Raw genomic sequence first — 461,373 nt, forward strand, 5'->3', positions numbered from 1 at the left:
CGACCGACGTGGAGCGCACCGAGGGCCGCTCGCGGGAGGCCGGGCACCTGACGGCGTCCTGGGGCGCGGAAACGGCGGCGCGGGTACGGGAGTTCGCCGCCGCGCACGGCAGTACGCCGTTCATGGTGTTCCACACGGCGGTCGCGGCCGTCATGGCACGGTTCACGCAGCAGCCGGATCTGGTGCTGGGCGCGGCGGTAGCCGGGCGCGACCTGCCACGTACGGAGCACCTGATCGGGTTCTTCGCCAACACCCTGCCGTTCCGCTACCGCGTCGAACAGGGCCTGACGACGGGCGAGTTGCTGCGGGAGGTGACCGCGAGCGCGCTGGAGGCGCTGGAGCACCAGCACCTGCCGTTCCAGGAGATCGTCCGGGTCTCCGGCACCGAGCGGCGGCCCGGCACCTCGCCGCTGGTGCAGGTCCTGGTGACCGTGGACAACTTCCCCCTCGACCTGGACCGGGTCCCCGGCCTGGTCGGCTCGCTGGCCCAGGTGCCGCCAGCGACCGCCCAGTTCGACCTGTCGTTCCGGTTCACCGAGGACGGCGGCCTGACGCTCCAGTACGACGCCTCCCTGTTCACCGGCGCCACGGCGGCCCGGCTGCTGCGGGCCGTGGAGTCGATGCTGGCGGGCCTGCTGGCGGGCCCGGACGGCGACCCGCACCGCGTCCCGCTGACCGACGCCGCCGACCGGGAGGAGCTCGCCGGGATCTGGCACCGAGTCAGCGGTGAGCGCCTCGACTTCGCCGACCCGGACGAGGCCGCGCAAGTGGCCGGTTCCCCGCACTGGGAGGAGTTCCTCGGCCGGCTGGACGACGCCGGCCTGCTCCCGGCCCTGCTGCTCGCCTTCTGACGGACCCGGAGACCCCGATGAACAAGGACCGTGTGGAACAACTGCGCCGCCGGGTCGCCCTGCGCGGGGCTCCCGTACGGGAGCCGTCCGGTGTGGCGCGCGCCGGGTCGCTGACCGAGGCGTTCGCCGCCGCCGTGCAGGCGTACGGCGACCGGGTGGCCGTCCGCTGCGGGGGCCAGTCGCTGACGTACCGGCAGCTGGACGAGCGGGCGGCCGAACTCGCGGGCGCGCTCGCGGCGTCGGGCGTCGATCCGGCGCGCCCGGTGGGCATCCTGCTGGAGCGGTCGGCGGACATGGTGGCCGCCGCCCTCGCCGTGCTGCGCGTGGGCTGCTGCTACGTCCCGCTGGACCCGGCGACGCCGCGCGCCCGGCTCGACGTGATCCTCCAGGACGCGGACCCCGCCGTGGTGATCACGTCCGGGGAACTGACCGCCCTGCCGGGCGAGCGGGCCGTTCTGCGGGTGGACGCGCCGCTGCCGGCCGGGGTCCCGGACACCGCGCCCGCCGGCCGGGACAGCCGGGCATACGTCATCTTCACCTCGGGCACCACCGGCCGCCCCAAGGGTGTGCAGGTCACCCACGGGAACGTGCTGCGGCTGTTCAGCAGCAGCGAGGAGCACTACGGGTTCGGGCCCGAGGACGTCTGGTCGCTGTTCCACTCCTTCGCGTTCGACGTGTCGGTGTGGGAGATGTGGGGCGCCCTGCTGTACGGCGGCACGCTGGTCGTCGTCCCCAAGGCGACCGCGCAGGACCCGGTGGCGTTCCGCGCGCTGCTGCGCGAGGAGCGGGTGACGGTGCTCAGCCAGACGCCCACCGCCTTCAACCAGCTCGCCGCCGAGGACGTCCGCCACCCCGAGCGGCTCCCGCTGCGCTGGGTGGTGTTCGGCGGCGAGGCCCTGCACTTCTCGGACCTGAGACGCTGGGCGGACAAGTACGGCGACGACGCCCCGGCCCTGGTGAACATGTACGGCATCACCGAGACGACCGTCCACGCCTCCTTCCGGCGGGTGCGGCGCGCCGACCTGGACCGGGGGCTGTCGCTGATCGGGCGCCCGCTGCCGGACCTGGAGTTCCTGCTCCTGGACGAGAACCTGGCGCCGGTGCCGGCCGGGGAGACCGGCGAGATCGTGGTGACCGGCCCCGGCGTGGCCCTGGGCTACCTCGGGCGGCCCGACCTGACCCGGGAGCGGTTCGTGGAGCTGCCCGGCGGTCGGGGGCGCGGCTACCGGTCGGGGGACCTGGCCCGGCTCCTGCCGGACGGGGAGTTCGCCTACCACGGCCGCAAGGACGACCAGGTCAAGATCCGGGGCTTCCGCATCGAACTCGGCGAGGTGGAGGGCGCGTTGCGCGCGCTGGAGGGGGTGGCCGAGGCGGCGGTCGTCGCCCGCGAGCTGCCCAGGCTGGGCCGGGCGCTCGTGGCGTACGTCGTCCCCGACGGGCCCGGCAGCACGCCCGCCGGCCTGCGGGGGCGCCTTGCCGAGGTGCTCCCCGAGTACATGCTGCCCAGCGTGTTCGTCCCCCTCGACGCGCTCCCCCTCACCCACAACGGCAAGCTGGACCGCCGCGCCCTGCCCGACCCGGCGCCGGAGGACCACACGCCCACGCCCCCGGCCGACGGCACGGACCGCGACCCGGTGGTGGCGCGGATCGTCGCCGCCATGTCCGACCTGCTGCCCGGCGGCCGGATCGCCCCCGCCGACGGCTTCTTCGACCTCGGCGGCCACTCCCTGCTGGCGACCCGCCTGCTGGCCCGCGTCCGCACCGACTTCGGGGTGAGCGTCGCCCTGCGCGACTTCCTGCGCGAGCCCACCGCGCGGGCGCTGGCCGCCGCCGTACGCGAGCGGGAGCCGGACGGCGGGCCGGCGGTACCGCTCCTGCGGGCACCCGACCAGGAGCGGCGGCCGGCGACCTCGGCTCAGCAGCGGCTGTACTTCCTGTCGCGGATGGAGCCGGACAGCTCCGCGTACAACCTGCACATGTCCCTGCTCCTGGAGGGCGGGCTGGACGTGGCCGCGCTGGAGCGGGCCTTCGTCGCGCTCGCCGACCGGCATGTCCCGCTGCGCAGTCTGCTGCGGCTGGAGGACGGCGAGGTCGTCACCGTCGCACTGCCCGCCGAGCGGCTGCGGGTGCTGGTGTCGGCGGAGGAGGCGCCCGGAGGCGATGTCCGCCGGGCGATCGAGGAGCTGGCGGAGGCGGAAGTGGCCCGGCCGTTCGACCTGGAGCGGGACCTGCCGCTGCGGGTACGGGTGGTGGCGTTCGGGGAGGGGGTGCACGGGCTGCTGGTCACGCTGCACCACGTGGCCGGGGACGGGTGGTCCAACGCCGTCCTCGGGCGTGAACTCGGCGTGCTGTACGCCCACTTCGCCCAGCAGGCCGCGGGCGACCCGCTGCCTCCGCTCGCCGCGACGTACGCCGACTACGCCCACAGCATGCGGGAGTGGCTCGGTACGCCCGCCGCGCGAGGCGACGTCGACTACTGGGAGGGGCGGCTCGCGGATCTGCCCGCCGAGCACTCGCTGCCGCTGGACCGGGTCCGGCCGGAGCGGATGACGTACCACGGGGACACCGTGACCCGCCGGGCGGGCGGTGCCCTCAAGCAGGCGGCACGGTCGGCCGACGTGACCGTGTTCATGCTGCTCCAGGCGGCCTTCGCGCTGTTCGTCGCCCGCCGGGGCAAGGACGCGGACGTCGTGGTCGGTACGCCGGTCGCCAACCGGCCGTCCACCGACTTCGACGACGTCATCGGGATGTTCGTCAACACGGTGGTGTTGCGTACGCGGGTCCCCGGGACCGGGAGCGTCGGCGATCTGCTGGCCCAGGTCCGCGACCAGACGCTCCGCGACCTGGAGCGTCAGCACGTCCCCTTCGAGGAGCTGGTCCGGCGGCTCAACCCGGAGCGCACCGCGCGCCACTCCCCCCTGTTCCAGCTGATGCTGGTGGTCCAGAACAACGAGACCGTGCCGCTGAGCCTGGACGGCCTGACGGTGACGGCGGTACGGCTGCCGGGGCAGGAGGCGAAGACGGACCTGGTGCTGGACGTCACCGAGGACCAGGACGGCTTCCGGCTCACCTGGCGTTACAACACGGATCTGTTCGACCGGGGGACGGTCGAGGGGATGGCGGCGGAGTTCACCGAGCTGCTGGACCGGATCACGGGCGATCCGCGCACGCCGCTCGGCGAACTGCTCACGCCCCCGGCACGGGAGGCACCGCATGCCCTCCTCCCCCTCCGCACCCGCCCCGACGGCCCGCCCCCGGTCTTCGCCTTCCCCGGCATCCTGGGCCTGGCCCCCTCGTACGCGCAGCTCTCCGCCCACTTCCCGGAGCGCTCCTTCCACGCCCTGTCCACCAGGGAGCTGGTCCGCGCGCACGGCGACAGCCTGACCGTCCCCGTGCTGGCGGAAGCCTGCGCCCAGGTCGTCGCGGCCGAGGCGGCGGGCCGTCCGGTCCACCTCGTGGGCCACTCCTTCGGCGGCGCCCTCGCCTATGAGGTCGCCCGGCGGCTGGACGGCGGCCAGGTCCTGTCCCTCGTCCTGCTGGACGCCCTCGCCCCGAAGGCCCTGCGTACCGAGCTGTCCGAGCCCCGCGAGAAACTGCTCGCGTACTTCCTCGGCAGCCTCTCGGCGGCGTTCCCCGCCGTCGGCCGGGAACACGCGGCGGCCGTACGGGAGGAGCTGGCCACCCTCCCGGAGGCCGAGGTCCTGGACCGGGTCGAGCGGCGGATGGGCGAGGCGGCCGAACTGCTCGGCGGCCCCCTGCGGGAGGCGTTCGCGGACTACGTACGGCTGGCCGCCCTGGACTGGCCGGCGTCCGGCGACCTCAGCGGCGTACCCGTCCTGCTGGTGGAGGCGGCGCGGAACACCGGGCGGGGCGACTTGACGACCGACTGGGCAGCCGTTTTGAACACAGGTATCAGGTGCGAGAGCATCGCAACTGATCACGAGGGGTTGTTGCGCAAGCCGGCCACCGAGACGCTGTCCGAGCTGATGCACCGGTTCCACACCCCCCACGACGCCGTGAAGGGACACCGTCCACGATGACGCGCACCACCGCCTCGCCCCCGTTCATCGCGAGGCTGCTGATCGTCGGTTCGGGGATCATGAGCCTGGCGAACTCCTTCACGGTCCCGTTCCTCGCGGTGTTCCTGCGCCGGGAGCTGGGCCTGGACCCCTCGACGGTCGGTCTGATCGTCGGTTCGTCGGTGTTCTTCTCGGTGCTCGCGGGGTTCGTCGGCGGCTCGCTCTCGGACATCCTGGGCCGGCCCCGGCTGCTGCTGCTCTCCCTGCTCGGCGTCGTCGCGTCGTTCCTCGGCTTCTACGTCAGCCACCACATCCTGGCGGTGTTCGCGTGCAACGCGGCGCTGTCGATCAGCGCGGCGTCGTTCGGGCCGGTCGGCAAGGCGATGCTCAGCGACGTGCTGCCGGACGAGAAGCGGGTCAAGTGGTTCTCGTACCAGTACCTCGCGCTGAACGTCGGCTTCGCCGTGGGGCCGCTGGTCGGCGGGTTCGCGGGCCTGTCGGGCGGGCGGACCGCGTTCCTGATCTCGGCGGCCGTGTACACCGGCTATCTCGCGCTGCTCGGGCTGACGCTGCTGTTCAACCCGGGTGCGCGGACGGCGAAGGCCGCCGGAGGTGAGCGGCTCGGCTCCGTCCTGCGCGGGCTGCGCGACAGCGCGCGGGTCGTGGCGACCGACCGGCGGCTGCTGTGGTTCATCGTCGCCGGGCTGCTCCTGGAGTCCGTGCACGGGAAGATCTCGGCGCTGCTCGCCCAGCACCTCGCGATCGGCTTCCACGACGGGACGACGATCCTCGGCTACCTGCTGACGACCAACGCCGTGACCGTCGTCGGCTTCCAGATGATCGCCTCGCGCTTCTCGGGCAAGCGGGACCCGGTGACGTCGATCATCCTCGGGGGGCTGCTGCTGTTCGCGGGGATGGTCGGGTTCGCCGCCTCGCGGGAGACCTGGCAGTTCGTGGTGGCGATGGTGGTCTTCTCGGTCGGCGAGACGTTCATCGTGCCCGCCGAGTTCGCGATCATCGACCGGATCGCGCCCGGCACCAACCGGGGCAGCTACTTCGGCGCCCAGACCTTCGCCCAGTTCGGCGGGTTCGTCGGCCCGTCGGCGGGCGGTCTGCTGCTGACCGGCTTCGGCGGGACGGCGATGTTCCTCGGGGTGGGGTCCCTGGCGCTGGTCAGCGTCGCCATCTACGTACTCGTCGGCCGCCGCATCCCCGGCATCGCGGCACCCGCACACCAGGAGGAGACGCGTGAACCGGCGTGAACGCCTGATCGGCCGCGCGCTGTCGGCGGCGGCGCTGCCCAGCCGCTGGGCCCACCTCGACGAGGGGACGCTGAGCCTGCGCGGGCTGACGCGGGGCGCGGAGATCCGGCGCGACCCGCGCGGGGTGCCGTGGGTGCGGGCCCGTGACGAGGGGGACCTGTACTTCGCCGCCGGGTTCGCGCAGGCCCAGGACCGGCTCTGGCAGATGGACGTGCTGCGCCGCCGGGCGCGGGGGCGGCTGTCCGAGCTGTTCGGCGCGGTGACGCTCCAGGAGGACGTCCGGGCCCGCAAGCTCGCGCTGACCCGGGTCGCCCGGCGCTCCGAACGGCTCCTGGAGCCCCGCCACCGGGCCGCCCTCGACGCCTTCAGCGCCGGGGTGAACGCGGCCGTCCACCGCATGCGGCGGCGCGGCGGCCTCCCCGTCGAGTTCACGCTCCTGCGCTACCGGCCCGAGCCGTGGACGCCGCTGGACTCCGTCCTCATCGTCAAACATCTGGGCTTCGACCTCGCGGTCAACATCAAGAACGAGACGTTCCGGGCCCGGCTGGCCGCCGAACACCCCGAGTACGTGGGCGCGTTCGGGGAACCCCGGTATCCGGTGGACGGGGCGGTGACCGTGCGCAGCGGCGTGGGCGACGGGGGTGACACGAGCGCGACAGCCCGCGCCTACGTCCCTCCCCCGGCCACCGCCGCCCTCCCGGCCGCCTCCCGCCGCTGGCTCGACGGCCTCCTCGACGGCGAGCACCCCATCGGCTCGAACGCCTGGGCCGTCTCCGGCGCCCTCACCGCCTCGGGCCATCCGATCCTCGCGAACGACCCGCACATCCCCTTCACCCAGCCGAGCATGTGGTACCAGACGGGCCTGGCGCTCAGCGGCGGGGACGGGAACGACGCGTACGGCTACGGCGTCACCGTCCCCGGCGTCCCCGGCCTCATCGCCGGTGCCAACCGCCGGCTCGCCTGGGGCATCACCAACGCCACCGTCGACACCCAGGACCTGTGCACCCTGCCCCCCGAGCCGCCCCGCTGGCAGGAGGACGGCACGGTCACGGTCCGGGGCGACGCCCCGGTCACCGTCAGGGCCGCGGGCGGGGACGGGTACGTCGAACTGGACCCGCCCGGCACCGACGCCCGCTGCGGCCTGTACTGGAGCGGCTTCGAACCCTCCGTGGAGATCGCCGCCTGCCAGTCGATGTGGCGCGCGACGGCCCCCGGCGCGTTCCGCGACGCCCTGAGGGCCTTCGGCGTCCCCGTCCTCAACGTCGTCTGGGCCTGCCAGGACGGCACGGTCTCCGTGCGGACGGCGGGCCGCGTCCCCGCCCGCCTCCCCGGCAGCGGGCGTACCCCCGACGGGCACGACCGGGTGGCCGCGTCCTGGAAGGGCTTCCTGGACTTCGACGACCTCCCCGAGGACACCGACCCCGAGCGGGGCCACGTCGTCTCCGCCAACCACAAGATGCTCCCCGACGACGACCCCCGCGACGTCGGCGCCGACTGGGTCGCCCCCTACCGGGCCGAGCGCATCGAGGAGCTGATCACCACGGCGCCCCGGATCACCCCGGAGACCTGCGCCGCCTGGCAGAACGACACCGCCGACGGCCGGGCCCGCCGTGTCCTGCCCGTCCTGCTCGCGGCCCTCGCCGAGGCGCCCCCCGCCGAGCCGCTCCCGGCGGCCTGCCACCGCCTCCTCGCGGACTGGGACGGCCACGCCCGCCCCGGCGAGGCCGCGCCCCTGGTCTTCTTCCGCCTCCTCCAGAAGCTCACCGACCACTGGGTGTACGACCGGCTCGGCGCGGACCTGGCCGCCGCGATGCCCGACGTCACCCTCCAGGTCGACCACCTCCTCACCTCCCCCGAGGCCCGGGTCCGCCTGGGTGACGACACGCCGCTCCCGGTGAGCGTGGGCCGCGCGCTGGCCGAGGCCGCCGCGTGGATCGCCGAGGAGCAGGGCGCCGATCCCGCGCGCTGGCGCCACGACCGGATCCACCGCATCAGGGACCGGCACGCGCTGGCCACGGCGGTGCCGGCGCTGTTCGGCGGGGTCACCACGCCGGTCGGGGGGAGCGGGCACTCGGTGGGGCTGATGACGCCCGACCGGCAGGGGACGGTGGTGGAGGGGGCGCCCTGGCGGTTCGTCGCCGAGCTGCGGCCGGACGGGCCCCGGCTGTGGGACGTGCTGCGGCACGGCAGTTCGGGACATCCCCGCTCACCCCATTACGAGGACCAGACGCCGCTGCACGCGGCGGGGCGGCTGTACCCGGTGCCGCTGGAGGGGCCACCGGACCGTACGGCCCGTGTCCTGACGCTGCGGAGGCCGTCGTGACCCTGTCCCGTCTGGAGTGCGTGCGGTGCGCGGCCCGCTTCCCGGTCGGGCCAGCGGGTCGGCCAGGAGTACTTCGTCAGCGCCCTCGACCAGGAGAACATCCACATCTACCTGCACGAGGTCGGCCACACCTTCGGCCTGGACGACTTCTACGACTGGACCCCGACCGGCCGGTGCTGCTTCCTCATGAAGGCCGGTTCGGCCGCGCGGATCACCGAGTTCGACACGTGGATGCTCCGCGACTTCTGGCACCACCTGAAGAGCCGCTACGGCCGGTGACCCCCGCCCGCCTGCTGGCGGCGGACCTGTTCGACCAGGCCCGTCTCGTAGGCGATCACGACCAGTTGGGCGCGGTCGTGGGCGTCGAGCTTGCTGAAGAGGCGGCTGACGTGGGTCTTGACGGTGGCGACGCTGATGTGGAGCCGGCCGCTGATGTCCGCGTTGGAGTGTCCGGCCGCCACATGGACGAGGACCTCCAGCTCGCGTTCGGTGAGCGGTTCGAGCAGGGCCGGTGAGATACCGGCGTCGAGGGCGGGCCGGTTGACGAAGTCGCGGATGAGGCGCCGGGTCACGCTCGGCGCGAGGAGGGCCTCGCCGGCGGCGACCGTACGGATTCCCGCGAGCAGCTTCTCCGGCGGCGTGTCCTTGAGGAGGAAGCCACTGGCACCGGCCTTGAGCGCGGCGAACACGTACTCGTCGAGGTCGAAGGTCGTGAGGATGACGACCCGGATGGACTCGGTGGCCGGGTCGTCCAGCAACTGCCGGGTCGCCTCGATGCCGTCCATGTCGGGCATCCGTACGTCCATCAGGACGATGTCGGGAAGGTGCGCACGGCCGGCGGCCACGGTGTCGCGGCCGGTGCTGGTCTCGGCGACGACCTCCATGTCCGCCGAGGCGTTCACGAGCACGCTGAAACCGGCGCGTACGAGGGTGTGGTCGTCGGCCACGACCACCCGGATCGTCATGGCCGGCCTCCGGATACGGACGTCGGGAAAGGCATCACGGGAACCCACCGTACAAGGCCGTACGCGCGCTGCCCGCCGAACCGGACGACTGCCACCCGGCCGAGGGGCCCGTCGGCTCAGGGTCGTACCCGCGTGTACATCCAGCGCTGTACGCGGACGGCCCGTACCCCCCTGGCGGGACACGGGGATCGGCCCGGGACCCGACGACACCGGGGTCTGCCCGGAGGCAGGCTGTGAGCTGCGGGAAGGTCTGCCGGACAGAGACAGGCGGACCGTGCGGCGCGGAGCGCCGAGCCCGACCTACGTCACGAAAGCAGAGTTGTGCTCCCTTTCGACAACCATCGGATCGAGCTCCCGGGCGGACATCGATGAGCGGCATCGCGCGCTGGTGCTTCCGGCACCGTTTCATCGTCATCGGCGGGTGGCTGCTGCTCCTCGCGATCCTGGTGGGCGGCGTGAGCGCCGCGGGCGGGTCCTCCTTCTCGGAGGAGTACACCCTGCCCGGCACCGAATCGACCAAGGCCATCGAGCTGATGGAGAGCCAGTTCCAGCGCACCTCGGGCGACACGAGCACCATCGTGCTGCACACGAAGAGCGGCAAGGTCACCGATCCGGCCGTCGAGGCCGAGGTGGACCGGATGCTGGCCCAGGTCGCCGAGGTGCCCGAGGTGGGCGCGGTGACGAGCCCGTTCGGCCCGCAGGGCGCGGCGCAGATCAGCGGCGACGGCCGGACCGCCTACGCGACGGTCACCTTCACGAAGCAGAGCCAGAGCCTGGACACCGACAACATCCAGAAGGTCGTGGACCTGGGCTCGAAGCTGCGCAGCGACACGCTGCGGGTGGAGTTCGGCGGGGCGGCGGTCGGGCAGCTGGACAAGCCGTCGACGTCGGCCAGTGAGCTGATCGGCCTGCTGGCGGCGGCGATCGTCATGCTGTTCGCGTTCGGGTCGTTCGTGGCGATGGCGATCCCGCTGCTCGCGGCGGTCCTCGCGCTGGGCAGCGCGATCTTCTCGATCGACCTGCTCACCCGGGTGATGAGCGTCCCCAGCACCGCCCCGATCATCGCCGCGTTCATCGGCCTCGGTGTCGGCATCGACTACGCGCTGTTCATCGTCGCCCGCTACCGCACCGGCATCCGGGCGGGGCTCAGTCCCGAGGACGCGACGGCGACGTCCCTGAACACCTCGGGCCGGGCGGTCATCTTCGCGGGCGGCACGGTCGCGGTCGCGATGCTCGGCCTGCTCATGCTGGGCTTCAGCATCCTGTCCGGGATCGGGCTGTCGGCGGCGATCATGGTGGTGTTCGCGGTCGCGATCGCGGTGACACTGCTCCCGGCGCTGTTCGGGCTGTTCGGGATGCGGGTGCTCAGCCGCCGTCAGCGCGAGCAGCTCAAGCGCGAGGGGCCGGCCCAGGTACAGGTCTCCAACCGGTGGGAGCGCTGGGCCGGGTTCGTGCAGAAGCGGCCGGTGCCGCTGACGATCGCCGCGACCGTGGCGATGCTGGTGCTGGTGATCCCGTTCTTCTCGATGCGGCTCGGTTCCTCCGACGCGGGCAACAACCCGACCAGCACCACCACACGCCAGGCGTACGACCTGCTCGCCGACGGCTTCGGCCCCGGCCACAACGGCCCGCTGCAACTCGTCGCGAAGGTCCCGTCCGCGCAGGCGAGCGACGACTTCACCCAGCTGGGCCAGAAGATCGAGACCGTCGAGGGCGTCGTGTCCGTCCGGATCCCGCCGGCCGAGCCCGGCGCGACGGTACGGGTCATGCAGGTCATCCCCACGGACTCGCCGCAGTCCGAACAGACCTCGAAACTCATCGACACGCTGCGGGACCACGTGATCCCCGCGTACGAGAAGAACGGGCTGGGCGTGTACGTCGGCGGGCTGACCGCCGTGCACAAGGACTTCGCGGCGGCGCTCAGCGGCAAGATGCCGCTCTTCGTGACCATCGTCGTCGTCCTGGGCTGTCTGCTGCTGATGCTGGCGTTCCGCAGTGTGGTCATCCCGCTCACGGCGGCGATCATGAACCTGCTCTCGGCGGGTGCCGGGTTCGGCATCGCCGTCGCCGTCTTCCAGTGGGGCTGGGGTTCGTCCGCCATCGGCGCGGGTCCGGCCGGGCCGGTGGAGTCGTTCCTGCCACCGATGATGCTGGCCGTCCTGTTCGGTCTGTCGATGGACTACGAGGTGTTCCTGGTGAGCCGCATCCACGAGGAGTGGCTCCACACCGGCGACAACAACCTCGCGGTGCGGCGCGGGCAGGCCGCCACCGGGCAGATCATCACGGCCGTCGCGATCATCATGATCTGTGTGTTCACGGCCTTCGTGTTCGCCGGGATGCGCATCATCGCCGAGTTCGGACTCGGGGTGGCCGCGGCCATCCTGCTGGACGCCCTGGTGGTGCGGACGATCCTGGTGCCGGCGGCCATGCAACTGTTCGGGAAGTGGAACTGGTACCTGCCCCGGTGGCTCGACCGGATCCTGCCCCACGTCTCCGTCGAGGGACCGCCCGGCGGTCCGGTCAGCGGTGACCAGGGCCGCGCGCCGGCCGACGACCAGGGCCCGGTCCTGACGGTCCTCACCGACAAGAAGCACGGTTCCTGACCCCGATGCCCTCCACCCCGCTGCGTCTGCGGTTGCGGGCCTGCGCCGCAGGTCTGTGCATCGCGGGCGCGGCGGGTCTGGTCGTGGTCGGCCAGACGACGAGGTGGGCGGAGGGCACCCTCCTGTCCACCTCGGGTTTCGTGGCGGCGCTGGCGCCGGTGCCCGACGACCCGGCGGTCGGGCGGCAGATCGGGGACCAGGTGCAGCGCCAGTTGTTCGACGCGGCCGAACGGACCGGGCTCCCGTCCCTGCCCTTCGGTGAGGCACGGGTCCGGCGCATGGTGGCCGACGCCGCCCCCGCCTTCGTGGACAGTGCCGCCTTCCAGTGGTCCTGGAAGGCGGCACTGCGGACCGGCCACGCGCAGCTCGTCGACATCCTGCGCGACGACTCCCTGATCGGCCTGTCGCGCGACGGGCTGGACATCACCGTCCACGTCGCCGTCAAGGAGGCAGGGGTGCCCGGCCCGCTGGCGGCGCTCCTGCCCCCCGACCTGGACCTGTCGTTCACGCTGATCCGCAAGCCCGCCCTGCACCGCGCCGCCCAGGCCGTGGAGGTGACCGACGCGCTGTCCGGCGTGCTGGTCCCCGCCGCCGCCGGGCTGGGGATCGCGGGCCTGCTCCTCGCCCGCCGCCGTGTCCGGGCCCTGGTCGTCGCCCTCGCGGCCGTCGCCTTCGCCACCGGCGCGGTCCGGCTGGTCATCTCGGTGGCCCGGTCGGCCGGGCCACCGCGCCCGGCCGTCGCGGACGCGGCCGTACGCGGGCTCACGCAGCCGCTCGCGGACGGCCTCGTCACGGTCATGGCTATCAGCGCGTTCCTGTGCGCCGGGCTCGCCGCGGTCCACGTCGCCCTGTCCCGTCGCGGCGGGAAGGCTACCGGGTGAGCGTGTCGATGTGGCTCGTGGTGTGCGCCGCCGTACGGAACGCGGGCGAGTCGATCAGCTCGTCGAGGAAGGCGACGGTCGTGTGCATACCGGCGCCGCGTACGACCGTCTCGCCGAGCGCCCGTCGCATCCGGGCGATCGCGGTGTCCCGGTCGGGGGCCCAGGCGATGATCTTCGCGATCATCGAGTCGTACTCGGGCGCGATGAGGCAGCCGGGGTGGACGTGGGTGTCGACGCGCACGAACGGGCCTGCGGGCAGGCTCAGTTCGGTGATGGTGCCGGGCGCGGGGGCGAAGCCGCGGCGCGGGTCCTCGGCGTTGATGCGGCACTCGATCGCGGCGCCGTTCAGGACGACGTCCCGCTGGCGCAGGCGCAGGGGTTCGCCCGCCGCGACCCGGATCTGCTCGGCGACCAGGTCGATGCCGGTGACCATCTCCGTCACCGGATGCTCCACCTGGATACGGCAGTTGACCTCCATGAAGTAGAAGTCGGCCGGACCGTCGCCGCACTCGACGAGGAACTCGAAGGTCCCCGCCCCCTGGTACCCGGCGGCCCGCGCGCCGGTGACCGCCGCCGCGCGGATCCGGGCGACGAGGTCCGCCGGCAGCGCCGGGGCCGGCGACTCCTCGACGAGCTTCTGGTGGCGGCGCTGCATGGAGCAGTCCCGTTCCCCGAGGTGGACGACGTTCCCGTGCCGGTCGGCGAGGATCTGCACCTCGACGTGCCGGGCGCGGCGCAGGTACCGCTCCGCGTAGACCCGGGCGTCGCCGAACAGGGTGGCGGCGGTGGCCTGCGTCGTACGGAAGACCTCCGCCAGTTCGCCGGCGTCCCGGGCCACGCCCATGCCGCGTCCGCCGCCCCCCGCCGCCGCCTTGATCAGCAGCGGGTACCCGATGCGCGCGGCGAGGTCGCGGGCGGCGGCGAGGTCGAGCGGTTCGGTGGCGCCCGGCAGCAGCGGGAGCCCGCTGCGGGACATGAGCCTGCGGGCGCTCACCTTGCTGCCCAGCTCGGCCATCACCTCCGGCGGCGGGCCGATCAGGACGATCCCGGCCGACCGGCATGCCTCGGCGAAGTCGGCGTCCTCGGAGAGGAATCCGTAGCCGGGGTGGACGGCCTGCGCGCCGGTGTTGAGGGCGGCCTGGAGGATCACGGCGGCGTTGAGGTAGCTCTGTCTGGCCGGGGGCGGCCCGATGCAGACCGTCTCGTCGGCGAGCCGCGCGGGCAGGCTGTCCGTGTCGCGGGTGGAGTGCGCGAGCACGCTGCGGATGCCGAGCTCCTTGCAGGCCCGGATCTCCCGCAGCGCGATCTCGCCCCGGTTGGCGATGAGGATCGTGTCGAACATGCTCAGCTCACCGGACCGAGCGCGAACAGGGGCTGGCCGTACTCGACGGACTGCCCGTCGTCGGCGAGCACCTCGGTGATCACCGCGTCGCGGTCGGCCTCGACCGGGATCATCAGCTTCATCACCTCGATGATCGCCACCTGCTGACCGCCCTTCACCTGGTCCCCGACCCGCACGAAGGGGTCCGTGCCGGGTTCGGGGCTGCGGTAGAAGGTGCCGACGGTGGACGCGGTGACGCTCATGCCGCCGGCCGGGTTCAGGACGGGTACGGGTACGGGAGCCGACGCCGGTGCCGGTGCCGGGCCGCCCGGCGGGGGTGCGGGCGCCGGGGACGCGGCCGGCCAGTCCAGCTCCAGCTCTACGCCCCCGGCCCGGACCCGCAGCCGTGCCGGGGTGCCGGGCAGTCCGGCGAGCAGGACGGCGACAGCGTCCCGGACCCGCTCCAGCAGGTCGGCGCCCTGGTCACCGGCGACACCCTCGGCTCCGGCGAGGGCCCGGCGCTCGGCAGCGGCAGCACCTCCCCCGGCCGCGTCCGCGCCCTCGACGCTCAGACCCTCGACGGCGGTTCGCAGGGCGGTCACGGCGTCGTCCCTTCCGGTTCGAGGTCCGTGGCCGGCGGCGAGGTGACGTACTCGGCGCCGTACCGGGCGAACCGGGCGTGGCGGTCGGTGCGCAGCTTGTCGCCCTGGAGCCCTTCGAGGTCGTCGAGGCTGGAGCGGATCGCGAGCCCGAGCCGGTACGCGGCTGCCGCGGGGTCGGCGTCGACGCCCCCGGCCGGTTCCAGCAGCACCCCGTCGACCACGCCGAGTTCCAGCAGGTCCCGGGAGCGCAGCCGGAGCGCGGCGGCGGCGCGGCCCGCCTGGGCCGGGTCCTGCCAGAGGATCGCCGAGCAGCCCTCGGGGCTGATGACCGAGTAGATCGCGTCCTGCCACATCAGGACCCGGTTGGCGACGGCCAGGGCGAGGGCGCCGCCGCTGCCGCCCTCCCCGGTGACCACGGCGACCACCGGGACCGGCAGTTCGGCCATGAGCTTGAGGTTCTCGGCGATCGCGATGGCCTGCCCCTGCTCCTCGGCCTGCCGGCCGGGGAACGCGCCGGGCGTGTCGATGAGGGTGATCACCGGGAGGCCCAGCTTGGCGGCCAGCCGCATGAGGCGGGCCGCCTTGCGGTACCCGGCGGGGCTCGGCATGCCGAAGTTGCGGCGGGCCAGCTCGGCCGGGTCGTGTCCTTTCTGGTGGCCGATCAGCACGACGGGGCGTCCGTCGAGGCGTCCCAGGCCGCCGACGACGGCGGGGCACTCCCCGGACAGCCGGTCGCCCGCCAGTTCGCGGAAGTCGTCCAGCAGCAGGGCGGCGTAGTCGAGGGTGGTGGGCCGGCTGATGCGCCGCGCCCGCCGGACCACGCCGTGCGGGTCGTCGTGGCCGAGCCGCGCCGGGTCCCGTACGAGGATCTCGTCCGCCGTGTCGCGGTCGCCCGTGGGGGTGCGGTGCCCGGGGAGGGCCGTACGCAGCAGTTTCCCCAGTTCCGTACGGTGTCGGTCGCGCGGGGAGATGACGTCGATGAAGCCGCGCTCGTACAGGAACTCCGCCGTCTGGAAGTTCGGCGGGAGGGTTTCCCCGATGGTCTGTTCGACGACGCGGCGGCCGGCGAATCCGAGGCGGGCGCGGGGTTCGGCGATCGTGACGTCGCACAGGGTGGCGAACGAGGCGGCCACCCCGCCGAACGTCGGGTCGGTGACCAGCGAGACCGTCAGGATTCCGGCCTCGTCGAGGCGGGCGAGCATCGCGCTGGTCTTGGCCATCTGCATCAGCGACAGCGCGCCCTCCTGCATACGGGCGCCCCCGGAGGCGGTGACCAGCAGCAGCGGCGTGCGGCGGGCGAGGGCGGTGTCGCCGATCCTGGTGATGATCTCGCCGACGACCGAGCCGAGGCTGCCGCCGAGGAACCGGAAGTCCATGCAGGCGACGACCACCGGGGCGCCGTCGATCTCACCGGCGGCGCCCACCACGGCCTCGTCCAGACCGGTCCTGGCTCTGGCCTCGGCGAGGCGGCGGGGGTAGGGCAAGCTGTCGGTGAAGCCGAGCGGATCGGCCGGTGTCACGGTGAAGGGCAGGAGTTCGAGGGAGCCCGGGTCCAGCAGGAGACGTAGGCGTTCCCATGCGGTGAGCGCGCCGTGGTGGCCGCATTCGGGGCAGCAGTGGAGGCTTCGGCGCCAGCGATTGCCGTAGACCAGGGTCCCGCAGCCGTCGCACCTCACCCAGTCCGGGGCCGTTTCCTCCGGCGGGGTGGCGGGGTGGGCCACGGCCGGGCTCGTTCCGAGGATGCCGCTCATGTCGAGGGTGCCGCCTCCAGGAGATGCAGGTACGAGTTCACGGGCCGCATGTCCACCACGCGCAGGTCCGCCTTGCGGACGACCGCGGTGATGGTGTCGGTCGTGTGCTTCCTGCCGTCGGAGTTCAGCAGGAAGAGAAGGTCCGTTCCTGTCGTGAACTTGATCTCGGGACTGCCGTCGATCATGTTGGTGATGATGAAGAACCTGCTGTCGGGCCGGCCCGCGCGAGCGGCGTTCCGCAGGGCGGTCACCGATTTCTCGTCGGCCCATTCGAGGATGTTCTTGAAGAGGTAGGCGTCGGATTCCACCGGTATCCCCTCCAGGCAGCTCCCGCCGACGATCCGGGCCCGGGAGGCCAGTGCCCCGCCGGGGCGCAGCCTGCTGTCGGCCTCGGCGACGACGGGCGGCAGGTCGAACAGCACCCCGTTGAGCCCGGTGTTCTTCTCCAGCAGGGTGGCCAGGGTGTATCCGTGGCCGCCGGCGACGTCGACGAGCGTGCCGACTCCGCGCAGGTCGAGCGCGGCGGCCACCGCGTGGGTGGCGAGCCGGCTCAGTTCGGTCTGCGCCTTGTTGAAGATCTCGGCGGACTGTGGCCAGGTGCTGTGCAGGTAGGAGAAGAAGTCGGTGCCGTACCGCTCCTCGAACCCACCGCGCCCGTTGCGCACGGCGTCTTCGAGGTGGGGCCAGAGTTCCCAGGTCCAGGGCTCGGTGACCCACAGGACGTAGTACTTGAGGCTGTTGGGGTCGTTCTCCCTGAGCAGCCGGGACGTCGCGGTGTGCGCGTACCCGTTCTCGGTCTCGGTGAAGACGCCGTGCTGGGCGAGCGCCCGCAGCAGCCTGCCGAGCATCTCGGTGTCGACGCCGAGCACGGCGGCCAGCTCCCCCGGTGTCCGGGGCGAGTCGCCGAGTTCCTCGGCGACTCCGACGCGTACGGCGGCGCGCAACGCTGCCGCTCCCGCGGCATTGAGCGCGAGTTCCCGCACTCCGATGATCGCACCGTGATCGGTGATGTCCTTTTCCTGGATCGTCATCGCCTGCTCCGTTCGCAACCTTTGTTTTTCCGGCCTGCGCGAAATCAAAGATAGGGATCGGGGTCTCAAGAATCGGTTGAGAAATCTTTGAACGAATGGCGGGCGCCCGCCCCGAAAGCTCCCCCGAAACCTTCCCCGAAAGCTCAAGGAGACCTCGACATCGATTCAAGGGGCACGGCGGACGATGGTGCCCTCGTCCCTGGAGGTAGAGATGGCACAGGAAAACGCCCGGGCAGCTCTTGTCACGGGTGCCACGAGCGGTATCGGACTGGCCACGGCGAACCGTCTGGCCCGTACCGGCCACAAAGTGTTCATCTGTAGCCGTGACGGCGCCGCGGTCAAGGACACGGTGGAAAGGCTGCGGAAAGACGGCCACGAGGCCGACGGTGCGGCGTGCGACGTGACGGACGTCGCGCAGATCGAGCAGTTGGTGGCGGCGGCGGCGAAATGTTTCGGGCCGATCTCCGTTCTGGTCAACAACGCCGGCCGCAGTGGCGGCGGCGAGACCGCGGGTATTCCGGACGAGCTGTGGCTCGATGTGGTCAACACCAACCTGAACAGCGTCTTCCTGATGACGAAGCGCGTCCTGACGACCGGTGGAATGCTCGGTCTGGCGCGCGGGCGCATCGTCAACATCGCCTCGACCGGAGGCAAGCAGGGCGTCGTCCTGGGCGCCCCCTACACGGCGTCGAAGCACGGTGTCGTCGGCTTCACCAAGGCGCTCGGCCTGGAGCTCGCGAAGACGGGGATCACCGTCAACGCGGTCTGCCCCGGCTATGTGGAGACCCCCATGGCGCAGCGGGTGCGCGAGATCTACGCGGGTATCTGGGACATCTCGCAGGACGAGGTGCTCGAGAAGTTCAACACGAAGATCCCCATGGGGCGTTACGTCGACCCGGAGGAGGTCGCCGCGATGGTCGGCTACCTGGTGAGCGACGAGGCTGCCGTGGTGACGGCCCAGGCGATGAACGTGTGCGGGGGGCTGGGCAACTACTAGCCGCCGACCGCCCTGGCCCGGCGGGCCCGGACCAGGGCGGCGCGGCACGTCATCCGCTGCGGCCGGAGGGCAGGACGGCGCTCAGGCCCTCGCGGGCGGGGGCTCCGTCGAGGGCGGGGTCCCCGTCCAGGACGGCGTGGTGGAGCCGCTGGAGGCGGGGGGAGGGGTCGAGGCCCAGTTCGTCCCGCATCCACTTGTGGAAGCTCCGGTACTTCTCCAGGGCCTTGCCCCGGTAGCCGGACCGGTACAGGGCCAGCATGTACAGGGCGTGGAGGTTCTCGTTGTCGTCGTAGCGCGCGGTCAGGGAGGCCAGTTCGCCGAGGGACTGGCGATGGCGCCCGCGCCGCAGCTCGATCTCCAGCCGGCACTCCATGACCGTCAGGCGGGACTGTTCGAGGCGGGCGACCTCGGGCTCCAGCATCCGCCCGGCCTCGACGTCGGCGAGCGCGTTGCCCCGCCACAGGGCCAGGGCCTGGTCGAAGATACGGACCGCGCTCTCGTCGTCCCCTTCCTCGAAGGCGGCCATTCCGGCCTGTTCCAGCGACCTGAAGCGGTACAGGTCGAAATCAGCGTCGCGCAATATCAGCGTGTAGCCGCCGTTCCGGGTGAGGAGCACATTTCTGGCGACCTTTCCGACGGGAATCTGGAGGGCCTCCGAAAGGAGTTTGCGCACCTGCACCACATAGGTCTGGAGCGTGGTCTGTACACTCCTCGGCGGTCGTGTGTCCCAGATCTCGCTGATGAGCGATTCCGTCGACACGACCCGGTCCTCGTTCAGCAGCAGGAGCGCGATGAGCTGTTTCGGTTTGCGCGCCGATGGTGTCGCGTCGCGGCCGTGCTCCGATAACGACAACGACCCGAGTATGCGAATGTCCACCCGTGTTCTCCCGATCGTGTTCGGAATTTGAACCATTCAGACAGGAGGGCGGTACGACGATGACCGCAAACACTGAACCCCCGACGCGGGTCTTGGCAACCCCCTGTTTTCGGTCAGCGGTGCGTGACGATCTCATTCCCCTGATCGTCTTTGCCGTGCGGCCGACGACCTGATGCCAACGTATCCCCGTTCCGGACGGCGGGCGTGACATTGACGTTGCATCGAAACATATTCCCCGGGTCGTGCACCGCCTTGAGCTCGGACAGCCGGTGAAAAGCGACCGCTCCGTAGCATTCCCGGGTCTGCTCGGGGGCCCGCTCGTCGCCCTGGACGAAGTTGGGTGAGCGGCCGAGCGTCCAGGGCGCCGTGGTCCGGGTCACGGCGTGGGCCACGTCGTGGGCCGGGTCGTGGCCGGGGCCCTGCGGGAGGGTCACCACGCGCAGCACGTGGGAGGCGCCGCGGTGGCCCACCGCGTTGTCCACCTCGGGCGGCCGGGCCAGCGCCGCGCCCAGGTGGTTGAACTGCACCACCGCGAAGCTGCCGGAGCCGGGGCCGACCAGGTCGAGGACGGCGTCCGGGACCGACGGCGCGAACTCGCTCAGCATCGCGTTGGCGCAGTAGAAGTTCCGTGGCTGCTTCGGTTCGTTGTGGATGGTCCCGGAGGCGGTGAAGGGCATCTCGCCGAGGGTGTCCACGAGCCGCGGTCCCAGCGCCCGCAGGGGTGCGACCAGCCGTTCTCCGCTCTCGACGGTGCCGAGGTGGGCGATGCGGACGTGGGCGAGGTGCCTGCCGCGCAGCGGCGCGGGCACGCCGGGCACGTCCGGCATCGGGATGAGCCCGATGCTGGAGGACATCGCCTCCGGCACCGTTTCGGTCCACTCCCGGTAGGTCTTGAGGACGGCCGGTATGTGCGGTGCGTCGAAGTACAGGCCGCCGCCGAAAAACCGGTCGACCGGGAACAGCGCGAACTCCAGCCCGGTCACGACGCCGAAGTTCCCGCCGCCGCCCCGCACCGCCCAGAACAGGTCCTCGCCGGGGGTCACGGTCCGCAGGTCGCCGTCGGCGGTGACCAGGTCCACCCGGCGTACGTGGTCGGCGGCGTAGCCGAAGCTGCGGCCCAGCAGGCCGAGGCCGCCGCTGAGCGTGTAGCCGACGACGCCGACGTCGGGCGAGGAGCCGCTGAGCGGCGCGAGGCCGTGCTCGGCGGCGGCGGCGATGACCTGCTCCCAGCGGGTGCCGGCCGCCGCCCAGGCGGTGCGCGAGGCCGGGTCGACGCGGACCTCGGCCATCGGCGTCGTGTCGATCAGGACGCCGCCCTCGGTGGGGACGTTGAGGCCGTGGCCGGTGGCCTGGACGGCGACCGGGAGTCCGTGCCGGGCGGCGCGCCGGACCGCGAGCTGTACGTCGGCGGGGCGGCCTGCCCGCACGATCACCGACGGCCGGTGCAGGTAGGTGCGCTGGACGCCGCTGCGGGCCTCGTCGTAGCCCGGGTCCCCGGGGGCCAGCACCGCCTTGCCCAGGCTGCCTCGCAGGGACGTCATGTGCCGCTCCCCCGCTGCGCCACCGCGAGGAGGTCGTCGCGGGTGACGGTGCGGTGCCGGACGAACAGGCCGTCGTCGGAGCTGACCAGTTCGTCGCGCATGACGGTGCTCGTGGTGAGGGTGGTGACGCCGTCGACGGTGTCGAAGACCGGTACGTAGCACGTCGTGCGCAGGACCCCCGCCGGGAGCGGTTCGACGATGACGTTGAACACGAAGTGCCGTCGGATGGCGCCCCTCTTGTCGAGGCGGGCCACGGCGTCGTTGCCCAGCGCCGTGAGGCCGTCCCGGCCCTCGACCGGGTCCGGCAGTCCGTTGGAGACGAAGACGCCGTCCGCGGTGAAGGTGTCCACCCACGCGGCGATGTCGCCGTCGTCCAGCGCCTGCATCTGGACCGCGTAGAACTGGTCGATGCGGGAGCACACTTCGGCCGGAGCGGTTCCTTTGCCGGTGGTGACCGTGTTGTCGATGTTGTTCGCGTTGTTCGCGTTGTTCGCGTTGTCCACGAGTCCTTCTCTCAACCTAGGGGAACGCTCTGTTTTCCGGTGTCCAGGCGGCCGAGGTCGTCGCGCTCGATCTCGCGGGAGATGACGCGCCAGGTGTCGCCGTGGCGGCGCAGGACGTCGGAGATCATGGCGGCCGACTGGAGGCAGGCACCCCGCTCGGCGTCGACGACCAGGAAGAGGCCGTAGAACCTGGAGACGATCAGGCCGTCGCGGTGGGTGAAGGTGAATCCCTGGACGCAGTGGCGGCGCTGGATGCCCTTCTCGTGGAAGGAGGCGTCGAGCTTCCAGACCTCGGGCTCGAACTGCGACTTGGGTACCGTCGAGCCGTCGCCGAGCACTTTCGTCGTGATCGTCGCGTCGTCGTCGAAGACCGCGAGCCATTCCTCGGTCAGGCCCCGGTCACGGGCGTCGAGCTGATCCAGGTAGAACCTGCGCAGCTCGTAGAAGGTCTCGGGGGACACCGTTGTCCCCTCGGTCGGCATCGTCATCCGTCCTCCTCGGGTGTCGCCCTGGCTAGGGCGTGTTGCGGAAGTCCCGTCGTCCGCCCGGAGGGCGGGCCGAGCGGCGTCTGGTGCGTGCTCTCGGGGTGCCGGGCGGGAGCCCTCGTACTGGTTTGTACGTGGGGTTTCGCCCGGTGCGGCGAGAGTGCGTGCCAGGCGTCGGGCGGCAGGCGGGACTTCCGCAACACGCCCTAGGCCAGGCACGTCGGCAGGTGGCCGTCGTTGAACTGGACCATCTCGTCGAACACCGGTGGAACGTCCATCCGTGTCCCGAGCGCCAGGTCGGGCCGCCGGGTCTCCAGGAAGGCCCGGTGCAGGTTGCCGACCAGCCGCTCGGGGTCGACCAGCCCGCCGAAGTCGCCGGGGCCGTGCAGGCGGGCGGTCTCCAGGGGCGTGAGCCCCGCGGCGAGCCCCTCGGCGGCGAGGTCGAGCATTCTGCGCAGGTAGCCCTCCATGTGGTCGAAGACCTCGGGCCCGCCGACCTCGCCGTGCCCGCCGACCACGGTCCGCGCCCCGAAGGCACGCAGCCGGCCGAGCGCCGCGAGGGAGCCGCGTACGGAGCCCATCAGGCAGAACGGGGTGCAGCCGGGGAGCGCCACGTCGCCGGCGAAGAGGACGCGCGCGTCCGGTATCCAGACGACGACGTCGTTGATGCTGTGCGCGGGGCCGACGTGGTGCAGTTCGACCGGCCGGTCACCGACCAGCAGGGTCAGGCTCCGCGCGAAGGTGATGGTGGGCTCCGTGAGGGTCAGCTCGCCCCAGTCGACGTCCGGCCACAGCCCTTGCAGCGCCATTCCGGTGGCCCGGATCTCCGGCCCGGTCAGTTCGTGGGCGACGACCTCGGCGGGCGGCGCGAAGACGCAGTTCCCGAAGACGTGGTCGCCGTGGCTGTGGGTGTTGACCACGGTCCGTACGGGCCCGTGGCCGAGCCCCTCGGCCGCCGCCCGCAGCGCCTCGGCGCGCGTCCTGGTGGCGGCCGTGTCGATCAGGACGAGGCCGTCGGGTCCGGCGATCACGCCGGCGTTGCTGAGGCACCAGCCGCCGGGGGGCTGGAGGAACGCGTGGACGCCGTCCGCCAGTTCGCGCAGGCGGCCGAGCGGTGCGCGTACCTCGGTGCTCACGGGGCACCGACCGACGCGGAGTACCGGTCCGCGTGCTGCATCGTGATCCGGCTGTTGGCCGCCAGTGCGGCGCGTACGCGCCGCGCCGCCTCCGGGGCCGGGACGTCGGGGCCGTACACGTCCGCCACCCCGGCCGGGTCGAGCAGGAAGGTGTGGGTGGAGGTGATCGTGCTGCCCGAGGGGCCGGTGTCGAAGGCCCAGCGTCCGCTGTGCCCGAGGAGGGCGCGCGGTGGCCGGGTCTGCTTGTAGACGATCGATCCGTCGGGCAGCAGCAGGCGCAGCGAGCGGGTGGTGTGGACCGTGCCGTCGGGTGCGCGGGTGCGCATCGTCATGTCCTGGGCGCCGCCCGGCTGTTCCAGGAGGTCGAGGCCGGCGACGTGGGGCAGGCGCTCGGGCCACCGGTCGGCGTCCCAGACGAAGGCGCGGGCGGCGTCCGCCGTACCGGTCAGGGCGATGGTCTCGGTGAACGTCACCAGCCATGCGCCGAGGCCACCGGGGAGGGTCGACGCGGTGCGCAGCGCCTCCAGTTCGGCGGCGCCGTTGGCGTCGAGTGTCCGGGCGATCCGCTCGCGGGCGCCGGCCTGGTCCGGGGGTGGTACGAAGCGGTGTTCGAGGACCACCCCGGTCCGGCCGCCGTCCAGCGGGAGGCAGCTCCAGCCGCCCCCCATGAGCCCGAACAGCGGGTTGTCGTGGTCCTGCCGGAAGGTGACCCGGCGGCCGGCGGCGTCGAAGGTGCGGCGCGAGCGCCACGTGCTCACCTCGCCGCCGGCCACCGTCGCCCAGATCTGGAACCGGTCGCCCTGTGCCGTGCGCTCCAGGACCTCGGTGTGGACGGTGGGGCGGAAGATCACCGGCCACAGCGAGACGTCCGTGATCAGGTCGTACACGGTCGACGGCGGGGAGTCGATCTCGGTCTCGTGGCGCGCGTGAATCTCGGGCGTGTTCATCCGTGCCTCCAGTCCGGTTCGCCCTTGTGCTCAGGTCGTTGCGGAGATCGAGGAGTTCACCCGGTCCAGGATGGTGCGGAAGGTGCGCAGCTCGGTGACTTCCTCGTCGGGGATGTCGACCCCGTACCGCTGCTGGATGCGCGCGCCCACCTCGATCAGCGCGAGCGAGTCGTAGCCGACGTCGTAGAGGTCGCTGTCGATGATGTCCTGGCTCATCAGGTCCACCCCCTCGGCCGAGCCGGCGGCCTCGACGAGGATCGACCGCAGATCGTCGTAGCTCATGGGGGTACTCGGGGTACTCATGGTCTCCTCCGGTCGTTTCGTCACTGGGCCGGGGCGGCGATGACCACGCTCGACGGCGCGTTCAGGCCGACCGTGCCGGTCAGCCGCAGGTCGGCCTTCTCGAAGACCTCGGCGAACTCGGCCTCCGTGCGGTCCCGGCCCTCGCTGAGCGCCATCATGGTGATGTCCATGAACTTTCCGGGGTGCGGTACGTCGCCCTCGGGGATGACGGGGTCGATGATCAGGACCTGGCCGGCCGGGTCCATGACGCGGCGGATGTTCGTCAGGACGGTGATCGCCTCGGCGTCGGACAGCTGGTGCAGCACGTGGGAGATGACGTAGGTGTCGCCGTCCGCGGGCACCGCTTCGAGGTAGCTGCCGCCGACGAGCTCGGCGCGGTCGAGGACCCCGGCCTCGTCCAGCACGCGTTCCGCGCCGGGCACCACGTGCGGCTGGTCGAAGACCACGCCCCGCATGGCGGGGTACCGGCTGAGGATCGACGCGAGCAGGTGGCCGTGGGCGCCGCCGACGTCGACGAGCCTGCGCACGCCGGTGAGGTCGTACGTCTGGACGGCGGACCGCTGGGTCTGTCCGGCCGCGTTTCCCATGGCGCCGCTGAACAGTTCGTTCATCTCCGGGTGCCGGGAGAGGTAGCTGAAGAGTCCCTCGCCGTTGACGTGGTCGAAGGCGGGGCGGCCGGTGCGGATGGAGTAGCCGATCTCCGCGTAGGCGTTGCGCATGAAGTGCTTGCCCTGGAGGCGGAACACGTCGCGCAGGGAGTGCGCGGTGTCGGAGCGCAGGATCTCCGCGAGCGGGGTGAGGCCGAAGACGCGGCGGGAGGTCTCGGTGAAGACTCCCTTGCTCGCCATGGCCCGCAGGACGCGGTAGAGGCCGTCCGGGTCGCTGCCGGTGCGTTTCGCCAGTTCGTCCACGGAGAGCGGGCCGTCCACGAGCTGGTCGGCGATGCCGATCTCCGCGATCGCGGAGAGCATGAATCCCATGCGCAGACCGCTGTGGAAGTCCCACATCTTGCTCAGCACGGCTTCATCGCGACCGCTGTCGGCCGGGGCACCCGCTGTCTGATCGGTCATGGTCGATCCCTCCACTCCCGCTGGATGTCGTCGTTGCTTCTCGGTGCTCGGTTCTCGGACGCGTGCAGGAAACGCGATCAGGCCGGTTCCGCGATGACCACGCTCGACGGGAGCGCCCGCCCGATCGTGTCGACCAGCCGCAGCCCCGCCTGCCGCAGGACGTCGTCGAACTCCGCCTCGGTGCGGTCCCGGTTGCGGCCCAGGACGAGCATGGTGCTGTCCAGGATCTTCGTCGGGTGCGGTACGTCGCCCTCGGGGATGACCGCGTTGACGATCAGGACCCGGCTGTCGTCCGCCATCACCTGGCGGATGTTCTTCAGCACCTTGACCGTGTCGTCGTCGCGGAGCTGCTGGAACAGGTGGGAGACGAGGTAGACGTCGCCGCCCGCGGGCACCGACTCCAGGTAGTCCCCGCCGGCGAACTCCACGGAGTCGAGGACCCCGGCCTGGCGCAGCACGGCTTCCGCGGCCGGTGCCATGCGGGGGCTGTCGACGTACACGCCGCGCATTCCGGGGTAGCGGGTGAGGATCTCCGCGAGGACGTGCCCCTGGGCCCCGCCGACGGCGACGAGCGTCTTCACCCCGGTCAGGTCGTACGTCTCCACGGCGGCCAGCTGGATCTGCCGGTTGGCCTTCCCCATGGACCTGCCGAACAGCTGCTGGAGCTCGGGCCGTTGCGCCACGTACTGGAACAGCGGCATGCCGTTCACGTGCTCGAAGGCGGGTTCACCGGTGCGGATCGTGTGCCCGATCCCGACGTAGGCGTCGTGCATGAAGGTCTGGCCGTGCATCTGGAAGGCGTCGCGCAAGGAGTTCGGGTGGTCGGAGCGCAGCACCTCCGCCAGCGTGGTGAGGCCGAAGGTACGGCGGGACACCTCGGTGAAGACGCCCTTGCCCGCCAGCGCCCGCAGCACCCGGTACAGGGCGTCCGCGTCGCTGTCCGTCCTTTCCGCGAGTACGTCCACCCCCAAAGGGCCTTCGGCGAGCTGGTCGGCAATTCCGAGTTCGGCGACCGCTTGCAGCATGTAGGTGATCCGTACGCCGCTGTGCAGCTCGATCATGGTGCTCAACGGTGAATCGCTGTGCAGTTCCTTCATGTAGCTGACGTCTGTTCCCTGGCTCATGCCGGCCCCTTTCCGGGCAGTCGTGCCAATTTCTCGGTACGTTTCGCAGCGGTTACCGGCCGATGACGACGGCCGAATTGAATCCGCCCCGTCCACGAGCCGTCACCAGAGCGACCTCGACTTTCGCCTCACGCGGTTGTGTCACCATGTCGATGGCGTACTCGTCGGGAATGGCGCGGGAATGCGGCGTCGGCGGAATGACGCCGTCCCGAAGGCTCAGCAGTGCGGTGACCACGTCCAGCGGCCCGGCGCCCGCGAGCAGCCGGCCGACGCCGGCCTTGGGCACCGTGACCGGGACCTTCCGCGGCCCGAAGACCTCCGCGATGCTCGCCGCCTCGCTCCGGTCCCGCTCGGGGACCCCGGCGCCGTCGGCGAAGACCACGTCCACCTGGTCGGGCCTGACACCGGCGTCGTCGAGCGCGAGCCGTACGGCGCGGGCCAGGTTGGAGGGGCGCCCGCTGCCCGGCGGCGGGTCGAACGTCGCGGCGTATCCGGCGACCACGCCGTAGCGGCGCGGGGGCGGGCGCTCTGCGTCGGCGTGTTCCAGCACCAGCATGGCGCCGCCCTCGCCGGGCACGTAGCCGCCGGCGGCGGCGTCGAAGGGGAGGTAGGCGCGGGAGGCGTCCTCGGCGGTGCTGACCTCGCCGCTCGCGAGGTGCGAGAGCCAGCCCCACGGGTCGAAGGCGGAGTCGAGGCCGCCCGCGACCATGAGTTTGGCTCCCCGGCGCAGGTTGCGCCGGGCCTGCCCGATCGCGTCGAGACCGCCCGCCTGGTCGGCCACCAGCACCCCGCCGGCGGCGCGCATGCCGTTGCGGATGGATATCTGGCCGGTGTTGGCGGCGTAGAACCAGGCGAACGACTCGTACACGCTCACCTTGCGCGGTCCCTGCGTCCACAGTTTCTGGAACTCGCGGTGCGTGAACTCCCAGCCCGCGGACGCGTTGGAGGTGACGACGCCCATGTCGAACGGGCCGTAGTCGCGGTCCGTGACCCCGGCGTCGGCGAGGGCCTCGTCACCGGCGACCAGTGCCAGTTGCGTGACCCGGTCCGTCTGCGGGATGAGCCGGCTGGGCAGGTGCCGCGTGACGTCGAAGCCGGTGATCTGCCCGGCCAGCCGGGCGCTGTAGCGGGAGGCGTCGTACCGCTGGATCGGCTGGATCCAGGAGCGTCCTTCGAGCACGGACCTCCAGTGCCCCTCGACGCCCGCCCCGTCGCCCACCATGGTGCCGATCCCGGTCACGACCGGGGGCATCCTCATTCCGCACGCTCCGGGGCGCGCAGCACCACGGCGCTCTGGAAGCCCCCGAAACCGCTGCCGACCGACAGGACGGTGTCCACCCGGACCTCGCGCGCCTCGTTCGGCACGTAGTCCAGGTCGCACTCGGGGTCCCTCTCGTGCAGGTTGGCCGTCGGCGGAACCACGTTGTTCTCGATGGCCAGGGCGCACGCGGCCAGTTCGATCGAGCCGATGGCGCCGAGCGAGTGGCCGATCATGGACTTGATCGAGCTGACCGGCACCCCGTAGGCGTGCGAGCCGAGCGCGTCCTTGAAGGCCGCGGTCTCGTGGCGGTCGTTCTGCCGGGTGCCCGAACCGTGCGCGTTGACGTAGTCGACGGACTCGGGCGCGCACCGGGCGTCCGCCAGGGCGTGGCGGATCGCCTCCGCCATCTCGCGGCCGTCCGGCCTGAGGCCCGTCATGTGGTACGCGTTGCAGCGGGTGGCGTGGCTCGCGACCTCGGCGTAGATGTGCGCGCCGCGCGCCCGGGCGTGCTCCCGCTCCTCCAGCACCATGACCGCGGCGCCCTCCGCCAGGACGAACCCGTTGCGTGTCGCGTCGAAGGGGCGCGAGGCGTGCGACGGGTCGTCGTTGCGCGGGGTGGTCGCCTTGATCGCGTCGAAGCAGGCGACCACGATCGGGGAGACCGGCGCGTCGGTGGCACCGGCGAACATCACGTCGGCGGTGCCGTCCATGATCGCCTCGTGGGCCCGCCCCACCGCGTCCAGACCCGCTGTGCAGCCCGTCGCGACCATCGCGACCGGCCCTTCGGCGCCGGTGCGCCAGGCCACCTCGGCGGCGGCGGCGCTCGGCACCATGTAGTCGTACATGTGGGGGGAGAGGTGCCCCTCGTCCATGAGCCACTCACGGCCGCTGTCCGACAGCACGAGGTACTCGCGCTCGATGCTCGTCGTCGCGCCGACCGCGCTGCCCAGGCTCACTCCGACCCGGGCCGGGTCGAGGGTCTCGACGTCGAGACCGCTGTCGACGAGGGCCTCCCGGGCACAGGTCACGGCGAGCTGGGTCGCGCGGTCCATACGGCGGATCTCGCGCGGCAGCAGGCCCATCGCCGCCGGATTGAAATCACATTCTCCGGCCACTCTCGATCGGAAAGGGCCGGGATCGAAGAAGGTTATTCCTCTGGTCGCCGTGCGACCCGCGGTGAGGAGATTCCAGAACTCTTTCCTTCCCAGCCCTCCTGGCGCAATCACATCGATACCGGTGATTACCACGGCCCGGTCCACAAGCACTCCTTTGGAGTCCGCCAGCCACCGCCTTTTCTGATGGCCATACTTCAACGGCGGGCTTGAGTGAACCTCAAACAAATCTTGACCGGTCCAGACTAAAGCTGATCTTCGGTATTGTCGGCGCAGGTCACGGGCTTGTGCCACGGCACCGGTCAGGAAGAACCGGATTCTCCGGTGCGCAGCAGTGCCTGGACCCGGAAACCGCTGCCGTGCGGGCCCGCGCGCAGATAGCCGTCGAACAGGGCCGCCCGCTCGCGCATGCCGATCAGCCCGTGCCCGGCCGAGGAGGAGTGCGGGACGGGGTCCTTGCGGCGCTGCGGCTCGACGGGCCCGCTGTCGGTGACCTCGATGACCACGTCCTCGGGGCGGTACTCGATCCGCAGGGTCGCCCGGGTCGGCCCGGCGTGGCGGACGACGTTGGTGAGGGCCTCCTGGGCGATGCGGTACGCCGACAGGTCCACGGCGGCGGGCAGCGGGCGGGCCGTACCGCCGACGTCGAGGCGCACGTCGACGCCGGCACTCCTTATCTGGTGGGCCAGCGCGGCCGTGTCGGCCAGCCCCGGGGTGGGGGTGAGCGCGGGGTCGGCGGCGTGCTCGTGGCGCAGCACCTCGACGAGCAGCCGCATCTCGTGCAGGGCCTGGCGGGTGGTGGTCTCGACGATGCCGAGGGTCTCCGCCACCTGGGCCGGATCGCTGTCCATGACCACGCGCGCGACACCGGCGCGCAGCGCGATGAGGCTCATCGAGTGCGCGACGATGTCGTGCAGTTCACGGGCGATGACGAGGCGTTCGTCGATGGCGGCCTGCCGGATGAGGGCGGCGTGCCGGCGTTCGCGTTCGGCCTCCTGCTCGGCCGTGGCGATCAGCCTGTTGCGGTGCTCCCGGGTGGCGAGGCCCGCGAACCAGCCGACGCAGATGATCGCGACGTTCGCGGCGAGGATGGCCAGCCAGCCCGAGGCGATCTGCCCGATGGCGACGCCGACGGCCATCAGCAGGCCGGAGACCCCGGGACGGACCCACCAGAACGCGTACTCCGCCGTCACCGCCGAGGTGTACGCGGTGAGGGCGACGCAGACCGAGACCTGCGGCGCGCCGCTGAGCGCGGCGACCACGAAGGCGCACAGCGACGCCGCGGCGAACGACGCCCGGGGCCAGCGCCTGCGGGCGGCGACGGCGAGCGCGGCGACGACGATGCCGACGGTCCGCAGCACGTGCTCGATGTCGGCGACGCTGTGGACGCCGCTGCGGGCGTCCGCCCACAGCAGGCCGACGCACAGCAGGGCGGCCAGCGCGATGTCGAGGAGGACCAGGGGGTGCGGTCTCCTGGTGAGGAACCGCTGGATCTGCCGTACGGGAACGATGCCGGACACAGGGTCAGGCTACTCAGGGAGGCGGGGGCGGGTCGTCAGGTCGGAGTCGGGTCCGGCGTGTGCATCGCCGGGTGTACGCGGGCGGGACGTACACCCCTGGTCGTACCCGAGGGGTGTACGCCGTACCCGAAGGGTGTACGTCATCCCCCTCGCCGTCACTTCTTCCCGTTGGCCGGCGCCGACGTCACCCCGTCCTCACTGCCCGCGATCCGGTCGATGTCGACCGGGCTGCTGGTCGGGTCCGGGGGCGGGGTGAGGACGGACAGCTGCTGGCCGGCGACGCCGGGGGGCGGGGTCAGGTCGGAGTCGGGCAGGTCGGGCGCGGTGGTCTGCTGGGCGAGGACCTGGTCGATGTCGACGAGGCCGGTCTGTTCGAGGGCCGCGATGTGGTTCATGAAGATGTGGTCGGCCTGCTCGGCGAGCGCGCGCACCAGCGTGTTCTTCGTGGTGGAGCGGATCTGGGCGACCGTGGTGAAGAACGAGCCGTCCGTCCGGCGCAGGATGTTCGCGAAGTCCCGGTCGAACTGCTCGCCCTTGCTGTCCGTGGTCAACTGGCTGACGAAGCCGGTCTGTTGGGGGCTCGCCAGGTTCGGCAGCGTGATGTCCAGCAGCGGGGCGATCTTGCGGACGGTGGTGTCGAGGGCGGCGTGGCCGTCGACCAGGGTCCGCCCGGCGGTGACGACCCGTCTGTCGGTGCCCTTCTCCACGCCCATCCGTCCGACCGGGTGCTCCCACAGGCCGGCCGCCCGCACCTTGACCACGAAGTCCCGGTCGCCCTCGGTCAGGGGACCCCACTGGGTGTCGGCGATGACCCTGGACGCCGCCGCCGAGACCGTTCTGACCCCCAGTAACGACGGGTAGACGAGAGCGGCGAGCGTCACGCTCAGCGCACCGCCCACGAACAGCGTCCCCATCGCGTTGCGAGAAACCCGCACCCTGCCTCCTGCCTCGTCGGGATGTCACACGCCCAGGAGTACGCACGCGATCGTCACTTCATTCACTGAAGCGACCGAGAAAATTTTCGCCGGAGTACGGGGAAGTGCCGCCCATGGGCCACTTCGGCGTTCGCTGGACCCCCTTCCGACGTCCAGGTCGTATACGCAAGAGGGCGATAAGCCCGAAATGTTACCGATTGCGCGGCCCAATGGCATCGAGTGCAGCATCTAACCAATTGCAAAATTCAGCAATTGCCATGCCGGACCACACCCCGGGTAAGCAGCCTGGAAGTCACATCAGGGTCGATCGAATATGTTCGCTCATGCGAATGTCGGCGTGGACGTGACGGAGCTGGAGGAGGCGGGTCTTGTTCTTCGGTCTTGGTGGGGAGAGCTACCGAGACCGAAGGGAGCGGCATGTCGAACAACGTGCTGATCGGGGCGGCGCTGCACGGCGCCGACCGGTTACGGGCCGGGCAGGTGCCGACCGATCTGGAGCGCCTGCTGCTGGACGTCCTGCGGACCGTCCTGTCGGAGGAGGAGATACGCGACTGGGGGCGGGCCCACCGCGAGACCGTCGCGGACCGTCCGGTGTCGTCCGGATACGCCCTCGCGGACCTGCGCGCCTGCGCACGGGAGCTGTCCGAGGAGGCGCTCGCCCGCCCGAACGTGTCGTTCCTCAGCACCGAGGCGCTGGCGGAGGGCGCGCCGCTGTGGTCGGCGGAGTTCGCCGCCGGGGTACGGGAGGCGGGCTTCGGCGTCGTCGGCTTCGCCGGTGTCTCCCACGGCGACAGAGCCGGCGGCGAGGCGGAAGCGGCGCCGTTCCGGGCGACGTGGCACCTCGATCACGGCCCCGCCCCCTCGTCCAGGGTGCTCTTCGACGGCCCCGTCACCGACCGCGTCTCGTTCGGGACCCACACCGGAACGGACCTCGCCCGCGCGCTGGACGACCTCACCCGCGCCTGTGACACAGCGGTCGCCGACCTGGACACCGGACCCCCCGGACAGATCTTCGTCGGCATCGCCTGGGAGGTCCTGAAACTGTCCGTCTCCCTCAGGACACACCTGGACGGCCCCCCGGAGATCCCCCTGCGCTTCGTCCTGGGCCGCGCCGACACCGCCGTCCTCTTCCACCGGCGCGCCCTGGAACTGAACCGCGAGAGCGACGGCACCGCGCCACGGCTCAGGTACGGCGGGGAGCGGCCCCCCTTCCCCGCCGGCGCCCTGGAGTACGCCACCTACCGGACCGGGCGGCCGTCCCCCTGGAGCGCGCCCGTCCCCCTGGCCCTGCGGAGCGTCACCGCGCCGTCCCTGGTCTCCTACCGGGGCGACCTCCACGTCGTCTTCGCCCGCCCCGGCGATCAACGGCTGATGTGGAGCAGGCTGCGCGACGGCACCTGGAGCGCCCCCGCGCCGATCGGCGGCTCGGGGAGCCGTCAGCGCGCGGCGCTCACCGTGCACGAGGACCGGCTGTACTCCTTCCACACCACGCCGGACGGCCAGGTCCTGTGGAACCGCTTCGACGGCTCCGCGTGGACCCGGGAAGCGCGGATGGAGGGCTGGGACAGCCCCGTGTCGCCCGACGTCGCCTCGCACGGCGGACACCTCTGGGTCGCCCGCCGCGACCACGACAGGCGGATGCGCCTCGACCGGCTCGACACGGACCTCGGGAGCGACTCCACCCACTGCTTCACCGATTCCGCGAGCGACAGCGCCCCCGCGCTCGTCTCCACGGGCGACGCCCTGTGGATCGCCCACCGCGGCCTCGACGACAAGGTCCACGTCCGCTACAGCGACTCCCCGTCGGACCCGGCCGGCTGGCGGACCCACACCCCCGCGCACGACCTGCTGACCGAGCGCAGCCCGACCCTCGTCGACCACCCCGGCCTCGGCCCGCACCTCCTGGCCCGCGACACCGACGGCCGGTTGCGCCTCGGTGCCCGCGCCGACGGCGGCGGCTGGGACGAGCCCGCCGCGCCCGCCCACGACGGCGGCTTCCCCGCCCTGGACGCCGGCGGCGCGGCCTTCCACCACGGCAGGCTGTACGTGATGTACCGCCGGTGAACGTCTCCCGCCCCTCCCCCGACCACCCCGCAGAAGGGCACGATGTGTTCATGCCGATCTCCCATGTGAACAGCCGCTTGGCACAGGCCGGTACGTCGATCTTCGCCGAGATGTCCGCACTCGCCGCCGAGACCGGTTCGATCAACCTGGGCCAGGGGTTCCCCGACACCGACGGCCCCGCCGGGATCGCCCGCGCCGCCGCCGACGCCGTCCTCGCCGGCCACGGGAACCAGTACCCGCCGACCCGGGGCGTCCCCGAGCTGCGCGAGGCCGTCGCCCACCACCAGAAGCGGTTCCACGGCATCACCCTGGACCCCGGCTCCGAGGTGCTCGTCACCGCCGGCGCGACGGAGGCGATCGCCGCGTCCCTGCTCTCCCTGCTCGAACCCGGCGACGAGGTGATCACCTTCGAGCCCACCTACGACACCTACGCGGCGTGCATCGCGATGGCGGGCGGCACCCACGTCCCGGTCCCCCTGCGCCCGCCGTCCTTCCGCCCCGACCTGGACGCGCTGCGGGCCGCCGTCACCCCGCGCACCCGCATCCTGCTGCTCAACTCCCCCCACAACCCGACCGGAACGGTCCTCACCCGCGAGGAGCTGGCCTCCATCGCCGGACTCGCGGTGGAACGGGACCTGCTGGTGATCTCCGACGAGGTGTACGAACACCTCGTGTACGACGTCGAGCACATCCCGGTGTCCACGTTCCCGGGCATGCGGGAGCGCACCCTCACGATCAGCTCGGGCGGCAAGACCTTCTCCTTCACCGGCTGGAAGGTCGGCTGGGTCAGCGGACCCGCCGCCCTGGTCTCGGCGGTCCTCACCGCGAAGCAGTACCTCACGTACGTGTCCAGCGGGCCGTTCCAGTACGCGATCGCCGAGGCGCTCCGGCTCCCCGACGACTACTTCGAGGGCCTGCGCCGGGAACTGCGGGCCAAGCGCGACCTGCTGGCAGGCGGCCTGCGGTCCGCCGGGTTCACGGTCCACCCGCCGGACGGCACGTACTTCATCACCACGAGCATCAGCGGGCTCAGCGACGAGGACGGCCTGGAGTTCTGCCGGGCGCTGCCCAGGCTGTGCGGGGTGGCGGCCATCCCCAACCAGGTGTTCTACCGAAACCCGGGGGCGCAGGCCCGGGGCCTGGTCCGGTTCGCCTTCTGCAAGAGGACCGGTGTGCTGACGGAGGCGGTGGAGCGGCTCGGCTCCCTGGCCCACGACGCGGCGCGGCCACGCCCCTGAGGACATGGCCGCGCCGGTGTCAGTGGGTGTGGCCCCCGGTGAGCCATGCCGGCGCGTCGCCCCGGACGAACTTGAGGTAGTGGTCGGTCGATTCCTTCAGGACCCGCTGGGCGTCCCGGCGGATCGCCGGGGCCCACCAGTGGGCGTACATGCGGTCGAAGGAATACGGCTGCACGGCCTCGACGACGCCGTGCACGCCGCGTTCGGGCAGCGGGAGGCGGTTGGGGGCGCTGTAGAGGAACGCCACCCGGTCCTCGCCGGGGGAGATGTTGATGGTGTCCCCGGTCAGCAGCACCCCGAGGCCGTCGGCGCCCTGGGCCCAGTGCAGGACGGCGCTGCCGGGGAAGTGGCCGCCGCACTGGACCAGGGTCACGCCGTCGGCCAGCGGGACCTCGTCCGCCCAGGTGTGGACGAGGGGTTCGGCCGAGGCGGGGCGGGCGAGCCAGTGGAGGTCCACCTCGGGCAGCAGGATGCGCGCGCCGAAGATCCGGGCCCACTCGACGATCGCGCCGTAGAAGTGCGGGTGGCTCGCGGTGACGACGCTGAGGCCGCCGGCCTGCCGGACGGCGTCGACGGCGGCCTCGTCGAGGTACGGCGAGGGGTCCCACATGACGTTGCCCTCGCTGGTGCGCAGGACCAGCCCGCGCTGGCCGATGCCGATCATCGGCTCGGCGCCGACCCCTAAGAGGCCGGGCTCCACCTCGCGCACCACGGAGTGGTAGCCGCCGGCCGCCATCGCGTCGAGGGTGGTCCAGCGCTGGCCGCCGGCGGGGACCCACTGGCGGTCGTCCTCGCAGATCACGCACGCGTCGGGAGGCGTGGCCCCCTCGGTGTAGGCGTGGTTCCCGCACGTCTCACATACCCACGGCTTGGTGGTCATCTTCGTCTCCTCAGCCGGTCTCAGACGAGTTCGAGCAGCAGTTCCGCCAGCTCCTCGGGCCTGTTGCTGGGGATCATGTGGTTGGTGGCGATCTCCCGGTAGCGCCAGGCCGGGGACTTCGAGACCCGGTCGGCGGCGGTCCAGAACGGGCCGGGGGGCTCGGGGCGGGGGTCCCCGGTGGCCTTGATGAAGGTCCGGGTGAAGGGGTGGTCCTCCAGCGGGCGCGTCAGCCGTACGGGTTCGGTGAACGTGCCGATGGGCTGCGGGGTGCGCCGGGCGGTGATCCAGGCGCCGGTCTCGGGGTCGTCGAACTCCCGGATGGGGGCGGGGAGTTGCCAGGAGTCGCCGAGGTCCGTGACGCGCGGGGCGCTCGCCCCGCCGGGCAGGCCGGCGGCCTCGCCGTCGTCGGGCACGAAGGCGTCGAGGTAGACGAGGTGGCGTACGCGGTCCGCGATGTATTCGAGCGCGCCGGTGATGACGCAGCCGCCGTAGGAGAAGCCGAGGAGGACGATCTCGGCGAGGTCCTCGTAGCGGACGCAGTTGACCACGTCGGCGATGTGCGTGGTCAGGCCGACCTGGGGACTCGCGAGGTGCACCCGCTCACCGACGCCGGTCAGGCTCGGGGTGAAGACCTCGTGGCCCGCGGCGCGCAGCGGACCGCGGACCTTGCGGAAGTCGTGGGCACCGCTCCAGGCGCCGTGGACCAGGACGAAGGTTGCCATCTGGTTCTCGATCCGTTCTTCCCGTGGGTTGAAGCAGGGGATGGGGCGTTGGCGAAACGGCCGGGCGTCAGGTCCCCGGTGGGGTGACAACCAGGTAGTCGGGGGCCGGCTGGACCCGTGTCAGGTCCGCTTCCAGCAGGGTCGCGTCCCCGTTCTTCCCGACCTCCTGGAAGCCCGCGAAGCGGTAGGTCACGAACATCATGCGGTTGCGTCCGGTCTCGACGAACTCCGCCTGGAGCGTCGCGCCGTTGTCGCGGGCGAGGGTCATGACGTGGTTGAGCAGGACCGCGCCGACCCCGCGCGACATCACCCGGCAGGACATCAGCAGCAGTTTCAGCTTCCAGACCGGTCCGCGGGTCTCGACCAGGGCGAGGCCGATCTTCCCGTACAGCCCGAAGCGGTCCTCCAGGTCGGCGACGAGGAGGCGGTGGTCGGGGGACGCGCACAGCTCCTTGAGTTCGTCGTAGGAATAGGTCTGGCCGGTGGAGTTCAACTGGTTGGTGCGTACGGTCAGTTCCTCGGCCCGCCGCAGGTCCTCCTCGGCGGCGTCGCTGATGGTGAAGACCATGCCGAGGGTGGCGAGGAAGTCCTCCCCGGTGGTCTTCGCCTCCTCCTCCGCCTGGTCCCGTTCGATGGCGCTGCGGTACATCGAGCGGCGGTTGCGGGACTCGTCGGTGATGAACCGGGGCCGGAACTCCTCCCAGCCGAAGACGGCCCGCCCTATCTCGGCCGCCGCGACGCACAGCACCTGCGGGTGCCGGAAGGCGACCTCCTCCAGTTCGAACTCCTGGTCGTCGACGAACGCGAGGGAGTCGACGCCGATGTTGAGGGCCGCGGCGATGCCGGCCACGGAGTCGGACTTGGGCCCCCAGCCGATGCGGGGGTGGAGGAAGTAGTCGGCGAGCCCGAAGGCCGCCAGCCGCTCCAGCGCCGCGTCGTGGTCGTTCTTGCTCGCCACCGACTGGAGGATGCCGCGCGCGTCGAGTTCCTCGATCAGCTCCACGACCGCCGGCCGCAGGGCGACCTCGCCGTCCTCCAGGAGGACGCCGTCCCAGAGCGTCTCGTCCAAGTCCCACACCACGCACTTGATCCGGCCCCGGCGCGGCTTGTCCCTGGGGGTCTCGCGCCGTCCTCCGGGGACCGCCGGCGCGCTTACCTGGCTGTCCACCTGTACGCCTCCTCAGCGATCTTGATCTGCTGGATCTGGGTGCTGCCCTCGATGATCTCCATGACCTTGGCGTCGCGGTAGTACCGCTGCACGGGATGGTCCGGGGAGCAGCCGACGGCCCCGTGGATCTGCACGGCGTCACTCGCGGCGCGGGCGGCGGCGGTCGAGGCGAAGTACTTGGCGATCCAGGTGGCCATGATGGTCTGCGGGTCCTGCCGGTCCTTCAGCTCCCCGGCCTGCCGGCACAGCAGCCGGGCCGCGCTGACGTCGGTGACCATCTGCGTCAGCATCTGCCGGATCAGCTGGTGCTCGCTGAGCGGCTGCGCGCGTCCGCCCCGCTCGGCGGTGAACCGCGCCCCGGCCTCCAGGCACGCCTGGAGGATGCCGACGCAGCCGCAGGCGACGCTGTAGCGGCCGATGTCGAGGACGCCGGTGACGACGGTGGCGAGCGCGAAGCCGTCGGGGCCGAGGAGGGCGCCGGGGCCGAGCCGGCAGTCCCGGAAGTCGATCTCGGCCAGCATGCTGCCCCGGGTGCCGAGCATGTCGTGGACGGGCCGGACCTCGACGCCCGGGGTGTCGCGTTCGACGAGGAACGCCGAGATGCCGCGTCCGGTGCGGGCGAACACCAGCAGGAGGTGCGCGATCTGGCCGCCGGTCGTCCAGCGTTTGGCGCCGTCGAGGACGAAGCCGCCGTCGTCCTGGCGGACAGCGGTGGCCGCGATGCTGGCGACGTCGCTGCCCGCCTCCCGTTCGGTCAGGCAGAAGGCGCCGATGGTCTCGCCGCGCGCCAGCCGGGGCAGCCAGCGGGTCCGCTGCTCCTCGCTGCCCCAGCGGGAGACCGCGTGCGCGACCATCGAGTGGACGGTGAGCAGGCTGCGGACCGAGGAGCAGCCCCGGCCGACCTCCTCGTGCAGTTCCCCCAGGGTCACCATGTCCAGGCCCGAGCCGCCCACCTCGGCCGGCAGGACCGCCCCCCACCAGCCCAGCTCGCCCATGCGGGCCAGGACATCCTGGGGGATGGCCTGGTCACGGTCGAACCGGGCCGCGCGGGGCGCTATCTCGGCGTCGACGGCGGCCCGGAACTCCTCCCTGCCGTGGGGGCGGTCAGACATCCGACCGCGCCTGTGTCAGCCGCTCGACCAGCTTCGTCATGGCCGTGACGGTCCGGAAGTTGTCCAGTTCGAGGTCCTCGTTGGGGATCTGCACCCCGAAGCGCTTCTCGACGAACATGATGAGCTGGATGGTGAACAGCGAGTTCGCGATGCCTCCTTCGAAGAGGTCCTCGTCGTCGCCGATCTCCAGGTTCGGGAAACTGCCGGCCAGGAACTTCGCTATCTCCGGTCCCACCGCTGCCGTCATGTCAGACCTCCAAGGCGTAGGAGAAGAACCCCTGCCCGGTCTTACGGCCGTGGAGACCGGCGTCGACCATCTTCTTGAGCAGGGGGCACGGTCGGTACTTGCTGTCGCCGAAGCTCTCGTGGAGTACTTCGATGCTGTAGAGGATCGTGTCGAGCCCGATCAGGTCCGCCGTCGCCAGCGGGCCCATGGGGTGGCCGAAGCAGGACGTGAAGACCTTGTCGACGTCCTCGGGCGTGGCCACGTTCTCGTGCACGAGGAACGCGGCCTCGTTGATGGTGAGCATCAGGACCCGGTTCGACACGAAGCCCGGTGAGTCGTTCACCACGATCCCCGTCTTGCCCATGCTCGCCAGGAGTGCCTGGGCCGTGCCGACCGACTCCTTCGAGGTGTGGTGGCCGGGGATCAGCTCGACGACGGGCTTGCGGGGCACCGGGTTCATGAAGTGGATGCCCAGGACGTTCGTGGGGCGCCCGGTCAGCGAGGCGATCCTGGTGATGGGGATGGCGGAGGTGTTGGCCGCGAACACCGCGCGATCCGGGCACACCTCGTCGAGCACCGGATACACCCGCGCCTTGACGTCCCAGCGCTCGGTGACGTTCTCGACCACGAAGTCGGCGTCGCCGAGGGCCCCGTAGTCGGTGGTGAAGGTGATCGCCTCCTGGGCGCGGGCGGCGTCCACGACCGTCCCGGCCGCCGTGCCGAGCAGCCGGCTGAAGCGCAGGTCGTCGCGTATCCGCTCGGCCGCCCGGTCCAGTACCTCCTTGCTGACGTCGATCAGAACCACTTCGTGCCCGGCGGTCGCCAGGTTCTGGGCCACCCCGCCGCCCATGACACCCGCGCCCACCACACCGACCCGGCTCACGCCTGCCTCCCGTTCTGTTGGTCCCGCTGCTGAGTTGGCCCGTCCGGAAGCTGCGCCGCGACGACCGCGGCGAGTTCGGCGACGGTGAGGTTGTCGAAGAGGGACTGCAGGGCGACCTGGACGTGCAGGGTGTCCCGCAGGCGGGCCAGGAGTTTGATGCCGAGCAGTGAATGGCCCCCGAGTTCGTAGAAGTTGTCGTGGACGCCGACCTCGGCGACGCCGATCTGGTCCTGCCACAGCTCGGCGAGCGCCTGTTCCAGCGCGTCGCGCGGGGCGACGTACGCCGTGGCGAGCGCGGGCCTGGGGTGGGCCGGGACGGGGGTACGCGCCTCGTCCGGCTCCTCGGGGCCGGTGCCGAGGGCGCCGACGTTCTCGACGATCGCCGCGAGGTCCTTGGTCGCGACGGCCACCTGGGGCGACAGCTCCCGGGCCAGCAGGCGTTCGAAGGCCAGGGCGCCCTCGGCCGGCAGGATGCCGGTCTCCAGGTGGGCGAGGAAGGCGTTCTCGTCGTCCCCGCGGAGCTCCGGGTAGGTGTAGGCGCCGACCTCGTCGGAGCGGCCGTCGCGCAGGGCCGGCAGTTTCGTGTCGAGGGCGCGGGCCGTCTTCATGACGAACTCCTCGGCCCGCAGCAGGACATGGCCGTCCTCGTCGAACAGGGTCACGTCGAAGGAGAGGGTCTCCCGCGAGGTGCGCCCGGGCTCGCCCCGGTAGGTGAGGAGGCTGTGGATGCGCGCGGGGAGCGGGCCGAGGACGTCGATGGCCCGGTAGCGCAGCGGCATGAGGTAGTCGCGTTCGAGGTAGAGGCTGGCGAATCCGGTGGCGATGTCCAGGAGGAAGGGGTGCAGGCCGAGCGCGGCCACCTCCTCGCCGTAGCGCGCCGGGACCGACAGCCGGGCCAGGGCCACGCCCTCACCCGTCCAGACGGCCTCCACGCACTGCGAGCGCGGCCCGAAGGTCATCGGCCCGTCGTGACTCACCTCTCCCGCGTCCCGCAGGCCATACCGCTCCACCAGCTCGGAGACCACATGGGGTGAAGGGGTGTCCGGGTCCGGCAGGGCCAGGACGCGGCCGGTCACGTGCTCGCTCCAGCGCTCGCCGTCCGCGCTGACGACCGAGAACCGGTAGCCGTCCGCCGCCTTCTCCAGGACCACGCGGACTTCGCGCTCCTGGTCCTCGCCCAGCACGACCGGCGCCAGGAACAGGACGTCCTCGAACCGGATCGCGCCGCCAAGGCCCCGGTCGGCGGCTGCCGCCCGCACCATCTCCAGGTACGCGGTGCCGGGGACGACGGAGATGCCGAGCATGCGGTGCTCGTCCACGAGCCAGTCCCGGGGCGTGCTGAACCGCGCCGCGTAGACGGCGAGGGCCGGGGTGTCCACGAGGCAGGTGTGGAGCAGGGGGTTGCCGAGGGCGCGCGGGCCCGGTGTCCGGCCGACGACCCTCGCCGCCATGCCGACCTCCTGCCAGGCGTCCCAGTTCACCGACACGGTGTACGGGCCGCCCGCGGCGGACCGGTGCTGAGCGTAGGCGTCGAGGTAGGCGTTCGCGGCGCAGTAGTCGACCTGGCCGAGGCCCCCGCTGAAGGCGATGGTGGAGGAGCACAGCAGCAGGAAGTCGAGCGGCGTGTCGCCCAGGACCGTGTCCAGGACGAGGGCTCCGCGCACCTTCGGTGCCAGGACGGCGGCGACCGCGTCCGGGGTCTTGAGCTGCATCACGCCGCCGCCGGGGACCCCGGCGGCGTGGATCACGCCGTGCAGGGGGCCGAACCGGGCGGTGGCCGAGGCGACGGCGGCCCGCATCCGCTCCTCGTCGGTGACCTCCGCCGCCAGGACCAGCACCTCGGCGCCCAGCTCCTCCAGGGCCATGACCTTGCGTATCCGCGCGGCGGTCTCGTCGTTCCCGGCTCGCAGGTCCGCCCACTGCTCCCGCGCGGGCAGGGGCGAGCGCCCGACCAGGACCAGGCGGGCCCGTGCGGTGCGCGCGAGGTGTTCGGCCAGGGTCAGGCCGATGCCGCCGAGCCCGCCGGTGATCAGGTAGACGCCGCGCTCCCGGATCCGGGCGGGGGGCCGCTCGGGCCGCTCCAGCCGTACGGGTTCCCAGCGCGGTGTCCAGCGGCCCCGGCCCCGGTGGGCGACGACGGGGTCCTCGGGCCGCCGTACGAGTTCGGTGAGGAGGCGGTCCGTGTCCGGGGCGGTGCGCGCGATGTCGATGCTCTGCGCGGTGAGGCCGGGGTGTTCCTGCGGCGCCACGGTGACGGGTCCGGTGACCGTCGCCTTGGCGGGGGCGACCACCTCGCCGTCGGTGACCTGGCGCAGGCCGTCCGAGACGACGGCCAGGTGCAGGGGGGCGTCGTCGCCCCGGGCGCCCCGGGCCTGGACGAGGAACAGCAGGCTGTCGAAACCGCGCTGCTGGAGTTCGTCGAACGTCGCCGGGTCCTCGCCGGTCACGGTCCACAGGTGGACGACCGTCCGGGGCGGGGCGGCGAGCGCGCCCAGCAGCGCGTCGTAGTCCTCCCGGCGGCCGGGCGCCAGGGCGAAACGCCCTTCGGCGAGCCGCTGGAAGCGTTCGCCCCGGACCACCGTGGTGACGTCGTGCCCGGCCCGCACCAGCCGGTCGGCGATCCGCTGTCCGGTGCCGTGGTCGTCGAGGAACAGCAGCCAGCGCTGGGGGTCGGCCGCCAGTTCCTCGTCCCGCACCGGGTCGAGGGGTGCGGTGGAGGCCCAGGAGGGGACGGAGAACCAGGTCGCCAGGTCCTCCCGCCTGGCCATCGACGGGACCTCGGCCCGGGGCGGTCGCGGGGTGGTGGCGTCGTCGATCCAGTACCGGCGGCGTTCGAAGGGGTACGTGGGCAGGGGGACGCGCCCCGGTGTCTCGCCCGCGTGGACGCGGTCCCAGTCGGGCTCCACGCCGGCCAGCCAGAGGCGGCCCAGCGAGGTGAGCAGGAACCGGGCGGCGGGCGTGCTGTCGTGGGCGGCGGGCAGCGAGGACAGGGACATCCGGTCGCCGTCCGTACCCCCGGCGCCCTCGGGCAGCATTTGCAGCGCGAGGCTGCTGTACGCCTGTCCGGGGCCCACCTCCAGGAGGACGCGGCCGGGGGTGCGCCACAGCTCCTCGACGGCGCCCGCGAAACGGACGGTCTCGCACATGTGGCGCGCCCAGTACGCGGGGTCGGTGGCCTGGTCGTCGGTGATCCAGGTGCCGGTGACGTTGGACAGGTAGGGGATCGTGGGCGGGTTCAGGGTCACGGTGCGGGTCAGTTCCGCGAGCGGGGCCCGGCCCGGTTCCATCAGGTGCGAGTGGAAGGCGTGCGTGGTCTGGAGGCGGCGGACGGCGACGCCGTCGCGGGTGAGGCGGTCCTCCAGCTCGGCGACCGCGTCCACGGCTCCGGCGAGCACGGTCAGCGCGGGGCCGTTGACGGCGGCGACGGAGAGCCGGTCGTCTAGCGGGGCCGCCTCGTGCTCGGGCAGGGCGACGGCGAGCATCGCGCCGCCCGGCATCTCCTCGATCAGGCGCGCGCGGGCGGCGACCAGGAGGCAGGCGTCCTCCAGGCTCAGGACCCCGGCGACGCAGGCCGCCACGTACTCGCCGATGCTGTAGCCGAGCATGGCCTGCGGGCGGATGCCCCAGTCCGTCCACAGCCGGGCCAGCGCCCACTCCACCATGAAGGTGGCGGGCTGCGCGTACAGGGTGCGGTCGAGTTCGGCGGCGGGGGCCGCGCCCCGGCCGAGCATGGCGCGCAGGTCGATGCCGCCGGTGGCCGGGGCGGCTCCGGGCGCGGGGTCGGGGTAGAGCAGGGTGCGCAGGTCGATGCCGAGGTGCGGGCGCAGCAGTTCCGCGCACCGGTCGACCTCGGCGCGGAAGACCGGCTCCGACGCGTAGAGCTCCCGCCCCATGCCCGGGTACTGGTCGCCGAGGCCGGAGAACATGAACGCGACGGGGCGCTCGCCGGTCTGACGGACGGTCCGCCGCAGGAGCCGGCGCGGTGCCCGGCTCTCCAGGGCCTCGGCGGCGTCGTCGGTGTCGTTCGCGTCTGCGCACACCAGCACCTGGCGGTGGGCGAAGCGCGCCCGCCCGACCTGGAGGGTGTACGCGACGTCGGCCAGCGGGCGGCCGTCGGCGTCGCGCAGGTGTGCGGCGAGGCGGTCCGTGGCCGTCTCCAGGGCGGACTCCGTGTGGGCCGACAGCGGCAGCAGCCGCCAGGGCCGGCGGGAGGGCGCCTCGGGGCGGGCGGGGGCCTCCTCCAGTACGGCGTGGGCGTTGGTGCCGCCGGTGCCGAAGGAGCTGACCCCGGCGAGCCGGGGGGCGCCGTCCGTCTTCCACTCGGTGAGTTCGGTGACGACGTGGAAGGGGGAGCGGGCGAAGTCGATGTCCGGGTTGGGCTGCCGGTAGTCGAGGCTCGGCGGGATCTGCCGGTGGCGCAGGGCCAGGGCCGTCTTGATGAGACCGGCGACACCGGAGGCGGCGTGGGTGTGCCCGATGTTCGTCTTGACGGAGCCGACGGGACGCGAACCCTGGGCGGCACGGAATGCCCGGGTGAGCCCCTCGATCTCGATCGGGTCGCCCAGCGAGGTGCCGCTCCCGTGGGCCTCGACATAGCCGATCGTGGCGGGGTCGACCTCGGCCATCAGGTGGGCCGCGCGGATCGCGCGGGCCTGTCCGGTGACGCTGGGGGCGCTGAACCCGACCTTGGCGGCCCCGTCGTTGTTGACGGCGGTGCCCCTGATGACGGCGTACACGGTGTCCCGGTCGCGCAGCGCGTCGTCGAGGCGCTTCAGGACGACGACCCCGACGCCGCTGGAGGAGACGGTGCCCCGGGCGTCCGCGTCGAAGGCGCGGGTGTGGCCGTCGGGCGAGAGGATGCCCTCCGGTTCGAACAGGTAGCCCTCGGTCTGCCGGGCCCGGACCGTGCTGCCGCCGGCCAGCGCGAGGTCGCAGTCCCCGCTCAGCAGCGCCTGTCCGGCGAGATGGACGGCGACCAGGGAGGTCGAGCAGGCGGTCTGGACGGTCAGCGCGGGGCCGCGCAGGTCCAGCTTGTAGGCGGTCCGGGTGGCCAGGTAGTCGCGCTCGCCGCTGAGGTGGGTCAGCAGCCAGCCGGCGGATTCGGCCGCCTGGGGGTCGGCGAGGACGTGGCGGCGGTAGGTGTTCTCGTAGGCGCCCGCGTAGACGCCGGTGGCGGCGGGGCGGCGGGTGCCCGCGTATCCGCTGTCCTCCAGGGCCTCCCAGGCGCATTCGAGGAAGAGCCGGTGCTGCGGGTCCATCAGCTCGGCCTCGCGCGGCGGGATGGTGAAGAACTCCGCGTCGAAGAGGTCGTGGCCCTCGACGACCCCTCTCGCCCGTACGTAGTCGGGGTCGGCCAGCAGGTGTCGGGGGACGCCCGCCGCGAGGAGTTCGGCCTCGTCGAAGCGGGTGACGCAGTCGACGCCGTCGCGCAGGTTCGTCCAGAACTCCCGTGGGTTCGCGGCTCCGGGATAGCGGCAGGCCATCCCGACGACGGCGATCTCCAGGCCCGTTGTCATATCTCGTCTTCCGTCTGCTGTCGGCGCCGGCCGCGCTGCTGCGCCAGCCGTCGGTTTCCTTCCGCCCGCCCTTGGCCGTCGTCCGGCTCGTCCGCCGCGTCGGCGGTGGCGAGGTGGGCGGCGAGCGCTTCGACGGTGGGGTGGGCGAACAGCTCCACGACGGGTACGTCCCGGCCGGTGGTCTCCCGGATGCGGACCTGTACCTGCCGGATGAGCAGGGAGTTGCCGCCCAGGTCGAAGAAGTGGTCGCGGGTGCCGACCTGTTCGAGCCCCAGCAGTTCGCCCCAGATGCCGGCGACGGCGCTCTCCAGGGCGGTGCCGGGCGCGGCCCGGCGTGCCGTGCCCGGCCGGTCGAGGCGGGCGGCCAGTCCGGAGCGCTGGATCTTGCCGGTCGAGGTGCGGGGGATCTCCGTGACGCGGAAGAGCCGCCGGGGGATCTTCGGCTCCGCGAGGCGGGCGGCGAGGAAGTCGTGCAGGGCCTCGTCGGTGGGGTCCGCTCCGGGCGTGAGGACGATCGCCGCCGCGACCTCCTCGCCGAGGGTGGCGTGCGGGAGGGGGAAGGCGGCGGCCTCCGCGATGCCGGGGTGGGCGAGGAGGACCTCGTCGACCTCGACCGGCGAGACCTTGGTGCCGCCCCGGTTGATGATCTCCTTGAGCCGGCCGGTGAGGAACAGGTAGCCGTCCTCGTCCAGGTAGCCGCTGTCGCCGGTCCCGAACCAGCCGTCGGTGAATGCCTTCGCGTCGGCGTCGGGGTTGTCGTCGTAGCGGCTGATGACGGTCTCGCCGCGCAGCACGATCTCGCCCTCCTCGCCGGGGGCGAGGAACTTGCCGTCCTCTCCCCGTACGGCGAGTTCGTTGCCGATGGAGACGCCGACGGAGCCGGGCCTGCGTTCGCGGGGCGGCAGCGGGTTGCTGGTGATGATCGAGCAGGCTTCCGTCATGCCGTAGGAGTCGATGACCACGGCTCCGGTGGCCTCCTCCAGCGACTCCCGCAGGCGTTGCGGGAGCGGGGCGGACGCCGAACGCACGAAGCGCAGGGTGGTGGGTTCGCCGGTGAGGACGCCCGCGACGGCCTGGTGGATGGCCGGTACGGCCGTGTACCAGGTCGGTTCGTAGGTCCTGAGCCAGCCCGGGAAGGCGCCGGCGTCGAAGGCGGGCGGGGCGACGACGCTCGCGCCGGCCCACAGGGTGGCGAGCAGGGGGCTCATGAGTCCGTGCCCGTGGAAGAGCGGCAGGACGTTGAGGCACCGGTCGCGTTCGCCGAGGCCGAGGCTGGCCGCGATGTTGCGGGCCGAGGCGCAGACCAGGTCGTGGCTCTGCGGGACGAGTTTGGGGCGGCCGGTCGTGCCGGAGGTGTGCATGAGGAACGCGGTGTCGGCGGGATCGCCGCCCGTGTCCCCGGCCGCCGCGCGGGAGGCGGTGTCGGGGACGAGGTCGAACTCGCCGGCGGCTCCCCCGGGCACCGGCACCAGCTCGATGACGAGGCGGCCCTGGGCCCGCGCGACGGCCGCCGCGTGGGTGTCGGTGCCGCGCTGGACGAGGACCGCCGTCACGTTCATGTCGGTGAACAGGGCGTCGAACTCCCGGGCCCGGCCCCCGGGGTCGAGGGGGGCGGCGGTGGCCGCGCAGGCCACGGCGACGAGGGCGCTCGCCGTGGCGGGGCCGCCCGGCAGCGCGATCGCGACGCGGTCGGTGCGGGCGACACCCGCCTCGGACAGGGCCCGCGCCGTGCGGTCGGCCTGCCGGCGCAGCGCGCGGTAGGTCAGGGCGGGCAGGCCGGGGGAGAGTATCGCCGGGGCCTCGGGGCGGCGTTCGTCCTGCTCGCGCAGGAGCCGGCCGAGGTGGCGGATCGTGGTGGTGCCGGGCTCGTGTGGCGTCGCAGATGTCATCACTGTTCCTCTCCCGCGAGCGGGGTACCGGACGGGCCTGGGGGTGTCAGCGGACGGCCCGTGGCCGTACGGGTTCGCGCTGGTCCACGGGGTCGCGCAGCCGTGTGGTGATGCGGGCCAGCCGGCCGCCCTGGAAGGTCGCCGCTGCCACGGTCTCGGGGCCCGGCAGGGGGCCGTGGGCGGTCGTGTGGGAGATCCCGTACGGGTTTCCGCCCGCGATGGTGATCGACGGGTCCGTGTAGCCGGGAGGCACGATGACCGCTCCCCAGTGGTGCATGGCGTTGTAGAGGGCGAGCAGCGCGGATTCGCTGCCGCTGTGCGGATGCGGGGCCGTGACGAACCCGGTCGCCGCTTTGCCGTCGAGCCGCCCCGAGGCGCGCAGGGGCTCGCAGTCGGCGAGGAACCGCAGGAGGGGCGGGGAGACGCCGCCGAGGAACGCGGGGGCGCCGAGGGCGACCGCGTCCGCCCACTCCACGTCGGCCGGCGCGGCGTCACCGACGTCGAGCAGCCGTACCTCGGCGCCCGCCTTCCCGGCGCCCGTCGCGAGCGCGGACGCCAGTGCGCGGGTGCCGGGTTCGGCCGGGTCGCAGATGACCGCGACCCGGCCGCACCCGGTCTCGCGCGCGCTTTCGGGGTGCGCCATGCGGGCGGACGCGCGGCTGAGCCGGACCCCGAGGGTCCGTGCCGCCCGCTGGTGCGCGGCGCCGACCAGGCCGTCCGGGTCGGCGGGGGCGGCGACGCCGTAGGGATTGCCGCCCGCCGCCGTGAACGCCGCTTCCGTGGTGCCGGCCGGCAGGATCAGCGCGCCCCAGTGGTACATGCTCTGGTAGAGGGCGAGCAGGGTCGTCTCGCGTCCGCCGTGCGGGCTGTTGGAGCTGGTGAGCCCGGTGACCACCAGGTCGGCGAGCACGCCTTCGCTCCACAGCCCCGAGGCCGACTCGATGAACCGCTTGAGCGGGGAGGCGATGTTCCCGAAGTAGGTCGGGGTGGCGAGCACGACGCCGTCCGCCCAGCGCAGGTCCTCGTGACCGGCCACCGGTCCCCCGCCGTGTTCCCCTTCCCCTTCCACACGGAGCAGGCGTACGTGTGCGCCGTCCGCCTCCGCTCCTGCGGCTGCCGCCCGCGCGAGTGCGTGGACGGTGCCGTTCCCGCTGTAGTAGATGACCGCGACCCGGGGCGTGGTGTGCATTCATCCGCCCCGGGGAGATTCCGCGAGCCGGAAACCGACGGCGTAGTGGGACCGGTCGTACAGGCCGTGCCGGCGCCGGGAGCGCGCCAGGTCGCCGCCCCGGGTGAAGCTGCCGCCCCGGACGATCCGGTACGTGCTGAGGGAGCGCAGCCTCGCGTCGCCGGACCGCATGCCGCCCGGGTAGGGGACGAGGTCGTCGGCGATCAGCTCACCGCCCGGGTAGGGGCCGTAGTCGTCCGCCGTGTACTCCTCCACGTTCCCGGCCAGGTCGAGGACGCCGAAGGGGGAGGCACCCGCCGGGTAGACGCCGACCGGGGTGGTGGCCAGGGGGCCCGCCTCGGAGGTGTTCGCGGCGTGCTCGTCGAAGGTGTCGCCCCAGGGGTACTCGCGGCTGTCGCCGCCGGTCGCCGCGTACTCCCACTCGGCCTCGGTCGGCAGCCGGAACGCGCGGCCGGTGCGGTCGGCGAGCCACTCCGCGTAGGCGTCGGCGGCCTGCGCCGGGACCGTCCACACGGGGTGGTTGCCGAGCTGGTCGGGGTAGCAGCCGAACTGCCAGGAGGTGGGCAGCCAGCGGGCTCCCGTGTCCTCCAGGAAGCGCCGGTACTCCAGGTTGGTGACCGGGTAGCGCATGATGCGGAACGCGGCGGTCTCCACGTCGTGGGCCGGGCACTCCTTGCGGAGGTACGCCTCCTTGAGCCCGGCGTCCGGCCAGCGTTCGAGGATCCCGGGGATACGCGCCTCGTCGAGGCCGACGCGTACCCGGGCGGCCGGGATGTCCGCCATGGCCGGGTCGTCGGGCCGTACCCGGGGGTCACCGACGAGGCCGCAGAGGGTGGCCGCCATGTACCGGCGCTCGAAGGGCGCCGCGGGGTCCTCCGCGATCCGGGCGAGGGCGCCCGGGTACTCCCCCAGCAGCCGGGCCGCGTGCTCGCCGAGGAGGTCGGGGTCGCAGCGTCCCGTGAACTGCGGAGGCAGCCGCATGGCCTGCCGGTCGCCGATCACGTCCAGGTTGACGGCCATGGTGTGGCCGCTCGCGAGCGTCACGGCGTCACCTCGTCGCCCTCGGTGATCTCCTCGGCCAGCCGGAACCCGATCGCGTAGATCCTGCGGTCGAACCAGCCGTGGCGCCGCGCGCAGCGGGCCAGGTCGCCGAAGCGGGTGAAGCTGCCGCCCCGCGCGACCCGGTAACTACCACCGGCCGTGAGGTCGTCGGCGACCTCGTCGCCGCCCGGGTAGGCCGCGTAGTCGTCCGCGACGAACTCCTCCACGTTCCCGGCCATGTCGTCGGCGCCGAACACGCTGCGGCCCGCCGGGTAGATGCCGACCGGGGTGGTGGTCAGCGGTCCTTCCTCGACGGTGTTGGCGTGGTCGGTGCGGAAGTCGGGCCCCCAGGGGAACTCCCGCTCGGGGTCGCCCCCGCCGGCCGCGTACTCCCACTCGGCCTCGGTCGGCAGCCGGAACGCGCGGCCGGTGCGGTCGGCGAGCCAGGCCGCGTAGGCGTCGGCGTGTTCCGGGCGCACCGTCCAGACCGGGTGGTTCGCGCGGTGGACGGGGTAGCTGCCGAGTTCCCAGGAGGTGGGCAGGGCGTCGAGGCCGGTGTCGTCGAGGAACAGCCGGTACTCCAGGTTCGTGACCGGGTACCGCATGATCCGGAACGCCGCGATGTCGACGTGGTGGCGGGGGGCCTCCTTGCGGATCCAGGAGTCCAGGACGCCGACGTCGGCCCACTGGCGCACCACCTCGCCGACGCGTTCGGGCGGGATGCCGATCGCGCACCGCGCCGCCGGGACGGGGACGGTCTCCGGGTCGCCGGGCCGGATCCGGGGGTCGCCGGTCAGCGCCAGCAGCGACCCCGCGGCGTACCGGCGGGCGAACTTCTGGTGCTCGTCGGAGCAGATGCCGGCGAGGTCGCGGGGCTTCATCCCGAACAGGTCCGGGTGGCCCGCGAACACGTCGTGCGGGAGCCGCTCCACGAGCGATCCGGGCAGTCCCATCGCTCCCCGGTCGTCGAGCCGGTTGGGGTCCTTCACGGTCGGCAAGGGCTTCCCGGGCCGAGCGGTCACGCGGACTCCCCCGGTATCTCGTAGACCGCGCTGTCGTAGGAGCCGGCCAGGAACACCCCGCGGTCCTCGTCGTAGGCGAGCGAGGAGATCCCGGACGTCGTCGGCCTGTCCTCGACGACCCACGCCTTGCGTTCCCGGTCGTAGACCAGGACGTGGCCGTGGTACGAGCCCGTCGCGATCAGCCGTCCGGTGGGGTCGGCGGCGATGCACTTGATGGAGTTGGGGTGCGCCGTGGGCACCACCTCGGAGCTGAAGTCCGGCGCCCACAGCCGCAGTTTGAGGTCGCGTCCGACGCTGGCGAAGTGTCCCTCGCTGAGGCCCACGCAGCCGTTGGCGATCCGGTCGTGCGCGCTCTCGATGCGGTGCACGAGCTTCAGCGTCCGGGCGTCGTGCCAGGCCACGCCGGTGTCGGCGCACACGGAGAAGAGCAGGTCGCCCGAGGCGGCGACGCCCTTGACGGCGTTCTCGTGCAGCGCGACGTCGGTCACGTGGCGCGGTTCGCCGTCGGGGTCGAGCCGGAACACCAGGCCCTCTCCCGTGTACGCGCCGATCAGCACATGGGCGACGCCGTCCACCTCGAAGCGGGCCCCGCAGTTGAGGGGCGAGCGGTGCTGGCGCAGGACCCGGCCGGTGGCGGCGTCCATCACCTTGCCGAGCTGGCCGCCCGTCACCGTCAGCTCCCGGCTCACCGGGGTCAGGAAGTTGCAGAGGCTGCCCATGCGGGCCTGTTCGACGCCGTCGCGCACGACGATGCCGGCGTCGCCGACGGTGTAGACGCTGCCCGCGTGGGCGACGACCGCGTTGACGCCCGGGGTGGGGGCGACCTCGCCGGTGCTCCACGCGCCGGTGGCGTAGTCGAAGGAGCGGTAGGAGGCGCCGAAGGTGCCGAAGACCAGGGTGGTGCCGGCCGCGAAGGCGCAGGACCGGGGCCAGACGTCGTCGGGGATGCCGGACTCGCCGATCTGGCGCAGCTCGCCGCCGGAGGTCTGCCACAGCAGCAGTCTGCGGTCGTAGCTGAGGCTCACCAGCAGGTCGCGGTCCGCGCCGAGGACGAGGCGCTTGATCCCGGCGTCGTGGCCCTGGACCGTCGAGCGCCGCTCGCCGCGGATGACGACGATCTGGCCCTCGTCGTTACCCGCGTAGATGGTGCCGTCGCGGTCGATGACGATCGTGTCGGTCTCGACGCCGCCGAGGTCGATGTCCTCCAGCAGCTCCCCGGTGGCGGAGGACCAGCGCTTCACGGTGCCGTCGTCGCTGGAGGTGACCAGCTCCGACCCGTCCGCCGACCAGTCGACGGAGATGACGTCGGCGGTGTGGCCGGCGCAGGAGTGGACGAGGTTCCCGCCGAAGTCGTAGACGCGCAGGCGGTGGTCGCGGGAGGCGGTGGCGATCAGTTCCCGGGACGGGTGGAACGCCGACATCTCGACGTCGTCGGCCTGGTCGTTCAGGACCGCGAGCAGGCGCAGCTCGGGGACGGACCACAGGCGGGCGGTGTAGTCGCTGGACGACGTCACCAGCAGGGTTCCGTCGGGGCTGAAGGCGCACTGGTTCGCGAGGTGGTCGTGCAGGACGCGGTTCACCGGGCGTTCCGTGCTCTGGTCCCAGAGGATGACCTGGTTGTCGTAGCCGGCGCTGGCGATGTACTTGTCCGCGTAGGCGGCGATTCCGCTGATCGGACTCCTGTGCTCGATCACGATCCAGACTCCTCGTCAGTCGATGTCGATGGAATGGCCGGCGTGTACGACTTTCGCTTTCAGGTACTCGCGATTCGAATCGGTGACATGGACACCCGTGAGTCGCTGACCTTGGACCAGAACACCGTTCTCGCGCAGCTGACGGATCTTTTCCGGATTGTTCGAGAGGATCTCCACCTCTTTGAGGCCCAGGGCCACCAGCATCTGCGCCGCGGAGGTATAGGTCCGCTGGTCGTCCAGGAAATTCAGCGCCCGGTTGGCTTCGAACGTGTCCATTCCGGTGTCCTGTAGCGCATAGGCGTCGAGCTTGTTGTAGAGCCCGATATCGCGGCCCTCCTGGCGGAGGTAGAGCAGGATGCCGCCGCGTCTGTGCATCAGCGTCATCGCCTCCCGCAGCTGCGGGCCGCAGTCGCAGCGGGTCGATCCGAGCACATCGCCGGTCAGACACTCGGAGTGCAGCCGGACGATCGGAACGGGCTGCTCCAGGGCGTCGCCGAACACCACGACGAGGTGTTCGCGGCCGTCGTCGAGGCCCTCGAAGGTGATGACTTCGGTCGCCGCGCACTCTCCGCCGGCGACTTCGAGCGGAACACTCACTCTCGTACGTATTCGGGGAGTCCCCGACGGGCTTTGTATTTCATTGAGCGAGTAGGCAGAACGGTTCTCTAATGACATTCCCCGTCACCCTCAAGTCGGCTCTACGCGTCCAGCCGGGACCGTCTCGCCACTGTTGCCGCATTCTGATTGCCGCAGGCCCCGACTTGATCCTCCGTCACGGTCCCGCACCGATTTGCTCCTGTCAAGGGAGCGACCAATAGTCTCTGAGGTCGCGGCTGCGGCACCGGAAATAATCTTGCTGGCCGGATCGATCGTTCCCGCTTATTCGGCACACCGAACAGGAGCGTCACGAGGGCAGCCTGTGAGGAAGCAAAGGGTCCGGAAAGGAAACTCTGTACGGACACACGAAAACCCGCTCCGGCACGCCACACGGGGTGGCGTGCGAGCGGGAACAACAGGGAACCGGCGAGCTAGTCGCTCCGGCCCGTCGCGGCGACGGTGACGCCGAGGGCGATCATGGAGAGGCCGCCGAGTCCTCCGACGAGGGAGAGTCGTTTCGGCGAGCGGGCGAACCACTGTCGCGCGGTGGCGGCGGCAAGGCCCCACACGGAGTCGGACGCCACGGCGATGATGTTGAAGACGAGACCGAGCAGCAGCATCTGGAGGGCCACGTGCCCCTGGTCCCGGTCGACGAACTGCGGCAGGACGGCGGCGAAGAACACGATCGTCTTGGGGTTGGCCACCCCGACCGCGAATCCCTCCCACAGCGTCCGCATACCGCCGTAGACGGGCCCGTCGCCCGTGAAGGAGTCGTGTAGCGCGCCCCGCTGGCGGAACGCCTTGACGCCGAGGTACACGAGGTACCCCGCCCCGAGGAGCTTCAGCGTGGTGAAGACGAGAACCGAGCGCTCGACCAGGGAGCCGACCCCGAGCGCGACGGCGATGACGAGCAGATAGGCGCCGATCGTATTACCCGCGACCGTGGTCAGCGCGGCCCGGCGCCCTTGCGCCAGCGCCCGCCCGACCACGAACAGCACACTCGGCCCGGGTATCACGATCAACAGGAAGGACATGGCCGAGAACGCCAGTAACCGGTCTGTGGACAGCATGATTCCCATGTAACCATGGTCGTCTCCGGGGCCACAAGGCACGAGTCACCTGGGCAAAAACCCTCCGGATCCGGCCCCGGTCCACCCCGTCGCGGCCACCCGTCCGCCTCCCCCCGCGTCACCTCCGCACCCCCTCCCCTGTTGAGCCTGCGCAGGACAAGCGTCGGCCCCGCCCCGAGCGGGGAGCGTTATGGACATCGGCCACCGATGGGGAGTGAGGACCAGCGATGCGCGTTCCGATGACGATCGCGGACTTCCTGGACCGCGCGGAGCAGGGCTTCGCGGCGAGTCCGGGGGTGATCGACGAGCCGGACCAGCCGGCGGCGCCGGTCGCCCAGAGCACGTACGGCGGCCTCGCGGAGCGCGTGCGCGCGTGGCAGGCGGGGTTCGACCGGCTCGGCGTGGGGGAGGGCGAGCGGGTGGCGGTGGTGAGCCACAACTCCGCGCGGCTGCTGGAGCTGCTGTTCGCCGTGCCGATGAGCGGACGGATCTGCGTACCCGTCAACTTCCGCCTGAAACACGAGGAGATCGCGTACGTCGTCGAGCAGAGCGGCGCCTCGGTGCTGCTGTTCGACGCCGAGCTGGCGGACGCCGTCGCCGGCATCCCCGTACCGCACCGCTTCGTCCTCGGCGAGGAGACGGACACGGCGCTGATGCGGTTCGGGGTGGAGCCGCGGCCGTGGGCCGAGCCGGACGAGGACGCCACCGCGACGATCAACTACACGTCGGGAACGACCGCGCGCCCCAAGGGAGTTCAGCTCACGCACCGCAACATCTGGGTCAACGGCCTGACGTTCGGCCTGCACACGCGCGCCTGGGAACGGGACGTCTACCTGCACACCCTGCCGATGTTCCACTGCAACGGCTGGGGGATGCCGTTCGTGATGGCCGGACTCGGCGCGAAACAGGTCGTGCTGCGCAAGGTCGACGGGGCGGAGATCCTGCGCCGCGTGGACGAGCACGGCGTGACGCTGATGTGCGGGGCGCCGGCGGTGTGGGGCGCCGTGCTGAACGCGGCGGCGGGCTGGGAGGGCGAGATCCCGGGCCGGGACCGCGTACGGCTCGTGTGCGCGGGCGCGCCGCCGCCGAGCCGGCTGATCCAGCGGGTGGAGGAGGAGCTGGGCTGGGAGTTCACGCAGATCTACGGCCTGACCGAGACCTCGCCCCTGCTGACGTTCAACCGCACCCGCCCCGAGGACACGGCCCTGCCCGCACGCGAACGGGCCCGCAAGCTCTCGCGCGCCGGGGTCCCCGCCCTCGGTGTCAGGCTCCGGGTCTCCGGCGCGGGCGAGGTGCTGGCCCGTTCCAACGTCGTGCTGGACGGCTACTGGGAGAAGCCCGAGGAGACGGCCGACGCGCTCGCCGGCGGCTGGTTCCACACCGGTGACGGCGGCTCCCTCGACCCGGCCGACGGCCATCTGACGATCTCCGACCGCAAGAAGGACGTCATCATCACCGGCGGCGAGAACGTCTCGTCGATCGAGGTCGAGGACACCCTCTTCGGTCACCCGGCGGTCGCCGAGGTCGCCGTCATCGGTGTGCCGGACGACTCGAAGTGGGGCGAGACCGTCAAGGCCCTGGTGGTCCTCGCGGAGGGCGCCGAGGTGAGCGGGGCGGAGCTCATCGCGTACTGCAAGGAACACCTCGCGGGGTTCAAGGCGCCGACGAGCGTCGAGTTCCGCGCGTCGATCCCGCGCACGGCGACGGGCAAGATCCAGAAGTTCCGGCTGCGGGCGCCGTACTGGGAGGGGCGGGAGCACCGGGTCAACTAGCGCGAGCACCGGGTGGACCGGGGGGGATCCGCCGGGAAAGTTCGCCCACGGTCCACTTTGACCGTGGGCTGACAACGTTATGATCCCGTGCGCACGTTTCCGGCCGACCGGGGGTCGGCTTTCAGCCACCGGACGCGTGCATCCTCTTGACCAAGGAAGTGAAGATGACCCGACAGGTCGCACGGGCGCCGGGACGCCCGCACTCTATGTGGCAGCGCGCCCTGGCCGTCGCCGCCGGTCTCGTCCTGACGATCGGCACCCTGCTGTTCACCGGCACCACCGCCGCCCGCGCGGACGACGCGCACGAGCTGACGTACACCCTGGCCTCCGTCGACAAGGGCTCCGCCGAACCCGCGGCCTGGCAGGTCGCCGCGATGGCCGAGTGGCGGTTCGCCCAGTACTTCGCCTTCGACACCGACTGCACGGGTCCGCTCAAGCCCGGCGCCAAGTGCAACCTCTCGTACCTCGGCACCTCGAACCCGGTCCAGGCAACCGACGTGTACACCACGGGGTTCCGGCTGGTGTCGCTCCCGGGCCACTCCGAGGGCGCGGGCCGCACCATCGTGTTCTCGATCGAGCGCACGGACAGCGCACTCCTGCTGCACGTCCGGGCCGACGGGCCGTGGAGCCTGAGCGAGTGGCTCACCTACACCTCCCCCGTCGGCGACATCATCTGGGACCAGTACGCCAAGAACCTGTCGTACGGGATCACCCACGGCGAATGGCACCAGTGGGCCTACCCCGACGGCTTCCTCGACCACCTCGACACGCAGTGCCGCTACCCCGTCGACCTGTCGCGGAACGCCTACATCCCCTGCGAGATGGGGCACATCTACTGGCCGTGGCAGTACGGCGCGCCGGACGGGCAGAACACCTGGGGGTGCGCGGCGCACGGCACGGCGGTCTCGCCGGCCGCGAACCGGGCGATCGACGCCGCCTGTTCGCAGGTCGCGGCGGGCACCTGGTACAGCTGGGGCGGCGGCCACGGCGGCTCGCCCGGTGCCTCGTACGGCTTCGTCGACCAGTCGGACCCCGTACGCAGCAAGAACGACCCGTACCGCAAGGGCTTCGACTGCTCCGGGCTGGTGCGGTGGGCCTGGTCGCAGGCGACCGGGTACGACGTCATGGGCAACACCACGGCCGCCGGCATCTTCAGCCTGCCCGGGCAGCGGCTGGGCACCGACACCTCGGCGCTCAGCCCCGGTGACCTGGTGTTCTTCGGCAAGCGGTCGGTGCACCACGTGGCCATCTACCTGGGCGCGGGGAAGATCGTCGAGGCGCGCGAGTCCGACACCCATGTGATGGTCTCGGACCTCAACAGCCATGACATGACCGACTACGCGGGCGGGCTGCGGTTCATGGGCGGCATGGGCTCGGGCAACCACATGACGTGGGGCACCGGGATCAACGTACGCTCCGCCGCGGCCCGTTCGGCCTCGGTGGTCACCACCTTCCCCGGGCCGACGGCCGTGAACATCGACTGCCAGAAGCACGCCGAGTCGGTCACCGCCGAGGGCATCACCAACGACGTGTGGTCGCACCTGCCCGACCTGGGAGGCTGGCTCAGCAACATCTACGTCAAGGGCGGCTACTGGCTGGACGGGGTGCCGGACTGCGGCGGCTCCACCGGCTCCGGGGAGCACTCCACCTGGGGCACCAGCGTCAACATCCGCTCCACGCCGTCGCGTTCCGGCACCGTCGTCACCACCTTCTCCGCGCCCACCGCGATCCACATCGACTGCCAGAAGCACGCGGAGTCGGTGACGGCGGAGGGCGTCACCAACGACGCCTGGTCGCACCTGCCCGACGTGGGCGGCTGGGTGAGCAACATCTTCGTCAAGGGCGCGGCCTGGCTGGACGGCGTGCCGGACTGCGGCGGCGGTACTTCGCCGGGCTCCAACAGCACCTGGGGCACCGACGTGAACACCCACGCGCACCCCGACACGGCCTCGGACGTGAAGAACACCTTCAGCGGCCCCACCCAGGTGAAGATCGGCTGCCAGAAGCACGCCCAGTCGGTCACCGCCGAAGGCGTCACCAACGACGCGTGGTCCTACCTGCCCGACTACGGCGCCTGGATCAGCAACATCTACCTCAAGGGCCCGGCCTGGCTGGACGGCGTGATGGACTGCACCAGGCCGCCGGCCCTGGACCCCGACACCGGTTCGGGCGGGGGCACCAGCGCGGGCGCCGACGGCATGTTCAGCACGTGGGGCACCGGGGTGAACACCCACTCCCACCCCAACACCACCTCGGACGTGAAGAACACCTTCAGCGGCCCCACCCAGGTCAGGATCGGCTGCCAGAAGCACGCCCAGTCGGTCACCGCCGAAGGCGTCACCAACGACGTCTGGTCCTACCTGCCCGACTACAAGGCGTGGATCAGCAACATCTACCTCAAGGGCCCGGCCTGGCTGGACCGGGTCATCGACTGCACCAGGCCACCGGCCCTGGACCCGGAGACCCGGGCCTGACCGCCGCACGGTGACATGACGACGCCCGGGCGTCCACTTCCTCAGGGGAGCGGACGCCCGGGCTTCTCCGTGCGGGGGAGCAGCCGCTGGGCCGGGCCGTTGCCGTTGCCGTGTCTCATGCCGCACGGCTGTCCGGAGCCGGCCGGACGGCATGAGGTCAGCCCGCGGGAGTGTTGTAGTTGACGATCCCCTCCACCATGAGGGCGACCGCGCCGGCCAGCGGGTTGGCCGCCCCCAGGCGCACGACGTCGGGGAGTCTGTGCGCCTCGCTCTCGGTGACGGCCACCATGCCCCAGAACGCGTTGAAGCCCGTGGGGTCCACCGGCTTGTCGGTGGCCGACCTCACGGTCAGGACGCCTCCCACCTCGGCCACGGCCAGCGCGCCCATCTGCCGCAGCGTCTCGTGGTCCCGCTCCTCGGCTGCGACCACGCTCCAGCCCGCCACCTCCACCCGCCGGAAGGCGTCGAGGAGCTTGCCCGGGGTGTCCGCCCCCGTGACAACGATGTCGGGCAGGACGAGGGCCACCGGTCCCCGTGTCATCGGCAGGGCGGCCCGGATCGCTCCGTCGAGACCGGGTCCGAACGAGTCCGCCTGGTAGACGAAGACCAGCTGGAAGATGTCGGCATAGCGGGCCAAGTGACTCACGGTGCCCAGCTTGTGCGGCCCGAACACGACGACCAGGCGCACGGTGAGGCCGCTCTTGGCGAGTTCGACCACGGCTTCCAGGCTGCGGTCCAGCACCGTGACTCCGGGAGCCAGACAGTGCAGCTCCTTCGGATAGGGCGCTCCGAAACGGCTTCCGTTTCCCGCGCAGGGCAGGATGACGGACACATCAGGTACGGGTGTGAACGAACTCTGCATCGCGTAGCGCTCCGGTTGTGTGGAGGAGGGGAATTGCACACCTCGCCGAGCGCAGACTGCCCCGTTCCGCCCGGCACCGAACCTCCCGCTCCTTTCTCATGCGCCATTCTTACCAGGAAGGCCGTTTCCCGTGAATTCCGAAGGGATAAGTCAGCTGTCACATGGCGGCGGCGACCCGGCCGACATGGGAAACGCGACGAAAGAGGATGCTGAATGCGCGTGCTGTTGTCCACCTACGGGACACGTGGCGACGTCGAGCCGCTGGTGGCACTCGCGGTGCGGCTGCGGGCGCTCGGCGCGGAGGTGCGGATGTGCGCCCCGCCGGACGAGGAGTTCGCGGTGCGGCTCGCGGGCATCGGGGTGCGGTCGGCGCCGGTCGGACCGCCGGTCAAGGAGCTGATGCGCGGGAAGACACTGCCCTCGGCGGCGGACCTGGCCCGCTACCGCGACGAACTGGTCGAGACGCAGTTCGCCGCCTTCCCCGCCGCGTTCGACGGCAGCGACGTGATCCTGGCGGCAGGCCTGGGACAGGTCGCCGCACGGTCTGTGGCCGAGTCCCTGGGCATCCCCTACATCTACGTGAGCTACGCGGCGGTCCACCTGCCGTCGCCGCACCACGCGCCCCCGCCCCGGCCGGGCTGGCCGAAGCCCGAGGCCGCGGGCAACGCGGCCCTGTGGGGGTCCGACGCCCGCAACGTCGACGCGCAGTTCGGCGAGGCGCTGGCCAGGCACCGGGCGGCGCTCGGCCTGCCGGCGGTGGACAACGTGCGCGACCACATCATCACCGCCCGTCCATGGCTGGCGGCGGACCCGGTCCTCGGGCCGTGGCGGGAGACCCCCGGTCTCGACGTCGTACAGACAGGCGCGTGGACCCTGCCGGACGACCGCCCCCTCCCGGCGGACCTGGAGAGGTTCCTGGACGCGGGCGACCCGCCGGTCTACATGGGCTTCGGCAGCATGTCCCCGGCCGAGGGCATCGGCGGCTCGGCCGTCGAGGCGATCCGCGCGCAGGGGCACCGGGTGCTCGTGTCCCGTGGCTGGGCGGACCTCGATCTCCTCGACGACGGGGACGACTGCTTCGCCGTCGGTGAGGCCAACCACCAGAACCTGTTCCGCAGGGTGGCCGCCGTGATCCACCACGGTGGCGCGGGGACGACCCTGACAGCGGCCCGGGCGGGCGTGCCGCAGGTCGTCATACCTCTCCAGCTGTCGGACAACCCGTACTGGGCGGGCCAGGTGGCGGCGCTGGAGCTCGGCGCGGCCCTCGACGCCCGGACCACGACCGCCGAATCCCTGAGCCTCGCGCTCAAGACCGCCCTGTCGCCAAAGACCCGGGCGCGCGCGAAGTCCCTGGCGGGCCGGCTCCGCACCGACGGAGCGGAGGTGGCCGCGCGCCGGCTGCTGGACGGGCTGTACTGAACGGAGCCCATTCATCTGAATGTGGTGCCGGTAACAGTTGACCGCCCAATCGGAGCGCATTTAGCATCAGCGCAAATAACCCGCAGGGCGACCGAACAAAAACAAGCCCTCCACGATCTCCACTCCGCACACACTTCGTGCACATTTCGGGAACTGCTTTCCGTCGCGTCTTCTTCCTGTGAAGGGTAATCCGTGTCCTTTTCCCGAATCGCAGCCGGCCGTTCTCCCGGCGAAGAGACAGAATTCGCGCCCTTGTCACTTGCGCAGGAGCGCCTGTGGGTCATGGCACGCATGGACGGAGACGCCGGCGCCGCCTACAACGAGCCGATGCCCTTCGACATCCGGGGACCGCTGGAGCGGGACCTGCTCGTCGAGGCGCTGCACCTGATCGCGGCCCGGCACGAGGCCCTGCGCACCCGACTGGTCCCCACCGAGGGGTCGGCTCTCCAGGTCGTCGATCCGCCGGAGACGGGATTCCCGGTGACCTTCGAGGATCTGACGGGAGCGCCGGACCAGGCCGAACGGCTCGCGCGCCTCCGGGCAGAGGTGGAGGGCACCCCGTTCCGCCTCGGCGAGGAGCCCATGGCGCGCGGCTGCCTGACAGCGCTCCGGCCGGACCATCACGTCCTGGTCCTGACGGCACATCACCTCGTCTTCGACGGCTGGTCCCGCTCCCTGCTGCTGAGGGAACTGGGCCTGGTGTACTCCGCGCTCCAGCGGGGGCAGAAGGTCTCGCTGCCCGAACTGACCTGGCAGTACAGCGACTACACGCGCTGGCAGCGGGAGTGGATGGCGGGAGACGAGCCCCGCTCGCACGCCGACTACTGGACCACCGCACTGGCCGGTGCCCCGGCCGCGCTCCCCCTGCCCACCGACCGGCCCCGCCCGCCCGAACAGGACTTCCGCGGCGACCGGTTGCCCGTGACCGTCGACGAGGACCTGACGCGGGCCCTGCGCGCGCTGGCCGCGGACAACGATGTCTCCCTGTACGCGACCGTCCTCACCGGCTGGTCCGTGCTGCTGTCCCTCCTCTCCGGGCAGGACGACATCGTTGTCGGAGTCCCCACCGCGAACCGCCGACGCGGGGACGTCGAGGGTCTGATCGGCTTCTTCGTCAACACCGTCGCCCTGCGCACGGACCTCTCCGGCTCCCCCAGCGTCACCGACGCCCTGAAACAGGTGAACCAGCGGATCCGCGACGCCCTGAGCCACGTCGACCTCCCCTTCGAGCGAGTCGTCGAACTGGTCAACCCGCCGCGGAGCCCCGCCTGCACCGTCCTGTTCCAGACCATGGTCGCCTGGGTCCCCTCCATGCGGCGGGAACTCGAACTGCCGGGGCTGACGGTCGAGCCCCGAGCGGACGCCGCCCACGTACCCGCGAAGTTCGACCTGGTCCTGGCCCTGGCCGACGAGGGCCGGCAGCTCACCGGTGAGATCGACTACGCCGTGGCGCTCTACGACCGGACGACCGTCGAACGGTACCTGCGCCAGTTCCTGCGCGTGCTGCGGCTGATGACCGAACGGCCCGGCGCCGAGATCGCCGACCTGACCCTGCTCGACGAGGACGAACAGCGGGCACTCCTCGCCGCCTTCAGCACCGGGCCCGCCGTGACCGGACCGGCGCCGGCGGGCGTGCTGGAGCGGTTCGCCGCACAGGTCAGCGAACGGCCGGGGCAGTGCGCGGTGGTGGCCGGCGGCACGGAACTGGACTACGCGGCGCTGGAGCGCCGGGCGAACCGCCTCGCCCACGCGCTGATCGCCCGGGGCGCCGGCCCCGACCGTGTCGTGGGCCTGCACACCGGACGCACGGCCGACCTCGTCGTCGGCGTGCTCGGGATCCTCAAGTCCGGGGCCGCCTACCTGCCCCTCGACCCCGCCCAGCCCCCGGACCGGCTCGCCGCCATGGTGGACGACGCCGCACCCGTCCTCGTCCTGACCGACCAGCGGCAAGGGTGGGAATCCCTGGCGGCGGTAGAGGCGGAAGGGACGCGCGACGAGGCGCCGGTCCTCGACGCGGACCCGGCCCGGCTCGCCTACGTCATCTACACCTCAGGCTCCACCGGCCGCCCCAAGGGGGTGGCGGTGACGCACGGCAGCGTCGTCAACCTCCTCGACCACTGGCGCGACCTCATGGGGGACGCCCCCGGCGAGGCGTCCTCGGCCTGGTCGAGCATCGGCTTCGACGCGTCGGTGCACGAACTCCTCGTCCCGCTCACCACCGGCGCCGTGCTCCACCTGGTCCCCGACGAACTGCGCGGCGACCCCCGGGAGTTGCTGGACTGGATGCGCGAACGCAAGGTCACCCAGGCGTTCCTGCCCCCGTCCTACGTCCTGTGGATCGGCGAGGACCCGGCCGCGCGGCTGGCCGGATCGAGCCTGCGCCAGCTCCTCACCGGAGTGGAGTCCCTGCCCGAAAGCACCCTGTACCGGATGCGTGAGCTGCTGCCCGGCCTGCGCGTCTGCTTCGGCTACGGCCCGACCGAGGCCACGCTCTACTCCACCGCCTACACCGACCCGCAGCCCTTCGAGCGGCCCTGCCCCATCGGACGGCCGCTGCGCGGCACCCGCCTCTACCTGCTCGACGACCGGATGCGCCCGGTACCCGTCGGAGTCCCCGGCGAGGTCTACCTCGGCGGGGCGAGTCTGGCCCGCGGCTACCTGAACCGCCCCGACCTCACCGACGAGCTCTTCGTGCCCGACCCGTTCGTCCCCGGTGAACGCCTCTACCGCACCGGCGACCTGGCGCGCTGGCTGCCGGACGGCAACGCCGAGTACGCCGGCCGCCGCGACGACCAGCTCAAGCTGCGTGGCTTCCGGATCGAACCCGGCGAGGTCGAGGCGGCGCTGCTGGCGCTGCCCGGAGTGCGGGAAGCCGTCGTCCTGGCCGACCGCGACGCGCCGGGCGGCCCCCGCCTGGTCGCCGGCGTGGGGTGCGGCACCGAGGCCACGCGGATGCCGTACGAGTGGCGCGCGGCCCTGGCGGACCGTCTGCCGGACTACATGATCCCCGCCGTGGTCGTCGAGTTCCCGCGACTGCCGCTGAATCGGAGCGGCAAGGTCGACCGGACCGAGGTGCTGCGCGCCACGGCCACGGCCCTCGCGGGGCGGGTCAACGCGGCGGCGCCCCGCGACCACGTGGAGATGGCGCTGTACGGGATCTGGCGCGCGGTGCTGCTGCACCCGGACATCGGCATCGGCGACAACTTCTTCGAGCTGGGCGGCACTTCCATATCGGCGATCAAGATGGCCTCCGCCGTCGAGCGGGAACTCGGCGCCGCCCTGCCGGTCCGGGACGTCCTGCTGCACCCCACGATCGAAGCGCTCGCCGAGCGGGTGCGCGGCCACGGCGGGGCAGCGCGGCCCAGCAGCCTGGTCGAGTTCCGCGCGGGCGGCGGCCGGCGGCGCGTGGTCTGCGTGCATCCCGCCGGCGGCACCGCCTTCTGCTACCTGCCGCTGTCCGCCGAACTGGCCGACGACATCGGCGTGGTGGGACTCCAGGCGCCCGGCATCAACCCCGGCGAGTCCACCCTGCCCGGTGTCGGGGCGATGGCCGAGGAGTACCTGCGGCTCGTCGGCCCCCGCGCCGACGAGGCACTGGTGCTGTGCGGGCTCTCCTACGGCGGTCTCGTCGCCCACGAGATGGGGCGCCGGCTGGCGGCGGCCGGCCACGGGAAGGTGAGCGTGGTCCTCCTCGACACCCACGGCGCCCCCGAGGACGACGGTCAGCGCGCCGCGCTCGCGCCGGTCGGCATGGCGGAGTTCCGGGACAAGCTGGTGCGCTTCAACGGCATGTACCCGGGCATCGACGACGACCAGGTGGCCCGGTACCTGAACGTCTACAACCACCACCGCGAGACGGCCCTCGACTACGCCGTCCCCGCGTCGCCCGCCCGTGTCGTCCTGATGCAGGCGACGGCCGTGGAGGACGCGGACGCCGAGGACGCCGCCGCCCGCCTGCGCGCGTTCTGGCGGCAGCGGGCGCTCGGTGAGTTCGCGGTCGAGCCGGTCGCCTGCGGCCACTGGGACATGCTGGAGAGCGCCGGACTGCCCCGCGTCGCCGCCGTCCTCACCGCCGAACTGCACCGGCTGACCACCGCACCTTCAGGCACGTCGGAGGCACGATGAAACCGCGCGTCGAGACATCCCCCGCCGACGTCGCCGAGGAGCCCGGCACGGCCCGTGAGATTCACCGCCGAGCCCTGCGCACCCCGCACGCCGAGGCGGTCGTCGACGGCGAAGTCATCCTCGACTACGGCACGTTGAACACGGCAGCCGCCCTCGTCGCCCAGGAGCTGGAGCGCCGGGGCGTCGGTGCGGGACAGGCCGTGGCGGTGGCACTGCCGAGGTCGTGGCGGCTGGTCTGCGTGATGCTGGGCATCCTGCGGCTCGGGGCGCGGGTCGTGCCCCTCGACACCCAGAGCCCCGCCGAACGCCGGGACTTCATCCTCCGGGACTCCGCCGCCGTCGCCCTGGTGCACGAAACGCACGAGACGGCCGAGAGCGCCGCCGAACTCCCGCGCGGCGTGCGGACGTTCGCGGTGCACGCCCTGCTGCCCGGCCTTCCGGACACGGCTGCCGCCGTGCAGACCCCGGCCGCGCCCGGCGAGGTGTCCTTCCTCTTCTACACCTCCGGGACGACGGGCCGGCCCAAGGGAGTCGAGGTCCGCGACGCGGGCATCCGGCGCCTCGCACAACCCGGCTACATCCGCGTCGACCCCGGCCAGCGCTACGGCTGCCTGGCCAACCCGGCGTTCGACGCGCTGAGTTTCGACGTCTGGGTGCCCCTGCTGACCGGCGGCTGCTGCGTGGTCCTGAGCGACGCCGACGTGCAGACCCCGGAGCGGCTGGCCGAGGCTCTGCGGCGGGGCCGCGTGCACACCTTCTTCATGACCGCGTCGCTGTTCAACGCGATGGTCACGGCGGTGCCGGACTGCTTCGCCGAGGCCGGCCAGGTGCTGGTGGGCGGTGAGCAGCTCAACCCGCAGGTGATCCGGCGCTGGTACCGGAACAACGCCGGCAGCGGGGCCCGGCTGTTCAACGGGTACGGGCCGACGGAGTCGACCACGTTCGCCCTGTGCCATCCGATCCCCCGGGACTTCGACGGGGACGTGGTGCCGATCGGCCGCCCCTTGCCGCAGACCGGTGCGGTCGTGGTCGTGCCAGGCGAGGAGCGGGTCGCCGGGCCCGGCGAGGTCGGCGAACTCCTGTTGAGCGGCGCCGGGTTGGCCGTCGGGTACCGCAACCTTCCCGAGGAGACCGAGCGGCGTTTCGTGCGGCTGCCGTGGCTCGACGGCGGCGCGGAGCGGTACTACCGCACCGGTGACCTCGCGCGGGCCGGCCGCGAGGGCCTGGTGGAGTACGCCGGACGCATCGACCGCCAGGTCAAGGTCCGTGGCTTCAGGATCGAGCCCGGCGAGGTGGAGCTGCGGGTCCTCACACATCCGGCGGTCGAGCGGGCCCACGTGTGCGCGCGCCGTGCGGGCGAGGAGGGGCCCAACGAACTGCTGGCGTTCGTCGTCCTCCAACAGGACGTGTCCTACGAGGAGTTCGACCGTCACCTGACGGCCCGTCTGCCCGCCTACATGCGCCCTCACCGCATCCATCGCGTGGCCGGGCTGCCGCTGAACGCCAACGGCAAGGTCGACGAGGCCGCCCTGCTGGCACAGGCCGGCCAGCCCTGGCGGCCCGCCGCCCCCGACACGGGCGCACCGGCCACGACGGAGACCGAGCGCCAGGTCGTCGCCCTGGCCGAGGAGATCCTCGGCACCACCGGTCTCGGGCCCGCCGACCGCTGGATCGCCAGCGGCGGCGACTCTCTGAAGGCGCTCCGGTTCTGCTTCGCCGCGCGACAGCGCTGGGGCCGCGAGCTGACCCAGGCGGCCGTCCTGCACGGCGATCTGGCCGCCGTCGCCCGTGCCCTCGCCACGGACCGTCCCGGCGCGGACGGCGCCGTGCCGCCCCCCGTCGTCTCCGGTGCCCGCACGGCACCCGCCACCAGTGAGCAGCAGCGGCTGTGGCTGGTCCAGCGCAGCGCCCCGGGCTCGCGGGCCTACTCCGTGGGCCAGGTCTTCCGGGTGGACGGACTCGTCGACACCGCTGCCCTGCGGCGGGCCCTGCGCGCCCTGGTGACACGCCACGAGGCGCTGCGGACGGGTTTCGGCCTCGGTCCGGGCGGCCTGGAGCAGAGCGTCGGCGAGCCGTACGACCCGTGGCACGATCCGGGCCCCCGGCGGGGCTGGGACGAGAAGAAGGCGCATGCCTTCGCCGACGCCTTCTTCGCAGAGCCCTTCGACCTCGCCGTCCCCCGCATGCTCCGGGCCTGCTGGCTGCCGCGTGCGGGCGGCGGCACGCTCCTGCTGCACCTGCATCACATCGCCGTGGACGGCTGGTCGTTGAGCGTCCTGCTGCGCGACCTGTCGGCCGCCTACGCCGGGAGCGGCCTCCAGGAGGCGCCCGCTCCGACCCCGCTGGACTTCGCCGTCTGGCAGAGCGACCGGTTCGCGAGCGCGGCCTATCAGGCACAGCGCTCTGAACTCCTCTCGTTCTACCGGGTTCTGACGGAGCCTCAGGAGCCGCTGCCCGCCCGGGACACGGATGCGGCACCTTGGGCGCGGCTGCTGCACACGTCGCTCGACGCCGCTCGGCGTGACCGAGTGGACCGGTTGTGCGCCGAGTTCGGGCTGACCCGGTTCCAGCTCCTGCTGGGCGTGTTCTCCTGGTGCCTGTACGGCGTGACCGGCCTGGTCCGCCCGCGTGTCGCCGCCCCGGTCGCGGGCCGTGCGGTGAGCGAGTTCGAGAACAGCGTCGGCATGATGGCGAACACCGTGCTGCTGCCGCTGACCGTGGCGCCCGGTGAGGATCTGCGCTCGCACCTCGCCCGCACCAGCGCCGCCACAGGGCGGGTGCTGGGGTGCCAGGACGTGGCGCTCACGGACGTCCTGACCGGCTGGGAGGCCGTCGGTGACGGCACGCCGTTCGACTTCCTGTTCGTCCTGGAGAACACCGACTTCGGGGCGCTGCGGCTGCCCGGCTGCGCCGCACGCCCGCTGTGGTGGGCGGCGACGGAGGCCAAGTGCCCGATGACGGTCTCCGTGGTCGAGCACGCGGACGGCCTGGACGTGCTGTGGGAGTACGCCGAGGACCGGTTCAGCGGTGAGGACGTCGAAGCGATGGCGGAGCTGCTGCGGCGGGGCGTGGACGCGCTCGCGGCCGGTGGCAGCCGCACCGCGCGTGAGCTCGTCGCGCCCTACCGGCAGTCCCTTCCGGAGCACGGGCGCGGCCCCGCCCCGCAGCCCGGCTTCACCACGGTCGCCGAGGGCTTCGCCCGGCAGGTCGCCCGCACCCCTGACGCCCCCGCCGTCGTCACGGCCGACGGCGCCGCCCTGAGCTACGCGGCCCTCGACGCCCGTGCCGCAGCCCTCGCCGCCGAACTGGCCGACCGCTACCCGATCCCGGCCGACGACACCCCCTGCCGGGCGGCCCTGTATCTGGACCCCTCGGTCGACCACGTGGTGGCGCTGCTGGCGCTGGCACGGCTGAACGTCACCGCCGTCCCCCTCGACCCCTCCTACCCGGCCGCCGTGCTGCGCCGGGTCCTGGAACAGACCGACCCGCTGTGCGTCCTGACCACGCGGGAGAGTTCTCCGGCGCTGGGGGCGCTGCTCCCGGACGGTGTGGTGCGCCACCTCGTCGACGTGCGCCCGGCCGACCCGCGCCCGGCCGGCACTCCGGCGCACGCGGGCGCCCGCCCCCTCTACACACTGTTCACCTCGGGCTCCACCGGTGTCCCCAAGGGCGTGCAGATCAACGACCGGACCCTGTGCGACCTGATCAGGTGGCAGTCCGGTCCCGGTGGTCTGACCGCCCCGGCCGCGACCCAGCAGTTCTCGAAGCTGGCGTTCGACGTCTCCTTCCAGGAGATCTTCGGAACCCTGTGCACCGGGGGCAGCCTCCAGCTCGTGCGTCCCGAGTGGCGTCAGGACGCTCCCGCTCTCCTGGACCGGCTGGAGGCTGCGGGCGCCGAGCGGATCTTCATGCCCTACGTGGCCCTGAACCTGCTCGCCGAGTACGCGGTCCGGCTGAACAGGTACCCCTCCCGGCTGCGTGAAGTGGTCACCGCGGGCGAGCAGTTGGTGTGCACCGACAGCATCCGTCGCTGGTTCGCCGGGTTGCCCGGGGCGCGGCTGTTCAACCATTACGGGCCGACCGAGACCCATGTGGTCAGCGCCCTGTGCCTGGAGGGTGATCCCGGGCTGTGGCCCGAGCGGCCCGCCATCGGACGCCCGGTGGCCGGCGCCGATCTACGGGTGGTGGATGCCCAGGGCGACCCGGTGCCGGCCGGGTGCACCGGCGAGCTGCTGATCGGCGGGACCATGACCACCCGCTGCTACCTCGGTGACCCCGCGCAGACCGGCTCCCGGTTCGTCGAACTCCCCGGCGCCGGGCTGTTCTACCGCAGCGGTGACCGGGCGTTCTTCGACCGTGCGGGCCTGCTGCACTACGCGGGCCGCGACGACCAGCAGATCAAACTGAGCGGGCACCGCCTCGAACTCGGTTCCGTCGAGGCTGCGTTGCTGCGCCATCCGGCGGTGGTCAACGCGGCCGTCACCGCCGACGGCGACCGGCTGACGGCGGGCCTGGAGATCCGTGGCGAGGCACCATCCACCGACGACCTGAACGCGCACCTGTCCGCCCTGCTGCCCTCCTACGTACGGGTGGACCGCTTCCGCAAGCTGGAGAGGCTCCCCCGTACCCCCAGCGGCAAGCTGGACCGGCAGGCGGTCATGCGGGCACCCGGGGAGGAGATACGCCGTTCGGCGATCGGCCGCCCAGGCCTGACGGCCGAGGAGGAACGCCTCAGCGCCGCCTTCGAGGAGGTCACCGGTTCGGCGATCGCACCGGACCAGACCTTCTTCGAGGCGGGTGCCTCCAGCCTCGCCCTGATGCGCTTCCACCTGCGCTGCACCACGGCACTCGGGCTGCGTTTCAGCGTCGCGGACCTGTTCGAGCACGTCACCGTCCGCTCCCTGGCCCGCCACCTCACCGGCACGCAGCCTTCAACCCCGCCCGCCGCACACGACGACGACAGGCCCGACCCCGGCGAGCCGATCGCGGTCGTCGGCATGGCGGTACGGCTGCCCGGCGCCCCTGACCTGGCCGCCTTCTGGGAGCTGGTCGTCTCCGGCGGCACCGGAATCCGACGCGTCGACGCGCCGGAGGGAGTCGTCGGCGTCCACAGCACCCTCGACGGCATGCTCGACTTCGACCCGGGCCACTTCGGCATCAGCCCCCAAGAGGCGCGTCTGATGGACCCCCAGCAGCGCCACCTGCTGATGGCCGCCGTGCAGGCCCTGGCGCACGCCGGCGTCGCGGACACCACGGCCACCCGGGTGGGCCTGGTGGCCGGCGCGGGGGAGAACACCTACTTCCAGTCCCTGCTGCGCGAGGCCGATCCCGCCCGGCTGCCGGACGGCTTCCAGCTCGCCCTGCACCACGAGAAGGACTTCCTGGCCACCAAGGCGGCCTACCACCTCGGTCTGACCGGTCCCGTCCTCAGCGCCCAGACGGCCTGCTCCAGCTCCCTGGTCGCCGTGCACCTCGCCGCCGGGCTGCTCCGGCAGGGCGAGGCCGACGTGATGCTCGCGGCGGGCGTCCTCGTCGACCCCACGCTGACCGGCGGCTACCGCTACCGGCCGCAGCACATCTTCTCCGCCGACGGCGACTGCCGGCCCTTCAGCGACGACGCCACCGGCACGGTGGGCGCGAGCGGCGTCGGTGTCGTCGTCCTCAAGACGCTGCGGCGGGCCCGGCGCGACGGCGACACCGTCCACGCGCTCGTCACGGGCTCCGCGATCAACAACGACGGCGCGGCGAAGATGAGTTACACCGCGCCGTCCCTGGCCGGACAGCGGGAGGTGATCCGCAGCGCCCTGTCCCGCGCCGGACGCACCGGCGCCGACCTCGGCTACGTGGAGGCCCACGGCACGGGCACCCGGCTGGGCGACCCCATCGAGGTGGCGGCGCTGCGGCAGGCGTTCGACGTGAGCGAGTCGGGCCGCTGCGCCCTCAGCTCCGTCAAGAGCCAGCTCGGCCACCTGGGCGCCGCCGCCGGCGTGGTCGGCCTCGTGCGCGCGGTCCTCGCCGTGCGCCACGGGACGATCCCGCCCAGCCTCAACTTCCGTGCCTTCAACCCCGAGATCGGCCCCGACCCCACGCCCTTCCACGTCCCGGCGAAAGCCACGCCCTGGCCCCGGGGACGCGCACGGGTGGCCGCGGTCAGCAGCTTCGGGATCGGCGGCACCAACGCCCACGTCATCGTGGAGCAGGACACCGCGCCCGCGCCGGGGACGGCCCCCGAGGTGCCCGGGTGCCTGGTCCTGTCGGCGTCCAGTGCGGACGCCCTCGCCGCCGACGCCGCCCGGATCGCCGACTACCTCGGGCGGTACCCGGAGCGCCACGCGTCGGTGCTGCGTCATCTCCAGGCCGGGCGTCCCGCCCGCCGCCTGCGGGTCGCGGCCCCGGTGGCGGACGCCGCCGAGGCCGTGCGCGTGCTGCGCGCGGTGGCAGCGGGAGAGGTTCCGCCCGGTGTCGCCGACCCGGACGCCGCCGTGGTCCGCGCCGCCGGCCGCACGGCCCGCGAACTCGCCGAGGAGTGGACCGCCGGACACCCCGTCGCGTGGGCGGCGGGCGTCGCCCCGGCGCCCTGGGACTTCCCGCCCCCGTCCTTCTCCCTCGCGGAGTACGACTTCGAGCGGCGGCCCCAAGAACCGGCCACCCCCCGGCGGCTGCCGCCGGAGCACTGGCTGCACCAGCCGCACTGGGTCCGCCTGCGCCGCGCCGCCGTCGCGGACCCCGCAGGGCAGGCCGGCCGCGCGTCCGCCGTGGTCGTCGTGGCCCCCGAGAACACCCCGCAGGCAGCGTTCGCGCCCTTCGAGGCGGTCGCGCCACGGGTGATACGGGTGCACCCGGCCGCCGTGTTCGCCCGCAGGGGCCCGGACGCCTACGACGTGGACCCCACCGACCCGGCGTCCCTTCGCCGGCTCCTCGACGCACTGCCCGAAGAGGCCCTCGGGGACACGGAGTGGGTGCACGCCCTGCCCCTCGGCGTGACCGGGCCGGTCGGCCCCGACACCCTGGCCCACGCCCGTCACGCCTGCCTGGACAGCACGGCGGCCCTGGCCCAGGCGCTGACCGGGCGGGCCGGCTCCCCCCGCGTGTGGTGGCTCTCCTACGGCGCCCAGCCCGTGACCGGAGCGGCGGAACGGCCCGAACTGGCACTCCTCGCCGGGCCGGTCGAGGTCGCCCCGCAGGAGTCCGCCCTGCACGGCCACTGGCTCGACCTCCCCGACGGCGACCTCACCCGCTGGGCCGGGCAGGTGGCCCCGGTCGTCGCCGCGACGTACGACGGCGGGCCTCCCCCGCCGCGCCAGCTCGCGCTGCGGCAGGGCTACTGGTGGCGGCCGGGCACCACACCCGTACCGGCGCCGGAGGACACACGGTCCCCCCTCCTACCGGCCGGAGAAGACACCGTCCATCTGGTGCTCGGCGGCACGGGCGGCATCGGCCGCGCGGTCGCCGCCTGGCTGCTCGAACACACCGGCGGCCGGGTCCTGCTGCTGTCGAGGAACCCGCGGCTGCCCGGGGAGCTGAGCGGCTGGGCCCACCGCGTCGGCCTCGTCCCGGCGGATCTCGCGACCATGCCCGTGCACGAGGTCGCGGCGGCCGTCGGCGCCCACACGGCACGGCTGGACGGCATCGTCCACGCGGCCGGCCTCGCACACGGCGGGCTGCTCGTCCGGCGTGACGCCGCCGCCGCGCGCGACGCCTCGGCGGCCCGCGAGCGGGGCGCACTCGTCGTCGAGCACCTGATCGGGGCCTTCCGCCCGGAGATCGCGGTCTACTGCTCCTCGATGTCCGCCCTGCTCGGCGGTGTCGGCCAGAGCGACTACGCGGCCGGCGCGAGCCTCCTGGACGGCTTCGCCCACCACCGGGCCGACGAGACGGAGACGACCGTCCGGATCGGCGTCGGCTGGGACGTCTGGAGCGAGACCGGCATGGCGACCCGGGCCCTGGGCGGCGACCGCCGCCATCAGGCCCACCTCGCGGTCGGCATGAGCGTCGAGGAGGGCAAGGCGGTCTTCGCGCGGGCGCTGGCCCTGCGACTGCCCCACCTCCTCGTGTCCACCACCGGCATCGACGCCTCCCGGGTCTTCTACGGCCCCGACGGCAGCCCGGACCGGTCCGAGGTTCCCGCGCCGGCGCGGGACACCTTGGCCGCCGGCGGCGCCGAGGAGCGGGCGGACGCGCTGGCCCGGGTGACCCGGGAACTGCTCGGCGTGGCCGAACTGGACCCCGAAAGCTCCCTCTACGACCTGGGCGCCGACTCACTGACCCTGATCAGCCTCCTCGCGCAGATCGAGGACGACCACGGGGTCGAGATCGACCTCGCCTCCCTGAGCCACCGCGTCAGCCTCACCGAGGTCCTCAAACACCTCGAAGCGGCCCTCACCTGCGCCGAGCCCGCCACCGAGGCGGCCTCCCCCGTCGTCCTCGACGTCTGGCAGGAGGGCACCGGCCCCGCCGTCCTGTGCCTGGTGCACCCCGTGGGCGGGGACATCCAGGCATACCGCCCCCTGGTGGCGGCGCTCGGCCCCGCGCCGACGGTGTGCCTCATCGCGGACCCGGCTCTGCGCGACAGCGGGGCGCCCGCCTGGTCGCTGACCGAACGGGCCCGGCATTACGACGCGTCGCTGCGGGAGCGCTTCGGCGGCCCGGACCACCGGCTCCACCTGGCCGGCTGGTCCTACGGCGCCCGGGTGGCGATGGAGATGGCGGGCCTCGCCGAGTCGGCCGGCCGGCCGCCGGCGACGCTGCACCTGCTGGACCCGCCGCCGCCCCGGGCGGGGGAGCTGGTCGCCGCCTACGACGAGGCGCACCTGGAGAAGGTGTTCGCCGCCGAACTCGGCGCCTCCTCCTCGTCACCGACCGGGCCCGCACAGGTGTACGCCGAGCGGCTGGCCCGCTGCTGCCGCGCGAACCTGCGCAGTCTCGGGGAACACCGCGTACGGCCCCTGGTCGCCGTCCCCACCCATCTGTGGCTGGCGGAACACCCCACGCCGGGCATGCCCGTCCCCGCCGCCCCGCAGGAGCCGGACCGGCAGTGGAGCGGCTGCCTGCCCCCGTCCGCCGTCCTCGGCCGCCTGCCCACGGATCACTACGGCGTCGTCGCGGCACCCCACGTGAACACGGTGGCCGAGGCCATCAGGGCGAACCTGTAGCACCCCATCCCCTTCTGGAGGCTGACATGGAACCGTACGAGCGCGAAGCGCTGGAAGCGGTGACCACACGTCCCGTGCACCCCTACCGCACACTCACCGTCGAACGAATCACCCCCGTGCTGGGCGCGGAGGTCTCCGGCGTCGACCTGTCGCGGGAGATACCGGAGCAGCAGCTGGAGGAGATCCGGACCGCCTTCCTCGACCACCACGTCCTCGTCTTCCGCGACCAGACGATCACCGACGAGCAGCACATGCGCTTCGCCGCCGCGTTCGGCGAACTGCGCCCCGTCAACCCGCCGCCGCCCGAGGGCGACCCCCACATCCTGGAGATCCGCACGACGTCGGCCGCCGCGAACGTGGCGGGCAACGGCTGGCACGCGGACGGCACCGCCGACGCCGAACCCTCCCTGGGCTCGATGCTCCACATCACCGAGATCCCCGAGCCGGGCTGCGGCGGCGACACCCTGTTCGCCAACATGCACCTCGCCTACGGCATGCTCTCACCGGCCCTGCGCGCCCTGCTCGACCCGCTCACCGCGATCCACGACGGCGCACAGGCCCTGGCCGGATACCCGCTGCCCGCCGACTACGTCGTCCCCAGGAGCGAACACCCGCTCGTCGCCCGGCACCCCGAGACCGACCGACCGCTGCTGTACGTCAACAAGGCGTACACCAGCCGCATCCCGCAGCTCTCCGCCGACGAGAGCCGCGCCCTGCTCGACATGCTCTTCGACATGATCGCCCGCAGGCCGGTTCTGCACTGCCGCGTCCGCTGGACCCCGGGCACGCTCGTCTTCTGGGACAACCGGTGCGTCCAGCACCACGCGACGTACGACTACTACCCCTACGCCCGCTACGGCCGGCGCGTCGCCATCGACGGCGGTCCCGTCAAGGGCTGACACCGGCCGATCCCACCCGGCCCGCCGCACATCTGTTGCGCTGCGGGCCGGGAACTCCCGGGTCAGGGGACGCGCGGCTCAGGCCCAGGCCGTCACCGGGACGAACGAGCTGTCCTGGCGGAAGACGTCCGTGCCGTCCGCCGGGTCCACGCGGAGTTGGTAGTCCCAGTGGCGCAGGTAGGAGCCGGGGTAGTTGTACGACTCGAAGCGGACGGCGCTTGAGGTGGTGCCGGTGCGGGCGACGAACGTCGCGTCGCGGGCGAACGTCGACGTCCCGTCGTTCGCGTCGAACCGGCCCCGGAAGTCCCAGTGCCGCAGGTACTTGCCGGACGCGTCGCGGAACGAGTAGCCGTTGGAGTCGGCGAGCCCGGCGACGACCGTGAAGGTCGCGGCCTGTTTGTCGGCGGCGGCGCTGGAGCCGGTGATCACCGGGAGGTTGAGCAGGGCGGACTGCTGCTCCCAGTACCGGGTCGGGTAGTTGACGGACTGGAAGGACCGCGTCGCGTTCCTCGTGATCGCCGGGCCGCCGGAGACGGTCTCCTTGATGACCGTGAAGTGGCGTGCCGTACCGGAGATCCCGGGCAGGGCCTTCGGCGCGGACCAGGTCGCGAAGGTGTCGTAGCTGTCGCTGTAGTAGTACTTTCCGTCGCCGTAGCCGTCGAAGTAGATCCGCCAGGCGCCGTTGTCGAGCTGGATCACCGAGGGGCCCTCGCGGTAGCTGCCCCAGCCGGCCCAGTCGCCGGTCTTCGAGATCGTGTAGGGGCCGTTGAGGGAGGACGCGGTGGCGTACTCGATGTACTTGGTCGTCTCGTTCTTCGTGAACGCGTGATAGGTCGAGCCGGTCCGCACGATGTACGTGTCGATGTGGTTGGCGCCGATGCCGGACAGGGCGACCGGTGAACTCCACGCGGTCAGCGCCGAGTTCGTGGCCCTGAGGCGGTACGGCGTGAAGATCCACTCGTCGCTGGTGAGCGAGCAGGAGACGATGACGTTGACGCTGCCGTCGCTGTCGACGAACCACTCCGGCGCCCAGGCCCTCGACAGGTTCGCGATCGGCACCGTGTAGTCGTACAGGAACGTCCAGTTGACCCGGTCGGAGCTGCGCGCGAACCCGATCGTGGTGCTGACGTCCTGCCAGGTGTGCGTGGTGTACGTCAGGTAGTAGTTGCCGTCCGTGTGCTTGAGGACACTCGCGTCCCGGATGCGGTTGCTCGGCGGCGTGTACGCGGAGGACTTCGCGAGCCGGAAATCGGTGCCGTCGTCGGACGTGTAGACGTTCACCGTCCCGTCGTCGCTGTTGAGGAACGGGACGATGGTGTACCGGGTCGCGGCACCACTGGCGGGCGCGGCGGCCAGCGCGCTCCCCAGCAGTCCGGGGGCCTCGCCGAGGACGAGGGCGGCGGCAGGAACGATCGCGAGCGCGCGCAGCAGGCTGCGGCGGGACGGCGTGGGGGGACGGTGCTGTGTGGTCATGGCGGCTCTCCCTGACACTCTGGGGGTTCGACCAGCCGAACGAGGTTCGGGAAGTCGATCAGAAGGTAGGGGCGTGAATGAGACACGTCAATGGGTTGGGCACTGGCCTAACCTGTGAAGATGAACGACGTGTCGATGGTCGGGCTCATGGGGCGGGTCACGGGGGCGGTCGGGCCCGGGCTCGTCGGGGAGGTCATCGTCCGGGTGCGGGGCGGGGCGGAGCACTTCCTCGCGTATCCGGCGAACAACGGGGAGCGGTTCGCGACGGGGACGGTGGTGATGGTGGTGGAGCACCTGCCGCCGAGGACCGTGTACGTGACGGCCGCGTACGACAGTTGAGCGCGCGAAGTCCCAGGTGAGAGCCGTATGCGTCAAGGTTGTGACAAAGATCGGGCGGTCTCTTCTCCTGGGGCGCGCACGAGCGCACACTCCCTTTCGTTCGGTGCCGAAAGGGCACCATCACAAGGGGGCGTATGCCGATGGTCATCGGCGTCGTTGCGGGTGTGGCGGTTGTCGCCGTGCTCGCCGTGATCGGTTTGTTCAAGATGATGTGGCGGGTGGCGGAGCCCAACGAGGCGCTGGTCATCTCGGGTTCGAACCATCGGACCGAGGGTCTCGAAGCGGGGATGGGGTTCCGGATCGTCACGGGGCGCGGCACGCTGGTGATGCCGGGCGTGCAGGCGGTGCGCAAGCTGTCGCTCGACCTCAACGAGACCGAGTTGCAGGTGGATTGCGTCACGCACCAGGGGATTCCGCTGAAGGTGCGGGGAGTCGTCATCTTCAAGGTGGGTGACGACTTCGTGTCGATCGCCAACGCGGCCCGCCGGTTCCTGGACCAGCAGCGGCTGATGTCGGAGCGCGTGCACAACGTGTTCGCCGGTCATCTGCGGTCCATCGTGGGCGGGTTGACGGTCGAGGACATGATCCGCGACCGGGAGAAGCTGACCGGGCAGACCCGGGCGGCGTGCGGGACCGAGATGGAGAAGCTGGGGCTGATCGTCGACTCGTTGCAGATCCACGAGATCGAGGACCCGACCGGGTACATCCAGAACCTGGCGATGCCGCACGCGGCGGCCGTCCAGCGGGACGCGCGCATCGCGCAGGCCGAGGCCAACCGGCTCGCCACCGAGGCGGAGCAGCAGGCGGCGGCGCGTATGTCGGAGGCGACGCGCGACAGCGAGATCCTCCAGGCCGGTTACCAGGCCGAGCGCGACCACGCGGCGGCGAAGGCCCGGCAGGCGGGGCCGCTTGCCGAGGCGGGGGCGCGGCAGGAGGTCGTCGTGCAGGAGACCCGGGTCGCCGAACTCGAAGCGCACCGGCGTGAGCAGCAGCTCCAGGCGGACGTCCGCAAGCCCGCCGACGCGCAGGCGTACGAGAAGCGCACGCTCGCGGAGGCCGAGCGCGACGCGCGGATCTCGGCGGCGCAGGCCAAGGCGAAGGAGACCGAACTCGCCGCCGCGGCCGAGGCGTCCAGGGTCAAGCAGGCGGCCGGCGCGGAGGCCGAGGCGACGAAGACGCGGGGTACGGCGTCGGCCGCGGCGACCCGGGCGACCGGTGAGGCCGAGGCCGCCGCCGCTCAGGCCAAGGGGCTCGCCGCCGCCGAGTCGACCCGGGCGAAGGGGCTCGCCGAGGCCGAGGCGATCAAGGCGCGGGCCGCCGCCCTCGCCGAGAACCAGGAAGCCGTCGTCGCGCAGCAACTCGCCGAGAAGTGGCCGGAGATCGTCCAGGCGGGGGCGTCCGCGTTCGGCAACGTCGACAACATGGTGTTGCTCAACGGGGCCGAGGGGATGGGCGAGTTGTTCGCGAAGGCGCTGACCATGGGCGGGACGGGTCTTGGCCTGGCACGCCAGTTGCTGGCGTCGATGAGCCCTGACGGGCAGGCGGCGGGGGCGAACGGAAGCGGGGGCGCGCAGCAGACGGCGGTCGCTACGGCCGTGCCGCCGGTGGTGTCTCCCGCGGCTCAGAAGGTCGCGGTCGACAAGGAGTAGGAGCGGTACGAGGATGAGGCGAGCCCCCCACAGGGCTCGCCTCACTCCCGGTGCACAGCCCCGGCGGCCCGCAGGGAATGGCGGCCGTGACCATCGCGTACTGGATCCTCGCCGCCCCGCGCCCCATGGCTGGCCCTGTGCGCGGCGATCGGCTTCACCGCCCTCCAACTGGCCGCGTCCGCCGCCCACTTGCGCCTCGGCGACCGGAGTGTCCCGCTGTACCTCGCCCTCTTCCTCCTCGCCGCCGCCACCATCCGGCCCGCGACGGACCTTTAGGGTGCATGTCGTGAGTACGTTCACCGATGACGACGTCCCGGGCCGCTTCGGCGCCACCGCGACCACCGAGGCCGACCCCCGTGAGGTCGGCCGTGTCCGCACCGAGTACGCGCCCGAGCACGACGGCGATCCCGATCCCGGCGAGATCGTCTGGACCTGGGTCCCCTTCGAGGAGAACGACGGCCGGGGCAAGGACCGCCCCGTCCTGGTCGTGGCCCGCGAACCCCGGGGCACCCTCCTCGCGGTCCAGCTCTCCAGCAAACGCCACGACGCCGACCGCGAATGGGTCCCCATCGGCAACGGCCCGTGGGACAAGTCGGGCCGCGACTCGTGGGTGGACGTGGACAGGGTGCTGCGCCTGCACGAGGACGGCATGCGCCGCGAGGCGTGCGCGCTGGACCGGGGCCGCTTCAATCTCGTACGGCAGCGGCTGCACGAGCGGTACGGCTGGACGTAGACCATGAGTAAGGGCCGTGAAAGCGGCCCTTACGCGATTATGCGAACGCCTCGGAGAAAGCCCCCCGGACCACAGCACCCGGCGTCCGGTCCAGCACCCCGAAAACCACCTTCTCGAACACCCCGGTAAACCTGCCGTCCAGCAGTTCCCGAAACACCCCGGCCACCTGGACCGGATCGTTCTGGAACACCCCGCACCCCCAGGCACCGAGCACCACGCGCCGGTACCCGGACGCGACGGCGGTCTCCAACACCCGCTCGGCACGCACCGCCAGAGCGCCCGGCACCTCGTCGACGCGCTCCGGCAAGGTCCGCCGGATCACCCCGGCGTTGGGCGCGGCGGCGGTCAGGAAACCGGCGTGATAAGGGTCGTCCAGGAGGCGCCCCCGGTCGTCCCGGAAAACGGGGACAGCCGGAGAGTGAATGATCCGGTCGGTGTATAAGGGATCTCGATGGGCCCGGTGATAGGCGTAGAAATCGGGCGCTTCCAGCAGGCACGCGTACAGCGCGGAAGCCCGGCACAAAGCCTCTTCCTGAGCCTGGGCCCCGTTCAGGAAACCCCCGCCGGGATTCCGCGCGGAGGCGAAATTGAGGACGGCGACAGGCTGGTCCGCGAGGCGGCGGGCCGCTTCGAGGCTGCTCTCGCCGGTGACCTCGATGACGGTGCCGGTCACGGGGACCGGCGTACAGGGAACGGCCTTCGGCCCCAGCATCCGCGTACCCGCGCGCGCCGCTTCGACGGCCGCGCCGAAGGACACCCCCCGGTAGCCCCCCGCCGAGACGATCTGGACCGTCTCCTTGGCGATCCCCCTGAGCCGCGCGCTCATGGCGTCACCCCCGTGAACGCCATGAACGCGACGCCCTCCCCTGTCGTGCTCATGCAGCCATCGTCCGCGACCCGGGACGGACCCCGCAACGGAATTTCCCGCCCCGGATACGCCCGGGGGACGCCGGTACGACGGCAGCGTGACGTGCGGAGGAACCCCGCGACGAACGCCGTTACACCCCGTTTCGCCCCCTTGTGGGATCCGCGCCGAGGGTTTTGGGTGGGACGAGTGATCCCGGCCGGACACCCGTCCGGGCCGGACCGATGGCATGGTGGAACCCCAGGAGGATCCCGAATGTCCGATTCTGTGAGTGACGGCGGCGACTGTACGGACGTCCGTACAGCCGTGACGGAGGCCGAGGTGGAAGCCCTGGTCAGGGGCATCTGCTTCAAGACCGGCCCGCCCCGGACGGTCGGCGTGGAGGTCGAGTGGCTCGTCCACGAGCTGACCGAACCCCGCCGCCCGGTGACCCGTACCCGACTGGAAACGGCCTACGAGGCCCTCAGGAACATCCCGCTGGACTCCGCGCTCACCGTGGAACCCGGCGGACAGCTGGAGCTCAGCTCCCGCCCGGCCGCCTCCCTGACGGAGTGCGTGAACACGGTCTCGGCGGACCTCACCGCCGTACGCGCCACGCTGGCCCCGCTGGGCCTGGCGCTCGCCGGCATCGGCACCGACCCCTGGCACGGCCCCCGCCGCTACCTGCGCGAGCCCAGGTACGACGCGATGGAGGCGTACCTCGACCGGACCGGCCCGGCGGGCAGGGCGATGATGTGCACCTCGGCGTCGGTGCAGGTGTGCCTGGACGCCGGGTTCGAGGAGCCGGGGCCGCTGGGGCTCGGCCGGCGCTGGTGGCTGGCGCACCACCTGGGCGCCGTCCTGGTCGCGGCGTTCGCGAACTCCCCGCTGCTCGGCGCGGAACCCACCGGCTGGCGCTCGACGCGGCAACTGCTGTGGCTGGAGATCGGCACGGGCCGCGCGGGCGGCCCCGACCTCGCGCACGCCCCGCGCGACGCGTGGTCGCGGCTGGTCCTGGACGCGCCGGTGATGTGCGTACGGCGCGACAGCGGGCCGTGGGACGTGCCGGAGGACCTCACCTTCCGGGAGTGGATCCGCACCGGCACCCCGACCCGCGCGGACCTCGACTACCACATCTCGACCCTGTTCCCGCCGGTGCGTCCGCGCGGTCACCTGGAGCTGCGGATGATCGACGCGCAGCCCGGCGAGGACGGCTGGATCGTCCCGCTGGCGGTGACGACGGCCCTGTTCGACGACCCGGAGGCCACCGAGCGCGCCTACCGCGCGGTGAAACCGCTGGTGGAACGCACGCGGTCGCTACCGGCCCCGCACAACCCGCTGTGGATCACGGCGGCCCGCGAGGGCCTCGGCGATCCGGAGCTGCACGAGATCGCGCGGGCGTGCTTCGCGGCGGCCCTGGAGGCCCTGCCCCGCCTGGGCGCGTCCCCGGCGGTGACCGACGCGGTGACCGAGTACCACGACCGTTACGTCGTCCCGGGCCGCTGTCCGGCGGACGACCTGCTCGACAGCCTGTACGGCGAGGAGATCCACTGATGACCACCGACCCCGAGTCCATACGGCAGCGGGCGCTGGACACCCTGACCACGGCCCGCGCCCGTACCGACCTCCTCACCTCCTGCGTCGAGGACCCCGACCTCACCGCCCAGCACTCCCCCCTGATGTCGCCGCTCGTGTGGGACCTCGCGCACATCGGCAACCAGGAGGAGCTGTGGCTCCTGCGCGCGGTCGGCGGCGGCGACCCGATGCGGCCGGAGATCGACAGTCTCTACGACGCGTTCGAACACCCCCGCTCGGAGCGCCCGACGCTGCCGCTGCTGCCGCCCGCCGAGGCGCGCGCGTACGCGGCCGAGGTCCGGGGCAGAGTCCTGGACCTGCTGGAGAAGGCCGACTTCCACGGCACCCGGCTCACCGAGGCCGGGTTCGCCTTCGGGATGATCGCGCAGCACGAACAGCAGCACGACGAGACGATGCTGATCACCCATCAGCTCCGCAAGGGCCCGCAGGTCCTCACCGCCCCGGACCCCGGCCCGGTGGGCCCGTTCACCGGACCGGCCGAAGTCCTCGTCCCCGGCGGGGAGTTCACGATGGGCACGGACTCCGAGCCGTGGGCGCTGGACAACGAACGCCCCGCGCACCGCCGTGAGGTGGCCGCCTTCCACCTCGACACGACGCCGGTCACGAACGGCGCGTATCTGCGCTTCATCGAGGACGGCGGCTACGACGAGCCCCGCTGGTGGCACCCGGCCGGCTGGGCGCACATCCGCCGACACGCCATCCGCGCACCCCAGTTCTGGCACAGCGACGGCGGCCAGTGGCTGCGCCGCCGGTTCGGGGTCACGGAGGCGGTCCCTCCGGACGAGCCCGTCGTGCACGTCTGCTGGTACGAGGCCGACGCGTACGCCCGCTGGGCCGGACGCCGGCTGCCGACGGAGGCGGAGTGGGAGAAGGCCGCCCGCCACGACCCGGCGACGGGCACGTCCCGCCGCTACCCGTGGGGCGACGCGACGCCCTCGCCCGAGCACGCCAACCTCGGCCAGCGCCACCTGCGTCCGGCTCCCGCCGGGAGCTACCCGGCCGGTGAATCCCCGCACGGTGTACGGCAGTTGATCGGCGACGTGTGGGAGTGGACGGCGAGCGACTTCCTGCCCTATCCGGGGTTCCGGGCGTTCCCGTACAAGGAGTACTCCGAGGTGTTCTACGGGCCCGAGCACAAAATCCTGCGCGGCGGTTCGTTCGCCGTGGACGAGGTCGCCTGCCGGGGCACGTTCCGCAACTGGGACTATCCCATCCGCCGCCAGATCTTCTCCGGGTTCCGTACGGCCCGCTCGGAGGACGTCTGATGTGCCGTCACCTCGCCTACGTGGGCGACCCGTTGCCGCTGGGACGGCTCCTGTCCGACCCCGCGCACAGCCTGGTACGCCAGTCCTGGGAGCCGCTGCACCAGCGCTCGGGGACGGTCAACGCCGATGGTTTCGGGGTGGGTTGGTACGCGCCCGACGACCCCGCCCCGGCCCGCTACCGCCGCACGGGCCCGATCTGGGCCGACCTCACGTTCACCGACCTGGCCCGAGTGGTCCGCACCCACGCCCTCCTGGCCGCCGTACGCGACGCGACCCTCCCGGGCGCGGACGGAGAAGCGGCGGCGGCCCCGTTCGCCTCGGGCAGGTGGCTGTTCAGCCACAACGGGGCGGTGAAGGGCTGGCCGAACTCGATGACACCCCTGACCGGAACGCTCCCGGCGGCGGACCTGCTGTCACTGGAGGCGCGCACGGACTCGGCGTTCGTGTGGGCACTGGTGCTGGCGCGGCTCGCAAGGGCATCGGGCGCGGGGCTAGGGGAAAGGGCTGATTCGCCGGATGCGGCGGGCGGCTCAGCAGGCGTGAGCACGCCGGGCAAGGCACCGGCCGGTACGCGCGCGGCAGGCCCACCGAGCGCCACACCTCCCGGCGCCGTGCCCGCAGGGCCGTTGGACGACACCATCGCCGCAGGCCCGCTCGGTGACGCGCTGGCCCGCACCGTCGTCGAGGTCGCCGAAGCCGCCGCCGGCTCCCGGCTCAATCTCCTTGCCACGGACGGTACTTCGATCGCCGCGACCGCCTGGGGCGACAGTCTCTGGTACCTCCTCGACCCCGGGCGCGGCGTGGTCGTCGCCTCCGAGCCGTACGACGGCGACTCCGCCTGGCGGGAGGTTCCCGACGCCACTCTCCTCACCGCTACCCGCACGGAGGTCCTGCTGACCCCGCTCAAGGATCTCGACGCACCGAAGGAGCCCCGTCCGTGAGCCCGTTCCGTCTCACCCGCACCCTGCCCGAGGGCGCCACCGACGCGGCCCTGCGCGCCGACGTCCTGCGCGGGCTCACCGCGAACCCCAAGTGGCTCCCGCCGAAGTGGTTCTACGACGCGCGCGGCAGCGAACTCTTCGACCGGATCACCGAGTTGCCCGAGTACTACCCGACCCGCGCCGAACGCGAGATCCTCCTGACCCGCGCCCCCGAGATCGCCGGGGCCTCCAACGCCCGTACGCTGGTGGAGCTGGGCTCGGGCTCCTCCGACAAGACGCGTCATCTCCTCGCGGAACTACGGGACCTGGACACGTACGTCCCCGTGGACGTGAGCGAGAGCGCCCTCACCCAGGCCGGGGAGGCGCTCCTCGTGGAGCATCCCGGCCTGACCATCCACGCCCTGATCGCGGACTTCACGAACGGCCTGCGTCTCCCCGAGACCCCGGGCCCGAGGCTGCTCGCCTTCCTCGGCGGCACGATCGGCAACCTCGTACCCGCCGAACGCACCGCGTTCCTCGCCGCCATCCGTACGCTCCTCTCCCCCGGCGACACGTTTCTCCTGGGGACGGACCTGGTCAAGGACGAGGCGACGCTGGTCCGGGCGTACGACGACTCCGCCGGGGTGACCGCCGCGTTCAACAAGAACGTCCTCAGCGTCGTCGACCGCGAACTCGGCGCCGACTTCCACCCGGACGCCTTCGACCACGTCGCTCTGTGGGACGCGGACCACGAGTGGATCGAGATGCGGCTGCGGTCCAGGGCCGCGCAGACGGTCAAGGTGCCCGCGCTCGACCTGGCCGTGGACTTCGCGGCGGGCGAGGAGCTGCGTACGGAGGTCTCCGCGAAGTTCCGGGCGGAGGGGATCAGGACGGAGCTGGCCGCAGCCGGTCTGGACCTCACCCACTGGTGGACCGACGCGGCGGGCCGCTTCGCGCTGTCCCTGTCCACCGCCCGCTGACCGCCCACGCCTCGCGCCATCCCCTGGCGTGAGGCACGGTGGACGTATGTCGAACCACACATACCGGGTCACCGAGATCGTCGGCACTTCCCCCGAGAGCGTGGACCAGGCCGTCCGCAACGGCGTCGCCCGCGCGTCCCGGACGCTGCGCAACCTCGACTGGTTCGAGGTGACGCAGGTCAGGGGGCAGATCGAGAACGGGGAGGTCGCGCACTGGCAGGTGGGGCTGAAGGTGGGGTTCAGGCTGGACGAGGAGAGCTGAACCCTGCCGGGGGCCGTCACCTCTTCCTGTACTCCAGCGACCGCCCCTCGTTGAGCCGCTGGACCAGGTCGAACGCGGCGACGGCGAGCGGCAGCAGGTCCGCCGTACCGAGCCCGTCCTTCATCCGCCGCAGCTCCGCGACCAGCGCGACCTCCTGCTTCCCCGGCCTGCCCACCTGGTCGTCGACCGTGCCCAGCGCGCCGAGCGAGCCGTGGATGTGCTTCCAGTCCTGCTCGTTGACGTCGGCGCGCTCCACCTGGTTCAGGTGCCGGTAGTTGCGCAGCAGGTCCTTGCCGGCCGGCATGCCCTTCAGCCACTGGTGGCGGGTGAGCGGGATCTGCCGCTCCTCGCGCTGCCCGGCCTCGCCGTGCTCCACGGGCCGGGAGTAGACCGTCGCCTGCTCGTCGGACGGGTCGAGACCGGCCGCCGTGAGGACGAACGCGGCGAACTCCGCCGGGTTCGTGCGGTAGTGGACGCGCATCGACAGGGGCAGCAGCGTGAAGTTGTGGGCGAAGGACGTCCGGGACATCATGCCGCCCGCGATGGACTTCGAGTTCGCCTTCTCGCCCAGTTCCGCGCCGTACGCCAGGTAGCTGCCGATCAGCACGACCAGGCCGACGAGGCCGTCCGTGGACTCGCCGCCGGTGACCGTCGCGGGGAGCGCCTTCGCCTGGGCCTCGGCCGCCTGGCGGATGCCGTCGGCCGTACGGATACTGCTCTGGTGCAGGTCCTGCTTGGCCTCCTTGCGCTGCTCGTGGGCGCCGGGCCGCGTGAACGTGGGCCGTTTGTCCGGGACTTGGAGGTACTCCACCAGCCTCGGCAGCTCGTCCAGCTTGAAGCCGCCGGTCATCTGCGGGGCGTAGACGAGGGCGCCGCCCAGCGGGAACACGACGATGCCGGGGGTGGCCGTGAAGCCGCCGAGGTTGACCTGGTCCAGCGCGAAGGACGGCTGGTCCTGACGAGCGTCCAGGGCCTGGGAGACGGCGGTGATCTCACCCATGACCCGCAGGAGTTCGTCCTTCGTGCTGAGCGGTTCGGTCACCCACTCCAGCGCCGAGCCGCCGGTGGGGCTGACGTCCGAGGTGAGCGCGTACCCCGTACCCGTGCCGACGGAACCCATCTTGGGGACCTCGCGGCCCGGGATCGGGGTCTCGCGGATCCAGTTGCGCTGGAGCAGCGACAGTTCGACGGCGTTCAGCTGCGCGCCGTACACGTCGGGGTGGTCCTGCCGCGCCTTGTCGAGCCGCGCCCGGCCCGCCGCCGTGGGGCGGAATCCCAGCGGGTCGCCCGCGAGGGGGGTGAGCCACGCGGTCCTCAACTGCTCGCTGGAGCTGCTCTGTTCGGACGTGTCCAGCAGGGCGCCGGTCTGTCGCCGGTCGGACATCGTCAGCAGGAGCTGCGCGCCGCACATGGCTTCCCGCTCGGAAACCTCGTCCTGATGAGCCTGATGGTCCTCCTGCGTCAGGTCGTTGTGGTCCCGCATCCGCCACTGCGACTCGAACTCGAACCCGACCCGCCGCTGAACCGCTTCCCCGTGTTCCTCCCCATCGCCCTCACACCGCTGCACCTCCTGCCCCCGGGCCACCCGCGCCCCGACCTCCGACGCCTCCCGCTCCCACGTCCCGTCCGGATCGCTGAGCCCGCCCGGTGCGCCGCGCTGCGTCGTGTGGTGGATCTCGTGGGCCATCGTCTCCGTGTCCCGCAGGACGCTCGCGTTCTGGACGACGATGTTGTTGCCGACGGTGTACGCCTTGGCGTCGATGCTCGCGGCGGCCTGCTCGTTCACGGAGACCCGGACATGGCCGAGACTCGTGCCGAACGCGCTCTCCATCGACGCCCGCATCCCGCTCGGCAACGGCCGTCCACCCCGCGAGGCGGTCCGTGCGGCCTCCCGTACGGCGTCGGGCCCCTCTACGGCGCGCTCGCGGGCGACCATGCGGGACACGGCGGCGTTCCCGATCACCCCTTGCAGAACACCCGGCGATCCCACCGGAGAAACACGAACCGAGCTGCACGACTCGACCTGTTCACGAGCCGCACCGCTGCTGCGTCGGGACTCGGTGGTACGCCGCATGAGGAATCCGTTCGGCCGAGAGTTCTTGCCTCGCCATCCTGGCCAAGGAGTCGGCGCACGGAAAGGGGGAAAAGGGCAGGACGAGGGTCAGTTCGCGCTGCCCTCAAGGTCATCGCGGCGAGCACGAGTCCCTCGCCGTCCCGTCTTGCGGTGGGCAGGCGCGCTGCCACGACCGGATCGCGGTGACGTCCGCCGCGCCTCGCCCCGGCACTCCCGGACCCGCCCCGCGCGCACCTCTCAGCTCGCCCCGGTCACGTCCGCCCCTCCCCCTCCTGTGCCTCCCGCAGCGCCTCCGACGGTGTCGTCCATCTCGCCACCACCACCCTGAACCCGGCCTTCTCCGCGTCCGCGCACACGAGTTCGTCGTCGTCCACCAGGACCCGGACCTCTCTGCCCCGCGCGAACTTCCGCAGGAGTTCCAGCTTGGTCTGCCGCGCCGGGCGGCGGTCGTCGTTGCGGCGCATGAAGACGCGGCCCTCGGGCAGCCCGTGGCGTGCCAGCCACGCGAGCGTGTCCCGCCGGCAGCGCTCGGGGCGTCCGGTGAGGTAGACGACCTCGCACTCCTCGGCGCTGGACACGGCGAGCGCGATGCCTTCGGCGATCGGCGGGTCCTCGGGGGCGGCGGCGAAGAACCCGGCCCAGTCTCGGCGGGCGCCCTGGAGGAACCGCTGGCGGTGGGCCGTATCGGCAAGGGTGTTGTCGAGGTCGAAGACGGCGAGGGGTCGGCTGTCGGTCACGGAATCAACAGTAGGCGGCACCACTGACAACGCCCCTCGACGCCGCCCCTCGACCCCAATTGTTAATGGGAACCATTTTCAGCTAACCTCCTCGACACGGAGCCCGACCCCACGAGCCCGATCCCCCGAGCCCGACCCCGCGCACCCACCCCGAGGAGCCCCCATGGCCGTCCCCAAACGCAAGATGTCCCGCAGCAACACCCGCCACCGCCGAGCCCAGTGGAAAGCGACCGTCCCCGCCCTGGTCCCCGTGACCATCGACGGCGTCCAGCACCTCGTCCCCCAGAACCTGGTCAAGGCGTACGAACGCGGCCTCCTCCACCCCGAAGGCCGACCGTGACACAGCACGACCGCCTCCCGGTGACCGTCCTCTCCGGATTCCTCGGCGCGGGCAAGACGACGCTCCTCAACCATGTCCTGAACAACCGCGAGGGCCTCAAAGTCGCGGTGATCGTGAACGACATGAGCGAGGTGAACATCGACGCGGCCCTGGTGAGGGGCGGCGAGGCGGCGCTCTCGCGGACCGAGGAACGCCTCGTCGAGATGACGAACGGCTGCATCTGCTGCACGCTCAGGGACGACCTGCTGGAAGAAGTGGACCGCCTCGCGCGGGAGGGCCGTTTCGATCACCTTCTGATCGAGTCAAGTGGAATTTCGGAACCGCTTCCTGTCGCCGCGACGTTCGCGTTCGCGCGGGACGACGGCGCCACCCTGGGCGACGTGGCCCGCCTCGACACGATGGTCACCGTCGTCGACGCGGCGAACTTCCTCACGGAGCTGGACACCGGGGACGAACTCGCCGAGCGCGGCCTGGCCCCCTTCGAGGACGACGAGCGCACGGTGAGCGACCTCCTGATCGACCAGGTCGAGTTCGCGGACGTCATCGTCCTCAACAAGCTGGACCTGGTCGACACCCCCACCGCCGACCACCTCCACGCGACGCTGACCCGCCTCAACCCGACGGCGAGGATCGTCACGGCGACCCAGAGCCGCGTCCCGCTCCGCGAGGTCCTGGACACGAACCGCTTCGACCTGGAGCGGGCCCAGCAAGCACCGGGCTGGGTGAAGGAGTTGAACGGCGACCACGTCCCGGAGACGGAGGAGTACGGCATCTCGTCGACCGTGTTCCGCTCCGGACTCCCGTTCCACCCCGGCAGGTTGTGGACGTTCGTCACGGAGGGCCTGGACAGCGGAAGTTACGGCAAGATCCTGCGCTCGAAAGGCTTCTTCACCCTCTCGACCCGCCCCCATGTCACCGGCCTGTGGTCACAGGCGGGCACGGTCGCCCGCTTCGAGCCTTCGGCGGCCCGCGACGAGGAGGCACCGTACGCGCAGGAACTGGTGTTCATCGGCACCGGGTTGAAGGCCGAGGAACTCCGGCGGGCCCTGTCCGCCTGCCTCCTGGCGCCGGGCGAGACGGCCGGCTCCGACCCGTTCCCCCTGTGGGCGACCCACGGCATCGACGACGCCTGCGAGCACGAGCACGCGGCCTAGTACCGCGTCAGGCGCTAGATCTGCTCCACCAGCAGCACCCCGCCGATCACCACCATCAGCACCCCCGAGATCCGCGTGACCACGCGGGCCGCCCCGGGCCGTGTCCGCAGCACGGCCCCGGCGGACAGCCCCACCGCGAGGTAGACGACCGCGCACGCCGTCGTGTGCAGCACCCCGAGCAGCCCGGTCTGCGCGGCGACCGGCCACCCGGACCCCGCGTCGATGAACTGCGGGAACAGCGAGAAGTACAGCAGCAGCGCCTTGGGGTTGAGCCCGCTGATCCCGGCCCCCTTCAGCAGGATCCGGCCGGGCGAGCCGGCCACCGCCTCCGAGGCGCCCACGACGGCGGGCCGGGACAGCACGCCCCACCCGAGCCACATCAGGTAGCCGGCCCCGGCGACGGTCAGCGCGGTCAGCAGGGCCGTCGAACTCGCGACGACCACGACGAGCCCGGCGACCGCGAGCACCGTGTAGCCGACGTACCCCGTGACCAGCCCGGCGACGGCGGGCACCAGCGCGCGTTCGCGCAGCCCGGCGGAGATGGCGTACGCCCAGTCCGCGCCCGGCGTGAGCACGAGCAGCAGGTCGACCGCGAGGAAGGCGGCGACCGTCGATATGTCCATGCGGGGAAGATTAGGGACGAACAGCCCGAACATGTTCCCGTCTTTCCCGCGCTCACGGCCGATCCGGGGAAGAATCTCCCCGTGGATGCCATAGACCGGAAGATTCTTACCGAGCTTCAGCTCGACGGCCGTCTGACGATCACCGAACTCGCCGCGCGCGTGCGGCTCAGCGTCTCGCCCTGTCACCGCCGGCTGCGCGACCTGGAGCGTTCGGGAGCGATCCGGGGCTACCGCGCGGTCGTGGAGCCGTCGGCGGTCGGCCTCTCCTTCGAGACGCTGATCTTCGTCACGATGCGGATGGAGGACCGGGACACGGTCGCCGCGTTCGAGTCGGCCCTCGCCGCCGTCCCGCAGGTCGTCCAGGCGCAGCGCCTCTTCGGCGACCCCGACTACCTGCTGCGCGTGGTCACCGCCGACCTGGCCGCCTACCAGCGCCTCTACGACGAGCGCCTCGCGACCCTGCCGGGCGTCCAGCGGCTCAACTCGACGCTCGTCATGAAGCACGTCGTCGACGACCGCCCGCTCCCCGGGTGACCCGGCGCGGACGTCTAGTAACGTCAGCCCCCGTGACCAGGGAAAAGCAACGGCCCAGCACGATCAGGGACGTCGCCGCGCGCGCGGGCGTATCGGTGGCCACCGTCTCCCGGACCCTCGCGGGCGACTACCCGGTGTCGGCGGACACCCGCAGACGCGTGCTGGACGCCGTCGAGGCGCTGCACTACGTCGTGAACGTGCACGCCAGGGCCCTGTCCGGCCAGGTCGCGGGCCCGATCGCGCTGGTCGTGAAGGACATCACCGGCCCGTCGCTGGCGCATGTCGCCGCCGGGGTCGAGCAGGAGGCCGCCGACCGGGGCCGGCTCAGCCTGGTGTGCGCGACGCGCGACGACCCGGCCCGCGAGGACGCGCTGGTCCAGCTCGCCCGCCAGCAGCACGCGGCGGCGGTCCTGCTGGTCGGCGGCGCGTTCCTGGACGAGGCGTACCGGCGCCGTACGGCCGGGTACGCGCGGGCGCTGGACGCGGCCGGTTCGCGGCTCGTGCTGGTCGGCCGTCCCCCGCTGGCGGCCGGTATCCCGGCGTCGGTCGTCGAGTACGACAACCGCGCGGGCGCCTTCCAGGCCGCCTCGCACCTGCTGATCGCCGGGCACCGCCGCATCCTGTTCCTCGGCGGGGAGCACCGTTTCAGTACGGCCGAGCAGCGCCGGGCGGGTTTCGAGGAGGCGTTGCGCGGGCACGGTGTCGCGCCGGACGCCGGCCTCGACGTACCGGGCCCCTTCACCCGCTCCTCCGGCTACCTCCGCACCCGGGACGCGCTGCGCGCGGGCGTGCGCTTCACGGCCGTCTTCGCGGGCACGGACATGGTCGCCGTCGGCGCGCTGGCCGCCCTGAAGGAGGCGGGGCTGAAGATCCCGGGGGACGTCTCGGTGATCGGTTTCGACGACGTCCCGTTCGCCGCCGACCTCACGCCGGGGCTGACGACCGTACGGGTGCCGTACGAGGAACTCGGGCGTACGGCGGTGCGGTTGGCGTTGCGCCCGGCGCAGGAGCGGGGGCGGGACGACCATGTCGTGCTCGGCACGCAGCTGGTCGTACGCCAGTCGGTCGCGCCGCCAGGAATCTCCCGCGCCGTACAGCGTTGAACCCTGTGTGACCTCACTGCTCGCGGCAACGCGTTTCTCCGTCCTCGACCGCTCCCGCACCCGCGAGGGCCACTCCCCCGCCGAGGCGCTGCGGGACACGGTCGCCCTCGCGCGGGACGCCGAGGCGCTGGGCTACCACCGTTTCTGGGTGTCGGAGCACCACGGCGTACCCGGCGTAGCCGGTTCCGCGCCGACCGTGCTCGCGGCGGCCGTCGCCGGGGCGACGAGCACGATCCGGGTCGGCACGGGCGGCGTGATGCTGCCGAACCATCGCCCGCTGGTCGTCGCCGAGCAGTTCGGGGTGCTGGAGTCGCTGTACCCGGGCCGCGTCGACATGGGCCTCGGCCGCTCGGTGGGCTTCACGGACGGTGTCCGCAAGGCGCTGGGGCACGACAAGGACGCCGCCGAGGACTTCGCCGCGCAGATCGAGGAGCTGCTCGGCTGGTTCGCGGGCACCTCCCCGACCGGCGTCCGCGCCCGCCCGTCGGAGGGCCTGACCGTGCCGCCGTTCGTGCTGGCCATGGGCGAGGGCGCCGACATCGCCGCGCGCCTCGGCCTCCCGATGGTCATCGGCGACCTGCGCAACCGCGACAGGATGCTGTCCGGCATCGACCGCTACCGCGCGGCGTTCCGCCCCTCCCCCTGGGCGGCCGAGCCGTACGTCGTCGTCTCGGGCACGGTCGCCGTCGCCGCCACCCCCGAGGACGCTCACCGCATCCTGGTCCCGGAGGCATGGTCGTCGGCGTATTCCCGCACGCACGGCGCCTTCCCGCCCCTGCCGCCCGCCGAGGACGCCGAGCGCCGCGAGATGACCGCCAAGCAGCGGGGTTTCTACGCCGACGCCCTGACCGGCCACCTCGCCGGCACCGAGGAGCAGGTCGCCGAGGGCCTGGAGCGGCTGGTCAAGGAAACGGGGGCGCAGGAGGTGCTGGTGACGACGAGTACGTACGACCGTGCGGCCCTGCTCGACTCCTACCGTCGGCTGGCGGACGTCATCCACGACCGGTAGTGGTCGACCAGCGTCTCCTCGACCGGCCGGTACCTGATCCCCAACTCCTCGGTGCTGCGCCGGTTGTCGACGGTGAACCGGATGCCGAGGTGCCCCCGGATGTAGTCCTGCGTGAGCCCGAACGCGGGCCCGAGGATGCGAACGGGCCAGTGCGGCAAGGCGGTTCGGGGCAGCCGCCGGCTCTTGTGGTGCCGTCGGATCGCCGTCGCCATCTGGTGGAACGACGTCACCTCCCTCTCGGCGAGGATGTACCGCCCGTGCGCGTCGGGGTTCTCGGCGGCGGCGATGTGCGCGAGGGCGACGTCACGGACGTCGACCGTGGTGAAGCTGAAGTCCGGTGCGCCGTACCAGAAGTAGCCCTTGAACAGCTCGTCGAGCAGGAAGAGGCTGCCGGAGTCGGAGGCCGGGGTGAGGGAGGGCCCGAGGATCAGACCGGGGTTGACGGCGACCATGGACCACCGGTCCTGAGCGCCGTGCGCGTCCCAAGCGGCCTGTTCCGCGACGGTCTTGGCGTAGTGGTACGGGTTGTTGGCCACGGTGCTGCTGGAGTTGACGTACTTCTCGGTCAACTCGCCGCCCATGTCGGTGAGTACGTCGGAGTAGTCGCCGAAGATCGCGCCGACGGTGGACGTGAGGACGAGCCTGCGGACGCTCTCCGTGCGCTCGACCGCCCCCAGGACATTGCGTGTTCCGGTGAGCGCGGGGTCGACGACGTCCCGCCGGCCGTCCTTGATCTTCTCCGGCATCAGGAAGGGCGAGGCGACGTGGAAGACGACGGAGCAGCCCCGCGCCGCCTCGTCGAAGGAGCCGTCCTCCATCAGGTCGGCCTCGAACAGCCGTAGCGCGCCGGGGTGTCGCTCGCCGAGTGCCGTGAGCGGGGCGACCTTCGCGGTGGCCGTGAGGCTGCGGACCGTGGCGTGCACCCGGTAGCCCCGCTCCAGCAACTCCCGTACCAGATGGGCCGCGACGAATCCGCTGCCGCCCGTGACCAGGACCGTATCCACCCGCTCATGATCCCACTTCGGCGGCGCGGGCGAGAGACCTGCGGTCGGGATATTTCGCGGGGTCGACGACCGGGAGCACCTCGACCTCGGCGACGAGCCGCCGCGCGGTGACGACCCGCCACACGGACGCGAGGAGGGAGTCGTCGCCGATGAAGGCGGGCGCGGTGCTCTCCCGGCCGTCGGCGGTCCGGTACCGGATGCGCACCGGCTGCACGGGCGTCCCGGCGTCCAGCGCGGCCTGGAACACGGCGCGCCGGAACCGGCCGTGCTCGCGTCCGCACCAGGTGGAGCCCTCGGGGAACACGGCGACCGCCCGGCCCCCGCGCAGTGCGCCGGCGATCGTCTCGACCGTGCCCGGCAGGGCCCGCAGCCGGTCCCGGTCGATGAACAGCGCGGCGCGCGCGACGACCGGGCCCGCGAGCGGCCACTGCCGGATCTCCCGCTTGGCCAGCATCCTCGCGGGCCGCACGGCCGCGAGCAGCGGCACGTCCAGCCACGAGATGTGGTTCGCGACGACCAGCAGCCCGCCGTCCGGCGGTGCGGCCCCGGTGATCCGCACCCGTACGCCGCAGGCGCGTACGACGCTCCGCGCCCAGCCCCGCACCAGCGCGTCCGGCAGCCACCGGACGACGAAGGAGCCCGCGACCCCGGCGAGGATCAGCGCCACCACGGCCAGCAGCCTCGGCGCGCCCCGTACGCGCGCGCAGCGACCCGGCTCGATGCACGCCCTGGGGGTGCAGGGCGCGGTCGGCAGCCAGACGCTCATCAGGCCGGGGCGAGGGAGAGGAAGTGGCGCAGGTAGCGGGCGTTGACCTTGCGCATCGACAGCAGCACGTACAGGTCGGCGACCCCGAAGTCCGGGTCGTGCGCGGGCTCCCCGCACACCCAGGCGCCCAGCCGCAGGTAGCCGCGCAGCAGGGCGGGCAGTTCGGTGCGCTCCGCCGGGGCGGGCTCCTTCGGCACCCACGGCAGCAGCGGGCGTACCCGGAACTCCTGCGGCGCGAGGTTCTTCCCCTGGACGCGGTCCCAGGTCGCGGCGGCGAGCTTCCCGCCGTCGGCGAGGGGTATCGAGCAGCAGCCGGCCAGCCACTCGTGGCCCCGGTCGACCATGTAGCGGGCGATGCCGGCCCAGATCAGCGAGATGACGGCGCCGTCGCGGTGTTCGGGGTGCACGCAGGAGCGGCCGACCTCGACGAGGTTCGGGCGGATCGCGTCGAGGGGCGTGAGGTCGAACTCGCCCTCGGAGTACAGGCGTCCGGCGACGGCGGCGCGCTCCGGGGGCAGCAGCCGGTACGTTCCGACGACCTGGCCGGTCTCCGTGTCGCGCACGAGCAGGTGGTCGCAGTAGGCGTCGAAGGAGTCGACGTCGAGGCCCGGTCGCGGGCCGCCGAGCAGGGCTCCCAGCTCCCCCGCGAACACCTCGTACCGCAGCCGCTGCGCGGCCCGTACGTCCTCTTCACTACGTGCCAGGCTCACGGTGTAGCGCATCGGCGCCACGTTCTGCTGGGGACGGTCGAGCGTGGAAACGCCGGTCATGACTCTCTCCCGAGTAACAGGCGAACGACGGCGAGCGGTGCCGTCGTCCCTGTTCTTCCGACACCGGTTGGCGTGTACGTGACCAGTTCCGAGAGCTTTGATGTGGAGAGGCTGAACGGCTCGGGGCGGGTGTCCGGGGGGTCCGGTTCGGGGGGCGGGGTGGTGGACGGGAGGCGACCTTGAAGGGTATCGGCCGGTTATCGCCTTGGCGGGACCGGAATGAGCACCACTCCGGCCCCGCCCGTCCGCACCTTGTCGGCGAACGTCTCTGGGCGGGTTACCGCTTGCCCGCCTTGCGAGTGGCCCGGAGCCACTCCTTGTTCATGCTGGTGATGGAGACCAGGGGGATGCCCTTCGGGCAGGCCGTCGCGCACTCGCCCGTCAGCGTGCAGCCGCCGAAGCCCTCCTCGTCCATCTGCGCGACCATGTCCAGGACCCGGGTCTCGCGCTCCGGCGCCCCCTGTGGCAGGACGTTCAAGTGGTTGACCTTGGCCGACGTGAACAGCATCGCCGCCCCGTTGGGACACGCGGCGACACAGGCCCCGCAGCCGATGCACTCCGCGTGCTCGAAGGCGAAGTCGGCGTCGGGCTTCGGGACCGGTGTCGCGTGGGCCTCGGGAGCCGCGCCCGTGGGGGCGGAGATGTAACCGCCCGCCTGGATGATCCGGTCGAAGGCGGACCGGTCGACGACCAGGTCTTTGATCACCGGGAACGCGGACGCCCGCCACGGCTCCACGTCGATCGTGTCGCCGTCGGAGAAGGACCGCATGTGGAGCTGGCAGGTCGTGGTGCGTTCCGGCCCGTGCGCGTCGCCGTTGATGACCAGCGAGCAGGCCCCGCAGATGCCTTCACGGCAGTCGTGGTCGAAGGCGACCGGCTCCTCCCCCTTCAGGATCAGCTCCTCGTTGAGCGTGTCGAGCATCTCCAGGAACGACATGTCGGGCGAGATCCCGTCGACCTCGTACGTCGACATGGCCCCGTCGGCCTCGGTGTCGCGCTGGCGCCAGACGCGCAGGGTGAGCCTCATGCGTAGCTCCGCTGGGTGGGGTGGACGTACTCGAAGACGAGGTCTTCCTTGTGGAGCGTGGGCGCCTCGCCGGTGCCGGTGAACTCCCAGGCCGCCGCGTAGGCGAACTCCTCGTCGTGGCGGGCGGCTTCGCCGTCCGGCGTCTGGGACTCCTCGCGGAAGTGCCCGCCGCAGGACTCGGCGCGGTGCAGCGCGTCGAGGCACATCAGCTCGGCGAGTTCGAGGTAGTCGACGATCCGGTTCGCCTTCTCCAGCGACTGGTTGAACTCCTCGCCGGTGCCGGGGACCTTGATGCGGCGCCAGAACTCCTCGCGGATCTGCGGGATACGCTCCAACGCCTTGCGCAACCCGGCGTCCGTACGCGCCATCCCGCAGAACTCCCACATCAGTTCCCCGAGTTCACGGTGGAAGGAGTCGGGGGTCCGGTCCCCGTCGACCGACAGCAGCAGGTTCAGCCGGTCCTCGGTCTCCGCCAACACCTCCTGGACGACGGGGTGTTCAGCCGTCACCTCGCTCTGGCGCGGGTTGCGCGCGAGGTAGTCGTTGATGGTGGCCGGCAGCACGAAGTACCCGTCCGCGAGCCCCTGCATCAGCGCGGACGCGCCGAGCCGGTTCGCGCCGTGGTCGGAGAAGTTGGCCTCGCCGATCGCGAACAGCCCGGGGACGGTGGTCTGGAGGTCGTAGTCGACCCACAGCCCGCCCATCGTGTAGTGCACGGCCGGGTAGATCCGCATCGGCACCTCGTACGGATCCTCGTCGGTGATCCGCTGGTACATGTCGAAGAGGTTCCCGTACTTGGCCTCGACCGCCCCCCGCCCCATGCGTTTCACGGCGTCCGCGAAGTCGAGGTAGACACCTTGCCCGCCGGGCCCGACGCCCCGCCCCTCGTCGCACACGTTCTTCGCGGCGCGGGAGGCGATGTCGCGCGGGACGAGGTTGCCGAAGGAGGGGTAGATCCGCTCCAGGTAGTAGTCCCGCTCGTCCTCGGGAATCCGGTGCGCGGGCCGCGTGTCCCCCTTCGCCTTCGGCACCCAGATCCGCCCGTCGTTGCGCAGCGACTCGCTCATCAGCGTCAGTTTCGACTGGTGCTCGCCGGTGCGCGGGATGCACGTGGGGTGGATCTGCGTGAAGCAGGGGTTCGCGAAGTACGCGCCACGCCGGTGCGCCCGCCACACGGCGGTCGCGTTGGAGTTCATCGCGTTCGTCGACAGGTAGAAGACGTTGCCGTAACCGCCGCTGGCGAGGACGACGGCGTCCGCGAAGTACGTCTCGACGCGCCCGGTGATCAGGTCCCGCGCGACGATCCCCCGCGCCTTCCCGTCGACGACGATCAGGTCGAGCATCTCGGTGCGCGGGTGCATCTCGACGTTCCCGGCGGCGATCTGCCGCGACAGCGCCTGGTAGGCGCCGAGCAGCAGTTGCTGGCCCGTCTGCCCGCGCGCGTAGAAGGTGCGGGAGACCTGGACGCCGCCGAAGGACCGCGTGTCGAGGAACCCGCCGTACTCCCGCGCGAACGGCACGCCCTGCGCCACGCACTGGTCGATGATCTCCACCGAGATCTGCGCCAGGCGATGGACGTTGGACTCGCGCGCCCTGAAGTCGCCGCCCTTGACGGTGTCGTAGAACAGCCGGTGGATCGAGTCGCCGTCGCCCCGGTAGTTCTTCGCGGCGTTGATGCCGCCCTGCGCGGCGATGGAGTGGGCGCGGCGCGGGGAGTCCTGGTAGCAGAACTGGACGACGTGGTAGCCCTGTTCGGCGAGCGTCGCCCCCGCCGCGCCCCCGGCGAGTCCGGTGCCGACGACGATCACCGTGTGTCTGCGCCGGTTGGCCGGGTTGACGAGCTTCGCCTCGAAGCGGCGGGTGTCCCAGCGCTCGGCGATCGAACCCGAAGGGGCCTTGGTGTCGGCGACCGGCGCACCGGTCGCGTACTCGGCGTAAGAGGTCATGTCAGCTCACCACTCCGGTCATGACGCCCACGGGTACGGCGATGAAACCGGCCGTGAGCAGCAGCGCGAGAACGTTTGCCGTGGTCTTGAGGGCCCGGTCGCGGGTCCGGCTCCCGGCGCCGAGGGTCTGCGCGGCGGCCCAGAACCCGTGCCTCACGTGCAGGCCGAGGGCGAGCATCGCCGTGATGTAGATGACGTTGCCGTACCAGGTGGAGAAGGTGTCCACGACGTTCTGGTACGGCCTGCCCTCCTGGAAGCCGCCGCTGTGGACGGTGCCGGTCGTCAGGTCGAGGATGTGCCAGACGATGAACAGGGCGAGGATGATCCCGCCCCAGCGCATGGTGCGCGTCGCGTAGCCGGCACGCCGTTTGACGTGCACGTACTTGCTGGGCCGTGCCTTGAGGTCGCGGCGGCTGAGCTGGTACGCGGAGACCCCGTGGGCGACCACGGCGATCACCAGCACCACGCGGACCACCCAGAGCGTCCACTCGTAGTGCATGAACGGCTCGCCGATCGTGCGCAGCCAGTGGGCGTAGTGGTTGAACTCGCCCGCGCCGAAGAAGATCTTCAGGTTGCCGAGCATGTGGACGACGAGGTAGCCGAGCATGATCAGGCCGCTGACGGCCATCACGGTCTTCTTGCCGACGGAGGAGTCCCACACGGTGCGCGCCATCGACGGCCGTCGGTCCGTCCGCGTTGCCAGAGCCATGGCTCGAAACGCTAGACGCGTTCCGGCCCATCGGTCCAAGACATGGTCCGGCTTGATTCGATAGCCGGAGCCTATGATGTGACCATGCAGTTCCAGCAGCTTCAGTACTTCGTCGCCGTCGCGGAGACCCGCCACTTCACCCGGGCCGCCGAGGTCGTGCACGTCGCACAGCCTTCGCTGTCGCAACAGATCAAGGCACTGGAGCGGGAGCTGGGGGCGGATCTCTTCCTGCGGGCCCGGGGGAACATCACGCTCACGGACGCCGGTGAGGCGCTCCTCCCGCTGGCCCGCCGCATCCTCGCGGACGCGGAGACCGCGCGGTACGAGGTGCGGGAGCTGGTCCAGTTGAGGGGCGGGCGGGTACGGCTGGGGGCGACGCCGAGCCTGTGCACGGGGTTGCTGCCCGACGTGCTGCGGGCGTTCCACGACCGGTATCCCGGCGTGCAGCTGCTCATCGAGGAGGGTGGTTCGCACGATCTCATCCGCGAACTCGCCCGGGGTGCGCTGGACCTCGCGCTGGTCGTCCTGCCCCTTCCCGCGCCGGCTCCCGCGCTCACAACCGTCGAGCTGCTGCGGGAGGACCTCGTCGTCGTGTCGTCCCTCGACGCGCCCCGCCCCGGCGGCGGGCGGCGCACCGTCCGGGTCGCCGACCTCGCCGGGGAGCGGCTCGTGATGTTCCGGCACGGGTACGACCTGCGGGAACTCACCGTCGCCGCGTGCCGGTCCGCCGGGTTCGAGCCGGGGTTCGCCGTCGAGGGCGGGGAGATGGACGCGGTCCTCGGATTCGTGCGGGCCGGGCTCGGCGTCGCCGTCGTACCGCGCATGGTCGCCGCGCGGTCCGGGCACGGGCTGCGGGTGACGCCGCTGGCCCGGCCGGGGTTGCATCGGACGATCGCGCTCGCCCATCGGAGTGACGTGGCTCCGCCGAGGGCCGCGCGGGAGCTTCAGCGGATGCTGCTGGAGAGGTGAGCCCCGGACCACTCGCGGAGGCTGGTGGGGGCGGTCGCCGGGGTGCTCGGCGCGGAACTGCCGTAGAAACCCTGTTCGTTCTGGGCCCGGGTCATTTCCGTCATGCCCTGGATCCAGCCCTCGGGTACGCCGCCTCGACGCATGGCCTCGGACTGCTGGGCCGACGTCGTCTGGTCGAAGGTGACTTCACGGCCGAGCACCTCCCCCAGGACGGCCGCCATCTCGTCCGGGGTCAGGGCGTCGGGGCCCACGACCGGGACGTCCTCCTGTCCCGACCACGCCTCGTCGAGCAGGAGGCGTGCGGACGTCGCGGCGACGTCGGCCACCGCGCAGGTCCGCAGGACCCGGTCCCTCTCCAGGGCCAGCCGCAGGACGCCGGTGTCACGGATCGCGTCCGCCTGACGCAGGAGGTTCTCCATCAGGAACGGGGGGCATACGGCGCGGTGCGCCACGCCGGTCGCGCGGATCGCGTCGTCCAGGTCGAGGGTGGCGGAGATGAGACCGGCGTCGCGGGCGATGCCCCGGCCCAGGGTGGAGACGGTGACGGCCCGGCGTACGCGGTGGGCGGTGAGCGCCGAGGTCAGGGGGGTGGTGAAGGCGGCGAAGTGCGCGCGGTACGTGTCGGCGGACGGGGTCGGGGGGACCAGCCAGAACACCTGGTCGGCTCCCGTGAACGCCTTGTCGAGGACGTCCGGGTCGGCGTGCGAGCCGGGGACGACGTCCACGGCGCCACGGACGGCCGGGGGGAGGCGGTCGGGGTCGCGGGCGATGACGCGGAGGTCGGCGCCGGCTTCCACCAGGGCGGCGAGCAGGAGGTGGCCGATCTGGCCGGTCGGGGTGGTGAGGACGATCATGGAAGGCTCCCGGGGAAGGTCTCTGCTGGGACGCCCCGAGCCTCTCCCGGCCGCCCCGGCAACTGAAGTTCCGCTCAGGACAGGGTTGTTACCCTCGGAGCAACACCACGAGGGGGGCCGCATGGATTCCCGTGCCCTGCGCTACTTCGTCGCCGTAGCCGAGGAACTCAACTTCACCCGCGCCGCAGCCCGGCTGGGCATCTCCGCACCCCCGTTGTCCCGGGCCATCGCGAAACTGGAACGCGACGTGGGCGTCCCCCTCTTCGAACGCACCACCCACCACGTCACCCTCACCCCGGCGGGCACGGTCCTCCTGCCCGAGGCCCGCTTCACCCTGGACGCGCTCGAAGCGGCGATACAGCGCACCCGCCGCGCCGGCGACCTGGCCCCGAACCTGGTCCTCGCGGTCAAGGCGGACGGCGACGCGGGCCTCCTGGAACCCCTCCTGACCAGGTACGCCACCGCTCCGGCGGCCCTCCCGGTCACGGTCCGCCTCTGTGCCTGGCACGAACAGCCCCGCCTCCTGCGCCGGGGCGAGGCGGACGTGGCCCTGATCCACGAACCGTACGACCCCACGGGCCTGGACACGGAGACCCTCCTCAGGGAGCCCCGCGTGGCCGCACTCGCCGCGACCCACCCCCTGGCGGCACACGACCACCTGACTCTCGCGGACCTGAACCTGAACGCCGGCGACCTGAACCGCTTCCTGGACCGGGTCCGGGCCCCCGGCCGCGACCTGGCCCAGCTCCTCGCCCTGATCGCCCTCGGCGACCTGTTCACCCTGTTCCCGGCGTCGGTGGCGACCCGCTATCCCCGTCCCGGGGTGGTGTACCGCCCGGTCACCGACGCACCGCCGTCGGCACTGGCGGTGGCCTGGCCCCAGCGGTCCCGGTCCACGGCGGTGGCGGCGCTGGTGCGGGTGGCGGAGGAGGTCGCGGCGTCGGTGGCCGCACAGGAATCCCGTACGACCACCCCTATCGGCTGAGGCTCACCTCGTCGCGTCCGCCAGCACCAGGTCGTTGAGCCTCTCCGGCGGCCCCGGCCTCGCGTAGTACCAGCCCTGGGCCGTGTCGCAGCCCAGGAGGCGGAGTTGTTCCGCCTGGGCGCCCGTCTCCACGCCTTCGACCGTCACCGCGAGGTCCAGGCTGTGGGCCATCGTGACGATGCCCTCGACGAGCTTCAAGTCGACCGGGTCCGCCGGGAACTGCTGCATCCCCTGCGTGAACGAGCGGTCCAGTTTGAGGACGTTGACCGGGAGGCGGCGGAGGTTGGCGAGGTTGGAGTAGCCCGTGCCGAAGTCGTCCAGGGCGATGTCCACGCCCATTTCCGCCAGTTGACGCAACGGCTTCAACAGGTCGTCGTCCGCGCCGATCAGCGCCGACTCCGTCACCTCCAGGCAGAGGGCCTCGGGGCCGACGCCCTCGCGTTCCAGGATGTCCACCGTGTCCTGGACCAGGCCCGGGTGGCTGAGCTGGACCGGGGAGAGGTTGACGTTGATGCGGAGGGACCAGGTCTCGGAGCAGCGGTCCCGCCAGGCCCGTACCTGGCGTACCGACTGTTCGAGGACCCAGCGGCCCAACGGGACGATGAGGCCGGTGTGTTCGGCGAGGGGGATGAAGCGGTCGGGGCCCAGGACGCCGTGCTGGGGGTGGTGCCAGCGGACGAGGGCCTCGGCGCCGCGTACGCTGCCGTCCTCCAGGCGGACGATCGGCTGGTACTCCATGAAGAACTCGTCGCGCTCCAGGGCGGCGGGGAGCGCGGTCGTGAGGCTGTGCCGGGTGATGGCGCGGGCGTCGGCCTCGGCGTCGGCGAGTTCGAAGCGGTTGCCGCCCGCCGACTTGGCCCGGTACATCGTGATGTCGGCGCTGCGCAGCACTTCGGCGGCGCTGCGCTCCCCCGCCTGCCCCTCGACGATGCCGATGGAGCCGCGCACGGTGAGTTCACGCCCGTCGATGCGGACGGGTGCGACGAGCGCGTTCATGATGCGGGAGGCGAGTTCGTCGACCTCGTGGGGCGCGTCGGGCCCGGTGGTGAGCGCCACGAACTCGTCGCCGCCGAGCCGCGCGACCATCTCGCCGGGCGCGGTCGCGCAGGACTGGAGGCGGTCGGCGATCTCGACGAGGAGCCGGTCGCCGGCGGCGTGTCCGAGGCTGTCGTTGATGGTCTTGAAGCCGTCGAGGTCGAGGTAGCACAGCCCGTAGCGGCGCCCGTCCCCGGCGGCGACGATCTTCTCCAGCCGCTCGAAGAACAGCGTCCGGTTGGGCAGCCCGGTGAGCGCGTCGTGGGTGGCCTCGTAGCGCAGCCGCAGGTTGAGCAGGCGGCGCTCGGTGGTGTCCTCCATCAGGGCGAGCTGGTAGCGGGGCGCGCCGTCGGCGTCGCGCAGCAGGGAGACGGTCAGGTTGGTCCACAGGACCGTTCCGTCGGGCCGGTAGAACGCCTTCTCGGTGTGGTAGTGCTCCCGGTCGCCGCGCACCAGCTCCTCGTGCAGCTTCCACACCTGGGGCGCGTCCTCGGCGTGCGTCCACTCCTTGACGTTACGGCTGCGTACGGCCTGTTCGGAGCCGCCGAACATGCGGGTGAGGGCGTCGTTGACCTCCAGGACGTGGCCGTCGAGGTCGGCGATCCAGATGCCTATCGCGGCGCCCTCGAAGACCGCCCGGAAGCGGGCCTCGCTCGCGTGCAGGGCCTGCGCGACGACGCCCTGGGCCTGGAGCGCGGCCTGGGCGATGGCCTCCTGCTCGGCGAGGGTGCGCTCGCGCAGGGCGTGCGCGTACCCGGCGGCGATGGCGTGCTGGAGGCGGGAGGAGCGGTTGCGGAGCTTCTCCGGGGGCGAGTCGTCGCCGCAGTAGAGCACCAGGTAGGCGTCCACGCACTCCAGGGCCTGCGCGAGCGCCTCGGGGTCGGTGCAGTGCGCGGCGACCAGGGCCGCGCCGACCGCCTTGGGTTCGGCGGCGTCGAAGGAGCGGGCGAGGAGCGCCGTACGCAGGCGTCGCGCGAGCGGGAGGAGGAGTTCCTCGAACTCGGTGCGGGCGAGGGGGGTGGAGGTGGCCGGGTAGACGGCTCTGCTCCAGATCGTCGCGAACCGGCGCAGTCGGTCCTCCGGTCCGTCCTGCACGGCCGTCACGCCGTGGTCCCCACGCCGGCGAAACCGCAGAACGCATAGGGATCCTCGTCCTCCGGGGCCGTCTCCGGCCGCCACAGCGGCATCGGCACCAGTCCAGGTTCCACCATGTCGTACCCCTCGAAGAACCGCGCGATCTCGCTTTGTGAGCGCATGATCAGCGGGTTGCGGATGTCCTTGTACACGTCGACCGCACCCCCGGCCCGTTCCGGCGGGAGCGGGATTCCCTCGAACGAGGCATGGGTGAGGACGAGCAGGCTGCCGGGCGCGAGCGCGTCGCGCAGCCGGGCCACCGCCCCGTACGGGTCGTCCTCGTCGTCCACGAAGTGCAGTATCGCAATCAGCAGGACGGCCACCGGCCGCCCGAGGTCCAGCAGCTGCCGTACCTGAGGGCTGCTCAGGATGGTGTCCGGGTCGCGGAGATCGGCGGCGACGGCGTCGGCGCGGGGGTCGCGCGCGAGCGCGGTCCGGGTGTGCTCGACGGCCACGGCGTCGTGGTCGACGTGCACGACACGGGCCTCGGGAACCGCTCTGCGGGCCACGTCGTGGACGTTGCCGGAGGTCGGCAGGCCCGAGCCGATGTCGAGGAACTGGGTGATCCCCTCGGCCGCCGCGTGGTGCACCGCGCGGCGCATGAACGCCCGTGTGGCCTGCATGATCTTCGGCAGTCCCGGCACGAACTCCATCGCCCTGCGGGCCGCCTCCCGGTCCGCCTCGAAGTTGTGCGAACCGCCCAGGAAGTAGTCGTTGATGCGCGCCACGCTGGGCATCGAGATGTCGATGCTCCTCGGGGCCCAGGCGGGACGCTGCATCAGTACTCCAAGGCTTCCGGTGTTCCGGTGTTCGAGCTGAGGCTACTGATCGTCCGCCAAAAGAACGAGCGGAAACGGAAATTGACCGTCCGTTCCCGGTCAGGACGTGTGGGTTTCCGGTAGGTTCTGTCGACTCCCGGAGCGCCTGCCGGGTGCGTGAAACAGCAACAGGCCCGCCCCCTCCGTACGGCGTGGAGGGGGCGGACCGGGGACGGCTCGGCTACTGGTTGGGAGCGCCGACCAGCTTGCCGTCGGGGCGCACCGCGAACCAGGTGCCGCCGACGCCCTGGCCGTTGATGTCACCGGGCTTCTTGTCGTTGATGAAGGTGTAGATGGGCGAGCAGTTGAGGGTCTGCTGCTCCTCGTTGTTGTCGGGGCGCGTGAACTTCATGTACCCCTTCTCGGGGATGTTCTTCGTGTCCTCGAAGTCGACCGGCGCGACGACCGGCCACTTCTCCAGGCACGCGCCCTTGCAGTTCGAGACGGGCTTGGGCCACGCCTTGTCCTTGAGGAAGCGGTAGACCGTCATGCCGTTCTTGTCGACGACGATCTCGCCGAGGTTCGGGTCGTTGCGGGTCGACAGGCCCGCCTCGTCGGAGACCTGGGCGGTACCGCCGCCACCGCCGCCGCCCGCCTTGGCCTTCTTGCCGTCGGGCGCCAGCGCGAACCACTTGTTGCCGACGTTCTGGCCCTTGGTGTCGCCCGGGTTGGCGTCCTTCTGGTAGTAGTACGCCGGCCAGCCGTCGATCGTGAGCTGCTTCTTGCCGTCCGCGCGGGTGACCTCACCGAGCAGCGACTTGTCGATGCCGTCGCCGGCCGAGACGTCGTCCGGGGCGACCGGGGGCCACGCCGTCGCACAGGCGTCGTTGCAGTTCGACTTCGGGGGCTCGGCGGTGTCCGAGTCGAAGCGGTAGAGGGTACGGCCGGTGCTGTCGGTGACGATCTTGCCGAGGTCGGCGTTGGTGGCGACCTCCAGCTGACCGGCGCCGTTCGTCTGCGTGCCGGTGTCCGAGCCACCGGTGCCCGAGCTGGGGCTGGCGCCCGCGCCCACTCCGGTGCCGACACCGCCGTAGCCGCCGCTGCCGACGCTTCCGAGGCCACCGGTGCCCGCCGGCGCCGTGGCGCCCACGTTCTGGCTGCCCGTCGAGCCACCGCTTTCCTGACCGCACGCCGTCGTCAGCGCCAGCACGGCCACAGCGCTCGCCACGAGAGAGGCGCTCCGCCAGGAGGTGTTCATTGTCAACTCCCCGATCTTCACAAGCGTGTTGCAGCGCCCTGCTGCGCCGCCGCTCGGGATTGGTTACGCATGGGGGCGGTCGTTGTGTTCAACGCCGTCCAAAAAATCTTTTGGCCGGCTGTGTTTGGGGTGGCGGGAAGGGCGGTTGGGGGCGGCGGCCAGTTCTACGGATCTGTGTACGTACGTCCAGACATCCGGTCGACCTCGCGTTAAACCCTTCGGGTACCAAGTTCGCCCGTTCGGGGCAATCTGTGCCGATCAGGGGCGTACGCCGGGGCGCGAGGGCTGATGATCTGCGTCGTGCATGGACCCGAACCGACCCGAACCGCCCTCACCGTACGGGTGTTGGGCGTGATGACCGCTGCGTGGATTCTGGTGGGCGCGCCGGCCGGGGTCGCGTCCGCCGACGCCTGCGCGTACGCGTCCGTGGGGCCGGGCGGCCTGGAGGTCGTGGCCGTGGCGGGGCACTCGCCGTGGCCCGGCTGGCCCACACCGCCGCCCTGCCGTCCGAAGCCCCCGCCTCCGCCGCCCTGCCCGGAGCCGACGCCGACCCCGACGCCCACCCCCACTCCGACGCCGACCCCCACACCCACCCCGAAACCGACGCCGACCCCCGAGCCGACGCCCACGCCCAGACCCACGCCGAAGCCGACGCCGAAACCTTCCCCCGAGCCACCGCCGAAACCGGCCCCCGCGCCCCGGCCCGCCCCACCCCGGGCAGCCCCGATCCCGAGGCCCGCACCACCGCCACCCCCCACGCCGACGCCGACGCCCACCCCGTCCCCGTCCCCGACCCCGACGCCCGCCCCCGGCCCCACGGCCAGCGCGGCCCCCGTGACGTACCCGGCGTACCGCCAGGCGACGACCCGCAAGCGCCCCGCCCACGGCACCACGTCCCCGGTCACGTACGTCCTCCTGATCACGGCCCCCGCGGTGATCGCCGTCGCCGCGCTGCGCCCGCGCTGACGGTCGTTTCACGCCGCGCGCATCACCCCGCCCGCCCCACCTGCCCGCCACCAAGGAGGCACCCTTGCCCGAATGGCTTGTTCTCACCCTCTCGATGCTCGCCGCCGTCGCGGTGGTCATCGTCGTCGCGCTCCTGCGCCAGCGCACCGCCCCGGAGGACGAGGACCCCTCGGAGACGCCGGACGTCATCGAGTACATGACGATGTGGATCGGCGTGGTGTACGCCATCGTGCTGGGCCTGGCCATCGCGGGCGTGTGGGAGGCGAGGAGCGCCGCCCAGGACCACGTCCAGTCGGAGGCGCAGGCGCTGCACGAGATCTCGGAGCGGGTCCGCGTGTATCCGCCGGACGTCCGGGACAAGATCCGCGCGGACGTGAACGCGTACGTCAAACACATCGTCGACGTCGAGTGGAAGACGATGAAGGACGACGGCGAGATCGGCGGCAAGGGCGACGAACTCCTCGGCAAGCTGCGCGCGGACGTGACGGACTACCAGCCGACGACGGACTTCCAGGCGCAGCAGTACCAGCCGCTGCTGGACCAGATCGCGGCGGCCGACCAGTCGCGCACGGCCCGCGCCGACTCGATCGACCCGACGATGCCGGGCGTGGTGTGGGGCGGCCTGCTGGGCGGCGGGGTCGTCACGATCGGCATGGTCTTCGCGCTCCAGATCCGCCGCACCCCGAGGGAGCTGGTCCTGGCGGGCCTGTTCTCCGCGCTGATCGCCTTCCTGCTGTTCCTGATCTGGGACTTCGACGCGCCCTACAGCCGGGGCATCACGGCGTCGGCAGAACCCTTCCTGCACTTCTTCCCGGACGCGAGGGGCTGACGATGTCTCACCCGACACGCCGCCGGGGTCCCCTGACCGGCCCACACGGATGCCCCATTCGCACGACACCGATCGCGCGTACGCACACCTGTTCCTAGCGTTTCGGTCATCGAGGTGCATTTCAGGCGCGAGCGGAACAGGTCCGCGAGCTGCTCCTCGGGGACCGGAGGATTGACCATGCGCGCGATACGCGTCGCCTCGGCCGCACTGCTGGGCGCGGGTGCCCTGGCCTTCACCGCACCGACAGCGGCGGCGGCGGCGGGTGACAACAACGCGTTCGGCTTCGGCGTGATGCCGTCGACGATCGCGGCGGGCGGCCAGGTCACGCTCTCGGTGGACCGGGGCAACGGCAACTGCGGCGGGACGGTGATCGTGTCGTCCGGCGTCTTCGACACCGTCCGCATCCCACCGGACCGCTCGCAGTCCACGGCGACCGTCGACTGGGACGCCCGTCCCGGCGCCGCCTACCGGGTGACGTTCACCTGCAACGGCGGCGACAGCGGCACCGCCCAGCTCACGATCGCGGGCGGCCGGACGCCCACGCCGGTGCCGTACCCGTACCCCCCGAACCGGGGTGTGCACGCCGGTGAGGGCGGCACGGTCGGCGGCTTCGACCTGAAGGAGCTGGGGCTCGGCACCCTGCTCATCGTCGGGTCGGTCGGCGCGGCGTACCACTTCTCCCGCCGCCGCACGGGCGAGGACGGCGGCTGAGGACTCTCCAGGCGCCACGCTTTCGGCCCGGTCCCTCCTGCGAGGGCCGGGCCGAAAGCGTTTCTCCGAAGGGGGCTTCAGATACGGCGCTCCGCGCGCCGCCGCATCCAGAACACCCCGCCGCCGACGACCGCCGCCGCGACGAGCCCGCCGCCGATCGCCATGTCGGTCGGCGTGGCCCCGGTGGTGGAGCTGCCCCCGAGCCCGCCCCGGACCCCGCCGAGGACGGTGAAGACGCCGGGGAAGGTGCGGGTGCGGCCCTCGCAGGTGGTCGTGACGGTGTACGCCCCCGCGCTGGCGAAGGAGTTGACGCGGACGGTGGCGCCGGCCGTGTTGCCGCCCATCGACGTCAGGGTGGTGGTGGGGAAGGCGCTGGAGCTGACGGTGCTGCCCGGCGTGGTGCAGGCGTTGTTCCCGCCGCCGTTGACGGTGAGCACGAGCTGCCCCCCGCGGGCGATCACGCTGGGCGCCGAGACGACCGACGTGGGGTCGGTCCAGGCCGATGCCGTCGGGGCGGCGAGGCCCAGGACGGCGCACGCGGCGGCCGAAGCCGCCAGGGCACGAGTGGTACGCATGGTTCCTCCGCGGAAGGCGCCCCGGGGCACGTCCCCGGTCTGTCGGCGAGAGAACGCCTCCCGGACCGACCCTCAGATGCCGTGCGGGCGCCCGCATTTCGGGAATGGTCCGTCCTGGTGAGCCGACACGCCGTCCGGCCTCCGCACAATCGCCCATAGCCGCAGGTCACGGACCGTCAGAAATTTCCTGCGGCCGTCGACTCGGATGGCGCACTGCCCGTCCGGCGGCCACCCGTTCGCCGCGCTCTTGTCGCCGGTCGGCGGGGACCGTCCTAGCGTTTCCGGCAGGCGCTAAGGGACGCGGCGACGGCTGTGTCGGAAGGGGCTGGCGAATGTCGGGTTACGAGCTGTCCGAGGCCGAGGAAGCCGAGGAAGCGGAGCGGCCGAAGAAGCGCGCGCCGTGGGGCGTGATAGCGCTGGTCCTGCTGACCGGCCTCGCGCTCATCCGCAACGGTTCGGGCGAGTTCGACGCCGGTCCGCCGCAGCCGGCCGCCGCTGCCGCCGCGGACGGCCGCACGGGCGGGCTGACCGGGAGCGTCTTCGACAAGACGCCGGGTCCGCTCGCGTACTCGGTGCCGGAGCGGGTCGGCATCCCGGCGATCCGGGTCAGCGCGCCGGTGATGCCGGTCGGCCTCGACGCGGCGGGGTGGGTCGACGCGCCGCCCCCGGAGGACCCGAACCTCGCGGGGTGGTTCACCGGCGGGGTCTCGCCCGGCGAGAAGGGCACGGCCGTCGTCGTCGGCCACGTCGACAACAAGCTCGGTCCCGCCGTCTTCTACGGGCTCGGCGCCCTCAAGAAGGGCAACAAGGTCGAGGTGTCCCGCAAGGACGGCAGGACCGCGGTGTTCGAGATCTACGGCATCGAGGTCTTCGAGAAGAAGAACTTCCCCGGCGACCGGGTGTACGCGTCCAAGGGCGCCCCCGAACTCCGGGTCATCACCTGCGGCGGCGGCTTCTCCAAGGCCCACGGCTACGCCGGGAACGTCGTCGTCTTCGCCCGCCTGACCGAGGTCCGCTGAGCGGCCCCGGCCGGGCGGGCGCCCGTTTCCTCAGGCGGGGCGCCTGCGGGGGACGGTGAGGTGGTAGCCGGAGTCCAGCAGGCGGGGCAGGTACCGCCTGAGGGCCCGCACACTCTGCGTCCGGTCACCCCCGGCGTCGTGCGACAGCACCACCACGCCCGGCGCCGCGCCCCCCGCGACCCGGCTGACGATGGTCCCCGTCCCCGGTGTCGTCCAGTCCAGCGTGTCCACGGTCCACGCGAGGGGCTCCATCCCCAGCTCGGCGCCGATCTGGAACGCGGCCCGGTTCCATGCCCCGTACGGTGCCCGGAACCAGCGCGGCTTCTCCCCGTACGCGTCCTCGATCACCTCGGACGTCCGCTCCATCTCGGACCGGATCCGGCTCCTCCTGAGCTTCGTCAGCAGCGGATGCGACCAGGTGTGGTTCCCGACGACATGCCCCTCGTCGGCCATCCGCGCCAGCAACTCCTGGTTGTCGACGGCCATTTCCCCGCACACGAAGAACATCGCGTGCACGCCGTACTCGCCGAGGGTGTCGAGGATGGCGGGCGTGTACCGGGGATCGGGCCCGTCGTCGAAGGTGAGCACCATGGTGTTCCCGCGCCCGGAGACTTCGAGGATGGGCTTGCGCCGCACGGAGAGATGCGCGCCCGAGGCGGGCGGCCCGAACCCGGTGCTGGGCTGAAGGCGGTAGGCGGACGGCTTGAGGGGAACGCGCCGGGCGGGAGGCCCGGCGGCGGGAACGGGGGCCGGCTCCTCTCCCCCGCTCAGCCCCAGGGTTACGGCTCCGGCACCTCCGAGAGCGGCGACGCCCGCACCCCACACCATCCGACGTCGTGTGAACACCTGATCTTTCTTCATGGCTCATAAGTCACCCGCACGACAACAAGCCCACCCCCGCGACACCGGTATGGAGCCGCTTTTCCACTCAGCCAGCCGATGTCATCTTCTGCGGACCAACGGAAACGGCAGAGTCTCCCGAATCGTCAGACCGGTGACGAACATGACCAGCCGGTCCACCCCGATTCCCAATCCCCCGGTGGGGGGCATCGCATAAGCCAGTGCCTCCAGGAACTCCTCGTCCAGTTCCATCGCCTCAGGATCACCCCCGGCCGCTTTCAAGGACTGTTCCGTCAGCCGTCTCCGCTGTTCCACCGGGTCCGTCAATTCGGAATACGCCGTGCCCAGTTCCGTCCCGAACGCGACGAGGTCCCAGCGCTCGGCGAGCCGGGGATCGGCACGGTGCTGCCGGGTCAGCGGGGAGACGTCCGTGGGGAAGTCCTTGTAGAACGTCGGCAGCAGCGTCCGCTCCTCGACGAGCCGCTCGTACATCTCCAGCACGACGTCCCCACGCCCGTCCCCGTCCCCGTACGGCACCCCGGCCCGATCGCACAGCCGCCTCAGCACGGACAGCTCCGTATCCGCCCCGACCTCTTCTCCGAGCGCCTCGGAAATGGCCCCGTACACGGTCTTGACGGGCCACTCCCCGGAAATGTCGAACTCCTCGTCCCCTTTACGGACGACGGGAGTACCGAACGCGGCTCGGGCAGCGCCCTGGATCAGCTCGCGGGTCAGGTCGAGCATGACGTCGTAGTCGGCGTATGCCTGATACGCCTCCAGCATCGTGAACTCGGGATTGTGTTTCGGCGATACGCCTTCATTGCGGAAGGTCCGCCCCATCTCGAACACCTTCTCCAGACCGCCCACGCAGAGCCGTTTGAGATACAGCTCGGGGGCGATCCGGAGATACAGGTCGAGGTCGTACGCGTTGATGTGTGTCGTGAACGGACGGGCGTTCGCGCCGCCATGGATCTGCTGGAGCATGGGCGTCTCGACTTCGAGGTACCCCCGTTCGAGGAGCCCGCCCCGCAGCGCCTGGACGACGGCGGCACGCGCGCGGATCGTGTCGCGGGCGGCGGGGCTGGTGACGAGGTCGAGGGCGCGGAGCCGGACCTTGGCCTCGGGGTCGGTGAGGCCGCGCCGCTTGTCGGGGAGGGGGCGCAGGCACTTGCCGGTGAGCTGCCAGTCGTGGACGAAGACGGTCGGCTCGCCCTTGTCGCTGCGCCCGGCGGAGCCCGTGCAGCTCACGAGGTCGCCGAGGTCGACGTCGGCGCGGAAACGTCCCGCGTCGGTCAGGGCCAGCTGGTGGTCGCCGGACCAGTCCCGCAGGGTGACGAAGACGATCCCGCCGAAGTCGCGGACGCGCAGGACACGCCCGGCGACGGTGACCTCGTCCCCGTCACGGACGTCCGCGAGGGCGTGGGTGGGCGCGGGGACACCCACCGGGTAGGGGTCCGTGCCGTCGTCGTACAGCCGCTGGAGCCGTTCCTGGCGGACGCGGACCTGGTCGGAGGGGCCTTGGGCGCGTGCTTCGGCGGGTTCCGTCAGCTCTTCCAGGGGCGGCAGGTCGCCGGTGGAGGAGGCGGGGCGTACCGCGTGCTTGAGGCGGTGGCGGCGCAGGGACGGTACGACGACGAAGCCCTCGGCGATCCCGGAGGCGAGGCCGACGCGGGCGAGGGCGCCGGTGTCGCCGTAGCAGAGGAACCGGGGGTACCACAGGGGCCGGTACTTGGCGTTGGAGCGGTAGAGGGCCTCCAGCTGCCACCACTTGGAGAAGAACAGGAGCAGCCGGCGCCACAGCCGCAGGACCGGTCCGGCGCCGATGCGGGCGCCTTCCTCGAAGACCGAGCGGAAGACGGCGAAGTTGAGGGAGATGCGGCGGATGCCCAGCTTGGGTGCGGCGGCGCAGACTTCGGCGACCATGAACTCCATGACGCCGTTGGGGGCGGTGCGGTCGCGGCGCATGAGGTCGAGGGAGATGCCGTCGGGGCCCCAGGGGACGAAGGAGAGCAGCGCGAGGAGGCGGCCGTCGTCGGCGACGGTCTCGACGAGGAGGCAGTCGCCGTCGGCGGGGTCGCCGAGGCGGTCGAGGGCCATGGAGAAGCCGCGTTCGGTCTCGGTGTCGCGCCAGGCGTCGGCGCGGTCGACGACCTCCTCCATCTCCTCGGGGGTGAGGGCGGAGTGGCGGCGTACCCGGCAGGTCGCGCCGGTGCGGCGGACGCGGTTGACGGCTTGGCGGGTGACGCGCATGTCGCGTCCGCCGAGGTCGAAGGAGGGGATGTCGAGGATCGCCTCGTCGCCGAGCTGGAGTGCGCTGAGGCCGGCGCGGGCGAAGGCTTTGGCGCCGTCCTCGGAGGCGCCCATGACGGCGGGGGTCCAGCCGTGGCGGCGGGCGGTGTCCTGCCAGGCGGCGATGGCGTGCGGCCATGCCTCGCGGTCGCCGACGGGGTCGCCGCTGGCGAGGCAGACGGCGGCCTCGACGCGGTACGTGACGGCCGCCTTGCCGCTGGGCGAGAAGACGACGGCCTTGTCGCGGCGGGTGGCGAAGTAGCCGAGGGAGTCGTGGGCGCCGTACCGCTTGAGGAGGGCGCGGATGCGGGCCTCCTCGTCGCCGTGCAGGGCGGCTTCCATGCGCTGGCTGCGGAAGAGGGTGGCGGCGGCGTTCAGGAGCGCGAGGGCGCCGAAGAGGCCGAGGAGGAAGAACAGGACGCGCGGCGGCCGTCCGTCGAAGCTGCGGGCGGAGACCAGGCCGCCGAGGACCCGGTCGGCGGCCCACACGAACCGCTCGCCGCGCGGGAGCGAGCCGGGGAACAGCTCGACGAGCCCCCAGCCCGCGAGGATCGCGAGCCCGAGTCCGACCAGCAGGACGAGGACGGCCCTGCGGACGGCGCCGTGCCGGGAGTCGGCGTAGAACTCGCGGCGGGCGAAGAGCAGGACGACGAGGGCGATCCCGCAGATGACCAGCGAGGGCAGCGACTCGGTGTAGTCGCCGAACACGACGCCCAGGCTGTCCCCGAGGACCAGCAGCCCGAGGTAGACGACGACCAGCCACCAGGCGACCTTCTTGCGCGCGGCCGTCGCCCCGGCCAGCAGGAACAGGAAGACGGCGTAGGCGAGGTTCGCGCTGACCGGGATGATCAGCAGGTCGAGGAAGTCGACGGCCGGGCGCAGCAGGCGGCGCAGCGGCGGCACGAAGGCGAGGACGACACACAGCATCCCGATGGCCCCGAAGAACCCGCCGAACGCCTCGGGGACCCGGCTGAGGAAGCGGGGACGCCCGGCTCCTCTCTCCGGTTTCTCCGGCTGCTTGTCCGGCCGCTCGGCGGCGGTGGTCGCGGTTCCGGCTGCGCTCATGGCTTCGACTGTAGGAAGGAGGCGGGCGCGGCGCCCGTCGAGAAGGGGGAAGCGGGGATTCCGATAGCCTCGGCGCGTGACGGAACAGCATGGGCACAAGCCCTCGCAGGGGTTCGAGCGGGGGACCGACGGTCCCAAGGTCATCGTGGTCGGGGTGGACGGCTCCGACTCGTCCATGCGGGCCGCCGCGTACGCCGGGGGGCTCGCGCGGCGGCAGCGGGCGCTGCTGGCGATCGTGTACATCCAGCCGGTGATGGCGGCGGGGGCCGCGATGGGGGTGCCGGTCGCGGAGACCACGGATCAGATCGCCGAGGATCTCGTCGCGCAGATCCGCAGCGAGACCGAACGGCTCAAGGGGATATTCGACGTCCGCTGGGAGTTCCACACGTTCCGCGGGGACCCCTACACCGGGCTCGTCACCGCCGCCGACGACCTGAAGGCGGACGCGGTGGTCGTCGGCGCGTCGGAGCAGGCGGGGCACCGGATCGTGGGGTCGGTGGCGGTGCGGCTGGTGAAGGCGGGGCGATGGCCGGTGACGGTCGTGCCGTAGCCGTTCGTGAGGCGGGTCAGTCCGCCATGACCAGCCCGTCCTTCGCCGCGCCCCGGCTGAGGACGACGTCGCGGACGCGGTCGCGGACACCGCGTACGTCGGCTCCCTGTGCGAGGGCCTGGTTCAGGTCGAGGACGCGTCCCGCGTCGATGTCGAACATCTGCGGGACGAACTCGGCCCTGCTGACGTTCCACCGGGTGCCGGGCCGCTGGGGCGGGGTGAAGGTGAAGCGGGCGATGGTGGACTGGTTGCCGCGCGGGTCCTGCTGTCCCTGGTGGTTGAACATCTCCCCGGCGATCTGGTCGCCCATGCCGTAGACGACCCACGTCCCGTTGACCTTCTCGTACGCCTGCGGGATGTGGGCGTGCGTCCCGAGGATCAGGTCGATGTCGGGGCGGCCGGCGGTGCCCGACGCGGTGAGGGTGCGGGCCAGCGTGAGCTGCTGTTCGTCGGGGGCGTCCTGCCACTCCGTGCCCCAGTGCAGGGAGACGACCACGACGTCGGCGCCGGCCTGGCGTGCGGCGCGGGCGTCGGCGAGGATCTTCGCCTCGTCGATGACGTTGACGGCCCAGGGCTGCTCCGGCGGGAGGGGGTAGCCGTTGGTGCCGTAGGTGTAGGCGAGGTGGGCGACGGTGGCGCGGCCGGCGCGCAGGAGGGTCGGGGTGGTGGCCTCCTGCGGGGTGCGGGCGGTGCCCGCGTGGCGTACGCCCGCGCCGTCGAGGGCGTCGAGCGTGCGCCGTACGCCTGCCGAGCCGTCGTCGAGGCTGTGGTTGGAGGCGGTGGAGCAGCCGTCGTACCCGGTCGTCGCGAGGGCCTCGGCGACCTCCGGCGGGGATTTGAACGCGGGGTAGCCGGTGTAGTCGCCGTTCGCGCCGTACACGGTCTCCATGTGGCACAGGGCGAGGTCGGCGCGGGAGACGAGGGGGCGGACGCCGTCGAGCATGGGGCGGAAGTCGTAGCCCCGGCCGCCGGCGTCGAAGCGGGCGCGTTCGATGATGGAGGTGTGGGGGAGGACGTCGCCGGTGGCGACGAGGGTGAAGCCCGTGGGGGCCGTCGGTGCGGGTCTGCCGGGGGTGGGCGGTTTCTCCTCGCGTGCCTCCTGGACCTGGCAGGCGGCCACCGCGAGGAGGACCGTCGCGGCGAGGGCCATCGGTCGTCTGCGTACCATCACCGCAACCACTCCGTTCCGATCCGATTGTCGTACTTATGGCGCACGTCCACACTCCTAGCGCACACCCCGGCCCGCCCGGTGGAGCCGCTCCGGAGGATGCGCGCGATCGGCGTAGCGGAGCCGGTTCGAACCCGTGTCCCGCCTCCGAACCGGAACTCTCCGCACCGCCGTTCACCGACCGTTCGTCGAACCGTTCGTCGACGCGATCGACCGTCCGTCGCAGATGTTTGTACGCGCCCTGTCGCTGAGTGACGACGCCGGTGTGCCATAACGGCCATGACCGCCACACTCACGCAGCCGAAGACGACCGCTGAGCATGAACTCGCCGCGCTCCAGCGGGAACACGGGCGGCCCCTCTTCGCGCTGCTGCTGCGGCTGAGCGACGGCGACCGGCAGCGCGCGGAGGACCTCGTCCAGGAGACGCTGGTGCGGGCGTGGCAGCACCCCGAGGCGCTGCGCGCGGACGACTTCGACTCGGTGCGGCCCTGGCTGATGACGGTCGGGCGGCGGCTCGCGATCGACGCGCGGCGGGCCCGGCAGGCGCGGCCGGCGGAGGTCGGGGACGCGATACTCGAACACGCGCCCGTCTGCGCGGACCACGCGGAGCGCGCGGCGGCGGCGCTGGACGTCCGCGAGGCTGTGAAGACTCTCACTCCCGAACACCGTGAAGTCCTGGTGCTGGTGTACTTCCAGGGGGCGAGTGTGGCGGAGGCCGCCGGAATACTCGGAATCCCGCCCGGTACGGTGAAGTCCCGCGCGTTCTACGCGCTGCGCGCCCTGCGCCGGGTCCTTCCGGGTTATGCGGCCGACCTGCGCTGAAACCGACCGCAGAGTCAAACCTCCGTAAAGCGCCTTGCCTGAGACCCCGGTTGAGTAATCGGCTGTTCCCATCCGTGTTCCGGACTGGGGGCCCGGCGACGGGCGACGGCACACCGGAGGGAAGGCTGCGAGGGATGCTGGACAGAGATCATCACGGCACGGACGGGTCCGACGACGGTGAACTGACCGTCCCCATGGCCTGGTTGTACGCCGAGTACATCGCCGACGAACTGCTGCGCACCGGCGATCTGATGCCGCCGACGTCGTTCGAGTTCCGCGCCGGGCGCGACGCGCTGGCGCTCACCATCTTCCTGTCGGACACCGACGGGGAACTCCCCGGCATCCGGGTCGTGACGCAGTTGGAGACGTGGCTCTCACTGACCGCGTACGACCAGCCGTGGCAGGACTGGGTGGGTGAGCGGATGTCCGGGCTCGCCGCGCGCGTCGAGCGGTCGGGGCTGGACTCGCCGGACCTGCGGCTCGCCGAGGACGCGTGGCGGTGGCTGGAGGAGACGGAACTCCTAGCGCCGGACCTCAACGCGGTGCCGGGCGGCGGTGCGACGGCCGGGATCGGGGAGGACGAGGGGCCCAAGGTGTGGACCCCGGCGTGGCAACTCGGGCTGCCGCTGGGACACTTGGCGATCCACCTGTTCTAGCCACGGCCGGGCCCTCGCGAAAAAACTTTCCGATCCGACCAATCCGCCCGCGCGACGGCTCCGAACATCTGGGTCACGATTCTGTACACGGCTTGAGTGATTCCGGAGCCGGGTGCGTACCGGTGGGAGCAAGGAGTAACCCCAACCGCACCCAACGGCACGAGGATTCGGCGATGAGGTCCCTGGAACAGCATGTGGACGTCGGCGCGTACGCGCTCGGCGTCCTGGACGAAGCGGAAGCCTTCCGCTTCGAGGACCACCTCATGGAGTGTCCTCGGTGCGCGGCTCAGGTCACGGAATTCGGCCCGGCGACACGGCAGTTGATGCTGTACCGGCGCGCGACCCCGCGCTCGGTGCACCCCTTCGCCGGTCCCGGGCCCCGGCTCCTGGACAAGCTCCTCGACCAGGTCGTCGCCCGACGCCGGGCGATGCGCCGCCGGTTCCTGTACGGGCTGGCCGCGTCCGTCGTCGTCGCGCTGACCGGGCCCGCGCTGATGATGGCGGTCGGCGGCAGGGGCAGTCAGGAGGCCGTGGCGAGCAGTGAGGTGCGGATCGCCGCGACCGACCAGAAGTCCGGGGTATGGGCGCAGGTGACGGCCGCCGACAAGACGTGGGGCGCGGACATCGAGCTCCAGGTGAAGGACGGGTCGGGGCCGCGCCACTGCCGGCTCGTCATCGTCGGGCGGGACGGCAGCGAGGAGACGGCGACGGGGTGGATGGTCCCCGATCACGACGCGCGGCCCAACACGATGCACGGGGGTACGGCGATGCACACGCAGGACGTCGCGTTCTACGACGTGCGCAGCGACGACAACACGACGCTGCTGCGGATTCCGGCCGGGAAGTGAGCCGCGGCTACTTGAGGAGCCGGGACATCCTGCGGTCCGCGAGGGGCTTGCCGCCCGTCTGGCAGGTCGGGCAGTACTGGAGCGAGGAGTCGCTGAAGGAGACCTCGCGGATCGTGTCCCCGCACACCGGGCACGGCTCGCCGGTCCGGCCGTGCACGCGCAGGCCACTCTTCTTCTCCGCCTTGAGCCGCCCGGCGGCCACGCCGTGGGAGCGCTCCACGGCGTCGGTCAGGGTGGTGCGCAGCGCCTCGTACAGCACGCGCGTCTCCTCCGGCGTGAGCGAGGCCGCCCGTTTGAACGGGGACATGCGGGCCACGTGCAGGATCTCGTCGCTGTAGGCGTTGCCGACGCCGGCGATGAGGCTCTGGTCGCGCAACGCGCCCTTGAGCTGCCGCCGCTCCCCCGCGAGCAGCGCCGCGAGACGCGCCTCGTCGAAGTCGTCCGCGAGCGGGTCGGGGCCGAGGCGTGCGACGCCGGGTACGTCCTGGGGGTCGCGTACGACGTACACCGCGAGTTTCTTCTGGGTGCCGGCCTCGGTGAGGTCGAACCCGGCGCCCGTCTCCAGGGCGACCCTGAGCGCGAGCGGGCCCTTTCCGGGGCGGGGCATGCCGTCGGGGAGCCGGTCCTTCCAGTGCAGCCAGCCGGCGCGGGCGAGGTGGGTGACGAGATGCGGGCCGCCCGCCGCCTCGACGTCCAGGAACTTCCCGTACCGCCGCACCGCGACGACCTCGCGGCCCTCGATGTCGGTCAGGGGTGGGTCGTACGTCTTCAGCACGCTGATCGCGACCGGCAGCACCCGGACGATCTCGTGACCGGCCAGGTGCTCGGTGAGGAAGTCCTTGAGGGCTTCGACCTCGGGCAGCTCGGGCATGGGTCCAGGGTGCCACCGGGGGGTGGGGGCGGCACGGCGAGGGCGTACGGGTGGCGTCTCCTCACCCCGGCTCCGGGAGCGCGAACTCGCACCACACGCACTTGCCGCCGCCCCGCGCCTCGACCCCCCACGCGTCCGCGAGCAGGTCGACCAGCAGCAGGCCCCTCCCCGTCACGCCCGCCTCCCCCGCTTCCCGGCGGCGCGGGAGCGCGCTGGACGTGTCCTCCACCTCGACCCGCAGCCGGCGCGACGGGTCGGCCGGCACCACCCGGAGGGTGACGACGGCCGCGCCCTCCGTGTGCATCAGGGCGTTGGTGATCAGTTCGTCGGCCGTGAGTTCCACGTCGTCGGCGCGGGTGCGGGCGCCCCAGGCGCGGACGGCGGCGCGGATCATGTGGCGGGCCTGCACGAGGGCGTCGGGGTCGCCGGGGGCGACGTGCTGCTGGAGGCGGCCTCCCGCGCGGGGCGTGTCGAGGCAGCGGCGGCGCAGGAGCAGCAGCGCGACGTCGTCGTCCCCTTCCCGGTCCTCGGCGATCTCGATGAGGCGGTCGGCGAGGGCGCGGACGTCGTCGGGGCCGTCGGCGACCAGGGCCGTCAGGATGCGCATGCCGTCGTCGAGGTCGATGCCGGGCTGTTCGACGAGGCCGTCCGTGCACAGGAGGAGCAGGTCGCCGGGGTCGAGTTCCAGCGTGCTGACGGGGTACGCGAGGCCCCCGAACTCCGCCGAGAGGCCGAGCGGCAGGCCGCCGGGGACGGTGAGGCGGCGGCACGTGCCGTCGGCGGCGCGCAGCAGGGGGTCGATGTGGCCCGCGCGGACGACCTGGACGACGCCGGTGACGAGGTCGGTCTCGGCGTACAGGCAGGTCGCGAAGCGGTCGGTGTCGAGGTCGTGGAGGAACAGCGAGGCGCGGGCCATGACGGTGGCCGGGGGGTGGCCCTCGGAGGCGTACGCCTTGAGGACGATGCGGAGCTGGCCCATCACCGCCGCCGCGTGCGTGTCGTGGCCCTGGACGTCGCCGATGACCGCGCCGACCTTGCCTCCGGGCAGCGGGATCAGGTCGTACCAGTCGCCGCCGATGTCGCGGCCGAGGGAGCCGCCGATGGTCGCGGCGCGGTAGCGGACGGCGATCTCGGCGCCGGGGACGCTGGGGATCGTGCGCGGCAGCATGGCCTGCTGGAGGCTCTGCGCGATGTCCTTCTCCTGCTCGTAGAACATGGCGCGCTGGAGGCTCTGCGCGATGCTGGAGCCGAGCGCGACGAGGATGTTGCGCTCCTCGGGGGTGAAGCCGTGCCGGTCGTTGTAGAGCAGGCCCATCGCGCCGATCGGGCGGGCCTGGACGATCAGCGGGAGGTAGGCGGCGGAGGTGATCCGCAGGTCGCGCAGGTGCGGCCACAGGACGGGGTAGCCGGTCGCGAACTCCTGCGGCGACTCGATGAAACGCGGGGTGAGGGTGCGGACGACCTCGCTCATCGGGTACGGCTCGTCGATGCGGGTGACGAGCGTGCCGGGCACGAAGCTGCCCTCGGGGCCCTCCGCGACCAGCCGGATGCGGCCCGCCTCGACGAGGCCCATGACGAGGCTGGTGGCGCCCAGGTGGGTGAGGCCCTGGGTGTCCTTGAGGACGTCGATGACGTCCTGCACGGTCCGCGCGTGCGCGAGGGCGGCCGTGGTGAGCTGGACGACGTTGGTCTGCTCCCGGCGCGCGTCGTCGCGCGCGGTCTCCTCCCAGCGGCGCGCGAGGTCGTCCAGCTCCTGGGCGGCGTCGCGGACGATGCCGACGATGCGGCGGGGGCGGCCCGTGTCGTCGCGGCTGATGTGGCCCTGCGTGTGGGTCCAGCACAGGGTGCCGTCGCGGCGCTGGAGCCGGAAGTAGCAGCCGTAGTTCTCGCTGCCGTCCTTGATCGCCTGTGCGACCAGCGCGTCCAGCCGCTCGCCCTCCGCCCTCGGCACCCGCACGCTCAGCGACTCCGGGTTTCCGTCGTACTCGTCGGGCCGCAGGTCGAAGATCTCGTGGGCCCGCGCGTCCATGCGGAACCGCCCGGAGTCCAGGTCCCACTCGAAGCTGCCCATACGGTTGAGCGCCAGGACCGGGTCCGGGCGCGCGGGCCAGTCGTCCGGCATGCGCCCACTGTGACAGGGTTTAGGGTCTTTCACGACTGGGAGAGCGACCAGAGTCGCACAAGCGGATACATCCACCACCGAGAGTCACGGTCATGGACTGGTTCACCTCGGACGCCGCCTGGCTGAGCCGTCTCCTCTTCCAGCGTGCCCTCGCCGGCGTCTACCTGTTCGCGTTCCTCACCGCCGCCCTCCAGTTCCGCGCCCTGCTGGGGACCCGCGGCCTGCTCCCCATCCCCCGCTTCACCGCCCGCGTCCCGTTCCGCGCGGCCCCGAGCCTCTTCCAGCTCCACTACTCGGACCGGTACTTCGGGGCCTGCGCCTGGACGGGCTGCGCCCTGTCGGCCGCCCTGCTGGCCGGCGTGGACGCGCTGCTCCCCCTGTGGGCGGCGATGCTGCTGTGGCTGCTCCCCTGGGTCCTGTACCTCTCGATCGTGAACGTCGGCCAGACCTGGTACGGCTTTGGCTGGGAGTCCCTGCTCCTGGAGACCGGGTTCCTCGCGGTGTTCCTCGGCAACGACGACGTCGCCCCGCCCCTGCCGGTGCTGCTCCTGCTGCGCTGGCTGCTGCTGCGCGTCGAGTTCGGGGCGGGCCTGATCAAGCTGCGCGGCGACGCGTGCTGGCGGAAGCTGACGTGCCTGGACTTCCACCACGAGACCCAGCCGATGCCGGGCCCGTTGAGCTGGTTCTTCCACCACCTCCCGCGCCCGGTCCACCGCGTGGAGGCGGCGGCGAATCATGTCACCCAACTCGCCGTCCCGTTCCTCCTGTTCACGCCGCAGCCGGTGGCGACGGCGGCGGCCTCGCTGATGGTCCTGACGCAGCTCTGGCTGGTCCTGTCGGGCAACTTCGCCTGGCTGAACTGGCTGACGATCACCCTGGCCCTGTCGGTGACCGAACTCCCCTCGGAGCACCGGACGTTCGATGATCCGCCCCTCTGGTACGAGGCCCTGGTGCTGACCGTCGCCGCCCTGCTCCTGTTCCTGAGCCGCCACCCCGTCCGCAACATGCTCTCCCGCCGCCAGGTCATGAACCGCTCCTTCGACCCCCTGCACCTGGTCAACTCCTACGGCGCCTTCGGCAGCGTCAGCCGCACCCGGTACGAGGTGGTGATCGAGGGCACGCTCGACGAGGTCCCCCACGAGCGACAGGGCTGGCGGGAGTACGAGTTCAAGGGCAAGCCGGGCCGACCCGGCCGCTGGCCCCGCCAGTTCGCCCCCTACCACCTGCGGCTGGACTGGATGCTGTGGTTCGTCGGCCTGTCCCCGGCGTACGCGGGCACCTGGTTCACGACCCTGGTCGAACGCCTCCTGGAAGGCGACCCGGCGACACTGAAGCTCTTGCGCCGGGCCCCCTTCGACCGGCCGCCGCGCCATGTCCGCGCCCGCCTCTTCCGCTACCGCTACACGGACTGGGGGGAGTTGAGGCGGACGCGGGCCTGCTGGCACCGCACCTACGTCCGCGAGTTCCTCCCGCCGACCCGCCTGGATCAGAGGCCGTAGACCCGGAAGGCGTTCTCCTCGAAGATCGCGTCCCGGTCCCCGGGGTCGGTCAGCTCCTCGGCCACCGCGAGGACCTGCGCATAGCTCGCGACCTCCGTGCACACGGGCCAGTCCGACCCGAACATCAACCGGTCGACGCCGAAGGACTCCAGCGCGATATCGACGTACGGCCGCAGATCGGCGGCCTGCCATCCCGCGCCGGCCTCGGTGACCAGCCCGGAGAGCTTGCCGACCGTGTTGGGGTGGTGGCCGAAGGCGCGGATGTCGCACTCCCAGGTGCCCCGGACGCCGGAGGCCACGGCGGGTTTGCCGAGGTGGTCGAGGACGAAGACCAGGTCCTCGTGCTCGCCGACGGCCCTGACGCAGGAGGGGAGTTGGTGCGGGAGAACCACCAGGTCGTAGACGAGCCCGGCCTCGGCGACCGCGCGCAGACCGCGCCGGACGTCGGGACGCTGGAGCCACCCCGGGTCGGACTCGCCCTGGACCTGGTGCCGGATGCCCTTCAGGTAGGCCCCGCCCGGCAGTTCACGCAGCCGCGCCAGTTCCTCGGCGATGCCGGGGTGGGTGAGGTCGGTCCAGCCGACGACGCCCGCGACGAGGTCGTGCGCGTCGGCCAGGGCGAGGAACTCGGGGGTCTCCTCGGCGACGGTGACCGTCTGGACGAGCACCGTCCGGTCGACCTCCGCCGCCCGCGCCTCGGGGGCGAGGTCGGCGAGGGTGAAGTCCCTTCTCAGGGGGCTGTGTTCAGGGATCCAGTCCTGGTCACGCACCGAGAGGTCCCACACGTGGTGGTGGGCGTCGACGATCACAGCGCCTCCAGATCGACGGTCACGACACCTCCAGGCCGATGCTCACGGCAGCTCCCAGACGACCGGCAGCCCCGCGTCCGCCCCCTCGTCCGAGTAGTCGTGGACGACGTCGAGCAGCTCCGCCATCCGCGCCTGCCACGCCACGTTGACCGGCAGCTTCTCCAGCTCGGCGAGCAGGCGCCCGTAGTCCTCGCACTCCAGGACGTGGAAGAGGTCGGTGCCACTGCGCCAGATCGTCCAGGAGCCGGCCCCGGCGGCACGGATGGCGTCCGTGAGTTCGACGGGAACCTCCCGGTGCGCGGCCTCGTACTCCGCGACCCGGTCGGCACGGACCGTGGTGTGCAGGGCGATCCTCACAGCCCGATCTCCTTCCAGAAGGCGTCCGGCACCGAGGCCGCGAACTGCTCGGCCCCGTCGACGGCTTCGGCCGCCGAGCGCGCGCCGACGAGCACGCTCGCGACAGCCGGATGCGCGGCGCAGAACGCGAGCGCGGCGGCCCGCAGGGTGATCCCGTGCCGGTCGGCGACCGCCTTGAGGCGCAGCGCCTCGTCCAGCAACTCCTGGGGCGCGGCGGTGTAGTTGTAGGTGGCGCCGGGCTTCGGGTCCGCCAGCAGACCGGAGTTGAAGGCGCCGCCGATCACCACCGACACGCCCCGCTCCTCGGCGGCCGGCAGGAGGTCGGTGAGGGCGCTGCGGTCGAGGAGTGTGTAACGCCCCGCGCACAGGACGACGTCGACGTCCGTCTCCCGGACGAACCGCGTGAGCATCGCCGTCTGGTTCATCCCGGCGCCGATCGCTCCCACGACCCCCTCGGAGCGGAGCTTCTCCAGCGCCGGGTACCCCTCGTGGAACGCCTGGTCGGCGTGGTCGTCGGGGTCGTGGAGGTAGACGACGTCCACGTGGTCGAGGCCGAGGCGTTCGAGGCTGGACTCCAGGGAGCGGCGTACGCCGTCGGCGCTGAAGTCCCAGACGCGGCGGTGGGAGCCTGGGACCGCGAAGCCGTCGGCGAGGTCGTCGCCGGTTTCCTCGGCGGGCTCCAGGAGGCGGCCGACCTTCGTCGAGACCGTGAACTCGGCGCGCGGGCGGTCGCGCAGGGCGAGGCCGAGGCGCCGTTCCGAGAGTCCGAGGCCGTAGTGGGGGGCCGTGTCGAAGTAGCGGATTCCCTTGTCCCAGGCGGCGGTCACCGCTTCGGTGGCCTGGTCGTCGGTGATCGGTGTGAAGAGGTTGCCGATGCCGGCGGCGCCGAAGCCGAGTGCGGTGACGTCGACGCCGGTCCGGCCCAGACGGCTCACTGCCGCACCGGCCGCAGCCGCAGCCCCTGCATCCCGCCGTCCACCGCGAGGGACGTGCCGGTCGTCGCGCCCGCGAGCGGGCTCGCCAAGTAGGCGATGGCGGCGGCGACTTCGGCCGCGCTGACCAGACGCCCGGACGGCTGGCGGGCCTCCAGCGCGGCGCGTTCGGCGGCCGGGTCGTCGGCGGCGTCGAGGAGGCGGCCGACCCAAGGGGTGTCCGCCGTACCGGGGTTGACGCAGTTGACGCGGATGCCCTCGCGGAGGTGGTCGGCGGCCATCGAGAGGGTGAGCGACAGCACCGCGCCCTTCGTGGCGCCGTACAGGGCCCGTTGGGGCAGTCCGGCGGTCGCGGCGATCGAGCAGGTGTTGACGATCGCCGCGTGGGCGGAGGCGCGCAGGTGCGGGAGGGCGGCGCGGGTCACGCGGACCATGCCGACGACGTTGACGTCCCAGACGCGGTGCCATTCGGTGTCGTCGTTGTCCTCGACGGTGCCCTGGGCGCCGATGCCCGCGTTGTTGACGAGGATGTCGAGGCCGCCGAGGTCGGTGACGGCGGCCTCTATCGCCGCGCGTACGGAGGCGTCGTCGCTGACGTCGGCCTGGTGGCCGAGCAGGGGTTTGTCGACGCCGGACGGGTCGAGGTCGAGCACGGCGACGCGTGCGCCGCGCTCCGCCAGCAGGTCGGCGGTGGCCCGGCCGATGCCGGAGGCGCCGCCCGTGACCAGCGCCGTGAGCCCCTCGAAGTCGTTCATGCCGCCTCGTTCTCCTTCAGGTCCGCGAGCCAGAAGGCACCGTCCGGGAACCGGTAGCGCGCGAGCGACTCCGGCCGCATGGCGGCGGAGAAGCCGGGCGTGGTCGGTGCCATGTAGTGACCTTCCCTGATGACCACCGGATCAAGGAAGTGGGCATGCAAATGATCCACATACTCGATGACCCGGTCGTCGGTCGTCCCCGACAGCGCGACGAAGTCGAACATCGAGAGGTGCTGGACGAGTTCGCACAGGCCGACGCCGCCCGCGTGCGGGCAGACGGGGACGCCGAACTTGGCCGCGAGCAGCAGGATCGCGAGGTTCTCGTTGACCCCGCCGACGCGGGCCGCATCCAGCTGGAGGACGTCGAGGGAGCCGGCCTGGAGGAGCTGCTTGAAGACGATCCGGTTCTGGACGTGCTCGCCGGTGGCGACCTTCACGGGCGCGACGCCGCGCCGTACGGCCGCGTGGCCGAGGATGTCGTCGGGGCTGGTCGGCTCCTCGATCCAGTACGGGTCGAAGGGGGCGAGCGCGTTCGTCCAGCGGATCGCCTCCTCGACATCCCAGCGCTGGTTGGCGTCGACGGCGATCCGGATGCCGGGGCCGACCACGTCGCGGGCGACCCGGCAGCGGCGTACGTCGTCGTCGAGGTCGGCGCCGACCTTCAGCTTGATCTGCGTGAACCCGTCCGCGACGGCCTCGGCGGCGAGCCGCGCGAGCTTCTCGTCGCCGTACCCGAGCCATCCTGCTGATGTCGTGTACGCGGGATAGCCGCGCTCCAGCAGCCGCGTACGGCGCTCCTCGGCGCCCTCCTTGCCCCGGCGCAGCAGGCCGAGGGCCTCGGCGGGGGTGAGGGCGTCGGTGAGGTAGCGGAAGTCGATCTGGGCGACGAGCCACTCGGGGTCGGCGTCGGCGAGGAGCTGCCACAGGGGCTTGTCCGCGCGTTTGGCGGCGAGGTCCCAGACGGCGTTGACGACCGCGCCGATCGCCATGTGCATCACGCCCTTCTCCGGTCCCAGCCAGCGGAGCTGGCTGTCGCCGATCAGGGCGCGGCTGACGCTTCCGGGGTCCGCGCAGACCTCGGCGACGTCCCGGCCGACGACGTGCGCGCGCAGGGCGTCGATCGCGGCGACCTGGACCTCGTTGCCCCGGCCGATGGTGAACGTGAAGCCGTGTCCCTCGTGGCCGTCCCCGGCGTCCGTGCGCAGGACGACGTACGCGGCTGAGTAGTCCGGGTCCGGGTTCATCGCGTCGGAGCCGTCCAGCTCCCGCGAGGTGGGGAAGCGGATGTCATGGGTGTCGACGGCGGTGATGCGTGGGCTCACGGGACCCCTTTCGGGCGGGGTGGGCGCGGTGCGCCGGATGCAGTGACCCCGCATATTTATCAGACCAATTTCCCTCTCGAACACCCCCTGAAGCGGTTCAGTAGGATTTTTTCACAGAGTGGTCCGACCACTTCGGTCGCTAGACTCCCCGCACGGCTTCAGGAGGACGACGGTGGACGAGAGCACGGGGACCGCCCCGCGGCAGGGCACGGTGACGCAGCGCGCCATCGAGCGGATCAAGGCGATGATCGCGGAGGGGCTCCTGGAGCCGGGTCAGCGGCTGCCGACCGAGCGGGACCTCGCCGCGCAGCTCGGGATGTCCCGCAGCTCGATGCGGGAGGCGATCCGGGCGCTCACCGTCCTCGGGGTGCTGGAGGCGCGGCACGGGTCCGGGATCTACGTCACCGCGCTGGACGCCGGGGACCTGCTGGAGACGTTCGGTGTCGTCGCGGACCTCTCGCGGGGGGCGCGTCTCGTGGAACTCCTCGAAGTGCGGCGGGTGTTGGAGTCGACGGCGACGGCCCTTGCGGCGGCGCGCATCAGTGACGCCCAACTCGCCGAGGTCGAGGAGCACTTGGCGGCGATGAACGCGACCGACGACCCCGAGGTGATCCTCGCGCACGACCTCGCCTTCCACCGGACGATCGCGGTCGCCGCCGGGAACGAGACGATGGCCGCGATCCTGGAGGGCCTGTCCTCGCGCACGTTCCGCGCCCGCGTCTGGCGCGGCTACGAGGAGGAGGGCGCCTTCGACCGCACCCGGCGTGAACACGCCGCGATCCACCGGGCGTTGAGGGCGCGGGACCCGGAGGCGGCGCGGGCGGCTGCCGCCGCGCACGTGGGTGAGGTGGAGGAGTGGCTGCGGGCGCAGCTGGGGGCCTGAGGAAACGGCCCCGGGGGACGGGGATTTGGCAGGCCGGTTTCCGAAAGCGGTTGCCGTGAACGAGAGAGGGCGTTCCGTAACGCCCGTCCCGGTGTGCCCCCTTTTTCAGCCTCAGCCTTCCGTCGTATTCCCGCACCCCCGGTTCTCTGCTTAGCTGCGTCTTGACAGCCGACGGCGACCCGAAGGGCGCCGTACAGACTTCAGGGGCTGTCATCGCATTCGGGGGTTCGGCTGTGCAAGCCATCGCGAGAACGCACAGACACTGACGCGGAATCGAACCGCGAGTCATAGCTCTGTCGAGGCGCACGTGCCCGCCTCTCTCCTTCCGGCACGACATCCTGACGAACCGTCACCGAGGCGGCTCCACACGCCGCTTCGCGCTGCCCGGTTCGCGTTCCGCAGCAGCAAGGAGGCTCCACCATGCCTGTCAACGACCCGCTCGACCTCGGCCACCTCCGGTCGGTGCTCGACGAGGCGGGCAACCCCTGGCGCATGGCCGCCACCAGCATGACCTCCCTCACCGAGGAAGAGCGCGTGATCCGCCTCGGTGTTCCCGTCGAGGAGCACGAGGTCGCCGAGGCCGAGAGCGCCCGGCGGAGCGACCGCGCCGCCGCCCTCGCCGCGACCGGCGACTCGGTCGGCGCGCCCAGCGCCTTCGACCTGCGCAACATCGGCGGCGCGAACTACACGACGCCGGTGAAGGACCAGGGCGGATGCGGTTCCTGTGTGGCCTTCGGGTCCGTCGGGACGCTGGAGCACGTCACCCGGTACACGAACCGCACACCGAACCTCGCCGTCGACCTCTCCGAGGCGCAGGCGTACTACTGCTACGGCCGTGCGGCGGGCGCGACCTGCGCCTCCGGCTGGCTGCCGGAGCCCCTCGCCGACAAGGCGCGCGACTCGGGCGTCACGATCGACGCGTACTTCCCGTACACGGCCGCCGACCAGGACTGCTCGAAGCTCAACGCGGACTGGCCGAACCGGCTGGTCAAGGCGCGTTCCTGGCAGCAGGCGAACAACCCTGGGACGATGAAGGAGCTGATCTCGACCTACGGTTCGGTGGTCGCCTGCTTCTACGTCTACCAGGACTTCTTCTCCTACGCGGGCGGCGTCTACCGCCACAAGACCGGCACCCTGGCCGGCGGCCACTGCGTCACTCTCGTCGGCTACGACGACGCCCAGCAGTGCTGGATCGCCAAGAACAGCTGGGGCCCCGGCTGGGGCGAGCAGGGCTTCTTCCGCATCGGGTACGGCGAGTGCTCGATCGAGTCCTGGCACACCCTCGGCTTCCTCGGCACCGTCATCCGCGACTGGCTGCCCGACCAGCGCATCCTCGCGCTGTGGAGCAACGAGGCCGACGCGAACGTGTGGGCGTACGGCGAACTGCGCGGCTGGCTCAGCCTCAACGGCGCGGTGGGCGCCACCGACGCCGCGATGCTCGCGGAACTCGCCGCGTCCAAGGCGAACGGCGCGAAGGTCGGCCTCTACGAGGACAGCGGCACCGTCCAGCAGATCTACGCCTGGTGAGCCGGGCGCGACAGGAAACGGAGGGACGACGATGAGCCCGCAGCGACAGGACACGCAGGCCGCGCCGAAGCAGCAGCCCGCGACCCAGGAGGTCCGCTCCTCGGCCGCCCAGGACGAGGCCGGCCGGCCCGCCCTGCTCCCGCCCGGCGTCGACGTCGGCCAGGCCGGCGGCGCGTCCGCCGGGTCCGGCAAGCCCGCCGGGGACGCCATGATCCAGCGGTTCGAGCAGACCGCCGCCGGTGAGGCACGGCCCACGGTCACGCCCGAACTCCACGGCGACCTGCGGGCGTTCACGGCGGCGCAGGCCGCGACCGCGGTCACCGGGACCTGGACGCAGAACGTCGTCGTCGACGGCCTGTGGTCCATCAACCAGACCCGCAACGCCTACTTCCACGTCAAGGGCGGTGGCTGGAAGAAGGTCTTCAACACCACGGACTGGGCGTTCACGGCCCTGACCACCCTGGCGTCCCAGGCCCGCCAGACCAACCACGCGATCTCGTTCCGCGAGGAGTCGGACGGGATGGTGCACGAGATCTACCTCTGGTAGCGGGCCCCCGGCAGAGGAGAAGAGGAGGAGAGCCGGCCGTACGTCAGACCACGGTGACCCGTAGCGCGTACTCCCCCGCGTTCTCCCCCTCCGCCTCCCACGACCGCCGGTACACCAGCTCCAGCCGCCCCTCCCCCGCCTTCTCGGCGCGCAGCCGCAGGACGCGGGTACCCCCGGCCCCGACCAGCCCGGTCGGGGCCGGGGTGTGGTCGTCCCCGGTCACCTCAAGGCCCTCGACGCCGGTGATCTCCCAGAGGTAGCCGGTCGACGGGTTCTCGGGCAGTTCCACGACGATGTCGTCACCGGCCCGCACCTGTACGAGGGAGTCCCGCGCCGACACCCGCACCTCACCCATGGGACCTCCCCAGCTCAGACCGCCGACCGGTACAACCGGAACTCCGCGACCCGCACCGACGCGACCCGCGCCCCCGTCACGCGGACCCGCCACTGCCAGGCCCGCACCGGCGCGGACAGCCGCAGGACACGGCTCGCCCCCATCGTCCCCGCTCGCACGACCTGCGTCCACACGCCCCCGCGCAGCGCCTCCACGACGAACGCCTCGACCTGCTGCCCCTCGCGGATGTCCTCGGCGAGCCTGATCCGGTCGACGTCGGTGTCGGCGGGGAGTGAGACGGTGACCTGGTTCGGCGCGGACGTCGTACGGCCGTCCAGGGCCAGGTCGTACGGGAGTTCACGGTCGATCCGCTCGCGGAACTCGCGCAGCCGGGTGACGTCGGAGGCGTGGAGCAGCCCCTCCGTGTCCGGCGGGACGTTGAGGAGCAGGACCGCTCCCCGGCCCACCGAACCGAACCAGATCTCCGTCAGGTCGGCGACGGACTTGGGCTGTTGGTCCGCGTGGTAGAACCAGCCGTCCCGGATCGACACGTCGCACTCGGCGGGCCACCACTGGAGGAAGCCGGTGTTCGGGCGGGCCCGCACCAGCGCGGTCCGGCTGCCCTGGTCGGCGGTGTCGTAGGAGAGGGCCCAGTCGGTGCGGCCGTACTGGTTCTCCTTGACCGGGACGACGTTCCACTCGTTCTCGCGGGCGAGCCCGGACTCGTTGCCGACCCAGCGGACGTCGGGGCCGGTGACGGCGATCGTCGCATCCGGGGCGAGGTCGCGAACCAGGGTGTACCAGCTGTCCCAGTCGTAGCTCTCGACCTTGTCGGGCGGGATGCGCCCCTGCGCGCCGTCGAACCAGACCTCGTCGACGGGGCCGTACTCGGTGAGCACTTCGTACAGGGTGTTGAGCATGTGGGCGCCGTAGTCGGTGGCGGCGAGCGTCCAGAAACGGCCGGGGGTGCGGTCGTCCCCGGCCGTGAGGGTCGGGATCGTGCGCGCGGTGCGGGCACTGCCGTTGGCGTAGACGCCGTGGAGGTACTGGTTCTCGTCGGCGGGCGAGAGGTAGACGCCGACCTTGAGGCCGTAGCGGCGCATGGAGTCGGCGAAGGAGCGCAGGACGTCGCCCCGGCCGCCCTGCCAACTGCTGGATGCCACCGAGTGGTTGGTGTAGCGGGACGGGTAGAGGACGAAGCCGTCGTGGTGTTTGACGGTGAGGATGGCCAGCTTGAAGCCGCCGTCCCTGAGCGCTCTGGCCCACTGGTCGGTGTCGAGGCGGGTGGGCTGGAAGACCTCCGGGTCCTCGTCCCCCGTCCCCCACTCCAGGCCGGTGAACGTGTTCACCCCGAAGTGCAGGAACGCGGTCCGCTCCAGGCTCTGCCAGGCGATCTGCCGTGCGGTGGGCCGGAGTTGGGACGCCTTGCGGACGAGGTCGGCCTCGGTGTCGGTGGGCAGGACGGGGATGCGGGAGAGGTCGGCGAGGCGGGGTGGCGCGGCGTTCGCTCCCGACGGCACCCCCGCCGCCACGACCGCGACGGCCGACGCGACGAACACGCGACGTGAGACAGGCATCGGCTCTCCTCAGCTCAACTGCCATACGGTGGGCGGCTGTTGGTCCGGCGGGTACTGCGCGAGGCGCCCGTCGGACGTCGCGCTGACCGTCATCCGGGTGATCGCGTTGACCAGCAGGTAACCGCCAGGGACGGGCTGAAGTTCCCAGCGCTGCACGGTACTTGTGGCATCGCAGGCCGCGCGGCTCGCGACAACTCCGGGCTGGAGCGGGGTGTTGAGGGTGAGCCTGCCGCCCCGGATGTCGAGGCAGCCGTCCGAGGCGCGGAGGGTGACGTATCCGTCGGCGGTGCGTGCCAGGTCGTACGTCCCGTACGAGCGTCCGCCCGCGCCCAGCGTGTAGCGGCCGTTCGCGACCGGTACGCGTGTGAGGTCCCGCCGGCCGGGCGCACGCCCAACGGCCGTGCCGCGTGCGGTGAACTGGGCGTACGTGGCGTCGGGGTGGGGGTCGCCCCACGTGGCCTGCGCAAGGTGGCGCAGTGCGGGCCAGAGGCCGGTGGCGACCTCGTTCTCCGTCTCGCCGCGTCCGTTGTCGGGCCAGAGGCTGATCTTCGCGCCGACGATGCCGTCGCTCGACGCGACCTTCTCGCCCTCGAAGCTGCGCGGGTCCCAGCTCTGGTCGTAGAGAGCGGCGGTGTCGGAGTGGAAGCCGCCCCGGATCAGGTAGAGGGCGTAGGCGGCGTTCAGCAACGGGTAGCCCTGCGCGATGAGCCGGCTCGGTTTCACGGCGACGTTCAGCCAGTGCTCGACCGTTGTGCCGGGGGCGACCGGGATCGTGTTCGCGCCGGTGAGGCCGTCGTTCCAGATGCGGAGCCGCTTGCCCTTGGTGGCGGCGTACGCCTGGACGCGGTTCACGAAGTCGACGAAGGCGTCCTGGGGCGTGGCGTTCGCGCCGTACTTCTGGCGGGCGTAGGCCAGGATCTGCGGGTACCTGGCGAAGTCGGAGCCGAGCATGTACTCGTCGGCGCCCATGTGCCAGGCGCGGGCGGGGAAGATCTCGGCGTACTCGTCGATCAGGCTCGTGTAGTAGGTGAACGCCGCCTGCTGGGTGACGTCGAGGCGGCTGGGCTGCTTCACGCCGCTGGAGTCGGTGAGCTGGAGGTCGGGGCGGTTCTCGATCCAAGGGTCCATGTGGCCCGGGGAGTTGATCTCCGGGATGATCTCGACGTGGTAGCGCTCGCCTAGGGCGACCAGGCGCCGGATCTCGTCCTTGGAGTAGTAGCCCCAGGTGTTGGCCTCGGGGTGGGCGTCGCTCTTCACCTTGATTTCCAGGAGGAGTTGGTTGAGCTTCTGGTAGCTCATCTCCCGGACGAGGTTCTCCAGCCAGGGCAGGGAGATGTGGATGTAGCAGGCGCAGACGCCGACCCCGCGCTCCGGGTAGCGGGGCGTGTCGACGGTCCGGCCGCCGGGCAACCGGTCGCCCTGCGCGAGGAGTTGGAGGACCGTGCGGGTGCCGTGGAAGGCGCCGGTCTCGGTGGCGCCGGTCACCGCGAGGGTCTCGCCGGAGCGCAGCTCGTACCCCTCGGCGCCGAGGGCCGTACGGGCCGGGTCGACGTCGACGACGACGTCCCCGGCGTGCGCGGTGCCGTCGACGACCGGGACGGTGCCGTGTCCGGCGTCGCGCAGGTCGTCGGCGAGGACGGTGGCGACGCGGCGTTCGGCCGGGGTGCCGGCGATCAGGCGGGTGGCGGCGGTGTAGGTGTAACTCCCGGGCTCCGGCGTCCAGTCGGTGAGCGCGGGCACGGTGAGCGGCGGCTGTTCGGCGGTCGACGCCGTCGCCGGGAGCGGCGCCGCGAAGAGGAGGAGGGCCGCGGTCACGGCACCAAGGATCTGACGACAAGCCCGCATACAAGGCCCCCAGGTCATCGGATGTATCGAATGGTCGGGCCGCGGGAGTTGGCTGTCAATGGGGCACGAGGTGGCCGATTGATCGGATGGGACGTGAGCTGCTCCGGAGGCGGTCCCGAGCCGGTTCCGGGAAGATCTCGACGTGCACGCAGCACGGGAGGCAGAGTTCTCCCACACCCCGCATCCCGAGGAGCGCCCGTGACCAGTTGGGTCGGCCGGACCGCCGCAGAGATCGCCGCCGCCGTCCGTGAGAAGCGGGCCACCCCGCGCGAGGTCGTCGCCGAGCACCTCGCCCGGATCGAGCGGCTCGACGGGGCGGTGGGGGCGTTCCGGCTCGTCCGCAAGGAGGCCGCGCTCGCCGAGGCGCATGAGCTTGCGGCGCGCGGGGACCTGTCCGAACTGCCGCTTGCCGGAGTGCCGTTGGCCGTCAAGGACAACCTCGCCGTGCGGGGTGAGTCGATGCGGGTCGGGTCTGCCGCCACGCCCGATACGCCGTCCGCCGAGGACCATGTCACCGTCGCCCGGCTGCGGGCCGCCGGGGCCGTCGTGGTGGGGCTCACCAACGTGCCCGAGCTGTGTGTCTTCGGTACGACCGAGGGGGTGCACGGGATCTCCCGCAACCCCTGGGATCTCTCCCGCACCGCCGGTGGGTCCTCCGGGGGGAGCGCCGCCGCCGTTGCCGCCGGGATGGTGCCCATCGCCCTCGGCAACGACGGCATGGGGTCTCTGCGGATTCCGGCCGCGAACTGCGGGCTCGTCACCATCAAGCCCGGACACGGGCTCGTTCCGGCGGGTATCGGGGACGGTGACTGGTTCGGGCTCTCCGAGAACGGGCCCCTTGCCACGACGGTCGGCGATGCCCGGCTGGTGCTGTCCGTCCTCGCCGATGAGGAGGTCGCCCGGCCCGGGTCTCCCGGGTTTCTGCGGGTTGCCGTGTCCGTGCGGAGTCCTGTCGCCGGTACGCCGGTCAGTGAGCCGTACGTTGTCGCCGCGCGGGAGGCGGCTCGGGTGCTGAGCGGTGCCGGGCACCGGGTACGGCGTGCCGATCCGCCGTATCCCGTGTCGTTGGCTACGACCTCCTTGGCTTACTGGACCGCCGGGACCGCTGTCGATGCGCAGCCGCTCGATCCTCGGTCGCTGGTTCGGCGGACCCGGGTTCATGCGGCTGTGGGGCGGCGGTTTCTGGGGTCCGTTCGTAAGGGGGTGGCTCGGGAGGCGTTGCGGGGGCGGTTCGAGCCGTTCTTCGCCGAGTACGACGTGTTGGTGACTCCCGCGCTGGCTCGGCGCGCGCCCAAGTCGGTGGCCTGGCACGAGCGGGGGTGGGTACGGAATCTCCTCGTCAACTCCAGCTACTCGCCGTTCACGCCGGCCTGGAATCTGACGGGGTGGCCTGCGATGGCTGTGCCGCTGGGGACGCATCCCTCCGGGGTGCCGACCGGGGTTCAGCTGGTCGGCAAGCCGGGGAGTGAGGGGCAACTGTTGCGGCTGGCGGAGCAGTTGGAGGAGCTGAGGCCGTGGCCTCGGACTGCGCCCATGGAATAGGGGGGTGCTGTGGTGTGGCGGGTGCGGGTTTGCTGTGGCTGGTCGCGCCCACGCGGCGGTAGCCGCAGATCAAACACAGCCCCGCGCCCCTAGAGGGCGAGAATGTCGCCCTTCTTTTCTAGAACTCGTTCTGCGAAGCGCTCGCCCATCCTTTGGTGCGTCTCCGTGTCCGGGTGCAGGTCGTCCGGCAGAGGAAGGTCCTTGTCGTCCGGGCCGTACAGCTCCCTGCCGTCCAAGTACGCCAACTTGTCGTCCTCCTCCGCCCGTTCGCCCACGATCCGCTCCAGTGCCTCCCGCATCGTCACCAGCGTCAGGCGGCCCCTCGCCGCCTCCTCCGGGTCTCCCGTTGCCAGGAACTTCAGCCTGCCCTCCGCGAACGCCTTCGTGTCCAGGGCTCCCGGACCCGGCGTCGTTTCGTGGATGGGGCAGTGGATCGGGGAGATGACCAGGAGCGGCGTGTCGGGGTGGCCGTCTCTGATCGTGTCCAGGAAGCCGTGGACCGCTGGGCCGAAGGCTCGCATGCGCATCGCGTCCGCGTTCGCGATGTTGATGCCGATCTTCAGGGTGATGAGGTCGGCGGGGGTGTCCCGGATCGCCCGGGCCGTGAACTGGTCCAGCATCGCGCTGCCGCCGAAGCCGAGGTTGAGGAGGTCGATGTCGCCGAGGCGGGCCGCCACTGCGGGCCAGATCGCCGTGGGGCTCGCCGCGTCCGTGCCGTGGCTGATCGAGCTGCCGTGGTGGAGCCAGAGTCTGCGGGTGGAGGGGGCGGCGGGCTCGACGGGCGCGTTCGTACGCAGGGTGCGGAGTTCGGTCTTCTGGGCGTACGGGAGCCAGATCTCGATGTTCTTGGGGCGGTCGGGGAGGTCCGTGAAGCGGACGGTTCCGGGTGGGCCCTCGGTGAACTCCGTGGTGCCGGTGACCATGTCGACCGTGAGCGTGTGGCCGCCGGTCGCGGTGGCCTGGGCCGTCAACTCGCCGTCCACGACGACGTCGTAGCGCGCGGGCGGGCGGGGCGGCGCGGCGGCGTACACCCGGTTCGTGGGGACGACCTCCAGTTCGACCTCGGTCGCGCTCGTGCGGAACACGACGCGTACGCCGGAGGGCTGGACCTCGACGGCCGCGAGCTGCGGGTCGGTGTTCTGGGCGCGGGCCCGGGGCGGCAGACGGTGCGGGATCAGGCCGCCGCCCGGGGTGGGTTCCAGATCGAGGGCGCCGCGTATCAGGTCGGCGGTGACGGGGGTTTCGTACTGCGGCACGGTCAACCTTCTTCGCTGGTGGGGTAGTTGGGGTGGACCGGGCGGCGCGGTCGGTCGCTGCTGCCGGTCGGTCGGCCGTATCGGCACAGCCGCACGGTCGGTCGCCGCTGCCGGCCAGCCGTGTCGGCACAGCTGTGCGGTCGGTCGCCGCAGCCGGTCGGTCGGCCGTACCGGCACAGCCGCGCAGCCGATCGCCACGGCCGGACGGCCAGCCGCACCGGCACAGCCGATCGACTTCGCCGGTCGGCCGGTCGTGTTGGTGCGTTCACCCGCTCAACCGCCCTCGCTGCTCGGCCAGTTGCGCAGCAGTGCGTCCAGGCCGTCGAGGATGCGGAGCCAGCTCGTCTGGCTGTCGGGGCGGCTGTGGGCGAATCCGCCGGCCTCCTCCAGGCTGACGTACCCGTGCATGACGCTGCCGATGAGGCGTACGGCGTGGGTCTCGTCGGGTTCCGTGAGGGCGTAGCCGCGCAGGATCGCGCGGGTCATCCGGGAGTGCCGTACGCCGGCGCTCGCGGCGGCCGTCTCGGGGTCCAGGCGGAAGCGCGCGGCGGTGTAGCGGCCGGGGTGGGCGCGGGCGTAGTCGCGGTACACGTTCGCGAACGCGACGAGCGCGTCCTTGCCGGAGCGGCCCGCGAGGGCGTCGGCGGCGCGGTCGGCGAGTTCCTCCAGGGCGAGCAGGGCGATGCCCGTCTTCAGGTCCTGGGAGTTCTTGACGTGCGCGTACAGGCTCGCGACCCGTACGTCGAAGCGGCGGGCGAGCGCGGAGAGGGTGACGTTCTCGAAGCCGGCCTCGTCGGCGAGGTCCGCGCCCGCGAGGATCAGCCGGTCGGGGGTGAGTCCCACGCGCGCCATCGTCGTACCCCTTCTGTGACCCGGCATGCCGGAAGCAGCACGCCTGAAGGGATTATGGACTTACCTAAAGGCTTTAGGCAAGCAGCGAAGGGGACCCTCGTACTACAGGGGGAGCATGGGCGTGAAGGGGGGGCACGCCCATGCCGTATGTGTGGTCGCGTCAGTCGACGCTGGGGAGGATGTGCGGTTCGGCCAGGTCGTCCTCGTAGCCCGCGAGACGGATGGGGGCCGAGTGCGCCCACACGTCCAGGCTGCCGAGTTCTCCGGGCCTGCGGCCCGAGCCCTCCGTACGTTCCTTCGGGGGCTGCTCTAGGTTCGTCTTCTCCGGTGTCACCGCGCACTCCTTATGTGTCGGATCACCCTCGGGGCGTGCCGACCACTGTACGGTCCGGCGTCTGACGCACCCTCGGGCCTTGCTCGAATGCAGCTCGGACGCGGTGGCGCCGGCAACTCCTGGGAGAGCGGGCCGTGATGGACCGGCCTGCCCCACGGCGGACGATGGGCTCGGGTGGGATCCCGGTACTGCTGTCCGCCGAGCCCTAGGGTAACCAAATGAGCGGGGGTCCGCTCGATAGCGCTGAAAATTTGACGTAACGATGGGACGTCACTCCGATGTCATCCCTTGTCGGTTGACGCCGGGAGGCCCCTCGCAGTTCACCCGTTCGGCGTACCCCGCAGGTCTCGCCGCGCAGTTCAGGTGCCGTTGGCTCGGGCGCAAGGTCGCCATGCTGTGCTGGCTCGCGCACCGGCTGTCTCGCGGGAGGACCGACGGATGGAGCTGCGCAGCGTGGAGGAGCTGATGGATCTGCTGTACGCCTGCAAAGGGGTGCGGGAGACCGGGAGTACGCGCATCAGGGACGTCGGCGTCGATCTCCACGACCACGCCCTGCGGACCGCCGCGCTGCTGCGCCGCACCCGCCCCGCCGACAAGGAGCTCCAGCTCACGGGCCTCGTCCAGCCGGTCGGCCGACTCCTGTGCCCCACCGACCCCGCACACCGCGCCGCCCGCACGGCCGACGCCGTACGGCCCCTGCTCGGCCCGCGGGTCGCCGCGCTCCTGCGTCACCACCCCTGGACCGGGCACCACACGGACGACGACCTCGCGCGCCTCTCGCACGCCGCCGAGGAGGCGCGGTCCGCCGGGTTCGACGCGGGGGTGCTGGAGGACTGGCGGACGGTGCTGCATCTCGTCGCCGGGCGCAACTCGCCGTTGGGGGCGGTGGATTGAGGAGGCGGTGCTGACGCGGGTACGAAGCCGCCGCAGGTGCCGCCGCGCGTTGTCGGCCGGTCGCGCGGCACCGGCGTGTTCCGGCGCCGGACGCAACTTCCCTCCAGGGGGAGCCGGTTGACTTAGCGGGCCGCCCAGTCCCGCATCACCGGGTGCCGGTGTCGCGGCTCCGGCATGTTCCCGCGTCCCACCCAACTCCCCGCCAGACACTGTCAACTGACAGTCCGTCATGAGACGGTACGGCGATGCCCTCCTCCCCCGGCCGAGTGGCCCTAGTCACCGGTGCCACCCGAGGCATCGGACTCGCCGTCGCCCGTGCGCTCGCCGCGTCCGGCGCGCGGGTCTGTGTCACCGCCCGCGACCCCGCCGAGGTGCGCCGTACGGCCGGCTCCCTCGACGCGGTCGGCCTCCCCGGCGACCTCGCCGACCCCGGTCTCCCCGCCCGGCTGGTCTCCCTGGCCCTGCACGAGTACGGCCGCCTCGACGTCCTGGTCAACAACGCCGCCACCAACCAGCCCCTCGGCCCCCTCATGAACGCCGATCCCGCGCAGTGGGCCCGCGCCTTCGCCGTCAACGTCGAGGCACCCCTGCGGCTCACGCAGTGCGCCTGGCGGGGGTGGATGCGCGAGCACGGCGGCACGGTCGTCAACATCTGCACGGAGGGCGCGACCCACGTGGGGGCCGGCGTCGGGACGTACAGCGTCAGCAAGGCGGCGCTCCTGCGGCTGACCCAGCAACTGGCGGGCGAACTGGGGCCGGGGGTACGGGTGAACTCCGTCTCCCCCGGCCTGACCCGCACCGAGATGGCACGGTTCGCCTGGGAGAAGGGGACGGCGGAGGGGCTCCCGCTGGGCCGGTTCGGGGAGCCCGAGGACGTCGCGAAGGCGGTGATGTGGCTGGTGTCGGAGGAGGCGGGGTGGGTCACGGGGGCGGATCTGGTGGTGGACGGGGGAACGCGGGTACGGAGGGCGCGGACGTCCTGACGGGGCCGGGCGCGGGGGCTCCTCGCGGGCTCGGACGCGAAAGCGCGGGGCTCCTGACGGGCTGGAGGGCGGAGACCTCTTGTTGACGGGCGCGGGGCAGGCGGCCGGGAATCCCCTGCCGGCGCGTGGGCAACTCCGGCAGCGGCGAGGCGAGTTCGCGCCGGGGCGCCGGGGCGCCGTACCCCGTCCGCCGTCGTGCTCTTCGGCCGAAGCCCGTCTACCCGCCCCCGCCCCCGGCCCGGCACACTGAGGGCGTCGCGGCACGCACGTCCTCAGGGAGCCTCCCGTGATCCGAGCACAGCGCTTCGCCGTCCGACGTACGTGGTTGCTCGCCTCCGTGCTGAGCCTGTTCGCGGTGACCGGCCTCGGGGTGTCGGACGCCGGCGCGGCCGTACCCCTGGTCCGCGCCGCCTCCGCCGTCGAGGCCCTCGACGTGGCCGGTACCGCCTGGGTCGCCGACCGTCGTACCGGACGGCTCCGGGTCCTCGCCGACTCCACCGTCACCGCCCCGGACCTGGCCAGGATCCAGCGGGCCACCGGGCGTTCCGCGAGCGTCGAGCGGCTCGGCGGGCCGCTGCGGACGCTCCTGTCCGGCGGCGACGGCATCTACACGGCCGCCTGGCGCTGCTCGGTGGGCGTCAACGTGCAGGCGGGGTCGGCGTACTACTTCGTCACCGCGGGCCACTGCACCGAGGGCACGTCCACCTGGTACACCGACGCCGCCGGGAGCACCGTGGCCGGCGCCACCGTCAGCACCCGGTTCCCCGTCGACGACTTCGGCATCGTCCGCTACACGAACACGGCCGTACCCCACCCCGGCACCATCGGCGCCGTCGACATCACCGGCGCCGCGACCGCGTACGTCGGCGAGAGCGTCTGCCACCGGGGAGCCGTCAGCGGCGTGCACTGCGGCCGGGTCACCGGGCTGAACGCGACCGTCAACTACGGCGGCGGCGACGTCGTGTCCGGCCTGATCCAGACCAACATCTGCGCCGAGCCCGGCGACAGCGGCGGCCCGCTCTACGCCGGCGACAAGGTCCTCGGGATCATCTCCGGCGGCTCGGGGAACTGCGCCTCGGGAGGGACGACGTACTACCAGCCGATCCAGGAGGCGCTGAACGCGTACGGGGTGTCGGTCTACTGAGGGGACGCCGCACCGGGAAGCCGTAACCGCGCCCGGCGATCCGGGCGTTCCCGCCACCGGCCCTTGCCGCCGCCCCTTGTCGCCGGGTGGCCCGGCGTGCGGCCGGACCTCAACCCCTGCGGACCGCCCCCAGCTGGGCCCTGTGGAGGTCCGGCGCCGTGAACCGCTGCGCCACCGCGCGCAGCACCCGGGCCATCGCCTGGGCGGGCGGCGTCGCCGGGCGGGCCCTGGCGCGGGCCAGGAGGATGCGGCGGGTCGGTGCCGGGGCGTCGGCCGCGAGCGGCAGGAGGCGTACGTCGCTGCGGCGGCTGGTGAGGGCCAGGCGCGGGGCGAGCGCGATGCCGAGGCCGGCGGCGACCATGGCCTGGGCCTCCTGGTAGTCGTGCGAGGAGTAGGCGATGCGCGGCTCGAACCCCGCCCGGCGGCAGCTGCGGCGCAGGACGTCGGCGACGGGGTGGTTGTCGGCGCGGATGATCCACTCCTGGTCGGCGAGGTCGGCGAGGCGTACGGAGGGGTGGGTGCGCAGGGGTGAGTCGGCGGGGACGACCAGCACCGTCGGGTCGTCCAGCAGGTGGGTGAGGGCGAGCGCCGGGTCGTCGAGGCGGTTCCACTCGTAGTCCCACAGCAGCCCCTGTTCGACCTCGCCGGTGTGCAGCATCTCCCGCAGCTCCGCGAGGACTCCGGCACGCACCTCGATACGGATACCGGCGTGGCGGCGGCGGAAGCGGGTGAGCGCCAGCGGCAGCAGGGACGCGCTCGCCGTGGGGAACGAACCGAGCCGCAGGGTGCCCTGGTCGAGGGCGGTGAAGGAGTCCAAGTCGGCCTGGGCTGCGCGGAGTTCGCGGCGGATGGCCCGGCCGCGCTCGGCGAGGGCGGCGCCCGCCGGGGTGGGCCGGATCCCGCGCGGCAGCCGCTCGACGAGGGGCTGGCCCGCCTCCTGCTCCAGCAGCGACATCTGCTGGGAGGCGGCGGAGGTCGTCATGCCGAGGGCCTCCGCCGCGGCGGTGAGCGAACCGCGCTCGGCGGCCTCGGCAAGGAGCAGCAGGCGGCGCACGTTGAGCATGCGGACGACTTTAGCTGAGCTAAACCCTGGTGAAGCGAACTGCGATTGTTCCGAAGTCGTCCCTCTGCGAAGGTCTCCGCAATCGCCGAGCGGTTCACCGGCACGCAACACGGCCGTAACCGCAGCCGCGACCCCCTTCCCTCCCTCCACCGCTTCAGGAAGAGTCTCCGACGTGCACATTCCCGCGACCCTGGTGCGTGGCGGCACGAGCAAGTGCTGGCTGTTCAACCAGGTCGACGTCCCCGCCGACCGCGCCGACCTCGAACGGCTGCTGGTCTCCGCGTACGGCGCCACCGACCCCGTCGAGCTGGACGGGGTGGGCGGGGCGACCCCCACCACCTCGAAGGCCGCCGTGGTCGGCGCCTCGCCCGAGCCCGGCGTCGACGTCGACTACCTGTTCGCCCAGGTCGGGATCGGGACGGGCACGGTGGAGTGGACGAGCAACTGCGGCAACTGCGCCACCGGCGTCGCCCTGTACGCGGTGAGCAAGGGACTGGTTCCGGTCACCGGCGACCAGACACGCGTGGTGATGCGCAACACCAACACGGGCGCGGTCCTCGAAGGGCTCGTCGACACCCTCGGGGGCGTCGTGCACCACTTCGGCGGCCAGACGGTGCCCGGCACCCGGGCCGGCGGGGTCGCGGTCGGCCTCACCTTCCGCGACCCGGCCGACGCGCTGCTGCCCACCGGGCACGCCGTCCAGGATCTACCGGTCGGCGAGGAGCAGGTGCGCGTGAGCATGGTGACGGCGGGGGCGCCGGTCGTCCTCGTCGACGCCGTCCGGGCCGGGCGCACCGGCGCCGAGTCGCTGGAGCGGGTGGGCGCGGACGTGCCCTGGCTGCGGGCCGTCCGGCATGCCGCCGCGCCGCTGATGGGGCTGCTCGCGCCGGGTGCGGAACCCGGGGACGCGGTGCCCAAGGTGGGGCTGGCCGGGCCGCCGGTGCCGTACACGACGACCCTCGGTGACGCGGTCGGTGCCGGGGAGTACGACGTGTCGGTGCGGATGCTCAGCATGAACGCGCCGCACCCCGCGATCGGGCTGACCTCCGCCGTCGCCGTCGCGGCGGCCGGACTGCTCGCCGGGTCCGTGGTCTCTGAGGTCACCGGCGGGCCCACCTCCGAGTGGCTGCGCCTGGGCACGCCCGCCGGTGTCGTCGCGGTGCGCTGCGCCGACGTACAAGGCGGCGTGCCGCGCCGGATCACCGTGCAGCGGGCGGCGCGACTGCTCGCCGACGCGCGCATCTACGTACCGGACGCCGGCAGTTCCCGGGCTGCCTGAGCCACGACGAACGTCACCTCGGTCGGGCCGGTCCCCAGCGGCCCGTACCGCGACACCCGCATGTCCCGTTCCCCACCGCATCAAGGACAAAGATGTCTGCTGAAGTGATCTCCGTAGGAGCCCTGCTGGTGATGTTCGTGGTCGGCACCGTGCTGCCGATCAACCTGGGCATCCTCGCCTTCGTCGCCACCTTCACGATCGGGACGGCCTCGCTCGGCCTCACCGAGGACGAGATCTTCGACGGGTTCCCGGCGAAGCTCTTCGTCACCATCGTCGGTGTCACCTATCTGTTCTCCGTCGCCCGCCGCAACGGCACCATCGACTGGCTCGTCGCGGCCGGCGTACGGCTGGTGCGGGGCAAGGTGCAGCTCATCCCCTGGGTGCTGTTCCTGGTGGCCGCGCTGCTGACGGCGTTCGGCACGTTCACGCCGGCCGCGGTCGCGATCCTCGCGCCGATCGGCATGAACTTCGCCCACCGCTACCGGCTCAACCCGCTGGTCGTCGGGATGATGGTGATCAGCGGCGGGCACGCGGGCGCGTTCTCCCCGCTGGCCGTCTCCGGGGCGCTGGTCCTCGGCCTCGTCGACAAGACCGAACTGCACGTCTCCGCCGTGACGTTGTTCGGCGCGAGCTTCGCCATCAACCTGGTGCTGGCGATCCTCACCTATGTGCTGCTCGCCAAGCGCCCGGCGCCGCTGCTCGAAGAGGACGCGGAGCACGCCGGTGACGAGGACCTCGACATATCCGCCAGACCCGACTGGCGGCAGTGGCTCACCCTCGCCTCGCTGGCCGGACTCGTCATCGGCGCGCTCGGCTTCCACCTGGAGATCGGCTTCCTCGCGCTGGCCGCCGGCACGCTGCTCGCCCTCGTGGACATGAAGCGGCAGGAGAAGGCCGTGGACGGCATCAGCTGGTCCACCCTGCTGCTGGTCGCGGGCATGATGACGTACATCGCGATGCTGGAGAAGGCCGGCGTCATCGACAACATCTCCGAGCACGCCGCGAACCTGGGGGCTCCGCTCCTCGTCGCGCTGCTGCTGTGCTTCACCGTCGCCATCACCTCCGCGTTCGCCTCCTCCACGGCGATCCTGACCGCGATCATCCCCATCGCCGTGCCGCTCCTGCTCTCCAGCCACCTCAGCGCCGCCGGTCTGATCGCCGCGCTCGCCGTCTCCACGACGATCGTCGACACGTCTCCCTTCTCGACCAACGGGGCGCTCGTCCTCAGCAACGCGCGCGGCGTGGACCCCCGGCGCTTCTACCGGCAGGTCATCAGCTACACCGGGGCGATCGTCGCCGTCGGACCCCTCGTGGCCTGGGGTGCGCTGGTGCTGCCCTGGTCGTAGTCCTCAGGCCAGGAGTCCGGCGAGCCGGGCCATCTCGGCGGGCGGGTCGATCACCGGCTGGACCAGGAGGTCGGTGACGCCCGCCCGTTCCAGCGCGGTGATACGGGTACGGAGGTCGTCGCGGGTGCCGACGAGGGCCAGCATGTTCATCAGCTCCGGGAGGATCAGGTCCCGGTCCTGCGGGGCGATGCGGCCGAGGTAGCCCGGGTACAGCTTGGTGTACCGGTCCGGCGCGGTGGCCGTGGTGCCGCGCCGGACCAGGAGTTTCCGTACCGCCTCGCGCACCTCGGGGCCGAGCTGCTCCGCCACCGCCGGGGTGTCGGCGGCGAAGTCCAGCAGCGACAGGACGAGGTGCCCGGTCGCGTCCCGCGCGGCGTCGTTGTCGGGGGCCTCGCCGTCGGTCAGCAGGTGGAGGGCGGTGACGACGTACGCGTGGGGGGTGTCCGGCGTGGGGTGGGCCGCTCGGCGGGCCTCGTGCAGGGCGTGCCAGCCGGCGGGGTCGAGCAGGCCGAAGGAGATGAGCCCCGCGCCACGGCGTCCGGCGACGGCGGCGGCCTTCGGGCCGTGCAGCGCGGCGACGGCGAACTCGACCGGCTCGGTGGTGTTCACCTGCCGCCCGGCGTGCAGGAACCGGATCTCACGGACCCGGTCGCCCTCGCGGTACGCGGTCGGGCGTCCGGCGCACAGCTCCTGTAGGGCGGCGGTGAAGTCCTCCAGTACGGCCGCCGTCGTGGGCGGCATCCCGAGCGTCCGCCGGGCCGTGTTCCCCGTACCGACCCCGCAGATGATCCGGCCCGGCGCGAGGGCGTTGAGACTGGCGAAGGCGCTGGCCGAGGCGGGCGCCGACCGCAGGGCCGGCGAGGTCACGCCGACACCGAGCCGGATCCGCCGGGTGGCCTTCGCGCACAGCGCCAGGGCGACGAAGGGGTCCCCGTGCACCATCGGCGTGTCGTTCACCCAGAAACTGCGCAGCCCCAACTCCTCGGCCCGCACGGCGAGTTCCTCCACACCGGCCTGAGCGGCGACCACCACACCTGCACGCACCGAACCTCCAGGGCACGGGGACCGAGCCGGACGTACCCATCATGCCGCGCCTCGGCTCCCCCCGTGGCGAACGGGGGGCGGCCCACCGGAAGGGACCGGTGAGCCGCCCCCGGGGGCACTCCTCTTCTACTTTCCGAACCCCGCCGTCATCCCCCCGATGAGCTGGCGGCGCCCCACCACGTACAGGGCGAGGATCGGCAGCGTGGAGAGGACCACGGCGGCCAGGACGGCCGGGACGTTGATCGTGAACTCGCCCTGGAAGCTCCAGACGAAGAGCGGGAGGACGCGTTTGTCGGGGCTCTGGGTGAGGATCAGCGGGAAGAGGAAGCCGTTCCAGACGTTGAGCGCGTCGTAGATGGTGACGGTGATGAGGGCCGGGCGGGACAGCGGCAGGGCGAGGCTCCACAGCATGCGCCAGTGCCCGGCGCCGTCGGCGCGCATCGACTCGTACAGCTCGTCGGGTATGTCCCGCAGGAAGTTGACGAGGATGACCACCGTGAGGGGGATCGCGAAGGCCGCCGAGGGGAGGGCGACCGCGGGCAGGGTGTCGTACATGTTCGCCTTGGCGATCAGGTAGTACACGGGGATGATCGTCGCCTGGAGGGGGATCGCGAGGCCGAGCAGGAAGACGCTGAACGCCCAGCGCAGGGCGCGGCCGGTGCCGCGCACGACGGCGTAGGCGGCGAGGAAGGACACCGACAGCGTGAGCGCGGTGGCGCCGGCCGTGACCAGGACGCTGTTGAGGAGGTAGTGGGTGAAGCCGTTGTCGAGGACCTGGCGGTAGTTGTCCAGGGTCGGGTCCGTCGGGACGGCGAGGGGGTTGGCCTCGAAGAAGCCTTCCCGGGTGCGCAGGCTGGTGACGACGACCCAGTACACGGGGACGAGGACGACGACCAGCCAGAGCAGGCCGCCCAGCGCGCCCAGCGGGTTGGTGCGGCGCAGCCGGGAGAAGCGGCCCGGTGGCGGCCCGGCGGAGATCTTCGCGAGGGACGGGGCGTCGGTGAGGAGGGTCATCACGCACCTGCCTGCTGGCTGCGCATCCGGCTGAAGCCGGAGAAGCGGACGAGAGCGAGGGAGAGAAGGAGGCCGGCCGCGACGAGGACCACGGATACGGCGCTGGCGAGGCCCATGTCGTTGCTCTGGAAGCCGGTGATGTACATGTCGAGCGGGAGGAGCCGGGTCGCGTAGCCGGGGCCGCCGCCGGTGAGCACGAACACGAGGTCGAAGTAGGTGAGCGAGCCGACGGTCATGAGCGTCGAGGACGTGACGACGGTGTAGCGCAGCTGGGGCAGGGTGATGTGCCAGAACTGCTTAACGCGCCCGGCGCCGTCGATCGAGGCGGCCTCGTACAGCGAGGCGGGGATCTGGCGGGTCCCGGCCTGGTAGAGCAGCGTGTGGAACGGCACGAACTGCCAGCTGACGGCGAACACCACGGCGTAGAAGGCGAGGTCGGGGTCGCCCAGCCAGTTCTGGTCGAGCAGGGACAGGCCGAGGGAGGCGCCGAGGCCGAAGTTGGGGTCGAGGAGGTTCTTGAAGATGACGGCGATGGCGGCCGTGGAGATGAGCATCGGGACGAAGTAGAAGACGGCGAGCAGGGCCCGGTAGCGCTGCTTCCCGGCGACGAAGACTCCGAGCAGGAGGCTGATCGGTGTCTGTACGGCCCAGCTGATCAGCATCATCTTGAGGGTGAGCCACAGCGCGTGGCGGGTGACGTCGCTGGTGAGGGCGGTGTGCCAGTTGTCGAGGCCGGTCCAGGCGGGGGTGCCGAGGCCGTCCCAGCGGGTGAAGCTGAGGTAGACGACGATCGCCATCGGCGCGAGGGCGAACAGCGTGAACAGGAGCAGGGCGGGCAGCGCCATCGCGAACGGCGGGCCGCCGCCCCGCCGGGTGGCCGTGGTGCTCACTTCGCCGCCGCCTCGTCCATGACGGCGCAGAACTTCCGCGGGTCGAGCTGGCCCAGGAAGAGCTGGTCGAGGCGGGTGAGGAGTTCGTTGCCGAGTTCCGGGGACAGCGCCTGGTCCCAGGAGAGCTGGAAGTTCTTCGCGTCGCGGGTGAGGTGGTAGACGTACGTCACCCAGTCCGCGTTGTCGGCGGTCCTGAGCTTGGCGTCGAGGCCCTTGACGGGCGGGACGTCGCCGTTCTTGAGGAGGCTGTCGACGTAGGTGTCGTTGTAGACGCCGTCCTTGAGGTACGCCACGGCGGTCTTCTTCTCCTTGGCGTCGGCCTGCGCGGACACCGAGAAGAAGTTGGCCGGGTTGCCGACGATGTTCGTGGCGTCGCCCTTGCCGCCGGTGACGGCGGGGAAGGCCGTCCAGCCGAGGTGGCCCTCGGAGACGAACGTCGGTGAGCCGGTGTTCATGGTGCCGAAGGCCCAGCTGCCCTGGAGGATCATCGCGGCCTTGCCGGTGTAGAGCTGGGCCTCGGCCTGTCCGGTGTCGGCGGTGACGGAGGTGAAGCCCTTGGCGAAGCCGCCCGCGTCCACCAGCTCTCTGATCATTTGCGCGGCCTTGAGGACCGCCGGCTGGGACCAGGCGCCTTTCTCGCCGGCGGCGATGTCCGCGAAGGCCCCGGGGCCGCCGACGCGGTCGACGAGGTACTCCAGCCACATCAGGTCGGGCCATTTGGAGGCGCCGCCCATGGCGAGGGGGGCGATGCCCCGGGCCTTGAGCTTCGCGACGGCGGTCAGCAGGTCGTCCCAGGTCTTCGGGGGCTGTACGCCGGCCTTCGCGAAGAGCTGCTTGTTGTAGTAGAGGACGACGGGCTGGACGCCGTTGGCGGGGACGCCGTAGGTCTTGCCGTCGAAGGTGGTGGACTTCAGGACGGTGGGGAAGAGGCGTTCCTTCCACGCCGGGTTCCGGTCCAGGTCGGGGGTGAGGTCGGCGACCTTGCCCGCGTCCACGTAGTTCTTGAGGGCGCCGCCGCCCCAGTTCTCGAACAGGACCGGGCCGTTGCCGGCGCCGACGGCCGTACGCAGTTTCTGCTTGTAGGGGTCGTTCTGGAAGAACTGGTAGCTGATCCCGCTGTCCGGGTGGGCCTTGTTCCACTCGGTGGCGGAGGACCGGAAGGTCGTCTCGGAGCCCTGGGTCAGCGCCCAGACGAGGGCTCCGCCGCCGGAGCCGCCGTCTGCGGTCCGGCCGCCGCTGCCGCAGGCGGAGACGGTCAGGGCCAGGGCCGCCGTGGTCACGGTCAGGGTGGTACGGAGAGTTCGGACGGTCATCGTTGAGCTCCTTCGGCTCTCCAGGGGCCCGAGCGTGCCGCGCCGTCCGCGAGAGACCGGCTCGAAAATTTTCGAAACCCCTGTGGTGCATCGCCGATAAATTAGGGGGGGTGTTTTCGTCGGGTCAAGGTGTCGGCGTCGTAAATATTCATGCGGAGACCATCCCTGGACCTGACCGAAAGCTTGCGCTAACGTCCCCGTAAGTCTTCGAAAGGACCAGCATGGCGAAGAGAGCCGTCGAGCGGAGCCGAACCACGCTGACCGGCGTCGCCGAAGCGGCCGGGGTGTCGGTGGCCACCGTGTCGAAGGTGGTCAACGGCCGCAGCGACGTGTCGCCGGAGACCCGCGCGCGCGTCGAGCGGCTCCTCGTCGAGCACGACTACGTCGCCCGGGGGCCCGGCGGGGCGCAGTCCCCCGTCCGGATCGTCGACCTCACCTTCGACCGGCTGGTCAACCCCAACAACCTGGTGATCACCCAGGGGGTCACCGAGGCGGCGGCACAGGCGGGTGTCGAGGTCGTGATCGGTACGGCCCCCGACGACCCGCTCGGCGCCGCGTGGGCCCGGCGGATCACCAACGCGGGCCGGGAGGGCGTCATCCTCGTGACGTCCGAACTGACCGCGCGGCAGCGGGCCCAGTTCACGCAGGCGGAGATCCCGCTGGTGCTGATCGACCCGATGAACGTCCCCGACGACAGCGTGCCGAGCATCGGCGCCACCAACTTCAGCGGCGGCATGGCCGCCACCGAGCACCTGCTGAGGCTCGGCCACCGCCGCATCGCGATGATCGAGGGCACGCACGACGCCCTGTGCAACACCGCACGCCTGCACGGCTACCAGGCCGCCCTCACCGGCGCCGGCCTCACCCCGGACCCCGCCCTCATCAAGCAGGGCGACTTCCGCTTCGCCCCCGCCCACCAGGCGGCGCTGGAGCTCTTCGCCCTGGCCGACCCGCCGACGGCCGTCTTCGCCGCCAACGACCTCGAAGCGTTCGGCGTCATCGAGGCCGCCCGCGTCCACGGCCTGCGCGTGCCGCAGGACGTCAGCGTCGTCGGCTTCGACGACACCGCCGCCGCCTCGACCTCCGCGCCGCCCCTCACCACCGTCCGCCAGCCCTTCGCCGAGATCGGGCGGGCCTCCCTGCGCGCCCTGCTGCGGCTCTCGGCCGGCGAACCCCTCGACAGCCACCGCGTGGAGCTGGCCACCCAACTCGTCGTGCGGGCCTCCACGGCACCGCCGCCCGTCCGCTCCTGAACTCGCCGGCGCCCCGCGCCGCCACACCTCAAGGACGCACCATGACCACTCCTTGGGCCGATCCGGCCTGCCCGCGTGACGACAGGGTCGAGGCCCTCCTCGCGGAGATGACCCTGGAGGAGAAGCTCGCCCAGCTCGGCAGTGCCTGGCCCGGCGTCGAGCACGTCAGCGGCAATGTCGCCCCGATGCAGGACGTCTTCGCCCGCCACACCGACTTCTCCGACGCCCGCAAGAACGGCCTCGGCCACCTCACCCGCCCGTTCGGCACCAAGCCGGTGGAACCGGCCGAGGGCGCCCGCCGGCTCGCCGCCACGCAGCGGGAGCTGATGACGGGCACCCGGCTCGGCATCCCCGCCCTCGCGCACGAGGAGTGCCTGACCGGGTTCACCACCTACCACGCCACCGTCTTCCCGGCCGCCCTCGCCTGGGCCGCCGCCTTCGACCCCGCCCTCGTCGAGCGCATGGCCCACGCCATCGGCACGAGCATGCGGAGCGTCGGCGTCCACCAGGGCCTCTCCCCCGTCCTGGACGTCGTGCGCGACTACCGCTGGGGCCGCGTGGAGGAGACCCTCGGCGAGGACCCGTACCTCGTCGCGACGACCGGCACCGCCTACGTCCGCGGCCTGGAGTCCGCCGGGATCATCGCCACCCTCAAGCACTTCGCCGGGTACTCCGCGTCCAAGGCCGCCCGCAACCACGCCCCCGTCTCCATGGGCCCGCGCGAGTTCGCCGACGTGATCCTGCCGCCGTTCGAGACCGCGATCCGCGAGGGCGGCGCCCGCTCGGTGATGAACTCCTACGCCGACGTCGACGGCATGCCCGCCGGCGCGGACGCCGGGCTGCTGACCGGGCTCCTGCGCGAGGAGTGGGGGTTCGAGGGAACGGTCGTCTCCGACTACTGGTCGGTGGCGTTCCTCCGCACGACGCACCACATCGCGGCCACCGACGGCGAGGCCGGCGCCCGCGCCCTGGCCGCCGGGATCGACGTCGAACTCCCGGACACCCTGTGCTACGGCGAACCCCTCGCCGAACTCGTCCGCTCCGGCGCCGTCCCGGAGGACCTCGTCGACCGCGCCGTACGACGCGTCCTGCGCCAGAAGGCCGACCTCGGGCTCCTCGACGCCGGGTACACGCCGGACACCGGCCTCGGTGAACCGGTCGACCTCGACCCGCCCGCGCACCGCGCGCTCGCCCGGCAACTCGCCGAGCGGAGCGTCGTCCTGCTCGACAACCACGAGGGCCTGCTGCCCCTCGCCCCCGGCACCGCGTCCGTCGCCCTGGTCGGGCCGAGCGCCGACGACCCCAACGCGTTCTTCGGCTGCTACTCCTTCCCCAACCACGTCCTCCCCCACCACCCCGGCCACGGCAACGGCATCGAGACGCCGACCCTGCTGGACGCCCTCGCCCGCGAACTGCCCACCACCCGCATCGCCTACGAACAGGGCTGCCCGGTCAAGGACCCCGACCGCTCCGGCATCGCGGCGGCCGTCGAGCAGGCCGAGCGGGCGGACGTCTGCGTCGCCGTCGTCGGCGACCTCGCCGGGCTCTTCGGCCGGGGCACGTCCGGCGAGGGCTGCGACGTGGAGGACCTCGCACTCCCCGGCGTCCAGGGCGAACTCGTCGAAGCGCTCCTGGCCACCGGCACGCCCGTCGTCCTCCTCGTCGTCTCCGGACGGCCCTACGCGCTCGGCGCGTACACCGGCCGCGCGGCGGCGATCGTGCAGGCGTTCTTCCCCGGCGAGGAGGGCGGGCCCGCCCTCGCGGGCGTCCTCTCCGGCCGCGTCACCCCGTCGGGCAAGCTCCCCGTCCAGGTGCCGCGTACGGCGGGCGGCCAGCCCGGCACCTACCTGCACGCGCCCCTCGGCGGCAACAGCCGGGGCGTCAGCAACCTCGACCCCACACCCTCCTACCCCTTCGGGCACGGGCTGTCGTACACGGAGTTCGCCTACACGGATCTCACCCTCGGCGCCGCCGAGATCCCGACCGACGGCGAGGTCGAGATCAGCTGCCTCGTCCGCAACACCGGCGAACGCGCGGGGACCGAGGTGGTCCAGCTCTACACCGCCGACCCGGTCGCCCAGCTCCCCCGGCCCGTCACCCAGTTGACCGGCTTCGCCCGCGTCGGCCTCGCGCCCGGCCAGGAACGCCGGGTCACCTTCCGGCTGCACACCGACCGCCTCGCCTACACCGGCCCCACCATGCACCGCATCGTGGAACCCGGCGAGATCACCGTCATGCTCGGCGCCTCCAGCGCCGACATCCGCCTCACCGGAACCCTCCACCTCACCGGCCCCGTACGCCGCGCCGGCCACGACCGGGTCCTCAGCACACCGGCCACGATCGGCTGACGCCCCCCGCCGCGTCCGGCCCCGCCGCCCGTGCGGCGGGGCCGGACCTCGTTCACGAGGTGACGGTCAGCAGGGTCCTGCCGACGGGAGCGGTGCCGTTCCCGTAGCCGACCAGGCCGAGGTAGGTACGGCCGGGCGGGAGGTCCTGCCAGGAGACGGCGACCTCGGCGGGCGTGCCCAGGGCCGCGCGCTGCTCGGCCGGAGCGGCCGTGGCGAGGTGGTCGGGCTCGGTGTCCTTGCCGATCAGCCAGGTGCGCAGGGTGTACGGCTGGCCGGTCGCGCCCGCCGGGAGGGCGTACTCGTTGAGGTACACCACGTAGGTGCCCGGTTCGGTGAGGTCGACGTGTTCGTCGTTGCCGGTGACCAGGTCGACGAGGTTGTTCCCGTTCTTGTCGAGGACCCACAGGTCCAGGTCGCTGCCGTCCAGGTGGTCGGCGGACTGGATCGCGACACGGGCCAGTTCGGTGCCCTCGGGCACGGTGACCTCGGTCTTGACGGTGGCGGCCGGCAGCGGCGACTGGCCGGGGGCGAAGTCCGGGTTGGTGCCGGTGAGCGTGCCGGTCTTGACCGTGCTCCCGTAGAGGCCGTTCACCGTGGTGGTGAGGGTGCCGTCCCAGCCGGGCTTCGGGGTGAGGGTGACCGAGCCGGTGGCGCCCTCGCCGGTGGCGGTGTCCGCCGCCGCGAGCGGTGTGGCGCGCAGGGCGACGGCGCTGCGGACCCGGTGGTAGTGCTGGTCGCTCCAGGTGACCGAGCCGAACGCCCAGTCCCCGTAGGCGGCGTCGGTGCGGGTGAAGGTGACCCGGTATGTCGCCGACGCGCCGGGCTTCACGACCAGTTCCCTCGGCGAGACCTCGGCCCGGTAGCCGTGCGGCGCGCGCAGCTCGGCGGTGTAGACGCCGGTCGCGGCGCCGACGTTGGTGACGGTGCGGGTGACGGTCTGCTTCCCGGCGAGGGAACCGACCGAGATCGTCGGGTAGTTGAGGTCGCTGGGGTCGATCTTGCGCGCGGTGGCGCAGGAGTCGCCCGGGAGCACCGGGCTGCCCGTCACGGCGCAGGTGTACGCCGTCCAGTCGGCCGAGGTGGAGTCGTAGACCAGGCCCGGGTCGTCGGCGCGGTTCGGTACGGCCTGTCCGGCGCCGTAGTCGAGGGGCGTGGCCGGGGTGTCGGCGCCGGTGCGCCGGATCGGCTCGCCCGCGCTGTCCGTGGTGGTCGCCGTGGTCATCAGCGCCGACCTGATCTCCATGGGGGACCAGTCGGGGTGCCGTGAGCGCAGCAGCAGGGCGAGGCCGGCGACGTGCGGGGTGGACATCGAGGTGCCGGACATCAGGCCCTGTGCGCCCTTGAAGCGTCCGTCGTCGCCGCCCGGGACGGTGCCGGCGACGATGTCCATGCCGGGGGCCGCGAGGTCGGGCTTGAGCAGGTCGCCGGTGACGGGGTTGGGGCCGCCGGACGAGAACGCGGTGATCTGCGGGGCGCGCTGCTCTACGGCCCGTGCCGCGCTGAGGCTGGCGGTGGCACCGGGGCCGTCGGCGTAGGTCTTGACCGCTGCTCCTGCGGTGCTGTCGAGGTGCACGCGCGGGAAGGGGTAGGTGTAGGCCAGGCTGTCCTGGACCGCCTGCGCGTTGTAGAGGACCATGCCGACGCCGCCCGCCGACTCGACCTCGACGCTGGTGTCCGTGTTGACGGACTGACCGCGCCTGCACAGCACGATCGCGCCCTTGACCTTGGCCGGGTCGAGAGTGCCCGGCTGGCACAGCTCGGCCTGGGAGGCGTCGGCGCCGCTCTTGGCGGCCTTCACCGCGTCGACCAGCGGCGCGGACGGTACGGCGCGGTCGCTGACGCCGACCCCGTCGTACGCCTTTCCGTCGCCGAGGGTGACGGTCGTGCGGTAGCCGGTGTCGTGGGTGGACGCGGCCACCGTGGTCACCCAGGGGACGAAGTTGCGGACGGTGCCCGGCCCCGAGTTGGACGCGGAGGCGGCGACGAAGACGCCCGCCTTGGCGGCGTTGTACATCGCCGTGTACTCCGGGGTGGCGGCCAGGGCGTTGCTGCCGATGGAGTAGTTGATGACGTCCACCCCGTCGGACACGGCCTTGTCGAAGGCCGCGACGGTGTCGACGGTCGTGCAGCCGATGCTCCAGCAGACCTTGTACACCGCGATCCGCGCGGCCGGGGCGATTCCGGAGATCCGGCCCGAGATGGCGGTGTCGGGCACGTGCGCGGGCACGTCCATGTCGCCGGCGGCGGTGGTCGCGGTGTGCGTGCCGTGCGAGTCGGAGTCCCTCGGGGACGCCCAGTCGGCCGGCGTCGGGTTCGGGACGCCCTCCTTGAAGTACCGGGCGCCGATCACCTTGTTGTTGCAGGTGACCTGGTGCTCGGTGTCGGCGCCCCGGTCGCAGGCGCCCTTCCACTTCTTGGCGATGATCGCGGCGTCGGGGCGGGGTTCGGAGAGGGCGTGGAGCGACGGGTTCTCGGTGTCGATCCCGGAGTCGAGGACGCCGATGATCACGCCCTCGCCCGCGTTGCGCTGGCCGCCCGGGGTCTTCGCGTACAGGCCGGCGGGGTCCTTCAGGCCCAGGAAGCGCGCGGTGTCGGGGACGGGGAGGGTGGCGGTGCGGGTGCGGGCGCGCTCCGTGGTCGTGGTCGCGGAGTGCGTGCCGGAGGCGGAGCGGGCCGTGGCCGCCGTGTCGCCGTCGGCCGCCTTGCGTATCTCGTTGCGCGTCAGCGACAACACGCCGGGTGTGCGGGCCAGTTCGGATGCCTGGTGCGCCGTCAGCTCGGCGGCGAACCCGTTCAGCACGTACTGGTACGTGTACAGCGGCTCGACGCCTCGCACCTCGTCCAGCACCTTGTCGCGTTCCCGGTTCAGGTGGCCGAGGTAGTCGCGTGCCGCCCGCGACCGCGTGTCCAGCCGCTCGCCCTGGGCGGGCGCGGTCCTGGAGTACGTGGCCACGGGCCGCTCGGCGAGCTGGACGAGGTATGTACCGGCGGGATACGCCGGCCGGGCGGCGTCCGCCGGCGCGGCCTGGACGGCGGGGCCGGAGATGAGGATCAGGGTCCCGGCGAGCGCCGGGGCGAGCAGGGAAGCCGTTCTGCCACCGGGGCGACGGCGGGTGGGGGGATGCTGGGACAAGTCGATGCCTTCCCGCTGCGCACGCGTGGTCAGGCGCGTGCGCATGATGATCGTTCTGTCGATCTGGATCCTGTTCCTCCCGCGGCTGCCGCGAGAAGAGTGAGCAGCTTGAAGTCTGGAGAGATTCACCGCTTCTTCACGAAGTTTCCCTGGAGGACGGCTGGTTCCCGATAGAGGAACGTGAACTCTCAACAACCATGGGTCGGTTGTGCCACACTGCCGATCATGCCCACCCCCCACCCGGCCCCGATAACGGGCGCGAAACGCGCTGCCCGTATCGCCGTGGCCGCGAGCCTGGTCACCGCCTTCGCCGCGACCGGCCCCCTGCCCACGGCCTTCGCCGCACCCGCCCCCACCACCAAGTCCGCCCCCGACAAGCTCGGTTCGCACGACGCCCGCCTCCTCGCGCAGGCCGAGGCGCACCGTACGAAGAACGTCACCCTGATGATCGCCACCGCTCCGGGACAGACCGAGCGGGTCGCGAAGGAGCTGGACGCGGTCGAGGGCGGTTCCGTCGGCCGCACCTACGACCGGCTCGGGTACGTCCGCGCGACCGTCCCGACCGGCGAGGCGCGGGCGGCCGTCGCCGCCGCCGAGAAGCTCGCCTCCGTCCAGGCCATCGACCTCCGGGACACGATCTCCCCGGAGGCGCCGGCCACCGAGCACGACGGCACCTCCCGCGCCTCCGCGACCGCTTATCCCGGTCCGGGCAAGGACACTCCGGCGAAGAACCCGTACCTCCCGGTCTTCGAGACGGGCGCCGTCGACTTCGTGCACCAGCACCCGGAGGCGGACGGCCGGGGCGTGACCATCGGCCTCCTCGACACGGGCGTCGACCTCGACACCCCCGCGCTCCAGAAGACGACGACCGGTGAGCGCAAGATCGTCGACTGGGTGACCGCCACGGACCCGGTCATCGACGGCGACGGCACCTGGCTGCCGATGACCGCCCCGGTCACCGGGCCGACGTTCGACTACGGCGGGAAGACCTGGAAGGCCCCGGCGGGCTCCTACCGGATCGGCGTCTTCCACGAGTCCGCCACCGCGCAGGGCAAGGTCACGGACCAGCCGGGCCACTCCGACGGCGACGTCAACCGCGACGGCGACACGACCGACGTGTTCGGGGTCCTGTACGACCCGGCCGCCGGGACGGTCACCGTCGACGTCGACGGCAACGGCGACTTCACCGACGACACGCCGATGAAGCCGTACAAGGACGGCTTCCAGATAGGCCACTTCGGCACCGACGACCCGGCCACGCCGATCGTCGAGCGCCAGCCGTTCGTCGTGCAGATCCGCAAGGACGTGCCGATGGACCCGATGGGCGGGGACTGGGTCGGCAAGAAGTCCGACTTCGTCAGCATCGGTCTCGTCTCCGGCGCGCACGGCACCCACACGGCCGGTGTCATGGCCGGCAACGGCCTGTTCGGCGGCCGGATGAGCGGCGCCGCCCCCGGCGCGAAGATCGTCTCGTCGCGGGGCTGCGCCTTCGCGACCTCCTGCACCAACACGGCCATCACCGAGGGCATGATCGACCTCGTCGTCAACCGTGGCGTCGACATGGTCGAGATGACCGTCAACGGCGCGGCGGCGCTCAACGACGGCAACGACGTCTTCTCCACGCTGTACGACCGCCTGGCCGCCCAGTACCACATCCCGATCGTCGTCCCCTCCGCCAACACCGGCCCCGGCGCCAACACCACCGGGGACCTCGGCTCCGGCGACGGGGTCATCACCGTGGGCGCGAGCGTCTCCCGCGCGACCTACGCCGCCAACTACGGCGCCGCCGTGGCCCGTCCCTCCCAGGTGTTCACCTTCTCCGGGCGCGGCCCCGCCGAGGACGGCGGCCTCTCGCCGGCCCTCGTGGCTCCCGGCTCGGCGGTCAGCACGATCCCGGCCTGGATGCCCGGCTCGTCCATCGCCGAGTCGGGGTGGAAGCTGCCGCCCGGCTACGCGATGTACAACGGCACCTCGATGTCGTCCCCGCAGGCGGCGGGCGCGAGCGCGCTGCTGCTGAGCGCCGCGAAGGAGAAGGGCATCGCGATGACGGCCGGGAAGCTGCGCACGGCGCTGACCTCGACCACCCGGCACATCGCGGGAGCCCAGGCGTACGAGGAGGGGGCCGGCCTCGTCGACGTGCCCGCCGCGTGGAAGGCGATCGAGGCGGGTGCCACCGCCCACGACTACACGGTGAAGGCCCCGGTCGACACCGTGCTCGCCGGGAAGCTGAAGACGCCGGGCTTCGGCCGGGGCGTCCACGACCGTGAGGGCGGCCTGAGGGCCGGGCAGCGGAAGACGTACGACGTGACGATCACCCGCACGTCCGGGCCGTCCGGCTCGCTCCCCCACGTCCTGCGCCTGGTCGACAACAAGGACCGCACCTTCTCGATCGCCGGACCGCGACGGGTCGACCTGCCGCTGGACGAGCCGGTCACCGTGAAGCTCCGGGCCGCGCCGAAGAGCGCGGGCATCAAGAGCGTGCTCCTGGTGGCCGACAACCCCCGCACGCCGGGCGTCGACAAGCAGATCCTCAACACGGTCGTGGTCTCCACGCCGCTCCACCACGTCTTCACCGCCTCGGGCTCGGTGCGGCGCACCGCGTTCGTCTCGCACTTCGTGACCGTCGCGCCGGGCACGAAGGCGCTGGAGATCGCGCTCAGCGGGCTGAAGGAGGGCAACAAGACGTCCTTCACGGCCTTCGACCCGTCCGGCCTGGCCGTCGCGGGCGACGCCGCGCACCCGGACTTCTCCGCCCTCACCGATCCGATGCCCGGTGTCTGGGAGATCGCGGTCGCCGCGGGGCGCCTGTCGGCCGCACTGGACAACCCCTACACGCTGACCGTGTCCGCGTTCGCCGCCTCCTTCGACCCCTCGCCGCTGACCGTGCCGCAGGCCGCGCTCGGTAAGCCAGTCGGCACCTCCTGGACGCTGACCAACCGGATGGCGGCGGTCGACGGCCGCCTGGAGAGCGGCACGCTCGGCTCGTCGAGGACCGCGCGGCCGGTCGTCGCGAACGACGCCACCCAGCGCGGCACGGTCGAGGTACCCGAGGGCGCCACGTCGCTGGACGTCACCATCGGGGGCGCCGCCGACCCGGCGGCCGACCTCGACCTGACGGTCCTCGACGCGCGGGGCAAGGTCGTCGGCCAGTCCGGGGGCCCCACCGCCGACGAGTCCGTCTCCCTGGCGAACCCGGCGGCCGGCACGTACACCGTCGAGGTCCACGCCTTCCGCGTCCCGTCCGGCTCGACCGCGTACGACTACCACGACGTGTTCTTCTCCCCCGTGCTCGGCGAGGTCGCCGTCGACTCCTCGACGCCGGTGCGGCTCGGCACGGGCGGCTCGGTGAAGGTGCCGGCGACCGTCACGGTGGCGGCTGCGGCGGCCGGGGGCCGTGAACTCGTCGGCACGGTACGGCTGGTGAACACCCGTGGCACGACCGTGGGCACGGGTGACCTGATCGTCGGGAAGGTCACGCCGTAAGCCGCACGGCACGGCAGGGGGCGGGTGTCCGGTACCTCGGGCACCCGCCTCTGCGCGTCGTCAGCCGCACAGCCGGCGGTAGGGGGCGTCGGGGATGTACGTGTGCCAGCGCTCCGGTGTCAGGTCCGCTCCGCCTGCTCGTGCGCAGACCGTGCGGACGGCCGTTCGCGGGTCGACGGTGTAGCGCTGGAGGGGGACGTGTGCGCTGCCCGCGTACAGGGTGGTGCCGTCGCCGCTGAAGGAGAGGGTCTGGACCGCCTCGCCGGGGGTGGTGAGGGGGGCGCCCAGGGGCTGCTGGGTGCGGGTGTCCCACAGTTGGAGGGTGCCCGCGCTGCCGCCGACGGCGAGGGTGTCGCCGTCGGGGCTGAGGGCGAGCGCGCTGACGGATTCCGGGGTGCTGTCGAGCGAGGGCGGGAAGGCGTTGCGCAGGATGCCCGCGCGCTGCCACAGCCGCCCGTCCCACAGGGCGACGCGGCCGGTGCCGGCGCCCGCGGCGAGCCGGGTGCCGTCGGTGCCGAAGGCGAGGGCGGTGACCTCCTCGCCGAGGACGAGGTCGCGTTCGGTCGGGGGGTCGGCCGGCAGGACGGTCACCTGGTTGTCGCCGACGAGGAGCCCGCCGTCGGGGCTGACGGCCAGGGCGGGGCCGGGGAGGCCGGGCAGGACGCGGGTGCGGCGGCCGGTCGCCGTGTCCCAGGTCTCGGCCTGGAGGTCGCCGGACGACTCGATGCGTACGGCGTGGACGGTGCGGCCTGCGGGGCCCAGGGCGAGGGTGACGACGGGCTCGGCGGGGGTGGGCGCGAGGTCGAGCGTGCGGCGGACGCGGCCCTGCCGGGTGTCCCAGACCGTCAGGCGCTGGCCGGTGGTGTCCAGGCCGTGTGCGGCGATCCCGTAGCCGAAGGCCGTGCCGTGCGCGTCGAACGCCATCAGGGGGACGGTGGCGGTGGGGTCGGCGGAGGCCGGCAGCGGCGGGGCGGGGAGGGTGCGGGCGGCGCCGCCCCGGGTGGAGGCGAGGCGGAAGGTGTAGTGGGCGCCGGTGTGTTCGGCGGTGGCGACGGTGGTGCCGTCGGGGCTCAGCAGGACCTGGTCGAGCGGGTGGGCGCGCCAGGCGGGGGTGGCGGCGGCCGTGACGTCCAGGGTGTGGACGGTGCCGCCCTCCAGGTAGCGCAGGGCGGGGCGGGCGGGGTCCCAGGCGGGGCCGTCGTAGGGGTGCTGGTTGTCGAGGCCGTGCCGCAGCACCGGGGCGTCGGGGTCGGACAGCCGCCATACGCGCAGTTCGCCGGAGTCGGTGGTGGCGAGGAAGGCGCCGTCGGCGCTGAGGGAGGCGGACGAGACGCCGTCGTCGGTCACGGTGGCGAGGGCGCGGCCGGTGCGGATGTCCCAGACGTGGACGGCGGTGGCGGTCAGGGCGAGCAGGCGGCCGTGGTCCAGGCTCAGGGTGATGGGCGTGTCGCCCTCGGGGGCGGGGTCGCACAGGCCGGCGGTGTGCTCCCAGGCGCCGGGGAGTCTGCGGCGGGTGGCGGTGTCCCAGACCTGGGGGGTGCCGTGGGCCGGGCAGACCGCTGCCATGCGGTCGTCGGCGCCGAGGACCGGGTCGGCGGGGCCGGGTGAGGGGATCTGGAGCAGGACGCGTCCGTCGGCGGCGGAGCGCAGCCGGACTCTGCCGTCCTCGGTGTCCCCGACCAGCGCGTCGGCGCGGCCGAGCCGTACGTCCGTCCAGTTCGGCATGGGTTTCGGGGCGCCTGTCCAGCGGCTGGTGCGGGTGTCCCACAGCCGGACGCCCTCGGGGCGGGAGAGGGCGATGACGCGGCCGTCGCTGCCGGCGTCGCGTGCCTCGCCGGTGGGCAGCGCGCCGTCGCGTCTCCTGGTGTGGGTGGCGACGTCCCAGGCGGTCCAGTGGCCGTCGGCGACGCTGAGCAGGGTGCGGCCGGAGTCGAGGAGGAAGCGGTGGGGGATGGTGCCGGGGGTGGGGTCGGTGAAGGCGTCGTCCTCGGGCTGGGTGAGCGAGCCGAGCAGGGCGCGGCGGCTCTCGGGCAGGTGGGAGACGCGCCAGGCGGCGACGCCCAGCAGGAGCGCGGTGCGCGGATCGGTGGTGCGCAGCGCGTCGGCGACGTCGGCCACGCGGCGGGCGGCGATGGCGGTGCGCTGCCGCTCGTCGTAGCGGTGCTGGGCCCAGGCGACGGCCGTGACGGCGAGGGCGGTGGCGAGGACGGCGGACAGGGCCGTGAGGAGCCCGCGGTGGCGGCGGGTGGCGCGGGTGGCGGCCCGCTGCTCGGCGTCGCGGGTGTCGAGGGCCGCCGTGAGGAAGTCGTGTTCGGTGCGGGTCAGCAGGTCGTGGTCGGGGAAGAGTTCCTCGGCGCGGGCCAGGGCGGCGCCCCGGTAGAGGGCGCCGGGGTCGCGGCCGTGGTCGTGCCAGGCGCGGGCGACCTCGGCGAGCCGGGAGCGGTGGCGCAGCCGTTCGCGGTCCTCCTCGACCCAGCCGGACAGGCGGGGCCAGCGGGTGATGAGGGCCTCGTGGGCGAGCTGGACGCCGTCCTGGTCGGCGGTGAGCAGGCGGGCGCCGGTGAGCCGGTCCAGGACGAGCGGGAGGTCCGGGTTGGTGTGCTCGGCGAGTTCGGCGCAGGGCAGCGGGCGGCGGGTGTCGGGGGTGCCGAGGCCGGGCTCCACCATGCGCAGCAGCAGGTGCCGGGCGATGCGGGCCTGGGCCGGGGTGAGCTGCCGGTACAGGTTCTCGGCGGTCGCGGCGACGGCGCCGTGCACCCCGCCGGCCGCCTCGTAGGCGGCGAGGGTCAGGGCCCGGCCCCGGCAGCGCCGCCAGGTCTCCAGGAGGGCGTGGGAGAGCATGGGCAGCGCTTCGGGCCGGCCGCTGGCCTCCTCGACGAGGCGTGCGGTGAGCTCGCGTTCCACGAGCAGTCCGGCCTGCTGCGCGGGCCGGACGATCACCTCGCGCAGTTCGTCGGCGGTCAGCGGCCCGAGCATCAGCCCGGCGCCGCGCAGCTCGTCGGCCAGGCGCCGGTGTTCGCCGCAGCGGGCGTAGAAGTCGGCGCGTACGGCGAGCAGGACGCGCAGCCGGCTGTCCGGGTCCCGGGCGGTCAGCAGCAGGTCGATGAACCGGGTGCGTTCGGCGGTGTCCCGGCAGAGGGTGAAGACCTCCTCGAACTGGTCGACGACGACCCAGCTGTCCGGTTCGCCGTCGGCGGGGGTGAGGAGGTGGGCGTAGGTGGTGGCCGGCCGGGGTCCCGGTGTGAGGACCCGCAGGACGGCGGGTCTGCCGTGCGTGGCTGCCTCGTCGCGCAGGTGGGGGATGAGGCCGGCGCGCAGCAGGGAGGACTTGCCGCTGCCGGAGGCGCCGAACAGGACGGCGAGGCGCTGTTCGCACACGAGCCGTTTGAGTTCGGCGGTGGCCCGCTCCCGGCCGAAGAAGAGGTGCCGGTCGTCGGTCTCGTAGCGGGTCAGCCCCCGGTACGGGGCGGGCGCGTCCCCGTCGGGTTCGCGTGCGGCGTGGCTCTGTTCCCGCGCGGTCTTCCACAGGGGTTCCAGGAGTGCGGGGTCGCCTCCGCAGGCGCGGGCGTAGCCCTCGACGACCGGCCAGGAGGGGAGGCGTTCGCCGGAGGCCGCCTGGGAGAGGGTCGTCGCGGCGAAGCCGGCCCGCTGCGCCATGGCCCGGTAGGCCGGTCCGCCCGCCGCTCGCCGCAGTTCACGCAGTGCGTGGGCGAGCCGCTGGACGGGACCGGCCTCGGGGTCCACGGGGAGTTCGGGACGGCCTGCCACATGTCCTGCCTACGTCAGAGCTGTACGGGAAAGAGGCTCTTGCCCGGGTAGCGGCCCTGATGCGTGTGACCTCCCCGCAGACGGTGCGGGGCGGACATGTCGGGTGGATGACGTCGAGGCGAACCGCCGGTAAAAGCGCCCCGGCCGTCAGTTGATCGAGTACGTCGTGGTGCCGCCGTCGGACTGGCGGGGGACGTACACGAACTTCGTGTGCCAGCCGATGTTGGAGCGCTCGTAGTGGAACTCGACCGAGCGGTCCGTCTGCCACCAGTAGTCCCAGGCCGTGGTGCAGTTGTTCGCCGGGACGTCCCAGAAGCGGGAGCCGGTCCAGTCGTGGAACTGGTTGTAGCCGACGACGAAGAACCGCATCGGGCGCGGGTTGTTGTTGCAGACCTGGAGCTGCACGCTGTCGACCTGGTCGGCGCTGGCGGTGGTGGGCAGGGCCAGGCCGACGCACAGGGCGCCCAGCGCGAGCGCCGGCACGGTGACCTTGTTGAGGAGGGTACGCATGGAGGGGTCGCTTTCTGCTGGTGTCGAAGGGGTGGGGCTCAGCTGGTGAGCCCGTGGGACCGCAGCCACGCCCCGGCCGCCTCGGCGGGTGCCTGGCCCGCCTCGACGCGGGCCGTGAGCGCGGCCAGTTCGGGGGTGGTCAGCCGGGTGCCGAGCCGGGCGAGCGTGTCCCGGGCGGTCCGGTCCGTGCCCGCGGCGTCGGCGAGCGGGACGACGTGCTCGGGCGGGACGACGGCTGCGGGGTCGGCCAGCACCACCAGGTCGCGGCGGGCGATCACGGGGTCCGTGCCGCGCAGGACCAGGACGTCGGGGGTGCCGCCTTTCGGCGCCGCGGTGAAGGTGACGCCGTACGCCTTCGTCAGGGCGGCGGGCGTGGGGGCGTCCGGGTCGCCGGTCGCCGGGCCGCCCAGGGTGAGGCGGGTGCCCGCGCGGCGCAGGTCGGGCAGGCCGCGCAGGGTGTGGTGGCCGGCCAGTGCCCTGGTGACGGCCAGGACCACGCCGCGCTCGGCGCGGGCCGGGCGCAGCGCGACGATGCCGGGCGGCAGGGCCATGCTGAGCGTCGACGCCATGTCGCCGGGGCGGGTGCCGCCGCCGGGCATGGCCCGCAGCAGGGCGGTCTCGTAGGCGGGGGTGAGCCCGATCTCGCCCTTCACGACGGCCCGTGCGCTGTCGGCGGGGCCGGTGAAGGGGGTGAGTGCCGTGGTCACCCGCTCCCCGGCGGCGGTCAGGAGCTGTTCGTAGAGCGCGGCCACGATCCGGCTCTCCGTCGAGTTGTCGCTGCCGATCACCAGGGGGCCCTGCTGGTCGGCCGACGAGGCCGTCGTGCCGTCCGTCGCCGTGCCGCCGCAGCCGGTGAGGAGCAGGAGCGAGCCGAGGGCGAGGGCGGCCGTGCGCAGGGGGTGTCGGGTCATCGGTCGGGCCACTTCTGTTCGGTCGGAGGGGTCGGGGAGGTGGGAGGCACGCGGCTCCGCGCGCCTCCCACCGCGCGCGGAGCCGCGTACCGGATCAGGGGCCGGGTCAGCGGCAGTGCTGGTTGTGCTCGGCCCAGCTCATCGAGGTTTCCTTCTGGTTGACGTAGCCCAGCCGGGCGTCGCCGCCGTAGTAGCCGGACGACTGGTAGTCGTGGACGTACCAGATGTAGTGGCCGTAGTAGCGGGTACCGAAGTGGATCTCGTACCAGCCGGTGGCCTGCTGCTTGGGGGTGCCGCGCTCGATCCAGCCCTTGTGGCCCGGCGGGATGTTGACGGTCTCGCCCTGGCTGTCGGTGTGCGACGCCTGCCAGGTGTGGCCGTAGCTGGCGGAGATCTCGGACTCGAAGACCTCGAAGAACTTCACGCCGGCGCTGACCGAGACGCCGACCGAGTTGGTGGTGCCGGTGGTGTCGGACCAGTCGATGCGGTGCTGGTTGGTCTGGCTGCCGCAGTTGAAGGCGGTGCTGCCGACCTGGTGGGCGGGGCCCGCGTACGTCCAGTAGCTCTGCGGGTGGAACTCGCAGAGGTCGGCCCAGCTGCACGCGTCCAGCAGCTGCCGGGTGCTGGGCGTGTCCTCGGCCATGGCCTGCGGGGCGGCGAGCAGGGAGGCGCCGAAGGCGAGCGCGCCGATCGCGGCGGCGGCCCGGCCGAGACGCTTGCGGGACTTGGTTGCGCTCTGTGCGCGGTCCATGAATACAGCTCCTGGGGAAGAGGTGTGCGTGGTGTGAGGAGCCCCCGGCGGCGCTGGGGGAGACACCGCCGGGGGGCTCACCCGTCCGCTTCTTGTGGAACGGGCCGGGCGATCACCACTGTCACCGGCGCCGAATTGATCGGCACCCCTCTCTGACCAGGTAAATCAATGCGCGGCGGGGTGCGGGAACCGGCCGGTGAACGGGGCGGGTCTCTGCGAGGGCATCGCCCTTGCGGACAGCTCTCCACGCCGGCGCGGTGCCCTCCACCGCCTCAGCCGCCTCCCCGCCTCCCCTGCTTCCCCGCGTCAGCCGCCTCCCCCGCCTCAGCCGGGAAAGTCGAAGCACTCCGTCGGGTTGTCGACGAGCAGGCGGTGGCGGGCCGCCTCGTCGGGGGCGATGTCGGTGAGGAGGTCGGTGAGGTCGCCGTCGTCGGGGACGAAGCCGTGGGTGTTGGGGTGGGGGTAGTCGGTGCCCCAGACGACGCGTTCGGGGGCGGCGCGGGTGAGGAGCGCGGCGAGTGCGGCGGAGTCGGTCATGGCGGGCGGAGCGGTGGCGAGGCGGTCGGCGCCGCTGAGTTTGACCCAGGTCCTGCCGGTGTCCAGGAGGCGGCGCAGGGCTGTCACGGCGGGCGAGCCGAGGCCCTGGCGCAGGTCGGCCCGTCCCATGTGGTCGATGACCAGGGGCAGGGGGAGCGAGCGGATGAGGTCCTCGTGGTCGGCGAGGACGTCGCCGGTGACGTGCAGCGCGAGGTGCCAGCCGTACGGGCGGACGAGGCCGGTGACCGCCGCGATCGTCTCGGCGGTGGGGGGCGGCCCCAGGTGCGGGAGGAAGTGGAGGCGTGCGCCGCGTACGCCGGCCTCGTGCAGCCGGGCGACCTCGCGGGGAGGTGTGTCCGGGCGGATCAGCGCGACGCCCCGGTAGCGGCCCCCGCCTTCCGCCAGGGCCGCCACCAGCGCCGCGTGGTCGGCGCCGTGCGCGGCCGACTGGACGATCACGGCACGCCGGATGCCCAGGAGCGCGTGCAGTTTCCGCAGGTCGGCGAGGGGGGCCTCGGGTGGGGTGAAGGTCCGGTCGGGGGCGTAGGGGTAGCGGCCGGTGGGCCCGAAGACGTGGCAGTGCGCGTCGCAGGCGTTGTCGGGCAGCGTCAGCGCCGGCGCGTGCGGGGCCGGGTGCGGGCCCGGGTTCGAGGGGGTGGCGGCGGTGGGCATGGGGGTCTCCCGGTGGATCGCTCGGCGGTCAGTCGCAGCGGGCCGTCATGCCGCCGTCGACGACGAGTTCGGTTCCGGTGACGAAGCGCGCCTCCGGTGAGGCGAGGAAGAGCACGGCGTGGGCGGTGTCGCGGCCGTCGCCCATGAAGCCGAGGGGGATGCGGGCCTGACGCTGGGCGAGGAGGGTGTCGATGTCGCCGCCGGAGCGCTGTGCGGCCAGCCGCGCCTCGACCATCGGCGTGTGCAGTTGTCCGGGGACGACGGTGTTGACACGGATGCCGTCGGGCGCGTGCTGCACGGCGACCACGCGGGACAGCTGGATGACGCCGGCCTTCGCGGCGGCGTACCCGGCCTGGGCGGAGCCGGTCCAGCGCAGGCCGGAGGTGGAGGCGATGTTCACGATGGCGCCGCCGCCCTGCTCCCGCATGACCGGGATGACGTGCTTGCAGCCGAGGTAGACGCTGGCGAGGTTGGTGTCGAGCTGCTGGCGCCAGGTCTGTTCGTCCAGTTCGACGGGGCCGCCGTGGCGTGAGCCGCCGACGTTGTTGACGAGGATGTCGACCCGGCCGAAGGCGCCGAGGGCGGCTCGGACCATGCCGGCCACGGCGTCGGAGTCGGTGACGTCGCACAGGTGGGTGACCGCGGTTCCGCCTTCTTCCGCGATCAGTGTCGCGGTCGGTTCCAGCAGGGCGGCGTCCCGGTCGACGAGCAGGACGGCGGCGCCCTCCCGGGCGAGGAGGGCCGCTGTCGCGCGGCCGTTGCCCCAGCCCGGCCCGGCGCTGCCCGCACCGGTGACGATCGCGGCCTTCCCGGCCAGCCGTCCGCTCATGCCACTGCTCCGTTCTCGTCGGACGGGCCCGGGGCCGGGCCCATCGCGGTCTGGCCGACGCGCAGCGCGACCAGGAAGCGGGAGACCAGGTTGTAGGTGCCGATCACGGCGGTGAGTTCGACGATCCGCCGGTCGTCGAAGTGCGGGCGCAGGCCGTCGAAGACCTCGTCCGGCACGTCGACGGAGCGGGTCATGGCGTCGGTGTAGGCGAGGGCGGCGCGCTGGGCCGGGGTGAGCGGCGGGGCCGCGTCCTCGGCGGGCCCGCGCAGCGCGTCGGTCTGCCGCCTGCTCAGTCCGGCGCTGAGCGCCACCGGTTCGTGCGCGTCCCACTCGTAGGCGGCCCCGTTGAGGGCGGCGACGCGCAGGATCGCGAGTTCGCGGACGGCCGGGTCCAGGAGGGTCCGGGTGCGGACCGCGCCGAGCAGGGTGTTCCAGCCGTCGGCGACGGGCGGGCTGTGCAGCAGGGTCTCGTCGAGCGGGGTGAGGTCGCCGCCCCGCCGTGCCCGGATTCTCCCGGCGGCCTCGCGGTGGTCGTCGCCGGTGAGGCGGGGAGGGTCGAGTCGTGTCACGTGGTCAGTGCTCCTTCGTCGGGGTCCGGTCGCCGACCGCGCGGGCGAACGTGGCGACGGCCTCGCTCAGGGCGGCGGGCTGTTCGGGGGCGAGGGCGTGTCCGGCGCCCCGGACGACGCGGACGGTGACCCGCTCGCCCAGCAGCGGCCGGAACACGCCGGGGACGACGACCGTGTCGTGCTCCGCCTGGAGATCGAGCAGCGGGACCGTGCCGCCCGCGCCGAAGTAGTCGTCGACGGGGGTGGTGTCGCGGGCGTGTCCCTGGGCGTGGTGCGTCTCGGGGAACCAGCCCGTCAGCCAGGGCCGTGGATCGTTGCCGGGCGCGAAGAACGCCTGCTCCAGGTAGCGCAGCCGCTGTTCCTCGGGCAGCGAGAGGTCTCCGGCGCCGTCGATGGCCTCGCGCATTCTGCGGTACGGCCGCTCCGTCGAGCCGGGGGGCGGTTTCCCGGCCGAGGCGGCGGCCATGACGAGGCCACTGACCAGGTCGGGGCGGTCCGCCGCCAGGGTCCGGGCGGGCTGGCTGCCCCAGGCGTGGCCGACGACCACGGCGGGTCCGGTGCGTTCCGCGTCGAGGACGGCCGCGACGTCGGCGGCGAAGTCGTGCAGGTCCAGGCCCCTCATCGGTCCCCTGCTGAGGCCGATGCCGCGCGGTTGGGGCCGCAGCACGCGAAAGCCCCCGGCGGCCAGCAGGGCCGCGACCTCGTCGTAGTCGTGTGCGCCCCGGCCGAGGGAGGGGAGGATGACGACGGGCGGCCCCTCCCCCTGGCTGAGCGTCTCGATCTGTACGTCGCCCGTGGTGACGACCTTCCTCCGTACCATCCTCGCTCCCCCCTCAGAGCCGGACCGGCGCCCGGCGGACGAGGGCGTCGAGCGCGGTCACGCCCTTGCCTTCGAGGCCGACCGAGACCGGGTTGACCTCGGCCTCCAGGACGTCGGGGTGGTCGACGGCCAGCCGAGAGATGCCGACGACGGTGTCGGCGAGGGCGTCGATGTCGCCGGCCGGGGCACCCCGGTGGCCGCCGAGCGGGGCGAGTCCCTTGACCTCGCGGATCATCTCCAGGGCGGTCTCCCGGGTGACGGGTGCGAGGCGGACGGAGGCGTCGGCGAAGAGCTCGGCGAGCACGCCGCCGGTGGAGAGCACGACGACGGGGCCGACGTCCTGGCTGACCCGGTAGCCGACGAGGGCTTCGGCGACCCCGGTGCCGGCCATCTGCTGGACGAGGACCCGGTCGAGGGCGATGCCGGGATCGTGGGCGGCGACGGAGGCGGCGATGGCGCGGGCGGCGTCCCGGACCCCGTCGGCGTCGTGGACGTCCAGGACGACTCCGCCCGCGTCGCTCTTGTGCGGGAGCTGCGCGGAGAGGGCTTTCACCACGACGGGGTAGTCGAAGGGCAGGTCGACCGGGCCGCTGGAGTCCAGCAGGGCGGCGAGGTCCAGGCCGACGGCGGGCGCCGCGGTGACGCCCTGCCCGCCGAGCAGTTCCGTGGAGGCGAGTTCGTCCAGGACGCCCGCCTCGCCCGGGGCGACGGCGGGGAGGTGCGGGCGGCCGTCGATGGTGGCGGGCCGCCGGGCGAGGGCGGCGGCGACGACGTCGGCGCAGGATTCCGGGGTGCGGAAGGCGGGGACGCCCGCGGCGTGCAGCAGTTCCGCGGCCTGGGCGGCCTCCGGGAGCGCGAACGCGGCCACGGGGACCCGGTGGCCGCCGCGTTCCGCGATGGCGTGGACGGCGAGTTCGGGGTTGAGCCGGGCGGAGGAGCCGATGACGAAGACGACGAGGTCGAACTCGCCGCTGTCCTGCATCAGGCGCAGCGCGCTGGTGACGCTGTCGTGGCGGGCTCCTTCGAGGCCGATGTCGGCGATCAGGCTGTGCGGGATCGGTACGCCGGCCGCCGCCATGGCGGCGCGGAGCCGCTCGCTGGGGGCGGTGACGGTGAGGCCGCGCAGGGCGAGCTGGTCGACGACGATCGCGCCGCCGCCGCCCGTGGTGGTGATCACTCCGACGCGCGCTTCGCGGCGCCCGGCGTGGGCGGGGAGGCGGCGCAGCAGGGCGGGGGCTTCGAGGAGGGACTCGAAGTTCGTGACGCGGCTGAAGCCGCAGGCGGTGAAGAACGCCTCGGACTCGCTGTCCTCTCCGGCGAGCGCGCCGGTGTGCGAGACGGTCAGTGCGGCGGCCTCCTGCGAGCGTCCGAGCTTGTAGACGGCGACGGGTTTGCCCGCGCGGCCCGCGGCGGCGGCGAAGTCGGCGAGGTCGTCCGCGTGCCGCAGGGATTCGAGGAACAGGGCGTAGGAGGTGACGCCCGGGTCGTCGAGGACGGCCCGGCAGATGGCGCCCAGGGAGAGGTCGGCCTCGCCGCCGGTGGAGACGAGGCCGGCGAAGCCGATGCCGCGTCCGCGGGCCCGGCTGACCAGGGAGCCGATGACGCTGCCCGACTGGGAGGCGACGAAGACGCCGCCCTGCGGGATGTCGGGCTCGCCGAAGGCGGCGTTGCCGGTGAGCATCACGCCCGCACGCGGGTTGACGACGCCCAGGCTGCTCGGCCCGACGAGCCGTACCCGCCCCTCGGCGGCAGCCGCGCGCAGCCTGTCCTCGCGCTCGCGCCCGGCCTCGCCGTCCTCGGCGAACCCGGCCGAGAGGATGGTGGCCACGCGCACGCCGGTGCGGGCGCACTCCCGTACGGCGTCGATGGCCGCTTCCGCGCCGGTCATGATGTAGACGTGGTCGGGCGCCTCGGGCAGTGCCGTCAGGCTCGGCCATGCCTTCTCGCCCTGGACGGTCTCCCGGCGCGGGTTGACGAGGTAGGTGCGGCCCTCGTAGCCGGCCTGGGCCAGGAAGCGCTGGGGGCGTCCCGTGGGCTTGGCCGGGTTGTCCGACGCTCCTACGACGGCGACGCTGCGGGGGTGCAGCAGGGCCTGGCTCAGTGTGCTGTCCATGCCGGTCGACTCCTCTGCTCTATAGAATATTGACTATCGGTTACTACTGGTCTCACATCCGCGGCCGGCAGGGGCGCACCCGCCGCCTCACTCCCCGGTGAGCAGTTCCAGCCGCCCGCTCCTGAAGCCCCGGCCGGTCACCTCGGCCAGACGCCGCTGCTCGGCGTCGAGGGCGGACGGTTCCTGGCCCCGCGCCCAGAAGGTGACTCCGCCCACGTGCGCGGGGAAGCCGTACGCCAGGGTCAGCATCAGGTCGATGTCGCCCGCCCGGTCGGCGATGCCCTCCTCCAGCAGGAGAGCGCTCTCGTTCGCCATCGCCGTCAGGGCCCGGCGCACGATCTCGTCCGCCGTGAAGGCCCGGGGCGTGATCCCCTTGCGCCGCCGGGACTCCTCGATCAGCCGGGCCACCCGGCCGTCGGGGACCGGGGTGCGGGAGCCGGGCTCGTAGTGGTACCAGCCGCCGCCGGTCTTCTGGCCCAGGCGCCCGCTCTCGCACAGCCGGTCCGCGACGTCGGGGTAGCGCTCGCGCGGGTCCCTGCCGGGTGCGCGGTGCTGTCTCGCCCGCCAGGCGATGTCCAGGCCCGACATGTCGGCGACGGCGAACGGCCCCATGGCGAAACCGAACCGCTCCAGCGCGGAGTCGACCGTCTCGGGCGTGGCGCCCTCCTCGACCATCAGCTCGCACTGCCTGCGGTAGGCGCTGTAGACCCGGTTGCCGATGAACCCGTCGCACACGCCGGCGACGACGGGCAGCTTGCGCATCACGTGGGCGGCCGTGAACGCCACGTCCATCGCCACGCCCGAGGTGCGGGCACCGCGCACGATCTCCAGTACCGCCGCCCGGTGCGCCGGGTTGAAGAAGTGCAGGCCGACCAGGCGGGAGGGGTCGTCCAGCGACCTCGCCAGCTCGTCGACGTCGAGGTAGGAGGTGTTCGTGGCCAGGGTGGTGCCCGGCTGCGTCACGCTCTCCAGTTCCCTGAGCACCCCCGCCTTGACCGCGGTGTCCTCGAAGACCGCCTCGATCGCGAGGTCGACGTCCTTCAGTCCGGCCAGGTCCGTCCCCGCCGACAGCAGTTCCAGGCGCCGGCCCGACTCCCCCGCGTCCAGCCGCCCGGCGGAGATCATGCGCAGGTAGGTGCCGCCGAGGGCCTCGACCACGCGGCGGGCCGCCTCGGGGTCCTGGTCCACGACGGTGACCTTGAGGCCGGCCTCGACGCACGCCCGGGCGATCCCGGCGCCCATGGTTCCGGCGCCGACCACGCCGACGTGGGTGAGCTCGCAGTCCGCCCCGGCCCGGTTGGCCTTACGCACCGCTGTCCTGGCGAAGAAGAGGTGCCGCAGCGCCGCCGCCTCGTGTCCGGTGCGCAGCCGGTGGAACTCGGCCCGCTCGTGGGCGAGGGCGAGGTCAGGCGGTACGGCCGTCCCCGTGAGCACCGCGCCCACCGCCGCGACGACGGCGGGGCGGGCACGCCTCGCGGCGAGGGCGCGGCGCGCGCTGTCCTCCAGCGCGCCCGGCTCGTCCGTACGGACCGGAAGGTCGCGCAGCACCCGTTTGCCCTCCAGGGCGCGGGCGAAGCGGATCGCCTCCGCGCGCAGCGAGGAGAGCACCACCTCGTCGACGAGGCCCTCGTCCCTGGCCCGCTCCACCGGCAGGCGCTCGCCGGAGGTGGCCAGTTCGAGGACGCGGGAGGGGGGCACCAGGCGCAGGGTGCGCTGGGTTCCGCCCGCGCCGGGGATCATCCCGAGGGTCACCTCCGGGAATCCGACGACCCCTCCGGCCCGCGCGATCCGGCCGTCGCAGCCCAGCGCGAGTTCGAACCCGCCGCCCAGGGTCGCGCCCGCCAGCGCCGCGACGACCGGCTTGGGGCACCGTTCGATCGCCGCGATGACGTCGGGGAGCCGCGGTTCGGGCAGGGTGTCGGCCGCGAACTCGCGCAGGTCCGAGCCCGAGACGAAGTGCCGGCCCGCCCCGATGAGGACGACGGCCGTCGCGCGTTCGTCGCGGGCCGCCGCCGCGACGCCGGCGAGCAGTCCGGCCCGCAGGGCGGCGGTGCTCGCGTTGACCGGCGGGTGGTCGATGACCAGGACGGCCACGTCCTGCTCGACGGCGTAGGCGACGGGGCCCCACTGCTGTTCTGTCATGGTGTGCCCCTCCGTCACGCGGCGCGCTGGCTGAACCGGCGGCCGAAGATCTCCTCGGCGATGCGGTTCTTCAGCATCTCCGTCGAACCGCCGGCGATCATCCAGCCCCGGGTGCGGCGCATGCAGTACTCGACGAGCGTCTCGGTGCTGTAGCCGAGGGCGCCCATGGCCTGCATGGCCTCGTTCGCGGCGCGGAAGCCGGCCTCGTTGGCGGCGTACTTGGCGACGGAGGTCTCGTAGGCGGACGGCAGCCCGGCGGCGGCGTTACGGACGGCGCGCTCCAGGAGGGCGTCGGCGGCGTCCAGGGCCACCGCCACCTCGGCGAACTTCCACTGGAGTCCCTGGAACTCGCTGAGCGTGCGGCCGAACTGGGTGCGCTTGCCGAGGTGTTCCCTGGCGATGTCGAAGGCGAGGCGGCCCAGGGCGAGGGCGCGGGAGGCGTTGCCGATCCGCTCGACGTTGAAGCCGCTCATCTGCTGCTTGAAGCCGCCGGGGCCCAGCAGGATGTTCTCCCTGGGCACCCGGCAGTCCGCGAAGTACAGCTGCGCCCAGGTCTCGCCGCTCATGTACGCCGAGGGGGTACCGAAGGTGAGGCCGGGGGTGTCGCGCTCGACGAGGACGGAGCCGATGCCCCGGGTGCCGGGGCCGAAGCGGACGTAGACGAGGAAGAGGGTGGCGTCGACGCTGTGGGTGCCCCAGATCTTGGTGCCGTTCAGGACGACGTCGTCGCCGTCCTCGGTGGCCGTGGTGGTCAGTTCGGTGGCGGCCGAGCCGGCTTCGGGTTCGCTCATGGCCAGGGAGAGCAGGGCCTGGCCGGCGAGCAGGTCCGGGAGGTACTTCTTCTTCTGCGGTTCGGTGCCGAACTCGGCGAAGGTGCGGATGGCGCCGAAGTTGCCGGCCTGGAGGACGTCCGCGCTCTTCGGGCAGTGCCGGGCGATCTCCTGGATGACGGCGACGGCGTCGCCGAGCCCGGCGCCCCGGCCGCCGTCCTCGGCGGAGACCGTCAGGCCCAGCAGTCCCCGGCCGGCGAGGAGGCGGGCGATGTCCCAGGGGTAGGCGGGGTCGTGGGCGCGGGCGAGGGCGCCTTCGGCGAGGTGGCGGGAGGCGAAGGAACGGACCGAGGCGATGAGGTCCTGGCGTTCGGTGGTGTCGGGCATGGGGGTGCTGTTCTCCTGGGTCGGCTGCGGGGGTGAGGGGTGCGGGGCGGGGCCGGTCAGCCGAGGTAGTCGAATGCCTTGCGCCAGACCTGTTCGTCGGCTTTGCCGCGGCGTTCCATCTGGTCCTCGGTGAGCAGATGCGCGCGGGGCGAGTCGGCCGCGGGCAGCCGGTACTCGCCGGCCCTGGCCGGGCCGATGTCGGTGCGCGCGGCGACGAAGCCCTGCGAGGCGGCGAAGCGCTGGCCCTCCCGCGACACCGACCAGTTCGCGAAGACCCGCGCGGCGGGGCTCTTCAGCCCCTGTTCGGTGAGGCCGAGGGGGGTGGGGGCGCCGGCGACGCCTTCTTCGGGGACGACGAGCTTGATGGGGGCGCCGGCGGCCTGGGCGGCGAAGGCGTTGTTGAAGCTCAGGGAGGCGATCGAGATCTCGCCGCGGGCGAGGGCGTCGACCTCGGTCGAGGTGGAGTCGAAGATGCGCGCCCGGTTGCGCGCCTGGGCCCGCAGGTAGCCGGCGCCGAACTCCTCGATCTGGAAGCGGGCGAGGGCCTTGACGCTGCCGCCGGTCGTGACGGCGACGACGCCGAGCTTCCCCTTGTAGCGGGGGTCGGTGAGGTCCTGCCAGCCGGTGGGCGGGTCGTCGGTGACGACGGCGGAGTTGTAGCCCATCGCGTTGACGATGTAGTAGCTCGCCCAGTACCGGTCGCTGGTGAGCGCGGTGCCGTCCGGCAGCCGGTCGTGGAAGGGCGTGCGGTACGGGACGTACACCCCTGCCTCGGCGAACTCGCGGGCCACGAGGGGGTCGGTGATCCGGATGACGCCGGCCTTGAGTCTGCCCGCCCCCTGTTCGGACAGCGCGCGTTCGGCGAGCTTGTTGGTGGGGAGCCGGGTGAGCCGGACCTTGATGCCGGTGTCCGTCTCGAACCGGGCGACGGTGAGTTCCTCCGCCTCCTGCCCGGTGCCGGAGTAGAGGACGACGGTGTCGTTCCTCGCGGCCTCGTAGAGGGCTCGGTCGGCGATCGGTTCCCCGCCGATGCGCAGCCCGTCGGAGGTGTCGATCTCCGGTCTCGCGAGCAGTTCCGCGGCCGTCCGGGCCTTGGTGTCCTCGATGTCGCCGCAGCCGGTGACGGTGGCGAGCAGGCCGGCCCCCAGGGCGGCGAGGAGTCCGCGTCTGTCCAGGTGGTGTGCGCGCTCAGGCACCGTGGGTCCCCTTCTTGGCGCCGAGGCGGCGCGGCAGGTAGCTGAGGACGAACATGATCAGGCAGTAGACGAGCGCGGTGGCCGATGCCTCGCGCAGCGCTCCGCCGTTCTCGAACTGGTCGTAGATGGCGATGGAGAGGGTCTCGGTGTCGGTGGTGTAGAGGAAGAGCGGGACGGTCAGCTCGCGCATGCTGAGCATGAGCAGCAGCAGGAACGTCGAGGAGACGGCGACCCGCAGCAGCGGCAGCGTGACGAAGGAGATCGCCCGCAGGCGCCGGGCGCCGAGGAGGACGGCGCTGTCCTCCAGGTCGCGGTCGGTGGCCTGGATGGCGGAGGCGATGCCGCGGAATCCCTGGGGCATCTGCACGGCCACGAAGCCGACGATCAGCACCCACAGCGTCCCGTACACCGGCACCGGCATGACCAGCCACGTCCACAGCAGGCCGATGCCGAGGACGACCGCGGGGATGGCGAGCGGGATCATGGAGACGGTCTCCAGGGCGCCGCGGGCGACGGCCTCGGTGCGGTACACGACGTAGCCGGCGAGGAAGGCCAGGACCGTTCCGCCGAGGGCGGCGAGCAGCGACACGAGCACGCTGTTACCGGCGGTCTTGACGAAGACGTCGGAGGTGACCGCCGTGACGAACGAGGTGATGTTCAGCGCGCCCGGCTCGGTGAGGCTGCCGAAGGAACTCATGTACGGCGAGGTGCGCACGGCCGAGAGGAGGAGCCCGAGCAGCGGGGCGACGATCGACAGGACGAAGTAGAGCAGGGCCGCCAGCAGGGCGGGCGTGCGCAGCCGGCCGAGCCGCAGGGTCCGCGGTCTGACGCCCTTGCCCGAGACGGTCGTGAAGGACCGCCGGGCGAGGACGCGGCGCTGCGCGAGGGTGACGGCCACGACGACGGCGACCAGCACGACGGCCACGGCGGCGGCCTCGTTGCCGCGCGAGGGCGTGGCGTTCATCAGGGTGTAGACGAACGTGGGCAGGGTGTTGATGCCGCCCGGCGAGGCCAGGACCTGGGAGACCGCGAAGTTCTCGAAGATCAGGACGAAGATCAGCAGACCGGAGCCGAGGATCGCGGGCAGGGCGAGCGGCAGGGTGACCGAGCGGACGGTCCGCCAGGTCGAGCCGCCGTGGATGCCGGCCGCGTCCTCCAGGTCGGGGTTCATCATCGACATGGCGCTGTGCATCATCAGGAACGCGTACGGGGCGTAGTAGAGGGCCATGACCATGACGACACCGGGCACGGAGTAGATGTCGACGGGCCCGGTCGTGCCGAGGTCGCGGAAGCCGATGTTGATCAGCCCGGCGCCGGGGCTGCCGAGGATCGCCCAGGCGAGGGCGCCTACGTAGGACGGCAGGAACATCGGCATGAGCCCGATGAGGAAGACGAAGCGTTTGCACGGGATGTCGGTCCGGGCCGTCACGAACGCCAGGAAGCCGCCGATCAGCAGGGCGGAGGCGGTCGCGCAGACGGCGATGAGCAGCGAGTTGCCGGCCGCCGCGAGGACACCCGCCTCGGTGAGGACCCGGAAGTTGTCCAGGGTGAGGTCGAAGCCGATGGAGCCGGGCCGGGGAACCTTCTCGCTGAACGCGGCGAGCACGATGAATCCGGCCGGGACCAGGACGAGGAAGCCGATGACCGCCAGGAGCGGCAGCCCGGCCAGCCGGGCCCATCGCCTCGGCCCGCGGCGGAAGGGGCGCGGCGTCCTGCGCGGCGGCTCGGCCGTGGCCGTGTTCCGTTTCGTGAGCGTCGTGCTCATGCGGCCACCGCCGTCGTCGCCGGTCCGGGCACGGTCTCGGGCAGCACCAGCACGTTCCCGGCGGCGACCCGGACGGTCACCCGGGCGCCGTGGTCGAGCCGGCCGGTGGGCGGCGGCGCGCAGACGGCTTCGAGACCGAGCCCGGCGTCGGTGGTGACCTTGCACCGGATGGACGCCCCCTGGAAGACGGCGACGTCGACGGTGCCCTCGAAGGTGTTCTCGGTGGCGGCGGCCGGAGCCGGCCTGCCGGGTCCGGCGAGGTCGACCCGGACGTCCTCGGGGCGGATGCACACGCTGGCCGGACCGCCCGGCACATCGGTGGCGGTGCGCAGCGACAGGCCGTGTCCGACGAGTTCGGCGAGCCGCGCCGATGCGCCCCGGGTGGCCTCGAAGACGTTCGTCACGCCGAGGAAGGCGGCGATGGACGCGCTGGCGGGGTGCCGGTAGATCTCCTCCGGGGTGCCCAGCTGGGTGATGCGGCCTTCCTGCATGATGGCGATCCGGTCGGCGAGGGCGAGCGCCTCCTGCTGGTCGTGCGTCACGTACATGCTGGTCAGGCCCTGCTCGACCTGGATGCGGCGGAGTTCGACGCGCAGGTCCTCCCGCAGCCGCGCGTCCAGGTTCGACAAGGGCTCGTCCAGCAGCAGCACGCTGGGCGACATGGCCATGGAGCGGGCCAGTGCGACGCGCTGCATCTGACCGCCGCTGAGCAGGCTCGCGCCCCGGCCGGCGAGGTGGGCCAGTCCGACGGTGTCCAGCACCTCCAGGGCCCTGCGCCGCCGGTCGGCCCTGGCGACGCCCTGCATCCGCAGCGGGAACTCCACGTTCTCCAGCACCGTCTTGTGCGGCCACACCGCGTAGGACTGGAAGACCATGCCGACGTTCCGCCGGAAAGCGGGCACCGCCGTGCCGCGTCCGGCGTCGAAGACGGTGGTGTCGCCGATCGAGATCGCGCCTCGGGTGGGCGTCTCCAGGCCGGCGATGCACCGCATGGTGCTGGACTTCCCGCAGCCGGACTGCCCCAGCAGGACCACCGACTCACCGTCCTCGATGGTGAGATCGAGGTTCCTGATGGCGACGAAGTCGCCGTAGGCGAGTTCGAGGCCGCGCACGTCAACCTTCATGGCGGTACTCCTCCCTTCGTTGCGGTCGGTCCGGTCAGACGCGGACGGGACGGACGGGGTGGACGGGGCGGACGGCCCGGTCGAGTGCGTCGAGGAAGTCCAGCGACCGCAGCTCCCAGGCGGCGGCGATGAGCGTCTCGGCCTGTGCGGCGCCGATGACGGGGACGACGAGACCGCGGACCTTGTCCTCCAGCGCGGCGTCCGAGAGCGGGTTGGCGGGCTCGCCGTAGGGGTGCTGCACCCGGTGGTTGAGCCGTGTCCCGTCCCGCAGTACGACCGTCACGTCCGCGGGCCGGCCGGCGGTCGGGTAGGCGGCGTCGGCGGCCTCGTCGAGTTCGACGACGACCTTGTCGGCCAGCGCCCGTACCCGGGCGTCGGCCCGTGCCCGCTCGCTGAAGTCGGTGAGCGTGACGGCTCCGCGCACCAGCGCCGTCGCCACCGTGTAGGGGAGGCTGAGCTGTGCCTGGAGCACGGTGTCGAGGACCTTCCCGGCATGGCCGGTGGCGATCCGGAACGTGCCCACGCGGATCTCCTCGACCTGCTCCGGGTCGATGGTGTGCGCCTTGCCGAGCGCGAGCACCGCGTCGATGGCGCCGTGCAGGTGGCGGCAGCAGGGGTAGGGCTTGACGTAGGTGCCGAGGAGCACCCACCGCTCGCCGAGCCCGTCGCGGACCGTCCCGGCGTGCCAGTCGCGGCCCTCCGTGCCGGCGTACGCGGCGAAGTAGCCGTCCTCGCCCTCCAGGGCGGTGGCCGGTCCGGTGAGCCCGGCCCGCGCGAGGTCGGCCGCGGCTATCCCGTCCCGGGCGGCCTTGCCCGGGTGGAGCCGCTTGACCTCGGCGGAGCCGCTGAGGAACTCGAAGAGGCCGCCGGCGTGCGAGGCCGCGACGCCGAGCGCGCTCGCGGTGGTCCGCGCGTCCAGCTCCAGCAGGACGCTCACCGCTGCGGCGGCTCCGAGGACGCCCGCGAGGGGGGTGTTGTGGAAGTGGTTGTGGCGGGTCGCCGGGTGCCCGGCCGCCGCGATCCGGCAGGCCAGCTCCATCCCCACGGCCGCCGCGACGATGACGCGCTCCACGCCGATGCCGCGTTCCTGCGCCACGGCGAAGACGGCCGGCAGGACCACCGAGGTGGGGTGCATGCTGCCCGGCGTGTACCCCTCGTCGGCCTCGATGCCGTGCCCGTTGGTGCCGTTGACCAGCGCGGCCCCCAGGGCGGACAGCCGCCCGTGGCCGATCGCCGTGGCCGCCTCGCCGGGATACATCCGCGCCGCGTGCCCGGCGACCGCGGCCGAGACCGGACCGACCGAGCTGGCGACGACTCCGGCGAGGTGATCGAGGATCATCCGCCGCACGTGCCGGTCGAGTTCCGCGGGCAGCGTGGCGCGCCGCTGTCCGGCGACCCATTCCGCGACGTCCCGGGTGAGCCGTTCCTGTTTGGCCATGCCAGTCTCCAGACTTCCAAAACCCTCGACGCTGAGAGAGGGGGGCGCGACCGGTGCCTGTGGCGTGACCTGGGCCACTTCCGCGCTCCCGCGGTCACGGAGATTACATAGTCTATAGAGTGTTGTCTAGAGGATGCGTAATGCCGACCTCTCCTCTGCACGCTGTACATTATTGAGTTCCACACTCCGGAGCGCCGGCAGCGATCGGCCCCCACCCCGAGGAGCCCGATGAGCCAGGAGGGCAGCGGGTACGCCCCGCCCGTGAGCAGGACCGCCTACGTCGCGGACCGCATCCGTGACGACGTCGCGAAGGGCGTGATCCAGCCGGGCGAACTCATCAAGCAGACCGTGCTCGCCAAGCGGTACGGCGTCAGCCCGACCCCCGTGCGCGAAGCGCTGCGCATGCTGGAGGCCGACGGCGTGATCATCTACTCCCCGCACAAGGGCGCCTCCGTCCGCCAGCTCTCCCCCGACGCGGCCCGCGACCTCTACCGCCTGCGCGCGGCGGCCGAACAGGCCGCGGCCGTGATGGCCGTCGAGCGGATGACACCGGCCGGGCTGGAACTGCTGAAGGAGCGGCACGCCCGGCTCACCGAGGCGCAGCGCGGCGGCCGGGCGACGGCGGCGGAACTCTCCGTCCTCAACCGGGAGTTCCACTTCACCCTCTACCGGCAGTCCTCACCGCTCGTCGCCGAGTACATCGAGACCCTCTGGGTGCGCTTCACCCCGGCGGCCACGATCTGGACCGCCGAACACTCCGCCGCCCTCCACCACGACCACGACCTCATCCTCCGGGCCGTCGTCGAGGGGGACGCGGAGAAGGCGGGCTCCCTCACGGCGGCTCACATCCGGCGAGCCGCGGCGATCCGCGAGCACGAGCCGGACCTCCGGGCGGCCGGCCAGGACAAGCGGTAGGGGTCCGCCGCCGAAGCGCGGCGCGGGAGTCACCGCCGATACCCCCGACGTCCTCACGGCCGAAAGAAGCCCCTTGATCCCCACCGGCCCCACACAAACAATGTGCATGACAAAGTATGTGGCGGCGGGAAGGCTTCCGGCCGCCTCGCCCAAAGGGGACCCCCACCCGTGAGAAAGCCTCTCGTCGCCGCGATCCTCGTCCTGGCCGCCGCCGGTACGGGCACGTCGCCCGCGCACGCGGCACCCGCCGCCGGCCTCGCCGGCACCGTCGTGCTCAGCAACTGTTCCGGCTCGCTCGTCCGCTTCCCGGCCTCCCTGGACACCGACCCGGCACTGGTGCTCTCCAACGGCCATTGCAGCAGCCTGTTCGACCCGGGGGTGGTCGTCACCGACCGGCCGAACAGCCGCACCTTCACCCTGCTCGACGCCTCGGGCGCCCAGGTCGCCACGCTGAAGGCCGAGAAGCTCGCGTACGCGACGATGACCGACACGGACGTGGCGGTCTACCAGCTCACCAGCACCTACGCGGCGATCAGGAGCGCGTCCGGGGTGTCCCCGCTGACCGTCCGGGACACGCGCCCGGCCGCCGGCACCGCCGTCACCGTGGCGTCCGGCGCCTGGAAGAAGCTCCTCGACTGCGAGATCGACGGGTTCGCGCACCGCCTCAAGGAGGACAAGTGGACCTGGAAGGACTCGGTCCGCTACACCCCCGCCTGCCAGACCGTCAGCGGCACCTCCGGCTCACCGGTGCTCGACCGGGCCACCGGTGAGGTCGTCGCCGTCCACAACACCGGCAACGAGAACGGCGCCTCCTGCACCCGGAACAACCCCTGCGAGGTCGGCCCGGGCGGCGACGTCACCGTCCGCAAGGGGATCAACTACGGCCAGCAGACCTACCAGATCCCGGCCTGCTTCACGGCCGGCAACCAGCTGGACCTGAACGCCCCGGGCTGCGCGCTGCCCAAGCCGTAGCGAGCGGCGGCGCTCAGTTCACGTTGACGGCGCTCCAGGCCGCCGCCACCGTGGCGTACTCCGTGCCGCCCGCGCCGTAGAGGTCCCGGGCCGCGTTCAGGGTGGCCGTCCTGGCTCCGGCGTAGTTCGTCGTGGACGTCATGTAGACGGTCAGGGCGCGGTACCAGATCGCGCCGAGCTTGGCGCGGCCGATGCCGGTGATCGTGGAGCCGTCGGACGTCGGGGAGTCGTAGCCGACCCCGTTGACCGTCCGCGCTCCGCTGCCCTCGGCGAGGAGGTAGGCGAAGTGGTTGGCGACGCCGGAGGAGTAGTGGACGCTGAGCCGGGCGAGCGAGGCGCTCCAGTAGTCGGCGGAGCCGCCGTCCCGGCTCGGGCGGTCCAGGTAGCGCAGGGCGTCCCGCTTGAGTCCGGGGCGGACGACCTTCTCGCCGATCAGGTAGTCGCCGGGGTCCTGCGGGTTCGCCGCGTAGAACTCGACCAGTGTTCCCAGGATGTCGGAGGTCGCCTCGTTGAGGCCGCCGGACTCTCCCGTGTAGACCAGTCCGGCCGTCCTCGACGTCACGCCGTGCGCCATTTCGTGCGCTGCCACGTCCAGTCCGGTCATCGGACCGAAGTTGGTGCCGTCGCCGTCGCCGTACGTCATGCAGAAGCAGGCGTCGCTCCAGTAGGCGTTGGCGAGCTTGTTGCCGTAGTGGACGCGGTTGTAGGAGCCCTTGCCGTCGCCCGCGATGCCGTTGCGGCCATGGACGTCCTTGAAGTAGTCCCAGGTCGTGGCGCTGCCGTACTGGGCGTCGACGGCGGCGGTGGAGGGGTCGTCGGCGGTGCCGGTGCCCCAGTGGTTGTCGTCGTCCGTCAGCGGGGACGTGCCGGACGCGTCGCGGGTGTAGGTGTCGCCGCGCGTGGGGTCCTTGAGCTGGTACGCCGCCCCGGAGGGGGTCGTCTCCAGCGTGACCGTGCCGCTGTACAGGGACCGGCCGTCCCCGGTGACCGTCTCCAGGGTGTCCCACGCGTCGATCCGGGCGCCGGTGCGGGCGTCGGTCAGCACCGTGCGGGCGACCGGGTTGCCGAGAGGGTCCAGGGCGGCGGCCTCGGTGCGCCAGGCCAGGCGCGGGGCACCGTGCAGGGCGTCGACGACGAGGTGGGGCTCGGCCTCGACCTGCGTCAGCGTGTCACCGGGGTGGGCCGCGCGCAGCGCGTCGGCGGCGAGGCCGGCCGCCTCGGGGGCCGGTACCTCCGGAGTGATGCCGGGCAGCGAGATCGCCGCCCGCGTCGCCCGGTCCGCGCCCCGGTAGGTGCCGTCCGGGGCCAGGTGGACGACGAAGTCGCCGCCAAGGACGGGGAGTTCGCGGTAGGTGCGGTCGTACCGGATGTGCCGGGAGCCGTCCTTGTCGACGATCACGTCGCGCACGGAGGTCTCTTGCTCGGCCGCGTCGGCGGCCGGGGAGAGCCCGGCGGCCAGCAGCGTGGCGGCGATGCCGGCGGTGGCGAGGCGGGCGTGTCGGGCGTACTGCCCTGTCCTGTTCATGGGTGTCTTCGGTCTCCTGTGGGAAGGGATCATCAGGCTGTCATGTTCACAACCGAATGACGGCTCGAATCAGCCAAGTCCCTTATCGACAGGGGATGTTGTGCGCACCGGAGTGGAGCCGGGACGGTCCGGCTCCACTCCGCGCGAGGGCGCGCCGTCAGAACTGTGCGAAGAACCTCCAGATCTCCGCCTTGCTCCAGGTGGTGGCGCCGTTGTCGCCGCCGGTGCCGTCGACGGGGGCGGGTGCGTGGCCGCCGTCGAACGCGGCCCACTGGACCGGGTATCCGGCACGGCAGCCGGAGTAGGTGGTCGTGACGTGGGTACGGCTGCCCGGCGCGGGTTCGCGCGGGTTCTGGGCGGCGCAGCCGTTGTTGCGGACGAACCGGTCGCGCAGGGAGCGCCCTTGCGAGATGTTCAGGACGGAGTCGCTGACGCCGTGCAGGCCGAAGTAGGCGACGGGCTGGCTGCCCCCGCCGCACCCGCTGATCTCGGCGCCGGAGATGACCGCGACGGCCCGGAAGGCGTTCGCCCGCCCGCAGGCGAGCGCGTAGCTCATGCCGCCGCCCCAGCTGAACCCGGTGGCGAACCGCTGGGCCGTGTTCACGCAGAGGCCGCCCTCGATGCGCCGGATCATGTCGTCGACGAAGACGCTGTCCTCACCGTTCGAGTTGGCCCAGCCGTTGCCGAGCCCCTGGGGGGCGACGAGGATCGCGGAGTTGTTCGACAGTTGCTGCTGGCCGTAGTAGGCCCAGGTGCTCCCGCTCGAACCGCCCGAGGCGACGTCGTTCGCGGTGCCGCCGCGCCAGTGGAAGGCGAAGATCAGCCGGTAGCGGTGGTTGTTGTCGTAGTTGGCGGGGACCCGCAGGATGAAGCTGCGGTTCTTGCCGCCGCTCTGGATCGTGTACGTGCCGCTGGTCAGCGTCGGTGCGCTGCCGCATCCCGCCAGGTCGGGGCCGGCGGGCAGCGGCTGGGCCGTCGCCGTGGTGAGCAGGCCGGCCGCGAGGGTCGCCGTCACCAGGGCGGCGATCCGGGACCACCAGCGCCGCCGTGCGGGAAGGGTGTCGTACGTCGACGTCGTCATCGGATCGTCCCTCCCGTCAGGTCCTGGTCCAGCGCTGGCTGGAGGCGCAGGAGTTGAGCTGGATCAGGGTGCCGTTGGCGGTGCCGCCCGCGGCGGTGTCGAGGCAGAGGCCGGACTGGACGCCGGTGATGGTGCCGTCGGAGTTGAGGCGCCACTTCTGGTTGTCGGCGCCCCAGCAGCCGTAGATCTGGACCCTGGCGCCGACGCCGGTGCCCCCGGCGTCCAGGCACTTGTTGCCGTACACCGTGAGCTCACCGGCGGCGGTGGCGGCCCACTGCTGGTTGGCGTTGGTGTGGCAGTCCCAGAGCTGGAGCTGGGTGCCGTCGGTGGTGCTGGAGCCGGGCACGTCCAGACAGCGGCCCGAGCCGTTCCCCTTGATGGTCCCGCCCCCGGTGGGGGGTGTGGTCGTACCGCCGTTGAGGGCGTTGAGGACGGAGGTGTAGGCGGGCTTCTTGCTGCCGTTGCCGTTGAAGAGCAGCGGGGTCTGCTCCGCTCGCCACGAGTCGCTGTCGCGTACGCCCCAGACGGTCATGCCGAGGCAGCGCGGGACGGCCAGGCAGTCGTTGGTCACGTTGGCGTAGGTCGTGGCCGAGGCGCCCTGGATGTCGAGTTCGGTGATGGCCACGTCGACGCCGAGGGCGGCGAAGCTCGACAGGGTGGTGCGGAAGTTGCTGTTGTAGGCGCTCTCGTTGTTGAAGTGGGACTGGAAGCCGACGCAGTCGATCGGCACGCCGCGCTGCTTGAAGTCCTTGACCATGTTGTACACGCCCTGGGTCTTGGCCCAGGTCCAGTTGTCGGTGTTGTAGTCGTTGTAGCAGAGCTTGGCGGCGGGGTCGGCGGCGCGCGCGGTGCGGAAGGCGACCTCGATCCAGTCGTTGCCGGTGCGCTGGAGGTTGGAGTCGCGCCGGCCTCCTGAATTGCCGTCCGCGTACGCCTCGTTGACGACGTCCCACTGGGCGATCTTGCCCTTGTAGTGGGCCATGACGCCGTTGATGTGGTCGATCATCGCCTGGCGCAGGCTGCCGCCGCTGAGGCTCTGCATCCAGCCGGGCTGCTGGGAGTGCCAGGCCAGGGTGTGGCCGCGCACCTGTTTGCCGTTCTGCACCGCCCAGTTGTAGACGCGGTCGCCGGCGCTGAAGTTGAACTGGCCCCGCTGCGGCTCGGTGGCGTCGATCTTCATCTCGTTCTCGGGCGTCACCATGTTGAACTCGCGGCTCGCGATCGAGGTGTACGCCGAGTCGCCCAGCCGGCCCGAGGCGATGGCGGTGCCGAAGTAACGGCCGCTCTGCTTCGCCGCGGCGCCGAGCGTGCTCTCGGCGGCGTGCGCGGCCGGCGCCGCCGTCAGTGCGGGCAGCACGCCGAGGGCGCCGACGAGCAGCGCCGGCAGCGGGCCTCGGACCCTCCGGCGGACGGTGGGTTCAGGTCGGGCGTACGAGCCCATGGCTGTGCCTCCTCAGGGGACATCACGGGATGTCTGGGGGTACGGAGGGGCCCGGCGTCGTACACCTCTGGGGGGTGTGCGAAGCGTCAGGACGCGCAGGTGCGGACCTCTCCGGAACGGGGTGGCGCTGGAGTTTCGGTGCGCGGATCTGCTGTGCGGCTCGGTACTCAGGGCCGACCGTTCGGCATCTCGAACTGGAGTCGGCCGCTCCGAGAAGGATGATTGAAGGATTGACGGCGAATCGTCAACACTCCTGACGAAGAAACTTTCAGTTTCTCCTTCGAAACATTCGATCGCGCCGAACAGTGCAGCGCACAGGGTTTCCCCGTGCCGCGCGCAAGGTTTTATGGACAGATCGGTTCGAGACCTTGACCGAAGGGTTCTGCGTTCCTACCTTGTGGCGTCAAGGTTCGGGAAACTCTTCGAATGTTTCGAACTGTCCTGCCCCTGGTACGGCCGCTCCGCAGTTCACCGGTGTCACCTCCCCCACAGCCTAGGAGGCCCTCTGATGCGGTTCCGACCCCTGTCCTCGATCCGTCCGAAACGCCTGTCCGCGGCCCTCGCGCCGCTGGTACTCGTGGCCGCCGCCCTCGGCGCCAATACCGCGGCGAGCGCCGCCCCCGCAGCGTGCGACCTCCCGTCGTCCTACAGCTGGTCGTCGACGGGCGCGCTGGCCCAGCCCAAGTCGGGCTGGGTCTCCCTCAAGGACTTCACGGTCGCCCCCTACAACGGCAAGCAGCTCGTCTACGCGACGACGCACGACACGGGGACACGCTGGGGTTCGATGAACTTCAACCTGTTCACCAACTGGCCGGAGATGACCTCGGCGGGCCAGAACGCGATGACGAACGCGGCCGTCGCACCCTCGCTCTTCTACTTCGCGCCGAAGAACATCTGGGTGCTGACCTACCAGTGGGGCGGGACCGCCTTCTCCTACCGGACGTCGACCAACCCCACCAACCCGAACGGCTGGTCGGCTCAGCAGACGCTGTTCACCGGAAGCATCTCCGGCTCCGGAACAGGACCCATCGACCAGACGCTCATCGGCGACAGCCAGAACATGTACCTGTTCTTCGCCGGTGACAACGGCAAGATCTACCGGGCGAGCATGCCGATCGGGAACTTCCCGGGCAACTTCGGCTCCTCGTACACGACGGTCATGAGCGACACGGTGAAGAACCTGTTCGAGGCGCCGCAGGTCTACAAGCTGAAGGACCAGAACCGCTACCTCATGATCGTCGAGGCCCGGGGCGCCAGTGAGCGGCGCTTCTTCCGCTCGTTCACGGCCACCAGCCTGAACGGCTCGTGGACACCCCAGGCCGCGACCGAGAACAACCCCTTCGCCGGCAAGGCCAACAGCGGCGCCGGCTGGACCAACGACATCAGCCACGGCGAACTGCTGCGCACCAACGCCGACCAGACCATGACCGTCGACCCCTGCAACCTCCAGTTGCTCTACCAGGGGCGCAGCCCCAGCTCGGACGGCGTCGACTACGGCTTGTTGCCCTACCGTCCGGGGCTGCTGACCCGGCGCTGACGGCACGGCACATCGCTGAAAGAAAGTTTCTGGATCATGGCAACCCTTCGCGGGGGCTGTGACCACAAGGAGGCGGATCCGCCGGCTCGTCCGGCGGATCCGAGATCTCTGCCGCACGGTATGCAAGGAGAGCACCTCCCCCATGAACAACCCCACGAACGGCGGGCGGCGCGGGCGTCACCGCCGTCGCTGGACCGCCACCGCCGTCCTGCTCGGTACGCCTCTCGCCGTCGTGCCCTACCTGCTGTTCACGCAGGAGGACTCGCAGGCCGCGACGATCGACACCGACGCCTACTACCGGCTGGCCTCCGTGAGCAGCGGCAAGGTGCTGGACGTCAACGGCTTCTCCACCGCCGACGGCACCCGCGTCCAGCAGTGGCCCGACCAGAACACCGCGAACCAGCAGTGGCGGCTGCGGCCCACGGGCAAGGGCTACTACGAGCTGGTCAACCGCAACAGCGGCAAGGTCCTCGGCATAGCGAACCGTTCCGGCGCGGCCGAGCAGCAGACCGACAGTTCCTCCGCCGCCCAGGAGTGGAAGATCAAGGAGGTGGGCGGTCCCGGCGCCGTCACCTTCGTCTCCCGCGCGAACGGCCAGGTCCTGGACGTCACCGGGGCCTCGAAGGCCGACGGCGCGGCGGTCATCCAGTACCCGAGCCGGGGCACCGCCAACCAGCAGTGGAAGCTGGTGCGCACGGACCGGGCCCAGGCGGCCGGGACCGGACCGTACGTGTGGAAGAACGCCCAGGTGGTGGGCGGCGGTTACGTCACCGGGCTGGTGTTCAACCCCCGCGAGAAGGGGCTGCTGTACGCGCGCACCGACATGGGCGGCGCCTACCGCTGGGACGCGGGCGCCGAGCAGTGGATCCCGCTCACCGACTGGATCGGCGAGAAGGACTGGAACCTGCTCGGCATCGACGCCATCGCCACCGACCCCGTCGACCCCAAGCGGCTCTACCTCTCGACGGGCACCTACACCAACGACTGGGCGGGCAACGGCGCGATCCTGCGCTCCACCGACCGGGGCCGCACCTTCCAGCGCACCGACCTGCCCTTCAAGGTGGGCGGCAACGAGGACGGCCGCGGCGCCGGCGAACGGCTCGTGGTCGACCCGGCGAACAACGGCACCCTGCTGCTGGGCACCCGCAAGAACGGCCTGTGGCGCAGCACCGACTACGGCGTGACCTGGCGTCAGGTCTCCTCGTTCCCCGTCAGGAACGGGGCGGGCAGCGGCGCGGGCATCGCCTTCGTGACGTACGGCCCGGCCGGCAGCAGGACCGTCTACGTCGGCGTCGGCGACCGGTCCACCTCCCTGTACCGCTCCACCGACGGCGGCGCCACCTGGCAGGCCGTCTCCGGGCAGCCCACCGGCCAGTTGCCGCAGCACGGCGTGCTCGCCGGTGACGGCTCGCTGTACCTGACGTACACCGACAACCTCGGGCCCAACGGGGTGACGGGGGGCTCGGTGTGGAAGTACGCGCCGGCCGCCGGGACGTGGAAGGACATCTCCCCCTCCCGGGGTTCCTACGGGTTCTCCGGTCTGGCCGTCGACCCGCGCAAGCCCTCCACGGTGATGGTCACCACCCTCGACCGCTGGTACCCCGAGGACGAGATCTACCGCACCACCGACGGCGGCACGACCTGGAAGGCGCTGGCCGACAGGTCGAAGCGCAGCGCCGCCGCCGCTCCGTACGTCGGCACGCACACCGGGCACTGGATGACCGCCCTGGCCATCGACCCGTTCGACTCCGGGCACGTGCTGTACGGCACCGGCAACGGCATCCTGCGCAGCAAGGACGCGGGCGCCTCCGACAGCGGCGGCACCAGCCACTGGAGCAGCGGGGCCCGTGGGCTGGAGGAGACCTCGCTGATCGACGTGATCGCCCCGCCCGGCGGCGCCAGCGTCGTCACCTCGATGGGCGACCAGGGCGGCTTCCGGCACGACGACCTGACCAAGGTGCCCTCCGGGCGGCTGAGCAACCCGATGATGACCAACAGCACCGGCATCGACTTCGCCCAGTCGAAGCCCTCGCTGATGGTCCGCGTCGGCCGGGGCGGCGCGCAGGACGGCGCCTACTCCACCGACGGCGGCACCAGCTGGAACGGCTTCAGGTCGGAGCCGGTGGCCAGTGCGCAGGACGGCCATGTCGCGCTCGCGGCGGACGGCTCCAGCATCGTCTGGACCGAGGCCGGCCAGGCCCCGTACCGCTCGGCCGACCTGGGGGCGAGCTGGACGCGGGTCGGCGGCCTGGGCACAGACGCCGTGGTCGTCGCCGACCGCGCCTCGGCCGGGACGTTCTACTCCCTGTCCGGCGGCACGCTGTACGCCAGCACCGACGGCGGCCGTACCTTCACCGCCCGCGCCACGGGGCTGCCTTCCGGCCGGCTCGCCGCCGTCCCCGGTGTCGCCGGGGACCTGTGGATCTCCGGCAACGACCGGGGGCTGCTGCACTCCACCGACGGCGGCCGTACCTTCGCCGCCCTCGGTACGGTGAGGGCCGCCTCCGCCCTCGGCTTCGGCAAGGCCGCGCCCGGCGCCTCGTACCAGGCCCTGTACCTGATCGGCACCGTGAAGGACGTCACCGGGGTGTTCCGCTCCACCGACAAGGGCGCCACCTGGCTCCGCGTCAACGACGACGCCCACCAGTGGGGCGCCATCGGCTCCCTGGGCGTCATCACCGGCGACCCCGACACCTTCGGCCGGGTCTACGTCGGCACCAACGGCCGCGGCCTCCAGTACGGCGACCCGTCCTGATCCCGTGTCCGGGCGGGGCCGCGGGCCGAGACGGCCGTGCCCCCGCCCGGCCGGTCAGTGGGTGAGCGCCTTGCGGAGCCCGCCGCGCGACGCGTCCCGCCACACCGCCGGAAGCTCCCGTTCGCACGCCTTCGCGGCAGTCTGTTCCTGTCCGTACAGCAGCCCCCGCACGAAACCGGTCTCGCCGGCCGTGTGCGCCGCCACCGCGAGTTCCCGCAGGGTGCTCCGGGCCATCACGCTGTCCTGACGCTCACCCAGGACCTTCTGGACGGCCTTGACCCGCTCGCCGAGGCGCTTGGCCGGTTCACCGAGGGAGCGACGGGCGGGCTCAGCCGCAGATCGTCCGTGCGACGTCGTACTTCCTGAGCGGCGGACGGACCCGGGCTCGGCTTCGACTTCAAAAGCCAGGACATGATCCGTGTCGGGGATCTTGTCAAAGGTTGAACGGAGTCCTACATTCCGGTCATGACGAGGAGCGAGGAATCGCTCCCATCCCCCCATGTCATCCGAGCAATGGAGCCGTGATGTCGTCGGTACTTGTCAGACCGGGACGCCTGATAGCCGTCGCCCTGGCGACGCTTTCCCTGCTTCTCCTGGGGCAGCCCCACGCCGAAGCGGCGTCCTGGGGATCCCCTCAGACGGTCAACTCGTGGAACACCGTCAACGCACGGTGGACCGCCAACAACGAGCTGGAGACCTACACCCCCGACTGCGTCTGGTACGAGGGCAACACCCTCGTCATCAAGACCTACCGGTCGGGCGGCACGTACTACTCGGGCCGGGTGGAGTCGAAGGCGCTCTACGGCTACGGCACCTACAGCTTCACCGCGAACATGCCGAGCGGCCGGGGCCTCCTGCCGGCGGTCTGGGCGGCCTACCTGAACCCGTGGCTGCCGGAGTTCGACGCCGCCGAGATCGTCGGCCAGAACCCGGGCACCGTCTACCAGACGTCGCACGACGTCAACAACGCCCAGACCCAGTTCTCGAAGACGAACTCCTCGGGCTGGACCAACGCGTTCCACACGTACTCGTTCACCTGGTGGCCCGACCACATCGACTTCGCCGTGGACGGCACCACCACCGGCACCAAGTGGTACACCACCCCCAAGGGCGTGGGGATGCGCTTCATCGTCAACACGGCGGTGGGCGGCGACTGGCCGGGCAACCCCGACGAGTCGACCTGGGCCACGTCGGACGGCGCGAGGTACCTGAAGGTCTCCTCGATCACGTACACGCCCTACACGCCCTGATCGTCGCGGGCTCGCCGGGAAAGACGTGCGCCCCCGCCGGGCGGGGGCGCACGTCGCCGGAAAGGGTCAGGCGCCGGTCGCGAGGGCCTTCCCCCTGACAGCGGCCGGCGCGGGCAGGCGCAGGCTCTTGAGGGCCACGGTCAGCAGGACGGTGATCACGACCCCGCCGGCGACCGCGAGCAGGAAGAGGAGGGGCTTGCCGGTGTCGCCGAGGGCGAAGGCGCCGCCGTACGGTGCCTTGCTGGTCGGGCCGAGGATCATGACGAGGGCGCCGGTCACCGCGCCGCCCGCCATGGACGCCGGGATCACCCGCAGCGGATCGGCGAGGGCGAACGGCACCGCGCCCTCGGGCAGGAAGGCCGCGCCGAGCAGCCAGCCCGCCTTGGCGTAGCCGCGCTCCTCGTCGCTGAACAGGCCGCGCCGCACCAGCGTGGCCAGCGGCAGGGCGAGCGCCGGGACCATGCCGGCCGCGATGACGGCGGCCATGATCGTCATGTTGAAGGTGCTGAACCGCGTCGGATCGCCGCCGCTCAGCTCCACCGCGCCGTAGGCGATGGCCGTGCGGGTGATCACCCCGCCGAGGTCGGCGCAGGCCATCGCGCCGAGGACGAGGCCGGTGGCGACGGTGTTCTCGAACTGGAGGAAGGCGAGCTGGTCGTGCAGCCAGCTGCCCAGGGAGTCGAGCAGTTCCCCGACGACCCCGAGGACCAGGAACGCGGTGAGCACGGTTGTCACCAGGGGGAACAGCCATGCCGAGGCGGCGCCGCGCCACCGGGGAGGAACCGTGACGCGTCCGAGGGCGAGGGTGACGAAGCCGGCGCACGCCCCGGCGGCGAGCCCCGAGAGGACCCCGCCCTGGACCCCGGCGGCGGCCAGTCCGCCCACGGCCGCCGGCACCACCGCGGGCCGTCCGGCCAGGCTGTGGGCGACGAGTCCGGCGACCGCTGCCGGGAGGAAGGCCAGCGCGGTGAGGCCGGTCTTGAGCAGCAGCGCCGCCCAGGTGCGCAGCTGGGTCCAGTCGCCGGTGAACAGGAGCTGGGAGGCGCTGTCCGACAGGTGCGGGCCGCCCACGGCGAGCGCGAGGACGACCATGACGCCGGGTATCGCGACGAGCGGTGCGAGCTGGGGGGCGTAGCCGGTCAGCCGGGTGGCGAGCCGAGGGCCGGGCGGGGTGCGACGGGGCATGGGAGGCTCCTGGGGAAAGGGTGGGGACGTGCGGGGCGGCGGCCCCGGAGGGTGCCGGACACGCGCGGGCCACGGGTGTCCGGCACCTGCGGGACACGGCGACGGCCGTGGCCCGCGCGGACTGTCGGTGCGTCGTGATTCAGTGCGTCGTGATGAGGTCGGAGCCGAACTTCTGGAGGATGTCGTCCAGCTTCACCCCGACCATGTGGATCGTGCGCTGGCCGCAGCAGTTGTCCCAGATGGCGCCCGCGTTCTCGCCCACGATGTAGGCCGCGGTGCCGCTGGGGTCGGTGATGTAGATGGGGGCTCCGGAGTCTCCGGGCTTGGTCTCCAGCCCGTTGTTGTACCTCGGGAAGTTGGTGCCGCCCTTCTCGAAGAGGAACCCGGAGTTGTTCTTGATGCAGACGTCCGTGCCCGACCAGCAGATGTTGAACTGGCCGTTGGAGATCGGGTGGCCGCAGTGGTTGAAGCTGACCGCGCCGCTCACGCACACCTGAAGGCCGAAGTAGACCGGCTGCTTGCCGAAGACCCTCATGTGACTGCCGCTGATCTGGCTGCCCCCGGTGTAGATGATCGGGGCGTAGTCGGTGCCGCTGAGCTCCTCGGCGTCGACGTCCGTGTTCCGCTTGTACACCTTGCCCACATAGTTGTTGCTATTGGCACCCCCGCTGTAGTTGCGGTTGTAGACGTTGATCCACCAGCCGTAGCAGTGCGCGGCGGTCACCAGCTTGTCGCCGCCGGGCCAGTCCTTGACCGCGAACCCACCGGTGCACTGGCCTCCGCCGGTCGCGCCGATCAGCGCGTTCCCGCCCCAGAAGGGCGACCAGTCGGCGAAGCGGGTGTTCTGGGGCTCCATCCGGGACTGGGACGTCTCCAGCTGGCCCGGGTGGGCGTCGCTGAGCTGCTGGAGGGCCGAGTCGGGGGCGTCGCTGCGGACCTGGAGCTTGTCGTTCTGGGCGTCGTACTCCGTGGCGACGGCGTAGGTGCCCGCGTCGGGCGCCCACTGGCGGTCCGTGACCGTCTTGCCGAGGCTGTCCAGGGCGGACTGGGTGAACTGGCTGGTCTTGACGGTGGCGTGCGCGTCGGCCGGGACCTGCGCGGTGACCTGGGCCTGCTCGTCGGCGGAGGTGCCGGCCGGCAGGACCAGGACCGGGGCGGAGGCGTCACCGAAGACGCCCAGCGCCGCGTGGTCCTGCGCGATCTTGTCGAGCTGCTGCGCGGGCTGCTCGTCGGGGGCCGGCGCGGGCGGGGCGGAGGCGTCCGTGGACTCGGGGACGGATTCCTTGGGCGCGTCGCTCGCGCCGTCCGAAGGCTGCGCGGAGGGGTCCGCGGGCGCGTCGGAGGGGGCGGCCGACGGCGCGGAGGAAGCCGGCGCCGGCGACGGATCGCCCCCGTCGGCGTGGGCGGCGGTCGCGGGCGCCGCGAACAGCGCCGCGGCGACGGCGGCCACCGCGACGGCCTTCCGCACACGCGCCGTCTGCGTTCTGATTCTCACGTCTTGCTCTCATTCTCGAAGCGAGCGGCCGGGGCCCGCACGAGGCACGGAGCCACCACGGTCCGCCCTGGGAGCCGAAGCTGTTCGAGCCGATGCCGGGCGGGCCGGCCCGGTCGGCGCGGGGACGGGCCCTTCGCGCAGAGCACGATGATGGTCGCGGGGTCCGGCGCGGGCATGCGCGGTTCTACCCATTTCCGCTTTCCGCGAGGAGCGGGAGGGTTCACACCGTGGGCTGCCGCGCCCACCAGACGGCGATCTGGGAGCGGCGGCGCAGGCCCAGCTTGGTCAGGATGTTCTCGACGTGCCGGTCGGCGGTCCTCGGGGAGAGGCTGAGCCGCTCCGCGATCAGCCGGTTGGTCAGGCCCCGGGCGACCAGCGCGGCGACCTCCCGCTCACGCCTGGTCAGGGACGGCGCGGCGTCCTCCCGCAGGGCGAGGGCGAGGGCCTGGGCCGGGGTGTCGTACCGGCTGCCCTCCGCGAGGGCCGCCTCGTACGCCTCCGGGCCCAGCGCCGCGGCGACCGTTTCCGCGCAGCGCGCGTGGTGGGCGCCGAACTCGGCGCCCACGGGGAGACTGACGCCACGGGCCAGCGCGCTCACGGCGCCGAGCAGCAGCGCGGAGCGCTCGTGGGCGCCGGCCGACGGCTCGGCGGCGGCGATCCAGGCGAGCAGGTCAAGTGCTCGCGCGGTCGCCACGAAGTCGTCGAAGTCGCGCAGGATCTCCAGGGCCGCCCGGATGTGCGCCAGGGCCTGCTCGTGGTCGCCGCGTGCCCGCAGTTCGTAGCCCAGCGCCAGCAGGGCGTAGGAGCGGCAGTGCCGTTCGCCGTGCGCCTCGGCGAGGGCCACCGCGCGTCTGCCGGTGTCGAGGGCGCGCGGGTCGGACAGGCGGCTCTGGGCGATGGTCAGCTGGAAGAGCCAGAACAGCGGCTGCGCGCTCTCGCCGGCCCCGTGGTGGGTGGCGAGCGCCTCCTCGAAGTGGGCGAGGGCCTGTGCCGGCCGGTCCAGCAGGAGCGCCGAGGTGCCGCGCAGCCCCTGGGCGGAGGCCAGGACGGACGGGCTGCGCAGCAGGTGGCCCAGTCGCTCGGCCTCCGCCAGCCGGTGCCGGGCGGCTTCGTGGTCGCCCTGGAGGAGGGCCAGGTAGGCGGCGGCGGACAGGGCACGGGCGCGGGGCAGGGTGGGTTCGGGTGCGGCGTCGAGCGCCCGGTCGAGGCGGCGGCGTCCTTCGCCGAGCAGGCCGCCCGCGCTCCAGTGGAAGCGGAGCGCGGCGGCCAGGGCGAGTCCGGCCCGCGGGTCGCCGTCGTGGTGGTCCAGGGCCGTGCGCAGGTTGGCGTGTTCGGCGCGCAGCCGGGCCAGGGCCTCCGGCTGGCCGGGGCCGTACCAGCGCAGCGCGAGACCTTCGGCGAGGGTGAGGAAGAAATCGCGGTGCCGGCGCGACAGGTCCCGCAGCTCCGGTTCGGTGAGCCGGGCGTACGCGTACGCGCGCAGGATCTCCGGGAGGTGGTAGCGGCCGTCGCGGGCGACCACGACGGACTGGGCGACCAGCCGGGCGAGGAGGCCGGGCACCTCGGCGGCGGCGATGCCGTCGCCGGAGCAGACGTCCTCGGCGGCGTCCGGGCCGAAGCCATCGCGGAAGACGGCCAGCCGGTTCCACAGCAACTGCTCGGCGGGGGTGCACAGTTCGTAGCCCCACTCGACCATGCCGCGCAGGCTGTGCTGGCGCGGCGGCGCGGTGCGGCAGCCGCCGGTCAGCAGCGCGAACCGGTCCGTCAGCCGTTCCACGGCCGCGTCGAGAGTGAGGCTGCGCAGCCGGGCCGCCGCCAGTTCGATGGCCAGTGGGAGCCCGTCCAGCTCCGTGCACAGCCGGACGGCCTGGGCCCGGTTGGCGTCGGTGACCCGGAAACCGGGCCGGACGGCGGCGGCCCGGTCCTGGAGCAGTTCGACGGCCTCGCCGTCGGCGGGCAGCGGCGCGAGGGTGTGGACGTGTTCGCCGGGGACGGCCAGGGCCCGGCGGCCGGTGGCCAGGAGGCCGAGTCCGGGGCAGGCCGCGAGCAGCGCCGTGGCCAGGGCCGCGCTCCCCTCGGGGAGGTGCTCGCAGTTGTCGAGCACGACGAGGGCACGGTGGCGGGCCAGCTGGTGGGTGAGGGTCTCCAGGGCGGGCCGGGTGCCGAGGTCGGGGAGGCGGAAGGCCGCCAGGGCCGTCGCGGCCACCGTCGAGGGGTCGCGCACCGGGGCCAGGTCGACCAGCCAGACGCCGTCCGGGGAGGCGGTGCGGGAGAGGGCGGCCACGTGCAGCGCCAGCCGGGTCTTGCCCACTCCGCCCGGGCCGGTCAGCGTCACCAGCCGTACGGTGCGCAGCAGCCGGCGGACCTCGGCCACGTCGCGCCGCCTGCCCACGAAGCTGGTCAGCGGGGCCGGCAGGTTGCCGGCGATGGGGGTCGGACCGGTCACGCTTCACCTCGTGCGTCACAAACGTCCCCCGAGCGTATCCGCTGCCGTCCGGCCACGCGTCGCCCCCTGTTCGAGAACCGAACGCGCGTGACGCGCGTGATAGCGGAGAACGCAGGGGTACGCACACACGAGCGGGGGGACGCGAGTGGGAACGTCAGCACGCGCGAGAACGGCGGCACTGGCCGCCGTGGTGGCCGGGGTCCTGGTCACGGGAGCAGCGCCGGCCACCGGCTCCGGCCCGCACCACGGGCCGGACCCGGCCTCGGCCGTCACCCTGATCACCGGGGACCGCGTGACCGTCGGCGACGACGGCCGGGTCGCCTCGCTCGTCCGCGGAGAAGGCCGCGAGAAGATCGGCTTCTCGGTACGGCGCGAGCGCGGCCACACCTACGTGATCCCGCAGGACGCCCTGCGCCTGGTCACCGACGGGGTGCTCGACCGGCGCCTCTTCGACGTCGCGCGCCTGACGGCGGACGGCTACGGCGACGCGCTGCCGCTGATCGTCGGCTACCGGAAGGGCGGCGCCCCGGCGGCGGCCCGCGCCCGCGACCCGTTCGCGGGGGTCGCCGTCCGGGAGCGGCGCGCGCTGCCCGCCGTCGACGGCGAGGCGTTCGCGGTGCCGAAGACCGGGGTCCGGGACCTGTGGGCGGCCGTCACCGGCCGTACCCCGACCCGTACGGCGACCGCCTCCGCGCGGCCCGTCGCCCACATCTGGCTGGACGCCAGGGTCCGGGCCTCCCTCGCCGAGAGCGTCCCGCAGATCGGTGCCCCGGCCATGTGGAAGTCCGGCTACACCGGCAAGGGCGTCACGGTGGCGGTCCTGGACTCGGGCGTGGACGAGACCCACCCGGACCTCAAGGGGGTGGAGATCGCGCAGAAGAACTTCAGCGGCGCCCCGGACGCCAAGGACCACTACGGGCACGGCACCCATGTGGCGTCCATCCTCGCCGGGAGCGGCGCGCGGTCCGGCGGGCGCTACCGGGGCGTGGCGCCCGACGTGCGGTTGCTGGACGGCAAGGTCCTGGCCGACGACGGTTTCGGCGACACCTCGGGCATCGTGGCCGGCATGCAGTGGGCCGTCGACCAGGGTGCGCGGGTGGTCAACATGAGCCTGGGCTCCCTCGACTCCCCCGGTGTCGACCCGCTGGAGGCGGCCGTCGCCCGGCTGTCCGGCAAGGCCCTGTTCGTGGTGGCCGCCGGCAACGACGGCGACCGGCCCGGCACGATCGCGACACCCGGCAGCGCCCCCGCCGCGCTCACCGTGGGGTCCGTGGACAAGCAGGACCGGATCGCCGACGACTCCAGCCGTGGCCCGAACCTCGACGGCACGCCCAAGCCCGACCTCACCGGCCCCGGCGTCGACATCACCGCCGCTCAGACCACGCAGGGCGACGCGCCCGCAGGCGACGGTTACGCCGTGCACAGCGGGACGTCGATGGCCGCCCCGCACGTCGCGGGCGCCGCCGCGCTGGTGCTCCAGCGGCATCCGGACTTCAGCGGGGCCCGGCTGAAGGCGCTGCTTACCGGCTCGGCGAAGCCGAATCCCCAGTTGAACGCCCATCAGCAGGGCGCGGGCCGGGTGGATCTGGAGCGCGCGGCCACCGCGCAGGTCGTCTCCGAGCCGGGCTCCCTCGGTTTCGGCACGCAGGCGTGGCCGCACGCCGACGACAAGCCGCTCTCCAAGGCCCTCACCTACCGCAACCTCGGCACCCGGCCGGTCACCCTCCGGCTGAGCACCGCGGGGGCCGCCCCGGCCGGCATGTTCACCGTGAAGGACGCCCGGCTCACCGTCCCGGCCGGCGGCACCGCGAAGACCTCCGTCGTCGTCGACACCGGCAAGGGCACCCGGGACGGCGTCTTCGGCGGCACCGTCCTCGCGTCGGGCGACGGGCAGCAGGTGCGTACAGGGCTCGTGGTCGAGCGCGAGGCGGAGTCCTACGACGTCACGGTGCGGCACATCGACGCCGACGGGGCGAAGCCGGCCGCGTACACGACGACGATCGCCTCCCGGGGCGCGGGCGGCGGGTCCGTGGAGCTGCCGTACCGGTCGAGCGGCACGGTGGTGCAGCGGCTGCGCAAGGGGACCTACCAGCTGGACAGCATCGTCTTCGCGGCGGACAACGAGCCGGGCTTCTTCGTCCAGCCGGTGCTGGCGGTGACCAAGAACGTCACGGTCACCCTCGACTCCCGCAAGGCGAAGCCGTTCACCGTGAAGGCCCCGGATCCGGCCGCGCGGCCCGTCACCTCCGTCGTCGGCTACTTCGACCCGGGCATCGGCACGGGCAACTCCTGGTCGTCCGGCGGGGCGCCGCCGGTCCGCACCCTGGCGCTCGGCCCGGCCTCCCCCACGATGAAGGCACAGTTCAACGGCGTGTGGCAGAAGCCCGGGGCGAACGTCGACTACCGGTTCGCGTTCCACCGCGAGGGCAGCTTCTTCACCGGCCTGAACCGCACCCTCACCCGGGCCGAGGTCGCCGAGGTGAAGCTCGGCTTCGGCGCCTCCGGCACCGGCGCGAAGGGGCAGGTCCACATCAGGCCGCTGGACGAGCAGGGCGACAGCGTCGGCATCGCCGAACCGCCGGAGCGGAAACTGCCCCTGTCCACCACGCACTACCTCAACACGGACGGGGTGCGCTGGTCCTGGACGGCCGCGCAGGTCGACGGCCGGGGCGAGGTGCGCACGCTGTACACGAAGGACGCGGTGGCGTACAGGCCGGGCTCCCGTCAGACGCTGCTGTTCAACACCGGTGTCGTCGGCCCCGACCTCGCGGCGAAGGGTCCGCAGGGGCAGGGCGCCGAGCGGACCGGTGACCGGATCAGCGCGCGGGTCGCGCTGTTCGTCGACGGCGGCGGCCATGCCGGGTCGCCGGTCGTCACTCAGGGGTTCGCCCGGCTGGAGTCCGGCGGACGGGTCCTCGCCGAAGGGGCCGCGACGGACTGGCTGAGCACCGAGGTGCCGGGCGGCTCCGCCGCGTACCGGCTGACCGTCGAGGCGGGCCGCGCCGCCGTGGACACCGCCACCAGCACCAAGGTGACGGGGGTGTGGACGTTCACCTCGGCCCGGCCGGCCTCGGGCGGTACGGTCCGGCTGCCGCTGTCGACGGTGCGGCTCGCCCCGCAGCTCAGCCTGCGCGGCACGGCTCCGGCGGGCGGCACCCTCACGGTCCCGCTCCAACTCGCCGGCCCGGCCGCCGGGGCCGGACAGGTCGCCGCCCTCACGGTGGCCGTCTCCTTCGACGCCGGGCGCACCTGGAAGCCGCTCACCGTCGCCACCGACGCCAAGGGCTCCCGCTCGGTGACCGTCAAGCATCCGGCCACCGCCAAGGCCGCCTCCTTCCGGGTCGACCTGAAGGACAAGGCCGGCAACACGGTCCGCGAGACGATCACCAGCGCGTACCTGCTCGCACCCTGAGGGCCGTCACAGGTACCGCTTCCGGCCGGCCGAGGCCGACTTCTACCGGGTCAGCGACGTGCACCGGTATCCGAAGGGGGCAGCGGCCCGGCCGGAGGCGAACCGGACGCTCGCGGTCACCGCGTACCGCAAGCCCTCCGACGGGGACCCCTCTTCAGATAACCGACATGGTGCTTACGGAGATCCGCGACCGGACGGGCCGGCGGGTTCTCCCCTTCGAAGCCGCGGTCACCGCGGCTTCCCCCGAAGCCCGTGCCGGACGGCTCAGCGTCTGCCGGCCTTGACCGTGGTCGTGGCCTGCGTGGGCTCGGTGCGTGCGTCGCCGCTGAACACCGCGGTGAACGTCGTGTTCTTGGTGATTCTGTACGTGATGACGAGCTTGCCGTCGCGGTTCACCACGGCAGCCCGCACCAACTTCTTCGCGCCGCCCGCCGGTTGCGCGTAGACCGAGACCTTGCGCTCCTGCTCCTTCCACGTTCTGCCGAGCTTGGCGGTCAAGGTGGCGTTCTTCCCCGATACGACGGTCTTGGCGTTCCCGGTGAGGGTCAGTGTCGTCCTGTTGCGCGGGACGGTGACCGTGGCGGTGGCGGTCACGGGGGCGTGGGTGGCGTCGCCGGGGTAGCGGAGGGTGTAGGTGACCTTGCCGCCCACTGCCGGGGTGTCCTCGATCCCGAACACGCGGTCGCGCGACAGCCACACCGTGCGGGTGCCGAGCGGCTTCCCCTTGGGCGAGGCGGCGTCGGTCCGCGTCACCTCGATCGGCACGGAGCCGGGCAGGTCGGGCGAGACGTAGCCGAACGTGCCGGTCAGCGTCAGTTTCCGGTCCAGCGGGGCTTTCGCGGGCGCGGTGACGCTCAGCCTGGTCTCCGCCTTGGAGGCGTCGTCGATCGACCGCAGAACGAGGTTCTTCCCGCTCGCGCCGTCGCTGGTGAGGACGAACAGCCTGCTGCTGTCGGGTGCCCAGGCAAGGCCGTGGGACTGCACGGAGTTGTAGGTGCCGGTGCTGATGAACCGGGTCGCCCAGGTGGCGCCCGGCCGGTAGACGTAGGTGTCGACGCCCCTGCCGTACACGACCCCCACGGCCAGCGTGCCGTTCGGGGCGTACTCGACGGAGTTCGGCAGGCCCTGGATCGACAGGTTTCTGCCGCTCTTGTCGCCGAAGAGGTCGGGGCGGAGGTTCGTCACGAAATCCTCCACGCCGTCCGCGGCGACGATCTCGTTCCCGTCCGGCGAGACGGCGAGATCCTCCAGGCCGCCGAGGCTCTCGGGCATGATCTCCTTGCGGTAGGCGCGCCTCTGCGCCGTACCCGAGGAGACGTCGTAGACGGCGAGTTCCTCCGGGGAGCGGTCCTTGTTCCCCGCGACGAGGACTCCCCCGTCACCGCCGGGAGCGGTGGTCAGCTGGGGTGCCGACTCCCAGGGCACCCCGCCCGACTGGTCCAGCGTGACGGCCGGGACGGTGCCGGAGAGGTCGAGGGAGCCGATGTTGCCTCCGCCCCGCGCGTACGCGCCGTACCCGAACCAGAGTTTGCCGCCGGCGAGGGCCAGGTCCATCGGGGCGGTGCGCGCGCCGGTGGCGTAGCGGGCGGTCTCCTTGAGTGTGACCGTGTCGACGGCGGAGATCGCGTCGGCGCCGGTCAGCGCGACGTAGAGGGTGGCGGAGTCCTCGCTCACCACCATCCCGTCGGCGCCGGTCTCGCCGGTGATCCGGCCCACGGCCTTGCCCGTGTAGTCGGCGACGACCACGGAGTCGGTCTTCGGGTCGCTGATGAAGACGTGTCGGTGGACGCCGTCCACCGCCATCTCGCCCCGCGGCCAGTCCGCCGAGATGGGCAGAGTGGCCCGGCTGTCCGCGGCGGCGGTCCCGGTGAGGCAGGCGGACCCCAGCAGAACGGCGACCGCCGAGGTCGCCGTGGCAGCGGTCCGAGAAGTGGCATGACGAACACGCATGGTGTTGCCCCCCGTTCACAAATATTCCCGGCCGGTTCCGCGATGGCCGGGATCAGTCTTCGCCAAGGGTATGCCACGCCTCGCACATGAGTGCGACCACGCCCCAGGACGAAGACCAGCCCGCGCGACTACTCCCCCGGGACTAATCTGCACCCCCTGTCGCCCCCGGGAGTACGCGTCACCTCGCCCTCCCGTCCGACGAAAACCGTGGTTCTCGCCGGAAGTCCGGGGACCGAAGCAGGCGTTCCCCGGAGGGAGATCGGTCGATGAGGGCCGGAGAGACAACCACGATGAGGACGGGACGCGGGCGAGCCGTTCCCTGGGCTGTGCTAGGGCTGTGGATCGCCGCGCTCGTGCTCGTCGGGCCGCTCGCGGCGAAGCTCGCCGACGTGCAGCACGACAAGGTCACCGACTATCTGCCGGCGAGCGCGGACTCGACGCGGGCGGCGAAGATCGAGGAGAAGTTGCCCGGTGGCGAGACCACGGAGCTGGTGCTCGTCTACCACCGGGACGGCGGGCTCAGCGCCGCCGACCGGGAGACCGCGGCCGGGCAGGTCGCGGAGATCGCCCGGCAGCACGAGCTGACCGGCGGTGCGCCCCAGGGGATTGCGTCCAAGGACGGTACGACCCTGATGTACCCGGTCGCCGGCAACGAGCCCGGGGCGGACGAGGAGCAGCGGGACAAGCTCGTCGACGACGTCCGCGAAGTCGCCCGGGGCGACGGCGGGTTGAGCGTCGAGGTGGGCAGCACCGGCGCGCTGGCCACCGACTCCGGCGCGGTCTACGACTCGCTCGGCGGACCGCTGATCTACACCACCGTCGCCGTACTGCTGTGCCTGCTCGCCGCCGACCTCAACAGCAGCCGGGGCATGGGCCCGCTCGGCGCCGTCGGTGTGCTGTGCGCGCTGATCGCGATGACGACGCTGCTCCCCGCCGTCTTCGTACTGGTCGGACGACGGGTGTTCCGGCCGCTCGTGCCCGCCTTCGGGAGCACGCCCAAGGGGCGGCGGAGCCTGTTCTCGGCGATGGGCGGCTCTGCCGGACGCAGGCCGTACTCGCGAGCGGTGCCGTCCTGCTCGGCGCCCTCGCCCTCGGCTCGCTCGCCCTGCCGGGACCGCTCAAGCAGGAGGACTCCTTCGTCGACAAGCCGGAATCCGTCGTCGCGATGGAGACCCTCGCCGAGGCATATCCCGGGCAGGGCAGCCGGCCCATCGACGTGATCACCCCGCAGGGCCGCGCCGACGAGACCCTCGCCGCCGTCCGCGCACCCCGGGAGTCGTCGGCGCGGAGAAGGGGCGTACGGGAGACGGCTGGACCGAGATCTCCGTCTTCGCGAAGAGCGCACCCCAGTCGGCGGGGGAGACCGCCACCATCAAGTCCCTGCGGGACAGGCTGAAGGGCTCCTACGTCGGCGGGGACAGCGCCCAGCAGATCGACCTGGAGGACACCAACGCCCGGGACACGAAGATCGTCGTACCGCTCGTCCTCGTCTCCGTGCTGCTCATCCTGATCGTGCTGCTGCGGAGTCTGGTCGCACCGCTGCTCCTGGTGGTCGCGGTCGTCGCGGTGTGGGGCGCCTCCCTCGGGATCGGCGGACTGGTCTTCGAACCGGTCCTGGGTCTGAAGGGCACCGATCCGGGGCTCGGGCTGCTGTCCTTCGTGTTCCTCGTCGCTCTCGGCGTCGATTACGGCGTCTTCCTCATGCACCGGCCGAGGCGGCGCTCACCGCGCTGCGCACCACCGGCGGCGTCATCGCCTCCGCCGGGCTGGTCCTCGCCGCGACCTTCGCCGTGCTGACGAACATGGGCCTGGTGCAGCTGGTCCAGCTCGGCTTCGTGATCGCCGTCGGCGTCCTGCTCGACACCTTCCTCGTACGGACGTACCTGGTGACCAGCGCCGGCGTCGCCCTGCGCCGGAAGGTGTGGGGGCCGGGCGCGCTCTCCCGGGAGCCCGAGCCGTCCGGGCCGCCACGGCGGCCGGAAGCCGTCGGCGCACCCTGAGCACGCTGATCGAACGCCTCGATCGAGCACCTTGATCCGGCGGGCCCGCCCGGGTGCCCGCACGAGTACCGGAAGATGGAGCCGTGGAAGAACGGGGAACGACCACAGGGGTAGGCGGCCGGTCGGAGACGGCGGCCGGTCCCGTCGTGTCGAGCGCGTCATGTCCGCCGTCAACCGCGAGCCGCTGACCGCACCGCGCCGCACCCGCAACGACGCGGTCCTCGCGCTGGTCGTCGCCGTGCTCGCCGTGGCCATCGCCCTGACGGGCGGCGAAGGGATGCCGCCCGACCGGCTCGGCTGGACGCTGCTGCTCGCCGGGTACGTGCCCCTCGTATGGCGCCGCCGCCGTCCGGTGGTGGCCCTGCTCGGGGTGGTGGCCTGCGTGGCTCCGTACTACGCCCTCGACTACGACCCCGCCCTGCCCGTCCCCGCGACCGTCCTGGCGCTCTGCACCGTCGCGGCGACCGGCGCCGTACGCCGCACGCTGATCACCGGTGTCGCCGTCCTCGGCCCGGCACTGATCAGCAACGGCCTCACCAACCCGGAGGGGGCGCTGGAGTCCCTGGAGATCTCCGGCTGGATCATCGCGGTCCTGTTCATCGGCATCGCCGTCCGCTACTACCGCTTGTACGTCGCCTCCATCGTCGAGCGGGCCGAACGCACCCGGGAGGAGGAGGCCAGGCTCCGCGTCGCCGAGGAGCGGCTGCGGATCGCCCGCGACCTGCACGACCCGCTCGCGAGCACGTCGTCGAGGCGCTGCGGGCCGGGGCGTCCGGTTTCCTCGTGAAGGACATCAGGCCGGCCGAACTCCTCGACGCCATCCGGACGGTGGCCGCCGGGGAGTCCCTCCTCCCACCCGGTCCCACCTCGCGGCTGATCGCCCGCTTCCTGCGCGCGCCGAACACCGCGACGGCATCCGCGGTGGGCGGGCCGAGCGGGCTGTCCGAACGGGAACGGCAGGTGCTCGCGCTGGTCGCGCGCGGTCTCAACAACGCCGAGATCGCCGCTGCGCTGGGATTCAGCCCGCTGACCGCGAAGGTGTCCGTGATCAACCTGAAAACCAACAAGGTGGCCAAGACCGTCCCCATCGGTGACATCCCGCCGGTCACCGGGTCAGGCAGGTTCTTCCGTCCGTCGAAGGTGGCCCTCACCCCCGACGGGAAGAGCGCCTTTGTGGTCGGCTCCTACGGCAACGGGACATCCGAGGGAACGGTGTTCGCGATCAACACCGCGACCAACGCGGTGACCCCCATCACCGTCGGCGCCGGCGACACCATGGGGGTAGCCGTCGGCCGGCTCTGACGGCGCCACGAGCACTCGGGCAGCTCCAGGCGCACGCGCTTCCCCGGCCCCGGCCGTCAGCATCGGCACCGGGAGAAGGGGCCGACCCGAAGTCGGCCCCTCGGAAGGTTCCGTCGAAGCCGAGCGCTTTCCAGGACGGCTTCGACGGTCGGGTAGGTGCTGGGGCCTCCGGGGATGCCGACGGCGTCGTAGCCGGCGCGGGCCATCTCGGGTCCGTACCAGGCGTGACCGCAGCGGCGCCAGCCGTTGCGGCCCTGGCCGACGAAGGCCCGGTCCCGCTTGGCCCGGCACTCGGTGCACCACCACACAGGCATGCCGCCCAGGGCGTGGGGGCCGGGGTGTTCGGCTTTGCGGCGTTCGGCGGCGGTGGGCTCACCGGTGTTCTGGCGGCGCAGGCCGAATTCCTTCTCCAGGGCGCGGCAGGCCGCCTGGGCCTTGGGCCAGTCGCGGTCGACGCGGGCGCGGCGGAGGTCTCCTCGGACAAGGGTGGCGGCGATGTGGATGGGGTCATCGGCGTGACGGACGGCGAGGACGCGGCGGGCGACCTCTCTCATCGACGGGGTCGTCCAGGTCCCACGGGCCGTCACGGCCGAAGGGACGAGGGATTTCCCCTCGTCGCGCATCTTGCAGCCGGTGTTCGGGCAGTCGACGGCTGGCCGGCTTCATCCTCGACAGCCGACGCACGCCGAGCAGGCGCTGTCCGCATCCGCCGCAGGGGCGTTCCGGAGGCTCAGCCCAGGAAGCTGAGCCGGACCTGACGGTTGGCGTTGTCTTTGTTGGTGTCCGCGAAACTCCGTTGGGGCAACGCCGAGCCTGTCGACGAGCCCCTCGTCGACTACATCTCGCCCACCGGCGGCGGCTGCTTCTTCGCCCTGCCCGGAGTCCGCGACACCGAGGACTGGCTCGGCCGCGGGCTGCTCGCGACCTGACTCCGTTTCCTCGAACCGTCCCTTTGCAGTGCTGCCGGCCTTCGAAAGGGTCCGCCGCTCGGTTCCCCGCCGAACAGCAGCGTGGTGACGGGAGCGCCCGTGCATGCCCGCACTTTCGGCGCTCAGCGGACGGGCGTGGAGCGCACGGCCCGGGTGGCCCACAGCAGGATGAGTGCGGCGGCCTGGACTCCGGCGACGACGACGATCAAAAGGGGGATGGAGATGTCGTACAGGACCCCGGCCAAGGCGCCGCCGACCAAGGCGACCGCCCCCATGATCCCGGCGAAGACGCCGAACGCGGTGGCCCGGCGGCCTGCGGGTACGAGGTCGGCGACGGTGGCACGCAGCGTGGATTCCTGAACCCCGACAGCGGCGCCCCACACCAGCGCACCCGCCACGGCGACCCCCACTGTGTCGGTGAAAGCGAGGGCTGGAACGGCGGCGGACAGCAGCGGCAGGACGAGCAGGACCTGGGCGCCGAACCGGTCGTACAGCCAGCCCGTGGCCAGCGCCGCCACCGCGTCCGCGGCCATGGCCGCCGCGTACAGTACCGGCACCATGGCGGTCGGCATCAAGTGGCGGACGACCAGGTGGTAGGAGAGCAGACCGAAGGTGGCGAAACCGGTCAGGGTCGCGGCGGTGAAGACCGCGTAGGCCCAGAAGGCACGCGGCAGCTTCCCCTCGCGGGACTCGGCAGGAGGCGGCTTCCCGGGCACCGCCGGGCCGATGGTGGTCTCGTAGCCGATCGGATCGGGAACCCTGGCACGCAACCAGAGCAGCAGCGCGATGGCGGCCACGCCGGGCAGCGCGAGCACCCCGAGCGCCGGGGCGTAGTCGTTGCCGGTGAGGGCGAGTACCCCGGCCACCGTGAGCGGACCGACAAGAGCGCCGACCTGGTCCATCGCCTCGTGGACCGCGAAGCCGCGGCCCCGTCCGGTGGCGGCGGTGGCGTGCGAGAGCAGCGTGTCCTTGGCCGGGGAGCGCACGGCCTTGCCGACGCGTTCCGCGATCACCAGGGCGCAGGCCACCCACAGCACGCCGGCCAGACCGAGCACCGGGACGGTGACCGCGGTCAGCACGTATCCGGCGATGGTCCACGCCCAGAAGCGGCGGCTGCGGTCGGCCAGTGGTCCCGAAGCCAGGCGCAGTCCGAGAGCGGCGGCCTCACCCGCCCCCGTGACCACGCCGACCACAGCCGCGGAGGCGCCCAGGTGGGCGAGCAGTGGGCCGGTGACGGAGCGGGCACCCTCGTAGACGAAGTCCATCAGCAGGCTGACGCCCCCGAACACCAACACGAACCGCCACGCCGAAAGCCCCCGGGCAGGTCCGTCCGACGGTTCGGGCGTGGCAGACGTGATGCGGGCGGGGTTCACGAACTCCTCCCCAGGGTGTCGCGTGCCCAGCAGGCCGGACATGGTCTCCTGAACACCGGACCACCTCCTGGTGGCGCTCTCATCTTCACCGGACGAATCCGGCAGGCGTATCTTCTCTCAACACGCTGTAGCAGTCGGAGGCGGAGGGGCGCGCAGGACACTCTCCCGCCCCGCCCGACGAGCGTGGCACCGTTCAGGCTCAATCGGCCCGCTCGGTGGCCCGCTCGTATTCGCCCGTCTCAGGAGGCGGAACCGCAGACGGGGCGAGGCGGCGGCGCTCCTGAGCGTGGGCACAACCCGTCAGACCGACCAGCACGGCCAACAGCACGGCCGACGAACCCGCCGTACCGAGGTCGAGACCGCCCTTGGCGACCGGCTTGGTAAGGAAGTCACCAGCCGTCGCCCCGAGCGGGCGGGTCAGCACGAAGGCGATCCAGAACAGCAGCACGTTCGGCACGACGGGCGCCCTCATCAGAGCCACCAGGACCAGCAGGACACCGGTCACCAGCGCCGCCCCGCCCGCGTAGCCGAGGCCTGAACTGTCGGACAGGAAGTCGCCCATCGAGGTGCCGAGGGTGTTGGATACGAGGATCGCCGACCAGAACAGCACCTCGCCGCGGAAGCCGACGATGTCGCGGATGACGAACGTCATCCCGGTCAGCTTCCAGACGGCGAAGATGACGACCAGGATCGAGATCAGGATCGCCGCGCCCGCCGGGTATCCGAGACCGAGGCCCTGGGGTCCCCAGCCCAGCGAAGTGGTGCCACTCGAGAGGTACTTGGTGCTGGCGTCGCGGTTCATGAAGTCGGACATCGTGGTACCGGCCATGCTGGTCGACAGGATGACCGTCCAGTAGAGGAACGGGTTGTAGCGGCGGGAGCGCAGCTGAACGACCAGGGTCGCCACGAAGAGCAGGAACAGGGCGACCGTGGTGAGGAAGTAGCCGAGCTTCAGGGTCTGGGCGAAGAGGTCGCCGGCCGTCTCGCCCAGGGTCGTCGCCGCGACTTTCATGATCCAGAAGGCGAGGGTGACCTCGGGCAGTTTCTTCATCACCGACCTGGCCGTGGTCGCGGCTCGTTGTTGCCGGACGGCAACGTCTGAGTCGGTGAGGGCTTCGAGGTTCTCCATGGTCGGACACTCCTGTTCGTGGGGGTGTGAAAGGGCACCCGTCTCCGCGTGGCGGGTGCCCCGCGACACACGGGTCGACCGCAGAGGCCGACCGTGGTGTCCGACCTTCTCGGTGATCACCTGAACGCTTCCTGAACGTCTTGCGAACCGTTCAGGCCGCCTGCCGCGTCACGTGCCCGGGGTCCGCGACGTCCTTGCGGGTCACCGCCAGGTACACGACCAGGCCGAGGATGACCGCGAGGAAGAGCCCGCTGGTGACGACGGTGCCGAGACCGAGGCCGCCGTCACCGGTCGGCTGGGACAGGTAGTCGCCGATCGAGGCCCCGAGCGGGCGGGTGAGGACGTAGGCGATCCAGAAGCTCCACACCGCGTCCAGGCCCAGCGCGAAGTGCGCGACCGCGACGGCGCCGATGGCCAGGGCGAACAGGACGGCCGCGAGCCAGAAGCCGAGGTCCATGCGCTCGGAGACCAGGTCGCCGGCCGCGGTGCCGAGGGCGAAGGTGAACAGTACGGCCAGCCAGTAGAACGACTCACGGCTGGTGGTGTCGATGCTGTGGATGGACAGGGTCCGCTCACGCCGGTACCAGGCGACGAAGACGACCGCGAGGAGGAGTGCGAAGACCGTGGTGGTCGTCTCCAGCGGTACGCCCATGTCGTCGGTGAGGTTGTCGCTGATCAGTGTGCCGACGACGCTGATGAGGGCGACGGCGAGCCAGTAGACGCCCGCGCGGTAGGCGGTCGTGCGGAACTGCACGACAAGGACGACCGCGAGCAGCGTGCTCATCAGGACCGACACACCGGTCAGGCCCAGACCGGCCTTCTCGTTGAGCAGGTCCGCCGCGGTCTCGCCGACCGTCGTGCACAGCACCTTGATGATCCAGAAGTAGGCGGTGACTTCCGGGACCTTGTTCCAGCGCAGTCGGTGGGAGGCGCGAGCAGAGGCACTCGCGCCCGGTTCGGCCTCGGGAGTCCCGGAGAGTTCGTAGGTCATGGGGCGGGACGCTGCCAGCGGTTGCCTGAACGCATCCTGACTGTCGCGCGGGTTTCCCGGGTCGCCGGGTCCGGCCTGATCACGATGGGCCGATGCACACCCGCGCCGCGTCCTGGCTGCGGCACCGGCTCGGCCGTGCCGTGGTTCTCGCCTATCTCCTCGCCCTGTTCCTGCCCGGACCGGGTCTGTGGCTGCGTCGTCCCCATCTCCTGCCGCTGGCCCACCTGGCGCTGCACACCGCACCGCTCCTGCTGTCCCTGGTGCTGTTCTCGGCCGGGCTTCAGGTGCCCGTCCGCGAGCTGGGCCGCCTGGTGCGGCACCCGCGGGCGCTGCTCGCCGGGCTGGTGCTGCACCTGGCGATCCCGCTGGCGGTCGTACCGTTCGTCGCGTTCCTGCTGCGGCGCACCCCCGACTCCGACGGTGGCAGCGGGCTGCTCACCGCGATGATCCTCGTCGCGGCGATGCCCGTCGCCGCGGGGGCCACCGTGTGGACCGACAAAGGCGAAGGCGACCAGCCCACGATGGTGGGCCTCGTCCTGGCCTCGACGCTCCTCAGCCCGCTCACCACTCCCCTGCTGCTGGAGACGCTGGCGCCGCTGCTGAGTGGCGGCTACGGACAGGTACTCCTCGACACCGGCAGGCTGGCCCAGGGCGGGTTCGGCCTGGCCACGGTGGTTCTGCCCTGCGCGGCCGGCCTCCTGAGCGCTCTCGTCCTGCCCGCGCGATGGCTGAGCCGTCTGCACAGGACGGTGCTGCCGCTGGCCCTGGCCGGCTCGCTGGTCCTGACCTACGTCAACGCCAGTGGCGCCCTCGGATCCGTCCTGGCCCGGCCCCGCCCGCTGCTGTTCGCCGCCGCCCTGGCCGTGGCCGCCATGGTCTGCCTGCTGTCCTTCGCTCTCGGCCGGGTCGCCGCCCGCGTCCTGCGGCTGGAGGCGGGTACCGCGTCCTCGCTGACGCTCGCCTGCGGTATGAACAACAGCAGCGCGAGTGCGGTCCTGATCACCGCGTCCCTGCCCGACAAACCGCACCTGCTGCTGCCGGTCCTCGCCTACGGGCTGCTACAGAAGACCGCCGCGAGCCGGATCGTCACCCGCCTCCGGCCCGCTCCCGCTCCTGCGGCAGGACCATGAAGCGGCCCTCGGCCGAAACCCTCCGGCCCGGCTTCCTCCTGCCACGGTCCGGCTCCGCGCCCATCTGCGCCTCCGGGTCTCCGCCACACCGCCTGAGGAACCCGTCCGGCCTGCCGACCTCGCCCTCGACGTCGCAACCCGCCACCACACGCTCCGCGAAGAGGACATCGAGCCGGGCCCCACCGAGTTCGGACGCCGCCGATGCCACCGGCGACCTCCTCCGGCTGCGAGGCCGGTCCTCGCCCGAAGCTGATCACACGGCGGGCAGACCGCCCCCGTACGGTGGGCCGCCGGGCCCGAACCGGTCAGGGACCCTCCTCGCCCTGGGCGACCTCGACCTGGTGATGGAAGTCGATGACGCCGACTGTTCCGGCAGCGACGGACAGGACCGCGCAGACCGCCAGGAGGAACGCGGTCCCGTACGTGGCGCGCGAGCTGTCTCCGGAGGGTGCGAGGAGGGCGGCGACGCGTTGCGGAACCGGGCCGGTCGTCGCCGCGGGCGCGAAGTCCGGGCGGGTGGACGGGGAGGCGTGGCCGGCGAGGGCGGCGCGGGCGATGGCTGTGGCGATCAGACGCCGGTCGCCGACGGCGGTGGCGGCGGTCTCGTCGGCGGCCCGCTCGGCGGCGAGCCGGATGCTGTCACGGACGGCGCGCAGGGCGGGGTGGCAGTGGGCGGCCAGTTCGGCGGCGGCCAGGAAGTAGTGGTGGCCGGCCCGGTTGTGGGCGCGTTCGTGGGCGAAGAGGGCCTCACGCTCGGCGGGGCCGAGGCTGCGCAGCATCGCGGTGGTGACGACGATGCGGTGGGGCCGTCCGGGCAGGGCGTACGCGTCCGGGTGGGGCGAGTCGACGACGCACAGGTCACCGGCGGCGGGGCGGCGGTCGGCCTGGGTGCGGGCGGTACGGAAGGCGCGGGCCTGTCGGAATGCCGAGCGCGCGAGGGTCAGTGCGCTGAGGGTGAGCACTCCGGTGGCCGCGACGGCCGCGGGGAGGACGAGATGGTCCGAGGGGGTACGCAGTGGGTGGACGAGTTCGCCGAGTGTGGCGAAGGCGGGGAGTTTGAGCAGGCCGGTCAGGACCAGGGTGCCGAGTGCGGCGACACAGGCTCCGGCCAGTGCCAGGGCCGTCGCGGTGAGGATCCACAGGGCGGTGGCGGGGGCCAGGCGGTCGAGGGTCCGGCGGGCCGACGCTGGCGCGAGGAAGGGCAGGATCAGCGGTACGAGCAGGAGGACGGTCATAGCTCGTCGCCCTCCAGGAGCCGCCGCAGGAGCTGCTCGTCGCCGGGGTTGAGCTGGGCGACGAAGCGGGCCAGGACCGTCTCGCGGTCGGTGTCCCGGTCGAGTTCGGTGTGCATGCGCCGGGCGGTCAGGCCGGGAGCGTCCTGCACGGGAACGTAGGCGTAACCGCGACCCTGCCGCTCACGGCTGACGACGCCCTTCTCGTGCAGCCGGGTCAGGATCGTCGTCACCGTCGTCCTGGCGAGGCCGGAGCCGAGCTCGCTCTGCACGCGTCCCGCGCTGAGCGGCACCCCGGCCGCCCACAGCGCGGCCATGACAGCGGCTTCGAGCTCGCCGGCCGGCCGCCTCTCGTCCTTCGCGTCGGTCATGGAACCCTCCTCGCCCCACTATCGTCTACAGTTCAGTAGACCGTCTACGGAATTGTAGTCAGTCGTGGGGTGTGCCGCCGCGTCCCATCCGACGGTCCGTACGAAGGACTCCGCAAGAAGGACGAAAGGCTCCCGACGATGACCACAGCCGTGCACCTGTCGTCGCAGCTCGCCGTCAACGTCCTGGATGCCCGGTCGCTGCTGTCCGCGTTCGGCGTGCTGGGCGTGGGTGCGGTGCTGTTCGCCGAGACCGGGCTGCTGATCGGTTTCTTCCTCCCGGGCGACTCGTTGCTGTTCACGGCCGGTCTACTGTGCACGGGCGCCGCCGACCGCGGCCTGAAGCTGTCGCTCGCCCCGCTCCTGGTCGCCGCGGCGGTCGGGGCGCTGGCGGGCTCGCAGTGCGGATATCTCCTGGGCCGGAGAGCGGGCGGTGCCCTGCTCGCCCGCAGCCGTTCGGCCCGCCTGCACGAGGGCGCGAGACGCGCGGAGGAACTGCTGGCGCGGTACGGGTACGCGAAGGCGATCGTGCTGGCCCGCTTCGTTCCGGTGGTGCGCACGGTCCTGAACCCGATGGCGGGCGCACTGGGGGTGCCGGTGCGCACGTTCACCGTCTGGCAGGTGACCGGCGGACTGGCGTGGAGCCTGGGTCTCACCCTGGCGGGATACACGCTGGGCTCCTCCGTACCGAACGTGGACCGGTATCTCCTGCCGGTCGTCGTGGTCATCGTGGCCCTGTCACTGATCCCGGTGGCCGGCGAGGTGTACCGCTCGCACCGGGACGCAAAGGCCGAGGCGACGGCGAAGGAGGCGCGCGGATGATCCTCGCCCTCGACGGCTCGTCGGTCGACGGCCCGGCCTACACCGACGTGGTGAACCTCGCCCGGCACGCTCCCGCCTGGCTGAACGACACGGTGACTGCGTGGTCGACCTACGGGCTCGCCCTGTTCGCGGTGCTCATGGCCGTCGGCTGGTGGCAGGCCCGGCGAGAGGGTGCTGCCGCGTCGGTGACGGCCCTCGCCGCGCCGTTCCTCGTGGTCCTGGCGTACGGGGTGGATGCGGGGCTGAAGCTGCTGGTGCGCGAGGACCGGCCCTGCCAGAGCCTGCGGGTGGCCACGCTGGAGGCGTGTCCGGCGTCCGGCGATTGGTCGTTCCCCAGCAACCACGCGGCCATTTCCGCGGCGGCGGCCGTAGCCCTGCTGTTCGTCTCCCGCAGGCTCGGCACGGTCGCCGCGGTGGCCGCCGGTGCGATGGCGGTCTCGCGGATCTGGGTCGGCGCGCACTACCCCCACGACGTGCTGGCAGGGGTCGTGGTGGGCACCCTGGTCGCGCTGCTCGCCATGTCGGCACTGCGCAGGCGTGCGGATGTACTGGCTCTGCGGCTCACGGGCACCCGGCTGCGTCCGCTGCTGGTGGTGGTGTCATGAAGCGCGGTGACGTCGCGGAACTGGCCGGCAGCTGCGGCCTCGGCGCGTGGACCGCTTTCGGTGTCCTGACGATGGTCGTGGTGGGCCACGGCGGCATCCCGCTGTTCGCGGACGGCGACCTCCTCACGTGGTCCGTTGCCCACCGGTCGCACGTGGCCGTGGCGTTCGCCCGCGGGCTGACCGCCACCGGGACGGGTGCCCTCCCGTTCGCGCTGGCCGTACTGGCCGGAGTCGTCGCGGGACGCACCCTCCGGCAGCGGGTGCTCGCTGTCGCCCTCTGCCTGGGCTGCCTGGGGGCGGGCCAGGGGCTGCGGTACGCGGTGATGGCACTCGCCGCCCGGCCGCGGCCACCCCTGACGGACTGGGAGACACATGCCTCGGGATTGGCGTTTCCGTCCGGTCACACCACCACGGCGGCCCTCACCGCGGGGCTGCTGATCATCGCCGTCCGCGTCCGCGGCCCGCGTGGCGGGACACCGTTCACCCTGGTCATCGGCTGCTGGGGCGCGCTGGTCGGGCTGACCCGCGTCTACCTGGGAGTGCACTGGTTCACCGACGTCGTCGGCGGCTGGCTGTTCGCCTTCGGCTGGCTGGGAGCGTGCCTGTGCGCCGTGGCCTGCTGGCTGCCCGAGCGATGGACCCCCGGATCGACCGACACCGACACAGCGCCCGGGACAACAGAAGCGGCGGGCACCGCAGAAGGCCGAACGGACCCGGCACGAGAACAGGGGAACCGCCATGCGTCAGACGATCCTGGTCGTCGAGGACGATCACGCCCTGCGTGACGTGCTGATGCGCGGGCTGCGCGACGAGGACTTCGACACCGTGCCCGCGCCGGACGGCGCCACCGCCCTGCGGCTGGCCACCGGCGACCTCTCCGCCGCCGTACTCGACATCGGGCTGCCCGACGCCGACGGGCGGGATGTGTGCCAGGCGATGCGCGCGAACGGGTTCCTCTCCCCCGTCATCTTCCTGACCGCCCATCACCGGCTGGCCGACCGGCTGGCCGGGTTCTCCGCCGGAGGCGACGACTACCTGTCCAAGCCCTTCCACCTCGCCGAACTCGCCGCCCGCCTGCGGGCAGCCCTCAAACGGACCGCCCCGCCGACCGCCTCCACAGCGGGAGACCTGGCACTGGACGCCGTCCAACACGTGGTCACCGTCCGAGACACCCGGGTCGATCTGACCCCGACTGAGTTCCGCCTCCTCGCCGCGCTCATGGCGGCTTCCGGTGGTGTCGTGCGCCGCCGCGAGCTGGTCCGGGCGGGCTGGCACGAGGGCGCCCAGGTACACGACAACACCCTCGACCAGTACGTGACCCGGCTGCGCCGCAAACTGCGCGAGGCAGGCAGCGACCGGACGATCGGCACAGCCCGTGGGATCGGCCACCGCCTGTCATGAGCGGTGTCCGCCACCGGCCGCGGCCGACCGTGACCGCCGTCCTCCACCGTCTGGCGCCCCGCACCCTGCGCGGCCGGCTGTCACTCGTGGCACTTACCACGGCCGCACTGCTGATGCTGGTCCTCACCGTCGCCTTCAACGCCGTGGCCGGCCGCCGTCTCCAGCACCAGGCGGACGATGAGCTGCGCACCCGCGCCGCCGCCGTCGCGACGACCATCGACACAAGCGGCACGACGGTACGCGTCCTGGAGACCTCCCACGACGACCTCCTCGACACCAACGTGTGGATCTACGCCGGCCGACGTCTGCTGGAGGAGCCGCCGAACGCCGGCCCGCTGACCCGCGTCGCCGACGCACTCGCCGGACGCGGCGGACCGCGGTGCGTCACCGCCGACGTCCACGGCCCCCTGCGGCTGTGCTCCCAGCCGGTGCCCGGCGACAGGAGCGCGGCCACGGTGGTCACCGCGCTCGACCTCTCCCCCTACCGGAGTTCGGCCGACACCCTGCTGCTGGGATCGCTCACCCTGGACGCCGTGATGCTCGCCTGCACCTACGCCTTGACCCGGCTGGCGGTCGGCCGTGCGCTGCGCCCCGTCCGCACGATGACCGACCAGGCCATCCAGTGGAGCGCCGTCGCCTCCGAGGAACGCTTCGGCAGCACCCGGCACCCGGCCGAACTCGCCCGCCTCGGTACGTCGCTGGACGCGATACTGGACCGCATCCGCACCCTGCTGCGCCACGAACGGCAGCTCACCGGGGAACTCTCGCACGAACTACGGACACCCCTGAGCCGGATCATCGCCGAACTCGACTGGTGGCACACCCGCCCCCGCACGACCGGCCAAACCCGTACCACCCACAAGGTCATCGCGGACGCCGCCGAGTCCATGCGCACCATCTGCGACACCCTCCTGGACGACGCCCGGGGCGCCACACTCACCGCTCCGGGCACCGCAGATGTCCTGCCCACGCTGCAACGCCTCACCGAACTCATGGACGTATCAGGCCACTTGGCGCTCACCACCGGCGGCCCACACCTGCTGGCCGGTGTCCCGCCCGCCCTTCTCGAACGCATCGTCAGCCCTCTCCTGGCCAACGCCTGCCGCTACGCCCGCACCGGCGTCGACGTCCGCGCGTACCGCACACCCGACGGCGTACGCATCGACGTCACCGACGACGGACCCGGCGTACCCCGCCCGTTCGCCTCACGGCTCTTCGAACCCGGGCAACGCTCGGATCCCAACGACGGACACCACGGAGCGGGCCTGGGGCTCCCGCTGGCACGACGCCTGGCCCGCTCCGCCGACGGCGAGGTGACCTACGACCCCGGGCACACGCCCGGAGCACGCTTCGTCGTCAGCCTGCCCGCCGGCTGACAGCAGCCCCACCGGCGGTACCTACGCATCACTGCGTGACACCGTGCCGGACGTCTTCGCTGGAGACGGCCAGACAGCCGACGAAACCGAGGATCACCACCGTCCAGGACAGCGTGCCCGGCCCCAGGCCCAGATCCAGCCCGCCCCGGCCGTGGCCGACGGCCATCCAGTCGGCGACGGACGCACCGAGCGGGCGGGTGATGACGTACGCCGCCCGGAACGCCGCGACCGCGTTCAGGCCGCCGCAACGGTGAGCGACAGCCGGAACGGCGATCGCGACAGCGCACAGGACGGCGGAACCCAGGTAACCGAAGCCGATCGTGGCGGTGAGGTCCCCCGCGGCGGTACCCAGCGCGAACGTGGCCAGCACGGCGGCCCAGTAGAAGCTCTCGCGGCGCCGGGTGTCGATGCTGTGGATGGACAGGGTGCCTTCGCGCCAGAGCAGCCACCAGAGCGATGCCACCGACGCCGACCGCAGGGATCGGGCCGAACAGGTGGGCCGGCCAGTCTATTGATGAAGTCGGTGAAGGACTGGCTACCGCTCAGGCCATCGACTCGCAAGACGTACTCGACGCAGGCGTTGTCGATGGACAACGCGAAGTTGTGTTGGGTGAGCGTGTCCCCGCAGGGGGCGGCGGTCGCCGCGGTGGTGGCGGTTGCACCGGCCAGGAGTATGCGTGCGTCTGTGAGAAGAGATCACCCGCATGCCCTCGAAGCCACGCACGCCGCAGACCGACTGACAGGTTCAGGTACTCACCGCGACTTTGCAATCGCCCTGGTGGTGGAGCAACTCCGCGCTCCCCATGGGGACACTCATGGACTTCAGCCGGGGGAATTACGCGAACTTCCACATGCGTGGCATTCCTGCCGCAGCGGGCCGGATCGGCGCTCCGCTTCGGCTCACACAGCGTGGGTGCGCAGGTTTTCCGGGATTCGAGCGGCAGTCGCCCGGCGTCTTCGGAAGCGAAGCCATCCGCCAGGGAACTGCCCCATCGGTCCTCACCGGCATCTCGGGTTCCAGGGTGCCCACGCCCTACGGAGGCGGTGGGTGTGCCACCGCCTCCCTGCCGACCGGTGATGGGGTCAGTCACCCGAGGATGCAAGGCTCCTGGCAACGTCGCGGACGGTCGGATGGCGGTACAGCTCTCGCAGCCGGAGCGACGGCAGACCGTGCGCTCGCAGTGCGGCGCCTATCCGGACGGCGAACAGGGAGTTGCCGCCCAGCTCGAAGAAGTCGTCGTCCAGACCGACCGGCGCGCCCAGCACCTCGCTCCAGATCTCCCTGAGCCGCTCCGCGAGGCCGTCGGCGTCGGTGACCGGCTCGGTGTCCCGCGGTGGCAGTGGCATGCCGGGCGCCGCGCATTCGGGGAGGCGGGTCGTGTCGAGCTTTCCGTTGGCCGTCAGCGGAAGCGCGTCCAGGGAGGTGACCGTGGTGGGGAGCATGTGGTCGGGCAGGATGCCCGCGGCCCGCTTGCGGACCGTTCCGGGGTCTCCGCCGGAGAGGACCACGTAGGCGTCGATCCGGGCGGTGGCGGCATCGGCGGGATCGACGCGGCGCACCACGACGGCCGCCGTCCGCACGTCCGGGTCCTCCAGCAGGACCGAGCGGATCTCGTCCAGCTCTATGCGGAAGCCGCGGATCTTCACCTGGCTGTCGATGCGTCCGAGGTGTTCGAGACGACCGTCCGGGCGGAGGCGTCCCAGATCGCCGCTGCGGTACATGACGCCGCCGGTGACCGGGTCCGGTACGAACCGCTGAGTGGTCAGGTCGGGTCGGCCCAGGTAGCCGAGCGCGACTCCGGCTCCGCCGACGCAGATCTCGCCGGCCACTCCGGGCGGCAGCAGGCGTCCGGCCGGATCCTGAACGTAGAGGTGCCAGCCGGGCAGGGCGTGCCCGACCGAGCGGGTGGCCGCGAGCGCCAGTTTCCGGGTGAGGCTCTGCTCAGTGACGTGGACCGTCGTCTCGGTGATGCCGAACATGTTCACCATCCGGCACACCGACTCGGGATGCCGGTCGAACCAGGGCAGCAGCATCCGCGCGTCGAGCGGTTCGCCGCCGAACACGACCAGCCGAACCCCGACCCGGGTGTGGTCCACGTCCAGCAACTGCGCGAAGGCCGACGGGGTCTGGCTGAGTACGGTGACCTTCTCGGACACCAGCAGATCGCGGAAACGGTCGGGTTCCCGGGAGACGAAGTACGGCACCACGACCAGCCGTCCGCCGGTCAGCAGGCAGCCCCAGATCTCCCACACCGAGAAGTCGAAGGCGCTGGAGTGGAACCAGGTCCACACGTCCGCTTCGCCGAGCCCGTACTCGTCGCGGGTCGCGTCGATCAGGGCGATCACGTTCCGGTGCGGCACCTCGACGCCCTTGGGGCGACCGGTGGAGCCGGAGGTGTAGATGACGTAGGCGACGGTGTCCGGTGCGACGGCGGAGGGAGGGACCGGGGCGTCGCCGGGCTCAGGCGCCGAGTCGAGCAGCTCGTCCGGTGTCATCGGTACGCAGCCCGTCACCGCCGGGAACTCCGGCAGGCGGGTGACCACCACACCCAGTCCCGCGTCCCGTGCCGTGTGGGCGATCCGGTCCGCCGGGTAGGCGGGGTCGACGGGTACATAGGTCGCGCCGGCCTTCAGCACGGCGAGCAGGGTGACGACGAGTTCGGCGGTGCGCTCCAGGCACACGCCCACCCGGTCGCCGGCCGTGACGCCGTGCTCGCGCAGGCCCCGCGCCAACCCGGCGGCGCGGTCGTCGAGTTCGCGGTAGGTCAGGCCGGCGCCGCCCTCCGTGACGGCGACGCGGTCCGGAGCCGCCGCCACGATCCGCGTGAACGCCTCGGGCACGCTCATCGCGGTGGTGACCAGAGGGCGGGGCGGGCGACCCAGTGCCACCACCCGGTCTCGTTCGGTCTCGTCCAGCAGATCGATGTCGTCGACCGCGGTCCCGGGCGAACGCAGGACGTGCCGGTGCACCCGTACCAGGTGCCGGGCGAACTGAGCGGCGATCGCCGTGGAGACGTGGGTGCCGACGTGGTCGCAGCGCAGCCGCCAGCCGTCGGCGTCTTTGAAGACCGACACGGTGAGCGCGAACGGCGGTGCCAGGCAGGGCACGTAGGCGCCGGGCAGCTCGGCCTCGTCGAAGAGCAGGCCGACGAGCGCGGGCCCGTCCGCGGCGGTGGGCTTCAGCTCACCGAGCGTGGGGGCCTCCGGCACGGTGAAGGAGCCATGGTCCGTGCCGATGACCGGCGAGGTCTCGGGGTCGTAGCGGCGCAGGGTGACGGCGAGGGCCGCGAGCCAGCTCGCCTCGTCGCCCCCTTCGTCCAGGGAGAAGTGGTGAGGGACGGTGGGGCCGTCGTGGCCGAGCCCCCACGCGGGGGCGGGCACGAACGCGGGTGCCTCGGGGGCGGGGCGGCGGGTGTCCGCCGTGACGGACTCGCCGGCCGCCAGGCGTGCGAGGGCCGTACGGTCCCACTGGTCGCGCGGGGCGACGAGGATCAGGTCGCACGGGCCGTCGGCGTAGCGCAGCAGGACTCTGCGCGGTCCGGAGGCGGGACGGGCGAGTTCGGCGGCGCGGCGGCGTTCGGCGAGCGCGTCCGCCGCCGGCACGGGTATGTCGTCCGTCCACAGCCCCGCAGGGGCCGTCGGGTCCGGGGAACGGTCCAAGCGCACGCGTACCGCGTGGCAGCGTGCCGCGGGAAGGAGAGGGCCTGACACGGGGGTACTCCTTGTTGTCCAGAGGGGGCCGGTACGGCTGCGCACTGCTCAGCGGACGCTGAAGCCGCCGTCCACGGTCAGGACCGAGCCGGTGATCTGCCGGGACTCGTCCGAGGCGAGGAAGACCACGGCGGCGGCGACGTCCTCGGGTTCGATCAGGGCGTTCATGGGCTGGGCCTCGACGAAGGTCTTCTCGTGCTCGTCGACGGGTACCTCCAGGGCGCGGGCGATCTCGGCGAGCATCCGGCCCTCGGCGCCCGCCTCGTCGCGCACCGATCCCGGACACACGGCGTTCACGCGGACCTTCGTCGGCGCGTAGTCGAGCGCGGCGGCCTTGGTGAGGCCGACGACGGCGTGCTTGGCGGCGACGTATCCGGCGAAGTGGCGGTAGCCGACGAGCCCGGCCGTGGAGGCGACGTTGACGATGCTGCCCGCGCGCCGGGCACTCATCGCCTTGCCGACCTCGCGGATCACCCGCCAGGCCCCGGAGAGGTCGACGTCGATCATGAGGGACCACTCGTCCTCGTCGATGTCGTGCACCGGTTTGCCGGAGGGCGCGGCGATGCCCGCGTTGTTGACGGCGACGTCGATCCGGCCGAACCGGTCCTCGGCGCGGGTGACCGCCTCTCGTACGGCGAGCAGGTCGCGGATGTCGGTCTCGGCGGTGAGGACGGCGGCGCCCGCCTCCCGGCACAGTGCGGCGGTGTGCTCCAGCTGGCCCGGGGTGCCCAGCGGGTAGGGCACCCCGGGCAGGTCGGCGCAGATGTCCAGCAGCGTGAGGTCGGCGCCCTCGGCCGCGCACGCGACCGCGGTGGCCCGGCCGAGTCCTCGGGCGGCGCCGGTGACGAGGACCGACTTGCCGTGCAGACGCATCGGGAACTCCTTGGGTGACTTCGGGAAAGGGTGTGGGGACGCCGAACGGGCTACAGCACCGTCGAGACGATCAGACGGACCAGCGTGGAGGCGGTGTCGGTCAGATACATGTGGCCGCCGGGAACCTCGACGTGTTCGAAGTCGAGGCCGGCCACCTTGCTCCAGGACTCCGCGTCGTCGTAGCCGACCAGTTCGTCGTCCTCGCCGCGGACGACCGTGAGGGGCACGTTCAGCGGGAGGTCGGTACCGGGCACGTAGTTCTCGTGCATCTCGACGTCCGCGCGCAGGGCGGGCAGGATCATCTCCCGCATCTCCGGGTCGTCCAGCGCGGGATGGTGGTAGCCGGCGAACTCACCGACCTGGGCGAGGAATTCCTCGTCGGACAGGCCTGTGGCCCGCTGCTCACGCCCCCGGGAGGGGTCCGGCGATCCGCTGACGAACAGATGGACGAGTTCGGTGCCGGGTTCGTCGGCCAGCCGGCGGGCGAGTTCGTACGCGAGCACCGCGCCGAGGCTGTGGCCGAAGAGGGCCACCCGGCCGCCGTCGTGGCCGAGGCGCTCCCGCAGCTGGGCCATGAGCCCGTCGGCGGCCTGGTGGACGTCCTGGTACGGCTCCTCGTCGATCAGCCGTTCCCGGCCCGGCAGTTGCAGCGCCACGATCTCCAGAGCGTCCCCGGCGAGGGCTGTCCAGGGGCGGTAGAACGAGGCGCCCGCTCCGGCGTACGGGAGGCAGACCAGCTTGGTCGTGTCATGCGCGGTCATGGGTGGGGGTGTCTCCTTGCGAGTCGTGCGTGCCTTGCGGGCGGGGGTCTTGCGGGGTGGGACCGGGAGCGAGGACGCCCGCGAGTTCCGCGGCCTCGGCGGCGGTGCGCAGCGCGTCGGCAGCACGGTCCGGGCCGGGCAGCCCGGGGCCGACCGGCATGAGGTTGAGGGTGGTGGCGCCGGCTTCGGCGAACGCCGTCATCCGCTCGGCGATCCGCTCCCGCGGCCCGAGCAGCGAGGTGGCGTCGAGGAATTCGAGCGGTACGGCGGCCATGGCGCCCGGGTAGTCACCGGCCAGGAACCTGTCCTGGACGGCACGGGCCTGGGCAGCGAAGCCCATGCGCTCGGCCAGCTGGGTGTAGTGGTTGTCCTCCCGGCCGCCCATGCCGCCGAGGTACAGCGCGGCGTATCCCCGTACCCGCCGGGCACAGACCCGCCAGTCGGCGCCGGTCACCAGGGGCACGCAAGGGGCGATGTCGAACCCGTCGAGGGTGCGCCCGGACTTCGCGAGGCCGGCCCGCAGGGGTGCGAGCTGCCTGGGGGCGTGGGTGGGAGAGAAGAACACCGGAAGCCAGCCGTCGGCGATCTCGCCGGCCAGTTCCAGGTTCTTCGGGCCGAGGGCGGCGAGATAGACCGGGATCCGCTCGCGGAGCGGCCGGATGGTCAGGGCGAGCGCCTTGCCGGGGCCGTCCGGCAGCGGAAGCGTGAAGTGCCTGCCTTCGTACTCCAGGGGTTCCCGGCGCAGGGCGCGGCGCACCAGGTCGACGTATTCGCGGGTACGGCCCAGCGGTGAGCCGAATCTGACGCCGTGCCAGCCCTCCGAGACCTGCGGTCCGGACACGCCGAGGCCGAGCCTGAACCGTCCGCCGGACAGGGTGTCGAGGGTGGCGGCGGTCATCGCCGTCATGGCGGGCGAGCGGGCGGGGATCTGTAGGACCGCGCTGCCGACGTCGATGCGGGACGTGCGGGAGGCGATCCAGGACAGCACGGTGACGGCGTCGGATCCGTAGGCCTCCGAGACCCACACCGCCGAGTAGCCGAGATCCTCGGCCAGGGAGGCGAGCGAGATGTTCGACGCGTCGTTGCCGCCGACCCAGTAGCCGAGATTGAGGCCGAGACGCAGGGTGGGGACGGTCATGGGTACTCCTGTGCGGGCGCGGGGGCCGGTGGCCGAGCCCGGCCGGGTCGTGGCACCGGGCTCGGTCGTGGCCGCGGTCAGCGGCTCGTGCGGGTGCGGTAACGCCATGTCGAGAGGGAGGTGAAGACGGCGATGAGCAGTACCGAGCAGGCCGCCGTGTACAGCTCGGGGTGCTGGGCGGGCCAGGCGTGCTGCACGGAGAAGCCCGGCGGGGGCGGGTTGCCGAAGAGCCGGCGCAGGGCGTTCGCGAGCGAGGTGATGGGGTTCCAGGCGGCCACGGTGGCCAGCGGGCCGGGGAGGGTCGCCCCGGAGACGAACCCGGAGGAGATGAACGTCGCCGGGAACAGCCAGATCACCCCGAGGCTCCCGGCCACCTGGGAGTTCGGCGAGATGAGGGAGACGAAGACGCCGATCCACGACATCGCGAAGGAGAACAGGAGCACCAGCAGGATCCCGGCGGCCACCTCGACGGGTCCTGTGTGCGGGCGCCAGCCCATGAGCAGACCGCACGTGGTGGTGACGGCGAGGCTTGCCACGCAGGTCGTGAGGTCGGAGGTCGTCCGGCCGAGCAGCAGGGCCACACGGGAGATCGGCAGGGTACGGAAGCGGTCGACCATGCCCTGGTCCAGGTCCCGGGAGAGCCCGACCGTGGTGAAGGTCGTGGTGAAGGCCACCGTCTGGGCGATCAGCCCGGCGAACATGTACGAGCGGTAGGCCGTGCCGCCCAGGCTGTTGCCGAAGACGTACCCGATCAGCAGGGCGTACACGACCGGCTCGACCAGGCACGAGATGAGCAGTCCTGGAGTGCGCCGCAGGTGCAGCAGGTTGCGCAGGGCGAGATCCGCGCTCTCCGCGACGACCCGGAGCACGGGATTGCGCCGGGCGCGGGTCGGGACGACGGACGAGGGGAGTCCGGTGCCGGGCGCGCCCCGGTGCGGGGCGCCGCTCTGCTGGACGTCAGTGGGCGCGGTCATCGTGTCGCCTCCCGCCGGGCGCGGCCGGTCAGGCCGAGGAACACGTCGTCGAGGGTGCAGCGACTGAGCCCGATCTCCAGTACCTCGACATCCTCGTCCTCCAGCGCGGTGAGGGCACGGCCCAGTGCGGCCCGGCCGTCGGTGGCGGCTGCCTCCACGCGGCGGGCCCTGCGGTCCACCGTCGGGGGCGCGCCGGTGGCCCGTGCGGCGGCGCGGGCCGCCGCGTCGAGCTGGTGGTCCTCGGCGACACACAGGACGAGCCGGTCTCCGGCGGCGGCCTTCAGTTCGTCGCTGGTGCCTTCCGCCACCACCTGGCCACGGTCGATCACGGTGATCCGGTCGGCGAGACGGTCCGCCTCCTCCAGGTACTGGGTGGTCAGCAGGATCGTGGTGCCGCCGGAAACCAGTTCACCGATCGCGTCCCAGGTGTCGAACCTGCTTTCGGGGTCAAGGCCGGTGGTGGGCTCGTCCAGGAGGATCAAGGGAGGGGAGCAGACGAGGGCAGCGGCCAGATCAAGGCGTCGCCGCATCCCGCCCGAGTAGGTGCCGGCGGGGCGCCCCGCGACGTCGGTGAGCCGGAACCGGGACAGCAGGTCGTCGGCGACGCGGCGGGCCGCAGAGCGGCCCAGACCACGCAGTTTCGCGAGGAGATAAAGGTTTTCGAAGCCGGTCAGCAAGCTGTCGACCGTCGAGTACTGGCCAGCCATTCCGATCGTTGACCGCACCTTTTCAGGCGCCTTCACCACATTCCAGCCATTCACGAAGGCATGTCCGGAATCCGGCTTGAGAAGAGTCGTAAGAATCTTTACCAGAGTGGTTTTACCGGCCCCGTTCGGGCCCAGGAGGCCCATGACCTCACCTGTATCCACTTCCAGGTCGATGCCACTTAAGGCAGGATTGTCCTGAAAGTGCTTATGTAGGCCGTAGAGAGCGACGGCGGACGTGGCGGGGGTAGGCACAAGTCCGTTCTACGCTCACCGTTGACCGGAGTCGATCATGGAGTGCTAAAGATCGCTTGCACCTTCGATGGCATTGCTTTGCCGTTGCGTGAAGATTTCGCTGCCGAATCGTCGACCATGATCAAGTACGTTTCCTACCGTGCGAGAATTACTCACGAAACTGAGGGAGCGGGCGGCGCTAAATCCGCGGCAGCCTGCGGTAACATTCGTCTCCGAATTCACCGATCTCAGATGCACGGTACGCGACCGCGGGGAACTGGATCTGCATTCCCGCCGCATTGCCTCCTGGCTCCAGGAGCGATTCTCCGTAGGAGACCGTGCACTGCTCGTCCACTCCCCGGGAATCGAGTTCACCACCTCCTTCTCCGCCTGTGTCTACGCCGGCGTCATCGCGGTGCCCTCCCCCCTGCCGGGCCGCTACCGCCACGAGCGCCGCAGACTTGCCGCCATCGCCCGCGACGCCAGGGTGAGTGTCGTCCTGACGCAGCGGAGCGATCTGCCGGACGTGGAGAAGTGGATCGCCGAGGAGGGCATCGCCGGGGTGGTCTGCCACGCTGTCGACGCCGGTGACGGAGACCCGGACGCCTGGACCGCTCCCGAGGTGTCGCCGGAAACCCTGGCACTGCTCCAGTACACCTCGGGATCGACCGGCGACCCCAAGGGCGTCATGGTCACCCACGGCAACCTGGTCACCAACGTCGAACGGATGGTGGCCGCGTTCGGGAACGACAGCGACACGACGTACGGCGGCTGGATCCCCCTGTACCACGACATGGGACTGATAGGCCTGGTGCTGTCCGGCCTCCTGTCCGGCAACGGGTACACCCAGATGGACCCCATGTCCTTCCTGCGCCGCCCGTACCACTGGCTGCGGATGCTGGACGCCTGCGACGTCCGCTTCACCGCCGCGCCCGACTTCGGTTTTGAGCTGTGTGTCCGGCGGGTCACCGACGAGCAGCTCGCCACGCTCGACCTGTCCCGGGTCAGGGCCACCGACGGCTCGGAACCGGTCCGCGCCGAGGTGGTCACGGCCTTCACCGAGAGGTTCGCCGCCGCGGGACTGCGGCCCGACGCGCTCATCCCCGTGTACGGCCTGGCGGAGGCGACTCTGATGGCCTCAGCCACCACCGGACGGGAACCCCTGCGCACCACCGTCGACGCCTCGGCACTGGAGGAACAGGTACTGAGGCCGGCCAGCGACGACACGGAACCGTCCCGTGTGCTCGTCGGATGCGGGGCACCGACCGGCTCCGACGTACTGATCGTCGATCCCGACACCGCGGACGCGCTGCCCGAGGGCCGGATCGGTGAGATCTGGCTCAGCGGCCCCTGCGTCGCCGCCGGGTACTGGGAAAAGACGGGCGCCACCGACACCACGTTCCGGGCGTACACCGCAGACGGACGCGGTCCGTTCCTGCGCACGGGCGACCTCGGCGGCCTCCTCGACGGTGACATCTACATCACCGGCCGCCGCAAGGACGTCCTCGTCCTGCACGGGCGCAATCTGCACCCCGCCGACATCGAGTACGAACTGCGTTCCCAGCACGAGGAGTTGGCGGGCCTGCACGGAGCCGTCTTCATGGTCGGGAACGACGACGGGCCGGACACCACTCCCGCGATCGTCGCCGTGCACGAGATCCGTGCCCACTGGGGCGCCGAGCGGCTCGGCGCGATCGCCGTCGACATGAAGCAGACCGTGGCCCGCGAGTTCGGTGTGCCGGTCGCCTCGGTCGCCCTGGTCCGGCCCGGTGGCGTCCGACGGACCACGAGCGGCAAAGTGCAGCGCTCGACGATGCGCGCCCTCTACCTCGCCCGAGAACTGGACACCCTGCACCTCGGCGAGGACCGGCTGTTCACCGCCGCCCTGGCCGAACACCGGCGGGTGACCGCGCGATGACCACCGCGGCCGGTCTGGAGACCCTGCTCGCCGCTCACGAGAGCGATGCCTTCTCACCCGACGCGCTCGCCGAGCTCGACGCCCTTGAGGAGTTCCCCGACAGCGCTGTCCGTCTCCTCGACGACGCGGGGCTGCCCGCCCACTACGTCCTGTCCGCGGACGGAGACTTCAGCAGGACCGTACGGCTGCTGCGCGCGGTAGCCCGCCGGGATCTGACCGTGGCCATCGCGCACGGCAAGACGTTCCTGGGGTCGGCCCCGGTGTGGGTGGCCGGCACGCCTGAGCAGGCCGCCCGGCTCGCCGAGCGGGTACGCGGAGGCGAGCCCGTCTGCTGGGGACTGACCGAACGTGACCACGGCGCCGATCTGCTGGCGAGCGAGTTGGCGGCGGTGGCCGAGACGGATACGGACGCCGACGCGGAAGCAGACGCTGTCGGCTGGCGGCTCACCGGCGAGAAGTGGCTCATCAACAACGCCACCCGCTCCGCCCTCGCCTGCGTCCTGGCCCGCACCGACCCGGCGGGGGGCGGACGCGGCTTCAGCCTCTTCCTCGTGGACAAGCGCCGCCTGCCCGAGGGCGCCTGGCAGAACCTGCCGAAGGTCCGTACGCACGGCATCCGCGGCGCCGACATCAGCGGCTTCACCCTCGACGGTGCCCCGGTGCCCGCCGACGCCCTCGTCGGCGAAGTGGGCGACGGGATCCCCGTGGTCCTCAAAACGCTCCAGCTCACCCGCGTCGCCTGCACGGCACTCTCCCTCGGCGCCGTCGACCACGCCCTGCGGCTGGCCCGCGACTTCGCCACCGGACGCGAGCTGTACGGCCGCCGCCTCGCCGACGTCCCGCACGTACGGCGCATCCTCGGCCGGGCAGCCGCCGCCGCGCTGACCGTCGAAGCGGTGAGCGCGCTCTCCGCCCGCTCGGTGCACACCCTGCCCGGGGAACTGAGCGCGATCTCGGCGATCACCAAGGCGTACGTGCCGACGCTGACCCAGGAGACCCTCGGTTCCCTCGGTGAACTGCTGGGTGTGCGCGGCTTCCTCACCTCGCCGCCCGGCGGCGGTTTCGCCAAACTGGAGCGCGACCACCGTATCTGCGCCATCTTCGACGGCAGCACTGTCGTCAACCGCGCCGCCCTCCTCAACCAGATGCCACGCCTTGGCCGTCAGCTGAGCCGCGGCCGGGCCGACCGCGAAGGCCTGCGGGCCGCCGCCGACCTCGGCGCCCCCCTGCCCCCGTTCGACCGCGGCCGGCTGGCACTGCTGTCCGTCACAGGATGCAGCGCCGTGCAGACGCTTCCCGACACGGCGGCACGCATGACGGAGCAGGGGCCACCGGAGGCGGGCCCGCTCATCGCCCGGCTGCTCGCCGAACTCGCCCTGATGGAAAGGGAGTCGGCGGACTTCGTACCGGCGGCGGGCGGACTGCCCAGCACCGCTTTCGGCCTCGCCGAACGCTACGAACGCGCCTACGCCGCTGCCGCCTGCCTGCTGCTGTGGCTGGAGAACCCGCCGCTGCGCACGGGACGGCTCGGCACGGACGGCCTGTGGCTGCGGGCCTGCCTGGCCTCGCTGCTCGGCGAGGACGACAGCGACGTGTTCGGCGCCCTGGCCGACGCCTTACTCGCCATGCCCGCACAGGAGTTCACCCTCTGGGGAGGTGCCGCATGACCACCACGACCGGCCTCGCACCCAAGCGCGCCGACGAACTGGAACAGCTGCTCGGCAGCCTCTCCGACCCGGCCAACCCCATCGGTGCCGCCGCCGTTCTCGCCGCGGACGAGCGTGCGGAGATGCTCGCCACCGGAGAGTCGCTGCTGCACTCCTACGGGCTGAACGCCGAGTTCGTACCACCCGAACTGGGCGGCCGGCTGGAGCGGGCCGACCACCTCGCCGAGGTGATGCGCGCGCTCTACCGACGCGACCCCGCGCTCGGCCTCGGCTACGGCGCCAGCTCGCTCATCGCCGGGGTGACCCTGTGGACCGCCGGGGACGAACAGCAGACCGGGCACGCCGCCCGTCTGCTTCTGGACGGCCGGCGTATCGCCATCGCCTTCCACGAACTGGCCCACGGCAACGACATGGCGGGTACGGAGTTCGCCGCCACCGCCGCGCCCGACGGACTGCGCCTGAGCGGCCGCAAGGAGGTCGTCACCAACATCGGACGCGCCGACGCCATGGTCGTCCTCGCCCGTACCGATCCCCGGCCCGGTCCGCGCAGCCACTCCCTGGTCCTCGTCGACCGCGCGAGCACCGATCCCGCCCGCCTGACCGACCTGCCGCGCTTCGGCACCGTCGGCATGCGGGGAGTACAGCTCGGCGGCCTGAGCTTCGACGAACTGCCGGTGCCCGCCTCGGCGGTCCTCGGCCCGCAGGGCTCCGGTCTGGAGACCGCGCTGAAGGCCCTCCAGATCACCCGCACGGTCCTGCCCGCGATGGCCACCGGGATCCTCGACACCGGACTGCGCATCACCGTGGACCACCTGACACGGCGCCGGCTGTACGGCGGCCCCGCCACCGGCCTCCCGCACGTCCGCTCGGTGCTGGCCGGCGTCTTCGCCGACCTGCTGCGCGCCGAGGCGCTCGGCGCGGTCGGCGCCCGTGCGCTGCACCTGGTGCCCGGCGCGGCGAGCGTGTACGCCTCCGCGGTCAAGTTCGAGGTGTCCCGGCTGCTGCTGGCGGCCATGGACCGGCTCGCGGAACTCCTCGGCGCCCACTTCTATCTGCGTGAGGGACGGACCGGGCTGTTCCAGAAGCTGCTGCGCGACCTCGCCCCCGTCGGCTTCGGGCACATCGCGCGTGCCGCCTGCCAGATGAGCCTGCTGCCGCAGCTGCCCCTGCTGGCCCGCCGCACCTGGTCCCGCCCCGGCACCGAGGCGCCGGACGACGTGTTCGCGCTCGCGCAGCCGCTGCCGCCCCTGTCGTACGGCCGGCTGGCCCTGCATGCCGCGGGCCGTGACCCCGTCATGGGATCCCTCCACGCCCTGGCCGAGGCGTCCTGGGCACCCGAGCACGACGACGTACGCACGCTGCTCCTTGACGACCACGCCGAACTGGCCGAACTGGCTGCCGTGTGCGGTCAGTTGTCGCCGGTGGAACTCGGCGTCGACGCCCGGCCCGAACACTACGACCTGGTCACCCGGTACGTGCGTCTCCTGTCCCGCACCGCCTGTGTGCGAGTGTGGCGGCACGCCCCGCCGGAGAGCTTCCTGGCCGACCCCGCCTGGCTGCGCGCGGCCCTGTTCCGCTCGGTGCCGGACCGGCGCCGGCCGGGCCCGCTGCCCGCCCAGGTCGAGGACGCGCTCTTCGCCGAACTCCTGGACCGCCGGGACACCGGCCGCTCCTTCGGCCTGACCGGGAGAGCGCTCGCGGTCTGAGAACCGGACCGTCGGCCGCCCGATGGCCGCCCGGCGTCCGAGATCCGTATGCCGTCGGACAACCCCTCACCCGTGACGGGCGGAGCCCGTCCGACGTACGTCCGCCGCGCTCCCGGCCCCGCCGCCCCGCGCTTCTTTCTCCCTCCGCTCAAGAAAGAGAACCCCCCTCATGACCGCTGGCAACCGAGACGTGCACACCTGGCTGACGGAGCGCGTGGCGACGTACCTGCGCCGCTCGCCGGAGGACATCGACACGTCCGTCCCGCTGGTCGAGTACGGCCTGGACTCGCTGACGGCGCTGGCCATCACCGCCGACATCGAGGACGAGTTCGAGGTGACCGTCGATGACGCGCTGACCTGGGACCACCCGACGATCGACGCACTGAGCACGGCCTTGTCCGAGCTGTTCGGCAGGCAGCCGGAAGCGGCACCGACGAGCGAGAAGCAGGCCTGACCATGAACGACGCCGCCTCGACGAACCCGGGCCTGCCGCTCACGGCGGCCCAGCACGGCGTGTGGGTCGCCCAGCGCCTCGCCCCCGGCAGCCCCCAGTACACGTGCGGCATCTACTACGACGTCCCCGGACGGGTGGACCGCGCCCTGCTCGCCCGGGCCGTGGAGCGGGCCGTGGGCGAGACCGAGGCGCTGCGGGTCCGCTTCCACGACGACGGAGAGACTGTCCGGCAGACGGTCGACCCGTCCGTCACGGGTGAGCTGGAGTACCTCGACCTCAGCGGCGAGGCCGATCCGGCCGGGGCCGCCCGGGCCTGGATCGACGCCGACCAGGCCCGGCCCGTACCGGTCACCGGGGGCCGGATGTTCCGGCACACCCTGCTGCGGCTCGGACCCGACCGGCACTGGTTCCACTTCCGCTACCACCACATCCTCCTCGACGGCTACGGACAGGTCCTGCACTGCCGCCGCCTGCTGGAGGTCTACACCGCACTCGCCGCGGGCGAGCAGCCGCCCGTGAGCGGCTTCGGCACCCTGCGCGAGGTCCTGGCCGAGGAGCACACCTACCTCGGCTCCGACCGCCGCAAGCGCGACGGTGCCTACTGGCAGCGGGAGTTCGCCGACCTGCCGGAGTCCACCGAGCTGGGCTCCGGCGCCACCGGACTGGCGCCCAGCCTGCCCGCCGCGACCGGCCGCCTGCCCGAGGACAGCGCGCTGCGGGTGCGCGGGCTCGCCGGGTCCCGCTGGTCCCTGCCGGTGATCGCCGCCATGGCGGCCCACACCCACCGCGTCACCGGCGCCCACGACGTCCTCGTCCGCGTCTTCATGGCCGCCCGGCTCAGCCCGCACGCCCTGGCGACACCCGCCATGCTCGTCAACGACGTCCCGCTGCGGATCCCCGTCGACGGCTCCACCACCTTCGCCGAGCTCCTGGAGCGCGTCGCCGCTCGCCTCGCCGAGGCGAGCCGCCACCAGCGCTATCCGCACGACGAACTGCGCCGCGACCTCTCGGCCGCGGCCCACCCGGGCACCCTGAGCGGTCCGTCCGTGAACGTCCTCTCCTTCGCCGCCGCCCGCCTGCCGTTCGGCCCCACCGAGGCCGAGGCGCACCAGCTCGCCTCCGGCCCGGTACGCGACCTGGCCCTCCACGCGTACGGCGACCCCGAGGCGGGCGACGGCATCGAGCTGACCGTCAACGCCCACCCGGGACGCTTCACCCCCGAGACGGCCGCCGCCCACCGCGACCGCTATCTGCGGCTGCTCACCGCCGTCACCGAGCGGCCCGACCTGCCCGTCGGCGCCGTCGACCTGCTCGACGACGCGGAACGCGAGCGTTTCCACGCCCGCAACGACACCGGCCGCGCGACGGACCAGCGCTCACTGGTGGAGCTGTTCGAGGCCCAGGACCCGGCCGCCGAGGCCGTCGCCTTCGAGGGCGAGCGGCTGACGTACGGCGAACTGGGCGCCCGCGTCAACCGTCTCGCGCACGCCCTGCGCGGGCGAGGCGTGGGACCGGAGTCACGGGTGGCCGTGGTGCTGCCCCGCTCGCTCGACCTCGTCGTCGCGCTGTGGGCGGTACTGAAGACCGGCGCGGCGTACGTGCCCGTCGACACCGGCTACCCGGCCGACCGGATCGCGTACGTCCTCGCCGACTCGCGCGTGGCGTTCGTGATCGACGAGGACACCGTGCGCTCCCTCGGCGACGGCGAGCCCGACACCGACCCCGGCGTTGTCCCGCGGGGGGACAACGCCGCGTACGTCATCCACACCTCGGGCACCACCGGCCGTCCCAAGGGCACCGTCGTCACCCACGCAGGCATCACCAACATGCTCGCCTGGATGCAGGACGAGTACCGGCTCACCCCGGCGGACCGGGTCGTGCACAAGACGCCGGTCGGGTTCGACGTGTCGGTGTGGGAGGTGTTCTGGACCCTCACCCGCGGCGCGACCCTCGTCGTCGCCCGCCCCGACGGCCACCGGGACCCGGCCTACCTGGCCCGGCTGGTCCGCGACGAGCACGTCACCGTCATCCACTTCGTGCCCGCGATGCTCGGCCCCTTCCTCGACGAGTACGCCCACCTGCCCACGGACGCGCTGCGCATGGTCAGCTGCGGCGGCGAGGCACTACCCGCCGGGCTCGCCGACCGCTTCCACCGCGAGTGCGGCGTCCAGTTGCACAACTCCTACGGGCCCACCGAGTTCTCGGTGACCGCCACCTCCCACGCCTGCGCGCCCGGCGAGCCCGTCACCATCGGCACGCCCACCCACAACTCGCGTGCCTACGTGCTGGATCCGGCGCTGCGACCGGTGCCGGACGGCGTCACCGGCGAGCTGTACCTCGCGGGCGTCCAGCTCGCCCGTGGCTACTTCGACCGGCCCGGCCCGACCGCCGAGCGCTTCGTCGCCGACCCCCACGGACCGGCCGGCACCCGTATGTACCGCACCGGCGACCTGGTCCGCCGACGGGCGGGCGGCGACCTGGAGTTCACCGGACGCGCCGACGACCAGATCAAGATCAACGGACAGCGGGTCGAACCCGCCGAGGTCGAGGCCGTCCTGGCGTCGGTGCCCGGTGTCGAGCAGGCCGTGGTCCTCGTCCACGACTCCGCCGCGGGAGCCCGGCAGCTCGTCGGCTATGTGACCGGCACCCCGCAGACCGACCCCCGGGAGTACCTCGCGGCCCTGCTGCCCGCCCACATGGTGCCGGTGAGCGTGCTCCTGCTGCCGTCGATCCCGGTGACCCCCAACGGCAAGACCGACCGCGGCGCCCTGCCCGTCCCGGCCCCGACCGAGAGCGGACGCGCACCCGCGACCGCCGCCGAGCACGTCCTGCACGCCCTGGCCGCCGTACTCCTCGCCCGCCCCGAACTGGGCGCGGACGACGACCTGTTCGCCCTCGGCGCGGACAGCATCCACGCCATCCAGCTCGTCAGCCGCGCCCGCCGCCAGGGCCTGCACCTCACTCCCCAGGACGTCTTCGACCACCCGACGGTCGCGCGGCTCGCCCGCGTGGCCACGACGGCACCGGCGTCCGCGCCCGTCGAGGACGATCCGGTCGGCGAACTCCCCGAGACACCCATGGCCCGGCGCCTCGCCGAACGCGGTGGTCCCACCGCCGGGTTCGCCCAGTCGCTCCTCCTCACGGCCGGGCCCGGACTGTCGTACGACCGGCTGTCCGCCGCCCTACAGCAGGTGCTCGACCGCCACGACGCCCTGCGTATGCGCGGCCGGCACATCCGGCCCGTGGGCGCGGTACGGGCCGAGGACTGCCTGACCCGCGCCGGGAACGAGGACGTGGCCGGGCAGAAGGAGGCCGCGCGCCGCGCGCTGTCGCCGGACGACGGGGTGATGGTGCGGGCGGTGTGGTTCGAGTCCGGCCGGCTGCTGCTCGTACTCCACCACCTGGTCGTCGACGGCGTGTCCTGGCGCATCCTCCTGACCGACCTCGCCGAGGCGCTCACAGGCGGCGAACTGTCCCCGCCCGGAACCTCGTTGCGCCGGTGGGCCGGACATCTCAGCGCCCCGGTCGACGAACTCCCGCTGTGGACCGACCTGTTGTCCACCCCGGAACCCGTGCTCGGCACCCGGCCCCTCGACCCCGCCCGGGACTGCCACGGCACGGCCCGCAAGGTCACCGTCACCGTCCCGGCCGACCTCACGGCCACCCTGCTGACGACCCTCCCCGCCGCCTACCGGGCGACCCCGGACGACATCCTGCTCGCCGCGCTGTCGGCGGCCGTGCAGCGCCATCGGGGCGAGGGACCGGTCCTGGTCGACCTGGAGGGCCACGGCCGTGACCACCTGCCCGACGGCATGGACCTGTCGACCACCGTCGGCTGGTTCACCCGTGTCCACCCGGTGCGCCTGGGCCCCGGCACCGGGACCGGCCCGGCCCTGATCAAACGCACCAAGGAGGAGCTGCGCGCGATCCCGTACGGCGGTCGCGGCCACGACCTGCTGCGCGAGCACCTCACGGGGCTGTCCGCGCCCAGGATCTCCTTCAACTACCTGGGCCGTCTGGACGCGACCGACCTGGGCGGCTGGCACCTCGCCGAGGGCGAGACGGCCGTGGAACTCCTCGCCGACGACGGCCTCGCGCTCACCCACGCCCTCCAGATCGACGCCCACGTCCGGGACGGCGAGCTGACCGCCGAGTGGACCTACCCGCAGGGCGTCCTCACGGAGACCGACGTACGCGCCCTCGCCGAGGCGTGGACGGGAGCCCTGGCCGAACTGGCCGCGCACACACGGGGCGGACTCACCGTCTCCGACGTGCCCCTCGTCCGGATCACCCAGGAAGAGCTGGACAGGTTCCGCGGCGCCACGGACGTCCTGCCGCTCTCCCCGCTCCAGGAGGGCCTGCTCTTCCTCGCGCTGTACGAGCCCGACGACCCGTACGTCGGCCAGCTCGTCCTGGAGTTCGACGGCGGCTTCGACGCCGACCGGATGCGGGCCGCCGCCACCGCCCTGCTGCACCGCCACCCGAACCTGCGCGCCGCTTTCCGCAGCCGCTCGGCGGGCGCACCCGTGCAGGTCGTCCCCGCCGACGTCAAGGTGCCCTGGGAGGAGCGCGCCGAGGACGACCTGGAGGCGTTCCTCGCCCGTGACCGCGCCCGCGGCTTCAGCGTCGTGCGACCGCCCCTGCTGCGGTTCACCGCGCTCGGCGGCCGTCTGGTGCTGACCCACCACCACCTGCTGCTGGACGGCTGGTCCCTGCCGCTGCTGGTACGCGAACTGTGCGCGCTGTACGGCGACACGGATCTGCCCCCGGCCGCCCCGTACCGCGACTACCTGGCCTGGCTCGACGGCCAGGACCGCGATGCCTCCGCCGAGGTGTGGCGCGAGCACCTCGCGGGTCTGGCCGCACCCACCCTGCTCGCCCCCGCCGAGCGCGCCTCGGACGGTCACGACGCCCACGAACTCGTCCTGTCCCAGGCGCTGACCGACGCCCTCACGGCGACGGCCCGTGCGCACCGGCTCACCCTCAACACCGTGGTGCAGGGCCTGTGGGGCCTGCTGCTCGGTGCGTTCACGGGCCGGGACGACGTCGTGTTCGGCGCGACCGCGGCCGGGCGCCCGCCCGAGCTGCCCGGCGCGGAGTCGATGGTCGGGCTGTTCGTGAACACCCTGCCGGTCCGGGTGCGGATCGACCGGGCCGAGCCGCTGGCGGCACTGCTGGCCCGGCTCCAGCAGGAGCAGCGCTCACTGGACGCCCATCAGCAGGCGTCCCTGGCGGAGATGACCCGCTCGTCCGGCTTCGACGCCCTGTTCGACACCATCGTCGCCTTCGAGAACTACCCGATGGACGACGGCATCGAGGCCGGCGGACTGCGCCTGGCCCACGCCGGGCTCGTCGAGCGCACCCACTACCCGATCAGCCTGTCCGTCTTCCCCGAAGACCGGCTGCGGCTGCGGCTGTCCTACCTCACCGGTGCCTTCGACGCGTCGGCGATCACACGGATCGCCGGTCTGCTGGCCGATCTGATCGGCCGCGTCGCGGCCGGACTCGACGCCCCGGCCGGCGAGCTGACCGTCGTGAGCGAGGAGGACAGGCTGCTGGTCACCGGCGTCCGTACGGCCGACGCTCCCGCGAGGACCGCCGCCACCGTCGCCCCCACCGCCGAGGACGGTGAACCCCGCTCGCCCGAGGAACGGACGCTGTGCGCCGTCGTCGCCGACGTCCTCGGCGTAGAACGGGTCGGCGTCCATGACGAGTTCTTCGCGCTCGGCGGCACCTCGATCCTGATGATCCGGCTGGTCCACCGGGTACGTGACGAGTTCGGCGTCGACCTGTCCCTGCGGGACGTCTTCGCCGCCCCGACCGTCGCCGGGGTCGCCGCGCGGCTCTCGGACATCGGCCCGCAGGCCAAGCGCATCACGGCGGACGAGCGGCCCGCCCGCGTCCCGCTGTCGTTCGCGCAGGAGCGCATGTGGTTCCTGCAACGGCTCCAGAGCGGCTCCGGCTCCTACAACGTCCCCATCCAGATCCGGCTGACCGGCCCCCTGGACACGGACGCGCTCGGCGCCGCGTTCGCCGACCTGGTCGCCCGTCACGAGGCGCTGCGCACGCTCTACCGGGAGGACGCCGAGGGCCCGCACCAGGTCGTGCTGCCGCCGGACACGCCCTTCGCCATGAAGGTCGTACGGGACGCCGGCCCCACCCCCGACCTGGTCGGCTCCGCCGGCCGGCCCTTCGACCTCGCCCGCGACCTGCCGATGCGGGCGACGCTCTACCCGACCGGCCCGGACAGCCACATCCTGCTCTTCGTGGTGCACCACATCGCCACCGACGGCGCCTCGCTGCGCCCGCTGACCGAGGACCTTTCCGCCGCCTACCGCGCCCGGCTCGGCGGCGGCGCACCCGACTTCTCCGAACTGTCCGTGCAGTACGCGGACTTCGCGGTGTGGCAGCGCGACACCCTGGCCGGAGATCTGCCCCGGCAGATCGACTACTGGAAGCAGCACCTGGACGGCCTGCCGCCCGAGGTCACCTTCCCCGCGGACCGGCCGCGCCCGGCGGTGGCCACCCACCGCGGCGACCACGTGGAGTTCTCCGTCGCACCGGAGCTCTATCAGCGGGTCCTCGACCTGGCGGGCCGCACCCGCTCCACCCCGTACATGATCCTCCAGGCGGCCGTGTCGACGCTGCTGTCCCGGCTCGGCGCGGGCGACGACATCCCGCTCGGCGGCATCATCGCCGACCGGCCGGACTCGGTGCTCGACGACGTGGTGGGCGTGTTCATCAACACCCTCGTCTATCGCTTCGACACCTCCGGCGACCCCAGCTTCGAGGACCTGCTCGACCGCGTCCGCGAAACCGGACTGGCCGCCTATGCGCACCAAGGGGTGCCGTTCGAGCGTCTGGTGGAGGAACTGAACCCGGAGCGGTCCCGGTCCCGGGCCGCCTTCTTCCAGGTGATGCTGGCCTGGCTGGACCTCACCGAGGCCCGCATCGAGCTGCCCGGCGTCTCCGCCGACCCGGGCCCGGTGACCAGCGGCACCGCCAAGTTCGACGTGCACTTCGACTGCCATGTCGAGGGCGGCGGGCTGCTGTGCCGCCTGGAGTACACGACCGACCTGTACGACCGGCGTACGGCCGAGAGCTTCGCGGCCCGCTTCGTGCGAGTCCTGGACACCGTCACCGCCGACCCGGCGCTGCGGCTGTCCCAGGTCGACGTACTCGACGCCGACGAACGCGCCCTGGTCCTCACCGGCTGGAACGACACCGCCGTGGCCTTCGACGGCGAAGGCTCCGTGGTCGAGCTGCTGGAGGCGTACGCGGCCCGGAACCCAGGCGCCGAAGCGGTCCGCTTCGAGGGCGAGCGGGTCACGTACGGCGAGTTCAACGCCCGGGTGAACCAGCTCGCCCACGCCCTGCGCGAGCGGGGTGTCGGACCCGAGTCACGGGTCGCCGTGATGCTGCCGCGCTCGGTCGAGCTGATGGTGTCCCTGTGGGCGGTGCTCAAGGCGGGCGCCGCGTACGTGCCGATCGACACCGGCTACCCGGCCGACCGGATCGCGTACATCCTCGCCGACTCCGGCGCCCGGCTGCTGATCTCCGACCGGGACGTCGACGGCTTCGAGCGGGTCGCGCCCGACGCCGAGGGGCCCTCGGAGAACCCGGGGGTGACGGTCCGCGGCGACAACGCCGCGTACGTCATCTACACCTCGGGCTCCACCGGCCGCCCCAAGGGCACGGTCAACACGTACGCGGGCATGGCGAACCGCCTGTGGTGGATGCAGCGCGACCACCGGCTCACCGCCGGAGAGCGCGTGTTGCAGTCCACTCCGGTCAGCTTCGACGTGTCGGTGTGGGAGGTCTTCTGGACCCTCATGTACGGCGGCACCCTCGTCGTGGCCCGCCCCGGCGCCCACCGCGACCCGCTCCACCTGGAGCGGCTGATGCGCGAGGACTCCGTCGCGGTCGTGCACCTCAGCGCGTCCATGCTCGGCGCCTATCTCGCCGAGACCCGGCTGCCGGACTGCGTGCGTCTGGTCGTCTCCGGTGACGAGGCCCTGCCCGCCGAGTTGGTCCGCCGCTTCCACGACGACTCGAGTGGCGTGCTCCTCAACGCCTACGGCCCCACCGAGGCCGCCGTCGACGTCACCGCCTGGGCCGCGCCGCCCGGCACCGGGACCGTGCTGATCGGCGGGCCCGTCGCCAACACCCGCGCCTACGTGCTCGACGACACGCTGGCGCCGGTCGCCCCCGGGGCCCCCGGGGAGCTGTACGTCGAGGGCGTCCAGCTGGCCCGCGGCTACCTCGACCGGCCCGCCCTGACCGCCGAACGGTTCGTCGCGAGCCCGTACGGGCCGCCCGGGGCGCGGATGTACCGCACCGGGGACGTGGCGCGCTGGACGGCGGACGGCGAGCTGGAGTACCTCGGGCGCGCCGACAACCAGGTCAAGCTGCGCGGCTTCCGCGTCGAACTCGGCGAGATCGAGGACGCGCTGGCCGACCATCCGGCCGTCGCCCGGGCCGCCGCGGCCGTGCACGGGCAGTGGCTCGTCGGGTACGTCGTGCCCGCCTCCCCGGGCGTCCCGGTCGACGCCGAGGCACTGCGCGAGCGGCTCACGGCACGGCTGCCGGAGTACATGGTCCCGGCCCAGATCGTCGAGCTGGACACCATGCCGCTCACCCCGAACGGCAAGCTCGACCGCAAGGCACTGCCCGTCCCGGAGCAGACCCACGCCTCCGGACGCGGGCCGCGTACCCCGCAGGAGGAGATCCTGTGCGGGCTGTTCGCCGAGGTGCTCCAGGTGGGCGAGGTCTCGATCGACGACGACTTCTTCGCCCTCGGCGGCCACTCCCTGCTGGTGACCCGGCTGGCCGGCCGCATCCGGGCCGCGCTGGACGTCGACCTCGAACTGTCGGTGCTGTTCGAGGCGACGACCGTGGCGAAGCTCGCGTCCCGGCTCGCCGGGAGCGGACCGCGCCGCGGCGGCGTCACCGCACAGTCGCGCGACGGGCGCCTGCCGCTGTCGTACGCCCAGGAACGGCTGTGGTTCCTGCACCGCTTCGAGGGCCCGTCCGCGACGTACAACCTGCCCGTCGCGCTGCGGCTGACCGGTGACCTCGACGTGGCCGCGCTCACCGCCGCCCTGGACGACCTGACGTTGCGGCACGAGGCACTGCGTACGGTCTTCGCCGAGGACGAGCACGGCCCCCACCAGGTGGTCCTGCCGTCCGTGCCGCCGCTGACCGTCGTCCACGCGGACGAGGACACGTTCGGCGAGCGGCTCGCCAAGGCCGTCCGCACCCCGTTCGACCTCGCCGCCCAACCCCCGCTGCGCGCCACCCTGTTCGACCTCGGCGCGGGCGAGCACGTGCTGCTCCTCGTCCTTCACCACATCGCCGGCGACGGCGCCTCCATGGCCCCGCTCGCCCGCGACCTCGCCACCGCGTACGCGGCCCGGACCCGGGAAGAGGAGCCCGCCTGGGCTCAACTGCCCGTGCAGTACGCCGACTTCGCGGTCTGGCAGCGGCGCGCACTGGGCGAGGCCGACGACCCGGATAGCGCCCTGTCCCGTCAGCTCGACCACTGGCGGACGAGGCTCACCGGGCTGCCCGAGCAGATGGAACTGCCCTTCGACCGGCCCCGGCCCGCCGTGCCCACCCACCGCGGCGACACGGTGCCCTTCACGGTCGGGCCCGAGGTCCACGAGGCCCTGGTCCGGCTCGCCCGCGACCACCACACGACCGTCTTCATGGTCGTCCACGCCGCCCTGGCCACCCTGTTGCACCGGCTCGGCGCGGGTGACGACATCGTGGTCGGCTCACCGGTCGCCAACCGCACCGACGACGCCCTCACGCCCCTGGTCGGCTTCTTCGCCAACAACCTCGTGCTGCGCACCGACCTGACCGGCGACCCCGCTTTCACCGAGGTGCTGCGCCGGGTGCGGGCCGCCGACCTGGCCGCCTACGCGAACCAGGACGTGCCGTTCGAGCGGGTCGTGGAGGTGGTCAACCCGGCGCGTTCCACCGCCCGGCACCCGTTGTTCCAGACCGGCCTCAACTTCAACAACGCCGACCAGCAGGCGGCTCTCGACCTCGCCGTCGACCTGCCCGGCCTCACCGCGCGCGTGCAGCCGGTCGCCTCGCCCGCCGCCAAGTTCGACCTGTCGTTCTTCCTCACCGAGCGGCCCGAGGGCGGGGCGCACGGGCTCCTGGAGTTCGCCACCGACCTGTTCGACCGCGACTCCGCCGCCCGCATCGCCGAGCGCTTCACCCGCCTGCTCACCGCCGTCACCGCCGAACCCGGCCGCCCGGTGGGGGAGTTCGACGTCGTGGACGCCGACGAGCGGCGGCTGCTGCTCACCGAGTGGAACACCACCGGCCACGAGGTGCCGTCCCGGACCCTCACCGAACTGGTCGAGGCACAGGCCGCCCGCACCCCGGACGAGCCCGCCGTCGTCTTCGGCGACACGGAACTGTCGTACGCCGAACTCGACGCCCGGGCCAACCGGTTGGCCCGGCATCTGACCGGCCTGGGGGCCGGTCCGGAGCGCTATGTCGCCGTGCTGATGCCGGTGTCCGAGGACATCCCGGTGACGCTGCTGGCCGCCCTGAAGACCGGCGCCGGCTACCTGCCGCTCGACCCGGCCCACCCCGTCGACCGGCTCGCCTTCATGCTGGCGGACATCGCGCCGGCCGCCGTGGTCACCACGGCCGAACTCGCCGAGACCGTCCGCTCGTCGACGGACGCCCCGGTCGTGCTGACCGACGATCCCGCGATCGCGGAGCAGCCGTCCGGCCCGCTCACCGACATCGTCCGGCGGCCCGAGCACGCCGCGTTCGTCATCTTCACCTCGGGCTCCACCGGGCGGCCCAAGGCGGTCGTCGTAGAACACCGCTCGCTGGTCGCCTATCTGGCCTGGGCGACCCACGAGTACGAAAGCCTGCGCCGGCGCGTCCTGGTGCACTCGCCGGTCTCCTTCGACCTCACCGCGACCGGTATGTTCGGACCGCTGATCTCCGGCGGCACCGTGGAACTGGTCCGCTGGAGCGCGAGCGGCCCCGACCCGGACGCCCATGTCACCCGGCCCGACTTCGTGAAGGCCACCCCCAGCCATCTGCACCTGCTGGGCGTGGTCCCCGAGGAGTACTCACCGGGCGGACAGCTCGTCCTCGGCGGCGAGTCCCTCCTGGGCGACGTGCTGGACGCCTGGCGCACCCGGCACCCCGGGGTGACCGTCCTCAACGAGTACGGCCCGACCGAGACCACCGTCGGCTGCAGCCTGTTCCGCATCGAACCCGGCGACCCCGTCCCACCCGGCGTCATCACCATCGGCACCCCTGCCTGGAACACGCAGATGTACGTGCTGGACGCGCTGCTGCGCCCGGCGCCCGTCGGTACCGCCGGCGAACTGTACGTCGCGGGCGACCTGGTCACCCGCGGCTACCACGGCCGCCCCGGCCTGACCGCCGGGCGCTTCGTCGCCAGTCCGTTCGGCCCGCCCGGGTCCCGGATGTACCGCACGGGCGACCTGGCCCGCTGGACGGCCGCCGGGCGACTGGAGTTCGTCAGCCGCGTGGACGACCAGGTGAAGATCCGCGGCTTCCGCATCGAACTCGGCGAGGTGGAGGCCGTCCTCACGGCCCGGCCGGGTATCGACGCCGCTGCCGTGATCGTCCGCGAGGACTCCCCCGGTGACAAGCGCCTCGTCGCCTACGTCGTGCCGGAGCAGGGTCACCCGGCGGACCTGGCCGCACTGCGGGCCGCCGCGGCGCGGGCCCTGCCCGACTACATGGTCCCGGCCGCGTTCGTCGTGCTGGAGACCCTGCCCCTGACCGCCAACGGCAAGATCGCCCGCAGGGCGCTGCCCGCTCCCGACCTCACCGCCGAGAGCTCGGGCAGGCCGCCCGCCGAGGGCACGGAGCGGCAGGTGGCGGACCTCTTCGCCGCCGTCCTCGGTGTGCCCGAGGTGGGGGCCGACGACGACTTCTTCCGCCGCGGCGGCCACTCCCTGCTGGTCGCCCGGCTGGTCAACCGGATACGTGTCGTCCTCGGAGTGGAGCTGTCCATCCGGGAGGTGTTCGAGCACGCGACCGTCGCCGGACTCGCGGAACTGCTCTCGGGCCGGCCGACGAAGGCGGCACGGCCCCCGCTCGTCCGGCACGAACGGCCCGAACGGGTGCCGCTGTCGGCGGCCCAGCGCCGGATGTGGTTCCTCGACCGGCTCGACGGCCCGGCGCAGACGTACACCATCCCCGTCGTCCTGCGGATGACCGGCGCCCTCGACAGGGACGCCCTGCGAAACGCCTTCGGCGACCTGGTGCGGCGGCACGAAGTGCTGCGCACGGTGATCGCCGAAGGGCCGGAGGGGCCGCATCAGGTCGTCGTCGACACGGCGCCGCGCTTCGCGGTCCGTTCGTACGAGCCTGCCGAATTCGACGCGGGGGTGGCCGAGGCCGCCCGGATGCCGTTCTCCCTGGACCACCAACTGCCCATCCGCGCCGTACTGTTCACCGACGGGGAGCGTGAACACGCCCTGCTGCTGCTCCTGCATCACATCGCGGGCGACGGCACGTCCATGCGGCCCCTCGCCGAGGACCTCTCCACGGCCTACGCCGACCGCCTCGCCGGCCGCGCCCCCGACTGGGCTCCGCTGCCCGTCCAGTACGCCGACTACGCGCTGTGGGAACGGGAACTGCCCGCCGACCGGCTCGACTTCTGGACAAGGGAGCTGGCCGGGATCCCCGACCAGATCGAGCTGCCCGCCGACCGGCCCCGGCCCGCCGTCGCGTCCCAGCGCGGTGGCACGGTGCCGTTCACGGTGCCGGCCGGGCTGCGCCGCAGGGTCCACGCATTCGGCCGTGACCGGGGCGCCAGCGCCTTCATGGTGCTGCACGCCACACTCGTCACCCTGCTGACCCGGCTGGGCGCCGGCGAGGACATCGTGATCGGAACACCTGTGGAAGGCCGACCGGACACCGCGCTCGAAGACCTTGTCGGACTGTTCGCCAACACCCTGGTGCTGCGCGCCGACGCCTCCGGCGACCCCACGTTCGAGGAACTGCTCGACCGGGTGCGAGCGGCGGACGTGGCAGCGTACGACCACACCGACGTGCCGTTCGAGCAGCTGGTCGAGGTCCTCAACCCGGTGCGCTCCCGCTCCCGCCATCCTCTGTTCCAGGTCATGCTGACGGTCAATCAGGAGGCGATCGCCCCCACACTGCCCGGACTTGAGGTGACCGTCGGGGACGTACCCGGCGACCAGGCCAAGTTCGATCTGTCGCTGACGCTCACCGAGAACCACGAGGGCGGCTGGTCCGGATCGGTCGAGTACGCCTCGGACCTGTTCGACCGCGCCACCGCCGAGAGTGTCACAGCCCGCTACCTGCGCCTGCTGGAGGAGGTGACCGCCGACCCGGCGCGTCCCCTGCACGCCCTGCCCCTGCTCACCCGGGCCGAACGCGAGGACGTGCTCGTCCGGCGCAACGACACCGCCCGGCCACTGCCACAGGCCTCGCTGCCGGAGATGTTCGAGGCCCAGGTGGCGCGCACCCCGCACGCGGTGGCCGTCGTCTCGGACGGTACGGAGCTGACGTACGAGGAGCTGAGCCGCCGCGTCGGCCGGCTCGCCCGGCATCTGACCACGCTCGGGGCCGGACCGGAGACCGTCGTCGCGGTGGTGCTGCCGCGCCGCCCGGAGGTGGTCGTGGCGCTGCTCGCGGTCCTGAGGACCGGAGCGGCCTATCTGCCGGTCGACCCCGCCAACCCGCAGGCGCGGATCGACGCGCTGGTCGCCGACGCGGGCGCCGCGATCGTGCTCACCGAGGACACGCTCAGCGCGGCTGCTGACAGCCTCGCGGACGGTGCCCCGGGCATCCGGGTCCACCCCCGCCAGGCCGCCTACCTGATCTACACCTCCGGATCGACCGGCCGCCCGAAGGGAGTGGTCGTCGAACACGGTTCGCTCGCCGCCTATCTGAACGAGGCCGCGGCGATGTACCCGGCCGCGGCCGGCGAATCCCTGGTGCACACCTCCCTCGCCTTCGACATGCCGGTGACCACGCTGTTCACGCCGCTGGTCACCGGCGGCCGGGTGCGCTTCGCGGACCTGGACGAGGACACGCCGACCCCGGACCTGCTGAAGGTCACCCCGAGCCATCTGCGGCTCCTGGAGTCGCTGCCCGACCGCGTCAGCGACGCCCGGAACCTGGTCATCGGCGGCGAGGCACTCGACGGCACCGCCCTCCAGGCGTGGCGCGAGCGCCACCCCGAGGCCGTGGTGATCAACGAGTACGGTCCCACGGAGGCGACCGTCGGCTGTGTGGTCCACCGGCTCGAACCGCACGACGAACCGGGCGCGGGGTCGGTGCCCATCGGCCGCCCCATCGGCAACGCCCGCGTGTACGTGCTCGACGAGCACCTTCAGCCCGTCCCCGACGGTGTGTGGGGCGAGCTCTACCTCGCCGGCGCCGGGCTCGCCCGCGGCTACGCCGGGCGGTCCGGCCAGAGCGCCGAGCGGTTCGTCGCCGACCCGTACGGCCCGCCCGGAACCCGGATGTACCGGGTGGGCGACCGGGCCCGTTGGAACCGCGCCGGGGTACTGGAGTACGCCGGACGCGTCGACGACCAGGTCAAGATCCGGGGTTACCGGATCGAGCCCGGCGAGATCGAGGCCGCGCTGACAGCGCTCGACGGAGTCGCGCGAGCCGCCGTGGTCGCCCGCGAGGACCGGGCCGGCGACCAACGGCTGGTCGCCTACCTCGTGCCCGAGGCCGCACCTCTCGTCGCCGACGAGCTGCGGGCCCGGCTCGCCACGACGCTGCCCGCGTACCTCGTACCGTCCGCGTTCGTCGAGGTCGACGTGATCCCCCTCAACGCCAACGGCAAGCTCGACCGCAGGGCGTTGCCCGCCCCGCCGGACACCGCCGCCGGCAGCGGCCGGGCGCCGCGGACACCGCGGGAGGCACTGCTGTGCGGGCTGTTCGCCGAGGTACTGGGCGTGCCCGAGGTCTCCGCCGACGACGACTTCTTCGCCCTCGGCGGCCACTCCCTCCTCGGTACCCGGCTCGTCGCCAGGGTCCGGGCCGAACTCGGCGCCCGCGTCTCGGTGCGGACCCTGTTCGAGGCGTCCACCCCGGCCGCGTTCGCCGAACGGCTGGACGCCGGTCCCGCCGAGGGCGGCGACACGGACGCGCTGGCCCCCCTGCTGCCGCTGCGGAACACGTCGGCCGCCGGCACCCCGCTCTTCTGTCTGCACCACGTGGACGGGATCGGCTGGTGCTACGCGGTACTCGGCCCGCACCTCGACGAGGACACGCCCCTGTACGCCGTCCAGGCCGCGGGACTCGACGGCGGCGACGAACTGCCCGGCAGCGTCAGCGAGATGGCCGAGCACTACGTCGAACTCATCCGCGAGGCCTGGCCGTCGGGGCCGTACCGGCTGCTCGGCTGCTCGTCGGGGGGGCTGCTCGCCCACGAGGTTGCCGTACAACTACAGGAGGCCGGCGCGACGGTCGAGTCGGTGATTCTGCTCGACACCCATCTCCCGCACGTCGACCACCTGGGGGTCGAACCGACCGACCAGGAGTTGCGGGACCACGTGCCGATCCCGGAGGACGGACCGGTCCTGCTCACCCAGGAGCTGCGGGCGGACCTGGTGCGGGTCGGTGTCCACATCCGGCGGGTCTCGCTGCGGCACGTGCCCCGCGTCTTCGACGGCGACGTCGTGCTCTTCCACGCCCTGCGCCCCAGCGCGCCCGGTGAGCCCCTGCTCGACCCCGCCGACTGGCAGCCCCACGTGACCGGACGGATCGATGTCCACGACGTCGACGTCGCCCACCTCGACCTCCTCCTCGGCCGGTCCGCCGAAACCATCGGCCGGACCGTGGCCTCGCTCCTTCGCGCAGAGAACGACCGGAAAGGCAACTGATCCGCCATGAGCAACCCCTTCGAGAACCCCGACGGCATCTACCGGGTCCTGGCCAACGACGAGGGTCAGCACTCCCTGTGGCCCGACTTCGTGACCGTGCCGGCCGGCTGGACCACCGTCTCCGGCCCGGACAGCCGCACCGCCTGCCTGGAGTACATCGAGCGCGAGTGGACCGACCTACGCCCCAGCAGCCTCGTCCAGGCCATGGGTGAATGAACGAGCGAAAGGGAACACGCACGTGAGCAGCGTCGACACGACGCAGACACCGTACGCCTCGGCGACCGCCGACGGCACCGTACGGTACGACGCCCACACCCTGGCCCGACTGGGCCAGGTGGCGTCGGAACTGCTGGACCAGGCGCGGGACCGGGTCGACGACCCGGCCTGGGTGGACCACGCCCGCCATGCCTGGGAGGACAGCCCCACCGACGTACGGCGCACCGTAAGGGAGTTCCGCAGACATTCCGGGCCCGACGGGAGCCTCGTCCTGCGGCACCTCCCCATCAATGCCCGGGATCTGCCCCCGACCCCCATGGTGAGGGGCTCCGTCCAGCACACGCCGTCCCTACCGGCGGCGATGCTGCTGCTGTTCGCGGCGGGGCTCGGCGACCCGGCCGCGTTCGCGGCGGAGAAGTCCGGGGCTCTGGTCCAGGACGTCGTGCCGGTGCCCGGTGACGAGGAGGTCCAGGGAAACGTCGGATCGGTCGAACTCACCTTCCACACCGAGAACGCCTTCCACCCCCACCGCCCCGACCACGTGATGCTGCTGTGCCTGCGCCCCGACCACGAGGGCGTCGCGGAACTGCGCACCAGCTGTGTACGGCGCGTCCTGCCGCTGCTGACACCCCGCACCCGGGCGGCGCTCGGCAGGCCCGAGTACGTCACCGAGGCCCCGCCGTCCTTCGGCCCGGCCGGCGAGGGCACCGCGCACGCCGTGCTCACCGGTGACCCGGACGACCCGGACTGGTGCATCGACGAGGCGGCGACCCGGGGGGTGACTCCCGAGGGGCGGGCGGCCCTCGCCGAACTGGGCGAGGTGGTCCACCGGACGTACACGGCGGTGCGCCTGCGCCCCGGTGACCTCGCCGTCGTCGACAACCGGGTCACCCTGCACGGCCGTTCGGCGTTCGTCCCGCGCTACGACGGCCGCGACCGCTGGCTTCAGCGGACATTCGCGTTCAGCGACCTCCGCCGCTCCCGCGACCACCGCCCCGGCGACGGAACGGTCCTGGTCAAGTGACCCCGTTCACCGAAGCGCCATGCAAATAGACGCACCGATGAAGCGATGAACTGATGAAAGGTACGTGCTGACATGACCGAGACCGACGGGACGCCCCTATCGGTGTTCGAACGTCACGAGTCGAACGTACGCAGCTACTGCCGCGACTTCCCGGTAGTGTTCGAACGAGCCGCCGGACACCACCTGTGGGACACCTCCGGACGCCGCTACATCGACCTGCTGTGCGGGGCGGGATCGCTCAACTACGGCCACAACCCACCCGCGATCGTCGAGCGGGTGACGGCGTACCTCGCCTCCGGAGGGCCGGTACAGTCGCTGGACCTGCACACCACGGCCAAGGCGGAGTTCCTGGAGCGCTTCACGAGCCTCGTCCTGGAACCCCGCGGTCTGGGCGACTTCGTGGTGCAGTTCCCCGGCCCGGCCGGCACTCTCGCGGTCGAGGCCGCTCTGAAGCTGGCCCGCAAGGTCACCGGACGCACCGAGGTCATCGCCTTCACCGGCGGTTTCCACGGCGCGTCGCTCGGAGCACTGGCTGCCACCAGCTCCCCGCTGCTGCGCGGGGCGGCGGGGGTGCCCCTGACCGACGTGACGATCCTCCCCTACGGCGACGCCGCCCACCCGGACGGGACCGACCCGGTCACCGCCCTGGAACGCGCTCTCGGCCCGCAGGCCGAGGCGGCCCCGCCCGCCGCGATCCTGCTGGAGACGGTCCAGGGCGAGGGCGGACTGCACACGGCACCCCGCGCCTGGCTCGCCCGACTGCGTGAACTCGCCGATGCGGCAGGCGCGTTGGTCATCGTGGACGACATCCAGGCAGGGTGTGGGCGCACCGGGAACTTCTTCAGCTTCGAAGACGCCCCGGAACTGCGCCCCGACCTCGTATGCCTGTCGAAGTCGCTCAGCGGGATGGGGCTGCCGATGGCGGCCCTGCTGATCCGCCGCGAGATCGACCAGTGGGCCCCCGGCGAACACAATGGCACCTTCCGCGGCCACAACCTCGCCTTCGTAGCGGGTTCCGCCGCCCTGGACCACTGGACGGACCCGCACTTCACAGAGCACACCGCGGAACTGGCAGCCGCGATCCCCACCAGTCTCAAGAGCATCAACGCCGCGCTCCCCACGGGGATCGCCGAAGTCGTCGGCAAGGGAGCGATGAGCGGCCTGAGGTTCGCTGACGCCGCGGTCGCCGACGGGGTCCAGCGGACCCTGTTCCACGCCGGGATCGTGGCCGAGACCTCCGGACAGGGACACGTGCTGAAGCTGCTCCCTCCGCTCACGATGTCACTCACCGAATGGAAGCAGGTGGCGGACGTTCTCGGCAACGCCGCCCTCCACACGGTGCGTTGAGGGCGAACGCCCTCGGCCCACCGAAGAAGCGCACCCACATCGCACGAACCGATCCGGGTGACGCCGCCGGGGCGCACCACGGACAAGTACTACAGCCGGAGATCTTGTGACCAGGTTCCAGGGTTGTCGTTGACCGGGCATGATGCGGGATGTGACGGCTGACTTCATAGCCGAGTGGCGTGATGAACTGACAGGGCTGACGGGATCGCTGGGGTCCTTGTTCAATCGGCCGGAGCCGCGGGTGGTGTTCGCGCAGTTCGCCGAGGGGCTGCCGGCGGGGCTGCCGAAGAAGAACGGGTAGACGCTCGCGGAGCGGGCCGGGCACCTGACCGCGGACCGGATGCAATGGCTGCTGAACGGATCGGTGTGGGAGGCGGACCGGCCGCGTGACGCGGTCCGTGACTACGCCGTGGACCATCTCGGCGATGCGGATGCGTCGCTGGTCATTGACGACACGCAGGCCCAGACGAAGGGCACCAAGTCGGTAGGGGTGGCCTTCCAGCACTGCGGGACGACCGGCGACGTACGCAACTGCCAGACCATGGTCATGCCGACCTACGCCGCCGCCGGTGGGCACGCCTTCTGCGACCGCCGCCTGTACCTGCCCGAGGAATGGACTGGCGACCGGGACCGCTGCCGTGAGGCCGGCATCCCCGACGACGTCGGCTTCGCCACCAAGCCCGAACTGGCCGTCGCGATGCTCACCGACGCCCTGGCCGCCCGTGTCCCCTTCGCCTGGGTGCCGGCCGATTCCGGCTGCGGACGCGATCCGCAGCTGCGGACCTTCTGCCACGACCGCGCCCTGCCCTACGTCCTCGGCGTCCCCGTCGACCTGCCGCTGGACGGCCCGCCGGGCAAGCCCCGCCAACCGGCAGTCGGGCGAGCCGACGACCTCCTCCACTACGCCAAGGTCCGTGACCAGTGGGAACGCCGCTCCTGTAGCCACGGTGCCAAGGGGATGCGGCTCTACGACTGGACCGCGTTCGCCGTGGACGTCAGGGACGAAACACCGGCCGAGGGGCACACACACTGGATCGTCCTACGCAGATCCCTCTGCCCCGACCGGCGCGGCAGGGACGGCGAACTCCACCGCGAGATCGCCTACTTCCTCGCCCACGCACCGGCCGGCACCACCGTCCCGACGGTCATCGCGCGGGCCGGTGCCCGTTGGCAGATCGAGGAGGACAACGAGCTCGACCAGCAACTCGTCGGCTTCGACCAGTACCAGGTCCGCAAGTGGACTCCCTGGCACCGGCACATCACCACCTGCATGCTCGCCACCGCCTTCCTCGCCGTCCAACGGGCAGCCTTCCCCGAAGCCGAAAAGGATGTTCTTCAAGCTTGCCGGCTGCCAAGGGCGACCGCTCGCCCGCTTCCCGTACATGACAGCCAGATGGTCAGCGGGGGAGAGTTCTCCCGCACGGGAGAGGCGTGCCGCCTCGCTGCTCGGGGTGTTGCGTTCCGGGTCGGCGAGGATGCGGCGCGCGACCTCTCGGACGACCACCGAGACCTCCCAGTCGTCGGCCCAGCCGATGACGTGTCCGCCTACAGCGGCGACCGCTGTGAGCACGTCTTCCCGCTGGCGCTCCGGAGAGGATGTGGCGAGCTTCATCCTCGACAGCCGACGCACGCCGAGCAGGCACTTTCCGCATCCGTCGTAGGGTCGTTCGATCAAGGTCAGGTCCGTACCGCGCAAGGCTTCTCCGCGTGGGGCGCTCAAGGTACGGAGATTCCGCGGCCACCCCTAAGGCGATCTTGATCGAGGCTCCGGCTCAGCCCAGGAAGCTGAGCCGGACCTGACGGTTAGCGTTGTCTTTGTTGGTGTCCACCAGGCACACCGATTGCCAGGTGCCCAGTTCCAGGTGACCCGCGAGGACCGGGAGGGTCGCGTGGGGTGGGACGAAGGCCGGGAGGACGTGGTCCCGGCCGTGGCCCGGGGAGCCGTGGCGGTGGGTCCAGCGGTTGTCGGCGGGGAGGAGGGTGTGGAGGGCGGCGAGGAGGTCGTCGTCGCTGCCGGCGCCGGTCTCGATGACGGCGATGCCCGCGGTGGCGTGGGGGACGAAGATGTTGAGGAGGCCGTCGCGGTTGCCGGCGGCCTCGCGGAGGAAGGATTCGCAGTCGCGGGTGAGGTCGATCACGCGTTCGCTGGAGCCGGAGGTGATGTGCAGGACGCGGGTGGTGAAGGCATCGGACATGGGGTCATTGTCGCCGTCCGGGTCGTGGGGTGCTGGTCGGTAGGTCCTCTCCTTGCGGGTGCCGGCGGTAGGCACCTCGTCGCGGACACGGAACGGCTGTCGGCCGCGTACGCGTCGTCGGCGTCGCCGCCGCCGCGACTGAGGCGATCCCCAAAAACCGCAGCCCCATCGACCAGCCCAGTCCCCAACGCAGCCCCACCGACCGCCCCACTCCCCAACGCAGCCCCACCCCCCGAAGTCCACTTCTCAAGACACCCGTTGACCACCCCCTCCCCCACTGGCTACGTTCAGCCGCATGTTGCGTTCAGCCCTGCTCACCACGCGCGGTCACATCGACCTGCTGCGGGTGGCCTCCGCCGCGTGTCGCCGCGGCTGCTGACGCCCTTCACCTCTCGGTAGGCCCTTCCCGGGCAGAGCTCTAGGTTCTGCCGGGCCCGGCGTTGCCGGGGCGTGTTCCCCCACCGCTTTGTGGAGCCCCCATGAGCATCAGCCATGCCCCGCCACCCCCACCCGACGCGGCCGAGTCCGACATTCGAGGCAGCCGCGATCTCGAACTCCGGCCGATCCTCCCCCACACCTCCCGCCGAGCCCGCGTCCCCCGCTGGCTGCGCCGGACGACCGGCCCCGCACTCCTCCTCGCCCTGTGGCAACTCCTGTCCAGCACCGGCGTGTTGGCGTCGGACGTCCTCGCCTCCCCCGGCCGGATCGCGGAGGTCGGCAAGGAGCTGGTAACCGACGGCTCGCTCACGTCGGCGATGGGTACGTCGCTCCAGCGCGTGGCCCTCGGGCTGCTGTTCGGCACCCTCATCGGCACCGGACTCGCCCTGTTCTCAGGGCTGTTCAGGGTCGGCGAGGATCTCGTGGACGCGCCGGTGCAGATGCTGCGGACCGTGCCGTTCGTCGGTCTGATCCCGCTGTTCATCATCTGGTTCGGGATCGGCGAGACCCCGAAGGTCGCGATCATCACGCTCGGGGTGACGTTCCCGCTGTACCTGAACGTGTACGCCGGGATCCGCGGCGTGGATGCCCAACTCGTCGAGGCGGGCGAGTCGTTGGGACTGTCCAGGTGGGGACTGGTCCGGCATGTCGTGCTGCCGGGAGCGCTCCCCGGCGCGCTGACCGGGCTGCGGTACTCGCTCGGCATCGCCTGGCTCGCGCTGGTCTTCGCCGAACAGGTCAACGCGGACTCGGGGATCGGGTTCCTGATGGTGCAGGCGCGGGACTTCCTGCGCACGGACGTGATCGTGGTCTGCCTGATCGTGTACGCGTTCCTCGGCCTGTTCGCCGACTTCGTGGTCCGTTCTCTGGAGAGGGTGCTGCTGCAATGGCGACCGACGTTCACCGGCCGGTGACCGGACAGGCGGTGCGGGTCGCGGGGCTGACGCGGTCCTTCGACGGGCGTGCCGTCATCGACGGCCTCCAACTCGACATCAGGCCGGGCGAGTTCGTCGCGCTGCTCGGGCGCAGCGGGTGCGGGAAGTCGACGCTGCTGCGGATCCTCGCAGGGCTCGACCGAGAGATCGAGGGGACGGTGCTGGTGCCGCGCCGTAAAGCGGTCGCGTTCCAGGCACCGCGGCTGATGCCGTGGAAGAGGGTGTGGCGCAACGTGCTGCTCGGGCTGCCGGGCAGTCCCCCAAGGTACGTCGCCGACAAGGCACTTGAGGAGGTCGGGCTCGGCCACCGGGCGGACGCGTGGCCCAAGACGCTCTCCGGCGGTGAGGCTCAACGTGCCTCGCTGGCGCGGGCGTTGGTGCGTGAGCCCGATCTCCTGTTGCTGGACGAGCCGTTCGGGGCGCTGGACGCACTGACGCGGATCAACGCCCAGCGGCTGGTGGGTGAGTTGTGGCGGCGGCGCGGGTGCGCGGTGCTGCTCGTCACGCACGACGTCGAGGAGGCCGTCCTGCTCGCGGACCGGGTCCTGGTGATGGACGGCGGGGTCATCGCGCACGAGCAACAGGTCGGCCTGGAGAGGCCGCGCGAGCTGTCCGATCCGCGATTCGCGGAGCTGCGTACGGAGTTGCTGGGGCGGCTGGGGGTGGACGCGGCGGCCTGAACACGACGACGCAACGCCGCCGCACACCCCCGATCGCCGTGAACCCCTGCCGAAGTCCACCTACTTCGACACCGAGTTTCCCAACTCCAGCGAAAGTCCGACTACTTCACCCTTGAGTTCCCCAACTCCCTCCGCAATCTCCCCACTTCAACCTGAACGGACCCCCATGCGACGCCGCCTCCTCCCCGCCGCACTCCTCCCCCTCGCCCTCCTCCTCACCGCCTGCGGCGGCACCTCCTCCGCCACCGACGGCACCGGCCCTCTCACCCTCGACGTCGGTGACCAGAAAGGCGGTTCGGAAGCGGTCCTGCGTGCCGCGGGCGAACTCAAGGGCCTCGACTACCGGATCAAGTGGTCCACGTTCACCTCCGGCCCGCCGCTCCTGGAGGCCGTCAACGCCGGGGCCGTCGACATCGGCGCCGTCGGCAACACGCCGCCCGTCTTCGCGGCGGGCGCGGGGTCGAAGATCACGGTGGTGGCCGCGTGGCACGGGTCCGCCGAGGGCGAGGCGATCCTCGTGCCGAACGGCTCGAAACTGACCAGGACCGCTGACCTGAAGGGCCGTTCGGTCGCCGTCGCGCAGGGTTCCTCCGCGCACTACCAGTTGATCGCGTCCCTCAAGGCCGCCGGGCTGACCCTCTCCGACGTACAGGTCAGTTATCTCCAACCCGCCGACGCACTCGCCGCGTTCACCTCCGGGAAGGTCGACGCGTGGGCCGTCTGGGACCCGTACACCTCGCAGGCCCTCGAAGCGAAGAAGGGGCGCGCGCTGACCACCGGGCAGGGGGTCGTCAACGGGCTCAGCTTCCAGGTCGCCGCGCCCGCCGCGCTCAAGGACCCCGAGAAGGCCGCCGCCATCGCCGACTACCTCACGCGGCTGCGGCGCGCGCAGGACTGGGTGTCCGGCCACCAGGCCGACTGGGCGAAGGTGTGGGCGAAGGACACGGGCCTGCCGTACGACGTCGCGCTCGCGTCGGTGAGACGTACGCACTCGACCCGTGTCCCGGTCGCAGTCGACCAGTCGGCGATCGACTCCGAGCAGCAGATCGCCGACACGTTCACCGAACTGAAGCTGATCCCGGGGAAGGTCGACTTCTCGGCCTTCGCGGACGGCCGCTTCAACGGAAACCTGCCGGCTTCCACGACACCGCCACGCTGAGGGCCTTGGTCAGGCAGCCGTCAGCCGGCCTTCGGCTTCTGGGCCTTGTTGAACTCCGCCACGTTTCGCTGGTGTTCGGCGTAGTTCGCGGTGAAGCGCGTGTCGCCGGGTTTGACGGTGACGAAGTAGAGCCAGTCGCCGGGGGTGGGGGTGAGCGCGGCCCGCATCGCTTCTTCGCCGGGGTTGTCGATGGGGGTCGGGGGGAGGCCCATGCGCTGGTACGAGTTGTAGGGGCTGTCGATCTTCGTGTCGGCGTCCGCCGTGTTCAGGGTCGAGCGGTTGAGGGCGTAGTTGATCGTGGAGTCCATCTGGAGGGGCATGCCGCGCTCCAGGCGGTTGAAGACGACGCGGGCGACCTTGCCCATGTCGGCCTTCGTGGCGGCCTCGGCCTGGATGATGCTGGCGATGGTGACGGCCTGGTAGACGTTCATCGCGTTGCGCTGGGCGCCGGCGGCCATGGGGGCGCCGTTGAACTTCTTGTTCGCGGTGTCGACCATGTACGCGAGGAGGGACTGGGGGGTCGGCTTCCCGGTGAGGGGGTACGTCGCGGGGAAGAGGTACCCCTCGGGGTTGCCCTCCGCGTCGGCCGGGAGTCTGAGGCCGGTCTTCGGCAGGGCCTTGCGGGTCGTGCCGACCGGCAGGGCGAGCGCTTTGTCGACCGCCTCGTAGACCTGGCCGGAGCGCCAGCCCTCGGGGATGGTCAGGACCTTGGGCTTGGCGGCCTCGGGAGTCGGCCGCTCCACGTTCAGCAGCGGCACCGCCACCGCGGCAGCGGCCAGGACGGCCCCGGTGACGACGAGGACGGTTCGGCCGCGGCGCGTCAGACGGATCGCGCTCCGGGGCGGAGTGTTCATCTGCATGCGGGCACGTTAACTCGCACACCGTCAAAAACCGGGCATATCGTCGCCTTGTCGGATGATCAGCCTCCGGAACGCCTACGCCGCCCGTATTCCTACGCCGCCGTCACCCGCTCGTCCTTCCTCACCAGCCCCGCGTACCTCCCCTCCTGCGCCACCAGTTCCTCGTGCGTCCCCCGCTCCACGACCCGCCCGCCTTCGAGGACGACGATCTGGTCCGCGTCCCGGATCGTCGACAGCCGGTGGGCGATCGTCAGGGTCGTCCGGTTCGCCGACAGCGCGTCGATCGCCCGCTGTACGGCGTACTCCGTCCGCGTGTCCAGCGCGCTGGTCGCCTCGTCGAGGATCAGGACCGGAGGGTCGCGCAGGATGGTCCGCGCGATGGCGAGGCGCTGTTTCTCGCCGCCGGAGAAGCGGTGCCCCCGCTCGCCGACGACCGTGTCGTACCCGTCGGGCAGCGACGCGATGTGGTCGTGGATCTGCGCGGCGCGCGCCGCCTCGTACAGTTCCTCGTCGCTCGCGTCGGGTTTCGCGAAGCGCAGGTTCTCCGCGACCGTCGCGTGGAAGAGGTACGTCTCCTGGGAGACGACACCGATCGCGCGCGCGAGGGTGTCGAAGTCGAGGTCGCGGACGTCGACGCCGTCGAGGGTGACCCGGCCGCCCGTCACGTCGTACAGGCGCGGCACGAGGTGGCCCAGCGTGGACTTGCCCGCGCCGGTCGGGCCGACGACGGCGAGGCTGTGGCCGGCGGGGACGGTGAGGTCGACGCCGTCGAGGATGGCGCGGCCCCCGCGCTCGCCCTCGCCTCCGTACCGGAACGACACCTCCTCGAAGCGGACCTCCCCCTTCACGCGGTCCAGGTGGACGGGGTTGTCGCGTTCGGTGATGTCGATCGGCAGGTCGAGGTACTCGAAGATGCGCTGGAAGAGCGCGAGGGAGGTCTGGATCTGGACGCCGGTCGCCAGGAGGCTGACGGCGGGGCGGAAGAGGCCCTGCTGGAGGGAGACGAAGGCGACGATCGTGCCCAGCGAGATGGCCGGGCCGCCGATCTGGAGGGCGACGCCCGCCGCCCAGTAGATGAACGCCGGCATCGCGGACATGACGATCCCGATGACGGACATCCGCCAGCGGCCCGCCATGCTGGAGCGGACCTCCAGGTCGACGAGGCGCTCGGACTCGTCCGCGAAGGACTTGGTCAGGGAGTCGGCGCGGCCCATCGTGCGGCCGAGGAGGATGCCGCTGACGGAGAGCGACTCGGTGACCGTCGCGGACATCGCGGCCATCTGCTTCTGCCGCTCGGTGGTGATCTTCTTGCGCTCCGAACCGACCCGGCGGCTGATCCAGACGAAGACCGGCAGGAGCAGCAGCGAGACGGCGGTCAGCCGCCAGTCGAGGGCGAGCATCGCGACGATCGTGGCGACGACGCTGGTGAAGTTGGAGACCAGGGAGGTCGCGGTGGAGGTGACCGTCGCCTGCATGCCGCCGATGTCGTTGGCTATGCGGGACTGGACCTCACCGGTGCGCGTGCGCGTGAAGAACGCGAGCGACATCCGCTGGAGGCGGCCGTAGACGGCCGTACGCAGGTCGTGCATGACGCGCTGGCCGACCGTCGTCGAGATCAGCGTCTGTAGGACGCCGAAGACTCCGGAGAGGAGGGCGCTGAGGATCATGCCGAGGGCGAGCAGGCTCAGCAGGCCCGTACGCCCCTGGGGGATCGCGACGTCCAGCGTCTCCTTCAGCAGGAACGGCGTCGCGACGCCGACCAGCGAGGAGGCGGCGACCAGCAGGCCCACGAGGGTGAGGCGGGCGCGGTAGGGGCGGAACAGCTTCAGGATGCGGCGGACCTGGCGGGGCTGTGGCTGCTCGGGGTCGGCCGGTGGGTTCCAGGTGGGTTGTTTCTCTCGGTCGGGGTGCATGGGCTCCTTCGGGAAGCACTCAGGATCAGGACTACGCTCATTGTTACCTATACTCACAATGAACGGCATCCTGTTATTGTTCCCGTATGGCCACACCAGATTCCGACAGCCTGCTCGCCGAGCAGTTGCTGCGGTTCACCCGCCGCGTGCACCGCATCCAGAAGCGGCACATCGAGGAGTGCGGCCTGGGTGTCACCCCGGCCCAGTCCCGCCTGCTGCGCACACTCGCGCAGTACTCCTCCCCGCCGCGCATGGCCGACCTCGCCGAGCGCCTCGAAGTGGTCCCGCGCGCGGTGACGACGCTGGTGGACGGCCTGGAGGCGAACGGGAAGGTGCGCCGGGTCCCCGATCCGACGAACCGGCGGGTGATCCGTATCGAGCTGACGGAGGACGGGCGGACGGCGCTGAGCGAGCTGCGGGGGGCGCGGCGGACAGCGGCGTCGGAGATCCTCGCGCCGCTGTCGCGGGACGAGCGGGAGGAGTTGGGGGAACTGCTGGGGACGCTGCTGAGCGGAATGCCGGTGCACGGCTGAAGCGGCGGCGGGCACAGCGAGAACGGCGACCGCCGCACCCGGGAGTCCGGGTGCGGCGGTCGCTTGTGCGTTCTCGATCAACTCGCTTCGAGTGCGGGCTCCGTCTTGTGAGCCGCGCGTTCTCGGTCAGCTCGCTTCGGGTGCGGGCTCCTTCTTGGTGAGCTGCGCGGGCACGACCGCTTCCTCCGCCGCGACCTCGGTCTCCGTCACGTCGATCTCGCCGTCCAGCACCTTCTTCGCGCGCTCGATGTCCAGCGCCCCCTCCCACCGCGCCACCGCGAACACCGCGACGCAGTTGCCGAGCAGGTTCGTGACGACGCGCATCGAGTCCATGATCCGGTCGACGCCGAGGAGCAGGGCGACCGCCCCGGCGGGGATCGCGCCGAGGGACGACGCCGTCGCGGAGAGCGCGAGGAAGGCGGAGCCGGGGATGCCGGCCATGCCCTTGCTGGTCAGCATCAGCACCAGGACGACGGTGATCTGCTGGCTGAGGCTGAGGTCGACGCCGACGGCCTGCGCGATGAACAGGGTGCCGATGGAGAGGTAGAGGGAGGCGCCGTCGAGGTTGAAGGAGTAGCCGGTCGGCAGGACCAGGCCGACCGCGTCGTCCCGGGCGCCCGCCTTGCGCAGCTTCTGCATGACGCGCGGCATGACCGACTCGGTGGACGCGGTGCCGAGCGCGAGCAGCATCTCCTCGCGGATGTAGCGCAGGAACTTCCAGAGGCTGAGCCCGGTCACGACCCGCAGGGCGACGGCAAGCAGCGCGATGAACACGGCGGCGGCGGCGTAGCACAGCGCGATCAGCTTGCCGTACGTCTCGATCACGCCGAGGCCGTAGTTGCCGATCAGGACGGCCATCGCGCCGAACACGGCGATCGGCGCGAGGCGCATCACGAAGCCGACGATCGCGAAGATGATCTCCTGCGCCTGCTCGATCGCGGGCAGCACCTGCGGGACCCTCGTGTGCCCGAGGTGCAGCAGCGCCGCGCCGACGAGACAGGCCAGGATCAGCACCTGCAACAGGGAGTTCTCGGCGAAGGCGCCGACGAACGAGGTCGGCAGCGAGTGGAGCACGAACTCGGTCGTGGACGGCAGCGAGCCGCCGTTCGTCTTCGCGTCGACCGCCGCCGTGTTCAGCGTGGAGGGGTCGACGTGCATCCCGGAGCCCGGCTGGACGAGGTTCGCGGCGAGCAGCCCGACGATCAGCGCGAACGTGCTCGCGACCTCGAACCAGATCAGCGCCTTGAGACCGATCCGGCCGAACGCCTTGAGGTCGCCGGCCTTGGCGATCCCGACGACGACCACGCAGAACACGAGCGGCGAGATGATCGTCTTGATCAGCCGGATGAACCCGTCGCCGAGCGGCTGTAGGTCGGAGGCGAAGCCGGGCCACAGCTTGCCGACGGCGATTCCGAGCACGAGCGCGATGGCGACCTGGATGAACAGCGAGGTACGCAGCGTTCGTGCGACGCGTCGCGGCAGGGACGGTACGGACTGCGGCACGGGCACTCCTGGGAGGGACGGCGGACTCACAGAAACCCGACAGGACTTCTGCGATACGGAAAGCGTCTTCCGTGCCGATCACTTTGGAGTGCCCGTCGCTCGTAGGGAAGACCTCCGTGTTGCCGATATGTAAATCACGCCATGAGTGATGGATCACACATCGGAAGGTTTCAGCAGGCGCCGCGGTCCTCGGTCAGCATGCCCTGGACCGCTGTGACCGTGCGGTCGTAGCAGCCCCGGGAGCCCGTCAGCCGGTAGCGCTCGGTCGTCGTGGCGACGCCGTGCCGCTGGTCGCGCGGCACGCCGACCGTGTACGTCGCGTCGCCCGTGTACGTGTCGTCGAGCCGCGACCAGCGCCCGCGCGCGTCGCTGACGGTGGCCCGGTCGGCGAGCGTCATGACCGTCCGCAGCCGGTCGTCCGCGCCGGTCGTCGTCGTGCCGTCCATCGTGTACGTCCGGTGCGCGCGCGTCGCGTGCTTGTTCACGGTGGCCGTCTCGTCGTCCGTCCACACCCCGGCGAGGGTGTCCAGCTTCTCGCCCTCGGTCCAGCGGTGCGTGGAGGTGTGGGCCAGGGATCGGGTGACCGTGGTGGTGACGCGGCCGTGCGAGGTGTCGGCGTATCCGGTGACCGTGAGGCTGTGCGCGGCCTTCGTGCCGACGCGGTGCTCCGTACCGGGCGTGTACGTCGAGGAGTTGGCCGGGGCGCTCTCCCTGTGAACGGTCACTTTGCCGGTGACCTGCTTCTTCCCCGCGTCCTGCCAGATCAGGACGTTGACCGGGGCGCTCCAGCCGGTCTGCCCCTCGGGGACGCCGACGACCGAGACCTCGACGCGGTGCGGGCGGCCGTCGTTGAGGACGCCGGCGAACGGGGTCAGGTCGTATGCGATCGGCTTGATGTCGAAGGCGCGGGGGCCCGGGACGACGTACCAGAGGAAGGGGTTGGACCAGCCGCCGGTCCACACGGTCGGGAACGGGGTGGCGATTCCGGCGAGTCGGCCGTCCACCGTGATCTGGACCTCGCGGTACGGGCCGTCCGGGGTCTGGCAGGAGTACGGCGCCGGGGTCGGGACGGAGAGGTACCAGTACTCCTCGCAGCCGCCGCCGGAGCCGGTGGCGTAGACCTCGGCGAGGATGCGTTCGCTGTTGCGGGGGGTGGTGAGGGTGTGGTCGGGGGTGAGGGTGAGGACCTTGTCGGGGACGGTGTTTTCGGTTTCTCCGGTGTTTTCGAGGGAGCCCGCGGGGTACGGCTTCGTTCCGGACGGCTTCGGGCCGGGTGCCTCGTAGAACGTCAGCGTGACCTTGACGTCCAGCACGCCCGTGTACATGTCGTCGACCACGTTCCCGATCAGCATCTCCACGTCCTGTGCGCGTCGGAGCGTGTCGGTGTAGCGGGTGACGTCCTTCTCGACCGACCACTCGATGCCGTCCGGGGAGGGCTGCGGGGTCGAGGTGCGGAAGATCTCGACGCCGCCGATGTGGAGGTAGCCGAGGCGGTCGTACTGGCGGCCCTTGACCTTGCCGTCCATGCGGAGGACGACCTTGCTCCAGGTGTCCCCGCAGGCCGGGGGCGGGGTGTAGGTCCCCCGGTACGGGGTGAAGTCGCGGAACTGGGCCTGGGCGACGGTGACTTCGCAGGACTCGGCGTTGGGCTTGGGGACAGGTGGGGCGGCGGTCAGGGGGTCGTGCCAGTCGGAGCCGAACTCGGGTGGGGCGTCGGCGAGTTGGGGCGCCGGAGCCGATGGGGTCGCCGTAGCTGTCGTGGTCGCCGTCAGCGGGAGTACCGCAGCCGTGACTGCGGCGAGCATGGACATGATGAGCCGTCTGGTCATGGCCGGTGTTCTAAGGGGAGTCCCCCGCGTCCCGCAACCGTGCGGTTCAGGCCCTCAGTTCGGCCCGGTCCCCCATCACCACGACCGGGTGCGCGGCCGGGTCCAGGGTCCGCAGCAGGTGTTCCATGCCCGCCTTCGACAGGCTGACGCAGGCCGAGGTGCCGCTGCCGTGGTCCATGTGGAGCCAGATGCTCCCTCCCTTCTTCTCCCCCTCCGGGCGGGTCGGGTCGCTCGGGGAGGTGCCCTTGATCCGGTTGTAGTCGATGGCGATGACGTAGTCGAAGTCGTGCCGGTACGGCTTCTGCCACCAGCTCGGCGTCTCGAAGGCGCCGGAGCGGGTGTACGGCAGTTTCGTGCCGGGGTTCTTCAGGACGCCGCCGGCGTCGGTGAGCGTGAACACCCCCACCGGGCTGCGGCCGTCGTTCTCGTGGTGATCGGTCGTCCAGCCCTTGCGCGCGTTGTGGGCCGGCCAACTGCTCTCCTTCTGCCAGGTTCTGCCCTGCTTGATGTAGAGAACGGCCGTCGCGTCCGGAGAGTTCCTGCCGTCGCCATAAACCGCGACGACTTGTCGCGAGGCGGCCGGGATGCGCTTCAGGAAGTCCGGGCCGACGTCCGGAACGGTCGTCAGGGCCTGTGCGGCGGCCGGCTTCTTCGTCCCCGCGTCCGCGCTGTCGTGCGCCTGCGTGCTCGCGCAGCCGGTCAGGGCGACGAGCAGCGCTCCGGTCACGGCCAGGGATCGCGTCACAGTTCCTCGCATGCGTTCCATAGTCGCAATCCCGGCGGCCCGAGGGAAAACCGGTTGAGATCGGCGGTCCGGCGCGGCGAGGCTGGCACGGTTTGCGCCTCCTTCTGACACGAGCTCCTGGGACGTCATGCAGATCCAAGATCTTCCGTACCGAGACCCGGGTGTGCCGGACGCGCGCTCCGGGCCCCGCTTCCTGTGGTGGCTCGGCCGCAGCCAGGCGGGCGGTCAGCTCAAGTCCCTGGGCTGGGGCCTGGCGCACTTCCCGGCCGTGTCCGCGCAGCCGTTCGTCGTGGGGTACGCCGTCCAGGCCGTCGTCGACCGGTCGGGCACCCGGCTCGCGCTGGCGGGCGCGCTGATGCTGGTGTTCGGGATCGCCATCGCCGTCGGGGACACGTTCCTGCACCGCGCCGCCGTCACCAACTGGATCACCTCGGCGGCCCGTGTCCAGCAGTTGCTGGCCCGCAAGGCGTCGGTGCTCGGGGCGGGGCTCACCCGGCGGGTCGCCGCCGGTGAGGTGGTCGCCGTTTCGACAGGTGACGTGGAGAAGATCGGGTGGTTCGTCGAGGCGGTGTCCCGGTTCACGGCCGCCGCGGTCACCGTCGTCCTCGTCTGCGTCGGGCTGCTCCTCTACCAGCCCGCGCTCGGTGTCGTCGTCGCCGTCGGGCTGCCCGTCGTGGCGGTCGCGGCGCTGCCGCTGCTGCCCCGGGCGACCCGTCGGGCCGACGTCCAGCGCGAGAAGGCGGGGCGCGCGACCGAGTTGGCGTCCGACACCGTCGCGGGGCTGCGGGTGCTGCGCGGGATCGGCGGGGAGGAACTGTTCCTCGACCGCTACCGCGCCGCCTCCCAGGACGTCCGGCACGCCGCTGTCCGCAGCGCGAGCATGTGGGCGCTGATCAGCGCGCTTCAGGGGTTGCTGCCGGGGCTGCTGCTCGTGGGGGTGGTCTGGTACGGGGTTCATCTGGCGCAGGAGGGGCGGGTTTCGGTGGGGGAACTCGTCACGGTCTACAGCTCCGTCGCGGTGCTTTCGTATCCTCTGCGGCACTTCGAGGAGATCGCGATGGCCTACTCGTTCTCGCGGCCGTCGGCTCAACGGGCGGCCCGGGTGCTGTCGTTGGAGCGCGGGGCGGGTTCCGGGGTGCCGGGCGAGGACGGGGTGTCTGTTTCCGGCCGTTCCCCGGCAGGTGTCGTGCGTGAGTCCCGTACCGGCCCGGAGAACTTCGCCGCCGGGGATCTGTACGACCCCGGCTCCGGGCTGCTCGCCCCCGCCGGGGTCCTCACCGCCGTGGTCTGCGGTGATCCCGACGCGGCCGGGCGGCTCGCCGAACGGCTCGGGGGGCACTCCGTCGAGGAGGGGCCGTCCGTGGAGCTGGGCGGGGTGGCGCTGGACACGCTCCCGCTGGACGTCGCGCGAGCCGCCGTACTCGTCCAGGACAAGGACCCCGTACTGCTGTCCGGCACCCTGCGCGAGCTGCTCGACGTGCCGTCGTCCGGCGCGGTCGAGGCGGACGCCGCGCTCGTCGCCGCGCGCTGCGAGGACGTCCTCGACGCGCTCGCCCAGGGGACACCGGGCGACCCCATGGACGCCCGCATCACCGAACGCGGGCGCTCCCTCTCCGGCGGCCAGCGCCAGCGCCTCGCGCTCGCCCGCTCCCTGGTCACCGACCCGGAGGTGCTGGTCCTCGACGAGCCGACGTCCGCCGTCGACTCCCACACGGAGGCGCGGATCTCGGAGGGCGTACGGAGGTTGCGCAAGGGGCGTACGACGGTGGTGTTCACGTCGTCGCCGCTGCTGCTGGACGTCGCGGACCGGGTGGTCCTGGTGGACGGCGATGAGGTGACCGCCGTGGGCACGCACCGCGAGCTGCTACGGGACGAGCCTCGGTACCGGGGGGTGGTGACGCGGGAGGTGTCGGACGAGGGTGCGCCGGACGGCGCCGTACCCGCGAGCGGCGTGCCGGACACCTCCGTACCGGCCCCTGCTGAACCCAGCACCGTCAAGCCCGAGACCGTCAGGCCCGAGTCGGAGAAGATCGAGGAGTCCGCATGATCGGCGTGAAGCCACCGCAGTACGACCCGGCCGCGCCGACGACGGCGAGCACGCTGCCCGTCGGCACGCCCGCCACCGTCCGCGCGTACGTCGGTGAGCTGGTGCGCCGGCACCGGCGCGCCTTCCTGGTCCTGGTGGTCGTCAACATCGTCGCGACGGTCGCCTCGATGGTGGGACCGTGGCTGCTGGGCGACCTCGTCGAGCGGGTGTCGGCGGGTGAACGGGAGCTGCGGCTCGGGCTCACCGTCACGCTGTTCACGCTCTCGCTCGGCGTGCAGGCCGTCTTCGTGCACCAGACGCGGCTGCGCGGCGCGATGCTCGGGGAGCGGATGCTGGCCGACCTGCGCGAGGACTTCCTCGTCAGGTCGGTGCGGCTGCCGCCGGGCGTGCTGGAGCGGGCCGGGACCGGGGATCTGCTCTCGCGCATCACCACCGACATCGACCGGCTCGCGAACGCCATGCGCGAGGCCGTGCCGCAGCTGATCATCGGCGTGCTGTGGTCGGCGCTGCTGCTCGGCGGCCTCGTCGTGACGGCGCCGCCGCTCGCCGCCGCCGTCCTGCTCGCCGTGCCGCTGCTGGTCGTCGGCTGGCGCTGGTACTTCAAGCGGGCGCCCGCCGCGTACCGGTCGGAGGCCGCCGGGTACGCGGCCGTCGCCGCCGCGCTCGCGGAGACCGTGGACGCCGGCCGGACCGTCGAGGCGCACCGGCTCGGGGAGCGGCGGGTCGCGCTGTCCGAGCTGCGGATCCGGCAATGGACGAGTTGGGAGCGGTACACGCTCTGGCTGCGGTCGGTGCTGTTCCCCGTCATCAACGCCGTACACATCACGGTCCTCGCGTCCGTGCTGATGCTCGGCGGCGTGTTCGCCCTCCAGGGGTGGATCGGGGTCGGGCAGCTCACCACCGGCGCGCTGCTCGCGCAGATGCTGGTCGATCCGGTGAACCTGATCCTGCGCTGGTACGACGAGTTGCAGGTCGCGCAGGTGTCGCTGGCCCGGCTGGTGGGGGTGCGGGAGATCGAGCCGGACGCCGGCCGGGCGGATCTCGCGCCCGAGGGGCGGGAGCTGGCCGCGGACTCGGTGCGCTTCGGGTACCGGGAAGGCGTCGACGTCCTGCGCGAGGTGTCGCTGGCGGTCGCGCCGGGTACGCGGCTGGCGCTGGTCGGTCCCTCGGGGGCCGGGAAGTCGACGCTGGGGCGGCTGCTCGCCGGGATCTACGCGCCCCGGACCGGCCACGTCGCCCTGGGCGGGGCCGAACTGTCGCGGATGACCGCCGAGCAGGTCCGCTCGCACGTCGCCCTCGTCAACCAGGAGCACCACGTCTTCGTCGGCTCCCTGCGCGACAACCTCCTGCTCGCGCGCACCGACGCGGACGACGCCGAGCTGTGGGCGGCGCTGGGCGCGGTCGACGCGTCCGCGTGGGCGCGTGCTCTGGACGGCGGTCTCGACACCGAGGTCGGCTCCGGCGGGCTCGCCCTCACCCCGGCGCAGGCGCAGCAGATCGCGCTGGCCCGCCTCGTGCTGGCCGACCCGCACACCCTCGTCCTCGACGAGGCGACCTCGCTCCTCGACCCGCGCGCGGCCCGCCATCTGGAGCGGTCCCTGTCCCGCGTCCTCGACGGCCGTACGGTCATCGCCATCGCCCACCGGCTGCACACCGCGCACGACGCGGACGTCATCGCCGTCGTGGAGGACGGGCGGATCAGCGAGCTGGGGAGCCACCCGGAGCTGGTCGCGGCGGGTGGGGCGTACGCGGCGCTGTGGAGGTCGTGGCACGGGTGAGGCGGAGGTGCGGGGGCCTGCCGGCGCGGTTTCGCCCGGGGATGCCGGGGCCTGGCCGGTGAGCGTGGACGGTGGGCGCGCGGGGCTCGGCTCGCCGGTGAACGGCCCCGCGCCGGGCGGCGTCCCGCAGCGCACGTCCCCGTCCCGGGGCCGCGCCCCCGCGCCCCCGTACCCGCTGCCGTCGTCCCGCGTCACAGCCGTTGCCGTTGCGCGGGCGCGGGGGCGGGTGGAACGTTGGAGGGCAGTACCCGCGCGCGGTGTGTGCCGGTCCGTGCCGGGCGACGGTGGACGAGCCCTCTGGAGGTGTGCGTGACCAGCGGTGACGGATGGGGAGACGACGTCTACCAGCCCGACGGGTCCGAGGTGCAGGACGACGCGGGGCTGCTGGACGCCGAGGACACCCTCGACCAGGACGGCGTCGGCGACCCCCTCGACCGCGGCTGGTCCCCGCCGGAGCGGCCGTGGGCCGTGGAGCACACCGGCGTGACGGCGGCGGAGGCCCGGCGCGGGGAGACCCTGGACCAGCGGCTCGCCGAGGAGGTCCCGGACGTCTCCGCGTACGACGGCGACGGTCTCGGCGACTACGACGGCGGTGACGGCGAGCTCCTCGACAACGAGGTCGGCTCCGTCCGCTCGGGCCGTCTCGTCGCCCCCGACGAGGGCGCGCACGAGGACGAGGAGAGCGGCCTGATCGCCACCGACGTCGGGATCGACGGCGCGGCGTCCTCCGCGGAGGAGGCGGCGATGCACATCGTCGACGAGGACGCGCTGTCGGGCTGAAAGCCCCCGAGCCCCCTTCCAGAAGGAGACCTCATGCAGCAGGACCAGCACCCCGACTACCACGAGGTCGTCTTCCGCGACCGCGCCGCCGGCTACGCCTTCCTGACCCGCTCCACCGCGACGAGCGCGGAGACGATCGAGTGGGACGACGGTGAGACGTACCCGGTCGTGGACGTGGAGATCTCCTCGCAGAGCCACCCCTTCTACACCGGCAAGGCCCGCACGCTCGACACGGAGGGCCGTGTCGCCCGCTTCGAGCGGCGTTACGGCGAGGGCTGAGCCCGGCGTCAGATGAAGTTGAGGGCCGCCGCCCCGCCGACGCCGCCCAGCAGCATGAACACCGGCATGAGGACCTTCAGTTCGACCCAGCTCCCGGCGCGGAACCGCATCGCCTTCGGCGGACCGATCGGGTACCAGCGCTTGCGGCCGATCGGGATGGGCCACAGGACCGGGCAGCCGGAGACGGTCAGCGCGTCCCCGAGGTCGTGCACCAGCGCGCCCAGCAGGATCGGCAGCCCCAGCCACAGGTACTGCTGGCCGGGGTCGGTGAACAGCCAGTCGGAGCCGTTGCCGGGCTTGTCCAGCACCCCGGCGATGATCCACGCGCTGCTCGCCGCCAGCAGCCACACCAGGATGTCGCTGCTGGAGCCTCGGGCGGCCCGCCACAGCAGGCCCTCGATCGCCAGCACCATGTGCACGAAGAGGAGCGCGAGCACCGCCCAGCGGCCCCCCATGACCGCCAGCGCCGAGGCGCCCGCGCCGATCATCACCGCCCACAGCCAGGTGTGCGTCAGCGTGCGGTGCCCTCCCGAGCGGCGCGGGTCGCCGGGTTTGCGGGTCGCCTTGTAGGCGGCGTACGACAGCTTGTCGACGATCTCGCAGAGCCAGCGCGAGACGGGCCCGAAGGCGCGCGAGATCGTGGCGGCCTTGTGGTCGAGGTCCGGGGCGAGGGCGGCGCCCGCGCAGATCAGCGCTCCGGCCAGGACGACCGGCCACGGCATCGGCTTCCCCGCCGCCGCGGCGGCGGCTCCGACGCCGAGCCAGGCCGCGGCGCCCGACAGTGAGTGTGCTGGTCCCATCATGGCGCTCGCCCGCCCCGTTCCTCTTGTGCCGCTGTCCAGTTGACCGGGTGCCCTGACACTCCGTCGGCGACACAGCGTAGCGGTCGTGATCATCGCACCGGCAGCCGATTCCCCTCAGAGGGGTACGGACAGGCAAGATGGGTGTGTGACCCTCATCGATCTGCTGCCGCCGACCGCCGACCCCGACGCCCTGTACGAGGCTTTCGAGTCCTGGGCGCAGGAGCGCGGTCTCACCCTCTATCCGCACCAGGAGGAGGCGCTGATCGAGGTGGTCTCCGGGGCGAACGTGATCGTGTCGACGCCGACCGGGTCGGGCAAGAGCATGATCGCGGCGGCTGCGCACTTCGCGGCGCTGGCGCGCGACGAGGTCACGTTCTACACGGCTCCCATCAAGGCGCTGGTGTCGGAGAAGTTCTTCGAGCTGTGCAAGATCTTCGGCACGGAGAACGTCGGCATGCTGACCGGCGACGCCTCCGTCAACTCCGACGCCCCGGTGATCTGCTGCACCGCCGAGGTCCTCGCGTCGATCGCGCTGCGCGACGGCAAGAACGCGGACGTCGGCCAGGTCGTCATGGACGAGTTCCACTTCTACGCGGAGGGCGACCGGGGCTGGGCCTGGCAGATCCCGATCCTGGAGCTTCCGCAGGCGCAGTTCGTGCTGATGTCGGCGACGCTGGGGGACGTCTCCTTCTTCGAGAAGGACCTCGCCCGCCGCACCGGCCGGCCGACCTCGGTGGTCCGCTCGGCGACCCGGCCGGTGCCGCTGTCCTACGAGTACCGCTACACGCCGCTCACGGAGACCCTCACCGACCTGCTGGACACCCGGCAGGCGCCGGTGTACATCGTGCACTTCACGCAGGCGCAGGCGGTGGAGCGGGCGCAGGCCCTGATGAGCATCAACATGTGCTCGAAGGAGGAGAAGGAGCAGATCGCCGCTCTGATCGGCAACTTCCGCTTCACCACCAAGTTCGGCAGCAACCTCTCCCGGTACGTCCGGCACGGCATCGGCGTGCACCACGCGGGCATGCTGCCCAAGTACCGCCGCCTGGTGGAGAAGCTGGCGCAGGCCGGCCTGCTGAAGGTGATCTGCGGGACGGACACGCTGGGCGTCGGGGTCAACGTCCCGATCCGTACGGTGCTGTTCACGGCCCTCACCAAGTACGACGGCAACCGGGTGCGGACGCTGCGCGCGCGGGAGTTCCACCAGATCGCGGGCCGCGCGGGGCGGGCCGGGTTCGACACGGCCGGGTTCGTCGTCGCGCAGGCGCCGGAGCACGTCATCGAGAACGAGAAGGCGCTCACGAAGGCCGGTGACGATCCGAAGAAGCGGCGCAAGGTGGTCCGCAAGAAGGCGCCGGAAGGCTTCGTGGCCTGGACGGAGAACACCTTCGACAAGCTGATCGAGTCGGAGCCGGAACCGCTGGCGTCGCGCTTCCGGGTGACGCACACGATGCTGCTGTCGGTGATCGCCCGCCCCGGCAACGCGTTCACCGCGATGCGCCACCTCCTGGAGGACAACCACGAGCCGCGCAAGCAGCAGTTGCGGCACATCCGCCGGGCGATCGCGATCTACCGCTCGCTGCTGGACGGCGGCATCGTCGAGAAGCTCGACGAGCCGGACGCCACCGGCCGCGTCGTGCGCCTGACGGTCGATCTCCAGCAGGACTTCGCGCTCAACCAGCCGCTGTCCACGTTCGCGCTCGCCGCGTTCGAGCTCCTCGACCCCGAGTCGCCGTCGTACGCGCTGGACATGGTCTCCGTCGTGGAGTCCACGCTCGACGACCCGCGCCAGATCCTCGCCGCCCAGCAGAACAAGGCGCGCGGCGAGGCGGTCGCCCTGATGAAGGCGGACGGCGTCGAGTACGAGGAGCGCATGGAGCGCCTCCAGGACATCACGTACCCGAAGCCGCTGGAGGAGCTGCTCTTCCACGCGTACGACACGTACCGCAAGAGCCACCCGTGGGTCGGCGACCACCCGCTGTCGCCGAAGTCGGTGATCCGGGACATGTTCGAGCGGGCCATGTCGTTCACGGAGCTGGTGTCGCACTACGAGCTGGCGCGCACCGAGGGCATCGTCCTGCGCTACCTGGCGAGCGCCTACAAGGCCCTCGACCACACCGTCCCCGACGACCTGAAGTCCGAGGACCTCCAGGACCTCATCGAGTGGCTGGGCGAGATGGTCCGCCAGGTCGACTCCAGCCTCCTGGACGAGTGGGAGCAGCTCGCCAATCCGGAGGAGATGACCGCCGAGCAGGCGCAGGAGAAGGCCGACGAGGTCAAGCCGGTCACCCTGAACACGCGCGCCTTCCGGGTCCTGGTGCGCAACGCGATGTTCCGCCGCGTGGAGCTGGCCGCCCTCGACCACGTCGCCGAACTCGGCGAGCTGGACGGCGAGTCCGGCTGGGACGCGGACGCGTGGGGCGAGGCGATGGACAAGTACTGGGACGAGTACGAGGACCTGAGCACCGGTCCGAACGCGCGCGGGCCGAAGCTGCTCGTCATCCAGGAGGAGCCGGCGAACCGGCTGTGGCGGGTGCGGCAGATCTTCGACGACCCGAACGGGGACCACGACTGGGGGATCAGCGCGGAGGTCGACCTCGAAGCGTCCGACGCCGAGGGCCGCGCGATCGTCCGGGTCACCTCCGTCGGACAGCTCTGAGCAGCGCCACCAGCACAGGAGAAGCACACTCATGACGAACCCCGCCGAGAGACTCGTCGACCTGCTCGACCTGGAGCAGATCGAGGTCAACATCTTCCGTGGCCGCAGCCCCCAGGAGTCCCTCCAGCGGGTCTTCGGCGGGCAGGTGGCCGGGCAGGCGCTGGTCGCCGCGGGCCGGACCACGGAGGGGGACCGGCCGGTGCACTCGCTGCACGCGTACTTCCTGCGTCCCGGCCGGCCCGGTGTGCCGATCGTGTACCAGGTCGAACGGGTGCGGGACGGCCGGTCGTTCACGACCCGGCGGGTCGCCGCCGTGCAGCAGGGCCGCACGATCTTCAATCTCACCGCCTCCTTTCACAAGCCTGAGGAAGGTCCCTTCGATCAGCAGCTGCCGCCGGCCCGGGTGGTCCCGGACCCGGATTCGCTGCCGACCGTCGCGGACGAGGTCCGGGAGCATCTCGGGGCGCTGCCCGAGCAGTTCGAGCGGATGGCCCGGCGTCAGCCGTTCGACATCCGGTACGTCGACCGGCTGCGCTGGACCCCCGAGGAGCTGAAGGAGGCCGAGCCCCGCAGCGCCGTCTGGATGCGTGCGGTGGGGCCGTTGGGGGACGATCCCCTCGTCCACACCTGCGCGCTCACCTACGCCAGCGACATGACCCTCCTGGACGCCGTCCGTATCCCCATCGAGCCTTTGTGGGGGCCGCGGAGCTTCGACATGGCCTCCCTGGACCACGCGATGTGGTTCCACCGGCCGTTCCGGGCGGACGAGTGGTTCCTGTACGACCAGGAGTCGCCGATCACCACGGGTGGGCGGGGGCTGGCGCGGGGCCGTATCTACGACCTGCACGGGCGGCTGCTGGTGTCTGTCGTCCAGGAGGGGTTGTTCCGGGCGCTGTAGCGGTGTGCGGGGTGCCGCGCCGGGGCGTTCGCCGGGCGCGGCACGGTCGCACGGCCCGTCAGACGCGCTGCCGCGTCCTGCCCTTGCGTCGCAGCCACTTCGAGAGGTGGCGGCGTGTGCGTACGGTGCGTGGGCGGGGTGCGGGCTCAGGGGTGGGCTCGGTCCGAGGTGCTGGTTCGGGGGCGGGTTCGAGCGTCGGGCGCAGTGCCGTCAGGCTCTCGCGGGCTTCCGTCAGTGCCTCGTGCAGGTCCGTGCGCAGCCAGACGATCTCGTCCAGGAAGTTCGCGGTCATGATTTTCGCGGCGAGCTGGGCGGAGGGGGAGCCGGGAGCCCCGTGGGTCGGGAGGGCGGGTCGGGAGCGGTTGAGGTAGGCCCGCTCGTAGGGGTCGGGGACGAGGTCGGCGACCTGGTCGGAGTCGAGGAAGGCGGCCACGGCGCCGGCCCGCTGCCAGGGGGTGTCGGCCTGGCGGAGCAGGAAGCCGAGGTGGCGGCCCCGCCAGTTGCGGGGCCTGAGGTCGAGGCCCGCGGCGAGCCGGGCACGCAGTTTTTCGGGCGCCGGGCCGGAGAGCAGGGACGCGTTGGCCGGGTCCTCGGCGAACCTGCGGAGTTCGTCAGCGAGGTAGAGCCAGACGACGGCGCGGTAGCGGTTCAGGTAGAACCGCACCGGTGAGACGAGTCCGAGCCGCGCGAGACGGGAGAAGCGGGCGGGTGAGATCTTCAGGAGCTTCGCGGCCTCGGCGGTGCCGACGGTGCGCACCTCTTCGAGGAAGGACTCCGGAAAGTCCGGCCGGGCGCGCAGCCGTTCGATCTCCGCGTACGGGATCCGACGGCCGCCGCCTCCCTCGTCCGGCACGGTCCGGACCCGGCCGAGGTGGACGGCGAAGTCGAACTCGCCGCGTTTGACGCCCAGTTCTTTCGCCGCGCGGCTCGGTGTGCAGGTGAGCGGGCGTGGTCGGGCTGTCGTGTGCTGAGACATGGTCGGTCTCCCCCGTGGTCTGTCGGGCTCCGCGCCGTTCGCGGTGCCCTCGGGAAAAACCGTAGCCGTTTTGCCGGATCTGCCGACAAGCCTGTGGATAACTTCGTATACGCCCTTAAATACGCAGGTCAGTGCTCTGTGAGCGGGGTTCGTTCGGGTTGGCGCACGTCCATCGTGAGGTGTTCGCCGACGCGGCTGACGAGGAGGGTCATCTCGTAGGCGACCTGGCCCATGTCGGCCTCGGCGCCGGTGAGGACGCACAGGCAGCTGCCGGTTCCGGCGGCGGTGACGAAGAGGAGGGCGTCGTCGAACTCGATCATGGTCTGCCGGACCCGGCCGGCGCCGAAGTGGCGGCCGGAGCCCTTGGCGAGGCTGTGCAGGCCGGAGGAGACGGCGGCGAGGTGTTCGGCGTCCTCGCGGCGCAGTCCGGTGCTGGCGCCGGCCACCAACCCGTCGGTCGTGAGGACGAGTGCGTGCCGTACGTGTTCGACGCGTTCGGTCAGGTCGTCCAGCAGCCAGTCGAGTCCCTGGTTCTGCCCCATGCTTCGCTCTCCCCGCGTACATCTCCCCGTTGGGTCCCGCCCGTGCGATGACTTGTCCGCCACCCTTCCGCAGTTTCGGGGGCCCGAGCAAGGAGGATGGCGGCATGGCGAAGAAGATGACCGACGAGGAATGGCGGGCGTTCGTCTCGGACGGCACCCGTACCGCGAAGCTGTCCACGGTCCGGGCCGACGGGAGTCCGCACGTGGCCCCGATCTGGTTCGTGCTGGACGGGGACGACCTGGTGTTCAACACCGGCAAGGAGACCGTGAAGGGCCGCAACCTGGCGCGGGACGGCCGTGTCGCGCTGTGCGTCGACGACGACCGTCCCCCCTTCGACTACGTGATCCTCCAGGGCCGCGCCACGATCTCGGAGGATCTCGCCGAGGTCCGGCACTGGGCGGCCAGGATCGGCGCCCGCTACATGGGCGAGGACCGCGCCGAGGAGTTCGGCGACCGCAACGGCGTACCGGGCGAACTGCTGGTGCGGGTCGCCGTGGAGAAGGTGCTGGCGCAGAAGGAGGTGGCGAACTAGCTCACGGAGTCGAGGAGGCGGGCCGTGTGCATGCGGCCCGCGTACTCGACGAGGCGGATGAGGACCTCCTTGCCGGAGTCGCGGTCGCGCGCGTCGCACAGGACGACGGGGGTGCCCTGGTCGAGGTCAAGGGCGCGGGACACGTCGGGGGCGGCGTACGCGCGTGCGCCGGTGAAGCAGTTGACGGCGACGACGAACGGGATGTGCCGGTGCTCGAAGTAGTCGACGGCCGGGAAGCAGTCCTCCAGGCGCCGGGTGTCGGCGAGGACGACGGCGCCGAGGGCTCCTTGGGAGAGTTCGTCCCACAGGAACCAGAAGCGGTCCTGGCCGGGGGTGCCGAACAGGTAGAGGGACAGTCCGGAGCGGATGGTGATCCGGCCGAAGTCCATGGCGACGGTCGTGGTGACCTTCTGGTCGACGCCGTCGGTGTCGTCGACGGCCTGTCCGGCTTCGCTGAGCAGTTCCTCGGTGCGCAGCGGTTTGATCTCGCTGACCGCGCCCACCAGGGTCGTCTTGCCCACGCCGAACCCGCCGGCGACCAGAATCTTCAGCGCCAGCGGTGCCGTCTCGCCGGTGGCGTCGGGGTGCTCGGAGGCCATGGATCACTTCTCTCGGGGGTTCCGGCGTGCGGAGGTGTCGTCCGGGGGCAGCAGGATGGCGACCGCGGTCCTTCGGCGGGAGGTTCGATCGCCATCCGTCTTTCGTGACCGTTCTTGTTCGTTTCGAGGTCCTGAGAGGCGCGAGATGCGTACGTATACGCGCGCCCGGTGACAGGTGTTCATCTACAGGGCCCGCAGCCCTTCGATGACCTCCCGCAGGATCCGTTCGTCGGGCAGGTGCGCGGGCGGCACCGGGCGGCTGACGGTGACGCGGCCCGTCTCCAGCAGGTCCCCGAGGAGCACCCGGACCACCCCGACGGGCAGGTCGGTCCCGGCGGACAGCTCCGCGACGGACTGCGTCTCGATGCGGCACAGGTCGATCAGGGCGCGGTGTTCGGGACCGAGCGCGTGGTCGTCGTCGGCGCCGGGCGCGCCCGGGTCGAGGGTGACGAGGGCGATGAGGTCGAAGCGGACCCCGGTGGGCCCCGGCTTGGTGCGTCCGCCGGTCATGGCGTACGGCCGTACGAGGGGTCCGGCGTCGTTGTCGTACCACTGGGCGCTGGGCTGCTGGTCGTTCATCGGTGCCTCATCCGGCGGCGGGCGGGCGCGCGGTGACGCGGGGCGGGGTGTGGAGGTGTTCGCCGACGCGTTTGACCAGGCGGGCCATCTCGTAGGCGACGAGGCCGATGTCGGCGGTGGCGGCGGTCAGGACGGCGAGGCAGGAGCCGTCCCCGGCGGCGGCGACGAACAGGAAGCCGTCGTCCATCTCGACCATGGTCTGGCGCACCCCTCCGGCGCCGAAGTGCCGTCCCGCGCCCTTGGCGAGGCTGTGGAAGCCGGAGGAGACGGCGGCGAGGTGTTCGGCGTCCTCGCGGCCGAGGTCCGTGGAGGCGCCCACGGCGAGGCCGTCGTTGGACAGCACGACCGCGTGCCGTACCTCGCCGACGCGCATCACCAGGTCGTCCAGCAGCCAGTCGAGTTCCCCCGACAGCTGGGACGGCCTCGTGCCGGGGTCCTGGATCATGCGGGGTCTCCTTCACTGCCGGTTCGCGGCCCGGCCGCGCGGCCGGGCTGTCTGCCGCCGCCACGGGTCCAGCCCGCGCGGTAGGCGGCCATGCGGTCGCGGACGACCTCGGGGGTGCGTCCGTCGTCGCGGGTGCCGTGCGGTCGCTGCGGTTCCTCCGCGCGCGGGCCGCGCAGTTGGGGGACGAGGCTCGCCTGGCGCACGCGGCGGGGGAGGTCGTCGTCGGGTACCGCCGGGGGTTCGTCGCCGTCCGGGGGGCGGTGCAGGCGCAGGGGGGTGACGCCGGGGGGCGGTGGCTCGGAGGCGTGCGCCTGGGCCGGTACCGGGGCTGGGGCTGAGGCTGGGGCGACGAGTGCGGGGCGGTTGGCCGGCGCGGGGACGGCTTCGTGTTCCCGGTCGTCCGGCACGCGCGCGTACGCGGGTTCCACGCTGTGCTGCGCGATGGCTCGTGCGGCGTCCTGGGCGGAACGTTCCGGCTTGCCGGTGTCCAGGAGGGCGGTGGGCAGCAGGACGACGGCTGTGGTGCCGCCGTAGGGGGAGGTGCACAGGTGGACCTTGATGCCGTGGCGGGCGGCGAGCCTGCTGACGACGAACAGGCCGAGGCGGTCGCTGTCGAACAGGTCGAGCGCCTCCGACTGGGTGATGCGCCGGTTGGCCCGCGTGAGGGCCTCGTCGCCCATGCCGAGGCCCCGGTCCTCGACCTCGACGGCGTACCCGTTGCCGACGGGTTCCCCGGTGACCCGCACGCGCGTGTGCGGGGGCGAGAACTGGGCGGCGTTCTCGACGAGTTCGGCGAGGAGGTGGGTGAGGTCGGCGACGGCGGCACCCGCGACGGACGCCGCCGGGAGCTGGCGCACCTCCACGCGCGCGTAGTCCTCGACCTCGGAGACGGCGGCGCGCACCACGTCGGTGAGCGGGACGGGCATCCGCCAGGCCCGGCCGGGGGCGGCCCCGGAGAGGATGATCAGGCTCTCCGCGTGGCGCCGCATACGGGTCGTGAGGTGGTCGAGGCGGAAGAGGTCGCTGAGTTCGTTCGGGTCGTCGGAGCGGCGCTCCATGCTGTCGAGGAGGCTCAGCTGGCGGTGCACCAGGACCTGGCTGCGGCGCGCGAGGTTGACGAACACGCCGGAGATGCCGCTGGCGAGTTCGGCGCGCTCCACGGCGGCCCTGAGGGCGGCGCGGTGGACGGTGGTGAGGGCTTCGGCGACCTGCCCGGTCTCGTCCTCGGCACGGGGTCCGGACGGGGCCTCCGCACGGACGTCGATCTCCTCGCCCGCGCGCAGTTTCCGCATGGCCTCGGGGAGTTTGCGGCGGGCGATCTCCAGAGCGCCGTTGCGCAGGCTGACGAGTTCGACGACGAGGCCGCGGCCGATGCGCACGGAAATGACGAGCGAGGCGACGACGGCGGCGAGGCCGAGCAGGACGGCGGCGCCGGCCGGGGTGAGCAGCCCGCGCGTGAAGGGGTCGGCACGGCGGACGACCTCGTGTCCGGCGTCCGTCTCGATGGTGCGCATCCCGCTCTGCACGCGCGCGTGGGCGGCGTTCCAGGCGGCCTCCGGCGCGGCGGCGAGGGCCCGTTCGCCGGGGGCGTTCGCGCGGACGCGGTTCTCGGCGGCGGTCAGGGCGGCGTAGGCGTCGTCGTCGGCCAGCGCGCGCCAGGCGGCCCGTTCGGGGCCGCGCAGGTCGGTGACGGCGGCCTCGGTGAGGGTGCGGCGGTTGTCGGCGGCGCCGGTGAACAGGCTGAGGCGCCGGGTGTCGAGGCGGCCCGCCGGGCGCGCGCCCGCGAGGACGGCGTCCTCCTGGGCGAGGGCCTCGGCTGCTCGGGAGAATTCGAGCAGTACGCGCGCGTCGGAGCCGAGTTCGGCGTCCTGGATGCCGGAGAGGGCGCCGCCCACGGCGAACGCGGCGGAGATCGTCCGGGTGTAGCGGTCGTACGCCTGTGACCAGTCGGCGGTCCCGCCGAGTACCGCGCCGCGCAGTGGCCGCAGATGTTCGGCGCCGGTGACGAAGGCGTCGAGCCGCTGGGCGACCCCGGCGGGCAGTTCCTGGGCGTCGGCGACGGTGCTGCTGTCGCCGAGCCGCAGCCGGGCGACCGCGCGGTCGGTGGCCGACGCGAGGCGGCGCAGGGTGTCGTCCTGGCCCGCGCGGGGCTCGGTCGCGTACCGGACGGCGGCTAGGCGTTCGGCCTGGAGGGCGGCGACGGCGTCGGCGACGGGTGCGCGGACCTGGGAGTCGACGCGCTGGATCTGGCGCAGCCGGGAGACGTCCTGGGCGGTGGTGACGGTGGCGTACGCCCAGAGGGCGAGCAGGGAGACGACGGGCACCATCAGCAGGCAGACGATCTTGGCGCGGACGGTACGGGGGCGTATTCGCCAGCGTTCCGCGCGCGGGGGCGCGTCGTCCGTCGTGGCCTCGGGGGCGCGTCGGCCCTCGTGGGCGGGCGGCCCGGCGTGGGCGCGGCGGCCTCGCATCGGGGGCGGCGGCTCGGTGCCGGCCGCGGTGGCCTTCCTGGGGGTGCGCATGGACTCCTCGCTGGGCGGTGGGTCGGAGGGGCTCGGTCCCGGTCAGGCGCGGTTGCCGACGGGTTCCACGGCCCGTTGGGCGGAGGCGGACTCCTCGCGTTCCCCGGTGGTGGGCGACAGGGCGACGAAGGCCGAGGTCAGGAAGAGGTAGGACCCGAGGCCGACGGCGAGGGGGAAGATGAACTGCATCGCCGTGGCCCCGGACAGGGGCGCCCCGGAGGGCTCGACGTGCACGCTCACCGCGAACATCCCCGTGTAGTGCATGCTGCTGACGGCCGCGCCCATGACGAGGGAGGCGACGGTGACCGCGACGGGCGACTCGATGTTGAGCGCGGCCCACAGCGCGGCGGTGGCCGCGACGACGGCGATGACCACGGAGAGGGCGACCGTCATCGGGTCGTAGTGCACGTCGCCGTGCAGCCGGACGGCGGCCATGCCCAGGTAGTGCATGCTCGCGACGCCGATCCCGGTGGTGAGTCCGCCGGTCAGCAGCGCGCGCGTACGGTCGCGTCCGTAGCCGACGGCGAACACGCCCGCGCAGACGACGACCATGGCCACGACGAGGCTGAGGACGGTCAGCGGTACGTCGTAGCGGATGTCGGTGCCGCTGACGGCGAAGCCGAGCATCGCGACGAAGTGCATGGTCCAGATGCCGGTGCCGATGGCGGAGGCGGCGGTGATCAGCCAGTTGCGGCGCGAGCGTCCGGTGGCGGCGAGCGCGCGCACGGTGCAGCGCAGCCCGAGGGCGGCGCCGGTGCAGGCCATCACGTACGACAGTACGGGGGTCAGCCATCCGAAGGCTGCGTGGTCCAGGTGTCCCATGGCTCAGGGACGCTAGTGCGGGCAGGGGGAGGCAAAGGGGGCAGGTTTCGGAAAGTGCCGCAATCTGGCGCAGATGCAGGCGTGATTGATCACGCGGCGTCCGAATGTGCGCACTGTGGGTGTCTCCGTGTCGGTGCGGGATCATGCGCTCATGAGCGACGACCGCACACACGTCCAGGAGTTCTTCACGTCCCGCGCGGCGACATGGGACAGCAGGTTCCCGCACGACGGACCCGCGTACGCCGCCGCGGTGGCCGCTCTGGAGCTGCGGCCGGGCGGCCGGGTGCTGGACGCCGGCTGCGGCACCGGACGGGCCCTGCCGCCCCTCAGGGCCGCCGTGGGGGCCTCAGGGGCGGTCCTGGGGGCCGATGTGACCCCGGCGATGCTCCGGGCCGCCGCAGCGGCCGGGCAGGGCCGTCACGGGCAGCTGCTGCTCACTGACGTCTCCATGCTGCCGCTGCGGGACGCTTCGCTGGACGCCGCGTTCGCGGCGGGGCTGATCGCGCACCTCGGCGACGCCGCCTCCGGTCTGCGGGAGTTGGCGCGTGTGGTCCGTCCCGGCGGGAGGCTGGCGCTCTTCCACCCCGTCGGCCGCGCGGTCCTGGCGGCCCGTCATGGGCGGCGGCTCACTGCGGACGACCTGCGCGCCGAGCCCAACCTCCGGCCGCTGCTGGCCGGTTCGGGCTGGCGGATGACGTCGTACACCGACGAGGACGACCGTTTCCTCGCGTTGGCGGTACGCGTGCACTGATGCCTTCTGCGGGGAGAGTTCCGGCCTCGCGCCGGGGAAACGGAGGCCGGCCTGCCGCGCGGTGGCGGCACTCGCGCGCTCCCGGCCGCCTGACACGGGACGATTCGTCCCCGTCTTCGCGGTCTTCACGAAAACAGCAGCTCCGGGTCCGTCTGGGAGTCGTGACAAGCGTGTCGCGGGCGCACTAGGGTGCGCGCCGTTGGACGAACCCGTGGGGAGGCTGGGATGGCCGGGACGGACGAGGATACCGTCGCCGCCGACGACGCGCTGTATGTGCTCACGGCGGTGCTGCTGACACCCGCGCAGTTCCCGAGCGCGCTGGGCGACGACTACCCGGAGGCGTGCGCCGCGCTCGGCCTCGCACCGATCGCGGACGGGTACGGGCTGGTGCTCGGCCAGGACGGCGTGGGCGCGCGGTGGACCGTGGTCGTCGACGACGTGTCGCTGGTGGCGGTCGCGATCGCCTCCTGGGACTGCGGGATGGAGTACGACCTGTCGCCGGACGACCGGACGGTCGTCGCCGGGCTGCCCGGCTGGCCGCTCTCGGTGGCCGTCGCGGCGCCCGGCGTGCCCGCGCCGCACGACCCCGCCCCCGAGGTCGCCGACGGGCCCGCGCTGGTCCCGCCGGACACGAGCGGGTGGGGCTCGGCGCAGCGGCGGCTGGGGGCCGACGAGATAGCGCTCCAGTGGACGACGTGGCGCGAGCAGATCGACGACTCGAAGTTCGAGCCCCGCCGCGAGCCGGACGCCGCCGAGCGCCCCAGCGACATCCGGCGGGTCCTCGCGGAGGCCCGCGCCTATGTCGACACGCCGCCTCCGCTGGGCCGGGTGCGGTCCTCCTTCGCGCCGGGTGAGGCGCGCATGCTCCGCGCGGACGGGCCCGGCTGGTCGCTGGTGGCCCGCACGGACGACATCGCCTTCGTGCTCCTCGACGACAAGCCCGGTGAGGTGCTGCCCGTCGGCCGGGGGCCGGAGCTTCCCGGGCTGCTGAAGGCGTTGGACCGGATGGCCGTGCGGCCGAGCTGAGCCGGGCACCCTCCCGCTCGGGAGGTGAGGGCACCCGGCCCCGCGCTCAGCGGCCGATCTCCTTGCGGCCGATGCGGCGCAGCCTGCGCCGCTGGGACGGATCCAGCGTGAGGTACGCGGCCGTCGGGACCCCTATCACGATCAACAGCGCCGCCCACCAGGGCAGCCAGATCAGCAGGAGGATCCCGGCCGCCACCCCTCCTGCGGCGATCTTCGCGTTCTTCGACATGTACGTCGCCTCCTTCGCGGCCAATGCCGCTCTCTGCTCTGAGAACGGTTCCACGCGGCCCGCGGTTCCGACCGCCGCCCCTGAGACGCCCCTGAGACCGGACCCCGACACGTCCCTGAGGGACCGTTGCCGCCGGCCCCTTCCCATGCTGTACCCTCGGCGGCCCCGGCTTAGCTAGTCAAACTTGAGGAGTAGGGTCATCTCCGCGCAGAGGGTTCCCGCCGAAGCACCGCCCGACATCCCCGGACCGTCCCACTGCCACACCGTGTTCGTGCCCGGCGACCCGGCCCGCACCGGCCAAATCGCCTTCTGGCACCCCGACGGCAGCGCACCACCCCCGGTCGGCTCCGCCACGACCCTGCGTGTTGTGCGTCCCGCGGGCGCGGGCGTCGAGACCGTCGAGGTCCCCTCCGTCTTCGTGCCCGTGCGCGAGGCGCTGCCGCTGCTCACCCGCGCGCGGGTCGCGCCGGACGCGCATCCGTCGGCCGCCTTCTGGGGCGCCGCCGCGCTCCTGGCCCTCCAGTTCGTGGCGCGCGGGCTCCTGCTGCCCGGCCTGTCCCCCGGCGACCACGACGCGTGGCGGGTGGGGCCGCTGGGCCAGGACGACGTCGAGCGGATCCGGCGGCTCGCCGACGCGATGCCGCCCGAGGCGCACGCCATGCCCGTCGACGACGGCACCGAGCCGCGCCTGCCCGTCCCTGAGCGGCTGCTGCGGGCCTTCCTGGACGCGGTCGCCGACGCCCTGCCGCGCTCCCCCGCCGCACCGCTCGTGACGGGCGGTCCCGCCTACGCGTCGCCGCTCCCCCGGCGCCTGCCGCACGCACGCGCGTGGGCCGCCGACGTCGCGGCGGGGCAGGACGCCGGGGTGCGGATCTCGCTGCGCGTCGAGGTGTCGGGGCTCGACGGGCCCGAGGAGGCGCCGAGGTTCCGTGTGGTGCCGCAGGTCCGTTCCGTCGCCGATCCCGGGGTGATCGCGGACGCGGCGGAGGTGTGGGCCATGACGGGCGACGGCACGGAACCCGGCGCGGGGGCGGGCCGGCCGGGCTCAGCGCCGACGCTCGGGGACGCGGTCGAGGCCGGCCGGGGACACAGTGGCCAACCGCTCCTGGGGCACGCGCGCGTGAGCGCGGTGCGGTCCTTCGGTCCCGGCGCGCGTATGGACGTCCTGCTGGCGCTGCGTCGCGCGGCGCGTGCCTGGCCCGTGCTCACGCCCCTGCTGTCGGCCGCCGTCCCGGACGCCGTGGACCTCCTGGACGACGACATCGAGGACCTCCTCGGGAACGGCGCGCGGGCGCTGGCCGCCGCCGGGGTCGAGGTGCACTGGCCGAGGGAACTGTCCCGGACGCTCACCACGCGCGCGGTGGTGGGCCCGCCGGACGGGCCGGGCGAAGCGCCGTCCTTCCTGTCGGCCGACGCGATGGTGGGCGTCGGCTGGTGGTTCGCGCTGGGCGGTCAGCAGCTCACCCGCGAGGAGCTGGACCGGCTCGCGGAGGCGAACCGTCCGCTCGTACGGCTGCGCGGGCAGTGGGTTCTGATCGACCCTCAGGAGGTCCGTCTCGCCCGCTCCCTGCCGGACCGCAAGCTCGACCCCATGGAGGCCCTGGGCGCCGCTCTGACGGGCTCGGCGGAGATCGACGGCCGGCTTGTCGACGTGCGCTCCACGCGCTGGCTGGAGGGCCTGCGGGAGCGCCTCGCGCCCTCCGGCGAGCAGGGGCAGGTGGAGCAGCCCGCCGCGCTCGCCGCGACCCTGCGGGACTACCAGCGGCGCGGCCTCGACTGGCTGGCCCGGATGACGTCCCTGGGCCTCGGCTGCTGCCTGGCCGACGACATGGGACTCGGCAAGACGGTCACGCTGATCGCGCTGCACCTGCACCGCCAGGCCGACCCGGCGTCGGCGGGGCCCACGCTCGTGGTCTGCCCGACGTCCCTGATGGGCAACTGGCAGCGGGAGATCGAACGGTTCGCGCCCGGCACGCGCGTACGCCGCTTCCACGGACCGCGCCGGGACGTGGAGTCCCTCGCGGACGGCGAGGTCGTCCTCACCACGTACGGCACGCTGCGGCTGGACGCGGCCCGGCTCGCCGAGGTGCCCTGGGGGCTGCTCGTCGCCGACGAGGCGCAGCACGTGAAGAACCCGTACGCGGCGACCGCCCGCGCGCTGCGGACGGTCGGCGCCCGCGCGCGGGTGGCGCTCACCGGCACTCCGGTGGAGAACAACCTCTCCGAGCTGTGGGCGATCCTGGACTGGACGACACCCGGTCTGCTGGGCCGGCTCACCGCGTTCCGCGCGCGGTACGCGCGCGCCGTCGAGACGGGCGCCGACCCGGCCGCCGCCGAGCGGCTCGCCCGGCTGGTGGGACCGTTCCTGCTGCGCCGCCGCAAGTCCGACCCAGGCATCGCCCCGGAGCTGCCGCCCAAGACCGAGAGCGACCGCCCGGTGTCGCTCACGCCGGAACAGGCGGGCCTGTACGAGGCGTTGGTGCGCGAGACGCTCGCGGAGATCGCGGGCGCGGACGACATGGCGCGGCGCGGCCTCGTCGTGAAGCTGCTGACCGGCCTCAAGCAGATCTGCAACCACCCCGCCCAGTACCTCAAGGAGGAACGGCCACGGATCGCCGGGCGGTCGGGGAAGCTGGAGCTGCTCGACGAACTGCTCGACGGCGCCCTGGCCGAAGGGGCGGCTGTCCTGGTGTTCACGCAGTACGTGGCGATGGCCCGGATCGTCGAGAGGCACCTGCGCGCGCGGGGCGTGCCTTCGCAGTTCCTGCACGGCGGGACGCCGGTCGGGGAACGCGAGGCGATGGTCGGCCGTTTCCAGGACGGGGAGGTGCCGGTGTTCCTGCTGTCGCTGAAGGCGGCCGGGACGGGGCTCAACCTCACCCGGGCCGAGCACGTCGTCCACTACGACCGCTGGTGGAACCCCGCCGTCGAGGCGCAGGCCACCGACCGCGCGTACCGGATCGGGCAGACCCGGCCGGTGCAGGTGCACCGGCTGATCGCCGAGGGGACGGTCGAGGACCGCATCGCGCGGATGCTGGACCGCAAGCGGGAACTGGCCGACGCGGTGCTCGGCTCCGGCGAGAGGGCGTTCACGGAGCTGACGGACGCGGAGCTGGCCGAACTGGTGGAGCTGCGAGGGGGGACGCGATGAGCGGGCGTGACGGGTACGGGGAGGCGGCGTTCGAGGTGGCGGCTCCCGCGCGCGGGCAGGCGTTCGCGCGCACCTGGTGGGGGCGGGGCTGGGTCGCCGCGCTGGAGGACGGGGTCCTGGACGGCGCCCAGATCCGCGCCGGGCGCCGCCTCGCGCGCGGGGGCGCGGTCGGCGCCGTGTCGGTGCGGCCGGGTCGCGCGACGGCGGTCGTCCGGGACCGGGACGGTACGGCGCACCGCGCGGACGTGCTGCTCCCGGAGCTGTCCGGGGCCCAGTGGGACCGGCTGCTGGCGCTGGCCGGGGAGCGGGCCGGGTACGTGGCCGCGCTGCTCGACCGCGAGATGCCGCCGCACCTGGTGGAGGACGCGGCGACCGCGGGCGTGGACCTCCTGCCGGGGCTGGGCGAGCTGGAGGCGTCCTGCGACTGCGGCGCCTGGGACCACTGCGGGCACACGACGGCCCTGTGCTACCTGGTGGCCCGCCTGCTGGACGAGGACCCCTTCGTCCTCCTGCTGCTGCGCGGGCGCCCCGAACGGTCCCTGCTGGACGACCTCCAGGCCCGCACCGCCGCGCCGGCGTACCGGGAGGGCGTGGACGCCGCCGAGGCGTACGCGTCCGTCCCCGTGGCGCTCCCCGTCCCGCCGGATCTTCCCGACGCCCCGGGCGTGCCGCCCTCCCTGGACACCGGGACCGCACCGCCGGACGGCGTCGTCCCGGCCGCCCTGGAGTTCCTGGCCGCGCAGACGGCCGGGGAGGCGCACCGGCTCCTGCGGGAGGCCCTCCACGGGGCGTCCCCGGCAGCCGGGTTGACGCCCGCTCAGGACGCGGTCCGCCTCGCCGCCGCGGACCCGTCGGACCCCGGTGTCCGCGTGCGGCTCGCCGCGGGACGCGTGGACCTCGGCCTCGCCGTACGCGCGTGGCGCGAGGGCGGTGCGAGCGCGCTGGCCGTCCTCGACGAGGAGTGGACCCCCGACAGCGAGGCGTCGGCCCGCGCGTGTGCGGTGCTGGAGGCGGCCTGGGACGCGGACGAACGTCCCGCCCTGCGCGCGCACGCCAACCGCTGGACCGCCGTCGGAGAGCCCGCGCAGATACGCCTGGACCGCGAGGGCCGCTGGTGGCCCTACCGCAGGCAGGACGGCCGTTGGACGCCTGCGGGAGGCCCGGCCCCCGATCCGGCGACAGCCTTGGCGGCGGCCACCGGGAGCGAGGAGGACCCCTGGTGAGTCACGGCAGCAGGGACGCCAGGTCGCTGGGTATCAGGCCGCTGGGGATCAGGTCGCTCGGGATCGCGGTCGGCAGGGCCGTGGGCAACCGGGTCGGCAGGAGGCTGGCGAGCCCACTCGGCAGCGTGTGGGCCGGGGCCGAGGAGGACGCGGCGGACGCGGCGGTCGAGGGCGTGTCGCCCTGCTTGTCGTCGTCCCCTGAGCCCCCTGAGCCCCTTGAGGCCGTCAGGACGACGATCGCGACGACCGCCACGCCCACCAACGCGGCCAGCGCGGCGAACAGGGACGTACGGCGCCTGCGGGGCCGCGAGGGGCGCCGGCCGTCGTCGTACGGCGGAGGCGCGCCGAAACCGCCGCCGGAGGGCGGGTACGGAGGTACGGGCGGAGTGGCCATGGTGTCCACCTTGGGCCCGTCCGGGCCCGGGCGGTGTCCCCCGCGCGTGAGTTGGTACCGGCTCATGTCAGGGAGGACATGATTCCGGCGTATTCCCCTCGCGGGCAGCCGGGAGGCGGTCGTGCCGAAGGGGCACGACGGTACGCGCGCAGGGTCGCGCAACCGCCCACGCACGCGTGCCCGTTCGGCCGGGACAGTCACCTGTCCCGGCCGCCCTGGACGCCAACCGGCACGCGCGCGTGGAGTCGTGATCAGCCGCGGGCACCCAGGAGGTGGTCCATGGCGAGCTGGTCGAGGCGCTCGAAGGCCATCCCGCGCGCGGCGGCGGCCTCGGCGTCGAAGTCCTCGAAGGCGGCGTGGTCGGCGAGGAGCGCGTCAAGGCCGTCGGCGGCGGTCGGCTGGGCCAGCTCGTCGAGACGGGACGCGCGCAGCGCCTCCTGGACCTCCGGGTCGGCGCGGAAGGCGAGCGCGCGCTCCTTGAGGATCAGGTAGTTGCGCATGCAGCCGGCCGCCGACGCCCAGACGCCGTCGAAGTCCTCGGTGCGCGGGGGCTTGAAGTCGAAGTGCTTCGGACCGGCGTACCCGGCGCTCTCCAGCAGGTCGACCAGCCAGAACGCGGAGCGCAGGTCACCGGCGCCGAAGCGCAGGTCCTGGTCGTACTTGATGCCGGACTGGCCGTTGAGGTCGATGTGGAAGAGCTTGCCCGCCCACAGCGCCTGCGCGATGCCGTGCGGGAAGTTCAGGCCGGCCATCTGCTCGTGGCCCACCTCGGGGTTCACGCCGTACAGCTCGGGCCGCTCCAGGCGCTCGATGAACGCCAGCGCGTGGCCGACGGTCGGCAGGAGGATGTCGCCGCGCGGCTCGTTCGGCTTGGGCTCGATCGCGAACTTCAGATCGTAGCCCTGCGCGGTGACGTACTCGCCGAGGAGGTCGAACGCCTCCTTCATCCGGTCGAGGGCCACCCGTACGTCCTTGGCGGCGCCGGACTCGGCGCCTTCACGGCCGCCCCAGGCGACGTACGTCTCGGCGCCCAGCTCGACGGCCAGGTCGATGTTGCGGATCGTCTTGCGCAGCGCGTAGCGGCGCACGTCGCGGTCGTTCGCGGTGAACGCGCCGTCCTTGAAGACGGGGTGGGTGAAGAGGTTGGTGGTGGCCATCGGCACCTTCATGCCGGTCGTGTCGAGGGCCTCGCGGAAGCGCTTGATGTGGCCCTCCCGCTCGCTGTCCGAGGACCCGAAGGGGATCAGGTCGTCGTCGTGGAAGGTGACTCCGTGGGCGCCGAGTTCCGACAGGCGCTGCACGGTCTCGACCGGATCGAGGGCCCCGCGCGTGGCGTCGCCGAAGGGGTCCCGTCCCTGCCAGCCGACGGTCCACAGGCCGAAGGTGAACCTGTCCTCGGGGGTGGGCTGGTAGCTCATAGAGCGGCTCCTTGCTGCGTACGACTATTTCGTCATGGCCGTTTACAAATTAGTATGCGGGAGCAGCCGTGGGAAGACCGATCTCGCCGAGCCGTGAAATTCGAGGGAGAGCCCGATGTCAGCAGCCGAAGGTCCGCTCGTCGTCGGCGTGGACTCGTCCACGCAGTCGACCAAGGCACTCGTCGTCGACGTGGCGACCGGCGAGGTCGTCGCGAGCGGCCAGGCCCCGCACACGGTCTCCACGGGAGCCGGGCGGGAGAGCGACCCGCGCCAGTGGTGGGAGGCCCTCGGTGAGGCGCTCAGGCAGTGCGGTGAGCCCGCGCGCGAGGCCGCGGCGGTTTCGATCGGCGGGCAGCAGCACGGCCTGGTGACGCTGGACGGCGACGGTGAGCCGGTCCGGCCCGCCCTGCTGTGGAACGACGTCCGCTCCGCCCCGCAGGCGCGCCGGCTGACGGAGGAGCTGGGCGGCGCGAAGTTCTGGGCCGAGCGCACCGGTTCCGTCCCGGCGGCCTCCTTCACGGTCACCAAGTGGGCGTGGCTCGCGGAGAACGAACCGGAGGCCCTGCGCGCCGTCAAGGCCGTACGGCTGCCGCACGACTACTTGACCGGGCGGCTGACCGGCGAGGGCACCACGGACCGCGGGGACGCCTCCGGGACGGGCTGGTGGGCCTCGGGGACGGAAGGCTACGACGAGGAGATCCTCGCGCACGTCGGTCTCGACCCGGCACTCCTCCCGCGCGTGGTGCGCCCCGGCGAGGTCGCGGGCACCGTCCGGGACGGTCACGGCCTGCCGTTCGCCAAGGGCACCCTGGTCGCGGCCGGTACCGGCGACAACGCGGCGGCGGCGCTGGGCCTCGGCCTGCGCCCCGGGGCGCCCGTCCTGAGCCTGGGCACCTCCGGGACGGTCTACGCGGTGTCGAAGCGGCGTCCCACCGACCCGACCGGGACGGTGGCCGGTTTCGCCGCCGCGCACGGCGACTGGCTCCCCCTCGCCTGCACCCTCAACTGCACGCTGGCCGTCGACAAGGTCGCCGCGCTGCTGAACCTCGACCGCGAGGCGGTGGAGCCCTCCACGGGCGTCACCCTCCTGCCCTTCCTGGACGGCGAGCGCACTCCGAACCTCCCGAACGCCTCCGGCGTCCTGCACGGCCTGCGCCACGACACGACCGCGGGACAGCTCCTCCAGGCCGCCTACGACGGCGCTGTGCACTCCCTGCTGGGCGCGCTGGACCTCGTCCTCGACGAGGACGCGGACCGTTCGGCGCCGCTGCTGCTCATCGGCGGCGGCGCGCGCGGGCGCGCCTGGCAGGAGACCGTACGGCGCCTGTCCGGGCGTCCCGTCCAGGTGCCCGAGGCCAAGGAACTCGTCGCCCTCGGCGCCGCCGCGCAGGCCGCCGGCCTGCTGACCGGGGAAGACCCGTCGGCCGTCGCGCGCCGGTGGGGCACCGCGCGCGGGCCGGTGCTGGAGGCGGTGACGCGGGACGAGGCGGCGCTGGAGCGGATCTCGGGGGTGCTGGCGGATGCCGGAGGGCTGTTGGGCGAGAGCTAGGCGCCGCCGGGGTTCTACGAAGGTTCCGGGGAGCGCGACACGCCGTTCCACCCGGCGGAATCAGGCCTCCCGCGCGCGGGAGGCCACGCCAGCGGACTCATAATCCGTCGGCCGCAGGTTCCGCGTCACCCGCGGGGCCCGGCCGTCATCGCCAGCACCGCCGACCGAAGGACACCCCCGCATGACCGCCCCCCTGCACGACCCCCGCCCCGCCGCCACCGGCCGGGTGTCCTCCGACACCCAGCAGGGCATGCGGCGGCGCAACCTCGCGCGGGTCATGCATGCCGTCAGCGCGGAGGGGTCGCTCTCGCGCGCGGCGGTGGCCTCGCGGATCGGGCTGACACGGACGGCCGTGTCGACGCTGGTGGACGAGCTGATACGGGCGGGGCTGCTGGAGGAGCTGGGGCCCGAGCGGCCGGGGCGGGTGGGCCGGCCGGGGTCCGCGCTCGCCGTCTCCCGGCGCGGCCCCGCCGGGATCGGCGCGGAGATCGGCGTCGATCATCTCGCCGTCTGCGCGGTCGACCTGCGCGGTGAGGTACGCGCGCGTGCCGAGCGGCAGGGCAGCAACCGGCGCCGCTCCCCCGTACCCGTCGTCGCGGAGCTCAGCGGCCTGGTCCGGGACGTCGTCGCCGAGGCACGCGCGCAGGGGCTGTGGGCGGCGGGGCTCACCGTCGCCGTGCCGGGGCTCGTGGCGCGGGACGGGCGTACGGTCGTGCGCGCGCCGAACCTCGACTGGCGCGGTGTCGACCTCGGTGAACTCCTGCCCGATCAGCCCGCGCTCGTCGTCGACAACGAGGCCAACCTCGGTGCGCTCGCCGAACTCTGGCTCGGTGAGGACACGCCCCGGGACTTCCTGCACGTCTCCGCCGAGATCGGGATCGGCGCGGCGGTCGTCGTGGACGGCGGGCTGCTGCGCGGGACCCGGGGGTTCGCGGGTGAGCTGGGGCATGTGCCGGTCCATCCCGACGGGCCGGAGTGCGTGTGCGGGGGGCACGGGTGCCTGGAGCAGTACGCCGGGGAAGAAGCCGTGCTGCGGGCCGCCGGCCTCGCGCCCGGCAACGACCGGGTCGGGCTGCTCGCGGGGCGCGCGGCGGACGGTGACGAGGCGGTGCGGCGGGCCCTGCGGGAGGCGGGGACGGCGTTCGGGATCGCCCTCACGGGGGCGGTCAACCTGCTGGACCCGGAAGGGGTCGTCCTCGGCGGGGCGCTCGCCGGACTCGCGCCGTGGCTGCTGCCGTCGCTGGAGGCGGAGCTGGCTCGGCGGACGGCGGGGCCGGTGTGTCCGGTGTCCGTGTCCCGGCTGGGGTCGGAGGGGCCGTTGCTGGGGGCTGCGCATTCCGTGGTGCGGGGGGTGCTGGACGATCCGGTGGGGGTTGGGGTCGGGGCGGGGTGAGGGGCGCGCCGCGGAGCGGAGAGCCGAGCCGGGTAGCGGAGGTGAGGCGACTCGGTCCGGTGTGATTGTCACACTCGGTGCCGAGCCGGCATTCGCCTCGCGCCGGGGCGAAACGATCCTCCCTATGGACAACTGCCGCCCCCGGCCTCGCAATTACCCCGTTCGGGTGACCGACTTATCCACAGGCCCCGGTCTGTCCACAGATTCCCGAAGTGCCCTCTTGCGGACTCTCCGCTCCCCGTACGGTGTGATCACACGCACCGCAGCGGCGAAGCGTCGAACTCCCCACCGGCAGAAGGGCCTTGTATGAACCGCGCCAGTCCCCTCCCCAACCGGCGGCACCTCCTCAAAGGAGCCGCGCTCGCGGCGGCGGCCTCCGTGGTGCTGCCCGAGCCGAGGGCCGGGGCGCAGACCCAGGCGGCCGACTACCCCTCCGCGCTGTGGGCCCCCGCGGACGCCGCCAACTACACCCCCTCCGACCGCCCTTCGCAGCGGCACCCCGTCGACCTCGTCGTCATCCACGCCACGCAGACGTCGTTCGACAAGGCCCTGACGATCTTCCAGAACCCGAAGAAGAACGTGTCCGCGCACTATGTGGTCCGCTCCTCCGACGGCCGGGTCGCGCAGTGCGTGCGGGAGGCCGACGTCGCGTGGCACGCGGGGAACTGGGCGTACAACACCCGCAGCGTCGGCATCGAGCACGAGGGCTGGGTGGACCGGCCCGCCTACTTCACGGACGCGATGTACGAGCGGTCCGCGCGGCTCACGGCGACGGTCTGCGACCGGTACGGCATCCCCAGGGACCGGGCGCACATCATCGGCCACTACGAAGTGCCGGGCAGCGATCACACGGACCCGGGCCGGAACTGGGACTGGGCGCGGTACATGAGACTCGTCGCCCAGGTCTGACCCGGCAGATCCGGGCGGGTGGTGCCGCGACGGTTGTCGGGGCCCGCACCCGGAGTGACGATGGCCCGCAGCACGCACGGCGCCCTGTGCCGTCCGATTCACCCTCCAGGAGGCCGAGTTGACCGATCCCTGGGTGGCCCTCGAACCGGGGGCCGACCCCGCCGAGCGAGTCCGTACGCTGCGGCGGGCGCACGAGACGTTCACGGCCGCCGGAACGGTCGCCCAGCCGGTCCGCCGGGTCGTCGCGGACTCGTGGCGGCGCTCCGCGCGAGCCGGCGTGGGGCCGGACCGCACGGCGGACGTGGAGCTGACGGACGGCGCGCTCGGCACCTACCGCGCGGAGCACCCGCTCGCCCTGGTGATGCCGCTGCTGCGGGAGTTGATGGCGCCGTTCGCGGCGGACGGCGCACATCTGCTCGCGGTGTGCGACGCGCACGGCCGCCTCCTGTGGGTCGAGGGGCACGCGGCGACCCGGCGGCGCGCGGGGCGGATGAACTTCGTGCCCGGCGCGCGGTGGGCGGAGAGCGCGGTGGGGACGAACGCGCCGGGGACGGCGGTCGCGGTGGACCGTCCGGTGCAGGTGTTCGCGGCGGAGCACTTCACGCGGCAGGCGCAGCCGTGGACCTGCGCGGCGGCTCCGGTGCACGACCCGCGCACCGGGCGGGTACTGGGCGCCGTCGACGTGACGGGCGGGGACGCGCTGGCGCATCCGCACAGCCTGGGGTTCGTGCAGGCGGTGGCACGGGCGGCGGAGGGACAGCTGGCGCTGCTCGCGCGGGAGCGGCCCGGCGTCGGGGCGCCCGAGCTGGCCGCGCTGGGGCGGGACGAGGCGCGGCTGACGGTGGGCGGCAGGCGGGTGCGGCTGAGCCGGCGGCACAGCGAGATCGTGGTGCTGCTGGCCCGCCATCCGGAGGGGCTGACCGGGGACGAGCTGCTGTGCGCGCTGTACGAGGACGAGTCGGTGCCGCCGGTGACGCTGCGCGCCGAACTGGCCCGGCTGCGCGGGGTGCTGGGCCCGGAGCTGCTCGCGTCGCGGCCGTACCGGCTGACCGTACCGGTGGAGTCGGACGTGGCGGTCGTGGAGCGCAGGATCGCCGCCGGGGCGGTGACGGGGGCACTCTCGGCGTACGGCGGCCCGCTGCTGCCGGGGTCGCGGGCGCCCGCGGTGATGCGGCTCAGGCGGCAGCTCGCGGACGAGCTGAGGGCGGCGCTGATCGCGGGCCAGGACCCCGACCTGCTGTCCGACTGGGCGCACGCGCCGTGGGGCGAGGACGACCTGGAGGTGTGGCGGGCGCTGGCGGCGGTACGTCCGACGGCGCCGGTGCGGGCGCGACTGGCCGCGCTGGAGGCGGAGTTGGCGGCGGCGGGAGGGTGGGGGACATGAGGGCGGCGAGTGACACCGACGTCGCGTGGAGAGCGGCGGCCTCGTACGGGTGCGGTCGTGCAACGTGGGTGCAACGTCCGGGTGCGTACGGTCCGTCGGAGCTGTCCAATGGCGGGCAGCACCGGTGAAGGAGGCATGGGATGACTCGTTACGCCGCGCCCGGGTCGGAGGGGGCGCTCGTCTCCTACCAGGGGCGTTACGACCACTTCATCGGCGGGGAGTACGTGCCGCCGGTGCGGGGGCAGTACTTCGAGAACCCGAGTCCGGTGAACGGGCAGCCGTTCACGGAGGTCGCGCGCGGCACGGCGGAGGACGTGGAGAAGGCGCTGGACGCGGCGCACGCGGCGGCGCCCGCGTGGGGGCGGCGGTCGGCGACGGAGCGTTCGGACGTCCTGCTGAGGATCGCCGACCGGATGGAGGCGAACCTGGAGGCGCTGGCGGTCGCGGAGAGCTGGGAGAACGGCAAGCCGGTGCGCGAGACGCTGGCGGCGGACATCCCGCTGGCGATCGACCACTTCCGGTACTTCGCGGGGGCGGTGCGCGCGCAGGAGGGCTCGCTCAGCGAGGTCGACGAGGACACCGTGGCGTACCACTTCCACGAGCCGCTCGGCGTGGTCGCGCAGATCATCCCGTGGAACTTCCCGATCCTGATGGCGACGTGGAAGCTCGCGCCGGCGCTGGCGGCGGGCAACACGGTCGTGATCAAGCCGGCCGAGCAGACGCCCGTGTCGATCCACTACTGGATGTCGCTGATAGCGGACCTGCTGCCGCCGGGTGTCGTGAACATCGTCAACGGCTTCGGCCTGGAGGCGGGCAAGCCGCTCGCGTCGAGCCCGCGCGTGGCGAAGGTCGCGTTCACCGGGGAGACCGCGACCGGGCGGCTGATCATGCAGTACGCGGCACAGAACCTGAAGCCGGTGACGCTGGAGCTGGGCGGGAAGTCGCCGAACATCTTCTTCGACGACGTCTGGGACAAGGACGACGACCTGCGCGACAAGGCCCTCGAAGGGTTCACGATGTTCGCGCTGAACCAGGGCGAGGTGTGCACGTGCCCCTCCCGGGGGCTCATCCAGCGCGGCAACTACCCCGACTTCCTCGCCGCGGCCGTCGCCCGCACCGAGCTGATCAAGCCGGGGCACCCGCTCGACACCGAGACGATGATCGGCGCGCAGGCGTCCAGCGAGCAGCTCGCGAAGATCCTCTCGTACATCGAGATCGGCCAGAAGGAGGGCGCGAAGATCCTCACGGGTGGTGAACGCGCCGAGTACGACGGCGAGTTGAAGGGCGGTTACTACGTCCGCCCGACCATCTTCGAGGGCGACAACCGGATGCGCGTCTTCCAGGAGGAGATCTTCGGACCGGTCGTCTCCGTCGCCGGGTTCGACGACTTCGACGACGCCATCAAGATCGCCAACGACACGCCGTACGGCCTCGGCGCGGGCGTCTGGACCCGCGACGTCAACACGGCGTACCGCGCGGGCCGCGCGATCCAGGCGGGCCGGGTGTGGACCAACTGCTACCACGCGTACCCGGCGCACGCGGCGTTCGGCGGGTACAAGCAGTCGGGGATCGGCCGGGAGACGCACAAGATGATGCTGGAGCACTATCAGCAGACCAAGAACCTCCTGGTGTCGTACTCGCCGAAGAAGCTGGGGTACTTCTAGACGAGTTATTCCGAATGCTGACGGCGTGTCCGGGAACGCAGACAGGGCGTCCAAGATCGTTGTGTGACGAACAACCTGGACGCCCTGCTGACCGCACTGTACGTGAAGATCGACGACGAGATCGGAGGTGGCCGATGGCTGGGCCGTCCGCCCCGGCTGACCGACTCCGAGCTGGTCTGCCTGGCCGTCGGCCAGGCGCTGCTGGGGTTCACGTCGGAGTCCCGCTGGCTGCGGTTCGTAGACTCCCGCCTGGGAGCGATGTTCCCGTACGTGCCGAAGCAGCCGGGCTGGAACAAGCGGCTTCGGGCCGCGTTGCCGCTGGTCAAGCGCACGATACGCCTGCTGGCTGCGGATACGGACTTCTGGTTCGACAACCACTGGATCGTCGATCCCACTCCGGTGGAGTGCGGCCGCTCGCGTCCGACGGTGAAGCGGTCGGACATGGCCGGCTGGGCCGGATACGGATACTGCGCCTCGCACTCCCGGTTCTTCTGGGGCCTGCGGCTGTTCCTGGTCTGCACCCCGGCCGGGATGCCCGTCCTGTGGGCACTGGCGAACCCGAAGGTGGACGAGCGGGAGGTGCTGGCCGCGATGCTGGACCGCGAACCGCACCTGGCCACGGACCGGCCGGGCCTGCTGGTGATCGCGGACAAGGGCTTCGCGTCCAAGGAGTTCGAGGCAGGTCTGGCCTTCCGGGGCGCGGAGCTGCTGCGGCCGTCGTTCAAGCGCGAGAAGAAACGCAAGGGCGAGAACCTCCTCAAGTCGGTGCGGCAGCTGATCGAGTCGGTCAACGACACCCTCAAAGGCCAGCTCGACCTGGAACAGCACGGCGAGCGGACCTTCGAAGGCGTCGCCGTCCGCGTCGCCCGGCGCATCCTCGCGATGGCCGCCGCGATCTGGCACAACCACAAGACCCGCCAGCCGGTCACGCGATCACTGATCGCCTACGACCACTGATCATTCGGAATGACTCGTCTAGGGGCCCGCGACGCCCGACCGGCCGGCCGGTGCGTCCGGCGGGAGGCGGGGTGGCCGCCTCCCGCCGGACGCGTCCCTCAGGCCAGCCGAGTGGTGAGCCGGTCGGCGACTTCGGTCACGTGGGGGTCGTTCAGGATGGTGAAGTGGGTGCCGGGTGACCGCAGGACGTCGATCGTGCCCTCGTAGAGGGAGCCGATCCGTTCGCGTACGCGGTCGGCCGCCTCCGTGTCGGCGCCGGCCTTGAACACGACGGCGTCGCAGGGCACCGGGCGGGGAGCGTGGCGGAGCATCGCGCGGACGTTGCGCTGGAAAGCACGGCGGTAGAGGCGCTGGTCGCCGCCCATGCGCTGGATGTCCGGGCGTCGGCCCAGGGCGGCCTGGGCCTGGTAGCGCAGGCCCTGGGCCAGCAGAGCCGGGAAGGTGTACTGAGGGCGGCCGTGGGTGTCCACGGGATAGCCGTCGATGCCCAGGACGAGGTCGACCACGTGGCCGGCGTCGATCAGCTGGCGTGCCACCTCATGGGCCACCATCGCGCCCACCGACCACCCGCCCACCCGGTAGGGCCCCTCGGGTCGCGCCCGCAGGATCACGTCCACGTGGTGCGCGGCCACGTCCTCGATCCGTGAGCCCGTGAAGTCCTCGCGCATCAGCGGGGACTCGATGCCGTAGCAGGGCTGGTCGTCGCCGAGCCGCTGAGCGAGGGTGCGATAGCAGAGGGAACTGCCGACCGCCGGTGCGGCCAGGAAGAGCGGCGTGCGGGTGCCGGTGCTGCGCAGGGGCATCAGGTCGGGGATCGGCTCCCCCGGTTCCCGCTCCTGCGTCCGCTCCCGCCCGGCCGGCGCCTGCGGCCGGGCGCGGACGGACAGCGCCGGTCCGTCCGTCGCCGCCCGCAGCAGCGCGCGCAGCTCCCCGAACGTCGCCGACTCCGCGAACGCGGTCAACGACAGGGCCACACCGGTGCGTTCCCGCACACGGCTGACGAAGTGCACAGCCATCAGCGAGTCCCCGCCCAGCGCGAAGAAGTCGTCCCCCTCGCCGGTGGCCGGTGTGCCGAGCAGATCCCGCCACACCTCGTCCAGCGCCACCGACGCCGGATCGGTCCAGCGGGCCCCGGTGGCCGAGGGCCGAGGATCCGGCGCCGGGGCCTCGGACGCGGCCTCCCGCACCGCCGGACCGGCGGGCAGGACCGCGGGGCGTACCAGCCGCAGCACCGGCGGCAGCGTCTCGTCGACGGCCAGGGCCGGCAGCGCGGCCAGCGTCGCCGCGTCGAGACGCGGAACCTCCACATGCCGCCAGGCGGCCGAGCCGTCGAGCGGCGGATCGAAGGCACGGCGCCGCTGCTCGGCGAGGGCGCCCTCCACGGTGTCCGGGTCGGGCGTGTCCACGCTGACCAGCAGCGCCCGGGAATCCCCGGTGAACGCGGAGCCGAGCCCGTCCGCCGACGCCGACGGACCCACCACATGGATCAGCGTGTCGCACTCCCCGGCCCGCCGCACCAGCTCCGCCGCGACGCCCGCGACGCCCGTGACGTCCGCGACGCCCGCGACGTCCGTCCCCTGCCCCCCGGCTCCCGCGGCCACCAGCAGCGTATGGTCGGCCGCTCCGTCGCCCGGCAGACAGGTCACCTCGTCGAACCCCCCGTCCCGCAGAGCCGTGAGCCAGCTCTCGCGGTCCAGGTGGACCGAGTCGGTGCGCAGGTCGTCCCGGTAGTCCCACCAGCCCGGTGCCAGCCCCCAGACGAGGTGCTCCCAGCGGCTGGGCGAGGTGATCTCGACGAGGCACAGGGACCCGTCGTCGCTCAGCAGCCGGCGCAGCCGCCGGACGGCATCGCGGACGTCGGGCGCGACGTGCAGCGAGTTGTAGGCGACGACCAGGTCGTACGTCCCCGGTGCCAGCCCCTGTTCGAGCGGGTCACGGGTGACGTCGTAGACGGTGAAGGACATGCCGGCGGCGTCCGCGTAGCGTTCGCGGGCCCGGCGTACGAGCAGCGGGCTCACGTCGGTCACGTGGTACGACACGTGGTCGCGGGCATCCCAGCCGTCCAGCAGACGCTGCGCGAACCCGGCCTCACCGGCGCCCACTTCCAGGATGCTGAGCGGGCGGCGCGCGTCCACGGGCAGCGCCCGGATCGCCTGGACCAGCGAGTCGAGGCAGGCCGCCGAGTCGCCGACGACGATCCGGTTGTCGCCCATGTGTTCGCGCAGGAAGTCGGGCCTGCCGTCCGGGTAGAGGACGGAGAGCGGGGTGCGTGTGCCGGCGAAAACGTCCGGCAGCGCCGCCACGCAGTGCTCCACCAGACGGCGCAGGCCGGAGAGCGGGCCCAGGGTCTCGCCGTCCGCCAGTGCCCGGGACACCCGGTCGGCGAAGTCGTCGGTCAGCCGGGGTGTCGGACCCGGTTCGAGCCAGCCCTCGTTCTCCAGGACGCCGAGCAGCATGTCCGTGTACCGGGGCAGCCGCCCCTGCGGGTCGAGGCGTCGGCTCAGCTCGTCGGCACCGACCGGTTCGCCGGGAGAGACGCCGCCCGCCGACAGGAGGAACCGTCCGATCAGGCCGGCGCAGAACCGGTCGAGGGACGCGCCGAGCGCGGGGTGGGCGGACAGCCTGCCGGTGTCGGCCCAGGCCGGTACGGCTTCGAGCCCGGCGGCGACCGAGGGAAGGCGCTCACGCCGGTCGTCGGCGCAGGGCGCCGGAACGAAGGCGCCGATGTCGGCACCGCTCGCCGCGAGGTCACGGACCAGCGCCCGCACACCCGGCACCCCGTCCACACCGATCGCCAGCCGCCCGGCGGCGCCCGCGGACACCGGCGACGGCGTCAACGGCGGCGCCTGGAAGTGCCACCACCGCCCCCCGCGCCAGGCGTACAGCCCGCGGTCGCCCCGCACCCGCGGAGCGCCGCCCGGCACCGGCTCGTCGGCGGGTCCCAGGTCGAGCAGCACCGCGCGCCCGGCGCCGGCCCACGCGGCGAGCGCCCCGGCGTCGGAGCGCACCCTCTCCCCGTCCAGCACCTCGGCGACACCGCGCCCGAGGACCAGCAGCTGCACGGAACGCTCCGCGCAGGCCCGCGCCAGCCGGGTCATCGCCTCCAGCGCACCGGGTTCCTCCTCCGCCGGCAGGACGCCCACGACCGCACCGGCCCGGTCGGGCCCCGCCGGCAGAACGGACAGGGCCGTCTCGGCGTCGTCCCAGCTCGTACGGTGCCGTTCGGCGTCCGGCGCGCACAGGCTCTCCAGGACCGGCCCGGCCTCGCCCGTCTCCCCCACCAGCAGCAGCGCGTCGTACCGCTGCGCCGCCCGCCCCTGCGTCTGCGTCCAGCGTGGCCGGCCCAGCAGCACCGGCCCGTCCTGCTGGAGCGGGGACGCGACCAGCGGCGTACCGGCCCTGCGGCGGCCGGCCGCGGGCAGCTCCCGCGAGTCGAGCGGAACGGGCGGCAGCGCCGTACGCCGGGGCGTTTCGGTGAACAGGTCGGCCCACGCCGGTTCGAGGCCGCGCTCCCACAGCCGTCCGACGGCCCCCAGGACGCTGGCCTCCTCCTGGGCCGCGACGCGCCCGAGGGTGGGGACGGCCGCGCGGTCCCCACCCCAGGCGGGATGCGCGCGCAGGAACCGGCTCATGGTGGTGCCGGGCCCGAGTTCCAGGGCCAGGGCCGAGGGCCCGTCGAGCAGGGTGCCGATGCCCTGGGTGAGCTGGACGGTCGTGCACAGGTGGGCCGCCCAGTAGCCGGGGTCGGCGGCCTGCTCGTCGGTCAGCCAGTCGCCGGTGACGTTGGAGACGACCGGGACGCGCAGGGGGCGGGTGGGGACGCCGGCGAGGACCGCGCGCAGGGTGTCCGCCGCGTCCGCCATGACGGCGGAGTGCGAGGCGAGGGGCGCGCGCAGGACGGTGAACCCGATGCCCTGCCGCTCCAGGTCGGCGGTGAACGCCTCGGCCGCCGCCACCCGCCCGGAGACGATCACGTGTCCGGGCGCGTCGACGGCCACCCCGACCCCGTCGTGCCGCGCGGCGAGTGCGGCGGCCCGCTCCGGGCTCACCGAGACGGCGATCATCCGCCCCTCGGGCGCCTCCCCCATGGCCTGGCCTCGCGCGTGGACGACGGTCAGGGCGTCGCTCAGGTCCCACAGGCCCGCGAGGGTGGCGGCGACGTACTCGCCGCTGCTGTTGCCGAGCAGGGCGGTCGGCCGGATGTCCCAGGCGGCGAGCTGCTCGGCGAGGGCGTGGCCGAGGGCGAGGAGCGCGACCTGCTGGTTGCGGGTGTCGTCGAGCCAGCCGGGGTCGGCGGCGGGGTCGAGGCAGGTGGCGACGTCGATCCCGAACCGGTCGAGGGCCTCCTCGCGGGTCCGGTCGAAGGCCGTGCGGAAGCGGGGCAGCAGGGCGTGTGCGGCCCGTCCGGAACCCGCCCGCAGGACGGACTGGCCCGGCATCGTCATGACGATGCCGGCCTGCCGGGCCGCGTCGGGGCTCTGCGGGGCGCGGACGGCGACGGCGGTGCCGCGCAGCGCGTCCCATCCCTCGGTGGCGTCGGTCACGACGTGCGCCACCCGCACCGGGAAGCGCCGCCGTGCGGTCGCCAGGGTCCACGACGTGTCGTCCAGGCGCGGGGCGTCGGGGGCGGCCAGGCGTTCGGCGAGGCTGTCGCGCAGCCGGTCGAGGCCGGCCTCGGTGGGCGCGGACAGGGGCAGCAGCCGGGGCGCGGCCGGAACCCGCTCCGGCGTACGGCCGGGGGGTGGCGGCGGGCTCTCCAGCACGATGTGCGCGTTCGTCCCGCCGATGCCGAAGGAGCTCACGCCGGCGAACAGGGGACCCTCGCCGGGCCAGGGCCGGGTCTCCCGGCAGACCTGGAAGGGGCTGTCGGCCAGCGCTTCGGCGGGCTCGTCGAAGTGGGCGTTGGGGACGAGGGTGCGGTGGTGCAGCATCAGGGCGGTCTTGATGATCCCGGCGACCCCGGCGGCGGAGCCCGTGTGGCCGATGTTGCTCTTGACCGCGCCGAGCCAGCAGCGCTCGGGGCGGGTGCCGGCGTCCGACGTGTCGGCGAACGCGGCCTTCAGCCCGGCCAGTTCGACCGGGTCGCCGACCGCCGTGCCGGTCCCGTGGGCCTCGACGTAGCTGATGTCGTCCGAGCCGATGCCCGCCTGCTCGTGGGCCAGAGCGATCACCTCGCGCTGGCCGGGCACCGAGGGCGTGGTGTAGCCGATCTTCTCGCTGCCGTCGTTGTTGAGGGCCGACCCGCGCAGCACGGCGACGATCCGGTCGCCGTCGCGCACCGCGTCCGACAGGCGTTTGAGGACGACGATCCCGACGCCGTTGGACGGCACGGTGCCGTCGGCGGCGGCGTCGAACGGGCGGCAGTGGCCGTCCGGTGAGGCGATGCCGCCGCTGCGGTAGCGGTAGCCGCCGGCCGGGGGCAGCCGCAGGGACACCCCGCCGGCCAGCGCCGCGTCGCACTCGTGGCCCAGCAGGCTCTGTACGGCGAGGTGGGTGGCGACCAGGGAGGTCGAGCACGCCGTCTGGACGGTCATCGCCGGTCCGCGCAGCCCCAGTTTGTAGGCGACCCGGGTGGCCAGGAAGTCCTTGTCCCTGGCCAGCATCTCGGTCGCCAGGTCCTCGTCCGTCTCGAAGTCGGCGCGCGGGACGTCGCAGCCGGCGTACACGCCGATCCAGGTGTCGGCGCGCCGGGTGTCGAGGCCGGCGTCCTCCAGCGCGGTGAACGCGGTCTCCAGGAAGACCCGTTGCTGGGGGTCCATGCGCGCGGATTCGCCGGGGCTGTAGCCGAACAGGGACCAGTCGAACAGGTCGCCGCCGGGCAGCACGCCCCGCGCGGGCACGTAGTCGGGGTGGCGCGCGACCTGCTCGGCGACCCCGGCGGCCGTCAGCTCGTCGGTGGTGAACCGGGAGATGCCGTCCGCGCCTTTGCGCAGGTTCTCCCAGAACGCGGACACGTCGGCGGAGCCGGGGTAGCGGCAGGCCATCCCGACGATGGCGACCCGTTCCTCACCGGTCTCGTCGGTCTCGTCCTTGGCGAACGTGTCGCTCATCAGTTCTCCTTGTGGTTCTGTCGGCGCGGGCGGGTGCGGGCCGCGCGGCTGCGGCGGGCGGCGGCCCGGCGGGCCGCGGCGCGTACGCCGTCGTCGGCGGTGCTGCCGCCGCCGGCCAGCGCGGTCGCCATGGAGTGCACCGTGGGGTGCTCGAACAGCCAGTGCATGGGCAGGTCCGGCCTCAGCTCCGCCCGCAGCCGACCGTGCAGGGCGGCGAGGAGCAGGGAGTTGCCGCCGAGGTCGAAGAAGTTGTCGTGGACGCCGACCTGTTCCGTGCGCAGCACCGCGCGCCAGGCGGCGCCGACGCGCTGTTCCAGTTCGGTGCGCGGCAGTTGACGGGGCCCCTCGCCGAGGAGGGCGGTGCGGTCGGGGCGGGGCAGTGCGCCGTAGTCGACCTTGCCGTGGGCCGTACGCGGCAGTTCGGGCAGTTCGAGGATCACGTCGGGGACCATGAACCGGGGCAGCCGGCCGCGCAGTTCGCCGAGGATCAGCGCCGGGTCGAGACGCCGGCCGTCGACGGGTACGGCGTAGCCGACGAGTTCGGCGGCCTCGCCGGGGAAGGCGCGGACGGCGCCGTGCGCGACGTCCGGTGCCCGGCGCAGGTGGTGTTCGATCTCGGCCGGTTCGACGCGCTGTCCGCGCACCTTGACCTGCCGGTCGAGGCGGCCGAGGTAGTCGAGGGTGCCGTCGGGCAGCCAGCGCCCGAGGTCGCCGGTGCGGTAGACGGGCTCGGGGCGTCCGTCGGGGTCGGTGGCCCTGAACGCCCGCGCGGTCAGTTCGGGGTGGCGCCAGTAGCCCGCGGCCAGCGGGGTGCCGCCGATGCAGATCTCCCCGGGGACTCCGGCGGGGCAGCGCTTGCCCTCGGCGTCGAGGACGTACAGCCGCGCGCCGGTCACCGGTACGCCGATCCGGCTCAGCGGCACGGGGGCGTCGACGTCGACCTGGTGGGTGCCGACGAACACGGTGGCCTCGGTGGGGCCGTACGCGTTCAGGATCCGGTAGCCCGGACGGTTCGGGGGCAGGGAGGTGATGGCGGCGCCGCCGACGATCAGCTGGCGCAGCCGGGGCAGTTCGTGCCCCAGCGACCAGATCAGCTCGGCGACGGGGGTGGCCGCCCAGGCGACGCTGACGTGCCGTTCGTCGAGCCAGGTCGCGAAGGAGTCGGGGGTCAGGGGCTGTTCGTACGGCAGGAGCACCGCCCCCGCGGCGAGCGCGGGCCACACCTCGGCCTGCGCCACGTCGAAGCCGACGCTGACCCCGTGGCTGACCCGGTCGTCCGGGCCCAGGCCCAGGAAGTCCTGCTTCCACAGGCACAGCTGAGCGAGCCCGCCATGGGTGACGGCGGCCCCCTTGGGACGGCCCGTGGTGCCGGAGGTGTACAGGACGTAGGCGATGTCGGCGGGGTCCGGCCGGGGGATCTCGGGCGGGCCGGCGCACGCGCGGGCGCGCGTCACGTCCACGTGGGGCACCGGCAGGCGGCCGAGGTCGACGCCGAGCCGCGGGTCGGTGACCACGACTTCGGTGCCGAGGTCGCCGAGGACGTACTCGATCCGGTCCGCCGGGTACGCCGGGTCGATCGGGCAGTAGGCGCAGCCCGCGAGCCAGGCGGCGAGCATCGCCACGACATAGTCGGCGCTCCGGTCGAGCAGCACCGCCACGACGGGGTCCGGGCCGCCCGCGTACGGTTTCAGTTCCTCGGCGAGCGCTCCGGCGCGGGCGAGGAGGTCCGTGTAGGTGAGGGTCGTGGCGTCGGTCTCCAGGGCGGGTGCGTGGGGCCGCTGGGCCAGGTGGCGGGCGAGCAGAGCGGGCACGGTGGTCGGCTCGTGGGGCGCGGGGCCCGACTCGTGGGCCGCGAGGACGGCGCGCTCCTCGTCGTCCATCAGGTCCAGGGTGGCTACGGGGCGGTCGAGCTGGTCGGCGAAGCGGTCCAGGACCCGGGCGAGCAGCCGGGCCAGACGCCGCGCGTCCACCGCGCCGATCCGGTCGCCCCGGTAGCTGAGGGTGCCCTCGATCCGGTCGCCGGTGACGCGGACGCCGAACAGCAGGCCGTACTTGACGGCCTCGCCCGCCTGCGCGGACGGCGGGGCCAGCGGGGTGAGTCCGGCGCCCGCGAACTCCCGGGTCGGCGCGCCGCCGAGGGTGCTGAGGGTGACGTCCAGGTAGGGCGTCCAGCCGGGCCTGCGCGGCGGGTTGAGCCGGTCGACGACCGACTCGAAGGCCACGTCGTGCCGGTCGAGGGTGTCGAGGACGGTCTCCCGCATCCGGTCGAGCAGTCCGCCGAGGGTGAGGCCGTCGGGCAGGCCCGACCGCAGGGCGACCGTGTTCATGCACGGACCGATCACCCGGGCCAGGGACGCGTCGCGGTTGCCGACCGGGGTGCCGATCGTCAGGTCGTCCTGTCCGGTCCAGCGGTGCATGACCGCCGCGAGCGCCGTGGCGACCACCGTGAACCAGCTCGTGCGGTGCCGGGTGCCCACCGCCGTGACCTTGGCCAGCAGGTCCGGGGCGAACGGCAGCGGTACGACGCCGTGCGGCTCGGGCGCGGGCACCGGGCCGAGCGCCGGGTAGGCGGGGGCGCCGGCGAGGCGGCCGGCCCACCATTCGACCAGCTCCCGGCCCTCGGCGCCGGCCGCCTTGGCGCGCTGCGCGTCGATGTACGCGCGGTACTGGACGGCGGGGGGCAGCGCGGGTGCGGTGTGCGCGTCGCTCGGGCGCACCGGCTCCGCGAGCCGGTCCGCGAAGCCGGCCAGCAGCGCGCTCATCTCGTCGGCGATGTGCTGGGCGTCCGTCCTGCGCAGCCGGTCGCCCCGGTAGGACAGCAGGGCGCGCAGGGGGCCGTCGCCGGCGAACAGGGTGAGCGTCAGGGCGAGTTTGGCTTCGTGGGCCCAGAAGTCCTCGGGGAGCAGTTGCCGCAGTTCGGCGTCGCCGAGGGGGGTGCCGGCGGACGGCGCGGCGTTCACGTTGACGCTGACGTCCGCGTACGGCGTCCAGCCGGGCCGCTGCGGCGGGTCGAGGCGTTCGACGAGGGTGTCGAAGGGGACGCCCTGCCCGGCCATCGCGTCGAAGACACTCTCGCGCAGGCCGCTCAGCAGCTCGCCGAGCGTCGTCCCGCCGGTCGTCCGGGAGCGCAGCACCAGGGTGTTGAGGCAGGGTCCGATGGCGTCGGCCGCGCCGGGGCCCTCGCGCAGGGCGACGGGGGTGCCGATGGTCAGGTCGTCCGCCGCCGTCCAGCGGTGCAGTACGGCCGCCAGCGCGGTGGTCACCACGGTGAACCAGGTCGCCCGATGGCTCGACTGGACGGGGCGCAGCCGCTCCAGCAGGTCGGCGGGGAGCCGCAGCGGAACGTAGCCGTTGGGTTCGGCGGGCACGGGCGGGGTGATGTCCGGGTACGCGGGGGCGCCCGCGAGGCGTTCGACGGCCTCCTCGGGAACCGTGCCGTGGGCCGCCCGCCGGCCTGCGAACTCGCGGTACTGGACGGGCGCGGGGAGGGCGGACCCGTCGGATCCGTAGCAGGCGGCCAGCTCGCGCAGCAGCACCGGGACGGACTCGCCGTCGAAGGCCAGGTGGTGCACGCACAGGGCGAGGACCTGCTCGTCGTCACTGAGCCGGGCGAGGGTGGCACGCAGCATCCGGCCCGAGGCCGGGTCGAAGGGCTGGGCGGTCTCCCGGCGGATCCACTCCGTGGCCCACCGCTCGGCGCCCTCGGGGCCGTACGCGGTGGCGTCCTCGGCGGCCACCTGCGGCGCCCACGGTTCGCCGACCACTTGGTGGACCTGCCCGAGGTGCTCCACGAACCGGGTGCGCAGGATCTCGTGGCGGGAGACCACCAGGGCCAGCGCGTCGGCGAGCGCCTGGCGTCGCAGTGTGCCCTTCACCCGCCACACCAGGTGCACCTGGTAGAGCCCGGAGTCGCCGCCGCGCTCCGCGAGCCAGGCCCGCCGCTGGAAGTCGGAAGCGGGCTCGGCGCCCGGCGGCAGGGCGGCGACAGCCCCTGCGGCGGTCTCACGGCGGGAGTCCACCCGGTCGGCGAGGTCCTGGAGCGCGGGGTACTCGAAGATCTCCCGCAGTTTCAGCGTCACGCCGAACCGCTCGCTCACCCGGCCGACCAGCCGGGTCGCCATCAGGGAGTGCCCGCCGACCTCGAAGAACGAGGAGGCCGCGGTGAGCGTCTCCACGTTCAGCAGCTCGCGCCAGATCCCGGCGAGTTCGCTCGCGGTGGTGGTCAGCTCGACCGCCTGCCCGGCCGCGCCGTCCAGCGGTGTGCCGAGCCCGGCCAGGGCGGCGGTGTCCACCTTGCCGTTGACCGTCAGCGGGAAGCGCGGCACGGACCTGAACGCGGCCGGCAGCATGTACTCCGGCAGCCGCTCGGCGAGATGCCCGCGCAGCTCGGAGGAGACGGCCCCCTCCTCGGCGAGCCGCACGTACGCCACCAGCCGGCCCTCGCTGCCGCCCTCCAGCAGGACGGCGGCCTCGGCGACCGCCGGATGCGTGGCGAGCGCGGTCTCGATCTCGCCGGGCTCGACACGGTAGCCCCGCAGCTTGATCTGCGCGTCGGCGCGCCCGACGAACTCCACGGTGCCGTCCGGCAGATGGCGTGCCAGGTCCCCGCTGCGAAACAGCCGGCCGCCGCCGAACGGGTCGAGCACGAACCGCTCGGCGTTCAGCTCGGGCCGCTTCAGATAGCCGGGCGTGACCCCGTCACCGCCGATGTACAGCTCTCCCACCGCGCCGACGGGCAGCAGCCGCCGCCCGGTGTGCCGGTCCAGGACGCGCAGGCTGCCGGTGGGCAGCGGGACGCCGACGTTGCTCACGTCGCCGGCGATGTCCTGCTCGGTCAGCCGGTGGACGGTGGCGTGCACGGTGATCTCGGTGATGCCGTACATGTTGACCAACTCGGCCCGCGGGTGGCTTCGGTGCCAGTCGGCGAGTGTCCCCGGCTGGAGCTTCTCCCCGCCGAAGACGACGTACCGCAGGTGCGGGAGGGTCACGGACCGCTCGCGGCCGTGCCGGACGAACTCCGCGAACGCGCTGGGGGTCTGGTTCAGGACGGTGACGCCCTCGCGCCGTACGACGTCCGTGAAGCGGCTGACGTCCCGGGCGGCGTCCTTGCCGATCACGACGAGCCGGCCGCCGTGGGCGAGGCAGCCGAAGACCTCCCACACCGAGAAGTCGAAGGCGTAGGAGTGGAAGAAGCTCCACACGTCGTCCGGTCCGAAGGCGAACGGGAAGCGGTCGTTGGTCAGCAGCCGGACCACGTTGCGGTGGGTGATCGGCACGCCCTTGGGGCGGCCCGTGGTGCCGGAGGTGTAGATGACGTAGGCGGTGTCGCCGGGCGTCGTGTCCGGCGGCCGGGGGGCGGCGGGCTGGGCGCCGACGCGCAGCAGTTCGGCCAGGTCGAGGACCTCGGCGCCGTGGGCCAGGGAGCGGGCCTTGGCGCGGGCGGCGGGCTCGTTCACGATGATCAGGCGGGTCCCGGAGTCCTCGACGATCAGCTCCGTGCGGGCCGCCGGGGCGCCGGGGTCCAGCGGCAGGTAGGCGGCGCCCGAGGCGAGGACGCCCAGCATGGCACGGACCTGGTCGGCTCCCCGGTCCAGGAAGAGGGCGACGAACTCGCCGGGCCGTACGCCCCTGACGGCCAGGGCGCGGGCGATCGCGTCGGCGTCGGCGGTCAGCTCGCCGTACGTCAGGTGCCGGTCCCCGTCGGTGACGGCCACGGCGTCGGGGCGGGCCTCGGCCGCCTCGCGGATCAGGGCGTGCAGGGTGGTGTCGGGGTAGCGGGCGGCCGTGTCGTTCCAGCGCTCCAGCTGGGTGCGGCGTTCGTCCACGGTGAGGGGTTCGAGGTCGTCCACCGGCTGGGCGGGGTCGGCCGTCACCTGTTCCAGGAGCCGGGTGAGGTGTGTGGCCAGGGCTGTCAGCTGCCACTCGTCGAAGTACAGGGCGTTGTAGAGCAGGCGGGCGGTGTGGCCTTCGGGGCCGGACTCCACGAAGAGGTGCAGGTCGTACTTGCCCTCGCCGGTGACCAGTTCGGCGGGGCCGGCGTGCGGGGCGCGGGGGCGGTACTGGAAGAGGACGTCGAAGAGGGCGGTGCGGCTCATGTCCTTGCCGGGGGCGACATCCAGGACGACGTCCTCGAAGAGAGCCGTGCCATGGGCGCGGGCCTCGCTCAGGCGGGTGGCGACCTCGCCGGTCCAGGTGTGGAAGGGGCGGTTCGGCGGGACGTCGAGACGCAGGGGCAGGAGGTTCGTCAGGGGGCCGACCGTCGTGCGGTCCGCTTCGCCGCGCAGGTCGTGGGTGAGACCGACGACCAGGTCGCGCTGGCCGGAGTACCAACTGAGGGTGGCGGTGAAGGCGGCCAGGAGGAGGGCCTCCGCGCTGGTCCGCCCGCCGGGGAAGGAGGCCAGCCGCTCCTCGGCGGGCAGGGCCACGGGGACAGACCGCTCCTCGTAGACGTGGACGGCGGCGCGGGGGCGGGCCAGCGGCAGGGCCAGGGGTTCGGCCGTCTGCCGGAGGCGGTCGGCGAGGAACGCCTGGTCGCGGCGGGCGCGTTCGGGGTCGCGGCGCTGGTGCCAGGAGCGGTGGCCGGCGCCGGACCGGGGGGTGGCCACGGCTGCGGCCGACCCCGCGAGGAGTTCACCGATGAGCAGGTCGAGGGAGGTGCGGTCGACGACCGCCTGGTGGCCGACGAGGGCGAGCAGGGCGCCGGTCCCGTCGGTCTGTACGGCGATCCTCAGGGCCGGGCCCGCGCTGAGGTCGAAGGGGCGGCTCACCCAGGCCGGCAGCTCGCCGGGGGTGAGGTGGTCGACCGTCACCGGGGCCGGTGCGGCGATCCGCTGCACGAATCCGTCCGGGGTCTGGACGAGCCGGGCGCGCAGGACCTCGTGCCGGGCGAACAAGGCGGTCGCCAGAGCGTCGAGGCGGGCCGGGTCGGGGGGCTCGGGCAGCCGGTGGACGGCCGCCTGGTTGTGGTAGACGGGCGGGTGGGGGTAGACGGTGCCGTTCTCGAAGGTGTCGATGAACGCCATGCGCTCCTGGTGGGGGGTGGCCCGGACCGTGGTGGTGGCCTCGGGGTCGCGGGGGTCTGCCGCCTCCCTTCGGTAGAAGTGCTCCAGGTCGTCGAGGAAGGGCTGTTCGGAACCGGCGTCCCACACCAGGTGGTGGACGCACAGCGAGAGGACCTGCTCGTCGTCGGCCACCCGGATCAGCGACGCGGTGAGGGGCCTGCCCGCGGCGAGGTCGAAGGAGTGGGCGGCGTCCTCCTCCAGCAGTGCGGCCAGCCGGCGGGATCTGTCCTCCTCGGCGAGAGCGCGCAGGTCCTCCTGGCGGAGTTCGGGTGTCCACGGCTCCCCGACCGCCTGGCGGAGCACGCCCGCGGCGTCGAGGAAGCGGGTGCGCAGGATCTCGTGCCGCTCCACCACGTCCCCGAGGGCGCGGGCCAGCGCGCCGGCGTCCAGCGCGGGGCGGATCCGCCAGGCCAGGGGGACGTTGTAGAGGCCGGTGCCGGGTTCGAGACGTTCGGCGAACCAGATGCGCTCCTGGAACCCGGCGGCCGGGAGGAGTCCGGTCGCCGGAGGGGGCAGGCCGGGGCCGGTGGTGCTGATGTCCTGGTCGATGCTCACTGGGCGTCCCCTTCGGTGGAGCCGGAGTGGGTGGGCGCGTAGGTGTCGTGGAGGACGCCCGGCGGCCGGGAGGGATCCGTCAGGCGGGCGGCGACGGCCGCGTGGTCCGGTTCCTCGCCGTTCTCCGCGTGGCGGGCCGCCGTCCAGGCGTCGGTGACGCGGCGGCGGGCGTCGGTGCAGAAGACGTCGGCGAGGTCGCGCGCCGAGGTGTCGCCGTCCTGGGCGAGGGCCGCCGCGCGGGCGAGGACGACGGCCATCGTCAGGATCTCGTTGACGATCCGGTTGACGGAGATGACGATCCGCTCGCGCGCGAGCAGTTCCTCGCTGGTCGCGTGCTGTTCGCGCAGCCGCAGCAGGAACCTCGCCAGTTCCTTGGCCTGCACCGTGGCGTACCGGGCGTGCTCGGCGCAGCGGTCGTCCAGCCGGTCGGTGTCCAGGCCGGTCAGGTCCGCCGGAGCGTCGAGGTCGTCCGCGACCCGCGGCTCGGGGTAGTAGGTGGGCAGGATGGTCCGGCCCGCCCAGAAGTCGAGCTGGAAGTCCACGCCGCCGGAGATCCGCAGCCCCCGCGCGTCGCGTACGGCGCGCTCCAGCGGTACCGCCGCCGCGCCCCGGCGCCCCTTGCTCGGGCCGGTCTCGAAGCCCTCGGCGGCCAGCAGCGACATGGTCCGGTCCAGGACCCGCCAGGCGGCGAGCGAGCTGATGTTCTTGACGGCGAGCTGCTCGAACGCCGTGTTGACCGGGCCGTCCGGTCCCGGGCGCAGCATCGTCCAGCTGGTGAGGGTGTCGACGGCGAAGGTGTCGGCGGCGGTCGCGGCCAGCAGCCGCTGGATCTCGTCGTACCCCGCGAGCGGCCGGCCGTCGACCGACCGGCGGGCGGCGAAGTCGCGGGACCAGGCGGTGCCGAGCCGGGCGAAGGCGAGGGAGGGGGCGGCGATCAGGTAGTTGCGGCCGAGCAGGGTGGCCAGGGTCGAGGTGGGTGTCATCCGACCCGAGTAGGCGGGTTCGGTGAGCATCTGGGCGCGGGGGACGCGCATCCCGTCGAAGGTGAAGCCGCCGTTGGGGAACCCCTTGAGGCCCATGAACTCGTGCTCCGCGTGCACGGTCAGGCCGGGCGTGTCCGTGTCGACGAAGAACAGCCGCCGCGCCTCGGTGCCGTCGTCCTGCGTGACGGTCGCCGAGATGATCACGACGTCGGCGACGGGCGCGTTGCCCACGAAGACCTTCTCGCCGGTGATCAGGAAGGCGTCGCCGTCGTCCACGGGAACGGCGACCGTCCGGCGGGAGGTGTTCGCGGCGCCCTGCGGCTCGGTGTCCGCCGTGCACGACAGCGAGCCTCGGGCGACCCGGTCGCGGACGAAGTCCCGCAGCGGGCCCTCCGGGAGGTGCGGCAGGTACGCGCTGATGCCGATGGCGTTGTCGATCGCGAGGATCAGCGCGACCGCCAGCGAACGGCCCGCCACCTCGTCGATCACGCGGAAGATGTTGCGAGGGCTGAGCCCCCGGCCGCCGACCGCCGGGTCCGCGCCGAGCTTGGCCAGGCCGCGCTCCCGTATCTCCTTCAGGAAGCCGGGCGGCAGTTCACGCGTGGCGTCCAGGTCGTCGGGGTCGATCCACTCGGCCATGAACCGCGTGATCTCCGTCAGCGCCCGGTCGCCGTCGGCCCGGTCCGCCGCGTCCTGGACAGGGAACGGGTCGAGCAGGTCCCAGCGGAGTTTTCCGGCGTACAGCTCTTCCAGAAAACTCGGCCTGTCAGGGTTGCTGAGCAGATTCCGCCCGGATGTCATGACCTTCTCCTATGTCAGGGTCCATGGAATTCGGATTCTTCAAGAAAGGACGATCTCCGGGAACGATGCCGCAGGCCGCGGGTGTGAGCAATGGAAGATTTCGCAGTCCACGGGGCGGAATTGGAAGATCTACCAGTGCACCGTGGAACCGATTCCGTTTTTTTCCAGTCCCCGGCGGATCCCCTGGCGGCGGATGCGAACACGCTTTTATCGTCGGGTCCGGTCGGATTCCTGAAAAAGAGCGAGGTGTATTCCGCAGTGAGTATTGACGAGGCGATCGGCGCGACCCGGGCGCTCACACCGGTGGAAGGTGAGCTGATCAAGGTCTGGCAGGAACTGCTCGGCGTGGACGACCTGGGTCCTGACGAGGACTTCTTCTCCCGGGGCGGGCATTCGCTGCTCGCCATCCGGTCGATGATCCGGCTCAAGGAGCGCCTGGGCATCGACGTGCCGTATCCGGTGATCGCCGCCCACCCGACCCCCAGGGAGCTGGCGGCCTGGATCGACGAGCACCGCGCGGACGCCGGCCGCTCCCCCGCCGCGCCCGCCGGCCCGAGCCGCTGGGACCGCGGCCGGCCCGCCCCGCTGTCGCCGGCGCAGGAGCAGATCTGGATCCTCCAGCAGCTTCATCCGGACAGCTCCAGCTACCACTTCCAGGCGCGTCTGGACTTCGACGGCGACCTGGCCACCGACGCCCTCGGGGCGGCACTGAACGCCGTCATGCAGCGGCACGAGGTCTTCCGCACCTCGGTCCGGCTCGACGCCGACGGCACCCCGGTGCAGTTGGTCCACCCCTACGAACCGTACGACCTGCCCGTCACCGACCTGAGCGGCCTGGAGGGCGCCGCACGCCAGGCCGCGCTGGACACACTGACCGCCGAGATCCTGGCGGCGGCATTCGACCTGGAGCACCCGCCGCTGGTGCGCTGGCACCTGATCCGGCTCGGCGCCACCGAGCACGTCCTGATGATCGTCGAGCACCATCTGATCCACGACGGCTGGTCCTTCAACGTGTTCCTCGGCGAACTCGCCGAGAACTACCGGCACGTGACCGCCGGCCGGGCCCCGCGGACCGACGCGGGCGACATCGACTTCGTCGACCTCGCCGTCTGGCAGCGCGAACGCCTCGACTCCGGTGACCGTGAGCGTCAGCTCGCGTACTGGTCCGAGCGGTTCGCCACCCCACCCGCCCCGCTCGACCTGCCCCTCGACCGGCCCCGGCCCCAGGTGCCGAGCTTCAGGGGCCGGGCGCTGCGCATCCCGCTGGACGCGGAACTCGGCGCGGGACTGCGCTCGTTCGCACGGGAGCAGGGTGTCTCGCTCTACCTCACCCTCTTCTCCGGCTGGCTGGCCGAGCTGAACCGCCTGACGGGCCAGCGCGACCTGTGCGTGGGCAGCTCCCTCGCCAACCGCGTCCTGCCCGAGACCCAGCAGATGATCGGGATGCTGGTCAACAACCTCCCGATGCGGGTGGACGTCGATCCCGGGCGGCCGATCACCGACGTGCTGCGCGCGGCCCGCCGCACCGTGGTCGAGGCGCAGGCCCACCCGGACGTGCCCTTCCACCAGATCCTCGCCGCCTCGCAACGCCGCCGCGACGTCTCGCGCAACGCCTTCTTCCAGGTCAGCTTCGGATTCCACGACGCCCCGCTGCCCTCCCTCGCGATGCCCGGCGTACGGATGGCGGTGACCGAGGGCATCTCGAACGGGTCGGCGAAGTTCGACATGAACATCATCGTGGTCCCCCGTCTCGAACAGGGCCTCGGGGCCGGGCACGGCGAGCACGGCGAGTCGATCACGCTCATCTGGGAGTACGCGACCGACCTGTTCGACGAAGCGACCGTCGAACGGCTCGCGGCCTCGTACCAGGACACCCTGCGCTGGATCGTCCAGCACCCCGACACCCCCCTTGAGGAGTTCGCCATGACCGCCCCCGCCGTGCCCGAGAACATCGAGGACGTCATCGCCGAGATCTGGAGCGACCTGCTCGGGCAGCCGGTCTCGGGCCCCGACGCCGACTTCCTCGAACTCGGCGGCCACTCGATGCTCGCCATCCGCACCGCGGCCCGGCTCGGGGAACGCCTCGGGGTGCGGGTGGCCGCGCTGGAGGTGCTGCGGCACCCGACGGTGGGCGAACTGGCGGCCCACATCCAGCGGTCGGGCGCCGACGCGGAAGCCACGCGCTGATGCGGGCCGGGAAGTTCGCCGGGCCCGCCCACCAGGACTTCCGGCGGCTGTGGGCCGGCCAGACCGTCAGCCAGCTCGGCAGCCAGATCACCCCGGTCGTGCTGCCGCTGCTGGCCATCGGCGAACTGCACGCGGACAACTCCGGCGTCGCCGGACTGGTGACCGCCCAGTTCCTGCCGTTCCTGCTGCTCGGTCTGCCCGCAGGAGTGTGGGTGGACCGGCTCGCCCGCCGCGCGGTGCTCATCGTCTGCGACATCGGCCGCGCCCTGGTCCTGGCCACCGTGCCGGTCGCGTTCCTCCTGGACGCCGTCTCGCTGCCGCTGCTGTACGCGGTGGCCTGTCTGCACGGCGCGCTGACCGTGTTCTTCGACGTCGCCTATCAGACGTACCTGCCCGAGATCGTCGAGCGGGACCGGCTCGCGGACGCCAACGGGAAGCTGGAGCTGAGCCGCTCCGGGGCGCAGATCGCCGGGCCGGGGCTCGCCGGTCTGCTGGTCTCCTGGCTGCGGGCGCCCCTGGTGCTGGTCGTCGACGTCGTCTCCTACCTGCTGTCCGCCTTCTTCCTGTGGCGCATCGAGAGCAGGCCGGCCGCGCCGCCGCCCGCGCCCACCGAGCGCCGCCTGTTCAAGGAGGTCACGACCGCGCTGCGCTGGATCTTCCGGCACCGCACGCTCGCACCGCTCGTGGCCTGCCTGGCGCTGCTCAACTTCTTCTCCGGCGGCATCATGTACGCCCTGCTCATCCCGTACGCCGTACGGGAGCTGGAGATGTCCGCCGGGACAGCGGGGCTGCTGCTCGGGCTGAGCAACATCGGGTTCGTGGCGGGCGCGCTCGTCGCGGGCCGGCTCGGCAAGCGGTTCGGTGTCAAGCGGACCCTGATCGGTGCCGTCGCGGCGAACGTGGGCGGCATGGCGCTGCTGCCGCTGGCTCCGGGCACCCAGCCGGAGGCCGTCTTCCTGGCAGGCATGACCATCGCCTGGTTCGGAGCCGTCGTCTTCAACATCCACCAGGTGACGCTCCGCCAGACGATCACACCCCAGGAGCTGCTCGGCCGGGTCAACGCCTCGATCCGGTTCGTGATCTGGGGCGTGATCCCGCTCGGCGCGACCACCGGCGGCTTCCTGGCCGCGCGCACCGGACTGCACACCACGTTCTGGATCGCGGCGGTCGGCGGCACGCTCGGCCTCGTGGTCCTCGTCGTGGCCGTGCTGGCGGGCCGCCCGTTCTCGCCCGACGCCGACCCCGACCCCGACACCGGCTCCCCAGCCGTTCCCGCCTCCGACCCCGATGCCGACGAAAGGCACATCCCGGCATGACCATCCAGAGCCTCGTCCACCGGCACGCCCTCGCCACCCCCGACCACCTCGCGGTGTCCGGCCCCGACGGCACCCTCACCTACCGGCAGCTCGACGCGGCGGCGGAAGCGGTCGCGGCCCGGCTGCGCGCCCTGCCCGACGCGAGCGACGTCGTCTTCGTCGACCTCGCCCCGTCCGTACGCCGTGTCGCCGCCCTGCTGGGCGTGCTGCGCTCCGGACGCGCGTACGCCGTCTCCGACCCGGGCTGGCCCCGGGAGGTGCACGCGGAGATGACCGAGCTGCTCGCCGTCCGCCTCACGGTGACCGACGCGGCCGACGAGCCCGGGGCCTGGTCCCCGCCGTCCCTCGCGGAGCTGCTCGCCGCACCGGACGCGCCCGCCCCGGCGCCGGGCGACGACAACGCCCCGGCCTGTCTGCTGTTCACCTCCGGCACCACGGGCACCCCCAAGGCAGTGCTCTGCCCGCACCGGGGCGTGATCCGGATGTTCCACCCCGAGCCGCTGATCGGCTTCGCCGACCGTCCCGTCGTCCCACAACTCGCCCAGCTGCAATGGGACATGGGCAACTACGAGATGTGGGGCGCCCTGCTCAGCGGCGGCACCGTCCTGGTCACCGACACGCCCTACATCACGCCCGACACGCTGACCCTGATGGTCAAAGAGCACGGCGCGGACAACCTGTTCCTCACCACCGCGCTGTTCAACCTGCTGGTGGACGAGGGCATCGGCTGCTTCTCCGGCTTCGCCCAGGTGATGACCGGCGGCGAGCGCGTCTCGGTGCCGCACTTCGACCGCTTCCTGGACGAGCACCCGGACATCCGGCTCGTGGTCGCCTACGGGCCGGTCGAGAACAGCATGCTGACGACCGTGCACACCGCCCGCCGCCACGACCTGGACGACCCCCACGGCATTCCCGTCGGCGTCACGGTCCCCGGCACCGAGATCTTCGTCCTCGACGGCGACGGCAAGCAGTGCCCGGCGGGCGAGGCGGGCGAGCTCTACACCGGGGGCGCGGGCGTCGCGCTGGGTTACGTGGGCCGCCCCGAGCTGGTCGCCGAGCGCTTCGTCGACCTGGAGGTCGACGGCGCGGTGCGCCGGCTGTACCGCACCGGCGACAAGTGCCTCATGGGCGACGACGGTCTGCTGCGGTTCGTCGGGCGGACCGACCGGCAGGTCAAGATCCGGGGCCAGCGCATCGAACTCGACGGTGTCGAGGCCGCCCTCAGCCGGCTGCCGGGAGTCCGCACGGTGGCCGTCCGGGTGCTGCGGGACCGGTTCGACAGCGTCGTCGGCCTCACGGCGTACTACGTGGCGGACAGCGAGTCCCCGGCGGACGCGCAGGCCCTGCGCCGCACGGCGCTCGCCACGTTGCCGGCCAACCACGTGCCGACACGCTTCGTCCCGGTCGAGTCGATGCCGATGACGGCGCGGGGCAAGGTCGACTACAAAGCGCTGGAGACGGTGTGACCGAGGCAGGGAGAACCGGCCGCTGGGTGCGGCGGCCCGTTCCCCGGCCCCGGGCCAGGGGCCGGCTGGTGTGCTTCCCGTGTGCGGGCTCCGGGGCCATGATGTACCGGCCCTGGCAGCGGCTGCTCCCCGACGACCTGGAACTGTGCCTGGTGCAGCCGCCGGGGCGGGAGGACCGGGCCGGGGAACCCGCCCTGACCCGGGCCTCGGACGTCGTCGACGGGATGCTGCCCGAGGTGCGCGGCCTCCTGGACCTGCCGACGCTGTTCTTCGGGCACAGCATGGGCGCCCTCCTCGCGCACACGCTCACGCTGCGCCTGCGCGCGGAGGGGCTCGCCGGCCCCCGGCACCTGTTCGTCTCCGCCCGCCCGGCACCCCACCTCCCGCACCGGGGTCCGGCCCGCCACCTGCTCGGCGACCAGGACCTCACCGAGGTGCTGCGCGCCCTGGGCGGCATGCCCGAGGAGGCGTTCGCGCTCCCCGAGCTGATGGGGATGATGCTGCCGCTGGTCAGGGCCGACTTCACGCTCTCCGAGACGCACCGGCAGCCGCCCGGCACCCGCCCGCTGGAGACCCCGGTCACCGCTCTCGGCGGTCTCGGCGACCCCTTCGTCCCGACGGACGACCTGTACGCCTGGCGGGAGGCGACCGACGGCCGCTTCGCCGCCCACCTCTTCCAGGGCGGTCACTTCTACCTCCACGACGTCCTGGAGGAAGTCGTCCGCATCGTCCTGGCGGAACACGAGTCGACCGCCCTCACCCACACCGGGAACCCTCAGTGACCACAACGGCATTCCCCCGCATCGAGCTGAAACCCGCCTCCCGCCCCCTGCCCGCCGCCGAACGCGCCGCGCTGATGGCCTCCCCCGGCTTCGGCCGCCACTTCACCGACCACATGGTGACGGTCCGCTGGAGCCGGGGACGCGGCTGGTACGACGCCGAACTCGTCCCCTTCGCCCCGCTGTCCCTGTCTCCCGCCAACATGACCCTGCACTACGCGCAGACGATCTTCGAAGGGCTCAAGGCGTTCCGCCAGCCCGACGGATCGGCGGCGGTGTTCCGCCCGGAGCGCAACGCCCGCCGGTTCCGGGAGTCCGCCCGCAGGCTCGCCATGCCGGAGCTGCCCGAGGACCTGTTCCTCGCCGCGCTCGACGCCCTGGTCGCGCAGGAGGACGCCTGGGTGCCCGAGGGCCGGGAGACCTCCCTCTACCTGCGCCCGTTCATGATCGCGACCGAGGCGGGCCTCGGCATCAGGCCCGCCGATGAATACCTGTTCGTCCTGATCGCCTCACCGGCGGGCGCGTACTTCCCCGAGGGCATCAGACCGCTGTCGGTCTGGCTCTGCGAGGACTACGTCCGCGCCGCCCCCGGCGGCACCGGCGCCGCCAAGTGCGGCGGCAACTACGCCGCCTCCCTCGTCGCCCAGGCCCAGGCCGCCGAGCAGGGCTGCGACCAGGTGGTCTGGCTGGACGCGATCGAGCGCCGCTGGATCGAGGAGATGGGCGGCATGAACCTCTACTTCGTGTACGGCGACCGCATCGTCACCCCGGAGCTGAGCGGTTCCCTGCTGCCCGGCGTCACCCGCGGCTCGCTCCTCCAGGTCGCCGCCGACCTCGGGTACGAGGCCCGCGAGAGCCGGGTCGGCGCGGCGGACTGGCGCCAGGGCTGCGCGGACGGCAGCCTCACCGAGGTCTTCGCCTGCGGGACCGCCGCCGTCATCACCCCGGTCGGCACGGTCCGCTCCACGAGCGGCGACTGGACGGTCGGCGACGGCGGCGCGGGCCCGGTGACCATGCGCCTGCGCGAGGCCCTGCTGGACATCCAGACGGGCCGCACCCCCGACACCCACGGCTGGATGCGCCGCCTCGGCGCCTGACAGCTTCGCCCCGAACCCCGTGAGGAGTCGTCGTCACCATGAACACCGCACCGCACGACAGTTTCCACGTCTTCGACACCACGCTCCGTGACGGAGCACAGGCCGAGGGCATCAACCTCACCGTCAACGACAAACTCGCCATCGCCCGCCTCCTCGACGACTTCGGCGTGGGTTTCATCGAGGGCGGCTGGCCCGGCGCCAACCCCCGCGACACCGAGTTCTTCCGGCGCGCCGCGCGCGAGATCGAGTTCCGGCACGCCACGCTCGTCGCGTTCGGCGCCACGCGCAAGGCCGGCGTCCCGGTCGAGGAGGACCCGCAGGTCGCGGCGCTGCTGGCAGCGGACACGCCGGTGATCACCCTGGTCGCCAAGGCGCACGACCGGCACGTGGAACTCGCGCTGCGCACCACCCCGGAGGAAAACCTCCGGATGATCGCCGACACCGTCCGCCATCTCCGCGCGCACGGCCGCCGGGTCTTCGTCGACTGCGAGCACTTCTTCGACGGCCACCGCGCCGACCCCGCGTACGCCACCGAGGTGGTGCGCACCGCCCACGAGGCCGGCGCCGCCGTCGTCGTCCTGTGCGACACCAACGGCGGCATGCTTCCCTCGCAGATCCACGACGTGGTCGCCGCCGTGCTGCGCGCGACCGGGGCGCGCCTGGGCATCCACACCCAGGACGACTCGGGCTGCGCGGTCGCCAGCACGCTGGCCGCCGTGGACGCGGGCGTCACGCACGTGCAGTGCACGGCCAACGGCTACGGCGAACGCGTCGGCAACGCCAACCTGTTCCCGGTGGTCGCGGCCCTGGAGCTGAAGCAGGGCCGTACGGTGCTGCCGGCCGGCGGGCTCGCGCGGATGACCGGCGTCGCGCACGCCGTCGCGGAGATCACCGGCATGCCGTCGCCGGCCCACGAGGCGTACGTCGGTGTCTCGGCCTTCGCCCACAAAGCCGGACTGCACGCCTCCGCGATCAAGGTGGACCCCGATCTGTACCAGCACATCGACCCGGCCCTGGTCGGCAACGGCATGCGCATGCTGGTGTCCGACATGGCGGGCCGCGCCTCGATCGAGCTCAAGGCCAGGGAACTCGGCATCGACCTCGGCGGCGACCGGCTGGCCTCGGGCCGTGTCGTCACCCGTGTCAAGGAGCGCGAACTGCGCGGGTACGCGTACGAATCGGCCGACGCGTCCCTGGAGCTGCTGATCCGGGCGGAGACGGGGGCGCTCCGGCGTCCCTTCGAGGTGGAGCACTGGCGGGTCGTCGTGGAGAAGCGGGGCCCGAGCGAGTCCGTCAACCAGGCCACCGTCGCGCTGCGTGTGGCAGGCCGCTCGCTCATCGCCTCCACCGAGGCGCCGGGCCCGGTCCACGCCCTCGACCTGGCGGTCAGGCGCGGCCTCGGCGAGGCGTTCCCGCAGCTGCCGCAGCTGCGGCTGGTCGACTACACGGCCCGGATCTTCGACGACGCAGGCGGCACGGGCTCCACCACCCGCGTCCTGCTGACGCTGACGGACGGGGCGGCGCAGTGGTCGACGGTGGGCGTGGGCCGGGACGTGATCGCGGCCTCCTGGCAGGCGCTGGACGACGCGTACGTGTACGGCCTGCTGCGGACCGTGCCCCACGGCACGGCCCGCCGACCGGCGGAGGCGGCCGTCGCGACCTGAGCCGGACCAGGGGCGCCTCGGCCCGGAACCCGGCGAACGGCCCTTTTGGGCCAGGCCGGATCAGGCCACCCGTGAGCGGTCCCGGCGCACCGGCTCGCCTGCGAGACTGCCGGTACCAACGGAGGAACCGGTGGGGCAGGATCCGGCCGGTCCGTCGGACACACCGACCGTCCGCACACTCCCGGCGCGGGCGCCGCACGGAAAGGGAACCACCCCCATGCCTGGTTCTGTCCGAGACATAGCGCGGGCGCGGCCCTGGCCCACCGTGCCAGGGCCGCGCCCGAGGGTGTGCGGGGGCGGGGCAGATGGTCACTGACGGGCAGGTCGAGGTGGCGACCTGGAAGACGGACCGGACCCTGACGGTGACCCAGGCCGCCGGGGCCGCCTGGCGGATCGGACTGCGCGCGGGCCACCAGATCCACCTGGCGCGGACCGGGGACCAGGCCCTCGTCTCCTCCTTCGGCAACGCCCAGTTCCTCGGCGCCGCCCACACACTCGTCCTCGACGACAGGACCGTCTCCTGGGAGGTCGCCGACGGCACGCGGCTGTGGAAAGTGATCCTCTCCCCCGACCGGGCGGCCGACGGCAGCCTCAGCGGGGTCGTCGGCGCTGCCTGGTACATGTCCGGCGCCATGGCCGCCATGGACCTCACCCAGCGGCCGGCCGCTCTCCGCTCCTGGCAGGAGGCCCCCGAGCGGACGGTCCCCACGCCGTACCCGCCCGCCGCGTCCGACCTGGACCTGCTGCTGTCCCGGCTCCCCGTGGCCGTGCTGAAGGTGTCGGCCCAGGACACGGTGCTGGGCGCCAACCCCGCTGCCGCCGCCCTCTTCGGCGCCCCCGCTCCCGACGCGCTCTCGGGCCTGCCTCTGCACCGCCTCACCCGCGACGGCCTCCCCGGGCCTGCCGACGACGCGGAGGTGTCCTCCGTTCCCTTCGTCCGGCTGGACGGCGCCGAGTTCCTCGCGGACTGCGTCCGGATCCCCTGGCAGAGCGAACTGGCGCTCCGTGAACTCCTCATGCTGGGGGAGGCGTTCACGGTCCTCACCGACGACGGACCGCGCACCCCAGCGCGGCGTCCGGCGCTCACCCCGACGGAGGCGTCGATCCTGGAACTCACCGCCCAAGGGCTGACGAGCAGCCAGATAGCGAGCCGCCTGCACTTCAGCCGCAACAACGTCGAGTACCACCTCGGCAACCTCCGCTTCCGCATCGGCGGCGGCAACCGCGTCGCCCTGATCGCCCGCGCCTATGCCTGGGACCTGCTCCGCCGAGGCGTCTGGCCACCGGCGGTGACGGCCGGCCACCCCGCACCGGCGCCGGAACCCGCACCCCGGCCGGTTCCCCGAGCCACGGCTTCATGACGATGCGCCACTTCGGGCACCGTCCCGGATCCGCCAGGGGACACCGGTGTCCGGGACCGCGCGCCTTACCTGACGGAGTGTGAAGGACCCGCTTCCGCCCTCGCCCGCCGCCCGCACAGGGTGGAGGGTGAGGGCCGCCCGGCCCGGAAGGGACGGTGGGGATGCGGAAGGTGCGTTGGGGGCTGCTGGTCACCGGGGGGTATGCCGATGTGGCCATGAAGGCGAAGGGGTTCTCGCGGACGGCGGAGTTCGTGGCCGTGGCGGCGGATGACGCCGAGGAGTATGCGCGGACCTGGGGGATCGCCAGGGCTCATCGCAGCCGCGAGGAACTGCTCGCGGACGACGAGGTGGAGGCCGTGTTCGTCGCGCTCGACCCCGTGGACCACGCCGAGTGGGCGGTCAGGGCGTTGCGGGCCGGCAAGCATGTGGTCGTCGAGAAGCCGCTCGCGTTGTCGGTGGCCGATACGCAGCGGGTGTTCGACGCGGCCGAGGAGGCCGGGCGGGTGTGTGTGGAGGGGGTGTTCTCGCGGCATCATCCGCAGCATGTGCTGGCCAAGAGGCTCATCGACGACGGGGTGATCGGGGAGCTGCGGTACATCTACGCCGCCTGCACCGCGAACCTGCCCGACGACTACTTCCGGCGGTTCCCGGAGCGTGGCGGCGGGGGGATGCTGGATCTGGGGTCGTTCACGCTGGCCGCCGTCAGGATGTTCGCCGGGGAACCGGAGCGGGTGTACGCGGAGGAGATGCGGCGCGACGGGCGGCTCGACCACAGCTTCGCGGCGACCCTGCGGCTGCCCGGCGATGTGCTGGCCCAGTTCGAGGTGGGGCAGGAGGTGTGCCGGGGCGACGCGCTGGAGCTGGTCGGGACGACCGGGCGGCTGGTCCTGGCGGACCCGTGGTTCTGCCGGGACGTCAAACAGGTCGAGTTGCAGCGCCAGGGCCCGCCGCCGCACGCCGACCCGGTGAGCGAGTACCTGCCGGTGGACCCGGAGGGGGCGTACCGCTGCGGTGAGTCGTACGCCGTCTCCCGGATCCTCTTCGACGACGTGTCCCGCGCGATCGCGGAGGGGCGGCCCGCTCCGTACGGCCGTGCGGACGCGGTGGGGCAGGCGCGGGCCGTGGAGGCGCTGTTCGAGTCGGGGGCCAAGGCCGTACCCGTGCGGCTCTAGAACAAACCGGCCCGGCCGCCTCCAGGTGGAGTCCGGCCGGGCCGTCACGCGGGCGGAACCCTCACGCCCCCGCCCTCACGCCCCCGCTGTCACACCCTCGCTGTCACACCCCTTCGATCACCTTCTTGATCCCCGCCACCGTCCGCTCCACATCCACCGCCAGCTTCGCGTTCCAGTCCTTCACGAACCGCTCCCGGCCGGCCTCGTCGAGGGACGCGAAGATCTTCGACAGGCCCTCGGTGAGCCGCCCCAGCCAGTAGTGGTGGACGAGGACGACGCCCCCGTCGGCGGGTGAGATCTCGAAGGACCAGGTGCTCTCCTGCGGTTCCCCGGCGCTCGTGAGGATGATCCACCGGAACACCGAGCCGGGAACGGCCTCGACGACCTCGGAGAGCGTCGACCACTCGCCCCGGATGACCGGCGCCCACGGCACCGCCTCGGCCCCGCGCAGGTTCTTGCCCTCGAAGACCGCGCCCACGGTGGAGGGCTCGCCCTTGATCCAGGTGCCGCCCTGGCACTCGGGGCTCCACTCCCCGCTGCGCCCGAGGTCGCTGACGACCTCGTACACCTTGTCCGCAGGAGCGGCGACGAAAATCTCGGCGCGCACCTGGAATGTGGTGACTCCCGGGCGCTCGTAATCAGTTGCCATGTCACTTTCCCGTCTTGTGCGAAGCGTCTCGTGCGAAGCGATATTCACGCGGTCCGCTGGAATTCCCGGTCCCCGTGCAGCCATTCGACTTTTCCGTGGAGTTCGTCGGCGCTCAATGCGGACAGTTCCGCGTTCCGCGCCTTCGCCGCGACCCCGGCGGGGTGATAGACCTGCCGCCCCATCTCGCGCGCGATCAACTGGGCACGCGCGGCCCGGCTGCGGCGCAGTGCGGCGTACGCGCCGAGCCGGGCCGGCAGCGCGGCGGCAGCGATCTGCGGGCCGAGCAACTCGCCGAGCAGCACGGCGTCTTCGAGGGTCTGGCAGGCGCCCTGCGCGGCGTACTGGAGCATGGGGTGCGCGGCGTCGCCGAGGAGCGCGACCCGCCCGTCGACCCACGTGTCGACGGGGTCCCGGTCGCACAGCACCCAGCGCCGCCACCCGTCCCCGAGCCGCAGCAACCGCCCCGCGATCTCCCCGAGTTCGGCGAACTCCCCGAGCACGAAGCCGCGTTCGACGGCCTCCCCGGCGACGGCCGTGACGGCCCCGTCGTCACGGGTCGCGGCGAGGTTCAACTCCCGCCCCTCGCTGATGGGATAGTGCACGAAGTGCCACTGCGGCCCCGCCCACAGGCACACCGCGTTGGCGCGCAGCTCCTCGGGCACCCCCGCCATGGGGATGACGGACCGGTAGATGGTGTGCCCGGACACGCGCGGCTCCCCGTCACCGAGGAGCTGCCCGCGTACGGCGGACCGGATGCCGTCGGCGCCGATCACGGCGTCCCCGGCGACGCGGGAGCCGTCGCCGAGCACCGCCCACGCGCCGTCCGCGTCCTGCCCGTACCCGGTCACCGGCGCGCCCGTGACGAGCTGCACGCCGGGCCGCTCCCGGCACGCTTCGAGCAGCGGCCGGTACAGGTCGGTCCGGTGCACGACGGCGTACGGGTTCCCGAAGCGGCGCCGGTAACCGCCGGTCAACGGCATGGAGTTGATGAGTTCGTCGGTCGTGCCGTCGTAGAGCCGCAGCTCGTCGACGAACACGGACCGCGCCCGCACCTCGGCGCCGACGCCGATGCGGTCGAGGGCGTGGTAGGCGTTGGGGGCGAGCTGGATGCCGGCGCCGAGTTCGGTGAACTCCTCGCGCCGCTCCAGGACGGTGACCCGATGGCCGTGCCGGGCGAAGGCCAGCGCGGAGGCGAGCCCGCCGATCCCGCCGCCGACCACGACAAGGTGTACCACTGCGCGTCTCCTCACGCTCGAAGCAGGGACGGACGACTCACGACGAAAGGTCGGGCCGGACGACGAGCCGCCTGCCGTGCAACTCGCCTTTCTCCATGCGCAGATGGGCGTCGGCCATCGCGCTCAGCGGCACCCGCTCGGTACGCCGGGACCGCAGACGGCCCGCCGCCGTAAGCCTGTTGACGGTGACCGCCGCCTCGGCGAGCTGGTCGGTCGTCGCGTGCGAGATGACGAACCCGAGGATCGAGGCGTCCTTCTGGTAGAACGGCCCGACCGGCAGCACGGGCCGCGCGGCCACCCCGGCGAGCAGCACGATCCGGCCACGGGGCGCGATCAACTCCACCGCCTGGGCGAGGTCGTTGGTGCCGAAGGTGTCGATGTGGACATCGACCGTGCCCCGCAAGGGCGCCAACTCCGGTTCCCGGTAGTCGAGTACGACGTCGGCGCCCAACTCCCGTACGTAGTCGGCGTCTTGGGCGGACGCGGTGGCCACCACCCGTGCGCCCGCCTCGACGGCCAGGGTCACGACGGCACTTCCGACGTTCCCGGCGGCCCCCGCCACGAACACCGTCTCGCCCGGCCGCACCCGCGCATGGGTGAACAGCGCCAGGTACGCCGTACCGCCGGGGTGGAACACGGTGACCGCCTGCTCGGGGTCGACGCCGGACGGCAGGCGGTAGAGGCGGTCGGCGGGGACGACGGCGCGTTCGGCGGCGGCGCCCTGACGGCCGCCGTGGCCGAGGCTGTTGGTCCACACCCGCTCGCCGGCCGCGAACCCGGAGCCGGAGCGCACGACCGTACCGACGAGGTCGCGGCTGACGATCAGGGGCAGCGGGACGGGGGTACGGAAGCGGCCGGAGCGGACGAGGGTGTCGACCGGGTTGACGGTGGTGCACTCGACCTCGACCAGCACGTCGGTCGGTCCGGGGGTCGGCTCGGGCAGTTCGCCGTGGCGGATCTCGTGGGACGGCCCGAGTTCGGTGATGTAGGCGGCACGCATGGAGTCCAGACTGTCGCCGGGTCCCGGAAAGGGACACGGGGTGCTCCCGAATTCGTCAGGTCCTGGTGAGCACCTGATTTATCGTCGAATTCCTCGTTGACGCGTCCTGGGCCCGCCTCGAAGCTGCCGGGTGAATTCACATTCCCGCCCTAACCCGCATTTCTTGCACCCTGCACCATTCAGTGAGCGAAAGCGCACCGAGGAGATTCCGGATGAGCAGAAAGCGTAAAGAGATCTGTGTCGTCGGCGCGGGCCCGAGGGGCCTGTCGGTGCTGGAGCGGCTGTGCGCCAACGAACGGCTCGCCCCCTCGGACGCCTCCGTGGTCGTCCACCTCGTCGACCCGAACACCCCGGGCGCGGGCCGCGTCTGGCGCCCGGAGCAGTCCCGGCACCTGCTGATGAACACCGTCGCCTCGCAGGTGACCGTGTTCACCGACGACAGCGTCCGCATCGACGGCCCGATCGAGCCGGGCCCGTCCCTGTACGACTGGGCGCGCCAGCTCGCGCTGCTCGGCGTGGAGGGCCATCTGTACGACGAGGAGACCCTCGTGGAGGCGCGCCGCCTGGAGCCGGACTCGTACCCGAGCCGCGCGTTCTACGGCCACTACCTGAACGACTGCTTCCGGCAGATCCTGGCCCGCGCCCCCGAGCACGTCGAGGTGCGGGTGCACCGCTCGCAGGCGGTCGCGATGTCCGACGTGCACGGCGCGCGCGGCGGCCGGCAGGGCGTACGGCTCGCCGACGGCACCCGTCTCAACGACCTCGACTCGGTCGTCCTCGCGCAGGGCCACATCCCCGCCCGGCTGACGCCCCGCCAGGAGCGCACCGCCGCGCTGGCCCGCATCCACCACCTCGCCTACCTCACGCCCACCAACCCGGCCGACGCCGACCTCGGCGGGATCCGTCCCGGTGAGCCGGTGCTGCTGCGCGGGCTCGGGCTGAACTTCTTCGACTACATGGCGCTGCTCACGCTCGGCCGGGGCGGCGTCTTCGAACGGGCCCCCGGGGGCGGGCTCGTGTACCGGCCCAGCGGGCAGGAGCCGGTGATGTACGCGAGTTCGCGGCGCGGTGTGCCGTACCACGCGCGCGGCGCCAACCAGAAGGGCGCGCACGGGCGTTACTTCCCCCGGCTGCTGACCGCCGAGTACGTCGAGCGGTTGCGCGCCGACGAGACGCGGCCCTACTTCGGCGAGGACCTCTGGCCGGTGATCCGGTGGGAGGTGGAGAACGTGTACTACACGACGCTGCTCGCCGCCCGGGGCGGCCGAGCCGGCGCGTTCGCCGGGGAGTTCCTCGCGCTGGGGCCCGGGGCGGACGCGGCGGACCTGCTGGCGCGGTACGGGATCGAGGCCGGCGTCCGCTGGGACTGGGAGCAGCTCATCTCCCCTCTCGCGGGGCGGGAGTTCGCGAGCCGCGAGGAGTTCCAGGCGTGGCTGCGGGGCTACTTGGAGTGCGACGTCCGCGAGGCGGAGGCCGGAAACGTCGACGGGCCCCTCAAGGCCGCGCTCGACGTGCTGCGCGACCTGCGCAACGAGATCCGGCTCGCCGTCGACCACGGCGGCATCGACGGGAACTCCTACCGCGACGACGTGGAGGGCTGGTACACGCCGCTCAACGCGTTCCTGTCCATCGGGCCGCCCGCCTCCCGCATCGAGGAGATGATCGCGCTCCTCGACGCCGGGCTCCTGATCCTCACCGGCCCCGGTACGCAGATCCGCTTCGACACCGCCGACCCGTCGTTCGTCGCCCACTCGACCGTCGTGCCCGGAGCGCCGGTGCGGGCCCGCGCGTTGATCGAGGCGCGGCTCCCCGAACCGGACGTCCGCCGCGCCGAAGACCCGCTGCTGCGGCACCTGTTGGCGACCGAGCAGGCGGGTCCGTACCGCATCGACGGCAGTTGCGGAACGATGTACGAGACCGGCGGCCTCGCCGTCGGCGAACGCCCCTACCACCTCCTCGACAGCCAGGGCCGCCCCCACCCGCGCCGCTTCGCCTTCGGCGTCCCCACGGAGGCCGTCCACTGGGTCACGGCCGCGGGCATCCGTCCGGGCGTCGACTCGGTCACCCTGGGCGACTCCGACGCGATAGCCCGCGCCGTCCTCGCCCTCCCGCCCCTGTCCCGGGTCCCGCAGGAGGTCCGCCCGGCGCAGGACGACAGCGAGTGGACGGGGGTGGTGGTGTGACCGCGCCGACACGAGCGGCATGCCGGGTACGACGCCGGCGCGCCGGAATACGTACGGTGCCCGGCGTCGAGGTGAAGAGCGGCGGCAAGGGGCATCAACTGGACGACGTTGCAACGGAGTTCACCGCATACGACGCCGAGGCAACCCGGTGACCGGCCTCGACTCCGGGCTCCTCTCGCCCGTCCGCGCCGGAACCCCCGTCGAAGCGGTCGTCGATGACGAGTCGTGGGTGCGGGCGATGCTCGACACCGAGGCGGCGCTCGTGCGGGCGCAGGCCGGGCTGGGCACGGTGCCGGCAGGGGCGGCCCGCGTCATCAGCGCCGTCGCCGCCGACGTCACCCTGGACGTACGGGAGTTGGCGCTGGCCTCCCGGGAGACCGCGAACCCTGTCGTGGGGCTCGTCCAGGCGTTCACCCGGCGAGTGGCCCAAGTCGACCCGGCCGCCGCCGAGTTCGTGCACCGGGGGTCGACCAGTCAGGACGTCTTCGACACGGCGGCGATGCTGGTCTCCCGGCGGGCGCTGCGCCTGATCGTCGCGGACCTCGACAAGTCGGCGGAGGCGCTGGCGAGTTCGGCGCGGCTCCACCGGGACACCCCGATGCCGGGCCGGACGCTGGCGCTGCACGCCGTACCGACGACGTTCGGCCTGAAGGCGGCGGGCTGGCGGCAGCTGCTGCTCGACGCACGGCGCCGCGTGGCTCACGTGGCCGACGAGGGCTTGCCGGTGTCGCTCGGGGGCGCGGCGGGGACGCTGGCGGGGTACCTGGAGTACGCGGCGGTGGACGGGGCGACCTCCGGCGCGGGCGCCCAGGCCGGGGAGTACGCGGTGATGGACGGGGCCTGCGCCGACGCGGGCGCCCCAGCCGGGGAGTACGCGGCGACGAACAGAGCCTCCGCCGACGCGGGCACCCCAGCCGGGGAGTACGCGGCGACGAACAGAGCCTCCGCCGACGCGGGCACCCCAGCCGGGGAGTACGCGGCGACGAACAGAGCCTCCGCCGACGCGGGCACCCCAGCCGGGGAGTACGCGGCGACGGACAGGGCCTCCGCCGACGCGGGCACCCCGGCCGGACCCGGCGGCCACGGCACCGCGTCCCGGTCCGCAGGACGCGGCATACCGCACCTCGCCGACCCGGCCGCCTACACCACCCGCCTCCTCGAAGCCTTCGCCGCCGAGACCGGTCTCGCCGTCCCCGTCCTCCCCTGGCACTCCCTCCGCACCCCCTTCGCCGACCTCGCCGCCGTACTCGCCTTCACCGCGGGCGCGTTGGGGCGGATCGCGGTCGATGTGCAGGCGCTGGCCCGCACGGAGGTCGGGGAGGTGGCCGAACCCGCCGTGTCCGGGCGGGGCGCGTCGTCCGCGATGCCGCACAAGCGCAACCCCGTGCTCAGCACGATGATCCGCTCGGCGGCGCTGCAAGTGCCCGCGCTGAGCGGGGCGTTGACGCAGTGCATGGTGACCGAGGACGAGCGGTCCGCCGGGGCCTGGCACGCGGAGTGGCTGTTGCTGCGGGAGTGTCTGCGCCTGGTGGGCGGCGCCGCGCACACGGCTGTGGAGCTGACGTCGGGACTCCAGGTGCACCCCGAACGGATGCGCGCCAACCTGGATCTGACGGACAGTCAGATCGTGTCGGAGCGGATCGCGGCCCGCCTCACGCCCCGCCTGGGCCGGGCCCGCGCCAAGGAACTCCTCACCCGGGCGTCCGTCGAGGCCGACGCGACCGGCCGCCCGCTGGCGACGGTCCTGGCGGACCTGGCGCCCGAGGTCCCCGCCGAGGAGATCGCCGAACTGTGCGATCCCACCGGCTACTTGGGGGCGGCCCCGGCGCTGGTGGACCGCGCGCTGAACGACTAGGGCACCAAGACCGAAGGGGGCCGGGCGTGAAATCGCCCGGCCCCCGCCCTCAACCGCCTCAGCCCCTCCGCCTCCCCTCAAGCCCCCGGCAACCACTCCACCTCGTCCCAGAACTCCAACTGCCGCAACTTCGAGGGATGTTCCACCCGAGCCCCCTCGACTCCGCCCAGCACCACCGCACTAGGCACCCCGGGCTCGTACACAGGCCACCCCTCCACCCCCTCTCCCCGCACGAACGACGCCACCAGATCCACGAACGTGTCCGACACCCTCCGCTCCACCGGCCCGTCCCCGAACTGCCCCACGAACAACGGGTGCGCGTGCGACCCGAACAGGAACTTCGACGTGGCGTCGTGCGGCGTCCCGAAGTGCGGTGCCCGCACCGGATGCGCGAACTCCATGACGTACTGCGGCGAAGCCCCCCGCAGCGCATGCCGCTGGGCGAGCCGGACGATCTGGTACCGGAAGACCGCGTCCCCCCACACCTCGGTCCACAGCGAGAGCGGATCGGCGGGCCGCCCCTCGTCGAGCGCGGCCTCCCGGTACGCATCGACGCACGCCTCGGCGAGCCCGTCCTCCACGGTGTCCGTGCACTTGAGCATCACCTCCCGTACGGCGTCCCGCAGTTCACGCGAGTCCGTGGGCGCGGGCGGCGCCGGGGGGAACGACACGCTGTGCGGGTCGGTGAAGAAGGACCCCTCGGTGCGGTTGTGGATGGACATCACCGGTATCGCGGGCACGACCGGTTCGGAACCCACCCCGGTCGACGCGTCGAGCACAGGCCCCCGGTACTCCCGCCCGCTCCCCAACACCCGCTCGGCGGGCGCCCCTTGGAACAACGCGTTCCACGCGGCGAACAACGCCTGCGCCGGCACCGTACGCAACCCCGGTACGGACACCCCGAGTTCGACAGCGAGCCGCTCGTACGCCTCGGCCGCGTCCCCCGGCGTGAGCCCCAGCGCGGGCGCCCAGGGCCGGCTCGCGCTGATCGCGACGAGCCGCCGTGCGATCCCCCGAGTGCCGTCGGCGTCGGTCAGCAACCGCGCGGTGACCGCTCCGGCGGAGGTCCCGCACAACGTGATGTCCCCGGGGTCCCCGCCGAACGCCTCGACGTTGTCCCGGACCCACCGCAGCAACGCGGCCTGATCCTGCAACCCCCAGTTCGCGAACCTCCCCGTACCGGGATCGGTGAACGCCTCGTGCAGTCCCCAGCCGAAGGCCCCGAGCCGATAGTTGAAGTTGACGACGACCATGTTCCCGAGCGCGGCGGGCTTGGCCCCGTCGAAGGTGGGCGCGCTCCCGGACCCGACCTGCCAGCCGCCGCCGTGGACGTAGACCAGCACGGGCAGCCGGGCACCGGGGTCGGGGGTCCAGACGTTGGCGTACAGGGCGTCCTCGCGGCTGTCGGGGATGCCGGGCTGGAGGAAGGCCGGGGAGAAGGCGGTCGCGTCGCGAACTCCCGTCCAGGGCGCGGCGGTTCGCGGCGAGGCGAACCGTTCGGCGACGGCGTACGGGATGCCCCGGAACACGTGCAGCGGACGCTGCCGGTACGTCTCCAGGGTGCCGCGCAGGTCACCGCCGTGGGTGCGGACGACGGAGGTGGTCGTGAGTCCGGAGGTCACAGCTCGTACAACTCCTCAAGAAGAAAGACAGCGGGCCCCGGCATCGGCACCGGGGCCCTGCGCACCGACTCAGCCGCGCGCCAGCAACTCCCGTACCTGCGCGAACAGTTCGTACTGCCGGAACGGATCGTCCCCGTCCTCCCCGAACGGCACGAGCACGAACCGCTCGGCCCCCGCGTCCCCGTACTCCCGCAGCCGTTCCGCGATCTGGACCGGCGTCCCGGCGACCCCCACGTCCCCCGACAGGGCGCGCGGCATGCGGTACTGGGCGGTGAGGCGGTCGGCCACGCGGGACGAGGCGGCGGGGTCGGCGCGCGACAGCAGGCGGACGTGCAGATGCATGCTGACCCGGGGCGCCGACACCCCTTGTTCCGCGGCGAGTTCACCGAGCCGCCCGACGCACCGGGCCACCTCCTTGGGCGGCTTCATCGCCGCGAGCCACCCCTGCCCGTGCGAGACGACCCGCCGCAGCGCCTGTTCCGACCCTCCGCCGATCCAGATCTCCGGCACGGGCACCGCCGGGCTCAGGGCGACGGACGGGCTGCCGGGCAGGTCGGTCAGGGCGGTGCGCTCACCGGCGAGCAGGCCGGGCAGCAGCTCCAGGAGCCGTTCGGTGCGCCGCCCCCGGCCCCGGGGGGAGACCCCGGCGGCGCCCCACTCCTGCGGGTCGCCGGTCCCGACGCCCACCCCGAGGGCCGTACGCCCCCCGGACAGCCGCTGAAGCGTGCCGACCTGCTTGGCGGCCCACGCGGCGGACCGCAGCGCGAGCAGCATCACCCCGTACCCGACCTGGATACGGCTCGTCACGGCGGCGGCCGTCGCGAGGACGAGGGACGGGTCGAGGGTCGGGTAGGGGGCGGCGAGGCGGTCGCCCGCCCAGACGGAGTCGAGACCGAGGTCCTCGGCGTGCCGGGCGACGGCGGCGAGGTCGAGGTCGTCGCGGTAGCCGGGGATGGAGTTGACGGGCAGTTGGGCACCCACGTGGACGGTCATCGCCGGCCCTCTTCCCGCACCTTGAGATGGACGGTCATCGTCAGCCCCTCTTCCCGCGCACCAGCACAGCGCCGAGTTCCTTCTCCAACCGGTTCAAGTCACCCTCGTGCCCATGCGCGGCAACGTGCCCGTCAGGCCGTACGAGGTGGTACCCGAGCCGCCGACAGCCGGTCGCATCGGCAAGGGCCCGCGCCGGAACGGTCACCACCCTCAACTCGGGCCGGCCGGCGGCGATATGGCCGACTTCCTTGTGCCAGTCCCCGGCGCCGAGGGCCGTCCCGGTGACCGCGAGCGTCCACCCCTTCATCCCGTACGCGAGGATCTGCTCACGCGGAAACAAACCACCGACACCGGTCCCACCGGGAAGTTTCGCGCGCGCCTGGCAGGGCGAGACCCCGGCAGGAAGCTGCGTGTCGCGCGCGACGGGGTAGGTCTGCCGGCGCCCGGCGAGGACGGGCGCGTACAGCCGGGACGCGGCCCCCGTACGCTCCGCGAGCTTGAACCCGGCGTCCCGCATCAGGACCCGGGCCCGCCCCTTCGCCATCCACGCCTTGGTGTGCAGGTCCGTATCCCGGACACTGCGCCGGGTCGCCTCGAACCGCTCCGGGCCGTACGTATCGAGGAGCGAGACCGGCGAGGCGCCGCGCAGGACGGCGGCCAGCTTCCAGCCCAGGTTGTGCGCGTCCTGGAGGCCGTTGTTCATGCCCTGTCCGCCGGCCGGGCTGTGGACGTGCGCCGCGTCGCCGATCAGGAAGACCCGGCCGAGCTGGAAGTCGGTGGCGAGCCGGGCGTGGACGCGGAAGACGGTCGTCCAGACGGGCTCGGTGATCCGTACCCCGCGCGGGCCGCGCTCGGTGACGATCTCCTGCATCATCTCGACGCCGGCCGAGCCCGCCCCCTGCGGCAGGACGGACAGGAACCGGTAGACGCCGCCCGGGTGCGGGACGACGGCGAGGGTGCCGGACGGGTCCTGGTAGTAGAGGATCTCCTCCGGGTCGAGGTCCCCGTCGACCTTGGCGTCGACGAGCGCGAACTCCAGTCCGTACGTGGACCCCTGGAACCCGATCCCGAGCTGTCCGCGCACCGCGCTGCCCGCGCCGTCCGCGCCGACGACGTACGGGGCCGTGGCCCGCTCGACGATGCCGTCGGGGCCTTCGAGGACGGCGGTGACGTGGGCCGTGCCCTCGATCCGGCCGCTGAAGTCGACGCCCTCCAGGCACAGCAGGCGCACCCCGCGCTCGACCTTGCCGCCGAGGGCCTCCAGGCGTTCGGTGAGGATGCGTTCCGTCTCGTACTGGGGCAGGACGCGGGCCGCGTGCTGTTCCGGAATGTGGAACGAGGCGAGATGGTCGCGGTCGGAGAAATAGCTCAGTGTGCGGATCGTGCTCGACACGTCGTACACCGCGTCCCGCAGGCCCTGATCGGCGAGGATGTCCATCGCCCTGGGGTAGATGGACAACGCCCGGGGGACGTGCATCGGCTCGGGGGCGGCGTCCACGATGCGGACGCGGACGCCCCGGCTCAGCAGTTCGCAGGCCAGGAGCAGGCCGGAGGGTCCGGCACCCGCCACCAGGACGTCGAAGGTCTTCTCTCTAGGCACGGTGCGCCACACTCTTTTCCGTCAGGAGGGGGCTGTCAGGAGGGGTCCGGCATCGGGGGGAGTTGGGGCAGGCGGTCCAGCTCGATGCCGAACCAGCGGTGGCAGGCGGCCAGGAACGCCTCGTCGTCGAGGACTTCGCGGACCTGCTCGCCGTCCTCGGTCCGGGTGAGCGTGCGGTCCAGGAGGGAGACGCGGCCCGCGTCGGTGACGATCGACGCCCACACCGAGCCGCCGGTGACGGGTGATTCGGGCGCGCTGGAGAACCACCACAGGGTGGGCTCGAAGTCGTACGTGTCGCGGGGCCGGGTCTCCAGGCGGACGCGGGGCACGCCGTCGTGGACGATGACGACGTCGCCGTACTCGCCGTCCACGATGTGGTATTCGCCGTTCTCGTCCTTCTGCGGGCCGCGCTCGGTCAGGCGCAGGGGGCGGCGGCTGGCCCAGCGGAAGCCGACGTCCACGAGCCAGGGCTCGCCGTCGATCGTGACCTTGAGCATCATGTGGCCGCCGTGCGCGCCGAGCAGGGCCTGTTTGCCGTTGTGCAGGGTGCGGCCGGGGAGCAGGTCGACCTGGTAGCCGAGACCGCGCAGCAGGACGGCGAAGGCGGTGTTCAGCTCGTAGCAGCCGCCGCCCCGGCGCCGGTCGACGATCTTCTCGACGACGTCCTCGCCCATCCTGATGGGGATGCCGAGGTTGAAGTCGACCGTCTCGAACGGCACGGTCCTCAGGTGGCGGTCCTGGAGCCGGGCGAGGTTCTCCAGGTCGGCCCGCTCGGGCCGGTCGGCGCCGATGCGCCGCAGGTAGGCGTCCACTGCTGTCCTCCTCATGTCGGTGTTCACCACTCGACCAGCGCGTGCCCGAAGGAGAAGCCGCCGCCGAACGCGGTCAGCAGCACCTTGTCCCCGGGGCGCAGGTGCCCCGCGCGGGCCGCCGCGTCGAGCGTCACGGGGATGGAGGCGGCGCCGGTGTTGCCGTACTCGCCGACCGTCGTGTGCAACCGGGCCTGCGGGAAGGCGAGTTCGCGCTCCAGGTCGCCGAGCATCACGCCGTTGCCCTGGTGGGGGACGATGTGCGCGATGTCCTCCTTGGCGACCCCGGCCTCGTCGAGGAACGCGGAGAGGGTGCCGGGCAGCTTGTCGTACACGATCTCCTTGACGCCGCGCCCGTCCATCACGAAGTGGTGGCGTCCCTCGTCCACGGTCCCGGCGTTCACCCCGAGCCGGGTGCCGCCCGCCGGCACCCCCACCAGCTCCCGCCCCTCGGCGTAGGTGAGCAGCCGGCTCGCGAGGATCCGCCGCCGGTTCGCGCCGCCGAGGACGACGGCCCCGGCGCCGTCGCCGAACAGGACGCGGGTGCGGCGGTCGGCGGGGTCGGTGATCCGGCTGTACATGTCGGCGCCGATCACCAGCGCGGCGCCGCCGGTGGCGGCCAGCATCCGGGAAGCCGCGGCGAGCGCGTAGACGAAGCCGCTGCACACGGCGTTCAGGTCGAAGGCGGCGGCCGTGCTGGGGGCGTCGAGGAGGTGCGCGACCAGGGCCGCGGTGGGGGGCTGCGGGGAGTCCGGGGTGGAGGTCGCGACGATGATCAGCGTCAGGTCGGCGACCGAGGTCCCGGAGTCCTCCAGGGCGGCGCGGGCGGCGGCTGCGGCGAGGTCCGAGGTGGCCTCGTCGTGCTTGCCGAAGCGGCGGGCCCTGATGCCGGTCTTGCGGACGATCCACTCGTCGGTGACGCCGGTCGGGGCTTCGAGGTCCTCGTTGGTCACCACGCGGGACGGCAGGTACGAGCCCGTCCCGAGGATTCCCACAGGGGCGAGGTTCATCTGTGACTCCTTTCCTGCCCCGTCAGCATCGGCCGGTCACGGGAGGGCGGAAAGGGTGTCGGGGAGAGTCCGTCAAGTCACCGTTCCACGAAAGGGGAACGCCAAAAAGGCCACCCGAAAGTGGCCTCTGAGCTGGGAAAACAGCAAGGGGAAAATCGACTCGGCGCTTTTTCGGAAACGCCGTGAATTACGCGGCGAATACCGATGTCAGTCGGTCCCGTACAGCCGCAGGAACGTGTCCACGCCCTCCACCACGATCGAGTTGACCTCCGCGTCGGGCAGCGGCAGGGCGCCGTAGAACGTGCGCTGGTTGACGTCCGTGATGGTCAGCAGGTTGAAGTGGTTGGCGGCGCGCTCGGGGTCGTCGAGGACGAGCAGCCCGCGTTCGCCGATCCGGCGCAGGTAGGGGGCGAGGCGCTTGTGCGCGGACAGCGGGCCGACGTCCCGCCACGCCTCCAGGACGTCGGTGGGGATGCGGGACGCCTCCGCCTCGATCGTGCGGACCAAGGCGAAGTGGTCGGGGAACTCCGTGACGGCCGCGACGCGCTCCAGGCCGAAGGCGATCAGGTCCTCGCGGATGTCGACGATCTTGCGGAGGTGGCGTTCGAGGATCTCCGCGATGGCGGCGGTGACCTGCTCGGCGCCCTCCAGGGCGACCGTCTGGAAGAGCTGTTCCTTGTCGGTGAAGTGGTTGTAGATGGTGCGGTTGGAGACGCCGGCCTCCAGGGCGATGGTGTCCACGCCCGCGCGGGTGTAGCCCTCGCGGCCGAACACGGCGCGGGCCGCGCGCATGATCGCCCGCCGCTTCTCCGGCATGCCGCGACGGGTGTCCGTCGTCGCCGTCCCCACCGTCATGGCGGTCCCTCCGATCGTCAGCAGGTCCGCAGCGTAACCCGGCACCGGTGCGGTTCCGGTCTACGCCGTTGGGCCTACATCCATCGTCGCATTGTTTACAGTCATCGGTGTAATCCATACTCTAGCCGCAGTGGTTCACCCTCTGCCAGCGGGTCATCGCTGCTGCGTCACGTCCCCACAGAGAGGCCACCGATCCATGACCCGTTCCTCACCGAGCGCCTCCGTACGGGCGCCCGCGCCGGCACCCGAACGGCACCCGGTCGCGGCCCTCGCCCTCGGCCTCATGGCCACGCCGACCGCGCTCAGCGCCAACGCGGCGACGACGACACTGCCCGACATCGCCGACGGCATCGGGATATCCGTGTCCACGGCGACCTGGATCGCCACCGTCTTCGGGCTCGCGATGGCCCTCGGTACGCCGATGGCCGCGGCGCTCCTGCGGCACCGGGGCATACGGACCGCCGTCCTCGTCAGCTCCGTACTGATCGTCGCCGGGACGCTGACCGTCCTGCTCTCCGACTCCCTCCCCGGCCTCCTCGTCGGCCGGGCCGCGCAGGCGTTCGGCGGGGGCGGGTTCATCACCACGGCGATCACCCTCGCCGGTACGCCGGCCCGGATGGGCGTCATCACGGCGGGCAGCGGGATGCTCGGTGCGCTCGGCCCGCTCTCCGGTTCCCTCCTCAGCGACCACGTCTCGTGGCACGCGGCGCTGTCCCTGTCGGCCATCACGCTGCTGGCAGCGCCGTACGTCTATCTCCGCGCCCCGGAGTTCCGCCCCGCCGAGGGCCACACGCCCTTCGACGTCACCGGCGCGCTCCTGACCGGCGGCCTGATCTGCGCCCTCGTCCTCCTCGGCCGCTTCCCGCTCCCGGCGGTCCTCTGCGCGCTCGCCCTCATCGCCGCGCTGTCCGCCTGGATACGCCGCCGCCCGGAGGGCTTCGTCCCCGCGGCCCTGCTCCGCTCGCCGGTCTACCTCACGGCCTGCGCGGTGGTCTGCGCCCTCTCCACCACGTACTTCGCCCTCCTCTACTCGGTCCCCCGCCTCCTGGAGGACAACGAGGGCTGGACGACGTCGTCGGTGGGCGTGGGCGTCCTGGTCGCGCTCCTGACGGGCTCGATCCTGTCGTGGGGCATGGCGGCCTCGGCCGACCGCCTCAACCGCCGTACGGTCCTGACGGTCCTGCTGACCCTAGGGGTGGCGGCACCGGTCGCGGTGGCGACGGGAGCACCGGCCCTGCTGATGCTGGCGGCGGGCGGAGTCGCGGTCTTCGTGGCGGCATCGGGCCAGGCGACGCTGTCGGTGGTGGCGGTGGGAGGAGCCCCGGACCGGCTCCGCACGACGGCACTGGGCCTGTTCACCCTGTGCTACCAGCTGGGTGCGGGCTTCGGCCCGGCGATCGTGGCGTTACTGCTGGCGTAGAGGCGACTGCGGGTCACCGGTGCCTTGTCGAACGCCGGACGACTGCCTGCCCCTCAGCGGCGCGGGGCTGTATCGATCGGCGGCTGGGCCCGCACTGGACCACGCAGCCCAGCCCGATCTTTTAGGGGCGCGGGGAACTGCGCGACCAGCCACAAACGACCCGCACCCGCCCCCAAACCTCATCCCCCCCACCCCCTCAGGCGCCCCCAGGAGACCCCCATGCGCACGCTCCTCCAAGAAGACGTGGCCCGGGACATGTACGCCACCGTCTTCGCCTCCCTCCCCCGCCGCGACCAGCGCCAACGCGCCGAGGAATACGTACAGGGCCTCCTCAGGACCCCCGGCAGGAAATCGTTCCGCAGCATCGCCCAGCACACCGGCGGCGACTCGGCGGCAGAGCAGCGCCTGCACCACCTGGTCACCGGCTCCACCTGGGACTGGCGCCCCGTACGAGCCGCCCTCGTCGAGTGGCTCGCGGCGACGAACCCCCTCTCCGCCTGGGTCGTCCAGCCGATGCCCCTGCCGAGAAACGGCGAACGCCCCGGCAGAACCCCCCGGTCCCGGCAGTCGTTCGGCGTCTGGTTCGTGGCCCCGAAGGTGGTCACCCCGGTGGCCTGGCGCCTGCACTTCCCGGACGACGACACCGTGCCCGACGAGACGTACGAGGACGCGATAACGGCGGCGGTCCTGGAAGCGACCAGATCCACCCCCACCCCTCGACGCCCCGTAGTACTGGACGTAGGAGACGTGGACACCCCCACAGCCCTCACCCGCCTCCCCCTGGCGGAACTCCCGACGATCGCCCGCACCCAACCCGCCGCTCCCCTGCGGATGGCGGACCCGGCGCTACCGGGCTACGGCGCCGGCACGCGCTCGGCGAGGGAGACGCTCGCGGCGGTGACAGCCCTGCGCCGCCCGGTGGAATGGCACGACGGCACCCCCGCCCCGTCCGTCTCCCTGGCCGCAGCGGTCCCGGTGACGACTCCGGCCCGCAGACCGGCACTTCTGCTGGGCGAATGGACGGACCCCCGCAAGCCCCCCGCCCACTTCTGGGTGACGAACATGCGCCTCCCCGCCCCGGTCCTGCTGCGTCTGACGAAGCACACGGACCGGGTGGCCCGCACGGCGGTGACCAGGGCGAGGCAGACGGGACTGCGGGACTTCGCCGGCCGCTCACTGACCGGCTGGCACCGTCATCTGACCCTCGCCTCGGTGGCCTGCGCGGTCGCCGCGCTCCCCCCGTCCGGGACCTGACGAACTGCTTTCGGCCGCGTTGCCCGGCGCCGGACCCCCCTCCAGGATCCGGCGCATGGCCACGGACCGCACCGTACTCACCCCGTCACCGCCGAGGGACCCGCAGTGGGGCGGGCACCTGCTGGATCTCGACGCCTATCTGGACCGCGTAGGCCACCCGGCGACCCCCACGACGCCGGAGTCGCTGCACCGCGCGCACAGAGCGGCGATCGCGTTCGAGAACGTGGACGTCGCCCTGGAGCGCGGCGTCTCTCTCGAACTCCCGGACATCCAGCGGAAGTTGGTGACGGCGGGCCGGGGCGGCTACTGCTTCGAGCACAACCTCCTGTTCGCCGCGGCCCTGGAAGCGACCGGCGTCCCGGTGACCCGCCTCCTGGCCCGGGTCCGCCAGGGCAGGAAGCTGATCCGCTACCGCGCCCACACCACGCTCCTCGTGGACATCGACGGCGAGGCACACCTCGCGGACGTCGGCTTCGGCGCCGAGGGCCTCCTCGCCCCGCTCCCCTTCGTGGACGGCGCGACACACGCCGAGGGCGGCTTCGCCTGGCGCCTGGTGCGCGAGGGCGAAGCGGACTGGGTGCTCCAGTCCCTGCACGACGACGGCTGGTTCGACCTGTACGCGTTCCGCCTGGAGCACCACCACGCGGTCGACTTCGACGTCTCCAACCACTACACGGCCACCCACCCGCGCTCCACGTTCACGGGGAAGCTCGTCGCGATGCGCGGCGACGCGCACAGCCGACAGACCCTGATGAACAGCCGGTTGACGACCCGGTACGCCGACGGCCGCACCGAAGAACGCGAGTTGACCGGCGCCGAGGTGATCCGCGCCCTGCGCGAGACCTTCGCGATCCGGCTGACCGACCCTGACGCACGGCTGCTGACGCAGCGGCTGTCCACCACTTTCGCAAGCCCCCAGGAGGGATGATGGCGCTCCACCTGCCCGCCAGCAAGAAGCCGCTGAGGCTCGGCCTGATCCCGGAGGAGGCCGCGGCCCGCAACCCGGGCGTGCCGGTCACCCTGGACCACGACATCGACTCCGTCCCTCAGGCGGGCCGCGAGCTGACGTTCGCCTCGCTCGCGGACCTCGTCGACGACCTGGCCGCGCGGCTGTGGGCGGCGGGCGTCCGGGCGGGCGAGCACCTCGCCCTGTACAAGACGCACAACTTCGACATCTACCTCCTCGCCTGCGCGGCGTCCCGGCTCGGCGCGGTCCCGGTCCTGCTGTCCCCGGCGCTGGACGGCGCGACGGTCCGGGCACTCCTGGACCGTCTGGAGCGCCCCAATCTCCTCACCGACGAAGCCAAGTTGAGCGACGAACTGGCAGACCTCCCGCTCGCCGAGTCCGCGTGCCGGGTGATCGTCCCGCGCGGCGACCGCCCCGGCACGGTCTCCCTGGACTCGCTGGCCGGCTCCCCGCGCCGTACGCCGGTCCGGCTCGACGGGGACCAGCCCGCGCTGATGACGCACACGTCCGGCACGACCGGCGTACCGAAACTGGTCGTGCACACGGCCCTGTCGCTGCGTGGCCGCTACCGCCCGCAGGAGCAGCTGGTCGCGCTGATCCGCCGCCGGGAGACGTACGCCGTGCACGTGTCGTTCGTGCACTCGCGCATGTACATGGCGCTGGCGGTGATGCTGGAGCACGGTATGCCGATCGTCGTCATCGACGACAGCGAGCCGGAGCGGGTCGCGCCGCTGCTGGCCCGCACGCGGCCGGGGATCGTCGAGACGCACCCCAACACCTTCGTGGAGTGGGAGGAGTTGGTCGAACACCCGCTGCGCCCGCTGTCCAACGTCAAGTACTACAGCGGGACGTTCGACGCGATCCACCCGCCCACGATCCACAAACTGCTCTCCGCGTCCCTGCGCCGCGGCCCGATCTTCTTCCAGTTCTACGGGCAGAGCGAGTGCGGCCCGCTCGTCGCGCGCTGGTACACCCGCAAGAACGCCCTGACGGCGAACGGGCGTTGCCTCGGCTATCCGCTGCCCGGCATGACCCACGTCCGGGTCGTGCCGCGCGACGGGCAGCGGCCGTCGAAGAAGACGCCGGGGTTCATCGAGGTGATGAGCGACGGCCGGGCGATCACGTACTACGCCGAGGACGAGCGCTACCGGCAGGAGTGCGACGGGCCTTGGTGGCGTACCGGTGACGTCGGGTACCGGGACCGGTGGGGGCGGGTGCACGTCCTGGACCGGGCCGTCGACGTCATCGAGAACGTCGACTCGACCCTTGAGATCGAGGACGCGGTCCTGGGCCGGCTCGACGAGCTGATCGAGCTGGTACTGGTCGCCGGCCCCGCGGGCGACCCCGTACCGGTGGTGTGCACGAAGAACAACGTCCCGCTGGACCACGCCCGTTGGCGGCGGGCGGTGCGGGACTTCCCGCAGCTCTCCACGCCGGTGCAGATCCCGCTCGCCGAACTGCCCCGGACGGCGACGATGAAGGTGCAGCGGCTGGAGCTGGCGCGGCGGCTGCGGGAGCGCCTCGAACCGGCGTGACCCTTCAACGCGCGAAGCCCGCCCCACAGGTGTGGGGCGGGCTTCGTCTCCGAGCGCCGGGCAGGCCTTGCACCTGCATCTCCCCGCAGGAAGCGGGACGTCTTTCCTTGGACCACCAACGCATCAGCCGTTTCCCCGAGTTGGGGCGCTGGCCGCAAGATCAATCATAGGCCAGGGAAAGGGGTGGTCGCGACCGGCCCGTGATTGGATCTCACCGTGACGCGACGGATCTACATCGACAAACAGAGCCCGAATGCCTACCACGCCCTCGTCCAGACCTCGGAGGCCGTACGGGCGACGGCCGCCGAAGCCGGTCTGCCCCGCACGCTCGTCGAACTGGTCAACCTCCGGGTCTCCCAGCTCAACGGCTGCGCCTTCTGCCTGGACGTCCACACGAAGGCGGCCCTGCGCGAGGGCGACACCCCGCGCCGCCTCGGCGTCCTCGCGGCCTGGCGGGACACCGCGCTCTTCACCCCCGAGGAGCGCGCGGCCCTGGCCCTCGCCGAGGTGACGACCCGCACGACGGACGCGGACGCGCAGGAAGCCGCGTACGCCGAGGCCCGCGAGGTGTTCACCGACGAGCAGGTGTCGGCGGTGATCTGGGCGGCGATCACGATCAACGCCTTCAACCGGGTGTCGATCATGAGCAAGCACCCGGTCCGTTGACCGCCCTCGACCGGACCTGGCTCGGGGACCTCACGGGCCGCCGCGTCCTGGCCCTCGGCTGCGGCACGGCCCGCGACGCCGCACACCTGGTCGAGACGTACGGCGCGCAGGTCGACGCCGTCGACGCCTCGGCCGACCGGATCGAACAGGCCCGCGCACGGTACGGACACCTGCCGGGCCTGCGGCTGATCGAGGCGGACCCCGTCGAGCACCTACGGCGCGAACTGGCGGCGTACGACGTCGTGTACGCGGCGGACCCGCTGCCGTACGTCGATCCCCAGCGGCTGTTGCCCGCACTCGCCACGGCTCTCGCGCCCGGCGCGATCCTGTGCTTCCCGGTGCCCGAAACGGCTTCGTGGGAGCGGCTGTTGAGCGATCACGGGCTGGCCGTGGACCACGTCGAGACGGTCGGCTCGCACCGTGTCCTCCGCGCCCACCGCCCCCTGCGGACCGGCTCCCGCCCCCGTACGGACCTCCCTCCCGTCCCGCACGCCGCGATCGGTGTCGGCGCGATCCTGCACGGCCCCCAGGGCCTCCTCCTGGGCCGGCATCAGCGCGGGACCTGGGAGCTGCCCGGCGGTACGGCGGAGCCCGGCGAGTCGCTGGAGGCCACGGTCGTACGGGAGTTGAGGGAGGAGACCAGCGTCGAGGCGGACGCGGGGGACGTACGGCTGCTCGGGACGCTGCTGGACGACGTGGACGGGGTCGTCCGGATGACCGTCGGTGCCGTGGTGGGCGCCTGGCGGGGTGAGCCCGCCGATCAGCCCGGGGAGCGGGTCGGGGACTGGCGCTGGTATCCCCTGGACCGGCTGCCGCCGTCGCTGTTCGTGTGCAGCGCGCAGTCCCTGACGGCCTGGCGCCCCGAGCTGCCGATCGACCACACGCCGGCCCACTTCACGCCCTACGCCGGATAGCCCTCGTACACCTGTCCTCCTCTCACCCGTTCTCGTGGGTTGACCTCGTATTTCCTGGTCCGTGGCCCGTCGCCGTAAGAGCATTTCGGCGACGGACGAGCAGGGAGGCGACAAGTGGGACGACTGACCACTTTCCTGACGGTGTGCGCGACGGTGGCGGGCGCGGCGCTCGTGGGCGCGCCACCGGCCGACGCGGCGGTGGCACCGGGGGTGACGTACCGTCAGTACGACATCCGGGGCGCGGCGGGGACGGCGCACGCGCATGTCCTGAGCGTCGACCTCACCAACTCCCATGTCCGGCTGGGCCTGTTGTACCCGGGGGTCGTGGCGGGCCGGGCGCCGGTCTCCCGACTGGCCGATTCCCAGGGCGCGTTGGCGGGGGTCAACGGCGACTTCTTCAACATCACCGAGAGCCAGCACCCGGGCGTCCCGGCGACCGGTGCGAGCGTCGGACCGGCGGTGGCGGACGGCGAGTTCCTGAAGGGCGCGGTCCCGGACGGCCAGCGCTTCGGCCCCACGCCTCCGTCGGCCACGAACACGCGTGACGTCATCGGCGTCGACGACGCCGGCCGCGCCCGCCTGGGCACGCTGCCGTTCACGGCGACGACGAACACGGGCCTGCCCGTCTCGGGCCTCAACCAGTACGCGCTGCCGGAGAACTCGGTCGGCGCGTACACCTCACGGTGGGGCGACACCCCGCGCACCAGGGCGACTTGTGGCACGGACCTGGACAGGGCCGCGCCCTGTACGACCGACACGTACGAGGTGACGGTGCGCGGCGACCGGGTCGTCTCGGGCTCGCCGACCCCCGGCGCCGGGTCCATCTCCACGGGGACCACTGTCCTGTTGGGCCGGGAGAAGGGGGCACGGCAGCTTCGCGCGCTGGTCAAGGGGCAGTACCTGTCGGTGCGTTACCCCTACGAGGTCGAGCATCCCGCGTTCCGTTTCGCGGTGGGCGGCTACCCGGTCCTGACCGGCGGCCGGCCTCTCCCGGGCCTGGACGACAGAACGTCCGCCGTCCGCACGGCGATCGGCGTCTCGGGGGACGGCCGACACGTACACCTCTTCGCCCTGGACGGGGGAACGGCGTACCGCAGGGGCTTGACGGTGGCGGAACTGGCGGACGCGTTGCGGAAGTTGGGGGCGACGGAGGGCTTCAGCCTGGACGGGGGAGGTTCGACGACGCTGGTGCTGAGGCAGGCCGGGCAGAGCGGAGCAGCGGTCCTCAACCACCCGTCGGGCGGGGCGGAGCGCCCCGTGCCCAACGGCGTGGGCGTCTTCGAACGCGGATAAGGGTAGCGGGGATGTCGATCCGGGCGGGCTCTGTTCGACGTAGGGGTGAGAGAAGGCATCGACACGAGAGGCGAAGGCCATGCCCAAGGTCCGCGTACACAACGTCACGATCTCCCTCGACGGCTTCATGGCCGGCGCGAACCAGCGACTCGACGCCCCGTTCGGCGACGGTGTCGGCTGGGGTGACGATCTGCACAGGTGGTTCGTCTCGGCGGCGCAGGACGCCGCCGCGGGCAGGACCGGAATCGACGTCGACCACTTCACCCGCGGCGATCAGAACATCGGCGCCACGATCATGGGGCGGAACATGTTCGGGCCGCAGCGCGGGCCGTGGGCGGACGAGTCCTGGCGGGGCTGGTGGGGCGACAACCCGCCCTACCACCACGACGTCTTCGTACACACCCACCACGTGCGCCCGCCGCTGGAGATGACCGGCGGAACGACCTTCCACTTCACCGACGAGCCGCTGGAGACGGTGTTGCGGCGCGCGTTCGACGCCGCGCGCGGCAAGGACGTCCGGATCGGCGGTGGCGCGGCGGTCATCCAGCGGTACCTGCGGGCCAGGCTGATCGACGAACTCCACCTGGCCATCGCGCCGATGCTCATCGGACGCGGGGAGCGGCTGCTCGACAACCTGGGCGACGGGATCGACGGCTACCGGGTGTCCGAACTGGTCGGCTCACCGGCGGTCACGCACGCGGTACTGGTCCGCCGCTGACGCGCGGGATTCAGGGCCGGATCCCCGCCACCAGATCCGCCGTCGCCGTCAGTCCGCTGTGAATCGTCGGCGCGATCCTCGTCCCCGCCAGGAAGAACCCCAGCAACAGGCACGTGACCACGTGCGACATCTTCAGTCCCCCGTTCCGGACGAACACCACCACCAGGATCAGCAGCAGTACGACCAGGGAAATGGACACGGCCAACGCCAACCTCCTCCACTACGTCCGCTTTCGCGGCGTTCGGCGGCAAGTGTGACGTAGTGGAGGGGCGACCCGGCGGAGTGACCTGTCCCTCGAACGGGTGGTTACGCGGCCTTGTGGGTGTCGAGGAAGGTTTCGAGCCCGGCGAGGTCGTCGGTGTTGAAGTAGTCGACGCCGGCGGCGAGAAGCTCGGCCCAGAGGGCGTCCCGGGCGGGCCCGGCGATGTCCGGCGTGGCCCAGAAGCGGACCTTCTGACCCCGCTCGTGCGCGGCGGAGACGATCCCGCGCAGCCGCTGCCGCTCGGCCTCGGGGAAGGAACCGACGCCGAGCCAGGTGAAGTTGAGGGTCCAGTTGTCGCTGACGAGGGGGATGAGGGAGGCGGGCGCGGCGGTACCGAGGTCGGCGAGGCGGCCGTCGTAGAAGGCGCGGCGGTAGGTCTGCGCCTCCAGGGGCCCACGTGCGGCACGGTCACCGGAGATGACGGCGGTGACGGCCCCCTCGCGGACCCGGCCGTGCGCGTACGTGGTGAACAGCCCGGGGTAGCGCCGGAGATGGCGGTCCAGCTCCAGGTACGTCGAGGACCCCTCGGTCTTGATGTCGATGAGGAGCTGGATCGGCTTTCGCCAACCCCGGTACACAGACCCGTGGTTGGCGCGCACGCGAGCGGCGAGGGGCTCCAGGTAAAGGGATTCGAGCGTCCGGGTGGGGTCGAGGTCGCTCACCTCATGGCCGATCAGCAACTGATCGCCGACGAGGAAGATGTCCGCCTCGACGCTCCCGAACCGGTGGTCGAGCGCGTCGAAGAGGGGCCGGGGGTGCTCGTAGTCGTTGTGGGCGTGCGCGCGCCACAGCGGCTCCCGGCGACCGGGGTGCCGCTCGGCGGCGAGCGCGCTGACGCCGGGCAGGGCGACGGTGCTCGCGAGGGCGGCGCCGAACGCGCCGAGGGCTCTGCGACGGGTGGTGAGGGCCATGCGCTGCTCCCTGTCTCGTGGGGGTCCCCCGCGAGTATGCGGGCGTGGACACCTCAAGAGGAGGCAGCGGCACAGGAGTTGGCCGGACCGCCGCCACGCGTTCACCGAGGTGGACGCGGGCGACGGAAAAGCCCGCCCCAGGTGGGACGGGCTTCACCGGACGGGAACCTACGGCGCCTGGAGGTCGACGAGTGCGGCGAGAGTCGTCCGGTGCGCGCCGGCCGTCCCGTACGCGATGGAGTCGGCCTTGGCCCGCTTCAGGTAGAGGTGGGTCGGGTGCTCCCAGGTCATCCCGATGCCCGCGTGGAGTTGCAGCGCCTCTTCGACGGCGCGTACGGCGACGGGCGAGGCGTACGCCTGGGCGACCGCGACGGCCACCTCGACGTCCTCGCCGGTGGACAGCGCGTCGGCCGAACTGCGGGCGGCGGCACGGAGGTTGACGACCTCCAGCCACACCTGCGCGAGCCGGTGCTTGAGCGCCTGGAACCCGCCGACGGGCCGGTTGAACTGCTTGCGGTCCTTGAGATAGCGGACCGTCTCGGTCAACGCCCAGTCGGCGAGGCCGAGTTGCTCGGAGGCCAGCAGCCCGGCGGCCGACCGCAGCGCACGGCGCACGGCGGGCCCGGAGTCACCGAGGCGCCGCCCGGCAGCGCCGTCGAGCGTGACCGTGGCCAGCGGCCGGGTCAGGTCCAGGGACGACTGCGGGGTGACCGTCGCGTCGGCGGCCTCGACGGCGTACAGCCCGCCGTCCTCCGCCGGAACCAGCAGCACATCGGCGGCGGCAGCGTCCGCGATCCCGGTCAACTGGCCGTGCAGACGGCCGCTTTCGAGGCGTACGACGGAGAACGCGGTGCCCGGCGCACGGTGCAGGCCGACCGCGAGGGCCCCCACGGCACGCCCCGACGCGAGCCGCTCCAACAGCTCGGCGTCACCGCACTCCAGGAGCGCCTCGGTGGCGACGACCGCGCTGGACAGGTAGGGCACGGGAGCGACGGCGCGGCCCAACTCCTCCAGGACGACGGCGACTTCGCGGTGCGTGGCACCCTGGCCGCCCCACTCCTCGGGGACGAGGAGTCCGGCGAGGCCCATGTCCCCGGCGAGCAGCTTCCACAGGGCGAGGTCGTGCGGCGCGTCGGACTCGGTGCGCGTGATGACCCCGGCCGGGTCGCAGTGGTCGGTGAGCAGGTCCCGTACGGCGGACCGCAGGGCCTCTTCCTCCTCCGAGTACAGCAGGTCGCTCATCGGGCCAGGTCCTTCCAGGCGACGTCCTTGTCGGTGCGCGGCTCGGCGGGCAGGCCCAGGACGCGTTCGGCGACGATGTTCAGCAGGATCTCGGTGGTCCCGCCCTCGATGCTGTTGCCCTTGGCGCGCAGGTAGCGGTAGCCGGCCTCGCGTCCGGTGAAGTCGACGAGTTCGGGGCGGCGCATCGTCCAGTCGTCGTACAACAGGCCCTCGGGGCCAAGGAGTTCGACCTCCAGGCCGCTGATCTCCTGGTTGAGCCGGGCGAACGCGAGCTTCATCCCGGCGCCCTCGGGTCCGGGCTGCCCGGCGGAGAGCTGCTGGCGCAGCCGGTCGGCGGTGAGCCGGGAGACCTCGGACTCGACCCACAGCTTCAGGAGCCGCTGGTGGAGTTCGTGGGTCCGCAGCTCGGGGCGCTCGCGCCAGGTCTTCGCGACCGGCCCGATCATCCCGCCCTCGCGCGGCAGCCGCATCCCGCCGATGGCGACGCGCTCGTTGTTCAGCGTGGTCTGCGCGACCCGCCAGCCGTCGCCGATCTCGCCGAGCCGGTGGGCGTCGGGGATGCGGACGTCGGTGAGGAACACCTCGTTGAACTCGGCCTCACCGGTGATCTGCCGCAGCGGGCGCACGTCGACGCCGGGGTCGGTCATGTCGCACAGGAAGTACGTGATCCCCGCGTGCTTGGGCACGGCCGGGTCGGTGCGGGCGATGAGGATGGCCCACCGGGCGTTGTGCGCACCGGAGGTCCACACCTTCTGCCCGTTGACGATCCAGCCGTCACCTTCGCGTACGGCACGTGTCCCGAGGGCCGCGAGGTCGGACCCGGCGCCGGGTTCGCTGAAGAGCTGGCACCAGACCTCCTCGCCGGTCCACAACGGCCGCAGGAATCGCCGGTGTTGCTCGGGGGTCCCGTACTTGAGGATGGTCGGCGCGGCCATGCCGAGTCCGATGCCGTTGCGCCGGGCGTCGTTGTCGGGCGCCCCCGCCGCCGCCAACTCGGCGTCCACGGCGGCCTGGAGAGCACGCGGCGCGTCCAGCCCGCCAAGACCGACGGGGTAGTGGACCCAGGCGAGCCCGGCGTCGAAGCGGGCGCGCAGGAAGTCGAGCCGGTCGGTGCTCGCGGGCGGGTACGCCGTGAGCAACTCCCCGACCAGGCGCTTGAGTTCGGTCGCGTCGGTCATGCGGAGACCTCCACGACGACGCGGCCCGTGGTGACCCCGTCGGCCAGCTTCTGCACGACACCGGCGGCGCCGGCCAGCGGGACGCGCTCGCTCACCAGCGGCTTGATCGCGCCCCGCGCGGCGAGTTCGGTGAGCTGCTCGTGGCAGTGCTGGATCAGCTTCGGGTTCTTGGTGGCGTACAGGCCCCAGTGCAGGCCGAGCAGCGAGTAGTTCTTCACCAGCGCGTGGTTCAGCGAGGGGCTCGGGATGGAGCCGCTGGCGAACCCGACGACCACGATCCGCCCCTCGAACGCGACGACCTTGGTGGACTGCTGGTACGCCTCCCCGCCGACGGGGTCGTAGATCACATCGGCACCCCGCCCGCCGGTCGCCTCCTTCACCGCGCCGACCACGTCGTCCGCACGCCGGTCGATGACGACGTCACAGCCCAACTCCCGCGCCACAGCGGCCTTCTCGGGCCCTCCGACCACGCCGATGACCCGCGCCCCGGCCGCCTTCCCGAGCTGCACGGCCGCACTCCCGACCCCACCGGCGGCGGCATGCACGAGGAGCGTCTCCCCGGCCTCAAGGCGGGCCCGCCGGTGCAGCCCGAACCACCCGGTCTGGTACCCGATGTGCAGCGCGGCGGCCTCGGCGTCGTCCAGCGACTCGGGCGCGGGGAACAGCGCGGCGGGCTCGGCGACGGCGTACTCGGCAAGCGCCCCGAACGGCAGCACGGGGTTCCCGATGACCCGCCGCCCGTCCTCGGTCTCCCCGCACAGCTCGACACCGGGCGTGAAGGGGAACGGCGGCTTGACCTGATACAGCCCCCGGGCCATCAGCACATCGGGAAAGTTGATACTGGCGGCACGCACCTTCAGCAGGACCTGGCCGTCCCGGGGCGTCGGCCGCTCCACCTCGGCAAGCCGCATCACCTCACTGGGCTCGCCGTTCTCGTGCACTTGCCATGCCTGCATGTGGTGCCTCCACGGGGGACTACGTCGTCTGACCGAGGTCGCTTCGCATACTAAGCGGTCGCTTGCACGGAGGGAACCCTAAGCCGATCCGCCGACCAACCGCTCACCCCCTCCCCTTGGGCTTCGCCCGCACATGCATCCGCTCCCCCTGCGGCCCGAACAGACTCAGGAACTCCACCGCCCCCTCCCCCGTGGACCCGAACCAGTGCGGCACTCGCGTGTCGCACTCCGCCGCCTGCCCAGCCGTCAGCACGACATCGTGCTCCCCCAGCACCACCCGCAACCGCCCCGACAGCACGTACAGCCACTCGTACCCCTCATGTCGGCGCGGCTCGGGCCGCTCGTCGCTCTGCGGCACCAGCACCTTGTACGCCTGAAGCCCCCCGGGCTGCCGGGTCAACGGCCAGAAGGTCCGCCCGTGCCGTACGAGCGGCTCGGACCTGACCCGCGGATCCCCCACCTTCGGCGCCCCCACCAACTCGTCGAGCGCCACCTGATGCGCCTGGGCGATCGGCAGCAACAGCTCCAGCGACGGCTTCCGCAACCCCGACTCCAGCCGGGACAACGTACTGACGGAAATCCCCGTCGCCTCGGACAACCCCGCCAACGTCACCTGCCGCTCCTTGCGGATACGCCGCAACCGTGGCCCCACCTCGGCAAGAACTTCGTCCGTAGTCATACCGCGCATTGCATTTTCGGCAATACGGTTTGTCAACCCCGCACACTCCCAGGATGTGCGGGGGCCACCCCCGTAGGACGATGGCCCCATGCTCCTAGCCCGGCTGGCCGAGGTCTCCCGGGAGGTGGCCGAGACCTCGGCGCGCTCCCGCAAGACGGCCCTGCTCGCGGACCTCTTCCGCGAGACGGCCCCGGCGGACGTCCCCGTCGTGATCCCCTACCTGGCGGGCCGCCTCCCCCAGGACAGACTCGGCGTCGGCTGGAAACTCCTCAGCCGTACGACGCCCCCGGCCCCGGCCCCGACGCTCAGCGTCGCCGAGACGGACGCCCGCCTCACCGCCCTCGGCAAGGTCGCGGGAACCGGCTCCCAGGCCGAACGGGCCCGCCTGCTAGCGGAGTTGATGCGGAAGGCCACGGACGACGAACAGCGCTTCCTCCGGGGCCTGTTGAGCGGCGAGGTCCGCCAAGGAGCCCTGGACGCGATCGCCGTGGAAGCCCTGGCCCAGGCAACTCGGGCGGACCCGGCGGACGTTCGCCGAGCGGTCATGCTCGCAGGCTCCCTGCAACCGGTGGCCCAAGCACTGCTCGCACAAGGACCGACAGCCCTCGCCGAGTTCCGACTCACCGTAGGCAGACCGGTGTTCCCCATGCTGGCCCACACCGCGACGTCGCCCGAGGAAGCCCTCACGAAACTGGGCCCGTGCGCGATCGAGGAGAAACTCGACGGCATCCGCGTCCAGCTCCACCGCGACGCCTCCGAGATCCACGTCTACACCCGCACCCTCGACGACATCACCGACCGCGTCCCCGAACTCACGGACATCGCCCGCCGGTTGAAGAGCACCGCCTTCATCCTGGACGGCGAGATCCTCGCCCTGGACCCGCAGACGAACCGCCCCCTCCCCTTCCAGGAGACCGCCGGACGAGTCGGCTCCCGAGTGGACGTCACGAAGGCCGCCGCGACCACCCCCCTCTCCCCCGTCTTCTTCGACGCCCTCTCCGTGGACGGCCGCGACCTCCTGGACCTCCCCTGCGCGGACCGCCACGCGGAACTCGCCCGCCTGGTGCCGGAGCCGATGCGTGTACGCCGCGCACTCGTGAGCGACCCGGCACCCGCCGCGGCCTTCCTCGCGGAAACCCTGGCCAGAGGCCACGAGGGCGTCGTCCTCAAAGCCCTCGACTCCCCCTACAGCGCGGGCCGCCGAGGCACCTCCTGGCTCAAGGTCAAGCCCGTCCACAGCCTCGACCTCGTGGTCCTCGCCGTGGAGCGCGGCCACGGCCGCCGCACCGGCAAGCTCTCCAACCTCCACCTGGGCGCCCGCACGGCCGACGGCGGCTACGCGATGCTCGGCAAGACCTTCAAGGGGATGACCGACGCCATGCTGACCTGGCAGACCGAACACCTCGGCGCCCTGGCCGTCGCGGACGACGGCTGGACCGTCACCGTACGGCCCGAACTCGTCGTCGAGATCGCCTACGACGGCCTGCAACGCTCCTCCCGCTACCCGGCCGGAGTCACCCTGCGGTTCGCCCGCGTCGTCCGCTACCGCGAGGACAAACGCCCCGAGGACGCGGACACCGTGGCGACCGTGCTCGCCGCGCACCCGGAGGTACGGCCGTGAAGCGCAGCGCGGGCCTGCTGCTGTTCCGGCGCCGGGACGGCCGTACGGAGGTGCTGCTCGGGCACATGGGCGGGCCGCTGTTCGCGCGGAAGGACGCGGGGGCGTGGACGGTGCCGAAGGGGGAGTACGGCGACGACGAAGCGCCCTGGGACGCGGCGCGGCGGGAGTTCCGGGAGGAGCTGGGGCTTGAGCCGCCCGAGGGGGAGGCCATCGCGCTCGGTGAGGTCCGGCAGGCGGGCGGGAAGCTCGTCACCGTGTGGGCGGTCGAGGCGGACCTCGGCCTGGCGGCGTTCGCACCGGGGACGTTCCGGATGGAGTGGCCGCCCAGGTCGGGGCGTGTCCAGGAGTTCCCCGAGCTGGACCGGGTCGCCTGGTACGGGCTCGAAGAGGCGCGCGGCCTCGTCGTACCGGCACAGGCCGCGTTTCTCGACCGGCTGGCGGAGCGCCCGTCCCCCGAAGGAGGCCGACCATGACCATCGCGACGGGCGTGAGCTGTCTGGGCACGGGATCCGGGAGTTCTGCAACATCACGACCGTTTGGCACGGTGTGTGACGGTTGCGCGGTTACGATCGGGGCGTGAACCGGGAAGTGACTCTGCCTCTGATCGTCGACGACCGGGGGGATCTACAGGTGGCGGCGGCCGACGTGAGCAAGTTGCTGCGCACGCTGGGCGGGAGGTGGCTGCACCTTGTCGAGGGCGGGGAGTCGGGGTGGGACGAGGAGACTGTGGCCGATCTGACGATCGAGCTGGCGAAGCTGGCCGACCGGATCGATGTGGCGTGCATTGCGCACAGTAGCGGGCGGTCGTCGTAGGGGTTGCTGTGCTTGGCCGGGTGCGGGTTCGTCGTGGCTTGTCGCGCAGTTCCCCGCGCCCCTTAAAAGACAGCAGCTCGCCGCCCCTCCAAAGGGCACCGGCACCATGCCTGCCCATCAGGCCCGTGTCGCTGGAATGGAGTAGCTCCGCGCGAGATCGCCTGGGCCCCGAGTGATCGTGAGGGGAGCATCCCCTGGCGAAAGCAGGATCCGGTCATGGCTACTTTGTGCAGGCCCTCGGTGTCGGTGCCGGAGTATGTGATCACGATGGAGGAGACGCTGGAGCTGGCGCGGGAGCGGCACGCGGATCATCCTCAACTGCCGTTGGCGCTAAGGCTGATCGAGAACACGGGGGTCAGGAAGCGGCACATCGTGCAGCCGATCGAGGAGACGCTGAAGCACCCGGGGTTCGAGGAGCGCAACCGGGTCTACGTCGCGGAGGCGAAGGCGCGGGTGCCGGCGGTGGTGCAGCGGGCGCTGGACGACGCGGAGCTGCTGACGTCGGACATCGACGTGATCCTGTACGTGTCGTGCACGGGGTTCATGATGCCCTCGCTGACGGCGTGGCTGATCAACGAGATGGACTTCGACCCCTCCACCCGCCAGATACCGATAGCGCAGCTCGGTTGCGCGGCGGGCGGCGCGGCGATCAACCGGGCGCACGACTTCTGCACGGCGTATCCGCAGGCCAACGCCCTGATCGTGGCCTGCGAGTTCTGCTCGCTGTGCTACCAGCCGACGGACCTCGCGATCGGCTCCCTGCTGTCCAACGGCCTGTTCGGCGACGGCATCGCGGCGGCCGTCATGCGCGGCCGGGGCGGCGAGGGCATCACGCTGGAGCGCAACGGCTCGTACCTGATCCCGAAGACCGAGGAGTGGATCATGTACGACGTCCGGGCGACCGGCTTCCACTTCCTGCTGGACAAGCGGGTCCCGGCGACGATGGAACCTCTCGCCCCGGCCCTCCAGGAGCTGGCCGGCACGCACGGCTGGGACGCGGCCGACCTGGACTTCTACATCGTCCACGCCGGAGGCCCCCGCATCCTGGACGACCTGAGCAAGTTCCTCCAGGTCGACCCGCAGGCCTTCCGCTTCAGCCGCGCCACCCTCACCGAGTACGGCAACATCGCGAGCGCCGTGGTCCTGGACGCGCTGCGCCGCCTGTTCGACGAGGGCGGCGCCCCCGACCGCGCGCGCGGCCTGCTCGCCGGGTTCGGTCCCGGGATCACCGCCGAGATGGCGCTCGGACGCTGGAGCCGCGCATGACCGAGGAGACGCTGACCCAGGCGGTACGGCAGTGGCCCGCGCTGGATCTCCAGGGCACCGAATTCGACCCCGTACTGCGGGAGTTGATGGCCGAGGGCCCGGTCACCCGGATCCAGCTCCCGAACGGCGAGGGCTGGGCGTGGCTGGTGACGCGCATGGACGACGTACGGTTCGCGGTCAGTGATCCGCGCTTCAGCCGCGAGGCCGTCATGGACCGGCCGGTCACCCGGCTCGCCCCGCACTTCATCCCCGAGCGCGGCGCGGTCGGCTTCCTCGATCCGCCGGACCACACGCGTATCCGGCGCTCGGTGGCCGCCGCGTTCACCACGAAGGGCGTCGAGCGCGTCCGGGACAGCTCCCGGGCGATGCTGGCCGAGATGGTCGACGCGCTGCTCGCCGAGGGCCCGCCCGCCGATCTCACCGGCGCCGTCCTCATGCCGTTCCCCATCGCCGTGATCTGCGAGCTGATGGGCGTCCCCGCCGCCGACCGGCACGTCATGCACACCTGGACCCAGCTCATCCTGTCCTCCACGCACGGCCGCGAGGTCAGCGAGCGGGCCAAGGCCGAGATGGGCGCGTACTTCGCCGACCTGATCGCCCTGCGCGAGGGCTCCACCGGCGAGGACGTCGCCTCGCTCCTCGGTACGGCCGTGGGGCGCAGGGAGGTCACCCTCGACGAGGCCGTCGGGCTCGCCGTCCTCCTCCAGATCGGCGGCGAGGCCGTCACGAACAACAGCGGCCAGCTGTTCCATCTCCTGCTGTCCCGGCCGGAGTTGGTGGCACGGCTGCGCGCCGACCCGGCGATCCGGCCGCGCGCCATCGACGAGTTGCTGCGCTGGATCCCCCACCGCAACGCCGTCGGCCTGTCCCGCATCGCGACCGAGGACGTCGAGATCAGGGGGGTCCGCATCCGGGCGGGGGACGCGGTGTACGTGTCGTACCTCGCCGCGAACCGGGACCCGGCGGTCTTCCCCGCGCCGGACGAGATCGACTTCTCCCGCTCGCCCAACCCGCACGTCGCCTTCGGGTTCGGCCCGCACTTCTGTCCTGGCAACATGCTGGCGCGCATGGAGGAGGAGTTGCTGGTGGACGCGCTCCTGGACCGGCTGCCGGGGCTGAAGTTGGCGGTTCCCGCCGACCAGGTCCCTTTCCGGAAGGGCGCGTTGATCCGTGGCCCCGAGTCGCTGCCGGTGACCTGGTGACGGCCGCCGAGGGGCTCCTCGTACCGCCGGGGCACGGGCGAGTCGTCCAGACCCCGGCCCAGCGGGTGACGTTCAAGGTGACCGGGGAGCACTCGCGGATGGCGTCCACGTTCGAGGTGGAGGTGCCGCCGGGGTTCGACGTGGGCGCGCACGTCCACACGCGCAGCGAGGAGCTGTTCTACGTCCTGGAGGGCGAGTTGGACGTCCTGGCCTTCGAGCCGCTCATCCGCACGCCGGACAACTGGCAGCGCTGGGAGTCGAGTTCGGGGGGCAGGGTGGTACGGGCGGCACCGGGCACGGTCATCGTCGTGCCCCCGGGCTGCCCCCACGCGTTCGCGAACCCGACGGACACCCCGGCGAAGATGTTCTTCCAGGCGTCGCCGCCCCCAGATCACGAGCGGTACTTCGAGGAGCTGCTGGAGATTCTGGGGAGCGGGGGTCCGCCGGACCACGAGGCGATCGAGGAGCTACGACGGCGCTATGACATCGAGCAGCTCACGCCTCTGAAACACCGTTAGCGGATGGTCATTCCGGAGAGGGTCCTCGCGATCACCAGCTTCTGGATCTCGCTCGTCCCCTCGAAGATCGTGTAGATCGCGGCGTCCCGGTGCATCCGCTCCACCGGGTACTCCCGCGTGTACCCGTTCCCCCCGAGTATCTGGATCGCCTGCCCCGTGACCGTCTTGGCCGTCTCGCTGGCGAACAGCTTCGACATCGACCCCTCGGCGGCCGTGAACGGCTTCCCGTTGATGGCCATCCACGAGGCACGCCAGACCAGCAGCCGGGCCGCGTCGATCTGCGTACGCATCTCCGCGAGCTGGAAGGCGACGCCCTGGTTGTCGATGATGGGACGGCCGAACTGCTCGCGGGTCTTGGCGTAGTCGAGCGCGACCTCGTACGCGGCACGTGCCGTACCGACGGCCATGGCGCCGACGGCGGGCCGGGACGCCTCGAACGTGGCCATCGCCGCGTTCTTCACACGTTCGCCGCCGCTCTTCGCCTTCTCGTGCGCGCGGGCGATCCTCTGGTCCAGCTTCTCCTTGCCGCCGAGGAGGCAGGAGCCGGGGACGCGGACGTTGTCGAGGACGACCTCGGCGGTGTGGGAGGCGCGGATGCCGTGCTTCTTGAACTTCTGGCCCTGGGAGAGCCCTTCCGTGCCGGGCGGGACGATGAAGGACGCGTGGCCCTTGGAGCCGAGGTCGGGGTCGACGACGGCGACGACGACGTGGACGTTGGCGATGCCGCCGTTGGTCGCCCAGGTCTTCGTACCGTTGAGCACCCACTCGTCCTTGGCCTCGTCGTACACGGCACGCGTGCGCATGGAGGCGACGTCGGACCCGGCGTCGGGCTCGGAGGAGCAGAACGCGGCGACCTTCACGTCATTGGCATCGCCGTACATCTGGGGGATCCAGGTGCCGATCTGTTCCTCGGTGCCGTTCGCGAGGACGCCGACGGCGGCGAGGCCGGTGCCGACGATGGACAGGGCGATTCCGGCGTCACCCCAGAAGAGCTCCTCCATGGCCATCGGGATGCCGAGGCCGGTGGGGTCGAAGTACTGCTGGGCGTAGAAGTCCAGGGAGTAGATGCCGACCTTGGCGGCTTCCTGGATCACCGGCCAGGGGGTCTCCTCGCGCTCGTCCCACTCCGCGGCGGCGGGGCGGATGACGTCGGCGGCGAAGCCGTGGAGCCAGTCCCGGACCTCTTTCTGCTCGTCGTTGAGTTCCATGGTGAACTCGGCCATGACTCCTCCAGCGCGGCGGTGCACAATGCGTGTTACTAGCGGTAACGCTAGTGTGTTACTCGCGAGTAGGAAAAGTCAACTCCGGACGCAGGTGTTAGTTTGCGCAGGCGGGACCGAAACACCACAGGGGAGCGAAATGGACACCACACAGCGGACCGACCAGCAGAGGTCTGCTGACCGTCGTCGGCGTGAGCTGCTGGAGGCGGCGGACCGGGTGGTGCTGCGGGACGGGCCGCAGGCTTCGATGAACGCGATCGCCGCGGAGGCGGGCATCACGAAGCCGATCCTGTACCGGCACTTCGGGGACAAGGGTGGGTTGTACGCGGCTCTCGCCATGCGGCACACGGATGCGCTGCTGGCTTCGCTGCGGGCCGCGCTGGACGCACCGGCGGAGCGGCGTGAGCGGGTCGAGGCGACCCTCGATACGTACCTCGCGGCGATCGAGGCGCGGCCTCAGGTGTACCGGTTCCTGATGCACCCGGCGGAGGGTGATGTCGGGCGGCACTCTGCTCCTCTGCTGAAGCGGATGGGGGAGGAGTTGGCTCAGGTGATTGAGGAGCGGCTCGATCTGGGGCCTGGTGGGCAGCAAGTGGCTCGGGTGTGGGGGCACGGGATTGTCGGGATGATGCATGCGGCCGGGGACTGGTGGCTGGGGGAACGGCCTTGTGAGCGGGCCGAGTTGGTGCGGATTCTGGCGGACCTGTTGTGGGGGAGGCTGGCGGCTGCTGGGGATCGGATCGGGGGGCCTGGTTTCTGAGCGTTTCGGACTGCGGGTGCTTCGTGGCTTGTCGCGCCCACGCGGCGGCAGCCGCACATTCGATACAGCCCCGCGCCCCTGAAAGCGACTAGTTCCGCGCGTTCCAAGAGGCTCGCGTCACTTGCCTCATCAGTCTCTTTCGACGCCAGCCTTCCACCTTCTCCGCATACGTCGTTCCCTCCAAGTGGTCCATCTCATGCTGGAGGCATCTCGCGAAGAAGCCCGTGCCCTCCACCCTGATCTGCTCCCCCGTCACCGTGCAGCCCTCGATCACCGTTTCGTCGTAGCGCTCCGTCCCTGCCTCCAGGCCCGGCAGGGACAGGCAGCCCTCCGGGCCCCGGAGCACCACCCCGTCGGTGCTGATCACGCGGGGGTTGACGATGTGGCCGACGTGGCGGATCTCCTCGTCGTCGGGGCAGTCGTACACGAAAACCCGTAGCGGCTCGCCCAGTTGATTGGCCGCGAGGCCCACCCCCTGGGCCGCGTACATCGTCGCGAACATGTCCTCCACGAGGGACGCCAGTTCGGGGGTGAAGGCCGAAACCTCCGCGCAGGGCGTGTGGAGGGACTGGGTGCCGTGCAAAGTGATCGGGCGGACTCGGCCGCGTGTGCCCGGGATGGAGCGGTGTGGCATGGCCGTAAGGGTACGGTCCTTTGTGACACGCGCATGTCTAACGGCCGTGAGACGGTGGCGGGATTCGGGAGTGCGAATGGATCTCGATAGGCTGGCCACACACCACGTTGTCGTCAGGCAGAGGCGCGGCGCGTACGAAGGAGGATCGAGGACTGATGGCAGGCAACTCGGACCCGCTCACGCCGCGGGCCAAGATCGCCGTGACCGCGGGCAAGGCGGTCGCCGCGGCATCGCGGGCCGCGGGCCGTGGCAGCGGTTCGGTCATCGGCGGCAAGGTCGCCCTGAAACTCGATCCCGACCTCCTCGCCCGGCTCGCCCAGAACCTGGACGTCGTCCTCGTCTCGGCCACCAACGGCAAGACCACCACGACCCGGCTGATCGCGGAGGCGCTGCGCGCGGCGGGCCCCGTCGTGTCGAACGCGCTGGGCGCGAACATGCCGGCCGGCATCACCTCGGCGCTCGCGGGCGGTTCGGAAGCGCGGTACGGCGTGATCGAGGTCGACGAGAAGTACCTCGCCGGGGTCGCGCGGGACACCGACCCGAAGTGCATCGCGCTGCTGAACCTCTCCCGTGACCAGCTCGACCGCGCCGCCGAGACCCGCATGATGGCGGAGGCGTGGCGCGAGGGGCTGAGCGGTTCGAAGGCGGTCGTCGTCGCCAACGCGGACGACCCGCTGGTGGTGTGGGCCGCGTCCTCCTCGCACAACGTGATCTGGGTCGCGGCGGGTCAGATGTGGAAGGACGACGCCTGGTCCTGCCCGTCCTGCGGTGGCGTGCTCCAGTGGCCCGGCGACGACTGGTACTGCGCGGAGTGCGGTTTCCGCCGCCCGCAGCCGAGTTGGGCGCTGTCCGGTGACCACGTCATCGACCCGCACGGCTCCGCCTGGCCGATCCACCTCCAGCTCCCCGGCCGCGCGAACAAGGCCAACGCCGCGTCCTCGGCCGCCGTCGCCGCCGTGTTCGGGGTGCCGCCGCAGGTCGCCCTGGAACGCATGTACCAGGTGCAGGCGGTCGCCGGACGCTACGACGTCGTCCAGTTCCTGGGCCGGGACCTGCGGCTGCTGCTGGCGAAGAACCCGGCGGGCTGGCTGGAGACGTTCAGCCTGATCGATCCCGCACCGGCGCCGGTGATCCTGTCGGTGAACGCGCGCGGCGCGGACGGCACCGACACGTCCTGGCTGTGGGACGTCGACTACACGCGGCTGACCGGGCACCCGATCTGTGTCATCGGCGACCGCAAGCTCGACCTCGCCGTCCGGCTCGAAGTGGCGAACCAGCACTTCCAGGTGTTCGACTCGGCCGACCAGGCGGTGGCGGCGTGCCCGCCGGGCCGGATCGAGGTCATCGCCAACTACACCGCGTTCCAGGATCTGCGCCGCCGCGTCGGCAACTGAGGGGATTCAGCCAGTGAGCGACAACCAACTGCGGGTCGTCTGGGTCTACCCGGACCTGCTGAGCACGTACGGCGACCAGGGCAACGTCCTGGTCGTCGAGCGGCGGGCGCGGCAGCGCGGTCTGGACGTGGCGCGGCTCGACGTCCGCAGCGACCAGCCGATCCCGACGTCCGGCGACATCTACCTGATCGGCGGCGGCGAGGACCGTCCGCAGCGGCTCGCGGCGGAGCGGCTGATCCGGGACGGGCACCTGTACCAGGCGGTGAACAACGGGGCGATCGTGTTCGCGGTGTGCGCCGGGTACCAGATCCTGGGCCACGAGTTCGTCAACGACCAGGGCCAGCGCCAGCCGGGGCTCGGGCTGCTCGACGTGACGACGGTGCGCGGCGAGGGCGAGCGGTGTGTCGGTGACGTCCTCGCGGACATCGACCCCCGGCTCGGGCTGCCGCAGCTCACCGGGTTCGAGAACCACCAGGGCGTCACGCATCTCGGGCCGACGGCGCGGCCGTTCGCCCGCGTCCAGATGGGCAAGGGCAACGGCACGGGCGACGGCACGGAGGGCGCGTACAACGACACCGTGTTCGGGACGTACATGCACGGTCCCGTCCTCGCGCGCAACCCGCTCATCGGTGACCTGTTGCTGAAACTCGCACTCGATGTGAACGCGCTGCCGCCGTGCGACGACCGGTGGTACGAGGCGCTGCGGGGCGAGCGGATCGCCTCGGCCCAGCAGCCTGCCTGACCTGTGTGTTCACCTGTTTTTCGGGGCACCGTCAACAGCCCGTCTGACGGTGCCCCCGCGCAGGTGAGCGGGTGCGTCCAGCAGACGGACGCACCCTTCGGATCGACCCCTTCCTGACGCTAGGGTGGCGGGGAATCGAGCCGGACGACGTGGTCCGGTCCCCGGCCCACGTGAAGAAGGTTGTTGCGCTATGCGCATTGGTGTCCTCACGTCCGGCGGCGACTGCCCCGGCCTGAACGCCGTCATCCGGTCCGTCGTGCACCGTGCCGTCGTCGACCACGGCGACGAGGTCATCGGCTTCCGGGACGGCTGGAAGGGCCTCCTGGAGTGCGACTACCTCAAGCTCGACCTCGACGCGGTCGCGGGCATCCTCGCGCGCGGCGGCACGATCCTCGGCTCCTCCCGGGTCCAGCCCTCCCATCTGCGCGACGGTGTCGAGCGGGCCAAGGGGCACGTCGAGGAGCTCGGCCTCGACGCGATCATCCCCATCGGCGGTGAGGGCACCCTCAAGGCGGCGCGGCTCATGTCCGACGCCGGGCTGCCCGTCGTCGGCGTACCGAAGACCATCGACAACGACATCGCCGTCACGGACGTCACGTTCGGCTTCGACACGGCCGTGGGCGTCGCGACCGAGGCGCTCGACCGGCTCAAGACCACCGCCGAGTCGCATCAGCGTGTCCTCGTCGTCGAGGTCATGGGGCGGCACACCGGGTGGATAGCGCTGCACTCCGGGATGGCGGCCGGCGCGCACGCGGTCGTCGTCCCCGAGCGGCCCTTCGACATCGACGAGCTGACCCGGCGGGTCGGCGCGCGGTTCGAGGCGGGCAAGCGGTTCGCGATCGTCGTCGCCGCGGAGGGGGCCAAGCCGAAGGCCGGGACCATGACCTTCGACGAGGGCGACAAGGACATCTACGGCCACGAGCGGTTCGCGGGGATCGCGCGGCAGCTGTCCATGGAGCTGGAGTCGCGGCTCGGCAAGGAGGCGCGGCCGGTCATCCTCGGGCACGTCCAGCGGGGCGGTACGCCGACCGCGTACGACCGCGTCCTGGCGACACGCTTCGGCTGGCACGCCGTCGAGGCCGTCCACCGCGGGGAGTTCGGCACGATGACCGCGCTGCGGGGGACGGACATCGAGATGGTGCCGCTGGCAAAGGCGGTGGAGACACTGAAGACGGTGCCGCAGGACCGGTACGAGGAAGCGGAGTGCGTGCTCTGAGGTAGGTGCCCCCGGTGGAGGCCGCCGTCGGGGGCAGTCCTACTCTTGTGGGGGCATATCCCCCACTATCTTGGAGCCGCTCTTATGGATCACAGCGGGCACGGCATGACGATGGATCTGCCGCCGTTCACGCTGGGGCGGGGGTTGGAATGGTCCGCTGATCCCTTTTTCCTGATCTCCTGCATTGCGGCCCTCGCGCTTTACGGGTGGGGGGTACTGAAACTCCGGCGGCGCGGTGACTCCTGGTCCTGGCCGCGCACCCTTTCCTTCGTGCTCGGTGTTCTCACCGTCGCGCTCGTGATGTGTACGAAGCTCAATGACTACGGCATGGTCATGTTCAGCGTGCACATGGTGCAGCACATGGTCATCAGCATGGTCTCGCCGATCCTCGTGCTGCTCGGGGCGCCGATGACGCTGGCGCTGCGGGCGCTGCCGGTCGCGGGGAAGGGCCGCAAGGGGCCGCGTGAGCTGCTGCTCGCCCTGCTGCACAGCCGGTACATGACGGTCATCACGCATCCCGCGTTCACGATCCCGCTGTTCATCGCGAGCCTTTACGCGCTGTATTTCACGCCGTTGTTCGACACGCTGATGGGGTCGAAGGCGGGGCACCTCGGAATGATGGTGCACTTCTTCGCGGTGGGCGTGGTGTTCTTCTGGCCGATCATCGGGGTGGACCCGGGCCCGAAGCGTCCGGGATATCTGATGCGGATGCTGGAGCTTTTCGCGGGAATGCCGTTCCACGCGTTCTTCGGTATCGCGTTGATGATGGCGTCGCAGCCGATGGTGAAGACGTTCGAGAACCCGCCGGCCTCCCTCGGCATCGACGCCCTGTCCGACCAGAGCGCGGCGGGCGGCATCGCGTGGGCGTTCAGCGAGGTCCCCTCGGTGATCGTCCTGATCGCGCTCCTCTTCCAGTGGTACGGCTCGGACCAGCGCCTGGCGAAGCGCCAGGACCGCGCGGCCGACCGGGACGGTGACAAGGAGCTGGAGGCGTACAACGCGTATCTCGCGTCCCTGAACTCACGCCAGGGCTGACATCAGGGCACCATGGAGGGTGGACACGCCCTGCGGAGGGCGGCCCTGAGGAGGGTGTCGCGATGGCCGGTTCCACGGACAGCTCCACCAAGACCATGGGGGTGGTCACCGTCGGCGGACTCGTCGCGGTGACGGCCTACACGGTCGCGCTCGGCAGCAACGGCTGGCTGTGGTTCGGCTGGGTCGTGCTGGGGCTGATCACACTGGCGTTGATAGTGATGCGCCAGCCCTGAGATTCAGCCCGGAGATTCACTGCGGTGCCAGTCGGGCGGCCGGGTGGACGCCCGGCTGGTACTTCGGGAGGCGGGCGGTAATCTTCATGCCGGCGCCGGGGGCCGTCTCGATGACGAGGCCGTAGTCGTCGCCGTACACCTGGCGGAGCCGGTCGTCGACGTTGGAGAGGCCGATGCCGCCCGACGGGCTGACGTCGCCCGCGAGGATGCGGCGCAGCAGCTCCGGGTCCATGCCGGCGCCGTCGTCCTCGATGACGACCGTGGCCTCGGCGCCGGTGTCCTGCGCGGTGATCCTGATGTGGCACTTGTCGGCCTTGCCTTCGAGGCCGTGCTTGACCGCGTTCTCGACGAGGGGTTGCAGGCACAGGAACGGCAGGGTGACCGGGAGGACCTCGGGCGCGATCTGGAGGGTGACGGCGAGCCGGTCGCCGAAGCGGGCCCGCACGAGCGCCAAGTAGTGGTCTATGGCGTGGAGTTCGTCCGCGAGGGTGGTGAAGTCGCCGCGCCTGCGGAACGAGTAGCGCGTGAAGTCCGCGAACTCCAGCAGCAGTTCCCGCGCCCGCTCCGGGTCGGTCCGCACGAACGAGGCGATCACCGCGAGGGAGTTGAAGATGAAGTGCGGCGAGATCTGCGCGCGCAGCACCTTGATCTCCGCCTCGATCAACCGGGTACGGGAGTCGTCGAGGTCGGCGAGTTCGAGCTGTACGGAGACCCAGCGGGCGACCTCGGCGGCGGCCCGGACGAGGACGGCCGACTCGCGCGGCGCGCACGCGACCAGCGCCCCGTGCACCCGCTCGTCCACGGTCAGCGGCGCGACGACCGCCCACCGCACGGGACAGTCCGGCACCTCGCACACCAGCCGGAACGCCTCTCCCCGCCCGGTCTCCAGCGCCCCCGACAGCCGCCCCATGATCTCGGCCCGGTGATGCGCCCCGACCCCGTCCCAGGCGAGCACGCTCTTCTCGTCGGTGAGGCACAGCGCGTCGGTCCCGAGCAGCGTCCGCAGTCTGCGCGCCGACTTCCGCGCCGAGTCCTCCGTGAGCCCGGCCCGCAGCGCGGGGGCCGCCAGGGACGCCGTGTGCAGGGTCTGGAACGTGGCGTGCTCGACCGGCGTACCGAGGCCACCGAGGGACTCGGGGCGCGCCGTACGCCGCCCCAGCCAGAAGCCCGCGGCGAGCAGGGGGAGGGCCGCGACGAGGAGCCCGGCGAGGAAGCCGCTCATGGTCCGGGCTCCGGGGTCGGCAGGACGGGGCGCTCTTCACCGGAGGTGCGCTTCTCGTGGGACGGCGCCGCGGACTGGGACGGCACCCGGTCGTCCGCCGGTCTCTCCCGCACCGGCGGGCGGGACTGCGGCGGCACGCGGTCGTACAGCTCCTCGTCCCGGCCCGCGCCCTCACCCTCGTAGGAAGCCGCAGCCGGCAGCCCCCGCCCCTCCCCCACCAGCTCCTCCGGCAGGTGGAAGCGGGCCAGGATGGCCGCCGTGCCCGCCGGGACCCGGCCCGGGGTCGCCAGGGAGACCAGGATCATCGTGAGGAAGCCGAGCGGGACGGACCACAGGGCGGGCCAGGCGAGGAGGGCGTGCGGGGTGCCGGTGACCGGGAGGCCCGCCATGGTGGTAGCCACGGCGGCGAACGCCGAGCCGCCGCCGACCAGCATGCCCGCCGCCGCGCCCGGTGGGGTCAGGCGGCGCCACCAGATGCCCAGGACCAGCAGGGGGCAGAACGAGGACGCGGAGACGGCGAACGCGAGGCCGACCGCGTCCGCGACCGGGAGGCCGCCGACGAGGAGGCTCGCGGCGAGGGGCGCCGCCATCGCCAGGGCCGTACCCAGGCGGAAGTGGCGTACGTTGCGCGCCGGGAGGACGTCCTGGGTGAGGACGCCCGCCACGGCCATCGTGAGGCCGGACGCCGTCGAGAGGAACGCGGCGAACGCGCCGCCCGCGACGAACGCGCCGAGGAGGTCGCCGCCGAGGCCGCCGATGACGCGGTCGGGCAGGAGCAGGACGGCCGCGTCGGCGTCGCCGGTGAGGGCGAGTTCGGGGGCGTAGAGGCGGCCGAGGGCGCCGTACAGCGGGGGCAGGAGGTAGAACACGCCGATGAGCGCGAGGACCGCGACCGTGGTGCGGCGGGCGGCGACGCCGTGGGGGCTGGTGTAGAAGCGGACGACGACGTGCGGCAGGCCCATGGTGCCGAGGAACGTCGCGAGGATCAGGCCGTACGTCGCGTACAGGGGGCGTTCCTCGCGGCCCGTCGCCAGGGACGTCGACATGCCGCCGGTGGCGCCCCGGTCGGCGGTGGGGACGTCCGCGCCCTGCGGGAAGAGCAGGCGCGTGCCGCGCTCCACGCGGTGGGTGCCCATCGGCAGGCTCACCTCCGTGCCGGAGTACCGGCGGCCGTCCACTCTTCCGGTCACCTTCACGGTCAGGGGGCCCGCGAGGTTCAGATCGAGGGTCGCGTCGACGCGTACGGAGCGCTGTTCGCGGAAGGACGCGGGCTCGTCGAAGGCTTGTTTCGGACCCCCGTCGCCGTGCCAGGCCAGGGCGAGGAAGAGCGCGGGGACGAGGAGGGCGGTGAGTTTCAGCCAGTACTGGAAGGCTTGGACGAAAGTGATGCTCCGCATGCCGCCCGCCGCGACGGTCGCGGTGACGACGACGGCGACGATGACCCCGCCGAGCCAGCCGGGCGCGCCGGTCAGGACCGTCAAGGTCAGCCCGGCGCCCTGGAGTTGGGGCAGCAGGTACAGCCAGCCGACGCCGACGACGAGCCCGCCCGCGAGCTTGCGCACCGTCCGCGACGCGAGCCGCGCCTCCGCGAAGTCGGGGAGCGTGTAGGCGCCGGAGCGGCGCAGCGGGGCGGCGACGAAGAGGAGCAGGACGAGGTATCCGGCGGTGTAGCCGACCGGGTACCAGAGCATGTCGGGGCCCTGGACGAGGACGAGTCCGGCGATGCCGAGGAAGGACGCGGCGGACAGGTACTCGCCGCTGATCGCGGCGGCGTTCAGACGGGGGCCGACCGTGCGGGAGGCGACGTAGAAGTCCGACGTCGTACGGGATATCCGCAGGCCGAACGCGCCGACGAGGACGGTCGCGACGACGACGAGCGCGACGGCGGGGATGGCGTACGAGGAGTTCATCGGTCCCCGGGGTTCACTTGTCTTCGACCAGGCGTACGAAGTCCCGTTCGTTGCGTTCGGCGCGGCGGACGTACCAGCGGGCCAGCAGGACGAGCGGGAGGTACAGGCAGAACCCGAGGACCAGCCAGGTCATGCGGCGGGCGCCCGGCATCGCCGCGAACAGCAGGGGCAGCGGGCCGACGAGGAGGGCGAGGACCGCGAACGCGGTGAGCGCGGCGCGCAGTTGGGAGCGCATGAGGGAGCGGACGTACGTGTGGCCGAGGGTGGTCTGTTCGTCGATCTCGGTGCGCGGGCGGTAGGCGCCGGAGGGGCGCCGGGTGCGGCGGGGCGGTCCGGTCACGGTGACGCGGCGCTCGGCGGGGTCCTGGTTGGGCACCTTTCAGAGTCTCCTCGTCGGCGGCGGGCCGTAGGGCGTCTTCACGTTCTCCTCATCAGCAGGTCCCGCAGCTCGCGCGCGTGCCGGCGGCTGACCTGGAGCTCCTCGCTGCCGACGAGGACGCTCACCGTACCGGCGTCCAGGCGCAGTTCGCGTATGTGGCGCAGGGCGACCAGGTGGCGGCGGTGGATGCGGACGAAGCCGCGGGCGCGCCAGCGCTCCTCCAGGGTGGACAGGGGGATGCGGACGAGGTGGCTGCCCTGGCCGGTGTGCAGGCGGGCGTAGTCGCCCTGGGCCTCGACGTGGGTGATGTCGTCGACGGACACGAAGCGGGTGACGCCGCCGAGTTCGACCGGGAGGTGGTCGGGGTCGGGTTCGTGGACGGGGATGTGCGGGGCCGCGCCGCGCGGTTCCGGGACGCTGAGTTCGACGACGCGACGGACCGCTTCGGCGAGGCGCTCCTTGCGGACCGGTTTGAGGACGTAGTCGACGGCCTTGAGGTCGAACGCCTGGACGGCGAAGTCCTCGTGGGCGGTGACGAACACGATCAGCGGGGGCCGCGCGAAGCCGGTGAGGAGCCGGGCGAGGTCGAGGCCGTCCAGGCCCGGCATCTGGATGTCGAGGAACACGACGTCGATGGCCTCGGGGCCGCCGGGGCCCGACTCCAGGGCCCGGTTGATCCGGCGCAGCGCCTCGGTCGCGTCGCCGGCGCCCTCGACACTGCCGATGCGGGGGTCGGCGTTCAACAGGTAGAGCAGCTCCTCCAGGGAGGGGCGTTCGTCGTCGACGGCGAGGGCGCGCAGCATGAATGGGGAGTGTAGGCCCTGTCGCCAGATTTGCACCGTCCGCCCGGAGCGCCGCCCGGCAGGTGGAAACCTGGCGACAGGGCCTGCGGGGGGGAACGGGCGTTGTGCACATGTACGGGGCTTGGCGGTATCCGCTGGATACAGTGCCCGCATGAACTCTGGCGACGATCTCGACCGGAAGATCATCACGGCGCTGATGGCGAACGCGCGGTCCAGTTTCGCCGAGATCGGGGCGGCGATCGGGCTGTCGGCGACGGCCGTGAAGCGGCGGGTGGACCGGCTGCGGGAGTCCGGGGTGATCACGGGGTTCACGGCGACGGTGCAGCCGGCCGCGCTGGGCTGGCGTACGGAGGCGTACGTGGAGGTGTACTGCGAGGGCGCCGCGCCCCCCAGGCGGCTCGCGGAGGTCGTGCGCAACCATCCGGAGATCACCGCGGCGATGACGGTGACCGGCGGGGCGGACGCGCTGCTGCACGTACGGGCGCGGGACGTGGAGCACTTCGAGGAGGTGCTGGAGCGGATCAGGACCGAGCCGTTCATCCGGAAGACGATCAGCGTGATGGTGCTGTCCCATCTGCTGCCGGAGGCTCCGGAGGCGGGCGCCACCCACCCCGCACCGGACGTGCGTGAAGGGGCCTGAACACGCAGCGATCGTGCGTCGACACGCAACGTCGGTTGCTTGTCGCTCGTACCGGTGAGTTCCTACCGTTGATCACATCCCGTAGGTTTCACTGTAAAAGCGGAGGAACCCCTCTGTGTCCGACTCCCGTGTGCCGCGCTCCCGGCGGTTCCTCGTCTGCGAACCCCGGCATTTCGCCGTGCAGTACGCGATCAATCCCTGGATGCATCCCGACAAGCCCGTGGACGTCGATCTCGCGCAGGAGCAGTGGCAGTCGCTGATCCGCGCGTACCGCTCCCACGGCCACACCGTCGACTCCGTCGAGCCCGCGCCCGGCCTGCCCGACATGGTGTTCGCGGCGAACTCCGCGGTCGTCGTCGACGGCCGGGTCCTCGGCGCCCTCTTCCACGCGCCCGAGCGGCGCCCCGAGTCCGTCCACTACGACACCTGGTTCACGAGCGCCGGGTACGACGTACGGCGTCCCGAGCACGTCGTCGAGGGCGAGGGGGACCTCGTCTGGACCGGCCGCTACCTGCTCGCCGGGACGGGGTTCCGTACGACGCGGGAGGCGCACCGCGAGGCGCAGGAGTTCTTCGGGCGGCCGGTGATCGCGCTGACGCTGACCGACCCGTACTTCTACCACCTCGACACCGCGCTGTTCGTCCTCGACGACGACAACATCTCCTACTTCCCCGAGGCGTTCTCGCCGGGCAGCCGCGAGGTGCTCGCCGCCCTCTACCCGGACGCCGTCCTCGCGACCCGTGACGACGCGCTCGCCTTCGGCCTCAACTCCGTCTCCGACGGCCGCAACGTCTTCATCGCCCCGCGCGCCGAGGCGCTCGCCGACCGGCTCGCCGACCACGGCTATGTCCCCGTCCCCGTCGACCTCTCCGAGTTCCACAAGGCCGGCGGTGGCATCAAGTGCTGCACCCAGGAGATCCGCTGATGACGACCATGTCCGAGCCGCGTACCTCTGCCGAGCTGATCGACGCCGAGGAGCCGGTCCTCGCGCACAACTACCACCCCCTGCCGGTCGTCGTCGCCCGCGCGGAGGGCGCCTGGGTCGAGGACGTCGACGGGCGCCGCTACCTCGACATGCTCGCCGGGTACTCGGCCCTCAACTTCGGCCACCGCCACCCCGCGCTGATCGAGGCGGCCCACCGCCAGCTCGACCGGCTCACGCTGACCTCCCGTGCCTTCCACAACGACCGCCTCGCCGAATTCGCCGAGCGGCTGACCGCGTTGACCGGCTACGACATGATGCTCCCGATGAACACGGGCGCGGAGGCCGTGGAGAGCGGCATCAAGCTCGCCCGCAAGTGGGCGTACGACGTGAAGGGCGTCCCCGCCGACCGGGCCACCATCGTCGTCGCCGCCGACAACTTCCACGGGCGGACGACGACGATCGTCAGCTTCTCCACGGACGAGACGGCGCGCAGCGGCTTCGGGCCGTTCACGCCGGGGTTCCGGATCGTGCCGTACAACGACCTCGCGGCGCTGGAGGCGGCGATCGACGAGACGACGGCGGCGGTGCTGCTGGAGCCGATCCAGGGTGAGGCCGGGGTCCTGATCCCCGACGACGGATACCTGTCCGGCGTACGGGAGTTGACCCGGCGCGCGGGGTGTCTCTTCATCGCCGACGAGATCCAGTCGGGGCTGGGGCGGACGGGGCACACCCTTGCGGTCCAGCACGAAGGGGTCGTGCCGGACGCCGTGCTGCTGGGCAAGGCGCTGGGCGGCGGCATCGTGCCGGTCTCGGCGGTCGTGGGCCGCCGCGAGGTGCTGGGCGTCCTGCACCCCGGCGAGCACGGCTCCACGTTCGGCGGCAACCCGCTCGCCGCGGCGGTGGGCACGGCCGTGATCGACCTGCTGGAGACGGGTGAGTTCCAGCGCCGGGCCGCGGAGTTGGGGACGGTCCTGCACGAGGGCCTGACGGACCTGGTGGGCCACGGAGTCGTCTCCTTCCGTGCCCGTGGCCTCTGGGCGGGCGTCGACGTGGACCCGGCGCTCGGGAGCGGGCGGGAGATCAGCGAACGGCTCATGCGGGAAGGCGTACTGGCCAAGGACACCCACGGCTCGACCATCCGCATCGCCCCGCCCCTGTGCATCACCGAGGAGGAACTCCGTTCGGCGATCGGGGTGTTGGGGAGGGTGCTGAGCTGACCGCACGGGAACGCACGGGAAGCCCGCCGTCGGGTCCGTTCCCGTGCGTTCCCCGCCCGCCTACACTGACCCCACTTGATGTCCCGGCTGACCTGCCGGAATGTCGGAGCGAGGAGCGGGCCTTGTTCTACCAGTTGTTGAAGCATGTGTTGCTGGGCCCGTTGTTGAGGGTGTTGTTCCGGCCGAAGATCGAGGGGCTGGAGAACGTCCCGGAGGACGGGGCCGCGATCGTCGCCGGGAATCATCTGTCGTTCGCCGACCACTTCCTGATGCCGGCCGTCATCAAGCGGCGGATCACCTTTCTCGCCAAGGCCGAGTACTTCACCGGGCCCGGGGTGCGGGGGCGGCTGACCGCCGCGTTCTTCCGCAGTGCCGGGCAGATTCCCGTGGACCGGTCGGGGAAGGAGGCGGGGCAGGCGGCCATCCGGGAAGGGCTCGGGGTGCTGAGCAAGGGGGAGTTGCTCGGGATCTATCCCGAGGGGACCCGGTCGCACGACGGGAAGCTGTACAAGGGCAAGGTCGGGGTCGCCGTGATGGCGCTGACCGCCGGGGTGCCGGTCGTGCCGTGCGCGATGATCGGGACGTTCGAGGCGCAGCCCCCGGGGCAGCGGTTCCCGAGTCTGCACCCGGTGACGATCCGGTTCGGGAAGCCGCTCGAATTCTCGCGGTACGCCGGGATGGAGCACGAGAAGGCGATCCTGCGGGCCATCACGGACGAGATCATGTACGAGATCCTCAAGCTGTCCGGTCAGGAGTACGTCGACCAGTACGCGGCCGTCGCGAAGGCGGAGGCACAGAAGTTCCCCCGGCTGCCGCTGAGTTGACACACAAAAGGTGACGCACAAAAGGTGACGCGAAAAAGGGACGCGGAGGGGACCTGAAAAAGGGGACGGCCCCGGCGGAGGCCGTCCCCTCGTGCGGACGCTTACGGCTTCGGCGTCGCGTGCGGCCCGCAGGCCACGTCGGCGGCGTCGAGCGTGCCGCGCAGGAGGTACGCGTCGACCCGCTGGTTGACGCACGGGTTGACGAGGGCGGTCACGCCGTGGGAGCCCGCGTTCTTCTCGGTGATGAGGCGGGAGCCCTTGAGGCGCTGGTGGAGGGAGACGGCGCCGGAGTACGGGGTGGCGGCGTCACGCTCGGACTGGACGATGAGGGTCTGCGGCAGGCCCCGGTTCGTCCGGACCTCGACGGGCGTCTGCTGCTTGGCCGACCAGGTCGCGCACGGCAGGTTCAGCCAGGCGTTGGCCCAGGTCAGGAAGGGGTAGTCCTTGTGGAGGCGGGTGTTGTCCCGGTCCCACTTCTTCCATGACGTCGGCCACTTGGCGTCCGCGCACTCGACGGCCGTGTAGACGGCGTTGCCGTTCTCCGCGGTGATGTTGCCGGCCGTGTCGGAGAGGTCGGGCGCGGCGGCGTCGATGACGGCCTGGACGTTCCCGGCGAAGTACTGGCTGAGGGCCGTCGCGGTGGGAACCCACGACGAGTCGTAGTACGGCGCGCTCTGGAAGAACCCGATCAGCTCGGCCGGTCCGACGACCCCGCCGAGGGGGGCCTTCGCCGCGTCGGCCCGCAGCTTCAGCCACTTCGCCTGGACCTGGTCGCGCGTGGTGCCGAGGTGGAACGCGGCGTCGTTGGCGGCGACCCAGTCCTGCCAGTCCTTCCAGCGGCCCTCGAAGGCGACGTCCTGGTCCAGGTTGGCCTGGTACCAGATCTTCTCCCGCGCGGGGTCGACGACGCTGTCGAAGACCATGCGGCGCACGTGCGTCGGGAACAGGGTGCTGTAGACGGCGCCGAGGTACGTGCCGTAGGAGGCGCCGAGGAAGTTGAGCTTCTTCTCGCCGAGCGCGGCGCGGATGACGTCGAGGTCGCGCGCGGAGTTCGGGGTGGTGAGGTGCGGCAGCATCTCGCCGCTGCGCTCGGCGCACCCGTCGGCGTACTCGCGGGCGAGCTTGCGCTGGGCGCGCTTGTCGGCCTCGGAGCCGGGCACCGGGTCCATCTTGGGCGCCTTGACGTACTCCTGCGGGTCGATGCAGGAGATCGGCGCGGACTTGCCGACGCCGCGCGGGTCGAAGCCCACGAAGTCGTACGCCTTGGACGTGTTGACCCACACCGGGGCCTTGGTGGTGACGCGGCGCGGGAAGCGCAGGCCGGAGGCGCCGGGGCCGCCGGGGTTGTAGATGAGGGCGCCCTGGCGCTCCTCGGGCGTCCCGGTGTTGCGGACGCGGTCGACGGCGAGCTTGATCTGCTTGCCGTACGGCTTCGCGTAGTCGAGCGGGACGCTCACGTAGCCGCAGGTGATCGGCTTCTCCAGGCCCCAGCTCGTGGGGCAGTCCTGCCAGTCGATGCCGGCCTGCGCGGCCCGTGCGGCGGCGATCGCGACGCCGACGGACTCACGGCCCTGGCCGTAGCCGCTGCCGCCGGTGGCGCTCGCGGTGGGGGCGGCGACGGCCCCGGCTATCAGGGTCGCCGTGACGAGCACTCCGGCGGAACCCAGCGCGGCGGTTCTTCTGTGGGGTCTCAAATGCGGTCTCCCTGTACGAAGTTGACGTATCAGTACGGGAGGGATCCTGTCTGTTGTGCGTTTCTTGTGAACAGACCCGGCGCTCGTTCTTTGCCAATCCGATAAGCGGATGACGACGTCCGTTCGCCGGATCTCTCACCCCAGTCGGGCCAGCGCCTCGTCCAGCACCCTGCGCAACACGAGCCCGTCGGGCGCGAGCGCGGTCACGAGAGCGGCCGGGCCCGCCAGCGGTACGACACTGGCGGCGCCGTCCGCGAGCACCCGCACCGGCACCGGGTAGGCCATGAACTCCGGGCGTACGACGAGGAGTTGGCCGACGGCACGGTGGCCGCCGAGGACAGCCGGGCCGTCCCAGCCACCGGGCGCGCCCGGACCGCACGCCAACTCCTGGTCCAGGACGGTCCGTTCACCGACCCTGAGGGTCAACCGGCTGGTGAGGCGGCCGGGTTCCTCCCCGGCGCGGCCGAGCACCTGTTCCTCGCGGAACACGAGCCGGGCGCCCGGGGCGGCGTCGATGCGGGTCGTGACGTACAGGTCGCTGCCGTTCGCGGAGATCAACGGCTCGGGGAGCCAACGGAGTCCGGCGTCCTCGGCGACCTTCAGGCGCACGTCGTACCGCGCCTCGCCCTTGTGCTGGCCCGGCAGCGCGATCGTCGCGGCGGCGGAGCCGACGGTCAGGCGGGCGCCGGGCTCGACGTCCGCCTCCACGCGGAAGCGGTCGCCGCCGAGGGGGCCGCTCATCGCGCCGACCAGCATGACCCGCGCCTCACCGGTCCCTCTGGTGCGGCGCAGCGCCAAGGGGCCGTCGCTCTCCAGCACCGGCAGGACGGTCCCGCCCCGGCCGTCGGGGGCGGCCCGCAGCCGGGCGGTCGCCTTTACGCCGTCCACGCACGCACCTGCGCCCGCACCCACGCGGCGACCTCGGTCACGCCCGCCTCGCTCCGCAACGACTGGAAGGCGACCGGGAGCTCTGCGCGCTGTGCCTTCGCGTCGGCCGCCATCCTCGCGAGGTCGGAGCCGACGTACGGGGCGAGGTCGGTCTTGTTGACGACGAGGAGGTCGGCGGTGGTGACGCCGGGGCCGCCCTTGCGGGGGATGTCGTCACCGCCGGCCACGTCGATGACGAAGATCTGCGCGTCCACCAGGCCCTTGGAGAAGGTCGCGGTGAGGTTGTCGCCGCCGGACTCGACGAGGATCAGGTCCAGCGGGCCGACGCTGTCCTCCAGGTCCTCGACGGCTTCCAGGTTGGCGGAGATGTCGTCGCGGATCGCGGTGTGCGGGCAGGCGCCGGTCTCCACGGCCGCGATCCGTTCGGGGGGCAGCACGGCTTCCCTGAGCAGGAATTCGGCGTCCTCGCGGGTGTAGATGTCGTTGGTGACGACGGCGAGGCTGAGTTCCTCGCGCAGGTCGCGGCAGAGGGCGGCGACGGTGGCGGTTTTGCCGGAGCCCACGGGGCCGCCGAGGCCGATGCGGAGGGCCCGGCGGGTGCCGTCGGGGCGGTGGGCGTCGGCACTGAGTGCTGCCGCGTGGGAGTGGGGGTGGTCGAGGTGCATGGGGTGGCTCCTGGGGTGCGGGGTCAGGGGGTGGGGGGGTCGTTAGTTCCCGGGTGCGGGTCGTATGTGGTTGCTCGCGCAGTTCCCCGCGCCCCTAGGTAGGTGGGGGTGATGGTGCTTTGTCGGGTGCGGTTCGGCGTGGGCGGCGTGCATAGTCCGGTGTCGTGCGGCGTGGCGTGGCATGGCGTGCACGGCCCGGTGCCGCGTGCGCCGCCTCGCCTAACCTCACCACGCCCCCCGCCGAACTTCACGACGCGAACAACCTCCCCCGCCGCCCCGCGTGCACCTCCGCCGCCAGCTCCAGCAACGGTGCCGAAGCGGCGGGGAGTTGAGGTGGCGTCGCCGTTCCCGCCGCCACCGCCGCGTCCACGACCCGGTCCATCTCCGGTGCCAGCCGCGCCAGAACTCCGGTCGCCTGGAAGGGGTCGAGGCTCAGCAGCCGGACCACGGCCGTCGCCGGACCGCTGACGCTCTCGTACACGGAGCAGTACGCGGCATCCCGGGGGCCGAGTCCCGCCGCGCGCGCCGTCACCCCCAACACCACAGGCTGGTGCGCCCCCTTGGGGAACTCCCGCGCCAGCGCGTCCAGTTCGGGCCCCGGCCAGGTCGCCCGCGCGGCCCGCATCAACTGCCGCCCCAGCTTGCGGGCGGCAACCCGCAGCGCCGGTGAGGGAGTTCGCGCGTCCGCCGCCGCGTCCAGCCACACCGGGTCGGCACCGGCGGCGGCGGCCGAGGCCAGTGCCGCCGAGACGAGCCCGGCCGTATGCAGCCGCCCCCGGCAGAACGCCTCCAGGCTCTCGGCTCCGGTGATCCGCCCGGCCCGTACCGCCTCCTCCGCCCCGCCGGAGTGCGCGTGCCCCCCGGCGGGAAAGCGGCCGTCGGCGAGGACGAGCAACGCCGCCCCGGACATCAGGAGCCCGCCATGGAGGAACCCGCCGGCTCCGAACCCGCCGGCCCGGGGCCGACCGGCTCAGAACCCGGCACTGCGGAACCCCCGGTCTCAGACCCCGCCATCTCGGAACCTCTCTCTCAGAGCCCGCCGTCTCACAACCTCGCCCTCCCCGCCCCGTCAGAACAGGAAGTACCGCTGCGCCATCGGCAGTTCCGCCGCCGGTGTCGCCTCCACCAGTTCCCCGTCGATGTGGACGGCGAAGCTGTCGGGGTCGACCCGGACGTCGGGGCGGGCGTCGTTCTCCCGCATGTCCGCCTTCGTGACGCCGCGCGTGGAGTCGATCGCGACGAACCGCTTGCCGAGCTGGAGGCGCTCGGGGAGCCCGTCGTCGATGGCCAGCTGGGCGACGAAGTTGAAGGAGTTGGCGGCCGGGGCGCGGCCGATCGCGCCGTACATGGGACGCGGCAGGATCGGCTGGGGCGTCGGGATGGACGCGTTGGCGTCACCCATCTGCGCGTAGGCGATCTGCCCGCCCTTGACGACGAGATGGGGCTTCACGCCGAAGAACGCGGGCTCCCACAGCACGAGGTCGGCCAGCTTGCCGGTCTCGACGGAACCGATCTCGCGGGCGAGCCCCTGCGCGATCGCCGGGTTGATCGTGTACTTGGCGACGTACCGCCGTACCCGCTGGTTGTCGGCGCGCCCGTCGCCCGGCAGCGCACCCCGGCGCCGCTTCATGACGTGCGCGGTCTGCCAGGTGCGGAGGATGACCTCGCCGACCCGGCCCATGGCCTGCGCGTCGGAGGAGATGATCGAGATCGCGCCGAGGTCGTGGAGGATGTCCTCCGCGCCGATGGTGGACGGCCGGATGCGGGACTCGGCGAAGGCGAGGTCCTCGGGGACGGCCGGGTTGAGGTGGTGGCAGACCATCAGCATGTCGAGGTGTTCCTCGGCGGTGTTGACGGTGTAGGGCCGGGTCGGGTTGGTGGAGGACGGCAGGACGTTCGGCTGGGAGACGACCGTCATGATGTCGGGCGCGTGCCCGCCGCCCGCGCCCTCGGTGTGGTAGGCGTGGATGCCGCGCCCCCCGATCGCCGCGAGGGTGTCGGCGACGAACCCGGCCTCGTTCAACGTGTCGGTGTGGATGGCGACCTGGATGCCGGTCTGGTCGGCGACGGTGAGGGACGCGTCGATGACGGCCGGGGTCGATCCCCAGTCCTCGTGGAGCTTCAGGCCGAGCGCGCCGCCGCGGATCTGGGAGAGCATCGCGTCGTGCGAGACGGTGTTGCCCTTGCCGAGGAAGCCGATGTTGAGCGGGTACTGCTCCATCGCCTCCAGCATCCGGGCGAGGTGCCAGGGCCCGGGCGTGACGGTCGTCGCCTTGGACCCCTCGGCGGGCCCGGTGCCGCCGCCGACGAGGGTGGTGACGCCGGCCGCGAGCGCCTCGTCGGCGATCTGCGGGCAGATGAAGTGGACGTGCGCGTCGACCCCGCCCGCCGTGACGATCCGCCCGTTGCCCGCGATGATCTCGGTCTCGGGCCCGATGACGAGGTCCGGGTGGACGCCGTCCATGGTGTCGGGGTTGCCGGCCTTGCCGATGCCGGTGATCCGCCCGTCGCGGATGCCGATGTCGGCCTTGACGATCCCCCAGTGGTCCACGATGACGGCGCCCGTGATGACGGTGTCCGGCGTGCCGTCTGCGCGCGTAGCACGCGCCTGTCCCATGGACTCCCGGATGACCTTGCCGCCCCCGAACACGGCCTCGTCACCGGCGAGTGAGGGCCCGCCCGAGCGGTCCTCCTCGATCTCGATCAGCAGGTCGGTGTCCGCGAGGCGGATGCGGTCGCCGGTCGTCGGGCCGAACAGGTCGGCGTACGCGGCGCGCGAGATCTCAGGCATCGAGGGCACCTCCGGTCTCCCCGCGCAGCCCCGGCACGATCCGGGCGCCGGCCAGCGGGACGAGTTCGACGTCGACGGGGAGCCCCGGTTCGAAGCGTACGGCCGTCCCGGCGGCGACGTTGAGCCGCTTGCCGTGCGCGGCGGCGCGGTCGAACTCCAGGCCGGGGTTGGCCTCGGCGAAGTGGTAGTGGGAGCCGACCTGCACGGGGCGGTCGGCGGCGTTGAGGACGGTCATCCGGGTGACCTCGCGGCCCGCGTTGTACACGATCGGGCCCTCCTCGAACAGGATCTCTCCGGGAATCATCGGCGGCCTCAGACGATCGGGTCGTGGACGGTGACGAGCTTCGTGCCGTCCGGGAAGGTCGCCTCGACCTGGACGTCGTGGATCATCTCCGGGATGCCCTCCATGACGTCGTCCCTGGTGAGCAACTTCCGGCCGGACGCCATGAGTTCGGCGACGGTACGGCCGTCCCGGGCGCCTTCGAGGATGTGCGAGGTGATCAGCGCGACCGCCTCGGGGTGGTTGAGCCTGAGGCCGCGCGCGCGGCGCTTCTCGGCCACGTCGGCCGCCACGTGGATCAGCAGCCTCTCCTGCTCGTGCGGGGTCAGTTGCACGTCCCACCTCACCTCCTCGCGCCGGACCGTGCGAGGTCCGGCTGCCGCGGCCACGGGAAAAGCCCTGGTGGCGTGATCGGAGGCTAGTTGCGGCGCGTTTCAGGGACGTTAACCGAGCTGTGACTCCCAGGACGGCGATCCGGGCCCGGTCCTCACCCCACCGCCGGCCCCCGGTGCTCCGCCGCGATCCCGAACCGCTGCCGTTCGCGGGGAGCCGACGTCACCTCGCGGACCGTCGACACCGCGCTGATCATCGGCTCCTCGACGGGCGCGTCCATCGCGTCGAGGCGTTCCAGGTCCGCTGCGGAGACCAGTGCCACCAGGGGTTTTCCGTGTCGCGTGACGACGACGCGCTCGCCGCCGTAGACGACCCGGTTGATCAGGTCGGCGAGTTCAGCCCTGGCTTGCGTCACCGGAATCTCGTAGGCCATACCTCATTCTAACGTCACGTACGTCCTGTACATTTTTTACAGACGCAGAAGGAGGGTCACCCATGAACCGCCCGACCGCCCACGCCCGGCACGTCCTGCCCGAGTTCCACGAACGCACGAGCTCCGGCATCAGGACGACGGACCCGTACGCGAAACTCCTGGAGGAGCGGATCGTCTTCCTCGGCGCTCCGGTGGACGACATCTCGGCGAACGACGTGATGGCCCAGTTCATGCACCTGGAGCACCAGGACCCGGACCGGGCGGTCTCGCTGTACATCAACTCCCCGGGCGGCTCGTTCACGGCGATGTCGGCGATCTACGACACGATGCGGTACGTCGGCTGCGACGTGGAGACGGTCTGCCTGGGCCAGGCGGGCGCGTCGGCTGCGGTCCTGCTCGCGGCCGGCACCCCGGGCAAGCGGCTGATCCTGCCCGGCGCGCGGGTGGTGATCGGCCAGCCCGAGGCCGGCGGGTTCCAGGGCCAGGCCGGCGATCTCGCCATCCAGGCCGAGGAGTTGAGCCGTACCCGGGCGCTCCTGGAGGAGATGCTCGTACGCCACACGGGCCGCACCCCGAAGCAGGTGACCGGGGACATCGAGCGGGACCTGGTGCTCGACGCGAAGGCGGCGGTGGCGTACGGCATCGTCGACCGGATCGTGTCGACCCGCGGGGCGAGCGGCGGAAGGTGAGGGCTGGATGCTGCCGGAACTCCCCCCGCTCCCGGCGCTGACGCGCGCGGAGGCCGATCTGATCGACCACTACCTGGAGGTCGTCGACCTGCTGGGCCGCATCAACCCGAGCCGGGACGGCGACACCTACCGGGGCCTCAGGGCGGCGCAGGCGCTGGTGGCGAAGGCGACGGCGCTGCGCGACGCGCTGACGCTGATGCACCAGCGCGGCGAGCACGAGGTCCACGCGGAGACCCTGGCGCGCGCCCTGCGCGTCCTGGACGGCGAGAGGCGCACGGCGAGGGTGACGCTGCCGCCGCCCCGGAGCTGAGCGCGCGCCCCACGCGCCCGCCCGTGCTCCCTCGCGGTGACGTACCGGGGCGTCGCGGGGTGCGTGATGACGCATCGCCGCCGGAGGGCCGCCGGGCGGCGGACAGTGGCGTAGAAACGTCCCCCGTTCGGCGTAACGAGGTTTCCCCCGGGCGGCCCCCAGAGCTTGCGCAACCTGCGGAGACGGGGTGCGGACCGGGGCATTCCCGCCCTGATCGACGGCCGCGCAGGTGACGGACACGTGACCGGTTCCTGAACTGTTCACCCGAATGGCCCAGTCGTGAGTAAGGCCACAAATCCTCGAATTCGTTGGGTATTTCGGTCACGAGTGAGTCAAGATCCCTGACTGACGACAAGCCCCCGCCACCAGAGGCGGGGCGGTCCGGGTGGACGCCGAGTCCTGCCGCTGCCCGGATTGACCGAGTCGACAGGAGTGCATCGGCAGGAGTGGAGGACCCGAGCAGTACGGGTCGCCGGAACGGTCGCGCCACGGCCGTACCGCGCAGCCCTTGGGGTGAAGCCGTGGTGACACGGCCGGGCCAACTTCGCCAGCCCGAATCCGACAGGTCATCCTTCTCAGGCGGTTGACGAAGGGTTGCGCATGACTGCGCTCAATCGTGTCCCGTCGATGATGGTCCGCGCCGGAACGGTCTCGGCCTTCGCACTGGCCGCCGTGGGCGGCTCGGTGGTCGTACCGGGTGTCGCCTCCGGAGCCGAGGCGGCCACCGTCTCGGCGAAGGCGCTCCAGATCGCGGCGTCCAAGAAGGGCGCCCCGTACAAGTACGGCGCCGCCGGACCGAAGCGGTTCGACTGCTCGGGGCTCACGCAGTACGCGTTCAAGAAGGCGGGCAAGTCCCTGCCGCGCACGACCACCCAGCAGTACAACAAGACCAAGCACATCTCCGCGTCGAAGCGGCAGAAGGGAGACCTGGTCTTCTTCCACTCCGGCTCGAACGTCTACCACGTGGCGATATACGCCGGGAACAACAAGATCTGGCACTCGCCGAAGACCGGTGACGTGGTACGCCTCCAGAAGATCTGGACCAAGAGCGTCTGGTACGGCCGGGTCAAGTAGCCCGCTCCACCGTCGCCGTCCAGGGCAGCTCGCACAGGACCGTCTTGCCGCCCTCCTGGGTGGGCCGCACCCTGAGGCGCCCGCCGTACTCCGCCGCCAGCGAGCGGATGATCACCATCCCCCGGCCGTTGTCCTGCTGGACAGCGGCCGGAAGGCGTTTGGGGAGGCGCGGATGGCTGTCGGTGACGCCGACGCTGACCTGCTCGTCCCGGTCGAGGACGAGGGCGACGGTGAAGGTCGGCGACTGGCCGAGGGTGTGCTGGACGGCGTTGGTGGCGAGCTCGGAGACGATCAGGCGGATGGTCTCGGCGAGGTCCTCGCCGGGCGGCAGGCCCCACTCCGCGAGCGTGCCCGCGGTGAAGGTACGGGCCGCGGCGACCGACACGGGGTCGCTCGGCAGGGTGACGGATGCTTCCAGGTGGTCTGCCATGGCGACGTCGTCCCTTTCCCACGGGACCGGCGTCCGACACGAGGCGGATGGTTCGAGTACGGTCCCGGACTGGTGCTTCACCGTCAGACTGCCATTTCCACGGGCCTTCTGTGCGGCGATCCACCAGGATGTGCATATATCTGTCGCCCGAAGCGGTGAACTCTGCTACGGCAGATCGGATTTGGGCGGCGCGCAGGGAGTAATGGGGAGCAGTGAGGAGTAAGGGCATGCAACACGGCCCGGCGGTGCGCCGCCGCAAACTGGGGGCGGAACTGCGTGCGTTACGCAATCGGGCCCGGCTCACGAGCGGCGAGGCGGCCCGGCTGGTGGGCTGGCACCAGTCGAAGGTGAGCCGGATCGAGACCGGCACCAGCAGTGCGAAACCGGCCGATGTGGCGCTGCTGCTGGACGCCTACGGGGTGGCCGACGTCCGGCTGCGGGAGCTGATGCTGGTGCTCGCCGGGGGTGGTGAGGGGGTCGGGCGGGACCACTGGTGGCACGCCTACCGGGGCCTGCTGCCGCCCACGTACCGGGACTTCATCAGCCTGGAGTCGCAGGCGAGCGCGATGCGCACGCTGGAGACGACGGTGGTCCCGGGGCTGCTCCAGACCCCCGAGTACGCCCGCGCGGTGACCCGCTCGGCCCTGGAAGGCGTGGACGAGGAGCAGTTGGACGCGCTGGTGGAGGTGCGGCTGGCCCGCCAGGACGTGCTGCTCGGGAACCCGCCGCTGCTGCTGAGCGCCGTCCTCGACGAGGCGGTGCTGCGCCGTCAGGTGGGCGGTCCCGAGGTGATGGCGGCGCAACTGGAACGGTTGCTGGAAGCCGCGAAACTCCCCCAAGTGACGCTCCAGGTACTCCCGTTCTCGGCGGGGGCGCATATCGGGGTGACCGGGCCTTTCGTAGTCTTCTCGTTTTCGAGCGTCTCCGATCTGGATGTGGTCGTTCTCGACCATTTGACGAGTAGTCATCACCTTGAGGGGAAGGAAGACCTCCGGGCCTACTCGGAGGCTTTCACCAAGCTTCAGATCCATGCCCTTTCACCCGAGGACTCATTGGATTTCATCGCCGGGACAGGTGACGGCGCGTAAGGAGGCACCCCCATGTCAGCACTGCCTCGGAACGTTCCTTCCGCAACCGCTCTGCACGAGGCTCGATGGCTGCGCAGCAGCTACAGCACCGGAGCCAACAACTGCGTGGAGACAGCCCCGTACTCGGGTCTCCTCGCGGTCCGCGACTCCAAGTCCCCCACCGGACCCGCGCTGCTCTTCACCCAGGGGAGCTGGACGGAGTTCGCCTCGGCACTCTGAGCTACCGCACGGCCGTGTCGCCGACTCATGGTCGTGTCGCGTCGATCACCCGCACCGCGCGGGCCACTTCCACCCCGGAGAGGTCCGCGCGGGCGGTCAGCCGCAGCCGTGAGACACCGTCGGGCACGGAAGGGGGACGGAAGCACCCCACCGCGAGCCCCGCCGCCCGGCAGTCCGCCGCCCAGCGGACGGCCGCCTCGGGCGACGGGGCGCGCACGGAGACGACCGCGGCGTCCGGGCGTACCGCGTCCAGGCCCGCGGCCGTCAGCCGGTCGTGCAGCTCGCCCGCCACCGCGCGGGCCCGCTGCGCCCGTTCGGGTTCCCGCCGCAGCAGCCGCAGAGCCGCGAGGGCGGCTCCGGCCGCCGCCGGGGCGAGTCCCGTGTCGAAGATGAACGTGCGGGCCGCGTTGACGAGATGGTCGATCACCTTCGCCGGTCCCAGCACCGCGCCGCCCTGGCTGCCGAGCGACTTCGACAGCGTGACGGTGACGACGACGTCGTCCGCGCCCGCGAGCCCGGCCGCGTACGGCGCTCCGCGCCCGCCGTCGCCGATCACCCCGAGGCCGTGCGCGTCGTCCACGACCAGCCCGGCGCCCGCTTCCCGGCAGGCCGCCGCGAGCCGGTCCAGGGGGGCCGCGTCGCCGTCCACGGAGAACACGGTGTCGGAGACGACGATCGCCTCGCCGTCGTACGTACGCAGCGTCTTGCGCACGGCCTCCGAGTCGGCGTGGCCGACGACCTGGACGGTGCCCCGGGCCAGGCGGCAGCCGTCGATGAGGGAGGCGTGGTTGCCCGCGTCGGAGAGGACCAGGGTGCCTTCGGGGGCGAGGGCGGTGACCGCGGCGAGGTTCGCGGCGTAGCCGGAGGAGAACACGAGGGCCGCCTCGGCGCCGCAGAACTCGGCGAGTTCGCGCTCCAGTTCGGCGTGCAGCTCGGTCGTGCCGGTGACCAGGCGGGAGCCGGTGGCGCCGCCGCCCCAGGTCCTGGCCGCCCGCGCCGCGCCCTCGGTGACCTCGGGGTGGCGGGCCAGGCCCAGGTAGTCGTTGCTCGCGAGGTCGAGCAGCGGGCTGTCGGCGGGGCGGGGGCGCAGGGTGCGGACGAGTCCGGCGCGGCGGCGCACCTCCGCGTGGTCGTCGATCCAGCCGAACGCCATGGTTCCTCCGGGGCTTTGTAGACAGCGAACAGACATTAGCGGGCCGACAAGCCGCCCACTGTGTGGCAATACCCACACGTCAAGCGGGGTCTGTTGTGCGATCCCCACCTTGGCCCGGGGCGGCCCGGTAGGACAGGATCGGCTCTCATGGACCTGCTGACGACGCTGGTGGACAAGGGGCTTCGGCGCGAGCCGCCGACCCGCGAGGAAGCGCTCGCCGTGCTGCGCACCTCGGACGACGACGTGCTGGACGTGGTGGCCGCGGCCGGGAAGGTGCGCCGGCACTGGTTCGGGCGCCGGGTGAAGCTGAACTACCTGATCAACCTCAAGTCGGGCCTGTGCCCCGAGGACTGCTCGTACTGCTCCCAGCGCCTCGGCTCCACGACCGGCATCCTCAAGTACACCTGGATCAAGCCGGACGAGGCGTCCCGCACGGCCGCCGCCGGGGTCGCCGGGGGCGCCAAGCGGGTCTGCCTGGTCGCCTCCGGGCGCGGTCCGACGGACCGGGACGTCGACCGGGTCTCCGAGACGATCCGCACGATCAAGGACCAGAACGAGGGCGTCGAGGTCTGCGCCTGCCTCGGCCTGCTCACCGACGGGCAGGCGGAGCGGCTGCGCGAGGCCGGCGCGGACGCGTACAACCACAACCTCAACACGTCCGAGTCGACGTACGGCGAGATCACGACGACCCATACGTACGCGGACCGCGTCGACACCGTCGGCAAGGCGCACGCGGCCGGGCTCTCCGCCTGTTCCGGGCTCATCGCGGGCATGGGCGAGAGCGACGAGGACCTCGTCGACGTCGTCTTCTCGCTGCGCGCGCTCGACCCCGACTCGGTGCCGGTCAACTTCCTCATCCCCGTCGAGGGGACGCCGCTCGCGAAGGAGTGGCACCTCAGCCCGCAGCACTGTCTGCGGATCCTCGCGATGGTGCGGTTCGTGTGCCCCGACATCGAGGTGCGGATCGCGGGCGGGCGGGAGGTGCATCTGCGGTCGATGCAGCCGGTGGCGCTGCATCTCGCCAATTCGATCTTCCTCGGGGACTATCTGACGACCGAGGGGCAGGCCGGGCAGGCGGACCTGGACATGATCGCGGACGCCGGGTTCGAGGTGGAGGGCGCGGATCAGGTGACGTTGCCGGAGCACCGGGTGCGGGTGGGTGGCTGCGGGTCTGCGGAGTCTGCCGGGTGCGGGGGTCATGAGGGTGACGCGTCCGGCTGTGGTGGCGGTGGCGGTGGCGTGTGCGGTACGTCGGAGCCGGCGCCGTCTGTCGCGGCCTCGTCCGGTGAACCCCGTACCGACCTCGTCGCCGTCCGTCGTCGCGGCGTCGGAACGGATCTCGCGCCGAATGCCTGACGTACCCGAGCTGTTGGAGCTGGACCGACGGCACGTCTGGCATCCGTACGGTCCGATGCCGGGCGCCGTCGAACCGCTCGTCGTCGAGGCGGCGAGCGGCGTCCGGCTCCGGCTCGCGGACGGCCGGGGCGAGTTGGTGGACGGCATGTCCTCGTGGTGGTCGGCGATCCACGGCTACCGGCACCCGGCGCTGGACGAGGCCGCGCGCGAGCAGCTCGGCCGGATGAGCCACGTGATGTTCGGCGGTCTCACCCACGAACCCGCCGTCCTGCTCGCGAAGTCGCTCGTCGACATCACCCCCGAGGGCCTGGAGCACGTGTTCCTCGCGGACTCGGGGTCGGTGTCGGTCGAGGTCGCGGTCAAGATGTGCCTCCAGTACTGGCGTTCACTGGGCCGCCCAGCCAAGCAGCGCCTGCTGACCTGGCGCGGCGGCTACCACGGCGACACCTGGCACCCGATGTCCGTGTGCGACCCCGAAGGGGGGATGCACGAGCTGTGGTCGGGCGTCCTGCCCCGCCAACTCTTCGTGGGCGCACCCCCGTCGGAGTTCGACGAGGGGTACGCCGATGAGCTGCGCGCGGCGATCGCGCGCCACGCGGACGAGCTGGCCGCCGTCATCGTGGAACCCGTCGTGCAGGGTGCGGGCGGGATGCGGTTCCACTCCCCCGCGTATCTGCGCGTGCTGCGCGAGGCGTGCGACGAGCACGACGTGCTGCTCGTGTTCGACGAGATCGCGACCGGGTTCGGCCGTACGGGTGCGCTGTTCGCGGCGGATCACGCGGCGGTGACGCCGGACGTGATGTGCGTCGGCAAGGCGCTGACCGGCGGTTACATGACGCTCGCGGCGACGCTGTGCACGGCGCGGGTGGCCGAGGGGATCTCGCGCGGCGAGGTCCCGGTGCTGGCGCACGGGCCGACGTTCATGGGCAATCCGCTCGCCGCCGCCGTCGCGCGTGCCTCGATCGAGCTGCTGCTCGGGCAGGACTGGGCGGCCGAGGTGAAGCGGATCGAGACGGGGTTGGCGGAGGGGCTGTCAACAGCTCGGGGGATTCCTGGCGTTGAGGACGTCCGGGTCCTCGGAGCCATCGGGGTCGTCCAGTTGGACCATCCCGTCGACATGGCGGCGGCCACGGCGGCGGCCGTCCGCGAGGGCGTGTGGCTGCGGCCGTTCCGCGATCTCGTGTACACGATGCCGCCGTACGTCACCGGCGACGACGACGTCGCCCGGATCGCGCGCGCGGTGTGCGCCGCCGCACGGGAGGGATGAGCATGGCGGTCCTGGTCGTCACGGGGACGGGTACGGAGGTCGGAAAGACCGCTGTCACGGCGGCGGTTGCCGCCGCCGCGGTCGCGGCGGGGCGTTCGGTCGCCGTGCTGAAGGCCGCGCAGACCGGGGTGGGGCCCGGGGAGTCGGGGGACGCCGCCGAGGTCGCCCGGCTCGCCGGGGCGGCGGTCACCGTCGCCGAGTGCGCTCGCTATCCCGAGCCGCTCGCTCCGGCAACTGCTGCCCGGCGGGCTGGACTTGCTCCGGTGCGGCCTCACGAGGTGGTCGAGCGGGCGCAGAAGCTGGCCGTGGAGCACGACCTGGTGCTCGTCGAGGGGGCCGGGGGGCTGCTCGTGCGGTTCGACGAGGAGGGCGGCAACCTCGCCGATGTCGCCGCGCTGTTGGGGGCGCCGGTGCTGCTGGTCGCCTCGGCGGGGCTCGGGACGCTGAACACGACCGAGCTGACGGCCCGTGAACTCCGGTCCCGTGAGGTGGAGTTGCTCGGGGTCGTCATCGGGAGCTGGCCTCGGGTGCCGGATCTGGCGATGCGGTGCAATGTGGAGGATCTGCCGGTGGTGTCGGGGGCGCCGTTGCTGGGGGTGCTGCCGGAGGGGGTGGGGGCGTTGTCGCCGGGTGACTTCCGTGCGGGGGCGGGGAGTTGGCTGGCGGGGCGGTTGGAGGGGACGTGGGACGCGGAGGAGTTCCGGGCGGGGTTGGGATGAGTCGGGGGAGTTGGGCTTTGTGCCCAACTCCCTTTGCCTTACGGCGACTCCTTGTCCTACGGCGACTCCGCCAGGATGCGTACCAGTTCGATCCGCGACCTGATCCCCAGCCGGGTGAAGACTCCCCTCAGATGGTGGTCGATCGTGCGCGGGCTCAGTGCGAGCCGTCCGGCGATCTCCCGGTTCGTCGCGCCGTCGGCGGCCATGCGGGCGACCAGCAGCTGCTGGGCCGTGAGCGTGTCGACGGGGCTGGTGGACACGCGTAGCGGCGCGGCCGGTGCGCCCAGGGCGCGCAGTTCGGCGCGCGCGAGGTCCGCGCAGTGGGGGGAGCCGAAGGAGGTGAACGCCTCAAGTGCGCTGTGCAGGCGGTCCCTTGCCTCGGTGCGGCGGCGCAGGCGTCGTAGCGCGCTGCCGAACAGCAGCTCCGTGCGGGCCCGTTCGAAGTCGCGGGTGCCTCCGGCGTGCAGGTCGAGGGCGGCGCGGTAGTGGTCGACGGCCTCGGCACCGGGGGTGAGCAGGGCCCGGCAACGGGCGCTCAGGGCGAGGTCGTCGGGGCTGCGGACGGCTCGCGCCCAGCGGTCGTAGTCGGCGTGCGCGGCCTTCGCGACGCGGGTGTCCCCCGTGCGGACGGCCGCCTCGACGTACGCGGGGGTCGCGAGGTGCCGTATCGCGCGGTGGCCGTGGCCCGGGCCGAACCCGGCGAGCGCGCGGAGCCTGGCGGCGGCGCCGTCGAACTGTCCGGTGCCGAGGTCCAGGACCGCGAGGGCCCACTGGGCGAGGGCTGCGGGGAGGCCGAGGCCGTGTGCGAGGGCGTGTTCGCGGGCGGCTGCGGCCCGTTCCCGGCACAGGTCGGCGTCCCCGGTGAGCGCCGCGAACATCGCCAGGGCGGCCTGGAGGTGGCACGCCGCGTTGTCCTGGCCGGTCGTGTACGCCTCCCGCAGGGCCTCCAGCGCCGCCGCCTCCGCCGCGCGTGGACGTCCGGTCCAGAAGTCGGCGTACACCTGGAACTCCCGCGCCTGCACGACCGTACCGGCGGCGCCCCTCGCCCTCGCGGACTCGGCCGCCCTGAGCGTCGCGGTGGCGGCCCGGGTGTGGTCGCCGAGCATCAGCGCGGCGATGCCGGCGTGCACGAGGAGGGTGGGGTCACCGCCGGGTCCGCAGCGGCCTGCGGCGGCTTCCAGGAGGTCTCTCGCGTCCCGGTAGCGGCCGTCCACTGCGGCTGCCAGGCCGGGGAGGACTCCGGGTGGGGTGATGCCGGTGCGGCGGGTGAGGGCGAGGGCTTCTCGGCAGCGGCGGAGGTCGCCGGTGTAGATGGCGGCTTCGGTGGCTCGGGCCAGGAGGTGGGGGGTGTCGGTGGGGTCGGGGGTGGTGTGGGGGGTGGTTTTGTGACGGGCGGGGGTGGTGCGGGGGTGTCTCGCGGGGTTTTCGTGGCTGGCGGAGCCGGTGTTGTCGGCGGAGCCGGTGTTGTCGGCGGAGCCGGTGTTGTCGGCGGAACCCACGTGGTGGGCGGCGTCGGCGCGACGGGTGGCGGCGTGGCCGGTGTTGTCTGTGGCGCTGGCGTTGTCTGTGACGCCCGCGTTGCCCGTGGCACTGGCGTTGCCCACGGCGCTGGTGTGGCGAAACGTTCCGTCCTCTTCGGTGTTCCCCGTCCCGCTCCTCCTCACCACCCCCGCCAGCACCGCGTCGAACGCCTCCCCCGCGTTGCCCGCGCGCAGTGCCAGGACCCCCGAGAGGGCGTCGGCGTCGGTGCGGGTGGCGAGGAGGCGGGCGTGGTCGCCGTCGCCCGCCTCCCAGGCGTCGGCGGCGGCGCGGGCGAGGAGGCGGGTGCGGACGGCGGGGTCGGGGGCGAGGGTCGCGGCGCGTTCCGTGAGGGCGCGGGCGAGGGAGGGGACGCCCGCCGCGCGCGCGTGGGTGGCCGCCGAGGCGAGTTCCCCGGCGAGCCGTCCGCTGGGCCCGAGGGCGCCCGCGCCCCGGTGCCAGGCGCGGTACGGGGCCTCGGCGGCGCCGTTCAGCACGCGCGCGAGGAGGCGGTGGGCGTCGCGGCGGTCCGTGGGGGTCGCCGTCTCGTACGCGGCGACGCGGATCCAGTGGTCACGGAAGGCGACGCCGTCGGGGGTGGCGCAGGCGAGCCCCGTGGTCTCGGCGGCCTCCAGGGGGCGCGCGTCGAGGTCGGCGGCGGTCACCGCGCGCAGGAAGGCGCGGGTCGGGACGGGGTGCTGGTCGGCGGCGGCGAGCAGGAGCAGGCGGCGCGTGTCCTCGGGGAGCGCGTGGATCTCGCGTCTTCGCGCGCGCAGGAGTTCGGGGGCGAGCGCGGCGGGTTCGGAGGGCAGGGGGTCGAGGCCGGCCGCCTGCCGTGCGGTCAGGCGCGCCGTGATCTCGGCGGCGGCGTGGGGGTCGCCGTACGCGCGTACGCGTACCCGCGCCCGGACGCCTTCGGTGGGGGCGAAGGCGGGGCGGGGCGGTGGCGAAGTGCGGTCGAGCGTGGGGGGAGTCACCGGAGTCACCACACGATTCACGTTACTGGCGGGTTACTTGAGCCGTAAAGACCGGCGACTTCACCGATGCGGCGCGCGTAGACGCCACCGGACACTCCTGGCGACCCCACCCGTACCAGGAGGCATCATGCAGCGCCCCATGCGTCGCATCGCCGCGGCCGTCTCGGCCGTGTTCGCTTCGCTCCTTCTGTCGCTCTCCCTGTCCGTTCCGGCCGCCCACGCGGTGACGCACAATCCGGTCATCTTCGTTCACGGTCTCAGCAGTGACGCCAGCAGCTGGGACGACTGGATCGCGGACTTCAAGGCGGACGGCTACACCGCGTCCGAGCTGGACGCGTGGTCGTACAGCTGGACGCAGTCGAACGTCACGACCGCGCAGCAGCTCGCCACGGAGGTCAGGAACGTCCTCGCCCGCACGGGCGCTTCGAAGGTCGACATCGTCGCTCATTCCATGGGTGTGCTCAGCACGCGTTACTACCTGAAGAACCTCGGTGGAACGGCCTATGTCGACGACTTCGTGTCGACGGCGGGCGTCAACCACGGGACGACGACCGCCGGCTGGTGCGCGTGGCTGTACACGTCGTGCTCGGAGATGAACACCGGCAGCTCGTTCCTGACGTCCCTGAACTCGGGTGACGAGACGCCGGGCGGCGTGTCGTACGCGAGCTACTGGTCGAACTGCGACGACGCGCTCACGCCGGACACGACGGCGATCCTGAGCGGGGCGACGAACGTCGAGGTCGGGTGTATCTCGCACACCGACATGAACAACGATTACGGCGTCTACCAGCAGGTCCGCGACTTCATCGCCTGACGGCTCGTTTCCGAGGGGGTGCGTGGCGCCCGCGCGGGGGACAATCGCGGCAGAGCCCGCGGGCAGGAGGTCCCCCATGCCGACGCGCACCCCCAAGGACGCCGTCCGCCATCCGGTCTTCGCGCGCTTCTACACGCGGTTCAGCGTCGCGGCCGAGCCGTCCGTCGGCCCGCTGCGCACCGAGCTGCTGGCGGGGCTCTCGGGACGGGTGATCGAGATCGGTGCCGGGAACGGGCTGAACTTCGCGCACTATCCGGCGGGCGTCTCCGAGGTCGTCGCCCTCGAACCGGAACGGCTGCTGCGGCAGTCGGCGCGGGTGGCCGCGCTGCGTGCCGAGGTGCCGATCGACGTCGTGCCGGGGGTCGCGGAGGCGCTGCCCGTCAAGAGCGAGGCGTTCGACGCTGCCGTGCTGTCGCTGACGCTGTGCAGCGTGCGGGATGTGGAGCGGGCGCTGCGGGAGGTCCGGCGGGTGCTGCGGCCGGGGGGTGAGCTGCGGTTCTTCGAGCACGGGCGCGGTGGGGGTGCGGTGATGCGGGGGGTGCAGCGGGGGTTGGACCGGACGGTGTGGCCGGTGCTGTTCGGGGGGTGCCGTCTGGGCCGGGACCCGGTGGCGTCGATCGTGGGGGCGGGGTTCGAACTCGGGGAGCACCGGCGGTTGCTGGTGCCGCCCAAGGGGTTGGTGACGCCGGCTTCGTACTGCGTTCTGGGGACGGCTCGTCGCCCTGCCGGCTGAGGTCTCCACCCGTGGGTGGAGAGGGAGTTGGGGACTTGAGAGGGATACCGTCCGCGCGGTCGGCGACCCTACGCTCGGAGCCACGAGGAAGGCACCGAGTGAGGAGGCCGCATTGTCCCGATCCGCCGTGCAGCAGGACTCCGGGGTCGCGGCCCGGGCGCGGGGCCTGACGAAGGCGTACGGCTCCGGAGAGACCGTCGTCCTGGCGCTGGACGGAGTCGACGTGGACATCGCACGCGGCCGGTTCACGGCGGTGATGGGCCCCTCGGGGTCGGGCAAGTCGACGCTGATGCACTGCCTCGCCGGTCTGGACACGGTCTCGGCGGGCCGCGTCTGGCTGGGCGACACGGAGATCACGACCCTGAACGACCGCGAGCTGACCCGCTTACGGCGCGACCGGGTCGGCTTCATGTTCCAGTCCTTCAACCTGATCCCGACGCTGACGGCGGCGGAGAACATCACGCTCCCCATGGACATCGCGGGCCGCAAACCGGACCAGAAGTGGCTGGCCGAGATCATCGGCACCCTGGGCCTGCGCGACCGTCTGAAGCACCGCCCCGCCCAGCTCTCCGGCGGCCAGCAGCAACGCGTGGCCTGCGCCCGCGCCCTGATCTCCCGCCCCGACCTGATCTTCGCCGACGAGCCCACCGGCAACCTCGACTCCCGCGCGGGCCTGGAGGTCCTCACGATCCTCCGCCGGGCGGTGGACGCCCTCGGCCAGACGGTCGTGATGGTCACCCACGACCCGACCGCCGCCGCCCACTCCGACCTGGTCCTGTTCCTGGCGGACGGCCGCATCGTGGAGGACATGGAACGGCCCACGGCGGAGGGGGTGTTGGAGCGGCTGCGCCTGTTCGCGGGCGGGGATGTCTCGCCGCCGGAGACGGACGGGGTGCGGGAGTCGCCCGGGGTGGAGGCGCAGGCCGGCGGGAGGGGGGCGGGGGACGGCGAGGTGCGCGGACGGGAGCGGCCGGCTCGCGAGGCCCTCGCGGGAGACCCGGCGACCGCCGACGCCCACCGCCCGCGAGGCCCGGGTCCGGCGGAAGCCGGGGCCGGCGATCCCTTTCCCGGCCCCGACGCACCCCCGGCCCCCCGCTCCGGCCCCCGCGCGGAGGACTGACCATGCTCAAGGCCACCCTCCGCAGCTTCCTCGCCCACAAAGGCCGGCTCCTGCTGTCCGCCCTCGCCGTCGTCCTGTCCGTCGCGTTCGTGGCGGGCAGCCTGATCTTCTCGGACACCGTGACGCGGACGTTCGACCGTCTCTTCGCCTCCACCTCGGCGGACGTGACGGTGGCACCGAAGAACGACCTCACCTCGTCGGTCCCCACCGGCGCCGTCCAGACCCTCCCCGCCACCCTCGAAAAGCGCCTCGCGGCACTCCCCGGCGTGGCGGGCACACACGCGGAGGTGAACGTCGAGAACGCGACGGTCGTCGACGCCGAGAACGACCCGGTCGGACCGACGACAGGCGCCCCCACCCTCGCCCTGGACTGGCACCTCACCGACCGCAGCCCGGTGAAACTGACCTCCGGCAGGCCCCCGCGCGGCGCCGGGGGAGCACTGCTGGACGCGGACACGGCCGACAAGAAGGACGTACGGATCGGCGACCGGCTGACGGTGATGGCGCAGCCGGGCACGTTCAAGGTCACCGTCGTGGGGATCGTCACCTTCACGACCACCAACCCCGGCGCGGCCCTCGTCTTCCTGGACCCTGAGGTCGCAGCCAGGGAGTTGCTCGGCTCGGCGGACCGCGCGACCGCGATCGAGCTGCGCGCGGCGCCGGGCGTGTCGGACGAGGCCCTCAAGGCACGCGTGGCGAGCGCTCTCGGCGCGGGCCCGTACGACGTGAAGACGGCCGACGAGCAGGCGAAGTCCTCGGCGGAGCAGCTCGGCGGATTCCTGGACGTGATCAAGTACGTGATGCTCGGCTTCGCGGGCGTCGCCGTCCTCGTCGGCGTGTTCCTGATCGTCAACACGTTCTCGATGCTGATCGCCCAGCGCACCAGGGAGCTGGGCCTGCTGAGGGCGCTGGGCGCGGACCGCCGTCAGGTGCGCCGCTCGGTCCTGACGGAAGCCGTCCTGCTGGGTCTCACCGGCTCCACCCTGGGCCTCGCGGCGGGCATCGGCCTGGCGGCGGGCCTGATCAAGCTGATGTCCCTGTTCGGGATGAACCTGAAGACGACGGAGATGGTGGTCGGCTGGCCGACCCCGGTCGCGGCGTACGCGGTGGGTGTCGGTGTCACGTTCGTCGCCGCGTACCTGCCCGCGCGCCGGGCGGCGGCCGTCTCCCCGATGGCGGCGCTCGCGGACGCGGAGGTCGCCGGCGTGGGCCGCCCTCTGCGGGTGCGGACGATCGTCGGAGCGTCCCTGGCCGCACTGGGCGCGGCGGCGCTGGCGGGCTGCGCGGCGGCGACGAGAACGGCGTCGGCGGCGTCCCTGCTGGGCCTGGGCGTCGTCCTCACCCTGCTGGCGACGGTCGTGGCGGGCCCTCTGCTGGTCCGCCCGGTGATCAGGGTCCTCGGCGGCGCGTTCCCGGCCCTGTTCGGCCCGGTCGGCCGGATGAGCCAGCGCAACGCCCTGCGCAACCCGCGCCGTACGGGCGCGACGGCGTCCGCGCTGATGGTGGGCCTCGCGCTGGTCGGCGGGATGTCGGTGGCGAGCGCGTCGATGTCGGCCTCCTTCGACCAGCAGATCGACAAGACGCTCGGCGCGGACTTCGTCGTCCAGAGCGGCAACTTCACCCCGTTCACGAAGGAGGTCACCGACCGGATCCGGGCGACGGAGGGCGTCGGCCTGACGGTCCGCGCCCGCTTCGCGCCCCTCGCGGTCCGCCTCCCGGACGGCAGGCGGGTCGAGACGACGGCCGCGGGCTACGACCCGCAGCTCGACGAGGTCGCGCACATCACGTACGCGCGGGGCGACACGGCGGCGGCCCTGGCGGCCGGGCACGTGGCGATGGACGTGGACTTCGCGCGCGAGCACGGCGTACGGATCGGCAGCGTCCTGCCGACCGAGTTCCCGGGCGACAGGCGTACCGAGCTGACGGTCGGCGCGCTCACCGACCAGGACGCCGCGGAGGGCTTCGGCGCGCAGGGCGGGCTGTTCCTGGGGCTCGCGACGGTCGAGCGGTTCGTGCCGGGCGGCCAGGAGTCGGCGGTGTACGTGGACGCGGCGCCGGGGACGGGCGCGGACGCGCTGCGCGGGGCGCTGGAGCGGACGCTGGACCCGTACCCGCAGGTGCAGGTCCGCGACCAGGCCGACTACAAGAAGCTGGTGCACGACCAGATCGCGGTACTGCTCTACCTCGTGTACGCGCTCCTGGGCCTGGCGATCGTCATCGCGGTGCTCGGTGTCGTCAACACGCTCGCGCTGTCGGTGGTCGAACGGACCCGGGAGATCGGCCTGTTGCGGGCGATCGGGCTGGCCCGGCGGCAGTTGCGGCGGATGATCCGGCTGGAGTCGGTGGTGATCGCGGTGTTCGGCGCGGTCCTGGGCCTCGCGCTGGGGCTGGTGTGGGGGGTGTGTATCCAGCAGGTGCTGGCGTTGCAGGGGATGACGGTGCTGGCTATCCCGTGGGGGACGGTCGTCGCGGTGGTGGTCGGCTCGGCGGTCGTCGGGGTCGTGGCGGCGCTGCTGCCGGCGCTGCGGGCGTCACGGATGAACGTACTGGCGGCGATCGCGCACGAGTGATGGGATGCGGATGACCGTTCAGGTCGCTTGACGACAACTTGTTTTCACAGACAAGTCGCTTTCTAACAGGGGGAGTTCATGACGCGTCCGTTCCGTTTCGGGGTCAACCTGCTGGAACCCGCACCGCTCGACGCGTGGCGGGCCAAGTGCCGCCGCGCCGAGGAGCTGGGGTACGACGTCCTGCTGGTCCCGGACCACCTGGGGATGCCGGCACCGTTCCCGTCGCTGGTCGCGGCGGCGGAGTCGACGACGCGGCCCCGGGTGGGCACGTTCGTCCTCAACACCGGTTTCTGGAACCCGGTCCTGCTCGCCCGCGAGGTGGCGACGACCGCCGCGCTGACCGGCGGCCGTCTCGAACTGGGCCTCGGCGCCGGGTACGTGGAGGCGGAGCACGAGGAGGCGGGCCTCCCGTGGGGCTCGCCGGGCGAGCGGGTGACCCGTCTGCGCAGCACGGTCGAGGAGTTGAGGAAGCGCCAGGACGGCGACGTACGGGTCCCGTTGCTGATCGGCGGCAACGGGAACCGCATGCTGCGGCTGGCGGCGGAGCACGCCGACGTCGTCGCCTTCGCGGGCGCGCGCGTCGTCGAAGGGAGCCCGACGGGGCAGATAACTCCCCTGTCGCCGGAGGAGCTCGACGAACGGGTGGCGAAGTACGGCGAGTTGGCGTCCGGCCGCAAGGAACCGGCGGAACGGAACCTGCTGGTGCAGCAGGTGGTCGTGACGGACGACCCGGAGGCGGTCGTACAGCCGCTCCTAGAACGCATACCGGGTCTCACCGCCGAGCAGGCGCTCGCGCTGCCGATCCTGCTGATCGGTTCGCGGGAGGAGATCGCGGCGAAGGTGCGGGCGCTGCGGGAGCGGTACGGGTTCACGTACTTCACCGTGCTGGAGGCGTTCATGGAGGCGTTCGGGCCGGTGCTGGCGGACCTCCAGGGCAGGGAGCCGGTGGCTCAGAGCCGTCCGGATGCCGGAATGTCCGTCGAGGGGGTGCCCGGCGTGCTGTGATCTCCGTATGCCTGATCTGCACATAAGGGCCGCGTCGCCCGAGGACCTCGACACCGTGCTGGCCTTCTGGAGGGCCGCCGCCGAGGGGACGAGCATCAGCGACGACCGCGCGGGCGTCGAGCGGCTGGTCGCCCGCGACCCCGAGGCGCTGATCCTCGCCGAGTCCGGCGGCGAGCTGGTCGGCACGGTGATCGCCGGGTTCGACGGCTGGCGCTGCCACCTGTACCGCCTCGCCGTCGACCCCGCCCGCCGCCGCCAGGGCATCGGGTCGGCGCTGCTGGCCGCCGCCGAGGAGCGCTTCGTACGGCTGGGCGGGCGCCGGGGCGACGCGATGGTGCTGACGCGCAACGAGACGGCGCACCATGCCTGGGCGGCGGCGGGGTACTCGCCGGAGGAGAAGTGGCGGCGATGGGTGAAGCCCCTGGCCTAGCCAGGCAGCTTTGCCCATCCTTTACCCTTGAGGGGACTGTGCACTCTTGAGGGGGCTGTGCGCCGCACGGTCCCCTCCGACTTTCCCTACTTTCACGAAAGGTGTGAGCGTCCGCCCATGGGCGAGCCTCCCAGTACCCGACCTCACCGCATGCGACATCGCGCGTCGCTCCCCGCCCTGCCCGATCATGGGACGGAGGTGACCCGATGACCGAAGTGCTCCTCCTGCTGGTGGCGGTCCTGCTGTCGTTCGCGTGCGGTGCCTTCGTCGCCGCCGAGTTCTCGCTGACCACCGTCGAGCGCGGCGAGCTGGAGCGGGCGGTCGAGCGCGGCGAGCGGGGCGCATCCGGCGCCCTCAAGGCCGTACGGAACCTGACCTTCCAGCTCTCCGGTGCCCAGCTCGGCATCACCGTCACCAATCTGGTCGTCGGCATGCTGGCCGAACCGTCGATCTCGAAACTCCTCTCCGGCCCCCTGGAGTCGGCCGGCCTGCCCGGGAGCGCGTCGCGGTCGGTGGCGCTGGTGATCGGTACGGCGCTGTCGACCGTGTTCCTGATGGTCGTCGGCGAACTGGTGCCGAAGAACTGGGCGATCTCCTCGCCGCTGGCGGTCGCGAAGAGCGTCGGCAACGCGCAGCGCTGGTTCAGCGCCGCGTTCCGGCCGTTCATCACGCACCTCAACAACACGGCGAACCGGATCGTGCGCCTCTTCGGCGTCGAGCCCACCGAGGAGCTGGCCGCCGCGCGCGGGCCGCAGGAACTGGCCGCGCTGGCCCGGCACTCCGCGAAGGAGGGCGCCCTGGAGGCCGACACCGCCGAGCTGTTCGTGCGCACGCTGAACCTGGCCGACCTGACCGCGGAGAACGTGATGACCCCGCGCGTGCAGGTGATGGCCCTGGAGGCGCAGGCGACCTGCGAGGACGTCGCGAACGCGACCCGCGCGAGCGGACTGTCCCGCTTCCCCGTCTACCGCGGCAACCTCGACTCGGTCGTCGGCACGGTCCACATCAAGGACGCGCTGGCCGTCCCCGCCGAGCGCCGCGCGCGCGTGCCGGTCGCCGAGATCATGCGCGAGCCGCTCCTCGTCCCCGAGTCCCTGACCGTGGACCGCCTGCTGGACCGCCTCTCCGGCAAGCGCACGATGGCCGTCGTCATCGACGAGTACGGCGGTACGGCGGGCGTCGCGACGCTGGAGGACATCGTCGAGGAGGTCGTCGGCGAGGTCCGCGACGAGCACGACCCGCACGAGACGTCCGACCTCGCCCCCGCGGGCACCGACGAGGCCGGACGCACCCTCTACTCGGCCGACGGGGCCGCCCGTACCGATCAGCTCGCCCGCGTCGGTCTCCGGGCTCCTGAGGGGCCGTACGAGACGCTGGCGGGCCTCGTGGCGACCGAGCTGGGGCGCATCCCCGCCGTCGGCGACAGGCTGGACGTCGCCGGATGGCGGCTGGACGTCGTCGACGCCGCCGGGCACCGCGCCGCGCGCGTCCTGCTGCACGCGCCCTTGCACGGCGAGGAAACGGAGGAGGAACGATGACCGCGATCCAACTGCTGATCGGCCTGGCGACCCTGGTCGTCAACGCCTTCTTCGTCGGCGCGGAGTTCGCGCTGATCTCCGTACGGCGGTCCCAGATCGAGCAGTATGTCGAGGGCGCGCAGGGGGACCGGCGTGCGCGCGGTGTGCTGTGGGGGCTGGAGCACGTCTCCGCGCTCATGGCCGCCGCGCAGCTCGGGATCACGCTGTGCACGCTGATCCTCGGTGTCGTCGCGGAACCCGCCATCGAGCATCTGCTGGAGCCGGTGTTCCACGCGGTCGGCGTCCCTTCCAGTGCCGGGCACGCGGTGTCGTTCGTGATCGCCCTGGTCGTCGCGACGTATCTGCACATGCTGCTCGGCGAGATGGTGCCGAAGAACATCGCCCTCGCCGAACCCGTGCGCAGCGCGCTGCTCCTCGGGCCGCCGCTGGTGACCCTCGCGCGCGCGTTGCGGCCGGTCATTTTCACGATCAACGCCTTCGCCAACACGTTGCTGCGGCTCCTGCGCATCGAGGCCAAGGACGAGGTGACGGCGACCTTCTCCGACGCCGAGCTGGCCCAGATCGTCAAGGACGCCGGGGAGGCCGGTCTCATCGACGACCGCGCGCGGGAGCGGCTCCACGACGCGCTCGAACTCGGCCGTCGTCCGGTGCGGGACGTCGTCCTGCCGCTCGAACGCGTCGTCTACGCGCGCGTGGGGGTCACCCCCGAGGGCCTGGAGGAACTCTCCGCGTCCTCCGGCTTCTCCCGCTTCCCCGTCGTCGACGAGGGGCGCCGCATCGTCGGCTACCTGCACGTCAAGGACGCGCTCGACGCGTCGCCCAGGGACATGCCGTTCCGGCTGCGGGATCTGCGGCCCATCGCGCGCGTGCGGGAGGCCACGCCGTTGGACGATGTACTGACGGCGATGCGGGGCAGTCGTACGCATCTGGCCGCGGTCATGGAGGACGACGGACGGCTGGCGGGGATGGTGACGATGGAGGACGTGCTGCGGGAGCTGTTCGGGCAGCAGGCGTGAGGTTGCCCCGGGCACCGGGGTGACCGACCGCCCGGTATCGCCCGGGGTTACCATCTCTGACGCCATGCAGACACACCCCACTCCCCCGTACAACAGCCTCGTCGCGGTCGGCGACTCCTTCACCGAGGGCATGTCGGACCTCCTGCCCGACGGCACCTACCGAGGCTGGGCCGACCTCCTCGCGGCCCGCATGTCCGCCGAGGCTCCCGGCTTCCGGTACGCCAACCTCGCCGTACGCGGCAAGCTCATCGGCCAGATCGTCGAGGAGCAGGTGGACGTCGCGGCCGGCATGGGCGCCGACGTCATCACGCTGGTCGGCGGCCTGAACGACACCCTCCGCCCGAAGTGCGACATGGTCCGCGTGAAGGATCTCCTCACGGAGGCGGTGGAACGCCTGGCGCCGAGCTGCGGACACCTGGTCCTGATGCGCAGCCCCGGCCGCGAGGGCCCCGTGCTCGAACGCTTCCGCCCCCGCATGGAGGAACTGTTCGCCTGCGTGGACGACCTGGCGTCGAAGCACGGCGCCCTGGTGGTGGACCTCTACGGCGCCCCCTCCCTCGCGGACCCCCGCTCCTGGGACGTGGACCGCCTCCACCTCACGGCCGACGGCCACCGCCGGGTGGCCGAGGCGGTCTGGCAGACCCTGGGCCACACCCCGGAGTTCCCGGACTGGCGGGACCCCATCCCACCCACGCCCCCACCCACCTGGACGGCCCGCCGCGTGGCCGACGCCCGCTTCACCCGCCAATACCTGCTCCCATGGATAGCCCGCCGCCTGACGGGCCGCTCCTCGGGAGACGGCCGCACACCGAAACACCCGGAGCTGCTGCCGTACGAGGGGCCGTCGGCGTAACCCCACGCAGGCCGCCGGACCTGCGAGCGAGACGCGGGGCAGTGACCCGCGTCTCGTACCTTCCCACCAACCCCGCCCCGGCCCTGGCCTGCGTGAATCGCCAGTAGAATCCCGTCACGTGACTTCCGCTCCCGCAAAGCCCCGTATCCCGAACGTCCTCGCCGGACGGTACGCCTCCGTCGAGCTGGCCACCCTGTGGTCGCCCGAGCACAAGGTGAAGCTGGAGCGGCAGCTCTGGCTCGCGGTGCTGCGGGCGCAGCGGGACCTCGGGATCGAGGTGCCGGAAGGGGCGATCGAGGACTACGAGCGGGTGCTGGACACCGTCGACCTCGGGTCGATCGCCGAGCGCGAGAAGGTCACCCGGCACGACGTGAAGGCCAGGATCGAGGAGTTCAACGACCTCGCCGGGCACGAGCAGGTGCACAAGGGGATGACGTCCCGGGACCTGACGGAGAACGTCGAGCAGTTGCAGGTACGGCTGTCGCTGGAGCTGATCAGGGACCGCGCGGTCGCGGTGCTGGCCCGGCTCGCGAAGCTCGGCTCGGAGTACGGCGAGCTGGTGCTGGCCGGCCGCTCGCACAACGTGGCGGCGCAGGCGACGACCCTGGGCAAGCGTTTCGCGACGGCGGCGGACGAACTCCTCGTGGCGTACGCGCGCGTGGAGGAGCTGCTCGGCAGGTACCCGCTGCGCGGCATCAAGGGCCCGGTCGGCACCGCGCAGGACATGCTGGACCTCCTCGGCGGCGACGCGGCCAAGCTCGCGGACCTGGAGGGCCGTATCGCCGGCCACCTGGGCTTCTCGCAGGCGTTCACGTCGGTCGGCCAGGTCTACCCCCGCTCGCTGGACTACGAGGTCGTCACGGCCCTCGTACAGGTCGCGGCGGCCCCGTCCTCGCTGGCGAAGACGATCCGTCTGATGGCGGGCCACGAGCTGGTGACGGAGGGCTTCAAGCCGGGCCAGGTCGGCTCCTCGGCGATGCCGCACAAGATGAACACGCGCTCCTGCGAGCGGGTCAACGGCCTGATGGTCATCCTGCGCGGGTACGCGTCGATGACGGGCGAGCTGGCGGGCGACCAGTGGAACGAGGGCGACGTGTCGTGCTCGGTGGTCCGCCGCGTCGCCCTCCCGGACGCGTTCTTCGCGCTGGACGGCCTGCTGGAGACGTTCCTGACGGTGCTCGACGAGTTCGGCGCGTTCCCGGCGGTCGTCGCGCGCGAGCTGGACCGCTACCTGCCGTTCCTGGCGACGACGAAGGTCCTGATGGGCGCCGTACGCGCGGGCGTGGGCCGCGAGGTCGCGCACGAGGCGATCAAGGAGAACGCGGTCGCGTCCGCGCTGGCGATGCGCGAGCAGGGCGCCGAGCGCAACGAACTCCTCGACAAGCTCGCCGCCGACGACCGCATCCCCCTGGACCGCGCGCAGCTCGACGCGCTGATGGCCGACAAGCTGTCCTTCACGGGCGCCGCCGCCGACCAGGTCGCGTCGGTGGTCTCCCGGATCGAGGAGATCGTCAAGCAGCGCCCGGAGGCCGCCGGTTACACCCCCGGGGCGATCCTCTGACCCGCTTCACCCAGGCCGAGCTGGAGGCCGCGCGCGACCGCCTCGTCCCCGACGTGGCCGCGCCCGGCCTCCGCGTGCTGTTCTGCGGCATCAACCCCGGCCTGATGACCGCCGCGACGGGCCACCACTTCGCCCGCCCCGGCAACCGCTTCTGGCCGGTCCTGCACCTCTCCGGCTTCACGTCCCGCCTGCTGAAACCGGCGGAACAGGCGGAACTCCTGTCGTACGGCCTCGGCATCACGAACGTCGTCGCCCGTGCGAGCGCGCGTGCGGACGAGCTCTCCGCCGAGGAGTACCAGGAGGGCGGGCGCGTCCTGACCGCCAAGGTGACCCGCCTGAAGCCCCGCTGGCTGGCGGTCGTCGGCATCACCGCCTACCGCGCCGCCTTCGACGACCGGCACGCGCGCGTGGGGCCACAGGAACGCGTCATCGGCGACACGCGCGTGTGGGTGCTGCCGAACCCCAGCGGGCTGAACGCGCACTGGACGGCGGCGACGATGGCGGAGGAGTTCGCGCGGCTGCGGGAGGCGGCGGAGGGCTGACGCCCGCCGGGACGGGGCCGGCGCCCGGCGGCTCGGGTCGGCGCCCGGTGGTTCGGCCCGGCGTCCGCCAATCCCGGCCCCCGCGTTCAGCGGCTCGGGCCGCCGTCCGCCAACCCTGCCCGGCACCCAGCTGCTCGAAGAGGAAACGTTCATGCATCCCGCCTCCGCACCCGCCACACCCCCGCCCCCAGCGCCGCCGCGCTCCACAAGGCCGTCACCAGCAGCCCCGCCCACGGATCGACGGCCGGCTCACTGTGCAGCACCGCCTGCCCCGCCCGGTCCGGGAACCAGTCCGCGACCGTCCCGGACATGTCCCCGACGACGAACGACACGATCAGCAGAAACGGTACGACGATCCCGAGCGCCGTCACCCCACTGCGCAGTACGGCCGTGAGCCCCGCCGCCAGCAGCGCCATCAGCGTCAGATAGATCCCGCACCCCACGGCGCCCCTGACCCCCTCGGCCCACCCCGCCCCGTCACCGGTCAGAAGGGTGACGGCACCGATGAGGAGCCCGACGGCCAGTACGGGTACGGCGATCGCCGTCGCCTTCGCCGCGAACCAGCGTGTCCGGTCGGGCACGGCCGCGAGGGACGTCCGCAGGGCGCCGTCGCGGAACTCCGCCGCCATCGCGTTCGTCCCGAAGGACACGGCGGCGATCTGACCGAAGGTGACGCCGAAGTAGGCCGAGAAGAGCGGGTCGTCACCGGAGGCGTCGAGCCCGGCGAGAGCCGAGAAGGCGAGCGTGGCGAGGAGGATCGCGGCGAGGGTGACGAGCTGCGACCGCAGGGTGCGGATCTTGAGCCACTCGGCGTGGAGAGCGGAAACGTACATGCGGGGCTCCTAGAGGTGTGCCGTGAACTCGGTCTCGCCGGCCGTCAGATCGAAGTACGCCTGCTCCAACGTGCCCTCCTCGGCGGCGAGTTCGAGGAGGGTGACACCGGCGTCGGAGGCGAGGCAGCCGACGTCGTCCACGCGCGCGTGCCGCACGGTCCAGTGCCCGTCGGGGTGTTCGTCGGCGCGATGACCCGCGCGCGCGAGGGCGTCGACGAGGGCGGCCGGGTCCGTCGTACGCACCCGTACGCGCGGGTGTACACGCGCGTCGACGAACTCCTTGAGCGGCGTGTCCGCGAGGAGGCGGCCCCGGCCGAGGACGATCAGGTGGTCGGCGTAGGAGGCCGTCTCGTTCATGAGGTGGCTGGAGACCAGGACCGTACGGCCCTCCCCCGCGAGGCGGCGCAGCAGGCCGCGGATCCAGACGATGCCCTCCGGGTCGAGGCCGTTGGAGGGCTCGTCCAGCAGGACCGCACCGGGGTCACCGAGCAGCGCGGCGGCGATGCCGAGGCGTTGGCGCATGCCCAGGGAGTACGTCCGTACGCGCCTGCGCGCCACGGACGCGAGGCCGGTCTCCTCCAGGACCTCGTCGACCCGGCGTACCGGGACGCGGTTGCTCGCGGCCAGCACGCGCAGGTGGTCGCGGCCGGTGCGGGCGCCGTGCGCGGCCTGCGCGTCGAGCAGCGCGCCGACGTGGCGCAGGGGTTCGGTGAGCGCCGCGTACGGGCGGCCGTCGAGAGTGGCGCTGCCCGAGGTGGGGTGGTCGAGGCCGAGCAGGAGGCGCAGGGTCGTGGACTTGCCGGCGCCGTTCGGGCCCAGGAAACCGGTCACCCGGCCGGGGCGGACGCTGAAGGTGAGACCGTCCACGGCGCGGCGGGTGCCGTGGACCTTGGTCAGGTCGCGGACGTCGATGCTGGTCATGTCCACCACCCTGGCCTCCGGCCCTGGTCAGGGGCTTCCCCCGGGGGTGGGAACCGTCTCCCCCGCTCGGGGGAGGACCGTTGTCAGTGGCGCCTGTCACGATGTCCGTATGGCCCGGTTCCTGAGCCCGCTGCTGCGGGGGACGACGTACACACGGCTCCTGCATCTGTGGGTGCCGATGCTCCTGGTGAGCCTGTGGATGTTCATCGACCCCCGGCGGCCGTGGGTGGTCGCGCTGCTGGTGATCCCGGCCGGGCTGGTCGCGGGGGTGCGGACGGGCGAGGGCGTGCAGGCGCGGTGGATGCTCACGCCGGGCGAGGAGGACCCCGGGTTCTCGATCGCGCCGTCGGCGACCTGGCGGGACCGGCTGCGGACGGTCGCCTGGCTCGAAGTGCGGCTGCTGCTGGGAGTGTCGACGACGTTCGTGTGCGTGTGGATGCCGTCGCTGGTGTACGACCTCGTACGGCTGTCCCTGGGGTACGCGAGTGACCTGGTCGCCTGGGACCCGTCCCCGCACTGGTCGTACGCCCTGCTGACGCCGTTCCCGCTGATCGCCCTGTACGGCGCCGTCGTCGGCCTCGGGCACCTCGTGACCGTCGCCGCGCGCGCCCTCCTCGGTCCGTCCGCCGCCGAGCGGCTCGCGGCGCTGGAGGAGCGTACGGAACGGCTGCTGGAGCGCACGCGCATCGCCCGCGAGCTGCACGACTCGATCGGGCACGCGCTCACGGTGGCCGTCGTGCAGGCGGGCGCCGCGCGTGCGGCGGGTGATCCGGCGTTCACCGCGCGGGCGTTGGAGGCGATCGAGGAGACCGGGCGGGCCGCGCTGGAGGATCTGGAGCGGGTGCTCGGGGTGCTGCGGGAGTCCGAGCGGCCGGCGAGCGGGCGGCCCACGCTCGCGGAGGCGGACCGGTTGCTGGAGTCCGCGCGGGCGTCGGGGGCGCTGGTCGACGCGGAGCTGTCGGGGCCGCTGGAGAAGGTGCCCGGGCCGGTGTCCCGGGAGAGCTACCGGATCCTCCAGGAGGCGCTCACGAACGTCCTGCGGCACGCGGGGCCGGTGCCGGTGCGCGTCCGCGTGGGCGTCGAGGCGGACGTCCTCCGGCTTGAGGTGCGCAATCCGCTGGCCGCGCGCGTCCCCGGGCCCGGGCGCGGCAGCGGCCTGCGCGGCATCCGCGAACGCGCCGCGCTCCTCGGCGGGCACGCGTCCACCGGGCCCGACGCCGGGGACTGGCGGGTGCGCGCGGAGCTGCCGTTGGGCTGATCTACGCTGGCCGGATGCCGGTCACTGTGCTCCTCGTCGACGACGAACCGCTGGTCCGCGCGGGGTTGCGGGCCGTTCTTGAGGCCCAGCCCGACATCACCGTCGTCGGCGAGGCGGCCGACGGAGCCGCCGTCATCCCCCTCGTCCGGCAACTGAGGCCCGACGTCGTCGCCATGGACGTACGGATGCCGCTGCTCGACGGCATCTCCGCGACTCGCGCCGTTCTGCGGGGAGTCGACGCTCCGCCGAAGATCCTGGTGGTGACGACCTTCGAGAACGACGAGTACGTGTACGAGGCGCTGCGCGCCGGGGCCGACGGGTTCCTGTTGAAGCGGGCGCCGGCCGCGGAGATCGTCAACGCGGTGCGGGTGGTGGCCGCCGGGGAGTCGCTGCTGTTCCCGGCGTCCCTGCGGAAGCTGGCGGCGGAGTACGGGGACCAGGAGGCGCGGGACCGGCTGGAGTCGGCCGGGCTGACCGAACGGGAGGGCGAGGTGCTGCGGTTGATGGCCCGGGGGCTGTCGAACGCGGAGATCGCCGGGGAGCTGGTGGTGGGCGCGGAGACCGTGAAGTCCCATGTGAGCGCGGTGCTGGGGAAGTTGGGGGCGCGGGACCGGACCCAGGCGGTCATCGCGGCGTACGAGTCGGGGTTCGTGGCACCTCGGTGAGGGGGCGCCGGGAAACCGGTGTGCGGGCGGCGTCGGCCTGTCCGGAACCGTGCGGGTTTCCGCGACCGGGGTGGGGACGGCCGCCGCGCGCGTTCCCTTCCCGGCCACGTGGAGCGTACGGCTGCGTCGCCGCCCCTGCCGGAGGCCGAAGCGGCTTTCGTGCGGGCCGAGTTGGAGCCGTCTTCGCAGCCGTACGAGGAGACCGCCGGCGCCTATCGGGTGGGCTGACGGAGGTCGAACTCCGCCCACACCGTCTTGCCGCTCGGCGGGTACGGGACGGTCCCCCAGCGGTCCGCCAGCGCCGCGACGAGGACGAGACCGCGACCCGACTCGTCGTCCGGGTTCGGCTGCGGCCAGGGGAGCCGGTCCCCGCGCGCGTCCGTGAGCGCCGCGCGCAGGATGCCGGTCGTCTTGTCGAGAGCGAGGCCGACGCGGAAGTCACGGCCCTGGACGCGGCCGTGCAGCGCCGCGTTCGACGCGAGTTCGGCGACGACCTGCTCGATGCGCTCCGTGTGCGCCGGGGGGACCTTCCACGCCTGGAGGCGCTCCACCGTGAGCAGCCGGGCCAGGCGGGCACCCCTGCGCGTGGACGACAGGAGCTGGTCGAAAGTGTGTACGGTGTCAGGAAGTTGGGGAGTCGTGGTGTTCATGAGGCCAAGGTGGAGGGCGCGCGGGGGCGCGTTCCAGACCTGAGGCCCGTACGCTGCGTCAGCGTACGGGGGCAATCCGTAGACGGTACGAGATTCTTGCCGTCACCCTGGGCGGGTCGATCGCGGGGAACAGCGCACGTACAGACCCGGAGGTGGCCGCGTATGACCGACGGTGCGGAGATCTTGGACGAGGACGGGGACGGGGTGGAGGCGGTCGACGACGACCACGAACGTGAGCCCGATCCTTCCGACAGTCTGAAGACGTTCGGGGCTGTCGTCCAGGGTCTGCGGGAGCATCAGGGGCTCAGCAGGGAACAATTCGGGTTGCTCATCGGGTACTCCAAGCACACGGTGGAATCAGTGGAGCTGGGGAGGCGGATGCCGGATGAGAGGTTCGTGGACAGGGCGGAGAACGCGCTGGGGAACACGGGGGCGCTGCGGAGGGCGGCGCCGTTCCTGACACGGGGCGAGGCCGGGTTGGCGGTGTGGTTCCGGAAGTGGGCGCGGCTGGAGAAGAAAGCGATCAGGCTGTGCACCTATGAGTGCCGGTTGGTGCCAGGGCTGTTGCAGTCGGAGGAATACCTGCGGGCGCTGTTCGAGCACCGTGTTCCGCTGCTGTCCGACGAGCAGATCGAGGATCAGGTGTTCGCTCGGCTGGAGCGTCAGGAACTGCTGCGCGGACGGCCGAACGTCGAGTTCAGCTTCATCCTGGAGGAACACCTGTTCCGCCGCAGGATGGGTGGGGTCGATCAGATGCGAAGGCTGATCGATCACGTGCTGGACCTGAGTCTGCTGCGCAACGTGACGATCCAACTCGTGCCGCTGGAAGCCGGGTTGCATACGTGCACGGACGGACCGATCCGACTCCTGGAGACCCCGAAGCAACGGTGGCTGGCCTACTCCGAAGGACAGGAGAACGGGCGGCTGATCTCCGATCCGAAAGTAGTGAGTGTTCTCCGTCAGCGCTATGAAACACTGCGCTCGCAGGCCCCGAACCCTCAAGAATCGCGGGGCCTGTTGGAGCAACTGCGAGGAGAACTATGAGCACGACGGAACTCGCCTGGTTCAAGTCCAGCTACAGCGGGACGGAGGGCGATGACTGTGTTGAGGTCGCCTTCTGGTTCAAGTCCAGCCACAGCGGCAGCTCCGGCGACGACTGCGTCGAGGTCTCCATCGCCGAACAAGCCATCTGCGTACGGGACTCCAAAGACGTGGCCCTCCCCCACTTCTCCGTCAACCGCGACGGCTGGACCCAGTTCGTGGGGTTCGTGTCGGAGGCGTGAACCTGGCTCCCGTACGTCCCGGTGGCCCCAGCGCGTGCCACCGGGACGTACGATCCGCCCACACTCGACTGCCTGGGAGGACGCGCGTGGGGCGGCTCATCGGTGGGGATCCGTCGTTGTTGCGGCGGATCAACTCCGCGGTGGTGCTGCATGCGTTGCGTGCGGCGGAGCGGGCGACGTTGACGGAGGTCACGCGGGTGACCGGGCTGTCGCGGCCGACGGTGGAGGGGGTGGTGGAGGATCTGATCGGGGCGGGGCTGGTCGTCGAGGAGGCGGCCGATGTGACGGTCGTACGGCGGCAGGGGCGGCCCGCGCGGCGGTTCCGGTTCCGGGCCGAGGCCGGGTATCTGCTGGGGCTGGACATCGGGGCGCACCGGGTGTCGGCGGTGGTCGCGGATCTGGACGGGCGGGTGCTGGGGGCGCAGGACAGGGGGGTGGCGGAGGGCGCGTCCGCCGAGGAGCGGCTGGAGCGGGCGCGGACGGTCGTCGCGGAGCTGCTGCGGCGGGCCGGGGTGCCGCGCAGCGCGCTCAGGGCGGTCGGCGTGGGGACGCCGGGGATCGTCGAGACGGACGGGACGGTGCGGCTGTGCGCCGCGTTGCCGGAGTGGACGGGGCTGCGGCTGGGTGAGCGGCTCAGCCGGTCGTTCAAGTGCCCGGTGCTCGTGGAGAACGACGCGAACGCCGCGGCCGTCGCCGAGCACTGGAAGGGCGCCGCGGTCGACTCCGACGACGTCGTGCTGGTCCTCGCGGGGCTGAGTCCGGGGGCGGGTTCGCTGATCGGGGGGCGGCTGCATCGCGGGTACGGCGGGGCCGCGGGGGAGATCGGGGCGCTGCACCTGCTGGGGCGCGAGGTCACTCCCGAGGCGCTGCTGTCCACGACGGACGTGCCGCTTCCCCCTCTCGACCATCAGGCGGCGATCGAGGTCTTCACGCGCGCGGGGGACGGCGATCCCGGCGCCCGTGCGGCCGTCGACCGGTTCTTCCGGCGCCTCGTCCACGACGTCGCGGCCCTCGCCCTCGCGCTGGACCCGGAGCTGGTCGTCATCGGCGGCGCGACGGCCGGACTCGCCGACCTCCTCGGCCCCCTGCGCGACGAACTCGCCCGCTACTGCCTGCGCCCGCCGAGGGTCACGCTGTCGTCCCTGGGGGAGGCGGCTGTGGCCATGGGCGCGCTGCGGCTGGCGCTGGACCATGTGGATCAGCAGTTGTTCGCGGTGGAGGGGACGGTGACGGGGAGGCAGGGGCTGGGGTGGTGAGGGACGGTTGCGGGTGGCGGTGGGCGGGTGGGGTCGGTCGGGGACGGCGGCAAGGCGTCCCGGCCGGAAGGGGCTCCTCGCCTGGAGGCGCTCCTGGCTTGAGTGCTCCTCGCTTGTCAGCGAAACGGGCGGCACCTCGGGGAAGTTCCCGGGGGCGTGAGGCCGCGGCCCTGCCGGGTCCGCGCGGCCCGCTCCCCCAGGTGAAGTTCCCGGGGGCGTGAAGCCGCGGCAAAGCGTTCGGGACCGGCGCGGGCGCGCAAGCCGCAGGGGCCCTCTCCCCCCGGGGGCGGCGGTGGCCATGGGCGCCCTGCGGCTGGCGCTGGACCATGTGGATCAGCAGTTGTTCACGGCGGAGGACGGTGACGGGCCGCAGGGGCCCTCTCCCCCGAGCAGCCAACTCCGGGGCCACCGAGCCGTACCCGCCCACCCCGCGTCCTGCCACCCGCCCCCACCGGCGGGACGCCCGACCCGGCGTACGGCCGAGAGGCCGGGGCGCCCCGCGCGGGCTCAGGAAACCCTCTCCTCCAGCCCTTCCTCGATCTCCACCCCGCCCGCCGCGCCGAACGTCAGTCGGCACGTGTCAGCGCGGTACGTCGCGACCGAGAGCGCGGCGACCCGGTCGGCGGCCATGAAGTGGGTCGTGACGACCAGAACCGGAGCCCCCGGCAGCCGGTCGAGCTGCTTCGCGTCGTCCGCGCGCGCGGAGCCGAGTTCCACGGAGCGGTTCTGGGCCGTGAGGTCCAGGTGGTGGAGTTCGCGGAGCAGGGCACGCGCGCGGGCGGGACCCGAGAGGGCGTCCGTGGGCGGGAGCGCGGGGACGGAGGTCTCCGGGACGTAGAGGAGTTCCGCGGCGACCGGGTGCCCGTGGGAGACACGGGAGCGGCGGACTACGTGGACGGCGAGCCCGCGCGGGAGCGCGAGGGCGGTGGAGACGGCCGCAGGGGGCGCCGTCAGGTCGCTGTCGACGGGCTGCCAGGTGTCGTCGCTGGGCCAGGCCCTGCCCTCGGGGCCGACGTCGACGCCTACGCGCGGGGGCGCGACGGTCGTGCCGACGCCCCGTCGGCGGTGGAGTCGCCCCTCCAGTTCGAGTTGCTCCAGTGCCTGCCGGAGTGTCGCGCGGGCGACGCCGAAGCGGGCCGCGAGGTCGCGCTCGTTGGGCAGCACCTCCCCCACCGTGAACTCCGAGTCGAGTGCTTCGCTGAGCACTGTCCTCAGATGCCAGTACTTCGGTTCCGGCACCGTTTCCAGCTGCGTGGTCCCCACCCTGTCCTCCACCCCGCCCCGTGTGGCTCAGGCCCTTTACGCGCCCTTGTTTATTAAAGGTTGTTTCACTTGTCAGCGACCATAAGGCGGCCCCCAACCTTGGTCAATACCAATGGGGGAAACCGCTTTCGGCCAGACGGGGCTTGGAATCGGCCGTACCTTGCCGGGCTCGCGGCAGGCGTCCGCCCCGGCCTGGGGCTACCCGTCGGTAGCAACAACTGACAAGCTGTCCACGGAGTTTCACCGCTGAGTTCAGACGAGGAGCACCCGATGTCCGCCACCGTCTCCTTCAAGGTCCCCTCCGCGCGCGGGCCGCAGCCGGTCACCGTCTCCTACGCGCGCGTGGGTCACGGCGAGCCGCTGCTCCTGCTGCACGGCATCGGGCACCACCGCCAGGCGTGGGACCCGGTGACCGACATCCTGGCGACCGAGCGGGACGTCGTCGCGGTGGACCTGCCCGGCTTCGGAGCGTCCCCGGGTCTCCCGGAGGGCCTCGCCTACGACCTCCCGACGACGAGCGCGGTCTTCGCGGCGTTCTGCGAGACCCTGGGCCTGGACCGGCCGCACGTGGCGGGCAACTCCCTGGGCGGCCTGATCGCCCTGGAGCTGGGCCGTGAGCACCTCGTACGGTCCGTCACGGCCCTGGCCCCCGCCGGTTTCTGGTCCGAGGCGGAGCGGCGTTACGCGTTCACCGTGCTGCTGACGATGCGCCGTATCGCGCGCGGGATGCCGCTGCCCCTGGTGGAGCGCCTGGCGCGGTCGGCGGCCGGCCGTACGGCGCTGACGAGCACCATCTACGCCCGCCCCGCGCGCCGTTCACCGGAGTCGGTGGTCGCCGAGACGCTCGCCCTGACCGGTGCGACCGGCTTCGACGCGACTCTGCGCGCGGGCGGCTCGGTCCGGTTCACGGACGACGTCCGGGACGTCCCCGTGACGATCGCCTGGGGCACCCGGGACCGCGTACTCCTGCGGCGCCAGGGCGTGCGCGCGAAACACGTCATGCCTCAGGCGCGGTTGGTCCGCCTTCCGGGCTGCGGCCATGTGCCGATGAGCGACGATCCGGCGCTGGTGGCGCGGGTGATCCTGGACGGGAGCCGCTGAGGTCGGGCTGTCGCCGAGGGCGAGCCTTCACCGCGCGCCCGCTGCCGTCGAAGGCTCCACCCCCGGAACCGCAGACCATCCCTCACCCCGCCTCCCCCACCCCCGCAGCCAAGCCGTCCCTCCCCGAGCCCCCAGACGCCCGTCTGAGCGCCCCGGAGCCCGCCGCCACCCCGAGACCCACCAGCACGCTCCCCAGCGCCTGAGCGGCCCCGTAGGAGCCCGCGCCGACGACGGGTGCCGTAGCGGCGGCGGCGACCGGGATCAGCCCGGAGAAGAGGGTGGCCCGCTCGGCGCCCAGCACCTGCATCCCCCGGTACCAGCACACGAACCCCACGACGGTCACCACGACGGCCTGCCACAGCAGCGCCGCAGCCTCACCCCCGTCCGGCCACCGCACCCACCCGCCCCCGTCGAGCGACACCCCCAGCACCGCCGACTCGACCGCGGCCACCCCGCACACCGTCGCCGACGTCAGCAACGGCCCGAGCGCGCGCAGTACCGGCGTCGCCAGCACCGCGAACCCCACCTCCCCGACCAGCGCGCACGCGGAGAACACGAGCCCGGCACCGTCCGTACGCCCCCACCCCTGCACGACGAACGCGCCCGCGGCCACCAGCGACGCACCCCACAGGCGGGGCCGACGCCCCTCCAGGAGCGGCACCAGGACGGCGACGACGACCGGCGCGCACCCGACGAACACTCCGGGGACGGCCGGTTCGGCGGACCGCTCCGCCGCGAGGACGGCGAGGTTGAAGCCGACCATGCCGACGCCCGACAGCAGCGCGACGCGCAGCCATTGACGGAGGGGCAGACCGCGCAGGCGCTCGCGCGCGCCATGACGGGCCAGGGGCGCCAGCAGCAGGAAGGCGAGGCCGTAGCGGAGCGCCTGCCCGCCCGCGTACGGATAGTCGCCCAGCACGCTGTTGGCGGTGAAGGAGGCCCCGACGAGGAGGCAGGCGAGCGCGGCGAAGAGCGCTCCGCGCGCGGAGGTGGCGTTCATGAACGGGACGTTAGGGACGGCGGCGGCCCGCATTAAGGTCCACTTCCATGGCGTCATCGGGGACCAGTCCGTGGGAGGTGCTGCGGCCTGCGGTCGCCGCACCCGCACGCACGCGGGGACGTGCGTTGCAGGAGGCCCTGCGGGAGGCGATCCGCGCGGGACGGCTGGCCGCCGGGACCCGGTTGCCGTCCAGCAGGGACCTCGCCGCCGATCTGGGCGTGTCGCGAGGGCTGGTGACCGAGGCGTACGAGCAGTTGACCGCCGAGGGGTATCTCCGCAGCGGGCGCGGCGCGGGGACCTGGGTCGGGGACGCCGTCCGCGCGGCGGCGCCCCGCGCGCGGGACCGTGCGCCGCGCTCGCCCGGTGCACGCGTCGACTTCGTGCCCGGCTCCCCCGACCTGTCGCTGTTCCCGCGCGCCGCCTGGTCCGCCGCCCAGCGTGCCGTGCTCGCCGGACTCCCCCACCAGGACCTCGGCTACCCCGACCCGCGCGGCCTGCCCCGCCTGCGCACCGCCCTCGCCGCCCTCCTGACCCGGCGCCGGGGAGTCGTCGCCGATCCGGAGCGGCTGATCGTCGTCTCCGGCGTCGCGCAGGCGCTCGCGCTGCTCGGCGGGGCGCTCCACGCGCGCGGGATCCGCGAGGTCGGCGTGGAGGACCCCGGGAGCCCGCCGCACGCGACCCTGTACGCCGCCGCCGGCCTGGACGTCGTACCGCTGCCCCTGGACGGCGACGGGATCGCCCTCGGACCGCTGCACCACGCGCGCGTGCGCACGGTCGTCACCACGCCGGCCCACCAGTTCCCCACCGGCATCGCGTACGCGCCCGAGCGCCGTACACGGCTCCTGGAGTGGGCGCGCGCGGTGGACGGGTTCGTGCTGGAGGACGACTACGACGGCGACTTCCGGTACGACCGTGACCCCGTCGGCGCGCTCCAGGGGCTCGACCCCGAGCGCGTCGCCTACACCGGGTCCGTCAGCAAGTCCCTCGCGCCCGGACTGCGCCTGGGCTGGCTGCTGCTCCCCGAGGCGCTCGCCGAGGACGTCACCGAGCGCAAGCGCACCGCCGACCTCGGGCATCCCGCCCTCGACCAGGCCGTCTTCGCCCGCTTCGTCGAACACGGCGACTACGACCGCCACCTGCGCCGCTGCGGGCGCGCCTACCGGGAACGCCGGGACACCCTCCTCGCGTCCCTCGCGGACCACTTCCCCGGCACGGAGGTCTCGGGCATCGCCGCCGGGCTGCATGTCATCGCGACGCTGCCGGAGCGGTACGGGCCGCAGGAGCGGTTCCTGGAGCGGGTCACGGAGGCGGGGGTGGAGGTGCGAGCGCTGACGGAGTACGGGCACGCGCGCGTGGATGACGATTCCGACCCCGCCCCCTCACCCTCGTACCCACGCGCACGCGTACAGAGCGACGTACGCCCCCGTACCGACGTACGCCCCCGTCTCGTCCTCGGATACGCCCACCTCACGCCGGTACGCATCCGTACCGGCGTCGCGCTGATGGCGCAGGCGGCCGGAGGGTGACGCCGGCACCGGACAGAGCCCCGTAGAGCGCCCAACTCCGAAGCCACTCCCCCGGGCGTCCCGCTGTTCACCCGGCATTTCCGAACCGGCCCTCCGCCCCCCGTAGGTCTGGCTGTGCACCCCGGCCCCTTCCCCTTTCCGGAGGCTCTGCCATGCCGTCCTTCCCCTCTCCCAGCCGTCGCGGCGTCCTGCGCGGCTCGCTCGCCGCGTCGGCGGCGCTGTCCCTGCCCGGTGCGCTGGGCGCCGCGCCCGCGTTCGCCCTGTCGGGGCGGCCCGGCGCGAAGTGGGGTGTGCAGACCGGGGACGTCGGCGCGCACTCGGGGCTGGTGTGGGTGCGGGCGGACCGGCCCGCGCGGATGATCGTGGAGACAGCGGCCACCGAGTCGTTCCGCAACCCGAAGCGCTGGCACGGGCCGCTGCTCGGCGCCGGTACGGACTTCACCGGCACGACCCGGTTGCACGGGCTGCCGTCCGGCGAGCAGATCCACTACCGGGTGCTGCTGGCGGACCCGGACGACCCGCGGCGTACGGGTGAGCCGGTGGCCGGGACGTTCCGGACGGTGTCCGAGAAGCGGCGGCAGGGGGTCAGGTTCCTGTGGTCGGGCGACCTGGCCGGGCAGGGCTGGGGCATCAACCAGGACATCGGCGGCTACCGCATCTACGACGCGATGGCGAAGCTGGACCCGGACTTCTTCCTGTGCAGCGGCGACAACATCTACGCGGACGGGCCGATCGCGGCGACGCAGGCGCTGCCGGACGGCCGGGTGTACCGCAACCTGGTGACCGAGGAGAAGTCGAAGGTCGCCGAGACGCTCGCGGAGTACCGGGGGAACTTCCGGTACAACCTGCTGGACGAGAACCTGCGCCGGTTCAACGCGCAGGTGCCGTCGATCATCCAGTGGGACGACCACGAGGTCCGCAACAACTGGTACCCCGGCGAGGTGATCGCCGACTCGGACGCGCGGTACACGGAGAAGAGCGTGGACGTGCTCGCCTCGCGCGCGCGGCGGGCGTTCGGCGAGTACTTCCCGGTCTCGACGCTGACGCCGGGCGCGAAGGAGGGCCGGGTGCAGCGCGTGCTGCGGCACGGGCCGCTGCTGGACGTGTTCGTGCTGGACATGCGCACGTACCGCAACGCGAACTCGACGGACGTCCAGACGACCGACCCGCAGGGCATCCTCGGCCGGGAGCAGCTGGAGTGGCTGAAGCGGGAGCTGGCGTGCTCGCGGGCGGTGTGGAAGGTGATCGCCGCCGACATGCCGCTCGGGCTCGTCGTACCGGACCCGATGGAGAACAAGCCGAACTTCGAGGCCGTCGCGCAGGGCGACCCGGGGCAGCCGCTGGGGCGTGAGCTCCAGATCGCGGAGCTGCTGCGGTTCGTCAAGCACCGCCGGATCACCGGGACGGTGTGGCTGACGGCGGACGTGCACCACACGTCGGCGCAGCACTACCAGCCGTCGCGGGCGGCGTTCAAGGACTTCGAGCCGTTCTGGGAGTTCGTCTCCGGGCCGCTCAACGCGGGTGCGTTTCCGGCCAATGATCTCGACGGCACGTTCGGCCCCGAGCGGGTGTTCGTCAAGGCGCCGGCGACCGCGAACGTCTCACCGGCCGACGGGTACCAGTTCTTCGGCGAGGTCGACATCGACGGCCACAGCGGGGAGTTGACGGTCCGGCTGCGCGAGTCGGACGGAACTGTCCTGTACACGCGGGTACTTCAGCCGGGACGTGTCGGCCAGTAGGGCGCGGGTCCCGTAGGCTCGGCGGTGGGCCGCGTACCGGCGTCATCCCCCGGTGCGCGGTGTCCCTCTTTGGCCGGAAAGAAGCGGTCCGCTCCGAAAATACGAAATGGGCTTTTACCCATCGGTCACAGTACGTTCGTGATCACGCAACACCGTTCCCGCACAGTGGATGCATGACTCAGAAGACGACTGCTGTCACCCGTTCCGTCGCGGCCCTCCGGGCGGCCCTGCACGCCTGGCGATCACACGGCCACGACCCCGCGCCACCCAGGGGTGATACCGGCCCCCGGCCACTCGCCGGGGACACCGACACCCTCGCGGGCACGCTGTGGCGGATGCGGACGACCGTGACGGACGCGCCCGGCTCGCTGGCCGCGCTGTGCGCCGCGCTCGCCGGGCACCGGGTGGACATCCTGAGCCTCCAGACGCACCCGCTGGGCCTGGAGACGGTCGACGAGTTCCTGCTGCGCGCGCCGGGCGACCTCACCTCCGCCGAGATCACCCACGCGGTCGCGGCGGCGGGCGGCACCTCGACGTGGATCGAGCGGGCCGACGCGCACGACCTGGTCGACGCGCCCACCCGGGTGCTCGGCCTCGCCACCCGTACCGCCCTGGACGCGGCGGAACTCCCGCTCGCGCTGCGGCAGTTGCTGGGCCGGTGCGCGATCCGTTCGCTGCCGGGCGCGCACGACGTGCCGGCCGAGGGGGTCCTGGAGGAGACAGTGCTGCGCCTGCGGGCGCCGGAAGGCGGCGTGATCACCGTGGAGCGGCCGTACCTGCCGTTCACCCCGACCGAGTTCGCGCGCGCCCGCGCGCTGGTCGAACTGGACACGCGGCTCGGACCGCGTGTCCCGCGCGGACTGGACGTCCTGACGCTGCCCGAGGGCGCCGACATCACCGTGGGCCGCGCCGACCAGGCCGATCTGGACGCCGCGAAGGCCATGCACGAGCGGTGCTCCGCGCAGACCCTCACGATGCGCTACCACGGGCCCGTCGGCGACGCCGACCGCTACCTGAACCACCTGCTGAGCCCCCGCTTCGGCCGCACCCTCGCCGTCCGCACCGCCTCCGGCCGCGTCGTCGCCCTCGGCCACCTCCTGTGGGACGGCGACGAGACCGAGATCGCCCTCCTCGTCGAGGACGACTGGCAGGGCCGCGGCATCGGCGGCGAACTGCTGCGCAGGCTGGTGCGGATGGCCGTGGAGACCGGCGGCGAGAGCGTGTACGCGGTGACCCGCTCCGGCAACACGGCGATGGTCGCGGCGATGCGCTCGCTGGGGCTGCCGCTCGACTACCAGATCGAGGAAGGCACGCTGGTCATCACGGCCCGCCTGGAGGGGCTGACGCCGCAGACCCTGCCGTTCGAGGTGCGGGCGCAGGAGCGCATCGGGCGGGAGTAGGGGCGGGAGGCCGGCGCCGGTCTCTTCGTACGCCGCCGCTCGCCGCCGCTCGGCTCTCGGCGAAATCCGGCCTCCCCCGGCCCGTTCCCGCACGATCCGGGCTGACGTGACACCGGTATCCGTACGAGGATGTCCGCATGTCAGAGACGAACAGCCCGCTGCCCCGCGAGGTCGCCGACGCGTATGTCGACGGTCTCATCGCCCTCGATCCAGTCACCGGTACCTACCTCGGCGCGAAGGAGAGTTCCCGCCTGATGCCGGACCTCTCGCCCGCCGGTCAGGAGGCGCTGGCGGACCTCTCGCGCCGGACGCTGGCCGCACTGGACGAGGCGGAGCGCAGGCCCGGCGCGGACAGTGACGTGGAGCGGCGGTGCGCGCGGCTGCTGCGGGAGCGGCTGACGGCCGAACTCGCCGTCCACGAGGCCGGGGAGGGGCTGCGGTCGGTCGGCAACCTGGGGACGCCCGCGCAGCACGTGCGCGAGGTGTTCACGGTGACCCCGGCTGACACCGACGAGGACTGGGCGGCGATAGCCGAGCGGCTGCGGGCCGTACCCCAGGCGCTGCGCGGCTACCGCGAGTCCCTCGAACTCGGCCTGGAGCGCAAGCTGTTCGCGGCCCCGAGGCCGACGGCGACGTTCGTCGAGCAGCTCGGCGAGTGGGCCGACACGGGCGAGGGGAAGGGCTGGTTCGAGGACTTCGCCGCGTCCGGCCCCGACCCGCTGCGTGCCGAACTCGACGCCGCCGCGCGGGAAGCGACCGCCGCGGTCGTCCAACTCCGGGACTGGATACGGGAGGTGTACGCCCCGGCGATCGAGGACGCCCCGAACGTCGTCGGCCGTGAGCGGTACGCGCGCCTGTCGCGCTACTACAACGGCACCGACCTCGACCTGGACGAGGCGTACGCGTACGGCTGGGCCGAATACCACCGTCTGCTGGGCGAGATGAGGAAGGAAGCCGAGAAAATCCTCCCCGGCGCCGCGACCCCGTGGACGGCGCTCGCGCACCTCGACGAGCACGGCCGGCACATCGAGGGCGTCGACGAGGTCCGCGACTGGCTACAGAGCGTGATGGACCGCGCGATCGAGTCCCTGGACGGCACGCACTTCGAACTCGCCGAGCGGGTACGGAAGGTGGAGTCCCGCATCGCCCCGCCGGGCAGCGCCGCCGCGCCGTACTACACGGCCCCCTCGGAGGACTTCTCGCGGCCGGGCCGCACCTGGCTCCCGACGATGGGCCAAAGCCGGTTCCCCGTCTACGACTTGGTGTCCACCTGGTACCACGAGGGCGTCCCCGGCCACCACTTGCAGCTCGCGCAGTGGGCGCACGTCGCGGAGAACCTCTCCCGCTACCAGGCGACCGTCGGCATCGTCAGCGCCAACGCCGAGGGCTGGGCCCTGTACGCGGAGCGCCTGATGGACGAACTCGGCTTCCTGGCCGACGCGGAGGAGCGCCTCGGCTACCTGGACGCGCAGATGATGCGCGCGGTCCGCGTGATCATCGACATCGGTATGCACCTGGAGCTGGAGATCCCGGCGGACTCCCCGTTCCACCCCGGCGAGCGCTGGACGCCCGAGCTGGGCGAGGAGTTCTTCCTCTCCCACAGCAGCCGCCCGGCCGACTTCGTGGTCAGCGAACTCACCCGCTACCTGACGATCCCCGGCCAGGCCATCGGCTACAAACTCGGCGAGCGCGCCTGGCTGTTGGGTCGCGAGAAGGCCCGCGAACGCCACGGCGACGCGTTCGACCTGAAGGCGTGGCACATGGCGGCCCTGTCGCAGGGTTCCCTGGGCCTGGACGACCTGGTGGACGAACTGGCGGCGCTGTAAAGGTTTCTGACGGTACGACATATCGGGCGCCCTGCTCCGTACGACGGTGAGGGCGCCCACGTCGTGTGTCAGCAGCCGCAGTTCTCGGAGCCGACGGGCGCGGTGAGCGGGTCGGCGTCGCGCCGCTCGCGTCCCTCCCACGTCTCGAACGCGAAGCCCTCGCGCACCCAGTACTCGAACCCGCCGAGCATCTCCTTGACCCGGTAGCCGAGTTCGGCGAGCGCGAGGGCGGCGCGGGTGGCGCCGTTGCAGCCGGGTCCCCAGCAGTAGATGACCACCGGCACGCCCTTGTCGAGGAGTCGCTCCGCCTGCTCGGGGATGAGCGCGGTCGGCAGGTGGACCGCGCCGGGGACGTGTCCCTGGTCCCACGCCTCGGTGGAGCGGGAGTCGACGACGACGAACTCGTCGGTGGGGAGCGCGGCGGCGACGTCGGAGACGTCCGCGTGGAAGGCGAGGCTCGCGCGGAAGTAGGCGGCGGCTTCGGCGGGGGCGGCGGGCGCGGTGCGCAGGACGGGATTCGTGATCATCGTCATGGCGAGAAATCTACGGTCGTCGGCGCCGGGTCTGAAGGCGGGTTCCCCGGCCCTGACCTTGATCGGCCGGGGATTCCCCGGCACCCTGACCCCATGACCACGTATTCCCCGGACGCCACCGACTGGCGCATCCTCGACGTCCTCCAGCGCGACGGCCGCGCCTCGTTCGCCGACCTCGCGCGGGCCGTGTCGATGTCGCCGAGCGCGGTGACGGAGCGGGTGCGGCGGCTGGAGGAGGCCGGGGTGATCCAGGGGTACGCGGCGGTCGTCGACCCGGAGCGGCTGGGCCTGCCGATCCTGGCGTTCGTACGGCTCAGGTACCCCAACGGGAACTACAAGCCGTTCCACGACCTGGTGGCGGTCACCCCGGAGATCCTGGAGGCGCATCACGTGACGGGCGACGACTGCTTCGTCATCAAGGTCACCGCCCGCTCGATGCGGCACCTGGAGGAGGTGGCGGGGAAGATCGGCGCGCTCGGGTCGGTGACGACGAGTGTCGTCTACTCCTCGCCCCTGCCGCGCCGCCCGCTCGGTCAGTGACCGCGCCTGCGCAGGGTCGACCCGGTCCGCCCCTTCACCACCTCCAGCTGTGCGTGGATGCGCCGCCGCAGGTCCGCGACGTGGCTGACGATGCCCACGCTGCGGTCGCGCTCGCGCAGTGAGTCGAGGACGTCGAGGACCTCGTCGAGGGTCTGGTCGTCGAGGCTGCCGAACCCCTCGTCGATGAACAGGGTGTCGAGCCGTACCCCGCCCGCCTCGTCGGTGACGACGTCCGCGAGCCCGAGCGCGAGCGCGAGGGACGCGAAGAACGTCTCCCCGCCGGACAGCGTCGCCGTGTCGCGCTCACGCCCGGTCCAGGCGTCCACGACGTGCAGCCCGAGCCCGCTGCGCCCGCGCCCGGAGCGGTCTGCGGAGTGGACGAGGGTGTAGCGCCCGGACGACATGCGCTGGAGCCGTACGGTCGCGGCGGCGGCGACCTGCTCCAGGCGCGCGGCGAGCACGTACGCCTCCAGGCGCATCTTGCGTTCGTTGTCCGCCGAGGTGCCCGCCGTGAGCCCGGCGAGCCGGGCCACCCGGTCGTACTCCCGGCGCAGGGGCGCGAGGTGTCGTACGCCGCTCTCCGCGCGCGCGGAGAGGCGGTCGAGTTCCTCGCAGCGGCGGGCGGCGGCGTCGCGCGCGGAGGCGGCCCGGCGCAGTGCCTCGGCGGCTGCGGAGGCGCGTTCGGCGGCGCCGGTGACGTCGGCGGGCGGGCGGCGGGCGGCTGCGGCCGTCCCGGGTTCGGCGAGGACGGCCCGGACGGCGGACTCCTCGGCCTGCCAGGCGTCCAGGCGGTGTTGCAGGTCGCGGTGGGCGTCGGGGGCGAGGAGGGCGTCGGCGGCCTCGCGGGGGGTGCTGAAGCCCGCGCGGTAGGCGGCCTCGGCGAGCCGGCCGTCGGCGTCCTTGAGGCGGCTCGCGCTCTCCTCGGCCGTGCGGACGGCGTCCGCCGCGCCGGTCAGCAGCCGGGCACGCCTCTCCAGGTGGGCGGCGCGCGCGGCGACGCTCTCGGCGGTGCCGCGCGCCCGCGCCAACTCCTGTGTGAGGTCGGCCTGTTCGCGCTCCAGGTTCTCGCGGTGGACGGCGCGCGACGCGACGCGTACGGCCGCGTCGCGCTGGACGGTGATCCGCCGCTCGCGCTCCTGCTCGGCGGCGTGCAGTTCCTCGCGGGCGGGGTGGAGGTCGGACGCCTCGCGGCGCGCGTGCGCGTACTGGCGTTCCAGGTCCTCGAACTCGGCGGTGAGGGTGGCGGTCGGGGTGTCGCCGGCCTCGGCGGAGGCGGCGGCGAGGGCCTGGCGGGCGTCGTTGAGGTGCTGTTCGTTCTCGCCGTGCCGCGCCTCCGCGCGCTGGAAGGCGTCCAGGGCGTTCTCCTCGGCCGCGCGGTCCACGTGTCCGGCGTCCTTGCGCGCGGGCGCGGGGTGCTCGGTGGCGCCGCAGACCGCGCAGGGGGTGCCGTCGACGAGGCTCGCGGCGAGTTCGGCGGCGATGCCGTCGAGGCGCTGCTCCTTGAGGTCGAGCCAGTGCGCGCGGGCCTGCTGAGCGGCTTCGCCGGAGGTGAGGGCTTGCTGTTGGGCGGTCTCGATGGCGCGGGCGAGGCTGTCGCGGAGTTCGGCCGCCGTGAGCCGTCGGCGTGCCGGTTCGCGGCGCTCGGCGAGTTTCTCGGCCCGCGTCGTGGCGGCCTGCGCGGCGTCGATACGGGCCTGGAGGGCCTCGCGGGTCGCGTCCCAGCCGGTGAGCCAGGCTTCCGCGTCGGTGAGGTCGGCGGCGTCGGCGCGCTCCTGGCGGTCCAGGGTCGCGCGCTCGCCGGCCAGTTCGGCGAGCCTGCGTTCCGCTCTGCGGGCGGACTCCAGGCCGCCGAGTTCCTCGGTGGTGCGGCGGGCCGCCGCCGTGAGGGAGACGGCGTCGGCCTCACTGTCGGGCTGCGGGAGCAGCGCCCGCGCGCGGGCCTCGTCCCGCGCGGCCTTGGCGTGTTCCGCGTCGGCCGCCTCGCGCAGGTCCAGCGCCGGTTCGACCGCCTCCGCCTTGCGGGCGCGGTCCATGCGGGCGCGGGCCTCCTCGTAGGCGCCGGAGTGTTCCTGGAGTCGGGTTGCCCGAGTCTGTGCTTCATCAAAGCGCTGTTGGAGACGCGCGAGTTCGCGTACGTCGTCCAGCGCGCGTTGTGCCGCGTTCTGGGCCGACTCCGCCGCCGCGCGTCCGCAGTGGGCGATCGTGAGCTGTTCGCGGGCCGTGCTGCGGGCGATGGCCGCCGCGGCCAGGACCGCTTCCGCCAGCCCCGGTTCGCCGGGGGTGAGACCGGGGAGGTCGAACGCGCCGCCGGCCGCCTGCTGCATGCGGTGCGCGTCCGCGAGGAGGGTGGCGTCGCCGTCCTTGACGCGGGCTTCCGCGGTGCGGCGGCGGTCGGCGAGGCGCTGCTCCACCTCGGCGAAGCGCTGGGTGTCGAAGAGGCGGCCGAGGAGCTTGCCGCGGGCTTCCGCGTCCGCTCGCAGGAAGCGGGCGAAGTCGCCCTGCGGGAGGAGGACGACCTGGCAGAACTGTTCGCGGCTCATGCCGAGGAGCTGGGTGATCTCCTCGCCGATCTCCTGGTGGGAGCGGCTGAGGTCCTTCCAGGTGCCCGCCTTGTGCTCCCTGAGCCAGGTCTGGGCCTTGTCGAGGGTGGTGCCCGCGCCGCGCTTCTTGGGGCGCTGCCACGGGGGTTGCCGGGTGATCTCCAGCCTGCGTCCGGCCACGGTGAGGTCGAGGGTGACCTCCGTGCGGACGTCCGGGGCGGCGTGGTCGCTGCGCAGGGCGAGTCCCTGGCCGCTCTGCCGGTCACCGGGGACGACGCCGTACAGGGCGTAGCAGACGGCGTCCAGGACGGAGGTCTTGCCGGCGCCCGTGGGGCCGTGGAGGAGGAAGAGGCCGGCGGTGGAGAGGGCGTCGAAGTCGACGGTCTGGGAGGCGCCGAAGGGGCCGAAGGCGGTGAGGGAGAGCCGGTGCAGCCTCATCGGACCATCGCCTCCTGCGCGCGCACCGCGTCGAACGCCGCCCTCAGCACGCCCTGTTCGTCCGTGTCCGGGCCCGCTCCGCGTACGTGCGTCACGAAGTCCTCGGCGATCTCCTGGTCCGTGCGGCCCGCCAGACGGCGCGCGTACGACGCCTCGGGGTCCTCCGGGGTGCGGTCTGGGGCGAAGACCAGGTTCAGGGTGTGGGGGAAGCGGGTGGTGAGGCGGGCCATGGGGTCGGTGGGGCGGACCGGGTCCGTGAGGGTCGCCTCCACCCACGCGTCCTCGTGCCGGGTCAGCCGCGGGTCCGACAGGAGGTGCTCCAGCGTGCCCCTGATGCGCGCCAGGGCCCTCGGGACGGGGCAGTCCACGCGGTCCGCCGTCACCTCGCCGTCCGCGTTCAGGTCGATCAGCCACATGCTCTTGCGGTGGGCCGACTCCGAGAACGAGTACGGCAGGGGGGAGCCGGAGTAGCGGATGCGGGGTGTGAGGGTCTGGGCGCCGTGGAGGTGGCCCAGCGCGACGTAGTCGACGCCGTCGAAGACGCCCGCCGGGACGGACGCGACGCCACCGATCGTGATGTCCCGCTCGCTGTCGCTGGGCTGTCCGCCGGTGACGAAGGCGTGCGCGAGGACGACGGAGCGGGTGCCCGGCGCGCGGGTGGCGAGGTCGGCGCGGACGCGGTCCATGGCGGCGGCGAGGACCGCTTCGTGCCCGGCCTTCTCGATGCCGAACTCGTCCTTCACTAGGGCGGGTTCGAGGTACGGGAGGCCGTAGAAGGCGACGTCCCCGCGCGCGTGCGGGACGATCACCGGGGTGCCCGCCGACGCGGGGTCCGTGCGCAGGTGGATGCCCGCGCGGTCGATGAGTCCGGCGCCGACGCCGAGGCGGCGGGCCGAGTCGTGGTTGCCGGAGATCAGTACCGTCGGCACGCCGAGGCCGGCCAGCCGGTGCAGGGCGTCGTCGAACAGCTCCACCGCCGCGAGAGACGGGACCGCGCGGTCGTACACGTCCCCCGACACCACCACCGCGTCGACCTCGCGTTCACGCGCGGTCGCCACCAGGTGGGCGATGAACCCGGCCTGGGCATCGAGCATGTCCACCCGGTGGAACGCCCGGCCCAGATGCCAGTCGGAAGTGTGCAGGAGCCTCATGGTCACCGAGGTTAACGGCCGGGTCTGACATCACGTGCGGCGTCGGTGACACCGGTGCTTCCCGGGGCCCTCACCGGCCTCACACCTCGCCGTACGCCTCCCCGCCCAGTTCGAACCCCGCCGTCCCCGCCGTCGCGTCCGCGAGCCAGCCCCGGAACGCGGGCACATCGGCGTCGGGCAGCCCGATCTCGATCGTGACGGCCTCCTCGTACCGGACGTCGCGGACCTCGCGCCCGGTCGCGCGCAGGTCGTTCTGGAGCTTCCCGGCGCGCTGGTGGTCGACGGTGAGGGTGGCGAGGCGGAAGCGGCGCCTGGTGATCGTGCCGAGGGTGTCGATGGCCTCGCCGACGGCACCCCCGTAGGCCCGGATGAGGCCGCCCGCGCCGAGTTTGACGCCGCCGTAGTAGCGGGTGACGACGGCGACGACGTACCGCATGTCCCTGCGGGTCAGCATCTGGAGCATGGGGAGCCCGGCGGTGCCGCCCGGTTCGCCGTCATCACTGGCCTTCTGCACGGACGCGTCGGCACCGATGACGTACGCCCAGCAGTTGTGCGTGGCGTCGGCGTACTCCTTGCGGACGGCCGCGACGAAGTCCTGGGCCTCCCGCTCGGTGGCCGCCGGTGCGAGCGTGCACAGGAAGCGGGAGCGGTTGACCTCGGTCTCGTGCACGCCCGCGCGGGCGACGGTTCGGTACTCGTCCTGCATCCGGTCAGCCTACGGGGCGTCCGGTCAGGGCTTCTTCCCGCGCGGGACGGTCACCGAGGTCAGGAGCGCCGTCCCGCGCGCGAGCGTGCGCCAGGTCGTCGCGTGCCAGGCGAGGACGGCGATCGCGGAGGTGGGGAACTTCACGGCGACCCGCTCCAGGGTGTCGTCCACGCCGTCGCCCGCGAGGTCCAGGACCAGGTCCTCCAGGCCGGGGTTGTGGCCGACCAGGAGCAGCGTCTCGACCTCGGGGGACGTCTCGCGCAGGACGTCGAGGAGTTCGGGGACGTCGGCGCCGTAGAGGCGGGGGTCGTGGCGTACGGGAGGCGGGGTGCCCCACTCGCGCGACGCCAACTCCCAGGTGTGGCTGGCGCGTTCGGCGGTCGAGCACAGGGCGAGGTCGGGAAGGCAGTCGGCCTCGGCGAGGGCGCGCCCGGCGGCGGGGGCGTCGCGCAGGCCCCGGGGGCCGAGGGGCCGGTCGTGGTCGGGGACGCCGTCGGGCCAGGCGGACTTGGCGTGCCGCAGGACGACCAGGCGACGCAGGGGACCGGTGCCGGCGGGGACGAAGCCGCTCTCCGCAGGCTCTTCCGCGCGGGTACGGCTGAAGCCGGGACCGGCACCTCCCGCGCGGGTACGCCCGATGCCCAGCCCTCCCGCATGGCCGAAATCGACGCCGTCACCTCCCGCGCGGGCGCGCCCGAAGTTGATGTCTTCCTCTCCCGCGCGGGCGCGGCCGACGCTGTCCCCTCCCGCGCGGGCATGGCCGGCGCCGCCCTCCCCCGCGCGGACGCGGCCGACACTGTCCCCCTCCGCGCGGGCGCGCCCGTCTCCTCCCCCGCCCTCGCGACTGACGCCATCGCCCCCCGCATAGGCGCGCGGCAAGTCCTCGCCGCCCCGCGCGCTCATGCCAGGCTCCCGAGGTCGCGTACGAGGTCGAGGCCGAGGAGGCGGTCGGCGTACGCGTACGTCTCGAAGCGGGCGCCGTCGGGGAGGGCGGGGTCGGTCTCGACGTCGCGCAGGGCGCCGAGGACCGCCGGGACGTCGAGGTCGTCCTCCCAGGCGTGGCGCAGGCGCGCGCGTACGGCGTCGGGGACCGGGCGCGAGGGCCTGCGGGCCCAGTCGGCGACGGCGTGCCGCCAGCGCGCCAGCGTCTCGCGGGCCTCGCGCACCGCGTCCTCGTCGAGCCTGAGGGCCGTCCCCCGGCGCGCGGCGAGCAGTGCGAGGCGCAGGACGGCCGGGTCGGTGTCCCAGGCCGCCGAGGGGCTCGTCACGCCCTCCACGGGGGCCACGGTGAGCACCGGCCCGTCGGGCCGCGCGGCGTCCTCCCGCGCGACGTGCACCACCTGGACCTCCCCGAGTCCCGCCCCGACGTCCCGGCTGTCCTCGAAGGGCCGCGCCCCGAGCGCCACCGCCCCGGCCCGCAGCTCGGCCTGATCCCGCTCCCCGGTGAGCAGCGTCCACACGGGCGTGCCGCCGAGTTCGAGCGCCCGCACGAGGAGGTCGGCGACGAGCAGCACGCGCAGGGAGCCCGTCCCGTACCCCGAGGCGTGCACCTCGACGCGGGTGAGACCACGGCGGACAGGGGCTGCGGCGACGGACTGGCCGGTACGGGCGTCGATGATGCGGAGCACGGGGCGAGCGTAGGCGGCCCGGCGCCCGCGCGCAGTGCGATGGAGGGGAAACGGCGGGAAAGTCGCGGAAACAGGACACCGGTGGCGCGCTCCACGCGCGCGTACCGGCCGCCCGGAATCCCCCGCCCCCTCCGGCGGTTGGCACCAGCGACACTTCTTCCCGCGCCCCTCTGGAGGCCCCCGTGTACGGCGACGAGGCAACGGTCCGCAAGATCCTCACCGAGAGCGGCGACACCTGGGCCGTGGTGGGCCTGTCGACGAACCCCACGCGCGCGGCGTACGGGGTCGCCGAGGTGCTCCAGCGGTTCGGGAAGCGGGTCGTGCCGGTGCACCCGAAGGCGGAGACGGTGCACGGGGAGCAGGGGTACGCGTCCCTCGCGGAGATCCCGTTCGCCGTGGACGTGGTGGACGTCTTCGTGAACAGCGACCTCGCGGGCGCGGTGGCCGACGAGGCCGTGGCGAAGGGCGCGAAGGCGGTGTGGTTCCAGTTGGGCGTGGTCGACGAGGACGCCTACGCGCGTACGCGTGCGCAGGGCGTCGACATGGTCATGGACCGCTGCCCCGCGATCGAGATCCCGAGGCTGGGCCGGTAGGCCGGAGGCGTTGTCGGACCCGGCGTCCATACTGGCGGTGTGAACTCACCGTCCCCCGAACGCGTTCCGGTCGTCGTCATCGGCGCAGGGCCCGCGGGCCTCGCCGTCGGCACGATCCTGCGGGCCGCGTCGGTGGAGTGCGTGGTGCTGGAGGCGGAGAGCAGGGCGTTCATCGAACAGCGCCCGCGCGCGGGGGTGCTGGAGGAGTGGGCCGTGCGCGCTCTGGTCCGGCGGGGCCTCGCGCACCGCCTGCTGGAGCGGGCCGAGCGGCACTCGGCGTGCGAATTCCGCTTCGGGGGCGTCGGATACCGCTTCGCGTACGGCGAGCTGACGGGCCGCCACCACTACGTCTACCCGCAGCCGTTGCTGGTCACGGACCTCGTCCGGGAGTACGTGGACGTCCGCGCGGGAGACGCCCGCTTCGGGGTCAGGGACGTCGGGATCGACGGCCTCACGACAGCGCGCCCGACGGTGTCGTACACCGACCCCACGGGTGAACGGCGGCTGCTGCACTGCGACTTCGTGGTGGGCGCGGACGGCGCGCGCGGGGTGAGCCGTCCGGCGATACCGGAGGGCCACGCGCGGGTGGCCCGGCACGACTACGGCATCGGCTGGCTGGCGCTCCTCGCGCAGGCGCCGCCGTCCTCGGACTGCGTGCTGTTCGGCGTGCATCCGGACGGGTTCGCCGGGCACATGGCGCGCAGCCCCGAGGTGACCCGGTACTACCTCCAGTGCCCGCCCGGGGACGACCCGGACAACTGGCCGCCGGAGCGCGTGTGGGCGGCCCTGCGTACGCGCCTGGAGGCGGCCGGAGCCCCCTCGCTCGCCGAGGGCGAGCTGATCGAGAAGCGTGTCCTGGACATGCACGACTACGTGGTCGAGCCGATGTCGTACGGGCGGCTGTTCCTCGCCGGGGACGCGGCGCACCTGATCGCGCCGATCGCGGCGAAGGGCATGAACCTCGCGCTGCACGACGCGTTCCTGCTCGGCGACGCGCTGGTGGCCTACCTGCTGCGGGGCGACGGGCGGGGGCTCGACGGGTACTCGGACGCGTGTCTGCGCCGCGTGTGGGACTACCAGGAGTTCTCGCAGTGGCTGTCGGAGGTCTACCACGGCTCCGCCACCGGGGACCCCTTCCGCGCGGGGACGTCGTTCGCGCGGCTGCGGCGGCTGTTCACGTCACCGGCGGCGGCCACGGCGTTCGCGGAGCAGTACCTGGGCAGCGCCGAGCACTACTGAGGCGCCGGGTCCGAGCCCGTCTCGGTCATCCGGTGGTCCGCCACGTTCAGTGCCTCCGCGACCAGCCGCTCCAGGTGGCTGTGGCGCAGCGAGTAGATCACCCGCCGCCCCTCCTTGCGCGTGCTCACCAGCCCGGCCAGCCGCAGCCGCGCGAGGTGCTGGCTGACGGCCGGGCGCGCGGCGCCGCACATCTCCGTGAGCGTCCCGACGTCCGCCTCGCCCTCCTTCAGGGCGTGCAGCAGGGTCAGGCGGGTGCGGTCGCCCAGCAGCGCGAGGAGTTCGGCGGCCAGGGCGAACTGTTCCTCGCCGGGGGTGAGTGGGTGCGCATGGTGTGCAGATGAAAGGTGCATGCGTGCGCTCATACGCACATAATGCGGCGGGAGGCTGGGTAAGTCCAGGGCGAGGGAAGGGGAACGCGATGAGCGGACAGCACCACCACGGACACGAGCACCACCACGGACACGAGCAGCCACACGGACAGACCCATTCGCACGCACACCCGCGCCCCCTCCGCCACCGCCTCGCCCACCTCCTGCGCCCCCACTCCCACGAGACCGCCGACAAGCTGGACCCCGCCCTGGAGTCCTCCGCGCGCGGCCTGCGTGCCCTGTGGATCTCGCTCGCGATCCTCGGCGCGACCGCCCTCACCCAGGCCGCCGTCGTCGCCGTCTCCGGCTCCGTCGCCCTCCTCGGCGACACCGTCCACAACGCGGCGGACGCCCTCACGGCCGTCCCCCTGGGCATCGCCTTCGTGCTGGGCCGCCGCGCGGCGACCCGGCGTTTCACGTACGGCTACGGCCGGGCCGAGGACCTCGCGGGCATCGTGATCGTGCTGACGATCGCGGCGTCGGCGGCGTTCGCGGGGTGGGTGGCGCTGGACCGGCTCCTGGACCCGCGTCCCGTCGACCACGTCGGGGCGGTGGCCGTCGCCGCGCTGGCCGGTTTCGCCGGGAACGAGTGGGTGGCCCGCTACCGCATCCGCGTCGGCCGCGAGATCGGCTCGGCCGCACTGGTCGCCGACGGGCTGCACGCCCGCACGGACGGGTTCACCTCGCTCGCGGTGCTGCTCGGCGCGGGCGGCTCCGCGCTGGGCTGGCAACTCGCCGACCCCATCGTGGGGTTGGCGATCACGGCGGCGATCGTCCTCGTCCTGCGCGACGCGGCGCGCGAGGTGTTCCGGCGCGTCATGGACGCGGTCGACCCGGCCCTCACGGACCGCGCGGAAGCGGCCCTCCGCGAGGTCCGAGGCGTGCGTGACGTGGGCGAGTTGCGCCTGCGCTGGATAGGCCACCGCCTGCGCGCGGAGGTCGCGGTCGTGGTGGACGGCGAGGCGACGGTGCGCGAGGCCCACGAGATCGCGGTGAACGCGGAACATGCCCTCCTGCACGCCGTACCCCGCCTCACGGCAGCCCTGGTCCACGCGGACCCGGCACCGCAACAGGGCTTGGCGGACCCGCACTTGGGGCTGGCGCACCATGCGCGGGCGTGACCGCGACGGGATGCGCCCAGGCGGCGTCGAGCGGCACCTCACGGAACGAGCCGGGCCAGCCACCAAGCCGAACCTCGCCGAGCAAGCCGGATCAGCCGCCAAGCCGAACCTCGCCGGGCCAGCCGGGCCAGCCGGGCCAGCCGGGCCAGCCGCCAAGCCGAGCCTCGCCGAACGAGCCGGATCAGCCGAGCCCGGCCGACGCACCCCGGCCGAGCGGCCCCGGCCAAGTGCGGCCCCACCGAACGGACTTCACCGAACAGCGAGCCCCGCCCCCACAACGCCGCCCCACCTCACCATGCCGCCCCACCTCACCCCGCCTCCCCGCCCCGTAACACCGCCCCACCTCACCCCGCCCCCCGCCACACCCCACCCTCCGGCTCCCTCAGCCCCGAACCCCCAACCCCTCCACCACCACAGCCCCCGCCAGCTCCCCGAACGCCTTCCCCGGCACCAGCAGCTTCCCCCGCCGCCGCCCGCTCCCCACCAGCACCCACGGCAGCTCCACCACCGCCGCGTCCACCAACACCGGCCACCCGCCCGGCAGTCCGATCGGCGTGATCCCCCCGTACTCCATCCCGGACTCCCCGGTGGCGACGTCCATCGACGCGAACGACGCCTTGCGCGCGCCCAGTTGGCGCCGGACCACCCCGTTGACGTCCACCCGCGCGGCGGACAGCACCACGCACGCGGCCAGGGTCGTCTCCCCGCCCCGCTTCCCCGCGACCACGACACAGTTCGCCGACTGCTCCAGCAGCTCGCGCCCGTAGTGCTCGACGAACACGGCGGTGTCGGCCCACTGCGGATCGGTCTCGACGTACAGGATCTGGTCTGCGGGGACGCCCGCACTCCAGCCGCGTACGGCGTCGGCGACCGGGCCGACCAGGTCGTCGAGGCAGTCGGGAGCAGGGGTCGCGGTGTCGAAGTCTCCGATGGGTGCGCGCATGGCCGCACGCTAACAGCAGGCGCCACGACCACCGGACACGCCCGGGAAGCGACCGCCTCAGGGCACCGGCGGCACCGAGACCGCGAGGACCAGGACAGCCGGTACGGGCCCCTGATTGCCGTACGTATGAGGGTTGTTGGCGTCGAACGTCGCGCTCGCGCCGGTCGGTACGCGGTACTCCGTGTCGTCGACCGTGAGGGTCAGCTCGCCGGAGGTGACGTGGAGGAGTTCGACGGTCCCGGCGGGGTGCGGCTCGGACGTACTGCTCTCGCCCGGCATCAGCTTCCACTCCCACAGCTCGACGGGACCGGGCGCCTCCGTGCCCGCGAGGAGCCGGCTGTAGCTGCCCGCGTCGGTGTGCCAGAGGCGTACCGCGTCCTCGCCGGGGACGATGCGGACCTTCGCGCCGCGCTCGTAGTCGAGCAGCGTCGTGATGCTGACCCCCAGCGCGTCGCCGATCTTCACGACCGTGCCGATGCTCGGGTTGGTGCGGGCCTGCTCGATCTGGATGAGCATCCCCCGGCTCACCCCGGCCCGCGCGGCGAGGACGTCGAGGGTGAAGCCGCGTACGGCCCGCCAGTGCTTGACGTTGCGTGCCAGGTACTGGGTCAGCAGTTCGAGGTCCGCCACGATCCATCCACTTCAGGGCCGGTACTTGGGAAGCGCCGAGTCTACTCAGCGCTCCGGTTCGAGCCGCGCCAGCCCCGCCACGGCCTCCTCGTCGAGACCGGAGAGCGCGACGAGTTCCTCGGAGGTGACGCCCTCGGGGATCGGCACGGGCGGGGGCGTACGCAGGGGCGGCTGCCAGCCCTCGGCGGGGGTCCAGCGGCGTACGACCCGTGCGGGCGCGCCCGCGACGACGGCGTGGTCGGGGACCTCGCCCCGGACCACGGCGCCGGCGGCGACGACCACGTTCCGGCCGATCCGCGCGCCCGGGAGGATCACCGCGCCGGTGCCGATCCAGCAGCCGGGGCCGATCTCGACGGGCTCCATGCGGGGCCACTGCTTGCCTATGGGCTCGTGGGGATCGTCGTACGAATGGTTCGTGGACGTGATGTACACGTACGGCCCGAAGTAGCAGTCGCTGCCGATCGTCACCGTGGTGTCCGCGATGACGTGGCTGCCCCGGCCGAGGACGACGCCGTCGCCGATGCGCAGGATCGGGTCGGGGCCGAGGTCGAGGCCGGGCATGAGACCGGCCGTCAGCGTGACCTGTTCGGCGACGATGCAGTGGGAGCCGAGGTGGATCCAGGGCTCGCCGAAGACCGTGCCGAGCGGGAACGCGAGGCGGGTGTGCTCGCCGATCGCGCCGAAGCGCAGGCGGCCGGGACGCTCGGCGGTCACCGCGCCCGTGCTGCGCACCCACTCCCACCCGGCGTGCACGGCGCGCTGGGCGAGACGACGCCGCCAGGACGAGAACGTGTTCTTGGGCTTCGGCACGCGCCCACCGTAGTCGCCCGCGCACGCCCCCGCCCTGTGATCTTCACCCCACGCCCGGTGGCGTACGGTGCGGTGACACCAGCGACACGAGGAGGCGTCGATGACGCAGCGGGCTCTGATCACGGGCATCGGGGGCAGGGAGCCGAAGATCGACGGCGGGGCGTTCGTCGCGCCGACGGCGGCCGTGATCGGCGACGTGACGCTCGGGGCCGGCGCGAGTGTCTGGTACGGGGCCGTCCTGCGCGGGGACGTCGAGTCCATCGCGGTCGGCGCGGACAGCAACGTCCAGGACAACTGCACGCTGCACGCGGACCCCGGGTTCCCGGTGCGCATCGGGGAGCGCGTGTCGGTCGGGCACAACGCGGTCGTGCACGGGGCGACCGTCGGGGACGACTGCCTGGTCGGGATGGGGGCGACGGTCCTCAACGGCGCCGTGATCGGGGCGGGTTCACTGATCGCCGCGCAGGCGCTGGTCCCGCAGGGGATGGTGGTCCCGCCCGGGTCGCTGGTCGCGGGGGTCCCGGCGAAGGTGCGGCGCGAACTGACGCCCGAGGAGCGCGAGGGGGTCACGCTGAACGGGACGGTGTACGCGGAACTGGCCAAGGAACACAAGGGAGTTCACGAAGCCTGACCCCTTGCGGCGCGGGCGCCGACAAGCCCCGGCTCCCGCGCCCCCGAGCCGCAGAAGCGCGCCCTCTCACTCCGCCGCGGGCACCGGCTCCGCGCCCTCGGCATCCCCCTGCGCCTGTGCCTTCTTCGCCTTCCGCTTCAGCACCAGCATCGACGTGACCCCGATGAGCAGCGCGAGGACCAGCCCCAGCCACGAGAACCGCTTCAGCCAGTCCTCGGCGACGATCCCGACGTAGTAGATGACGGCGGTGGTGCCCCCGGCCCAGACGATCCCGCCGAGGACGTTCGCCGTGAGGAACTTCCAGTACGGCATGTGCAGCACCCCCGCGAGGGGCCCGGCGAAGATCCGCAGAAGGGCGATGAAGCGGCCGAAGAAGACCGCCCACATGCCCCACTTCTCGAAGGAGCGCTCGGCGGTCGCGATGTGCCCGGCGCCGAAGTGGCGGGGGAACTTCCTGCCGAGCCAGGCGAGCAGCGGCCGTCCGCCCTTGCGGCCGATCGCGTAGCCGATGGAGTCGCCGACGACGGCGCCGACGGTCGCGCAGGCACCGAGGACGATCGGGTTGATGCCCGCGTGCTGGGAGGAGAGCAGCGCGGCCGAGACGAGGATGATCTCGCCGGGCAGCGGAATGCCGAGGCTCTCCAGGCCGATGACCAGCCCCACCACGGCGTATACGGCGGCCGGGGGCACCGAGTCGAGCCACTCCTGGACGTGCACCGCCGGGTTCCTTCCGTTGGACGTCGACGAACTCCGCGAGCCTACCGAACACGCGGGGGTGGAGCGGGCTACACCTCGGGTCCGGGTGCGCGCTCCCTCGTGGCGGGCCCCTGCCGACGGGATCGTAAGGAGCACCATCAACCGAAGGGTTCCTCCGTGACCATGCTCCGCCGACGCCGCCCCGCCGCCCTCGCCACGACCGCCGTCGCCGTCGCCCTGTCGGCCGCCCTGCTCACCGGCTGCGAGTGGGACGACACCTCCGGCTGCCTGTCCAACACGGACACGATCGACCACAGGAAGGACTGGGACGGCAGCGAGGCCGACAAGGCGGTGGACGACCTGAACCGCGCGATCCAGGACTACAACCGCGACATCCTCGACGGCGACTCCCCCGACTCCACGAAGATCGACCGCGCCGCCGAACGCCTCAAGGACGTCTGCACGAACTGAGCCTCACACCTCCACCCGGCCCCTCAGCCTCGACTCCCCCGCGGACGCCCCCACCCACACCGTCCGCGCCCCCGTCCCCAGCACCCACCGCCCCGCCCCGGGGTCCCACGACGACAGTGTCCGCGCCGCCACCTCCACCCGGACCCGGCGCCGCTCCCCCGCCCGCAGCGCCACCCGCCGGTACCCGGCCAGCACCCGCACGGCCTGCGCGAGAGCGACGTCCGGCGAGGGACCCACGTACACCTGCGGCACGTCCACCCCGTCCCGCCCGCCCGTGTTGACGACCGTGAACTCCACGCCGATGCCCCGCCCGTCGGCGTTCACCGCGAGGTCGGTGTACGCGAACGACGTGTACGACAGCCCGTGCCCGAAGGGGAACAGGGGACGCACGCCCTGCGCGTCGTACCAGCGGTAGCCCGTGTGCACGCCCTCCGAGTACTCGACGACCCCGTCCGCACCGGGGTAGCGCCGGGCGTCCCCGGCGACGGGGTGGTGCGTGTCGTCGACGGGGAACGACTGGGTGAGCCGCCCGCCCGCGTCGCAGTCCCCGGCGAGGACGGCGGCCGTCGCGGCGGCGCCCTCCTGGCCGGGGTAGTACATCTGGAGCACGGCGCCGGTCCGCTCCAGCCACGGCATGGCCGTCGCGGAGGACGCGTTCAGGACGACCGTCGTGCGCGGGTTGGCCCGCGTCACCGCCTCGATCAGGCGCTCCTGGTTGCCGGGGAGGGCGAGGGTCGTGCGGTCGAGGGACTCGGTGGCGTCCTCGTACGCGAACAGGACGACCTGGTCGGCGGCGCGGGCCACGGCCACGGCTTCGGCGACGTCCCGCGCGCGGGTGGCTTCCGTGATGTGCCGGAGGCGGAAGCGCTGTCCGGGGTCGCCGCCGGTGATCTTGAGGGTGTGTTCGCCGGGTGCGAGGTGCCGGGTGGCGCGGCGGACGGTGAGGCCGTCGGGGGCGGTGGTCGTGAGGCCGCCGACGAAGTACTCGCTCCAGCCGGGGGCGAGGGGGAAGAGTTCCTCGCCGTCGAGGAGGACCTTCGGCCGTTCGACGGGAGAGCCGGTGAAGTGCAGGACGAACGTGTGCTCGCCCTCGCCGGTGAACGCCCCCGACTCCCCGAGCACCATGTCCTTCCCGAACAGGTCCTCCCCGAGCGCGTACGTCACGTCCCCCATCCGCCGCTCGATCGCCGCGAGCGGGCTCTGTGCCCCCGCGCTCACGACATGCGCGCTGCCCCCGCCGCTGACGAACGGGTAGTCGGCACTGGCCCCGATCACCGCGACCGATTCACCGGCCCGCAGCGGCAGGGTCCCCCGCTCGTTGCGCAGCAGGGTCGCCCCCGCCTTGGCGACCTCCAGCGCGACGGCGGCCCCCGCCTCGGCGTCCCGCGCGGGACGTACGGTTCCGTCGAAGTGCCCGAACCGCTCCCGTACGGCGAGGATCCGCCGTACCGCCCGGTCGACGTACGCCTCCGGCACCTCCCCGCTGACGACGGCCGCCTTCAACGCGGCCCCGAAGTACGCCCCGTCCGGCATCTCCATGTCGAGCCCGGCCCGCAGGGAGGCGGCGGTGCTGTGCGCGGCGTTCCAGTCGGTCATGACCCAGCCGTCGAAGCCCCAGCGGTCGCGCAGGACGCCGGTGAGGAGACGCTCGTTCTCGCAGGCGTAGGTGCCGTCGACCTTGTTGTAGGCGCCCATGACACAGCCGACGCGTGCGGCGACGGCGGCTTCGAAACCACGCAACTCGACTTCGTACAGCGTCTGTTCGTCGACCCTGACGTCGATGTTCTCGCGGTTCGCCTCCTGGTTGTTCAGCGCGAAGTGCTTGACGGTGGCGATCAGCCCCTCGCTCTGGATGCCCTCGATCTCGGCGGCGACGAGGTCGGCGGCGAGCAGCGGATCCTCGGTGAACGTCTCGAAGTTCCGGCCCCCGTAAGGGGTACGCAGCAGGTTGACCATCGGCGAGAGCAGCACGTCCTGCCCGAGCGCCCGCCCCTCACGCCCGATGACCTGCCCGTACCGGCGCGCGAGGTCCGGATCGAAGGCGGAGGCGAGCAGCACGGGCGCGGGCAGCGCGGTGGCGCTCGCGGCGACCCTCACCCCGGCCGGCCCGTCGGCGAGCCGCAGGGGCGGAATGCCGAGCCGGGGTACGCCGGGGAGGTACCCGGCCTGACCGAGGGGGTCGGGGTCGGGGGCGCCGTGCAGGAGGCCGAGCTTCTCGTCGAGGGTGAGACGGGATACGAGGCTGTCGACGCGACTGTCGGCTACGCCCGCCCCCTCCTCCTCACCGGCCGCGGGGGAGGCGAACCCGGAGACGGCCAGCAGGGTGAGGAGGGAACGCCGGGAGAGAGGGGAGGGCATGAGGGCGTGATTCCTTCAGGGCGGGGGCGTCGGGCAGGGTGTCGAAGCTGATCGTCGGACCTTGCACGGCACTATGCGCCGCCACCGGCCCGACGATCAGCCGGACACACCACGAACCCGCCGAACCACCCCGCCCCTCGCCCCGTCAGCCCTCGGACACCCCCCGAGTCAGCCCACCGAGCACGTCGGACACCCGCCCGACGCCCCTGGACGCCTGCCCGGCCACGACGGGAGCCTGCCCCACATCTCCGAACGCCTGCCCGGCCACGACGGGAACCTGCCCCGCGAGCTCCCGCACCGGTTCCCGCACGGTCGAGGCCACCCGCTCCACCACCCCGCTCACCGAAGCGGGAAGCGAGGCAGGAGCGGAACCCCAGCCCCGGCCCGGTCCCTGGCCCCAGCCCGACCCCGAGCCCGACGACGAGTCCACCGTCCCGGGCGCCCCGACCTGTACCACCCGCGTGCGATAGCGCGGAACGTCGGCCCCGCCACCCCCCTCGGACCCGCCCTGCGCACCCGCCCCACCACTCGCACCGGGCCCACCGGCCCCGCCGGAAGAAGCCCCGGGAGCCGCAGAATCCCCCTCCGAACCCTGCGACCCCCCGGACCCCTTCTCTTCCGGCCCCACCTGGGGCCGCCCCGTGTCCGGAGCCGTCCCACCGGACGGCCCGGGAGTCACCTGACCGGAGGTCCCGGCGGGCGAGTCGAACACCCACCGCTGCCCGGCGGACCCGTCCCGCCGGGTCACCACGACCCCCATCCCCTCCCGGCTCTCCCCCGGCGCCACCACAAGCCCCCCACCGCGCCGCAGCAACAACTCCCCCCGCACGGTCAGATCGAAGAACACCTCCCCGGAGTGCACGACGCACCCGGCGAGAACGGCCGCCCCCTGATGCCCATCGGCATCGGCGGCCAGGCACAGGGTCGGCGAGGCGGCGCTCCGCAGCAGCCCGTCCGCCCGGTACGACCACTGCTGCGAGGCGGCGGCGGAGCAGTCGGCCAGCACGGCGCGCGCCCCGTCCTCGACCCGCCCGCCCTCGCTGTCCATGCAGAGCCCGGCGGACGGCGCGAACAGCCTCCCGTGGGCGATCTCGGCGGGCTGCTGCTCGACGGACGCGGGTGACGCGGCACCGGAGGCGGACGGCTCGGGGTTCTCGGACGCCGCGGCGAAACCGGGCCCCCCGACGGGCGCACCCCACGTGACCTGCGGCCCGGGCCCGTTCCCCCCGCCGGACCACCCCGAACCGACCAGTACACTCCCGATGAGCACGAGCGAGGTCACCCCCGCCCCGATGAGCACGGCCTTGGCCCGCCGCCCGGCGAGATCGACGATCCCGGCGCTCCGGTGCCTCCCGCTGTGGACCGGCGTCGCGGCAGGCCCATGCGCCCCACCCCGCCCGGCCCGCGATTCGAGATACCGCCGCCCACCCCACCCCAGCACGGTCTCCGCCAGCAGAATGTCCAACGCGTCGTCGAAGAAGCTGAGTTGCTCGGCGGCATGACGGCAGTACCGGCACTCGGCGAGATGGTCACGGACATCGGGCAGCAGGGACCCGCCCCGCCGCAGCGGCACATCGAGGAGCCGGTTGTAGAACCGGCATTGATCGGACGGCGCGAGTTCCCGGTGCGCCCGCACGCAGGCTGTCCGGAATTGGGTCCGCGCCTCCCGCAGCCCGGCGCCCGCCGTCAACTCGTCGACACCCAGCAGACCAGCGGGTATGGATATGGGCTCGGCTTCCACTTCCGTGTGCCACAAGAGGCATTGGGAGGCGGCGGGCAGCGATCGGAAAGCCGCTTCCGCGAGTTTCCGCCTTTCCGGCGTCCCGGCCCGGGAGGCCCGCAGGCCCCGCCCGCCGACGGTCTTGCCGAGTTCCGGCAGCGCGGCGGGTACGGCGTCGGCTCCGGCCCATTCCCGCACGATGTCCCGTACGGCGACGAGGAATTGGGGACGCAGCGCGCCGCCGGTACGGCCCGCGGCGAGCCGGCCGAGTACGCGGTGGAAGGCCGCCGCGGCCACGAGTTGCGGGGACTGTCCCCGGGCGGCGAGACAGATCGCCGCGTACTCGTGGGTGGCGCGCCAGTGCCGGGCGAGCAGCAGGGCGACGGCGCGGGAACTCCCGTCGCCGGCCGCGCCGATCTGGGCCACGAGGTCGCGGTCCGAGTCGCCGGGGTGCCGGCCGGGACGGGGCGGATAGGGCGGACGGGGTGGGTTGGGCGACTGCACGGAACCATTTCCTTCCAAGCCGGCGCCGGCCCACGGAAAGGGCTCGCCGGAAAAGCAGGTGCGTGATTGGTGCGTACCTGTGGCCGGATCAGCTCGCTTGGCCTGAACCGGCCCTCCTTAAGGGACGCTTACCTTCGCACATACGCCCCATAGGAAACAAGAAGTTCGGATGACCGAAGTTCAAACAGCCGTAATTTCAGATAAGTTACCGCCGGTATCCGCACCGGCATTCGAAAATCTCCGCCGCGCGCCCGGAAGGCGGACCTCAACTTGTGCGCGCACCCCGGTGGATGGCACACGAAATCTTCAACCTCCGTACGGCGGCCCGTCGTTCGCCGCTCGCTGTGGATCCACCCCGGCGCGGATCCACAGGTTTCTCCGATCCGGCTCTCGGCGTACTCCCAAACAGGCGGTCCAGCATGGCCGCATGACCACCCCCCGCCGCCCCGCGCCCACCGTCCGCAAAGCCGTCGTCCCGGCCGCCGGCCTCGGCACCCGCTTCCTGCCGGCGACGAAGGCGACCCCGAAGGAGATGCTCCCGGTCGTCGACAAGCCGGCCATCCAGTACGTCGTGGAGGAGGCCGCCGCGGCCGGTCTCGACGACGTCCTGATGGTGACCGGCCGCCACAAGCGCGCGATCGAGGACCACTTCGACCACGCCTTCGAGCTGGAGCAGGCCCTCGCCGCGAAGGGCGACACCGTCCGTCTGGACGCCGTGCGCGATCCGGCCCGGCTCGCCGACATCCACCACATCCGCCAGGGCGACCCCCTCGGCCTCGGCCACGCGGTCCTGTGCGCGAAGCACCACGTCGGCGACCAGCCCTTCGCGGTCCTGCTCGGCGACGACCTGATCGACGCCCGCGAGAACCTGCTCAGCGAGATGCTGGAGGTCCGCGAGCGGTACGAGGGGAGCGTCGTCGCGCTCATGGAGGTGCCGCAGGAGCAGGTCCACCTGTACGGGTGCGCGGCCGTGGAGCCGACCGGCGAGGACGGCGTCGTACGCGTGACGGGCCTCGTCGAGAAGCCGGCGCGCGAGGACGCGCCCAGCCGGTACGCCGTGATCGGGCGGTACGTCCTCGACCCGGCCGTCTTCGGCGTCCTGGAGCGCACCCCGCCCGGCCGGGGCGGCGAGATCCAGCTCACCGACGCGCTCCAGGAACTCGCGGCGGGCGGCACGGTGCACGGCGTGGTCTTCGAGGGGCTGCGCTACGACACCGGCGACAAGGCGGACTACCTGCGGACGGTGGTGCGGCTGGCGTGCGCGCGGGACGACCTCGGGCCGGAGTTCACCGCATGGCTGAAGGAGTTCGTCGCCGGGTTCGAGGAGGGGGCCGGGGGGAAGCGGCTGGCGGCCTGAGACGGCGAGCGGGGTCGGGGCGGGCGACTTTGGCCGCCTGGAGACGCGGAGAGCCGGAGGGGCCGGGGCGAGTGACTCGGCCGCCCGGAGACACCGAAGAGGCCGGAGGGCCCGGATGGCTCGGCTGCCCGCAGGGGCCACAGCGTGCGGCTCGGCCGGCTAGAGGCGGCGCGAGGGCCGGCCACCGGAGACTGCGGAGAGGGCCGGCTCGGGGCCCCTCCGGCGTCGTACGGACTCAGCTGTTGGGGCGTAGCGTCCAGACGACCGTCATCTCGCCGGTCACCGCGCCGTCCTCGCGCTGGATCTCGATCGTGACGGGGAACTCGGGGCGTCCGCCCTGGTCGAGTTCGGCGATGACCTCGGTGGCCGGGCGGCCGAGGGTGGCGGTGGCGGTGACGCGGCCCATCGCGAGCTTCCTGTACGCGATCTGGGCGCTGACCGCGAGGGGGACCGCTCGGGAGAGCTGGTCGCCGAAGGCCGCGAGGACGATGGCGCCGCTCGCGGACTCGCCGAGGGTGAACATGGCCCCGGCGTGCGGGCCGCCGACGTGGTTGTGGAAGGCGTCCTGATCCGGGAGGGCGAGGACGGCCCGCTCCCGGGTGGTCTCCAGGAACTCCAGGCCGAGGGTCCGGACCAAGGGGACGGTGGCGGCGAGCTGCTCGCCGAGGGTTTTCTGGTCAGCGCTCATGGACGCGATGTTACCCGCGAGTAGCCAACGGCGGCCAGGGTGATGTGATCACGGCAACCGTCCGAGTCGTGATCGAACCGTGAGCGTCCGGGGGTGGTGGCCGAAAGGCGACCCCCGCGCCACTAGGGTTTCTCCGCATGTGGCAAGGACAGCAGCCGCCCGGGGGAGAGCAGAACCCGCAGGCGCAGAACAATCCGTATCAGCAGCCGGGCTTTCAGCAGGGCAATCCGTACCAGCAGGGCGGGTACCAGCAGCCGGGGGCTCAGCAGCCCGGTCCGGCCCAGCCGGGGTACCAGCAGCCTGGGTACCAGCAGCCGGGCTACCCGCAGCCCGGTCACCCGCAGCCCGGGGCTCAGCAGCCCAACCCCTATGCGCAGCAGCCCGGTTGGGGTGCGCCGACCGCCGTGGGCGGTCCGCAGGCGCCGTCGGGAGGCGGTGGCGGTGGCGGTGGCCGTAACCGGACGAAGCTCGTCGCGATCGTCTCCGCGTCGGCGGTCGTGCTGACCGCGGCGGTGACCGGGTTCGTGGTGCTCGGCGACGACGGCGGCACGAAGACCGAGGCGAAGGGGAGCGACAAGAGCGCCTCCGCCTCGCCGACGCCGTCGCCGTCCGTGTCCACCGACGCCGGGTCCAACCCGCGCAGCGGTGACAGCGAGGAGAAGCCGACGGTCGCGGGGTGGAAGGTCGTCGTCAACCCCAAGTGGGGCACCGCGTTCGACGTGCCGCCGGAGTGGGAGGTGCAGCCGCCCGGTACCGCGCTCGGCTACGAGTGGGAGGACAAGACCAAGCCCACCGGCTACGACTCGGTCATCATGTCCGGCGCCGCCGCGCTGAAGCCGAAGTGGTGCACGTCCGACCCCGACAAGGACGGCAAGACCAGCGACTCGCGGCTCGGCGTGACCGGTACGAAGGGCGCGTCCGGGGCGAAGAACACCGACGAGATCGCCGTGAACACGCCCGCGTGGTGGGTGTTCGGCGGGTACACCAACCCCGACAAGAAGAGCATCACCTTCGACAAGAAGGGAACGCCGTACACCACCGCCGCCGGGATCGCGGGCAGTTACGGCTGGGCGCGGTCCACGAACAACCCCGAGAAGGGGAAGTGCGCGGCGGACGGCAAGGCGATCACGTTCGGGTTCAAGAACTCGAAGGGGGACTTCGTGTCGTGGACGCTGTCCACGGCGAAGGGGGTCAAGGACGAGGTGCCGGACGCGACGATCATGAAGATTCTGAGCACGGTGCGGTTGCACGGGGATCCGGTGGAGGGCTGACCGCACTGTACGAGGGGACGGTGGCGCAGGTCGATAATCCGTTTGTCGGCCCGCGCACCCAGCCGCGATAGTCACCCGGTGACCCGAGCCGCCTCCCCCCGCATCCGCAGGCCCGCCTGGGCCGGCCGCAACTACACCCTCCTCACCACCGCCACGTTCGTCACGAACCTCGGTGCCCAAGGCGCCCTGATCGCCGCCGCGTTCGCCGTGCTCGGCACCGGCGGCGACGGCGGTGACGTGGGCCTGGTCGCGGCGGCCCGCACCCTCCCGCTGGTCCTGTTCCTGCTGATCGGCGGCGCGGTCGCGGACCGGCTCCCCCGCCACCGCGTGATGGTCGCCGCGAACACGCTCAACTTCCTCTCCCAGGGCGCCTTCGCCGCGCTCGTCCTGCTCGGCGAACCGAAGCTGTGGCAGATGATGCTGCTCAGCGCACTCGGCGGCACCGGCCAGGCGTTCTTCAACCCGGCGGCCGAGGGGATGCTCCTGTCCACGGTCTCCGGCGAGCATGCGGGCCGGGCGTTCGCGGTGTTCCGGATGTCGATGCAGGGCGCGGCCCTCGGCGGCGCGGCGCTGGGCGGCCTCATGGTCGCGGCGGTCGGCCCCGGCTGGGTCCTCGCGGCGGACTCGGCGGCCTTCGCCGTCGCGGGCGCGCTCCGGGCGTTCCTGGACGTCAGTCACATCCCCCGACGAGGCGAGGCCCAGGGCCTGTTGGCGGACCTCCGGGAAGGCTGGCAGGAGTTCAGCAGCCGCCCTTGGCTGTGGGGCATCGTCCTCCAGTTCTCGATCGCCAACGCCCTGGTGGGAGCGGCGGATTCGGTCTACGGCCCCCTGGTCGCCCGCGACCACCTGGGCGGCGCCGCCCCCTGGGGGCTGGCCCTCGGCTTCTTCGGCGCGGGCACGGTCGTCGGCGCCCTCCTCATGATCCGCTGGCACCCTCGACGCCCGCTCCTCATCGGCACGTTGGCCGTCTTCCCGCTCGCCCTCCCCCCGGCCGCCCTGGCGGTCCCGGCACCGATCGCCGTCCTCTGCGCGGTGATGTTCCTCAGCGGCCTGACGGTCGAGACCTTCGGCGTCAGCTGGATGACCGTCGTCCACCAGGAGATCCCGGAGGACAAACTCTCCCGGGTCGCCGCCTACGACTGGTTCGGCTCGGTCGCCCTGGTCCCGTTGGCGCTGGCCCTGGCGGGCCCGGCGGAAACGGCGTTCGGCCGGACCTCCGCGCTCTGGGGCTGCTCGGTGCTGATCGTCGCGGTGACAGCGGCGGTCCTGTTCATCCCGGACGTACGAAATCTCAGGCGCCGTACGCCTGTCGAGTCACCCGACCCCGAAAGCGCCGTCGGGCGGCTCGGGTGAGGCGACGGCTTCCGCGTCCGGCACGGGCCGCGCATCGCCGATCAACTTCCGCACACCGGGCCCGTGTTCGACCCGCGCGGGAAACGCGTCGGAGGCGGTACGCCGGGCCAGCGCGGCCAGGTCGAGAGGCCGCCGCGAACCGATGAGCACGACGTTCCCGAACCGCCTCCCCCGCAGCACCGCCGGCTCCGCGACCACCGCCAGCTCCTCGAACACCTCGGCGAACCCGGCGAGTTGAGAACGCAGAAAGCCGAAGGGGGCGGAGTCGGCGAGGTTGGCGAGATAGACGCCGTCGGGACGCAGGACACGGGCGACCTCATCGACGTACCCCGTGGACGTCACTTGCGCGGGCACCCGGGACCCGCCGAAGACGTCGGCGACGATGACATCGGCGCAGGAGCCGGGCGCCGACGCGAGCCACTCCCGGGCATCGGCGGCGTGAAGGGTGAAGTCCCCGTCAGGAAGGGGGAGTTGCTCGACGACGAGGTCCAGCAACCCGCGATCGAACTCGACGACGTGTTGCCGGCAGCCGGGCCGCGTGACGGCGAGATAGCGGGGAAGGGTGAGCGCACCGCCCCCGAGATGGACGACGTCCTCGGGCTCCACGAGAACATCCAGAGCGTGGCCGAGCCTCCGGACGTACTCGAACTCAAGGTGTTCGGGCTCGTCGAGATCGACGTACGACTGAGGAGCGTCATCGATCGTGAGCAGCCAAGCCCGCTCCCGGTCGACATCGGGCATGAGCTTGGCGAAGCCCTGATCGACAGGGCGAAAAACGGGAACGGACTCGGGGTTCACCCACCCATTGTGCCCAGCCACATGCTTTTCAGGGGCGCGGGGCTGTGTCCATATGCGGCTCCGCCGCGTGGGCGCGACCAGCCACATACAGCCCACAGCCCCCCACTCACCTAACCCAACACGGCGGTGATGGTCCCAGCCCCCACGGTCCTGCCACCCTCACGAATGGCGAACCCGAGACCGTCCTCCAACGGCACGTCCCGCCCGAGCTCGACGGTCATGTCGACCCGCTCCCCCGGCCTGGCGACGGCGACCTCACCGAGGTCGACGTCCCCGACCACATCCGCCGTACGGATATAGAACTGCGGCCGGTACCCGGAAGAAACAGGCGTCGTACGACCCCCCTCCCGAGCGGACAGCACATACACCTGCGCGGTGAACCTCCGCCGAGGCACCACACTGCCCGGCGCCGCGACGACATGCCCCCGCCGGACGGAGTCCCGGGCGACTCCCCGCAGCAGCAAGGCGACGTTGTCCCCGGCCTGCGCCTCGTCCATCGGCTTCCCGAAGGTCTCCACGCCGATGACGACCGTGTCGACCTCCGCGCCGAGCACTTCGACCCGGTCACCGACCCGAACGGTCCCCCGCTCGACGGCTCCCGTGACCACGGTCCCGCGCCCGGTGATCGTGAGCACGTTCTCGACGGACAGCAGGAACGGCGCGTCGAGGTACCGCTCCGGCATGGGCACGTACGTGTCGACCGCGTCGAGCAGAGCCTCGACGGAGGCGACCCAACGGGGGTCCCCCTCAAGGGCCTTGAGCCCGGAGACACGGACGACGGGCGCGCTGTCACCTCCGTACCCATGGGTCGTGAGGAGGTCACGGACCTCCAGCTCGACCAGTTCGACGAGCTCTTCGTCCGCGCCGTCGGCCTTGTTGAGCGCGACGACGATGTGGTCGACCCCGACCTGCCTGGCGAGCAGCACGTGTTCGGCGGTCTGCGGCATGATCCCGTCGAGCGCGGAGACGACGAGGATCGCCCCGTCGAGCTGCGCCGCGCCGGTGATCATGTTCTTGATGAAGTCGGCGTGACCGGGCATGTCGACGTGCGCGTAGTGGCGCGTGTCGGTCTCGTACTCGACGTGCGAGATGTTGATGGTGATGCCGCGGGCGGCCTCCTCGGGGGCGCGGTCGATGCGGTCGAACGGCACGAACGTGCCGGTGCCGCGGTCGGCGAGGACCTTGGTGATGGCGGCGGTGAGCGTGGTCTTGCCGTGGTCGACGTGACCCATCGTGCCGATGTTGAGATGCGGCTTGGTGCGTACGTACGCGGTCTTGGGCATGGCTGTACCTCGAAGCGTGTCCGTGGGAAAAGAAAGGGGACCCCGATCGACCGTCCGACCCTCCCCCTGCGGGGTCCGCCGGACTTTCCGGGGAGGGTCAGCTTCGGGCGCCGTCGACAGCGGCCAGGAAGTGGGGGACGGCAGCCTTCGGCGCATCCGCGACTGCGGATGCTGCGAGGTGGAAGGCGTACCGGAACATGTCTCGATCCTCGTCGAAGGAACGTCGTAAGTCGAACGGTTTTCCGCGCCGTGCCGTTCAGGGCCGTCCCGGTGAGAAGACCCATACAGCGATCAGACAGCTCCGTGGGCTACCGTCACGGAATGCTCGATGCCACCACCCGCTCTGGCGGCACCGCCACGGCCGCTCCCCCGGCCACCCCCGGACTCGTCGTGCCGGTGTCCCTCGGCACGCGGCTGCTGTCCCCGTGGTCGCGCCTCTTCCTGCTGGTCGTGCTGCTCGCGGCGGCCGGGGCGAGCGTGCTGCTCTTCGAGCCGCAGAGACTTCTCCAGGACGGCTGGCCGCCCCACCTGACGGGCGCGTCGGCCGCCGCCGTGTTCACGGTCGCGTACGGGCTGTGCACGGTCGCGTTCGTGCCCCGGCCGCTGCTGAACCTCGCGGCGGGCGCGCTGTTCGGCTGGGAGGTGGGGCTTGTCACAACGCTCGCGGGTACGGTGCTCGGCGCGGGCGTGGCGTTCGGGCTCGGGCGGGTGCTGGGGCAGGACGCGCTGCGCCCCCTGCTGCGGGGGCGGCTCCTGAAGGCGGCGGACGGTCAGCTGAGCCGGCACGGTCTGCGGTCGATGCTCGCCGCGCGTCTCTTTCCCGGGATGCCGTTCTGGCTGGCCAACTACGGCGCCGCCGTCTCCCGCATCGGCTGGTTCCCGTTCCTGTTCGCGACGGCGGTGGGGTCGGTGCCGAACACGGCCGCGTACGTCGTCGCGGGGGCGCGGGCTTCGTCGCCCACGTCGCCGGTGTTCCTGATCGCGGTCGCGGCTATCGCGCTGCCGTCGGTGGCGGGTGCGGTGGTGGCGTGGCGGAAGAGGCATCACCTGCGGGGGAAGTAGGAGCTTTCACGAGCCCCGCTCGGTTCTTCATACGGCCTCCAGGATCATCGCGTTGGCCAGTCCCCCCGCCTCGCACATGGTCTGCAACCCGTACCGCGCCCCGCGCTCCCGCATCGCGTGCACCAGCGTCGTCGTCAGCCGTGTCCCGCTGGCCCCGAGCGGGTGCCCGAGCGCGATGGCCCCGCCGTCGACGTTGACCTTCGCGAGGTCCGCGCCGGTCTCCTGCTGCCAGGCGAGGACGACGCTGGCGAAGGCCTCGTTGACCTCGAACAGGTCGATGTCGCCGAGGTCGAGCCCGGCCCTGCGCAGCACCTTCTCCGTCGCGGGGATGACGCCGGTCAGCATGAGCAGGGGGTCGGAGCCGGTGACGGCGAAGTCGCGCAGGCGCGCGAGGGGGCGCAGGCCGAGGCGTACGGCGGTGTCGGCGCCGGCGATCAGGACCGCGCTCGCGCCGTCGTTGACCGGGCTGGCGTTGCCCGCGGTGACGTTCCACTCGATCTGCGGGAAGCGCTCGGCGAAGCCGGGGTCGTAGTAGGCGGGCTTGAGCCCGGCGAGGATCTCGGGGGTCGTGCCGGGCCGTACGGACTCGTCGCGCACGGCGTCGTCCAGCGGGGCGACCTCGGCGTCGAAACGGCCCCGTGCCCAGGCGTCGGCGGCCTTGTGGTGCGAGGACGCGGCGAACTCGTCCATCCGCGCGCGCGTGAGGGACCACTTCGCGGCGATCAGCTCCGCGCTGACGCCCTGCGGGACGAGGCCCTCCGGGTAGCGCCGGGCGATCCCCGGGCCGAAGGGGTCCTTGCCCTCCGGGACGTTCGACCACATCGGTACGCGGCTCATCGACTCGACGCCGCAGGCCACGACCAGGTCGTACGCGCCCGCCATCACGCCCTGCGCGGCGAAGTGCACGGCCTGCTGGGAGGAGCCGCACTGCCGGTCCACCGTCGTCGCCGGCACGGACTCGGGGAGACCGGCGGCGAGGGCGGCGTACCGGGTCGTGTTCATCGCCTGCTCGCCGACCTGGTCGACCGTGCCGCCGATCACGTCGTCCACGAGCGCGGGGTCTATGCCGGTGCGGTCGACGAGGGTGCGCAGGGTGTGGGCGAGGAGGTCGACGGGGTGGACGTGGGAGAGGGAGCCGCCGGGTTTGCCCTTGCCGACGGGGGTGCGGACGGCTTCGACGATGACGGCGTCGCGCATGAGGTGCCTCCACGGGAGTCAGTTTGAAATCCAAACTCACACTAACTCCAGGATGGCTCCCCTGACCAGCTCAGTTGGAAATCCAAACCTTCACCTAAACTGGACCGCATGCCCGCCCCCAAGGACCCCCGCCCCTGTTCCATCGCCGACGCCCTGTCCCTCGTCGGCGAGAAGTACACCCTCCTGATCATCCGCGAGGTCCTCCTGGGCAACGGCCGCTTCGACCAGCTGGCCCGCAACATCGGCGCCCCCCGCGATGTCCTGTCGTCCCGCCTGCGCCGCCTGGTGGACGCGGGCGTCCTCACCAAACACACCTACTCGGACCGCCCCCGCCGCCACGAGTACCACCCCACCCGCGCGGGCCTGGACCTGAACCCGGTCCTCCTCACCCTGATGGCCTGGGGCGACCACCACCTACGCCACGACACCGACCGCCCCATGGTCGTGGAACACACCTGCGGCCACGAACTCCTCCCAGCGGTCACCTGCCGGAAGTGCGGCGTGGAGGTGACGGAAGCGGACATGACCCCCCACTCGGAGTCACCGGGGTGGACGGTGGCGGGGCCTGTGGCATAACAGCCCGACGCGCCGGAAACGGGCCGCCTCTTCCTCGCCCTCCCTGGAGGGCCAGGGTGTGCAACCGGGCGCCGATGTCCGAGAGTTCGGCGATCTGGGCCTCGTACAGCTTCCGTTCGCCGACCCCGCCCGTGCCCTTGTCACCGGGACCCCGCCGAGGCTCACGCCTCCAGCTTGTACACGTCCAACCGCCCGCACATCCCGAACTTCCCCTCCTCGGAGGGCTGTTCAGCCCGCACGACCGCATCGCGCAAGTGTGAGGCGTCCCCCCGCCCGAGCCGATCGAGCTGCTCCCCCGTGGCCTGGGCCGCCGCCAGCGCTCCCCGCTCCCAGCGCTCCCGCCACTCCCCCAAGCGAGGCCGGACCAGAGCGGCGGCGGACTCGTGGAAGGCGGCCAGGGCGTCGGGGGACTCGCGCAGTACCCGGTACCCCTCCAGTGCCAAGTCACGGCGTTTACGGGCGACTCGCTCCTGTTCCTCGCGAGGCACGTCCACCGGGATCCGGGTCACCGACGCGTATGTGTCGGGGTCCGTCAGGTACTCGGGGGGAAGCGTCAGGACCGCGTCCCCCGCCTCCGGAAGCCCGCTGTTCTGCATGAGGACGGCGATCTGGAGGTCGTCCTCGTTGACGAGGCGGTGGATCGTGCCGGGCGTGAACCAGGCGATCGTGCCCGGCGTCAGGGGGGTGACCTCGTAGCCGGACGCGGTCAGGGTCTGGACCGCACCCCGGCCGCCGGTCACGACGTACCCCTCCGAGCAGGCCAGATGCATATGGGGAGTTCCGCCGCAGAGCCCGTCGGCGGCGGGCCAGTCGTACACGCACAGCCGCGACACCCCGACCCCACCCGGCACCCCCGCGAAACCACTCACCACGGCCGCCCCTCAAGGTACTTGGCGATATCGTCCCGCTCCCAGGCCCCGTCGGCGACGACGACACGGTAGCGGCGGGTCAGCGTCTCCCCCGGCGGCAGCTCCAGTTCCTCGTAGAAGGCCCAGGAGGGAGCGATCGCGGCGAAGGGCTCGTTGCGGACGAACCAGTGCGCGGGATGCCCGCCGGCGTTCTCGGGAGCGTGGGCGAAGACGACCGTCGCGTACCCGTCGGCCCCGTCGTGCTCACCGGAGAGCGCGAGCCATTCCCCTTGCGTACCCATGAGTTCGGGCCCCTCCCCGTCGGGCCCGATGATGCGGCCGTCCCGGAAGGCGCGGGGCCCGCGCCAGAACAGCCCGGTGTACCCGGCCATTTCCCGCCCGGCGGTGGTGGGACTCCCGAACAGCAGAGGTTCCGTACGCCGGTTGGTGATGGCGCTGGTCCATGTCAGCGCCCAGGACCGGGAGTCGAGGTCGACGTCGTGGACCTCGACGCGCCGCGTCTCCTCGGCCCACAGCTCACCGTCGTAGGGGTGCCAGGTGAGCCGCTCGGCGATGACGACGCGCCCGGCGTCGGCGGACACCTCGTCGAAGGCGACGTGCCGCATGGACCCGACGCGTTCGGGGAGCGCGAGGTAACCCTCCCCGTGGACATAGGAGTTGCCGCCCCAGAGGTTCGCGCCGGAGAGGTGCGAGGCGGTCAGCGAGAGCCCCTTGTGCCACCGGTGGTCGTTGGGCCGGTAGTCGGTGACGACGTCGCCGGCGAGGGTGCGCAGGGGGTGGAGGTACGGCTTGGGCGCCTCCCAGTCGGCCTCGGCACGGTAGACGTACGACAGGAGTTCGACGCCGGTGACGGGCTCGGTGACGGTGATGTGGTCACCGTGCGCGTGGACGACCCGCAGTTCCTCGCTCACGCGGACCCCTCCTCGGGCGCCCAGCCGGCCGCGTCGCCGTGCAGGGCGGTGTAGTACGGGTCACCGGAACCGATCTCGCCGCGCCGGACGGTGACGTCGGTGAACGCCGACTTGTAGAGGGCGCTGATGAGTTCGAGGCTCGCGCGCCCCTCCTCGCCGCTGAGCCGCGGCCGTTCACCGGCACGCATGCTGGCGACGAGTTCCCGGAGCTGTTCGAGGTGCGAACTCGGCACGTCCGTACCGAAGTCGAGCCAGTCGGCCAGCTCCTCCTCGGACACGCCGGGCGCGGGGGTGATGCGCCAGTTCGCGTTGGAGTGGCCGTAGAGGTGGACGAGTTCGACGGTCGCGCGCTCGCAGTCGATGCGGATGCGGCTGACCTCGTCGGGGCTGAGGACGCTGTTGACGACGGTCGCCATCGCCCCGTTCTCGAACCGCACGAGCGCGGTGGACACGTCCTCGGTCTCGACGTCGTGCACGAGCCGCCCGGCCATCGCGCGGACCTCGCTCCAGGGTCCGAGCAGGTCGAGCATGAGGTCCATCTGGTGGATGCCGTGTCCCATCGCGGGCCCGCCGCCCTCGGTGGCCCAGCGCCCGCGCCAGGGGACGGCATAGTACGCGGTGTCGCGGTACCAGGTGGTCTGGCAGTGGACGACGAGCGGCCGGCCGAGCGCCTTCTCGGCGAGGAGGCGACGGATGTGCCGGGTGCCGGAACCGAAACGGTGCTGGAAAACGATGGAGGAGTAAGGACCCGTCTCCGTGCCTTCCTCGGCGGCGACGGCGTCGTACTCGGCAAGGGTGAGGACGGGCGGCTTCTCGCACAGCACCCAGGCGCCACCGCGCAGCGCGGCCTGGCTCTGGGCGCGGTGCAGGGTGGGAGGGGTACAGATGGTGACGAGGTCGGGGCGCTGCTCGGCGAGCATCAGCTCCAGGTCGGTGTACGGATGCGGGACGCCGCTCTCCGTGCAGAACTTCTCGACGGCGCCGGCGTCGATGTCGACGGCCGCGACGACCTCGACCTCGCCCTCGGCGGCGAGTTCCTGGAGCGCGGGGAGGTGGGAGCCGCGGGCGATGGCGCCGGTGCCGATGACGGCCGCGCGGATCCTTCGGCCGGTGAGGGGAGCGGTCGGGGGCATGGGGGTGATCAGCACTCCTCGGTCTGGCGGCCGTACGCGCGAGCGGGAGACGGCATCAACCTCCGCAGCAAGCGCTTTCTCTCGCCAGCAACGTATGCGCCGGTGGCAGGGTGGGTCAACAGGTCAAAGGGGGCGAGAAGGGGCGGACGGGCGCGGTGGTACGACCATCGCACGGGCTGTCCGCGCGGCCCCTGTGCCGGGCCTGTCCACCCGGGACGCTACGCTGCCCCCTGCACCCGTTGATCTCCGCGCGCGGCGTGCTGCCCTGTCGCCGGCAGTCGTCGTAGCCGCGTTCCTCGTCTGTTCCCGATCGCCACTTGGACTCCGTAACCTCATGTCTTGGTTTGAATCCCTCATCCTCGGACTCGTCCAGGGGCTGACCGAGTTCCTCCCCGTCTCCTCCAGCGCGCACCTGCGGCTCACCGCGGCGTTCTCCGGCTGGAAGGACCCCGGTGCCGCGTTCACGGCGATCACCCAGATCGGTACCGAAGCGGCGGTGCTGATCTACTTCCGCAAGGACATCGGGCGGATCATCGGGGCCTGGTCCAAGTCGCTCTTCAAGAAGGAGATGCGCTCCGACCACGACGCGAAGATGGGCTGGCTCGTCATCGTCGGCTCGATCCCGATCGGCGTCCTGGGGCTCACCCTCAAGGACCAGATCGAGGGCCCGTTCCGCGATCTGCGCATCACCGCGACGATGCTCATCGTCATCGGCGTCGTCATGGGTGTCGCCGACCGGCTCGCGGCCCGCGACGAGGCCGACCGCAGGCACCGCGCGCCCAAGCAGCGCAAGGCCCTGGAGAACCTCGGCGTCAAGGACGGCCTGATCTTCGGCCTCTGCCAGGCATGCGCCCTCGTCCCCGGCGTCTCCCGCTCCGGCGCGACCATCACGGGCGGCCTCTTCATGGGCTACAAGCGCGAGGCCGCCGCACGCTACTCGTTCCTCCTCGCGATCCCGGCCGTCCTCGCGTCCGGCCTCTTCGAGACGAAGGACGCGCTGGAGAGCGACCACGTGTCCTGGGGTCCCACGATGTTCGCCACCGGCATCGCCTTCGTCACCGGCTACGTCGTGATCTCGTGGTTCATGAAGTTCATCAGCACGAAGTCGTTCATGCCGTTCGTGTACTACCGGGTGGTGCTGGGGGTCGTGATCATCGCGCTGGTGACGGCAGGGGTGCTGAGCCCGCACGCGGCGGAGTCGGCGGGCTAGGAGCAGGACAACGCGGGGCTGTATCACTGTGCGGCCCCCCCTTCGACCGGCGCTATCTCCCGTACGCCTCGTCGCAGATCCGGGCTTCGGGACTGCCCTCCCGCCACCCCCCGTACTGCCGCCCCAACGCGCACACATCCGCCTGCCGCCGAACCTCCGACTCCACATCAGGAATCTCGATCCGCGGCCCGGCAGGCTCATGGGGCACGGCGGGACGCCGAGGGTGAGCCTTCTCCCGGCCCCCCGCCTCCTCCCGCCCCCGCGCCGCAGGCACGGGCACCGGCTCCGCCCCCCTGCGCCGCGCCGGAGCCTCCGTCCTCGTCGGCGCGACCATGTCAAGCGCCTCCCGGGCCGGCGCCTGGATCACCCGAGCCCTCCCCTTCCCGTCGGGACGGGGCAACGGCGGCACAGCGGGCGCGGGCACGGCGGAAGCCCCCGGCGCGGTCGGATGATGCTGGACGGTCACGCATCCGGTGAGAGCGGACGCGGCGACAGTCACCAGCAGGGTCGCGGTAGTCGTCGTACGGTGCACCCGCGCAACTCTGTCGGCTCCGGCGCCCGAAGGGGCCGTGGACAAGCGGAGGTTGCCCCGCAAGGGTGATCTCCTGCCCCGTACGGACGGCTCACGTCAGCCGGAACTGACGTCACTCCCCGGTGGCGCCGTCGATCAGCTCGCGCAGCAGATCCGCGTGCCCGTTGTGCCGCGCGTACTCCTCGATCATGTGCGTGTAGATCCACCGCAGGTTGAACGGCTCCCCGCTGGACCGGCCCTTGCCCCGGGACAGCTCGTCGAGCCCGTACCGCGCGGCGTTCTCGCGGGCGAGCGCGATCTCCTCCTGCCAGGTCCCGTACGCCTCGGCCCAGGTGTCCGCCTCGGTGAGGTGGAACTCCCCGTCCGGATCGGCGTCGGTGAAGTAGATCCCCCCGATGTCCTCCCCCACGAGCACCGCCCGGAACCACCCCCGCTCGACCTCCGCCATGTGCCGCACCAGCCCCATCAACGACAACTCCGACGGCGGCACGGCGGCGGTCCTCAACTGCTCATCACTGAGCCCCTCGCACTTCCACGCCAGAGTCTGCCGGTGGTACTCCAGCCACCCCTCCAACATCTCTCGCTCGGACGCGTCCTGCGCGGGCTCGGTTCGCTCGATGCTCATGCCCGGCATGATCCCCCACCTCACCCCACCCGACCACGCCTTTTCACCCGCCGAGCATCCCCCGCAACAACTCCCGCGCCCCGTCCCGCACTCCTGCCACCGGACGCCGTACGGAAGGCGAGTCGGCGGCCGACCTGGTCGTGGCGGCCGACGGCGTCCACTCCGCCGTACGCAAGGCCCTCGTCCCGCACCAACCCGGCGCGGTCTACGCCGGGTTCACCACCTGGCGCGTGCTGGTCCCCTCGCCCGGCGTGGAGTTCGCGTCGCACGAGACGTGGGGGCGGGGGCAGTTGTGGGGCTCGCATCCGCTCAAGGACGGCCGGGTGTACGCGTACGCCGCCGCCCTCGCCCCCGAAGGACAGCGCGCCGCCGACGAACGTGCCGAACTCCTGCGCCGGTACGGCAGTTGGCACACCCCCGTGCCGGAGATCCTCGACGCCGTCCGCACCGGGGACGTGCTGCGGCACGACGTCCACCACCTCGCCGTCCCCCTTCCCGCCCTCCACCACGGCCGGGTCGCGCTGCTCGGGGACGCCGCGCACGCGATGCCGCCGACTCTCGGGCAGGGCGGCAACCAGGCGATCGAGGACGCCGTCGTCCTCGCGCACCACCGCGCCGACCTGCCCGCGTACACGGCCGCGCGCCTGGCCCGCACGACGGGCATCGCCCGGAAGGCGGTACGGGCGGGGAGGCTGAGTCTGCTGTCCGGCGCCACGGCAACGGCGATCCGGAACGCGGCGATGACGGCGCTCTCGGCCGCCGGACCCGCGCTGTTCCTGCGCGGTTTCGACGGGATCGCGGACTGGCGGCCCCCGTATGCTGCGGAGCGGACGGCGACGTGAGGAGTGGGCGTGAAGGTCGGCTGCATCGGGCTCGGGGACATCGCGCGGAAGGCGTACCTTCCGGTGCTGGGCGGATCACCGGGACTCGATCTGCACCTGCACACCCGAACTCCCGCGACGCTCAAGGACGTCGGGGACACGTTCCGGGTGCCGGTCGCCCAACGGCACACCGACCTCGACGAGTTGCTCGCCCAGGATCTCGACGCCGCGTTCGTGCACGCGCCCACCGCCGCGCACCCGGAGATCGTGACGCGGCTGCTGGAGGCCGGCGTACCGACGTACGTCGACAAGCCGCTGGCGTACCGACTCGCCGACTGCGTACGGCTGGTGGAACTCGCGGAGGCGCGCGGCGTCTCGCTGGCCGTCGGGTTCAACCGGCGTCACGCACCCGGGTACACGCAGTGCGCCGACCATCCGCGCGAGCTGATCCTCATGCAGAAGAACCGCATAGGGCTCCCGGAGGACCCGCGCACGATGGTGTACGACGACTTCATCCACGTCGTCGACACGCTGAGGTTCCTCGTGCCGGGCGAGGTCGAGGACGTCACTGTGCGCGGGCGGGTCGAGGACGAGCTCCTGCACCACGTCGTCCTGCAACTCGCGGGCGACGGTTTCACCGCGCTCGGCGTGATGAACCGGCTCAGCGGGTCGAACGAGGAGGTCCTGGAGGTCTCCGGGCAGGACACCAAGCGGCAGGTCGTCAACCTCGCGGAGATCATCGACCACAAGGGCCAGCCGAGCGTGCGGCGGCGCGGGGACTGGGTGCCGGTGGCCCGGCAGCGGGGCATCGAGCAGGTGGTGCTGGCGTTCCTCGACGCCGTGCGCGCGGGCAAGACGCTCAGCGCACGGGACGCGCTGGCGACGCATGAGCTGTGCGAGCGGGTCGTGCGCGAGGTGTCCGCCTGAGGGTGACGGCGTACGCGGCGAGCGTCAGGAGGGCCGCGTACACCGTCCAGTCGCCGTAACGGGCATACAGGGTACGGCCGTTGGCCAGCGGGACCTCGTACACGGCCGTCGCGCTCGTGCTCGTGCCGAGGGTCCTGCCGACGCGGTGGCCCGACGGGTCGTACACGGCGGAGACGCCCGTGAGCGTCGCGTGGACGAACGTCCGGCCCGTCTCGGCGGCGCGCAGGGCGCCCAGTGACGCGTGCTGCGCCGGGGCCCAGCTGTGCTGGAACGACGAGGTCGAGGACTGGGCGACGAGGATGTCGGCGCCCTTGCGGGCGAGGCTGCGGCTCATGTCGGGGAACGCGGTCTCGAAGCACACCATCGGGCCGATCCTCAGATCGTCGCCCACGTCCATGACGACCTGGTGCGTGCCGCGTTTGCGGTCCTCGCCGGCCGCCTTCCCGACGGACGTCGCCCAGCCGAGCAGCGAGCGTGCCGGGATGTACTCGCCGAACGGCACCAGCCGCATCTTGTCGTACCGGTCGCCGGTCGGGCCGTCCGGGCCCACCAGGATCGAGCTCTTGTAGATGCCGGGGCGGTCCGAGCGGCGCGCGTCCACGTTCACGAGGATGTCCGCGCCGGTCGCGCCCGACAGTGCGGCGAGGCGTCCGGCCAGGTCGGGGCGGTCCTTCAGGTCGTACCCGACACTGCTCTCGCCCCACACGATCAGATCGACATCTTGTCCGATCAGCTGCCGGGTGAGCTGCTCCTCGCGGTCGAACCGGCGGTCGGGTCCGTCGATCACGCCGGCCTGGACGACGGCGATCCGGGTACGGCCGGTGGTCTCGGGGCGCGGCGCGCCGACGTACGCGGCGGAGGCCGCCGTCGCCGTGGCCAGCAGCGCGGCCACGGCGGGCGTACGGGAGGCGGGTACGGCGATCAGGATCGCGAGGGCCGTGTTGACGGCGACGACGAGGAAGCTGAGCAGCCACACACCGCCGACGGAGGCGAGCCGCAACGCCGGTCCGACCTGCCACTGACTGGCGCCGAGCATGCCCCAGGGGCCGCCGAGACCTTGCCAGGAACGGACGAGTTCGACGAGGAGCCAGGCGGAGGGGAGGACGAGGAGGGCGGTCGCGGTTTGTTTCCGGGTGGGGGGTGTTTGGGTGGGAGCGGGGTGACTGGGGGCGTCTCGGCCGGGCACTTCCGCGCCGGACATGCCTCGGCCCGCCCCCTCCGCGCCGGACACCTCACCACCGACCTTGCCCCGGCCGGACACCTCGCCGCCGAGCTTGCCCCGGCCGGGCGCCTCCCCACCGAACCCGCTCCGGCTGGACACCTCGCCACCCGGCCCGCCCCCGCCGAACACCTCACCATCGACCTCGCCCCGGCCTGGCACCTCACCACCAGGCTCTCCCCGACCGCGCCACCTCCACCCGGTGCGATCATCCGACCCGCCGCTTTCGGGCCCCGTACCCAGCAGCCTCCGTACCAACCACCCCCACGGCCCCCACAACGCCCCCAGCAACCCCGCGATCACGAACGTGAACACGTTCAGGCTCGGCAGCAGCCAGTGATGCATCGCCAGCATGAACCCGAACCCCCCGGCCCACCCCTCGTGCACCGCCCGCTTCCCGGTCGGCGCGGTCCGTACGAGGAGCAGCCACGGCACCAGCGCCGCGTACGCCCACCACCACAGCCCCGGCGCGGGGAACGCGAGCACCGGCAGGGCGCCGGCGAGCGCGGCGAGCGCCGTACGGGTACGGGGGGAGGTCGACCAGCGGGTTGTCATACGGCGCCTCCCTGTCGATGTGCGTCCAGTGTGCGCGGGTCCGGCGGTCTACGACAGGGGCGGCTCGGCCAGTCGGCGCCATTTCTCCTCGACGACGACCTCCGTGAACCGCCATCCGGCGGACGTCCGCACGAGCGCGAACGCGTACCGTCCCCCGGCGACGAAGTCCGGCACCGTCCCGGGCGCCTTCCCGTTCGCGAACCGCATCGGATTGACGAAGTCCGCCCGCACGCGGGCCGTGTCCCCGAGATCCTGCTCCAACTGCCCGAACACGACCCGCCGGTTGACGATCAGGTGCTGCCGCATCACGAACAACGGCATACTCTCCGCCAGCCACGCCACGACCTCCCCCACACCCCCCTCGATCCCCCCGGCCGACGTGTAGTCGGCCCGCCCCTCCTTCACGAACAACGCCTCGTACGCCCCCCAATCGGCGTCGTCCACGGCCCTCGCATAGTCGGTGATCAACTCGTCGACGGCCAACCGGTCCATCACGGTGGCAAGTTCCACACGCTGGGTCATACGACCGAGTCTTGGGGATCACGGGGACGGAGCCAAGAGCCCACGGCAAACCGTCCTTGAGTTGATATTCGATGGCCCCGCCCCTGCCCGACCGGCGAGGCTTGCCCCGTGGAATATCCGAAGTATCAGATCCGGGCCCGGCACACCGACACCACCCTCACCGTGTACCAGGCGTACCGGCCGGAGATCGGCCTCCCCGCGGCCCGCGCCGGGCGGTTTCCGGCCGCCTGGAGCCGGACGCGGATGACGTGGATCAAGCCCAGCTTCCTGTGGATGATGTACCGCTGCGGGTGGGGCGAGAAGGAGGGCCAGGAGACCGTCCTCGCCGTCGAGATCCGGCGGGAGGGGTTCGAGTGGGCGTTGCGGAACGCCTGCCTCTCGCATCACGTACCGGACCTGCACGGTGAACCGGCCGACTGGAAGCGGGAGTTGAAGCGTGCGCCCGCGCGGGTGCAGTGGGACCCGGAGCGGAACCTGAGGTTGGAGGCGCTGCCTCATCGGTCGCTCCAGCTGGGGCTGGCGGGAGAGGCGACGGAACGGTACGCCGACGACTGGATCGTGGGCATCGAGGACGTGACCGGCCTGGCGAAGGAGGTCCACGCACACGTGCGGGCCGGTGAACTGGACGCGGCGGCCTCGCTGTTGCCGGAGGAACGGCCGTACGAGACGGACGAGTCGGCGCTCGCACACCTGCGCAGGGACTGAACAGGCGTCGCACGCCGTGGATCTATGGTGAGGTCCGCTGTCGCACACTCCGGAGGCCCGCATGTCCCCTGTCACTGTCGTCACCGGTGGGAGCCGTGGCATCGGCGCGGCGGTCTGCCGTCGACTGGCTGCCGACGGGCACGACGTGGCGATCGGGTACGTCCGGGACACCGGCGCGGCGCAGGAGGTCGCCGGCGCGGTGCGGGACGCCGGTGCGCGCGCCGTCGTCGTACGGGCCGACACCTCCGTCGAGGCGGACGTGGAGCGGCTGTTCGAGGTCGCCGAGGGGCGACTCGGCGCGGTGACCGGCCTCGTGAACAACGCGGGGGTCACCGGCCCGCTGGGCCGCCTCGCGGACGCCGGCCCCGTGGATCTGCGGCGCGTCGTGGACGTCAACTTCCTTGGCGTACTGCTGTGTTCACGCCGGGCGGCGCAGCTGATGGCCCCTCGGGGCGCCGGGTCGATCGTCAACATCTCGTCCGCCGCGGCGACACTCGGCAGCCCCGGGGACTATGTGCACTACGCCGCGAGCAAAGCGGCCGTCGACGCGCTGACCGTCGGGCTGTCCAAGGAGTTGGGGGCCGACGGTATCCGCGTCAACGCGGTCGCGCCGGGGATGATCGACACGGAGATGCACGCGGCGATGGGGGATCCGGGGCGGGCGCACCGGGCGGCGTCGGCGATCCCGCTGGGGCGGCCGGGGCGGGCCGAGGAGATCGCGGGGGCGGTGGCGTGGCTGCTGTCGGGGGAGGCGGCGTACACGACGGGGGCGGTGCTGCGGGTGGCGGGCGGGAGGTGAGCGGACGCGGAGGTCCGGGAAGCAACGCCTTGGCGGCAACTGGCGTAGATCGTGCGCGCACACTCACGCCGACACGACGAACGCCCTCCCCGTGAAGCGCTACGCCGCCTCGACCACCTCGCCGCGTATCGCCTCGGCCCACTCCACGACCAGCAGTTCGTACTCCGCCCGCTCGTGCGCCGACAGTGACCCGCCCGCGCGCAGCCACAACGACCTGATCCGCTCGTTCAATTCTGCAGCGGACCGCACGGAACCAGGGGCACCAGGATCGGGGGACATGCGGACAAGCCTAGGGGCAAGCGCTGACAGTCCGCTACCACCCGGCTACCCGAACCGTATGGGGTTGGTCACGGCATTGTGGATCAACGCCCTTACGGCTCAGGAGGGTTGACGCCCGACGCCGTACGCGGCACACCACTCACCCGCGTCCGGCACCGCCCGGTACCCCCGCGCACCTCACCGCCCGACCGGCCCCCAGAACCCCCACACCTCCCCCTCTCCCTCCCCCAGCCTCTCCGCGAGCCGCTCGATGGCCTCCCGCACCCCCGAGCTGTACCCGTCCTCCCCCAGCCCCCGGGCCGCCACCCGGGCCGCCCGCAGATGTGTGCGTGCCGCGTCGGGACGCCCCAGCTTCTCGTAGTCGGCGGCGAGGTTGAGGTGCAGGGAGGGATAGAGCGAGCGGACGGCGGACGGCGCCTCGTCGGCGGCGGTCAGCGCCCGGAGGTCCCAGGCCAGCTCGTCGGAGGGGTCGTCCTGCGTGTCCGCGAGGTAGTGCGCGAGCGTGCACCGATGCGCCGAATCCCCCTCCTCCCCCATCTCCACCCACATCTCCAGCAACCGGTCCCGCGCCTCTTCCCGGTCACCCCCGTGATGCAGCATCACGACCTGCCCGATCCGCGTCATCAACGCGTCCGTGACCTCCTGCTCCCGCTGCTCCGCCACCGCGTCCTCCGTGCCAGGTCGTCCATGCCACCCACGACGCTAACCGCACGGACCGAAGATCCCGGTCGGCGACACCAGACGCCACCCGGCGCGACCGGCCGACGCGTGCCCCAGCAGGCGCCGACCGGCCGGAGCATCTGCGTTACTTCAGGTTGGGAATCGTCCAGTCGATGGCCGCATGCCCCTGCGCGGCCACAGCCTCGTTGATCTGCGTGAACGGCTGGGACCCGAAGAACCCGCCCTTGGCGGACAGCGGCGAGGGGTGCACCCCCTGCACCACCACGTGCCGCTCCTCGTCGATGAGCCGGGCCTTCTTCTGCGCGTAGGCCCCCCAGAGCACGAACACGGCGGGATCCGGCCGAGAGGCCACCGCGCGGATCACCGCGTCCGTGAACTTCTCCCACCCCTTGTTCTTGTGGGAGTTGGCCTCACCGGCACGAACGGTCAGCACGGCGTTGAGCAGCAACACGCCCTGCTGGGCCCACGGCATCAGATACCCGTTGTCCGGGATCGGCGCCCCCAGCTCGGAGTTCATCTCCTTGTAGATGTTGCGCAGGGACGGCGGAATCCGCACACCGGGCCGGACGGAGAAGCAGAGCCCGTGCCCCTGCCCCTCCCCGTGGTACGGGTCCTGACCGAGGATCAGCACCTTGACCTGGTCGTACGGCGTGGCCTCCAGCGCCGCGAAGACCTCCTCGCGGGGCGGGTAGACGGGACCCTTCGCCCGCTCCTCCTCCACGAACTCGGCCAGCTCCTTGAACCAGGGCTGCTCCAGTTCGTCCCCCAGGACCCCGCGCCAGGACTCGGGCAGCATGGCGGTGTCGGTCACGTCATCGTCCTTCGGTCGTGCGATGTCTTCCACTTCCAGAACTTACCGCCGCCCACTGACAATCGGCCCCGCAGCCCCTCTCACCAGCTCGTCTTCCGCGACAGCTCCCACACCATCATGATCGTCGCCGGGTCCAGCGACCGCTCCCCGCCGGCGATGTCCTCGCTCGCGGCGAGATACTGCTTCCCCTGCCACAACGGCAGCAGCCGCACGTCGTCGACGAAGAGCTGCTGGGCCTCCTGGAAGTCCTTGACGACGTCGGCACGGTCGCTCTGTTCGCGGGAGCGCGGCAGCAGTACGTCGGTGATCCGCTTGATGTCGTAGGGCGTACCGAGCGCGTTCTGCCGCCCGACGAAGGGCGCGACGAAGTTGTCGGGGTCGGGGAAGTCCGGCTGCCACCCGCGCCCGAACACGGGGTACTCCCCCTTCTGGTACCCGAGGACGTACGTGTTCCAGGGCCGGCTCTTGAGCGTCACCCGGAACAGCCCGGACGCGTCCAACTGGGCCTTGATCTCCTTGAATTCGAGCCCGGTGTCGGAGCCGTACCGGTCGGTGGTGTACCAGAGGGTGAGCGGTACGGGCGTGGGGACGCCAGCCTCGTCAAGGATCTTGCGCGCCTTGCCGGCGTCGGGTTCGCCGAAGACGTCGAAGTACGGCGTGGTGTGCCCGGTGAGGCCCTGCGGGACCATGGAGTACAGGGGCTCGACGGTGTCCTGGTAGACCTTGTGGGCGATGGCGCCCCGGTCGATGGTCTGGGCGACGGCCTTGCGTACGGCGATGTTGTTCGCGGCCGGGTCCTTGGGGTTGAAGACGAGGTAGTTGATGGCGCTCCCGGCGCCGTCGTGCAGTTCGAGTCCCTCGTTCTCGTCGCTCTTGTTCTCCAGGGAGACGACGTCGTCGGCGGCGAGTCCCTGGTAGGTGATGTCGATGCCGCCGCCGCGCAGGGACTTGACCATGCTGGCGGAGTCCTGGAAGTAGCGGATGGTCACGGCGTCGTTCTTGCGGTCGGCGGACCCCTTGTACGTGGGGTTGCGGACGAGGACGGCCTCTTTGCCCTGGTCGTAGGCGTCGAGCCGGTACGGCCCCGAGCCGATGACCCGGGAGTCCTTGCGCAGCGAGTTGTCGGGGTAGGCGACGGCGGGCACGAGGGAGAGCGCGGGGGTGGCGAGGACGAACGGGAAGGTCGCGTCGGGCTTGTTGAGCCGGAAGACGACGACGCGCTCGCCCTTGGTCTCGACCTTGTCGAGGGAGCCGAGGAGCCCGGCGGGACCGGTCTGCGCGTTGATCGCGAGGATGCGGTCGACGGAGTGCTTGACCGCCTCGGAGTCGAGCTTGTCGCCGTTGGAGAACTTCAGCCCGGCTCTCAACTCGCAGCTGTAGACGCGGTGATCGGCGCTGAAGGAGCAGCTCTGGGCGGCGTCCGGCTCGGGCGAGGTCGCCCCGTTGGGGTAGGAGAGCAGCGTCTGGTAGACGTTGCGGAACAGCTCCCAGGAGCCGTCCCAGGCACCGGCCGGGTCGAGGGTGCTGGGCGCGCTGGTGGTGCCCACGACGATGGGCCCCTTGTCCCCGGAGCCGCTGTCGGAGAGGTAACCGCAGCCCGCGGCCATCCCGAGCGAGGCGATCGCCGCCACACCCCGCAGGCTTCGCTTCATGAACACGCGCACGCTCCTCGATCAGCCGTACCAAGGGGGGTTGGCGCGAGACCCTACCGCAGTGCGGGGCGGCGTGAACCGGTTCCTCGTACACGTATTCGTACGAGGAGGAGCACGAGGAGAAGTACGCCGAAGGCGCCGCCCCCGGTCAGGAGCGACGCCTTCGCAAAGATGCCTGAACGCGCTTATCCCACAGCCGCGTTGAGGAAGATCCCCCCGTCGACCACGAGCGTCTGCCCGGTGATCCAGTCGGACTGGTCGGACGTCAGGAACGCGGCCGTCCCCCCGATGTCGGACGGCACGCCGAGCCGCCCGAGCGGGTACGCGGCAGCCGCCTCCGCCTCACGCCCCTCGTACAGCGCCTCGGCGAACTTCGTCTTCACGACGGCCGGCGCGATCGCGTTGACCCGGACCTTCGGCGCGAACTCGTGCGCGAGCTGCTGGGTGAGGTTGATCATCGCGGCCTTGCTCATGCCGTACGCGGCGATGAACGGCGAGGGCGCGAGCCCGGACACGGAGGCGATGTTGACGATCGCGCCGCCGTTGTCCTTCTGCCAGGCGTGCCAGGTCTTCTGCGCGAAGCCGAGCGCGGAGATCACGTTGGTCTCGTAGACCTTGCGGGCGACGTTCAGGTCGAGGTCGGCGAGCGGCCCGAACACCGGGTTGGTTCCGGCGTTGTTGACCAGGAAGTCGACGCGCCCGAAGGCTTCCATCACGCGGCCGACGACCTCGGCCTGGTGGTCGAGGTCGTGCGCCTTGCCGGCGACGCCGATGACCCGGTCGGCGCCGAGCCGGTCGACGGCTTCCTTGAGGGCGTCCTCGTTGCGGCCGGTGATGCACACACGGTCGCCGCGCGCGACGAGTGCCTCGGCGACGCCGTACCCGATGCCTCGGCTGGCGCCGGTGACCAGCGCGACCTTGCCGGAGAGTTCAACAGTCATGGAGGGCTTCCTAGTTGAGCGGACCGCCGGCGACGTACAGGACCTGGCCGGAGACGAATCCGGCCGCCTCGCCGGTGAAGAAGGCGATGGCGTTCGCGATGTCCTCGGGCTCGCCGACGCGCTGGACGGGGATCTGGGTCGCGGCGGCCTTCTTGAAGTCCTCGAAGTCCATGTTGACCCGGTCGGCGGTGGCCTTGGTCATCTCGGTGGCGATGAAGCCGGGCGCGACGGAGTTGGCGGTGATGCCGAACTTGCCGAGCTCGATGGCGAGGGTCTTGGTGAAGCCCTGCAAACCGGCCTTGGCGGCGGAGTAGTTGGCCTGGCCGCGGTTGCCGAGCGCCGAGGAGGAGGAGAGGTTGACGACCCGGCCGAACCCGGCGTCGACCATGTGCTTCTGGACCGCGCGGGTCATCAGGAACGAGCCGCGCAGGTGCACGTCGAGGACGGTGTCCCAGTCGGACGCGCTCATCTTGAACAGCAGGTTGTCGCGCAGCACGCCCGCGTTGTTGACGAGGATCGTCGGGGCGCCCAGCTCGGCGGCGACGCGTGCGACGGCGGCCTCGACCTGCGCCTCGTCGGAGACGTCCGCGCCGACGGCGACGGCCTTGCCGCCGGCCGCGGTGATCTTCTCGACGGTGTCCTTGCAGGCGGCCTCGTCCAGGTCGATCACGGCGACCGCGCGGCCCTCGGCGGCCAGCCGTACGGCGGTGGCGGCGCCGATGCCGCGCGCCGCGCCGGTGACGATCGCGACGCGCTGTTCTGTGGTGGACATGTGCTGCTTCTCCTCGCCCTTGAGAAAACCCTCTGGAAGAACGCCGGTCGGCCCTCGCCATACAGTGAGCAACCGCTTAGTACCTTCGCCACCCGTGACGCTAGAAGCCCCGGCACTCCGTGTCAACGGGCCACCCGGCCGGTGTGATCGAAACCCCGCCGATCACCTCACCAGCAGATCCAGCAACCGCTCCGCCTCGGCCGCCGGGTCCCCGGTCAGCCCGGTGTGCACGGGCCCCGGCTGCACGACGGTCGACCGGGGCGCGACGAGCCACCGGAACCGTTTCCCGGGATCGTCCCCGGCGCTCTGCCCGCCGGCCTCGCAGACCCGCTCCACGGCCCCCAGAGCCGCCCGCACGCCCTCGACGTCCGCCCGGGGGTCCAGCGCGAGCAACCGCGCCTCGTCGAGATGCGTACGGGCCCCCACGTACCCCTTGGCGCGGCAGTACACCAGCACGCCCGCGTTGACGCACTCGCCGCGCTCCACGCGCGGGACGACGCGCAGCAGCGCGTACTCGTAGACGTCCCCGGCGGAGTTCCGTCCGTCCCGGGTGATGTGCCGCTCGGTGAGCTGTCCGGCCATGTGGGTGAGGTGCTCGGTCATGCGCTGATCCCCTTCACGCGCGTGTGGATGTCGGCCGCCCGCGCCAGCAGCGGTGCCGCGTACGCCCGGCGCAGCGCGTCGGGGTCGTCGAAGCCGGTCTCGCCGGTCAGCCACTCGTCCGGGATCTCGGCGGTGACCTCGGCGAGGAGTTCGGCGGTGACCTGCGGGGCGAGGTCGGCGGCGGCGCCCGCGACGTCGGGCGCGAAGGTCGCGAGGGCGTGGTCGGAGGCGTCGTAGGGACGCGCGGCGGAGGCTTCGGCGGACGGCCAGTTGTGGTGCCAGATCATCGTCGCGCCGTGGTCGATGAGCCAGAGTTCGTCGCGGTGCATGAGCAGGTTCGGGTTGCGCCAGGAGCGGTCGACGTTGTTGATCAGCGCGTCGAACCAGACGATCCGCCCGGCGTCCTCGGCGCTCACCTCGAAGGCCAGCGGGTCGAAGCCGAGCGCCCCGGAGAGGAAGTCCATCCCGAGGTTGGTGCCGCCGCTGGAGCGGATCAGGTCCTGCACCTGCTGGTCGGGCTCGGCGAGCCCGAGGACCGGGTCGAGCCGTACGGTGACCAGGCGCGGCATGCGGAATCCGAGCCGCCGGGCCAGCTCGCCGCAGACGACCTCGGCGACCAGCGTCTTGCGGCCCTGGCCCGCGCCGGTGAACTTCAGGACGTAGGTCCCGAAGTCGTCGGCCTCGACCAGACCCGGCAGCGAACCGCCCTCCCGCAGGGGCGTGATGTAGCGGGTGGCGGTGACGTCCTTGAGCATCCGCCCAGGTTACCGAGGGCGGACCGACAGCTCGACGACAGCTCTGGCTTACGCCCGCCCGACCGCCCGCACGCGAGTATCGCGGGACGTCCGGATCGGGGGCCGCGCTGAACGGTTCGCGGCCAGGAACCGTACCCGTGTGCGTATCCCGAGAATCCCACCCCCCGAAGGGAAACCTCAGCATGACCAGCGGACCGCTCAAACCCCTCGCAGGACCCGCTCGCCGCACCGTCGTCACGGCGGCCGGAGCCGCGGGGCTCGCCGTCGCGCTGACCGCGTGCGGAAGCTCCGACGACGACTCGTCGCCGGCGGCCGGCTCGAACGACAGCGGCACCACGGGCTCGACCGGTTCGACGGGTACGTCCGAGTCCCCGGCGGC

371 protein-coding genes, 1 tRNA gene and 7 pseudogenes (2 of these 379 running past the window's edge) are annotated in these 461,373 nt (G+C 72.3%); 181 read left to right on the forward strand and 198 right to left on the reverse strand.

Going from position 1 to position 461,373, the window contains the following annotated elements; genetic code table 11:
* The 5 genes and pseudogenes from ACQCO7_RS05095 to ACQCO7_RS05115 form a co-directional block, all read left to right on the forward strand.
* Positions 1-851 carry the 3' end of an amino acid adenylation domain-containing protein gene (locus ACQCO7_RS05095; protein WP_464070677.1) on the forward strand. 5,884 nt of this gene lie to the left of the window's left edge, so the window shows 851 of its 6,735 coding nt (coding positions 5,885-6,735); its start codon lies beyond the left edge, outside the window; it ends in the stop codon at positions 849-851.
* Positions 852-868: 17 nt separating this feature from the next.
* The gene (locus ACQCO7_RS05100; protein WP_464070678.1) at positions 869-4,891 is read left to right on the forward strand and encodes an amino acid adenylation domain-containing protein; all 4,023 of its coding nucleotides are present in this window, start codon (positions 869-871) and stop codon (positions 4,889-4,891) included.
* Positions 4,888-6,132: an MFS transporter gene (locus ACQCO7_RS05105; RefSeq protein ID WP_464070679.1), complete on the forward strand. Its 1,245-nt coding sequence runs from the start codon at positions 4,888-4,890 to the stop codon at positions 6,130-6,132. Before ACQCO7_RS05100 ends, ACQCO7_RS05105 begins: the two co-directional genes overlap by 4 nt.
* A complete protein-coding gene (locus ACQCO7_RS05110) occupies positions 6,119-8,455 on the forward strand; it encodes a penicillin acylase family protein (RefSeq protein ID WP_464070680.1) in 2,337 nt (778 codons plus the stop codon). The genes ACQCO7_RS05105 and ACQCO7_RS05110 overlap by 14 nt, the downstream gene beginning before the upstream one ends.
* Positions 8,456-8,503: 48 nt before the next feature.
* A pseudogene (locus tag ACQCO7_RS05115) lies at positions 8,504-8,734 on the forward strand (hypothetical protein); the annotation flags it as partial.
* On the opposite strand, the gene ACQCO7_RS05120 reads toward ACQCO7_RS05115, so the two are convergent.
* Positions 8,722-9,420 carry a response regulator transcription factor gene (locus ACQCO7_RS05120; RefSeq protein WP_010355227.1) on the reverse strand — a complete coding sequence of 233 codons (699 nt, stop codon included), beginning with the start codon at positions 9,418-9,420 and terminating at the stop codon, positions 8,722-8,724. The pseudogene ACQCO7_RS05115 and the gene ACQCO7_RS05120 overlap by 13 nt on opposite strands.
* 368 nt (positions 9,421-9,788) lie before the next feature.
* Here ACQCO7_RS05120 and ACQCO7_RS05125 point away from each other — a divergent pair, with 368 nt between their 5' ends.
* Positions 9,789-12,023, forward strand: a complete 2,235-nt coding sequence (locus ACQCO7_RS05125; RefSeq protein ID WP_464070681.1) for an MMPL family transporter — start codon at positions 9,789-9,791, stop codon at positions 12,021-12,023.
* 5 nt (positions 12,024-12,028) lie between these two features.
* Entirely contained in the window at positions 12,029-12,904 is an 876-nt protein-coding gene (locus tag ACQCO7_RS05130) for a hypothetical protein (protein WP_464070682.1), read from the forward strand.
* Here the strand turns inward: ACQCO7_RS05130 and ACQCO7_RS05135 are convergent.
* The 4 genes from ACQCO7_RS05135 to ACQCO7_RS05150 are packed head-to-tail and all read right to left on the reverse strand — an operon-like array spanning position 12,894 to position 17,609.
* On the reverse strand, positions 12,894-14,246 hold the full coding sequence (locus ACQCO7_RS05135; protein WP_464070683.1) for an acetyl-CoA carboxylase biotin carboxylase subunit: 1,353 nt from the start codon (positions 14,244-14,246) through the stop codon (positions 12,894-12,896). The genes ACQCO7_RS05130 and ACQCO7_RS05135 overlap by 11 nt on opposite strands.
* Before the next feature lie 2 nt (positions 14,247-14,248).
* On the reverse strand, positions 14,249-14,827 hold the full coding sequence (locus tag ACQCO7_RS05140; RefSeq protein ID WP_464070684.1) for an acetyl-CoA carboxylase biotin carboxyl carrier protein: 579 nt from the start codon (positions 14,825-14,827) through the stop codon (positions 14,249-14,251).
* The gene (gene accA / locus ACQCO7_RS05145; RefSeq protein ID WP_464070685.1) at positions 14,824-16,578 is read right to left on the reverse strand and encodes an acetyl-CoA carboxylase carboxyl transferase subunit alpha; all 1,755 of its coding nucleotides are present in this window, start codon (positions 16,576-16,578) and stop codon (positions 14,824-14,826) included. Before accA ends, ACQCO7_RS05140 begins: the two co-directional genes overlap by 4 nt.
* On the reverse strand, positions 16,575-17,609 hold the full coding sequence (locus tag ACQCO7_RS05150) for a methyltransferase (RefSeq protein ID WP_464070686.1): 1,035 nt from the start codon (positions 17,607-17,609) through the stop codon (positions 16,575-16,577). The genes accA and ACQCO7_RS05150 overlap by 4 nt, the downstream gene beginning before the upstream one ends.
* A gap of 211 nt (positions 17,610-17,820) precedes the next feature.
* On the opposite strand from ACQCO7_RS05150, the gene fabG (ACQCO7_RS05155) reads away from it, so the two are divergent.
* Entirely contained in the window at positions 17,821-18,606 is a 786-nt protein-coding gene (fabG, locus tag ACQCO7_RS05155; RefSeq protein ID WP_464070687.1) for a 3-oxoacyl-ACP reductase FabG, read from the forward strand.
* A gap of 49 nt (positions 18,607-18,655) precedes the next feature.
* Here fabG (ACQCO7_RS05155) and ACQCO7_RS05160 read toward each other — a convergent pair whose 3' ends face one another.
* The 13 genes from ACQCO7_RS05160 to ACQCO7_RS05220 all read right to left on the reverse strand — a co-directional run bounded on the left by ACQCO7_RS05160 (position 18,656) and on the right by ACQCO7_RS05220 (position 31,399).
* Positions 18,656-19,483, reverse strand: a complete 828-nt coding sequence (locus ACQCO7_RS05160; protein WP_464070688.1) for an AfsR/SARP family transcriptional regulator — start codon at positions 19,481-19,483, stop codon at positions 18,656-18,658.
* A 113-nt stretch (positions 19,484-19,596) separates the two neighbouring features.
* Positions 19,597-21,024, reverse strand: a complete 1,428-nt coding sequence (locus ACQCO7_RS05165) for an FAD-binding oxidoreductase (RefSeq protein WP_464070689.1) — start codon at positions 21,022-21,024, stop codon at positions 19,597-19,599.
* Positions 21,021-21,527: a nuclear transport factor 2 family protein gene (locus ACQCO7_RS05170; protein WP_464070690.1), complete on the reverse strand. Its 507-nt coding sequence runs from the start codon at positions 21,525-21,527 to the stop codon at positions 21,021-21,023. Before ACQCO7_RS05170 ends, ACQCO7_RS05165 begins: the two co-directional genes overlap by 4 nt.
* An 11-nt stretch (positions 21,528-21,538) precedes the next feature.
* Complete coding sequence (locus ACQCO7_RS05175) at positions 21,539-22,015, reverse strand: hypothetical protein (RefSeq protein WP_464070691.1); 477 nt, start codon at positions 22,013-22,015, stop codon at positions 21,539-21,541.
* Between the two features lie 203 nt (positions 22,016-22,218).
* Positions 22,219-23,148, reverse strand: coding sequence for an MBL fold metallo-hydrolase (locus ACQCO7_RS05180; protein WP_464070692.1), 930 nt, complete (start codon positions 23,146-23,148; stop codon positions 22,219-22,221).
* The gene (locus ACQCO7_RS05185; protein WP_464070693.1) at positions 23,145-24,095 is read right to left on the reverse strand and encodes an aromatase/cyclase; all 951 of its coding nucleotides are present in this window, start codon (positions 24,093-24,095) and stop codon (positions 23,145-23,147) included. The genes ACQCO7_RS05180 and ACQCO7_RS05185 overlap by 4 nt, the downstream gene beginning before the upstream one ends.
* Before the next feature lie 30 nt (positions 24,096-24,125).
* Complete coding sequence (locus ACQCO7_RS05190; RefSeq protein ID WP_464070694.1) at positions 24,126-24,398, reverse strand: acyl carrier protein; 273 nt, start codon at positions 24,396-24,398, stop codon at positions 24,126-24,128.
* A 20-nt stretch (positions 24,399-24,418) separates the two neighbouring features.
* A complete protein-coding gene (locus ACQCO7_RS05195) occupies positions 24,419-25,468 on the reverse strand; it encodes a methyltransferase (RefSeq protein ID WP_464070695.1) in 1,050 nt (349 codons plus the stop codon).
* A gap of 77 nt (positions 25,469-25,545) precedes the next feature.
* The gene (locus tag ACQCO7_RS05200; RefSeq protein ID WP_464070696.1) at positions 25,546-26,592 is read right to left on the reverse strand and encodes a methyltransferase; all 1,047 of its coding nucleotides are present in this window, start codon (positions 26,590-26,592) and stop codon (positions 25,546-25,548) included.
* A 52-nt stretch (positions 26,593-26,644) separates the two neighbouring features.
* Complete coding sequence (locus ACQCO7_RS05205) at positions 26,645-27,850, reverse strand: ketosynthase chain-length factor (RefSeq protein WP_464070697.1); 1,206 nt, start codon at positions 27,848-27,850, stop codon at positions 26,645-26,647.
* Positions 27,847-29,112, reverse strand: coding sequence for a beta-ketoacyl-[acyl-carrier-protein] synthase family protein (locus tag ACQCO7_RS05210; RefSeq protein WP_464070698.1), 1,266 nt, complete (start codon positions 29,110-29,112; stop codon positions 27,847-27,849). Before ACQCO7_RS05210 ends, ACQCO7_RS05205 begins: the two co-directional genes overlap by 4 nt.
* Before the next feature lie 155 nt (positions 29,113-29,267).
* A complete protein-coding gene (locus tag ACQCO7_RS05215; RefSeq protein ID WP_464070699.1) occupies positions 29,268-30,485 on the reverse strand; it encodes a sensor histidine kinase in 1,218 nt (405 codons plus the stop codon).
* A 155-nt stretch (positions 30,486-30,640) separates the two neighbouring features.
* Entirely contained in the window at positions 30,641-31,399 is a 759-nt protein-coding gene (locus ACQCO7_RS05220; protein ID WP_464077152.1) for a DUF4142 domain-containing protein, read from the reverse strand.
* Between the two features lie 438 nt (positions 31,400-31,837).
* On the opposite strand from ACQCO7_RS05220, the gene ACQCO7_RS05225 reads away from it, so the two are divergent.
* Together ACQCO7_RS05225 and ACQCO7_RS05230 are read left to right on the forward strand one after the other, a co-directional pair.
* Positions 31,838-33,484 (forward strand): hypothetical protein, encoded by a 1,647-nt coding sequence (locus ACQCO7_RS05225; RefSeq protein WP_464070700.1) that lies wholly within the window; start codon positions 31,838-31,840, stop codon positions 33,482-33,484.
* A 50-nt stretch (positions 33,485-33,534) separates the two neighbouring features.
* Positions 33,535-34,722 carry a pyridoxal phosphate-dependent aminotransferase gene (locus tag ACQCO7_RS05230; protein WP_464070701.1) on the forward strand — a complete coding sequence of 396 codons (1,188 nt, stop codon included), beginning with the start codon at positions 33,535-33,537 and terminating at the stop codon, positions 34,720-34,722.
* Between the two features lie 19 nt (positions 34,723-34,741).
* Here ACQCO7_RS05230 and ACQCO7_RS05235 read toward each other — a convergent pair whose 3' ends face one another.
* The 14 genes from ACQCO7_RS05235 to ACQCO7_RS05300 all read right to left on the reverse strand — a co-directional run bounded on the left by ACQCO7_RS05235 (position 34,742) and on the right by ACQCO7_RS05300 (position 53,731).
* The gene (locus ACQCO7_RS05235; protein ID WP_464070702.1) at positions 34,742-35,602 is read right to left on the reverse strand and encodes an MBL fold metallo-hydrolase; all 861 of its coding nucleotides are present in this window, start codon (positions 35,600-35,602) and stop codon (positions 34,742-34,744) included.
* A 20-nt stretch (positions 35,603-35,622) separates the two neighbouring features.
* Positions 35,623-36,324 carry an alpha/beta hydrolase gene (locus tag ACQCO7_RS05240; RefSeq protein ID WP_464070703.1) on the reverse strand — a complete coding sequence of 234 codons (702 nt, stop codon included), beginning with the start codon at positions 36,322-36,324 and terminating at the stop codon, positions 35,623-35,625.
* Between the two features lie 67 nt (positions 36,325-36,391).
* Positions 36,392-37,492, reverse strand: coding sequence for an HAD-IIIC family phosphatase (locus ACQCO7_RS05245; protein ID WP_464070704.1), 1,101 nt, complete (start codon positions 37,490-37,492; stop codon positions 36,392-36,394).
* Positions 37,477-38,604, reverse strand: coding sequence for an acyl-CoA dehydrogenase family protein (locus ACQCO7_RS05250; RefSeq protein WP_464070705.1), 1,128 nt, complete (start codon positions 38,602-38,604; stop codon positions 37,477-37,479). Before ACQCO7_RS05250 ends, ACQCO7_RS05245 begins: the two co-directional genes overlap by 16 nt.
* Positions 38,597-38,851, reverse strand: a complete 255-nt coding sequence (locus ACQCO7_RS05255) for an acyl carrier protein (protein WP_010355255.1) — start codon at positions 38,849-38,851, stop codon at positions 38,597-38,599. The genes ACQCO7_RS05250 and ACQCO7_RS05255 overlap by 8 nt, the downstream gene beginning before the upstream one ends.
* Before the next feature lies 1 nt (position 38,852).
* Complete coding sequence (locus ACQCO7_RS05260) at positions 38,853-39,713, reverse strand: 3-hydroxyacyl-CoA dehydrogenase family protein (RefSeq protein WP_464070706.1); 861 nt, start codon at positions 39,711-39,713, stop codon at positions 38,853-38,855.
* A complete protein-coding gene (locus ACQCO7_RS05265) occupies positions 39,710-45,229 on the reverse strand; it encodes a type I polyketide synthase (protein WP_464070707.1) in 5,520 nt (1,839 codons plus the stop codon). The genes ACQCO7_RS05260 and ACQCO7_RS05265 overlap by 4 nt, the downstream gene beginning before the upstream one ends.
* Positions 45,226-47,118 (reverse strand): non-ribosomal peptide synthetase, encoded by a 1,893-nt coding sequence (locus ACQCO7_RS05270; protein WP_464070708.1) that lies wholly within the window; start codon positions 47,116-47,118, stop codon positions 45,226-45,228. The genes ACQCO7_RS05265 and ACQCO7_RS05270 overlap by 4 nt, the downstream gene beginning before the upstream one ends.
* Positions 47,119-47,164: 46 nt before the next feature.
* Positions 47,165-48,307 carry a flavodoxin family protein gene (locus tag ACQCO7_RS05275; protein WP_464070709.1) on the reverse strand — a complete coding sequence of 381 codons (1,143 nt, stop codon included), beginning with the start codon at positions 48,305-48,307 and terminating at the stop codon, positions 47,165-47,167.
* The gene (locus tag ACQCO7_RS05280) at positions 48,308-49,351 is read right to left on the reverse strand and encodes a formylglycine-generating enzyme family protein (RefSeq protein ID WP_464070710.1); all 1,044 of its coding nucleotides are present in this window, start codon (positions 49,349-49,351) and stop codon (positions 48,308-48,310) included.
* Positions 49,348-50,301, reverse strand: a complete 954-nt coding sequence (locus tag ACQCO7_RS05285) for a formylglycine-generating enzyme family protein (protein ID WP_464077153.1) — start codon at positions 50,299-50,301, stop codon at positions 49,348-49,350. The genes ACQCO7_RS05280 and ACQCO7_RS05285 overlap by 4 nt, the downstream gene beginning before the upstream one ends.
* A 65-nt stretch (positions 50,302-50,366) precedes the next feature.
* The gene (locus ACQCO7_RS05290; RefSeq protein WP_464070711.1) at positions 50,367-52,064 is read right to left on the reverse strand and encodes a WD40 repeat domain-containing protein; all 1,698 of its coding nucleotides are present in this window, start codon (positions 52,062-52,064) and stop codon (positions 50,367-50,369) included.
* Positions 52,065-52,079: 15 nt separating this feature from the next.
* On the reverse strand, positions 52,080-52,661 hold the full coding sequence (locus ACQCO7_RS05295; RefSeq protein WP_464070712.1) for a GTP cyclohydrolase II: 582 nt from the start codon (positions 52,659-52,661) through the stop codon (positions 52,080-52,082).
* Positions 52,662-53,092: 431 nt separating this feature from the next.
* Complete coding sequence (locus tag ACQCO7_RS05300) at positions 53,093-53,731, reverse strand: LysE family translocator (protein ID WP_464070713.1); 639 nt, start codon at positions 53,729-53,731, stop codon at positions 53,093-53,095.
* Positions 53,732-53,958: 227 nt separating this feature from the next.
* On the opposite strand from ACQCO7_RS05300, the gene ACQCO7_RS05305 reads away from it, so the two are divergent.
* Together ACQCO7_RS05305 and ACQCO7_RS05310 are read left to right on the forward strand one after the other, a co-directional pair.
* Complete coding sequence (locus ACQCO7_RS05305; protein WP_464070714.1) at positions 53,959-55,503, forward strand: AMP-binding protein; 1,545 nt, start codon at positions 53,959-53,961, stop codon at positions 55,501-55,503.
* Between the two features lie 164 nt (positions 55,504-55,667).
* Positions 55,668-57,977 carry a C40 family peptidase gene (locus ACQCO7_RS05310; RefSeq protein ID WP_464070715.1) on the forward strand — a complete coding sequence of 770 codons (2,310 nt, stop codon included), beginning with the start codon at positions 55,668-55,670 and terminating at the stop codon, positions 57,975-57,977.
* A 157-nt stretch (positions 57,978-58,134) separates the two neighbouring features.
* On the opposite strand, the gene ACQCO7_RS05315 is transcribed toward ACQCO7_RS05310, so the two are convergent.
* A complete protein-coding gene (locus tag ACQCO7_RS05315) occupies positions 58,135-58,719 on the reverse strand; it encodes a hypothetical protein (RefSeq protein ID WP_464070716.1) in 585 nt (194 codons plus the stop codon).
* Positions 58,720-59,052: 333 nt separating this feature from the next.
* On the opposite strand from ACQCO7_RS05315, the gene ACQCO7_RS05320 reads away from it, so the two are divergent.
* The 4 genes from ACQCO7_RS05320 to ACQCO7_RS05335 all read left to right on the forward strand — a co-directional run bounded on the left by ACQCO7_RS05320 (position 59,053) and on the right by ACQCO7_RS05335 (position 74,434).
* Positions 59,053-60,258 (forward strand): glycosyltransferase, encoded by a 1,206-nt coding sequence (locus tag ACQCO7_RS05320; protein ID WP_464070717.1) that lies wholly within the window; start codon positions 59,053-59,055, stop codon positions 60,256-60,258.
* Positions 60,259-60,450: 192 nt separating this feature from the next.
* Positions 60,451-64,383, forward strand: a complete 3,933-nt coding sequence (locus tag ACQCO7_RS05325) for a non-ribosomal peptide synthetase (protein WP_464070718.1) — start codon at positions 60,451-60,453, stop codon at positions 64,381-64,383.
* The gene (locus ACQCO7_RS05330) at positions 64,380-73,535 is read left to right on the forward strand and encodes an amino acid adenylation domain-containing protein (RefSeq protein WP_464070719.1); all 9,156 of its coding nucleotides are present in this window, start codon (positions 64,380-64,382) and stop codon (positions 73,533-73,535) included. Before ACQCO7_RS05325 ends, ACQCO7_RS05330 begins: the two co-directional genes overlap by 4 nt.
* A gap of 26 nt (positions 73,536-73,561) precedes the next feature.
* Positions 73,562-74,434 carry a TauD/TfdA dioxygenase family protein gene (locus ACQCO7_RS05335; RefSeq protein WP_464070720.1) on the forward strand — a complete coding sequence of 291 codons (873 nt, stop codon included), beginning with the start codon at positions 73,562-73,564 and terminating at the stop codon, positions 74,432-74,434.
* Positions 74,435-74,512: 78 nt separating this feature from the next.
* Here the strand turns inward: ACQCO7_RS05335 and ACQCO7_RS05340 are convergent, their stop codons facing one another.
* Positions 74,513-75,907, reverse strand: a complete 1,395-nt coding sequence (locus ACQCO7_RS05340; RefSeq protein WP_464070721.1) for a glycoside hydrolase family 43 protein — start codon at positions 75,905-75,907, stop codon at positions 74,513-74,515.
* Between the two features lie 120 nt (positions 75,908-76,027).
* Here ACQCO7_RS05340 and ACQCO7_RS05345 point away from each other — a divergent pair, with 120 nt between their 5' ends.
* From ACQCO7_RS05345 to ACQCO7_RS05360, 4 genes are all read left to right on the forward strand, one after another.
* On the forward strand, positions 76,028-76,246 hold the full coding sequence (locus ACQCO7_RS05345; protein WP_464070722.1) for a hypothetical protein: 219 nt from the start codon (positions 76,028-76,030) through the stop codon (positions 76,244-76,246).
* Between the two features lie 134 nt (positions 76,247-76,380).
* Positions 76,381-77,895 (forward strand): SPFH domain-containing protein, encoded by a 1,515-nt coding sequence (locus ACQCO7_RS05350; RefSeq protein WP_464070723.1) that lies wholly within the window; start codon positions 76,381-76,383, stop codon positions 77,893-77,895.
* 129 nt (positions 77,896-78,024) lie between these two features.
* Positions 78,025-78,171, forward strand: a complete 147-nt coding sequence (locus ACQCO7_RS05355; RefSeq protein WP_464077154.1) for a hypothetical protein — start codon at positions 78,025-78,027, stop codon at positions 78,169-78,171.
* A gap of 10 nt (positions 78,172-78,181) precedes the next feature.
* Positions 78,182-78,628 (forward strand): type II toxin-antitoxin system PemK/MazF family toxin, encoded by a 447-nt coding sequence (locus ACQCO7_RS05360; protein WP_010359351.1) that lies wholly within the window; start codon positions 78,182-78,184, stop codon positions 78,626-78,628.
* Positions 78,629-78,665: 37 nt separating this feature from the next.
* Here ACQCO7_RS05360 and ACQCO7_RS05365 read toward each other — a convergent pair whose 3' ends face one another.
* Positions 78,666-79,454, reverse strand: coding sequence for a TIGR02452 family protein (locus ACQCO7_RS05365; protein ID WP_464070724.1), 789 nt, complete (start codon positions 79,452-79,454; stop codon positions 78,666-78,668).
* Between the two features lie 294 nt (positions 79,455-79,748).
* Between ACQCO7_RS05365 and egtA the strand changes: the two genes are divergently transcribed.
* From egtA to ACQCO7_RS05390, 5 genes are read left to right on the forward strand one after another with little or no spacing between them, the layout of a single operon-like run.
* On the forward strand, positions 79,749-81,026 hold the full coding sequence (egtA, locus tag ACQCO7_RS05370) for an ergothioneine biosynthesis glutamate--cysteine ligase EgtA (protein WP_464070725.1): 1,278 nt from the start codon (positions 79,749-79,751) through the stop codon (positions 81,024-81,026).
* Positions 81,026-82,333: an ergothioneine biosynthesis protein EgtB gene (egtB, locus tag ACQCO7_RS05375; protein ID WP_464070726.1), complete on the forward strand. Its 1,308-nt coding sequence runs from the start codon at positions 81,026-81,028 to the stop codon at positions 82,331-82,333. The genes egtA and egtB overlap by 1 nt, the downstream gene beginning before the upstream one ends.
* Complete coding sequence (locus ACQCO7_RS05380) at positions 82,333-83,274, forward strand: class II glutamine amidotransferase domain-containing protein (protein ID WP_464070727.1); 942 nt, start codon at positions 82,333-82,335, stop codon at positions 83,272-83,274. Before egtB ends, ACQCO7_RS05380 begins: the two co-directional genes overlap by 1 nt.
* On the forward strand, positions 83,271-84,233 hold the full coding sequence (gene egtD / locus ACQCO7_RS05385) for an L-histidine N(alpha)-methyltransferase (protein WP_464070728.1): 963 nt from the start codon (positions 83,271-83,273) through the stop codon (positions 84,231-84,233). Before ACQCO7_RS05380 ends, egtD begins: the two co-directional genes overlap by 4 nt.
* 46 nt (positions 84,234-84,279) lie before the next feature.
* Positions 84,280-84,495 carry a dodecin gene (locus ACQCO7_RS05390; protein ID WP_010359360.1) on the forward strand — a complete coding sequence of 72 codons (216 nt, stop codon included), beginning with the start codon at positions 84,280-84,282 and terminating at the stop codon, positions 84,493-84,495.
* Between the two features lie 16 nt (positions 84,496-84,511).
* Here ACQCO7_RS05390 and ACQCO7_RS05395 read toward each other — a convergent pair whose 3' ends face one another.
* Both ACQCO7_RS05395 and ACQCO7_RS05400 read right to left on the reverse strand, forming a co-directional pair.
* Positions 84,512-86,431: an eCIS core domain-containing protein gene (locus tag ACQCO7_RS05395; RefSeq protein WP_464077155.1), complete on the reverse strand. Its 1,920-nt coding sequence runs from the start codon at positions 86,429-86,431 to the stop codon at positions 84,512-84,514.
* 389 nt (positions 86,432-86,820) lie between these two features.
* Positions 86,821-87,306 (reverse strand): phosphatase domain-containing protein, encoded by a 486-nt coding sequence (locus ACQCO7_RS05400; protein ID WP_464070729.1) that lies wholly within the window; start codon positions 87,304-87,306, stop codon positions 86,821-86,823.
* A 163-nt stretch (positions 87,307-87,469) separates the two neighbouring features.
* Here ACQCO7_RS05400 and rpmF point away from each other — a divergent pair, with 163 nt between their 5' ends.
* Both rpmF and ACQCO7_RS05410 read left to right on the forward strand, forming a co-directional pair.
* Complete coding sequence (gene rpmF, locus ACQCO7_RS05405) at positions 87,470-87,646, forward strand: 50S ribosomal protein L32 (RefSeq protein WP_464070730.1); 177 nt, start codon at positions 87,470-87,472, stop codon at positions 87,644-87,646.
* A complete protein-coding gene (locus ACQCO7_RS05410) occupies positions 87,643-88,800 on the forward strand; it encodes a GTP-binding protein (protein WP_464070731.1) in 1,158 nt (385 codons plus the stop codon). Before rpmF ends, ACQCO7_RS05410 begins: the two co-directional genes overlap by 4 nt.
* Before the next feature lie 14 nt (positions 88,801-88,814).
* On the opposite strand, the gene ACQCO7_RS05415 is transcribed toward ACQCO7_RS05410, so the two are convergent.
* Positions 88,815-89,423 (reverse strand): LysE family translocator, encoded by a 609-nt coding sequence (locus ACQCO7_RS05415; protein ID WP_464070732.1) that lies wholly within the window; start codon positions 89,421-89,423, stop codon positions 88,815-88,817.
* 81 nt (positions 89,424-89,504) lie between these two features.
* Here ACQCO7_RS05415 and ACQCO7_RS05420 point away from each other — a divergent pair, with 81 nt between their 5' ends.
* The 3 genes from ACQCO7_RS05420 to ACQCO7_RS05430 are packed head-to-tail and all read left to right on the forward strand — an operon-like array spanning position 89,505 to position 92,069.
* Entirely contained in the window at positions 89,505-89,957 is a 453-nt protein-coding gene (locus ACQCO7_RS05420) for an Lrp/AsnC family transcriptional regulator (protein ID WP_464070733.1), read from the forward strand.
* Between the two features lie 32 nt (positions 89,958-89,989).
* Positions 89,990-91,060: a LacI family DNA-binding transcriptional regulator gene (locus ACQCO7_RS05425; RefSeq protein ID WP_464070734.1), complete on the forward strand. Its 1,071-nt coding sequence runs from the start codon at positions 89,990-89,992 to the stop codon at positions 91,058-91,060.
* A 7-nt stretch (positions 91,061-91,067) separates the two neighbouring features.
* A complete protein-coding gene (locus tag ACQCO7_RS05430; protein WP_464070735.1) occupies positions 91,068-92,069 on the forward strand; it encodes an LLM class flavin-dependent oxidoreductase in 1,002 nt (333 codons plus the stop codon).
* Here ACQCO7_RS05430 and ACQCO7_RS05435 read toward each other — a convergent pair.
* The 6 genes from ACQCO7_RS05435 to ACQCO7_RS05460 all read right to left on the reverse strand — a co-directional run bounded on the left by ACQCO7_RS05435 (position 92,033) and on the right by ACQCO7_RS05460 (position 98,255).
* Entirely contained in the window at positions 92,033-93,073 is a 1,041-nt protein-coding gene (locus ACQCO7_RS05435) for an NAD-dependent epimerase/dehydratase family protein (protein ID WP_464070736.1), read from the reverse strand. The genes ACQCO7_RS05430 and ACQCO7_RS05435 overlap by 37 nt on opposite strands.
* Before the next feature lie 4 nt (positions 93,074-93,077).
* Positions 93,078-93,839, reverse strand: coding sequence for a lysophospholipid acyltransferase family protein (locus tag ACQCO7_RS05440; RefSeq protein WP_464070737.1), 762 nt, complete (start codon positions 93,837-93,839; stop codon positions 93,078-93,080).
* On the reverse strand, positions 93,839-94,609 hold the full coding sequence (locus ACQCO7_RS05445) for a GNAT family N-acetyltransferase (protein WP_464070738.1): 771 nt from the start codon (positions 94,607-94,609) through the stop codon (positions 93,839-93,841). The genes ACQCO7_RS05440 and ACQCO7_RS05445 overlap by 1 nt, the downstream gene beginning before the upstream one ends.
* Before the next feature lie 277 nt (positions 94,610-94,886).
* Complete coding sequence (locus ACQCO7_RS05450; RefSeq protein WP_464070739.1) at positions 94,887-95,636, reverse strand: succinate dehydrogenase/fumarate reductase iron-sulfur subunit; 750 nt, start codon at positions 95,634-95,636, stop codon at positions 94,887-94,889.
* Entirely contained in the window at positions 95,633-97,582 is a 1,950-nt protein-coding gene (locus tag ACQCO7_RS05455) for a fumarate reductase/succinate dehydrogenase flavoprotein subunit (protein ID WP_464070740.1), read from the reverse strand. Before ACQCO7_RS05455 ends, ACQCO7_RS05450 begins: the two co-directional genes overlap by 4 nt.
* Before the next feature lies 1 nt (position 97,583).
* On the reverse strand, positions 97,584-98,255 hold the full coding sequence (locus ACQCO7_RS05460) for a succinate dehydrogenase (protein ID WP_464077156.1): 672 nt from the start codon (positions 98,253-98,255) through the stop codon (positions 97,584-97,586).
* Positions 98,256-98,375: 120 nt separating this feature from the next.
* On the opposite strand from ACQCO7_RS05460, the gene ACQCO7_RS05465 reads away from it, so the two are divergent.
* Positions 98,376-99,260 (forward strand): LysR family transcriptional regulator, encoded by an 885-nt coding sequence (locus ACQCO7_RS05465; protein ID WP_464070741.1) that lies wholly within the window; start codon positions 98,376-98,378, stop codon positions 99,258-99,260.
* On the opposite strand, the gene ACQCO7_RS05470 is transcribed toward ACQCO7_RS05465, so the two are convergent.
* Complete coding sequence (locus ACQCO7_RS05470) at positions 99,236-100,114, reverse strand: NAD(P)H-binding protein (RefSeq protein WP_464070742.1); 879 nt, start codon at positions 100,112-100,114, stop codon at positions 99,236-99,238. The genes ACQCO7_RS05465 and ACQCO7_RS05470 overlap by 25 nt on opposite strands.
* Before the next feature lie 121 nt (positions 100,115-100,235).
* Here ACQCO7_RS05470 and ACQCO7_RS05475 point away from each other — a divergent pair, with 121 nt between their 5' ends.
* Positions 100,236-101,099, forward strand: a complete 864-nt coding sequence (locus tag ACQCO7_RS05475) for a LysR family transcriptional regulator (protein WP_464070743.1) — start codon at positions 100,236-100,238, stop codon at positions 101,097-101,099.
* Between the two features lie 3 nt (positions 101,100-101,102).
* Here the strand turns inward: ACQCO7_RS05475 and ACQCO7_RS05480 are convergent, their stop codons facing one another.
* From ACQCO7_RS05480 to ACQCO7_RS05495, 4 genes are all read right to left on the reverse strand, one after another.
* Positions 101,103-103,238 (reverse strand): putative bifunctional diguanylate cyclase/phosphodiesterase, encoded by a 2,136-nt coding sequence (locus tag ACQCO7_RS05480; protein WP_464070744.1) that lies wholly within the window; start codon positions 103,236-103,238, stop codon positions 101,103-101,105.
* Positions 103,235-104,047 (reverse strand): SAM-dependent methyltransferase, encoded by an 813-nt coding sequence (locus tag ACQCO7_RS05485; protein ID WP_464070745.1) that lies wholly within the window; start codon positions 104,045-104,047, stop codon positions 103,235-103,237. The genes ACQCO7_RS05480 and ACQCO7_RS05485 overlap by 4 nt, the downstream gene beginning before the upstream one ends.
* A 220-nt stretch (positions 104,048-104,267) precedes the next feature.
* The gene (locus ACQCO7_RS05490) at positions 104,268-105,284 is read right to left on the reverse strand and encodes an SCO0930 family lipoprotein (RefSeq protein ID WP_464070746.1); all 1,017 of its coding nucleotides are present in this window, start codon (positions 105,282-105,284) and stop codon (positions 104,268-104,270) included.
* 209 nt (positions 105,285-105,493) lie between these two features.
* A complete protein-coding gene (locus tag ACQCO7_RS05495; protein ID WP_464070747.1) occupies positions 105,494-106,189 on the reverse strand; it encodes a hypothetical protein in 696 nt (231 codons plus the stop codon).
* 125 nt (positions 106,190-106,314) lie between these two features.
* On the opposite strand from ACQCO7_RS05495, the gene ACQCO7_RS05500 reads away from it, so the two are divergent.
* Both ACQCO7_RS05500 and ACQCO7_RS05505 read left to right on the forward strand, forming a co-directional pair.
* A complete protein-coding gene (locus tag ACQCO7_RS05500) occupies positions 106,315-107,079 on the forward strand; it encodes a bestrophin-like domain (protein WP_464070748.1) in 765 nt (254 codons plus the stop codon).
* A 177-nt stretch (positions 107,080-107,256) separates the two neighbouring features.
* Complete coding sequence (locus ACQCO7_RS05505; RefSeq protein ID WP_464070749.1) at positions 107,257-107,790, forward strand: hypothetical protein; 534 nt, start codon at positions 107,257-107,259, stop codon at positions 107,788-107,790.
* Between the two features lie 77 nt (positions 107,791-107,867).
* Here the strand turns inward: ACQCO7_RS05505 and ACQCO7_RS05510 are convergent, their stop codons facing one another.
* Positions 107,868-108,365, reverse strand: coding sequence for a hypothetical protein (locus ACQCO7_RS05510; RefSeq protein ID WP_464070750.1), 498 nt, complete (start codon positions 108,363-108,365; stop codon positions 107,868-107,870).
* 332 nt (positions 108,366-108,697) lie between these two features.
* On the opposite strand from ACQCO7_RS05510, the gene ACQCO7_RS05515 reads away from it, so the two are divergent.
* Positions 108,698-109,384 (forward strand): class F sortase, encoded by a 687-nt coding sequence (locus tag ACQCO7_RS05515; protein ID WP_464070751.1) that lies wholly within the window; start codon positions 108,698-108,700, stop codon positions 109,382-109,384.
* Positions 109,385-109,414: 30 nt separating this feature from the next.
* Here the strand turns inward: ACQCO7_RS05515 and ACQCO7_RS05520 are convergent, their stop codons facing one another.
* Together ACQCO7_RS05520 and lysX are read right to left on the reverse strand one after the other, a co-directional pair.
* Positions 109,415-110,245 (reverse strand): polysaccharide deacetylase family protein, encoded by an 831-nt coding sequence (locus ACQCO7_RS05520; protein WP_464070752.1) that lies wholly within the window; start codon positions 110,243-110,245, stop codon positions 109,415-109,417.
* 81 nt (positions 110,246-110,326) lie between these two features.
* Positions 110,327-113,578: a bifunctional lysylphosphatidylglycerol synthetase/lysine--tRNA ligase LysX gene (gene lysX / locus ACQCO7_RS05525; RefSeq protein ID WP_464070753.1), complete on the reverse strand. Its 3,252-nt coding sequence runs from the start codon at positions 113,576-113,578 to the stop codon at positions 110,327-110,329.
* A gap of 76 nt (positions 113,579-113,654) precedes the next feature.
* On the opposite strand from lysX, the gene ACQCO7_RS05530 reads away from it, so the two are divergent.
* Positions 113,655-114,128, forward strand: coding sequence for a universal stress protein (locus ACQCO7_RS05530; RefSeq protein WP_464070754.1), 474 nt, complete (start codon positions 113,655-113,657; stop codon positions 114,126-114,128).
* A gap of 16 nt (positions 114,129-114,144) precedes the next feature.
* On the opposite strand, the gene ACQCO7_RS05535 is transcribed toward ACQCO7_RS05530, so the two are convergent.
* Positions 114,145-115,296, reverse strand: a complete 1,152-nt coding sequence (locus ACQCO7_RS05535) for a CapA family protein (protein WP_464070755.1) — start codon at positions 115,294-115,296, stop codon at positions 114,145-114,147.
* 279 nt (positions 115,297-115,575) lie between these two features.
* Between ACQCO7_RS05535 and ACQCO7_RS05540 the strand changes: the two genes are divergently transcribed.
* The 3 genes from ACQCO7_RS05540 (at position 115,576) to ACQCO7_RS05550 (ending at position 117,622) form a co-directional block, all read left to right on the forward strand.
* Positions 115,576-116,118 carry a sigma-70 family RNA polymerase sigma factor gene (locus ACQCO7_RS05540; RefSeq protein ID WP_464070756.1) on the forward strand — a complete coding sequence of 181 codons (543 nt, stop codon included), beginning with the start codon at positions 115,576-115,578 and terminating at the stop codon, positions 116,116-116,118.
* A 134-nt stretch (positions 116,119-116,252) separates the two neighbouring features.
* Positions 116,253-116,774, forward strand: a complete 522-nt coding sequence (locus ACQCO7_RS05545) for a hypothetical protein (protein WP_464070757.1) — start codon at positions 116,253-116,255, stop codon at positions 116,772-116,774.
* A gap of 173 nt (positions 116,775-116,947) precedes the next feature.
* Entirely contained in the window at positions 116,948-117,622 is a 675-nt protein-coding gene (locus tag ACQCO7_RS05550; RefSeq protein WP_464070758.1) for a zf-HC2 domain-containing protein, read from the forward strand.
* Between the two features lie 7 nt (positions 117,623-117,629).
* On the opposite strand, the gene ACQCO7_RS05555 is transcribed toward ACQCO7_RS05550, so the two are convergent.
* Entirely contained in the window at positions 117,630-118,493 is an 864-nt protein-coding gene (locus tag ACQCO7_RS05555; RefSeq protein ID WP_464070759.1) for an Fpg/Nei family DNA glycosylase, read from the reverse strand.
* Positions 118,494-118,554: 61 nt separating this feature from the next.
* Positions 118,555-120,615, reverse strand: coding sequence for a SpoIIE family protein phosphatase (locus ACQCO7_RS05560; RefSeq protein WP_464070760.1), 2,061 nt, complete (start codon positions 120,613-120,615; stop codon positions 118,555-118,557).
* 92 nt (positions 120,616-120,707) lie between these two features.
* On the opposite strand from ACQCO7_RS05560, the gene ACQCO7_RS05565 reads away from it, so the two are divergent.
* On the forward strand, positions 120,708-122,114 hold the full coding sequence (locus ACQCO7_RS05565) for a lipase maturation factor family protein (RefSeq protein ID WP_464070761.1): 1,407 nt from the start codon (positions 120,708-120,710) through the stop codon (positions 122,112-122,114).
* Here the strand turns inward: ACQCO7_RS05565 and ACQCO7_RS05570 are convergent.
* From ACQCO7_RS05570 to ACQCO7_RS05590, 5 genes are read right to left on the reverse strand one after another with little or no spacing between them, the layout of a single operon-like run.
* Positions 122,102-122,923: an amidohydrolase family protein gene (locus tag ACQCO7_RS05570; RefSeq protein ID WP_464070762.1), complete on the reverse strand. Its 822-nt coding sequence runs from the start codon at positions 122,921-122,923 to the stop codon at positions 122,102-122,104. The two genes, ACQCO7_RS05565 and ACQCO7_RS05570, sit on opposite strands and share 13 nt — an antisense overlap.
* A gap of 42 nt (positions 122,924-122,965) precedes the next feature.
* Complete coding sequence (locus ACQCO7_RS05575) at positions 122,966-123,280, reverse strand: L-rhamnose mutarotase (protein WP_464070763.1); 315 nt, start codon at positions 123,278-123,280, stop codon at positions 122,966-122,968.
* A complete protein-coding gene (locus ACQCO7_RS05580; RefSeq protein WP_464070764.1) occupies positions 123,277-124,215 on the reverse strand; it encodes an aldo/keto reductase in 939 nt (312 codons plus the stop codon). The genes ACQCO7_RS05575 and ACQCO7_RS05580 overlap by 4 nt, the downstream gene beginning before the upstream one ends.
* Positions 124,212-124,967: an SDR family NAD(P)-dependent oxidoreductase gene (locus ACQCO7_RS05585; RefSeq protein ID WP_464070765.1), complete on the reverse strand. Its 756-nt coding sequence runs from the start codon at positions 124,965-124,967 to the stop codon at positions 124,212-124,214. Before ACQCO7_RS05585 ends, ACQCO7_RS05580 begins: the two co-directional genes overlap by 4 nt.
* Positions 124,964-126,343 carry an L-fuconate dehydratase gene (locus tag ACQCO7_RS05590; protein ID WP_464070766.1) on the reverse strand — a complete coding sequence of 460 codons (1,380 nt, stop codon included), beginning with the start codon at positions 126,341-126,343 and terminating at the stop codon, positions 124,964-124,966. Before ACQCO7_RS05590 ends, ACQCO7_RS05585 begins: the two co-directional genes overlap by 4 nt.
* 118 nt (positions 126,344-126,461) lie before the next feature.
* Between ACQCO7_RS05590 and ACQCO7_RS05595 the strand changes: the two genes are divergently transcribed.
* From ACQCO7_RS05595 to ACQCO7_RS05605, 3 genes are all read left to right on the forward strand, one after another.
* Positions 126,462-127,172 carry a FadR/GntR family transcriptional regulator gene (locus ACQCO7_RS05595; RefSeq protein WP_464070767.1) on the forward strand — a complete coding sequence of 237 codons (711 nt, stop codon included), beginning with the start codon at positions 126,462-126,464 and terminating at the stop codon, positions 127,170-127,172.
* A 420-nt stretch (positions 127,173-127,592) separates the two neighbouring features.
* Positions 127,593-128,699, forward strand: coding sequence for a C1 family peptidase (locus ACQCO7_RS05600; protein ID WP_464070768.1), 1,107 nt, complete (start codon positions 127,593-127,595; stop codon positions 128,697-128,699).
* A 31-nt stretch (positions 128,700-128,730) separates the two neighbouring features.
* Positions 128,731-129,246, forward strand: coding sequence for a hypothetical protein (locus tag ACQCO7_RS05605; protein ID WP_464070769.1), 516 nt, complete (start codon positions 128,731-128,733; stop codon positions 129,244-129,246).
* Positions 129,247-129,289: 43 nt separating this feature from the next.
* Here the strand turns inward: ACQCO7_RS05605 and ACQCO7_RS05610 are convergent, their stop codons facing one another.
* Genes ACQCO7_RS05610 through ACQCO7_RS05620 form a run of 3 tightly spaced genes read right to left on the reverse strand, consistent with a single transcriptional unit; the run spans position 129,290 to position 133,002 of the window.
* Complete coding sequence (locus ACQCO7_RS05610; protein WP_464070770.1) at positions 129,290-129,601, reverse strand: protease inhibitor I42 family protein; 312 nt, start codon at positions 129,599-129,601, stop codon at positions 129,290-129,292.
* A 14-nt stretch (positions 129,602-129,615) separates the two neighbouring features.
* Positions 129,616-131,157 (reverse strand): alpha-L-fucosidase, encoded by a 1,542-nt coding sequence (locus tag ACQCO7_RS05615; RefSeq protein ID WP_464070771.1) that lies wholly within the window; start codon positions 131,155-131,157, stop codon positions 129,616-129,618.
* Between the two features lie 9 nt (positions 131,158-131,166).
* Positions 131,167-133,002: a family 20 glycosylhydrolase gene (locus tag ACQCO7_RS05620; protein WP_464070772.1), complete on the reverse strand. Its 1,836-nt coding sequence runs from the start codon at positions 133,000-133,002 to the stop codon at positions 131,167-131,169.
* Positions 133,003-133,200: 198 nt separating this feature from the next.
* On the opposite strand from ACQCO7_RS05620, the gene ACQCO7_RS05625 reads away from it, so the two are divergent.
* Positions 133,201-134,544 carry an amidase gene (locus tag ACQCO7_RS05625; protein ID WP_464070773.1) on the forward strand — a complete coding sequence of 448 codons (1,344 nt, stop codon included), beginning with the start codon at positions 133,201-133,203 and terminating at the stop codon, positions 134,542-134,544.
* 89 nt (positions 134,545-134,633) lie between these two features.
* On the opposite strand, the gene ACQCO7_RS05630 is transcribed toward ACQCO7_RS05625, so the two are convergent.
* The 3 genes from ACQCO7_RS05630 to ACQCO7_RS05640 form a co-directional block, all read right to left on the reverse strand.
* Positions 134,634-135,800 (reverse strand): GDSL-type esterase/lipase family protein, encoded by a 1,167-nt coding sequence (locus ACQCO7_RS05630; protein WP_464070774.1) that lies wholly within the window; start codon positions 135,798-135,800, stop codon positions 134,634-134,636.
* A gap of 273 nt (positions 135,801-136,073) precedes the next feature.
* A complete protein-coding gene (locus tag ACQCO7_RS05635) occupies positions 136,074-136,652 on the reverse strand; it encodes a TetR/AcrR family transcriptional regulator (protein ID WP_464070775.1) in 579 nt (192 codons plus the stop codon).
* Positions 136,653-136,812: 160 nt separating this feature from the next.
* Positions 136,813-136,986, reverse strand: coding sequence for a hypothetical protein (locus ACQCO7_RS05640; protein WP_464070776.1), 174 nt, complete (start codon positions 136,984-136,986; stop codon positions 136,813-136,815).
* Between the two features lie 438 nt (positions 136,987-137,424).
* Here ACQCO7_RS05640 and ACQCO7_RS05645 point away from each other — a divergent pair, with 438 nt between their 5' ends.
* From ACQCO7_RS05645 to ACQCO7_RS05655, 3 genes are all read left to right on the forward strand, one after another.
* Complete coding sequence (locus ACQCO7_RS05645; protein ID WP_464070777.1) at positions 137,425-137,880, forward strand: hypothetical protein; 456 nt, start codon at positions 137,425-137,427, stop codon at positions 137,878-137,880.
* A gap of 245 nt (positions 137,881-138,125) precedes the next feature.
* Positions 138,126-138,863 carry an SDR family oxidoreductase gene (locus tag ACQCO7_RS05650; RefSeq protein ID WP_464070778.1) on the forward strand — a complete coding sequence of 246 codons (738 nt, stop codon included), beginning with the start codon at positions 138,126-138,128 and terminating at the stop codon, positions 138,861-138,863.
* Between the two features lie 286 nt (positions 138,864-139,149).
* Positions 139,150-140,007 carry a S1 family peptidase gene (locus ACQCO7_RS05655; RefSeq protein ID WP_464070779.1) on the forward strand — a complete coding sequence of 286 codons (858 nt, stop codon included), beginning with the start codon at positions 139,150-139,152 and terminating at the stop codon, positions 140,005-140,007.
* A gap of 109 nt (positions 140,008-140,116) precedes the next feature.
* Here the strand turns inward: ACQCO7_RS05655 and ACQCO7_RS05660 are convergent, their stop codons facing one another.
* Positions 140,117-141,070 carry a LysR family transcriptional regulator gene (locus ACQCO7_RS05660; protein WP_464070780.1) on the reverse strand — a complete coding sequence of 318 codons (954 nt, stop codon included), beginning with the start codon at positions 141,068-141,070 and terminating at the stop codon, positions 140,117-140,119.
* Between the two features lie 172 nt (positions 141,071-141,242).
* Between ACQCO7_RS05660 and ACQCO7_RS05665 the strand changes: the two genes are divergently transcribed.
* Positions 141,243-142,349 carry a PrpF domain-containing protein gene (locus ACQCO7_RS05665; RefSeq protein WP_464070781.1) on the forward strand — a complete coding sequence of 369 codons (1,107 nt, stop codon included), beginning with the start codon at positions 141,243-141,245 and terminating at the stop codon, positions 142,347-142,349.
* A 104-nt stretch (positions 142,350-142,453) separates the two neighbouring features.
* Positions 142,454-143,695 carry an SLC13 family permease gene (locus ACQCO7_RS05670; RefSeq protein ID WP_464077157.1) on the forward strand — a complete coding sequence of 414 codons (1,242 nt, stop codon included), beginning with the start codon at positions 142,454-142,456 and terminating at the stop codon, positions 143,693-143,695.
* A 3-nt stretch (positions 143,696-143,698) separates the two neighbouring features.
* On the opposite strand, the gene ACQCO7_RS05675 is transcribed toward ACQCO7_RS05670, so the two are convergent.
* The 4 genes from ACQCO7_RS05675 to ACQCO7_RS05690 form a co-directional block, all read right to left on the reverse strand.
* The gene (locus tag ACQCO7_RS05675; protein ID WP_464070782.1) at positions 143,699-144,739 is read right to left on the reverse strand and encodes an LLM class flavin-dependent oxidoreductase; all 1,041 of its coding nucleotides are present in this window, start codon (positions 144,737-144,739) and stop codon (positions 143,699-143,701) included.
* 126 nt (positions 144,740-144,865) lie between these two features.
* Complete coding sequence (locus tag ACQCO7_RS05680; RefSeq protein WP_464070783.1) at positions 144,866-145,753, reverse strand: carbohydrate ABC transporter permease; 888 nt, start codon at positions 145,751-145,753, stop codon at positions 144,866-144,868.
* Positions 145,753-146,598 carry a carbohydrate ABC transporter permease gene (locus tag ACQCO7_RS05685; protein ID WP_464077158.1) on the reverse strand — a complete coding sequence of 282 codons (846 nt, stop codon included), beginning with the start codon at positions 146,596-146,598 and terminating at the stop codon, positions 145,753-145,755. Before ACQCO7_RS05685 ends, ACQCO7_RS05680 begins: the two co-directional genes overlap by 1 nt.
* 41 nt (positions 146,599-146,639) lie before the next feature.
* Entirely contained in the window at positions 146,640-147,956 is a 1,317-nt protein-coding gene (locus ACQCO7_RS05690) for an extracellular solute-binding protein (protein WP_464070784.1), read from the reverse strand.
* 221 nt (positions 147,957-148,177) lie between these two features.
* Here ACQCO7_RS05690 and ACQCO7_RS05695 point away from each other — a divergent pair, with 221 nt between their 5' ends.
* Together ACQCO7_RS05695 and ACQCO7_RS05700 are read left to right on the forward strand one after the other, a co-directional pair.
* Positions 148,178-149,209 (forward strand): LacI family DNA-binding transcriptional regulator, encoded by a 1,032-nt coding sequence (locus ACQCO7_RS05695; RefSeq protein WP_464070785.1) that lies wholly within the window; start codon positions 148,178-148,180, stop codon positions 149,207-149,209.
* 41 nt (positions 149,210-149,250) lie between these two features.
* Positions 149,251-151,557, forward strand: coding sequence for a beta-xylosidase/alpha-l-arabinosidase (locus ACQCO7_RS05700; RefSeq protein ID WP_464070786.1), 2,307 nt, complete (start codon positions 149,251-149,253; stop codon positions 151,555-151,557).
* Between the two features lie 52 nt (positions 151,558-151,609).
* On the opposite strand, the gene ACQCO7_RS05705 is transcribed toward ACQCO7_RS05700, so the two are convergent.
* Entirely contained in the window at positions 151,610-154,735 is a 3,126-nt protein-coding gene (locus ACQCO7_RS05705; protein ID WP_464070787.1) for a S8 family serine peptidase, read from the reverse strand.
* A gap of 180 nt (positions 154,736-154,915) precedes the next feature.
* On the opposite strand from ACQCO7_RS05705, the gene ACQCO7_RS05710 reads away from it, so the two are divergent.
* Positions 154,916-158,173, forward strand: a complete 3,258-nt coding sequence (locus ACQCO7_RS05710) for a S8 family serine peptidase (RefSeq protein WP_464070788.1) — start codon at positions 154,916-154,918, stop codon at positions 158,171-158,173.
* 60 nt (positions 158,174-158,233) lie between these two features.
* On the opposite strand, the gene ACQCO7_RS05715 is transcribed toward ACQCO7_RS05710, so the two are convergent.
* The 15 genes from ACQCO7_RS05715 to ACQCO7_RS05785 form a co-directional block, all read right to left on the reverse strand.
* A complete protein-coding gene (locus tag ACQCO7_RS05715) occupies positions 158,234-161,941 on the reverse strand; it encodes an nSTAND1 domain-containing NTPase (protein WP_464070789.1) in 3,708 nt (1,235 codons plus the stop codon).
* Between the two features lie 147 nt (positions 161,942-162,088).
* Positions 162,089-162,451, reverse strand: a complete 363-nt coding sequence (locus tag ACQCO7_RS05720) for a hypothetical protein (RefSeq protein WP_464070790.1) — start codon at positions 162,449-162,451, stop codon at positions 162,089-162,091.
* A gap of 38 nt (positions 162,452-162,489) precedes the next feature.
* A complete protein-coding gene (locus ACQCO7_RS05725) occupies positions 162,490-163,362 on the reverse strand; it encodes a glycine betaine ABC transporter substrate-binding protein (RefSeq protein ID WP_464070791.1) in 873 nt (290 codons plus the stop codon).
* Between the two features lie 106 nt (positions 163,363-163,468).
* Entirely contained in the window at positions 163,469-164,113 is a 645-nt protein-coding gene (locus ACQCO7_RS05730; protein ID WP_464070792.1) for a hypothetical protein, read from the reverse strand.
* 324 nt (positions 164,114-164,437) lie between these two features.
* The gene (locus tag ACQCO7_RS05735; protein WP_464070793.1) at positions 164,438-165,322 is read right to left on the reverse strand and encodes an amidohydrolase family protein; all 885 of its coding nucleotides are present in this window, start codon (positions 165,320-165,322) and stop codon (positions 164,438-164,440) included.
* 28 nt (positions 165,323-165,350) lie between these two features.
* Positions 165,351-166,151 carry an SDR family NAD(P)-dependent oxidoreductase gene (locus tag ACQCO7_RS05740; protein WP_464070794.1) on the reverse strand — a complete coding sequence of 267 codons (801 nt, stop codon included), beginning with the start codon at positions 166,149-166,151 and terminating at the stop codon, positions 165,351-165,353.
* A complete protein-coding gene (locus ACQCO7_RS05745) occupies positions 166,148-166,720 on the reverse strand; it encodes a carboxymuconolactone decarboxylase family protein (RefSeq protein WP_464070795.1) in 573 nt (190 codons plus the stop codon). The genes ACQCO7_RS05740 and ACQCO7_RS05745 overlap by 4 nt, the downstream gene beginning before the upstream one ends.
* Before the next feature lie 4 nt (positions 166,721-166,724).
* The gene (locus tag ACQCO7_RS05750; RefSeq protein WP_464070796.1) at positions 166,725-167,540 is read right to left on the reverse strand and encodes an alpha/beta fold hydrolase; all 816 of its coding nucleotides are present in this window, start codon (positions 167,538-167,540) and stop codon (positions 166,725-166,727) included.
* A 13-nt stretch (positions 167,541-167,553) separates the two neighbouring features.
* On the reverse strand, positions 167,554-169,653 hold the full coding sequence (locus ACQCO7_RS05755; protein ID WP_464070797.1) for an acetate--CoA ligase family protein: 2,100 nt from the start codon (positions 169,651-169,653) through the stop codon (positions 167,554-167,556).
* 87 nt (positions 169,654-169,740) lie between these two features.
* The gene (locus ACQCO7_RS05760; protein ID WP_464070798.1) at positions 169,741-171,795 is read right to left on the reverse strand and encodes a 3-hydroxyacyl-CoA dehydrogenase NAD-binding domain-containing protein; all 2,055 of its coding nucleotides are present in this window, start codon (positions 171,793-171,795) and stop codon (positions 169,741-169,743) included.
* Between the two features lie 14 nt (positions 171,796-171,809).
* Positions 171,810-172,952, reverse strand: a complete 1,143-nt coding sequence (locus ACQCO7_RS05765; protein WP_464070799.1) for an acyl-CoA dehydrogenase family protein — start codon at positions 172,950-172,952, stop codon at positions 171,810-171,812.
* Positions 172,953-173,008: 56 nt separating this feature from the next.
* Positions 173,009-174,148 (reverse strand): ABC transporter substrate-binding protein, encoded by a 1,140-nt coding sequence (locus tag ACQCO7_RS05770; protein WP_464070800.1) that lies wholly within the window; start codon positions 174,146-174,148, stop codon positions 173,009-173,011.
* Positions 174,141-175,913: an ABC transporter permease gene (locus ACQCO7_RS05775; protein ID WP_464070801.1), complete on the reverse strand. Its 1,773-nt coding sequence runs from the start codon at positions 175,911-175,913 to the stop codon at positions 174,141-174,143. Before ACQCO7_RS05775 ends, ACQCO7_RS05770 begins: the two co-directional genes overlap by 8 nt.
* Complete coding sequence (locus ACQCO7_RS05780; protein ID WP_464070802.1) at positions 175,910-177,037, reverse strand: ABC transporter ATP-binding protein; 1,128 nt, start codon at positions 177,035-177,037, stop codon at positions 175,910-175,912. The genes ACQCO7_RS05775 and ACQCO7_RS05780 overlap by 4 nt, the downstream gene beginning before the upstream one ends.
* Positions 177,038-177,071: 34 nt before the next feature.
* A complete protein-coding gene (locus ACQCO7_RS05785) occupies positions 177,072-178,475 on the reverse strand; it encodes an MmgE/PrpD family protein (RefSeq protein WP_464070803.1) in 1,404 nt (467 codons plus the stop codon).
* A gap of 228 nt (positions 178,476-178,703) precedes the next feature.
* Here ACQCO7_RS05785 and ACQCO7_RS05790 point away from each other — a divergent pair, with 228 nt between their 5' ends.
* Positions 178,704-179,390 (forward strand): GntR family transcriptional regulator, encoded by a 687-nt coding sequence (locus ACQCO7_RS05790; RefSeq protein WP_464070804.1) that lies wholly within the window; start codon positions 178,704-178,706, stop codon positions 179,388-179,390.
* Positions 179,391-179,558: 168 nt separating this feature from the next.
* Positions 179,559-180,362 (forward strand): trypsin-like serine peptidase, encoded by an 804-nt coding sequence (locus tag ACQCO7_RS05795; protein ID WP_464070805.1) that lies wholly within the window; start codon positions 179,559-179,561, stop codon positions 180,360-180,362.
* Between the two features lie 13 nt (positions 180,363-180,375).
* Here ACQCO7_RS05795 and ACQCO7_RS05800 read toward each other — a convergent pair whose 3' ends face one another.
* The 3 genes from ACQCO7_RS05800 to ACQCO7_RS05810 all read right to left on the reverse strand — a co-directional run bounded on the left by ACQCO7_RS05800 (position 180,376) and on the right by ACQCO7_RS05810 (position 184,409).
* On the reverse strand, positions 180,376-181,887 hold the full coding sequence (locus ACQCO7_RS05800) for a M4 family metallopeptidase (protein ID WP_464070806.1): 1,512 nt from the start codon (positions 181,885-181,887) through the stop codon (positions 180,376-180,378).
* A gap of 157 nt (positions 181,888-182,044) precedes the next feature.
* Positions 182,045-182,968 (reverse strand): CE1 family esterase, encoded by a 924-nt coding sequence (locus tag ACQCO7_RS05805; protein WP_464070807.1) that lies wholly within the window; start codon positions 182,966-182,968, stop codon positions 182,045-182,047.
* Positions 182,969-182,984: 16 nt separating this feature from the next.
* Entirely contained in the window at positions 182,985-184,409 is a 1,425-nt protein-coding gene (locus ACQCO7_RS05810; protein ID WP_464070808.1) for an endo-1,4-beta-xylanase, read from the reverse strand.
* 619 nt (positions 184,410-185,028) lie between these two features.
* On the opposite strand from ACQCO7_RS05810, the pseudogene ACQCO7_RS05815 reads away from it, so the two are divergent.
* Positions 185,029-185,946 (forward strand): annotated as a pseudogene (locus ACQCO7_RS05815) (non-reducing end alpha-L-arabinofuranosidase family hydrolase); the annotation flags it as partial.
* 142 nt (positions 185,947-186,088) lie between these two features.
* Entirely contained in the window at positions 186,089-188,701 is a 2,613-nt protein-coding gene (locus ACQCO7_RS05820) for an RICIN domain-containing protein (protein ID WP_464070809.1), read from the forward strand.
* 54 nt (positions 188,702-188,755) lie between these two features.
* On the opposite strand, the gene ACQCO7_RS05825 is transcribed toward ACQCO7_RS05820, so the two are convergent.
* Positions 188,756-188,935 (reverse strand): hypothetical protein, encoded by a 180-nt coding sequence (locus ACQCO7_RS05825; RefSeq protein WP_464070810.1) that lies wholly within the window; start codon positions 188,933-188,935, stop codon positions 188,756-188,758.
* Positions 188,936-189,225: 290 nt separating this feature from the next.
* Between ACQCO7_RS05825 and ACQCO7_RS05830 the strand changes: the two genes are divergently transcribed.
* A complete protein-coding gene (locus ACQCO7_RS05830) occupies positions 189,226-189,951 on the forward strand; it encodes a glycoside hydrolase family 16 protein (protein WP_464070811.1) in 726 nt (241 codons plus the stop codon).
* A 66-nt stretch (positions 189,952-190,017) separates the two neighbouring features.
* Here the strand turns inward: ACQCO7_RS05830 and ACQCO7_RS05835 are convergent, their stop codons facing one another.
* From ACQCO7_RS05835 to ACQCO7_RS05845, 3 genes are all read right to left on the reverse strand, one after another.
* The gene (locus tag ACQCO7_RS05835) at positions 190,018-191,136 is read right to left on the reverse strand and encodes a fructose-specific PTS transporter subunit EIIC (protein WP_464070812.1); all 1,119 of its coding nucleotides are present in this window, start codon (positions 191,134-191,136) and stop codon (positions 190,018-190,020) included.
* A 139-nt stretch (positions 191,137-191,275) separates the two neighbouring features.
* The gene (locus ACQCO7_RS05840) at positions 191,276-192,631 is read right to left on the reverse strand and encodes a chymotrypsin family serine protease (RefSeq protein ID WP_464070813.1); all 1,356 of its coding nucleotides are present in this window, start codon (positions 192,629-192,631) and stop codon (positions 191,276-191,278) included.
* A gap of 220 nt (positions 192,632-192,851) precedes the next feature.
* A complete protein-coding gene (locus tag ACQCO7_RS05845) occupies positions 192,852-195,077 on the reverse strand; it encodes an ATP-binding protein (protein ID WP_464070814.1) in 2,226 nt (741 codons plus the stop codon).
* 145 nt (positions 195,078-195,222) lie between these two features.
* Here ACQCO7_RS05845 and ACQCO7_RS05850 point away from each other — a divergent pair, with 145 nt between their 5' ends.
* Entirely contained in the window at positions 195,223-198,489 is a 3,267-nt protein-coding gene (locus ACQCO7_RS05850) for a S8 family serine peptidase (RefSeq protein ID WP_464070815.1), read from the forward strand.
* 264 nt (positions 198,490-198,753) lie between these two features.
* On the opposite strand, the gene ACQCO7_RS05855 is transcribed toward ACQCO7_RS05850, so the two are convergent.
* Positions 198,754-200,439 carry a YncE family protein gene (locus ACQCO7_RS05855; RefSeq protein WP_464070816.1) on the reverse strand — a complete coding sequence of 562 codons (1,686 nt, stop codon included), beginning with the start codon at positions 200,437-200,439 and terminating at the stop codon, positions 198,754-198,756.
* A gap of 290 nt (positions 200,440-200,729) precedes the next feature.
* Between ACQCO7_RS05855 and ACQCO7_RS05860 the strand changes: the two genes are divergently transcribed.
* From ACQCO7_RS05860 to ACQCO7_RS05875, 4 genes and pseudogenes are all read left to right on the forward strand, one after another.
* The gene (locus tag ACQCO7_RS05860; RefSeq protein ID WP_464070817.1) at positions 200,730-201,659 is read left to right on the forward strand and encodes an MMPL family transporter; all 930 of its coding nucleotides are present in this window, start codon (positions 200,730-200,732) and stop codon (positions 201,657-201,659) included.
* Between the two features lie 217 nt (positions 201,660-201,876).
* A pseudogene (locus ACQCO7_RS05865) lies at positions 201,877-202,439 on the forward strand (MMPL family transporter).
* A gap of 83 nt (positions 202,440-202,522) precedes the next feature.
* Positions 202,523-203,178, forward strand: a pseudogene (locus ACQCO7_RS05870) (DUF7134 domain-containing protein); the annotation flags it as partial.
* A pseudogene (locus tag ACQCO7_RS05875) lies at positions 203,178-203,486 on the forward strand (LuxR C-terminal-related transcriptional regulator); the annotation flags it as partial. The pseudogenes ACQCO7_RS05870 and ACQCO7_RS05875, both read left to right, overlap by 1 nt.
* Positions 203,487-203,797: 311 nt before the next feature.
* Here ACQCO7_RS05875 and ACQCO7_RS05880 read toward each other — a convergent pair.
* The gene (locus tag ACQCO7_RS05880) at positions 203,798-204,295 is read right to left on the reverse strand and encodes a hypothetical protein (RefSeq protein WP_464070818.1); all 498 of its coding nucleotides are present in this window, start codon (positions 204,293-204,295) and stop codon (positions 203,798-203,800) included.
* Between the two features lie 225 nt (positions 204,296-204,520).
* Here ACQCO7_RS05880 and ACQCO7_RS05885 point away from each other — a divergent pair, with 225 nt between their 5' ends.
* Positions 204,521-204,670: a hypothetical protein gene (locus tag ACQCO7_RS05885; protein ID WP_464077441.1), complete on the forward strand. Its 150-nt coding sequence runs from the start codon at positions 204,521-204,523 to the stop codon at positions 204,668-204,670.
* A gap of 122 nt (positions 204,671-204,792) precedes the next feature.
* Here the strand turns inward: ACQCO7_RS05885 and ACQCO7_RS05890 are convergent, their stop codons facing one another.
* From ACQCO7_RS05890 to ACQCO7_RS05900, 3 genes are all read right to left on the reverse strand, one after another.
* On the reverse strand, positions 204,793-206,085 hold the full coding sequence (locus ACQCO7_RS05890) for an MFS transporter (RefSeq protein ID WP_464070819.1): 1,293 nt from the start codon (positions 206,083-206,085) through the stop codon (positions 204,793-204,795).
* Between the two features lie 157 nt (positions 206,086-206,242).
* Positions 206,243-207,172: a COG4705 family protein gene (locus ACQCO7_RS05895; protein ID WP_464070820.1), complete on the reverse strand. Its 930-nt coding sequence runs from the start codon at positions 207,170-207,172 to the stop codon at positions 206,243-206,245.
* Between the two features lie 151 nt (positions 207,173-207,323).
* Positions 207,324-208,163, reverse strand: coding sequence for a COG4705 family protein (locus ACQCO7_RS05900; RefSeq protein ID WP_464070821.1), 840 nt, complete (start codon positions 208,161-208,163; stop codon positions 207,324-207,326).
* Between the two features lie 92 nt (positions 208,164-208,255).
* Here ACQCO7_RS05900 and ACQCO7_RS05905 point away from each other — a divergent pair, with 92 nt between their 5' ends.
* Positions 208,256-209,293: a bile acid:sodium symporter family protein gene (locus ACQCO7_RS05905; RefSeq protein ID WP_464070822.1), complete on the forward strand. Its 1,038-nt coding sequence runs from the start codon at positions 208,256-208,258 to the stop codon at positions 209,291-209,293.
* Here the strand turns inward: ACQCO7_RS05905 and ACQCO7_RS05910 are convergent.
* The 3 genes from ACQCO7_RS05910 to ACQCO7_RS05920 all read right to left on the reverse strand — a co-directional run bounded on the left by ACQCO7_RS05910 (position 209,250) and on the right by ACQCO7_RS05920 (position 210,896).
* The gene (locus ACQCO7_RS05910; RefSeq protein ID WP_464070823.1) at positions 209,250-209,501 is read right to left on the reverse strand and encodes a hypothetical protein; all 252 of its coding nucleotides are present in this window, start codon (positions 209,499-209,501) and stop codon (positions 209,250-209,252) included. The genes ACQCO7_RS05905 and ACQCO7_RS05910 overlap by 44 nt on opposite strands.
* Before the next feature lie 97 nt (positions 209,502-209,598).
* Positions 209,599-210,528: a M56 family metallopeptidase gene (locus ACQCO7_RS05915; protein WP_464070824.1), complete on the reverse strand. Its 930-nt coding sequence runs from the start codon at positions 210,526-210,528 to the stop codon at positions 209,599-209,601.
* On the reverse strand, positions 210,525-210,896 hold the full coding sequence (locus ACQCO7_RS05920) for a BlaI/MecI/CopY family transcriptional regulator (RefSeq protein WP_464070825.1): 372 nt from the start codon (positions 210,894-210,896) through the stop codon (positions 210,525-210,527). The genes ACQCO7_RS05915 and ACQCO7_RS05920 overlap by 4 nt, the downstream gene beginning before the upstream one ends.
* A gap of 138 nt (positions 210,897-211,034) precedes the next feature.
* Here ACQCO7_RS05920 and ACQCO7_RS05925 point away from each other — a divergent pair, with 138 nt between their 5' ends.
* From ACQCO7_RS05925 to ACQCO7_RS05945, 5 genes are read left to right on the forward strand one after another with little or no spacing between them, the layout of a single operon-like run.
* A complete protein-coding gene (locus ACQCO7_RS05925) occupies positions 211,035-211,715 on the forward strand; it encodes a DedA family protein (protein WP_464070826.1) in 681 nt (226 codons plus the stop codon).
* Entirely contained in the window at positions 211,712-212,320 is a 609-nt protein-coding gene (locus ACQCO7_RS05930; protein WP_464070827.1) for a phosphatase PAP2 family protein, read from the forward strand. The genes ACQCO7_RS05925 and ACQCO7_RS05930 overlap by 4 nt, the downstream gene beginning before the upstream one ends.
* On the forward strand, positions 212,317-213,105 hold the full coding sequence (locus tag ACQCO7_RS05935; protein ID WP_464070828.1) for a phosphatase PAP2 family protein: 789 nt from the start codon (positions 212,317-212,319) through the stop codon (positions 213,103-213,105). Before ACQCO7_RS05930 ends, ACQCO7_RS05935 begins: the two co-directional genes overlap by 4 nt.
* Entirely contained in the window at positions 213,059-213,721 is a 663-nt protein-coding gene (locus ACQCO7_RS05940) for a response regulator transcription factor (RefSeq protein ID WP_464070829.1), read from the forward strand. Before ACQCO7_RS05935 ends, ACQCO7_RS05940 begins: the two co-directional genes overlap by 47 nt.
* Positions 213,718-215,097 (forward strand): sensor histidine kinase, encoded by a 1,380-nt coding sequence (locus ACQCO7_RS05945; RefSeq protein ID WP_464070830.1) that lies wholly within the window; start codon positions 213,718-213,720, stop codon positions 215,095-215,097. The genes ACQCO7_RS05940 and ACQCO7_RS05945 overlap by 4 nt, the downstream gene beginning before the upstream one ends.
* A gap of 28 nt (positions 215,098-215,125) precedes the next feature.
* Here ACQCO7_RS05945 and ACQCO7_RS05950 read toward each other — a convergent pair whose 3' ends face one another.
* The 7 genes from ACQCO7_RS05950 to ACQCO7_RS05980 form a co-directional block, all read right to left on the reverse strand.
* A complete protein-coding gene (locus ACQCO7_RS05950; protein ID WP_464070831.1) occupies positions 215,126-215,560 on the reverse strand; it encodes a COG4705 family protein in 435 nt (144 codons plus the stop codon).
* Between the two features lie 620 nt (positions 215,561-216,180).
* A complete protein-coding gene (locus ACQCO7_RS05955) occupies positions 216,181-218,808 on the reverse strand; it encodes a non-ribosomal peptide synthetase (protein ID WP_464070832.1) in 2,628 nt (875 codons plus the stop codon).
* Between the two features lie 48 nt (positions 218,809-218,856).
* The gene (locus ACQCO7_RS05960; protein ID WP_464070833.1) at positions 218,857-219,681 is read right to left on the reverse strand and encodes an SDR family oxidoreductase; all 825 of its coding nucleotides are present in this window, start codon (positions 219,679-219,681) and stop codon (positions 218,857-218,859) included.
* 50 nt (positions 219,682-219,731) lie between these two features.
* Positions 219,732-220,442: a thioesterase II family protein gene (locus ACQCO7_RS05965; RefSeq protein WP_464070834.1), complete on the reverse strand. Its 711-nt coding sequence runs from the start codon at positions 220,440-220,442 to the stop codon at positions 219,732-219,734.
* A complete protein-coding gene (locus tag ACQCO7_RS05970; protein WP_464070835.1) occupies positions 220,429-221,580 on the reverse strand; it encodes an LLM class F420-dependent oxidoreductase in 1,152 nt (383 codons plus the stop codon). The genes ACQCO7_RS05965 and ACQCO7_RS05970 overlap by 14 nt, the downstream gene beginning before the upstream one ends.
* 77 nt (positions 221,581-221,657) lie before the next feature.
* On the reverse strand, positions 221,658-222,554 hold the full coding sequence (locus ACQCO7_RS05975; protein WP_464070836.1) for an ABC transporter permease: 897 nt from the start codon (positions 222,552-222,554) through the stop codon (positions 221,658-221,660).
* Entirely contained in the window at positions 222,551-223,513 is a 963-nt protein-coding gene (locus ACQCO7_RS05980; protein ID WP_464070837.1) for an ATP-binding cassette domain-containing protein, read from the reverse strand. The genes ACQCO7_RS05975 and ACQCO7_RS05980 overlap by 4 nt, the downstream gene beginning before the upstream one ends.
* 139 nt (positions 223,514-223,652) lie before the next feature.
* Here ACQCO7_RS05980 and ACQCO7_RS05985 point away from each other — a divergent pair, with 139 nt between their 5' ends.
* The 10 genes and pseudogenes from ACQCO7_RS05985 to ACQCO7_RS06030 form a co-directional block, all read left to right on the forward strand.
* Positions 223,653-225,410 carry a fatty acyl-AMP ligase gene (locus ACQCO7_RS05985; RefSeq protein ID WP_464070838.1) on the forward strand — a complete coding sequence of 586 codons (1,758 nt, stop codon included), beginning with the start codon at positions 223,653-223,655 and terminating at the stop codon, positions 225,408-225,410.
* Positions 225,407-227,077, forward strand: coding sequence for an acyl-CoA dehydrogenase family protein (locus tag ACQCO7_RS05990; protein ID WP_464070839.1), 1,671 nt, complete (start codon positions 225,407-225,409; stop codon positions 227,075-227,077). The genes ACQCO7_RS05985 and ACQCO7_RS05990 overlap by 4 nt, the downstream gene beginning before the upstream one ends.
* The gene (locus ACQCO7_RS05995) at positions 227,074-228,783 is read left to right on the forward strand and encodes an acyl-CoA dehydrogenase (RefSeq protein ID WP_464070840.1); all 1,710 of its coding nucleotides are present in this window, start codon (positions 227,074-227,076) and stop codon (positions 228,781-228,783) included. Before ACQCO7_RS05990 ends, ACQCO7_RS05995 begins: the two co-directional genes overlap by 4 nt.
* 169 nt (positions 228,784-228,952) lie before the next feature.
* Entirely contained in the window at positions 228,953-229,237 is a 285-nt protein-coding gene (locus tag ACQCO7_RS06000; RefSeq protein ID WP_464070841.1) for an acyl carrier protein, read from the forward strand.
* 2 nt (positions 229,238-229,239) lie between these two features.
* On the forward strand, positions 229,240-245,121 hold the full coding sequence (locus ACQCO7_RS06005) for an amino acid adenylation domain-containing protein (RefSeq protein WP_464070842.1): 15,882 nt from the start codon (positions 229,240-229,242) through the stop codon (positions 245,119-245,121).
* 6 nt (positions 245,122-245,127) lie between these two features.
* The gene (locus tag ACQCO7_RS06010; protein WP_464070843.1) at positions 245,128-245,337 is read left to right on the forward strand and encodes an MbtH family protein; all 210 of its coding nucleotides are present in this window, start codon (positions 245,128-245,130) and stop codon (positions 245,335-245,337) included.
* A gap of 22 nt (positions 245,338-245,359) precedes the next feature.
* The gene (locus tag ACQCO7_RS06015; RefSeq protein ID WP_464070844.1) at positions 245,360-246,361 is read left to right on the forward strand and encodes a TauD/TfdA family dioxygenase; all 1,002 of its coding nucleotides are present in this window, start codon (positions 245,360-245,362) and stop codon (positions 246,359-246,361) included.
* 72 nt (positions 246,362-246,433) lie between these two features.
* A complete protein-coding gene (locus ACQCO7_RS06020) occupies positions 246,434-247,708 on the forward strand; it encodes a diaminobutyrate--2-oxoglutarate transaminase (protein WP_464070845.1) in 1,275 nt (424 codons plus the stop codon).
* 151 nt (positions 247,709-247,859) lie between these two features.
* On the forward strand, positions 247,860-248,009 hold the full coding sequence (locus tag ACQCO7_RS06025) for a hypothetical protein (protein ID WP_464070846.1): 150 nt from the start codon (positions 247,860-247,862) through the stop codon (positions 248,007-248,009).
* Positions 248,010-248,021: 12 nt separating this feature from the next.
* A pseudogene (locus ACQCO7_RS06030) lies at positions 248,022-249,467 on the forward strand (IS701 family transposase); the annotation flags it as partial.
* A gap of 13 nt (positions 249,468-249,480) precedes the next feature.
* Here the strand turns inward: ACQCO7_RS06030 and ACQCO7_RS06035 are convergent.
* The gene (locus ACQCO7_RS06035) at positions 249,481-249,903 is read right to left on the reverse strand and encodes a secondary thiamine-phosphate synthase enzyme YjbQ (RefSeq protein ID WP_409113291.1); all 423 of its coding nucleotides are present in this window, start codon (positions 249,901-249,903) and stop codon (positions 249,481-249,483) included.
* Between the two features lie 295 nt (positions 249,904-250,198).
* Here ACQCO7_RS06035 and ACQCO7_RS06040 point away from each other — a divergent pair, with 295 nt between their 5' ends.
* From ACQCO7_RS06040 to ACQCO7_RS06055, 4 genes are all read left to right on the forward strand, one after another.
* On the forward strand, positions 250,199-250,282 hold the full coding sequence (locus ACQCO7_RS06040; protein ID WP_349817350.1) for a putative leader peptide: 84 nt from the start codon (positions 250,199-250,201) through the stop codon (positions 250,280-250,282).
* Between the two features lie 100 nt (positions 250,283-250,382).
* Positions 250,383-251,255, forward strand: coding sequence for an ABC transporter permease (locus tag ACQCO7_RS06045; RefSeq protein WP_464070847.1), 873 nt, complete (start codon positions 250,383-250,385; stop codon positions 251,253-251,255).
* Positions 251,228-251,956: an ABC transporter ATP-binding protein gene (locus ACQCO7_RS06050; protein ID WP_464070848.1), complete on the forward strand. Its 729-nt coding sequence runs from the start codon at positions 251,228-251,230 to the stop codon at positions 251,954-251,956. The genes ACQCO7_RS06045 and ACQCO7_RS06050 overlap by 28 nt, the downstream gene beginning before the upstream one ends.
* A 166-nt stretch (positions 251,957-252,122) precedes the next feature.
* The gene (locus ACQCO7_RS06055) at positions 252,123-253,115 is read left to right on the forward strand and encodes an ABC transporter substrate-binding protein (RefSeq protein WP_464070849.1); all 993 of its coding nucleotides are present in this window, start codon (positions 252,123-252,125) and stop codon (positions 253,113-253,115) included.
* A gap of 20 nt (positions 253,116-253,135) precedes the next feature.
* Here the strand turns inward: ACQCO7_RS06055 and mltG are convergent, their stop codons facing one another.
* The gene (gene mltG, locus ACQCO7_RS06060; RefSeq protein ID WP_464070850.1) at positions 253,136-253,975 is read right to left on the reverse strand and encodes an endolytic transglycosylase MltG; all 840 of its coding nucleotides are present in this window, start codon (positions 253,973-253,975) and stop codon (positions 253,136-253,138) included.
* Positions 253,976-254,067: 92 nt separating this feature from the next.
* Entirely contained in the window at positions 254,068-255,888 is a 1,821-nt protein-coding gene (locus ACQCO7_RS06065) for an ABC transporter ATP-binding protein (protein ID WP_464070851.1), read from the reverse strand.
* 86 nt (positions 255,889-255,974) lie between these two features.
* Between ACQCO7_RS06065 and ACQCO7_RS06070 the strand changes: the two genes are divergently transcribed.
* Entirely contained in the window at positions 255,975-256,421 is a 447-nt protein-coding gene (locus tag ACQCO7_RS06070; protein WP_464070852.1) for a MarR family winged helix-turn-helix transcriptional regulator, read from the forward strand.
* Positions 256,422-256,547: 126 nt separating this feature from the next.
* Here the strand turns inward: ACQCO7_RS06070 and ACQCO7_RS06075 are convergent, their stop codons facing one another.
* From ACQCO7_RS06075 to ACQCO7_RS06085, 3 genes are all read right to left on the reverse strand, one after another.
* Positions 256,548-257,924 carry a cation:dicarboxylate symporter family transporter gene (locus tag ACQCO7_RS06075; protein WP_464070853.1) on the reverse strand — a complete coding sequence of 459 codons (1,377 nt, stop codon included), beginning with the start codon at positions 257,922-257,924 and terminating at the stop codon, positions 256,548-256,550.
* A gap of 170 nt (positions 257,925-258,094) precedes the next feature.
* Positions 258,095-259,753, reverse strand: coding sequence for a peptide-N4-asparagine amidase (locus ACQCO7_RS06080; protein ID WP_464070854.1), 1,659 nt, complete (start codon positions 259,751-259,753; stop codon positions 258,095-258,097).
* A gap of 46 nt (positions 259,754-259,799) precedes the next feature.
* On the reverse strand, positions 259,800-260,498 hold the full coding sequence (locus ACQCO7_RS06085; protein WP_464070855.1) for a hypothetical protein: 699 nt from the start codon (positions 260,496-260,498) through the stop codon (positions 259,800-259,802).
* 127 nt (positions 260,499-260,625) lie between these two features.
* Between ACQCO7_RS06085 and ACQCO7_RS06090 the strand changes: the two genes are divergently transcribed.
* The 4 genes from ACQCO7_RS06090 to ACQCO7_RS06105 all read left to right on the forward strand — a co-directional run bounded on the left by ACQCO7_RS06090 (position 260,626) and on the right by ACQCO7_RS06105 (position 265,382).
* Entirely contained in the window at positions 260,626-262,545 is a 1,920-nt protein-coding gene (locus ACQCO7_RS06090) for an ABC transporter transmembrane domain-containing protein (protein ID WP_464070856.1), read from the forward strand.
* The gene (locus tag ACQCO7_RS06095; protein WP_464070857.1) at positions 262,542-264,323 is read left to right on the forward strand and encodes an ABC transporter ATP-binding protein; all 1,782 of its coding nucleotides are present in this window, start codon (positions 262,542-262,544) and stop codon (positions 264,321-264,323) included. The genes ACQCO7_RS06090 and ACQCO7_RS06095 overlap by 4 nt, the downstream gene beginning before the upstream one ends.
* A 309-nt stretch (positions 264,324-264,632) precedes the next feature.
* The gene (locus ACQCO7_RS06100; protein ID WP_464070858.1) at positions 264,633-265,103 is read left to right on the forward strand and encodes a DUF5709 domain-containing protein; all 471 of its coding nucleotides are present in this window, start codon (positions 264,633-264,635) and stop codon (positions 265,101-265,103) included.
* 33 nt (positions 265,104-265,136) lie between these two features.
* The gene (locus tag ACQCO7_RS06105; protein ID WP_010355419.1) at positions 265,137-265,382 is read left to right on the forward strand and encodes a type B 50S ribosomal protein L31; all 246 of its coding nucleotides are present in this window, start codon (positions 265,137-265,139) and stop codon (positions 265,380-265,382) included.
* An 8-nt stretch (positions 265,383-265,390) separates the two neighbouring features.
* On the opposite strand, the gene ACQCO7_RS06110 is transcribed toward ACQCO7_RS06105, so the two are convergent.
* On the reverse strand, positions 265,391-266,185 hold the full coding sequence (locus ACQCO7_RS06110; protein ID WP_050373152.1) for a metal-dependent hydrolase: 795 nt from the start codon (positions 266,183-266,185) through the stop codon (positions 265,391-265,393).
* A 145-nt stretch (positions 266,186-266,330) separates the two neighbouring features.
* On the opposite strand from ACQCO7_RS06110, the gene ACQCO7_RS06115 reads away from it, so the two are divergent.
* Positions 266,331-268,844, forward strand: coding sequence for a DEAD/DEAH box helicase (locus ACQCO7_RS06115; protein ID WP_464070859.1), 2,514 nt, complete (start codon positions 266,331-266,333; stop codon positions 268,842-268,844).
* 31 nt (positions 268,845-268,875) lie between these two features.
* Positions 268,876-269,742 (forward strand): acyl-CoA thioesterase, encoded by an 867-nt coding sequence (locus tag ACQCO7_RS06120; protein WP_464070860.1) that lies wholly within the window; start codon positions 268,876-268,878, stop codon positions 269,740-269,742.
* A 58-nt stretch (positions 269,743-269,800) separates the two neighbouring features.
* Here the strand turns inward: ACQCO7_RS06120 and ACQCO7_RS06125 are convergent, their stop codons facing one another.
* Both ACQCO7_RS06125 and ACQCO7_RS06130 read right to left on the reverse strand, forming a co-directional pair.
* Entirely contained in the window at positions 269,801-270,718 is a 918-nt protein-coding gene (locus ACQCO7_RS06125) for a DUF6397 family protein (protein WP_464070861.1), read from the reverse strand.
* 128 nt (positions 270,719-270,846) lie between these two features.
* Positions 270,847-271,260, reverse strand: a complete 414-nt coding sequence (locus ACQCO7_RS06130; protein WP_010355424.1) for a roadblock/LC7 domain-containing protein — start codon at positions 271,258-271,260, stop codon at positions 270,847-270,849.
* Between the two features lie 104 nt (positions 271,261-271,364).
* Between ACQCO7_RS06130 and ACQCO7_RS06135 the strand changes: the two genes are divergently transcribed.
* Positions 271,365-271,793 carry a PPOX class F420-dependent oxidoreductase gene (locus tag ACQCO7_RS06135; protein WP_464070862.1) on the forward strand — a complete coding sequence of 143 codons (429 nt, stop codon included), beginning with the start codon at positions 271,365-271,367 and terminating at the stop codon, positions 271,791-271,793.
* On the opposite strand, the gene ACQCO7_RS06140 is transcribed toward ACQCO7_RS06135, so the two are convergent.
* The 5 genes from ACQCO7_RS06140 to ACQCO7_RS06160 form a co-directional block, all read right to left on the reverse strand.
* On the reverse strand, positions 271,790-272,392 hold the full coding sequence (locus ACQCO7_RS06140; protein ID WP_010355426.1) for a GTP-binding protein: 603 nt from the start codon (positions 272,390-272,392) through the stop codon (positions 271,790-271,792). The genes ACQCO7_RS06135 and ACQCO7_RS06140 overlap by 4 nt on opposite strands.
* Before the next feature lie 183 nt (positions 272,393-272,575).
* Positions 272,576-272,971 (reverse strand): DUF742 domain-containing protein, encoded by a 396-nt coding sequence (locus ACQCO7_RS06145; RefSeq protein ID WP_464070863.1) that lies wholly within the window; start codon positions 272,969-272,971, stop codon positions 272,576-272,578.
* A 7-nt stretch (positions 272,972-272,978) separates the two neighbouring features.
* Complete coding sequence (locus ACQCO7_RS06150) at positions 272,979-273,416, reverse strand: roadblock/LC7 domain-containing protein (protein ID WP_010355428.1); 438 nt, start codon at positions 273,414-273,416, stop codon at positions 272,979-272,981.
* Positions 273,413-275,938: a sensor histidine kinase gene (locus tag ACQCO7_RS06155; protein WP_464070864.1), complete on the reverse strand. Its 2,526-nt coding sequence runs from the start codon at positions 275,936-275,938 to the stop codon at positions 273,413-273,415. The genes ACQCO7_RS06150 and ACQCO7_RS06155 overlap by 4 nt, the downstream gene beginning before the upstream one ends.
* A 42-nt stretch (positions 275,939-275,980) precedes the next feature.
* A complete protein-coding gene (locus ACQCO7_RS06160) occupies positions 275,981-276,760 on the reverse strand; it encodes an MHYT domain-containing protein (protein ID WP_010355430.1) in 780 nt (259 codons plus the stop codon).
* Positions 276,761-276,911: 151 nt separating this feature from the next.
* On the opposite strand from ACQCO7_RS06160, the gene ACQCO7_RS06165 reads away from it, so the two are divergent.
* Together ACQCO7_RS06165 and ACQCO7_RS06170 are read left to right on the forward strand one after the other, a co-directional pair.
* Entirely contained in the window at positions 276,912-277,511 is a 600-nt protein-coding gene (locus ACQCO7_RS06165) for a class I SAM-dependent methyltransferase (RefSeq protein ID WP_464070865.1), read from the forward strand.
* 225 nt (positions 277,512-277,736) lie between these two features.
* Entirely contained in the window at positions 277,737-278,537 is an 801-nt protein-coding gene (locus ACQCO7_RS06170) for a hypothetical protein (protein ID WP_464070866.1), read from the forward strand.
* A gap of 46 nt (positions 278,538-278,583) precedes the next feature.
* Here the strand turns inward: ACQCO7_RS06170 and ACQCO7_RS06175 are convergent, their stop codons facing one another.
* Positions 278,584-278,766, reverse strand: a complete 183-nt coding sequence (locus ACQCO7_RS06175; protein WP_464070867.1) for a hypothetical protein — start codon at positions 278,764-278,766, stop codon at positions 278,584-278,586.
* A gap of 265 nt (positions 278,767-279,031) precedes the next feature.
* On the opposite strand from ACQCO7_RS06175, the gene ACQCO7_RS06180 reads away from it, so the two are divergent.
* A complete protein-coding gene (locus ACQCO7_RS06180) occupies positions 279,032-281,917 on the forward strand; it encodes a DEAD/DEAH box helicase (protein ID WP_464077159.1) in 2,886 nt (961 codons plus the stop codon).
* Positions 281,914-283,140, forward strand: a complete 1,227-nt coding sequence (locus ACQCO7_RS06185) for an SWF or SNF family helicase (RefSeq protein ID WP_464070868.1) — start codon at positions 281,914-281,916, stop codon at positions 283,138-283,140. The genes ACQCO7_RS06180 and ACQCO7_RS06185 overlap by 4 nt, the downstream gene beginning before the upstream one ends.
* A gap of 1 nt (position 283,141) precedes the next feature.
* On the opposite strand, the gene ACQCO7_RS06190 is transcribed toward ACQCO7_RS06185, so the two are convergent.
* Positions 283,142-283,534, reverse strand: coding sequence for a hypothetical protein (locus ACQCO7_RS06190; protein WP_464070869.1), 393 nt, complete (start codon positions 283,532-283,534; stop codon positions 283,142-283,144).
* Positions 283,535-283,785: 251 nt separating this feature from the next.
* On the reverse strand, positions 283,786-284,952 hold the full coding sequence (gene xylA / locus ACQCO7_RS06195) for a xylose isomerase (protein WP_464070870.1): 1,167 nt from the start codon (positions 284,950-284,952) through the stop codon (positions 283,786-283,788).
* Positions 284,953-285,067: 115 nt separating this feature from the next.
* Here xylA and xylB point away from each other — a divergent pair, with 115 nt between their 5' ends.
* From xylB to ACQCO7_RS06225, 6 genes are all read left to right on the forward strand, one after another.
* A complete protein-coding gene (gene xylB, locus ACQCO7_RS06200) occupies positions 285,068-286,501 on the forward strand; it encodes a xylulokinase (RefSeq protein ID WP_464070871.1) in 1,434 nt (477 codons plus the stop codon).
* 181 nt (positions 286,502-286,682) lie between these two features.
* A complete protein-coding gene (locus ACQCO7_RS06205; RefSeq protein ID WP_464070872.1) occupies positions 286,683-287,894 on the forward strand; it encodes an ROK family protein in 1,212 nt (403 codons plus the stop codon).
* A gap of 306 nt (positions 287,895-288,200) precedes the next feature.
* Complete coding sequence (locus tag ACQCO7_RS06210) at positions 288,201-288,803, forward strand: N-acetylmuramoyl-L-alanine amidase (RefSeq protein WP_464070873.1); 603 nt, start codon at positions 288,201-288,203, stop codon at positions 288,801-288,803.
* 118 nt (positions 288,804-288,921) lie between these two features.
* On the forward strand, positions 288,922-290,187 hold the full coding sequence (locus ACQCO7_RS06215) for a winged helix-turn-helix domain-containing protein (RefSeq protein ID WP_464070874.1): 1,266 nt from the start codon (positions 288,922-288,924) through the stop codon (positions 290,185-290,187).
* 140 nt (positions 290,188-290,327) lie between these two features.
* Complete coding sequence (gene exaC, locus ACQCO7_RS06220; RefSeq protein ID WP_464070875.1) at positions 290,328-291,851, forward strand: acetaldehyde dehydrogenase ExaC; 1,524 nt, start codon at positions 290,328-290,330, stop codon at positions 291,849-291,851.
* 63 nt (positions 291,852-291,914) lie between these two features.
* On the forward strand, positions 291,915-292,808 hold the full coding sequence (locus ACQCO7_RS06225; RefSeq protein WP_464070876.1) for an IS982 family transposase: 894 nt from the start codon (positions 291,915-291,917) through the stop codon (positions 292,806-292,808).
* A gap of 98 nt (positions 292,809-292,906) precedes the next feature.
* Here the strand turns inward: ACQCO7_RS06225 and ACQCO7_RS06230 are convergent, their stop codons facing one another.
* The 3 genes from ACQCO7_RS06230 to ACQCO7_RS06240 are packed head-to-tail and all read right to left on the reverse strand — an operon-like array spanning position 292,907 to position 308,258.
* A complete protein-coding gene (locus tag ACQCO7_RS06230) occupies positions 292,907-298,858 on the reverse strand; it encodes a type I polyketide synthase (RefSeq protein WP_464070877.1) in 5,952 nt (1,983 codons plus the stop codon).
* Complete coding sequence (locus tag ACQCO7_RS06235) at positions 298,858-306,474, reverse strand: amino acid adenylation domain-containing protein (RefSeq protein ID WP_464070878.1); 7,617 nt, start codon at positions 306,472-306,474, stop codon at positions 298,858-298,860. The genes ACQCO7_RS06230 and ACQCO7_RS06235 overlap by 1 nt, the downstream gene beginning before the upstream one ends.
* Entirely contained in the window at positions 306,471-308,258 is a 1,788-nt protein-coding gene (locus tag ACQCO7_RS06240; protein ID WP_464070879.1) for an acyl-CoA dehydrogenase family protein, read from the reverse strand. The genes ACQCO7_RS06235 and ACQCO7_RS06240 overlap by 4 nt, the downstream gene beginning before the upstream one ends.
* Positions 308,259-308,516: 258 nt before the next feature.
* Between ACQCO7_RS06240 and ACQCO7_RS06245 the strand changes: the two genes are divergently transcribed.
* From ACQCO7_RS06245 to ACQCO7_RS06280, 8 genes are all read left to right on the forward strand, one after another.
* The gene (locus tag ACQCO7_RS06245; RefSeq protein WP_464070880.1) at positions 308,517-310,445 is read left to right on the forward strand and encodes a condensation domain-containing protein; all 1,929 of its coding nucleotides are present in this window, start codon (positions 308,517-308,519) and stop codon (positions 310,443-310,445) included.
* Positions 310,445-311,761 carry an MFS transporter gene (locus tag ACQCO7_RS06250; RefSeq protein WP_464070881.1) on the forward strand — a complete coding sequence of 439 codons (1,317 nt, stop codon included), beginning with the start codon at positions 310,445-310,447 and terminating at the stop codon, positions 311,759-311,761. Before ACQCO7_RS06245 ends, ACQCO7_RS06250 begins: the two co-directional genes overlap by 1 nt.
* Positions 311,758-313,227 (forward strand): AMP-binding protein, encoded by a 1,470-nt coding sequence (locus ACQCO7_RS06255; RefSeq protein ID WP_464070882.1) that lies wholly within the window; start codon positions 311,758-311,760, stop codon positions 313,225-313,227. Before ACQCO7_RS06250 ends, ACQCO7_RS06255 begins: the two co-directional genes overlap by 4 nt.
* Positions 313,224-314,009, forward strand: a complete 786-nt coding sequence (locus ACQCO7_RS06260) for a thioesterase II family protein (RefSeq protein WP_464070883.1) — start codon at positions 313,224-313,226, stop codon at positions 314,007-314,009. The genes ACQCO7_RS06255 and ACQCO7_RS06260 overlap by 4 nt, the downstream gene beginning before the upstream one ends.
* Positions 314,006-315,103 (forward strand): branched-chain amino acid aminotransferase, encoded by a 1,098-nt coding sequence (locus tag ACQCO7_RS06265; RefSeq protein WP_464070884.1) that lies wholly within the window; start codon positions 314,006-314,008, stop codon positions 315,101-315,103. The genes ACQCO7_RS06260 and ACQCO7_RS06265 overlap by 4 nt, the downstream gene beginning before the upstream one ends.
* Positions 315,104-315,141: 38 nt before the next feature.
* On the forward strand, positions 315,142-316,767 hold the full coding sequence (gene cimA / locus ACQCO7_RS06270; protein WP_464070885.1) for a citramalate synthase: 1,626 nt from the start codon (positions 315,142-315,144) through the stop codon (positions 316,765-316,767).
* A 305-nt stretch (positions 316,768-317,072) separates the two neighbouring features.
* On the forward strand, positions 317,073-318,128 hold the full coding sequence (locus ACQCO7_RS06275) for a helix-turn-helix transcriptional regulator (protein ID WP_464070886.1): 1,056 nt from the start codon (positions 317,073-317,075) through the stop codon (positions 318,126-318,128).
* A gap of 161 nt (positions 318,129-318,289) precedes the next feature.
* Positions 318,290-319,300, forward strand: a complete 1,011-nt coding sequence (locus ACQCO7_RS06280; protein ID WP_464070887.1) for a Gfo/Idh/MocA family protein — start codon at positions 318,290-318,292, stop codon at positions 319,298-319,300.
* Between the two features lie 103 nt (positions 319,301-319,403).
* Here ACQCO7_RS06280 and ACQCO7_RS06285 read toward each other — a convergent pair whose 3' ends face one another.
* The 3 genes from ACQCO7_RS06285 to ACQCO7_RS06295 are packed head-to-tail and all read right to left on the reverse strand — an operon-like array spanning position 319,404 to position 322,184.
* Positions 319,404-319,949, reverse strand: coding sequence for an SRPBCC family protein (locus ACQCO7_RS06285; protein WP_464070888.1), 546 nt, complete (start codon positions 319,947-319,949; stop codon positions 319,404-319,406).
* Positions 319,950-319,993: 44 nt separating this feature from the next.
* Positions 319,994-321,184 (reverse strand): FAD-dependent oxidoreductase, encoded by a 1,191-nt coding sequence (locus tag ACQCO7_RS06290; protein ID WP_464070889.1) that lies wholly within the window; start codon positions 321,182-321,184, stop codon positions 319,994-319,996.
* Between the two features lie 37 nt (positions 321,185-321,221).
* The gene (locus ACQCO7_RS06295) at positions 321,222-322,184 is read right to left on the reverse strand and encodes an NADPH:quinone reductase (RefSeq protein WP_464070890.1); all 963 of its coding nucleotides are present in this window, start codon (positions 322,182-322,184) and stop codon (positions 321,222-321,224) included.
* Between the two features lie 212 nt (positions 322,185-322,396).
* Here ACQCO7_RS06295 and ACQCO7_RS06300 point away from each other — a divergent pair, with 212 nt between their 5' ends.
* Positions 322,397-324,367 carry an FAD/NAD(P)-binding protein gene (locus ACQCO7_RS06300; protein WP_464070891.1) on the forward strand — a complete coding sequence of 657 codons (1,971 nt, stop codon included), beginning with the start codon at positions 322,397-322,399 and terminating at the stop codon, positions 324,365-324,367.
* A 148-nt stretch (positions 324,368-324,515) separates the two neighbouring features.
* On the forward strand, positions 324,516-326,222 hold the full coding sequence (locus tag ACQCO7_RS06305) for a class-II fumarase/aspartase family protein (RefSeq protein ID WP_464070892.1): 1,707 nt from the start codon (positions 324,516-324,518) through the stop codon (positions 326,220-326,222).
* A 77-nt stretch (positions 326,223-326,299) separates the two neighbouring features.
* On the opposite strand, the gene ACQCO7_RS06310 is transcribed toward ACQCO7_RS06305, so the two are convergent.
* From ACQCO7_RS06310 to ACQCO7_RS06335, 6 genes are all read right to left on the reverse strand, one after another.
* Positions 326,300-327,844, reverse strand: a complete 1,545-nt coding sequence (locus tag ACQCO7_RS06310) for a carboxylesterase family protein (protein WP_464070893.1) — start codon at positions 327,842-327,844, stop codon at positions 326,300-326,302.
* Between the two features lie 69 nt (positions 327,845-327,913).
* Entirely contained in the window at positions 327,914-328,837 is a 924-nt protein-coding gene (locus ACQCO7_RS06315; protein WP_464070894.1) for an LLM class flavin-dependent oxidoreductase, read from the reverse strand.
* 40 nt (positions 328,838-328,877) lie between these two features.
* A complete protein-coding gene (locus ACQCO7_RS06320; protein ID WP_464070895.1) occupies positions 328,878-330,437 on the reverse strand; it encodes an FAD-dependent monooxygenase in 1,560 nt (519 codons plus the stop codon).
* 35 nt (positions 330,438-330,472) lie between these two features.
* Positions 330,473-331,264, reverse strand: a complete 792-nt coding sequence (locus ACQCO7_RS06325) for an arylamine N-acetyltransferase family protein (RefSeq protein WP_464070896.1) — start codon at positions 331,262-331,264, stop codon at positions 330,473-330,475.
* 8 nt (positions 331,265-331,272) lie between these two features.
* Entirely contained in the window at positions 331,273-332,256 is a 984-nt protein-coding gene (locus ACQCO7_RS06330; RefSeq protein WP_464070897.1) for a 3-oxoacyl-ACP synthase III family protein, read from the reverse strand.
* Positions 332,257-332,463: 207 nt separating this feature from the next.
* Positions 332,464-333,156, reverse strand: coding sequence for a TetR/AcrR family transcriptional regulator (locus ACQCO7_RS06335; protein ID WP_464070898.1), 693 nt, complete (start codon positions 333,154-333,156; stop codon positions 332,464-332,466).
* Positions 333,157-333,307: 151 nt separating this feature from the next.
* On the opposite strand from ACQCO7_RS06335, the gene ACQCO7_RS06340 reads away from it, so the two are divergent.
* The 4 genes from ACQCO7_RS06340 to ACQCO7_RS06355 all read left to right on the forward strand — a co-directional run bounded on the left by ACQCO7_RS06340 (position 333,308) and on the right by ACQCO7_RS06355 (position 338,287).
* Complete coding sequence (locus ACQCO7_RS06340) at positions 333,308-334,531, forward strand: MFS transporter (protein ID WP_464070899.1); 1,224 nt, start codon at positions 333,308-333,310, stop codon at positions 334,529-334,531.
* Between the two features lie 219 nt (positions 334,532-334,750).
* The gene (locus ACQCO7_RS06345) at positions 334,751-335,785 is read left to right on the forward strand and encodes an IS701 family transposase (protein WP_464070900.1); all 1,035 of its coding nucleotides are present in this window, start codon (positions 334,751-334,753) and stop codon (positions 335,783-335,785) included.
* A gap of 55 nt (positions 335,786-335,840) precedes the next feature.
* Entirely contained in the window at positions 335,841-336,713 is an 873-nt protein-coding gene (locus tag ACQCO7_RS06350; RefSeq protein WP_464070901.1) for an arylamine N-acetyltransferase family protein, read from the forward strand.
* A complete protein-coding gene (locus ACQCO7_RS06355; RefSeq protein ID WP_464070902.1) occupies positions 336,713-338,287 on the forward strand; it encodes a class I adenylate-forming enzyme family protein in 1,575 nt (524 codons plus the stop codon). Before ACQCO7_RS06350 ends, ACQCO7_RS06355 begins: the two co-directional genes overlap by 1 nt.
* 52 nt (positions 338,288-338,339) lie before the next feature.
* Here ACQCO7_RS06355 and ACQCO7_RS06360 read toward each other — a convergent pair.
* Positions 338,340-338,409, reverse strand: a tRNA-Arg gene (locus ACQCO7_RS06360).
* Between the two features lie 94 nt (positions 338,410-338,503).
* On the opposite strand from ACQCO7_RS06360, the gene ACQCO7_RS06365 reads away from it, so the two are divergent.
* From ACQCO7_RS06365 to ACQCO7_RS06380, 4 genes are all read left to right on the forward strand, one after another.
* On the forward strand, positions 338,504-338,953 hold the full coding sequence (locus ACQCO7_RS06365; protein WP_464070903.1) for a carboxymuconolactone decarboxylase family protein: 450 nt from the start codon (positions 338,504-338,506) through the stop codon (positions 338,951-338,953).
* A complete protein-coding gene (locus ACQCO7_RS06370; RefSeq protein WP_464070904.1) occupies positions 338,950-339,867 on the forward strand; it encodes an NUDIX domain-containing protein in 918 nt (305 codons plus the stop codon). Before ACQCO7_RS06365 ends, ACQCO7_RS06370 begins: the two co-directional genes overlap by 4 nt.
* Before the next feature lie 114 nt (positions 339,868-339,981).
* Positions 339,982-341,160 (forward strand): phosphodiester glycosidase family protein, encoded by a 1,179-nt coding sequence (locus tag ACQCO7_RS06375; protein ID WP_464070905.1) that lies wholly within the window; start codon positions 339,982-339,984, stop codon positions 341,158-341,160.
* Between the two features lie 79 nt (positions 341,161-341,239).
* Entirely contained in the window at positions 341,240-341,878 is a 639-nt protein-coding gene (locus tag ACQCO7_RS06380; RefSeq protein WP_464070906.1) for a dihydrofolate reductase family protein, read from the forward strand.
* Between the two features lie 10 nt (positions 341,879-341,888).
* Here the strand turns inward: ACQCO7_RS06380 and ACQCO7_RS06385 are convergent, their stop codons facing one another.
* The 6 genes from ACQCO7_RS06385 to ACQCO7_RS06410 all read right to left on the reverse strand — a co-directional run bounded on the left by ACQCO7_RS06385 (position 341,889) and on the right by ACQCO7_RS06410 (position 347,106).
* Positions 341,889-342,083 carry a hypothetical protein gene (locus tag ACQCO7_RS06385; protein ID WP_409116960.1) on the reverse strand — a complete coding sequence of 65 codons (195 nt, stop codon included), beginning with the start codon at positions 342,081-342,083 and terminating at the stop codon, positions 341,889-341,891.
* A 101-nt stretch (positions 342,084-342,184) separates the two neighbouring features.
* A complete protein-coding gene (locus ACQCO7_RS06390) occupies positions 342,185-343,051 on the reverse strand; it encodes a phosphatidylinositol-specific phospholipase C/glycerophosphodiester phosphodiesterase family protein (RefSeq protein ID WP_464070907.1) in 867 nt (288 codons plus the stop codon).
* 168 nt (positions 343,052-343,219) lie between these two features.
* Positions 343,220-344,293, reverse strand: a complete 1,074-nt coding sequence (locus ACQCO7_RS06395) for an acyl-CoA dehydrogenase family protein (RefSeq protein ID WP_464070908.1) — start codon at positions 344,291-344,293, stop codon at positions 343,220-343,222.
* Positions 344,290-345,471 carry an acyl-CoA dehydrogenase family protein gene (locus ACQCO7_RS06400; RefSeq protein WP_464070909.1) on the reverse strand — a complete coding sequence of 394 codons (1,182 nt, stop codon included), beginning with the start codon at positions 345,469-345,471 and terminating at the stop codon, positions 344,290-344,292. Before ACQCO7_RS06400 ends, ACQCO7_RS06395 begins: the two co-directional genes overlap by 4 nt.
* Complete coding sequence (locus tag ACQCO7_RS06405; RefSeq protein ID WP_464070910.1) at positions 345,468-346,427, reverse strand: NADPH:quinone oxidoreductase family protein; 960 nt, start codon at positions 346,425-346,427, stop codon at positions 345,468-345,470. Before ACQCO7_RS06405 ends, ACQCO7_RS06400 begins: the two co-directional genes overlap by 4 nt.
* 103 nt (positions 346,428-346,530) lie before the next feature.
* Positions 346,531-347,106: a helix-turn-helix domain-containing protein gene (locus ACQCO7_RS06410; RefSeq protein WP_464070911.1), complete on the reverse strand. Its 576-nt coding sequence runs from the start codon at positions 347,104-347,106 to the stop codon at positions 346,531-346,533.
* 88 nt (positions 347,107-347,194) lie between these two features.
* On the opposite strand from ACQCO7_RS06410, the gene ACQCO7_RS06415 reads away from it, so the two are divergent.
* The 6 genes from ACQCO7_RS06415 (at position 347,195) to ACQCO7_RS06440 (ending at position 352,526) form a co-directional block, all read left to right on the forward strand.
* Complete coding sequence (locus tag ACQCO7_RS06415; protein WP_464070912.1) at positions 347,195-348,727, forward strand: ATP-dependent DNA ligase; 1,533 nt, start codon at positions 347,195-347,197, stop codon at positions 348,725-348,727.
* Entirely contained in the window at positions 348,724-349,200 is a 477-nt protein-coding gene (locus tag ACQCO7_RS06420) for an NUDIX hydrolase (protein ID WP_464070913.1), read from the forward strand. Before ACQCO7_RS06415 ends, ACQCO7_RS06420 begins: the two co-directional genes overlap by 4 nt.
* Before the next feature lie 103 nt (positions 349,201-349,303).
* Positions 349,304-349,540, forward strand: coding sequence for a DUF6213 family protein (locus tag ACQCO7_RS06425; RefSeq protein WP_063786263.1), 237 nt, complete (start codon positions 349,304-349,306; stop codon positions 349,538-349,540).
* Positions 349,541-349,756: 216 nt separating this feature from the next.
* Positions 349,757-350,806 carry a type III polyketide synthase gene (locus ACQCO7_RS06430; RefSeq protein WP_464070914.1) on the forward strand — a complete coding sequence of 350 codons (1,050 nt, stop codon included), beginning with the start codon at positions 349,757-349,759 and terminating at the stop codon, positions 350,804-350,806.
* Positions 350,803-352,008, forward strand: a complete 1,206-nt coding sequence (locus ACQCO7_RS06435) for a cytochrome P450 (protein WP_464070915.1) — start codon at positions 350,803-350,805, stop codon at positions 352,006-352,008. Before ACQCO7_RS06430 ends, ACQCO7_RS06435 begins: the two co-directional genes overlap by 4 nt.
* Positions 352,005-352,526 (forward strand): cupin domain-containing protein, encoded by a 522-nt coding sequence (locus ACQCO7_RS06440; RefSeq protein WP_464070916.1) that lies wholly within the window; start codon positions 352,005-352,007, stop codon positions 352,524-352,526. The genes ACQCO7_RS06435 and ACQCO7_RS06440 overlap by 4 nt, the downstream gene beginning before the upstream one ends.
* Here ACQCO7_RS06440 and ACQCO7_RS06445 read toward each other — a convergent pair.
* The gene (locus tag ACQCO7_RS06445) at positions 352,523-353,749 is read right to left on the reverse strand and encodes an acyl-CoA dehydrogenase family protein (protein WP_464070917.1); all 1,227 of its coding nucleotides are present in this window, start codon (positions 353,747-353,749) and stop codon (positions 352,523-352,525) included. The genes ACQCO7_RS06440 and ACQCO7_RS06445 overlap by 4 nt on opposite strands.
* A 136-nt stretch (positions 353,750-353,885) precedes the next feature.
* Between ACQCO7_RS06445 and ACQCO7_RS06450 the strand changes: the two genes are divergently transcribed.
* A complete protein-coding gene (locus tag ACQCO7_RS06450) occupies positions 353,886-354,506 on the forward strand; it encodes a TetR/AcrR family transcriptional regulator (RefSeq protein ID WP_416972924.1) in 621 nt (206 codons plus the stop codon).
* Between the two features lie 88 nt (positions 354,507-354,594).
* On the opposite strand, the gene def is transcribed toward ACQCO7_RS06450, so the two are convergent.
* Complete coding sequence (gene def / locus ACQCO7_RS06455; protein ID WP_464070918.1) at positions 354,595-355,140, reverse strand: peptide deformylase; 546 nt, start codon at positions 355,138-355,140, stop codon at positions 354,595-354,597.
* A 155-nt stretch (positions 355,141-355,295) separates the two neighbouring features.
* Here def and ACQCO7_RS06460 point away from each other — a divergent pair, with 155 nt between their 5' ends.
* From ACQCO7_RS06460 to ACQCO7_RS06480, 5 genes are all read left to right on the forward strand, one after another.
* Positions 355,296-356,534 (forward strand): MurT ligase domain-containing protein, encoded by a 1,239-nt coding sequence (locus ACQCO7_RS06460; RefSeq protein ID WP_409116947.1) that lies wholly within the window; start codon positions 355,296-355,298, stop codon positions 356,532-356,534.
* 13 nt (positions 356,535-356,547) lie between these two features.
* The gene (locus ACQCO7_RS06465; RefSeq protein ID WP_409116946.1) at positions 356,548-357,276 is read left to right on the forward strand and encodes a type 1 glutamine amidotransferase; all 729 of its coding nucleotides are present in this window, start codon (positions 356,548-356,550) and stop codon (positions 357,274-357,276) included.
* Positions 357,277-357,466: 190 nt separating this feature from the next.
* Positions 357,467-358,492, forward strand: coding sequence for a 6-phosphofructokinase (locus tag ACQCO7_RS06470; protein ID WP_464070919.1), 1,026 nt, complete (start codon positions 357,467-357,469; stop codon positions 358,490-358,492).
* An 84-nt stretch (positions 358,493-358,576) separates the two neighbouring features.
* Positions 358,577-359,527 carry a cytochrome c oxidase assembly protein gene (locus ACQCO7_RS06475; protein WP_464070920.1) on the forward strand — a complete coding sequence of 317 codons (951 nt, stop codon included), beginning with the start codon at positions 358,577-358,579 and terminating at the stop codon, positions 359,525-359,527.
* A gap of 62 nt (positions 359,528-359,589) precedes the next feature.
* Positions 359,590-359,760 (forward strand): hypothetical protein, encoded by a 171-nt coding sequence (locus ACQCO7_RS06480; protein ID WP_010355491.1) that lies wholly within the window; start codon positions 359,590-359,592, stop codon positions 359,758-359,760.
* Between the two features lie 16 nt (positions 359,761-359,776).
* Here ACQCO7_RS06480 and ACQCO7_RS06485 read toward each other — a convergent pair whose 3' ends face one another.
* The 4 genes from ACQCO7_RS06485 to ACQCO7_RS06500 are packed head-to-tail and all read right to left on the reverse strand — an operon-like array spanning position 359,777 to position 364,074.
* Positions 359,777-360,982: a sensor histidine kinase gene (locus tag ACQCO7_RS06485; RefSeq protein ID WP_010355493.1), complete on the reverse strand. Its 1,206-nt coding sequence runs from the start codon at positions 360,980-360,982 to the stop codon at positions 359,777-359,779.
* Entirely contained in the window at positions 360,979-362,892 is a 1,914-nt protein-coding gene (locus ACQCO7_RS06490; RefSeq protein WP_464070921.1) for a sodium/solute symporter, read from the reverse strand. Before ACQCO7_RS06490 ends, ACQCO7_RS06485 begins: the two co-directional genes overlap by 4 nt.
* 13 nt (positions 362,893-362,905) lie before the next feature.
* A complete protein-coding gene (locus ACQCO7_RS06495; protein ID WP_464070922.1) occupies positions 362,906-363,268 on the reverse strand; it encodes a hypothetical protein in 363 nt (120 codons plus the stop codon).
* Between the two features lie 41 nt (positions 363,269-363,309).
* The gene (locus tag ACQCO7_RS06500) at positions 363,310-364,074 is read right to left on the reverse strand and encodes a LytR/AlgR family response regulator transcription factor (RefSeq protein WP_464070923.1); all 765 of its coding nucleotides are present in this window, start codon (positions 364,072-364,074) and stop codon (positions 363,310-363,312) included.
* Positions 364,075-364,225: 151 nt separating this feature from the next.
* Between ACQCO7_RS06500 and ACQCO7_RS06505 the strand changes: the two genes are divergently transcribed.
* The 4 genes from ACQCO7_RS06505 (at position 364,226) to ACQCO7_RS06520 (ending at position 367,680) form a co-directional block, all read left to right on the forward strand.
* Positions 364,226-364,714 (forward strand): Lrp/AsnC family transcriptional regulator, encoded by a 489-nt coding sequence (locus ACQCO7_RS06505; protein ID WP_010355497.1) that lies wholly within the window; start codon positions 364,226-364,228, stop codon positions 364,712-364,714.
* 115 nt (positions 364,715-364,829) lie between these two features.
* Positions 364,830-365,639: a dimethylargininase gene (gene ddaH, locus ACQCO7_RS06510; RefSeq protein ID WP_464070924.1), complete on the forward strand. Its 810-nt coding sequence runs from the start codon at positions 364,830-364,832 to the stop codon at positions 365,637-365,639.
* Positions 365,639-366,856 (forward strand): ornithine--oxo-acid transaminase, encoded by a 1,218-nt coding sequence (gene rocD / locus ACQCO7_RS06515; protein WP_464070925.1) that lies wholly within the window; start codon positions 365,639-365,641, stop codon positions 366,854-366,856. The genes ddaH and rocD overlap by 1 nt, the downstream gene beginning before the upstream one ends.
* Positions 366,857-366,978: 122 nt before the next feature.
* Positions 366,979-367,680 carry a lysophospholipid acyltransferase family protein gene (locus ACQCO7_RS06520; RefSeq protein ID WP_464070926.1) on the forward strand — a complete coding sequence of 234 codons (702 nt, stop codon included), beginning with the start codon at positions 366,979-366,981 and terminating at the stop codon, positions 367,678-367,680.
* Between the two features lie 101 nt (positions 367,681-367,781).
* Here the strand turns inward: ACQCO7_RS06520 and ACQCO7_RS06525 are convergent, their stop codons facing one another.
* The 8 genes from ACQCO7_RS06525 to ACQCO7_RS06560 all read right to left on the reverse strand — a co-directional run bounded on the left by ACQCO7_RS06525 (position 367,782) and on the right by ACQCO7_RS06560 (position 374,764).
* The gene (locus tag ACQCO7_RS06525; protein ID WP_464070927.1) at positions 367,782-369,374 is read right to left on the reverse strand and encodes an alpha/beta hydrolase; all 1,593 of its coding nucleotides are present in this window, start codon (positions 369,372-369,374) and stop codon (positions 367,782-367,784) included.
* Positions 369,375-369,509: 135 nt separating this feature from the next.
* Positions 369,510-370,262: an urease accessory protein UreD gene (locus ACQCO7_RS06530; RefSeq protein ID WP_464070928.1), complete on the reverse strand. Its 753-nt coding sequence runs from the start codon at positions 370,260-370,262 to the stop codon at positions 369,510-369,512.
* A complete protein-coding gene (gene ureG / locus ACQCO7_RS06535; protein ID WP_464070929.1) occupies positions 370,250-370,927 on the reverse strand; it encodes an urease accessory protein UreG in 678 nt (225 codons plus the stop codon). The genes ACQCO7_RS06530 and ureG overlap by 13 nt, the downstream gene beginning before the upstream one ends.
* 247 nt (positions 370,928-371,174) lie before the next feature.
* Positions 371,175-371,837 carry an urease accessory protein UreF gene (locus ACQCO7_RS06540; protein ID WP_464070930.1) on the reverse strand — a complete coding sequence of 221 codons (663 nt, stop codon included), beginning with the start codon at positions 371,835-371,837 and terminating at the stop codon, positions 371,175-371,177.
* Between the two features lie 159 nt (positions 371,838-371,996).
* Positions 371,997-373,718 carry an urease subunit alpha gene (locus ACQCO7_RS06545; protein WP_464070931.1) on the reverse strand — a complete coding sequence of 574 codons (1,722 nt, stop codon included), beginning with the start codon at positions 373,716-373,718 and terminating at the stop codon, positions 371,997-371,999.
* Positions 373,711-374,022: an urease subunit beta gene (locus ACQCO7_RS06550; protein WP_010355508.1), complete on the reverse strand. Its 312-nt coding sequence runs from the start codon at positions 374,020-374,022 to the stop codon at positions 373,711-373,713. Before ACQCO7_RS06550 ends, ACQCO7_RS06545 begins: the two co-directional genes overlap by 8 nt.
* Before the next feature lie 8 nt (positions 374,023-374,030).
* On the reverse strand, positions 374,031-374,333 hold the full coding sequence (locus tag ACQCO7_RS06555) for an urease subunit gamma (protein ID WP_037782101.1): 303 nt from the start codon (positions 374,331-374,333) through the stop codon (positions 374,031-374,033).
* Positions 374,334-374,485: 152 nt separating this feature from the next.
* Positions 374,486-374,764 (reverse strand): type II toxin-antitoxin system Phd/YefM family antitoxin, encoded by a 279-nt coding sequence (locus ACQCO7_RS06560; RefSeq protein WP_050370860.1) that lies wholly within the window; start codon positions 374,762-374,764, stop codon positions 374,486-374,488.
* Positions 374,765-374,826: 62 nt separating this feature from the next.
* Between ACQCO7_RS06560 and ACQCO7_RS06565 the strand changes: the two genes are divergently transcribed.
* The 3 genes from ACQCO7_RS06565 to ACQCO7_RS06575 all read left to right on the forward strand — a co-directional run bounded on the left by ACQCO7_RS06565 (position 374,827) and on the right by ACQCO7_RS06575 (position 376,837).
* Entirely contained in the window at positions 374,827-375,453 is a 627-nt protein-coding gene (locus ACQCO7_RS06565) for an ATP-dependent Clp protease proteolytic subunit (RefSeq protein ID WP_464070932.1), read from the forward strand.
* A gap of 7 nt (positions 375,454-375,460) precedes the next feature.
* Entirely contained in the window at positions 375,461-375,763 is a 303-nt protein-coding gene (locus ACQCO7_RS06570) for a hypothetical protein (protein WP_464070933.1), read from the forward strand.
* A 600-nt stretch (positions 375,764-376,363) separates the two neighbouring features.
* Positions 376,364-376,837, forward strand: a complete 474-nt coding sequence (locus tag ACQCO7_RS06575) for a C40 family peptidase (protein ID WP_464070934.1) — start codon at positions 376,364-376,366, stop codon at positions 376,835-376,837.
* Here the strand turns inward: ACQCO7_RS06575 and ACQCO7_RS06580 are convergent.
* Positions 376,830-377,267 (reverse strand): ATP-binding protein, encoded by a 438-nt coding sequence (locus tag ACQCO7_RS06580; protein ID WP_464070935.1) that lies wholly within the window; start codon positions 377,265-377,267, stop codon positions 376,830-376,832. The two genes, ACQCO7_RS06575 and ACQCO7_RS06580, sit on opposite strands and share 8 nt — an antisense overlap.
* 227 nt (positions 377,268-377,494) lie before the next feature.
* Here ACQCO7_RS06580 and ACQCO7_RS06585 point away from each other — a divergent pair, with 227 nt between their 5' ends.
* The gene (locus ACQCO7_RS06585; RefSeq protein WP_464070936.1) at positions 377,495-378,355 is read left to right on the forward strand and encodes a helix-turn-helix domain-containing protein; all 861 of its coding nucleotides are present in this window, start codon (positions 377,495-377,497) and stop codon (positions 378,353-378,355) included.
* A 12-nt stretch (positions 378,356-378,367) separates the two neighbouring features.
* Positions 378,368-378,574, forward strand: coding sequence for a DUF397 domain-containing protein (locus tag ACQCO7_RS06590; protein ID WP_464070937.1), 207 nt, complete (start codon positions 378,368-378,370; stop codon positions 378,572-378,574).
* A gap of 25 nt (positions 378,575-378,599) precedes the next feature.
* Here ACQCO7_RS06590 and ACQCO7_RS06595 read toward each other — a convergent pair whose 3' ends face one another.
* On the reverse strand, positions 378,600-379,727 hold the full coding sequence (locus ACQCO7_RS06595) for an 8-amino-7-oxononanoate synthase (protein WP_464070938.1): 1,128 nt from the start codon (positions 379,725-379,727) through the stop codon (positions 378,600-378,602).
* Positions 379,728-379,874: 147 nt separating this feature from the next.
* Here ACQCO7_RS06595 and bioB point away from each other — a divergent pair, with 147 nt between their 5' ends.
* The 3 genes from bioB to bioD are packed head-to-tail and all read left to right on the forward strand — an operon-like array spanning position 379,875 to position 383,069.
* Positions 379,875-381,083 (forward strand): biotin synthase BioB, encoded by a 1,209-nt coding sequence (bioB, locus tag ACQCO7_RS06600; protein WP_464070939.1) that lies wholly within the window; start codon positions 379,875-379,877, stop codon positions 381,081-381,083.
* Positions 381,076-382,350, forward strand: coding sequence for an adenosylmethionine--8-amino-7-oxononanoate transaminase (locus ACQCO7_RS06605; protein ID WP_464070940.1), 1,275 nt, complete (start codon positions 381,076-381,078; stop codon positions 382,348-382,350). Before bioB ends, ACQCO7_RS06605 begins: the two co-directional genes overlap by 8 nt.
* Before the next feature lie 2 nt (positions 382,351-382,352).
* Complete coding sequence (gene bioD / locus ACQCO7_RS06610; protein ID WP_464070941.1) at positions 382,353-383,069, forward strand: dethiobiotin synthase; 717 nt, start codon at positions 382,353-382,355, stop codon at positions 383,067-383,069.
* Between the two features lie 56 nt (positions 383,070-383,125).
* Here bioD and ACQCO7_RS06615 read toward each other — a convergent pair whose 3' ends face one another.
* The gene (locus ACQCO7_RS06615; protein WP_464077160.1) at positions 383,126-385,573 is read right to left on the reverse strand and encodes a helix-turn-helix transcriptional regulator; all 2,448 of its coding nucleotides are present in this window, start codon (positions 385,571-385,573) and stop codon (positions 383,126-383,128) included.
* A gap of 118 nt (positions 385,574-385,691) precedes the next feature.
* Here ACQCO7_RS06615 and ACQCO7_RS06620 point away from each other — a divergent pair, with 118 nt between their 5' ends.
* From ACQCO7_RS06620 to mug, 11 genes are all read left to right on the forward strand, one after another.
* The gene (locus tag ACQCO7_RS06620; RefSeq protein ID WP_464070942.1) at positions 385,692-386,378 is read left to right on the forward strand and encodes an esterase/lipase family protein; all 687 of its coding nucleotides are present in this window, start codon (positions 385,692-385,694) and stop codon (positions 386,376-386,378) included.
* Positions 386,379-386,454: 76 nt separating this feature from the next.
* On the forward strand, positions 386,455-387,111 hold the full coding sequence (locus tag ACQCO7_RS06625) for a class I SAM-dependent methyltransferase (protein WP_464070943.1): 657 nt from the start codon (positions 386,455-386,457) through the stop codon (positions 387,109-387,111).
* Between the two features lie 112 nt (positions 387,112-387,223).
* Complete coding sequence (locus ACQCO7_RS06630; RefSeq protein WP_464070944.1) at positions 387,224-388,231, forward strand: ABC transporter ATP-binding protein; 1,008 nt, start codon at positions 387,224-387,226, stop codon at positions 388,229-388,231.
* A gap of 2 nt (positions 388,232-388,233) precedes the next feature.
* Positions 388,234-390,801: an ABC transporter permease gene (locus ACQCO7_RS06635; RefSeq protein WP_464070945.1), complete on the forward strand. Its 2,568-nt coding sequence runs from the start codon at positions 388,234-388,236 to the stop codon at positions 390,799-390,801.
* A gap of 78 nt (positions 390,802-390,879) precedes the next feature.
* Positions 390,880-391,806 carry an LLM class F420-dependent oxidoreductase gene (locus ACQCO7_RS06640; protein WP_464070946.1) on the forward strand — a complete coding sequence of 309 codons (927 nt, stop codon included), beginning with the start codon at positions 390,880-390,882 and terminating at the stop codon, positions 391,804-391,806.
* 7 nt (positions 391,807-391,813) lie between these two features.
* Positions 391,814-392,236, forward strand: coding sequence for a GNAT family N-acetyltransferase (locus tag ACQCO7_RS06645; RefSeq protein WP_464070947.1), 423 nt, complete (start codon positions 391,814-391,816; stop codon positions 392,234-392,236).
* Positions 392,237-392,442: 206 nt separating this feature from the next.
* Positions 392,443-393,774, forward strand: coding sequence for a hemolysin family protein (locus ACQCO7_RS06650; RefSeq protein WP_464070948.1), 1,332 nt, complete (start codon positions 392,443-392,445; stop codon positions 393,772-393,774).
* Entirely contained in the window at positions 393,771-394,790 is a 1,020-nt protein-coding gene (locus ACQCO7_RS06655; protein ID WP_464070949.1) for a hemolysin family protein, read from the forward strand. The genes ACQCO7_RS06650 and ACQCO7_RS06655 overlap by 4 nt, the downstream gene beginning before the upstream one ends.
* 64 nt (positions 394,791-394,854) lie before the next feature.
* Positions 394,855-395,643, forward strand: a complete 789-nt coding sequence (locus tag ACQCO7_RS06660) for an SGNH/GDSL hydrolase family protein (RefSeq protein ID WP_464070950.1) — start codon at positions 394,855-394,857, stop codon at positions 395,641-395,643.
* Positions 395,644-395,761: 118 nt separating this feature from the next.
* Entirely contained in the window at positions 395,762-397,204 is a 1,443-nt protein-coding gene (gene purB, locus ACQCO7_RS06665; RefSeq protein ID WP_464070951.1) for an adenylosuccinate lyase, read from the forward strand.
* A complete protein-coding gene (mug, locus tag ACQCO7_RS06670) occupies positions 397,201-397,746 on the forward strand; it encodes a G/U mismatch-specific DNA glycosylase (RefSeq protein ID WP_464077161.1) in 546 nt (181 codons plus the stop codon). Before purB ends, mug begins: the two co-directional genes overlap by 4 nt.
* A 149-nt stretch (positions 397,747-397,895) precedes the next feature.
* Here mug and ACQCO7_RS06675 read toward each other — a convergent pair whose 3' ends face one another.
* Together ACQCO7_RS06675 and ACQCO7_RS06680 are read right to left on the reverse strand one after the other, a co-directional pair.
* The gene (locus ACQCO7_RS06675) at positions 397,896-398,579 is read right to left on the reverse strand and encodes an ABC transporter permease (protein ID WP_464070952.1); all 684 of its coding nucleotides are present in this window, start codon (positions 398,577-398,579) and stop codon (positions 397,896-397,898) included.
* A gap of 9 nt (positions 398,580-398,588) precedes the next feature.
* Positions 398,589-399,500, reverse strand: coding sequence for an ATP-binding cassette domain-containing protein (locus ACQCO7_RS06680; RefSeq protein WP_464070953.1), 912 nt, complete (start codon positions 399,498-399,500; stop codon positions 398,589-398,591).
* 109 nt (positions 399,501-399,609) lie between these two features.
* Between ACQCO7_RS06680 and ACQCO7_RS06685 the strand changes: the two genes are divergently transcribed.
* Together ACQCO7_RS06685 and ACQCO7_RS06690 are read left to right on the forward strand one after the other, a co-directional pair.
* Positions 399,610-400,758, forward strand: a complete 1,149-nt coding sequence (locus ACQCO7_RS06685; RefSeq protein WP_464070954.1) for a sensor histidine kinase — start codon at positions 399,610-399,612, stop codon at positions 400,756-400,758.
* Positions 400,759-400,772: 14 nt separating this feature from the next.
* On the forward strand, positions 400,773-401,423 hold the full coding sequence (locus ACQCO7_RS06690; protein ID WP_464070955.1) for a response regulator: 651 nt from the start codon (positions 400,773-400,775) through the stop codon (positions 401,421-401,423).
* Positions 401,424-401,635: 212 nt separating this feature from the next.
* Here ACQCO7_RS06690 and ACQCO7_RS06695 read toward each other — a convergent pair whose 3' ends face one another.
* Entirely contained in the window at positions 401,636-402,073 is a 438-nt protein-coding gene (locus tag ACQCO7_RS06695) for an ATP-binding protein (RefSeq protein ID WP_464070956.1), read from the reverse strand.
* A gap of 162 nt (positions 402,074-402,235) precedes the next feature.
* On the opposite strand from ACQCO7_RS06695, the gene ACQCO7_RS06700 reads away from it, so the two are divergent.
* From ACQCO7_RS06700 to ACQCO7_RS06710, 3 genes are all read left to right on the forward strand, one after another.
* Positions 402,236-403,117, forward strand: coding sequence for a helix-turn-helix domain-containing protein (locus ACQCO7_RS06700; RefSeq protein WP_464070957.1), 882 nt, complete (start codon positions 402,236-402,238; stop codon positions 403,115-403,117).
* The gene (locus ACQCO7_RS06705) at positions 403,114-403,356 is read left to right on the forward strand and encodes a DUF397 domain-containing protein (RefSeq protein WP_464070958.1); all 243 of its coding nucleotides are present in this window, start codon (positions 403,114-403,116) and stop codon (positions 403,354-403,356) included. The genes ACQCO7_RS06700 and ACQCO7_RS06705 overlap by 4 nt, the downstream gene beginning before the upstream one ends.
* An 86-nt stretch (positions 403,357-403,442) precedes the next feature.
* Entirely contained in the window at positions 403,443-404,612 is a 1,170-nt protein-coding gene (locus ACQCO7_RS06710; protein ID WP_464070959.1) for an ROK family transcriptional regulator, read from the forward strand.
* 507 nt (positions 404,613-405,119) lie between these two features.
* Here the strand turns inward: ACQCO7_RS06710 and ACQCO7_RS06715 are convergent.
* On the reverse strand, positions 405,120-405,875 hold the full coding sequence (locus tag ACQCO7_RS06715; RefSeq protein ID WP_464070960.1) for a GntR family transcriptional regulator: 756 nt from the start codon (positions 405,873-405,875) through the stop codon (positions 405,120-405,122).
* Positions 405,876-406,145: 270 nt separating this feature from the next.
* On the opposite strand from ACQCO7_RS06715, the gene ACQCO7_RS06720 reads away from it, so the two are divergent.
* On the forward strand, positions 406,146-406,976 hold the full coding sequence (locus ACQCO7_RS06720) for an alpha/beta fold hydrolase (RefSeq protein ID WP_464070961.1): 831 nt from the start codon (positions 406,146-406,148) through the stop codon (positions 406,974-406,976).
* 82 nt (positions 406,977-407,058) lie between these two features.
* On the opposite strand, the gene ACQCO7_RS06725 is transcribed toward ACQCO7_RS06720, so the two are convergent.
* Positions 407,059-407,976 (reverse strand): EamA family transporter, encoded by a 918-nt coding sequence (locus ACQCO7_RS06725; protein WP_464070962.1) that lies wholly within the window; start codon positions 407,974-407,976, stop codon positions 407,059-407,061.
* Positions 407,977-408,023: 47 nt separating this feature from the next.
* On the opposite strand from ACQCO7_RS06725, the gene pdxR reads away from it, so the two are divergent.
* The 4 genes from pdxR (at position 408,024) to ACQCO7_RS06745 (ending at position 414,467) form a co-directional block, all read left to right on the forward strand.
* The gene (gene pdxR, locus ACQCO7_RS06730) at positions 408,024-409,502 is read left to right on the forward strand and encodes a MocR-like pyridoxine biosynthesis transcription factor PdxR (protein ID WP_464070963.1); all 1,479 of its coding nucleotides are present in this window, start codon (positions 408,024-408,026) and stop codon (positions 409,500-409,502) included.
* Between the two features lie 152 nt (positions 409,503-409,654).
* Entirely contained in the window at positions 409,655-411,241 is a 1,587-nt protein-coding gene (locus tag ACQCO7_RS06735) for an alkaline phosphatase D family protein (protein WP_464070964.1), read from the forward strand.
* 173 nt (positions 411,242-411,414) lie between these two features.
* A complete protein-coding gene (locus ACQCO7_RS06740) occupies positions 411,415-412,641 on the forward strand; it encodes a GNAT family N-acetyltransferase (protein WP_464070965.1) in 1,227 nt (408 codons plus the stop codon).
* A 137-nt stretch (positions 412,642-412,778) separates the two neighbouring features.
* Entirely contained in the window at positions 412,779-414,467 is a 1,689-nt protein-coding gene (locus tag ACQCO7_RS06745) for a DUF885 domain-containing protein (protein ID WP_464070966.1), read from the forward strand.
* Between the two features lie 68 nt (positions 414,468-414,535).
* On the opposite strand, the gene ACQCO7_RS06750 is transcribed toward ACQCO7_RS06745, so the two are convergent.
* Positions 414,536-415,000 carry a rhodanese-like domain-containing protein gene (locus ACQCO7_RS06750; RefSeq protein WP_464070967.1) on the reverse strand — a complete coding sequence of 155 codons (465 nt, stop codon included), beginning with the start codon at positions 414,998-415,000 and terminating at the stop codon, positions 414,536-414,538.
* Positions 415,001-415,093: 93 nt separating this feature from the next.
* Here ACQCO7_RS06750 and ACQCO7_RS06755 point away from each other — a divergent pair, with 93 nt between their 5' ends.
* On the forward strand, positions 415,094-415,540 hold the full coding sequence (locus ACQCO7_RS06755; RefSeq protein WP_464070968.1) for an Lrp/AsnC family transcriptional regulator: 447 nt from the start codon (positions 415,094-415,096) through the stop codon (positions 415,538-415,540).
* Here the strand turns inward: ACQCO7_RS06755 and ACQCO7_RS06760 are convergent.
* The 5 genes from ACQCO7_RS06760 to ACQCO7_RS06780 form a co-directional block, all read right to left on the reverse strand.
* Entirely contained in the window at positions 415,534-418,518 is a 2,985-nt protein-coding gene (locus ACQCO7_RS06760) for an AAA family ATPase (protein WP_464070969.1), read from the reverse strand. The genes ACQCO7_RS06755 and ACQCO7_RS06760 overlap by 7 nt on opposite strands.
* Positions 418,515-419,669, reverse strand: coding sequence for an exonuclease SbcCD subunit D (locus ACQCO7_RS06765; RefSeq protein WP_464070970.1), 1,155 nt, complete (start codon positions 419,667-419,669; stop codon positions 418,515-418,517). The genes ACQCO7_RS06760 and ACQCO7_RS06765 overlap by 4 nt, the downstream gene beginning before the upstream one ends.
* A 79-nt stretch (positions 419,670-419,748) precedes the next feature.
* Entirely contained in the window at positions 419,749-420,375 is a 627-nt protein-coding gene (locus ACQCO7_RS06770) for a YigZ family protein (RefSeq protein WP_464070971.1), read from the reverse strand.
* Between the two features lie 24 nt (positions 420,376-420,399).
* Complete coding sequence (locus ACQCO7_RS06775; protein ID WP_464077162.1) at positions 420,400-420,915, reverse strand: SixA phosphatase family protein; 516 nt, start codon at positions 420,913-420,915, stop codon at positions 420,400-420,402.
* A gap of 359 nt (positions 420,916-421,274) precedes the next feature.
* Positions 421,275-422,003 (reverse strand): hypothetical protein, encoded by a 729-nt coding sequence (locus tag ACQCO7_RS06780; protein WP_464070972.1) that lies wholly within the window; start codon positions 422,001-422,003, stop codon positions 421,275-421,277.
* A gap of 182 nt (positions 422,004-422,185) precedes the next feature.
* On the opposite strand from ACQCO7_RS06780, the gene ACQCO7_RS06785 reads away from it, so the two are divergent.
* Together ACQCO7_RS06785 and ACQCO7_RS06790 are read left to right on the forward strand one after the other, a co-directional pair.
* Entirely contained in the window at positions 422,186-422,596 is a 411-nt protein-coding gene (locus ACQCO7_RS06785) for a CoA-binding protein (protein ID WP_010354012.1), read from the forward strand.
* Positions 422,597-422,635: 39 nt separating this feature from the next.
* On the forward strand, positions 422,636-423,835 hold the full coding sequence (locus ACQCO7_RS06790; RefSeq protein WP_464070973.1) for a 4-hydroxybenzoate 3-monooxygenase: 1,200 nt from the start codon (positions 422,636-422,638) through the stop codon (positions 423,833-423,835).
* On the opposite strand, the gene ACQCO7_RS06795 is transcribed toward ACQCO7_RS06790, so the two are convergent.
* Positions 423,829-424,197 carry an ArsR/SmtB family transcription factor gene (locus ACQCO7_RS06795; protein ID WP_464070974.1) on the reverse strand — a complete coding sequence of 123 codons (369 nt, stop codon included), beginning with the start codon at positions 424,195-424,197 and terminating at the stop codon, positions 423,829-423,831. The two genes, ACQCO7_RS06790 and ACQCO7_RS06795, sit on opposite strands and share 7 nt — an antisense overlap.
* 56 nt (positions 424,198-424,253) lie before the next feature.
* On the opposite strand from ACQCO7_RS06795, the gene ACQCO7_RS06800 reads away from it, so the two are divergent.
* Entirely contained in the window at positions 424,254-425,324 is a 1,071-nt protein-coding gene (locus ACQCO7_RS06800) for a cation diffusion facilitator family transporter (protein WP_464070975.1), read from the forward strand.
* Between the two features lie 382 nt (positions 425,325-425,706).
* On the opposite strand, the gene ACQCO7_RS06805 is transcribed toward ACQCO7_RS06800, so the two are convergent.
* The 3 genes from ACQCO7_RS06805 to ACQCO7_RS06815 are packed head-to-tail and all read right to left on the reverse strand — an operon-like array spanning position 425,707 to position 427,707.
* Positions 425,707-426,267 (reverse strand): YbaK/EbsC family protein, encoded by a 561-nt coding sequence (locus ACQCO7_RS06805; RefSeq protein ID WP_464070976.1) that lies wholly within the window; start codon positions 426,265-426,267, stop codon positions 425,707-425,709.
* A gap of 57 nt (positions 426,268-426,324) precedes the next feature.
* Positions 426,325-426,897, reverse strand: coding sequence for a helix-turn-helix domain-containing protein (locus ACQCO7_RS06810; RefSeq protein ID WP_464070977.1), 573 nt, complete (start codon positions 426,895-426,897; stop codon positions 426,325-426,327).
* Positions 426,898-426,942: 45 nt separating this feature from the next.
* Complete coding sequence (locus ACQCO7_RS06815; protein WP_464070978.1) at positions 426,943-427,707, reverse strand: acyltransferase; 765 nt, start codon at positions 427,705-427,707, stop codon at positions 426,943-426,945.
* Between the two features lie 100 nt (positions 427,708-427,807).
* Between ACQCO7_RS06815 and ACQCO7_RS06820 the strand changes: the two genes are divergently transcribed.
* Entirely contained in the window at positions 427,808-428,338 is a 531-nt protein-coding gene (locus ACQCO7_RS06820; protein WP_464070979.1) for a gamma carbonic anhydrase family protein, read from the forward strand.
* Positions 428,339-428,404: 66 nt separating this feature from the next.
* Here ACQCO7_RS06820 and ACQCO7_RS06825 read toward each other — a convergent pair whose 3' ends face one another.
* Complete coding sequence (locus ACQCO7_RS06825; RefSeq protein WP_464070980.1) at positions 428,405-429,055, reverse strand: DedA family protein; 651 nt, start codon at positions 429,053-429,055, stop codon at positions 428,405-428,407.
* Positions 429,056-429,217: 162 nt separating this feature from the next.
* Here ACQCO7_RS06825 and ACQCO7_RS06830 point away from each other — a divergent pair, with 162 nt between their 5' ends.
* Positions 429,218-429,505: a hypothetical protein gene (locus tag ACQCO7_RS06830; protein ID WP_464077163.1), complete on the forward strand. Its 288-nt coding sequence runs from the start codon at positions 429,218-429,220 to the stop codon at positions 429,503-429,505.
* A gap of 3 nt (positions 429,506-429,508) precedes the next feature.
* Here ACQCO7_RS06830 and ACQCO7_RS06835 read toward each other — a convergent pair whose 3' ends face one another.
* Positions 429,509-431,863 (reverse strand): beta-glucosidase, encoded by a 2,355-nt coding sequence (locus ACQCO7_RS06835; protein ID WP_464070981.1) that lies wholly within the window; start codon positions 431,861-431,863, stop codon positions 429,509-429,511.
* Positions 431,864-432,008: 145 nt separating this feature from the next.
* Positions 432,009-434,087: an RICIN domain-containing protein gene (locus ACQCO7_RS06840; protein WP_464070982.1), complete on the reverse strand. Its 2,079-nt coding sequence runs from the start codon at positions 434,085-434,087 to the stop codon at positions 432,009-432,011.
* 427 nt (positions 434,088-434,514) lie between these two features.
* On the opposite strand from ACQCO7_RS06840, the gene galU reads away from it, so the two are divergent.
* Positions 434,515-435,444 (forward strand): UTP--glucose-1-phosphate uridylyltransferase GalU, encoded by a 930-nt coding sequence (gene galU, locus ACQCO7_RS06845; RefSeq protein ID WP_464070983.1) that lies wholly within the window; start codon positions 434,515-434,517, stop codon positions 435,442-435,444.
* A 235-nt stretch (positions 435,445-435,679) separates the two neighbouring features.
* On the opposite strand, the gene ACQCO7_RS06850 is transcribed toward galU, so the two are convergent.
* Positions 435,680-436,132: a DUF4442 domain-containing protein gene (locus tag ACQCO7_RS06850; RefSeq protein ID WP_464070984.1), complete on the reverse strand. Its 453-nt coding sequence runs from the start codon at positions 436,130-436,132 to the stop codon at positions 435,680-435,682.
* A 137-nt stretch (positions 436,133-436,269) separates the two neighbouring features.
* Here ACQCO7_RS06850 and ACQCO7_RS06855 point away from each other — a divergent pair, with 137 nt between their 5' ends.
* The gene (locus tag ACQCO7_RS06855) at positions 436,270-437,403 is read left to right on the forward strand and encodes a DUF8017 domain-containing protein (RefSeq protein ID WP_464070985.1); all 1,134 of its coding nucleotides are present in this window, start codon (positions 436,270-436,272) and stop codon (positions 437,401-437,403) included.
* 78 nt (positions 437,404-437,481) lie between these two features.
* Positions 437,482-438,756 carry an MFS transporter gene (locus ACQCO7_RS06860; protein WP_464070986.1) on the forward strand — a complete coding sequence of 425 codons (1,275 nt, stop codon included), beginning with the start codon at positions 437,482-437,484 and terminating at the stop codon, positions 438,754-438,756.
* Here ACQCO7_RS06860 and ACQCO7_RS06865 read toward each other — a convergent pair.
* Positions 438,718-439,497, reverse strand: coding sequence for a spermidine synthase (locus tag ACQCO7_RS06865; protein WP_464070987.1), 780 nt, complete (start codon positions 439,495-439,497; stop codon positions 438,718-438,720). The two genes, ACQCO7_RS06860 and ACQCO7_RS06865, sit on opposite strands and share 39 nt — an antisense overlap.
* Positions 439,498-439,664: 167 nt before the next feature.
* Positions 439,665-440,837 (reverse strand): elongation factor Tu, encoded by a 1,173-nt coding sequence (gene tuf, locus ACQCO7_RS06870; protein ID WP_464070988.1) that lies wholly within the window; start codon positions 440,835-440,837, stop codon positions 439,665-439,667.
* A 321-nt stretch (positions 440,838-441,158) separates the two neighbouring features.
* On the opposite strand from tuf, the gene ACQCO7_RS06875 reads away from it, so the two are divergent.
* Positions 441,159-441,899 (forward strand): TVP38/TMEM64 family protein, encoded by a 741-nt coding sequence (locus ACQCO7_RS06875; protein ID WP_464070989.1) that lies wholly within the window; start codon positions 441,159-441,161, stop codon positions 441,897-441,899.
* Positions 441,900-441,926: 27 nt separating this feature from the next.
* On the opposite strand, the gene ACQCO7_RS06880 is transcribed toward ACQCO7_RS06875, so the two are convergent.
* Complete coding sequence (locus ACQCO7_RS06880; RefSeq protein ID WP_050370903.1) at positions 441,927-443,096, reverse strand: thiolase family protein; 1,170 nt, start codon at positions 443,094-443,096, stop codon at positions 441,927-441,929.
* 108 nt (positions 443,097-443,204) lie between these two features.
* Here ACQCO7_RS06880 and ACQCO7_RS06885 point away from each other — a divergent pair, with 108 nt between their 5' ends.
* Positions 443,205-443,672 carry a winged helix-turn-helix transcriptional regulator gene (locus ACQCO7_RS06885; protein WP_464070990.1) on the forward strand — a complete coding sequence of 156 codons (468 nt, stop codon included), beginning with the start codon at positions 443,205-443,207 and terminating at the stop codon, positions 443,670-443,672.
* 161 nt (positions 443,673-443,833) lie between these two features.
* Here ACQCO7_RS06885 and ACQCO7_RS06890 read toward each other — a convergent pair whose 3' ends face one another.
* The 3 genes from ACQCO7_RS06890 to ACQCO7_RS06900 are packed head-to-tail and all read right to left on the reverse strand — an operon-like array spanning position 443,834 to position 446,585.
* Positions 443,834-444,544, reverse strand: coding sequence for a cupin domain-containing protein (locus ACQCO7_RS06890; RefSeq protein ID WP_464070991.1), 711 nt, complete (start codon positions 444,542-444,544; stop codon positions 443,834-443,836).
* The gene (locus ACQCO7_RS06895) at positions 444,538-445,452 is read right to left on the reverse strand and encodes a DUF6807 domain-containing protein (RefSeq protein WP_464070992.1); all 915 of its coding nucleotides are present in this window, start codon (positions 445,450-445,452) and stop codon (positions 444,538-444,540) included. The genes ACQCO7_RS06890 and ACQCO7_RS06895 overlap by 7 nt, the downstream gene beginning before the upstream one ends.
* Complete coding sequence (locus ACQCO7_RS06900; RefSeq protein ID WP_464070993.1) at positions 445,449-446,585, reverse strand: Gfo/Idh/MocA family protein; 1,137 nt, start codon at positions 446,583-446,585, stop codon at positions 445,449-445,451. Before ACQCO7_RS06900 ends, ACQCO7_RS06895 begins: the two co-directional genes overlap by 4 nt.
* 334 nt (positions 446,586-446,919) lie before the next feature.
* Here ACQCO7_RS06900 and ACQCO7_RS06905 point away from each other — a divergent pair, with 334 nt between their 5' ends.
* The gene (locus ACQCO7_RS06905) at positions 446,920-447,795 is read left to right on the forward strand and encodes an undecaprenyl-diphosphate phosphatase (RefSeq protein ID WP_464070994.1); all 876 of its coding nucleotides are present in this window, start codon (positions 446,920-446,922) and stop codon (positions 447,793-447,795) included.
* Between the two features lie 644 nt (positions 447,796-448,439).
* On the opposite strand, the gene ACQCO7_RS06910 is transcribed toward ACQCO7_RS06905, so the two are convergent.
* Positions 448,440-448,952, reverse strand: a complete 513-nt coding sequence (locus ACQCO7_RS06910; RefSeq protein WP_464070995.1) for a DinB family protein — start codon at positions 448,950-448,952, stop codon at positions 448,440-448,442.
* A gap of 92 nt (positions 448,953-449,044) precedes the next feature.
* Here ACQCO7_RS06910 and ACQCO7_RS06915 point away from each other — a divergent pair.
* Positions 449,045-449,794, forward strand: a pseudogene (locus ACQCO7_RS06915) (FAD-dependent monooxygenase); the annotation flags it as partial.
* A 9-nt stretch (positions 449,795-449,803) separates the two neighbouring features.
* Complete coding sequence (locus tag ACQCO7_RS06920; RefSeq protein ID WP_464070996.1) at positions 449,804-450,700, forward strand: Gfo/Idh/MocA family protein; 897 nt, start codon at positions 449,804-449,806, stop codon at positions 450,698-450,700.
* Here the strand turns inward: ACQCO7_RS06920 and lnt are convergent.
* Positions 450,633-452,474 carry an apolipoprotein N-acyltransferase gene (gene lnt / locus ACQCO7_RS06925; protein ID WP_464070997.1) on the reverse strand — a complete coding sequence of 614 codons (1,842 nt, stop codon included), beginning with the start codon at positions 452,472-452,474 and terminating at the stop codon, positions 450,633-450,635. The two genes, ACQCO7_RS06920 and lnt, sit on opposite strands and share 68 nt — an antisense overlap.
* A gap of 48 nt (positions 452,475-452,522) precedes the next feature.
* The gene (locus tag ACQCO7_RS06930) at positions 452,523-452,996 is read right to left on the reverse strand and encodes a nuclear transport factor 2 family protein (protein WP_464070998.1); all 474 of its coding nucleotides are present in this window, start codon (positions 452,994-452,996) and stop codon (positions 452,523-452,525) included.
* A 108-nt stretch (positions 452,997-453,104) separates the two neighbouring features.
* On the opposite strand from ACQCO7_RS06930, the gene ACQCO7_RS06935 reads away from it, so the two are divergent.
* Entirely contained in the window at positions 453,105-453,701 is a 597-nt protein-coding gene (locus tag ACQCO7_RS06935) for a DUF4291 domain-containing protein (RefSeq protein ID WP_464070999.1), read from the forward strand.
* Between the two features lie 61 nt (positions 453,702-453,762).
* Positions 453,763-454,500, forward strand: a complete 738-nt coding sequence (locus ACQCO7_RS06940; protein WP_464071000.1) for an SDR family oxidoreductase — start codon at positions 453,763-453,765, stop codon at positions 454,498-454,500.
* A gap of 99 nt (positions 454,501-454,599) precedes the next feature.
* Here ACQCO7_RS06940 and ACQCO7_RS06945 read toward each other — a convergent pair whose 3' ends face one another.
* The 8 genes from ACQCO7_RS06945 to ACQCO7_RS06980 all read right to left on the reverse strand — a co-directional run bounded on the left by ACQCO7_RS06945 (position 454,600) and on the right by ACQCO7_RS06980 (position 460,994).
* Positions 454,600-454,779 carry a hypothetical protein gene (locus ACQCO7_RS06945; RefSeq protein WP_075662633.1) on the reverse strand — a complete coding sequence of 60 codons (180 nt, stop codon included), beginning with the start codon at positions 454,777-454,779 and terminating at the stop codon, positions 454,600-454,602.
* Positions 454,780-454,956: 177 nt separating this feature from the next.
* Entirely contained in the window at positions 454,957-455,442 is a 486-nt protein-coding gene (locus ACQCO7_RS06950; protein ID WP_464071001.1) for a hypothetical protein, read from the reverse strand.
* Positions 455,443-455,584: 142 nt separating this feature from the next.
* Positions 455,585-456,271: a uracil-DNA glycosylase gene (gene ung / locus ACQCO7_RS06955; RefSeq protein WP_029184414.1), complete on the reverse strand. Its 687-nt coding sequence runs from the start codon at positions 456,269-456,271 to the stop codon at positions 455,585-455,587.
* Positions 456,272-456,351: 80 nt separating this feature from the next.
* Entirely contained in the window at positions 456,352-457,923 is a 1,572-nt protein-coding gene (locus ACQCO7_RS06960; protein WP_464071002.1) for an ABC transporter substrate-binding protein, read from the reverse strand.
* Positions 457,924-458,108: 185 nt separating this feature from the next.
* Entirely contained in the window at positions 458,109-458,864 is a 756-nt protein-coding gene (locus tag ACQCO7_RS06965; RefSeq protein WP_464071003.1) for an SDR family oxidoreductase, read from the reverse strand.
* 10 nt (positions 458,865-458,874) lie between these two features.
* Positions 458,875-459,636, reverse strand: a complete 762-nt coding sequence (gene fabG, locus ACQCO7_RS06970; RefSeq protein WP_464071004.1) for a 3-oxoacyl-ACP reductase FabG — start codon at positions 459,634-459,636, stop codon at positions 458,875-458,877.
* 162 nt (positions 459,637-459,798) lie between these two features.
* Positions 459,799-460,218, reverse strand: a complete 420-nt coding sequence (locus ACQCO7_RS06975; protein WP_464077164.1) for a DUF3037 domain-containing protein — start codon at positions 460,216-460,218, stop codon at positions 459,799-459,801.
* 17 nt (positions 460,219-460,235) lie between these two features.
* Positions 460,236-460,994 carry a HipA family kinase gene (locus ACQCO7_RS06980; protein ID WP_409116859.1) on the reverse strand — a complete coding sequence of 253 codons (759 nt, stop codon included), beginning with the start codon at positions 460,992-460,994 and terminating at the stop codon, positions 460,236-460,238.
* Between the two features lie 182 nt (positions 460,995-461,176).
* On the opposite strand from ACQCO7_RS06980, the gene ACQCO7_RS06985 reads away from it, so the two are divergent.
* Positions 461,177-461,373, forward strand: partial view of a Rieske (2Fe-2S) protein gene (locus ACQCO7_RS06985; protein ID WP_464071005.1) — the 5' portion only. It continues 307 nt past the right edge of the window; 197 of the gene's 504 nt are visible here — the first part of the coding sequence; it begins with the start codon at positions 461,177-461,179; its stop codon lies off the right edge, out of view.

The organism is Streptomyces saintjeani, assembly GCF_055409605.1.

Coding starts and splice junctions, on each gene's coding strand:
- ACQCO7_RS05100 (WP_464070678.1), top strand. CDS start 869: ATGAACAAGGACCGTGTGGAACAACTGCGCCGCCGGGTCGCCCTGCGC.
- ACQCO7_RS05105 (WP_464070679.1), top strand. CDS start 4,888: ATGACGCGCACCACCGCCTCGCCCCCGTTCATCGCGAGGCTGCTGATC.
- ACQCO7_RS05120 (WP_010355227.1), bottom strand. CDS start 9,420: ATGACGATCCGGGTGGTCGTGGCCGACGACCACACCCTCGTACGCGCC.
- ACQCO7_RS05125 (WP_464070681.1), top strand. CDS start 9,789: ATGAGCGGCATCGCGCGCTGGTGCTTCCGGCACCGTTTCATCGTCATC.
- ACQCO7_RS05130 (WP_464070682.1), top strand. CDS start 12,029: ATGCCCTCCACCCCGCTGCGTCTGCGGTTGCGGGCCTGCGCCGCAGGT.
- ACQCO7_RS05135 (WP_464070683.1), bottom strand. CDS start 14,246: ATGTTCGACACGATCCTCATCGCCAACCGGGGCGAGATCGCGCTGCGG.
- accA (WP_464070685.1), bottom strand. CDS start 16,578: ATGAGCGGCATCCTCGGAACGAGCCCGGCCGTGGCCCACCCCGCCACC.
- ACQCO7_RS05150 (WP_464070686.1), bottom strand. CDS start 17,609: ATGACGATCCAGGAAAAGGACATCACCGATCACGGTGCGATCATCGGA.
- fabG (WP_464070687.1), top strand. CDS start 17,821: ATGGCACAGGAAAACGCCCGGGCAGCTCTTGTCACGGGTGCCACGAGC.
- ACQCO7_RS05165 (WP_464070689.1), bottom strand. CDS start 21,024: ATGACGTCCCTGCGAGGCAGCCTGGGCAAGGCGGTGCTGGCCCCCGGG.
- ACQCO7_RS05175 (WP_464070691.1), bottom strand. CDS start 22,015: ATGACGATGCCGACCGAGGGGACAACGGTGTCCCCCGAGACCTTCTAC.
- ACQCO7_RS05185 (WP_464070693.1), bottom strand. CDS start 24,095: ATGAACACGCCCGAGATTCACGCGCGCCACGAGACCGAGATCGACTCC.
- ACQCO7_RS05190 (WP_464070694.1), bottom strand. CDS start 24,398: ATGAGTACCCCGAGTACCCCCATGAGCTACGACGATCTGCGGTCGATC.
- ACQCO7_RS05195 (WP_464070695.1), bottom strand. CDS start 25,468: ATGACCGATCAGACAGCGGGTGCCCCGGCCGACAGCGGTCGCGATGAA.
- ACQCO7_RS05200 (WP_464070696.1), bottom strand. CDS start 26,592: ATGAGCCAGGGAACAGACGTCAGCTACATGAAGGAACTGCACAGCGAT.
- ACQCO7_RS05205 (WP_464070697.1), bottom strand. CDS start 27,850: ATGAGGATGCCCCCGGTCGTGACCGGGATCGGCACCATGGTGGGCGAC.
- ACQCO7_RS05220 (WP_464077152.1), bottom strand. CDS start 31,399: ATGGGGACGCTGTTCGTGGGCGGTGCGCTGAGCGTGACGCTCGCCGCT.
- ACQCO7_RS05225 (WP_464070700.1), top strand. CDS start 31,838: ATGTCGAACAACGTGCTGATCGGGGCGGCGCTGCACGGCGCCGACCGG.
- ACQCO7_RS05230 (WP_464070701.1), top strand. CDS start 33,535: ATGCCGATCTCCCATGTGAACAGCCGCTTGGCACAGGCCGGTACGTCG.
- ACQCO7_RS05235 (WP_464070702.1), bottom strand. CDS start 35,602: ATGACCACCAAGCCGTGGGTATGTGAGACGTGCGGGAACCACGCCTAC.
- ACQCO7_RS05240 (WP_464070703.1), bottom strand. CDS start 36,324: ATGGCAACCTTCGTCCTGGTCCACGGCGCCTGGAGCGGTGCCCACGAC.
- ACQCO7_RS05250 (WP_464070705.1), bottom strand. CDS start 38,604: ATGTCTGACCGCCCCCACGGCAGGGAGGAGTTCCGGGCCGCCGTCGAC.
- ACQCO7_RS05255 (WP_010355255.1), bottom strand. CDS start 38,851: ATGACGGCAGCGGTGGGACCGGAGATAGCGAAGTTCCTGGCCGGCAGT.
- ACQCO7_RS05265 (WP_464070707.1), bottom strand. CDS start 45,229: ATGACAACGGGCCTGGAGATCGCCGTCGTCGGGATGGCCTGCCGCTAT.
- ACQCO7_RS05270 (WP_464070708.1), bottom strand. CDS start 47,118: ATGACATCTGCGACGCCACACGAGCCCGGCACCACCACGATCCGCCAC.
- ACQCO7_RS05275 (WP_464070709.1), bottom strand. CDS start 48,307: ATGCACACCACGCCCCGGGTCGCGGTCATCTACTACAGCGGGAACGGC.
- ACQCO7_RS05285 (WP_464077153.1), bottom strand. CDS start 50,301: ATGGGACTGCCCGGATCGCTCGTGGAGCGGCTCCCGCACGACGTGTTC.
- ACQCO7_RS05300 (WP_464070713.1), bottom strand. CDS start 53,731: ATGCTGTCCACAGACCGGTTACTGGCGTTCTCGGCCATGTCCTTCCTG.
- ACQCO7_RS05305 (WP_464070714.1), top strand. CDS start 53,959: ATGCGCGTTCCGATGACGATCGCGGACTTCCTGGACCGCGCGGAGCAG.
- ACQCO7_RS05310 (WP_464070715.1), top strand. CDS start 55,668: ATGACCCGACAGGTCGCACGGGCGCCGGGACGCCCGCACTCTATGTGG.
- ACQCO7_RS05320 (WP_464070717.1), top strand. CDS start 59,053: ATGCGCGTGCTGTTGTCCACCTACGGGACACGTGGCGACGTCGAGCCG.
- ACQCO7_RS05330 (WP_464070719.1), top strand. CDS start 64,380: ATGAAACCGCGCGTCGAGACATCCCCCGCCGACGTCGCCGAGGAGCCC.
- ACQCO7_RS05335 (WP_464070720.1), top strand. CDS start 73,562: ATGGAACCGTACGAGCGCGAAGCGCTGGAAGCGGTGACCACACGTCCC.
- ACQCO7_RS05340 (WP_464070721.1), bottom strand. CDS start 75,907: ATGACCACACAGCACCGTCCCCCCACGCCGTCCCGCCGCAGCCTGCTG.
- ACQCO7_RS05345 (WP_464070722.1), top strand. CDS start 76,028: ATGAACGACGTGTCGATGGTCGGGCTCATGGGGCGGGTCACGGGGGCG.
- ACQCO7_RS05350 (WP_464070723.1), top strand. CDS start 76,381: ATGCCGATGGTCATCGGCGTCGTTGCGGGTGTGGCGGTTGTCGCCGTG.
- ACQCO7_RS05365 (WP_464070724.1), bottom strand. CDS start 79,454: ATGAGCGCGCGGCTCAGGGGGATCGCCAAGGAGACGGTCCAGATCGTC.
- egtA (WP_464070725.1), top strand. CDS start 79,749: ATGTCCGATTCTGTGAGTGACGGCGGCGACTGTACGGACGTCCGTACA.
- egtB (WP_464070726.1), top strand. CDS start 81,026: ATGACCACCGACCCCGAGTCCATACGGCAGCGGGCGCTGGACACCCTG.
- ACQCO7_RS05380 (WP_464070727.1), top strand. CDS start 82,333: ATGTGCCGTCACCTCGCCTACGTGGGCGACCCGTTGCCGCTGGGACGG.
- ACQCO7_RS05390 (WP_010359360.1), top strand. CDS start 84,280: ATGTCGAACCACACATACCGGGTCACCGAGATCGTCGGCACTTCCCCC.
- ACQCO7_RS05395 (WP_464077155.1), bottom strand. CDS start 86,431: ATGGTCGCCCGCGAGCGCGCCGTAGAGGGGCCCGACGCCGTACGGGAG.
- rpmF (WP_464070730.1), top strand. CDS start 87,470: ATGGCCGTCCCCAAACGCAAGATGTCCCGCAGCAACACCCGCCACCGC.
- ACQCO7_RS05415 (WP_464070732.1), bottom strand. CDS start 89,423: ATGGACATATCGACGGTCGCCGCCTTCCTCGCGGTCGACCTGCTGCTC.
- ACQCO7_RS05440 (WP_464070737.1), bottom strand. CDS start 93,839: ATGAGCGTCTGGCTGCCGACCGCGCCCTGCACCCCCAGGGCGTGCATC.
- ACQCO7_RS05445 (WP_464070738.1), bottom strand. CDS start 94,609: ATGACCGGCGTTTCCACGCTCGACCGTCCCCAGCAGAACGTGGCGCCG.
- ACQCO7_RS05450 (WP_464070739.1), bottom strand. CDS start 95,636: ATGAGGCTCACCCTGCGCGTCTGGCGCCAGCGCGACACCGAGGCCGAC.
- ACQCO7_RS05455 (WP_464070740.1), bottom strand. CDS start 97,582: ATGACCTCTTACGCCGAGTACGCGACCGGTGCGCCGGTCGCCGACACC.
- ACQCO7_RS05460 (WP_464077156.1), bottom strand. CDS start 98,255: ATGGCGCGCACCGTGTGGGACTCCTCCGTCGGCAAGAAGACCGTGATG.
- ACQCO7_RS05465 (WP_464070741.1), top strand. CDS start 98,376: ATGCAGTTCCAGCAGCTTCAGTACTTCGTCGCCGTCGCGGAGACCCGC.
- ACQCO7_RS05470 (WP_464070742.1), bottom strand. CDS start 100,114: ATGATCGTCCTCACCACCCCGACCGGCCAGATCGGCCACCTCCTGCTC.
- ACQCO7_RS05475 (WP_464070743.1), top strand. CDS start 100,236: ATGGATTCCCGTGCCCTGCGCTACTTCGTCGCCGTAGCCGAGGAACTC.
- ACQCO7_RS05485 (WP_464070745.1), bottom strand. CDS start 104,047: ATGCAGCGTCCCGCCTGGGCCCCGAGGAGCATCGACATCTCGATGCCC.
- ACQCO7_RS05490 (WP_464070746.1), bottom strand. CDS start 105,284: ATGAACACCTCCTGGCGGAGCGCCTCTCTCGTGGCGAGCGCTGTGGCC.
- ACQCO7_RS05505 (WP_464070749.1), top strand. CDS start 107,257: ATGCGCGCGATACGCGTCGCCTCGGCCGCACTGCTGGGCGCGGGTGCC.
- ACQCO7_RS05510 (WP_464070750.1), bottom strand. CDS start 108,365: ATGCGTACCACTCGTGCCCTGGCGGCTTCGGCCGCCGCGTGCGCCGTC.
- ACQCO7_RS05515 (WP_464070751.1), top strand. CDS start 108,698: ATGTCGGGTTACGAGCTGTCCGAGGCCGAGGAAGCCGAGGAAGCGGAG.
- ACQCO7_RS05520 (WP_464070752.1), bottom strand. CDS start 110,245: ATGAAGAAAGATCAGGTGTTCACACGACGTCGGATGGTGTGGGGTGCG.
- lysX (WP_464070753.1), bottom strand. CDS start 113,578: ATGAGCGCAGCCGGAACCGCGACCACCGCCGCCGAGCGGCCGGACAAG.
- ACQCO7_RS05535 (WP_464070755.1), bottom strand. CDS start 115,296: ATGGTACGCAGACGACCGATGGCCCTCGCCGCGACGGTCCTCCTCGCG.
- ACQCO7_RS05540 (WP_464070756.1), top strand. CDS start 115,576: ATGACCGCCACACTCACGCAGCCGAAGACGACCGCTGAGCATGAACTC.
- ACQCO7_RS05545 (WP_464070757.1), top strand. CDS start 116,253: ATGCTGGACAGAGATCATCACGGCACGGACGGGTCCGACGACGGTGAA.
- ACQCO7_RS05550 (WP_464070758.1), top strand. CDS start 116,948: ATGAGGTCCCTGGAACAGCATGTGGACGTCGGCGCGTACGCGCTCGGC.
- ACQCO7_RS05555 (WP_464070759.1), bottom strand. CDS start 118,493: ATGCCCGAGCTGCCCGAGGTCGAAGCCCTCAAGGACTTCCTCACCGAG.
- ACQCO7_RS05560 (WP_464070760.1), bottom strand. CDS start 120,615: ATGCCGGACGACTGGCCCGCGCGCCCGGACCCGGTCCTGGCGCTCAAC.
- ACQCO7_RS05565 (WP_464070761.1), top strand. CDS start 120,708: ATGGACTGGTTCACCTCGGACGCCGCCTGGCTGAGCCGTCTCCTCTTC.
- ACQCO7_RS05585 (WP_464070765.1), bottom strand. CDS start 124,967: ATGAACGACTTCGAGGGGCTCACGGCGCTGGTCACGGGCGGCGCCTCC.
- ACQCO7_RS05590 (WP_464070766.1), bottom strand. CDS start 126,343: ATGCGGGGTCACTGCATCCGGCGCACCGCGCCCACCCCGCCCGAAAGG.
- ACQCO7_RS05600 (WP_464070768.1), top strand. CDS start 127,593: ATGCCTGTCAACGACCCGCTCGACCTCGGCCACCTCCGGTCGGTGCTC.
- ACQCO7_RS05605 (WP_464070769.1), top strand. CDS start 128,731: ATGAGCCCGCAGCGACAGGACACGCAGGCCGCGCCGAAGCAGCAGCCC.
- ACQCO7_RS05610 (WP_464070770.1), bottom strand. CDS start 129,601: ATGGGTGAGGTGCGGGTGTCGGCGCGGGACTCCCTCGTACAGGTGCGG.
- ACQCO7_RS05615 (WP_464070771.1), bottom strand. CDS start 131,157: ATGCCTGTCTCACGTCGCGTGTTCGTCGCGTCGGCCGTCGCGGTCGTG.
- ACQCO7_RS05620 (WP_464070772.1), bottom strand. CDS start 133,002: ATGCGGGCTTGTCGTCAGATCCTTGGTGCCGTGACCGCGGCCCTCCTC.
- ACQCO7_RS05635 (WP_464070775.1), bottom strand. CDS start 136,652: ATGGCGCGCGTGGGACTCACCCCCGACCGGCTGATCCTCGCGGGCGCG.
- ACQCO7_RS05645 (WP_464070777.1), top strand. CDS start 137,425: ATGGAGCTGCGCAGCGTGGAGGAGCTGATGGATCTGCTGTACGCCTGC.
- ACQCO7_RS05650 (WP_464070778.1), top strand. CDS start 138,126: ATGCCCTCCTCCCCCGGCCGAGTGGCCCTAGTCACCGGTGCCACCCGA.
- ACQCO7_RS05660 (WP_464070780.1), bottom strand. CDS start 141,070: ATGCTCAACGTGCGCCGCCTGCTGCTCCTTGCCGAGGCCGCCGAGCGC.
- ACQCO7_RS05680 (WP_464070783.1), bottom strand. CDS start 145,753: ATGACCCTCCTCACCGACGCCCCGTCCCTCGCGAAGATCTCCGCCGGG.
- ACQCO7_RS05685 (WP_464077158.1), bottom strand. CDS start 146,598: ATGGCGCTGCCCGCCCTGCTCCTGTTCACGCTGTTCGCCCTCGCGCCG.
- ACQCO7_RS05690 (WP_464070784.1), bottom strand. CDS start 147,956: ATGACCGTCCGAACTCTCCGTACCACCCTGACCGTGACCACGGCGGCC.
- ACQCO7_RS05695 (WP_464070785.1), top strand. CDS start 148,178: ATGGCGAAGAGAGCCGTCGAGCGGAGCCGAACCACGCTGACCGGCGTC.
- ACQCO7_RS05700 (WP_464070786.1), top strand. CDS start 149,251: ATGACCACTCCTTGGGCCGATCCGGCCTGCCCGCGTGACGACAGGGTC.
- ACQCO7_RS05705 (WP_464070787.1), bottom strand. CDS start 154,735: ATGCGCACGCGCCTGACCACGCGTGCGCAGCGGGAAGGCATCGACTTG.
- ACQCO7_RS05710 (WP_464070788.1), top strand. CDS start 154,916: ATGCCCACCCCCCACCCGGCCCCGATAACGGGCGCGAAACGCGCTGCC.
- ACQCO7_RS05720 (WP_464070790.1), bottom strand. CDS start 162,451: ATGCGTACCCTCCTCAACAAGGTCACCGTGCCGGCGCTCGCGCTGGGC.
- ACQCO7_RS05725 (WP_464070791.1), bottom strand. CDS start 163,362: ATGACCCGACACCCCCTGCGCACGGCCGCCCTCGCCCTCGGCTCGCTC.
- ACQCO7_RS05730 (WP_464070792.1), bottom strand. CDS start 164,113: ATGGACCGCGCACAGAGCGCAACCAAGTCCCGCAAGCGTCTCGGCCGG.
- ACQCO7_RS05735 (WP_464070793.1), bottom strand. CDS start 165,322: ATGCCCACCGCCGCCACCCCCTCGAACCCGGGCCCGCACCCGGCCCCG.
- ACQCO7_RS05740 (WP_464070794.1), bottom strand. CDS start 166,151: ATGAGCGGACGGCTGGCCGGGAAGGCCGCGATCGTCACCGGTGCGGGC.
- ACQCO7_RS05750 (WP_464070796.1), bottom strand. CDS start 167,540: ATGGTACGGAGGAAGGTCGTCACCACGGGCGACGTACAGATCGAGACG.
- ACQCO7_RS05755 (WP_464070797.1), bottom strand. CDS start 169,653: ATGGACAGCACACTGAGCCAGGCCCTGCTGCACCCCCGCAGCGTCGCC.
- ACQCO7_RS05760 (WP_464070798.1), bottom strand. CDS start 171,795: ATGACAGAACAGCAGTGGGGCCCCGTCGCCTACGCCGTCGAGCAGGAC.
- ACQCO7_RS05765 (WP_464070799.1), bottom strand. CDS start 172,952: ATGCCCGACACCACCGAACGCCAGGACCTCATCGCCTCGGTCCGTTCC.
- ACQCO7_RS05775 (WP_464070801.1), bottom strand. CDS start 175,913: ATGAGCACGACGCTCACGAAACGGAACACGGCCACGGCCGAGCCGCCG.
- ACQCO7_RS05780 (WP_464070802.1), bottom strand. CDS start 177,037: ATGAAGGTTGACGTGCGCGGCCTCGAACTCGCCTACGGCGACTTCGTC.
- ACQCO7_RS05785 (WP_464070803.1), bottom strand. CDS start 178,475: ATGGCCAAACAGGAACGGCTCACCCGGGACGTCGCGGAATGGGTCGCC.
- ACQCO7_RS05790 (WP_464070804.1), top strand. CDS start 178,704: ATGAGCCAGGAGGGCAGCGGGTACGCCCCGCCCGTGAGCAGGACCGCC.
- ACQCO7_RS05800 (WP_464070806.1), bottom strand. CDS start 181,887: ATGAACAGGACAGGGCAGTACGCCCGACACGCCCGCCTCGCCACCGCC.
- ACQCO7_RS05805 (WP_464070807.1), bottom strand. CDS start 182,968: ATGACGACGTCGACGTACGACACCCTTCCCGCACGGCGGCGCTGGTGG.
- ACQCO7_RS05810 (WP_464070808.1), bottom strand. CDS start 184,409: ATGGGCTCGTACGCCCGACCTGAACCCACCGTCCGCCGGAGGGTCCGA.
- ACQCO7_RS05820 (WP_464070809.1), top strand. CDS start 186,089: ATGAACAACCCCACGAACGGCGGGCGGCGCGGGCGTCACCGCCGTCGC.
- ACQCO7_RS05825 (WP_464070810.1), bottom strand. CDS start 188,935: ATGGCCCGGAGCACCCTGCGGGAACTCGCGGTGGCGGCGCACACGGCC.
- ACQCO7_RS05830 (WP_464070811.1), top strand. CDS start 189,226: ATGTCGTCGGTACTTGTCAGACCGGGACGCCTGATAGCCGTCGCCCTG.
- ACQCO7_RS05835 (WP_464070812.1), bottom strand. CDS start 191,136: ATGCCCCGTCGCACCCCGCCCGGCCCTCGGCTCGCCACCCGGCTGACC.
- ACQCO7_RS05855 (WP_464070816.1), bottom strand. CDS start 200,439: ATGCGTGTTCGTCATGCCACTTCTCGGACCGCTGCCACGGCGACCTCG.
- ACQCO7_RS05860 (WP_464070817.1), top strand. CDS start 200,730: ATGAGGACGGGACGCGGGCGAGCCGTTCCCTGGGCTGTGCTAGGGCTG.
- ACQCO7_RS05880 (WP_464070818.1), bottom strand. CDS start 204,295: ATGAGAGAGGTCGCCCGCCGCGTCCTCGCCGTCCGTCACGCCGATGAC.
- ACQCO7_RS05890 (WP_464070819.1), bottom strand. CDS start 206,085: ATGTCCGGCCTGCTGGGCACGCGACACCCTGGGGAGGAGTTCGTGAAC.
- ACQCO7_RS05895 (WP_464070820.1), bottom strand. CDS start 207,172: ATGGAGAACCTCGAAGCCCTCACCGACTCAGACGTTGCCGTCCGGCAA.
- ACQCO7_RS05900 (WP_464070821.1), bottom strand. CDS start 208,163: ATGACCTACGAACTCTCCGGGACTCCCGAGGCCGAACCGGGCGCGAGT.
- ACQCO7_RS05905 (WP_464070822.1), top strand. CDS start 208,256: ATGCACACCCGCGCCGCGTCCTGGCTGCGGCACCGGCTCGGCCGTGCC.
- ACQCO7_RS05915 (WP_464070824.1), bottom strand. CDS start 210,528: ATGACCGTCCTCCTGCTCGTACCGCTGATCCTGCCCTTCCTCGCGCCA.
- ACQCO7_RS05920 (WP_464070825.1), bottom strand. CDS start 210,896: ATGACCGACGCGAAGGACGAGAGGCGGCCGGCCGGCGAGCTCGAAGCC.
- ACQCO7_RS05925 (WP_464070826.1), top strand. CDS start 211,035: ATGACCACAGCCGTGCACCTGTCGTCGCAGCTCGCCGTCAACGTCCTG.
- ACQCO7_RS05930 (WP_464070827.1), top strand. CDS start 211,712: ATGATCCTCGCCCTCGACGGCTCGTCGGTCGACGGCCCGGCCTACACC.
- ACQCO7_RS05935 (WP_464070828.1), top strand. CDS start 212,317: ATGAAGCGCGGTGACGTCGCGGAACTGGCCGGCAGCTGCGGCCTCGGC.
- ACQCO7_RS05940 (WP_464070829.1), top strand. CDS start 213,059: ATGCGTCAGACGATCCTGGTCGTCGAGGACGATCACGCCCTGCGTGAC.
- ACQCO7_RS05945 (WP_464070830.1), top strand. CDS start 213,718: ATGAGCGGTGTCCGCCACCGGCCGCGGCCGACCGTGACCGCCGTCCTC.
- ACQCO7_RS05960 (WP_464070833.1), bottom strand. CDS start 219,681: ATGCGTCTGCACGGCAAGTCGGTCCTCGTCACCGGCGCCGCCCGAGGA.
- ACQCO7_RS05965 (WP_464070834.1), bottom strand. CDS start 220,442: ATGACCGCGCATGACACGACCAAGCTGGTCTGCCTCCCGTACGCCGGA.
- ACQCO7_RS05970 (WP_464070835.1), bottom strand. CDS start 221,580: ATGACCGTCCCCACCCTGCGTCTCGGCCTCAATCTCGGCTACTGGGTC.
- ACQCO7_RS05975 (WP_464070836.1), bottom strand. CDS start 222,554: ATGACCGCGCCCACTGACGTCCAGCAGAGCGGCGCCCCGCACCGGGGC.
- ACQCO7_RS05990 (WP_464070839.1), top strand. CDS start 225,407: ATGACCACCGCGGCCGGTCTGGAGACCCTGCTCGCCGCTCACGAGAGC.
- ACQCO7_RS05995 (WP_464070840.1), top strand. CDS start 227,074: ATGACCACCACGACCGGCCTCGCACCCAAGCGCGCCGACGAACTGGAA.
- ACQCO7_RS06000 (WP_464070841.1), top strand. CDS start 228,953: ATGACCGCTGGCAACCGAGACGTGCACACCTGGCTGACGGAGCGCGTG.
- ACQCO7_RS06005 (WP_464070842.1), top strand. CDS start 229,240: ATGAACGACGCCGCCTCGACGAACCCGGGCCTGCCGCTCACGGCGGCC.
- ACQCO7_RS06010 (WP_464070843.1), top strand. CDS start 245,128: ATGAGCAACCCCTTCGAGAACCCCGACGGCATCTACCGGGTCCTGGCC.
- ACQCO7_RS06020 (WP_464070845.1), top strand. CDS start 246,434: ATGACCGAGACCGACGGGACGCCCCTATCGGTGTTCGAACGTCACGAG.
- ACQCO7_RS06035 (WP_409113291.1), bottom strand. CDS start 249,903: ATGTCCGATGCCTTCACCACCCGCGTCCTGCACATCACCTCCGGCTCC.
- ACQCO7_RS06040 (WP_349817350.1), top strand. CDS start 250,199: ATGTTGCGTTCAGCCCTGCTCACCACGCGCGGTCACATCGACCTGCTG.
- ACQCO7_RS06045 (WP_464070847.1), top strand. CDS start 250,383: ATGAGCATCAGCCATGCCCCGCCACCCCCACCCGACGCGGCCGAGTCC.
- ACQCO7_RS06050 (WP_464070848.1), top strand. CDS start 251,228: ATGGCGACCGACGTTCACCGGCCGGTGACCGGACAGGCGGTGCGGGTC.
- ACQCO7_RS06055 (WP_464070849.1), top strand. CDS start 252,123: ATGCGACGCCGCCTCCTCCCCGCCGCACTCCTCCCCCTCGCCCTCCTC.
- mltG (WP_464070850.1), bottom strand. CDS start 253,975: ATGCAGATGAACACTCCGCCCCGGAGCGCGATCCGTCTGACGCGCCGC.
- ACQCO7_RS06065 (WP_464070851.1), bottom strand. CDS start 255,888: ATGCACCCCGACCGAGAGAAACAACCCACCTGGAACCCACCGGCCGAC.
- ACQCO7_RS06070 (WP_464070852.1), top strand. CDS start 255,975: ATGGCCACACCAGATTCCGACAGCCTGCTCGCCGAGCAGTTGCTGCGG.
- ACQCO7_RS06080 (WP_464070854.1), bottom strand. CDS start 259,753: ATGACCAGACGGCTCATCATGTCCATGCTCGCCGCAGTCACGGCTGCG.
- ACQCO7_RS06090 (WP_464070856.1), top strand. CDS start 260,626: ATGCAGATCCAAGATCTTCCGTACCGAGACCCGGGTGTGCCGGACGCG.
- ACQCO7_RS06095 (WP_464070857.1), top strand. CDS start 262,542: ATGATCGGCGTGAAGCCACCGCAGTACGACCCGGCCGCGCCGACGACG.
- ACQCO7_RS06105 (WP_010355419.1), top strand. CDS start 265,137: ATGCAGCAGGACCAGCACCCCGACTACCACGAGGTCGTCTTCCGCGAC.
- ACQCO7_RS06110 (WP_050373152.1), bottom strand. CDS start 266,185: ATGATGGGACCAGCACACTCACTGTCGGGCGCCGCGGCCTGGCTCGGC.
- ACQCO7_RS06120 (WP_464070860.1), top strand. CDS start 268,876: ATGACGAACCCCGCCGAGAGACTCGTCGACCTGCTCGACCTGGAGCAG.
- ACQCO7_RS06125 (WP_464070861.1), bottom strand. CDS start 270,718: ATGTCTCAGCACACGACAGCCCGACCACGCCCGCTCACCTGCACACCG.
- ACQCO7_RS06130 (WP_010355424.1), bottom strand. CDS start 271,260: ATGGGGCAGAACCAGGGACTCGACTGGCTGCTGGACGACCTGACCGAA.
- ACQCO7_RS06135 (WP_464070862.1), top strand. CDS start 271,365: ATGGCGAAGAAGATGACCGACGAGGAATGGCGGGCGTTCGTCTCGGAC.
- ACQCO7_RS06140 (WP_010355426.1), bottom strand. CDS start 272,392: ATGGCCTCCGAGCACCCCGACGCCACCGGCGAGACGGCACCGCTGGCG.
- ACQCO7_RS06145 (WP_464070863.1), bottom strand. CDS start 272,971: ATGAACGACCAGCAGCCCAGCGCCCAGTGGTACGACAACGACGCCGGA.
- ACQCO7_RS06150 (WP_010355428.1), bottom strand. CDS start 273,416: ATGATCCAGGACCCCGGCACGAGGCCGTCCCAGCTGTCGGGGGAACTC.
- ACQCO7_RS06155 (WP_464070864.1), bottom strand. CDS start 275,938: ATGCGCACCCCCAGGAAGGCCACCGCGGCCGGCACCGAGCCGCCGCCC.
- ACQCO7_RS06160 (WP_010355430.1), bottom strand. CDS start 276,760: ATGGGACACCTGGACCACGCAGCCTTCGGATGGCTGACCCCCGTACTG.
- ACQCO7_RS06165 (WP_464070865.1), top strand. CDS start 276,912: ATGAGCGACGACCGCACACACGTCCAGGAGTTCTTCACGTCCCGCGCG.
- ACQCO7_RS06170 (WP_464070866.1), top strand. CDS start 277,737: ATGGCCGGGACGGACGAGGATACCGTCGCCGCCGACGACGCGCTGTAT.
- ACQCO7_RS06175 (WP_464070867.1), bottom strand. CDS start 278,766: ATGTCGAAGAACGCGAAGATCGCCGCAGGAGGGGTGGCGGCCGGGATC.
- ACQCO7_RS06185 (WP_464070868.1), top strand. CDS start 281,914: ATGAGCGGGCGTGACGGGTACGGGGAGGCGGCGTTCGAGGTGGCGGCT.
- ACQCO7_RS06190 (WP_464070869.1), bottom strand. CDS start 283,534: ATGGCCACTCCGCCCGTACCTCCGTACCCGCCCTCCGGCGGCGGTTTC.
- xylA (WP_464070870.1), bottom strand. CDS start 284,952: ATGAGCTACCAGCCCACCCCCGAGGACAGGTTCACCTTCGGCCTGTGG.
- xylB (WP_464070871.1), top strand. CDS start 285,068: ATGTCAGCAGCCGAAGGTCCGCTCGTCGTCGGCGTGGACTCGTCCACG.
- ACQCO7_RS06205 (WP_464070872.1), top strand. CDS start 286,683: ATGACCGCCCCCCTGCACGACCCCCGCCCCGCCGCCACCGGCCGGGTG.
- ACQCO7_RS06210 (WP_464070873.1), top strand. CDS start 288,201: ATGAACCGCGCCAGTCCCCTCCCCAACCGGCGGCACCTCCTCAAAGGA.
- exaC (WP_464070875.1), top strand. CDS start 290,328: ATGACTCGTTACGCCGCGCCCGGGTCGGAGGGGGCGCTCGTCTCCTAC.
- ACQCO7_RS06230 (WP_464070877.1), bottom strand. CDS start 298,858: ATGAGCGACACGTTCGCCAAGGACGAGACCGACGAGACCGGTGAGGAA.
- ACQCO7_RS06240 (WP_464070879.1), bottom strand. CDS start 308,258: ATGACATCCGGGCGGAATCTGCTCAGCAACCCTGACAGGCCGAGTTTT.
- ACQCO7_RS06250 (WP_464070881.1), top strand. CDS start 310,445: ATGCGGGCCGGGAAGTTCGCCGGGCCCGCCCACCAGGACTTCCGGCGG.
- ACQCO7_RS06255 (WP_464070882.1), top strand. CDS start 311,758: ATGACCATCCAGAGCCTCGTCCACCGGCACGCCCTCGCCACCCCCGAC.
- cimA (WP_464070885.1), top strand. CDS start 315,142: ATGAACACCGCACCGCACGACAGTTTCCACGTCTTCGACACCACGCTC.
- ACQCO7_RS06275 (WP_464070886.1), top strand. CDS start 317,073: ATGGTCACTGACGGGCAGGTCGAGGTGGCGACCTGGAAGACGGACCGG.
- ACQCO7_RS06280 (WP_464070887.1), top strand. CDS start 318,290: ATGCGGAAGGTGCGTTGGGGGCTGCTGGTCACCGGGGGGTATGCCGAT.
- ACQCO7_RS06285 (WP_464070888.1), bottom strand. CDS start 319,949: ATGGCAACTGATTACGAGCGCCCGGGAGTCACCACATTCCAGGTGCGC.
- ACQCO7_RS06295 (WP_464070890.1), bottom strand. CDS start 322,184: ATGCGTGCCGCCTACATCACCGAACTCGGGCCGTCCCACGAGATCCGC.
- ACQCO7_RS06300 (WP_464070891.1), top strand. CDS start 322,397: ATGAGCAGAAAGCGTAAAGAGATCTGTGTCGTCGGCGCGGGCCCGAGG.
- ACQCO7_RS06315 (WP_464070894.1), bottom strand. CDS start 328,837: ATGACCGTCCACGTGGGTGCCCAACTGCCCGTCAACTCCATCCCCGGC.
- ACQCO7_RS06325 (WP_464070896.1), bottom strand. CDS start 331,264: ATGAGGAGGACAGCAGTGGACGCCTACCTGCGGCGCATCGGCGCCGAC.
- ACQCO7_RS06330 (WP_464070897.1), bottom strand. CDS start 332,256: ATGAACCTCGCCCCTGTGGGAATCCTCGGGACGGGCTCGTACCTGCCG.
- ACQCO7_RS06340 (WP_464070899.1), top strand. CDS start 333,308: ATGACCCGTTCCTCACCGAGCGCCTCCGTACGGGCGCCCGCGCCGGCA.
- ACQCO7_RS06345 (WP_464070900.1), top strand. CDS start 334,751: ATGCGCACGCTCCTCCAAGAAGACGTGGCCCGGGACATGTACGCCACC.
- ACQCO7_RS06350 (WP_464070901.1), top strand. CDS start 335,841: ATGGCCACGGACCGCACCGTACTCACCCCGTCACCGCCGAGGGACCCG.
- ACQCO7_RS06355 (WP_464070902.1), top strand. CDS start 336,713: ATGGCGCTCCACCTGCCCGCCAGCAAGAAGCCGCTGAGGCTCGGCCTG.
- ACQCO7_RS06380 (WP_464070906.1), top strand. CDS start 341,240: ATGCCCAAGGTCCGCGTACACAACGTCACGATCTCCCTCGACGGCTTC.
- ACQCO7_RS06390 (WP_464070907.1), bottom strand. CDS start 343,051: ATGGCCCTCACCACCCGTCGCAGAGCCCTCGGCGCGTTCGGCGCCGCC.
- ACQCO7_RS06395 (WP_464070908.1), bottom strand. CDS start 344,293: ATGAGCGACCTGCTGTACTCGGAGGAGGAAGAGGCCCTGCGGTCCGCC.
- ACQCO7_RS06400 (WP_464070909.1), bottom strand. CDS start 345,471: ATGACCGACGCGACCGAACTCAAGCGCCTGGTCGGGGAGTTGCTCACG.
- ACQCO7_RS06405 (WP_464070910.1), bottom strand. CDS start 346,427: ATGCAGGCATGGCAAGTGCACGAGAACGGCGAGCCCAGTGAGGTGATG.
- ACQCO7_RS06410 (WP_464070911.1), bottom strand. CDS start 347,106: ATGACTACGGACGAAGTTCTTGCCGAGGTGGGGCCACGGTTGCGGCGT.
- ACQCO7_RS06415 (WP_464070912.1), top strand. CDS start 347,195: ATGCTCCTAGCCCGGCTGGCCGAGGTCTCCCGGGAGGTGGCCGAGACC.
- ACQCO7_RS06430 (WP_464070914.1), top strand. CDS start 349,757: ATGGCTACTTTGTGCAGGCCCTCGGTGTCGGTGCCGGAGTATGTGATC.
- ACQCO7_RS06435 (WP_464070915.1), top strand. CDS start 350,803: ATGACCGAGGAGACGCTGACCCAGGCGGTACGGCAGTGGCCCGCGCTG.
- ACQCO7_RS06445 (WP_464070917.1), bottom strand. CDS start 353,749: ATGGCCGAGTTCACCATGGAACTCAACGACGAGCAGAAAGAGGTCCGG.
- ACQCO7_RS06450 (WP_416972924.1), top strand. CDS start 353,886: ATGGACACCACACAGCGGACCGACCAGCAGAGGTCTGCTGACCGTCGT.
- def (WP_464070918.1), bottom strand. CDS start 355,140: ATGCCACACCGCTCCATCCCGGGCACACGCGGCCGAGTCCGCCCGATC.
- ACQCO7_RS06460 (WP_409116947.1), top strand. CDS start 355,296: ATGGCAGGCAACTCGGACCCGCTCACGCCGCGGGCCAAGATCGCCGTG.
- ACQCO7_RS06470 (WP_464070919.1), top strand. CDS start 357,467: ATGCGCATTGGTGTCCTCACGTCCGGCGGCGACTGCCCCGGCCTGAAC.
- ACQCO7_RS06475 (WP_464070920.1), top strand. CDS start 358,577: ATGGATCACAGCGGGCACGGCATGACGATGGATCTGCCGCCGTTCACG.
- ACQCO7_RS06480 (WP_010355491.1), top strand. CDS start 359,590: ATGGCCGGTTCCACGGACAGCTCCACCAAGACCATGGGGGTGGTCACC.
- ACQCO7_RS06485 (WP_010355493.1), bottom strand. CDS start 360,982: ATGAGCGGCTTCCTCGCCGGGCTCCTCGTCGCGGCCCTCCCCCTGCTC.
- ACQCO7_RS06490 (WP_464070921.1), bottom strand. CDS start 362,892: ATGAACTCCTCGTACGCCATCCCCGCCGTCGCGCTCGTCGTCGTCGCG.
- ACQCO7_RS06500 (WP_464070923.1), bottom strand. CDS start 364,074: ATGCTGCGCGCCCTCGCCGTCGACGACGAACGCCCCTCCCTGGAGGAG.
- ACQCO7_RS06505 (WP_010355497.1), top strand. CDS start 364,226: ATGAACTCTGGCGACGATCTCGACCGGAAGATCATCACGGCGCTGATG.
- rocD (WP_464070925.1), top strand. CDS start 365,639: ATGACGACCATGTCCGAGCCGCGTACCTCTGCCGAGCTGATCGACGCC.
- ureG (WP_464070929.1), bottom strand. CDS start 370,927: ATGCACCTCGACCACCCCCACTCCCACGCGGCAGCACTCAGTGCCGAC.
- ACQCO7_RS06540 (WP_464070930.1), bottom strand. CDS start 371,837: ATGTCCGGGGCGGCGTTGCTCGTCCTCGCCGACGGCCGCTTTCCCGCC.
- ACQCO7_RS06545 (WP_464070931.1), bottom strand. CDS start 373,718: ATGCCTGAGATCTCGCGCGCCGCGTACGCCGACCTGTTCGGCCCGACG.
- ACQCO7_RS06550 (WP_010355508.1), bottom strand. CDS start 374,022: ATGATTCCCGGAGAGATCCTGTTCGAGGAGGGCCCGATCGTGTACAAC.
- ACQCO7_RS06560 (WP_050370860.1), bottom strand. CDS start 374,764: ATGGCCTACGAGATTCCGGTGACGCAAGCCAGGGCTGAACTCGCCGAC.
- ACQCO7_RS06565 (WP_464070932.1), top strand. CDS start 374,827: ATGAACCGCCCGACCGCCCACGCCCGGCACGTCCTGCCCGAGTTCCAC.
- ACQCO7_RS06570 (WP_464070933.1), top strand. CDS start 375,461: ATGCTGCCGGAACTCCCCCCGCTCCCGGCGCTGACGCGCGCGGAGGCC.
- ACQCO7_RS06575 (WP_464070934.1), top strand. CDS start 376,364: ATGACTGCGCTCAATCGTGTCCCGTCGATGATGGTCCGCGCCGGAACG.
- ACQCO7_RS06580 (WP_464070935.1), bottom strand. CDS start 377,267: ATGGCAGACCACCTGGAAGCATCCGTCACCCTGCCGAGCGACCCCGTG.
- ACQCO7_RS06585 (WP_464070936.1), top strand. CDS start 377,495: ATGCAACACGGCCCGGCGGTGCGCCGCCGCAAACTGGGGGCGGAACTG.
- ACQCO7_RS06590 (WP_464070937.1), top strand. CDS start 378,368: ATGTCAGCACTGCCTCGGAACGTTCCTTCCGCAACCGCTCTGCACGAG.
- ACQCO7_RS06595 (WP_464070938.1), bottom strand. CDS start 379,727: ATGGCGTTCGGCTGGATCGACGACCACGCGGAGGTGCGCCGCCGCGCC.
- bioB (WP_464070939.1), top strand. CDS start 379,875: ATGGACCTGCTGACGACGCTGGTGGACAAGGGGCTTCGGCGCGAGCCG.
- ACQCO7_RS06605 (WP_464070940.1), top strand. CDS start 381,076: ATGCCTGACGTACCCGAGCTGTTGGAGCTGGACCGACGGCACGTCTGG.
- bioD (WP_464070941.1), top strand. CDS start 382,353: ATGGCGGTCCTGGTCGTCACGGGGACGGGTACGGAGGTCGGAAAGACC.
- ACQCO7_RS06620 (WP_464070942.1), top strand. CDS start 385,692: ATGCAGCGCCCCATGCGTCGCATCGCCGCGGCCGTCTCGGCCGTGTTC.
- ACQCO7_RS06625 (WP_464070943.1), top strand. CDS start 386,455: ATGCCGACGCGCACCCCCAAGGACGCCGTCCGCCATCCGGTCTTCGCG.
- ACQCO7_RS06635 (WP_464070945.1), top strand. CDS start 388,234: ATGCTCAAGGCCACCCTCCGCAGCTTCCTCGCCCACAAAGGCCGGCTC.
- ACQCO7_RS06640 (WP_464070946.1), top strand. CDS start 390,880: ATGACGCGTCCGTTCCGTTTCGGGGTCAACCTGCTGGAACCCGCACCG.
- ACQCO7_RS06645 (WP_464070947.1), top strand. CDS start 391,814: ATGCCTGATCTGCACATAAGGGCCGCGTCGCCCGAGGACCTCGACACC.
- ACQCO7_RS06650 (WP_464070948.1), top strand. CDS start 392,443: ATGACCGAAGTGCTCCTCCTGCTGGTGGCGGTCCTGCTGTCGTTCGCG.
- ACQCO7_RS06655 (WP_464070949.1), top strand. CDS start 393,771: ATGACCGCGATCCAACTGCTGATCGGCCTGGCGACCCTGGTCGTCAAC.
- ACQCO7_RS06660 (WP_464070950.1), top strand. CDS start 394,855: ATGCAGACACACCCCACTCCCCCGTACAACAGCCTCGTCGCGGTCGGC.
- ACQCO7_RS06675 (WP_464070952.1), bottom strand. CDS start 398,579: ATGTACGTTTCCGCTCTCCACGCCGAGTGGCTCAAGATCCGCACCCTG.
- ACQCO7_RS06680 (WP_464070953.1), bottom strand. CDS start 399,500: ATGACCAGCATCGACGTCCGCGACCTGACCAAGGTCCACGGCACCCGC.
- ACQCO7_RS06685 (WP_464070954.1), top strand. CDS start 399,610: ATGGCCCGGTTCCTGAGCCCGCTGCTGCGGGGGACGACGTACACACGG.
- ACQCO7_RS06690 (WP_464070955.1), top strand. CDS start 400,773: ATGCCGGTCACTGTGCTCCTCGTCGACGACGAACCGCTGGTCCGCGCG.
- ACQCO7_RS06695 (WP_464070956.1), bottom strand. CDS start 402,073: ATGAACACCACGACTCCCCAACTTCCTGACACCGTACACACTTTCGAC.
- ACQCO7_RS06700 (WP_464070957.1), top strand. CDS start 402,236: ATGACCGACGGTGCGGAGATCTTGGACGAGGACGGGGACGGGGTGGAG.
- ACQCO7_RS06705 (WP_464070958.1), top strand. CDS start 403,114: ATGAGCACGACGGAACTCGCCTGGTTCAAGTCCAGCTACAGCGGGACG.
- ACQCO7_RS06720 (WP_464070961.1), top strand. CDS start 406,146: ATGTCCGCCACCGTCTCCTTCAAGGTCCCCTCCGCGCGCGGGCCGCAG.
- ACQCO7_RS06725 (WP_464070962.1), bottom strand. CDS start 407,976: ATGAACGCCACCTCCGCGCGCGGAGCGCTCTTCGCCGCGCTCGCCTGC.
- pdxR (WP_464070963.1), top strand. CDS start 408,024: ATGGCGTCATCGGGGACCAGTCCGTGGGAGGTGCTGCGGCCTGCGGTC.
- ACQCO7_RS06735 (WP_464070964.1), top strand. CDS start 409,655: ATGCCGTCCTTCCCCTCTCCCAGCCGTCGCGGCGTCCTGCGCGGCTCG.
- ACQCO7_RS06740 (WP_464070965.1), top strand. CDS start 411,415: ATGACTCAGAAGACGACTGCTGTCACCCGTTCCGTCGCGGCCCTCCGG.
- ACQCO7_RS06745 (WP_464070966.1), top strand. CDS start 412,779: ATGTCAGAGACGAACAGCCCGCTGCCCCGCGAGGTCGCCGACGCGTAT.
- ACQCO7_RS06750 (WP_464070967.1), bottom strand. CDS start 415,000: ATGACGATGATCACGAATCCCGTCCTGCGCACCGCGCCCGCCGCCCCC.
- ACQCO7_RS06755 (WP_464070968.1), top strand. CDS start 415,094: ATGACCACGTATTCCCCGGACGCCACCGACTGGCGCATCCTCGACGTC.
- ACQCO7_RS06760 (WP_464070969.1), bottom strand. CDS start 418,518: ATGAGGCTGCACCGGCTCTCCCTCACCGCCTTCGGCCCCTTCGGCGCC.
- ACQCO7_RS06765 (WP_464070970.1), bottom strand. CDS start 419,669: ATGAGGCTCCTGCACACTTCCGACTGGCATCTGGGCCGGGCGTTCCAC.
- ACQCO7_RS06770 (WP_464070971.1), bottom strand. CDS start 420,375: ATGCAGGACGAGTACCGAACCGTCGCCCGCGCGGGCGTGCACGAGACC.
- ACQCO7_RS06795 (WP_464070974.1), bottom strand. CDS start 424,197: ATGAGCGCACGCATGCACCTTTCATCTGCACACCATGCGCACCCACTC.
- ACQCO7_RS06800 (WP_464070975.1), top strand. CDS start 424,254: ATGAGCGGACAGCACCACCACGGACACGAGCACCACCACGGACACGAG.
- ACQCO7_RS06805 (WP_464070976.1), bottom strand. CDS start 426,267: ATGCGCGCACCCATCGGAGACTTCGACACCGCGACCCCTGCTCCCGAC.
- ACQCO7_RS06820 (WP_464070979.1), top strand. CDS start 427,808: ATGACGCAGCGGGCTCTGATCACGGGCATCGGGGGCAGGGAGCCGAAG.
- ACQCO7_RS06830 (WP_464077163.1), top strand. CDS start 429,218: ATGCTCCGCCGACGCCGCCCCGCCGCCCTCGCCACGACCGCCGTCGCC.
- ACQCO7_RS06835 (WP_464070981.1), bottom strand. CDS start 431,863: ATGCCCTCCCCTCTCTCCCGGCGTTCCCTCCTCACCCTGCTGGCCGTC.
- galU (WP_464070983.1), top strand. CDS start 434,515: ATGACCACCCCCCGCCGCCCCGCGCCCACCGTCCGCAAAGCCGTCGTC.
- ACQCO7_RS06850 (WP_464070984.1), bottom strand. CDS start 436,132: ATGAGCGCTGACCAGAAAACCCTCGGCGAGCAGCTCGCCGCCACCGTC.
- ACQCO7_RS06855 (WP_464070985.1), top strand. CDS start 436,270: ATGTGGCAAGGACAGCAGCCGCCCGGGGGAGAGCAGAACCCGCAGGCG.
- ACQCO7_RS06865 (WP_464070987.1), bottom strand. CDS start 439,497: ATGCCCGATGTCGACCGGGAGCGGGCTTGGCTGCTCACGATCGATGAC.
- tuf (WP_464070988.1), bottom strand. CDS start 440,837: ATGCCCAAGACCGCGTACGTACGCACCAAGCCGCATCTCAACATCGGC.
- ACQCO7_RS06875 (WP_464070989.1), top strand. CDS start 441,159: ATGCTCGATGCCACCACCCGCTCTGGCGGCACCGCCACGGCCGCTCCC.
- ACQCO7_RS06880 (WP_050370903.1), bottom strand. CDS start 443,096: ATGCGCGACGCCGTCATCGTCGAAGCCGTCCGCACCCCCGTCGGCAAG.
- ACQCO7_RS06885 (WP_464070990.1), top strand. CDS start 443,205: ATGCCCGCCCCCAAGGACCCCCGCCCCTGTTCCATCGCCGACGCCCTG.
- ACQCO7_RS06900 (WP_464070993.1), bottom strand. CDS start 446,585: ATGCCCCCGACCGCTCCCCTCACCGGCCGAAGGATCCGCGCGGCCGTC.
- ACQCO7_RS06905 (WP_464070994.1), top strand. CDS start 446,920: ATGTCTTGGTTTGAATCCCTCATCCTCGGACTCGTCCAGGGGCTGACC.
- ACQCO7_RS06910 (WP_464070995.1), bottom strand. CDS start 448,952: ATGAGCATCGAGCGAACCGAGCCCGCGCAGGACGCGTCCGAGCGAGAG.
- lnt (WP_464070997.1), bottom strand. CDS start 452,474: ATGACAACCCGCTGGTCGACCTCCCCCCGTACCCGTACGGCGCTCGCC.
- ACQCO7_RS06930 (WP_464070998.1), bottom strand. CDS start 452,996: ATGACCCAGCGTGTGGAACTTGCCACCGTGATGGACCGGTTGGCCGTC.
- ACQCO7_RS06940 (WP_464071000.1), top strand. CDS start 453,763: ATGTCCCCTGTCACTGTCGTCACCGGTGGGAGCCGTGGCATCGGCGCG.
- ACQCO7_RS06945 (WP_075662633.1), bottom strand. CDS start 454,779: ATGTCCCCCGATCCTGGTGCCCCTGGTTCCGTGCGGTCCGCTGCAGAA.
- ACQCO7_RS06960 (WP_464071002.1), bottom strand. CDS start 457,923: ATGAAGCGAAGCCTGCGGGGTGTGGCGGCGATCGCCTCGCTCGGGATG.
- ACQCO7_RS06965 (WP_464071003.1), bottom strand. CDS start 458,864: ATGACTGTTGAACTCTCCGGCAAGGTCGCGCTGGTCACCGGCGCCAGC.
- fabG (WP_464071004.1), bottom strand. CDS start 459,636: ATGTCCACCACAGAACAGCGCGTCGCGATCGTCACCGGCGCGGCGCGC.
- ACQCO7_RS06975 (WP_464077164.1), bottom strand. CDS start 460,218: ATGGCCGGACAGCTCACCGAGCGGCACATCACCCGGGACGGACGGAAC.
- ACQCO7_RS06980 (WP_409116859.1), bottom strand. CDS start 460,994: ATGCTCAAGGACGTCACCGCCACCCGCTACATCACGCCCCTGCGGGAG.